Here is a 449,679-nt window from a genome sequence, read left to right as displayed (position 1 = left end):
CATCGTCCTGCGGTTTCAGCCCTTCTTCCCTGGCAAAGAGGCTGTATCGCGATCCACCCTGGACCATGGTCTCCCACTGCGTTTCGACGGCGGCGATATCCTCTGGGAGATTGCGACCGGCCGGTCCCCATACCTCATTGTGGTGCTGGATCCGCATTGCGCGGACGTCCGGTGTATCGGACTTGAGCCCTACGCCGCGCCATTCGACGAGGGTCTTGCCGGGTGCGAGTGGCGTCATTGTGTCTATACGCATCACGGTCGCGCGAATATTGAGCATCACGTCAGGAAACAGCAGCATGACGACCATGCCGTTCGGCTGCATTCCCGGCAATGCGCCCTCGCTCCGCTCCCCCAGCCCGTAACTGTCGTAGTGAATTACACCCTGCTGAATGATGTTGTGGGAATTCTGGTAAAGCAACCAATTGCGTTCGTGATAGCTCTTGTGTGCGACGGCGGTGCGCCGGTTCAGCACATGCAGGAATTCATGATAGAGCTCGGAGTTGTTGTCTACGAAGAGCTTCCAGTTCGTATTGATGATCGCGCGATGGTAATGGAATACCTCAAGCTCTTCCTGGCCAAGGTGGGTCTTCATATGGTCCGCCATACCACCCAAGAATTGCTCGAGTGGTGGCACGTCGTCCTTCAGGCAAACGAACACCATGCCGCAGAAGATTTCCGTTCGGACAGAGCGCAGTCCAACGTCGTCTTTTTTCAGACTGCAGCCGTCATATCCCTTGCTTCGGGTGATGCTTGTGCACTTACCGTCGAGCGCAAACGTCCATAGATGATAAAGGCACTGCAGGCCCTTCTTCGCATTTCCACGCTCGTCGCGCACTAGGCGCGCGCCCCGGTGTGGGCAAACGTTAAAGAACGCCATAATCGACCGGTCCTCGCTGCGCAGGATGACAACCGGTACCCCGGCGATTTCCTTCGCCCGGTAGTCGCCGGGTTCTGGCAGTTCCGATTCGTGACAGACAAGCCGCCACGTTGCAGCCAGGATTTTCTCTCGCTCTTCCTCGAAAATCACCGGATCCGTATAGATTCGGTTATCTACATAGTGCGTAGACGGAAGCTTAGGGGCAGTAGCCCAGGGACTGACATGATCCATTGCGTTCTCCGTTTAGGTATAATAAACATCATTTATTTATAATAAATGATGGCAAATGATGGCATGTGTACCTCAAGCTGTCAACCACCACACGACTACATGCTTTAGTTTGCGTCTCGACCATCAAGAAGAGTCGGGGCATACATGGGGTCGCCTCAGAAAACGGAAAATAAAGCACGCTAAGCCGGTTGCAACGGTCGTAGCGGCCTGAACTTGCCCGCGCCGATCTTGGCGCTGCTGCGCCAGAGGTAATCGCCGGTCAGGTTGATGTGTTCCCAGCCGAGCGGCGACAGGTATTGCAATAGCGCGTCATCGACAGCATGCCCGTTGCCACGCAACGCATGTGCTGCGCGCTCCAGATAGACCGTGTTCCACAACACGACGGCCGCCGTCACCAGGTTGAGGCCGCTGGCCCGGTAGCGCTGCTGCTCGAAGCTGCGGTCGCGGATTTCGCCCAGACGGTTGAAGAATACGGCGCGGGCCAGCGCGTTGCGCGCTTCGCCCTTGTTCAGTCCAGCGTGGACGCGGCGGCGCAGCTCCACGCTTTGCAACCAGTCCAGGATGAACAGCGTGCGTTCGATGCGCCCCAGCTCGCGCAGGGCGATGGCTAAGCCGTTCTGGCGCGGATAGGGGAACAACTGGTCGGCCAGTTCCTGCACCGTCATGCGGTTGCGAATGGCCAGAGCCGCCGTCTGGATCAGTTCACCCGCTTCCGGCGCGACCGCCTGTACGCCGATCAGCCGATGGCTGCCTTCCTCGATAACCAACTTGATGAAGCCGCGTGTGTCGAAGTTGGCGAGCGCACGCGGCACGTTGTCCAAGGTCAAGGTGCGGCTGTCGGTCTCGATCCCGTCGTGGTGGGCTTCCGCCTCGCTGTAGCCCACGGTCGCCACTTGCGGATCGGTGAACACCACGGCCGGCATTGCGGTCAGGTCGAGCGCCGCATCGCCGCCGGTCATGTTGATCGCGGCACGGGTGCCGGCCGCTGCCGCCACATAGACGAACTGCGGCTGGTCGGTGCAGTCGCCGGCCGCGTAGATGTTCGGGTTGCTCGTGCGCATGCTTTGGTCGATGGCGATGGCACCTTGCGCATTGACAGTGACCCCCGCTGCGTCCAGCGCGAGGCTGCGCGTGTTCGGTGTCCGACCGGTGGCAACCAGCAGTTTGTCGGCGCGCAATTCACCGTGCGTGGTGGTCAGCACGAATTCACCGTCCATATGGGCGACCTGGCTGGCTTGCGTGTGCTCCAGCACCTCGATGCCCTCGGCACGGAAAGCGGCTGTCACCGCCTCGCCGATGGCCGGGTCTTCACGGAAGAACAAGGTATTGCGCGCCAGGACCGTGACCTTGCTGCCCAGCCGGGCAAAGGCTTGCGCCAGCTCCAGCGCCACCACCGACGAGCCGATTACGGCAAGGCGTTCGGGAATGGTGTCGCTCGCCAGGGCCTCGGTGGAAGTCCAGTAGGGTGACTCTTTCAAGCCCGGAATCGGCGGGACCGCCGGGCTGGCACCCGTGGCGACCAGGCAGCGGTCGAACATCACGACGCGCTCGCCACCCTCGTTCAAACGGACGGTAAGGCTCTGGTCGTCCTTGAAGCGCGCCTCACCGTGCACAACGGTGATGGCCGGATTACCGCCCAGGATGCCTTCGTACTTGGCGTGCCGCAGTTCGTCGACGCGGGCCTGCTGCTGGGCCAGCAGCTTACTGCGGTCAATCGTAGGCACAGTTGCCGCAATACCGCCATCGAACGGGCTTTCCCGGCGCAGATGGGCGATGTGGGCGGCGCGGATCATGATCTTGGACGGCACACAGCCGACATTGACGCAGGTGCCGCCGATGGTGCCGCGCTCGATCAGCGTGACCTGCGCGCCTTGCTCGACGGCTTTCAGCGCCGCCGCCATCGCGGCTCCACCGCTGCCAATGACCGCTACCTGCACCGGGGGCTCGTTGCCACTGTGCTTTTCGGCGGCGGCCATCCATCCCCGCACCTTGTCGAGCAGTCCGACGCGGTTGTCCGCCAGTGGCGCATCGGCTAGCGTTGCCTTGTAGCCCAGTCCGGCCACGGCGGCAGTCAGCGCGTCCGGCGATGTGCCCGGCACGATGGCGAGTTGCGCTGTGCCCTTCGGATAGGACACCAGCGCCGACTGCACGCCTGGCACTTTTTCCAGCGCTTCCTTGACGTGCGCCGCGCACGAGTCGCAAGTCATGCCGGTGATTTTTAGATGGGTCATGCAACAGATCCTTTATCGTTTGTGGCGCCAGACAATGACGTCCGTTGTGCTGCGGTGCCGTTTTCAGTGACTCACTGCTTGACGCTGGACGGATAGCCCGCGTCTGCGGTTGCCTTGGTCAGCTTCTGCACGCTGGTCTTGGCATCGTCGAAGGTGACGACCGCTTGGCGTGTCTCGAAAGTCACGTCAACTTTGCTGACGCCTTCGACCTTGGAAATCGCCTTCTTGACAGTGATCGGGCAGGCGGAGCAGGTCATGCCCGGTACGGACAGCGTGACGGTCTGGGTGGCGGCCCAGACGGGGGCAACAACGGCGGCGAGGGCGAGGGAGGCAAACAGTTTCTTCATGGTGAACTCCGATCAGTAGAAAAATGGCATGACGTAGGGAAATCCGAGCGCGACCAGAACCAGCGCGGCCACGATCCAGAAAATGAGCTTGTAAGTAGCTCGCACTTGGGGAATCGCGCAGACCTCACCCGGTTTGCAGGCCGCTGCCTGCCGGTAGATGCGCCGCCAGGCGAAGAACAACGCCACCAGCGCCACGCCGATAAAGATGGGGCGATAGGGTTCCAACACCGCCAAGTTGCCGATCCAAGCGCCGCTGAACCCCAAGGCGATCAGAACCAACGGCCCGAGGCAGCAAGCCGAGGCGAGGATGGCGGCAAGCCCTCCAGTGAAGAGCGCGCCGCGCCCGGTTTTTGGTTCAGACATGCGCTTGTCCTTTCGAATTGAAATTGGATAGCGTAACCTTACTTCCGTACTCATGTACGGAGTCAAGCGATATGGAAAACAATTTGGAGAACCTGACCATTGGCGTTTTCGCCAAGGCGGCCGGGGTCAATGTGGAGACCATCCGTTTCTATCAGCGCAAGGGCTTGTTGCTGGAGCCTGACAAGCCCTATGGCAGCATCCGCCGCTATGGCGAGGCGGATGTAACGCGGGTGCGCTTCGTGAAATCAGCCCAGCGGCTGGGCTTCAGCCTGGATGAGATCGCCGAGCTGCTGCGGCTGGAGGATGGCACCCATTGCGAGGAAGCCAGCAGTCTGGCCGAGCACAAGCTCAAGGACGTGCGCGAGAAAATGGCTGACCTGGCGCGCATGGAGGCCGTGCTGTCTGAGTTGGTGTGCGCCTGCCATGCGCGAAGGGGGAACGTTTCCTGCCCGCTGATCGCGTCACTACAGGGTGGAGCAAGCTTGGCAGGTTCGGCTATGCCTTAGCGTGCTTTATTTTCCGTTTTCTGAGACGACCCCAGTCAAGAACTTCCGGCCGGCTCCAGCAAGCTGGGACGCGCCACGATAGCCTTGAACAGATTGGCGGACCGATCATCGATGAGTTCGATCTGCGGCCATGCCCTCAGTGAGCGCAGCAGGCCGCTACCCAATCCGCGATAAGGCAGGAGCTTGGCGGCAAAGGACGCCAGGATGGGGTTGCGCATATTGGAGTTGCCGGCCTTGATGTTCTCGATAGTCAGGTTGTTGGGCAGGTGGCCAGGGCTGATGATCTCGACACGATCCGCGAAGACCAGTACGCGGATCGGCGCGCTGACGAAGTAGTCGCGGTGAATGAGGGCGTTGGCGACCAGTTCTTCCCAGACGATGCGGGGAATCTCAGGCTGCCCCTGGGAGTTGAAGCCCTGCTCGCCCTGCGCGGCGCGGGTGTTAGCGACGATAAAGCCCAACGTCTGCTGGAACACGTCGGCCAGCTTGCCGACGATGTCGCGGCTGTCGATGTAGCGTTCGTCCTCAATCTGGGTGCCGACAAAGGCGACGGCCTTGACGACGAAGGCGGGTAGCGCGTAGTGCGGTGATTTGGCGAACAGCAGACCGCCCGCCACGTTGAGCTGCCCCTGGTTCATCAGGTTCATGTTGGTCAGCAACTGCGGCAGCGGCTGGTTATGCTGGGCGAGCGGCTCACCGAATTGCTGCTCGAAGAAGGTTTCGAAATAGGGCATGTCCACATCGCCCGCGCTCAAGCCCGCTACGGGCGTTTCGTCGGCGTGCACCAAACCCGCCTGCTGGAACAGGCGCTGCAATTCCTCGCGCGAGGTGGCGCGGCGCTTGTCCGAGCCGTTCTTCACCCAAATCGCGCCGTTCTTGTCCATGTAGGGCTTGTTGACGCCCTCAGCGATAGAGAGCACCAGCACCGTGCCTGCCGGGTGAGGCACGTTTTCCGTGAGCGGGTTCACGGCGGGACGCACGACCTGCGAGGCCACGTTGGCGATGAGCATGTTGAGACGAGCAACGTCGGCGCCGGATAGACCGCGCACCGAACCGTCGTCGTTCACCCCAATGAAGATGCGACCACCAGCGGTGTTGCTGAAGGCAACGATCTCTGCTGCCAAGGCGTCGGCATTGTTGATGTCCGTCTTGAACTGCTGCCGACTGTCCTCGCCCCGGCTGAGCAGGTCGATCAGCTCTGTGGTTTCCATAGGTTGTAGACCTCTTTGCGACGGTTGAAGGCTTCCTGGCCTCCTTCCATGATGTTGATGATGGCGTCCTGCACCGGGCGGGCGTCGATGCTGCCGCTTCGCGTGGCGACCTTCTCGTCCTGGTATTGGCAGGCGTGCACCTGTTCCGCGTCACCCAGCACCGGGAAGTTGGCGTTGTGGGTGGCGAAGATGAATTGGGCGTGAGGCTTCATTTCCCGTAGCAGCTTGATCACATCGTCGTAAATGGTCTGGTTGTCCAGATCGTCTTCCGGTTGGTCGATGATGATCACGTCGTTCTGGCGTTGACTGAGCACGTACAGCAACAGCGCCGAAGCGCGCTGCCCGAGAGAGTGGTGCTTCAACTCTTTGCCGCGATAGCGGATGACGAAGCGGTTGGGCACCTGCCAGGTGACGAAATCGGTCAGGTTCTGCATGAAGGTCTTTTCGAAGACCTCGGGGGTGCTGCCGGCCTTCGCCAAGGCTCCCGGCAAGGCACGTAGGAGGCCGCCAAAATCGGCATAGTCCTCCATCACTGCGCGCAGCGTGGTTTCGCGAATGTTGCTGCCCTTGAAGAGCTGCTGCATGAAGCTGATGGCGGCTTCCTTGTCGCCCTTGAAGTCCGCTTCGATCTGCAGGGCGGTGTGGCCAGCGTTCACGCGGTCCAGCTCTACCTTGATGGTATTGAACTCGCGCAGCCATAGTTCATTGAGTTTGTCGATCTCGGCAAACAGCGCGTCGCGGATGCTGGTCTGCTGTGATTCCTGCTTGGCCAGCGCCTCCAGCATTTGCTCCGCCTTGGTTTTGCGCTGCTGCTGGGCCAGGAAGTCGTCCGGCTGGATGGCAGTCATGCCGGTTTGCTTGAGCTCCTGAGCCAGTTGGCGCTCGACTTGTGCGAACTCCTCCTGAAGGCTCCTGCTTGCGCCTTCAAATTCGCCCTGTTTGGTCTTGAGGCGAGCTGCAATGACGTTCGCTTCTCGCTCGATCTGCTTGAGCTGATCGACCTTGGCAACGAGGCTGGAGAACTCAGCGTAGTAGGCCGTGAAGAAATCCGGGTTCTGCTTGGAAACGTAGCTCGTTGCGTTCCGCAGCTCGTCCTCATGCTCGGCAATCAGACTTCCTAGAGCGAGGATGAAGCTGTCTGCCCGCTCCATCATGCGCGCGAGCGCTGTGGCGTCCTGCTGGAAGCCAAGTCGCTTTTGGAGCTTATCGGCGACACCGTGCTCCGCGAACTTGGTCAGACGGAAGTTGGCATCATTTAGTTGGGTCTCGAAGTCGCGCTTGAGTTCGGCCGTGTTGCTGAGCTTGAGCCAGCGCTGAGCAGCGTCACGCACGCGCTGGCGTTGAACCTCTATTTCGTCACGCAGCACACGCAGCTTCTCGCCAACCAGCTTTTCCACCAGATCGGTCTCGAAGCCTTCGCCGGTGCTGGAAAGGTCCTTCTGGCCGAAGTAGATCGGACGGCGCAGTACGGTTTCCCGGATCGACACGCCGGGTTGCAACTTGCCGCCCAAATAGACATTCGGGGCTTCGCGGAAGATGCGGGAGATGGTGAACTCCTGTCCGTACACGTCACATGCTGTCAGCGTCACCTTGCCGCCGCTGCCAAGGGTATGGCGGATCAACTCATCCTTGTACTTGGTGTCCTGCGCCTTCTCGCCGCGTGGAATGTCGAGGGCGTAGCGTACTGCCTCCAGGATGGACGATTTGCCGCTGCCCCGGATGCCGATCAACGTGTTGAGTTCGGAAGAGAAATGCAGCACTTGCCCATCGAGGATGCCGCCGTCGAAGCGGATGCTGCGGATGTGCGACGCTTGATGTTTGGGCGGCTCCATGGCTACCCGCCCAGCGGGATCGCTCAAGGCAAACTTGACCGCCTCGAAGGACAGTTCGCCCAGCTTCAGGTAGCTGGCTTTGCCTCGACCGATTTCATCGACACTCTTAGGGTCGCTGCCTTCCAGTTCGGCGGGGTACCAGCTCTGTAGCCAGCTTTGAATCTTGGTGCGGCAGGGTTTGTCTTTGCCTGCGCCGTCGTGCGTGCGTACCTTCTGAAAAGCCAGCGTTCTGCGTCGGAAGAACTCGTTTTGCCCCAACTCAGTAAGCCGGCCGCCATCCAGCTCCGCCCACAGGCCACTCGGGGCTTCGACATGGGCGAAGACAAGGAAGAAGTCCCGGTGATAGCCTTCCAGCTTCTTGATGGTCTCCAGAAGCGACCATGAAGTGCGCCCGTTCTCCTGCTCGTACTGCGCGGGCGTTTTACCTTCGAATGCGCTGGTCAGAAAGGGGTTGATGTAATTGTGTTCATCGATCCATTCGTCGGAGAACACAACAAGCGTGTGGATGCCATTAGCCCCGTCATTGACCGACAACTCAACGCCTGGCAGCAGCGCAATACCCTTCTTCTGGGCCGTCTTGCGCAGTGCTTTGAATTCTTCGAAGTCGAACTTGTTGTGGTTGGTAATGACGCCCAATCGGATGTCCGCTTTCTCCAACGCATCCACATAGTTGCTGTTGTAGAAGTTGTCATCGCCCGTGAACTTGAATTCTCGGTCCGCTCGGGTATGCAGATGAAAGTCAGCACGGACCCACTGCGCCCCTTCTGCAAAGACCATGGATCGAGCCTCTGACTGCTTCGGTCGCAGACTTTCCATCATGGTTCATCCTTATAGTTAGTCCGCGCGTAGCCCACCAGTCGAGCGGTCTGCGGGTCATAGATAAACTCGGTGATCGATCCATCTCGAATGCGCTGAACCGCCTCGTCGATCACATGAAGTGGCACTAGGAACCATTCCTCAGGCTGCACAGGATGACCGAAGCGGTCGTTGATCGTGATGTTCAACCGCGCGGGCGCGAACAGTCTGTGGAACAGGTTCTCCATCCGGGTGCGGTTGACGCCCGCGAGCTTGTAGGTCGCTACCACTTCGACCTTCGCCAGCAGGTAGGTGGAGTCGTGTTCGGCGTTGGCAATGCGCGTCTCCACCCTGCCCCCGGTCACGCCCATCTTGTGGATGATGTCGCGGTGCTGCGCGACATAGGGATGATCGGAGAGGGAGCGCAGGACGTAGATCGTGCCGCTTTCGACATCATCGGCCTCAAGCTCGCCGCCGAAGGAGAGTTGTCCGCTCTCGGGCGAGGCCAGCCGCCGCGCGGCGGGGTCGTTGTAGAAAGCGCGCTGGAGCGAGCGCAACAGCAGATTGCTTTCGGTGCCGTTGGAGAAGATGAGGCGCAGGCGGCGGTCCACTTCCCCGGCGGTGGTTCTCAGCGGTTCGCCGACGTCTGCGACGTAGAGCGTGATTCCATCGAGAACGAAAAAGTCCCCGGCCTCAATCGCGCGGCGGCCCGCCTCTATGGGCTGGGACTGGCGCAATCCGGTCTTGACTTCCGTCGCTACGCGCTCGAACAGTGGCTTGAACGCCTCGAAGTCTTCGCAAGGCTTGCGATCCGCGATCTCCTCGGCGGCGCGCTTGTCGGCGCTGGTGCGGACATGGCGTAGGACCGTGATGTCGTCTGCGTCGGCTACGCCCGCCAGCTCGGCGGCCAGGTCGTCGATGTCGATGGCTTCATCTGCCGAAGCGGCAACGGTAGGCGCCCCGGCAAGCAAGCCCTGATGGTCCAGCGGCTCCAGCAGGGCGCGGCAGTCCGGGAGCGCACGCAAGCGGTCCAGGCGCACGGCATAGAGGCGCTCGAAAATATCGCGATCCTCACCATGCTGCGGCGCACGCCCGTGCTTCTCGGTGAAGCGTTGGATTTCCTCGAAGCCCGCGATGACGCGCTCCTCACTGGCCGGCCGTCCGGCCTTCGCCTCGGGCGGTGCGAACTCGGCAAGCTCCGCAGCGAGTTCGTCAAGATCGGAGTTACTCATAGCGCCCCTCCGCCTTGAATCGCATAAAGGCGGCCGCGCCTTCGGCCATGCGTCGCTCCCAGGCATCCTGGGAATCGAGTGCAGGAATGCGTCCGCGCTCCTTCTTGAACTGAACGGCGCGAACAGCCATCTCCTTCGCCTCGTCCGGCGTCAGACTCGTGCGCTTCGCCGAGATGGCCGCCGCGACCTGCTTCAAGCTGTCCTCGCTCATGGTCTTGGCGAGGATGGCGTAGGCTTCGCCAAAGGGGTTGATGCGGTCGATGAGGTCAATGTCCAGCTCGCGCACGTCCATCGCGAAGCGGCGCACGCCGTCGATCAGGGCGGTGTTGGGCGACCCGTCGCTCTCGCCTTCGGTGACAAGCCGCTTGGCCTGTTGCGTCAGGTTGAGGGCGGCGATGGCATGCTGGCGCACGGCCTCCTGATCTTCGGCGTCAAGCTCGGGATACTTGTCCTTGATGATCTTGCCCATGCGAACCTGCGTCAGCTCCTCGGGCACCAACTCCTCATCGAACAGGCCGCGCTCAATGGTGGGCTTGTCCTGCACGAAGGCCGCGATGACTTCGTTCAGGTCTTCCTGACAGATTCGCGCCGCCTCCTTGCTCTTGGGCTCGGCGATGCCCTTGATCTCGATTTGGTACGCCCCTGTCTGCTCATTGACGCCGATGTTGCAGCGATCCGGGTCGTAGCCACCCTCGCCGTAGTTAAAACCCGGCACCGGGCCACTGTCGGGGTTCTTGGGCTTGAACTCGAAGCGCGGAGCAAGAACCTGCTCCATCAGCAGGCTCGCCGCGATGGCCTTTAACGTATCGTTAACGGCCTCGGTGACAGCTTCCTCGGCTGCGTCCGGCTCGGCGATCAGGTTGGTGAACCTCGCGCGGGTCTTGCCGGGCGCGTCGCGGGTAGCTCGGCCGATGATCTGCACGATCTCGGTCAGGCTGGCGCGGTAGCCCACGGTCAGTGCATGTTCGCACCAAATCCAATCGAAGCCTTCCTTCGCCATGCCCAGCGCGATGATGATGTCCACATGGTCGCGGCTGTTCTTCTGCGCCGGGTCTTTGAGCGCGGCGGACACGCGGTCGCGCTTGGCGGCATCGTCATCGACGAGATCGGCGATCCGCAGCACGCGGCCATCGGGGCGCTTGACACGTTGGAAGCCGGTCGCAGGGTCGATGCCTTGCCATTCACCCAGCGCCTCGATGATGTGCTCCACTTCCCGCATCTTGTCCTTCGTGCTCTCGCGCGAATTGACATTCGGGATGTGGATGATGGTCTTCTCGGCGGGATCGAGGACATTGAGGATGTCGTCGACGTAAGGCCCGCTGTAGAAGAAGTAGCCGATGTCGAGTTGCTTGAGGTACTCGTAGCCGTTGAGCTGCTCGTAGTAGGTGTAGGTGACGGTATCGAACTTCGACTCATCCTGCGGCGCGAGCACGGCCTCGGCGTCGCCACGGAAGTAGGAGCCGGTCATGGCGACGATGTGCGTCTTGCCCCGCGCGAAGAACTGCCCCAGGTGCAAGCCGAGCTTGTTGTCCGGATTGGCCGAAACGTGGTGGAACTCATCGACCGCGATCAATCGGTCGTCGAACGCCTCGACGCCGTAGGCATCGACAGCGAAGCGGAAGGTCGCATGGGTGCAGACCAGCACCTTGTCCTCGCCTTCGAGGAATGCGCCCAGCGACTTGACCTTGCCGCCGTTGTCGTTGCCTGGCGCATTGCACAGGTTCCACTTGGGTTCGACCTGCCAGTCCGCCCAGAAGCCGTACTTCGACAGCGGTTCGTCGTTGAAGCTGGCACCGATGGACCTCTCCGGCACAACGATGATGGCCTGCTTCAAGCCTTGGTTCTTGAGCTTGTCGAGTGCCACGAACATCAGCGCACGGCTCTTGCCCGATGCGGGCGGCGACTTGATAAGCAGGTATTGCTCGCCCCGCTTCTCGTAGGCCCGCTCCTGCATGGGCCGCATCCCAAGAGCATTGGCCTTGGTCGATGCGCCGTTTCGGGCGTAGGTGACGGAAACGGACGGTACGGACTTGATCTTGTCGCTCATGCGTTGGCTCCCGCCTTGCGTTTCTTGCCCTTGGCCGGTGCAGCCGAAGCGGTCATCTTGGTATAAAGGTCAAACAGCTTTTCCAGCCGCTCAGTGTCGTTCTTGAAGCGCCGACCGATGTAGATGCGCTCCAGCACTTCGTCGTTGCGATCATGTGCGGCACGCAGGTCAGCGGGCATGTTCTCGGGGTCGTACAGGTCCGCGATGGTCGCGGGGAAGTGATGCTCCCGCGCCAGCAAGATATCCTCAGCGCAGCGCGTGAGATCGACCTTGTTCTTGTCGGTGAGCGTGGGCACGGGGAAGGTGTTCCAGCCGAGGGTATTGGAGTAGCGAATATCGGTCTTCAGCCTGCCACAAACGGTGGCGATCCAAACGAGATGCAGGCGTGATGCAATCAGTGCCAAGTTCCAAAGCGGCGCATCGTAAATCACCGACGCGAGATTGGAGACAACGGTGTCATATCCAGTTATCTCGCACGGAAGAAACAACCTTCGTTCCGACGACACATTCGGAACTGCGATTGCAGCGTGGCGACTATGAGGGGCGAAAACGAAGCGATGCGGCGTGGCAGCGTTCTCGTTGGCTTGAGCTCCGTTACTACTCAAGCGCATTTCGCGAACCTTTTCGAGGCGGTCACGAAGAATATCGATGCGATTTACCTCTTCAAGATCGTCATCCTCGATCCATATGCACCAGCGAGCTCCACCGTTTATCAATTCGCGCGATCCAACGTAGCGCTTTAGGAAGCGTCTGGCATCTGGACTCGCTGCAATTATTTGATCCTTCTCTTCAGTAGATGGTGTCAGATGACCTCCATCAGTCGGCTTATTCCCCGACTGCATATGTCCGATGGCTGAAAGCGCACTCGATCTCTTCGTGACAATCACGGTATCAGCAGCGACAAGATACGGACTAATGTTGGCGCATGATCTAACAGTGCCTTCGCCGAACAGTTTCCTTTCAGAGCCAGGGTTGGTCGTCAGGCCGAGAATCACACACGTGACAGCAGCTTTGTTACTAGCGAGGTTGCTCCACAAGAACGATGTGTGCGCAAAGTTGATCGTGTTGCACTCTTTAAATACGAGCGGCCAAAGCATTGCAACTTGCTCTCCTTGAGTGATGGAGTTAGTCGTTACGAATGCGCTTGCCGCCCCAGTAAAATTGTTGAACTGAGCTGCTTTCAGAACGAACGCGGCTACATAGTCCAAATCCTTGTAAGTCTTTAGAAGGGGCGCGAGGACTCGCGCCATGTCTTCCTTCTGCTGCGCTGTCTGACCAACGCTTCCTTGGTACGGCGGATTGCCGCAGATGTACGTCTCGCCGCCTTCGTTCTCGAAGTCAATCTCCGCTTGGTCGAGCGGCGTCTCAAACAGATCATCCGCCAGCACCTTCACGTCCGTCCCGGTGGGCGGGCAAACGCTCAACCAGTCGAGCCGCAGCGCGTTGCCGCAGGTGATCCAGTTCTCGTTACGCAGGGGCAGAAACTCGGCCAGGGCCAGCTTCTGCCCCCGGTACAGCACGTCGCACTGATACTCGGCGATGACCAGCGCAAGGCGGGCAATCTCCGCCGGGAAGTCACGCAGCTCAATCCCGCGAAAGTTGGTGAGCGGGATCTCCGACGCGCGATCCGGCTCGCCGCGCCGCCGATTGATCTCGGCCTCGATGGCGCGCATTTCCTTATAAGCGATGACCAGAAAATTGCCCGAGCCGCAGGCCGGGTCGAATACCCTGATCTTGGCAATGCGCTTGCGCAGGTTGAGCAACACGCGGGCGTTGTCGCCCGCCTCCTCCAGCTTCGCCCGCAGGTCGTCGAGGAACAGCGGATTGAGCACCTTCAGAATGTTGGGAACGCTGGTGTAGTGCATCCCCAGCTCGCCGCGCTCCTCGTCTTCGGCCACGGCCTGGATCATCGAGCCGAAGATGTCAGGATTGATCTTGGTCCAGTCCAGGCCACCAACGTGCAGCAGGTAGGACCGGGCGATCTTGCTGAATCGCGGCACCTCGTCGCCGCCGGAGAACAAAGCCCCGTTGACGTAGGGGAAATCTTCGGCCCATCGAGGAATCTTGGCGGCAGCCCGGTCCTCGCGCTTGGTGTTCATGGCGCGGAACAGCGTGGCGATGACCTCGTGCGTGTTGGACGAGTCCTTGGCGCTCATCTGCGCAACGGTTTCGGTGAAACGCCCCTTCCCGATGAAAATGTCGGTGTCCTCGGCGAAGAAACAGAAAATCAGCCGCGCCATGAGCTTGTTCATGTCGTGGCGGCGCTCCGCCGTGCCCCATTCAGGGTTGTCTTTCAGCAGTTCGACGTACAGACGGTTCAGGCGGCTGGTGGCCCGAATGTCGAAGGCGTTTTCGCTGATCTGGCGGACGGTACTGATGCCCGCCAGCGGCAGGAAGAAGCCGAAGTGGTCGGGAAAGTCTTTGAAGGCACAGGCGACGGTCTCACCGCTGGCCAGGTCTTCGGCCTCGAAGTCCGCACCGTCGGTGGCGAGGATGAACTTCGCCTTGGCCTTGGCCGTCGCCGGGCTGGCCTTGAGAGCGGCCAGCGTCTGTGTCACCCGCCCTACGTCGCAGGTCAGGATGTGGATATTGCTGGTCTGGAGAACACCGCCGAGGTCGGACTTGTTCGACGCCCCCGCGCGCAGGCGCTTGATGGTGGTCGCTTTGTTGCCGAACGCCTCAAGAAAGGCATAGGGGAACTCCGCACGGTCGAACGGCTGCTCCGCGAGGTCGGTGATGGCTTGTTCGATTTCTACGGCGTTCATGGACGTGCAGCCCCCTCTCGGGGCGAGGCCGCCTGGTTGCTATCGTTTTTCGGGGCGCTCATGTCTTGTCCTGCGTTTTCTCGGCTATCTGCGCGGCAATCCAGCGATCCAGCTCGCTGCGACGAAACCGCCAGGTGCCGCCCAGCTTGAATCCCGGTATCTCCCCCTGCTGGGCCAGCCGGTAAACGGTCTTCTTCCCTGCCTTGAGGTAGACCGCCACTTCATCCAGCGTGAGAATTTCGCTATCAGGTTGGTTCATGTCAGGCGGCTCGCTTGGTGTCGCGCGGCGAAGTCTTCCAAAGTTTGGCCAAGTTTACCATCTGATCCACCCAAGTGAACCCCGAATCTCATGTGCGCGACGCCATGGATTCGGCCGGCGCCATGCGTTGCGGCGGGCTCGCGGCACCGGCTCGATGGCAAGGCCATGTGCTTTAGCCACCGGGTCGTAGATGGTTTACGCCAAGAAGGTGGTCGGCGTGTCTTCTTCCGGGGAAAACACGCAACGTAGTACTCTTTGGCCTTCACAGCCGCGCTCTCTGTGGCCTCATCTGGATGAGACGGGCTAGGCAAATCAGCGTGAGGTGTGCGATGGGCAGGAAGGAAACCGAGGAAGCAATTGCAGACAGCCGCGCCGGCCGTGTCTCGGGGCGGTTCGCCACAGTCGCCGAGCTGCTGGCCGACCTGAACGCTGACGACACCCCGAACATTCAGCACGGCAGCGCCAACGTCTATGCCGACCTGGGCTATCCCGACGCCGGCGAAATGCTGGTCAAGACCCGACTCGTCACCAAGATCGGCGAGGCCATCAAGGCGCGACAGTTGTCGACCGAGCAAGCGGCTACGCTTCTCGGATTGACGCCGGCCGCGCTGCACGAGCTGCTGACCGGCCGCTTTCGCTCGCAATCGGTCAATGACCTGGAGCGCCTGGCATCCATGCTTGATGAGGCCAGTCGATGACAGGCTCGAAGAACCTGGAAAACTGGCTGCATGAGAAGGTCGGCCCGGCCTATGACGCCTTGAAGGCCGATCCCGCCCGCGCCGTCACGCCTGACCAGGTGCGCTACACCCTGGCCGAGCTGCTGGCCGAGGCCGAAGCCGCCGGCGTGTATCCACTGCCGCCGGAACAACGCGAATGGGTGGATGCGCCGGCCGTTGGCCGTGAGCTGACGCCTTTCGACCCGGCCGAGACGCTGACCTCGGCCGAGGCGATCAGCACCTTCCTGGCCGAAGCCGAGGCCACAGCCGACCCGGCCTATATCGAACACGCACAGGCCGTCGCAGCGCGGGCGAAGGCCATGCACGGCATCGAGTAGGAGAGCTGGCCAGCATCGCCATTCCTGGCGGTGCTGCAGCTCGACGTGCGCCGTTCTGGTGCGCTGGATCTCATCGCTAGAAGCGACGATGCGATCCACGCCAAGGGAGAAGGCCAGAGCGGCCGTCATCGTCCGATCTGGCGATGCTCGAGCACGCCAGCGCACATCGTCACCTTTGACGATGCAGGCCCGGAAATGACAAGGGCGGCCAATGGCCGCCCTTGCTGCTCCTGGTGCGCGTGCCTACGCGGCGCCGAGTGACTGCCGCACCGCGTCCAGGGCCTCGCGAAAGTCGGCAGGTGTCGCCTGGCCCGTCTCGGCCTGGTAAAACACGACCATGAAAGCGTTCGCCACGGCCTCGGCGAGCGGCCCGAGCTGCCGCGCCGCGTCCTGGTCTAGCCAGTCGAGCGCGGCGAGTTGCACGGCTGCATGATGAACGGCCTGCGTTGCATTGGTAGGATTCAGGGTTGCCATGATTCACCTCTCTAACAGGTGGGTTGTGGAAGTGTCGGCCGGCCCCACGCCGGCCGACGCGCTTATCGGCTGCCGGTGCCGTAGAAGCCGGCGGCCTCGGCCAGCGGCGTGCTTCTCGCGCTGCTGCCGTAGCTGCTGGCGTAGCCGCCCGACCTGGCCGCCAGCTTGGTGGCCTCAATGACGGGCGGAGCAGGTCGATCAACAAAGGCCGCAACTTCTGCCGCCGGGTCTGCATCAGTCGATTGATCGTCGACCGGCTCAACCTCAACCGCCTGCGCCTGGCGCTGCTCGGCAGCGGCAACGTCCAGGCAGTCGAAAAATCCTCTCGGCGTCATCGTCATACCTCCTTGTCGCGGTTGGCGAACGCGACCACTTCATCATCAGGATCAGCAGCAGCCGAATCGGCCCCTGCCAGGCTGTTGCCGCCGAAGCTGGGCACATCGTCGACCGCCCGGTCTGTCTGGCTGCTCGCCCGGATTGCGGCGGCGATCTTCCCTCCGGTGGTGTCGGCGATGCGTTCGGCGGCGGCGTCGCGGATGCTGGCCGCCTTGGCCTGCGCAACGTCGCCAATGCCTTGCACCAGGTTCGCAGCCGTCGCAGCGACAAGGCCTCCCGCACCTCGGCCGGCTTGGCCGCCAGCGTCGCTGCCGCCGCCGGCCTTCGAGCCGCCGACATCGCCGCTACCCTTCGAGCTGGAGCCGGCTTTGTCGCCGCCCCTCGATTCGCCGCCGCTGCCGCCCGAATTGCTGGAGCTTCCAGAGCTGTAAAAGCCAGCCGCCTGGCCGAGCGGCGTACTTGTGCCGGCACTGGAACCGCCGCCACCAAAGCCCGCCGCCTGCGCGAACGGTCCAGCATCGGAATCACCGCCAGCACCACCACCAAACATGGGCACTCCGCCCGATTCGCCACCGGCGCTAGCCCCTGCTTTCTCGAACGCCGCCCTAATCGCCGACATGCCGCCGGCGGCCGAGGCCGCACCGCCCATCACGGCCGCGCCAGCCACGCTGGCCGCTCCGGCGGCCATACTCGACGCGCCCATAGCCGCACCGATGGCGGCACCTGCACCGAAGTTGCCAATGCCGCCAGCGCCACCGATCCCCGAGCCGGTGATGATGCCGGCGACAAGCGGGGGCACACGATTGACCAGCATGAGCAACGCCACGCAGAACACCAGCATCACGCCCAGCTCTTCAAAGTTCAGGGTGCCGGTGTTCATCCTGGCGTAGAAGCTGGAAAGCAGGTCGTTCCCGATGCCGACCAGGAGCACCATCGTCATGATCTGCGCGGCCACGCCCAGCACGGTCTTGTAGTAGTTGATCGCCATGTCGGAAGTCCAACGGCTTCCACCGAAGCCGAGGAAGAAGATTCCGGCGTACATCAGCAGCCAGCCTGATACGAGCAGCAGCAACATATTCACGGCGACAACAGCCAGCAGGATCAGGATGCCGACGCTCAAGGCCACACCGATGAAGCTATCCACGGGCGACCAGATCGACGAGTTCCTGAATGCCTGCTTCAAGATCATGAAGCCGATATCCACAATGCCCGAGGGTGTCACCGACGCCACCCCGGACGCCTGCTCGCCGATCCGGGCCAGTGACTGGATGATCGAGTTGGCGAAGGCCGGGCCGTTGCGCAATAGCCAGAGGAAGAAGCCGAAGAACAGGATGAACCTGATGAACTCGGCGAAGAACTCGCCAATGTCAGCCTTGCGCAGCGCCATGAAGCCGAAGGTGAAAACCAGCGAGATCGTGCCCAGCGTCCAGAACAGGAACATCGCGGCATTCATCACCACCGTCTGCCAGGACGTGGCTCGCGTGGCGAACTCCGTCACCACCTGGTCAAGCATCCCCTGATTGGTGAGTTGGGCCGATGCGGCGGTGGAGTAAAGCGCGAGGGCGACGCCGATCAGCGCCGCCTTGTGCAGTGTTTTCATGGCTTCGCCTCCTTCTGGTCTTTCGGGTCGGCCAGTTCGAGCCAGTTCATGGGCTTCTCGGTCGGCGCGATGCCGCCGGCGGCCGGCGACCGGCGCGAGCACAGCCCGGCGAATTTCTCGCGCGTGGCCCTGTCCTCGATCTTCTTGATCGCCTCGATCTGGCAATTGGTGTCATTGACCTCGGGCATGGGCGGGATGGCCGGCTTGTTGTCGCAACCAGCCACCAGCACCACCACGAGGCCGGTAAGCAGCATCGTTTTCTTCATGGTGCAGGGCCTCCGTCAGCGGGTCAGTTCGAGCCAGTTTCTCGGGTTGGCCGTCCGCTCGATCCTGGACTCCCGGGAAGTCGCGCCGGCGGCCTGCTGTTGCGCCTCTAGGTCGGCCTGCGCCTGCATCCTGGCCGTCGCGGCGTTCTGCTGTGCGATCAGCAGGCCACGGATTTGCAGAAGCTGGTTTGCCTGGTTGGCGGCGAGCTGGTTGGCGTAGCCGATGGCCTGCATCTGCCCGGTCGCGCCCTGCGCGGCGGACTGGAGCCGTTCGAGCTGGCGAGCATCGGCGGAAAGGTTGCGCTGCTGTTGCTCCAGGCCCTTGAAAAGCGCGTCGTTCGCCTTCTTCTGACTCTCGCTCGCCAGGCTGCGGTTTTGCTCCATCGCAGCGCGCTCGGCATCCGAGCACCCAGCGGCCGAGAAGCAAGGCGAACCACGGTAATAGGCCACATCCTGGAACTTGCCCAGGTACGCATCGATGCTGCCGAGCTGATTCCGGTAGTAGTTCAGCGTGTCGGTGGCGGCCATCAGTCCATTGATGGTGGACTGCGCCTGGTCCCAGATATAGGCGGCCGGAGCCATGGTGTTTTGCAGCATGTTTTCGTACTGCTGCAATTGAGTCTGGTACTGCTCGATCTGCTTGAGCGTCTGCGCCACCGACTCAATGGCGGTCATGACGTTCTGCACCAGGTTGCCGCCGTCGATGACGGGGATGCCGGCCTGCGCCGGGGTGACGATGATGCTGCCGGCCAGAGCGGCGGCGAGCGCGGTTTTAGCCGCTAAAAAACGGACGTGCTTCATGGTCGCAATCTCCATTCGATGAAAGAAAGGCAATGCCTTGACCAAGCTCGCGCTTGCCCACGGCAAGGTTTCATCGAAGAGCTACGCCACTAGCTAATCGGTATCGCCCTTGGCACTGAGGCCCGGGCTTCGGTGATTCTGCTCTCGGCCCTTACGGGGTGTCCCTGGCCTTATGCGTCCTCCCGAGAGTTGATAACGCTCAGGCCGGCGGCCTGGAAGTGCCTCGTGTCGCGTCCGGCACACGGAAATTTAGCCGCTAAAACTCTCAACGGTCGGCCCTCGGCTGCACCACCGATTTCATAAGCCGACTCATTTCATCCTGAGTAGCTTCGATCCGAGCCAACAGGGCGAGAATCGTTGCATCGCCGAAACGGGCAGTGCGCGGATCGTCGGTCAGCCAGAGCTTGAGCAATCCGCCCAGCCGGCCAAGGTCGCCATTCACCCGCGCCAGCTCGCGTACGTAGTGGTAGTCCATGACTCCCTTGACCTGGTAGCCCTGGCCTACGTCGCGCAGATAGCGCGCCACGCTGATCCCCGCCATCTTGGCGTTCGCCTCAATCAGTTCGCGTTCTTCTGGAAGGCAGTACACCTTGATCGGCGGGCTGCCCTTCCTGGTGATTCGATTCTCGTCACCCATGTGTCCTCCAACCGGCGGTAGCCGGCAGCCTCGCAGAGCAGGATGCCCGTTGAGCGCCCCGCGCGAATAAGGGACAGTGAAGAAGGACAACCGGCTTGCCGGTGGGCCTACTTCACACATCCTGCCCGCCTTACGGCGTTGTTTTTGCCTCGTATGACTCATCGAACTTCGCGCTGTAACCGCACCGTTGCTTCGCAACAGCGCGCCAACAGCGGGAAAACCAACGGAAATTGCCAATGTCCGCGTGCTTGCAGAGATCCAAGAGGCCGGTAACAGCGTTTCAGCCATGCGCTTGCAGCGATTGAGCATGGAACTTTGCTTACTTCGTACCCTGCCCCATTGAGCTAGGCCGCGCATTGGTGATGTGCTGGCGAACGTACTTCAGGAACGTCTCATACCGGAAAGGGATGCGCCCGACCTCGCGCAGGTGCTCCCAGATGATCTTGAGCGCGTAGCCGGCCTCCATCGCTTCCTTCACGTCCGAGCGCACCGCCATGAAAGCGGCCAGGTAGTCCCTGCGCTTTGTTTGCGAGGTCTTCTGCTGAAGAGCCAGCCGTGCGGCCAGCTCCTCGGGGTAGCTGCTTTCTGTCGTCGCCATGTCCGTAAACCTCCGTTATCAACTGAACTACTCCGAAGGTTACGGAGTGCTGGCCTACACAACATTCCAATAATTGGCCGAAATGGTTGACATAGAGCCGATGACACAGGCACGCCCATCGAAACAGGGATGGCAGCTCATTCAGCACGGAAAATTGAACGCCAAGAGGGGAGTAGGCCGGGAGATCCCCGCCGCTCGGCCCCTCAAGTGTCAAAGAGAGGATCGCATCGTCAGAAGTGGCGATGCGAGCTCCAGCGCCGGCGGCCGTCATCGTCAGAACTGGCGATGGGGCCCTCGGTGCATCGTCGGACGTGGCGATGGTCGACCATGGCCCGGACATGGCCAGCCTCGCCGGAGATGACGATGCTGCAGCTCGACGTAGCGCGCGAAAGAAAGGCCGATCTCATGACGTGGCCAGGGCATTGAATTGAACTGTTGTATGTTGTAGCGCGCTACAACATACAACATACAACATCTTATTGACACTTGAGGGGCGCAGCGTTTTAGCCGCTAAAAAGAACCGGCCGGAGCTGACCGCCCTTCTGGCGTACAACTCGGCCGCAGGCCGACCATCGGCAAGGACTTGGCGTCGCCCTAAAGGGCGGCGGCAAGTGCCGCGCCTAGTGGATGATCTTGGAAGATCATGGATGGAATTTGCGGACTAGCCGCAAGCCCGCGCCGTTGCTCTGTTTTCCGGTTTGAGGCGGGGAACGTTGCTACGGGTGAAGGGGAACGTTGCTACGGAGCTTGGGGAACGTTACTACGGGCTTCGGCCTGCCAATTTCCCACTTCCCTGCCGCATACTCGCTGACCTTCCATCCCACGGTGGCAAGCTCGGCCAGAGCCTTGCGGGCCTTCTGGCGGCGCTTCTTCATGGCCTCGGCGTTCGCCTCGTCCGGCCAGACGTAGCCAGCAAGGGTATCGAGTTCCACGCGCCCGGCTTTGCCGGGGTCGATCCAGCCGCATAGCCGTTGGTGAATCAGGCGGGCCGGGTCGGTTTGCAGCGCCCGCACCTCGACCATCTCGATGCGGGTATATGGGCGCCGCCCAAGAATCGCCTCTGCAATCTGAGGATTCAACGCGACAAACAGCCGTCCGTCATCCTCATCGAAGGCATAGCTCATCAGGTGAAAAGACCTTTGCCGGCTTCCCTTGGTGAGCACCACCGTCACGTTTGCCATGCGCAGCAAGCACGCCTTGATCGCCCGGATGTTGTCACCGCCATCGGTCAAGCCGATTTCGCCTAGCAGGCGGGTCATGCTCTCTCGCACGACCAGCGCATCCTGCCCCACCGCGTCGAACTTCGGCTCAAGGAATAGACGGAGTTGCTTCGGCAAGTCCGCTGTTGGCTCTGGCGTCAGGATGATGCCCCTCGGTCCTCCAAGAGCCACAAGACCTTGCAGCAGCCGCATGTCATCAGCGCCAAGAGGCTCGAAACCGACGAACCGCGCTTGTTCAGTCCCGGCGTAGTGATACGTCACATCGAGCTTGAGTTTCTTCCGTTCACCGCGCTTGAGACTGCGGAACAAGCCGGGGACCAAGCAGTGCATTGGGTCGTGCCTGGCATGGGTGAGGTCAAAAGCCATCGCCTCGCCTCCGACTATTACGTCTTTCCTCATTCCTGCTGGCCTCATACAGCTCCACCGGCACCAGCACGCCGCCGGCGTGCCGCATGTACCAGCGATCAAGCGGCGTGGCGTCGTAGTTTTGCTTGCTGACGCCGAAACGCACGAAGTAGCCGCGCCGCTCATCGCCGATGGGTTGCCGGTCATGGGCGCGGTCGCTGAGGCGCTTCGCCTCGTCCTCAGTCATGCGGGCGACGTAACCGCACCACCTGGCGTTGTCGATCAGCGCGGACGCGCCACGCGCGGCCTGCTGCTGGTCGGTCTGCCCTTCGCGGGCGCTTCCTTTGCTGACGTGGTGCAGGTAGAGCACGGATGCGCCCGTGGTAGCCGCGACCTGCTCCAGCACGGCCACGAGGTGGGCCATGTTGCCGTTGCTGTTCTCATCGAGGGCGTGGATGCGGCTCAGGGTGTCCAGCACGATCAGCCTCGCCCCGGCGCTGTACTCGATGACGCGGCGCAAGTGAGCCTCGTCCATGACGTTCAGGCGCTTGCCCATGATCGGCTCAAGCACGAGGTTCTCGGCGATGGCTTGGCGGGCTGTATGCCCAAGGTGCTGGCCGATGGCGTGAATGCGCCGGACAAGCGCGGGCGGCGGGTCTTCCCCGGCCAGATAGACCACGCGCCCGGTGTGTGCGGGGGCCAGGCCCACGAGGTCGCCGCCGGCAACGCTGCATGCGATGCTCATGGCCGCTTCCAGCGCCCAGAAGCTCTTGCCCGTGGCCCCTGGGGCGACGAGCGCGCCGACGGTTCCCGCGAGGAAGCCCGGCCATATGAAGTCCAGCACCGGCGGTTCGCACTCGAACGCCGCCAGGACGTCAATCGCCACGACTCAGTTCCCCGTTCCGTACAGGGATTCGTCGCTCAGCACCTCGGCGATCTGCGAGGTTCGAAAGTAGACGCGCCGACCGATCTTCAAGCGAGCCTTGTTGATTCGCCCCGCCCATTCGCTCGTCGTGCGCAAACTGACCCGCAGGCCATCCGGTGATCGATCCAGGACGGAGGCGAGCTGTGCCATGCTCAGCAGCGGGCCGAAGCGTTGCAGTAGCGTGTCTTCTATCGTCATTGCGTAAACCTCCGTTATCAACTGAATTGCTACGAAGGTTAGGCGTTATTGGGGGTTGCCTACATCTTATTAGTTGTCCAAAATGGTTGACATGAAGAACGATCCAACCATTGTCATCTGGGAAGGCTGCGATCCCACTGTCTCGGAAGCCATCGGGCAGTTTGAGGATCGCTGGCGGCCGTATTCCGCCTCCTCGCGGCGCTACCCCATCGTTGGGCTGTTACAGGAACTTATTGACCCCGCCGTGGCTGCGTACACGGCGACGCTGCCACAACGCTACTTGGGCCATATCCCCGGAGCAGGAACAGGGGTGAGCTTCAGCGGAATCATTCGACTGATTGGACTTGATGCGATGGTTCGCATGCAGCGGCAGTTGCTGCGCCAGTTCATCAAAACGGAGGATAGGCAGACGCCAAGAGATCGGCGGTTTGTTGCAACACTCGAATCGTTGATCGGGCTTGTATGGGACTGCGCCTGCAAACGGCCGGTGAAGTCGAAGGTGCGCGACACCCGACTGAATGGCGAACGCCTCCAGGGGTTCTGCCGGTTCTGCGGATCACTCGCCGAGCTGACCTCATTCGCCGGCGGGAGCGATGATCCGAAGGCGGACGATCCAGAGGAAAGGCTTCGACTAAGCAGCCTGTATTGCCTGGATCACCGGCCTAAATTGCCGAGCGGCGCATGGAACCCTGTCTACAGACAAGCAAGGCGATCCCTCGCGCAATTCGACCTCGAACTGGCGAGACTCAACCAGCAATGCGCGAAGCCGGCCACTGCCCAAGTGAAATCGGGCGATCAACTGGTTGACAGCTACTTCTTCCACTATGTCGCAGGCCAGACCTTACAGCCGGCGGACAAGGCAGAGCTGCGCAATCAAGCACGGCTGATGGTGGACTCAAAGCTATCGGATCGCAAAAAGCAGATGCTGATGCTCCAGCGGTCTGGACTCAACCAGTCGGAGATTGCGCGAAAGCTAGGTATAGAACGCCAAGCCGTATCGAAGGCACTGACGTCGATCCCTGCGATGTTCCACTTGAGTTCAAAGTCGCGCTCGCGGCGTCAACCAAATTGACCAACTAATAGGACGAAACAATCCGCATTCACAGGCACCATCAGGCACATGTTCGCAAGTGACTGAAAGAGGCCAAGGGATGCAGACAACGACAAGTAAGACGCTCATCAACCGCAAGAAGCTACTGGCGATGATCCCGCTGTCTGAGCGCACGATTTTCAATATGGAGCAGCGGGGGGAGTTTCCGCGTCGCATTGCGCTCACCAGCCGAAACGTCGCCTGGGACTTGGCCGAGGTCGAGGAATGGATCGAGGCGCGCAAGGCATCGGGCACTCAGGCCATGCGTCCCGGCTTCACCCCGTCGGTCGCAGCAGCCACTTTTTAGCGGCTAAAACGCTACGCCCCTCAAGTGTCAATGAAACCCGGGGCCATGCCTCGATGTTCGGGCAGGCGAGCGAACTGTAATCTTCTGGCTTACGCCTTCGGCCGCTTCAGTGTCCATTCGTCGATCATGTCCGCCCAGTCTTGCAACATCGCCGTCCGCTGCTCGCGGTACTCGGCCTTGTTGTAGACGGCCCTGACGCCTCGCTGCTCGTGCGCCAGGCACTTCTCGATCCAATCCGTGTTGTAGCCAGCCTCATGCAGCAACGTACTGGCCGTGCGCCTCAAGTCATGTGGCCCGAACTTGGCGAGCGACTTCCCTTCCTTCTGCGCCAGTCGATACGTCAGCGTCAGCACCTGGTTGAGCGTGGCGCTGCTCATGGGTAGGTCCGAGTCATACCGCGACGGCAGCACGTAGTCCGATCCGCCAGCGAAGGTTTTGAGGGCAATGAAGATGTCCAGCGCCTGCCGGGACAGAAACACCAGGTGCGGATTGCGCCGCTTCATCCGCTCCTTCGGGATCGTCCAAAGCGCGTCGCTGAAATTGATCTCGCTCCAGGTCGCGTTGGTCAGCTCGCTCTTGCGCACCATCGTCAACAGCAGCAGCTTGGCCGCGGCCCGGACGGATGGTGCTGTGCCGATACGCTCCATGTACTGGTACATCAGGCCGATCTCGTCGGGCGTCAGCGCACGGTCGCGCGGCTCGAACTTGGCGATAGTCGTCGGCCGCACCAGCTCTGCCGGGTTCTCGACCTTCTGGCCGCGCTCGATGGCCCAGCGAAAGACCTGCAACATCACCTCGCGAGCATGCACTGCGGTCGCCGGTGCACCGCGCTCCACGATGGCATCGGTCAGCGCCCGCAAGTCCTCGTGGGTGATCTCTCCCAGTTTCTGATTGCCGAATTTCGGCTTCAGCTCGCGCTCGTAGACTGAACGGCGCATGTCGCGGGTGGAGTCAGCCATTTGGTAGCCGCGCAGCCACTTTTCCGCCCACGCCCCGAACGTCTCCGCATCCTTGACGCGGGCCTTGTCCCGAGCCTTCTCTTTGGCCGGCGACTTCCCGGCTGCGATCATCTTCTTAGCCTCTCCCAACCGCTCGCGGGCTTCCGCAAGGGTGATGCCGCCGACGCCATAGCGGCCGAAGGTGATGGTCTCCTGCCGACCGTGGATCGAGTAGTTGTAGCGGAACGAGATCGCCCCAGCGGGCGTGACGGCCACATAGAGGCCGTCACGGTCATTTTCCTTGTAGAGCTTGTCCCTCGGCTTGAGGTTACGCAGCTTGGTATCGGTCAGCATGGTTCTCGCCCTGATTCGGCTTAAATACCATGATCTGGAACCAACCCCACCTTGGCGTAAAAACACAATGAAATCATTGCACTACGCTATATCAATACCATGATCACCAGAAAGGCGGTTACATGGCATCGGCGGCATCTCATGGCATCGAAGCATTCAATGCCATTCATCATGCCATGAAAAAACGGTGCTTGGCGATACCAAAGATTGCCAGCCAGTGCCGGAAGAAATCACAAAAAAGCCCGCAGTGACGCGGGCTTAGGTGTGTTTTCGTGCTACTCGGTGCCAGCCGATGCCAGACGCCAAATCACTCCCACTCAATCGTCGCCGGCGGCTTGCTGCTGATGTCGTAGGTGACGCGGTTGATGCCGCGCACTTCGTTGATGATGCGGCTTGAGACCTTTTTCAGCAGCGCGTAGGGCAGCTCGGCCCAGTCGGCGGTCATGAAGTCGCTGGTCTGCACGGCGCGCAGGGCCACGACGTAGTCGTAGGTTCGGCCGTCGCCCATCACACCCACGCTCTTGACCGGCAGGAAGACCGTGAAGGCCTGGCTGGTCAGCTCGTACCAGGTCTTTCCGCTGGCCTCGTCGCGGGTGGCGCGCAGCTCTTCGATGAAGATGGCGTCGGCGCGGCGCAGCAGGTCGGCGTACTCCTTTTTCACCTCGCCCAGGATGCGCACGCCCAGGCCGGGGCCGGGGAAGGGGTGGCGGTAGACCATCTCGGGCGGCAGGCCCAGGGCGATGCCCAGCTCGCGCACCTCGTCCTTGAACAGGTCGCGCAGCGGCTCCAGCAGTTTCAGGCCCAGTTGCTCGGGCAGGCCACCGACGTTGTGATGGCTCTTGATGGTGACGGCCTTCTTGCTCTTGGCGCCGCCGGACTCGATGACGTCCGGATAAATCGTGCCCTGGGCCAGAAACGTGGCGCCCTTGTGGCCGCCACCGCCGGCCTTGAGCTTGGCCGCCTCGGCCTTGAAGACCTCGACGAACTCGCGCCCGATGATCTTGCGCTTTTGCTCGGGCTCGCTCACGCCCCTGAGATGGCCCAGAAATTGTTCGGAGGCATCTACGCGGATCACCCTGGCGTGCAGCTGGCCGACGAACATGTCCATCACCATGTCGCCCTCGTGTTGCCGCAGCAGGCCGTGGTCGACGAACACGCAGGTCAGCTGGTCGCCGATGGCGCGGTGGATCAGCGCCGCGGCCACGCTGGAGTCGACCCCGCCCGACAGGCCCAGGATCACTTCCTCGTCACCCACCTGCGCGCGGATGGCCTGCACGGCCTCCTCCACATGGCCGCGCATGTCCCAGTCGGCGCGGACGCCGCAAATGCCCAGCACGAAGCGCTCCAGCATCGCCCGGCCCTGCAGCGTATGCGTGACCTCGGGGTGAAACTGCACGGCGTAGAAATGCCGCGCCTCGTCGGCCATGCCGGCAATGGGGCAGCTGGGCGTGCTGGCCATCAGCTTGAAGCCCGGCGGCAGCTCGGTCACCTTGTCGCCGTGGCTCATCCACACCTTGAGCATGCCGTGGCCGTCGGGCGTGGTGAAGTCGGCGATGTCCTTCAGCAGCGCGGTGTGGCCGCGCGCGCGCACCTCGGCGTAGCCGAATTCGCGGGTATGCCCACCCTCCACCTTGCCGCCCAATTGCTGCGCCATGGTCTGCATGCCGTAGCAGATGCCCAGCACCGGCACGCCCAGCTCGAACACGGCCTGCGGCGCGCGGTCGGTGCTCTCCTCAGTGGTGCTGGCGTGGCTGCCCGAGAGGATCACGCCCTTCAACTGGCCATCGGCCGCGTACTGGCGCACCCAGTCGTCGCTCACGTCGCAGGAATGGACCTCGCAATACACCTTGGCCTCGCGCACGCGGCGGGCGATGAGCTGGGTGACCTGGGAGCCGAAGTCGAGGATGAGGATTTTGTGGTGTTGCATGGTCAAAGAGGGACAGGCGCTCGCGTCAGACACGGCGGGTTCGTTCACGCCTTCTCTAGTATCCGTTGAATAAAAAATCGAGCGCCGCAACGATGCGGGCTTGTTCATGGGCCAGGGAAGCCACAGGCGTCTTGAGCATGCGTACCGGAACGGCCGCCAGCTTGGGCGTCTCCAGCAGGCATTCCTCGCCAGCCACCTGCAGCACAGGCATCAGGCTTTCGGGCAGCTTGACCGCGGCAAAATGCGAGCGCCGCCGCAGGGGCACCACCACGCGGCTGTCCAGCCCGTCCATTAAGCTGCTTTGCACGTCCAGCAGATACGGGGTGCTGGCGGCGTGGGGGCCGCTGTTGGCAAACACGTCGAAGCGCGCCATCAAAACGTCTTCCAGCGCTCCAGCGGCAAACCATCGGCATCGACCGTGGCGTTGTAGGCGTCGATGAAATCCGCATACTCGGTGCGCCAGCGGCGCGCGCGTTCGCTGCGGATCAGCTCGCGCAGATGCTGCTCGCAGGTTTGCGACAGATTGATGTCCAGCTCACGCGCGGCCTGCAGCACATCCTCGCTCAGGCTGAGATTGGTCGCGCGCTTGCGGTGGGTTGGGGCTGCGGTCTCGGTCATGGCATTGCCAATGCGTCATCACGATGCGCATATTTTATGCGCAGTCGATGAGGTGCGAGTGGGCCGCCAAGGCCGACGCGCGGGCCATCCCCGAATCACAGCTTCTCGGTCTGCCCGCTGCTCGGCTGCCACTTCATCAGCCGGCGCTCGACCACGCCGACCAGGCCGTCCAGCACCAGGGCAAAGGCCGTCAGCAGCACGATGCCGGCCACCACGGTGTCGACGTCGAAGCTGCCCTCGGCCTGCAGGATGAGGTAGCCCACGCCGCTGGCCGAGCCCAGGTATTCGCCCACCACCGCACCGACGAAGGCCAGACCCACCGAGCTGTGCAGGCTGGAGAACACCCAGCTCATGGCGCTGGGCACGTACACGTGGCGCATCAGGTCGCGCCGGCTGGCGCCCAGCATGCGGGCGTTGGCCAGCACCACGGGGCTGACCTCGCGCACGCCCTGGTAGACGTTGAAGAACACGATGAAGAACACCAGGGTGACGGCCAGTGCCACCTTGGACCAGATGCCCAGCCCGAACCACAGCGCGAAGATGGGCGCCAGGATGACGCGCGGCATGGCGTTGGCGGCCTTCAGGTACGGGTCGAGCACGGCCGAGGCAAAGGGCGCCAGCGCCAGCCACAGGCCCACGCCCATGCCCGCCAGCGTGCCGATGCCGAAGGCCAGCAGCGTCTCCACCAGCGTGACCCACATATGGCCGTAGATGTCGCCGTTGGTGACGAACCAGGCCCACAGCCGCTGCGCCACCTGCTGCGGGCGGCCGAAGAAGAAGGCCACGGTGTCCGACGCGTTGGACGCCCAGGCCCACAGGCCCACGATGAGGATCAGCAGGCCGATCTGCCAGCCGCGCAGTTTGACCGTATTCATGCGGCCTTCCGTTTCTGCTGGTCGTAGCCCTTGAGCACCTCGTCGCGCAGCACGGCCCAGATTTGCGCGTGCAGGTCGACGAAGCGCGGCAGGTTGCGGATCTCGGCCACGTTGCGCGGGCGCGGCAGGTCGATCACGAACTCGCCGATGGGGTGCGTGGCCGGCCCGGCGGACAGCACCACCACGCGGTCGGACAGCGCGATGGCCTCGTCCAGGTCGTGCGTGATGAACAGCACCGCCCGGCCCTGCGCGGCCTCGCCCGTCTTGCCCTGCGCGGGCTCGGCCCACAGCTCGAGCAGCTCGTTTTCCATCAGCTGGCGCGTCTGCACGTCGAGCGCCGAAAACGGCTCGTCCATCAGGATGATGTCCGGGTCGAGGATCAGCGTCTGCGCCATGGCCACGCGCTTGCGCATGCCGCCCGACAGCTGGTGCGGGTAGCGGTCCTCGAAGCCCGCCAGGCCCACGCGCTGCAGCCAGGCGCGGGCGCGGTCGGCGGCTTCGGGCGCGGGCACGCCGGCAAACACCAGGCCGGCCATCACGTTGTCTTGCGCGGTCTTCCAGGGCATCAGCGATTCGGCCTGGAACATGTAGCCGGCGCGGCCGTTCAGCCCCTGCAGCGGCTGGCCGAACACCTCTACCCGCCCGCGCGAAGGCGCCAGCAGGCCGGCGCCAACATTGAGCAATGTGCTCTTGCCGCAGCCGGTGGGGCCGACGACGGAGACGAACTCGCCCGGCGCCACCGCCAGGTTCACGTCCTGCACGGCGGTGTAGCGCTGGCCGGGCGCGTCGCGGCTGGTGAAGACGCAGGTGATGGCCTGCAGGTCGAGCGCGGGAGCGGGAGCGGGTTTCAAGTCAAATCGGCCTCTGGCGCCCATCCATCAAGCGCCATCAGCTACAACAATGTGAGTTTTCGGTCAGGGATACTTGGCGTCGGCCTTGCGCGCGAAGGCGTTGGTGTAGGTCTTGGCCAGGTCGATCGGCTTGTCCTTCAGGCTGGGCTCGAAGGTCTTGAGCATGCGCAGCGCGGTGGCGGGCCCGGCCTCGGGCATGAGGCCGTCGGGCGAGATGGCCTGGCGCACGTTCTCCCACGCGGCCAGGTACAGCGCGCGGTCGCCCAGCAGGTAGGACTCGGGCACGGTCTTGACGATGTCCGACGGCCCCGCCTTGGTCAGCCAGCGCAGCGCGTGCACCATGGCGTTGGCCAGCGCCTGCGTGGTGTTGGGATTTTCCTGGATGAACTTGCCGTGGGTGTAGAGCACGGCGGCCGGCATGGGGCCGCCGTAGACGGCCTGCGTGTCCTTCAGCGTGCGGGTGTCGGCCACCACCTTGATCAGGTTGTCGCGCTGCAGCATGGTGATGACCGGGTCGAGGTTGGCGATGGCGTCCACCTGCCCCGACTTGACGGCCGTGATGGCGCCGCTGGCCGCGCCCACGCCGATGAAGGACACGTCGCTGGGCTTGAGCCCCGCCTTGGCCAGCACGTAGCTGGCCATCATCGAGGTGGACGAGCCCGGCGCGGTCACGCCGATCTTCTTGCCCTTGAGGTCCGCCAGGCTCTTGTAGCCGGGCATGGTCTTGGTCGAGACCGCCAGCACGATCTGCGGCGCGCGCCCCTGCAGCACGAAGGACTCAATGATCTGGTTCTTGGCCTGCATGTTGATGGTGTGCTCGTAGGCGCCCGACACCACGTCGGCGCTGCCGCCCACCAGCGCCTGCAGCGCCTTGGAGCCGCCGGCGAAGTCGGGCACCTCCACCTGCAGGCCCTCGTCCTTGAAGTAGCCCAGTTGCTCGGCGATGGTCAGGGGCAGGTAATAGAACAGGTTCTTGCCGCCCACGGCGATCGTCAGCTTGCTCTTCTCGGGCTTGCCGGCCTGCGCCCACACGCGCGGAAAGGCCAGCGCCGCAGGGGCCAGGGCCAAGGTTTTGAGGACGGTGCGGCGCATGGGTGATCCTTTCCGAGAGGAGGCAAAAAACGGGGTGAATTTAGCAGACCCGGTAGCACGGGCCGCTGGCGGCAACGGTATAAGCTCCAACCCTGAACCGCAAGGAGGCTTTTCCCCATGACCCTGAAGATCTTGCTGCCGCTGGACGGCACCGCCCTGTCGCTGGAGCAGGCGCGCTTTGCGATCCGCCTGTGCCAAAGCGGCCTGAACGCCCACTTCGTCGCCGCCAACGTGCAGGAGCCGGCGAGCTTCTACGAGGTCATCACCGCGCGCGACCCGACCCAGCTGCAGCAGATGGTGATCGGCACCGCGCAGGAGCTGGTGGCGCCGGCCGTGGCGCTGCTGCAGGGCGCAGGCCTGCCGCACGAGGTGGCCATCGTGGAGGAAGGCGACCCGGTGCAGGGCATGCTGGAGCTGATCGAGTCCGAGGGCTGCGACATGGTCATCATCGGCGCGCACCCGCATTCGCTGCTGGCCACCGGCAGCACGCGCTCGTCGGCGCTGCGCCTGGCCAAGGTGGCGCCGGTCCCGGTGCTGTCGGTGCGCGCGCCCGCGCCGCCCGAGCCGGACGAAGACGGCGCGCCCTGACGCGCGTCAGCAGGGCGAGGCGGGCGCCGCCCTCGACGCCGCCGGCGGGCGGTGCTGGCGCAGGTCGGGCAGGAACACCGTCAGCAGGCCCAGCAGCGGCAGGAAGGCGCACAGGTGGTAGACGAACTCGATGCCGTGGCGGTCGGCCAGCGCGCCCAGCACCGCCGCGCCGATGCCGCCCATGCCGAAGGCGAAGCCGAAGAACATGCCCGACACCGCGCCCACCTTGCCCGGCATCAGTTCCTGCGCGAACACCAGGATGGCCGAGAAGGCCGAGGCGATGATCAGGCCGATGACGAAGCTGAGGATCACGGCCCAGGTCAGGTCGACGTAGGGCATCGCCAGCGTGAACGGCGCCACGCCCAGGATGGAGCCCCAGATCACGCGCTTGCGCCCGATGCGGTCGCCGATGGGCCCACCCGCCAGCGTGCCGGCCGCCACCGCGAACAGGAAGATGAACAGGTAAACCTGCGCCGACTGCACCGACACGCCAAAGCGCGTCATCAGGTAGAAGGTGTAGTAGCTGGTCAGGCTGGTCAGGTAGAAGTACTTGGAGAAGATCAGCACCAGCAGCACGCCGATGGCCAGCGCCACCGTGCGCGGCGGCACCGGGCTGGCCAGCGCCGCCGCGGGCTTTTTGGCACGCGCGCCGCTCAGGTGCCGCGTCTTGTACCAGGTGCCGATCTGCCACAGCACCGCGATGGCCACCAGCGCCGCCAGCCCGAACCAGGCGATGGCGCCCTGCCCGTGCGGCATGACCACGGCCGCCGCCAGCAGCGGCCCCACGGCGCTGCCCGTGTTGCCGCCCACCTGGAAGATCGACTGCGCCAGCCCCGGCTGCCCGCCCGAGGCCAGGCGCGCGATGCGCGAGGACTCGGGGTGGAACACCGACGAGCCCGTGCCAACCAGGGCGGCCGCCACCAGCACGGTGGCGAAGTTGGGCGCCACCGACAGCAGCAGCAGGCCGCACAGCGTGGAGCCCATGCCGAAGGCCAGCGAATGCGGCTTGGGGTGCCGGTCGGTGTACAGGCCCACCAGCGGCTGCAGCAGCGAGGCCGTCAGCTGGTAGGTCAGCGTGATCAGCCCGATCTGCGCGAAGCTCAGGCTGAACTCGCCCTTGAGCATGGGGTAGATCGCCAGGATCAACGACTGGATCATGTCGTTGAGGAAGTGCGAGAAGCTGATGGCGTAGAGCACGCGGTAGCGCGTGCCTTCGGGGGCCTGGGGCGGCCCGGCGGTGACGGCGGCGGTGGTCATGGTCGGCCTGAAATTGTGCGCCTTCAGCCGATCCAGCGCCGGGCGTTGCGCCAGATCTGCATCCAGGGGCTGTGCGCGCCCGGGTCCTGGTCGGTCCAGCTCAGCTGGATGTTGCGGAACACCCGCTCGGGGTGCGGCATCAGCGCGGTGAAGCGCCCGTCGGCGGTGGTCACCGCCGTCAGGCCGCCGGGGCTGCCGTTGGGGTTGAAGGGGTATTGCTCGGTCGGCTGGCCGTGGTGGTCGACGAAGCGCATGGCCGCGATGACCTCGCTGGCCTGGCCGCGCTGGCTGAAGTCGGCGTAGCCCTCGCCGTGCGCCACCGCGATGGGCAGGCGGCTGCCGGCCATGCCGGCGAAGAACAGGCTAGGCGAATCCAGCACCTCCACCATCGACAGCCGCGCCTCGAAGCGCTCGCTGCGGTTGGTGGTGAAGCGCGGCCAGGCGCCAGCGCCGGGGATGATGTCGGCCAGCTCGGCAAACATCTGGCAGCCGTTGCACACCCCCAGGGCAAAGGTGTCGGCGCGCTGGAAGAACGCCTTGAACTGCTCGGCCAGCGGCGCGTTGAAGGTGATCGAGCGCGCCCAGCCGATGCCCGCGCCCAGCGTGTCGCCGTAGCTGAAGCCGCCGCAGGCCACCAGGCCCTGGAAGTCGGCCAGCCGCACACGCCCGGCTTGCAGGTCGGTCATGTGCACGTCGAAGGCCTCGAAGCCCGCCTCGGTGAAGGCGTAGGCCATCTCGACGTGGGAGTTGACGCCCTGCTCGCGCAGGATGGCCACGCGCGGGCGGGCACCGCCAATCACTACATTATGGATAGCTGCCTTGGCATATTCGGAGCCGGCCAAAGCCATGTTTCGCTTCAAATCTTCGGACAGCACGACGGACAGGCCGGGGTCTGCCGGGTCGCCCGCCGCGGCATGCTCGGCATCGGCGCACGCGGGGTTGTCGCGCTGCTGGGCGATCTTCCAGCTCACGCTGTCCCACACCTGCTGCAGGTCGTGCAGGCTGGCCGAAAACACTTCCTTCGCGTCGCGCCACACGCTGAGCTGCCCCTTGCCCTTGGCCATGCCGGACGAGGCCGGCCGCGTCTTGCCGATGACGTGGCTGTGGCGCGACAGGCCATGCGCGCGCAGCACCTGCATGACGGCGTTGCGCTCGGCCGTGCGCACCTGCAGCACCACGCCCAGCTCCTCGGCAAACAGGGCCTTGAGCGTGAGCCAGTCGCGCCGGCCGCTCACCTGCCGGGTCCACTCCTTGCCCTCGCCCGACTCCATGCGGCTGTCGTGCACGCCGTCGCCTTCCTGCAGCAGCATGTCCACGTTCAGCGCCACGCCCACCTGGCCGGCAAAGGCCATCTCGGCCACGGTGGCCAGCAGGCCGCCGTCGCTGCGGTCGTGGTAGGCCAGGATTTTGCCGGCCGCGCGCAGCTCGTTGACGGCGGCCACCAGGGCCTTCAGGTCCTGCGGGTCGGCCAGGTCGGGCACGCCGTCCGTCACCGGGCAGCCGCTTTGGCCCTGCGTCTGCGCCAGCACGCTGCCGGCCAGGCGGTTGCGTCCGCGCCCCAGGTCGATGAGGATGAGCGAGCTGTCGGCCTCGTCGCGGTCGAGCTGCGGCGTGAGCGTGCCGCGCACGTCGGCCACGCTGGCGAAGGCGCTCACGATCAGGCTGACGGGCGAGACCACCTTGCGCGCCGCGCCGGTCTCATCCTGCCACTGCGTGCGCATCGACAGGCTGTCCTTGCCCACCGGAATGCTCACGCCCAGCGCCGGACACAGCTCCAGGCCCACGGCCTTGACCGTGGCGTACAGCGCCGCGTCCTCGCCCGGCTCGCCGCAGGCAGCCATCCAGTTGGCCGACAGCTTGACGCGCTCCAGCGCGATCGGCGCTGCAGCCAAGTTGGTGATGGCCTCGGCCACGGCCATGCGGCCCGACGCAGGCGCATCGAGCGCGGCCAGCGGCGTGCGCTCGCCCATGCTCATGGCCTCGCCGGCAAAGCCCTGAAAATCGGCCAGCGTGACCGCGCAGTCGGCCACCGGCACCTGCCAGGGGCCCACCATCGGGTCGCGGTGCGTCAGGCCGCCCACGGTGCGATCGCCGATGGTGATGAGAAAGCGCTTGCTGGCCACGGTGGGGTGGCTGAGCACCTGGATGACGGCGTCCTGCAGGCTCAGGTCGTGCAGCTTCAGGGGCGTGAAGGCGCGCTCCACGCTTTGCACGTCGCGCTGCATCTTGGGCGGTTTGCCCAGCAGCACGTCCATGGGCATGTCGACCGGCTGGTCCTGCGCGCCGGCCGATGCGTCGGCCACCACCAGCTGGCGCGCCTCGGTCGCCACCCCCACCACCGCAAACGGGCAGCGCTCGCGCGCGCACAGGGCCTCGAACTGCGCCAGCGACTCGGGCGCGATCGCCAGCACGTAGCGCTCCTGGCTTTCGTTGCACCAGATTTCCTTGGGCGCCAGGCCCGACTCCTCCAGCGGCACGGCGCGCAGGTCGAAGCGCGCGCCGCGGCCGGCATCATGGGTCAGCTCCGGGAAGGCGTTGGACAGCCCGCCCGCGCCCACGTCGTGGATCGCCAGGATGGGGTTGTCTTCGCCCAGCGCCTGGCACTGGGTGATGACCTCCTGCGCGCGGCGCTCGATCTCGGGGTTGCCGCGTTGCACCGAGTCGAAGTCCAGCTGCGCCGCGTTGGCCCCGCTGGCCAGCGACGAGGCCGCGCCGCCGCCCATGCCGATCTTCATGCCCGGCCCGCCCAGCTGGATCAGCAGGCTGCCGGCCGCAAACGCGATCTTGTGCGTCAGGCGCGCGTCGATGCTGCCGATGCCGCCGGCGATCATGATGGGCTTGTGGTAGCCGCGCAGCACGGCCGTATCGCCCTCGCCCACCGGCAGTTCGTATTCGCGGAAGTAGCCCAGCAGGTTGGGTCGCCCGAACTCGTTGTTGAAGGCCGCGCCGCCCAGCGGCCCCTCGGTCATGACCTGCAGCGCGCTGGCCATGTGGGCGGGCCTGCCCACGGTGGAGTCCCACAGCCGCGACACGGTAAAGCCCGTCAGCCCCGCCTTGGGCCGCGCGCCGCGCCCGGTGGCGCCCTCGTCGCGGATCTCGCCGCCCGCGCCGGTGCTGGCGCCCGGGAAGGGGCTGATGGCCGTGGGGTGGTTGTGCGTCTCCACCTTCATCAGCACGTGGCGCAGTTCACTCTGCTTCTGATAGCTGCTCGGGCTTGTTTCACCGGGGCCAGAGGCCGATTTGGCTTCAAACACCTCGCAGGTGTGCCCCTCCATCACCGCCGCGTTGTCGCTGTAGGCCACCACCGTATGCCGCGGGTTCTGGCGGTGCGTGTGGCGGATCATGCCGAACAGGCTCTGCTCCTGCGCCACGCCGTCGATGCGCCAGTCGGCGTTGAAGATCTTGTGGCGGCAGTGCTCGCTGTTGGCCTGCGCGAACATCATCAGCTCGACGTCGGTGGGGTTGCGCCCCAGCCGGGTGAAGGCGGCCACCAGGTAGTCGATCTCGTCGCCCGCCAGCGCCAGGCCCCAGTCGGTGTTGGCCTGCTGCAGCGCCGCGCGGCCGCCCTGCAGCACGTCCACGTGCGCCAGCGGCTCGGGGTGCAGCGCGGTGAAGAGCTGGCGCGCCTCGTCGCGGCGGGCCAGCACGCTTTCGGTCATGCGGTCGTGCAGCAGCGCGGCGATCGCATTTTGCTGCTCTTGTGATAGCTGCCTGCGCTTGATCAGCGCCCGCTTGAGGCCGATTTGATACTCGACGATGCGCTCGACGCGGGTCACCGCCAGGCCGCAGTTGCGGGCGATGTCGGTGGCCTTGGAGGCCCAGGGCGACACCGTGCCCAGGCGCGGCGTGACGACCCAGGTGGAGGCGCCTTCGCCCAGCGCGGGCGCGGCCGGCTCGCCGTAGGCCAGCAGCTCGCCCAGGCGCTGCAGCGTGGCCTGGGTGGGCGCGGCATCGAAGCCCGCCACGTGCACGAAGCGCGCGCTCACCGCGTCGATGCTGGGCTCGAGCGCCTGCAGGCGGCGCAGCAGGCCTTGGGCGCGAAACTCGCTCAGGGCGTTGCCGCCGTCGAAAAAATGAATGGGCTGGGTCACGGTGGACAGGACGGCAGTGGACGGGGCGCGCAGGACGCGCGGTGGGTGCGGGGCCGCTGACTGGGGCCGCGCCTGAAACGCCCAGCGATTTTATCTGGGCCGCCCGCCCGCCGCCGGGCGCGCCGCCTGCAGCCACGCGCCCCGGGTGGGATAATTTCGCCCCATGAGCATCACCATCAAGGACGAGGCGGGCATCGCCGCCATGCGCACCGCCTGCCGCCTCGCGGCGGAGGTGCTGGACCAACTCACGCCGCTCATCCGCCCGGGCATCACCACGCTGGACATCGACCGCTGGTCGGCCGAGTTCATGGCCGCGCAGGGCACGCGCTCGGCCACCGTCGGCTACCAGCCGCCGGGCTACCCGCCCTACCCCGGCCACGTGTGCACCTCGGTCAACCACGTGGTGTGCCACGGCATGCCCACCGACAAGGTGCTGAAAAAGGGCGACATCGTCAACGTCGACGTCACCGTCATCACGCCCGAGGGCTGGTTCGGCGACACCAGCCGCATGTTCGAGATCGGCGAATGCTCGATCGCCGCCAGGCGCCTGTGCCAGCTCACCTACGAGTCGATGTGGCTGGGCATCGAGCAGGTGCGCCCCGGCGCGCGCCTGGGCGACGTGGGGCACGCCATCCAGAGCTTCGTCGAAGGCCACGGCCTGTCGGTGGTGCGCGAGTTCTGCGGCCACGGCATCGGCCAGGTGTTTCACGACGAGCCGCAGGTGCTGCACTACGGCAAGCCGGGCACGGGCGTGGAGCTGGTGCCGGGCATGACCTTCACCATCGAGCCCATGGTCAACATCGGCCGGCGCGAGATCAAGGAAATGCCCGACGGCTGGACCATCGTCACCAAGGACCGCTCGCTGTCGGCGCAGTGGGAGCACACGGTGCTGGTCACGCCCACCGGCTACGAGGTGCTGACGCGCTCGGCCGGAAGCCCCGCCGTGCCCGAGTTCGTGCAGGGCATGGCGCAAGCGGCCTGACGCCGCCTTCAAGCACCCGACCATGTCGCCCGGACTCGCCCAGCCCGTGGCGGCAACGGTGCCGCCGGCGGCGGCCGCCTACCGCCAGCACAAGCAGGCGCTGCTGAGCCGGCTGCAGCACGTGGCCTTGTCCACCCGCAGCGTGGACGGCGCCCTGCGCCGCCTGACGGCCCTGACCGACGACGTCCTGCGCAGCCTGTGGCAGGCCTGCGGCTTCGATGGCGCCTGCGCGCTGCTGGCCGTAGGGGGCTACGGCCGCGCCGAGCTGTTTCCCTACTCCGACGTCGACGTGCTGCTGCTGCTGCCCGAAGGCAGCGACCCGGCCCGCGACGCGCCGCTGCGCGAGCGCATCGAGTCCTTCATCGGCCAGTGCTGGGACGCCGGCCTGGAGATCGGCGCCAGCGTGCGCACCGTGGCCGAGTCGCTGCAGACCGCCGCCGCCGACGTGACGGTGCAGACCGCCCTGCTGGAGGCGCGCCGCATCGCCGGCAGCCGCACGCTGTTCGGCCAGTTCGAGCAGCGCTTTGCCGCCGAGCTGGACGCGCTGGACTTCTTCGTCGCCAAGCGGCTGGAGATGCGCCAGCGCCACCTCAAGTACGAGGACACGCCCTACGCGCTGGAGCCCAACTGCAAGGAATCGCCCGGCGGCCTGCGCGACTTGCACCTCATCGGCTGGGCCATGCGCGCGGCCGGCATCGGCCAGCGCTGGGACGACCTGGCGCGCGCCGGCCTGGCCACCGCGCTGGAGGTGCGCCAACTGCGCCGCAACGAGGCCCTGTTGGCGCGCGTGCGCATGCACCTGCACCTGGCGGCCGGCCGGCGCGAGGACCGGCTGGTGTTCGACCTGCAGGGCGCCGTCGCCGCGTCCTTCGGCCTGGCCGACCGCGCCGCGCCCGACGGCCGCCTGGCCCTGCGCGCCAGCGAGCTGCTGATGCGCCGCTACTACTGGGCCGCCAAGGCGGTGGTGCAGCTCAACCAGATCCTGCTGCAGGTGATCGAGGAGCGCCTGCGCGCCGAGCGCGGCGAGCCCGCGCCCGCGCCGCGGCCGCTGAACGCGCGCTTTCTGGAGCGCGCCGGCCTGCTGGAGGTGGCCGACGACGCGCTCTACACGCGCCAGCCGCACGCCATCCTGGAGAGCTTTCTGCTGCTCGAGCGCGTGCCCGGCGTCAAGGGCTTTTCGGCCCGCACGCTGCGCGCGCTCTACAACGCGCGCGCCATCATGGACCGGCGCTTTCGCGCCGACCCGGTCAACCGCCAGCAGTTCCTGGCGCTGCTGCAGCAGCCGCAGGGCATCACGCGCGCCTTCCGGCTGATGAACCAGACCTCGGTGCTGGGCCGCACGCTGTGGCCGTTCCGGCGCATCGTCGGGCAGATGCAGCATGACCTGTTCCACGTCTACACGGTGGACCAGCACATCCTGATGGTGCTGCGCAACGTGCGGCGCTTCTTCATCCCCGAGCACGCGCACGAATACCCGTTCTGCTCGCAGCTGGCCGCCGGCTGGGACCAGCCCTGGCTGCTGTACGTGGCGGCGCTGTTCCACGACATCGCCAAGGGGCGCGGCGGCGACCACTCGGTGCTGGGCGCGCGCGAGGTGGGCCGCTTTGCCCGCCAGCACGGCATCGCCCGCGCCGACCGCGAGCTGCTGGAGTTCTTGGTGCGCGAGCACCTGGCCATGAGCCAGGTGGCGCAGCAGCAGGACCTGGGCGATCCGGACGTGGTGGCCGCCTTTGCCCGCCGCGTGGGCCACGAGCGGCGCCTGACCGCGCTGTACCTGCTGACGGTGGCCGACGTGCGCGGCACCAGCCCCACCGTGTGGAGCGCCTGGAAGGGCAAGCTGCTGGAAGACCTGTACCGCCTGACGGTGCGCGCGCTGGGCGGGCGCGCGCCCGACCGCGACACCGTGGTCGAGGCACGCAAGCGCCGAGCGCTGGCCGAGCTGTCGCGCCTGGCCGGCCGCACGGTGGCGCCGCCGCCGCTGTGGCAGACGCTGGACGTGGCCTACTTCATGCGCCACGACGCCGGCGACATCGCCTGGCACGCCTTCGAGATCGCCGTGCAGGGCCAGGGCGCCAGCACCACCCCGCGCGTGCGCGCGCGCCGCTCGCCGGTGGGCGAAGGCCTGCAGGTGCTGGTGCACGCCAGCCTGCGCGACGAGCTGTTCGCGCGCATCTGCGGCTACTTCGACCGCGCCGACCTGTCGATCCAGGACGCCAAGATTCACGGCACGCGCGACGGCTGGGCGCTGGACACCTTCCAGCTCGTCAGCGACCTGCTGCCCGAGGAAGCCCCCGCGCTGATGGCGCGCATCGAGGCCGAGCTGCCGGCCGCCGTCGACAGCCTGCGTCCGCTCGCGCCGCCCCGCCTGGGGCGCGTGTCGCGCCGCGTGCGCAGCTTTCCCGTGGCGCCCCACGTCGAGCTGCGCCCGGACGAAAAGGCGCAGCACTGGCTGCTGGCCGTGTCGGCCAGCGACCGCACCGGCCTGCTCTACAGCATCGCCCGCGTGCTGGCCGCGCACGCCATCAGCGTCGAGCTGGCCAAGGTGACGACCCTGGGCGAGCGGGTGGAAGACGTGTTCCTGCTGCGCGGCGAGCAGCTGCAGCAGGAGCGCACCCGCGTCAGCATCGAGCAGGAGCTGCTGCAGGCGCTGGAGCCGAGCTGAGCAACCCGAAGCCGCGCGACGGCTAAAATTAAGGGTTTTCCCGATATCGTTGCCCTGCGGCGCACGCACCGCGGTGCGCTCCCCCTGCCTGTTCCCTCCATCCCCATCATGACTTCTGCCTTGTCCACGTCCCGCCGCCTCGTGCTTGCCCTGGCCGCCTCCACCGCCCTGCTGGCCGCCTGCGGCAAGACCGACGCGCCGGCCGCCCCCCAGGCCGCGGCGCCGGCGGCGGCCCTGCCCGCCAAGATCGTCATCGGCCTGGACGACAACTTTCCGCCCATGGGCTTTCGCGACGACAAGAACGAGCTGGTCGGCTTCGACGTGGACCTGGCGCGCGAGGCCGCCCAGCGCCTGGGCGTGCAGGTCGAGTTCAAGCCCATCGACTGGAACGCCAAGGAGGCCGAGCTGAACGGCCAGCGCGTGGACGCGCTGTGGAACGGCCTGACCATCACCGAGGAGCGCAAGAAGAACATCGCGTTCACCGCGCCCTACATGCAGAACCATCAGATCGTGGTGGTGCGCGCCGATGCGCCCATCAAGACCAAGGCCGACCTGGCGGGCAAGACCGTGGGCGTGCAGGATGGCAGCAGCGCCGTCGACGCCGTCGCCAAGGACGAGGCCACGGCCAGGAGCTTCAAGCAGCTGAAGAAGTACGGCGACAACGTGACCGCCCTGATGGACCTGTCCACCGGCCGCCTGGACGCCGTGGTGCTGGACGAGGTGGTGGGCCGCTACTACGCCGCCAAGAAGCCGGGCGACTACGTGGTGCTGGAGGACGACTTCGGCACCGAGGACTACGGCGTGGGCCTGCGCCAGGGCGACACCGAGCTGCACGCCCGCCTGGAGCAGGCGCTGGCCGCCATGAAGCAGGACGGCAGCGGCGCGCGGATCTCGGACAAGTGGTTCGGCAAGAACATCCTGAAGTGACGGGCGGCTGAACCCGGGCCCGCGCCTTCATGGACTACCTGCTGCGCATCCTGCCCCCGCTGCTGGACGGCGCGGGCGTGACGCTGGGCCTGTTCGTGCTCACCCTGGCGCTGTCGCTGCCGCTGGGCCTGGCGCTGGCATTGGCGCGCCTGTCGCGGCTGGCCGCCCTGCGCGGCGCGGTCAGCGGCTTCATCTGGCTGATGCGCGGCACGCCGCTGATGCTGCAGCTCTTGTTCGTCTACTACGCCCTGCCCTTCGTGCCGGTGGTCGGCGTGCGCCTGCCGGACTACCCCTCGGCCGTGGTGGCCTTCACGCTGAACTACGCGGCCTATTTCGCCGAAATCCTGCGCGCGGGCATCCAGTCGATCGACCGTGGGCAGTACGAGGGCGCCAAGGCCCTGGGCATGAGCCACGCGCAGACCATGCGCCGCATCGTCATGCCCCAGGTGTGGCGCATCAGCCTGCCGCCGCTGGCCAACGAGACCATCACCCTGGTCAAGGACACCTCGATCATCTACGTGCTGGCGCTCAACGACCTGCTGCGCGCCGCGCGCGGCATCGTGCAGCGCGACTTCAGCATCACGCCCTTCGTGGTCGCCGCGGCGTTCTACCTGCTGACAACGCTGGTGCTGACCTGGGTGTTCCAGCGGCTGGAGCGCCACCATGCCGAGCATGACGCCTGACGCCGCCACCCCCATGGTCAAGGCCACCGACGTGCACAAGCACTTCGGCGCGCTGCACGTGCTACGCGGCGTGTCGCTGACGGTGGCGCGCGGCGAGGTGGTGGCCGTGCTGGGGCCCTCGGGCTCGGGCAAGTCCACCCTGCTGCGCTGCCTCAACCACCTGGAGACGATCGAGCGCGGGTGCATCGAAATTGCCGGCAAAACGCTCGCTCACCCCGATGCAACGGGCTTGGCTCGCTATCCTTCCGAGAGCGAGGCGCGCCGCATCTGCCAGCACACGGGCATGGTGTTCCAGCACTTCAACCTGTTTCCGCACCTGACGGTGCTGCAAAACCTGATCGAGGCGCCGATGACGGTGCGCAAGCGCGCGCGCGCCGAGGTGGTGCCGCTGGCCGAGGCGCTGCTGGCCCAGGTGGGCCTGGCCGACAAGCGCGACGCCTGGCCCGCCCGCCTGTCGGGCGGGCAGAAGCAGCGCGTGGCCATTGCGCGCGCGCTGGCCATGCAGCCGGACATCCTGCTGTTCGACGAGCCCACCAGCGCGCTCGACCCCGAGCTGACCGCCGAGGTGCTGCGCACCATGCGCCAGCTGGCCGAGCAGCGCATGACCATGCTGGTGGTGACGCACGAGATGGCCTTCGCGCGCGAGGTGGCGCACCGCGTGGTCTTCATGGACCAGGGGCGCATCGTCGAAGACCGGCCGGCCGCCGACTTTTTTGCCGCCCCGCGCCACGAGCGGGCGCGGGCCTTCCTGGCCAGTCTGGCGTAGCCGCCATGCTCAAAGCGCGCCGAACAGCGGCAAGGTGTCGTTCTTGTCGCCCGCCGCCGCGCCGCGCCGGCGCTGCACCTCGAACGAGAGCACGGGCGCCGAAAAATCGCTGAACTGCGCACCCAGGGCGATCTCGCCGGACGAATGCAGCAGGCAGGAGGTGCGCCGCAAGGGCACCTCGGGGCCGGCGGCGTCGGCAAAGCGCACCGTGGTGCCGTAGCTGCTCAGGTCGGTCAGCACGTAGGCACCGTCCTGCCACTGGATGCTGGCGTGCTGGCGCGACACCCGCTGGTCGCTGATCACCAGGTCGTTCTCCTCGGTGCGGCCGATGCGGATTCTGTCGGGGCCCGCTTCGAACACCTTGCTCTGGTCCAGCCAGCTCAGCTTGAGGGTGGGTGGTGCCTTCTGGGCCTGCATGTCGGCCAGGTTGCCGGGCCGGGTCAGCTGGTCGGGCGCCACGTCGGCGTTCCACAGCACCTGGAACACCGAGCGCGGCTGGTTCAGGCCGGGAATGCGCATCAGGCCCAGGTGGCGGCGGCGCACCTCCAGCCAGGACAGCACGCGCACGCGCGCCTCGCCCACCACGGGCGGTGGCGGCTCGGTCCGACCCGCAGTGGCCCACTCGAACACCGATTCGTCGGCCCAGATGGTGTCGGCGCCCGCCATGTCGCACAGGCGCGCCGCCAGGTTGACCGGGTCGCCGTAGCTGTCGGCGTCGAGCTGCACGACGGAGCCGCTGGCCAGTCCGATCTTCATGCCCAGGCGCAAGCCCTGGGGCACCTCGCCCAGGTAGCCCACGTAGCGCTGCTGCAGGAAGATGGCCGCGCTCAGCGCGGCGATGCTGGAGGGAAACTGCAGCAGCACGCCGTCGCCCAGCAGCTTGACGGTGCGCCCGCCATGCACCTCGCACACGCGCGAAACCCAGTGCGTGACGCGGGAGACCAAGCCGGCGACCACCTCGCTCTCAAAAGCCTCGTAGGCAGCCGAGCTGCCTGTCAGATCCACGAAAACGATGGTCGGGTGCATGCCCATGGGCGACAAAGACCTCCTTGAGTCTCCTTGCTGGGATCGTTGTTGTTGTTAGAGCTTGGACACGCTCTTGCGCCGATTGTCTCCGATTCGCCACAAAACAGCCAGCGCGGCTAGCGGATCTGCGCCCAGACCTTGTCCAGCCTTTTCACGCTGACGGGCTGCGGCGTGCGCAGCTCCTGCGCGAACAGGCTCACCCGAAGCTCCTCCAGCAGCCAGCGCAGCTCGCGCAGGCGCTCGTCCTGCACGCCCTTGCGCTCGGCCACCAGGCGCCAGAAACGCTGCTCCTGCGCGCGCGCCTGCGCCATGCGCTCGGCGTCGCGCGCTGGGTCGGCACGCAGCTTGTCCAGCCGCAGCACGATGGCCTTGAGGTAGCGCGCAAGATGCTGCAGCGCGGCCCAGGGCGTGGCGGCCAGAAAGTCCCTGGGCATCAGGCGCTGCAGTTGCTCGGCCGCGTCCTGCATGGCGGCAGGCGCGGCCCGGGTGTCCTTGATCTTGCGCGCCGCCAAGGCGTATTCGGCCAAAATGGCGCCGGCCAGGCGCGCCACCTCGCCGGCGATCAGCACCAGGCGCGCGCGGCCTTCCTCCGTGCGCTGGGCGAAGGCGGCCTCGCAAGTCGGCAGCGGCTCGACCAGGAAGGCGCGCTCCAGCGCCACGTCGATGATCTGCCGGCGCAGCTCCTCGGCCGTGCCCCCGCCCGCGCCGTCGGACGTGCGTCCGACCTGCATGTAGGCCACGGCCATCTTCTGCAGCTCGGGAATGTTCTTTTCGAGGTGCTTGAGGGTGTCGCGCACCTGCAACGCAAACAGCCGGCGCAGGCCCGCGCGGTGGCGCGCGGCAGCCACCCCGGGCTCGTCGAACACCTCGATCGTCACCGCGTCGCCGGCATCGACCAGGGCCGGAAAGCCGACCAGCACCTGGCCCTTGCGCCGCAGCTCCAGCAGCTCGGGCAGCTCGCCGAAGTCCCAGCGGGTGTGGCGCGCGTCCTCCGCCAACGCCTGGTCAACTACGGGTTTGATAGCTGCCTGCGCATGATGGACGCCGGCTGGAGCCTCGTTTTGCTCCGGATGTGGCGAAGGAGCGGCCGCCAGCTGGGTCTTGGCCGCCCGCAGCCCCGCCAGCGCCTGGAAGGCCCCGCGCGCCTGCCCGCCCAGCTGGGCCTTGAGCGCGCCCAGGTCGCGCCCGGCGCCCAACTGGCGGCCGTGCTCGTCGACGACGCGAAAGTTCATGAACAGGTGCGCGGGCAGCATGTCCAGCTTGAAGTCGGTGGGTTTCACATCCAGGCCGGTGGCCTCGCGCACCAGGCGCAGCAGCGCCGCGTTCAGGCTGCCCACGCCGAACCGATCCGGCGCGCCCAGCGCTTCGCCAAGGCGCTCGGCGCTTTGCGGCAGCGGCACGAAGCGGCTGCGCGGCCTTTGCGGCAGGCTCTTGAGCAGGGCCTGGATCTTCTCCTTCAGCATGCCCGGCACCAGCCACTCGGCGCGCTCGGGCGACACCTGGTTGAGCACGAACAGCGGCACCGTCACCGTCAGGCCATCCTGCGCGTCGCCCGGCGCGTGCAGGTAGCTGGCCGCGCAGTCCACCCCGCCCAGGCGCAGCATCTTCGGAAAGGCGGCGGTGGTGATGCCCGCCGCCTCGTGGCGCATCAGCTCCTCGCGCGTGAGCAGCAGCACGTCGGGCGTGGCGCGCTGGGCCTGGCGCCACCAGGCCTGCAGCGTGCGCCCGTCCACCACGTCGGCGGGCAGGTGCTGGTCGTAGAAGGCGTAGATCAGCTCGTCGTCCACCAGCACGTCCTGCCGGCGCGACTTGTGCTCCAGCGTCTCGATCTGCGCCACCAGCTTGCGGTTGGCGGGCAGAAAGGGCAGCGTGCGCGCCCACTCCTCGGGCCACTGGCCGCCCACCAGCGCCTCGCGGATCAGCAGCTCGCGCGCGCCGGCCGGGTCGACCTGGCCGTAGCGCACGCGCCGGCCGCTGTAGACCGGCAGGCCGTACAGCGTGCCGCGCTCGAAGGCGATGGCCTCGCCGGCCTTCTTCTCCCAGTGCGCATCGAGCACCTGCCGTTTCAGCAAATGGCCCGCCACCTCCTCCAGCCACTGCGGCTCGATGTGGGCCATGCCGCGGCCGTACAGGCGCGTGGTCTCCACCAGCTCGGCGCACACCACCCAGCGGCCCGGCCGCTTGGATAAATGCGCGCCCGGGTGGCGATGAAACTTGATGCCGCGCGGCCCCAGGTATTCGCCCGCCGCCGCGCCGGCCTTGCCCTCGGCCTCGATCCTGCAGCCGACGTTGCCCAGCAGGCCGGTCAGCAGCGCCTTGTGCAGGGCCTCGTAGCCGGCCGGCTGCGTGTTCTCCTGCCACTGGTGCTCGGCCACCACGGTGTGCAGCTGCGTGTGGATGTCGCGCCATTCGCGCACGCGGCGCACGCTGATGAAGTTCTGGCGCAGCAGCTGCTCGTACTGGCGGTTGCTGATTTTGTGGGTGGGGCTGCCCCCACCCCTGCCCTCCCCCAGAGGGGGAGGGAGTTGCGCGGCGGTCTTGCTCCCTCTTCCTCTGGGAGAGGGCTGGGGTGAGGGCTGCCCCAAGGCGGCACGGGCGGCAGCCAGCGCCATCTCCACCCGCTGCGCCACTGGCAAGGCAGCCACGTTGGCGGGTTTGCGGGTCGGCGCACTGCCCTGCTCCACCATCTCACGCCGCGTTTGAGGCGCCCGGCCGCCGCCGGGCCGCCCCAAGGCGGCCGCAGCCCCCTCGGGGGGCAGCGCAGACGCGGAGCGCGGAGCGTGGGGGCCATTTCCTCCGCGCGCATCCTGCAGCCACTGCCACAGCTTGATGTACCCGCTGAACTCGCTCTTCTCGTCGTCGAACTTGGCGTGCTGCTGGTCGGCCTGGGCCTGCTGCTCCAGCGGGCGGTCGCGCACGTCCTGCACGCTGAGCGCGCTGGCGATCACCAGCACCTCGCGCAGGCAGGAGCGCTCGCGCCCGGCCAGGATCATGCGGCCCACGCGCGGGTCCAGCGGCAGGCGCGCCAGCTCGCGGCCCAGGGGCGTCAGCTCGCCCGCGTCGTCGACCGCGCCCAGCTCGCCCAGCAGCTGGTAGCCGTCGGCGATGGCGCGGCCCGAGGGCGGCTCCAGGAAGGGAAAGTCCTCCACCCGCGCGCCGTCGGCCATCAGCCGCAGGCTCTTCATGCGCAGGATCACGCCGGCCAGCGAGGAGCGCAGGATTTCCGGGTCGGTGAAGCGCGGGCGGCCGGCAAAGTCCTTCTCGTCGTACAGGCGGATGCAGATGCCCTCGGCCACGCGTCCGCAGCGGCCGGCGCGCTGGTTGGCCGCCGCCTGGCTCACCGGCTCGATCAGCAGCTGCTCGACCTTGCTGCGATAACTGTAGCGCTTGACGCGCGCCGTGCCGGCGTCGATGACGTATTTGATCCCTGGAACCGTGAGCGAGGTCTCGGCCACGTTGGTGGCCAGCACGATGCGCCGGCCGTGGTGCGCGTCGAACACGCGGTCCTGCTCGGCCTGCGACAGGCGGGCGAACAGCGGCAGCACCTCGGCACTGCGCAGCACCGGGTGCGCGGCCAGGTGCTTGCGCAGATGGTCGGCCGCCTCGCGGATCTCGCGCTCGCCGGGCAAAAACACCAGGATGTCGCCGCCGGCGGCGCCGGCCCACAGCTCGTCCACGCCGTCGGCAATGGCCTCGTTCAGGCCGTGGTCGCGGCTTTCCTCGAACGGGCGCCAGCGCTGCTCCACCGGGTAGGTGCGGCCCGACACCATCAGCACGGGGGCGTCTTTCCCCTTGGCATCGGCAAAGTGTTTGGCAAAGCGCTCGGCGTCGATGGTGGCCGAGGTGACGATGACCTTCAGGTCGGGCCGGCGCGGCAGCAGCTGCCTGAGGTAGCCCAGCAGGAAGTCGATGTTCAGGCTGCGCTCGTGCACCTCGTCGATGATCAGCGTGTCGTAGGCCTGCAGCAGCGGGTCGGTCTGCGTCTCGGCCAGCAGGATGCCGTCGGTCATCAGCTTGACCGAGGCGCCGGGCGAGAGGCGGTCCTGGAAGCGCACCTTGTAGCCCACCACCTCGCCCAGCGGCGTGTTCAGCTCCTGCGCGATGCGCTTGGCCACGCTGCTGGCGGCGATGCGCCGCGGCTGCGTGTGGCCGATCAGGCGGCCGCGCTCGCCCGGCCGGGCGTTGAGGCGCCCCCGGCCCATGGCCAGCGCGATCTTGGGCAGCTGGGTGGTCTTGCCCGAGCCGGTTTCGCCGCAGACGATGATGACCTGGTGCGCGCGCAGTGCCTCTTCAATCTCCGCGCGGCGTGCAGAAACCGGCAGGCTGTCGGGAAACGCGATCGGGAGGGCGGAGGTGGCAGGCAGCGGCACGGGCATGAGGGCCCCGATTATCCGCAAGGCGCGGCGGTGCCACGGCGGGCGCGGCGCGCCCCGAAGCACCCCACGGACGCCCGTATTCACCTGCTCCCATTGCGGTTGGCTTGATCTGTGTAAAGAAGCGAAAGCAGTAGACTCGCCTCTCTTAACCAGACGGGAAAGCGCGCCGGTATCCGGCACGCGCCCGATGATTCATTGGTCACGTTGGAGAGAGATTCCATGAGCACTTCCTTTCGCATGAAGAGCGTTGCCGCCGCGCTGGGCATGGCAGGCCTGTTCGCATTCTCGAGCGCCCAGGCGCAGATCAAGATCGCCATCGTGGGCCCGGCCACCGGCCCGGTGACCCAGTACGGCGACATGGTCAAGGAAGGCGTGTCGACCGCCGTCGAGATGTTCAACGCCGCCGGCGGCGTGAACGGCAAGAAGATCGAGACCGTGGTGGTGGACGACGCCTGCGAGCCCAAGCAGGGCCCAGTGGCGGCCAACCGCGTGGTCAACGACAAGATCCACTACGTGGTCGGCCCGGTCTGCTCGGGCGCCTCGATCGCCGCCGCGCCGATCTACAACAACGAGGGCGTGGTCGTCGTCACCCCGTCGGCCACCTCCCCCGCGCTGACCGACGGCAAGAACTTCCACTACCTCTTCCGCACCATCGGGCGCGACGACCAGCAGGGCCCCGCGGCCGCCAAGTTCATCGCCCAGAAGATCAAGCCCAAGAAGGTCGCCGTGCTGCACGACAAGCAGTCGTACGGCCAGGGCATTGCCGCCAACGTGCGCGACGACCTGAAGAAGGCCGGCATCAACGTGGTGCTGTTCGAGGGCATCAACGCCGGCGACAGCGACTACTCGGCCGTCATCACCAAGCTCAAGAGCGCGGGCGTCGACTTCGTCTACTACGGCGGCTACCACCCCGAGATGGGCCTGCTGCTGCGCCAGGCCGGCGAGCAGGGCCTGAAGGTCAAGATGATGGGCCCCGAGGGCGTGGGCAACCCCGAGATCAACGCCATTGCCGGCCCGGCCGTCGAAGGCATGCTGCTGACGCTGCCGGCCGACTTCTCGGCCAACCCCAAGAACGCCGCCATCGTCAAGGCCTTCAAGGACAAGAAGCGCGACCCCTCGGGCGCCTTCCAGCTGACCTCCTACGCGGCCACTCAGGTGATCCTGGACAGCATCAAGGCCGTGGGCGACGACCCCAAGAAGGTGGCCGATTACATGCACAAGACCAGCTTCGAGACCCCGATCGGCCCGGTGTCCTGGGACGCCAAGGGCGACCTGAAGTCCTTCGAGTTCCAGGTCTTCGAATGGCACAAGGACGGCAGCAAGTCGCTCGTCAAGTAAACACGCCCTAAAACGCCCCGGCAACTCCCCGACCCACAGGGGGCAGACCCGGGGCGTCGTCTGCTGCGCCGCGCGCGGATGCGACCCAACGGAGACTTCGCATGTCCGACTTCCTGCCGCAACTCATCCAGCAGCTGTTCAACGGCCTCTCGCTGGGTGCGATCTACGCCCTGATCGCCATCGGCTACACCATGGTCTACGGCATCATCGGCATGATCAACTTCGCCCACGGCGAGATCTACATGATCGGCGGCTACGTCGGCTTGGTCACGCTGTCGGCGGTGGGGGTGCAAAGCGGGCTGCCGGTCGCGCTGGTCATCGGGCTGATGCTGGTGGCGGCGGTGCTGATCACCGGCGTCTACGGCTACGCGGTCGACCAGCTAGCCTACAAGCCCTTGCGGGACAGCCCGCGCCTGGTGCCGCTGATCTCGGCCATCGGCATGTCGATCTTCCTGCAGAACTGGGTCGCGCTGGGCCAGGGCGCGCGCGACATGGCGGTGCCGGCGCTGCTGCCCGGCGCCTTCCGCTTCGCCGGCGAAGGCGGCTTCGAAATCTACATTCCCTACGCCCGCGTGCTGGTGATCGCCGTCACCGTGGTGCTGATGATCGGGCTGACGCTGTACATCCGCAACTCGCGCATGGGCCGGGCCTCGCGCGCCTGCTCGCAGGACATGCACATGGCCAACCTGCTGGGCATCGACACCAACCGCGTCATCTCCTTCACCTTCATCCTGGGCGCCATGCTGGCCGCGGTCGGCGGCGTGCTGATCGCGCTGGCGGTGGGCAAGCTCAACCCCTTCATCGGCTTCATCGCCGGCATCAAGGCCTTCACGGCGGCGGTGCTGGGCGGCATCGGCTCCATCCCCGGCGCCATGCTGGGCGGCGTGCTGCTGGGCATCGCCGAAACCCTGGCCGCCGCCTACATCTCGTCCGAATACAAGGACATCGTGGCCTTCGCGGTGCTGGTGCTGGTGCTGCTGGTGCGGCCCAGCGGCCTGCTGGGCAAGCCCGAAGTGGAGAAAGTCTGATGAACACCACCGCAGCCTCCCGGCAGCGCCCCGACTGGCGCCAGGCCTTCTCGCACGCACTCGGCGCGGCCGTCATCACGGCGCTGCTGGTGGCGCCCATCTTCGGCCTGCGGCTGGAGCGCATGGGCGCGCGCACCATCGTCGTGCCGCACTGGGACAAGGTCGCCTGGGCCTGCCTGGCGGTGTTTCTGGTGCAGCTGGCGCGCCCCTGGCTGGCGGGCGCCACCACGCGGCGCATCCCCTGGCCGACGCTGCCCGAGGTGTCCGAGCGCCAGCGCAGCCTGCTGCTCACCGTGGTGCTGCTGGTGGCCGTCAGCTGGCCCTTCATGGCCGGCCGCAACGCGGTCGACATCGCCACGCTGGCGCTGATCTACGTCATGCTGGGCCTGGGCCTGAACATCGTGGTCGGCTTTGCCGGCCTGCTCGACCTGGGCTTCGTGGGCTTCTACGCCACCGGCGCCTACACCTTCGCCCTGCTCCACCACTGGGCCGGCTGGAGCTTCTGGCAGGCGCTGCCGCTCACGGGCGCCATGTCGGCGCTGTTCGGCTTCATCCTGGGCTTTCCGGTGCTGCGCCTGCGCGGCGACTACCTGGCCATCGTCACGCTGGGCTTCGGCGAGATCATCCGCCTGCTGCTGGTCAACCTGACCGACTTCACCGGCGGGCCGGACGGCATCTCGGGCCTGCCCAAGCCCTCGGTGTTCGGGCTGGAGATGGCGCGCAGCGCCAGCGTGGAGGGCGCCAGCACCTTCCACGAGTTCTTCGGCCTCGAGTTCAACTCGATGCACATGGTGATCTTCCTGTACCTGATGGCGCTGATGCTGGCGACGATCACCCTGTGGTTCTCCAACCGCCTGCTGCGCATGCCGATCGGCCGCGCCTGGGAGGCGCTGCGCGAGGACGAGATCGCCTGCCGCTCGCTGGGCCTCAACCCGATGACGATCAAGCTCTCGGCCTTCACCATGGGCGCCATGTTCGCCGGCTTCGGCGGCGCCTTCTTCGCGGCGCGCCAGGGCATCGTCAACCCCGAGTCCTTCACCTTCATCGAGTCGGCGCTGATCCTGGCCATCGTGGTGCTGGGCGGCATGGGCTCGCAGCTGGGCGTGATCCTGGCGGCGATCCTGATCACCGCCCTGCCCGAGCTGGCGCGCGAATTCTCCGAATACCGCATGCTGGTGTTCGGCCTGGTGATGATCGTGATGATGATCTGGCGCCCGCAGGGCCTGCTGCCGATGAAGCGCCGCCATGTGGAGATCGCGTGATGGCCGACGCGCAGTTTCTCGAGGTGCAGGGCCTGAGCATGCGCTTTGGCGGCCTGCTGGCGGTCGACGACATCGGCTTCGCCGTGCGCGAGCACGAGATCTTCGCCATCATCGGCCCCAACGGCGCCGGCAAGACGACGGTGTTCAACTGCATCGGCGGCTTCTACAAGCCCACCACCGGCCGCATCCGCCTGCGCGGGCGCGAGATCGCCGGGCTGGGCAGCCACACGGTGGCGCGCCACGGCGTGGTGCGCACCTTCCAGAACGTGCGCCTGTTCAAGGGCATGACGGCGCTGGAGAACCTGCTGGTGGCGCAGCACCGGCACCTCAAGACCTCGCTGCCCGCCGGCCTGCTGCGCACGCGCGCCTACCGCGACAGCGAGCAAAAGGCGCTCGAGCGGGCGCTGCACTGGCTGGACTACATGGAGCTGCGCGAGTTCGCCAACCGGCCGGCCGGCAACCTGGCCTACGGCCACCAGCGGCGCCTGGAGATCGCCCGCTGCATGGTGACCGAGCCGCGCCTGCTGATGCTCGACGAGCCCGCCGCCGGCCTGAACCCGCAGGAGAAGAAGGACCTGCAGGGCCTGATCCAGCGGCTGCGCGCGCAGCACGACATCGCGGTGCTGCTGATCGAGCACGACATGAGCCTGGTGATGGGCGTGTCCGAGCGCATCCTGGTGATGGAGCACGGCCGCCGCATCGCGCTCGACGTGCCGGAGGCGATCCGCAACGACCCGCGCGTCATCAAGGCCTACCTGGGAGAAGAATGATGGCGAGCATGCTGGAGCTCAGGCAGCTGAGCACCCACTACGGCGCCATCTGCGCCGTCAACCAGGTCAGCCTGCACGTCGACCAGGGCGAGATCGTCTCGCTGATCGGCTCCAACGGCGCCGGCAAGACCTCGCTGCTGATGACGGTGTGCGGCAGCCCGCGCGCCAGCGGCGGCCACGTCCTGCTGGACGGCCGGGACATCACCCACCTGCCCTCGCACCACATCATGCGCCAGGGCATCGCCGTCTCGCCCGAGGGCCGGCGCGTGTTCCCGGCGCTGACGGTGACCGAGAACCTGCAGATGGGCGGCTTCTTCCTCGACAAGGGCGAGATCCAGGCCGGCATCGAGCACGTGTTCGGGCTGTTTCCGCGCCTGCGCGAGCGGGCCGTCCAGCGCGCCGGCACGCTCTCGGGCGGCGAGCAGCAGATGCTGGCCATCGGCCGCGCCCTCATGAGCAAGCCGCGCCTGCTGCTGCTGGACGAACCCACCCTGGGCCTGGCGCCGCTGGTCATCACCCAGATCTTCGAGATCATCCTGACCGTGCGCGCGGGTGGCGTGACCGTGTTCCTGGTCGAGCAGAACGCCAACAAGGCGCTGCAGATCGCCGACCGCGGCTACGTGCTCGAAAACGGCCGCCTGGTGCTGGAAGACACCGGCGCCAACCTGCTGAAGAACGACGCGGTGCGCCAGGCCTACCTGGGGGGTTGAGCGCGACCGCCCGGCAGGCTGGCGGCGCCGCCCTCTTCCTGCGGCCACGCCAGGCGAATGCCCTGCGTGCGCGCCAGCGCCTGCAGGTCCTCGGGCGTGTCGATGTCGGCCACGTGGCGCGCATGCGCCATTGCCAGCTCCTGCACCTGCCCGCGGTGGGCGCGGCGCCACTCGCGCACGCCGGCGCCGCCTTGCCCCTGCATGACGGCCGCGCGCAGCCGGGGTCCGAAGGCGATCGGATGCCCGGGCTGGCCGCCGTGGCTGGGCACCACCAGCTCGATGCCCGGCGCGCGCGCGCGCCAGGCCTGCACCACGGCCTGCACGTCCCCGGCCTCCAGCAACGGCTGGTCGCCGAGCACGACCAGCACCGTGTCCAGTTCGTCCGGCAGGGCCGCCAAGCCGCAGCGCAAGGACGAGCCCGGGCCGTCGTCGGGCGCCGGGTTGCGCACCCAGGCCAGCGAGGCGCCGCCGGCCACGCCCGCTGCCCGCGCCGCCGCCAGCACCGCCTGCAGGCGTTCGGCGTGGTGCCCGAGCACGACCACGATGGCGTCCGCGCCGCACTGCCGCAGCAGGCGGATCTGGCGCAGCAGCAAGGGCTCGCCATCGCGTGTCAGCAGGCTCTTGGGCCGGCAGCCCATGCGCCGCCCCGCGCCGGCCGCCATGACGACCGCGCCGACGTTCATGTTTGTGGCACGAAGCAGACCTGCCCGGCGTCGTTGGGCGTGATGTCCTGCATGTCCTTGACGTGCGCCACGTCCATGTCGCGCGGCAGCGGCACGCCGTTCTTCACCGCCAGCACCTCGGCCATCACGCTGACGGCGATCTCGGGCGGGGTCTTGCTGCCGATGTAGATGCCGATGGGGCCGCGCAGGCCCTTCAGGCTCTCCTCGGTCTGGTCCAGGTGCTCGATCATGCGCTGGTGGCGCAGCAGGCTGTTGCGCCGGCTGCCGATGGCGCCGATGTAGAACGCCGGCGTCTCCAGCGCCTGCAGCAGGGCCAGGTCGTCCAGCTTGGGGTCGTGCGTGAGGGCGATGACGCAGCTGCGCCCGTCAAGCGCCATCTCGGCGACGGTGTCGTCGGGCATGGTGCCGACCAGGCGCGCGCCGGGCACGCTCCAGCTGCCGGCAAACTCCTCGCGCGGGTCGCACACGGTCACCGAGAAGCCGCAGAACAGCGCCATCGTGGCCAGGTATTCGCTCATCTGGCCGGCGCCGATGATCAGCATGCGGTAGCCGGGGCCGAAGGTGTTGACCAGCTCGCTGGCGTTCAGGATCAGCTCGGCCGGACGGTCGGTGGCCTCCAGCGTGACCTGCCCGTCGGCCAGGCGCACGCGGCGGTGCATCAGCCGGCCGGCGTCCAGCGCCTGCAGCAGCTCGGCCACGCGCGCGGCGTCGGGGTCGAACTCCAGCATCACCTCCAGCGTGCCCCCGCAGGGCAGGCCGAAGCGGTGCGCCTCGTCGGCCGTGACGCCGTACTTGACGAACCGGGGCGGGCCCTCGCGCGGCAGCGCGTCGGCCGCGTCGGCCTTGGTGTAGCGGTCGATCAGGTCGTACTCGATGCAGCCGCCCGACACCGAGCCCATCACCGCGCCATCCTCGCGCAGCGCCATGATGCAGCCCACCGGCCGCGGCGACGAACCCCAGGTGCGCACCACGGTGGCCAGCACGGCCCGCTTGCCGTCCTGGCGCCATTCGCGCAGCGCGCGCAGTACCGTGACGTCAAGGTTTTCCATGCAACCGCTCCTTTCGGCCCTACTTCAGGGCCCAACCGACAGCGACAACGACCACGATCGCCACCACCACCCACACCCAGGCGGGCACGCCCGCCTCGCCGCCCGGCACCTTGGCCGGCAGCGCCTCGTCCGCACCGGCCGTTGCCTCGGGCGCCGGGTGCCGGTGCTGCATTTCCTCGTCGAAGCGCTTGAAGAAGCTCTCGGCCATCGATTTGGCCACGCCGTCGATCAGGCGCTGGCCCACCTGGGCAATCTTGCCGCCCACCGTGGCGTTGACGGTGTAGCCCAGCTCGCAGCCCTGATCGTTGGGCGTGAGCACCACCTTGGCAGAGCCCTTGCCGAAGCCGGCCACACCGCCGTTGCCCTCGAAGTTGATGGTGTAGCTGCCGGGCGCCTGGATGTCGGCCAACTGGATCGCGCCCTTGAACTTGGCCGCCACCGGACCGACCTTGATCGCGTTGACCAGCGCGTAGGCGTTGTCGCCCGTGGGCTCGATGCTGTCGCAGCCCGGGATGCAGAGCTTGAGCACCTCGGGGTCGTTCAGCGCGTCCCAGGCCTGTTGTTGCGTGACGGCCAGTTGCCGCGAGCCTTGCATGTCCATGTTGAAATTCCTCTCAAGTTTTATTGTTTCATCAGTGCGGCGATCGCGCTGGCCAGCTCGTTCAGCTTGGTCACGTTGTGCACCGCCAGGGTTCCATCGCAGGCCTTGTGCAGCACCGCGGCGCCGCGCGCCAGCGGCTGGTAGCCGTCGAAGCGCAGCAGCGGGTTGAGCCACAGGATGCGGCGCGTGTGGCGTTTGAGCCAGGCCAGCTCCCGTGCCAGCAGCTCGGGCTCGCCGGTGTCCAGCCCGTCGCTGACGACCAGCACCAGGGTGCGGCGGCCCACCAGCCGGCGCGCGTGCTGCCGGTGCAGGCTGGCCAGCGATTCACCCAGGCGCGTGCCGCCGGCAAAGTCCTCGATGCGGGCGCCGGCCTCGAGCAGCATGGCGTCGGTGTCGGCCTGGCGAAAGCTGGCGCTCAGGTCGGTCAGGCGGGTGCCGAAGGCAAACACGTCGGGGCGGATGCTCTGGCGCTGGCCGGCCACCAGCGCGCGCGCGGTGGCCGCGTGCAGGAAGGCCAGCAGCAGCCGGGTGTAGCGCTCCATCGAACCCGACACGTCCATCAGCACCAGCAGCGGCAGCGGCTGGCGGCGGCGCTGCAGGCGCGTGATGGCCATCACGTCGCCGCCGGTCTGCGCCGCCTGGCGCAGCGTGCGCCCCCAGTGCACGCGCGCGCCGCGGCTGCCGGCTCGCGTGCGGCGCCCGGCCACGGTGGGCAGCGGCAGCGGCGTGTCGCGCACCAGGCGCTCGACCAGGCCGTATTCGCTGGCCGTCAGCTGGTTGAAGTCGGCGGTCTTCAGGCGCGCCAGCTCGCTGGCCGTCATCGCCGCGTCCAGGTCCACCTCCTGGTCGGGCCTGGGCGGCTCGCCCGGCCGCGCGGCCTTGGGCGGGGCCAGTGCCTCGCGCGCCCGCGGGCGCTGGCGCGGCGGCGCGGCGCGGCCCTCGGCGGTGGGCAGCATCTGCGCCAGCAGCTTCTTGGCCAGGTCGGGGTCGCGAAAAAAGGCGTCGAACAGCTCGCGGAACACCGCGCGGTCCTGCTCGCGGCTGACCAGCACGGCCTCCAGCGCGGCGCCCAGGTCGTGCTTGCGCGCCACGCCCACCCACTGCACCGCCTGCTGCGCCAGCGCGATGCGCGAGGCGTCCACCCGCACGCCGGCGCGCCGCAGCGTGCGGCCGAAGGCGCTCAGGTTGCCCGCCAGCTTACCGCTGCGGGCGTCGCCCAGTTGCGAGACCGGGCGGGAGTGCGTGGCCGTGTTCACGGCTCAAGCCGCCTGGCGGGCCGCCTGCAGCGCCTGGTCGGCCAGCGCGCGGTCGAGCGCGGCCACGTCGTCGCGCTGCTTGAACAGGATGCCGGCGGTGTCCAGGACGACCTCGGGGTCGAGGTTGACGGTGTCCAGCGCCACCAGCGCGCGCGCCCACTCCACCGTCTCGGCGATGCCCGGCGCGCGCTGAAAGTGCTCGCCGTAGGGCGCACTGCGCAGCTGCTGCACGAAAGCGGCCACCTGGTCGGCCAGCCGCCGAGGCGCCTCGGGCACCAGGGCGCGCACGATGGCCAGCTCGCGCTCGCGCTCGGGGTAGTCCAGCCAGTGGTACAGGCAGCGGCGCTTGACGGCGTCGTTCAGCTCGCGCGTGCGGTTGCTGGTGAGCAGCGTCACCGGCGGCACCGCCGCGCGCACGGTGCCCAGCTCGGGGATGCTGACCTGGTACTCGCCCAGGTATTCGAGCAGGAAGGCCTCGAAGGGCTCGTCGGCGCGGTCCACCTCGTCGATCAGCAACAGCGCGCCGGGCGGCGGCGCCTCCAGCGCCTGCAGCAGCGGGCGGCGCACCAGGTAGCGCGGCTGGTAGACCTCCTGCTCCAGCTCGCTGGCCGGTGCCTTGCCCTCTGCTGCTCTCAGGTGCAGCAACTGCGCGGCGTAGTTCCATTCATAAAGCGCCTCGCGTTGCTCCAGCCCGTCGAAGCACTGCAGGCGCAGCAGCTGGCGCCCCAGCACCTGCGCCAGCGCCTTGGCCAGCTCGGTCTTGCCCACGCCGGGCTCGCCCTCCAGCAGCAGCGGGCGCTGCAGCTTGAGCGCCAGGAACACCGCCGTGGCCAGGTGCCGGTCGGCAAAGTAGCCCTGGGTTTGCAGGGCGGCGATGAGCGCATCGATGGAGGCGAAGGCGTCGTCGGGCGCCGCGGTGGGCGCGGGTGCGGTCATGTCGGGTGTTGTGAAAATACTATCGAAAGAATAGCTGGTTGCGCATATTGGATGCGGACCAGAGCTTGAAAACCCTTGTGATTTTGAAGCGCCCTGCCCTCACCCCTGCCCTCTCCCAGAGGGAGAGGGAGAAAGTCTCGAGGGAGCCGGGTCAGGCCAGGGCCTGGGCCACGGCGCGCTGGGTCATCACGCCGACCAAGTGGGCGCGGTAGGCGGCCGAGCCGTGCAGGTCGCTGGACATCTCGGCTTCGTCGGTCTTGACGCCCGCCACCGCGTCGGGGCTGAACTGCTTGCTGAGCGCCGCCTCCATGCCGGCGTGGCGAAACACGCCGTTGCCGCCGCCGGTGACGGCCACGCGCACGCCGGCGTCGCCCTGCGCCACGAACACGCCGATCAGCGCGAAGCGCGAGGCCGGCTGCGCAAACTTGACGTAGGCCGCGCGCTTGGGAATGGGAAAGCCGATGGCGGTGATCAGCTCGCCCTCGTCCAGCGCGGTGGCGAACAGGCCCTGGAAGAAGTCGTCGGCCTTGATCTGCCGCTTGCTGGTGTGCACCGTGGCGCCCAGCGCCATCAGCGCGGCCGGGTAGTCGGCCGCGGGGTCGTTGTTGGCCACCGAGCCGCCGAGGGTGCCCATGGCGCGCACCTGCTTGTCGCCGATGTGGCTGGCCAGCTCGGCCAGCGCCGGGATGTCGGCGCGCACCTCGGCGCTTTCGGCCACGTCGCAGTGGCGCGTCATGGCGCCGATGGTGAGCGTGCCGGCCTCGCGGCGGATGCCCTTCAGCTCGGCGACGGCGCCCAGGTCGACCAGCTGCTCGGGCGCCGCCAGGCGCAGCTTCATCGAGGCCAGCAGGGTCTGGCCGCCGGCCAGCAGCTTGCCGCCGGCCTGGGCCAGCCGGGCCGCGTCGGCGGCGGTGGCGGGGCGCTCATAGGTGAATGCGTACATGAGGGAGCTCCTTTCAGGCCTTGGCGGATTGGATGGCTTGCCACACGCGGTGCGGCGTGGCGGGCATGTCGAGCTCCTTGACGCCCAGCGGCGCCAGCGCGTCGAGCACGGCGTTGATGACCGCCGGCGGCGAGCCGATGGCGCCCGCCTCGCCGCAGCCCTTGCTGCCGATGGGGTTGTGCGTGCAGGGCGTGCACACGTGGCCGAGCTTGAACATGGGGAAGTCGGCCGCGCGCGGCATGGTGTAGTCGGTGTAGCTGCCGGTCAGCAGCTGGCCGCTGTCCGGGTCGTACACGCCGTGCTCCATCAGCGCCTGGCCCAGGCCCTGCACCACGCCGCCGTGCACCTGGCCCTCGACGATCATCGGGTTGATGATGACGCCGAAGTCGTCCACGGTGGTGAAGCGGTCGACGCGCACCACGCCCGTGGCCGGGTCGACCTCGACCTCGCAGATGTAGGTGCCCGCCGGATAGGTGAAGTTGGTCGGGTCGTAGAAGGCCGTTTCGTCCAGGCCCGGCTCCAATTTATCGAGCGGGTAGTTGTGCGGCACGTAGGCCGTCAGCGCCACCTGGGCGAACGGGATTTTCTTGTCGGTGCCCTTGACCTTGAACTCGCCGCCGCTGAACTCGATGTCGGCGTCGCTGGCCTCCATCAGGTGCGCGGCGATCTTCTTGGCCTTTTCCTCGATCTTGTCCAGCGCCTTCATGATGGCGGTGCCGCCCACGCTGAGCGAGCGGCTGCCGTAGGTGCCCATGCCGAACGGGATGCGGCCGGTGTCGCCGTGCACGATGTCGACCTGGCCGGGGTCGATGCCCAGCCTTGCGGCCACCAGCTGCGCGAAGGTGGTCTCGTGCCCCTGGCCGTGGCTGTGCGAGCCGGTGAACACCGTCACGCTGCCGGTGGGGTTGACGCGCACCTCGCCGGCCTCGAACAGGCCGGCGCGCGCGCCCAGGGCGCCGGCGATGTTGCTGGGCGCCAGGCCGCAGGCCTCGATGTAGCTGCTGTAGCCGATGCCGCGCTTGAGGCCCCTGGCCTCGCTGGCCTTCCTGCGCGCCTCGTAGCCGGCCACGTCGGCCAATTTTTGCGCCTCGTTCATGCAGGCGTGGAAGTCGCCCGTGTCGTACTGCAGCGCCACCGGCGTCTGGTACGGAAACTGGGTGACGAAGTTGCGCTTGCGGATCTCGTCCTGACTCAGGCCCAGCTCCCACGCGCAGCGGGTGGCCATGCGCTCGATCAGGTAGGCCGCCTCGGGCCGGCCCGCACCGCGGTAGGCGTCCACCGGCGCGGTGCTGGTGAACCAGCCGTCGACCTCGACGTAGATCTGCGGCGTGCCGTACTGCCCGGCCAGCAGGGTGCCGTACAGGATGGTGGGCACGCTGGAGGCAAAGGTGGACAGGTAGGCGCCCAGGTTGGCGTGGGTGTGCACGCGCAGGGCCAGGAACTTGCCGTCCTTGTCCATCGCCATCTCGGCGTGGGTGATGTGGTCGCGCCCATGCGCGTCGCTCACGAAGGACTCGCTGCGCTCGGCCGTCCACTTGATGGCGCAGCCCAGCTGCTTGGCTGCCCAGGTGGCCGCCACGTCCTCGGCGTACAGGAAGATCTTGGAGCCGAAGCCGCCGCCCACGTCGGGCGCCACCACGCGCACCTTGTGCTCGGGCCACTGCAGCACGAAGGCGGTCATCAGCAGGCGCTCGACGTGCGGGTTCTGGTTGGCCACGTACAGCACCGACTCGTCCGTGCCGCGGTTGTAGCTGGCGTTGACGGCGCGCGGCTCCATCGCGTTGGGGATCAGGCGGTTGTTGGTCAGGTCCAGCTTGGTGACGTGCGCGGCGCTGGCGAAGGCGGCGTCCACCGCGGCCTTGTCGCCCAGCGTCCACTTGTAGCAGTGGTTGTCGGGCGCCTCGTCGTGCAGCGCCGGGCCCTTGGCGGCGGTGCGCATGTCGATCACCGGCGCCAGCTCTTCGTAGTCCACCTGCACCGCCTCGGCGGCGTTCTTGGCCTGCTCCAGCGTGTCGGCCACCACCATGGCCACGTGGTCGCCCACGTAGCGCACCTTCTTGATCGCCAGGATGGGGTGCGGCGGCTCCTTCATCGGCGTGCCGTCGGGGTTGCTGATGAGCCAGCCGCAGGGCAGGCCGCCCATCTTGCCGTCGATGTCGGCCCCGGTGAAGACGCGCGCCACGCCCGGCATGGCGCTGGCGGCGGCGGTGTCCACCTTCTTGACGATGGCGTGCGCGTGCGGCGAGCGCACGAACACCGCGTATTTCTGATGGGCCTGGACGATGTCGTCGGTGTAGTTGCCCACGCCGGTCAGAAAGCGCAGGTCTTCCTTGCGCTTGAGCGACTCGCCGATGTGCGGCAGCTTGGCAAATTCATTGGCACCCATGTCTTGTCTCCTTGCCTTGGTTCGGGTTCAGGCGGCCATGGCCTTTTGCGCGGTCTGCACCGCGGCGACGATGTTCTGGTAGCCCGTGCAGCGGCACAGGTTGCCCTCCAGCAGCGCGCGGATCTCGCCCTCGGTGGCGCCGGGGTGGTGCTTGAGCAGGTCGATCGTGCTCATCACCATGCCGGGCGTGCAGTAGCCGCATTGCAGGCCGTGGCATTCCTTGAACGCCGCCTGCACCGGGTGCAGCGTGCCGTCGGCGGCGGCCACGCCCTCGATGGTGGTGATGTCGGCGCCCTGCATCTGCGCCACCAGCGTGTTGCAGGCCTTGATGGCGCGGCCGTCGGCGATCACCGTGCAGGCGCCGCACTGGGCCGTGTCGCAGCCCACGTGCGTGCCCGTCAGGCGCAAGTGCTCGCGGATGAACTGCACCAGCAGCGTGTTGGGCGGCACGTCGGCCGACACCGCCTTGCCATTGACCTTGAGCTCGACTTTCATCGCGGGCATCTCCTTGTCGTGGTGGGTTTTCAAGCTTGGGGTAAAAACAGCCATTCTTGGAACAACGCATGCCAGGATGCCTAGGCAAAACCCTTGGTTTTCAGCCCCCGGCTCGATTATTCTCAGTTTGAGACACGGAGACACCGCGATGACCGCCCTGCCCGCTTTTTCTGGCGTGCCGCGACTGCAGCAGATCGCCCTGGCACGGCAAAGCCTGCTGGCCGAAGGCACCGAGCTGACCGAAGCCCTGGCCAGCGCCTGGCTCGACCGCGCCTGGATCATGCAAAGCTGGCGCCGCTGCCTGGCGCTGGGCCACCGGCCGCAGTCGCGCGTCGCCTTCGACCCTGTGTCCGCCCACGCCCGCGCCGACGCGCAGGGCGCCCACGCCGCCCTGCTGGCCGCCGCCCGGCCCGAGCTGCAGCGCCTGGCCGACGCCATCGCCCCCATCCGCTACTTCGTGCTGCTGACCGACGCGCAGGGCTGCGTCATCGACACGGCCGGCGCCATCGACCACCGCAACCGGGCCACGCACGCCATCGCCCGCGTGGGGGTGGATTTGTCCGAGCGCAGCGTGGGCACCACCGCCATCGGCGCCGCCCTGGGCGAGCGCGCGCCGGTGTGGCTGCACCGCGGCGAGCACTTCTTCAACGACACCGCCGTCTACAGCTGCGCCGGCGCCCCCCTGTTCGGCCCCGACGGCGCCTGCCTGGGCATGCTGGACGTGACCGGCGTGGAGGTGCCCGAGCGGCCCGAGCTGAAGCATCTGGTGGCCCAGTCGGCCCAGACCATCGAAGACGCCCTGGTGCTGGCCCGCCCGCACGCGCTGCGCCTGCAACTGGCCTGGCCCGCCGGCTGGCAGGTCAGCGGCGGCAGCGCCGGCACCGGCCTGCTGTGCCTGGACGCCGACGGCCAGGTCACCGGCGCCAACGCCACCGCGCGCCAGATGCTGCCCGCGCTGCACGGCGCGGCGCATGGCGCCCTGCACGCCAGCGAGCTGTTCGCCCTGCCCTGGGCCCAGCTGTTCGACCTGGCGCGGCAAGGCGAGGCGGCCACTGTGCCCCTGTGGTCCGGCCTGCGCGTGCAGGTCGCCGCGCAAGCCCCGGCGCATCCCGCGTCCGGTGCGCCTGCCAGCACCCGTCCTACCGCTTCACGCTCATTGAAAGCGGTGGAAACCGACCTGATCCACCAGGCCGTGCGCCAGGCCGGCGGCCGAGTGGCCGAGGCCGCCCGGGCGCTGGGCGTGAGCCGGGCGACGGTTTATCGGCGGCTGGCAGGCCTAGGCTCGAACCGCCGGGATCGCTCGCCAAGCTGAGGCGGGCCAAAGGAGCCCAAGCGGGGTCAGATCACTATTCCCGGATTCAGCCGTTTGGAATTTCTGTAGATTTCAAGAAGCCTTGCACTCAACTGCTCCCAAAAAAGTTGGGAAAACTCCCGTCTGCATCAGGGCTTGCACTGGTCCTCTCCGGGAGGATTGACGAATTGGAATCCATTGGCACACAAGTCTGCGGGCGCGCACAACCCTAACGTATTCCTGGCGAAACCCGCATTACATGCACATTGGCCCGATTCGCTGTTGGTACCCTCATTAACGCCGCACGCCGGCTCCTCGGGGATGTCAACACAGCTCGAGCCGTCCCATATAGTGCCCGCTGGGCAGCTGGCAGGGCAAGACGCCACCGTGGTGCAGGTGCCGCCCGGCGGGATCACCTGGCCTTCACCACAGTTGGCCGGCGCGGGGCTGATGCTGCCGATGCGCAGTGGCACCCCGGAGGTGTTCCGGAAGGTAACCTCATCACCATTTGCAGAGGTCACCGAACCGCTTTCGCCCCCGGGGTTGGACAGGATCACCTCGACCGCAGCGGCATAGGCCTTCTGCACCAGCCCGCCGCCCCCTTGGTTGGCCAGCATGGCTGCCGCTGCCACCAGCGTGATCGCCATGAAACGCGACCCGGGGAATCTGCCTTGGCGCCAAGCCAGCAGCCCCGCCACCGCCGCCAACAAGGCCAGCCCCAGCATGGAGAGCGAGGGAACGGCGGCCGGAGCCGGAGCGGGGACGGTGGTGAACGCGTAGTTGCATTGCTGCGCCCAGGCAGAACCCCCAAAGGCCAGCAGCGCGGCCCCCACGCAGCGCTGCGCAGCGCGGAAAGGATGGCTTGTGTCAATGGGCGTCATGGATGCGATCCTTTCAAGCCGGCCAGCGGCGTGATTGAAATATCACGCATTCTCGTTGATGCAAATCAATATATTACAGATTGACGCAGAAATTTTTCACAAAAATTCCGGTTGTGGCTTGCAGCCTGCTACCTCATGGACGCGGTTGCGCGGGCCGATCCAAGGCTCCAGGTCTTACGGCGTCAAGCCACCCCGGCTCAGCGCAACGCTTTCAGCTTCTCGAACGCCGACGCCATCGCCGTGGCCTGCGGCGTGGCGCTCTCCCGCGCCGGGCGCTGGCTGCGCCCGGCCGCCTCGAAGCGGTTGCCGCGCGGCTCGCGGCGGTCGGCGGGGGCGTCCAGCTTCATGCTCAGGCTGATGCGCCCGCGCGGCACGTCCACCTCCAGCACCTTGACCTTGACGATCTGGCCGGTCTTGACGACCTCGCGCGCGTCGCTGACGAAGCGGTTGGCCAGCTGGCTGACGTGCACCAGGCCGTCCTGGTGCACGCCCAGGTCGACGAAAGCGCCGAACTGGGCCACGTTGCTGACGGTGCCCTCCAGCACCATGCCCTCGCGCAGGTCGCCGATGGCCTCGACGCCGTCGTTGAAGCGCGCCACCTGAAAGTCCCCGCGCGGGTCGCGCCCGGGCTTTTCCAGCTCGGCCAGGATGTCGCGGACGGTGATGGCGCCGAACTGCGGCGTGGCAAACGCCTCGGGCTTGAGCGCCTTGATCTGCTCGGCGCGGCCCATCAGCTGGTCCACCGGCTTGCCGGTCTTCAGGATGATCTGCTCGACGACGGCGTAGGTCTCGGGGTGCACGCCGGTCATGTCCAGCGGGTTGTCGCCGCCGCGGATGCGCAAAAAGCCCGCGCTTTGCTCGAAGCTCTTGGGCCCCAGGCCGCTGACCTGCAGCAGCTGCTGGCGGTTGGCGAAGGCGCCGTGCTGCTCGCGCCAGCGCACCACCGCCTTGGCCACCGCGGCCGACAGGCCCGACACGCGCGCCAGCAGGGGACTGCTGGCGGTGTTCAGGTCCACGCCCACGCCGTTGACGCAGTCCTCGACCACGGCGTCGAGCGTGCGCGCCAGCTCGCTCTGGTTGACGTCGTGCTGGTACTGGCCCACGCCGATGCTCTTGGGGTCGATCTTGACCAGCTCGGCCAGCGGGTCCTGCAGGCGCCGCGCGATGCTGGCGGCGCCGCGCAGGCTGACGTCCACGTCGGGCAGCTCGGCGCTGGCGAACTCGCTGGCCGAGTAGACCGAGGCGCCGGCCTCGCTGACAACTATCTTTTGTATAGCTTCTTGCGCTTGATTGGCGGGCGCTGCAGCCTGTTTTTGCACCAATTTGATGAGCTCGCCCGCCAGCTTGTCGGTTTCGCGGCTGGCGGTGCCGTTGCCGATGGCGATCAGCTGCACGCCGTGCCGGGTCACCAGGCGGCCCAGGGTGTGCAGGCTGCCGTCCCAGTCGCGGCGCGGCTCGTGCGGGTAGACGGTGGCGGTGTCCACCAGCTTGCCGGTGGCGTCCACCACGGCCACCTTCACGCCGGTGCGAATGCCGGGGTCCAGCCCCATCACCACCTTCTGACCGGCGGGCGCGGCCAGCAGCAGGTCGCGCAGGTTGTCGCCGAACACCTTGATGGACACCTTCTCGGCATCGTCGCGCAGGCGGGCGAACAGGTCGCGCTCGGTGCTGAGGCTGAGCTTGACGCGCCAGGTCCAGCTGACGCACTTGCGCAGCAGCTCGTCGGCAGGCCGGCCCTGGTGCGACCAGCCCAAATGCAGGGCGATGCGACCTTCGGCAAGGCTGGGGGTTGCTGCGGTTTTGGTAGCTGCCGGCGCAGGTTCTGCCTCGGGCAGCACCAGTTTGGCATCCAAAATCTGGAGCTGGCGCCCGCGGAACACCGCCAGCGCGCGGTGGCTGGGCACGCGGCCGATGGGCTCGTCGTAGTCGAAGTAGTCGCGGAACTTGGCGACCTCGGGATCGCTCTCGTTCTTGCCCGCCGCCAGCTTGCTTTGCAGCAGGCCCTCGGCCCACAGCCATTCGCGCAGGCCTTGCACCAGGGCGGCGTCCTCGGCCCAGCGCTCGCTCAGGATGTCGCGCACGCCGTCGAGCACGGCCGTGGTCGTCGTGAAGTCCTCGCCGCCCTCGCCTTTCTCGGGCTTGACGAAGGCCTGGGCCTCGGCCTGCGGATCGAGCGTGGGATCGATCCACAGCCGGTCGGCCAGCGGCTCGATGCCCCATTCCTTCGCGATCTGGCCCTTGGTGCGGCGCCGGGGCTTGTAGGGCAGGTACAGGTCTTCCAGTTCCTGCTTGGTGGGTGCGGCGTCGATGGCGGCGCGCAGCGCGGGCGTGAGCTTGCCCTGCTCGTCGATGCTTTTGAGCACCGCGGCGCGGCGCTCGTGCAGCTCGCGCAGGTAGGCCAGGCGCGCCTCCAGCTCGCGCAGCTGCACGTCGTCCAGGCCGCCGGTGGCCTCCTTGCGGTAGCGGGCGATGAAGGGTACCGTGGCACCGCCGTCGATGAGGTCGATGGCGGATTGGACCTGGGCTTCGCGCACCTTGAGCTCGGACGCGATCTGGGAGGCAATGGACAGCATGACAACCGGAACCTGGCCGCGCCGCGCAAGGCGGCGGGAGGCCAAAAAGCCGGTGAGTTTGCCACAGCCCCCGGCGCGCGCGGCCCGGCGGCGGCGTGCGTCGGCTGGTGCGGCCGGCGCCGGTCAGGACTCTTCGGTTTCGAGGCTCATCAGCGGCACCAGCATGCGCAGGCGGGTGCCGCGGTGCGGGGCCGATTCGATCAGCAGTTGCCCGCCCAACTGGTGCGCCCGCGCGTGCATGCCGCGCAGGCCCTTGCCGCAGGCACGCTGGCCGGGCGCCTCGCCAGCCGGCTCGTGCAGGCCAACGCCGTTGTCGTTGATCTCCAGCAGCAGGGCCTGCTGCGCCTTGCTGATGCAGCAGGTGATGGACACCTGGTCGGCGCCGGAATGGCGCAACACGTTGGCCAGCGCCTCCTGCGTCAGGTGCAGCACGTGCCGGGCGGTGTCGCCGGTCACACGCTCCAGCTCCTCGTCATCGGCCACGGCCCAGTGCAGGCGGATGTGCGCGGCGCTCAGCAGCGGCTCGATGCGGTAGCGCAGGCTGGCCAGCAGGCTGAGCACGGTCGCATCCTCGTCCATGCCGTCCACCAGCAGCTTCAACTCGACCAGGCATTCCTGCAGCAGCGCCGCGGTCGAGCGCTCCTTGGGCGTGCCGGCATCCAGCGCGGAGATGATGGAGGTCAGGTGCGAACCCACGCCGTCGTGCAGGTCCTGCGCCAGGCGCTGGCGGTCCAGCGGCGGCGCGGTGGGCTCCGGCCGCGCAACCGCGCGGACGCGCCGCGTGCACCCCAGCCACAGCGCCAGCAGGATCAAGAGCAGCAGCACCTGCGACCACGACGCCGACAGCACCCCGCCCTCGGCCTCCCGAAAGTCCCCCACCATCACGTTCAGGCTGGCCAGCGCCGCCACCATGGCCGTCCACGCCGGCGCGCCGGCATGGCGCACCACCAACGCGTAGGCCATCGACAGCAGCAGCAGCGTGACGCAAACCAGGTTGAGCACGGCCCAGGCCGGCAGGTGCCCCAGTGGGGCAGGCGCACGCACGATCAGGGCCAGGCCCAGCACCGCCTGCACCCCCACGATGAGCTGCTGGGGCGGGCGCCAGCCACGGGCTGCCACCAGCAGGAACACGATCACCCCCAGCGTCATCAGCTGATAGGCCAGCTGCGTCAGCGGACGCAGCGCCGACGGGCCGATCCAGCCGTAGGCGGCCGCCAGGTCCACCAGGGCAAGCGCCGCGAATGCCAGCGCAGTGCCTCCAAGCACGGCATCCAACCCGCGATGGCGCCGCACCCCCCGGCCCAGCGCGTAGCCGGCCAGGGCCAGCGATGACAACATGGCCACCCAGGGCAGCAGCAACGAGATATCCATGACGTCGGCGTTTCTCGCGCCCTGGCCCTCAGTACAGCAGCCCGTGCTGCGACGCCCGGGTGGCGGCCTGCGCCCGCGTACGCACCTGCAGCTTGCGGTAAATGTTCTTGATGTGCGTGTTCACCGTCTGGGCGCTGATGGACAGGTTGCGCGCGATCTCGCCGCTGGTGTGGCCGCTGGCCACCAGGCGCAGAATTTCGCGCTCGCGCTCGGACAGATGCTCGGCGCTGCTGTCGTGCCGGCTGGCCGCGCCGGCGCCCGGCCCCGCATCGCCATGCGTGCCCAGGCGGCGCAGCAGGCGCCGCGCCAGGTTGGGCGTGACGGTGGCGCCGCCGTTGACCACGTGCAGCACCGCCTGCGCGAAATTGCCGAACCACGAGCCCTTGACCAGGTAGCCCGTGGCGCCCAGCTCGAAGGCGTGGATGGCGTGCTCCTCGTCCTCCATCGCCGACACCACCACCGCCTCGGCCACCGGATGCACGCTCTTCATGTACTCGATCAGCTCGAAGCCCGTGCCGTCGCCCAGGCTCAGGTCCACCAGCATGACGTCGAAGTCATGCCGGGCCACCAGGTGCCGTCCGTCGCGCAGCGAATTGGCCTGCGCCACCAGGTCGATGCGGGGATCGGCCAGCAGTTCCTGCGCAATGACCCGGCACATGTGCGGGTCGTCGTCGACCAGCAGCACCCGCACCGGACGGTCAGGCTGGCCGCGCAAAAAGGGCGGCCAGGTGATGGCGTGCGTGGTCGTTGTGCTGGCGGCGCCGCCGATGTCGGTCAAGCCCAGCCAGTCCGTCGTGGAGTTCATGTTTTCTCCCTACAACCCGCAGGTTGTGACACCTGTAACCCAACTCCTCCTGTCGATGTTCCTGATCCTGCCGCATGAAGGGAAAACCCTGTTGGATTTTTACAGCAAAACTGGGATTTTGCTCAGGACAAGACGAAAGTGTGCGACGAAATCCAAGTTCATTCTCAGACTTTATGCGGGTCTTTGCAATAGATACAAAAAAACACCACCCAACTTACAAACCCTCATTGCTTTGAATTTGATAGTGCATCGCGGCGCAAAAATGGAGCCTTCGACCACTTTGGAAGACCATCATGGACGCCCGGCGTACCGCGCACGGTGTATACCATCGGCGCGATGGGCAGGGGCTTTCGCGCAGTCCACACTGGAGCTTGACAATACCCAAAACGTGTGCATCGATCTCGGATCGAACCGTTGGCGGCAGCGTCAAGCCCTATCTTTGGAGGACTTTGCCATCAAGCCGTCTGCTTGCAGCCCCCGCTGGCCCAGCTTGCCCATGGGCCGCCGTGACGGGCAGATGTCCCAAATCGTTCGCTGGAGCGTGCTGCCCATCGCCATGACCGGCTCGATGATGCAGTTTGTTCCAGCGTGGGCGGGAGCGACGCCAGGGGTATCCGCCCAAACCGTCACGCAACCGACGACACCGCCCACCACCGCTCGGTCACCCGCGATCGGCGACGCGCACCCCTCGGCACAACAGGTGTGCAGACCCGGCGAAAGCGTCAGCTGGAGCACGGCGCGACCGGCCGCCGCCAAGGCCAGCACGACGCCGCGCGAAGCCCACCCGGCGGCAATCCAGCGCGAGTTGCAGCGCCTGCTGCAACAGGCCGAGGCCTCGAACAGCCTGGGGAGCACACCATCATCGGCGCAGGCCGCCTGGCAGTTGGGTCTGATCCACCTGCATGGCGCGGGCGTGCGGCGTGACCCGGCGCTGGCGCTGCAATGGTTTCAGCGCGCGGCGCGCCTGGGCCGCGAGCCCTGGGCCTACGCCGGCCTCGCGTGGTGCGCCATCGACGGCTGCGTGGGACCGCCCAAGGTGGATGAAGCCTACCGCGATGTCGCCCTGCTGCGGCGCCGGCACCCGGCACGGGCGGACTACCTGGCCTGGGTGCTGGCGTCACGCCAGGCGCCGGCGTTGGTGGCAGGCAAGAACACGGGCCAGACCCTGTCGCCTGAAGTGCCCGACCTGGCCCTGCTGCAGCACGCGGCCATGGCCGGTGACGTGCAGGCCAATCTCGAGTTGGGCATCATGGCGGCAGACGATGGTCGAGACGCCTATGCGCGGTGCCTCTTCGAGCGCGCCAGCCCCCAGTCGCGCGCCGCCGAGATGAACCTGCGGATCCTCGAAAACGGCGGCGCCATGCCCAACCGGGCGTCCAATCCCTCGCCCACCCCCAGCGCCGACGCGCAGGCGGCATGGGCCATGGCGCAGCGTTATCACCGCCGACCGGCCACGCCAGCCAATGTTGCCGAGGCGGTCCGCTACTACCGCCTGGCGGCGGAAGGCGGCAGCCAGCGAGCCATGCGCATGCTGTCGCTGATCGACTCCCGTACGGCGCGGGACGGCAAGATCGACCCTGGCTGGATGCAGCAGCTGGCCTACGTGGACCCCCTGGCCTCCGCGCCCTCCCTGCCGGAGCGGAACGTGCCGCCGACGCAGCGCGACCCCACGCCCCTGTTCGACCTGATGCCGGCCTTCTGGCGGCAGCAGCTGACCCAGGTGGAGCGGTAACTCACCCGCCGCGCAACTGCTGACGCAGGCGCGCGCCGATCTCGGGCGTCTCCAGAAACGGATCGGCGGGGTTCTCCATCGCCACGATGTTCTGCATGCGGTGGGTGATGTTGCCCAGCGCCTTGGGGCTTTCGTGGCTGAAGACGTAGAACTGGTTGGCCGTGATGGCCCTGAAGACCTTTTGCGCCACCTCGGCGGCGGTGATCTTGCCGCTGGTGACGGCCTTTTCGATCATCGCCAAGCCGATCTGCTGGCTCTTGGTCAAGCCTTTCGACGCCGCGCCATCGGCCGGCCGGTTGCGCTCGCTGTGGCTGATGCCGGTGGGCACGAAGTACGGGCACAGCAGGCTGGCGCCGATCTGGTCGGTGACCAGGCGCAGGTCTTGGTACAGGGTTTCGGTCAGGCTCACCACCGCCGCCTTGGCGGCGTTGTAGATGCCCATGTTGGGCGGCGTCAACAGCCCGGCCATGCTGGCGGTGTTGGTGACGTGGCCGCGATACGCGGGGTCTTGCGCGGCGGCCTCCAGCATCATGGGCACGAACAGGCGCACGCCGTGGATCACACCCCACAAATCGACGCCCAGCACCCAGTCCCAGTCGGCCATGGTGTTTTCCCACACCAGCCCGCCCGCGCCCACGCCGGCGTTGTTGAACACGAAGTGCGGCGCGCCGAAGCGCGCCTTCACGTCAGCCGCCAGCACCTCCATTTGCGCGGCGTCCGAGACGTCGACCTGGCGCGCCATCACCGGCACGCCCGCGGCCTGCATCTCGGCCTCGGCCCGCGCCAGCGCGTCGGGCTGCACGTCGACCAGCACCAGGTTCATGCCGCGCGCGGCGCCGATGCGCGCGCACTCCAGCCCGAAGCCGGAGCCCGCGCCAGTCAGCACCGCCGTCTTGCCTTGAAAGTCTTGAATCATGGGACAGTCTTGATTACTATTTAAAACATAGCTGCTCGCGCTTGCTGCATGCCGGCTACAAGTATTTTCTTTTCAAGGCATCGCCCGGGCCACGATGGCGTCCATGTCGGCGCGGGCCGACAGCGTGCCGAAGGCGTGACCCCAGTCGCCGCCCAGGCGCGAGGCGCAGAAGGCGTCGGTTACCGCGGCCGGCGCGGTCTGCGCCAGCAGCGCGCCCTGCAGGGCCAGCGCCACGTCCTGCGCCAGGCGGCGCGCCTCGGTCTCGTTGGCCAGGGCGTCGATGCGGGCGGGCAGCTGCTCGGTCATGCGGTCGAGCGCGGCGTGCGCGCCGCGCGCGGGGGCCAGCTCGGCCTGCAGCGCGCCGGCCACGTCGCCCTTGCGCAGCGCGCGCAGCAGGTCGATGGCCATGATGTTGCCCGCGCCTTCCCAGATCGAGTTGACGGGCATCTCGCGGTAGATGCGCGCCTGCACGCCGTGGCCGGCCTCCTCCACGTAGCCGTTGCCGCCCATGCACTCCATGGCCTCTTCGCTGAAGTGGCTGCCGCGCTTGCAGATCCAGAACTTGGCCACCGGCGTGATCACGCGGGCGATCAGGCGCTCGTGCTCGTCGCCCTGGCGCTCGTAGGCGCGCGCCAGGCGCAGCGCCAGCGCGGTGGCGGCCTCGCTCTCCAGCGCCAGGTCGGCCAGCACGTTCTTCATCAGCGGCTGCTCGGCCAGATACTTACCGAAAGCCTGGCGCTGGCGCGTGTGGTGGATGGCGATGCACAGCGCCTGGCGCATCAGCGCGCTGGTGCCCAGGGCGCAGTCCAGCCGCGTGCGCGTGCCCATCTCCAGGATCTGCGGCACGCCGCGGCCCTCCTCGCCCACGCGCCAGGCGATGGCGTCCTGGAACTCGACCTCGGAGCTGGCGTTGGCCTTGTTGCCCAGCTTGTCCTTCAGGCGCTGAATGCGCAGGCCGTTGCGCGTGCCGCCACCGTCGGGCAGCACGCGCGGCAAAAAGAAGCAGGTCAGCCCGCCGGGCGTCTGCGCCAGCACCAGGAAGGCGTCGCACATGGGCGCCGAGAAGAACCACTTGTGGCCGGTGATGCGGTAGCGCTCGCCCCAGCCGTCGCGCCCGTCGGGCACGGCCTGGCTGGTGTTGGCGCGCACGTCCGAGCCACCCTGCTTCTCGGTCATGCCCATGCCCATGGTCACGCCGGGCTTGTTTTTGTACAGCTTGAGCGCTGGGTCGTACGCGCGGCTGGTCAGTTTGGGGCCCCAGTCGGCGTAGACCGCCGCGTTTTCCTGCAGCGCGGGCGTGACGGCGTAGGTCATCGAGATGGGGCACAGGATGGAGGGCTCCAGCTCGGTGAACAGCATGAAGCTGGCTGCGCGCAGCACGTGCGGGTGGCTGCCCTCGCCGGCCCAAGGCGTGCCATGCAGACCGGCGGCGGTGGCGGCGCCCATCAGCACGTGGTAGCTGGGGTGAAACTCCACCTCGTCGATGCGGTGGCCGTAGGGGTCGAAGGTGCGCAGCTCGGGCGTGTGCACGTTGGCCAGGCGCGCGTGGTTCTGCATCTCGGCCGAGCCGGCCAGGCGGCCCAGCTCGCGCAGCGCGTCCGTGTCCAGCTTGGGCGCGTTGAACTTGAGCGCGTCCTGCAGCGGGCGGTTGATGTCGAACAGGTTGACGTCGGCCAGCGGCAGGGGCTGGTTGAAGACTTCGTGCGTGGCGTGGTGGGCCATGTCTGCTCTCCTGCGGGTGGGTCAGATCATTTTGACGAGTTGCTTGCCGAAGTTCTTGCCCTTGAGCAAACCCAGGAAGGCTTGCGGGGCTGCTTCGATACCCTGGGCGATGGTCTCGCGCGGACGCAGGCGGCCAGTGGCCACCAGCTGGCCCAGCTCGGCCAGGGCCTCGGGCCAGACGTCCATGTGCTCGCTGACGATGAAGCCCTCCAGCCGGATGCGGTTGATCAGCAGCAGCGCCGGGTTGGCCATGGGCAGGGGCTGGCCGTCGTAGCCGGCGATCATGCCGCACAGGGCGATGCGGGCGAAGGCGTTGGCGCGCAGCAGGACGGCGTCCAGGATAGTGCCGCCGACGTTCTCGAAGTGGCCGTCGATGCCATCGGGGCAGGCCTCTTTCAGCGCCGTGCTCATGCTTTTCAGATCGCCGTGCTGGCGGTGGTCGATGCAGGCATCGAAGCCCAGTTCGTCGGTGACGTAGCGGCACTTGTCCGGCCCGCCGGCCACGCCCACCACGCGGCAGCCGCGCGCCTTGGCCAGCGCGCCGAAGGCGCTGCCCACCGCCCCCGAGGCGGCGGTGACGGTGAGCGTCTGGCCGACCTTGGGCGCGATGATCCGGTTCAGGCCGTACCAGGCCGTCACGCCCGGCATGCCGACGGCGCCCAGGTAGTGCGACAGCGGCACGTGGGTGGTGTCCACCTTCTTGAGCATGCCGGGCTGGTTGGCGTCGACCACGCTGTATTCCTGCCAGCCGCCAAAGCCGACCACTTGGTCACCGACGGCAAACTTGGGGTGGCGGCTCTCGAGCACCTCGCCCACGGTGCCGCCCTGGAACACCTGGCCCAGCGGCTGGCAGGCGGCGTAGCTCTTGGCGTCGTTCATGCGTCCGCGCATGTAGGGGTCCAGGCTCAGGTAGTGGTGGCGCACCAGCACCTGGCCGTCTTGCAGCGCCGGCGTTTCGGTGGTGACCAGCTTGAAGTTGGCCAGCGTGGCCTCGCCCTGGGGGCGGTTGTCGAGCAGGATCTGGCGGTTGGTGGGCATGACGAAGGTCTCCGGTCAATCGGTTGAGATGGTGCTGGCGCGGGCCGCCACGTACTTGAAGGTGCCGGTGGCATGGGCGCACAGCTCGCCGCCGGGGGCGAACACCGAGCCCTCGACAAAGGCCATGCTGCGCGTGCGGTGCAGCAGGCGCCCGCGCCCGACCAGGGCGGCGCCGGGCACGACCGGCGCGGGCCGCATGAAGCTGGTCTTCATCTCGATGGTGACCGCGCCCGACTCGGGCTGCACGCTGCGCGCGGCGGTGGCCATGATGACGTCCAGGAAAGTCATCAGGGCGCCGCCATGCGCCACGCCGAACGAGTTGCAGTGCTCGGGCCGGGGCAGGAAGTGCAAGGTCGATTCGCCCCCTTCGAAGCGCTCGAGCGTGAAGCCCAGGTGCTCGGCAAAGGGGATGCTGGCGTGAAAGCCCAGGCTCATGACATCCCCCCACGCTTCGCCGCTGCGCGTGCTGCGCTGGCCTCGCAGGCCGCGGCATCGCCAGAGGCGCCGCCTCTTCGGGCTGTCCAAGCCTGCGCCGGCAGGCTTGGAGCCGCAGCCCTCAGCCCCAAGGGGGCGCTCGCGCCTTCGGACGGCCGTGCGGCGCTCACGAGACGACCCTCCGCGCCATCATGCCGCCCCCAGCACCACGCTCACGCCGCCGTCCACCGCCAGCCACTGGCCGGTGATGTGCTTGCCGGCCTCGCTGGCGTACAGCAGGGTGATGCCCTTCAAGTCCTCGTCGTCGCCCAGGCGGCCCAGCGGGACGCCGGCCTTCATCTTGTCCTCGCCCAGCTGGTCGATCAGCACCTCGGCCATCTTGGTGCGGAAAAAGCCCGGGCAGATGGCGTTGACGGTGATGCCGTGGTGCCCCCACTCGGCCGCCAGCGTGCGCGTGAAGCCGATCACCGCCGTCTTGGAGGTGTTGTAGGCGATGGTCTTCATGCCCGGCGGGTTGCCGTTGAGCCCGGCGATGGAGGCCACGTTGACGATGCGCCCGCGCCGCTGCGGAATCATCCAGCCCCGGGCCACCTGCTGGCTGAGGATGAAGTAGCCGCGCACGTTCAGGTTCATCACCTTGTCCCAAGCGGCCACGGGGTGCTCCTCGGCCGGCGCGCCCCAGCTGGCGCCGGCGTTGTTGACCAGGATGTCGATGGCGCCCATGCGCTGCAGGGTCTCGTCGGCCAGGCGGCGCGTGTCTTCTTCCTTGCTGCAGTCGGCGGCGATCCAGCGCGCGTCGATGCCGGCGGCCTGCAGCTCGGCCACGGCCTGCTCCAGCTCATCGGCCTTGCGTGCGCTCAGCATCACGCGCGCGCCGGCCTCGCCCAGCGCGTGGGCCATCTGCAGGCCCAGGCCGCGCGAGCCGCCGGTGATGAGGGCGCTCTGCCCCTTGAGGTCGAACAGTTGTTGAACGGTGCGTGCCACGGCGGGTCCTCCGGTTTCAGGTTTCGTAGTCCATGCACTGGCGCTCCAGCCGCGCCGCGCCGATGAAGGGTTTGAGCGCCACGTGCTGCGGGTGGTTCTGGTAGGCGTCGAGCGCCGCGCGGTCGGCAAACTCGCTGTACAGCACCAGGTCGTAGGTGCATTCCAGCTGCGGCTGGGCGATGGCCACCTCCAGCCGCAGCAGGCCGGGCACCAGGCCGGCGCAGCCGTCCAGCAGCGCCTTGGCCTTGAGCAGGTTGGCCGCCTTGCCGGCGCCCTCGGCCTGGTCCTTGAACTTCCACATCACGATGTGCTTGAGCATGTCAAAACGCCTCCTCGGGCAATGCGGCGCAGGTCGTGTCGCGGCTTTCCACCACGCGCAGCCAGGCGCCGATCTTGGGCAATTCATAGTGATAAAAATAGGTCTTGGCCCCCATCAAACCTGCCCTGTCAGCTTCTGATTTTGTAGCAATCGCAGCCAGCGCCAGGTCCAGCCAGATCCACGCGATCACCACGTGGCCGAAGGCCTGCATGTAGGGTACGGCGTTGGCCAGCGCCTCGCTGGCGTCGCCGCCGGCCCAGGCGGCGCGCGTGACCTGGCCGATGCGCTCCAGCGCCGCGGCCAGCGCGGCGGCGTCCCGATGCAGGCCGTCGTGCGCCTGCGCCTTTTCGATCGTGGCCTGCACGCGCGCGGCCAGCAGCGCCAGGCCGCGGCCGCCCTCCATGCGCACCTTGCGGCCCAGCAGGTCCATGGCCTGGATGCCGTGCGTGCCCTCGTGGATCATGTTCAGGCGGTTGTCGCGCCAGTACTGCTCCACCGGGAAGTCGCGCGTGTAGCCGTAGCCGCCGTGGATCTGGATGGCGAGCGAGTTGGCCTCCAGCGCGTTCTCGCTCGGCCAGCTCTTGGCGATGGGGGTCAGCACCTCCAGCAGCAGGCGCGCCTCGTCGGCGGCCTCGGGCGTGCCGGTGTGCTGCTCGTCGACCAGGCGCGCGCAGTACAGCAGCAGCGCCAGTGCGCCCTCGCAGGTGGCTTTTTGCGCCAGCAGCATGCGGCGGATGTCGGCGTGCTCGATCAGGCGCACCGGCGGCTGGCTGGCGTCCTTGCCGGCGGCGCCCACCGGCCGGCCCTGCACGCGCGTCCTGGCGTAGTCCAGCGAAGCCTCGTAGCCCGCCAGCCCCAGCATGGTGGCGGCCATGCCGATGGCGATGCGCGCCTCGTTCATCATGTGGAACATGCAGCGCAGGCCCTCGCCCGGCTGGCCCACCAAATAACCGACGGCGCCGGGCTTGCCGTCGACCGGAAAACGGCCTTCGCCAAAATTGAGCAGCGTGTTGGTGGTGCCGCGCCAGCCCAGCTTGTGGTTCAGGCCGGCCAGGGCCACGTCGTTGCGCACGCCGGTGAGCTGTCCCTGGGCATTCACCAGCTTCTTGGGCACGATGAACAGCGAAATGCCCTTCACGCCCGGCAGCGGCTTGCCGTCGGCGCCCGGAATCTTGGCCAGCACCAGGTGCACGATGTTCTCGGTCATCTCGTGCTCGCCGCTGGAGATCCACATCTTGTTGCCCGTCAGGCGGTAGCGCGGGCCCAGCGGGTCATGGGCATCTTCCAGCACGGCGCGGGTGGCCACGTCGCTCAAGGACGAGCCGGCCTGCGGCTCGCTCAGGCACATGGTGCCCGTCCAGCGGCCGTTGAACTCGTTGGCGGCAAACACCTGCTGCTGCAGCGGCGTGCCATGCACCATCAGCAGGTTGGCGTTGCCCACCGTCAGCAGGTTGGAACCGATGCTGATGGATGCCTTGCCGAAGAAGGCGTTGGCCGCCGCCTCGACCAGGTACGGCAGCTGCATGCCGCCGTGTTCGTCGTCCTGCGCCGCCGCCAGCATGCCGCTTTGCGCGTAGGCGGCGCGCGCCTCGTGCGTGGCGCGCGGCAGCACCACGCGCAGGCTGCCGTCGGCGGCAGTCTCGGTGCGCGGCTCCTCGGTATCGACCAGGCGGTTGAAGGGCGCGTACTTCTCGCGCGCGATGCGCTCGCAGGTGTCCAGCACCGCATCGAAGGTGTCGCGCGAATGCTCGGCAAAGCGCGGACGAGCGGCCAGCGCCTCGGCGTGCAGCCAGTCGTACAGCAAGAAATCCAGGGTGGTGCGCAGGCTTGGCATGCGCTTGATTATGGGCGGGCAGCGGCGGACCGGCTTGTCCTCTTGGTGACGAGCCGTGGCGCGGGCCGCATCATGGGGAAAATGTTGACCTGACCCTGTTTTCTCTGGTTTCCCTGATGAATCCGTGGCCCATTCAGCCGCTAGCATCGCCCCATGTGGAATGAATGGATCGACGCGCTGCGCGCGCAGCTTGGCAACCAGATCGTGGCCGGCGGCATCGCGCTGGGCCTCGTGGGCGTGGCGGTGGCCGCGCTGCGCAAGCTGCCGGGGGCGATCTGGTCGCAGGCCAAGCGCCTGTTCATCGTCACGGCCACGCTGGACAGCCGCAACGATTTGTTTGCCGCCTTCACCGCGTGGCTGAACGACCAGCGTTTCGGGCACAAGAGTCGGCTGTTCATGGTCATCCAGGCGCCGCCCGCCGTGGCCGACGAGCCGCCGGATACGGCCGACGACACGCCGCCGCTGCAGTACAGCCCGGCGCCGGGGTTTCACCTGTTCTGGTATCGCAGGCGCCTGATGTGGATGCGGCGCGAAATCTCGATGAACCTGCAGGTGGTGGAGACGGTGCACCTGGGGGCGCTGTTTGCCGGGCGCCGCCACATGGAAGAACTGCTCGAGGGCGTGGTGCGCCACGCCGGCGAGCGCCGCGCCAACAAGCTGGCGCTGTACACGATGGACCGCTGGGGCAACGAATGGCACCTGGCCGACACCAAGCCGCGCCGGTCGCTCGACTCGGTGGTGCTCGACGAAGGCGTGTCGCAGAGGCTGCACGACGACATCCACGAGTTCTTTGCGCGGCGCGAGTGGTACGAGAAGCTGGGCATCCCATGGCGGCGCGGCTACCTGCTGCATGGCCCGCCGGGCACCGGCAAGACCAGCGTGGCCTATGCGCTGGCCGGCGAATTGCGGCTGCGCCTGTGCACCATCTCGCTGACCAACCCGAAGCTCAACGACAACAACCTGGCCGACCTGCTGCAGCGCACGCCGCCGCGCTCGCTGATCCTGATCGAGGACATCGACGCCTTCTTCAATGCGCGGCAAAAGCAGGATGCGCGCATCGCGGTGGATTTCTCGGGCCTGCTCAATGCGATCGACGGCGTGGGCGCGCAGGAGGGTCGCATCGTCGTGCTGACCACCAACCACCGCGAGCTGCTCGACCCGGCGCTGATCCGCCCCGGCCGCATCGACGTGGAGGTGGAACTGGGCAACGCCACCGGCGCGCAGTTGCGAGGCTTTCTGCTGCGCTTTTTCCCGCAGGCGCAGGATCAGGCCGAGCGGCTGGCGCGCGACTATCCCGCCAAGCGGCTGTCGCCGGCGCAGATCCAGCAGATTCTGATTGCGGCCGATTCGATCGACGCCGCCGACCGGGCCCTGCGCGCGGCCTGGCAGGCTTAAATCAACATTCCCGCAGCCAGGCGCAGACCCGCTCGGCCACCGCGTCGCTGTTGTCGTCCATCATCAGCATGTGCGAGTTGCCGCGAATGCCTTCCTGCGGCAGCTCCATCCAGCGGGTTGCGGTGCCCTGCGCCTGAAGCCCCTGGCGGAAGGTCTTGGCCTGCTGCACCAGGTCGCACCACAGCGGCGTCGCGTCCAGGTAGTCGCCGTAGACAAAGAGAAACGATGTACCGCGCAGCAGCGGCAGCTCATCCTGAGCCGGGAAACCCGAGCCTTCCACCAGCACCATGTTCTGCACCGTGCCGGGGCTCAGGCACGCAGCCTTCAGCGCGATGTAGCCGCCGTGGCTGTGCGCCACCACGGTGCACGGGCCGATGCGCTGCAGCACCGCCGCAAAGGTCTGGATGGCCAGGGGGTTGTTGGACAGCCAGCGCGGCACCTGCTGCGCGGCCAGCGCCTGCAGGTGCGCCACCGGAAAGCGCTGCCCGGCGAAAGGCTGGCGCTGCGCGAACTGGGCGGCGTCGCCGATGCGAAACAGGGTCCACGCCTCCTCGGCATTGCGCAGGATGGGCGGGCCGGGCCAGACGTCATCGAACGGCACCCAGCCGGCGCGGCCGCGCTCAACGTTGTCGACCACGTTGACGCTGAACCCGGCATGCACGAAGTGCTGCGCCCAACCGGGGCGGCCGTCCGCGGTCTGCTCCCACATCACGCCGGCCATGCCGCCGCCGTGGAGAAACACCACCGGCAGCGCCCCGCTTGGCTCGGCCGGCTCGAAGTACTGCACGTAGGCCTGCTCGACGTGGTACAGGCCGTTGGGGTTGTACTGCTGGCGGGCCGTGTCGGTGAAGGCGATGGGAAAGCTCGGGCGGCCGTCCAGCACCAGGTCGCGCCCGCCAACGTAGAAGCTGCCGAAGCGGGCGATGCCCGTCATCGCCGCGCCGTCACTTCTTGACCAAGGGACATTTGCTGGCCGACAGCGGCCAGACCAGATCGTTGCCGGGAATGGTGGAGACGATCTTGTAATAATCCCACGGGCCCTTGGATTCGGCCGGGGTCTTGATTTGCGCCAGCAGCATGTCGCGCTCCACCAGGCCATCGGCACGCAGGTGGGCGTGGCTGCTGAATGCATCGTCGATGGGCAGGGTGCGGAACTTGGCCATGACTGCATCCGGATCGTCGCTGCCGGCGGCCTTAATCGACTGCAGGTAGTGGCGCACGGAGCCGTAGACGCCCTCCTGCAAAAAGGTCGGCGCCTTGCCCAGGCGGTCCTGGAATTTCTTGGTGAACGCACGCGCCGCGTCGCTGGTGTTCCAGTACGACGGGATGGTGAGAAAGGTGCTTTGCGCGGCTTTCAGGCCCAGGCTGTGCACGTCGGTGAGCATGAGCAGCATGGCGGCCAGTTTTTGCTTGCCGGTGCCGATGCCGAACTCGCCCGCCTGCTTGATGGCGTTGATGGTGTCGCCGCCGGCGTTGGCCAGCGCGATCACGTCGGCGCCGGACGATTGCGCCTGCAGCAGGAACGAGGAGAAGTCGGCGGTGTTCAGCGGATGGTAGATGGTGCCCAGCACCTTGCCGCCGCTGGCCTGGACCACGCTTTGCGTGTCGGCCGCCAGCTGCTTGCCGAAGGCGTAGTCGGACGCCAGGATGAACCAGCTCTTGGCCCCCGTCTTGACGACCGCGCTGGCCGTACCGCGGGCCAGCGCATAGGTCGTGTAGGTCCATTGCACGGTGTAGGGCGAGCACTGATCTTCGGACAGCGCGGTGGTGCCGGCGCTGGACACCAGCACGATCTTTTTCTTTTCGCGCGCGATGTGCTGCACCGCCAGGGCCACAGCCGAGTTGGGCAGGTCGGCGATGGCATTCACGTCTTCGGCGTCGAACCAGCGGCGGGCGATGGCGGCGCCCACGTCGGGCTTGTGCTGGTGGTCGGCAAAAACGACTTCGACTTTCCGGCCCAGCACCTGGCCGCCCAGCTCTTCGACGGCAATGCGCGCGGCTTCCAGCGACCCCTTGCCGGTGGCATCGGCGGTGACGCCGGAGAAGTCGCTCAAAACGCCGATCTTGATCGGCTTGTCAGCGTCGGCGGCCAGCGCCAGCGAACCCAGGGGCGCCGTGGCCGCCAATCCCAGAACGCCGTTCGTAAAGTGTCTGCGTCTCACGATGTTTCCTTTGCATCACCCTGGATGCGGGCGCGTGACCTTGGGCGATGGCCCTCGATATTGTCAAACAGAAGTTGTCAATCAAAAGGAAAAATGAATTCGATCAGCATCTTTCCTGAACATGTGGCCGCAGCCCGGCTCGGCGCCGGGCCGCCCGTGGCGCTCAAAGCACCTCGAACACGCCCGCCGCCCCCATGCCGCCGCCGATGCACATGGTCACGCACACGCGCTTGGCGCCGCGACGCTTGCCCTCGATCAGGGCGTGGCCGGTCAGGCGCTGGCCGCTCACGCCATAGGGGTGGCCCAGGGCGATGGCGCCGCCGTTGACATTCAGCCGGTCGGCCGGGATGCCCAGCTTGTCACGGCAGTACAGCACCTGCACGGCAAAGGCCTCGTTCAGCTCCCACAGATCGATGTCGGCCACGGTCAGGCCCAGCTTCTTCAGCACCTTGGGCACGGCAAACACGGGGCCGATGCCCATCTCGTCGGGCTCGCAGCCGGCCACGGCAAAGCCCAGAAAGCGGCCCAGGGGCTTGAGGCCCTTTTTGCTGGCATAGGCCTCATGGACCACCACGCAGGCGCCGGCGCCGTCGCTGAACTGGCTGGCGTTGCCGGCGCTGATCAGGCCGCCGGGCAGCGCGGGCTTGATGCCGCTGATGCCTTCCTTGGTGGTGCCTTCGCGCGTGCCCTCGTCCTTGGCGCAGGTGACCTGCTTGGTGACCAGGCCGAGCTGCTTGTCGGCCACGCCCATGGTGACGGTGATGGGGGCGATCTCGGCGTCGAACAGGCCGGCGGCCTGGGCCGCGCAGGCCTTTTGCTGGCTGGCGGCGCCGTACTCGTCCATGGCGTCGCGGCCAATGCCGTAGCGCTTGGCCACCTGCTCGGCGGTCTGCAGCATGCTCCAGTAGATCTCGGGCTTTTTGGCCTGCAGGGCCGGGTCGAACATCATGTGCTTGTTCATCTCGTTTTGCACGCACGAGATGCTTTCCACGCCGCCGGCCACGAACACGTCGGCCTCGCCGGCGATGACGCGCTGCGAGGCCATGGCGATGGTCTGCAGGCCCGAGGAGCAGAAGCGGTTGACGGTGGCGCCCGAGGTGGTGACGGGGCAGCCGGCCAGCAGCGCGATCTGGCGCGCGATGTTCATGCCGGTGGCACCTTCGGGGTTGGCGCAGCCCATCAGCACGTCATCGACCTCGGCGGCGTCGATGCCGGCGCGCTGGATGGCGTGCTGCACCGCGTGGCCGCCCAGCGTGGCGCCGTGCGTCATGTTGAAGGAGCCCTTCCAGCTCTTGGCGAGCGGGGTGCGGGCGGTGGAGACGATGAGGGCGGATGTCATGGGTTACTCCTTGTTTGATAGCTGGTTGCGCTTTGTTGATGCGGGCCAGGGGCCAGAATGATCTGAATTTTCATGGACGGGCTGCTGCCCTCACCCCTACCCTCTCCCAGAGGGCGAGGGGGTGAAAACAGGGCACGCGGCGCCCATCACCCGAAGGTCTTGCCCTCGGCCGCCAGCTTGGCGATCAGCGCGGCGGGCTGCCAAAACGAGGCGTCGTCGCGCGGGTTGCGGGCAAAGCGCTTCATGCTCTGCATCACGTTGAACAGGCCGACCTGGCTGGCGTACTGCATCGGGCCGCCGCGCCACAGCGGAAAGCCGTAGCCCGTGAGGTACACCATGTCGATGTCGCTGGCCTTGCTGGCGATGCCGTCCTCCAGGATGCGCGCGCCCTCGTTGACCAGCGAATAGACCAGGCGCTCGACGATTTCCTGCTCGCTGATCTTGCGCGGCGTGATGCCCAGTTCCTGCCGGTGCTGGGCGATCATGTCCTCGACCAGCTTGCTGGGAATGGCCTCGCGCTTGCCGCTTTGGTAGTCGTACCAGCCGGCGCCGGTCTTCTGGCCGAAGCGGCCCAGCTCGCACAGCTTGTCGGCCGTCTTGCTGTACGTCATGCCGGGCTTTTCGACGTAGCGGCGCTTGCGGATGGCCCAGCCGATGTCGTTGCCGGCCAGATCGCCCATGCGGAAGGGGCCCATGGCAAAGCCGAACTTCTCGATCGCCTTGTCGACCTGCTGCGGCGTAGCGCCTTCGTCGAGCAGGAAGCCCGCCTGGCGGCTGTACTGCTCGATCATGCGGTTGCCGATGAAGCCGTCGCACACGCCCGAGACCACCGCGGTCTTCTTGATTTTCTTGGCGATCTGCATCACCGTGGCCAGCACGTCCTTGGCGGTCTTGGCGCCGCGCACCACCTCCAGCAGCTTCATCACGTTGGCTGGGCTGAAGAAGTGCATGCCGACCACGTCCTGCGGGCGCTGGGTGAAGGCGGCGATCTTGTCCACGTCCAGCGTCGAGGTGTTGCTGGCCAGGATGGCGCCGGGCTTCATCACGGCGTCGAGCTGCTTGAACACGGTTTCCTTCACGCCCATGTCCTCGAACACCGCCTCGATCACCAGGTCGGCGTCGGCGATGTCGGCGTAGTCGAGCGTGGTCTTGAGCAGGCTCATGCGCTGCTCGAACTTGTCTTGCCCCAGCTTGCCCTTCTTGACCTGCGCCTCGTAGTTCTTGCTTAGCACGTCGACGCCGCGGTTCAGCGCTTCCTGCTTCATCTCCAGCATGGTGACGGGGATGCCGGCATTGAGGAAGTTCATCGCGATGCCGCCGCCCATGGTGCCGGCGCCGATGACGGCCACCTTGGCGATGGCGCGCGGCTGCACCTCGGGGCCCACGTCGGGGATCTTGCTGGCCGCGCGCTCGGCGGCGAAGACGTGGCGCAGCGCCTTGCACTCGGGCGTCTGCATCAGGGCGATGAAGATCTCGCGCTCCTTGGCCAGCGCGTCGTCGAACCTGAAGCGGGCGGCGTTTTCCACGGCGTCCACGCACTTGACGGGCGCCGGGAAGTTGCGGGACATGCCGGCCACCATGTTGCGCGCAAAGCCGAAGTACGCGTCGCCCTGCGGGTGCCTGCACGGCAGGTTGCGCACCAGCGGCAGCGCCGAGCCGTCGGCGTGCCTGGCGGCCACCTCGCGCGCCAACGCCACCGCCTCGTCCAGCAGTTTTTCAGGCGACGCGGCCAGCTTGTCGAACAGCTTCTGGCCCGGCAGGCCAGCCAGCACCTCGCTGCTGACCGGATCACCCTTGACGATCATGTTCAGCGCCATCTCGACACCCAGCACGCGCGGCAGGCGCACCGTGCCGCCGGCGCCGGGGATCAGGCCCAGCTTGACCTCGGGCAGCGCCACCTTGGCGCCCGGCGCGGCGATGCGGTAGTGGGCGCCCAGCGCCAGCTCCAGCCCGCCGCCCATGGCCACGCTGTGCACGGCGGCCACCACCGGCTTGCCCGAGTTTTCGACCGCGCGGATGACCGACAGCAGCGTTGGCTCCTGCATGGCCTTGGGCGAGTTGAACTCGCGGATGTCGGCGCCGCCCGAAAAGGCCTTGCCCGCGCCCGTCAGCACGATGGCCTTGACGGCCGCGTCGCCGTTGGCCTTGTCCAGCCCGTCGGTGATGCCGATGCGCGTGTCGTAGCCCAACCCGTTCACGGGCGGGTTGTTCAGGGAAATGATGGCGATGTCGCCTTGAACCTGGTATTGGGCCGTCATGGACACTCCTGCAAGGGAAGGGAAGAAATCGAGCGCGCGGGCCGCCGGCACTCCGGCGGCCGCCAAAGGGCTCAGTTTAGTGAATTTGGCCCGGCGCGGAAGGCACGGGCTGTCGCTGGTGAGACGGTGGGATGGTCAAACTTCCAGCCACTCCTTGCGCACGCCCGCATCGGCGCGCAGGCCGTCGGGGGTGCCGTCGAACACGATGTTGCCGTGGCCCATGACCAGCGCGCGGTCGGAGATGTGCATGGCGATGGTCAGCTTCTGCTCGATCAGCAGCACCGAGATGCCGCGCTCCTTCAGGCGCTGCAGGTACTCGCCCACCTGCTCGACGATCTTGGGCGCCAGGCCTTCGGTGGGCTCGTCGATGATGATGAGGTCGGGGTCGCCCATCAGCGTGCGGCACAGCGTCAGCATCTGCTGCTCGCCGCCGGACATGACGCCGGCGGGAGTGTGCTGGCGCTCCTTCAGGCGCGGGAACATGGCGTACATGTCGTCGAAGCTCCAGCGGCTGCCCTTGCCACTGCCCTTTTGCCCCAGCAGCAGGTTCTGGTGCACCGTCAGGCCCGGAAAGATGTCGCGGCTCTCGGGCACGTAGCCCAGGCCCAGGTGCGCGATCTCGAACGCCTTCCTGCCCGCCAGGCTCTGGCCCTTCCACTCGATCAGGCCCTGCCAGTGCACCAGGCCCATGATGGCCTTGGCGGTGGTCGAGCGTCCGGAGCCGTTGCGCCCCAGCAGGGCCACGATCTCGCCCGGCTGCACGTCGAAGCCGACGCCATGCAGCACATGGCTCTTGCCGTAGAAGGCATGCAGGTCACGAATCTTCAGCATCAATGCAAGCCCCCCTGCGCCTCGGCCACCGGCGATCCCAGGTAGGCCTCCTGCACGCGCGCGTCGGCGCGCACCCGCTCGGGCGTGTCGAAGGCGATCACCTCGCCGTACACCACCACCGCGATCTTGTCCGCCAAGCCGAACACCACGCCCATGTCGTGCTCCACCGTCAGCAGGGTTTTGCCCTCGGTCACCTCGCGGATCAGCTTGATGAAGTGCGCGGTCTCGGTGGTGCTCATGCCCGAGGTCGGCTCGTCCAGCAGGATCACGTCGGCGCCGCCGGCAATCGTCACGCCGATCTCCAGCGCGCGCTGCTCGGCGTAGGTCAGGTTGACGGCCAGCACGTCGCGCTTGGCCGCCAGCCCGACCTGGCGCAGCAGGGTCTCGGCACGCTCGTTGGCGTCCGTCAGGCCGGAGAGAAAGCGCAGGAAGGTGTAGCGGTGCCCCAGGCTCCACAGCACGCCGCAGCGCAGGTTCTCGAACACGCTGAGCCGGGGGAACACGTTGGTGATCTGGAAGCTGCGCGCCAGACCCAGGCGGTTGATCTCGTAGGGCGTCTTGCCGTCGATGCGCTGGCCGCTCAGCCACACCTCGCCGCTGGTGGGCGCCAGGCGCCCGCTGATCAGGTTGAACAAGGTCGACTTGCCGGCGCCGTTGGGCCCGATGATGGCCACGCGCTCGCCCGGCTGCACCGCCAGGTTGGCGCCGCGGATGATCTCGGTCTTGCCGAAGCTCTTGCGCAGGTCCTTCAGTTCGATGGCGTGGGTCATGCCTGCTGCCCCCGGGCTTGCATGTCGGTTTCGATTTCTTCCTGCGCCGCGCCCCAGGCGCGCGCAAAGCGCCGGCGCACGCCCTCCAGCAGCGCCCAGCCCACCAGCGCCAGCACGGCCGCGCCCAGCCAGGGCAGCGCCGCGCGGGTGTCCAGCGCCAGGCCCAGGTAGTGCGCCACCGGCCCGGCGCCGGCGTTGAGCTGGCGGTGGTAGATCATCTCGACCAGCGCCGCCACGCCCAGCATCATCACCACGCCGGTCGCCAGCAGGCCGCCGTACAGGCCCCAGAAGCGCCGCAGCTTGCCAAAGCGCGCCATGCGCACGTTGGCCATCACCAGGCTGGCCACGCCGCCCGGCGCATACATCACCATCAGCAGGAAGACGAAGCCCAGGTACAGCAGCCAGGCCGAGGTCAGCTCCGACAGCAGCACCGAGGCCAGCACCATCAGCACCGCGCCGATGATGGGGCCGAAGAAAAAGGTCACGCCGCCCAGGAAGGTGAACAGCAGGTAGGCGCCGGACTTGAGCCCGCTGAGCGCGTCGGCCGAGTTGAAGATCTCGAAGTTGATGGCCGCCAGCGCCCCGCCGATGCCGGCGAAAAAGCCCGAGATGATGAACGCGTACCAGCGCACCAGCTGGGTGTTGAAGCCGATGAAGGCCACGCGCTCGGGGTTGTCGCGCACCGCGTTGAGCATGCGCCCCAGCGGCGTGCCGGTGAAGGCATACATCAGCGCGGTGCACACGAAGCAGTACGCCGCGATCAGGTAGTACACCTGAATCTGCGGGCCGAAGGTGATGCCCAGCAGCGGCGGGCCGTAGGTGCGGTTGATGGAAATGCCGCCGTCGCCGCCGAACACGTCGGGCAGCATGATGGCGATGGCCACCACCAGCTCGCCGATGCCCAGCGAGATCATGGCGAAGGTGGTGCCCGCCTTCTTGGTCGACACGTAGCCCAGCGGCACCGCCACCAGCGCCCCCACCAGGCCGCCCACCAGCGGCACGAACACCAGCGGCATGCCGATGTGGTGGTTGCCGAGGTAAGTGATGGTGATCACGGCGGCGAAGCTGCCCAGGCCCGTGTAGACGGCATGGCCGAAGCTGAGCATGCCGCCCTGCCCCAGCTTCATGTTGTAGGACAGGCAGATGATGATCAGGTAGCCGATCTGCGACAGGATGTTGAGCCACAGGCTGCTGGACAGCAGCAGCGGCGCCAGCACCAGCGCCAGGGCAAAGCCGCCCCAGGCCAGGAGCCGGCCGCGGGACGGCGAGGGACGTGAGGATGCGGTCATCTCGACTACTCTCTTGTACCCAGCAGGCCCTTGGGCCGGAAGATCAGGACCAGCACCATGAACAGGTAGGGCAGGATGGGCGCCACCTGCGCCACCGTCAGGCGCAGCACCTGCTCCAGCCCGCCGCTGGCCGACACGGCCATGCCCAGGCCGGCCAGCAGGTCGCCCAGCGAGCGGTCGATGGCGACGGCGAAGGTCTGGATCACGCCGATCAGGATGGACGCCAGGAAGGCCCCGGCCAGCGAGCCCATGCCGCCCACCACCACCACCACGAAGATGATGGGCCCCACCGCGTAGGCCATGGCCGGTTCGGTGACGTAGGTGTTGCCGGCCACCACGCCGGCCAGCCCGGCCAGCGCCGCGCCGCCGCCGAACACCAGCATGAACACCCGCGGCACGTTGTGGCCCAGGGCCTCCACGGTATCGGGGTGCGTGAGCGCGGCCTGGATGACCAGGCCGATGCGCGTGCGCGTGAGCACCAGCCAGATCGACGCCAGCATCAGCACCGCCACCAGCATGATGAAGGCGCGCGAGCGGGGGAACTGGGTGCCGTAGACGGAAAACAGCGGGCCCTGCAGCTGCTCGGGCAGGCCATAGGGCACCACCGAGCGCCCCCAGATCAGCTGCACCACCTCCAGCACCAGGTAGGACAGGCCGAAGGTGACCAGCAGCTCGGCCACGTGGCCGAAGCGGTGCACCCGGCGCAGGCAGACCTGCTCGAACAGCGCGCCCAGCAGGCCCACCGCGAGGGGCGCGATGACGAGCGCGGGCCAGTAGCCGACGAGGCCCGAGATCAGGTAGGCCAGGTAGGCCCCCAGCATGTAGAAGCTGGCGTGGGCGAAGTTGAGCACGCCCATCATGCTGAAGATCAGGGTCAGCCCCGAGCTGAGCATGAACAGCAGCAGGCCGTAGCTCAGCCCGTTGAGCAGGGATATGGTGAAAAACTCCATGCGCGCCTTTCCAGGGCAAAAACAACGCCGGCTGGTGACTCGCGTCCTCCGCCGGCGTGATGGGTCATGGTCTTACTTGGCCGGGCGCTTCATCTGGCAGGTGGTGGGCGTGCTGGCGACGAAGGGCTCCAGGTATTTCACCGGCGCGAAGGTGTAGCCCGTGTTCTCCACGCTGTAGCTGTTCTTGGCGTCCACTTTCTGCCACTTGGAAATCCACATGCCCATCTGCAGCTGGTGGTCGGTGGAGCGCATCTGCGCGTCCTCGCCGTTGAAGCCCTTGAAGCGCAGGCCCTCCAGCGCCGCCACCACCTTCACCGGGTCGGTGGACTTGGCCTTGGCCATGGCGTCGGACAGCGCGACCATGGCGTTGTAGACCGAGTAGGTGTAGAGGTCGTCGTTGTACTTGGCCTTGAAGCCCTTTTCCAGCTCGCCCAGGCGGCCCGCCATGTTGGAGTGGCCGTATGAGATCTGGTAGACCTCCTGGTCCTTGCCCTGGGCCAGCGCGGTGGGCGTGCCCGACACGCCGGCGTAGTAGGCGTAGATCGGGATGTGCAGGCCGGCGTCATTCATGGCCTTGACCAGCAGCGTGAAGTCCTGGCCCCAGTTGCCGGTCACCAGGGTGTCGGCGCCGGCGGCCTTGATCTTGGCCACGTAGGGCGCGAAGTCCTTGACCTGGCCCAGGGCGACGAAGTCGTCGCCGACGATCTTGACGTCGGGCCGGTTGCGCTCGATGCCTTCCTTGAAGTACTTGCTGACCTGGTGGCCGTGCGAGTAGTTCTGGTTGACCATGTACACCTTGTGGATGTCCTTCTGGCCCTTCATGAAGCTGGTGAGCGCGGCCATCTTCATGGTGGTGTCGGCGTCGAAGCGGAAGTGCCAGTAGTTGCACTTCTCGTTGGTGGAGGCCGGATCGACCGCGGCGTAGTTGATGTAGATGACCTCCTTGCCGGGGTTGCGCTCGTTGTTCTTGCCCACCGCGTCGGCCAGCGGCAGCGCCACGTTGGAGCCATTGCCCTGCGTGACGTAGCGGATGCCCTGGTCGACCGCCGACTTCAGCAGGTTCAGCGCCTCCTGCGGCGAGCTCTTGCTGTCCATGGGCACGATCTCGAACTTGACGCCGGCGGGGTTCTCGGCGGCGTTCAGGTGCTCGGCCACGTACTGCCAGCTCTTGAGCTGGTTGGAGCCCACGTTGCCCATGGGGCCGGACAGACCTTCGATCATGGCGATCTTGACGGTCTGTCCCTTCTGGGCGTAGGCGCCGCCGGCACAGGCCACGATGGCACAGGCTGCAACGAACTGGATGGCAAGACGCATGGGTGGGATCTCCTGGTAGTGAATCAACACACCTCAGCGTACCGGCTTTGGCGGCACGGACGAACCGGGGTTTGCCCTAGCCGCTATCACCCATGTGACTGCCATGCCGGCTCAAAGGCCCGGCAGCTTGTAGTCCTTCAGGTCCTGGCGCAGCTTGGTCTTGAGCATCTTGCCGGTGGCGCCCAGCGGGATCGCGTCGACGAACACCACGTCGTCGGGCATCTGCCACTTGGCGGTCTTGCCTTCGTAGAACTTGAGCAGTTCCTCGCGCGTGACCTCGGCCCCGGGCTTCTTGACCACGGCGATGATCGGGCGCTCGTCCCACTTCGGGTGCGGCATGCCGATGCAGGCGGCCATCGCGATCGCCGGATGCGCCATGGCGATGTTCTCGATGTCGATCGAGCTGATCCACTCGCCACCGGACTTGATCACGTCCTTGCTGCGGTCGGTGATCTGCATGAAGCCGTCGGCATCGATGGTGGCCACGTCGCCGGTGGGGAACCAGCCGCGGCCCTGCGCGTCCTTGATCAGCGGGCACTTGCCCTTGAAGTAGGTGTCCATGATCCAGGGGCCGCGCACCAGCAGGTCGCCGTAGGTCTTGCCGTCCCAGGGCTGCTCGGAGCCGTCGTCGCCGACGATCTTCATGTCGACGCCGAAGATGCCGCGCCCCTGCTTCAGGCGGATCGCCATCTGCTCCTTCGCCGGCAACGCCAGATGCTTGTTCTTGAGCGTGCACAGCGTGCCGAGCGGACTGGTCTCGGTCATGCCCCAGGCGTGCAGCACGTCCACGCCGTATTGCTCGCGGAAGGTATCGATCATGGCCGGCGGGCAGGCCGAACCGCCGATGACGGTGCGCTTGAGCGTCGAGAACTTCAGGCCGTTGGCCTCCATGTGCGCCAGCAGCATCTGCCAGATGGTCGGCACGCCGGCGGCAAACGTCACTTTCTCGGCTTCCATCAGCTCGTAGATCGACTTGCCATCCATCGCCGGGCCGGGAAACACCATCTTGCAACCGGTGAGTGCCGCCGCGTACGGCAGGCCCCAGGCGTTGACGTGGAACATCGGCACCACCGGCAGCACGCTGTCGCGCGCCGACAGGCACATCACGTCGGGCAGGGACGACGCATAGGCGTGCAGCACGGTGGAGCGGTGGCTGTACAGCGCGCCCTTGGGGTCGCCCGTGGTGCCGCTGGTGTAGCACAGGGCGGCGGCGGTGTTTTCGTCCATGTCCGGCCAGGCGTACTCGCTCGATGCACCGCCGATCCAGGCCTCGTAGCTGACCAAGCCCGGAATGCCCGAATCGGCCGGCAGCTTGTCGGCATCGCACAGCGCGACCCATTGCTTGACCGTGGGGCACTTGTCGTGAATGCCCTTGACCAGCGGCAGGAAGCTCATGTCGAAGCAGAGCACGCGGTCTTCGGCGTGGTTGATGATCCAGGCCATCTGATCCGGGTGCAGCCGCGGGTTGAGCGTGTGCACGACGCGGCCCGAGCCGGCCACGCCGAAGTACAGCTCCATGTGGCGGTAGCCGTTCCAGGCCAGCGAGGCTACGCGCTCGCCGGCCGGCACGCCGGCGGCGTCCAGCGTGTTGGCCAGCTGCCTGGCGCGCCGGGCCAGGTCGCGGTAGGTGTAGCGGTGAATGTCGCCTTCCACCCGGCGCGAGACGATCTCGCCGTCGCCATGGTGGCGCTCGGCAAAGTCGATCAGCGACGAAATCAGGAGCGGTTGGTTCTGCATCAGGCCCAGCATCGGTATTCCTCGTTGGATGGATAAAAACACGCCGATCCTAATGCTGAAGGCGAGCGCTTCCGCGCCCCGCTTGACAATTGGTACTTCGGGTTTACCCGTGACGGGCAGGAAAACGGTGGCTGCCCGACAATCCATGCATGACCGAGTCCGCCATCGCCGCGCCGCCGCTGCGGCTTGCGCCCAGCGCCTTTGCCCGCCTGGGCCCGCGCTTTTTCACCGCGCTGGCGCCCGCGCCGCTGCCGGCCCCGTACTGGGTGGGCCGCAGCGCTGCGCTGGCGCGCGAGATGGGGATCGACCCGGACTGGCTGGGCAGCGACGACGCTCTGCAGGCCTTTGGCGGCAACGCCTTGCTGCCCGGCAGCGCGCCGCTGGCCAGCGTCTACAGCGGGCACCAGTTCGGCGTCTGGGCCGGCCAGCTGGGCGACGGGCGCGCGCTGCTGCTGGGCGAAACGCCCGGCGGGCTCGAGGTGCAGCTCAAGGGCAGCGGCCTGACGCCCTACTCGCGCATGGCCGACGGCCGCGCGGTGCTGCGCTCGTCGATCCGCGAGTTCCTGGTCAGCGAGGCGATGCAGGCCTTGAGCATCCCGACCACGCGCGCGCTGTGCGTGGTGGGCTCCGACCTGCCGGTGCGCCGCGAGACGATGGAGACCGCCGCCGTGGTGACGCGCGTGGCGCCCAGCTTCATCCGCTTCGGCCACTTCGAGCACTTCAGCCACAGCGGCCAGCACGCCGAGCTGAAGGCCCTGGCCGACCACGTCATCGAGCGCTTCTATCCCGCGTGCCGCGCGGCCGCCGACCCGTACGCCGCGCTGCTGGGCCAGGTGACCGAGCGCACGGCACGCCTGCTCGCCCAGTGGCAGGCGGTGGGCTTCATGCACGGGGTGATGAACACCGACAACATGAGCATCCTGGGGCTGACCATCGACTACGGGCCATTCCAGTTCATGGAAGGGTTCGATCCCGGCCACGTCTGCAACCATTCCGACAGCAGCGGCCGCTACGCCTTCGACCAGCAGCCCGCCGTCGCGCACTGGAACCTGTGCGCGCTGGGCCAGGCCCTGCTGCCGCTGATCGGCGGGCGCGAGCGCGCCATCGCCGCCATCGAGCCCTTTGCCGACCTCTACGGCGACGCGCTGGCCGCGCGCATGGCCGCCAAGCTGGGCTTCGGCCGGGCCACGCCGGCCGTCGGCGCACTGGTTGACGCGCTGCTGGTGCTGCTGGCGCGCGAGCGCACCGACTACCCCATCTTCTGGCGCCGCCTGGCGCGGCAGATGGCGGGCACGGGCGGCGAGCCGGTGCGCGATCTGTTCGTCGACCGCACCGCATGGGATGCCTGGTTGCTACAATATCAAGAGCTTATCGGGCATGATCCATCCGGGCACAGCCCCGATTTGATGCTCAAAACCAACCCCGCCATCGTGCTGCGCAACCACCTGGCCGAGCAGGCCATCGCGCGGGCGAAACTTAAGGACTTCGGCTTGCTCCAAGACTTGCTGGGCGCGCTGGAGCGCCCGTTCGACGAGCACCCGGCCCATCCCGACTGGGCCGGCTTTCCACCCGACTGGGCGTCCCACATCCAGATCAGCTGTTCCTCATGACCCATCCTGTGCAGAAAACCGAAACCGAATGGCAGGCCCTGCTGGCCGCCAAGGGCGCCGAGCCGGGCGCGTTTCAGGTCACGCGCCACGCCGCCACCGAACGGCCCTTCAGCGGCAAGTACGAGCGCCACTGGCAGGATGGCAGCTACCGCTGCATCTGCTGCGGCAACAAACTGTTCGAATCCGGCACCAAGTTCGACGCCGGCTGCGGCTGGCCCAGCTTCTCGCTGGCCATCCCCGGCGCCATCGAGGAGCGGCGCGACACCAGCCACGGCATGGTGCGCGTCGAAACCCTGTGCGCCCGCTGCGGCGCGCACCTGGGCCACGTGTTCGAGGACGGCCCGGCGCCCACCGGCCTGCGCTACTGCATGAACTCGGCCTCGCTCGACTTCGAGCCGCGATAATCACCGCCTCATGAAGCTGCTTCTGGACTTTCTCCCCATCCTGCTGTTCTTCGGCGCCTACAAGCTGTGGGGCATCTACGCCGGCACCGCCGTGCTGATGGCCGCCACCTGCGCGCAAATGGCCGTCGTCTACCGCATCGACGGCAAGCTCAGCACCATGCACAAGGCCACGCTGGCGCTGATCCTGGTCTTCGGCGCGCTCACGCTGGCGCTGCAGGACGATCGCTTCATCAAGTGGAAGCCCACCGTGCTGTACGCCGCCATGGCGCTGGCGCTGGCCGTGGCGCAGTGGGGCTATCGCAAGAACGTGCTCAAGGCCATGCTGGGCGCGCAGATCGCCCTGCCCGACTTCGCCTGGCTGCGCCTGTCGGTGGCCTGGATCGCCTACTGCCTGTTCATGGCGGCGCTCAACGGCTACGTGGCGGCCTACTACTCCACCGACGCCTGGGCCGACTTCAAGCTGTGGGGCTACGTGTTTCCGGTGGCCTTCATCGTCGCCCAGGGCTTTTACGTGGCGCGCCACCTGATCGAGCCGGCCGAGTCCACCCAGGCCCATCCCGGAGCGCCGGAATGAACCGCGTCGCCACCACCGGCACCCCCATGCCCGCCCTGGCCGGGCAGATGCAGGCCTGCCTGCGTGAACGCTTTGCGCCCAGCGCGCTCGAAGTGCTGGATGAAAGCTGGCAGCACGAAGGCCATGCCGGCGCCAACGGCACCGGATTCGGCACGCATTTCCGGGTTCGCATCACGGCGGCGGCCTTGGCCGGGCTGCCGCGCGTGGCGCGCCATCGCCTTGTGTATGATGCCCTGCAGGACTTCATCGACCGGCAAGGGGTGCATGCCCTGGCCATCGAGGCCACGGGTTGAGGCCCACGTTCGTTTCCTTCTCTCTCGTCCCGTCCGGGATTTCCTTGTTCTCACTGCAACCATGAAAAAACAGCTTCTGGCCGCCTGCGCGGCCGGCCTGCTGGCGGGCGCCGTCGCGCTGCCGGCCATGGCCCAAAACGTCGCCATCGTCAACGGCAAACCGGTGCCCAAGGCGCGCCTGGACGCGCTGGAGACGCAGATCAGGGCCCAGGCCGCGCGCACCGGCCAGCCCGTGCCGCCCGAGGTGCAGAACCAGCTGCGCGACGAGGTCGTCGCGCGCGAGGTGTTCATGCAGGAGGCCGAGAAGCTGGGCCTGCAGGCCACGCCCGACTTCAAGGCCAAGATGGACCTGGCGCGCCAGAGCGTGCTGATCGGCGAGCTGTTCGCCGACTACGCCAAGAAGCATCCGATCAGCGACGAGCAGGCCAAGGCCGAGTACGACAAGCTGATCAAGGCCCAGGCGCCAGCCGCCGGCACCAAGGAATACAAGGCGCGCCACATCCTGGTCGAGAAGGAAGGCGACGCCAAGGACATCATCGCCCAGCTCAAGAAAGGCGGCAAGTTCGAGGACATCGCCAAGAAGCAGTCCAAGGACACCGGCTCGGGCGCCAACGGCGGCGAGCTGGGCTGGGCCCCGGCCAGCACCTACGTGCCCGAGTTCGGCGCCGCGCTGGCCAAGCTGAAGAAGGGCCAGACCACGGACGCGCCGGTCAAGACCCAGTTCGGCTACCACGTGATCCAGCTCGAGGACGAGCGCGACGCCAAGGCGCCCGAGCCCCCGCCCTTCGACGCCGTCAAGGCCCAGCTCAAGCAGCAGATGGAGCAGCAGCAGCTGGCCAAGTACCAGCAGGAGCTGCGCGAGAAGGCCAAGGTCGAGTAAGCCTCCTCAGCCTCACCCAGGCACGGCGGGCAGGTTGCGCAAGCAGCCTGCCCGCTTTTGTTTTGATAGCTGCTTGCGCAGATGGGTTGCCGGCCAGAGCCCGATTGGGCTTAAAAACCGCGCAGTGCACCCCACCCCATCAGCGCGCCGATCAGCACCGGCTGGTGCAGCATGTAGTACGCCAGGCTGTGGCGCCCCAGCCGCGCCAGGCCGCGGCCGACCGGCCCCACCGGCCCGCCCAGCCACGCTTGCGGCAGCGCCCGCGCCGCGCCCACGCCCAGCAGCATCACGCCCAGCCAGGGCAGCAGCGGCACGTAGTCCTCGGTGACGGGCTTGTGCGTGACCACGCCCAGGCCGTTCAGCCAGCGGCCGTCCAGCGCCGCCGCCAGCGCGGGCGGGGCCTGGGCGGCGGCCCACTGGCCCAGCAGCGGCGCGGCGGCAATCAGCACCAGGCCCAGCAGCCAGGGCCAGGCGCCGCGCAGGGCGCGCCCTTGCAAACCGGCACGCACCAGCAGCAGCATCACCGCCATGCCGTGCAGCACACCGAAGCTGATCCAGCTGCGCGGAAACATCCACCACGAGCCCAGCGACACCAGCGCCGCGCAGGCCGCGACCTGCCCCCAGCGCCGCCCAAAGCGCCGCCAGCCCTGCCCCGCCTGCACCGCCAGCACCTGGCCCAGGCCGGCCGTGAACAGGAACAGGCTGACGATGGCCGTGCGCTGCAGCGTCCACAGCGGGTCGTCGTAGAAGTTCTGCCGGATATACCCGAAGTGGTTCAGGTCGAAGGCGAAGTGGTACGCCGTCATCGACACCAGCGCCAGCCCGCGCAGGGCGTCCACGCGCGGGTGGCGGGCGCCCGGCATCAATCGGCCCGGTAGTTGGGCGCCTCTTTCGTGATCTGCACGTCGTGCACGTGCGACTCGCGGATGCCCGCGGCCGTGATCTGCACGAACTCGGCCTTGGCGCGCAGCTCGTCGACGGTGGCGCAGCCGCAGTAGCCCATGGCCGCGCGCAGGCCGCCGGCCTGCTGGAAGATGATGGCCACCACACTGCCCTTGTAGGGCACGCGGCCCTCGATGCCCTCGGGCACCAGCTTGTCGGCGTTGGGGTTGCCGGTGCTGCTCTCCTGGAAATAGCGGTCGGCGCTGCCCTGCTGCATGGCGCCGATGCTGCCCATGCCGCGGTAGCTCTTGTAGCTGCGGCCCTGGTACAGCACGATCTCGCCCGGCGCTTCCTCGGTGCCGGCGAACATGCCGCCCATCATCACGCTGTGCGCGCCGGCGGCGATCGCCTTGGCGATGTCGCCCGAAAAACGCACACCGCCATCGGCGATCAGAGGCACGCCCGTGCCCTCCAGCGCCTCGGCCACGTTGTGGATGGCGGTGATCTGCGGCACGCCCACGCCGGCCACGATGCGCGTGGTGCAGATGCTGCCGGGCCCGATGCCGACCTTGACCCCGTCGGCGCCGGCCTCGGCCAGCGCGCGTGCCGCGCCGGCGGTGGCGATGTTGCCGCCGATCACGTCGACCTGCGGGTAGTTCTGCTTGACCCAGCGCACGCGCTCGATCACGCCCTGGCTGTGGCCGTGCGCGGTGTCCACCACGATGGCGTCCACGCCGGCCTTGACCAGCGCGTCCACGCGCTCCTCGGTGCCGGCGCCCACGCCCACCGCCGCGCCCACGCGCAGGCGGCCATGGTCGTCGCGCGCGGCGTTGGGAAAGGTGGTCTGCTTGGTGATGTCCTTGACCGTGATCAGGCCCTTGAGGCGGTCCTGCCCGTCGATGATCAGCAGGCGCTCGAGCTTGTGCTTGTTCAGCAGCGCCTTGGCCTCGGCATGGCTGGTGCCCTCGGGCACCGTGATCAGGCGCTCGCGCGGCGTCATGATGGCGCGCACCGGCACGTCGTAGCGGGTCTCGAAGCGCAGATCGCGCCCGGTGACGATGCCCACCACGCGCCCCTGGTCGATGACCGGAAAGCCGCTGATGTCCAGCTCGTCCGACAGCTGCATCACCTGCAGCACCGTGTGCTCGGGCGTGATGACCACCGGGTCGCGCAGCACGCCGGACTCGTAGCGCTTGACCTTGGCCACCTGAGCTGCCTGCTCGGCGGCCGTCAGGTTCTTGTGCACGATGCCGATGCCGCCCTCCTGCGCCATGGCGATGGCCAGCCGGGCCTCGGTGACGGTGTCCATGGCGGCCGAAACCAGCGGCAGGTTGAGCCGGATGCGGCGCGTGAACTGGGTGGAAAGCGCGGTGTCCTTGGGCAGGACCTGGGAAAATGCCGGCACCAACAACACGTCGTCGAAGGTCAGCGCGGGGCCTAGAAGGCGCATGGTTTGCTCCAAAAAACGGATTGTACCGAAGCGCTTGCCGGTCCATTTTCGTGCCCAATTCGACACACTCGCCGCTCCCGAGGCCCCATAGGCTTGTACCCTTGTGCAACTTTTCGTCACCTGCCGCTAAACTGGGCACCCCATGACCTTGCATCGCCCCCTCCTCCTCGCCGGCTTGCTGCTGGCCAGCCTGTCGGCCGTGGCGCAGTACCAGTGGATCGACAAGGACGGCCGCCGCGTGTTCAGCGACCGCGCGCCGCCGGCTGACATCCCGGTCAAGAACATCCTGTCGCAGCCGCGCGGCGGCGCCGCGCTGGCCGCCGCACCCGCCGCGGCCGAGGCTGCCATGCCGGCGGCATCGGCAACGGCGACGGCCGGCAAGGCCCCGGCGCCGGGCGTCGACAAGGCGCTGGACGACAAGAAAAAGCAGGCCGAGGCGGCCGACGCCGCCAAGCAAAAGGCCGACGAGGCGCGTCAGGCCGCTGCTCGCGCCGACAACTGCAAGCGCGCCCAGGGCGCCAAGGCCACGCTGGACTCGGGCATGCGCATGGCCCGCGTCAACGCCCAGGGCGAGCGCGAGGTGCTGGACGACGCGCAGCGCGCGGCCGAACTCAAGCGCGTCAACGAGATCATCGCCGCCAGCTGCAAGTAGCGCCTCGGCCCGCCATGGAAAGCCAACGGCCCCACCGGGCCGTTTTCCTTTTTCAGTACCCGGGCTTGGCACCGGGGCGCCGGCGGGCAAACAGCCCCGCCGTGCGCGCACCCTGGCGGCCGAAGCGCTCGCGCCGGGCCACCTTCGGGTCCACCTTCAGCGGCCGGTACAGCTCCACCCGGTCGCCGTCGCACAACGGCCGATCCAGCGGCGCCCGGCGGCCCCAGATGCCCACGTCGGCGGCGCCTGGCGCCGGCCAGCCCGCGGCCGCCAGGGCTTGTCCCAGCGTGCTGCCCGCGGGCAGGCGCAGGGCGCGCTGCTCCACCTGCCGCGGGCCGGGTGCGCGCACCAGCAGCACCGAGATCGATCCGGCCATCACACCGCGGCGGCGCCGTACACCTGCTCGGCGCGCTTGACGAAGGCATCCACCATGCTGGCGGCGATGCGGTCAAACACGGGGCCCACCACGGCCGCCAGCAACGTGCTGGAAAAGCCGTAGTCCAGCTTCAGGTCGACGCGGCAGGCCCGCTGCGTGCCGTCGCCCAGCGGGGTGAAGCGCCAGTCGCCCTCCAGCCGCGAGAACGGGCCGTCGACCAGGTGCAGGCGCACCTCGCGGTCGGGCACGTGCTCGTTGCGGGTGGTGAAGCTCTGCTTGACGCCCTTGAGGGCGATCCCGACCTCGGCGGTCATGCCCGTCTCGGTCTCGGACAGCACGCGCGCGTGGCTGCACCAGGGCAGAAACTCGGGGTAGCGCGCCACGTCGGTGACCAGCGCGTACATCTCGGCCGGCGTGTACCAGATCAGGACGGACTTGTGGACGGATTTCATAGAATGCGCGATTGCTCCTGATTTTAAGGTGCAGTCCGCGCGCCGGCGCCGCTTGCAAGCCGCGGCAGACCCCTCATATTGCCCCGATGGCGACGAAAAAACCCGCTTCCACCAACCCGGTCATTGCCCAGAACAAGAAGGCCGCGTTCAACTACTTCTTCGAGGAACGCTTCGAGGCCGGCATGGTGCTGGAAGGCTGGGAGGTGAAGGCCCTGCGCGCCGGCAAGGCGCAGCTGACCGACGGCTACGTGGTGATCCGGGGCGGCGAGCTGTTCGTCATCGGCTGCCAGATCAACCCGCTGGGCACCGCCAGCACCCACGTGCGCGCCGACTCGGCCCGCACCAAGAAGCTGCTGATGAAGAAGGACGAGATCCAGCGGCTGATCGGCAAGGTGGAGCAAAAGGGCTACACCCTGGTGCCCATCAACCTGCACTGGAAGAACGGCCGCGTGAAGTGCGAGATCGCGCTGGCCAAAGGCAAAGCCACGCACGACAAGCGCGACACCATCCGGGAGCGCGAAGGCAAGCGCGAGGTGGAGCGGGCGCTCAAGAGCCGGCATCGCTGAATTTTTTTCTCGGGCCGTGGAATAAAAGCCCAGTCCCCGGTGTTCATCTCCCGTCAGGCCGCAATCACGCACGCCGACACTCGAACGGAGAACACCATGACCCCCTTCAAAACCCTGCTCGTCGCCCTCGCCGTGGCCGGCGGGCCTGCCCTGGCCCAGGCCCAGGTGAGCGTCCACGACGGCGCCCTCGTCGGCCCCACCGGCATGACGCTCTACACCTTCGACAAGGACGTGGCGGGCAGCGGCAAGTCGGCCTGCAACGACGGCTGCGCCACCAACTGGCCGCCCCTGACCGCCACCACGGCGCCCAGTGGCGACGGCTACAGCCTGATCGAGCGCGATGGCGGCGCCAAGCAGGTGGCCTACAAGGGCAAGCCGCTGTACTACTGGGCCCAGGACACCAAGCCAGGCGACAAGGGCGGCGACGGCAAGATCAACCTGTGGCACACCGCCACACCATGAAATGACCCACCCCCAGTCTCCACACGCTGCGCGTTGTTGCGCCTTCCCCCTGCAAGGGGGCACGCCCTCTGGTCGGGGGAACCCCGACCAGGGGCTTACGCGCATGGCCTGCTCCGCGGCCTTTCGGCTCTTGGGGTCTCATGCGCTGCGGGTAGTGCGTACCACTGGAATCGCAGCTGACCAATGAGCCCCGCCCAGATCGTCGAGCAATTACCCGGGCTGCGCCGCTATGCGCGCGCGCTGACGGGCGACGCCTGGGCGGCCGACGACCTGGTGCAGGACACGCTGGAGCGCGCCTGCCGCAAATGGCTGCTGTGGCGCCGCGGCAGCAACCTGCGCGCCTGGCTGTTCACGCTGATGCACAACCTGTACCTGAACCAGCGCCGCACGCTGGTGCCGGTGCAGGCGCTGGACGACGAGGCGCTGGCTTTCGTGGCCGGCGCGGCGGACGTGGCGGGCGACACCGCGATCGACCTCGACCGCTGCCTGCAGCGCCTGCCGGCCGAGCAGCGCGCCGTGCTGCTGCTGGTGACGCTGGAGGACATGGCCTACGCCGACGTGGCGCGCGTGCTGGACATTCCGCTGGGGACCGTGATGTCGCGCCTGTCCCGGGCGCGCGAGCGCATGCGGGCCTTGATGGAACAGGCCCCCGCGCGCACGCCGCAGCGCCCCATCCACCCCAACACGGCCTTGCGCCGCCTGAAGTGATGCCGCCATGACCGCCAGCCGCCCCGCCCCCTTGCACGAAGACGAGCTGCACGCCCTGGTCGATGGCCGCCTGCCCGCGGCCCGGGCCGAAGCCGTGGACGCCGCGCTCGATCCCTCGGCGCGCGAGCAGGCCGAGGCCTGGCGCCAGCAACGCGAGGCGCTGCAATCGCTGCACCGCGACTGGCTGGACCGCCCCGTGCCCGACGCCTTGCTGGGCGCCGCGGGCCGCTTGCACGACACACGGGCCGCGCAGCGGCGCCGGCTGGCATGGGCCGGCATGGCGGCAGGCTGGATGCTGGCCTTCGGCCTTGGCTGGGGCCTGCACGGGCAGCAGGCCGGCGGCGCGATGCAGGCCGCCGCAGGCGCGCCGCCGGCGCGGTTCGTGCGCCAGGCCGCGGTGGCCTACGCCGTCTACCAGCCCGAGCAGCGCCACCCCGTGGAGGTGGCCGCCGACCAGCAGGAGCACCTGGTGCAATGGCTGTCCAAGCGCCTGGCGCGCCCGCTGACGGTGCCCGGCCTGCAGGCCCAGGGGTTCGAGCTGGTCGGTGGGCGGCTGCTACCGGGCGAGCACGGCGCCCGCGCCCAGTTCATGTACCAGAACGCCGCCGGCCAGCGCATCACCCTGTACCTGGGCGCGCTGGACGGCGCGCCGCTCGAGACCTTCCGCTTCGACCAGCAGGGGCCGGTCGCGAGCTTCTACTGGGTGGAGCGCGGCTTCGGCTACGCCATCACGGGCGAGCTGCCGCGGCCGGCGCTGCAGGCGCTGGCGACGGTGGTGTACGAGCAGTTGCAGCACGCCCCGGCCCAGCCGGCCGGCACGCAGCAGATTGGGCGACGCTGAACAAGTCCCTGCGATGGCGCGCGCCCTGATTGGGGATGGGATGCAAGGCGCAAAGCGCAGCGATAGCTGGAACTATCGCGAGCACTTGCAACGCCGCAGACCGCCCCAATCAGGGATGAGCGACGCGCATGGGACTTGTTCAGCGTTGCCTCAGGTCACGGGCGCCGGGTTGAACAGCACCAGCGCGTTGTGCAGCTTCCAGTGCTCGGCCCAGGTCTTCTGGCGGCCGCTGGCGACGTCGAGCATCAGCCGAAACAGCTCCCAGCCCACCTGCTCGATGCTGGCCTCGCCGTCGGCGATCCGGCCGGCGTTGAGGTCCATCAGGTCGTGCCAGCGCTGCGCCAGCGCGGTGCGCGTGGCGACCTTGATGACCGGCACGGCCGCCAGGCCGTAGGGCGTGCCGCGGCCGGTGGTGAACACGTGCAGGTTCATGCCGGCGGCCATCTGCAGCGTGCCGCAGATGAAGTCGCTGGCGGGCGTGGCGGCATAGGTCAGGCCCCTGGCGCGCAGCCTCTCGCCCGGCGCCAGCACGTTGGAGATGGAGGCGGAGCCCGACTTGACGATCGAGCCCATGGCCTTCTCGACGATGTTGGACAGGCCGCCCTTCTTGTTGCCCGGCGTGGTGTTGGCGCTGCGGTCGGCGCCGCCGCGCCGCAGGTAGGCGTCGTACCAGGCCATCTCGCGGATCATGGCCTCGGCCACCTCGGGGCTGGCGGCGCGGGCCGTGAGCTGGTCGATGCCGTCGCGCACCTCGGTCACCTCGGAAAACATCACGCTGGCGCCGGCGCGCACCAGCAGGTCGGTGCAAAAGCCCACGGCCGGGTTGGCGGTAACGCCGCTGAAGGCGTCGCTGCCGCCGCACTGCACGCCCACCACCAGCTCGCTGGCCGGCACCGTGACGCGCCGGCGCGCATCCAGGCGCTTCAGGTGCAGCTCGGCCTGGCGCACGATCGACTCGACCATGGCCATGAAGCCCAAGTGCGCCTCGTCCTGCAGCACCACGACGTCCAGCGGCGGCTCGGCCTGGGCGCCGGCATCCGCGGCCTGCGGCATCAGGCGCGCCGGCTGCAGCTTCTCGCAGCCCAGGCTGACCACCATCACCTCGCCGCCGAAATTGGGGTTGAGCGCAAGGTTGCGCACGGTGCGGATGGGCACCTGCGCATCCGGCGCGTCGATGGCCACGCCGCAGCCGTAACTGTGCTCCAGCGCCACCACGCCGTCCACGTGGGGGTACCTGGGCAGCAGCTCGGCGCGGATGCGCTCGATGGCGAACGCGGTCACGCCGGCCACGCACTGCACCGTCTCGGTGATGGCCAGCAGGTTGCGCGTGCCGACCGAGCCGTCGGGGTTGCGGTAGCCCTCGAAGGTGTAGCCCTCCAGCGGCGGCAGCGGCGGGGGCCGCACGCTGGCCTTGGGCAGCCCCTCCAGCGAGCGTGCCTGGGGCATGCGCAGCAGGCGCTCGTGCACCCAGCTGCCGGCGGCGATCGGCCGCAGCGCGTAGCCGATGGCCACGCCGTAGCGCAGCACGGGCGCGCCCTCGGGCAGGTCGAGCAGCGCCACCTTGTGCGCCTGCGGTACGCGCTCGCGCAGGGTCAGGCCGCCGTCCAGCACGGTTCCGGCCTCCAGGCCGCCGACGTTGGCGACGATGGCCACGTTGTCGGCCGCATGCATGCGGATGACGTGCGGCGAGCGAGCTTGGGTGGCGGTCATGACCCGGACTCCGTACCTGAGCGCCTGCTCAAACCGGCCGGCCGGCGCGCGCCGCCAGCCAGGTCGGCGTGTCCTGCAGCGCCACCGGGCGCAGGAAGCGCTCCAGCGCGGCGTCGCCCACCGAAGTGCTCAGCGGCTGGGTGGACGAGGGCCAGGGCCCGCCGTGCTGCTGCCCCGCCGTCACCGCCACGCCGGTGGGCACACCGGCAAACAGCACGCGGCCGGCCACCTGCATGGCCGCGCGCACCAGCGCCTGGGCGTCGGCGCTTTCCTCGTCGGCGCCCCACAGCGTGACGGTCAGGCTGCCGCCCAGGGCCTGCAGCACCTGCACTGCCTCGGCCACGTTGCGCGCGCGCACGACCAGGCTGGCCGGGCCGAACACCTCGTCGTGCAGCTGCGGCGCGGCGATGAAGCGGGCGGCGTCGACCTGGGCCAGCACCGGCCGCGGCGGCTCGGGCGCGGCGGCGCTTTCGTGCAGCAGCGGCTGCGCGCCGGCGCCGCTCCAGCGCGCCACGCCGGCGTCGAAGGCCTGGCGCAGGCCGGGCGTCAGCATGGCGTGCGGCTGCTGCGCGGCCAGGGCCGCGGCCAGTTGCCGCACGAAGGCGTCGCTGGCCGGGTCGTCCAGCAGCACGATCACGCCCGGGCTGGTGCAGAACTGGCCGCAGCCCAGCGTGATGGAGCCGGCCAGCGTGGTCGCCAGCTCGGCGCCCCGGGCGCGCAGCACGGGCGGCAGCGCGATGACGGGGTTGACCGAGCCCAGCTCGCCATAAAAGGGGATCGGCCGCGCACGCGCGCTGGCCTCGGCCTGCAGCGCGGCGCCGCCGCGGGTGGAGCCGGTGAAAGCGCCGGCGGCAATGGCCGGGTGGCGGATCAGCTGCACGCCGATCCCGTTGCCCTCGCCCTGCACCAGGCCGAGCAGCCCGGCCGGCAGGCCCTGGGCCTCGAGCACGGCCTGGATCAGCGCGAACACACGGTTGGCCAGCAGCAGATGGCCGTTGTGCGCCTTCACCACCACCGGGCAGCCGGCGGCCAGCGCGGCCGCGGTGTCGCCGCCCAGCACCGAGAAGGCGAACGGAAAGTTGCTGGCCGCGAACATGGCCACCGGGCCCAGCGGCACGCGCACGCGCATCATGGCCGGATGCCCGGCCGGCGGCGCGCCGGCCACGGCGGGGTCGTCCACGTGCCGGAACGGCAAGCCCTCGCCCGCCATGCGGCCGAAGCGCCGCAACTGGAACGCCGTGCGGTCCAGCTCGCCCTGCAGGCGCCCGGCGCCCAGGGCGGTTTCGGCGTCGGCCAGCGCCACCAGTTCGTCGCGCCGGGCTTCCAGCGCCGCGGCCAGGGCGTCCAGCAGCCGGGCGCGCGCCGCGCCGTCGCTGGCGGCCCAGGCCGGCGCCGCGGCGGCGGCGGCGCGCACCGCGGCGTCGAGCTGCGCCGGCGTGGTGGCGATGAGCGGGTGGCCGGCGGGCGCGTCGATGGGCTGGCCGGTGCGGGCATCGAAGGATTGCAGGACAGTCATGGGGAAGTGTGATGTTGGCGTGCTCAGTCGCGCACCAGGCAGGGCCGCTTGGGATCGAAGCGCCAGTTCGGGATCAGGTATTGCATGGCCTGTGCGTCGTCGCGCGCGCCCAGGCCGTGCTGCAGGTAGAGCTGGTGCGCCTTGTCGACCTCGGCCAGGTCGATGTCGATGCCCAGGCCGGGCCGCTTGGGCACCTGCACGCAGCCGCCCTCGATACGCAGCGGCTCTTTCGTCAGCCGCTGGCCGTCCTGCCAGATCCAGTGCGTGTCGATGGCCGTCACCTTGCCGGGCGCGGCGGCGCCGACATGGGTGAACATGGCCAGCGAGACGTCGAAGTGGTTGTTGGAGTGCGAGCCCCAGGCCAGGCCCCAATCGCGGCAGGTCTGCGCCACGCGCACGCTACCGGCCAGGGTCCAGAAGTGCGGGTCGGCCAGCGGGATGTCGACCGATTGCAGCGCCAGCGCGTGCGCCATCTGGCGCCAGTCGGTGGCGATCATGTTGGTGGCCGTGGGCAGGCCGGTGGCGCGGCGAAACTCAGCCATCACCTCGCGGCCCGAAAAGCCCTCTTCCGCGCCGCAGGGGTCTTCGGCGTAGGCGACCACGCCGCGCATCCTGTGGCCCAGGCGGATGGCGTCCTGCAACCACCAGCCGCCGTTGGGGTCGAGCGTGACGCGCGCCTGCGGAAAGCGCTCGTGCAGGGCGGTGACGGCCTCGACCTCTTCGTCGCCGCGCAGCACGCCGCCCTTGAGCTTGAAGTCCTGAAAGCCGTAGCGCCGCTGCGCCGCCTCGGCCAGGCGCACCACCGCGTCGATCGTCATGGCCGGCTCGTGGCGCAGGCGCAGCCAGTCGTCCTCGGCGTCGGGCTCGCTGGCGTAGGGCAGATCGGTCTTGCGGCGGTCGCCGACGAAGAACAGGTAGCCCAGCATCCGCACCGCGTCGCGCTGCTGGCCCTCGCCCAGCAAGGCGGCCACCGGCACGCCCAGGTGCTGGCCCTGCAGGTCGAGCAGGGCCGATTCGACCGCCGCCACGGCGTGGATGGTGGTGCGCAAGTCGAAGGTCTGCAGGCCGCGCCCGCCGGCGTCGCGGTCGGCAAAGCGGCTGCGGATGTCGTTCAGGACCGCCTGCATGGCGCCGATGGGACGACCCTCCACCAGGGCGCGGGCGTCGTCCAGCGTCTGGCGAATCTTCTCGCCGCCGGGCACCTCGCCCAGGCCGGTGCGGCCGGCGCTGTCGGTCAGGATCACCAGGTTGCGGGTGAAGAAGGGGGCGTGGGCGCCCGACAGATTGAGCAGCATGCCGTCGCGCCCGGCGACGGGAACGACCTGCATGCGCTGGACAAGGGGAGCGGTCATGGGCGGGCGTGACGAGGGGACAGAAAAACTATTGATTTGATAGCTTCTTGCGCATGATTGGCACGGGCAAGAGGCCGATTTGATTCAAAAACCCGACGGGCACGCACGGTGCCCGCTGGGTGAATCGCTCAGGGCCCCGTCAGTTGGCCGTGATCTTGCGCTCGCGGATCAGCTTGCCCCAGCGGGCGTATTCATCGGCCTGGTACTTGGCGAATTCGGCCGGCGTGTTCAGCACCAGCTCGAAGCCCAGCTCCTCCAGCTTGGCCTTGGTGGCGGGCTGGCGCAGGATGGCGGCGATGGCGCCTTGCAGGCGCTCCTTCAGCTCGGCCGGCATGCCGTGCGGGCCGGCGACGGCCTGCCACGAGTAGACGTCGGCGTCCTTGATGCCGCTCTCATCCATCGTGGGCACGTCGGGCAGCAGCGGCGAGCGCTTGGCGCTGGTGATGACCAGCGGGCGCAGCTTGCCGGCGCGGATTTGCGGCAGCGCGGTGTTGATGTTCATGAAGGACGAATCCACCTGGTTGCCCAGCAGGTCCGTCATCACCGGGCCGCCGCCCTTGTAGGGCACGTGCAGGCCGCTGGTGCCGGTCTGCTGCCAGAACAGCTCGGAGGTCAGGTGGTCGCTGCTGCCGGCGCCCGAGGTGGCGAAGCTCATCTTGCCGGGGTTGGCCTTCAGGTAGGCCAGCACGTCGGCCAGACTCTTGAGCCTGGAGGCGGCAGGCACCACCAGCACGTTGGGCGCGCGCACGGCAACGGTGATGGGGTCCAGATCCTTCAACGCATCGTACTGCGCCTTGATCAGGTGCGGCGCGATGACGAACGGGCCCAGCGAGGACACCAGCAGGGTGTGGCCGTCCGGCTCGCTGCGCGCCACCTGGGCGGTGCCGATGGTGCCGGTGGCGCCGCCCTTGTTGTCGACCACCACGGTGCCGCCGATCTTCTGGCCCAGCTCGGCCGAGATGGTGCGGGCGATCATGTCGGTCGAGCCACCGGGCGGGAACGGCACGATGATGGTGACGGTCTTGGTCGGCCAGGCAAAGGCCACGGCGCTGGCCAGGCCCAGGACGATGCCTGCGAGAGCTTTCTTCATGCGGTGTCTCCTAGGGTTAAGGGAATGGATGGGGAAAGAATCAAACAGACTGCGAACCCAGGCGATCGATCAGCACCTTGAGTTGCTCCCGCTGCTGCGGCTTGAGATCGGACAGCGGCGGGCGCACCGGGCCGGCACCGTGGCCGACCAGCGCCGCGCCGGCCTTGACGATGCTGACAGCATAGCCCGCGCCCTGGTTGCGGATGGCTATGTAGGGCAGGAAAAACGTGTCGAGCAGGCGGTTGACGGTGGCCGCGTCACCCTTGGCATAGGCGTCGTAGAACGCGATGGCGGTGCGCGGAATGAAGTTGAACACCGCCGACGAATAGGTCGGCACGCCCAGCGCCTGGTAGGCCTGCGCGTAGACCTCGTGCGTCGGCATGCCGCCGATGTAGACCAGGCGATCGCCCAGGCGGCGGCGAATCTGCACGATGCGCTCGATGTCGCCCAGCCCGTCCTTGAAGCCGATCAGGTTGGGGCAGCGCTCGGCCAGTTGCTCGACCGATTCGGCCGTCAGCTTGCAGGCGCCGCGGTTGTAGACGATGACGCCGATCCGCACGCTCTTGCACACCGCCTCGATGTGCGCCACCAGGCCCTCCTGCCCGGCCTCGGTCAGGTAGTGCGGCATCAGCAGGATGCCGGCGGCGCCGCTGCGCTCGGTGGCCTGCGCGTACTGGATGGCCAGCGTGGTGCCGCCGCCGCTGGCGCCGACGATGGGCGTGCGCCGGCCACAGGTGGCGGCCGCGACCTTGACCACCTCCGCGTACTCGCCCGGCTCGAGCGAAAAGAACTCGCCCATGCCGCCGGCGGCAAACAACACGCTGGCACCGTAGGGCATCAGCCACTCCAGGCGCGCGGCGTAAGGCTTGGGCGCAAAGCGCAGCTCAGCGTCGAAATCGGTCAGGGGAAAGGACAGGAGGCCGGTCGACAGGGCCGCCTTGAGCTCATCCGGGTTCATGGCATCTCCACAATTTATTGGTATGACATCGTACAACTAAAGACCCGGCACCGTTCTTCGTGAAAACCCTGATCGCCCCGCTCAGCCGCCGCGCGCGGCCAGCTGGCGCCGCTGCCGGCTGTTGGCCAGATGCGTGCGCATGGCGGCGCGCGCACCCTCCACGTCCTGGCGCGCAATGGCGTCCAGGACGCTCTGGTGCTCGGCGTTGATGCGCCCCAGGTAGGCCCACTCCTCGCCCGTCGGCGCCAGCCCGCTCGCCAGGCGCGCGCGCGGAATCATGCTCAGGCCCAGGGTGTTCATCAGTTCGACGAAGTGCCGGTTGTGGGTGGCGCGCGCGATCTCCAGGTGAAACTGAAAGTCCGCGCCCACGGCGTCCTGCCCCGACTCGCGCGCCGCCACGAAGGCCGCCAGGGCCTCGCGAATGGCCTGCAGCTGGTCCTCGGTGCGCCGCGCCGCCGCCAGGCCGGCGCATTCGGTCTCCAGCGCAATGCGCAACTCCAGCACGTCGATCACGTCCTGCAGCGTGGCCAGCCGCTCCGGGTCGATGCGAAAGGCCACCGCGTCGCCCGCGCCGACCACGAAGGTGCCCACGCCGTGCCGCGTGTCCACCATGCCGGCGGCCTGCAGGCGCGAAATGGCCTCGCGCACCACCGTGCGGCTGACGCCGAACTCGGCCATCAGGTCGGCCTCGCGCGGCAGCTTGGCACCGGCCGCCAGGCTGCCATCGCGGATGCGGTCGCCCACCGCCTCGACCACTTCAACCGTCAGGGAGCGCGGACGGGCACGAGGGGGGCGATGCGCAATCATCATGTCCACATCATAGTCAAGATCGACAATGTTTGACTTATGACGTCGTATCACAAAATCGACTGAAGCTGGCCATGTGCGGCCTTCAAGCCTGCGCGGCCTGCCGCCAGGCCTGCGCCGCGGCGCTTTCGTCGCCCCGCTCCTCGGCCATCCGCGCCTGCGCGCGCCAGGCGTCGCGGCGCAGCTGGGTGTCGTCCAGCGCGCGGGCGGCCTGGGCCAGCAGCAGCTGCGCGCGGCCCCACAGGCCGCGCTGCAGGCAGGCCATGCCGGCCAGGTACTGCAGCGTGGCGTCGCGCGGATGGGCCTGCTGGGCGGACTCGATGCGCGCCAGCCATTCGGCATCGGCGCCCTGCTCGCTCAGGGCCTGCTCCAGCACCTGGGCCAGGCGCACGCGCTGGGCGTCGGTGAAGAACTCGGGCTGGGCCAGCATGTCGTCCCACACGGGCAGCAGCCAGCCGCGGGCCAGCGCCGCGTCGCCGCCCAGGTCGATCAGCCGCTGGGCGGCGCGCAGGGCCAGCTCGGGCATGGCGCGCTCGCGCGGGCCCAGCGCGGTCCAGATCTGGCACAGTTGCTCGGCATCGTAGGCGCCGGCGATCTGCTCGGCGGCCAGGCCGCGCAGCAAACTGGCGGCGGCCTGCGGCGAGAACGCGCGGTGCTTGGCCAGCAGGCGCGCGGTCTCCATGGCGTCGACGATGTGGCCGGCCTGGCGGGTGGCCTTGAGCTTCAGGCGCAGCGCGGCGGTGCGCCGCTGCGCCCCGGTGGGCAGCTCGGCCAGGCGCGCCAGCGCGGCGGCCGGGTCCTGGCCGTTGAGGGCCCACTGCGCGGCGCGCAGCAGCACGGCCTCGCGCAGCTCGGTGGCGGCGCCATGGCTGCTGGCCGCGGCCAGGGCGGCGTCCAGGTGGCGCGTGCGCGTGGCTTCGTCCTGCAGGGCGTGCGCGCTTTCGGCGGCCGTCAGGTGGGCCAGGGTGCGCAAGCCCAGCACGGCGGGCGCGTCCTGCTTGTCGGCCCTGCTGGCGTGCACGCGCGCCAGCACCGCCTCGGCCGCCTTGCGCGCGCGCAGGAAGCGCCCGGCGGTGAACTGCACGCGCGCATCCATCATCAGGCCGTTGGTGGTGCGCTCGCGCTGCTGGGCGCGCCAGCGCCGCGCCTGGCGCGGCAACTCGAGCACGGCGGCCACGGTGCGCAGCGCGCCGTACAGCAGGGCGAACAGCAGGGCCAGCAGCAGCAGCAGCAGGTTGACCGACAGGTCCACCCGGTACGGCGGCCAGAACACGGTGACGGTGCCATCGTTGTCGCCGGCAAACAGGGCCAGCGCCACGGCGGCGGCAAACAGGCCAATCAACCAGAGGGCGGCGCGCATGGGCTGGCTCTGGCTCAGCGTTGAGCGCTGGCGGCGGCGGCCTGGCTGAGCGCCACCAGGGTGTCGTCCACGCTCGGCAGCGTGGCGTCGTGGGTCTCGCCGCGAATGCGCTGCAGCAGCGTGGCGGCTGCCTGCGTGCGGCGCGAGGCGGGGTCGAACCAGGTGCCCAGCGCGCTGGCGGCGGCGGCCAGGTCGGCGCGCGCCGCCTCGTACTGGCGCGCCAGCAGCGCCAGGCGCGCGCCCTGCAGGCGCAGCTTGAGGTTCTCGCGCACGAAGAAGGCCTGCTCGGGGCTGAGCATGCTGGCCTCGGGGCGCTCGATGCGGCTGACGCGCAGCAGATCGCGCGCCTCGTCCAGCACGCCGCGGCCCCAGCGCTCCCACCAGGTGGCGGGCGCCGGCTGGGCGCGCTCGCGCACGGTGGTGCCGCTGCGCTCGCGGCCGACGGCGTTGGCCACCGGCAATTCGTCGGCCTGGCGCAGCACCTGGTCGATGCGCGCCAGCACCCCGGCGGTGTCGGTGATGCTGGCGTTCTTGACGCGCTCCAGGTCGCGCGCCGCGGCGCGCGCCACCGGCGCCAGGCGCGGATCGTTGCTGGCGGCCACGCGCCGCTCGGTGCTGCGCAGCGCGGCCAGCAGGGGCTGCACGCTGCCGGTCAGCTGCGCCTGGTCCTGGGCCACGCGCAGGGCCGACTCCAGCTCGGCGGCCAGGTTGGCGTCGCGGTTGCGCGCCACGCTTTGCACCAGCTCCTCCATCTGGCTGCGGTAGGCGACCAGGTCGCCCACGCGGCCGTCCAGCGCGGCCAGCCGGCCCAGCGCGTCGCGCACCTCGGTGTCGGCCTGGCGCGCCAGGGTGCGCGCCTCGACCGACTTGCTGGTGGCGTCGGCGCTCTGGCGCGCCAGCTGCTCCTGCATGGACGAGACCTTCTGCCACAGCAGCACGACCGCCGCCAGCGCCAGCACGGCCACCACCCAGGCCACGATCAGGCCCGGGCCGGGCATGGCCGGGCGCGTGGATGGGGCGGCCGCCGCCCCCTGGGCCGGGATCGCGGGGGGCGGCGCGGGCGGCAGCGCCGGCGGCGCGGCTTCGACGGCGGGCGCGGCGGACGGCGGCTCGGGGTTCATGCCAGCGATTCTATCGACGCCACCACGTCGGCCAGCGCCGGGCGGGTGTCGTGCACCGTGCCGAAGCCGGCGTCCCGCGCGGCCTGCGCGATGCGCGGGTGCGTGGCCAGCGCGCGCGCGCCGCGCCAGTCGGCGGCGGGCAGGCACTGGCGCAGGTTGGCGATGGCCTCGGAGCTGCTGAACAGCCACAGCGTGCCGTCGGCCGCCGCGGCCAGCGCACGCGCCCGCGCGGTCGGCGCCAGCACCGGCGCCGCGCGGCGGTAGGCCAGCACCTGGTCCACCTGCGCCCCGGCCTGCTGCAGCCGCCGGGCCAGCCAGTCGCGCCCGGCCAGGTAGCCGGCGGCGTCGCCCCCGCGCACGATCAGCACGCGCAGGCCGGCGCGCACCTGGGGCGCCACCTGGGCCCACAGGGCCTCGGAGTCGAACTGGGCAGCATCCGGCGCCGGCTGGTCGATGCGCGCCGGCGGCCAGCCCGCGCGGATCAGGGCCTGCGTGGTGCCGGGACCGGGCGACCATGCTCTTGTTTCAATAGCTGCTTGCGCTGATCCGATGCCGGCCAGAGGCCGATTCCATTCAAAAAAATCGGGATCTGACCCCAATAAAGCGGTGACGGCGTTGCCGCTGACGAACATGACGGCGGCGTAGTCGCCCAGGCGCTGGCGGGCCTGGGCCAGCGCGCCAGTCGGGGGCTCGGGCGTGATCTCGATCAGCGGCAGGGCCTCGGCGGCAATGCCGTGCTCGGTCAGGCGCTGCACCCAGGCGGCCGCGTCGTGCGCCGGGCGGGTGACGAGCACGCGCGGGACGGGCATGGCGGCGAGCTCGCGCTCAGACTAATGCGCGCCGCCGGCGCGCAGCGCGGCGGCCACGCGCTGGCCCAGGGCGTCGGCCTGCCCGGGCGTGCGGACTTCGGCGCGCTCGCTGGCACGCACCAGGCCGGGCGCGCCTTCGGGGTCGCCCCAGGCGGCGCGCAGCAGCATCTGCGCGCCGTCCAGCGTGGCGTGCGCCGCCAGCGGCATCGAGCAGCTGCCGCCCATGGCGCGGCTGACGGCGCGCTCGGCGGCGGTGCACAGGGTGGTGGCAGCGTCGGCCAGCGGCGCCAGCGCCTGCGCCAGCTCGGCGCGGCCGGCGCGCGTCTCGATGCCCAGGGCGCCCTGCCCGGCCGCCGGCAGCATCTGTTCGGTGTCAAACACGTGGCGGATGCGCGCGGCCAGGCCCAGGCGCTTGAGACCCGCGGCCGCCAGCACGATGCCGGCATACTGGCCCTCGTCCAGCTTGCGCAGGCGCGTGTCCAGGTTGCCGCGCAGGGGCTCGATGCGCAGGTCGGGCCGCAGCGCGCGCAGCAGCACGGTGCGCCGCAGGCTGGAGGTGCCGACCACCGCGCCCTGGGGCAAATCCTCCAGCCGCGCATGGTGGGGCGACACCCAGGCGTCGCGCGGGTCTTCGCGCGCCATCACGCAGGCCAGCTCGAAGCCGGGCGGCAGATCCATCGGCACGTCCTTGAGCGAGTGCACGGCGATGTCGGCGCGGCCCTCCTCCAGCGCGGTTTCGAGCTCCTTGACGAACAGGCCCTTGCCGCCCACCTTGGACAGGCTGCGGTCCAGGATCTGGTCGCCGCGCGTGGTCATGCCCAGCAGGGTGACCGGGTGGCCGCGCTGCTCCAGCAGCGCCTTGACGTGTTCGGCCTGCCACAGGGCCAGGCGGCTTTCGCGGGTGGCGACGGTGATGTGGATCGACATGGCGCCGATGCTACAGGAGCCACGCCGCCCTACCGCGCCACCCTCCATGTCACCTTATTGCCCCAGCGCCGCGCGCACCGCCGCCAGTTGGCGGCGCGACACGGCCAGCGCCTCGTCCACCCCCGCCAGCTGCACGGCCCAGCCTTCGCCCTCGTCCGCGTCCACGTGGCGCACCAGCGCGCGCATGGCGGCGCGCGCCACCAGCGCGTTGCGGTGGATGCGCACGAAGCGCTCGCCCCAGCGTTCCTCCAGCTGGCTCAGGCTGCCATCGAGCAGGTGGCTGGCGCTGGCCGTGCGCACGGTGACGTACTTGAGCTCGGCACGCAGGTACAGCACCTCGGCCAGCGGCACGCGCAGGGTGCGGCCGCGCTCGGAGATCAGCAGGCTTTCCACAGTCGAATCGGCCTCTGGTCCGCGTTCTGCTTGCGTCAAACGCTCTGCTTTTTGCAGTGCCGCCTGCAGGCGCTCCAGCCGCACCGGCTTGGTCAGGTAGTCCAGCGCCTCGATCTCGAAGGCACGCACGGCGTATTCGGTGTGCGCGGTGACGAACACCACCGCCGGCGGCTCGGCCAGCGCGCGCAGCGCCTGGGCCAGCTGCATGCCGTCGGCGCCGGGCAGGTGGATGTCCAGCAGCGCCACATCGAAGCGCTGGTGCGCCAGCTGCGCCATGGCGTCGGCCGCGTTGGCGGCCTCGCCCGCCACCTGCGCGGCCGGCGCGCGGCAATCGCCCAGCAGGCTGCGCAGGCGCGCGCGCGCCAGCGGCTCGTCGTCGACGATCAGCACGCGCAGCGTCATCCGGCGTCCCCGCGCGGCATGGGGATCTCGATGCGCGCCTGGTACACGCCATCCACCAGCGCGGTGCGAAAGCTGCCCTGCAGATCGTGCAGCAGCCGCAGCCGGTCGCGCACGTTGACCAGCGCGATGCCGTGGCCGGCCTCGCCCTGCCCGGCCGGCACGGTGTTGGTGATCTTGATCAGCGCCATGGCGCCACGCTGCTGGGTGGAGATGCGCAGGCGCGCGCCCTGGGCGCTGGGCTCCACGCCGTGGATGACGGCGTTTTCCACCAGCGGCTGCAGGATCAGCGGCGGCAGCTGCGCCGCGCCCACGCGCGGGTCCAGCGCCCATTCCACGCGCAGGCGCTCGCCAAAGCGCACCTGCTCGATGGCCAGGTAGCGGCGCGCCAGCTCGATCTCCTGCGCCACGCTGGAGGCGCCGTGCTGGTCGGCCAGCGCGTGCCGGAACAAATCGGCCAGGTCGGCCAGCACCTCCTCGGCCTGGGCCGGCTCCTCGCGCACCAGGGCCATGGCCGAGTTGAGCGCGTTGAACAGAAAGTGCGGCCGGATGCGCGCCTGCAGCTCGGCCAGCCGCGCCGTGGTGGCCGCCGGCATGCGCCCGCGCGCGCGCCACGTCAGCCCCGCCACCAGGCCCGCGGCCAGCAGCGCCCCGGTGCAGGCGCTGGCCAGCCAGGCGGGCTGCGTGCTCAGGCCCGTCAGCGCCAGGGTGCCCGCCGCATACAGGCCGCCCAAAGCACCCAGCGCCACGCCGGCGCTCCACTGCGCCACCGGCTTCAGGCGCGCCAGCGGGCGCTTGAGCGCGCAGCCGATCACCAGCCACAGCAGGGTGGCCGGCAGCGCCGCGCCCGTCACCACCGCCACGCTGCCCAGCCAGCCCGCCAGCGAGGCTGCGCCGTACATCAGCGCCACCGCCAGCACGGCCTCCACGTACAGCACCGCGCGCAGGATCACGCCCACCTCGCAGGCGTCGAACACCAGCACCGGCGCGGGCGGCGGCGGCGCCGGCGGCAGCCAGCGCTCGCTCAGGGTCGATAGAATTTGCGAATCCTTCATGGGCCCGCCCAGTGTAGAGCGCGCGCCATGCCATTCGTCGGGCGGCGCCTGCCGTTCATGCCGCGCCGGGCGCGGCCCTCCCCCCATTGCCCACCTGCCATGTCCACCAACCAACTCGACACCAAGTCTCAGGCCTGGTCCGCGCTGTTTTCCGAGCCCATGAGCGAGCTGGTGCAGCGCTACACCGCCAGCGTGTTCTTCGACAAGCGCCTGGCCGCCGCCGACATCGCCGGCAGCCTGGCGCACGCCGAGATGCTGGCCGCGCAGGGCATCATCGGCGCGCAGGACCTGGCCGACATCCAGCGCGGCCTGGCGCAGATCGGCGGCGAGATCGAGCGCGGCGAATTCGACTGGAAGCTGGCGCTGGAGGACGTGCACCTGAACATCGAGGCGCGCCTGACCACCCTGGTCGGCGACGCCGGCAAGCGCCTGCACACCGGCCGCAGCCGCAACGACCAGGTGGCCACCGACATCCGCCTGTGGCTGCGCGGCGAGATCGACGCCATCGCCCAGCTGCTGCGCGAGCTGCAGCTGGCGCTGGTCGAGGTGGCCGAGCGCCACATCGACGTCATCCTGCCCGGCTTCACCCACCTGCAGGTGGCGCAGCCCGTCAGTTTTGCGCACCACCTGCTGGCCTACGTCGAGATGTTCAGCCGCGACGAGGAGCGGCTGGGCGACGTGCGCCGGCGCGTCAACCAGCTGCCGCTGGGCGCCGCCGCGCTGGCCGGCACCACCTACCCGCTGGACCGCCAGCGCGTGGCGCGCACCCTGGGCATGGAGGGGGTGTGCCAGAACAGCCTGGACGCGGTGAGCGACCGCGACTTCGCCATCGAATTCACGGCCGCCGCCAGCCTGGTGATGGTGCACGTCAGCCGCCTGTCGGAGGAGCTGATCTTGTGGATGAGCCAGAGCTTCGGCTTCATCCGCATCGCCGACCGCTTCACCACCGGCAGCTCCATCATGCCGCAGAAGAAGAACCCCGACGTGCCCGAATTGGCGCGCGGCAAGACCGGCCGCGTGGTCGGCCACCTGATGGGCCTGATCACTCTGATGAAGGGCCAGCCGCTGGCCTACAACAAGGACAACCAGGAAGACAAGGAGCCGCTGTTCGACACCGTGGACACGCTCAAGGACACGCTGCGCATCTTTGCCGAAATGATCGGCGGGCAGCTCGACCCCGCCACCGGCCAGCGCGAGGGCGGCATCACCGTCAACGCCGAGGCCATGCGCGCCGCCGCGCAAAAAGGCTACGCCACGGCGACCGACCTGGCCGACTACCTGGTCAAGAAGGGCCTGCCCTTCCGCGACGCGCACGAGACCGTGGCCCACGCCGTCAAGGCCGCGCAGGCGCACGGCTGCGATTTGTCCGAGCTGCCCCTGGCCGCGCTGCAGGGCTTTCACCCCGCCATCGAGAAAGACGTGTTCGACGTGCTGTCGCTGCGCGGCAGCCTGAACGCGCGGGGCACCCTGGGCGGCACCGCTCCGGCCCAGGTGCGCCACCAAGTCGCGCGCCACCGCGCACGGCTGGCGGGTGAGCCGCGGCCGTGAGGTAAGCCCATAAACCACCGCGGCCCGGGGTTCGCTCCCTCGCCCCTTTGGGGAGAGGGCTGGGGTGAGGGGCTTGGGCGTTGGATGGGCTATCGTCGTTTGTTCGGCTGTTGACGCTGGATGCATCGGCTGGCCGGGATGTGCGCCCGGCGGCGCAGTCCCTTTCTTTGTCTCGCCAAAGAAAGGAACCAAAGAAAGGCGACCCCAAGTCTGCGACCCCTGCGCTGCGCTTCGGGGCAAACCTGCACCGCAGGCGCAGCCACAGGGGGTTGAAAACCATACGGGCCATCGCTGCGCTCGGCCCCACCCGAGGCCGAGCGCAGCGATGGCCTGTATTGGATTCGTCCACCCCTCTGGCCGTGCCGAGAAGCGCAGGGCGTGGGGCGGGCATGGGCAGCGCAGCATGCCCATGCTTCGTGCTCTGACTTGCTGCGGTTGTCTGAGCGAAGCGCGTCAGCGCGCAGCGAGTTCCGCAGCACCGCCCCGCGCCCGAGCATCGCAGGTTGCCCGCAGCGAAGCGAAGGGACACGGCCAGTGGGGTCGCCTTTTCTTTGCTTACTTTCTTTTGGCGACGCAAAAGAAAGTGAGTGCGCTGCCGGGCGCACATCCCGGCCAGCCGATGCATCCAGAGTCAGCTGAGAAACAAACGACGACAACCTATCCAACGCCCAAGCCCCTCACCCCAACCCTCTCCCCAGAGGGGCGAGGGAGCAACTCCATAAGGTCTGTCTCGCGCAGAGGCTGCGCTATGCTGGGCTCATGCACCTGATTGCCACCGTCCACCGCCTCGTCCGCGGGCTTGCCTGGTCCGCGTGCCTGCTGGCGCTGCCCGCGCAGGCCCTCACCATCAGCGCCCTCAGCCCCCAGGGCGAGGTGGCGCGCGTGCGCCAGGTGTCGGTCAAGTTCGACCACGACGCGGTGCGCTTCGGCGACGCCCAGGTCGCTGCCCCGCTGACCGTCCGCTGCGACGACGCCAATGCCGCGCGCGGCCAGGGCCGCTGGGTCGGCGCGCGCCAGTGGGTGTACGACTTCGCCGCCGACCTGCCGCCCGGTGTGCACTGCGAGCTGAGCGCCGTTCCAGGATTCAAATCGCCGTCCGGGGAAGCATTGACGGGCGCAAGCAGCTATCGATTCAATACCGGCGGACCATTCGTGCAGCGCATCTGGCCCGACACCTACCAGCCGATCGAGGAAGAGCAGACCTTCGTGCTGCGGCTGAACGGCGCGGCCACGCCCGAGAGCGCGCGGGCCCACATCGCCTGCGTGGCCGACGGCCTGGGCGAGCGCGTGCCGGTGCGGCTGATCGAGGGCGAGGCGCGCGCCGCCATCCTGAAGGCGCTCGACCTGGACAAGGCCGCGCAGGCGGCGCCGCAGCACTACCTCACCCTGGCGTGCAACCGGCGCCTGACGCCCGCCACGCGCGTGCAGCTGGTCTATGGCCCGGGCGTGGCCACGCCCAGCGGCGTGGCCAACCGGGTGGAGCGCCGCTTTGCCTACAAGGTGCGCGAGCCCTTCACGGCCAGCACCCGCTGCGAGCGCGAAAACGCCCAGGCCGCGTGCATGCCGATCCGCCCGATCGAGCTGACGTTCAGCGCGCCGGTGGCCCGCAAGCTGCTGGGCGCCGTGCGGCTGCGCTCGGACAAGACCGAGTTCGCGCCGCAGGGGGCCGAGGACGGCGCGGGCGACGAGCTGCTCGATCGCCTGCGTTTCGACGGCCCCTTTCCCGAGCGCGCGGCGCTCAGCCTCAGCCTGCCGGCCGACCTGAAGGACGCCAGCGGCCGGCCGCTGGCCAACGCCGGCAGTTTTCCGCTGAAGATCGACACCGGCCCCATGCCGCCGCTGGCCAAGTTCGCCGCCGCGCCCTTCGGCATCGTCGAACGCTTCGCCGAAGGCCCGGACGGCCCGGCGCTGATGCCGCTGACGCTGCGCCGCGTCGAGCCCGGCCTGCAGGCCCGCGACCTGAAGCTGGACGATTTGCAGCCCAAAACCGACGCCGACATCATCGCCTGGTTCACCCGCGTGCAGCGCTACGACAACGCGCTGGTGCCGCGCGAGCAGGCGGCGCGCGACGTCAAGGGCCCGCTGCCCCCGCCGGTGGGCGACGCCACCCAGGACAGCGTGGAATCGCGCACCGTGTCGCTGCTGGCCGGCCAGGCGGGCGTGCGCGACATCGCCCTGCCCGACGCGCCCAAGACCGGCGAGCGCCCGTTCGAAGTCATCGGCGTGCCGCTGGCGCCGGGCTTTCACGTGCTCGAAGTCAGCTCGCCGCTGCTGGGCCAGTCCCTGCTCGATGCGGCCTACGGCGCCCGGCGCGCCATGGTGGTGCGCAGCGCGGTGCTGGTGACCAACCTGGCGGTGCACTTCAAGCTGGGGCGCGAAAACGCCCTGGCCTGGGTCACCACGCTGGACCAGGGCCGGCCGGTGGCGGGCGCCGCGGTGCAGGTCAGCGACTGCCACGGCAAGCCCGTCGCCCAGGCCACGACCGACGCGCAGGGCCTGGCGCGTTTCAAGGATGTGCCCGCCAACCCGCCCAGCTGCGCCCGCGACGGCGACTGGCTGGGCGACTTCCAGCAGGCCTGGTTCGTCAGCGCCCGGGCGCCCAACCACGGCGTGGCCGACATGGCCTTCACCTGGTCGTCGTGGCAGCGCGGCATCGAGCCCTGGCGCTTCAACGTACCCACCAGCCAGCAGCCCACACCCGACCTGCGCGCCCACACCGTGCTGGACCGCAGCCTGCTGCGCGCCGGCGAGACGGTGTCGATGAAGCACCTGATCCGCACCGAAACCCAGGCCGGCTTCGGCTTGCCCAAGCAGGACCCGGCGCGCCTGGTCATCACCCACCTGGGCAGCGGGCAGGAGTACACCCAGCCGCTGGCCTGGCGCCAGACGGCCACCGGCGGACGCAGCGCCGAAAGCACGTTCGCCATTCCGCAGGCGGCCAAGCTGGGCGTGTACGCCATCAGCCTGCGCGGCGCGGACGACGACGGCCCATCGATCGACAGCGGGAGCTTTCGCGTCGAGGAATTTCGCCTGCCCCTCATGCAGGGGCGCGTAGGCCCGGCCGACGACGCGCCGCTGGTGGCCGCCACGCGCCTGCCGGTGCAGGTGCAGATCGGCTACGTGGGCGGCGGCGCGGCCGCCAACCTGCCGGTGCGCGTGTCGGCGCTGACGCGCGGCTTCACGCCCTCCTACGCCGACTACGAAGCCTTCAGCTTCAGCCCGCCCCGCCCCGCCGAGGGCGAGGGCGAAGCCGCGCCCGACAACGACACCCACCTGGTGGCCGACAAGCTGCCCGCCACGCTGGGCCGCGAAGGCCTGGGCCAGGTGGTGGTCGAGCCCATCGCGCCCGCGCCCGCGCCGCGCCAGCTGGTGCTGGAGGCCACCTACGCCGACCCCAACGGCGAGCTGCAGACCCTGAGTGACACGCGCACCCTGTGGCCCGCCGCCGTGGTGGCCGGCATCAAGGCCGAGGGCTGGGCCGCCGCCCGCCAGGACGCGCCGGTGCAGGTGCTGGCGCTCGACCTGCAGGGCAAGCCCAAGGCCGGCGTGCCGCTGGACGTGCGCGCCATCGCCCGCACCACCCTGACCAGCCGCAAGCGCATGGTGGGGGGCTTCTACACCTACGACAGCCACACCGAGACCAAGGACCTGGGCACCGTCTGCACCGGCACCAGCGACGCCCACGGCCAGCTGGCCTGCAACGTGAAACTGACGCAGCCCGGCGAGATCGAGCTGGTGGCCCGCGCGCGCGACGGGCAGGGCCGCGCCTTTCTTGCCGCCACCTCGGTGTGGGTCAGCGGCCAGGGCGAGCTGTGGTTCGGCGGGCGCAACGACGACCGCATGGACGTGCTGGCCGAGCGCAGGACCTACCGGCCGGGCGACACGGCCACGCTGCAGGTGCGCATGCCCTTTCGCCACGCCACCGCCCTGGTGGCGGTCGAGCGCGAAGGCATCCTGCACACCGAGGTGCTCGAGCTGTCGGGCAAGAGCCCAACGGTGCAGCTCAAGATCGAGCCCGACTGGGGGCCCAACGTGTACGTCAGCGTGCTGGCGCTGCGCGGGCGCGTGCACGAGGTGCCGTGGTACAGCTTCTTCACCTGGGGCTACAAGGCCCCGCGCCGGTGGTGGCAGGCCTTCTGGGTGGACAGCAAGGACCACGTGCCGTCCACCGCGCTGGTGGACCTGAGCAAGCCCGCCTTCCGCCTGGGCATGGCCGAACTCAAACTGGGCGCGGCCGGGCACCAGCTGGCCGTCGAGGTCAAGGCCGACCAGACCAGCTACCCGGTGCGCGGCAAGGCGCAGGTCACCATCAGCGCCCGCCGCCCCGATGGCAGCCCGGCCGCCGGCGCCGAGGTGGCGCTGGCCGCGGTCGACCAGGCGCTGCTGGAGCTGATGCCCAACCGCAGCTGGGACCTGCTGGACGCCATGCTCCCGCGCCGCGCCTGGGGTGTGCAGACAGCCACCGCGCAGATGGAGATCGTCGGCCGGCGCCACTACGGCCGCAAGGCCGTGCCCGCCGGCGGCGACGGCGGCGGCGCCCACCCCACGCGCGAGCTGCTGGACACCCTGCTGCTGTGGCAGCCGCGCATCCAGCTCGACGCCCGGGGCCAGGCCCAGGTCGAAGTGCCCTTGAACGACGCGCTCACCAGCTTCAAGATCGTCGCCGTGGCCGACATGGGCCTGGGCCTGTTCGGCACCGGCCAGACCAGCATCCGCGCCACGCAGGACCTGCAGATCATCGGCGGCCTGCCGCCCCTGGTGCGCGGCGGCGACCGCTTCACCGCCCTGCTCACCGTGCGCAACACCACGGCGCAGCCGATGAAGGTCGAACTCGCGCCGCGCGCCACCCTGCTGGAGCTGAAGGCGCAGACGGTGGACGTGCCCGCCGGCCAGGCACGCGAGCTGCAGTGGGACGTGACCGTCCCGCCCGAGCTGGCCGCCACCCGCGCCGAGGCCCTGCTGTGGGTGGTGCAGGCGCGCGATGTGAACGGCAGCGCGCGCGACGCGCTCAAGCTCAGCCAGCGCGTGGTACCCGCCGTGCCGCTCACCGTGCAGCAGGCCACGCTGGTGCAGCTGGACGGCCCCTTGAGCGTGCCCGTGGCGCCCCCGGCCGGCGCCCTGCCCGCCACGGGGCCCAAGCGCGGCGGCCTGCAGCTGGCCCTGCAGCCCAGCCTGGCCGGCGGCCTGCCTGCCATCCGCGACTGGCTGGCGCGCTACCCCTACTCCTGCCTGGAGCAGCAGACCAGCAAGGCCATCGGCATGGACGACACCCAGGCCTGGCAGCGCACCGTGGCCCAGCTGCCGGCCTACCTGGACGCCGACGGCCTGGCCAGCTACTTTCCCCCGCGCGCCGGCGACACCCACGGCGGCAGCGACACCCTGACCGCCTGGCTGCTGGCCGCCACCGACGAGGCCGCGCGCCTGGACCCGGCCTGGCGCCTGCCCGACGCGCCGCGCCAGGCCATGCTCAAGGGCCTGGCCGACTTCGTGGCCGGCCGCATCGAGCGCAAGCACTGGTCGCCGCGCGCCGACCTCGACGCGCGCAAGCTGGCCGCCATCGAGGCGCTGTCGCGCTACGGCGCAGCCAACGCCGCCATGCTGGGCAGCATCACCGTGGCGCCCAACCAGTGGCCCACCAGCGCCGTGATCGACTGGGTGAACGTGCTGCGGCGCGTCAAGGCCATCCCCGAGCAGCCGCGCAAGCTGGCTGAGGCCATGCAGGTGCTGCGCGCGCGTCTGTCGGTGCAGGGTACGCGCCTGATCTTCGCCACCGAGCCCGACGACGCCTGGTGGTGGCTGATGGCCGGCGGCGACGTCAACGCCGCGCGCCTGCTGCTGACGGTGATGGACGATGCGGCCTGGCGGGACGACGTGGGCCGCCTGGTGACGGGCTTCATCGGCCGGCAGAAAAACGGCGCCTGGTCCACCACCACCGCCAACCTGTGGGGCGCGCTGGCGCTGCGGCAGTTCTCGCGCACACACGAATCCACGCCCGTGGCCGGCACCACCCGCGCCAGCCTGGGCGCCGACAGCCAGCAGGTGGACTGGCGCCAGGTCCACGCGCTCAAGGCCGGCCAGCCCGTCGAGCAGGGCCGCAACCTGGGCACGCCGGCGCTGCCCGGCCAGCTGGTGGGCAACACCATGAACCTGCCCTGGCCCGCGGGCGGCGCCGGCGAGCTGGCGATGACGCACCAGGGCAGCGGCAAGCCCTGGCTGACGCTGCAGGCGCTGGCGGCGGTGCCACTGCAGGCGCCGCGCACCGCGGGCTACCAGATCCGCAAGAGCATGGCGCTGCTCGACGCCGGCGCCCGCCCGGGCGCCGATGGCACCTACACCCGCGGCGACATCGTGCGCGTGACGCTGGAGGTGACGGCCGCCGCGCTCATGACCTGGGTGGCGGTGACCGACCCGATCCCCGCCGGCGCCACCATCCTGGGCAGCGGCCTGGGGCGCGACTCCATCATCGCCACCCAGGGCGAAAAGCGCGAAGGCCAGGGCTGGCCGGCGTTCGAGGAGCGCAGCTTCGAGGCCTTCCGCAGCTACTACGACTACCTGCCCAAGGGAACCATCAAGGTGGAATACACCCTGCGCCTGAACAACGCGGGCCACTTCCAGCTGCCGCCCAGCCGCGTCGAAGCGCTGTACGCCCCCGAGATGTTCGGCGAAGTGCCCAACGCGGCGGTCGACGTGAAGCCTTGAAGCGCCGCCTGAATACCGGACGCAGAGGACGCAAAGGATTCGTCAAGGACGCAAAAAAATCCATGAAGGGGGTGGCGTGTTTGATGCACGGCGCTCCCCGTCATCACCGTGCTACCCCCAATCGAATTGATGTCTCTTTCGCGTCCTCTGCGCTTTCTTTGCGTCCTCTGCGTCCTGGCTTTCGCGGCCAGCGCTCACGCGCAAAGCTTCGACGCCGTGCGCGCCGAACACCGGCCCTCGGAGACGCTGATCCTGGACCGCCACGGCGAGCCGATCGAGCGCGTGCGCACCGACGCGCAGGCGCGCCGCGGCGCCTGGGTGCGGCTGGCCGACATCTCGCCCGCGCTGCAGCACGCGCTGGTGCTGTCGGAGGACCAGCGCTTTTACGAGCACAGCGGAGTGGACTGGCGCGCCGTCTCCGCCGCCGCCTGGGCCAACCTGTGGAACACGCGCACGCGCGGCGCCAGCACGCTGACCATGCAGCTGGCCGGCCTGCTCGACGACGACCTGCGCCTGGGCACCGGCGGGCGCAGCCTGCGCCAGAAGATCGGCCAGGCCGTCATGGCCACCCGGCTGGAAGCCAGCTGGCGCAAGGACCAGATCCTGGAGGCGTACCTGAACCTGGTGCCCCTGCGCGGCGAGCTGGTGGGCATCGACGCGCTGGCGCGCACGCTGTTCGCCAAGGCGCCGCACGGCCTGACCGAGAGCGAGGCGGCGCTCACCGCCGCCCTGGTGCGCGCGCCCAACGCCAGCCCCGCGCGCGTGGCCCAGCGTGCCTGCGGCGTGCTCAAGGCCATGCGCGGGCCCCGGCAGGCCACCGACTGCATGGCGCTGGACATGCAGGCCGAGCTGGCGCTGGCGCGCCGTGCCTGGCCGGCGCAAGACGGCATCGCGCCGCACTACGCGCGCCGCCTGCTGGGCGCGCTGCCCGCGGGCCAGCCGGCGCCCGCCACGCTGCGCAGCACCCTCGACGCCCGGCTGCAGCGCATCGCGCTGCAAAGTCTGCAGCAGCACATCAAGGAGCTGCGCGGGCACCACGTGGAAGACGGCGCGGCGCTGGTGCTGGACAACGCCAGCGGCGAGGTGCTGGCCTGGGTCGGCTCCACGGGCGATCTCAGCCGCGCGCGCGAGGTCGACGCCGTCACCGCGCCGCGCCAGCCCGGCAGCACGCTCAAGCCCCTGCTGTACGCCCAGGCCATCGCCGAGCGGCGCCTCACGGCCGCCTCGCTGCTGCACGACTCGCCCGCCCACCTGCAGACCGCCAGCGGCCTGTACATCCCGCAGAACTACGACCTCGGCTTCAAGGGCTGGGTGTCGGTGCGCAGCGCGCTGGCCTCCTCGCTCAACGTGCCGGCCGTGCGCACCATCGTCATGGTGTCGCCGCGCGCCTTTCACCGGCAGCTGGGGCAGCTGGGCATCGCGCTGCCGCAGGGCGGCGACTACTACGGCGACAGCCTGGCGCTGGGCAGCGCCGAAGTCACCCTGCTGCAGCTGACCAACGCCTACCGCGCGCTGGCCAACGGCGGGCGCTACTGCGAGGTCGCGCGGCCCTCGACGGCGGGCCCGCGCGAGGGCTGCCACGCCGCGCTCGACCCCCGCGCCGCCTTCATTGCCGGCGACATCCTGGCTGACCGCAACGCCCGCGCCCTCACCTTCGGGCTGGACTCCATCCTGGCCACGCGCTTCTGGTCCGCCGTCAAGACCGGCACCAGCAAGGACATGCGCGACAACTGGGCCGTGGGCTGGTCCCAGCGCTACACCGTCGGCGTGTGGGTGGGCAACGCCGGCGGCGGCCCGATGTGGGACGTCAGCGGCACCAGTGGCGCGGCGCCGGTGTGGGCCGAGCTGATGCGCGCGCTGCACCAGCGCACGCCCTCGCGCGCGCCTGCGCCCCCGCCCGGGCTCGTCCACGCCCGCGTGCGCTTTGGCGACGGCCTGGAAGTCGCCCGCCAGGAATGGTTCATCGCCGGCACCGAGCAAGCCGTTTTTGCTATTGATTCGGAAGCTTATTGCGCCGATGCCGAGCGTGCTGCAGGCCCCATCGACTTGAATTCGCTTGATGCGGCCCACCACGTGCCGGCACGCATCACCCGCCCGCAGGACGGCACCATCCTGGCGCTCGATCCCGACATCCCGCCCACCCACCAGCGCCTGCTGCTGCAGGCCGACCCGGGCGCGGCCAACCCGCAAGCGCTGCGCTGGTGGATCGACGCGCGCGAAGTCGGCCGCGGCCCCCAGGCCCAATGGCTGCCCTGGCCCGGCCGGCACGTGCTGCAGCTGCGCGACGCCCGCGGCACGGTGCAGGACGAGCGGCGCATCGAGGTGCGCGGGGCCACGGTCAAACCGGCCCGCGCGGGCGGCTGACGGCAAGGCCCAGGCGTTTTTGTGGGGCACCGAAGCGCCCGCCCGCGCCGAAGCGCAGCGCCTGAAAATGCCACCGCCAAAAAGCATGACCGCGTGTGCCCGTTCGATTTGCCGCATCTGCACCATGAACGATTCGAGACGTCGATTTTGGAGTGGTCGGCGTGGCCTTCGACGCCAGCAAGGAGCGGGGCAAGCTGCGGGTCGTCGCTGCATCTTGATGCGTCACGCGATACAATGGCAACATGATTCAGTCATTCCGGCACAAGGGACTGCAAGCGTTTTTCGAGCGTGGCAGCAAGGCCGGCATACAGGCCGCCCACGCGCCCAAGTTGGCCCGGCAACTGGCACGCCTGGACAGTGCCCAAGCGCCCCAGGACATGAACCTGCCCGGTTGGGGCTTGCATCCCCTGCACGGTGGCCTGGAAGGTCATTGGGCCGTGTCCGTGAATGGCAACTGGCGCATGGTGTTTGCCTTTGAAGGCGCGCACGCCGTGCTGGTCGATTATTTGGACTACCACTAGGAGCCGACGATGGCACGCATGTTCAATCCCCCGCACCCCGGCCTGACGCTGCGCCACGATGTGTTGCCCACGCTGGGGCTAACCGTGACCGAGGCCGCGCAACAACTGGGCGTCTCGCGTGTGACGTTGTCGCGCGTGCTCAATGGCCGCGCCGCCATCTCGCCCGATATGGCGCTGCGCCTTGAGGCATGGCTGGGCGCTGCCCGTGGTGGTGATGCCCGCGCCTGGCTGGCACAGCAAACCACCTATGACATGTGGCAAGCCGAGCAACGGTTGAAAGCGCGCCCGCTGCGTGTTCAACCAGCGCCGATGATGGCCTGAACCGTAGCGCGCGAGAGCGTAGAGAAAACCGCGATTTGCCGAGCCATTTTTCTGCCCCTTCGCCGCAAGGCGAAGGACGGAACTCCGTGCGCGCGGGTGAGAGGCTGCGCTGCTGGTGGCATACCCCTGGCCCTTGCTCGAAGACCGCAGACTTCCCAGAAGTGCCTACAGATTGCCTACAGGCTACAGAAAAAGAAAAAGCGCACTACAGTTTATGTAGCACGCTTTTCTTATGTAATTTTGGTGGGCCCTGTAGGGGTCGAACCTACGACAAACGGATTAAGAGTCCGCTGCTCTACCAACTGAGCTAAGAGCCCCGAATTTCATCCGATGCGGGAAATCCGAAGCGTGTGATTATAGGGGATTTTCAGGCCTCTTCGCATCACACGCGCTGCCCACGCCCGGCCGAAAGCCCCTGCGCCACCGCCATCCGGCGCGGGCTGTCTACACTGAAACCAGCCTTCACCCACTCGCCGGATCACCCTCACCATGACTCAACTCGACCACGACCTCTTCGTCATCGGCGGCGGCTCGGGCGGCGTGCGCGCAGCGCGTTTCGCGGCCCAGCGCGGCGCGCGCGTGGCCATGGCCGAAAGCGGGCGCATGGGCGGCACCTGCGTCAACGTCGGCTGCATCCCCAAGAAGCTCTACAGCTACGGCGCGCACTACGCCGAGGCCTTTGCCGAAAGCGCGGGCTTCGGCTGGCGCCTGCCCGGCACGCCCACGCTGGACTGGGACACCCTCAAGGCCAACCGCGCCCAGGAAATCACGCGCCTGAACGGCATCTACGAAGGCCTGATGACCGGCGCCAAGGTGCTGCGCCTGCAGGGCCACGCGCGGCTGCTGGATGCCCACACGGTCGAGGTCGCGCTGGAAGGCGGCGCCGCCGTGCGCCACCGCGCGCGCCACATCCTGATCGCCACCGGCGGCACGCCCTTCGTGCCCGAGGTGCCGGGGCGCGAGCTGGCCGTCACCTCGGACGACATGTTCGACCTGCCGCGGTTTCCCCGGCGCCTGGCGGTGGTCGGCGGCGGCTACATCGCCTGCGAGATGGCCAGCATCTTCCACGGCCTGGGCGCTCGGGTCACGCTGCTGTACCGGGGCGAGCAAATCCTGCGCGGCTTCGACGACGAGGTGCGCGACTTCACCGCCGGCGAGATGCGCAAGCATGGCGTCGACCTCCGCACCCACGCCGACGTGGCGCGCATCGAAGCGGCGGGCGCCGCGCGGCGCGTGCACCTGAAGGACGGCTCCGCCATCGAGGCCGACGTGGTGCTGTACGCCACCGGCCGTCGCGCCAACACGGCGGGCCTGGGGCTGGATGCGCTGGGCGTGCGGCGGTCCCCCAGCGGCGCGATCGAGGTGGACGAGCACTTCGCCACCAGCGTGCCCGGCGTGTACGCCATCGGCGACGTGGTGGGCCGGCTCGAACTGACCCCCGTCGCCCTGGCCGAGGGCATGGCGCTGGTCGATCAGCTGTTCGGCCCCCCGCCCGGCCAGGCCGCGCGCATCATGGACTACAGCAGCATCCCCACCGCCGTCTTCACCCACCCGCCCATCGGCACCGTGGGCCTGAGCGAGCAGCAGGCGCGCGAGCGGCACGGCGCCATCCGGGTGTTCCGCAGCGACTTCAAGCCGCTCAAGCACACGTTGAGCGGCGGCAGCGAGCGCACCCTGGTCAAGCTGATCGTCGATGCAACAACCGACCGCGTGCTGGGCCTGCACATGGTCGGCGCCGACGCCGGCGAGATCGTGCAAGGCTTTGCCGTGGCCCTGAAATGCGGCGCCACCAAGGCGCAGTTCGACGCCACCATCGGCATTCACCCCACCAGCGCGGAGGAGTTCGTGACGCTGCGGCAGGTGAGCCGGACCTGAGCCACGCGCACCGGTGAAAAGACAAAGCAACTCCTGGCCCCTATCCGGAAAGCGCAAAGCGCTCTTGTTTTTGAAGCATACGCCGAGACTCAGGCCGCCTGCGCCACCACCCTGCGGCTCACCCACCCCAGCAACCAGCGCACCGCCAGCGCCGTGACCAGCAGGCCGCCCGCGGCCGCTTGCCAGAAGGCGGCGGGCGACATCTGCGCCGGCCACGGCCCCAGGCCGCGATAGGCCAGCAGGTAGCCGCCGCCCAGGCCCACACCCCACAGCAGCACGCAGTAGACAGCGAAGGGCGCCAGCGTGACCCGATAGCAGCGCAGCACGAAGATGGACACCGTCTGCATGGCGTCGGACACGTGCAGCAGCGCCACCCAGGCCAGCAGCTGCGCGGCCAGCAGGGCCACGCCGGCGTGGGCGGTGTAGATCCCGGCGATCCAGCTGCGCAGCGCCAGCACCGCCGCGGCCATCAGCAGCGCCAGGCCCAGCGCCAGCCGGAAGGCCAGCAGGGCCAGTGCGCGGGCGCGCGCCTCGTCGCCGGCGCCGCGCCAGTAGCCCACGCGCGCGCTGGCGGCAATGGCCAGGGCCAGCGGCGTCATGTACAGCAGGGCCGTGACGTTGGCGGCGATCTGGTGCGCCGCCGTGGCCGTGGTGCCCAGGCGCGCGACGAACAGGGCCATCAGCGTGAACGAGGTGATCTCCACCACCAGCGTCAGCGCCGCCGGCACGCCCAGGCGGGCGAAGGCGCGCAGCGTGGCCGCATGGGGCGGCTCCACACGCCGCCACAGCCCGAGCGCGACAAACAAGGGCTGCGTGCGCAGCAGCCACAGCGCCAGCGCGCACAGGAAGAAGTTGACGGCGAAGGTGGCCCAGGCGCAGCCGACCACGCCCAGCTCGGGCAGGCCCCAGGCGCCAAAGGTCAGGCCCACGGACAGCGGCACCTTGACGGCCAGCGCCACCACCTGCAGCCAGCTCACCAGCTGCGGCTTGCCCAGCGCCTGGCTGAGCGTGCTGAAGGCGCGAAACAGCAGCGACGCCGGCAGGCTCCAGCCCACCACGGCCAGGTATTCGGCCGCCACCTCCCGCAGCTCGGGCGGCACCTGGGTGGCGCGCAGGATGGGCTGCGGATGCAGCAGCACCGCCATGCCCAGCACGCTGGCGGCCGCGCACAGGTACAGCGACTGGCGCGCCGAGGGGCCGATGGCGGCCAGCCGGCGCCCGCCGTGCAGCTCGGCCCAGATGGGCAGCAGGGCTGTCAGCAGGCCGTTGAGCGACACGTAGACGGTGACGAACACCGAGGAGCCGATGGCCAGCGCCGCCAGCGACAGGTCAGAATGGCGACCGGCCACGATGGTGTCGACCGCGCCGAAGGCCATGACCGCCACCTGCCCCACCCACACCGAGGCGGCGTGAACGGCCATGGTCCTGAGCTCTTGCGGGGGGACGGATGAAGGAGGAACGGCCGCTGTCACGGCGGGCATTGTGCCAAGTCCAGGGCACGCGGCGGGGCGCCTGAAAGCGACTACGATCGAGCGACCTGAGGAGACACGATGACCGACCTGAGCAAGATCACCTGCATCGAGGACCTGCGCGTGCTGGCCCGGCGCCGCGTGCCGCGCATGTTCTACGACTACGCCGATTCGGGCAGCTGGACCGAGGGCACCTACCGCGCCAACCAGGCGGACTTCGCGCCCATCCAGCTGCGCCAGCGCGTGGCCATCAACATGGAAGGGCGCAGCACCGCGACGACGATGATCGGCGAGCCGGTGGCCATGCCGGTGGCGCTGGCGCCCACGGGCCTGACGGGCATGCAGCACGCCGACGGCGAGATCGCCGCGGCGCGCGCGGCGCGGGCCTTCGGCGTGCCCTTCACGCTGTCGACCATGAGCATCTGCTCGATCGAGGACGTGGCGCAGCACGCCGGGCCGGGCTTCTGGTTCCAGCTGTACGTGATGCGCGACCGCGACTTCATCGAGCGCCTGATCGACCGCGCCAAGGCCGCCGGCTGCGGCGCGCTGGTCATCACGCTGGACCTGCAGATCCTGGGCCAGCGCCACAAGGACATCAAGAACGGCCTGTCCACCCCACCCAAGCCGACGCTGATGAACCTGCTGAACCTGGCCACCAAGCCGCGCTGGATCATGGGCATGGCGGGCACCAGGAGGCGCCAGTTCGGCAACATCCACGGCCACGTCAAGGGCGTGACCGACATGAGCAACCTGGGCGCCTGGACGGCCGACCAGTTCGACCCGCGCCTGAACTGGGGCGACGTGGAGTGGATCAAGAAGCGCTGGGGCGGCAAGATCATCATCAAGGGCATCATGGAGCCCGAGGACGCGCGCCTGGCGGTGGACAGCGGCGCCGACGCGCTGATCGTCAGCAACCATGGCGGGCGCCAGCTCGACGGCGCGCCCTCGGCCATCACCGCCCTGCCCGCCATCGTCGACGCGGTCGGCCACCAGATCGAGGTGCACATGGACAGCGGCATCCGCAGCGGCCAGGACGTGCTCAAGGCCTGGGCGCTGGGCGCGCGCGGCACCTACATCGGCCGCGCCTTCCTGTGGGGCCTGGGCGCGGCGGGCGAAGCGGGCGTGGCCAAGGCGCTGCAGATCATCCACAAGGAGCTGGACCTGACCATGGCCTTCTGCGGCCACACGCAGATCGGCACGGTGGACCGCGCCATCCTGCGCCCGGGCACCTTTCGGACGGCATGAAGCGCGGGCCCGCGCCGCGCCTACTCCATAAAGACAACGCCCGGAGACTGGCATGCCCCACACCCACGCCATGCACCCCGCCCACACCCTGCTGGCCAGCCTGCACAGCGCCGAGCGCGGCAAGGTGGTGACCGCGCGCGAGGCGGTGCAGCTGATCCGCGAAGGCGACACGGTGGCCACCGGCGGCTTCGTCGGCATCGGCTTTGCCGAGGAGCTGGCGCTGGCGCTGGAGGCGCGCTTTCTGGAAAGCGGCGGCCCGCGCGACCTGACCCTGGTCTACGCCGCCGGCCAGGGCGACGGCAAGCACCGGGGCCTGAACCACTTCGGCCACCCAGGGCTGGTGCGGCGCGTGATCGGCGGCCACTGGGGCCTGGTGCCGGCGCTGCAAAAGCTGGCCATCGAGGGCCAGATCGAGGCCTGGAACCTGCCGCAGGGCGTGATCAGCCAGCTGTTCCGCGAGATCGCCGCCGGCCGCCCCGGCCTGCTGACCACGGTGGGCCTGGGCACCTTCGTCGACCCGCGCCATGGCGGCGGCAAGCTCAACGAGCGCACCACGCAGGACCTGGTGCGCCTGATGCCGATCGACGGCACCGACTACCTGTTCTACAAGACCTTTCCGATCCACATCGGTATCATCCGCGCCACCACCGCCGACCCGGACGGCAACCTGACGATGGAAAAGGAGGCGCTGACGCTGGAGGCGCTGGCCATCGCCATGGCGGCGCGCAACTCGGGCGGCCTGGTGCTGGCGCAGGTCGAGCGCGTGGCCGAGCGGCGCACGCTCAACCCGCGCCAGGTCAAGGTACCGGGCGTAATGGTGGACTGCGTGGTGGTGGCCAGGCCCGAAAACCACTGGCAGACCTTCATCACGCCCTACAGCCCCGCCTTCAGCGCCGAAATCCGCGTGCCCGCCAATGCCATCGAGCCGATGGGGCTGGATCTGCGCAAGATCATCGCGCGCCGCGCCGCCCTGGAGCTGCCGGTCAACGGCGTGGTCAACCTGGGCATCGGCATGCCCGAGGGCGTGGCCGCCGTGGCCGCCGAGGAGAAGGTGATCGACCTGATCACGCTCACGGCCGAGCCCGGCGTGGTGGGCGGCATCCCGGCTGGGGGCCTCAACTTCGGCGCCGCCGTCAACACCCAGGCCATCATCGACCAGCCCTACCAGTTCGACTTCTACGACGGCGGCGGCCTGGACGTGGCCTTCCTGGGCCTGGCGCAGATGGACGGCGAGGGCAACGTCAACGTCAGCCGCTTCGGGCCCAAGGTGGCCGGCGCGGGCGGCTTCATCAACATCAGCCAGAACGCGCGCAAGGTGGTGTTCATGGGCAGCTTCAGCGCCGGCAAGCTGGAGCTGGCGGTCGCCCACGGCCAACTGACGATCACGCACGAAGGCGGCTCGCCCAAGCTGGTGGCGCAAGTCGAGCAGCGCACCTTCAGCGGCCGCCACGCCGCCGAGCGCGGCCAGCCGGTGCTGTACGTCACCGAGCGCTGCGTGTTCCAGCTCACGCCCGAGGGGGTGGAGCTGATCGAGATCGCCCCCGGCATCGACCTGGAGCGCGACATCCTGGCGCGCATGAAGTTCAAGCCCATCGTGCGCGGCCAGCCCAAGCGGATGGACGCGCGCATCTTCCAGGACCAGCCGATGCATCTGCGCCGCCAGTTGCTGGCCATTCCGCTGGAGCAGCGCCTCAGCTACGAGCCGCGCAGCAACACCCTGTTCATCAACTTCGAGGGCCTGGCCATCTCCACGCTGGCCGAGGTGGCCGACATCCGCGAGCGGCTCGAGCGCCTGCTGGCGCCGCTGGACCGGCGCGTGCTGGCCATCGTCAACTACGACAACTTCAGCATCGCCCCCGGCGTGCTGGACGCCTACTCGGACCTGGTGCAGGACCTGATGCAGCGCTACTACTCAGGCGTGACGCGCTACACCACCAGCTCGTTCCTGCGCGCCAAGCTGGGCGACGCGCTGGAGCAGCGCGGCGTGGCGCCCTACATCCACGAAAGCGCGCAGGAGGCCGAGGCGCACCTGCGCGAGCTGGGCGACAGCGCCCCGGCGTGACGGGGCCGCGTATCACCCCAGCGCCTGCGCCAGGTCGGCCACCAGGTCGTCAGGGTGCTCGATGCCCACGCTCAGGCGGATCATGCCCTCGCCCACCCCGGCGGCCCCGCGCGCGGCGGGCGAGACGAAGCTGTGCGTGGTGCTGGCCGGGTGGCAGGCCAGGCTGTCCACGTCGCCCAGCGACACGGCCTGCGTGAACAGCCGCAGGCGGTTGAGCACGCGGGCCGCCGCGGCGCGCTCGCCGCGCGCCAGCTCGAACGTGACCATGCCGCCAAAGCCGCCCTGCAGCTGGCGCCGCGCCAGATCGTGCTGCGGGTGCATTGACAAGCCGGGGTAGTGCACGGTGCGCACGGCGGGGTGCGACTGCAGGAAGCGCGCCACCGCCAGCGCCCCTTCGCAGTGCGCGGCCATGCGCAGCGGCAGGGTCTTGATGCCGCGCAGGAACAGGTAGGCCTCGGCCGGCGCCAGGTTGCCGCCCACGTGGCCCAGGCCGGTCTTGCGCACGGCCGCCACCCGCTCGGCGCTGCCGGCCACGATGCCGCCGGTGGCGTCGCCGTGGCCGCCCAGGTACTTGGTCATGGAATGCAGCACCAGGTCGATGCCCAGCGCCAGCGGCTGCGCCAGCACCGGCGTGCAGAAGGTGTTGTCGGCCACGCTGACGGCGCCGTGCGCGCGTGCCAGCCGCGCCACCTCGGCCAGGTCGTGCAGGCGCAGCGTGGGGTTGGTCAGCGTCTCGACCCATACCATGCGCGTGGCCGGTGTCAGCGCCGCCGCCAGGCCGCCGGCCGTGGCATCGACCACCTTGATGCCCCAGCGCTCGCCCATGCCGCGCAGCAGGCCCTCGGTGCCGCCGTACAGGGGCCCCAGAAACACCAGCTCGTCCCCGGGCGCGAGCAGGCCCAACAGCAGCGACGAGCAAGCCGCCGTGCCGCTGGCAAAGGCCACGGCCGCGTCGGCGCCTTCCAGGTCGGCCAGCTTGGCCTCCAGCGCCGCCACCGTGGGGTTGGCGAAGCGGCTGTAGCGATAGCCGGTGGCCTCGCCCGCGAACAGGGCCGCGCCCTGCTCCAGCGTGCCGTAGCCGAAGGCGGTGGTCTGGTAGGTGGGCGTGCTGATGGCGCCGGTGGCGGGGTCGGGGTGCTGGCCGGCGTGCACGGCGCGGGTGCGCAGGTGGGTCATCGGGGTCTCCAAAGCTGGGGGTGCCAGCGCGATTCAAAGGTATTTTGGCCTCTGGCCGGCATCCCTGCTGCGCAAGCAGCTATTGTTTGATGAGCAATTCAGGCTCGGCCGCCAGCGTGGCCCGCGCCTGCGCCGCCACCTCGGCCGCCGGCAGGCTCTTGCGCCGGTGGTCGCTCCACACCTGGCGCCACAGGCGCGCGCCGCGCTCGCCGTGGTGCAGGCCCAGCATGTGGCGGGCGATGGCCGACCAGGGCGTGCCGTCTTCCACCGCCTCGCGCTGCATGTAGGCCACCATGGCGGCTTCCACCTCGGCGCGGGTGCGCGGGTTGGGCGCGCCGCCCAGAAAACGCGCGTCCCAGCCGGTCATCATCCACGGGTGGTGATAGGCCTCGCGCCCCAGCATCACGCCGTCCACGTGCGGCAGGTGCTGGGCAATCTGCTCGTCGCTGGTCACGCCGCCGTTGAGCACGATGGTCAGCTGCGGAAACTCGCGCTTGAGCTGGTGGACCAACCCGTAGCGCAGCGGCGGGATCTCGCGGTTTTCCTTCGGGCTCAGGCCCTTGAGCCAGGCGTTGCGCGCGTGCACGATGAACACGCGGCAGCCCGCCTCGGCCACGGCGCCAACGAAGTCGCGCACGAAGGCGTAGCTTTCCTCGCGGTCGATACCGATGCGGTGCTTGACGGTGACCGGCACGTCGACCGCATCCACCATCGCCTTCACGCAGTCGGCGACCAGCCTGGGTTCGGCCATCAGGCAGGCGCCGAAAGCGCCGCGCTGCACCCGCTCGCTGGGGCAGCCGCAGTTGAGGTTGATCTCGTCGTAGCCCCAGCGTTGGCCGATGGCGGCGCAGCGCGCCAGATCAGCCGGCTCGCTGCCGCCCAGTTGCAGCGCGACGGGGTGCTCCACCGCATCCATGCGCAGGTGCCGCCGCTCGTCGCCGTGCAGCAGCGCGCCGGTGGTGACCATCTCGGTGTACAGGCGGGTTTTTTGCGTCAGCTGGCGGTGGAAGTAGCGGCAGTGCTTGTCCGTCCAGTCGAGCATCGGGGCAACGGACAGGCGCCAGGGGGAAATATCCGAGGGCATGGCTGGCGATTATCCCTGCCGCCCATAAAAAAACCCCGCCGCAGCGGGGTTTGGGGGCGAGCCACGAAAAGGCTCACTCCATGTGCAGGCCGCCGTTGCAGGCGAAGTTGGCGCCGGTGGTGAAGCCCGAGTCCTCGCCGGCCAGCCAGGCGACCATGGAGCCGATCTCCTCGGGCGCGCCCAGGCGCTTGACCGGGATGGTGGCGACGATCTTCTCGAGCACGTCGGGGCGGATGGCCTTGACCATGTCGGTGCCGATGTAGCCCGGGCTGATGGTGTTGACGGTGACGCCCTTGCTGGCCATCTCCTGCGCCAGCGCCATCGAGAAGCCGTGCATGCCCGCCTTGGCGGCCGAGTAGTTGGTCTGCCCGGCCTGGCCCTTCTGGCCGTTGACCGAGCTGATCTGGATGATGCGGCCCCAGCCGCGCTCGACCATGTCGGGCACCACCTGCTTGGTGACGTTGAACATGCTGTTGAGATTGGTGTCGATCACCGCGTCCCAGTCCTCGCGCGACATCTTCAGGAACATGCGGTCGCGCGTGATGCCGGCGTTGTTGACCAGCACGTCGATGGGGCCGTGCTCGGCCTTGGCCCTGGTGAAGGCGTCGGTGGTGGACTGCCAGTCGCTGACGTTGCCGACGCTGGCGTAGAAGGTGTAGCCGTCGGCCTTTTGCTCGTCCAGCCACTTCTGCGCGTCGCGCGTGGGGCCGCAGCCGGCAATGACCTTGAAGCCTTCCTTGTGCAGGCGACGGCAAATCGCGGTACCGATCCCACCCATGCCTCCGGTGACATAAGCTACTTTCTGACTCATTTGCTGTCTCCTCGATGAACTACAAAACCGATAGCTTGCCGCGCCCTATGCACGGGCAAGTCGGGCCAATTTAACTCAAAAACAGGCGGCTGCCGAGACGGGGTTTACGCCAGTCGCCCGCCGGGTGCTCACACGCGCTCCACGGCCATCGCCGCGCCCATGCCGCCGCCGATGCACAAACTGGCCAGGCCCTTGTGCGCGCCGCGGCGCTGCATCTCGTACAGCAGGGTGACCAGGATGCGGCAGCCGCTGGCGCCGATGGGGTGGCCCAGCGCGATGGCGCCGCCGTTGACGTTGACCTTGGCCGCGTCGATGCCCAGCAGCTTGTTGACGGCGCAGGCCTGGGCGGCAAAGGCTTCGTTCAGCTCGAACAGGTCGACGTCGCCCACGCCCCAGCCGGCGCGCTGCAGCGCTTTCTGGGTGGCCGACACCGGGCCCAGGCCCATGGTGGCCGGGTCCAGCCCGCTCATGCCGTAGGCCTTGATGCGCGCCAGCGGCTTGAGGCCCAGCGCCTGCGCCTTCTTGGCCGTCATGACCACCACGGCCGCCGCGCCGTCGTTGATGCCGCTGGCGTTGCCGGCGGTCACGCTGCCGGCCTTGTCGAAGGCGGGCTTGAGGCCCGCCAGCACCTCGGCGGTGGTCTTCTTGTTGATGTGCTCGTCGGCGTCGAACACCACCGGGTCGCCCTTGCGCTGCGGGATGGTGACGGGCGTGATCTCGTCCTTGAACCTGCCGGCGGCCTGCGCCGCGACGGCCTTGGTCTGGCTGGCCAGGGCCAGCTCGTCCTGCATCGCGCGCGTGATGCCCTCCTGCCGGGCCACGTTCTCGGCGGTGATGCCCATGTGGTAGTGGTTGTACACGTCCCACAGGCCGTCGACGATCATCGAGTCGATCATCTTCCAGTCGCCCATGCGCTGGCCGTCGCGGCTGCCCAGCAGCACGTGCGGGCTGGCGCTCATGTTTTCCTGGCCGCCGGCCACCACGATCTCGCTGTCGCCCGTGGCCACGGCCTGCGCGGCCAGCATCACGGCCTTCAGGCCCGAGCCGCACACGGCGTTGATGGTGAGCGCCGGCGTTTCCTTGGCGATGCCGGCCTTGATCAGCGCCTGGCGCGCCGGGTTCTGCCCGCTGCCGGCCGCCAGCACCTGGCCCATGATGACTTCACCGACCTGGTCCAGGCCCAGCTTGGCGCGCTCCAGCGCGGCCTTGATGGCGATGCTGCCCAGCTCGGTGGCCGGCACCTTGGCCAGCGAGCCGCCAAACTTGCCCACGGCCGTGCGGGCGGCGGAAACAATGACGATGTCTTCCACTTTTTGCTCTCCTGTTGATAGCTGACTACGATTGATTCATGCGGGCATCAGGCCGCTTTGGCCTTGACGTAGCGGCCCGGCGCCGGCTCGATGGCCTTGTACTTGCCCGCCTTGCCATAGGCCTTGGGCGCGGCCACCTGCTTGCCGGAGTGGCTGGCCAGCCAAGCCGACCAGTCGGTCCACCAGCTGCCGGGCTTTTCGGTGGCGCCGCCGATCCAGTCCTGCACGTTCTTGGGAAACTGGCCGTCCTCGCGCAGCCAGTGGCTGCGCTTGTTGGCCGCCGGCGGGTTGATGACGCCGGCGATGTGGCCCGACGAGCCCATGACGAAGCGCTTGGGGCCCGGCAGGTGCTGGGTGGAGGCGTAGGCGCCGCCGATGGGCACGATGTGGTCCTCGCGCGAGCCGTACATGTAGACGGGGATATCGAGCTTGCGCAGGTCGATCTTCTGGCCGCAGACCACCACCTTGCCGGGCTTGACGAGGTCGTTTTGCAGGTAGGTGTGGCGCAGGTACCAGGTGTAGAAGGGCCCCGGCAGGTTGGTGGAATCGCTGTTCCAGTACAGCAGGTCGAACGGCGGCGGCGTCTCGCCCTTGAGGTAGTTGCCCACCACGTAGTTCCACACCAGGTCGTTGGGGCGCAAAAAGCTGAAGGTGCTGGCCATGTCCTGGCCCTTCATCATGCCGCCCTTGCCCATCTGCATTTCGCGGAACTTGACCACGTTCTCGTCGACGAAGACGTCCAGGATGCCGGTGTCGGTGAAGTCGAGCAGCGTGGTCAGCAGGGTGAGCGCCGCCACCGGCTTCTCGCCGCGCGCGGCCAGCACCGCCAGCGCGGTGGTCAGGATGGTGCCGCCCACGCAAAAGCCCAGCGCGTTGACCTGCTTGGCGCCGGTGATGTCCTGCACCGTGGCGATGGCCTTGATGGCGGCCTGCTCGATGTAGTCGTCCCAGGTGGCCTTTTCCATCGACGCGTCGGGGTTGCGCCAGCTCACCACGAAGGTGCGCATGCCCTGGCTGACCGCGTGGCGGATGAAGGAGTTGGCGGGCTGCAGGTCGAGGATGTAGAACTTGTTGATGCACGGCGGCACCAGCAGGAAAGGCCGCTCGTGCACCTTGGCGGTGAGCGGCTTGTATTCGATGAGCTGGAAGAAGTCGTTCTCGAACACCACCGCGCCCTCGGTGGTGGCCACGTTCTTGCCGACCTCGAACAGGCTCTCGTCGGTCATCGACACGTGGCCCTGGCGCATGTCGGCCAGCACGTTCTGCACGCCGCGCGCCAGCGACTCGCCCTTGGTGGCCACGGCCTTCTTCAGCGCCTCGGCGTTGAAGGCCAGGAAGTTGCTGGGCGCGCTGGCGGCCACCCACTGCTCGATGGCAAAGCGCAGCCGCGCCTTGGTCTTGGCGTCGGTCTCGGCCGCCTCGGCCAGCGACATCAGGGTGCGGGCGTTGAGCAGATACACCGCGGCGGCGAACGATGCCATCGGGTTGCGCTCCCAGGCCTCGCCGTTGAAGCGCCGGTCGGCCAGCGACAGGCTGGACTGCAGCGACTGGTTCCACAGCTCGGCGGCTTCCTTCAGGTAGCCCTGGTGCACCTGCTGCAGCTGCCGCGGCTCGAAGCGGATGTTGGGCACGGCGCCCTGGCCGGCAGGCAGGCCCAGCTCGGCGGCGTCGAAGTTCTGGAACTGCTCCAGCGCCTTGGTCCAGCCCTCTTGCAGGCTGCCCTGCATGGACGGAAACCCGGGGGGTGTGCCGCCGCTGAACCATTGCTGCCAGGCGGAAAGAATCTGCTCCGGGTTCATGCTCCGTCTCCTTCAAAAACCATTGTGCCTTGATGCCGCGCGGACCTTGCGCCGCGCCGGCGCGGGCGGGCAGTATCGCCCATGCCACGCCATCATCATGGCACAGCGGGCATGCCATCTTGAAAGCATTTTTATACGCACGGGGCCAGCGCGCGGCAACCGGCCAAGCTCAAACCCGCCAGATGCACGCGGCCATGCGGCCGCTGCCGCCCTGGCGCCGCTGGTCGCGCCGGTACGAGAAGAAGCGCGCCGCGTTGCCCACGGTGCACCAGGCGGCGGCGCCGTCGTTGCCGTGCACGCGCGCCACGCCCGCCGCCGCCAGCCGGCGCCGCGCCAGCGCGGGCAGGTCGGCCAGGACTTTGCCATCGGCCAGGGGGACGAAGCAGGCGGCGGCGCCGGCATCTGCGGCGACGAAAGCCGCGCGCACCTCCAGCCCCACCTCGAAAGCCTGCGGGCCGATGCAGGGCCCGAGCCAGGCGACGATCTCGTTTGCTTCACTATCAATAGCTGCTTGGGCTTGCTGCATGCCGGCCAGAGCCCGGAATTGCTCCAAAGTCCGCTCCAGCACGCCGCCCGCCAGGCCGCGCCAGCCGGCGTGGGCGGCAGCCACCGCGCGCCCCTGCAGGTCGGTCAGGAGCACCGGCAGGCAGTCGGCCACCATCACGGTGCAGGCCAGGCCGGGCCGGTCGGTCAGCGCGGCATCGGCGCGGGCGCCGTCGGGCGTGTCGGGGTGCAGCGCCAGCACCTCGGTGCCATGCACCTGGTCGAGGTAGACCGGGCGCGCACCCAGAGCGCGCTGCAGGCGCGCGCGGTTGGCGGCGACGGCCGCCGGGGCGTCGCCCACGTGCCCGCCCAGGTTGAAGAAGTCGAACGGCGCGGCCGATGCGCCCTCGCCCGCGCCCTGGCCGCGCGTGGTGAACACGGCCTGCACGTGCGGCGGCGCCGGCCAGTCGGGCACCAGCCAGTCGGCGCCGCGCGTCATTCGGCGTCCGGGCAGGCCGAGGGCTGCGCCTGCTGGAAGGCGTCCAGCTGCATGCAGGCGTCGAACACGGCCATGGTGCGCGGCAGACCCGACAGGTCGCAGTCGAAACGCTGGGCGTTGAAGATCTGCGGCACCAGGCAGCAGTCGGCCAGCGTGGGCGTGTCGCCGTGGCTGAAACGCCCGGGCTGCTCGGCCAGGCGGGCCTCGTAGGCCTGCAGGCCCACGCCCACCCAGTGCCGGTACCAGGCGGTCTTGGCGGCCTCGTCCAGCTTCAGCTCGCGCACCAGGTACTTGAGCACGCGCAGGTTGTTGAGCGGGTGCACCTCGCAGGCAATGATCTGCGCCAGCGCCCGCACCCGGGCGCGGCCCAGCGCATCGGCGGGCAGCAGCGCCGGCTGCGGATGGGCCTCGTCGAGATACTCGATGATGGCCATCGACTGCGACAGGCGCCGGCCATCGTCCAGCTCCAGCACGGGCACCAGGTGCTCGGCCGAGACGGCGCCGAATCCGGCCGCCTTCTGCTCGCCCTTGACCAGGTGCACCGGCACGTAGTCGTAGGCCAGGCCCTTGAGCTGCAGCGCGATGCGCACCCGAAACGAGGCCGAGGAGCGAAAGTAGTTGTAGAGCTTCATGGTGTGCGTCCGCGGCATCGGCCCTCAGCGCGCCGGCTGGCCGACCGGGGTGTTGTAGGCCGGCGCCGGCGCGGCCGACGAGGTCTGCGCGGCGCGCTCGGCCAGGTAGATCTCGACCCGGCGGTTCTGCGCGCGCCCGGCCTCGGTGGCGTTGCTGGCGATCGGCTCGCGCGAGCCGCGGCCTTCGGCGCGAATCGAGTGCGCGGGCACGCCGCGCCCCGCCAGGTAGTCGCGCACGCTGTTGGCGCGCGCCAGCGACAGCGGGTTGTTGATGGCGTCGTTGCCGGTCGAGTCGGTGTGGCCGACGATGGTGACCTCCATGCCCGGCTGCTGGCCCAGGCCCTGCGCGAACTGGTCCAGGATGGGGCGCAGGCGCGGCTCGATGGCGGCGCTGTTGGTGGCGAACGAGATGTCGTTGGGAATGTTCAGCTTGAGCTGGTTGTCCGGCGTTTGCGTGACCTGCACGCCGGTGCCGGCCGTGGCCTGCTGCATCTGCGTGCGCTTGTTTTCCATGTAGCGCGACCAGGCGTAGCCGCCCAGGGCGCCCACGCCCGCGCCGATGACGGCGCCGCGGCCGTCACCGATCAGACCGCCGGCCACCGCGCCCACGCCGGCGCCGATGGCCGAGTTGCGCTGGGTTTCGCTCATGTTGGCGCAGCCCGCGAGCAACATCGCCGAGGCGGTGAGCGCCGCCACGGCGGCACGGGAAAACCGGATGGAAGAGGGATGCATGATCAATTCCTTTCAAAAAGGGGCACGACACGTTCGATTAAACCGCGAAAGCAGCGCATCAATCTTGTCCTGGGCCTTGCCCTAAACTGGCCGGGTGAAGCATTCTGACCCGATCAAGTATTGCCAGGCTTGCGGCACGCCCGTGGTCTACCGCGTGCCGGACGACGGCGACACGCGTGAGCGCGCCGTCTGCCCGGCCTGCGGCAAGATCCACTACGTCAACCCGCTGATGGTGGTGGGCACCGTGCCCTACCTGGACGATCGCGTGCTGCTGTGCAAGCGCGCCATCGAGCCGCGCCTGGGCAAGTGGACGCTGCCGGCCGGCTTCATGGAAATGGGCGAGACCATGGCCGAGGGCGCCGCGCGCGAAACCCGCGAAGAAGCCGGCGCCGACTTCGAGATGGGGCCCTTCTTCAGCGCCATCAGCATTCCGCGCGTTGGGCAGGTGCACTTCTTCTACCTGGCGCGGCTGCGCAGCGCGCGCTTCGATCCGGGCAGCGAGTCGCTGGAGGCGCGCCTGTTCAGCGAGGCCGAGATCCCCTGGGACGAGATCGCCTTCCTGACCGTGCGCGACACGCTCAAGGCCTTCCTGGCCGACCGCGCGCGCGGCCGCTTCGGCGTGCACGAGTCGGCCATCGCCTGGTCACCCAAGCCATGAGCGGCACGCCGGCCCTGCCGGTGCTGCAGCCGGGCGCGCCCTTCCCACCCGCCAGCCGGGCTTGGCCCGAGCACTCGCCCGCCCCCGGCCTGGTGGCGGCCGGCGGCGCGCTGGACGTGGCCAGCCTGCTGGCCGCCTACGGCTCGGGCCTGTTTCCGTGGTTCAGCGCGGGCGAGCCCATCCTGTGGTGGAGCCCCGACCCGCGCATGGTGCTGGCCCCCGAGCGCTTTCGGCTGCACCGCTCGCTGCGCCGCACGCTGCAGCGCTTCGTGCAGGACGGGCGTTGCGAGATCCGCATGGACAGCGCCTTCGAGCGCGTCATCGCCGCCTGCGCCCAGGCGCCGCGCCCGGGGCAGTCGGGCACCTGGATCGGCCCGGCCATGCGCCGCGCCTACCAGGCCCTGCACGCGGCCGGCCACGCGCACAGCGTGGAGACCTGGGTCGACGGCCGGCTGGTGGCGGGCCTGTACGGCGTGGGCATCGGGCGCATGGTGTTTGGCGAGTCCATGTTCACCACCGTCACCGACGGCTCCAAGCTGGCGCTGGCCGCGCTGGTGGCGTGGTGCCGCCACCACCGCCTGCCGCTGATCGACTGCCAGCAGCAGACCGCCCACCTGACCTCGCTGGGGGCCGCGCCGCTGCCGCGCGCGGCCTTCCTCGAGCAGGTGCGGGCGCTGGCGGCCGAGCCCGCCCCCACGTGGCAATTCAAGCCCGTATACTGGACCGAATTGACGTTGGGCCCACCGTGACGCACCTGAAGGATCTGCCGCTCCAAACCCTGCAGTTTTATGCCACGGCGCCCTACCCCTGCAGCTACCTGCCGGGCCGCCAGGCGCGCTCGCAGGTGGCCACGCCCAGCCACCTGATCAGCACCGGCACCTACTCCGACCTGGTGCGCCAGGGTTTTCGGCGCAGCGGCATGTTCACCTACCGCCCCTACTGCGACGGCTGCCACGCCTGCGTGCCGGTGCGCGTGCGGGTGGCCGACTTCCGGCCCGACCGCAGCCAGCGCCGCGCCCGCGCGCACCACGGCCAGCTGCAGGCGCGCGTGCTCAGGCTGCGCTACGTGCCCGAGCACTACCAGCTCTACCTGCGCTACCAGACGCGCCGGCACACCGGCGGCGGCATGGACCACGACAGCATCGACCAGTACACCCAGTTCCTGCTGCAAAGCCACGTCGACTCGCGCCTGGTGGAGTTCCGCGAGCCGGGCGCGGCCGGCGCCCCCGGCGCGCTGCGCATGGTGTCCATCGTCGATCTGCTGCGCGACGGCCTGTCGGCGGTCTACACCTTCTACGACCCGGACGCCCGCGCCAGCTTCGGCACCTGGGGCGTGCTGTGGCAGATCGAGCAGGCGCGCCGCCTGGGCCTGCCCTACGTCTACCTCGGCTACTGGATCGAGGGCAGCCCCAAGATGGCCTACAAGGCGCGCTTTCGGCCGCTGGAGCGCCTGCTGGGCGGACGCTGGCGCAGCGACGGCGACACGGTGGCCGGCCCGATCGGCGTATCCTTGCGCCGCGCCGACCCCACCTGACCCCCGCCGCCATGCGCAAGCCCCGCCTCGACACCCACCAGACGCCGACGATCCAGGTGATCGAGCGCATGTTCACGCTCATCGAGGTGCTGGCCGGGCGCGAGGAAGCCATGGCGCTGAAGGACATCAGCGAGCAGGCCGGCCTGCACCCCTCCACCACGCACCGCATCCTCAACGACCTGACGGTGGGCCGCTTCGTCGACCGCCCGGAGGCCGGCACCTACCGCCTGGGCATGCGCCTGCTGGAGCTGGGCAACCTGGTCAAGGCGCGGCTGTCGGTGCGCGACGCGGCCCTGCAGCCCATGCGCGAGCTGCACCGCCTGACCCAGCAGCCGGTGAACCTGAGCGTGCGCCAGGGCGACGAGATCGTCTACGTCGAGCGCGCGCTCAGCGAGCGCTCGGGCATGCAGGTGGTGCGCGCCATCGGCGGGCGCGCGCCGCTGCACCTGACGTCCACCGGCAAGCTGTTTCTGGCCACCGAGGACCTGCAGCGCGTGCGCGCCTACGCCACCCGCACCGGCCTGCCCGGCCACACGCGCAACAGCATCACGCAGCTGCCCCAGCTCGAGCGCGAGCTGGTCAAGACCCGCCACGCCGGCGTGGCCTACGACAACGAGGAGCTGGAGCTGGGCGTGCGCTGCATGGCCGCCGGCATCCACGACGACCAGGGCAACCTCATCGCCGGCCTGTCGATCTCGGCGCCGGCCGACCGGCTGGACGACGACTGGCTGCCCAAGCTGCAGCAGACGGCGCGGCAGATTTCGGCCGCGCTGGGGTACAGCGCGGCCGATCACTGAGGCAGGCACGGGGTCGAGAATCCGCCGGCCAACGGCATGGGCTGGCGACGAAGCGGTCGGGTTGCAGGAATGCACACCCGGCTTGTCAGCAAATGCAGTGCGCGCAGCCCGCTTGGATCGCGTGAAACACGCGCGGCCGCAACCGAACCAGGCATCTCGGGACGTGAAGCGGAACTTCCATTTGCTTGCACATCCTGAACTCTGGTGACAGTTCGGCGGCCTGCTGCCGCGACCATTGGGCATTCACGTTTTTCGAGGAGCTTTTACCTTGACCAAGAATCAACATCTCCCCTTCCAACGCCTTGCCCTCGTGGCCGCCCTGCTCGCCGGCCTGGCCAGCGCCGGCTGCGCCAGCCACCCGACCAACGCCCAGATCGGCACCGGCGTGGGCGCCGTGGCCGGCGGCGCAGTGGGGCATGTGCTGTTCGGCGGGCCGGTGGGCACCATCGGCGGCGCCGCGGCCGGCGCGCTGATCGGCAACGAGGTGGGCAAGAACCAGCGCCGGCGCTGACCCTACTTACCGACCAGCTGATTGAGCTTGTCAGCCGCGAAGTGCTCGGCCTTGGCGGCGTCCTCGGGCACGCAGCCCGGGTCGATGCGGCAGGCCAGCTTTTCAACCGCCTGCCACAGCTGCGCGATCTGGTGCTCGTGCCCGGCGGTGCCGTCGATCAGGCCGCGCAGCGCCTGGCTCACCGGGTCGTCGTTTTCGGTCACGCCGTAGGCTGAGAACCCCATGCGCGCCGCCGCCGCCTCGCGCCGGGCGGCCTCGTCGGCCAGGATGATGCGCGCCGGGTTGCCCACGGCCGTGGCCCCGGCCGGCACCGGCTTGGTGACCACGGCCGACGAGCCGATCTTGGCGCCGTCGCCCACCGTGAAGCCGCCCAGCACCTGGCTGGACGCGCCCACCACCACGCCGCGGCCCAGCGTGGGGTGGCGCTTGCTGCCCTTGGCCAGCGAGGTGCCGCCCAGCGTCACGCCCTGGTAGATGGTGCAGTCGTCGCCGATCTCGGCCGTCTCGCCGATGACCACGCCCATGCCGTGGTCGATGAACACGCGCTCGCCGATGGTGGCGCCGGGGTGGATCTCGATGCCGGTGAAAAACCGTCCCCAGTGCGAGATCCAGCGCGCCAGCCAGTGCCAGCCGCGCAGCCACAGGGCATGCGCCAGCCGGTGCAGCACCAGCGCGTGAAAGCCGGGGTAGGAAAACACGACGTCCCACACGCTGCGCGCGGCCGGGTCGCGCTCGAGGATGGCCTGGGCGTAGGAGCGAAAGCGGTCAAACATGGTGGGCGCAAAGTCTAGTGTTTTTTGGCGCCGGCCGCGTCCTGCATGGCGCGCGCGATGCCACGCAGGATGTGGATTTCCTCGGCGCTGGGCTGCGCGCGGTTGAAGAGCTGCCGCAGGCGCGGCATCAGCTTCTTGGGCGCCGCGGGGTTCAAGAAGCCAACCGCCGCCAGCGCCTGCTGCCAGTGCGCCAGCATGGCGCCCAGCTGCGCGGCGTCGGCCGGCACGTGCGCGGGCACGCCGGCCGGCGGCCGCGCGCCCCAGCCGCCCGCGCGCGCGTCCAGCGCCTGGCGCCAGTCGTAGGCCATCAGCTGCACGGCGGCCGCGATGTTGAGCGAGCCGTAGTCCGGGTTGGTCGGGATGCTGAGCGCCGCGTGGCAGCGGTACACGTCCTCGTTGGCCATGCCGTAGCGCTCGCTGCCGAACAGCAGGGCCACGCCCACCGGCGATTCCTGGGTCAAATAGGCCTCTGGCCCGCATGCATCAAGCCCAGGAAGCTCTTGATTCAATAGCATATCGAAATGGGCTCGCGGGCTGCGCGTGGGCGGACCGAAGTCGCGCGGCGTCATCACCGTGGCGCACAGGTGGGTCATGCCGGCCAGCGCCTCGTCCAGCGTGGCCACGACGCGCGCGCGCTCCAGCACGTCGGTGGCGCCGCTGGCGCGCTCCACGGCCTCGGCGCGCGCCAGCACGTCGGGCCAGCGCGGGCGCACCAGCACCAGGTCGCCAAAGCCCATCACCTTCATGGCGCGCGCCACCGCGCCCACGTTGCCGGCATGGCTGGTCTCGATCAACACGAAGCGGGTGCGCACAGGGTCCATGGCGATCGATTGTCGCCGCGCGGCTAACATGCATGGTTTTGTCCCTTCACTTTCCGACCATGAGCGCCCCAGGCATCGCCAACGTCACCCTCGACCCCCAGGCCAACGTCTACTTCGGCGGCAAATGCGTCTCGCACAGCTTCACGCTGGCCGACGGCACCCGCAAAAGCGCCGGCGTGGTGCTGCCGGCCGAGCTCACCTTCAGCACCGGCGCCGCCGAAACCATGGAATGCGTGGCCGGCGGCTGCGAATACAAGCTGGCCGGCAGCGACACCTGGCTGAAGTCCGGCCCCGGCGAGCGCTTCAGCATCCCCGCCAACGCCTCGTTCGACATCCGCGTGGCCGAGAGCTACCACTACATCTGCCACTACGCTTGACTTTGGCAATCAATTGATTGCTTTAGGCAATCAATTGTCCTATGCTCTCGCCGCATGGACGATGCCATCGATCCCGGCGACGTCAAGCTGCTGCGCGCCTTCAACCGCACCTACACGCGCCGCATCGGCGTGCTGGCGCCGTACCTGGGCAGCCCGCTGTCGCTGACCGAGGTGCGCATCCTGTATGAACTGGCGCACCAGGGCCGGTGCACCGCCGCCGACCTGGCGCGCGACCTGGGGCTGGACGCGGGCTACCTCAGCCGTGTGCTGCGCCGCTTCGGCCAGCACGGCTGGATCGCCCGCGAAACCCACGCTTGCGACGCGCGCCGCAAGCAGCTCGCGCTCAGCCCCGCCGGCTGGGCGGCGTTCGAGCCGCTGCAGCAGCGCTCGCGCGAGCAGATGACGGCGCTGCTGGCCACCCTGGCGCCGGACCAGCGCGGGCGGTTGATGGCCGCGCTGCGCACCGCGCAGGACCTGCTGGAGCCCGCCACCCCTGCCAGCCGCACCGCCGTGCTGCGCGACCCGCGCCCCGGCGACATGGGCTGGGTGGTGCAGCAGCACGGCGCGCTGTACTGCAGCGAGTTCGGCTGGAACAGCGAGTTCGAGGCGCTGGTGGCCGAGATCGCGGCGCAAATCATTCGCACGCACGATGCGGCGTGGGAGCGCGGCTGGATCGCCGAGCTGGATGGCGAGCGCGTCGGCTCCGTGTTCGTGGTGCGCAAGAGCGCCACCGAGGCGCAGCTGCGCCTGCTCATCCTCACGCCCGCCGCGCGCGGCCTGGGCCTGGGCGGCCGGCTGACCGACGAATGCATCGCCTTCGCGCGGGCCAAAGGCTACGCCAAGCTGGTGCTGTGGACCAACGCCAATCTGCTGGCAGCGCGCGCCATCTATGCGCAGCGTGGTTTCAAATTGATAGCAAGCGAGCCGTACCACAGCTTCGGGCACAACCTCGTGGGCGAGCACTGGGAACGGGCGCTGTGAACCTCGCGCTGCTGGCGGCCGCGGCCACCGGCGTGCAGGTGGGCGCGGCCATCGTGGCGTCGCGCTACGTGGTGCTGGACGTGCCGCCCATGACGCTGGCGCTGCTGCGCTACGCCATCGGCGTGCTGTGCCTGCTGCCCGCGCTGGCGCCGGCATGGCGGGCCGCGCGCTCGCGCGGCGTGTCCTGGCCGCCCGCGCGTGATTTGGCGGCCATGGCGGCGCTGGGCATCGGGCAGTTCGGCGTGCTGATCGCGCTGCTCAACCACGGCCTGCTGCACATGAGCGCGGCGCGCGCCGCGTTGCTGTTCAGCCTGTTCCCGCTGCTGACCATGCTGCTGGCGGTGGCGGTGGGGCGCGAGCGCTTTCGGCCCGGCACCGCGCTGGGCGTGGCGCTGTCGATCGCCGGCGTGGGGCTGTCGCTGGCGCCTCGGCTGATGCAGGAGGCCGGCGCCGCCGCACACGCCTGGAGCGCCGAGGCCGCCGTGCTGGGCGCGGCACTGCTGGGGGCGGTGTGCAGCGTGGCCTATCGGCCGTACCTGCAGCGCTACCCGACGCTGCCGGTGTCGGTGCTGGCCATGGGCGCGTCGGTGCTGTTCCTGGCCGTGGCGGCGCTGGCCGAGCACTGGCCCGCCCGCGTGGCCCATCTGCCTGCGGCCGCATGGGGGCCGGTGGGGTTCATCGGCGTGTCGAGCGGTGTGGGCTACCTGCTGTGGCTGTACGCACTCAAGCACGAGAGCCCGACGCGGGTGACCGTGTTCCTGGCGCTCAACCCGGTGACGGCGGCGCTGCTCGGTTGGGCGCTGCTGGGCGAGCGCGTCGACGGCTGGGGCTGGGCCGCGCTGGCCTGCATCGCGGCCGGACTGTGGCTGGCCACGCGCACGCCCGCCGCCATGCCGGCGCCGTTGCCGCGCCCGTGACACGCCGCGCCCCAGGGCGCGTGCTACGCTTTTGCGCATGCCCCGCCCCGCACCCGCCGACCCGAGCCTGATCGACTCGCCCACCGCCGCCTGGCGCCTGCTGACCGTGCTGGGCCTGGTCACCCTGGGCAACAGCGGCATGTACGTGGTGTCGGTGGTGCTGCCGGCGGTGCAGACCGAGTTCGGCGTCAGCCGCGGCGCGGCCTCGCTGCCCTACACGCTGATGATGGTCGGGCTGGGCCTGGGCGGCATCTTCACCGGCCGCCTGGCCGACCGGCACGGCATCACCCGCGTGCTGGGGGTGGGTGCGGTGGCCGTGCTGGCGGGCTACCTGTGGGCCGCCACCGCGGGCAACGTCTGGTCCTTCGGGCTGGCGCATGCCCTGCTGGGTTTTCTGGGCGGCTCGGCCACCTTCGCGCCGCTGATGGCCGACACCACGCTGTGGTGGCACAAGCGGCGCGGCATCGCGGTGGCCATTTGCGCCAGCGGCAACTACATTGCCGGGGCGCTGTGGCCGCCCCTGGCGCAATGGGGCATCGAGCACCACGGCTGGCGCCCCACCTACCTGGCGCTGGGCCTGATCTGCGGCGTCGGCATGGCGCTGCTGTCGCTGCGCATGCGCCAGCGCCCGCCGGCCGTGCAGCCGGCCACGCCCGGCGCCACCGGGCACGCCGTGGCGGCAGGCGAGCGCCCGTTCGGCCTGTCGCCCGCGCACGCCCAATGGCTGCTGTGCGTGGCCGGCGTGGCCTGCTGCGTGGCCATGGCCATGCCCCAGGTGCACATCGTGGCCTATTGCACCGACCTGGGCTACGGCCCGGCGCGCGGCGCCGAAATGCTGTCGCTGATGCTGGCCAGCGGCATCGCCAGCCGCCTGGTGTCGGGCTGGATCTGCGACCACATCGGCGGCGTGCGCACGCTGCTGCTGGGCTCGGTGCTGCAGGGCCTCGCGCTGCTGCTGTTCCTGCCCGCTGGCGGCCTGGCTTCGCTGTACGCGGTGTCGGCGCTGTTCGGCCTCTTCCAGGGCGGCATCGTGCCGGCCTACGCCATCATCGTGCGCGAGCACTTCGCCCCGCGCGAAGTCGGCATGCGCGTGGGCGCCGTCATCATGGCCACCATGCTGGGCATGGCCCTGGGCGGCTGGATGAGCGGCTGGATCTTCGACCTCACGGGCAGCTACCACGCGGCCTTCCTGAACGGCATCGGCTGGAACCTGCTGAACCTGAGCATTGCCGGCTGGCTGTTCTGGCGCACGCACGCGGCGCCCGCGCGCCGGCTCCGTGCCAGCTGAAATTCGCCCGTTTCACACCCGGATGGGTGTGAAACCAGCCCCGGCGCGGCCACCCCACCTTCGCTTCCGGCCCGCGGTGGGTTTCATGGCGCCCTTGTTGGATGGCGGCGATGCATCGACGCAGCCATCGTCCACGGCACCGTGCACGATCGTGCAACACCGGCCCGAGCGGCTGCGGCGTATACCTTCATTTATTTTCTGAAATTCAGAATATTTGTTTTCTATTTGAGAATTTCATACGATCACGCAACTCTGCCCTCAAACTCCGCCATGTCCGCCTCCCAAAGCCCTCCCCAACCCTTGGCCGGCGTGCGCGTCGTCGAGTTCTGCTCCACCGCATCGGGTCCGTTTTCCACCATGCTGCTGTCCGACATGGGTGCCGAGGTGGTCAAGATCGAGCCACCCGCGGGCGATGGCCTGCGCCAGTGGCCACCGCTGAACGAAGGCTACAGCGAAAACTTCGCCTCGCTCAACCGCAACAAGCGCTCGGTGGTGCTCAACCTGAAAGACCCCGTGGACGCCGCGCTGGCGCGCCAGCTCATCCTCGAGTCGGACGTGGTGGTCGAAAACAACCGCCCCGGCGTGATGGACCGATTGGGCCTGGGCTGGGCCGCCATGTCGGCCGAGAAGCCCCAGTTGCTGTACTGCTCGATCTCGGCCTACGGGCAAACCGGCCCGCGCGCGGGCGAAGGCGGGTTCGACCTGACCATCCAGGCCGCCTCCGGCGTGATGAGCGTGACGGGCGAGCCCGACGGTGCGCCGGTCAAGTGCGGCGTGCCGCTGGTGGACTTTGCGTCGGGCCTGTACGCGGCGTTTTCGATTGCCGCCATGCTGGTGCAGGTGCGCGCCGGCGGGCGTGGCGCGCACATCGACATCCCGATGTTCGGCTGCACGCTGGGCATCGCCGCGCTGCAGACCAGCGAATATTTCGGCAAGGGCGAGAGCCCCGTCAAGCTGGGTTCGGCGCATCCGCGCAACGCGCCCTATCAGGCCTACCATGCGCAGGACGGCTACTTCGCCATTGCCGCCGGCAACCACAAGCTGTGGCTCAGCGTGCTGGACGTGGTGGGCCTGCCGGACCTGGCCACGGATCCACGCTTTCTCACGCCCACCGACCGCGCGCAGAACCAGGGCGCGCTCAAGGTCCTGCTGGAGGCCGTCTTCATCCTGCAACCCGTGGCCCACTGGATCGACGCCTTCAACGCGGCCGGCGTGCCGCACGCGCGCATCAACGACTACGCCGCCGCGCTGACCGACCCGCAGACCGCCCACATGGGCTGGGTGCAGCCGCTCACGCTGCCCAACGGCCGGCAGACACGTACCTTCGCCTCGCCGGTGCGCCTGAATGGCCAGGGCTCGCCCATTCGCCGGCCGCCGCCCGAGTTGGGCCAGCACACGGCCGAGATCCGGGCCGAGCAGGCCGCCCGGGAGGTGCAGGCATGACATCCGAAAGCCGCCTGCTCACCTTCGTCGCCGCGATGACGCGGCTGGCCCAGGCCCATCCGGGTGACGAGGACCACCTGATCGACGGTGCCACGCCGCTGATGAAGGATCTGGTCGCGCACGACGACTGGCTGCCCGCCGCCATGGCCGCTTCGCACCCGCAGTACTACCAGCAGCACCTGCTTTACGGCGATCCGCTGGACCGCTTCTCGCTGGTCAGCTTCGTCTGGGGGCCGGGCCAGAAGACGCCGGTGCACGACCACACCGTGTGGGGCATCATCGGCATGCTGCGCGGCCGCGAGTGCGCGCAGCGCTACGTGCGCGGCGCGGATGGCCAACTGGCGCTGGACGGCGCCGAGGCCACGCTGCTGCCGGGCGAGCTGGACATCGTCTCGCCCACGCGCGGCGACATCCACGTGGTGCGCAACGCGCTGGCCGACGAGGTGTCCATCAGCATCCACCTCTACGGCGGCAACATCGGCCGCATCGCGCGGCATGTGTTCGTGCCCGAGACCGGCGCGGTGAAGGATTTCGTCTCGGGCTACTCCAACGCGCTGTCGCCCAACCTGTGGGCCAGGCCTGCTGCATGAGCGACACCGAACTCGAGCTGCTGAGCCGGCGCGACGGTCCGGTGCTGCACCTGCAGTTGAACCGGCCGGACAAAGGCAACGCACTGTCGGCGGCGCTGGTGGATGCCCTGGCCGAGGCGGTGGCAACGGCCGCCCAGGACGATTCCCTTCGCTTGCTGGTGCTCTCCGGCGCCGGCCGGCATTTCTGCACCGGCTTCGATCTGTCCAGACTTGATCAGGAAACCGACGACAGCCTGCTGGCGCGCTTCACCCGCGTCGAGTTGATGCTGCAGGGCGTGCACGGCGCCCCATTCACCACGCTGGCGTTGGCCCACGGCCGCACCATGGGCGCGGGCGCCGACCTGTTCGCCGCCTGCGACGAACGCTGGATCGTGGGCGAGGCCAGCTTCGCCTTTCCGGGCGCCGGCTTCGGGCTGGTGCTGGGCACCGCCCGCCTCGCGCGCCTGGTGGGGCCCCACCGCGCGGCCGACTGGATCGAGTCGGGCCGGCCGATCGACGCCGAACAGGCTTGCGCCAGCGGCCTGGCCACACGCCGCATCGACGCGCAAGCCCTCGATGGCGAATGCGAGCACCTGCGCACGCGCGTCGGCCGGCTCGATCCGGTCACGCAGCGCGCCATCCACGCCGCCATCGCGGGGGGCGATCGGCGTGGATCTGCAGGCGATGCCGAAGATCTCGCCCGCCTGGTGCGCTCGGCCGCCCGTCCAGGCCTGCGCGAGCGCATCGCGGCCTATCGCGCTGCGCAGCACAAGCGTTGATGCCCCATCCTTCCAGCTTCCCAGTACCGTGACGCCAAGCATTGCCAGCCTGCCGGTCAAGACCCTGCTCAACCCGCGTTCGGTGGCCGTGATCGGTGCCTCCGAAGACCAGACGAAATTCGGCGGTCGTCTGTACAAGACTCTGTTGCAGCACCAATACGGCGGCGTGGTCTATCCGATCAACCCCGGGCGCGACAGCCTGTTCGGCATCAAGACCTACCCCAGCGTCAGCGTCACGCCCAAAGCGCCGGACATGGTGGTGATGGCCCTGCCGCGCGACAAGGTCAAAGACGAGATCGCCGCCTGCGCGGCCCGCGGCGCGCGGGCCGGCATCATCATCACCTCCAAGTTCTCCGATGCCGGCCCCGAGGGCCTGGCGCTGGAGCGCGAAGTGGTCGCCGTCGCGGCCGAGCGCGGCATGCGCCTCATCGGGCCGAACTGCCTGGGGCTGATCAGTCCCGCCAACAAGCTGGTGTTGTGCTCATCGCCCGCCGTCAACGTGCCCCGATTGATCGAGGCGCCGATCGGTTTCGTCAGCCAGAGCGGCGCGCTGATGGGAACCCTGTTCGACCGCTCCCACGGCATGGGGATTGGCTTTTCGCACTGCGTCTCCGTTGGCAATCAGGCCGACCTGGAGCTCAACGATTTCGTCGAATTCCTGATCGATGACGAGCGCACGCAGGTCATCTGCAGTTACGTCGAGGGCATCAAGACACCGGGACGCCTGGTCGATCTGGCGCGCCGAGCGCGCGCCGCCGGCAAGCCCTGGCTGATGGTCAAGGCTGGCGCGACCGAAGACGGCCGCCGCGCCGCCTACTCGCACACGGCCAGCCTGGCGGGTGACTTCGCCGCGCTCAAGGCCATCTGCGAACGAGAGAACGTCGTTCTGATGGACGACCCGCTCAACATGCTCAGCCTGGCGCGCGCCATGGTGCGCCACCCCAACCGCCGGGTGCGCAACGTCGCCGTGTTCACCACCTCGGGTGGCGGTGGCGCGATCACGGCGGACCAGCTCGCGCGCACCGGCATCGGCTTGACACGCTTTGCACACACCACCCTGGATGCCCTGGCCCAGCACTACTCCGCAGGTCAGGGCGCCAATCCCATCGACATCGGCGGCCGCAAGCCCGACGCGACCCGCGAGATCGGCACCGTGACGGCCGAACTTGCCTTGGCCGACCCGGGTACCGATCTGGGCCTGATGGTCTTGACCACAGCGCCCGACGTGCCCGGGCTCACCAGGCAAATGGCCGAGGGGGCCGAGCGCCCCGCCGCGGGCGGCAAGCCGACCTTGTACGTGATGCTGCCAGGTCGCGTGGCGGCGCCGGCACGCCAGTGGCTGGTCGAACGAGGCTTGCCCTACGTCGACACCCTGGCCGAGGCGATGGCCGTGCTGCACGGATGGAAAGCCTGGTCCGAATACCAGGAGCCGGCCCTTGCAATCCGTCCGGCAAACATGGCACCGACGGCGCCGCATGCATGCGGCACGCTGGGCGAAGCCGCCGCCAAGGCCTTGCTGGGCGAAGCCGGCATTCCGGTCAATCAAGAACGCCTCGTGCACACGGCCGACGAAGCCGTCGATGCCGCCAGCGAGCTGGGCTTTCCGGTGGTGCTCAAGATCGTCTCGCCCGACATCGCGCACAAATCCGATGTGGGCGGCGTCGCGCTGGGGATCACCGGCACCGACGCCCTGCGCCAGCAACTGGCCTTGATGCAGGCCAGCGTGACGCAGGCGGCACCTGGCGCGCGGATCGCCGGCTACTCGCTGCAAAGGCAGGAAGATGGCGAGCTGGAGCTCATCGTTGGCGCACGCCGTGACCCGCAGTTTGGTCCCCAGGTGCTGGTCGGCGCCGGTGGCGTGCTGGTTGAGTTGCTCAAGGACATCGCCGTGCTGCCCGCGCCCATCGATGCCGCCAGTGCCCGCCGCGCGCTTGAAGGTCTCAAGATCGCGCCTGTGCTGCGTGCCTACCGCGGTCGAGGGGCACTGGACGCGGACGCCGTGGTCGATGCCATCGTCCGCCTGGGGTGGCTGGCCCATGATCTGAGCCGTGCGACCGAGCCCGACTTCGAGATCGAGGTCAACCCGCTCAAGGTCCGCCTGCAGGGCCAAGGGGTTGTGGCGGTCGATGCCCGGGCCCGCATCGGCACCGTCTGAGCAAGAGGCCCTATTTTTCATCACGTTTGCAGGAGCCAAGCATGTCCCAGATCACCATCGAGCAGCACGGCAAGGTCACGCTGTTCACCATCCATCGGCCCGATCGCAAAAACGCCATCTGCAAGGACACGGCGCTGGAGCTGCAAGCCGGCTTCGCCGAATTCGACGCCTCCGATCAGCGCGTCGCCGTCATCACCGGATCGGGCAACGATGCGTTCTCGTCCGGCGCCGACGTCAGCAACCTGCCCGAGCTGTGGCGCTGCATCCCAGGCTCGGGTTTCACGACCGACAAACCCATCATCGCCGCCACCGCTGGATGGGTGGTGGGCGGCGCCATGGTGCTGACCATGATGTGCGATCTGATCGTCGCGGCCGAGAACACGCGCTTTTCCTACCCCGAAGCACGCCTGGGCTTCACCGGCGGCATGATCGCGGGCCTGGCCGCACGCATTCCGCACAAGGCCGCGATGGACCTGATGCTGCTGGGCCGCCCCATGGATGCACGGCGTGCCCACGGCATCGGCCTGGTGAGCGATGTCGTGGCCACCGGCAAACAGGTCGAAGTGGCCATGCAGCAGGCCCAGACGCTGGCCGCTTCGGCCCCCCTGGTGCTGGCCACGCTCAAGCGGTTCGTCAATCAGCACGTGCTGCCCAAGAGCCCGTCCGAAGCCATGTCCGAGACGATGCGCCAGCTCAACGTGGTGCGCGAGAGCGCCGACACCCAGGAGGGCATGGCTGCGTTCCGGGAAAAGCGCGCTCCAACGTATACGGGTCGCTGACCTTCGGACTGCGTGATCAGCACGCCACCGAGGTCGGGCGACCGCGCCGATGACGCTTTCCAGCTCAGGCGGAAGCTGCAGGCAGCACCGAGGCCTGATCGGCGGCCTGCATCACGAGTTCGCCCAGAACCTTGATGCCTCGCGCACGGATGCGCGCGGCCGGTCCCGAGATGCCGATGGCGGCCACCACGCGGCGGCTGCCGTCGAAGACCGGCGCGGCAATACCCCAGACGCTGGCGCGCCACTCGCCGCGATTGACCGCGTAGCCCTGCTGCCGCACCCGCTCCAGTTCAAGCGCCAGCACCGAGGTGTCTGGCAGCGTCGATGGCGTGAACACCTGCAGGGGCCGCACGGTCATCAGGCTGGTCGAGGGCTGTTCACGCCAGGCCAGCAGGGCCTTGCCCGTGGCCACGCAATAGGCCGGCGCGCGTCCACCGATGACGCTGTAGGCGCGGATGGGCTCCGGGCTGTCGAGCTTGTCGACATAAATCACCTCCTCGCCACTGAGCACCGACAAATGCACCGTTTCATTGGTCTGGGCGAGCAGCATGCGCATGGCCGGTGCGGCTGTCTCCCGGAAATCAAGCTTGTGCAGGGCGTGCGCACCGAGCTCCCACACCTTCAAGGTGGCGCGGTATCCCCCACGTCCACCTTCATTCACGACGTAGCCCGTCTCCACCAGCGCCTGCAGCAGGCGGTGCACGTTGCTGGCGCCCATCTCCAGCTCCTGCGCGAGTTCGCTCACCCCAAGCGCCTGGGTGCGCGCCGCCAGAACCTCCAGGAGACGCAAGCCCTTGATCAACGTGTTGTTCATCTCGTGTGTTCTTAAAATTTCCAATCGTGGAATGATAGTCTCATTCGGCAGAAAAATATAGGATGCGGTGTCCGTTCGTTCAACTCGGTCGTCAAAGATGTTGCACAGCCACTTCAACCCAAGGCCATCCCGGCAGCCGGTCAACGATGGAGCGCCGTTCATGAGTGCGCCGGGCCGCTCCCAAGCGCGCACCCGGCAGCGCGCAGCGCGGAGGGTGATCCCGTGAGCGGCGTGCACCCGGACCAACTGGCCACGCCAGCGGCCACGCTCACGGCGTCGCATTGGGGCATCTACGAGGCCACCGGCACGGGCGACACCCTTGGCCTGCGCCCATTCGCGCGCGACCCTTCACCCTCCCCCATCGGCCTGTCCATGCTCGATGCGGCACGCGGACCACTGCGGGTGCGCCGGCCGGCCATCCGTCGCAGCTGGCTGCAGGCACGGCGCGGTGACCTGCCGCAGGCGGCACGCCACCTGCGCGGACAGGATCCTTTTGTCGAGGTGGAGTGGGACCAGGCCCTCGACCTGGTGGCTGGCGAACTGGCACGCGTGCGCGAGCAGCACGGCAATGGCGCCATTTTCGGCGGCTCCTATGGCTGGTCCAGCGCAGGCCGTTTCCACCACGCGCAAAGCCAGGTGCACCGCTTTCTCAACAGCATCGGCGGCTACGTGCGCCATGCCGACACGTACAGCCTGGGCGCCGCGCGGGTGCTGATGCCGCACATCGTCGCGCCGATGGATCAACTGTTCACCTCGCACACCAGCTGGCGGGTGATGGCCCGGCACACCCAACTGTTCGTCAGCCTCGGGGGCGTGCCGGCCAAGAACGCCCAGATCAGCTCCGGCGGCGCGACCGAACACGCCGTGCCCACCGGCCTGCGGCGCATGGCCGTGGCGGGGGTGCGCTTCATCAACATCAGTCCGGTGCGCGACGACATCGACACCGGCGGCCCGGTGGACTGGATCCCGATCCGGCCCGGCACCGACACCGCCCTGCTGCTGGCCGTGGCGCATACGCTGCTGGCCGAAGGCCTGCACGACCGTGCCTTTCTGGCCAGCCACTGCGTCGGCTTCGAGCGCGTTGCGGCCTACCTGCGCGGCGAGTCCGACGGCCAAGCCAAGACAGCCGACTGGGCCGCCGCCATCACGGGCATACCAGCCACCCGCATCGTGCAGCTGGCGCGCGAGATGGCCGCCGCGCGCACCATGATCAACATCGCTTGGTCGTTGCAGCGCGCGCACCACGGCGAGCAGCCCTACTGGGCGCTGATCACCGTGGCGTCGACGCTCGGCCAGATCGGGTTGCCGGGCGGCGGCTTCGGGGTCGGCTACGGCACCTCCAACATGATCGGCAACGACAACGCCAGGTTCTCGGGCCCCACCCTGCCGCAGGGCCGCAATCCGGTCGAGGCCTTCATTCCGGTGGCGCGCATCACCGACATGCTGGAGCAGCCGGGCGCGGCGTTCGACTACAACGGCCAGCGCCACCACTATCCCGACATCCGCCTCGTCTACTGGGCAGGTGGCAACCCCTTTCACCATCACCAGGACCTCAACCGCCTGCACGCGGCCTGGCAGTCCAAACCCGAAACCGTGGTGGTCCACGAACAATACTGGACCCCGACGGCCAAGCTGGCCGACATCGTGCTGCCCGCCACCACCGCGCTGGAGCGCGAGGACATCGGCTACGCCACGCGAGAGCGCTACATGGTGGCGATGAAAAAACTGATCGACCCGGTCGGCGAGGCCCGCGACGACTATCGAATCTTCAGCGAGCTTGCCGAGCGGCTGGGAGCCAGCGACGTCTTTACCGAAGGCCATGACGCGCAGGCGTGGCTGCGCCTGCTTTACGAGCAATCGCGCCCGCGTGCCGCCGAGGCTGGCGTCGAGCTGCCGCCCTTCGATGCATTCTGGGCCAAGGGCCTGATCGATCTGGCCCAGCCCGAAGCCGAGCTCGTCCTGTTCGAACGCTTTCGCGCCGACCCCGACCGCCACCCTCTGGCCACGCCCAGCGGGCGCATCGAGCTGTTCAGCGAGCGCATCGCGGGGTTCGGCTACGACGACTGCCCCGGCCACGCTTGCTGGATGGAACCGATCGAGTGGCTGGGCAGTCCCAAGACCCAGCGCCATCCCTTGCACCTGATCAGCGACCAGCCCCACACCAAGCTGCACAGCCAACTGGACCACGCGGCGTACAGCCAGGCCAACAAGATCAACGGGCGCGAGCCGCTGACGCTTTCGCGCACGGATGCCCAAGCGCGCGGGCTGAAGGCCGGAGACACCGTCCGCGTGTTCAACGACCGTGGCGCCTGCCTGGCCGGCCTGCGCATATCGGATGCCCTGTGTCCCGGCGTGGCACGGCTGTCCACCGGCGCATGGTTCGACCCCACGAACTGGCTGGCCACGGGAGCCAGCAACGTCGAAAAGCACGGCAACCCCAACACGCTCACGCCCGACATCGGGGCATCCCGTCTTTCGCAAGGCTGCATCGCCCAGACTTGCCTGGTGCAGGTTGAAGCATGCCCCGACCCCGCTGGACCGACGCCGTATCAACTCCCCGTTCTGGAGCAACGCGCATCCGGCAGCCCCTGAGCGCAGTCACGAGCGCGCCGGAAACTTGACCGGGCGCATGGACGGGCGCCTCGGAAGCGCCAAAGCTCTGGACCTCGCATCCTTTTGTGCCAACACCGCCCCCTTTTCATTCGACCCCAAGGAGACTCCCATGAAACAACCCGACCGCCTCAGGCTGGCATTGCCGCTCTTGTTTGCCGCCCCCCAACTTCTGTGGAGCGGACGCGCCCAGGCACAAGGAAACTGGCCGTCGTCGCCCATTCGCATGGTCGTTCCGTTTCCACCTGGCGGCTCGTCGGACATTCTGGGCCGCTTGATGGCGGACAAGATCGGCGCGCTTTTGAAGGCCAACATCTTCGTCGAAAACAAGCCCGGCGGCACCACCCAGATCGGCACGGAACTGGTCGCGAACGCCAACCCCGATGGCAATACGCTGCTGCTGGCGGCTGCAACCAGCTTCACCGCCTTGCCCAACCTGCGCAAGCTGACGTACAGCATCGACAGTTTCGAGATCGCGGGGGGCGTGGCCGACTACATCGGCGTCATGGCCGTGCGCAAGACCCTGCCGATCAAGACCGTCAAGGAGTTCGTCGACTACGCCAAGCAAAACCCGGGCAAGCTGTCGTTTGGCTCGGCAGGCGAGGCATCGGCCGGGCACATCTACGGCCTGACCCTCGCCCGCGACACGGGCATTCAGGTGCTGCACGTACCGTTCCGTGGCTCCGCCGCCGCCGTCAACGCGCTGGTGGCGGGCGAGATCGACTTCATCATCGACGGCGCCGTCACCCCCATGGTCAAGGCCGACCGGGTGCAACCCCTGGCGGTGATGTACCACAAGCGCCACCCCGAACTTCCCGAAGTCCCGACCTTGCGCGAAGCCGGGTTTGAAATCACCTCGACCCGTGGCTCGGGATGGGGGGTTCTCGCACCCAAGGGGACTCCAGCCGCCATCATGGCCAAGCTGACCACCGCCGTGCACCAGATCATGGAAATGGAGGACGTCAAGAAAACCCTGGCGCGCGCCAACTCGGTGGCCGCATGGCAAACCCCGGACGCATTCCGCAGCAACCTCGAGGCAGACCGCAAGCTCTATGCCGAACTGCTGCCGGCCATCGGCATTCGCGGCAATTGAGGAACGCGCGATGACCGAGAACATGAAGTCAGCCTCGGGCGTCAGGCCCTTGCAAACCGTTCGCGAAATCCTGCACCCCAAGTCGGTGGCCATCGTCGGAGCCTCGGGCGACGAGCAGAAGTGGGGGGGGCGCCTGCTGCGCTACATGCTGCGCCACCGGCACGACGGACCGCTCTATCCCATCAACGCACGCGCCACGGAACTGATGGGCCTGCCTGCGTACGCGTCGCTGCGCGACTGCCCGGGCCCGGTCGATCTGGCCATTCTTCTGGTGCCGCGCGATCACGTGCGCGCGGCCATCGAGGACTGCGTGGCCAAGGGCGTGGGCTGCGCCCTGTGCATCACGGCAGGCTTCGCCGAGACGGGCGAGAAGGGCCGAGCGGACGAGGCGGAGCTGGTGGCCCTTGCCCGCGCGGGCGGCGTGCGGCTGATCGGCCCCAACTGCATGGGCCTGATGAACGCCCACCACAACCTGTGCGCAACCACCGGCGTGGTGATGGGCACCGTGGACAAACTGCCCGCGGGCGGCATCGGCATGGCCAGTCAAAGCGGCGCGCTGATGGGCGCCATGATCTCGCGCGGCGTCGACATCGGCGCCGGTTTCTCGTCCATGGTGTCGGTGGGCAACCAGGCCGACCTGGGCCTCAACGATTTCTTCGAATACCTGATCGACGACCCCAAGACCGAGGTCATCAGCCTGTACATGGAAGGCGTCGTGGACGCTCCGCGTTTCACGACCTTGCTGGCACGGGCCGCGGCCGTTGGCAAGCCCGTTTGCATCGCCAAGTCGGGGCGCAGCGAGGCCGGTGCCAAGGCCGCGGCCTCGCACACCGCCAGCCTGGCGGGAGCCTGGCCGGCCTTCGAAGCCACCTGCCGCCGCTGGGGCGTGTACCTGTTCGAGACCATCTACGACCTGCTGCAGGGCGCCGTCCTGCTGCAGCGCGGCAAGCGCGTGACCGGCCATGGCGTGGCGATTTTTTCAGGCTCCGGCGGTGGCGGAGCACTGCTGACCGACGGGTTGGAGGCGCATGGCCTGCGTCCGGCGGAACTGTCGGCACAGACACAGGAGGCAGTCGCCACCGTGCTGCCTGCATCGCACCGCCAGTTGCCATTCGACTTCGGCATGCTCAACCATACGGCAACGCCCGACCCCGAGGTCGCCGGCGGCTCGATCGGCATCGCCCTGGACCGCGCGATGCACGATCCGGCGGTCGGCTCGGGCATTCTGCTGCTGACCACGCAGCCGGGGCAGGAGATGGTCGTGCAAGCCGCGATCTCAGCGGCCAACCGCTCCAGCAAGCCCCTGCTGTTCGTGCAGGGTGCCGGCAACCACGGCGAAATCGCGCGCCAGATGCTGCGCGACGCTGGCCACGGCTATTTCGACAGCCTGCACGACGCGCTTTCGGTCCTGCAGGTGCTGACGCACCGCCGCGAACCCGAGCCCGCCACCGTCGCCGATCCTGGCGTCGCGATACCGGCCGACCTGCCCGGTGGCTTTCTGACCGAACCCGACGCAAGGCGTCTGCTGGAAGCGGCTGGGATCCCCACCACGCGCTGGCAGTTTGCCGGCGACGCCGAAGCAGCCGTGCAGGCCGCGCGAGCCTTGGGCGATGCGGTGGTCATCAAGGCGGTGAGCCCGCGCATCATCCACAAGAGCGACATGGGCGGCGTCAAGCTGGGCGTGCGCGGTGACGATGCCGTGCGCCAGGCTTGCGCCGACATCGCCGCGGCCGCGCAGGCGGCCGGCGCCGGGGCCTTGGACGGCTACCTGATCACCGAGATGTGGCGTGCCGACACCGAGCTGATCCTGGGCGTGCAGCGCGACCCGGACTTCGGTCCGCTGGTCATGGTCGGCGCCGGTGGCGTTCTGGTGGAGCTGATGAAGGACGTCCAACTGGCACCCGCTCCGCTTTCACACGCTGCCGCGCTGACCATGCTGAGAGATCTGCGCTGCCTGCCGCTGCTGACGGGCTATCGCGGCCGTCCATCGGCCGATCTGGATGCCATTGCCGACGTGATGGTTCGCCTGGGCGCCCTGGCGACCAGCACCGACCGCGTGCGCGAGCTCGACATCAACCCCCTGTTCATCGCCGGCAGCCGCATCGCTGCCGCCGATGCGCGTGCCACACTGGCCTGACGCACGGCCACCGCCCTTTCAACTTCAGGAGTCTTCATGACCGCAGTCACCTACGAATCCAAGGACGGCATCGCCCGCATCACCATCAACCGGCCGGAGATGCGCAACGCGCTCAACAACGACGCCGTCCAGGGGTTGCAGGCCGCCTGGCAACGCTTTGCGCGCGATGACGGTGACCGCGTGGCCGTGGTGCACGGCGCCGGCGAGCAGGGCTTCACCTCGGGGGCCGACCTGAAGGACATGCCGCGCGACGTATGGCTGGCCATGCCCAACCTGTCGGTGCCCTGCGACAAGCCCATCATCGCCGCCGTCAACGGCTTTGCCGTGGGCGCGGGCTCGACGCTGGTGATGCTGGCCGACATGGCGGTGGCCGAGGAAGGCACCCAGTTCATCTATCCCGAAGCCAAGATCGGCGCCTTTGCCGGCATCATGGCCGGCTTTCCGCCGCGCCTGCAGTACAAGGCCGGGTTGGAATGGCTGATGACGGGCGACGCAATGAGCGCCCAGCGCGCTTACGAAATCGGGCTCGTCAACCGTGTGGCACCCAAGGGCCAGGCCCTCGCCGTCGCCATGGCACTGGCGGCCAAGATTGCCGCCAATGCGCCGCTGGTGGTGCAGGCGATGAAGTCGATCGCCCGGCGCACCCTGCCCGCCTCGCCCACCGAGCTGTACTACCCGCAGCACCGCCTGATCCAGGGCATCGCCACCAGCGAGGACATCAAGGAAGGCGTGGCGTCGTTCAAGGAAAAGCGCGCACCCCGCTTCACCGGTCGCTGACCCATTTTTGAACTCAATTTTCAGGAGCAAGCAACCATGGCCTTCACTCGCCGCTTCCTCGCCCTGGCCGCAGCCTCCGCGCTGTGTGCCGCCATCGTCCCCGCCACGGCGCAAGCCGCCGCTGCCTGGCCGGACAAACCCATCACCTTCATCACGCCTTATCCACCGGGCGGATCGGCAGACATCATCACACGCTTCATCGCCGATCGCGTCTCCAAGCAGGTCGGCAAGCCCATCATCGTCGAAAACAGGGCCGGCGCAGCCGCGACCCTGGGTACCGACTATGCCGCGCGTGCTGCGCCCGATGGCTACACGTTCCTGGTCACGCCCATGGCAACCGTGACCATCGCGCCGTGGTTGCGCAAGCTCAATTATTCCGTCGACAGCTTCGTTCCGGTGGCCAAGCTCGCCTCGTCGTACGGCCTGATCACGACCAGCAAGGACGCCCCGTTTTCCAACTACAAGGAGTTCGTCGCCTCCGCCAAGGCCAGCCCCGGCAAGTATTCCTTTGCCACCAACGGGGTCGGCTCGATCGTTCACCTCTCAGCCGTGCTGTTGCACAAGCAAGCGGGCATCGACGTGTTGCATGTTCCTTACAAGGGCGCCGCCGAATCGATGACCGATCTCATCGGAGGTCGCGTCACGCTGATGTACGACCCCGCCACGGCGCCACGCGTCAAGGACGGCACGCTCAAAGGCCTGGCAACCACGGCAGACGTCCGCAACCCCGAACTGCCGAATATTCCGACGCTCGAGGAACAGGGCTTCAAGCTTCCGTTCTCCGGCAGCTGGTTCGGCATCTTTGCACCCAAGGGCACTTCCGAAGCCATCGTCGGCAAGATGGCCGCTTACGTGAAGCAGGCCCTCGAAATGCCAGGTGTGCGCGAGCAGCTGCAACTCTCGGCGCTGTATCCCGACTTCCAGGATTCGGCCTCCTTCGCCAAGCAGGTTCGCGCGGACTCGGACACCATGCGCGAGGTGATCCAGAAGGAAAACATCAAACTGGATTGATGCCCTTCTGGCTGGCGTTGGCTGAATGGACCGAAGCCAACGCCGAGTCCTCGACCTGCGATGGGCGTTTGAGGTAGGCTTGTCTCCGGCTGCAGGCACCTTTGGCAACCTACCCAACCGCCCATCACGGATGGATTGGCTATTGCCCGTGCAATCCACTTCGCAATAGCTCTTCGTGTCTTTCCACCCCAAGTCGCAACGCACCGCCGCGCTCGCCATGATCGTGGTGATCGGCGTGTGGGCCTACGGCTGGGTGGTGATGAAGCAGGTCACGCCCTACATCGGCCCGTTCGACTTCGTCGCGCTGCGCTTCGCCCTGGCCACCGCCATGCTGTTCGGCGTGATGGTGCTGCGCCGCCAATCGCTCGAGCCACCGCCGCTGGGCCTGACGCTGGCCGTCGGTGCCGCCCAAACGACGGCCTTTCAAAGCCTGGCGCAATGGGCGCTGGCCAGCGGCGGCACCGGGCGGGTGTCGGTGCTGGCCTACACGATGCCGTTCTGGTCGGTGCTGCTGGCCTGGTGGCTGCTGCACGAGCGCCCCGGTGCGCGCCACTGGCTGGGCATCGTGCTGGCCGTGGCCGGCCTGATCTTCATCATCGAGCCCTGGCGGGGGCTGGGCAACTGGCAAAGCGCGGCGCTGGCCGTCGCCAGCGGCGCCTGCTGGGGCCTGGGCACGGTCCTGTCCAAGCGCATGTTCGAGCTGCACCGGCCCTCGCCACTGGCCTTCACCGCCTGGCAGATGCTGCTGGGCACGCTGCTGCTGATCGTGGCGGCATGGCTGATCCCGTCGCGCCCGATCGAGTGGTCCGGCGCGATGGTCTACGGGCTGCTGTACTCGGCCGTGCTGGCCACCAGCCTGGCGTGGACGCTGTGGGCCTTCGTCGTCGAGCGCCTACCCACCACCGTGGCCAGCCTGTCCAGCCTGGGCGTGCCCATCGGCGCGGTCTTGCTGGCCTGGGCACTGCTGCACGAACAACCCAGCGCGACGGAGCGCATCGGCATCGTGCTGATCGTGCTGGGCCTGCTGGTCACCAGCACGGCCGGCGCACACCGCGCGCCGCTGCCCGATCCGCCTGCGTAGCATCGGGGTGGGAGAGCCGTTCGGCCGGTCGCGCCGGCTACATCACCACCGGCTCCGGCTCCAGCCGGATGCCGAAGCGCTCGTACACGCTGGTCTGGATGGCGCGCGCCAGGGTCATCACCTCGCCACCGGTGGCCGGATTCTGGTGCCCGCCTCGATTGATCAGCACCAGGGCCTGCTTGTCGTACACCGCCGCATTGCCCACGCTTTTGCCTTTCCAGCCGCAGGCGTCGATCAGCCAGCCCGCCGCCAGCTTGACGCTGCCGTCGGGCATGGGGTAGTGCACCACGTGCGGGTCGCGGCCGATGATGTCCTGGCACTGCTCGGGCGTGACGGTGGGGTTCTTGAAGAAGCTGCCGGCGTTGCCGATGACGGCCGGGTCGGGCAATTTGGCGCGGCGAATGGCCACGATCCAGTCGAAGATCTGGCGCGCGCCGGGCCGGCGAACGCCCTCCTCGGCCATCCTGCGCTCCAGGTCCAGGTAGCCCAGCACCGGCTGCCACGCGCGGGGCAGCGCAAAACGCACCCGCAGGATCAGCGCGCGGCCGGCCAGGCCGAAACCACCCTCCTGCGCCGCCGTGTGCTTGAAGACCGAGTCGCGGTAGCCAAAGCCGCATTGCGCGGCGTTCAGCGTGAACAATTCGCCCGTGTGCAAGTCGATCGCGTCCAACTCGTGAAAGCGGTCTTGCAGCTCCAGCCCGTAGGCGCCGATGTTCTGCACCGGGCTGGCGCCCACGGTACCGGGGATCAGGGCCAGGTTCTCCAGGCCGGGCAGGCCCTGGTCGAGCGTCCAGGCGACGAAGTCGTGCCAGTTCTCGCCCGCGCCCGCTTCCACGAGGGCGTGGCGGTCGGTTTGCGCCACCACGCGGCGGCCCGGCACCTCGACCTTGAGCACCACGCCCTTGACATCGCCCGTCAGCACGATGTTGCTGCCGCCGCCCAGCACGAAGCGCGGCTGCGCGGCCAGTTTGGCGTCGGCCAGCAGCGCGCGCACGTCGGCCTCGCCGCGCACGGCCAGCAGGTGGGCCGCGCGCGCCATGATGCCGAAGCTGTTGAGCGGCTGCAGGGACACGTTGCGCTGGATGAGCATGGGACAATTGTCGCATCGCCCCCTGCACCAACGCGCCGCTGTCATGCCCATCGAGATCGCCAAGGACGACCGCCAGCAGGCGATCGAATCGCTCATGCGCTACTTTGCCGAGAACATGGACGAGCCGATCGGCAACGTGTCGGCTGGCGCGCTGCTGGGCTTTTTTCTGGAAGAGATTGGCCCGCTGGTGTACAACCAGGCGGTCGCCAATGTGCAGGAGCGATGGCTGACGCGCGTGCAGGATCTGGACTTCGAGGTGCACGAAGACGCGTTTCAATATTGGCGCAAGTTCGATCGCCCCGCCAAAGGGCGCTGAAAACACGGCCTCCCGACATTACAAGACAAGGAATTGACCATGCCCTCTTTCGACACGGTTTGCGACCCCGATATGGTGGAAGTGCGCAACGCGGTGGACAACGCCGCCAAGGAGATCGGCACACGCTTTGACTTCAAAGGCACGAGCGCGGCCATCGAGCTGAAGGACAAGGAAATCACCCTGCTGGGCGATGCCGATTTTCAGTTGCAGCAGGTGGAAGACATTCTGCGCAACAAGCTGACCAAGCGCGGCGTGGACGTGCGCTTTCTGGACAAGGGCACGGTGCAGAAGGTGGGCGGTGACAAGGTCAAGCAGGTCGTCAAGGTGAGAAGCGGCATTGCCAGCGAGGACAGCAAGAAGATCCAGAAGCTGGTGAAGGAAAGCAAGCTCAAGGTGCAGGCCGCCATCCAGGGCGAAGCGGTGCGCGTGACCGGCGCCAAGCGCGACGATTTGCAGGCGGTGATGGCGCTGCTGAAAAAAGAGATGACCGACTTGCCGCTGTCGTTCGACAACTTCAGGGATTGAAGCAACATTCAAGTCGACAGCGCAGGCATACGCACCCCGGCATAGCCCTGGCGCGCCACCTGGGTGCACAGATCGGCCCACTGGCAGTCCACGCAGGCGCCGCGCAGGCGGCCATCGGCAAAGGCGACCCGCAGGCGCGCCAGCAAGGGCGCATCCAGCTGCCAGCCACCGCTGGGGCCCGGCGGCCCCAGCAGGGGCGCCAGCGCCTGCGCCGCCCGCTCGTCGCGCATCGACACACTGGCGCAATGGCAGTGCGCACCGTCACCCTCGTCCGCGCACACCGGCGCGCAGATCGCGTCCGGCCCCGCCGCCAGCGCCACGCCCTCGCCAGCAGCGATGCGCTCGGCCACGGCATCGAAGTTGCGCACGAAGGCGGCGCTGTAGCCTGTGCCGGCGTAGGTCAGCAGGCACAGCAGGTGGTGGGCGCGCAACGCCAGCGTCATGCACGGCGCCGGCACACCCCGTGCCACAGCGCCAGCGAGGCCGCGCCCAGGGCGGACTTGACAACATCACCCACGAGGAAAGGCAGCACGCCGAACTGCCAGCCCTTGTCGGCGCCGATCAGCACCCCCAGCCAGGCGCCACCCACCAGCAGGATCAGCGTGGTGCACAGCAGCATGGCCCAGAACGCGCGCAGGGGCCGCGCGCCATCCCAGCCACGCGCGGCCAGCCAGCCCATCAGCATGGCGGCCAGCGGAAAAGCCAGCAGGTAGCCCGCCGTCTTGCCCATGAACGGTGCCAGGCCGCCCGCACCGCCGGCCAACACCGGCATGCCGACCAGCGCCTGCAGCAACCAGGCCAGCACGGTCAAACCGCCCAGGCACCAGCCATACACGGCGCCCACCATCAGCACGGCAAAGGTCTGCATCGAGACCGGCACGGGCTGCAGCGGAATGCTGACGTAGGACGACGCGGTCAGCACCGCCGTGCCCCCGAGGACGAGCAGCATCTGGCGCTGCCAACTGGGGGCGACGGCGGGACGCAAGGCCAGCGGTGCCGCAACGGGTTGAGTCATGGGGAGACCTCCAATGAAAAGCGGAAGCCGCGAAGTATCCTGGTTGTAAAGCGTATTGTCAACCTATTGAAAATTAATTGGTTTACATCATTACCATATCCAAGACGACACCGCAGGCCGCGGCCATGCCGGGCTGAGGCACACTCCGGCCATGAAACAAGGCTTTTCCGCACAGGACCTGCTGCGGCAGCTGGCCAGTGGCGATGCCGTCTCCGGCGAGGCGCTGGCCGGGCGGCTGGGCATCACGCGGGCGGCCATCTGGAAGCAGATCGCCGCGCTGCGCGCCATGGGCCTGCCGGTGCAGGCACGCACCGGCGCGGGCTACCGCCTGCCCTGGGCCGTTGAGTTGCTGGATGCGCAGGCGATCACCGCCGCGCTCGCACCGCCCGCCGCGCCGGTGCACGTGCACTGGCAACTGGACTCGACGCAGGACGAGCTGGCGCGCATCGCCGCCAGCGCCCCCGACCTCACCGCCGTGCTGGCCGAAAGCCAGAGCGCGGGGCGCGGGCGGCGTGGGCGCGACTGGCATTCGCCCCCCGGCATGGGCCTGATGCTCTCGTGCCTGAAGCGCTTTTCCAGCGGCCCGGCCGCGCTCTCGGGCCTGTCCGTCGCGATGGGCGTGTGCGCCGCGCAGGCGCTCACCAGCATGACCGCCATCCCCGGGCTGCAGCTGAAATGGCCCAACGATCTGGTCGTGTCAGGCCGCAAGCTGGCGGGCATCCTGATCGAGGTGGATGGCGAATACGACGGGCCGTGCGTGGCCCGCATCGGGCTGGGCCTGAACCTGCGCCTGACGCCGGAGCTGCAGCAGCAGGTGCAGCAGCCGGCCACCGACCTGGCCACCGCGTGCGCCGCCGCCCTGCCCGATCGCAACCGGCTGGCGGCCCACCTGATCGATCACCTGCGCACCGGGCTGCGGCGCTTCGAGCGCGAGGGCCTGTCGGCCTTTGCCGACGGCTTTGCACGCCTGGACAGCCTGGCCGGCCAGCCGCTCACCATCCACGGCCCGCAGGGAGCGCAGCACGGTACCGGCCGCGGCATCGACGAGCGCGGCGCGCTGCGCGTGGAGATCGACGGCCGGATCGTCACCGTGCTCGGCGACAAGGTGTCGGTGCGCCGGTAATCAGCGCTGCGCGGCCGTCACCACCATCTCGATCTTCCACGCCGGGTCGGCCAGCGCGGCCTGCACGGTGGCGCGCGGGGGCGCGTGGCCGGGGGCCACCCAGGCGTCCCACACCACGTTCATGCCGCCGATGTCGGCGATGTTGGCCAGGTAGATCTGCACCCGCAGGATGCGGCTCTTGTCGCTGCCGCAGGCGGCCAGGTGCGCGTCGACCTGGGCCAGCACGTCCGCCGTCTGGCTGCGGATGTCGGTGGCGCCGCTTTCGGGCACCATGCCGCCCAGGTGCACGATGCCGTTGAAGACCGAGGCCTCGCTCAGGCGCTGCCCCACGCACAGTCGGGTGATGGTGCTCATGATTTCTTGCTCCCCAGTCTGGATTCGGTACCGGCCAGCAGGCGGCGGATGTTCTCGCGGTGGCGGTAGATCAGCAGCAGCCCCATGGCGCCCATGGCCAGCGCCTTGGCGCCGCTGGCCGTCCAGCCCACGCCGTTGCCCAGCAGGTAGTACGCCGGGGCGAACACCGCCGCCACGATGGAGGCCAGCGACGAGTAGCGAAAGAAGATGGCGATGATCAGCCACGTGGCCAGCGCGGCCACGCCCAGCCAGGGCTCGAAGGCCAGCAGCACGCCGGCGGCGGTGGCCACGCCCTTGCCGCCCTTAAAGCGGAAGAACACCGGCCACAGGTGCCCCAGGAAAGCCGCCACGCCCACCAGCGCCTGCGTGCCTTCGCCCAGGCCATAGTCAGGCCCGAACCACTTGACGAGCATCACCGGCAGCCAGCCCTTGGCGGCGTCCAACAACAAGGTGACGATGGCCGCCGCCTTGGAGCCCGAGCGCAGCACGTTGGTGGCGCCCGGGTTGCCGCTGCCGTAGCTGCGCGGGTCGGCCAGGCCCATGGCGCGGCTGACGATGACGGCAAAGCTCAGCGAGCCGATCAGATAGGCCGCGAGCGTGGCCAGGACGGCGCCCAGGGGGTTCAAGCTTGTTACTCCTCGTTTTGTAGCTGACGGCGCTTCATCAACAAGCGCAGGATGCGCATTTTGCCACCATGCGCAGGCGTGCCGTTGTTACAAATCAATGGCGCACTCGACCGGCCTGGCATGCAGCAGCGCGACGCAAACCTGCGGCTCGATGCCGATCAGGTAGCCGCGCCGCCCGCCGTTCAGGGCGATGCGCGGCAGCTCGAGGATGCTCTTCTCGATGAACACCGGCATGGCACGGCGCGTGCCGAAGGGCGAGGTGCCGCCCACCTGGTAGCCGCTGTGCCGGCTGGCCACCTCGGGCTTGCAGGGCTCGACCGACTTGGCGCCGATCTGCCGCGCCAGGTTCTTGGTGCTGACCTTGCGGTTGCCGTGCATCAGCACGATCAGGGGTTTGGCGTCCTGGTCCTGCATGACGAGGGTCTTGACCACGCTGAAAGGATCGAACCCCAGCACCTCGGCGCTGTGCGTGGCGCCGCCGTGCTCCACGTAGTCGTACGGGTGCTCGGTGAAGGCCACGCCGTGCTGGCGCAACACCGCGGTGGCGGGCGTTTCGCTGACGTGGGCGGTCTTGGCCTTGCCCATGGGGTCACTGCGCCGGGTCGCGCGCGTCGAGCCGGATCCCATCCACCGCCGCCAGCAGCTCGGGCGACAGCGGCACGCTCCAGGCGTCCAGGTTCTCGTCCAGGTGCGCCAGGCTCGTCACGCCGATCAGCGTGCTGGCCACGCGCCAGGAGCGGTAGCAGAAGGCCAGCGCCAGCTGGGTGGGCGTCAGGCCGTGATCGCGCGCCAGCTGGTTGTAGCGCCGCGCGGCGGCCAGCGCGGCGGGCCGGCCCCAGCGCATCTTGCGCTGGCGCTCGTACAGGCTCATGCGGCCCACGGGCGCGCCGGGCCCGGTGAAGCCGCTGGCGTCGTACTTGCCGGTGAGCAGGCCGGCGCCCAGCGGCGAGAAGGCCAGCAGGCCCACGTTCAGGCGGTGGCAGGTCTCGTCCAGCGCGTTGTCCACCGAGCGGTTGATCAGGCAATAGCAGTTCTGCACGCTGGCCACGCGCGGCAGGCCCAGCTGCTCGGCCAGGCGCACGAACTCGTGCACGCCGTAGGGCGTCTCGTTGCTCAGGCCGATGTGGCGCACCTTGCCGGCCTGCACCAGGCGCGCCAGCGCCTGCAACTGCTCCAGGATCGGCGTTTGCGAGTGCTCCTGCGCCGGGTCGTAGTACAGGCGGCCGAAGGCGGGCACCTGGCGCTCGGGCCAGTGGATCTGGTAGAGGTCGATGGCGTCGGTCTGCAGGCGCTTCAGGCTGGCGTGACACGAGGCCTCGATGTCGGCCGCCGTCATGCCGGCGCCGGCGCGAATCCAGGGCGCGTCGCGCGAAGGGCCGGCCACCTTGCTGGCCAGCACGATGCGCTGGCGCATGCCGGGCCGGGCCTTGAGCCAGTGGCCGATGATGGCCTCGGTGCGGCCGTAGGTCTCGGCGCGCGGGGGCACCGAATACATCTCCGCCGTGTCGACGAAGTTGACGCCGCGCTCCACCGCGCGGTCCAGGATGGCATGGGCGTCGCTCTCGCTCACCTGCTCGCCGAAGGTCATGGTACCCAGGCCGATGGGGGTGACGCGCAGGTCGCTGGCGCCCAGGGAAATCGTGTTCATCATGAGCACGAGTTTAGAACGTGTTTACGACCGGTTCATGGTGCCCGTTGCCCCGCAAAGGCAGTGGATGCAAGGCGCAAACCGCAGCCGGGCTGGTGGCCCGGCGAGGATTTGCAACGCCGCAGACGCTGCCTTTGCGGGGCAACCCTTCGGGCAAGGCAGCAAAAAGCCGCACTCGTCGTTGCGCACCTTGTCCAGGCCACCAGCATGGCCTGCGGCGCGCGCCTCGATTGCGGCTTTTTGCTGCCTTGCGGGCACCATGAACCGGTCGTAAACACGTTCTTAGGGCGAAGCCCGCAGCGCCCGCTGCGCACCCCTACACAAGCCCGGCCGCGCGGGCGCGCTCCTCCTCCTGCAGGCGCAGCACGCGCCGCTGCACCTTGCCCGTGGTGGTGGTCGGCAGTTGGTCGATGAACTCGATCTCCTTCGGGTACTCGTAGGGTGCCAGCTTGCCCTTGACGTGCTCCTGCAGGGCGGCGATCAAATTCAGTTCGAATTGGGCTGTAGCCCCCGCCTGCAGAGCGCGGGCAGCTACAAAATCAGGACTGAGCACGACGTAGGCCTTGACCAGCGCGCCGCGCGCGGCGTCGGGCTTGGGCACCACCGCGCAGTTGAGCACCGCCGGGTGCTTGACCAGGCAGTTCTCGATCTCGCCCGGGCCGATGCGGTAGCCCGCGGCCTTGAACACGTCGTCGGCCCGCCCCTGATACCACAGGTAGCCCTCGGCGTCGCGCACCGCCAGGTCGCCCGTGCGCCACCAGTCGCCGCTGAACTTGGCGCGCGTGGCGGCCTCGTTGTTCCAGTAGCCCAGAAAGAAGATCGGGTCGTGGTGGCCGTGGACGTCGGTGCGGCGGACGGCCACCTCGCCGGGCTCGCCCACCGGCACCTGCTCGCCCTTGTCGTCGATCAGCGCCACCAGGTGGCCGGGGTAGCCGCGGCCCATGCTGCCCGGCCTGGCGGGCCAGCCGACACCCGGCAGACGGTGGTCGTTCATGGCACAGTTGCCAACGACGTAATTCACCTCCGTTTGGCCGAACATCTCGTTGACCACCACGCCCAGCTCCTTGCGGCAGTAGGCGAACAACGCATCGCCCACCGCCTCGCCGGCGCTCATCAGGCCTTGCAACTGCAGCGCGTAGCGCGGGCGCGGGTGCGGCACCGCCTTCATCATGGCCTTGAGCGCGGTGGGGAACAAGAAGGCGTGCGTGACGCGGTGGCGCGACAGGATCTCGAACGCCTCGGTCGGATCGAAGCGGCCGTTGTGGGCCACGATGGGGCGGCCGAAGTACAGGGTGGGCAGCAGCGCATCCATCAGCCCCCCGGTCCAGGCCCAGTCCGCCGGGCTCCAGAAGACGGCGCGGCTGGCGCGGCCGGGCGCGGCCGCGTCGAAGCCGAACCAGTTCTGGCTGCACACGAAGCCGGGCAGGTTGCCGATCAGCGCGCGCTGCGGGATGAGCGCGCCCTTGGGCGGACCGGTGGTGCCGCTGGTGTAGATCAGCACGGCCGCGTCGTCGGCCAGCGTGTCGGCGGCGGCAAAGCGCTCGCGCGACCTGGCCAGCAGCGCGTGCCACTCGTGGTCGGCGCGCTCGGCGCCGGCGCCCAGGCCGATCACCGTCTGCAGCGCCAGGCAGGTTTCGCGCGCGGCCAGCAGGTTGGCCAGCGCGCCCTCATCGCAGATCGCCACCGTGGCCGCGGCGTTCTGCAGCCGGTATTCCAGCGCCTCGGGGCCGAACAGCTGCGACAGCGGCATGGCGATGGCGCCCATCTGCAGCACCGCCATGTAGGCCACCGCCGTCTCGAAGCGCTGCGGCATGACGATGGCCACGCGGTCGCCGGTGCGCACGCCCAGGCGCGCCAGGGCGTTGGACAGGCGATTGGCCTGCGCCTGCAGCTGCGCGTACGAGTACGTCACCGGTTTGGCGCCCACGCGGTGCTCGATCACCGCCACCCGCTCGCCGGCGCCCGGCAGCGCCGCCCAGCGCGCCGAGCAGGCCTGCGCGATGTTGAAGTGGCGCGGCACCAGCCAGCGAAAGCCGGCCTGCATGGCCGCGTGGTGGTCGCCAACTTGACCTGCCGTCATCACCGTCTCCTCTAAGATTCGCGCGATGTCCACCTACACCGTCCTCAGGCCCGCGCGCAGCGATTTCGTCCCGCTGCGACTGTACCGCTATCACGTGCTTTCGTGGGGTCAGAAGGGACCCCGCCCGCCCCTGGTGCTGGCGCACGGCTGGATGGACGTGGCCGCCTCCTGGCAGTTCATGGTCGACGCGCTGTCCGACGGCTTCTTCCAGGACCGCCTGATCATCGCGCCCGACTGGCGCGGCTTTGGCCAGAGCAGCGGCCCGGCCTGCGACCACTACGCCTTTGCCGACTACCTGGGCGACCTGGACGCCCTGCTCGACCACCATGCCGGCGACGCCCCGGTCGACCTGGTCGGCCACAGCATGGGCGGCAACGTGGCCATGATGTACGCCGGCGCGCGGCCGCGGCGCGTGCGCCGGCTGGTCAACCTGGAGGGCTTCGGCATGCCCGCCACCCGGCCCGAGCAGGCGCCCGCCCGCTACGCCCGCTGGATGGACGAGATCAAGGCCCTGCAGCGCGGCGAGCAGGACCTTCGGACCTACGACGACGCAGCCGGCGTGGCCGCCCGCCTGATGAAGACCAACCGCCGCCTGCCGCAAGACAAGGCCGACTGGCTGGCGCGCCAGTGGGCCGAGCCGCGCACGGGCGTGGACGGCGCCACGCGCTGGCACATCCGCGGCGACGCCGCCCACCGCGTCACCAGCGCGCAGCTGTTTCGCGTCGACGAGATGCTGGCGCTGTACGCCGCCATCACCGCGCCCACCCTGATGGTGGAGGCCAGCGACGACAGCATGGGCCAGTGGTGGCAGCGCCGCTTCACGCTGGACGAGTTCCACCAGCGCCTGCAGTCGGTGCCCCATTGCCAGCGCCACACCCTGCCCGACTGCGGCCACATGCTGCACCACGACCAGCCCGAGCGGCTGGCGCGCCAGATCGAGGCCTTTCTGGCGCCCGCCTGAGCGGCCCCGCTCCGCGCGGCAGCGCCCGCGCATGCATGGGAAAATACCCGGTTTGGCGCGCCGCACGGGCCCGCGCGCCCCACCCCTGAACATCGAAGCACCATGGACGCAGAACACCTGAACCAGATCGGCACCCAGATCGAAGACCTCCGCGCGCGCACCGCCGAACTCCGGGGGTATCTTTGACTACGATGCCAAAGCCGAACGCCTGAGAACCGTCAACGCCGCGCTGGAAGACCCCGCGGTCTGGAACGACCCCAAGAAGGCCCAGGAGCTGGGCAAGGAAAAGAAGCAGCTCGACGGCGTGGTCCTGGTGCTGGACGAGCTGGCGCGCGAGCTGGCCGATGGCGCCGAGCTGTACGAGCTCAGCCGCGACGAGGGCGACGACGGCGCGCTGCTGGCCATCGAGCAGGACACCAGCCGCCTGCAAAAAACGGTGGAGGAGCTGGAGTTTCGCCGCATGTTCAACCAGCCGGCCGACCCGCTCAACTGCTTCCTGGACATCCAGGCCGGCGCCGGCGGCACCGAGGCCTGCGACTGGGCCAGCATGCTGCTGCGCCAGTACCTGAAGTACGCCGAGCGCAAGGACTTCACCACCACCATCGAGGACGAGACGCCGGGCGACAGCGCGGGCATCAAGGGCGCCACCATCAAGATCGAGGGCGAATACGCCTACGGCCTGCTGCGCACCGAGACCGGCGTGCACCGCCTGGTGCGCAAGAGCCCGTTCGACAGCTCGGGCGGGCGCCACACCAGCTTCGCCAGCGTGTTCGTCTACCCCGAGATCGACGACTCGATCGAGATCGACATCAACCCCGCCGACGTGCGCGTGGACACCTACCGCGCCAGCGGCGCCGGCGGCCAGCACATCAACAAGACCGACTCGGCCGTGCGCCTGACGCACATGCCCACCGGCATCGTGGTGCAATGCCAGGACAGCCGCAGCCAGCACAGCAACCGCGACGTTGCCTGGCGGCGCCTGCGCTCGCGCCTGTACGACCACGAGATGCGCAAGCGCATGGAAGAGCAGCAAAAGCTGGAAGACAGCAAGACCGACGTCGGCTGGGGCCACCAGATCCGCAGCTACGTGCTGGACAACAGCCGCATCAAGGACCTGCGCACCGGCGTCGAGATCAGCAACACGCAGAAGGTGCTGGACGGCGACCTGGACGCCTTCATCGAGGCCAGCCTCAAGCAGGGTGTCTGATTTTTTGAGACAAATCGGGCTGCAGCGCCCATCAACAAAGCGCAAGCAGCTAGCCAAATGATAGTAAAGGATTGAACATGCGTGAAGGACAAACCGCCGTCACCCGGCGCCTGGACTACGCACCGCCCGCGTTCTGGATCGACACCGTCGATCTCACCATCGACCTGGACCCGGCCAAGACCCGCGTGCTCAGCAAGCTGGTGCTGCGCCGCAACCCCGACGTGCCGGCGCAGCCGCTCAAGCTCGACGGCGACGAGCTCAACCTGGCGCGCGTGCTGCTGGACGGCGCCGGCTGCAGCTTCCGCATGGAGGGCCAGCAGCTGGTGCTGGAGAACCTGCCCGAGGGCGACGCGCCCTTCGCGCTGGAGATCTTCACCACCTGCAGCCCCGAGAAGAACAGCAGGCTGATGGGCCTGTTCATGAGCGGGGGCGACTTCTTCACCCAGTGCGAGTCCGAGGGCTTCCGGCGCATCACCTACTTCCTGGACCGCCCGGACGTGATGGCCACCTACACCGTCACCCTGCGCGCCGACAAGAAGCGCTGGCCGGTGCTGCTGTCCAACGGCAACCTCGTCGACGCGGGCGAGCTGGAGGGCGGGCGCCACTTCGCCACCTGGCACGACCCGCACAAGAAGCCCTGCTACCTGTTCGCCGTGGTGGCCGGCAACCTGGTGGCGCGCGAGCAGCGCATCACCACGCGCTCGGGCAGCAACCATCTGCTGCAGGTCTGGGTGCGCCCGGGCGACCTGGACCAGACCGAGCACGCCATGAACGCGCTGGTGCACTCGGTGCTGTGGGACGAATGGCGCTTCGGCCTCAAGCTCGACCTGGAGCGCTTCATGGTGGTGGCCACCAGCGACTTCAACTTCGGCGCCATGGAGAACAAGGGCCTGAACATCTTCAACAGCAAGTACGTGCTGGCCAAGCCCGCCACCGCCACCGACGCCGACTTCGAGGCCATCGAGGGCGTGATCGGGCACGAGTACTTCCACAACTGGACGGGCGACCGCGTCACCTGCCGCGACTGGTTCCAGCTCTCGCTCAAGGAAGGCCTGACGGTCTTTCGCGACCAGAGCTTCAGCATGGACATGGCCGGCACCGCCAGCGCGCGCGCGGTCAAGCGCATCGGCGACGTCATCACCCTGCGCACCGTGCAGTTCGCCGAGGACGCCGGCCCCATGGCCCACCCGGTGCGCCCCGACGAATACCTGGAGATCACCAACTTCTACACCACCACCATCTACGAAAAGGGCGCCGAGGTGGTGCGCATGGTCGAGACCCTGCTGGGGCGCGAGGGCTTTCGCCAGGGGCTGGATCTGTACTTCCAGCGCCACGACGGCCACGCCGTCACCTGCGACGACTTCATCCAGGCCATGGCCGACGCCAACCCCGCCAGCGCGCTGGCCGAGCGGCTGGCGCAGTTCAAGCTCTGGTACAGCCAGGCCGGCACGCCCGTCGTCACCGCGCAGGGGCACTGGGACGCCGCCGCGCAGACCTACACCCTGCAGCTGTCGCAAAGCTGCCCGCCCACGCCCGGCCAGCCCGACAAGCAGCCCATGCTGATCCCGCTGCGCCTGGGCCTGGTGGGCGCCGACGGGCGCGACGTGCCGCTGAACCTGCAGGCTGGCGCGCTGCTGCATGGCGACGTCGCCGTGCTGCACCAGCCCACGGCCACGCTGGTGTTCACCGGCGTCGCGCAAGAGCCCGTGCCCTCGCTGCTGCGCGGCTTCTCGGCCCCCGTCAAGCTGCAGATGGATGCTACGGCCGAGCAGCTGATGCACCGCCTGGCGCACGACAGCGACCCCTTCAACCGCTGGGAAGCCGGCCAGCAGCTGGCGCTGCGCGTGGCGCTGGCGCAGCTGGCCGCCGGTGGCGACGTGGCCGCGGCCCCCCTCGACGACGCCCACCTGGCCGCCCTGCGCGCCGTGCTGCGCGAGCCGGCCCTGGACGCCGCCTTCAAGGCCTTGGCCCTGGGCCTGCCGGGCGAAAGCTACATCGCCGACCAGTTGCCCGGCAACGTCGATCCGCAGCGCATCCACGCCGTGCGGGACGCCATGCGCCGCCAACTCGCCAGCGCCCTGCGCGCCGACTGGCAATGGGCCTGGGAGCACCACCACGACACCGGCGCCTACGCGCCCGACCCGGTCTCCAGCGGCCGCCGCGCCCTGGCCGGCCAGGCCCTGGCCATGCTGTGCCTGGCCGCCGAGGGCGACGCCGTGTGGCCCGGCAAGGCCTACCAGCGCGTGAAGGACGCCGGCAACATGACCGACCGCGAGAACGCCCTGCAGGCCCTGCTGGGCTGCGGCCACCCGCTGGCGGCGCGCGCGCTGGAGCTGTTCTACGCGCGCCTGCGCCACGAGGCGCTGGTGGTCGACAAGTGGTTCGCCCTGCAGGCGCGCGCGCCCGACGTCGCCGGCAGCGCCCTGCCCGCCGTGCGCCGGCTGATGCAGCACCCCGACTTCACGCTGAAGAACCCCAACCGCGCGCGCAGCCTGCTGTTCGGCTACTGCAGCGGCAACCCGGCGGGCTTTCACCGTGCCGACGGCGCCGGCTACGCCTTCTGGGCCGAGCAGGTGCTGGCGCTTGACGCCATCAACCCGCAGGTGGCCTCGCGCCTGGCCCGCACCCTGGACGCCTGGGCGCGCCTGGCCGAGCCCTGGCGCGGCGCCGCGCGCGAGGCCATCGCCCGCGTGGCGGCCCAGCCCAGGCTGTCCAACGACGTGCGCGAGGTGGTCACGCGCGCCCTCGCCGATCAACCCGCACCCACCAACGCCTGAGCCATGACGCAACCCCGCATCTCCCTCACCCGCCACCTGGTCGAAAAGCAGCGCGTGGGCGGCCACATCCCGGGCCAGCTGCGCCTGCTGCTGGAGGTGGTGGCGCGCGCCTGCAAGAGCATCAGCCACGCCGTCAACAAGGGCGCCCTGGGCGGCGTGCTGGGCACGGCCGGCAGCGAGAACGTGCAGGGCGAGGTGCAGAAAAAGCTGGACATCATCGCCAACGAGGTGCTGATCGAGGCTAACGAATGGGGCGGCCACCTGGCGGCCATGGCCAGCGAGGAGATGGAAGCCATCCACGTGGTGCCCAACCGCTACCCCAAGGGCGAATACCTGCTGCTGTTCGACCCGCTGGACGGCTCCAGCAACATCGACGTCAACGTCAGCATCGGCACCATCTTCAGCGTGCTGAAGATGCCCGAGGACGACCGTGGCGTGGAGGAAGCCGACTTCCTGCAGCCCGGCAGCCACCAGGTCGCGGCCGGCTACTGCGTCTACGGCCCGCAGACCACGCTGGTGCTGACCGTGGGCGACGGGGTGGACATGTTCACGCTCGACCGCGAGCAGGGCAGCTTCATCCTCACGCAGGAAAGCCTGCGCATTCCCGAGGACACGCAGGAGTTCGCCATCAACATGAGCAACATGCGCCACTGGGCGCCGCCGGTGCGCCGCTACATCGACGAATGCCTGGCCGGCAAGGAAGGCCCGCGCGGCAAGAACTTCAACATGCGCTGGGTGGCCTCCATGGTGGCCGACGTGCACCGCATCCTGATGCGCGGCGGCATCTTCATGTACCCCTGGGACGCGCGCGAGCCGGCCAAGCCCGGCAAGCTGCGCCTGATGTACGAGGCCAACCCCATGAGCTGGCTGATCGAGCAGGCCGGCGGCGCGGCCACCAACGGCCACCAGCGCATCCTGGACGTGAAGCCGCGGCAACTGCACGAGCGCGTGAGCGTGATTCTGGGCGCCAGGAACGAGGTCGAGCGCGTGACGCGCTACCACCACGAGGCCGCGCCCCGGTAAACCCGCCGCCACCGGGCTCCGCCTCATGCCCACCCCCGTGGACCGCGCCGTCCGCACGCCCGTCCTGTGGCTGTACGCGGTGCTCACCGGCCTGCTGGCCGTGGCCGTCACCAGCGGCTTTCGCGCCCTGATCGGCGCGGTGGAATGGCTCAGCACCGGCCACACCGGCAGCCTGGTCGAGGCCGCGCGCCTGCTGCCGCCCTGGCAGCGCGCGCTGATCGGCACCGTGGGCGGCGCGCTGGCCGGCCTGGTACTGGCCTATGGCAACCGCTGGGCCGCGCGCGATGCGCAGGGCGGGCGCTACACCGACTACCTGGCGGCCGCGCGCGCCGGCGCGGTCGATTTGAACGACCGCAGCACCTGGGTGCGCAGCGTGTCGGCGCTGCTGTCGGTGGGCAGCGGCGCCTCCATCGGGCGCGAGGGGCCGATGATCCAGCTGTCGGCCTGGCTGGCCTCGCGCCTGGCGCGCGCCGTCGCGCTGTCGCCCGAGCAGCGCCAGGTGCTGCTGATCTGCGGCATCGCCTGCGGCATCGGCTCGGTCTATCACGCGCCGATCGCCGGCGTGGTGTTCGTGCTGGAGCTGGCGCTGGGCTTTCTGTCGGCGCCCATGGTGGCGCCGGTGCTGATGGCCGCCGCCACCGCCGGCATCGTCAACCACACGCTGATCGACCCGGCGCCGCTGTACGCCATGCCCGCGGTGCCGCTGGAGTCCAGCAACCTGGGCCTGGCGCTGGCCGCCGGCCTGGTGTGCGGCGGCATGGGCTGGCTGATGCTGGACTGGGTCGACCGCCTGCGCGGCGCGTTCAAGCGCATCGACTCGCTGGCGCTGCGCCTGGGCCTGGGCGGGCTGCTGGCGGGCAGCCTGTCGGCCTTCGTGCCCGAGGTCTGGGGCAACGGCTTCAGCACCATCTCGCACCTGCTCAACGGCCAGATCCTGTGGCCCTGGGTGCTGGTCATCCTGGCCGCCAAGTTTGCCGCCACGCTGTTCAACACCGGCTCGGGCGCCGTCGGCGGCATGTTCACGCCCACCCTGTTCGTGGGCGCCACCACCGGCTTCTCGCTGGCGCAGATCGCCGGCCACTGGCTGCCGCCCGAGGCCGTGGGCGACCCGCTGACGCTGGCGGTGATCGGCATGTCGGCCATGCTCAGCGCCGTCACCCACGCGCCGCTGATGGCCATCGTGATGGTGCTGGAGATGACCAACCAGTTTCAGCTGACGGTGCCCGTCATGCTGGCCTGCGGCGTGGCGCACGCCATCAGCACGCAGTTCGGCACCCAGCCCATGTACGGCAACCCCATCGAAGCAAGGCATTGACCACCGCCGGCCTGAGCCGCCCCATGGGGGGCGGGCGTCGGCATCTCGGGCAAAATATGCTGCATCGCAGCAATTCGCGGCGCCCGCGCGCCCACCGTCGTCTTCATGGCCGCCTTTGACGAAGAACAAGTCCTCTCGGTGCACCACTGGACCGATCGCCTGTTTTCCTTCACCACCACGCGCAGCCCCAGCCTGCGCTTTTCCAACGGCCACTTCACCATGATCGGCCTGAAGGTGAACGACAAGCCCCTGCTGCGGGCGTACTCCATCGTCAGCCCCAACTACGAGGAGCAGCTGGAGTTCCTCAGCATCAAGGTGCCCGACGGCCCGCTCACCAGCCGCCTGCAGCACATCCAGCCGGGCGACAAGGTGCTGGTCGGCCACAAGCCCACCGGCACCCTGCTGATCGACTACCTGCTGCCCGGCAAGCGCCTGTACCTGCTGGGCACCGGCACCGGCCTGGCGCCGTTCATGAGCATCATCCGCGACCCCGAGACCTACGAGCGCTTCGAGCAGGTCGTGCTGGTGCACGGCTGCCGGCTGGTGAGCGAACTGGCCTACCGCGACTACATCACGCAGGAGCTGCCCCGGCACGAATTCCTGGGCGAGCTGGTCAGCCAGCAGCTCAAGTACTACCCCACCGTGACGCGCGAGCCCTTCGCCACCCAGGGCCGCATTCCCGACCTCATTGAAAGCGGCCGCATGGCCAAGGACCTGGGCCTGCCCGAGCTCGATGCGCGTCTGGACCGCGTGATGCTGTGCGGCAGCCCCGAGATGCTCAAGTCCATCAAGGCCGTGCTGGAAGCGCGCGGCTTCGAGGAAGGCAACACCACCACGCCGGGCGACTTCGTGGTCGAGCGGGCGTTTGTCGAACAGTGAACATTTGAATGAAACCGGCCTGTAGCCAGCGTCAATCAAGCCAAGGCAGCTATTTCATCGATAGCAAACCGGCGTTTTGAAAGGGCCCACGATGATGCGCAGCTTCGACGACTCCCATGGCCGCCACTGGCAGGCCGCCCTGCTCGAAGCGTCCTACGGCAACGTGATGCTGGTGCTCAGCCCCATGGACGGCACCGAGGTGGTGCAGCACCTGCTGGGCTCGGACAACCTGGCCGATGCCGAGGCAGAGCTTGCCGCGCTGGACGATGCCGCCCTCGCCGCCCTGCTGGCCGAGGCCAGGCCCTGGGACCACGAGGCGGGCGTGGAGCGCGCCAAGGCGCTTCATGCCACCGGCGCCAAGCTGGCCGAGCCGGTGCGCAGCATCACGCGGCGCAAGGACAGCTGACCGTCAGCAGCGCAGCGCCGCCGCGGCCGACTCGCGGATGCCGCTCAGCGCCTCGTCCAGGCCCACGTTGTTGTGCTCCAGCACGCGCTCGGCGCGGTAGCTGGAGCGCACCAGCGGGCCCGACACCACCTCCAGAAAGCCCTTGCCCAGGGCCAGCTCGCGGTATTTCTGAAATTCGTCGGGCGTGACGAAGCGCTCCACCGGCAGGTGGTTCTTGGTGGGGCGCATGTACTGGCCCATGGTCACCACGTCCACGTCGGCGGCGCGCATGTCGTCGAGCGCCTGCTCGATCTCGCCGTCGGTCTCGCCCAGGCCCAGCATCAGGCTGGTCTTGGACACTGTCTGCGGCGCGTAGCCCTTGGCGAACTTGAGCACGCCCAGCGTGGTCTCGTAGCCGGCGCGCGCGTCGCGCACCGGGTGCGTCAGGCGCTTGACGGTTTCCAGGTTCTGCGCGTAGGTGGCCAGGCCCGCATCCAGCACCTGGGCCACCAGATCGTGCTTGCCCTGAAAGTCGGGCGTGAGCGCCTCCACCGCCGTGTCGGGCATGCGGGCGTGGATGGCGCTGATGCAGGCGGCGTAGTGGCCCGCGCCCAGGTCGGTCAGGTCGTCGCGGTCGACCGAGGTCAGCACCACGTAGCGCAGGCCCATCAGCGCCACCGCGTCGGCCACGTTGGCCGGCTCGTCGGCGTCCAGCCAGCCGTGCGGGTTGCCGGTATTGACCGAGCAGAACTTGCAGGCGCGCGTGCACACCGAGCCCATCAGCATCAGCGTGGCAGTGCCGCGGCCCCAGCACTCGGCGATGTTGGGGCACTTGGATTCGGAACACACCGTGGCCAGCTTGTGCGAGCGCACGATGTCCATGATCTCCTGGAACTTTGCCCCCGTCGGCAGGCGCACGCGCAGCCAGTCGGGCTTGCGGCCCACGTCGGGCAGTTCGGTCAGCGCACTGGGCTTGATGCCGTCCATCACCGCGCGCGTACCTTCGGGCGTGACGAACTTGGTGCCCGACTCGGGGCGGCGGCGGTTGATGGAAATTTCGCTCATGCGCAGGCCTGGTTGGCGGGCCGGGCACATGCACGGCCCCAAGCCGCTGATTTTATCGGCGCCGCCTGTCAGGGACAGCCAATCAGGGCTTTTGCCCGACCTGCTTGCGCTCCATCAGCCGCTGCCACACGTGCGGCGAGGTGAACTGCGCCACGTCGCCGCCCAGCAGGGCGATCTCGCGCACCAGGGTGCTGCTGACGAACTGGTAGCGCCCGCTGGGGGTGAGAAACACGCTCTCCACCTCGGGCGCGAGCTTGCTGTTCATGCCGGCCAGCTGAAATTCGTAGTCGAAGTCCGACACCGCCCGCAGGCCGCGCACCATGGCCTTGCCGCCCTTGGCGCGCACGTAGTGGCTCAGCAGGCCGTCGAAGGCCTCGGCGCGCACGTCGGGCCACTTGGCCACCGACTCCTGCACCATCGCCAGGCGCTCGTCGAGCGTGAACAGCGTCTTCTTGTGGTGGGCCACGGCCACCGCGACGATGACCTCGTCGAACAGCTCGCGGGCGCGGCGGACGATGTCCTCATGCCCCAGCGTGATGGGGTCGAACGTGCCGGGGTAGACGGCGATGACGTGTCGGCTCATGGGTGTGTCTCTCCATCGGGCGGCCCGCCCGGACGGCGCCGATTATGCGCAAGTCGGCACCAGCAGGTGCGCGTGCACGGCGCCGGCCTTCATATGCCGGTGCGGAGCCAGCCCGGCACTGGCCAGCGCCGCGGCGTCCCAGGTTGCAGGCGCCTCCAGGTAGACGAAGCCCGTCGGGCGCACGGCGCGCGCGGCGGCGGCCAGGGCGGGCGCAAACAGCGCCTGGGCGTCGAACGGCGGATCGAGCAGCACCAGGTCGGCGCTACCGGCCGGGCGCGCCGCCAGCGCGGCCACGCCGTCGCCCCGGCGCACCTGCACCGCCTGCGCCTGCAACCGCTCCTTGAGCACCTGCAACTGCCGCGCCAGGCCCGCGTCCTGCTCCACCAGCAGCACCTCGGCCGCCCCGCGCGAGGCGGCCTCCAGCCCCAGCGCGCCGGTGCCGGCAAAGGCGTCGATGCAGCGCCAGCCGGTCAAGTCCTGCCCCAGCCAGTTGAACAGCGTCTCGCGCACGCGGTCGGGCGTGGGGCGCAGGCCGGGCCGGTCGGCCACCGGCAGCGGCGTGCGGCGCCATTGGCCGCCGATGATGCGCACCTGGCACGGCGGGCCGGCGGGGCGGGCTGGATGAGGCTTGGGCATGGCCCGATTGTGCTCAAGCCCGACGCCGGTTCAAAAAACGATGCTGGTGCGCAGGCCGAGCATCAAGGCGTTGGGAATGCGCTGGGCAGCGCCGAGCCCACCGGGGCGGATCACATACTGCAGGTCGGCCTGCACCTGCCACCACGGTTTGATCGGGTAGCGGTAGGTGGCTTCGACAAAGGTCTCGCGGCCCCCGCTCGACGCACACGCGCAGCGGCTGAGGCGCGCCTGGCCCACGCCCAGCGCCAGCACGTCGGCGGCGCGTTCTTCGAACGGGCCGTTGAAGGCCAGGCCCGCATTGGCGCTGAAGTCCACCCGGTTGCGGTCGCCCGGCGCCGCCATGGCGCGGGCAAACACCCCCACATTGCGCGCGCCCTGGCGCCACAGCATCTGGTCGGCCATGGCATACAGGCTGTGGTTGCCCCGGTGCTGCAGCGCCACGCCGTTGCTGGCCGGGTCGGCCAGCGAGCGGCCCGCACTGTCCAGGCGCGGGTCGTCGAAGCGCCCGGTATGGACCCAGGCACCGACCTTGTAGGTACCGGGCAGGCCATCGTCGGCGTCGGCCGGGCGCTGGTATTGCAGCTCGGCGATCCACAGCGCCTGGCCCGTGGGCACCAAGCGCATGCCGTGACGGTCAATCCATGCCGGGTGCTCTTCGTCGCGGCCCACGGGCGAGCCGTCGAACACCCCCGCCAGCAGCGTCAGCCGCTCGCCGGGCTGCACCCGCAGGCGTGCGCCCAGCGAGGCCAGCGGATACGCTGGCCCGCCCGCGGGCAGGTCGATCGAGGGCAGTGCCGCCCAGCCGAACATGGCGTTGGGCAGGCTCGACGCGTATTCGCTGGTCATGAACTCCTGGTCGGCCGCCAGCTTGCCCACGCGCAGCTCGGCCTTGCCGTCGGCCCAGGACTGCTGCGCCCACAGCTCCCACAGCCGGGTGGCCGGCTTGGCCTCGATGTTGCTGACCGTCTGCAGCCCGCCCACGTTGTCCTGGGTGAAGCTGGCACGCCGGCCGTGGATGTTGAGCGCGCTGAGATAGAACGAGCCGCCGCTCCAGCCCCAGGCCTTGTCGCCATCGCCGGCCAGCGTCAGCTGCGTCAGGCCGGTGTAGGCGCTGCCGCGCTGCAGGCCGCCCGACACCAGGCGCGTGAGCTGGCTGGTCTCCTGCAGGCCCAGGGTCAGGCCCGCGCGCTCCAGGCTGGGGCGCAACCCGCCCATGTCGCCCAGCAGGGTTTCATGCGCCTCCTCGTCGTGCTCCGGCTGCGTGTCGGCCCACGCGGCCCCCAGCCCCAGCGCGGCGCCCACGCACAGGGCCGCGGCCCTCACCCATCCCCTCATCTCCGGCCTCCCACCCGCGCCTTACCAGCGCACAAAGAACAGCACCCAGGCCCAGCAAAACGGCAGCAGGCCCAGCGCCACCAGGCCCACGGCCGCCAGGCGGCGCAGCGGCGCGGCGGTGCGCAGGCCGGCCAGCCGCCATTCGAAGCGCAGGCTCCAGGCCAGCGCCAGCCCCAGCAGGGCAAAACGCAGGGCGTTGGCCCAGCCGGTGTAAACGCCCTCGTGCTGCAGCAGGGTCAGCGTGGTGGCCGTCAGGCCCAGGAACACGCCGATGCCCGCCGTCGGGATCAACCCCTGCGCCAGCTTGTGCACGCCCGCCAGCGGCCCGCCCAGGGGCTGGCTAGTGCCGCAGGCGCGCAGCCCGCGCGGACGCGGCAGCACGCGGTCGGCCGCCCACAGGCCGGCAAACACCGCGCCGCCAACGATGGCCGTAGCACCGGCGATGAACAGCAAAATCACCGCGCCGTCCAGCCAGCTGAAGCTGTCGTTGACCTCGGGGTAATGCGTCAGCACGAACCAGGGCGCGTTGTCGGCCAGCGGCCAGTACACGTCGTGCTCCACCAGCATGGTGGCGATGGCCTGCTTGAGGGTGACGAACCAGGGGCTGGCGCTCCACAGGAAGGCACCCACCGCCAGGCCCATCAGGCCGAACACGATCAGCGCCGTCTCCCAGCCGGTGCCGGGGGCCACGCCGACGATCTCGGCCTCGGGCGAGCGCGGCTGCAGCGCGATGGCGCCGCGGTAGTCGCTGCAGCGCCCGCACATGTGGCATTCGGCCGCGCCCTCCATGGTGCGCAGCGGCAGCAGCGGCGCGCAGTTGATGGCCTCGGTGCGGCGCTCGGCCGCGCGCCAGGCCTGGGCGTCGACCGCGTAGTGCCAGGGCGCCAGCCGCGCCAGCAGGTTGAACACGCCATTGACCGGACACAGGTACTTGCACCACACGCGCTTGTTGCGCCCGTACAGCCAGCCGACGGCCATGGCCGCCAGGGTGGAGCCGCCCAGCACGGCCGCCGCGGCCCAGGGGTATTGGTAGACGCTGACGAGCTGGCCGTACACGGTGGTCAGGCTGAAGGCCACCACCGGCCAGCCGCCCCAGCGCATCCAGCGCGGGATGGCGCCGCCGCGGCCGTGCCGGCTGGCCCATTCGGTGAGCGCGCCCTCGGGGCAGAACAGGCCGCACCAGGCGCGGCCCAGCAGCGGGATGGACACCAGCACGAAGGGCCACCACAGGCCCCAGAAGGCGAACTGCGCGACGAGGGTGAGGTTGTTGAACACGCTGGCGGCGCGGTCTGGCAGCGGCAGCGCCGCCGGAATGAGCAGCAGCGCCAGGTAGATGCCGACGATGAGCCACTGCAGGCGCCGCACGGCGCGCTGGTGATCGCGCAGGAAGTCGCCCACGCGCGCCACGCGCCCGCGAAAGGTGGCCGGGCGCAGCAGCGGGGGAGCGGGATGAACGATAACCGCCAAGGTGGATGCTTTCCGAAAAAAGTTCTGCTCAGCCCGCCACGTGGCCCCCGCCCGTCACCGCATGCGGCGCCGGGGCATGGGAGGAGCGGCGCAGCAGCCACGCCACGACGGCCCAGTAGGCCAGCCAGATCAGCAGCTGCGACAGCGCCGGCGTGGCGCGGTAGCCGGCAAAGTCGGCCAGCAGCTTGCCCAGGCCGGCGCCGGTGTCCAGCAGCGCGCTGCTGTCCCACACCGGGTCCATCAGCGTGGGCAGCGCGCCCAGCGCGATCAGGCGGTCGCACGCGCCCACCAGCAGGCCGCCGGCCAGCAGCAGCAGCAACACTTCAGTCAGCTGAAAAAAGCGCCGCCAGGTGATGACCTTGCCGCCCAGCTGCAGCAGCCAGAAGGTGGCCAGCGCCACGGCAAAGCCGCCCAGCCCCGCCAGCACCGCCGCGCCCGCGCCGCCGTGCTGCTGCGAGGACAGCACGCTGCCGTACAGGAACACCACGGTCTCGCTGCCCTCGCGCGCCACCGCCACCATCACCAGCACCAGCAGGCCCCACCAGTGGCCGCTGTCCACCTGCTGCGCGGCGCTGGCCTGCAGCTCGCGCTTCAGGCCGCGGCCGTGGCGGCGCATCCACACCACCATCTGCACCACCAGCGCGCTGGCGGCCAGGGCCATGATGGCCTGGAACCATTCGGGCCCATCGCCCGGCAGCCAGGCCGCCAGACCCAGCAGCGCCAGCGCCAGCGCGCAAGCCAGCAACAGGCCGGCGCCCACGCCGGCCCACAGCCAGGGCAGGCCGCGCCGGCCCTCGGGTTCGCTGCGCAGCCAGGCGTACAGAATGCCGACCACCAGCAGGGCTTCGACGCTTTCGCGCCAGACGATGAAGGCGATTTCACCCATGGATCGTCACTCCGGGATCATTGGCCCTTGACCACCAGCATCCCCTTGGCCTGGGGATGGAAGTCGTCGAAGAACGGGTATTCGCCCGGCCGCGACAGCGTGAGCACGACGAACGAGGTGACGCCCGGCGCCAGCACTTTTTCGACGCGCAGCGGCAGGCTCTCGAACTCCATCGCCTGCGTGCTCTGGTTGACCAGCACGATCTTGAAGCGCCCCGGCGCCACCTCCAGCCGGGGCGGGTCGAAGCGGCCGTCGGCGGTGAAGGTCAGCGTGTGCGTGGGCAGCTCGGCGCGTGCGGCCGACAGTGGCATCAGGCAGGCCGCCGCCACGGCCAGCAGTCCCCAGACTCGGCGCATGTCAATACCCGCCTTTCTTGCCCGTGCCCGCGTAGACGAAGTCGTACTGCACCTCGAACGGCTTGAACCACGGCGCCACGCCGGTTTCCTTGTCCACGTGGCGGCCGAAGTGCTGGCTGGGCGCGGCGATGCTCAGCGTCAGCCTGTACTTGCCCGGCCCCTGCAGCTTGACGTTGTCGCCGTAGTGCGGCCCGTCGTTGGCCACCATGGGCATCAGCTCGCCCTGCGCCGGCTTGTCGCTGCCCTGCTTTTGCAGCGTGTAGCGCACGCTCAGATACGGCGCCCAGGCGCCTTCGGCCAGGCCGTTCTTGTTGTCGGCCGTGGCGTGGATGTCGGCCTCCAGGTGAATGTCGGAGTCCCGGGCCGCGCGCATCATGCCCGGCGGGTCCATCTCGATGGGCTGCAGGTAGACGGCACCCACCTCCAGCCCGTTCACGCTGCGGGGCTTGCCGATGGGGTATTCGGCCGCCAGCGCCGAGGCGGCCAGGGCCATGCCGGCCAGTGCGGTGATAAGAGCGCGCGTCAGGGTCATGATCAAGGCGAATGAGAATGATTATCAAAATCATACTCCTGTCCGCCAACCGCCCGCCCCTGCCGGCGTCAGGGCCTCATGCGGCGGCCCGGCCGGGCCGCCGCATCGGACGCCTGTTCAGGGCTTCGCGCCGACGACCACCGTCACCATGCGCTCGGGCTGCAGCACGCGCTGAAACGCCGTCCGGATGTCGTCCAGCGTGACGGCACCGACGCGCTCGCCCCAGTGCTCCAGGTAGTCCAGCGGCAGGCCGTTCCAGGCGATGTTGGCCAGGTTGCCCAGCAGCTTGCGGTTGCTGTCCAGGCGCAGGGCAAAGCCGCCGACCAGGTTGTCCTGCGCGGCCTTCAGCTCGGCGGCGGTGGGGCCCTGGGCAACGAAGCCGTCGAGCACCTGGCGCGTCACGGCCAGGGCCTGGTCGGCCTGGTCGGGGCGCGTCTGCAGGCTGATGGCGAAGGCCCCGGCGTTCAGCCCGGGCGAGAAGCTGCTGTACACGCCGTAGGTCAGACCGCGCTGCTCGCGCACCTCGTTCATCAGCCGCGAGCTGAAGCCGCCGCCGCCCAGGATGTGGTTGCCCACCAGCAGCGCGAAGAAGGCCGGGTCGTCGCGCTTGTAGCCGGGCTGGCCGATGAGCACGTGCGCCTGGGCCGACTGGAAGGGGATGCGGATGTCCTGCGCGGCCTTGAGCGGCTGCACCTCGGGTACCGGCGGCAGGGCCGGGCAGGTGCCGGCCTGGGGCAGCCGGCCCAGCAGCTCGGCCACCAGCGCGTCGGCCTGCGCGCGGCTGACGGCGCCCACCACGCTGACCTTGGCGCGGCAGGGCTGGATGTACCGGGCGTAGAAGGCCTGCATGTCGGCCACGTCGATGCGCCCCAGCGTCTCGGCCGTGGTCTGGTAGCCGTAGGGGTGGTCGCCATACACCGCCTTGGCAAAGGCCAGCGCGGCCTGGGTGCCGGGGCGCGTGAGCGACTCGGCGATGGCCGCCGAGATGCGCTCGCGCTCGCGCTGCCACACCGCCGCCGGCCAGGACGGCTGGCCCAGCTGGCGCGCGGCCAGGGCCAGCGCCTGGGGCAGCAGCCTGGGGTCGGTCAGCGTGCGCAGCGCAAAGCTCATGCGGTCGCTGCCGGTGCTGGCGCCGAAGTCGGCGCCCAGGTCGGCCCAGGCCTCGCCCAGCTGGTTTTCGTCCAGCGCCGACTGGCCGCCCAAGGCCGCCACGCCCTTGCCGGCCATCAGCGCGGTGGCGTCGGCCAGGCCGGCCTGCGCCTGCGGGTCGCGCCGGCTGCCGGCGTCGAAGTCGATCTGCACGTCGAGCATGGGGATGCCCGGGCTTTCGATGAACCACACCTGCGCGCCGCTGGGCTGCGTCCAGTGCTCGATGGGAATGGCCGCGTGCGCCGCGCGCAGGCCGATATTGAAGCAAAAAAAGGCTGCAGCCCCCACCAACAAAGCGCGAGAAGCTATTGTTTTTATAGATTTCATCATCTCTCTTTCAGCGCATGGACTCGGACGGCGCGGCGTCCACCGGGCGCTTGCCGGCGCCGGGCTGCGGCACCAGCGTGGCCACCGTCAGCCGGTCGTCGCCAAAGTACTTGCCGGCCACGGCCTGCACCTGCGCCGAGGTGATGGGGCGCAGCCGCTCGATCAGGCGCTCGTCGGCGTCCAGCGGCAGGCCCTGGATCCACAGGCTGCCCAGCTCCTGCGCCTGGCCCATGACCGAGTCGCGCTTGTAGATCTCGCTGGCCATCCACTGGGTCTTGACGCGGTGCAGCTCGGCCTCGCTCACGCCGTCCTGCGCCACCTGCGCTACCTGCGCGCGCAGCGCGGCCTCCAGCTGCGCCGCGCTCTTGCCCTTGGCCGGCACGCCGCTCAGCGTAAACAGCTGCGGCCCGCGCCCGATCAGCCCGTTGCCGGCGCTGGCCGAATCGGCCACGCGGTCGGGCCCCTGCGCCAGGTTGCGGTCCAGCCGCGCACCGCTGTAGCCGTCCAGCACGGCGGCCAGCACCGTCAGCGCCAGCGCGTCGTCGTTGTCGGGCGATGGCTCCAGGCCCTGCAGGCGCGGCACCTTGAAGGCCAGCGACACCACGGCCTGCTCGGCCGGGGCCTTGACCTCGATGCGCCGCTCGCCCGGCTGCGGCGGCTCGGGCTGCGGCTTGCGCGCGGGCACCGGGCGCGCGGCGATGGCGCCGAAGGTCTTTTGCGCCAGCGCCAGCACGGCGGGCGGATCGACGTCGCCCACCACCACCACGGCGGCGTTGGCCGGCACGTACCAGCGCCGGTAGAAGGCGCGCGCGTCGTCGGCGCGCAGGGCGTCCAGATCGCCCATCCAACCCACCACCGGGCGGCGGTAGGGCGAAGCGGTGAAGGTGGCCGCCATCTGCTGCTCGAACAGGCGCGCGCGCGGGCTGTCGTCGGTGCGCATGCGGCGCTCTTCCTTGACCACCTCCAGCTCCTTGGCGAACTCGGCGTCGCTGTAGCGGTTGTGCGCAAAGCGGTCGGCCTCCAGCGCCATCGTGTCGGCCAGCTTGCCGGCCGGCACCTGCTGGTAGTAGCCGGTGTAGTCGCGCGTGGTGAAGGCGTTCTCGCGCCCGCCCAGCTGCGCCACGCGGCGCGAGAACTCGCCCGGCGCCAGCGTGTCGGTGCCTTTGAACATCAGGTGCTCGAGCATGTGCGCCACGCCGGTGGTGCCGTTTTCCTCGTCCATCGAGCCCACGCGCACCCACAGCATCTGCACGGCGGTCGGCGCGCGCCGGTCGGGCTTGACGATCAGGGTCAGGCCGTTGTCCAGGGTGTATTGCTGGACCGCCGCACCGGGCTGTGTCTGCGCGTGCGCGTTGGCCGCGACAACCAGCGCCAGCGCGGCCAGCGATCGAACGAGAGAAATGTGAAGCATGGGCAGCCTGAGTCGGATGGGCGGGTGATGGTTCCCGCCCGCGCAGTGTGCCGGAGATCGCCCCATCCCCGACAATCCACGCATGACCACGACTTCTGCTCCCTCCGGCGCCGAGCCGCGCCTGACCTCGCTGTCGCACGGCGGCGGCTGCGGCTGCAAGATCGCGCCGGGCGTGCTCTCCAGCATCCTGCGCGGCACCACCGCCATGCCGCTGCCGCCCGAGCTGCTGGTGGGCATCGAGACCGCCGACGACGCCGCCGTCTACCGCCTGAACGAGCACCAGGCGCTGGTGGCCACCACCGACTTCTTCATGCCCATCGTGGACGACCCGCTGGACTTCGGCCGCATCGCGGCAGCCAACGCGCTGTCCGACGTGTACGCCATGGGCGGCACGCCCATCATGGCGCTGGCGCTGGTGGGCATGCCGATCAACGTGCTGTCGGTGGACACCATCGGCAAAATTTTGGAAGGCGGCGCCAGCGTGTGCCGCCAGGCCGGCATCCCGATCGCGGGCGGCCACACCATCGACTCGGTCGAGCCCATCTACGGCTTGGTGGCGCTGGGCCTGGTGCACCCCGACCGCGTGAAGAAAAACAGCGCCGCGCAGGCCGGCGACGTGCTGGTGCTGGGCAAGCCGCTGGGCGTGGGCATCTACTCGGCCGCGCTGAAAAAAGGCGAGCTGGGCGCCGACGGCTACGCGCAGATGATTGCCAGCACCACCCAGCTGAACACCCCCGGCCCCGACTTGGCCGCCCTGCCCGGCGTGCACGCCCTGACCGACGTGACCGGCTTTGCCCTGGCCGGCCACGCGCTGGAGCTGGCGCGCGGCGCGGGCCTGACGGTGCAAATCGACTGGCGTGCCGTACCCCTTCTGCCCGGCGTGCGCGAGCTGGCCGCGCGCGGCATCGTCACCGGCGCCAGCGGGCGCAACTGGGCCGCCTACGGCGCCGAGGTGGCGCTGCCCGCCGGCTTTTCGGACACCGACCGCGCCCTGCTGACCGACCCGCAGACCAGCGGCGGGCTGCTGGTGGCCTGCGCGCCCGATGCGGTGGATGCCGTGCTGGCGGTGTTCAAGCGCCAGGGCTTTGATCGGGCCGCCGCGGTCGGCCGCGTGCTGCCGCGCGGCGAGCGCGCCTTGGTGCTGTAAACCGCTTTGGCTGCGCACCGCGTTCGCACGCGGCGAGCAGCGCCGGCACTCAGCGCCAGCGGCGCCCCACCCCCCGGCCGCGCACCGCCAGCAGACCCAGCAGCGCGCTCAGGGCCAACCAAGCCTGTTCAGACAACGTGGGGATCGGCTGCAGCGCATCGCCCGTGCGCACGCCGATGCCGCCCGGATCGCGGATGATGCCGTCGGCCGTCAGGTCGTCGTCGCCGCGCTCGCCGTCGGTCAGCGTGAAGCTCACCTGGTTGCCGTTGATCGTGGCCGGGATGGTGTAGTAGTGGTCCACCGCATTGCCCGGCTCCTTGCCGTACTTGTAATACCGCGCGCCTGCAGGAATCGCGCGGGGGTAAGTCACGGTAACGGTGACGGCACCATTCGCCGCCGGGCAATGGGCCGCGGTGAACCGCAAGAATCCGTGCGGAAAGTTCACCCCCGCTGGCGCCGCCGCCGGCGCAGGCCCAAAGCCGCCGTGGGTGAAGCGGCACGCGGCACCACCGCCGCTCAGGGCGGCGCTGACCGTTCCCGAGCCGGTGTTGCCGCTGATCGTGGCAGGAAACTCCAGTGGCTGCGGCACCATCAGCAGGCCGTCGCCCGCATCGCGGTCACGCCCCGGCGCCTCGATGTCCAGCGCCGCGCCGCGCATGGCGGCCAGGATCTGCTTGGGCTTGGCACCAGGGTTGGCGCCCTGGATCAAGGCCGCGATGGCCGCCGCCGTGGGGGCCGCGGCCGAGGTGCCGCAAAACTGTTCGAAGCCGGGCGCGGTGGTGCTCCCGCAATCGGCCGCCGCCATGTCGACCTTGTCCAGGCGCATGCCCCCGCCCGTTCCGACCAGAAAATTCCCGGGCGTGATGGGCGCGCCATCCACGCCGAAGAACAGCTGGCGCGGACCGTCCGAGCTGAAGTCTTCCACCGGGTTGGCCGCGCCGCCCACGAAGGCCGCGCCCGCCGCCGCGCCCACGTCGACGGCCCCCACCGACAAGCCCGTGGCGTTGTGGCCATGGGTGCTTCCCGCGGTGGCCACCGCGGGGTCGAGCCGGCCGCGGTGGGTGTCGATCCGCAGGGCGCGGGCCTGGCTTCCGGGCGCTGCCGCTATGTAGATGCGCGCACCGGCTGGAAAGGGCGGGCTGGGCGCATTCAACTGCACGATTTCGTAAGGGTCCTGGGTGCCGTCCTGCGTGCCGGTGCTGGCCGCGATGATCTGCGTGCCCGTCTCATCGGTCACGATCAGGTCGTAGTCATTGGCGGATGCATTCAGCGGGTCGCTCCACTTCAGCGAGATGGTCCGGGTTGCTTGCGTCAGCTCGACGAAATTCTTGCCGCCAAAGTCGTGCAGCGTGGGCCCGGCCGGTGGCGCGGCGCCCGCGATGGCGGACGGCGGCGGCAAACCGCTGGCCACGAAGTCGCCCTCGTAGGTGCCCGAGGACCGATGCGTGAGGTTGCCCGAGTTGGCCGAGGAAGAAAAATACAGCACCCCAGCGGCCATCACCTCATCGACCACCTGGGCGATCGGCCCATACTGAAACGCCCCCTCGCTGTAGTAGCTCACATCGTCCACGATGATGGTGCAGTCGTAGGGCGAGGTCGTCAGCGCCTCGATGTTGCTGGCCATCGCCGCCAACGACCCGCCAAAGCCGGTGGCAAACACCAGCTTGGCACCCGGCGCCATGTCGTGCACGATCTCCAGCATGGCCGTGCCTTCATCTCCCGCGCCGGCCTGGCCGGGCACCACCGTCACGTCGGCGGGCAACTCGCCCGCGGCCTGGCTGGCGGCCAGTGAATCCACCCCGTCCGAGAGCACGCACACCGTGGCGCCGCTGCCCGTGTGGCCTGCGGCATGGGCCGCATCGGCGCGGTGCGCCGCGACGCCTTCCCAGACCACGCTGCCGGTCAGTACCTTGAGTGCAGCCGGCGCCGCGCCGTGCGATCGTGGTTTGAGCTGCTGCAGCTCGCGCGGCGTCGGCTCACGGCGGTTGGTGGTGGCCGGCTCGCGCGGGCCGATGGACTGCACGTCGGGGCGCTGAGCAATGGCGTCCAGCGCCGCCACCGGCACGCGCGCGGTGATGGTGCGAAAACGCGGGTAATCCAGCAGGTCCACGCCTCCCTGCGCGCGGACGAAGGCCAGCAGCTCGGGCGTCACGTCGGCCTTGATGACAACAAAGATGCGGTTGTCGGCGCCCACGTTGTGCCGAGCAAACTCGCGCACGCCCGCCGGCAGGTCCGCCGCGCGCGCCACCCCGTCCGACTTGAGCTGGCCCTTCGCCTGCGCCCGATGCAGATCGACCAGCACCGAAGTCATCTTGCGCTCAGCCGGCGTCCGGCTCGCCTTGTCGCCCCAGGGCGCCTGCGCCATGGCCGCCCCGGCCATCAGGCTCAGGGCCAGTGAGCATCCCAGCAACCGTGCGTGCGCACCCCGAATGGTCCTGTCTTCCATCGTCGCAATCTTTCAAAATATGAAAAATCGCCAAATGTAACAAAAACCATTCGATCTTTTGACGTACATCCAGTCGCCTGCGTGACCGCGACTCGACCATCCGTCGTGCTCAACCACCGGGTTCGGCTGCGGTCCTGTGCGTCGTGCGCGGTTTGCCGAGCCGATAATCGGCCCCCAATGTTCAGCTTTTTTCGCCGCAAGAAGGCCGCCGACCCGGCGCCTGCCCCCGTCTCGGACGCCGGCCTGCCTGTCCAGGACGAGGCTGCCGCGCCTGTCGAACCGTCCCCACCAGCCGCGCCTCCCCCCCCGGTGGCGGTGGCCGATGCATCAGCGGCCTTGCTGCCGATGGAATCCACGAATACTATCGAATTGATAGCTGATAGCGCTCTACCAGCAAGCGCGGAAGCCGTATTCGACTCCCAAACAGCGCCTGAACCCGAGGCCGCGCCCCAGGCCGAAGCCATTGCCTCGCCCTCGCGCGGCGGCTGGCTCGATCGCCTGAAAAGCGGACTGAAGAAGACCGGCAGCTCGATCACCACGGTGTTCACCGGCACCCGGATCGACGACGCGCTGTACGAAGAGCTGGAAACCGCCCTGCTTCTGGCCGACACCGGCGTGCCCGCCACCGAGCATCTGCTGGCCGAGCTGCGCCGCCGCGTGAAGGACGCCAGGGCCAGCGAGCCGGCGCAGGTCAAGGTGCTGCTGCAGGACGCCATCGCCGAGCTGCTGAGCCCGCTGGAAAAGGCGCTGGTGGTGGGCGTCTACCACCCCACCGTGATCATGGTGGCGGGCGTCAACGGCGCCGGCAAGACCACCAGCATCGGCAAGCTGACCAAGCACCTGGCCGACGCCGGCGCCAGCGTGCTGCTGGCGGCGGCCGACACCTTTCGCGCCGCCGCGCGCGAGCAGCTGGCCGTGTGGGCCGACCGCAACCGGGTGGAGATCATCAGCCAGCAGGGCGCCGACCCCTCGGCCGTCGCCTTCGACGCGGTGGCCGCCGGCCGCGCGCGCCGGCTGGACGTGGTGCTGGTGGACACGGCCGGGCGCCTGCCGACGCAAAAGCACCTGATGGAGGAGCTGACCAAGATCCGCCGCGTGGTGACCAAGGCCGACATCACCGCCCCGCACGAGGTGCTGCTGGTGATCGACGGCAACACCGGCCAGAACGCGCTGGCGCAGGTCAAGGCCTTCGACGAGGCCATCGGCCTGACGGGCCTGATCGTGACCAAGCTGGACGGCACGGCCAAGGGCGGCGTGCTGTGCGCCATCGCGCGCGAAAAGCCGCTGCCGGTGTACTTCATCGGCGTGGGCGAGAAGCTGGAAGACCTGCAGACCTTCAAGGCGCGCGAGTTCGCGCAGGCGCTGGTCGGCTGACCGCACACCGCGCCGGCGGGGCCTGCAACGGTTTGCAACGCCAGCGCGGTGGCCGCGCGGCGTGGCGCGCAGTCGATAAACTCGCGCCATGACCGTGAATTCCCCCCGGAAGCACCTGGTGCTGATCGGGGCGGGCCGCGCGCACCTGCAGGTGCTGCGGGGCCTGGCCCGCCAGGCCGCCAGCGACTGGAGCGTGTCGCTGGTGGCGCCCCATCCCTACTACATCGAAGCCGGCATGCTGTCCGGCTACGTGGCCGGCCACTACGCGCTGGACGAGATCCGCGTGCCGCTGGACGCCCTGGTGCAGGCCAGCGGCGCCCAGTTCGTGCCGGCCCACGTGCTGGCGCTCGACCCGGCCGCGCGCCGCGTGCAGCTGTCCACCGGCGACGCCCTGCCCTACGACGTGCTGTCGATCGACGTCGAGCCGGCGCCCGAGCGCGAGGCCGTCGAGGCCGCCATGCCCGGCGCGCGCGGCAACGCCATGTTCCTGCGGCCGATGCAGGCCTTCGTGCAGCTGTGGCCCCAGCTGCAGCAGCTGGCGCAGCAGCGCCCGCTGCAGGTGGCGGTGATCGCCGAGCGCCTGCCCGGCATCGAGCTGGCCATGGCCGCCGCGCACGCGCTGGCCGCGCCGCACGGCAGCCGCGTCACGCTGGTGGCGGGCGACGCCCCGCTGCTGGCTGAGCTGCCCGCCGGCCTGCAGCGGCGTGTGCTGGCGCGCCTGAAGGCGCTCGACATCACCGTGCTGCAGGACCGCTGCATCGGCATCGAGCCCGGCCACATCGCGCTGGCCGGCGGTGCCACCCTGCAATGCGACGCGCCCCTGCTGGCGCACGGCCTGGGCACCCCGGGCTGGCTGGCGGCCTCGGGCCTGCAGACGGCCGAAGACGGCTCGCTGCAGCTCAACGAGCGCCTGCAAAGCGACAGCCACCGCCAGGTCTTCGTGGTGCCCTCCGGCGCGCCGGTCGAGGTCGGCCCCGCGCTGGAGGCCAACCTGCGCACCGCGCTGCAGGGCGGCGCCTTCCGCAAGGCGCCGCTGGGCCCGGCGCGGCTGCACGTGGTGGGCGGCGGCCACGACCACGCCATCGCGGTGTGGGGCCCGCTGGCCCTGGAAGGGCGCGAGGTCTGGCACTGGAAGGACCGGCGCGACCGCAGGCAGCTGGCCGCGCTGTTCGCGCTGTAGGTCGGCGTCCGCTCAGCCTCAGCCAGTCATCAATACTTCGGCGCGCGCCGCTCGCGCAGGCTGGCCACGCCCTCGTGCACGTCGGGGCCGCCAAAGCCCATGAACTCCAGCGCCAGCGAGGTGTCGAAGCTGGGCCCCGCCTGGCGGTACCAGTTGTTGAGCGAGTACTTGGTCCAGCGGATGGCGCTCTGGCTGCCGGCGGCCAGTTTGTCGGCCACTTCGTAGGCCTTGGCCAGCAACTGGTCGTCGTCCACCGCCAGCGACACCAGGCCGATGCGCTCGGCCTCCTCGCCGCTGACGGCCTCGCACAGCATCAGGTGGTACTTGGCCTTGGCCATGCCGCACAGCAGCGGCCAGCAGATGGCGGCGTGGTCGCCCGCGGCCACGCCCAGGCGGGTGTGGCCATCGACGATCCGGGCGCTTTTGGCGGCAATCGACACGTCGGCCAGCAGGCCGGCCACCAGCCCCGCGCCCACGGCCGGGCCGTGCATGGCGCTGACGATGGGCTTTTCGCAGTTGATGACGTTGTAGACCAGGTCGCGCGCTTCCTTCCACACGCGCGAGCGCACGGCGAAGTCGCTGGCCATGTCCTGCACCAGGGCCAGGTCGCCCCCGCCCGAGAAGCCCATGCCCTCGCCGCGCAGCACGGCCACGCGCACGCTGTCGTCGCGGTCGATGTCGCGCCAGATCTCGCTCAGCTCCCAGTGGCCGTCGTGGCCGGCGGTGGGCAGCTTGCCGTTGGCGGCCTTCATCTGCAGGTCGATCACGCAGCCGCCGTCGCCCCGGCGCGTGATGTGGAAGGTCTGGTAGCGGCTGTAGTCGGGGGCGGGGTGGCTCATGCTGAGTATCTGACTCAATGATGAAATTGAAAGGAAAATTGCGTGCCATCGTAACAAACAAGTCTGCTTGTGTCCCAGACAACCAACCGGCTACCATTCGCGCAACGCCACTGACTCATTGATTGCCCCCATGCTCACTGCAGACATGCTGCGCCGATCGGCCGCACGATTTCCTGAAAAACCAGCAATCGTTTTCTGCAGTCAGATGCAACGCAAGGTGCTGACCTACCGGGAACTCAACGCGCGAGCCAACCAGTTAGCCCATGCCTTGCTGTCGTTGGAACTCCCCAAGGGCTCCAAGGTCTCGATGCTCTCCAGAAACTTGCCCGAGTACGGCATCGTCTTTTTCGGCTGCGCTCAGACTGGGTTGGTACTGAACAACGTCTCTATCCTCTACGCCGACGATGAACTGGCCTGGGTATTGAACAAGAGCGATACCGAGGTGCTGATCATCGATGGGCAATTTGCGGATCGCATCCCCTACGTGCGCCAACACTGTCCCCGGATTCGACACGTGATCGTGATCGGCCTCGACGAGCACCCCTCAGCCGTTGGATTCGACGCATTCATAGCCCGCCGGCCCGACACCGCTCCCGCCCTTGAGCTGAGCGAATGGGATCCGTTTTGCATGACCTATACCGGCGGCACCACGGGTCGACCCAAAGGCGTATTGATGCACCATCGTGCACGCGCCGTCACGGCACACACCGTCGTGGTGGAGGAGCATCTGGTGCCGGAAGACGTGATCGCGATCGTCACGCCGCTCTTTCACGTAGCCGCCCTCAACATCATGTTTCAGCCCGCCGTGCTGATTGGCGCCACGTGCGTATTTATCACACCGTGGTCGCCCACCGAATTCATGAACGCGGTTGAAACCGAGCGGATCACGGCCGGCTTCATGGTACCGACGCAAGCCAACACCTTGATCACCCATCCTGAATTTGAACCGGGGCGGCTGGCCAGTTGGGTCAAACTGTCATTTGCGGGAGCTCCCATGCCGGACTGGGTGCAAACCGAATTGACCCGCCGACTGCCACAACTGCAGCTGACCCAGATTTACGGACAGTCGGAGATGGGGGTCATTGCAGCATTGCCCGCCCACATGCTCAAAGCCAAGTTGGGTAGCGTTGGGCGCCAGCCGTTCAACGTCGATCTTGCGGTATTGCGCGCCGATGGAACCCATGCCTCGCCAGGCGAAATCGGCGAAGTGGCGACACGCGGCGAAAACGTGATGATCGGCTATTACAACGAGCCTGAACAGACAGCTGCCTTTTTTCGTCACGGCGGTGGTTGGGGCCTGTCCGGTGATGTCGCGACCATCGACAGCGACGGCTACATCACCTTGGTGGATCGTGCAAAAGACATGCTGATTTCGGGTGGAGAAAACGTCTACCCCAAAGAGATCGAGGACGTCATCTACGGACTCGAGCCCGTGGCGGAGGTGGCGGTGTTCGGCATTCCAGATGACAAGTTTGGCGAGGTGCCGGCAGCCTACATTCAACTCAAACCAGGCGCCAGCCTGACCGAAGCTGATGTGGTCGCTCGATGTGAGCAGCGGCTAGCCCGATTGAAGCGTCCACGCCTGGTCAAATTTGTCGAAAATTTTCCGAAGACACCCATCGGGAAAATTCAAAAAAATCTGCTCAAAGAGCCATTCTGGAAAGGTCGCAAGAAAATTTGATCCACGTGAACACGCATTCGTGATCTCCACGGGCTTTCCCGGGTTGTTGCACGGATCAAGACCATGTCAACATGACAGCTTCGGCTTATTCAATTTCTCACTTTGGAGTTCTTTGATGTATAGACCCCTTCGCCCCCTCTCTCGGCGCTTGGTGCTGTCACGCAGTGCCGCAGTGGTTGGCGCAGGCATGAGCAGTCTGCTGTTGCCACAGCTTGCTCATGCGCAATCCGGCAAGGTGCGTATCGGGCTCATGCTGCCCTATACCGGAACTTTTGCACAGATCGGTGTGGCCATCGAAAACGGTATCCGCATGGCCATTTCCGATCAGGGCGGCAAGCTGGGAGGTCGCGAGATCGAATGGTTCAAGGTCGATGACGAGTCTGAACCATCCAAGGGCGTGGAAAACGCCAACAAGCTGGTTCAACGTGACAAGGTGGACATTTTGATCGGTACTGTCCACTCAGGCGTTCAAATGGGCATCCATAAGGTGGCGCGCGAATCGGGCGTGCTCAACATCATCCCCAATGCCGGTGTTCTGGCGGCTACCCGTGCCCTCTGCGCACCCAACGTATTTCGAGCAAGCTTCAGCAACAACCAACCGACTTTGGCGTTGGGCAAGCCCATGATGGAGCGAGGTCTGAAAAAAACGGCCTGGATCACGTGGAAGTACGCAGCTGGCGACGAGGCATTGGATGGCTTTAAGGAAAGCTACATCAAGGCGGGAGGCACCATCGTGAAAGAGTTGGGTTTGCCGTTCCCCAACGTCGAATTCCAGGCCTTGTTAACTGAAATCGCATCACTCAAGCCTGACGCGGTGGCATGCATGTTTGCCGGTGCAGGAGCCGCCAAATTCTTGAAGGACTATGCCGCAGCTGGGCTGCACGGCAAGATTCCATTGTGGGGTTCCGGTTTCTTGACCGAGGGTACGCTGGAGGCAGCAGGCGCAGCCGCCGAAGGCGTCATGACGACGCTGTTTTACGCCGATTCGCTGGACACGCCGCGCAACAAGCAGTTTCGCACGGCCTATGCGCAGCAGTTCAAGATGCAACCCGATGTATTTTCCGTACAGGGCTACGACTCAGGCCTGCTGTTGATTGCCGGTGCCAATGCCGTCAAAGGCGATTTGGCCAACAAACCGGCTCTGTACAGGGCTATTGAAAACGCCGTGATCGACAGCCCGCGCGGCAAATGGTCGATGAGCAAGGCGCACAACCCGGTGCAGGACATCTACCTGCGCGAGGTGAAGAAGGGCGACAACGTGGTGGTCGGCGTGGCCGCCAAAGCGCTGGCCGACTCCGGCGCAGGCTGCAAGCTGGGCTGAAAGCGCCCCGCATCCTGCCGACGACGGCGGAGCGATCCGCCGTTTTTTTCGAGCCTGACCCACCTTCATGGACCTCGCCAACTTCCTGATCCAGCTGCTCAACAGCGTGCAGTACGGGCTGCTGCTGTTCATGCTGGCCGCCGGCCTGACGCTGATCTTCGGCATCATGGGCGTGGTCAACCTGGCGCACGGCAGCTTCTACATGCTGGGGGCCTACCTGGCGTATGCGCTGTCGGCGCAGCTGGGCAGCTTCAGCGCCGCCATCGTGGTGGGCACGCTGCTGTCGGTGGTGTTCGGCCTGGTGCTGGAGCGCGTGCTGTTTCGCCACTTCTACCAGCGCGACCACCTCGACCAGGTGCTGCTGACCTTCGGGCTGATCTACATCTTCGAGGAGTCGCGCTCGCTGCTGTGGGGCGACGACGTGCACGGCGTGCCGGTGCCGCCGCTGCTGACCGGGTCGCTGCCGCTGACCGAGACGCTGTCCTACCCGCTGTACCGGCTGTTCATGATGGCCCTCTGCGTTCTGCTCGCCGTCGGCCTGTACCTGCTGATCGGCAAGACGCGGCTGGGCATGAAGATCCGCGCTGGCGCCTTCAACCGCGACATGACCGAGTCGCTGGGCATCAACATCAAGCTCATCCACGCCGTGGTGTTCGCCATCGGCGTGGCGCTGGCCACGGTGGCGGGCATGATCGCCGCGCCCATCTCCAGCGTCTACCCCAACATGGGCTCGTCGGTGCTGATCATGTGCTTCGTGGTGGTGGTCATCGGCGGCATCGGCTCGGTGCGCGGCGCGCTGGTGGCCGCCCTGCTGGTGGGCCTGGTGGACACCTTCGGCAAGGTGCTGCTGCCGCAGGTCTCCAGCATGCTGGTGTACATGCTGATGGCGGCGGTGCTGCTGTGGAAGCCCGAGGGTTTGTTCAAGTCATGACGGCCCCCGCCACCCACCTCGAAGCCCTGCCCCGCGCCATGCAGGCGCTGCTGGCGCTGGGCCTGGCCGCGCTGGCGCTGTTTCCCTTCGTGGGCAGCGACTTCTACCAGCAGATGGTCGTGCGCATGATGATCCTGGCCATCTTCGCCATGAGCCTGGACCTGCTGCAGGGCGTGACCGGCCTGGTGTCGCTGGGACACGCGGCCTACTTCGGCATCGCCGGCTACGCGCTGGCCTTCTTCACGCCGCAGGGCGAGCCCGTCAGCCTGTGGTGGACGCTGCCGGCCGCCGTGCTGGTGGCCGGCGCGGCGGCGCTGGTGATCGGCTTTTTCGTCGTGCGCACGCGCGGCATCTACTTCATCATGGTGACGCTGGCCTTCGCGCAAATGGTGTTCTACCTGGTGTTCGACAACAAGGCGCTGGGCGGCTCGGACGGCCTCTACATCAATTTCCGGCCCGACGCCGGCCTGTTCGACCTGGAGAACAAGCGCGTCTTCTACTACTTCACGCTGGTGTGCCTGCTGGGGGTGTTCGCCTTTCTGCGCCGCCTGCTGTGGAGCCCCTTCGGCCGCGCGCTGGCGGGCATCCGCGTCAACGAGCACCGCATGCGCGCCGTGGGCTATGGCAGCTTCGGCTACAAGCTGGCGGCCTTCACGCTGGCCGGCGCGCTGGCCGGACTGGCGGGCTACCTGTGGGGCGCTCAAAGCGGCTTCGTCAACCCCGAGCTGATGGGCTTTCACCAGAGCGCGCACACGATCATGATGGTGATCCTGGGCGGCATGGGCAACTTCGCCGGCGCCATCGTCGGCGCCTTCGCCTTCGAGATCATGCTGGACGTGTTCAAGGACCTGCCGGCCATCGGCGCCTTCGACACCGGCAAGCACTGGCAGCTGTGGATGGGCCTGTTCATCGTGGGGGTCATCTGCTTCGCGCCGCGCGGCATCCTGGGCCTGGTGCAGCGCGTGATCGGGCGTGGGGACAAACATGGGCGTTGAAACCCTGCTCAGCGCCCACCGGCTGACCAAGAAGTTCGGCGGCCTGGCGGCCGTCAACGAGGTCTCGATCGACCTGTGGCAGGACCGCATCCACGTGGTGATCGGCCCCAACGGCGCGGGCAAGTCCACGCTGACCAACCTGCTGTCGGGCGATTTGCCGCCCACCTCCGGCCGCATCGAGCTGGCCGGCCAGGACATCACGCGCGCCGCGCCCGAGCAGATCTCGCGCCACGGCCTGGGCCGCAGCTACCAGAAGACCAACATCTTCGCGCCCTTCACCGTGTGGGAGAACGTGCGCCTGGCCGCGCAGTCGCGGGCGCCGCAGCAGCCCTGGAACCCGCTGCGCTGGTGGCGCAACGCGCAGGCGGACCGTGCCGTCAACGAGCGCGCCGAGGCCGCGCTGGAGCTCGCGGGCCTGGCCGAGCGCCGCCACACCATCGCTGGCGCCGCCAGCCACGGCGAGCAGCGCCAGCTCGAAGTGGCCATGACCCTGGCCACCCAGCCGCGCGTGCTGCTGCTGGACGAGCCGCTGGCCGGCATGGGCACGGCCGAGGCCGAGCGCATGGTCGAGCTGCTGCTGCGCATCAAGCCCCGGCACGCGATGATGGTGGTGGAGCACGACATCGACGCCATCTTCACGCTGGCCGACCACCTGACGGTGATGGTCAACGGCACGGTGATCGCCAGCGGCGAGCCCGCCGCCATCCGCGCCGACCGCGGCGTGCAGGCCGCGTATCTGGGCGAGGACCATTGACATGGCCACCCAAGCCAACGCCAACCTGCCCGACGACCCCAACGACCCGCTGGCACCGCGCCCGCGCGCCGACGATGTGCCGATGCAGGCAGCGGACAACGCCGAACTGCTGATCCACGCCATCGGCCTGCACAGCTACTACGGCGCCAGCCACATCCTGCGCGGCATCGACTTCGCGGTGCGCCGGGGCGAGACCATCGGCCTGATGGGCCGCAACGGCATGGGCAAGAGCACGCTGCTGAAATCCATCATGGGCCTGGTCAAGCCGCGCGCCGGCGGCGTGCTGGTGATGGGCAAGCCCATGACCGGGCGCGCGCCCTACGAGATCGCGCAACTGGGCGTGGCCTACGTGCCCGAGGGGCGCGGCATCTTCGGCAACCTGTCGGTCACCGAGAACCTGAAGATGGCGGCCCGCCCCGGCACGCGCGGCCAGCGCGACTGGACCTACGAACGCGTGCTGGAGACCTTTCCGCGCTTGGCCGAGCGCCTGAACCACGGCGGCCAGCAACTGTCGGGCGGCGAGCAGCAGATGCTGACCATCGGCCGCGCGCTGATGACCAACCCCGACGTGCTGATCCTCGACGAGGCCACCGAAGGCCTGGCGCCGCTGATCGCGCGCGAGATCTGGCGCATCTGCGCGCTGATCAAGGGCAGCGGCATCTCCAGCGTGATCGTCGACAAGAACTGGCGCCACGTCACCGAGATCGCCGACCGCAACGTCATCCTGGTCAAGGGCGAGGTCGCGCTCGAGGCCACGTCGGCGCGCATCCAGGCGCAGCCCGAGCTGCTGACGCAGCACCTGGGCGTGTGACAGCCAGCACCCAAAAACTTCGGTTTTGATAGCTGGTTGCGCTTGATTGGCGGGGGCCACAAGCCCATTTGGCTTGAATGTGCGGTATAACCGGGCGATCCACCGCCCGCCCGCACCATGCCCGCATCCACCGCCTTTCGCCCCCTGCGCGGCACGCGCATCGTCAGCCTGGCGCTCAACCTGCCCGGCCCGGCCGCGCTGATGCGCCTGCGCGCGCTGGGCGCGCGCTGCCTCAAGGTCGAGCCGCCCGGCCCGGCTCCCGCCGTCAGCGGCGACCCCATGGGCCAGTACAACCCCGGCGCCTACGGCCAGATGCACGATGGCATCCGCAGCCTCACGCTCGACCTCAAAAGCGAGCGCGGCCGCGCGCAGCTGGCGCGCGAGCTGGCCAGCGCCGACGTGCTGCTGACCTCGTTCCGCCCCTCGGCGCTGGCCAAGCTGGGCCTGGGCTGGGCCGCCCTGCGCCGCGCCCACCCGCAGCTGTCGCTGATCGAGATCATCGGCGCCGCCGGCGAGCGCGCCGAGGAGCCGGGGCACGACCTGACCTACCTGGCCGAGGCGGGCCTGATCACCGGCACCGCCCTGCCCCCTTCCCTGCTGGCCGACATGACCGGCGCGCTGCTGGCCGTGGAGGCCACCCTGGCCGCCCTGCTGCAGGTCCGCGCCAGCGGCCGCGGCGTGCACCGCCAGGTGACGCTGCTGGGCGCCGCCCAGTGGCTGGCGCTGCCGCGCAGCTGGGGCCTGACCCTGCCCAGCGGCGCCGTCGGCGGCGCGCACGCGGGCTACAAGGTCTATCCCTGCAAGGACGGGCGCGTGGCCTTCGCCGCGCTGGAGCCGCACTTCGCCGCCGCCCTGTTCCGGGTCGCCGGCCTGCCGCCGCCCGACCTGCGCGCACCCTTCGCCCCCGCCTCCCACGCCGTCATCGCCGCCTGGGCGCTGGGCAAAACGCGCCGCCAGCTCGACGCGCTGGGCCGCGCGCACGACCTTCCGCTGTACACCCTGCCAAGCGCCAAGGCCGCCTGACTGCCGACGGCAAACGACCTGCCGAAGACTGGAGCCGCCCGTGAACAAGCACCTGCACCCCAACCAAAAAGACGAGCTGGCCGAACTGGCCGTGGCCGCCATGCGCGAGCGGGGCTTGCAGCCCGAGTTTTCCGGTCCGGCGCTGCAGCAGTTGCGCGCCATCGACGGGCCGGGCGAGGCCGAGGGCACCGACATCGTCGACCTGACCGGCCTGCCGTGGTGCTCCATCGACAACGACGACTCGCGCGACCTGGACCAGCTCACCGTCAGCCAGGCGCTGGACGGCGGCAACGTGAAAATCCTGGTGGCCATCGCCGACGTCGACGCCCTGGTCGAGAAGGACACCCCCATCGACCGCCACGCGCAGGTCAACACCACCAGCGTCTACACCTCGGCGCGCATCTTCCCGATGCTGCCCGAGAAGCTCTCGACCGACCTCACCTCGCTCAACCCCAACCAGGTGCGCGTCGCCACCGTCACCGAGATGGTGTTCGCGCCCGACGGCGCGCTGGTGCGCAGCCACATCCAGCGCGCGCACGTGCGCAACCAGGCGCAGCTGGCCTACGACGCCGTGTCGGCCTGGCTCACCGGCGACGGCCCCCTGCCCGAGGCGGCCGACCGCGTGCCCGGCATGGACCAGCAGCTGCGCACCCAGGATTCGGTCGCGCAGCAGCTGCGCGCGCGCCGGCGCGAACAGGGCGCGCTCGAGTTCCAGACCTTGCAGCCGCGCGCCGAGTTCGACGACGGCCGCGTGGTGGCCATCCGCCAGCAGGAGCAGAACCGCGCGCGCCAGCTGATCGAGGAGTTCATGGTCGCCACCAACGGCGTGACCGCGCGCTACCTGGCCGGCAAGCGGCGCGCCGCCATCCGCCGCGTGGTGCGCTCGCCCGAGCGCTGGGCGCGCATCGTCGAGCTGGCGGCCGAGCACGGCTGGCCGCTGCCGCCCGAGCCCGACTCCAGCGCGCTGGAGAAATTTTTGCAGGCCGAGCGCCGGCGCGATCCGCTGCGCTTTCCCGACCTGTCGCTCACCATCGTCAAGCTGATGGGCCGCGGCGAGTACGTGGTCGAGCGCCCGGGCGGCCCCAGGATCGGCCACTTCGGCCTGGCGGTGCGCGACTATTCGCACAGCACCGCGCCCAACCGCCGCTATCCCGACCTCATCAGCGGCCGCCTGATCAAGGCGGCGCTGGCGGACGTCTCGTCGCCCTACTCGCACACCGAGCTGGAGATGCTGGCCAGCCACTGCACGCGCCAGGAAGACGCGGCCAACAAGGTCGAGCGCCAGCTGCGCAAGTCCGAGGCCGCCATGCTGCTGGAGGAGCGCATCGGCGAGGTGTTCGACGGCGTGGTCACCGGCCAGTCCAAGGGCAACACCTGGCTGCGCACCTTCGACCCGCCGGCCGACGGCAAGCTGCTGCCCAGCCGCGAGCTGAAGGTGGGCGACAAGGTGCGCGCCAGGCTGGTGAACACCAACGTGACGCGCGGCTTCATCGACTTCGAGCAGGTCGGTTAGTCCTGATTTGATAGCTTATCGCGCTTGCCGGATGCCGGCTACAGCCTGATTTTTATCAAAATCCCGCCCCCGGCTGCGCCAGATAGGCCTGCTCCTCGGGCGTGCTGACGCGCCCCAGGATGGCGTTGCGGTGCGGAAAGCGGCCGAAGCGCGCGATCACGTCCTGGTGCTTGCGGGCGTAGTCCAGCGTGCCGTCGAAGAACGCCCTGGGCTCGGCCCCCGGTGCGTCGCGCAGGGCGGCAAACAGCGCCACGCTGCGCGCCTGCAGCGCCGCGTCCTCGGCGTGCTCCAGCGGCAGGTAGCAAAAGATGCGCGCCATGGGCGGCACCGCCTGGTCGTGCCCACGCGCCAGACCCTCCAGCGCGACGGCCAGGGCCTTCGCGTCGGCCGCAAAGCTGGCGGGGCGGCCGCGAAACACGTTGCGGCTGAACTGGTCGAGCACGATCAGCAGCGCCAGGCGGCCTTCGGCGCTGTCGGCCCAGGCGTCCAGCCGGCCGGCGCGCGCGGCCTCGATGACGGCTGAAAAGCGCTGGGCCAGCATGGCGTCGAAGGCCTCGTCCTTCTGGAACCACTGCGCCTGCATGCGCGCCATGGCGGCGGCGTCGAGCGGACAGGCGCCCAGCCACAGGCGCAAAACGTCGGCGGCAAGGGCCGGCAAGGGGGGTGGTGCAGAGTCGGTCATGCCCGCATTCTGGCGTCGCTGGCGCGGGTTTGCCAGTGTGCGCGCCCCGGCCCATGCTGGCATGATGAAGCGAACTTCGAGGAGTGAACCGCGATGACCCACGACGCCAACGCATCCATCGAAACCCTGCGCACGCTGGCCCTGGTGGGCGCTTCGGGCAGCGGCAAGACCAGCCTGGCCGAGGCCCTGCTGCACGCCAGCGGCGCCATCGGCGCGATGGGCAGCGTCGAGCGCGGCAGCACCGTGAGCGACCACGACCCGATGGAAGTCAAGGCGCAGCATTCGCTGCAGGCCTCGGTGCTGCACCTCGGGCACGCGGGCTGCCGCATCCACCTGATCGACACGCCCGGCCTGCTGGACTTCATCGGCCACAGCCTGCCCGCGCTGGAGGCGGTGGAGACGGCCGCCATCGTCGTCAACGCCGCCACCGGCATCGAGCCCATGACGCGGCGCATGATGGAGCAGGCCGCCGAGCGCGGGCTCGACCGCATCATCGTCGTCAACAAGATCGACGCCGAGGGCGTGGACCTGCCCGCCCTGCTGGGCGACATCCAGGCCAGCTTCGGCAAGGCCTGCCTGCCGCTGAGCCTGCCCGACGCCGGTGGCACGCGGGTGGTGGACTGCTTCTACAACCGCGAAGGCCACAGCGACTTCGGCGCCGTGGCCGACGCGCACCGCGCGCTGGTCGAGCAGGTGGTGGAGGTCGACGGCGCCTTCGTCGAGCGCTACCTGAACGAGGGCGACGTCGACGCCAGCGAGCTGCACGCGCCGCTGGAGCAGGCGCTGCGCGAGGGGCACCTGGTGCCGGTGTGCTTCGTCTCGGCGCGCAGCGGCGCCGGCGTGCGCGAACTGCTGGACGTGATGGTCAAGCTGCTGGCCAACCCCACCGAAGGCAACCCGCCCGACTTCCTGAACGGCGCGGACGAGGCCGCCAAGCCCCTGCACGCGCGGCCCGACGCCACGGCCCACGTGCTGGCGCACGTGTTCAAGATCAGCATCGACCCCTACGTGGGCAAGCTGGGCTTCGTGCGCGTGCACCAGGGCACCATCGCGCCGGGCGCGCAGCTTTACGTGGGTGAGGGACGCAAGCCCTTCAAGGTGGGCCACCTGTACCTGCAGCAGGGCAAGGACCACGTCGAGCTGGCCAGCGCCGGGCCGGGTGCGATCTGCGCCATCGGCAAGGTGGACGAGCTGCAGTTCGACGCCGTGCTGCACGACGCGGCCGAGGACGAGCACATCCGCCTGAAGCCCATGGCCTATCCGGTGCCGGTGCACGGCATCGCCATCACGCCCAGGCGGCGCGGCGACGAGCAGCGCCTATGGGAGGTGGTGGGCAAGCTGGTGGCCGAAGACCCCTGCCTGCGGCTGGAGCGCGCCGACGGCACGCACGAGACCATCGTGCGCGGCCTGGGCGAGCTGCACCTGCGCGTGCTGCTCGAGCGCCTGCGCGACATCCACAGGTTCGAGGTGGACACGCACCCGCCGCGCATCGCCTACCGCGAGACCATCACCCAGAACGCCGCCGCGCAGTACCGCCACAAGAAGCAGAGCGGCGGCGCCGGCCAGTTCGGCGAAGTGCACCTGCGCGTGGAGCCGCTGGCGCGCGGCGCGGGTTTCGAGTTCGTCGACCAGGTCAAGGGCGGCACCATTCCGGGGCAGTTCATGCCGGCCGTTGAAAAAGGCGTGCGCGAGGCCCTGGCCGAAGGCGTGATCGCCGGCTACCCGGTGCAGGACGTGCGCGTGATCGTGCACGAGGGCAAGCACCACCCGGTGGACAGCAAGGAGGTGGCCTTCGTCACCGCCGGCAAGAAGGCGTTCCAGGCCGCCATGCGCGAGGCCAAACCCGTGGTGCTGGAGCCCATCGCGCGCCTGCAGATCACCGCGCCCGAGGGCGCCACCGGCGCCATCACGGGCGATTTGTCGGCGCGCCGCGGCATCGTCAGCGGCACCGACGGCGGACGCGACGGCGAGCTGACCATCAGCGGCCAGGTGCCCCTGGCCGAGCTGGCCGACTACCAGAGCCGGCTCAACGCCATGACCGCCGGCCAGGGCCGCTATTCGCTGGCGCTGTCGCACTACGCGGCCGTGCCGCCGGCGGTGCAGCAGCAGCTGGCCAGCCAGTACCACCAGCCGGTGGACGAATGAAGCTCAGCGGCGCTGCTCGATCAGCTGGCCGCGCAACTCGCCCTGCGGGTAGCTGGCCGTGCTCAGGTTGACGTACCACTGGCCGGCCAGCAGGTCGGCGCGCTGGTGCGGCGTCAGCATGGCGCGGCCCTCGGACGGGCTGATCACCGAGCGGCCCAGCGACAGCACGGCCGGCGCCACCTCGCCGCCCATGCCGGGGCTGTGAAAACTGGCGCCGCGCACCGGCCCGCTCAGGCCCGAGAAGCGCAGCTTCCAGCGCAGCAGCCCGGTGTTGCGGTTGAGCACAGCCAGCAGCTCGCCGTGCGCCGGGCTGTCGTTGGCGGGCACGGCCTCGCGCCCGCTCAGCTGGGCGCTGAAGGCGGCCAGCTCGGGCAGAGGCAGGGACACCGGCGGCGGAGCCGTCGGGCGCGGCGCCGGGCCCAGCGCGCAGCCCGCCGCCAGCGCCGCCAGCGCCAGTGCGATGGCCAGGCGCGCGCGCATCAGTTGACCACCTGCAGCTGGCCGCGCAGCTCACCCTGCGGGTAGCTGCTGGTGAACACGCTGACGTACCAGCGCCCGCCCACCAGGTCGGCGGCCTGCTGGGGCGTCAGCGTGGCGCGCCCTTCGTAGCGGGTGCCGAACGGGCTGGGCCAGATCATGGTGGCCGGCGCGTTGTGCGCCGCGTCCGCCGGGCCGTGAAACTGCACCGCCGTGATGGCGCCGGCCAGCCCATCCCACGACGCCTTCCAGCGCAGCACGCGGGTGCTGCTGTCGTACAGCGCGTCCAGCCGCCCGGCGGCGCCGCTGCGCGCGGGCGGGATCACGCTGGCGCCGTCCATGGTCGTGGTCAGCGTCACCAGGTTGGGGTTGGCCTCGGGGCCGGGCGCCGCCACGGGCGGCAGCGGCTGCGGCGCCGATGGCGGCGGCGCCGGCACCGGCATGGGCTGCGCGCCCATGGGCTGCGGCGCGGGCGCCGGCGCGGCGGGCGTGGCCGGCAGCGGCTCGGGCATGCGAATGGGCGGCGGGCTGTAGCGCGGGCCCAGGTCGACCGTGCCGCAGGCGGCCACCAGCACGGCCGCCATCAGGACGGCGAGCGTGCCGCGCAAACGAAGCGAATGGATCTCAAGCATGGACAAATCCTTGGCATCGACGCCACCGGGCATGTGCCGCCTCCTTGGCGCCGATTTTAGGCATGCCGGCCGTGCCGGCACGTTACCGATCGCCACCGCCTCGCCTGCTATGCTGGACCGGTTGACACTTCTGCCCTCAGCGGGCCTCCAGCCATGCTCACCCTGTCCAACGTGCAAGAAGTTCTCGAGCCCCTGCTGCCCGGCCTGATGGGCGTGCGCCTGCTGCAGGTGTCGCCCGAGCGCGTGCGCGCCGAAATGCTGGTGCGAGCCGACCTGTGTACCACCGGCGGCACCCTGCACGGGGGCTCGTTCATGGCGTTTGCCGACACGCTGGGCGCCGTCGGCACGGTGATCAACCTCAAGCCCGGCCAGAACACCACCACCACCGACTCCAGCACCAAGTTCATCGCCGGCGCGCCGGTGGGCACGGTGGTGACGGGCGAGGCCGTGGCCCTGCACCGCGGGCGCAGCACCCAGGTGTGGCAGACCACCGTGACCAACGCGGCCGGCAAGCTGTGCGCCGTGGTCACGCAGACCCAGTTGATCCTGGAGCCGAAACCGGCCTGAAGCGCCGGGCTTTGCCCCCGCCCCGACCGTGAGCACCTGGCTGCTGCAGCCCCACCCGGCCACGCCCTGCCCGGCCGTCCGCCGCCTGCACGCCTGGCAGGCGCGCACGGCCGACGGCTGGCGCCTGCGCTACACCCTGGACGGCGCGCCCAGCGCCTTGCGCCTGCCGCCGCCCGCCCGGCACCCGGGCCCCGCCGACGGCCTGTGGCGCCACACCTGCTTCGAAGCCTTCGTCGGCACCCCGGGCAGCAGCGCCTATCTCGAATTCAACTTCTCGCCGTCCGGCCACTGGGCCGCCTACGCCTTCAGCGCCGAGCGCCAGCGCGACCTGGCGGCGCCGGCCCTGCCCGCGCCGCACATCACTTGCACTCAGGATGTGCAGCACTTGGTGCTCGATGCCGTGCTGCCGGCGCACGGGCTGCCCGACACCGACGGGGTCATCGGCCTGAGCGCCGTCATCGAAACCGCCGACGGCCAACTGAGCTATTGGGCGCTGGCGCACCCGCGCGCGCAGCCCGACTTTCACCACCGCGCTGGCTGGACGGCGCACCTGCCTGCCCCTGACACCAACACCCCATGAAATCCGGCCTCGAACGTTTTCTAGCCGACCCCGCGCTGCGCGCACCACTCAAGGGCCGGCGCGTGGCCCTGCTGGCCCACCCGGCCTCGGTCACGCGCGAGCTGACGCATGCGCTGGACGCGCTGACCGCCCTGCCCGACGTGCGCCTCACAGCGGCCTTCGGCCCGCAGCACGGCCTGCGCGGCGACAAGCAGGACAACATGGTCGAGTCGCCCGACTACGCCGACCCGCGTCTGGGCATCCCGGTGTTCAGCCTGTACGGCACGGTGCGCCGCCCCACGCCGGCCATGCTGGACACGTTCGACGTGCTGCTGGTGGACCTGCAGGACCTGGGCTGCCGCATCTACACCTTCATCACCACGCTGCGCTACGTGCTGGAGGCCGCCCACGCGCACGGCAAGGCGGTGTGGGTGCTGGACCGCCCCAACCCCGCCGGCCGGCCGGTCGAAGGCTTGAGCCTGCGCCCCGGCTGGGAGAGCTTCGTCGGCGCCGGCCCCATGCCCATGCGCCACGGCCTGACGCTGGGCGAGCTGGGCCACTGGTTCATCGCCACGCTAGGCCTGCAGCTGGAATACCGCGTCATCACCATGACCGGCTGGCAACCCGATGCGGCGCCCGGCTTTGGCTGGCCCATGGGGCCCGACGACTGGCGCAGCTGGGTCAACCCCAGCCCCAACGCCGCGTCCCTGGGCATGGCGCGCGCCTATGCCGGCACCGTGATGCTGGAGGGCACCACGCTGTCGGAGGGGCGCGGCACCACGCGGGCGCTGGAGCTGTTCGGCGCGCCCGACCTCGACGCGCGCCGCCTGCTGGCCGACATGCGCGCCCTGGCCCCTGACTGGCTGCGCGGCTGCCGCCTGCGCGAGTGCTGGTTCGAGCCCACCTTTCACAAGCACGCCGGGCAGCTGTGCGCCGGCGTGCAGATCCACGTGGAAGACCCGGCGCACTACGAGCACGCGGCGTTCACGCCCTGGCGCCTGCAGGCGCTGGCCTTCAAGGCGCTGCGCCGCCAGGCACCCGACTACCCGCTGTGGCGCGACTTTGCCTACGAGTACGAGCACGACCGCCTGGCGATCGACCTGATCAACGGCAGCCCGCTGCTGCGCGAATGGGTGGACGACGCCAGCGCGCCGCCGGCCGCGCTCGACGCGCTGGCCCGCGCCGACGAGCAGGCGTGGCGGCAAACGCGCCAAGCGTTTATGATTTATGAATGAAATCGGCCGCTGGCCCCTGTTGACAAAGCGCAGGCAGCTACACCAACGATAGCAATCGAGACCACGACCATGAGCGGCGTCACCCTCTATCACAACCCCAAGTGCAGCACCTCGCGCAAGGCGCTCGAGCTGCTGCGCGAGCGTGGCGTCGCGCCCACCATCGTCGAATACCTCAAGACCCCGCCCAGCGCGGCCCAGCTGAAGGCCATCGCCCGCGCCAGCGGCCAGCCGCTGCGCGCGCTGCTGCGCACCAAGCAGCCCGAATACCTGGAGCAGCGCCTGGACGACCCCGACCTCAGCGACGACCAGCTGGCCGCCGCCATGCACGCCACGCCGGTGCTGATCGAGCGGCCCATCGTCGTCACCGCCAAGGGCGCGCGGCTGGGGCGGCCAGTCGAGAACATCCTGGAAGTCCTGGACTGAGCGCCGTGCCGGCCCCCACCGACGCCGCCCCCGGCGCCCCGCGCTCGCGCGCCGACCTGTTCTGGTCCTTCTCCTGGCTGGCGCTGCAGGGCTTTGGCGGCGTGCTGGCGGTGGTGCAGCGCGAGCTGGTGGAGCGCAAGCGCTGGCTCACGCGCGAGCAGTTCGTCGAGGACTGGGCGGTGGCGCAGATCATGCCCGGCCCCAACGTGGTCAACCTGTCGATGATGATCGGCGACCGCCACTTCGGCCTGTCGGGCGCCATTGCCGCGCTGGCCGGCATGCTGGCCCTGCCCAGCCTGGTGGTGCTGCTGCTGGCGGCCGGCTTTGCCAGCGTGGCCGACACGCCCCAGGCCCAGGGCGCGCTGCGCGGCATGGGCGCGGTGGCGGCCGGCCTGATCCTGGCCACCGGCCTCAAGCTGATCGGCGCGCTGCGCGCCAACCCCATGGGCCTCGCCGCCTGCCTGGGCCTGGCCGCGCTCACCGTCGTCGCCATGGCGGTGTTCAAGCTGAGCCTGGCCGTGGTGCTGGGCGTGCTGGGCGGCGGCGCCTGCCTGTGGGCCTGGCGCTGCCTGGGCCGCCCGCCGGCGACCGACCAGAAGCCGCCATCATGAGCATCCACCTGAGCGCGGCCGACTGGCTGGATCTTTTCGTACGCTACCTGTCGCTGTCGCTGCTGGCGGTAGGCGGCGCCATCGGCACCGCGCCGGCCATGCACCGCTACCTGGTGATCGACCGCCAGTGGCTGACCGAGCCGCAGTTTGGCAGCTCCATCGCGCTGGCCCAGGCCGCCCCCGGGCCCAACGTGCTGTTCGTCGCCCTGATGGGCTGGAACGTGGGCCTGAACGCCGGCGGCGGCCCCGCGGCCGGCTGGCGCGCCTATGCGCTGGCGCTGCTGGGCGCCGGCATCACCATGCTGGGCATGCTGCTGCCCTCGGGCGTGCTGACCTACACCGCCACGCGCTGGGCGCACCGCAACCGCACGCGCCGCTCGGTGCGCGCCTTCAAGGCCGGCATGGCGCCCATCGTCATCGGCCTGCTGCTGGTCACCGGCTGGCTGCTGACCGGCGCCCACGACCAGCCGGCGCGCGACGCGCCGCTGTGGCTGCTGACCGCCGCCACCACGCTCGTCGTCTGGCGCACCCGGCTGCACCTGCTGTGGCTGATCGGCGCCGGCGCCTTGCTGGGCGCGCTGGGCTGGGTGTAGACGTCGCGCCGGATCGCCGGCGCCACCTGTCTGGAAGCTGTCGTACGTAGTTGCCGAAGTGGTGACGCGCGAGGTCGTCGCGAACAATGAAAAGGTCACGCTTTTCGGGTTCGACCACGACATGAACGACCAAAACCTGCTCAAGGGGCTGCTGCTGGCGGCCGTCGCGCTGGCCTTCGGCCTGGGCGCATTCCGCTACCCCATCGGTGAGTTTTCACGCGCCGGGCCGGGCCTGTTTCCGCTGGTGATCAGCGGCATCCTGATGGTGATCGCCATCGTCAGCATCGTCCGGTCGCGCTTCGTGGAGCGGGTGCCGCTGGACTTCAGCATCCGCAACATCGTGATCATCATGGTGGCGCTGTGCGGCTTTGCCCTGGTGTCCCAGTACGTCAACATGGTGCTGGGCATCGCGTTCATGGTCTTCGTCTCGACCATCGCCGGCGACAGCTACTCGTGGCAGCGCAACCTCAAGATCAGCATCGCCCTGATCGTCGTGGCCTACGCGTTCCACTACCTCCTGGGGCTCAACCTGCCCTTGCCAGGCCCTTACTGATCCCGCCTCGATACGCCCCATTTTCGAGAACCGCCCCATGGAAACACTGCAAAACCTGGCCTTCGGCTTTGAGCACGCGCTGACGCTGCACAACCTGATGTACTGCGCCATCGGCTGCTCGGTGGGCACCCTGGTGGGCCTGCTGCCCGGCCTGGGGCCGCTGGCCACCATCAGCCTGCTGCTGCCGCTGACCTACTCGATCTCGACCACCGGCGCGCTGATCATGCTGGCGGGCATCTACTACGGCGCCCAGTACGGCGACAGCGTGAGCGCCATCACCATGAAGATGCCACACGCCACCAGCATCGTGGCCTGCATCGACGGCTACCAGATGACGCTCAAGGGCAAGACGGGGCTGGCGCTGTTCACCGCCGGCGTATCCAGCTTCATCGGCGGCACGGTGGCCATCGTGGTGCTGGCCTGGCTGGCGCCCACGCTGGGCGAGGTGGCCTTCAAGTTCGGGCCGGCCGACTACTGCGCGCTGATGATGTTCGGTTTTCTGTGCGTCAGCTTCGTCACCACCGGCAGCCTGTTGAACGGCTTCGCCATGTGCATGATCGGCGTGCTGCTGGGCCTGGTGGGCACCGACGTCAACAGCGGCATGGCGCGCTACACCTTCGATCTGCCCAACCTGGCCGACGGCGTGAGCCTGGTGAGCCTGGCGCTGGGGTGCTTCGGCATCGCCGAAATCACCAAGAACCTGGACGCCCACGAGCAGCGCTCGCCCTTCAACGGCACGATCAAGCTGATGCCGACCTGGCCCGAGTTCAAGCGCATCTTTCCGAGCGCGCTGCGCGGCAGTGCCGTGGGCTCGTTCATCGGCATCCTGCCGGGCGGCGGCGCGGCGATCGCCCAGTTCGCCGCCTACGCGCTGGACAAGAAGGTCAGCAAATACAAGGACGAGATCGGCTCCGGCGCCATCGAGGGCGTGGCCGGGCAGGCGGCGGCCGACGAGGCCGCGGCGCGCACCAGCTTCATCCCGCTGATGAGCATCGGCATCCCCGAGAACGCGGTGACGGCGCTGATGCTGGGCGCCTTCATCATCAAGGGCATCCAGCCGGGCCCCAACATGATCGCCAGCCACCCGGAGCTGTTCTGGGGCCTGGTGGCCAGCATGTGGGTGGGCAACGTGTTCCTGCTGGTGCTGAACGTGCCGCTGGTGCGCTACCTGCTGTCGATCTTCAAGATCCCGTACAACGTGCTGTTCCCGGCCATCCTGTTCTTCTGCTGCATCGGCACCTACAGCATCAACAACAACCTGGACGACATCTACACCACGGCGATCTTCGGCCTGATCGGCTACGTCTTCATGCGCTTCGGGCTGGACGCCGCGCCGCTCATGCTGGGCTTCATCCTGGGCCCCATGCTGGAGGAAAACTTCCGCCGCACCCTGCTGCTGAGCCGTGGCAGCTTCGAGATCTTCGTCGAGCGCCCGATCAGCGGCACCCTGCTGGGCCTGATCGCGCTGTTCATCACCTGGCAGGTGCTGGCCTTCTACTTCAAGGCACGGGCCAAGAGGCGGGAAGCCGCGCTCACGCCGCCGCCCCTGCCGGTTGCGCCACTGGCCGACCGGGTGCCGGAAAGCGGATCCGCACCCTGAAGCCGGCACCGGCCGCGCTCGTCTCGATCGCGGCCGTCGCGCCGTGCAGGCGCGCGATGTCGGCCACGATCGCCAGCCCCAGTCCGCTGCCGGTGCCGCCGGCGCCACGGCTCCGGTGAAAGCGCCGCCACAGCAGCTCGCGCTCGTCGGCGGGCACGCCGGGGCCATCGTCTTCCACGCTCAGTTCGGCGCCGCCCTCCAGCATGCGGGTGCGAACCGTGACGCGGGCACCGCGCCCCGCGTGCTCGATGGCGTTGTGGATCAGATTGCCGATCAACTCGTCCAGCAGCACCGGGTGGCCGTCGACCACGGCCGGCTCGAGATCGAAGCCCAAATCCTGCCCCGCCTGCAGCGCGGGAGCGAGCCAATGGTCGGCGCTGCCGGCGGCCAGCTGGCGCAGATCGACCCGCTGGGGCATCGCCCGGGCCTCCAGCGCCGCGCCCTCGGCGCGCGCCAGCGACAGCAGCTGCTGCGCCAGGCGGCTGCCGCGCTCGGCCGCCAGGTGCAGGCGCTCCAGCGCGGGTTGCAGGGCCGCGGGATGCTCGCTGGCGAGCAGCTCCGACGCCTCGACGCGCACGATGGCCCAGGGCGTGCGCAGCTGGTGCGCGGCATCGGCCACGAAGGCGCGCTGCGCGCCGGCGGCCTCGCGCAGCCGCGCCAGCAGGGCGTTGAGCGTCTGCACGAAGCCGGCCACTTCGCCGGGCATGCTTCCGGCGTCGATGGCGCGCAGCTGACGCGCATCGAGCCGGCCGATGGCGTCGGACGCGCGCTGCAGCGGCTGCAGCACGCGATGGATGGCCAGCAGCGCCAGGGCAGCCAGCGGCAGCGCCAGCGCCAGCGCGCCGACGGCCGCGGCCAGCACGGCGGCGCGCAGGGCCGCCGTGCGCTTGCCCTTGGTTTCGGCCACCAGAACGGGGCACACCCGGCCGCCTTCGGCGCACGGGTCGCCGTACGCGGCCACGCGCATCGGCCGGCCCTGGAGCGCGCCGTCGAAAAACAGCCACTGGCCGGCGGCCAGCGCCGCCGGCGCCAGCGCCGCGAGTTCCGCGCTGCCCCCCAGCACATGCCCGGCCGGATCGGCGACGGAAAACACCGTCTCATCGACGAGGTCGGCACTCAGCGCCCTGGCCGTCTGCGCGCTGATCGGCAGGCTGAGCTGCCCCTGGTGGTCCTCCACGATCTGCGACAGCGCCACCGCCGTGTCAGTCAGCGAGCGGTCCAGCGAATCGAGCGCCGGCGTCAGCACCAGCACGTAGATCATCGCCGCCGCCAGCGGGATAAGCGCGGCCAGCGACAGCGCCAGCCACAGCCCGAAGGTGCGCCGCAGGCTGGGGCGTGTCATCGAACCCCATCCGTCGGCGCGGCCGGCTCCAGCAGGTAGCCCAGGCCGCGCACCGTGCGCAGCCGCACGCCCGCCGGCTCGATCTTGCCGCGCAGGCGCGACATCAGCAGCTCCATCGCGTTGTCGGAGGTGGCGGCGGTCCAGTCCGGGACCAGCGCGGCGAGCTGGTCGCGCGCCACGATGGCGCCCAGGTGCATGAGCAGGTATTCGACCACGATCGACTCGCGCGCGGTCAGGTTGAGCGCCTGCTCGCCGTGGTAGGCACGGCGCAGCGCGGCGTCGAAGCGCAGCGCGGCCACCTGCAGCACCCGGCTGCGCCGCAACGCGTGGCGCCGCACCAGCGCGTGCAGGCGCGCCAGCAGCTCGGGCACGGCAAAGGGCTTGACGAGGTAGTCGTCGGCCCCGTTGGCCAGGCCCAGCACGCGGTCGTCGATGCTGTCGCGCGCCGTCAGCATGAGCACCGGCAGGCTCGAGCCCTGCGTGCGCACCTGGTCGAGCGTCTCCAGGCCGTCGATGCCGGGCAGGCCGATGTCGAGCACCAGCGCGTCGTAGTCGTCCTGCAGCACCGACTTGGCCACCGGCTCGCCGCGGTGGCTGACGTCGACGTGCCAGCCCCGCGCGCGGATGGCCTCGGCAACGGACTGCGCCAGGGTGACGTCGTCTTCGACCAGCAGGATGTTCATGCGGGCTTGGCGCGTGCCGCCTGGTCCAGCCACACGCCCAGGCCCTGGGCGTTCAGCTCGATGTCGATCGCCAGCCACTCGGCCGCCGCGGCCACGCCGCCGGTCCAGCCGTGCCGCAGGGCGCGGCCGGTGTAGAGCGCGCTCAGCTCGGCGCGCAGCCGCGCGTGGCGCTCGCTTGCCGGCAGCGCCGCGGCCGCGCGGCCGATGTCCACCATGGCGTCGATCTGCTCATGCAGGTCGGCGGCCAGGCGCTCGACCGGCAGCAGCGGGCCGTAGTGGGTGAGACAGACCGCCGACGGCTTGAGGGCCACCAGCCGGTCGATGGAGCGGTGCAGCGCCGGCGGATCGAACTCGCTCGGCGACGTGGCCGGCACGATGAACGGCCCCTGCGTCGAGTCGAACTCGCGGTAGGACACGCCGAAGGTGTCGCCGCTGAAGACCCAGCCCGAGGCCGGATCGAAGATGGCGTTGTGGTGCCGCGCGTGGCCCGGCGTGTCCAGGCAGACCAGACGCCGGCCCGCCAGGTCGACCTCGTGGCCGTCGGGTGCCTGCACCACGCGCTCGGCCGGCACCGGCACCAGGCGGCCGTAGCTGCGCTGCATCTCGGCCTCGCCGTACACCGCCGTGGCACCGGCCCACAGGCGGCTGGGGTCGATCATATGGCGCGCGCCGCGCGGATGCACCACCAGGCGCGCGTGGGGCAACTGGCGCAGCAGCGCGCCCGCGCCACCGGCGTGGTCCAGGTGCACGTGCGTCAGGATCAGCCAGTCCACGTCGGCCGGCGCCAGGCCGGCTTGCGCCAAGGCCGCCAGCAGGCGCGGCACCGAGTGGTTGACGCCGCAGTCGATGAAGGCGCCGCGGCCCTTTTCAACGACCAGGTAGGCCGCATCGAGGCGCGGACGCACGAAGCCGGTGTCGATGACGTGGATGCCGTGGGAGTCGTTCATGGGGGCATGGGCTTGGGACGCTGTGCGAATTCTGGCCCATCAGGCCACGGCGTCGGCCAGCAGCCCGCGCTCCACCATCGCCACCTGTCGCTCGGCCAGCACCAGCCGCGCCGGCTCATTCAGTGCGCGCAGGGGGCCGTCGATCATCAGGAAGGCCATGCCGTGCACCGCCGACCAGGCCATGAACTCGGCCCCCGGCCGGCGATCCGGGGGCAGCAGGCCGGCGGCCACCATGGCGTCCAGCGCGTCGCCCAGCAGCTCGAACGGATCGCGCCCGCTGCTGCCGCGCGACGCCGGGTCGTCCGGGGCGAACTCCTGCAGGCCGAACGGCCGTGCGGCAAACGCGGTGCGAAACAGCCCCGGCTGCTGCCAGGCAAAGCGCAGGTAGCCGATGCCCACCCCGCGCAGGGCCGCGCGCGCGCGCCGGCCCGCATCGCGCAGGCGGCGCGTCGCAGCGCTCACCTCATTCTCGATCTCCTGCGCCAGCAGGGCCAGCGCGGCGGCGCGCACGGCGCCGAACAGGGCCTGGTGACTGGCGAAGTGCCGGTAGGCGGCGTTGGGCACCACGCCGGCGCGGCGCGTGGCCTCGCGCAGCACGACGGCGGAGGGCCCGCCTTCGCGCGCCAGCTCGATGCCGGCGTCCAGCAGGGCGCGGCGCAGGTCGCCGTGCCGGTAGGTGCGACGCGCGGTTGATTTTGCGAGACCTGACATTTGGAAACAGATCTTATGTGGACACCGTCCAAATCCCTACGTAGTATAAGTGTACGGCGTCCACAATTTCTACGCCAGTGGGCCCATTTCCATTCATCACCGAGGACCCGGTCATGCAATTCATCCCCTACCTCAACTTCGACGGCAACTGCGCCGAGGCCTTTGCCTTCTATGCCAGGCTGTTCAAGGGCACCATCGTCTACCAGGGCACGTTCGGCGACATGCCACCCCAGCCCGACAGCCCGCCGCTGCCCGAGAGCGCCAAGAACCGCGTGATGCACGTGCACCTGCAGGTGGGCACGCAGTCGCTGATGGCGTCCGACACCATGCCCGCCGCGCCGGGGCAGGACCCCGCCACCTGCGGCGGCGGCTACCAGAAGCCGCAGGGCCTGTGGGTGTCCATCGGCGTCGCCAACGCCGCCGAAGGCCGGCGCGTGTTCGACGGCCTGGCGCAGGGCGGCGCGGTGGCCATGCCCTTTGCCAAGACCTTCTGGTCGGAAGGCTTCGGCATGGTGACCGACCGCTTCGGCACGCCGTGGATGGTCAACGTGAGCGCCCAGGCTTGACTGCTCCCACACCGGCGACCACCATGCCCGACGACCGCACCATCCACCTGCACCGCGTGCTGCGCACCACGCCCGACAAGCTCTACCGCGCCTTCACCGAAGCGGACGCCCTGGCCAAGTGGCTGCCGCCGCACGGCTTCACCTGCCAGATCCACCAGTTCGACGCCCGCGTCGGCGGCACCTTCCGCATGTCCTTTCACAACTTCGGCAGCGGCAACGGGCACTCGTTCGGCGGCGAATACCTCGAACTGGTGCCGGGCCAACTCATCCGCTACACCGACCGGTTCGACGACCCCCATCTACCCGGCGTGCTCGAGGTGACCGTCAAGCTCAAGCCCGTGAGCTGTGGCACCGAGCTTGCCATCACCCAGGCCGGCATCCCGCAGGCCATCCCGCTGGAAGCGTGCTACCTCGGCTGGCAGGAATCGCTGGCGCAACTGGCCCAGCTGGTGGAGCCGGACATTCCAGGCTGAGCCCGGGAGAGACGTCTTGCCGCCCGCGCCCAAGCATCATCGGCCGATGCCCTCGCTTGCGCCACACCGCTGGCGGTGTTCACCACGGGCTGGCCGTCGGGCCGATTGAGAGAAGGTGCAGATCATGTCGAAAGTACGCGTTGCCAGCTTCAGCATGTCGCTCGATGGCTACGGCGCCGGCCCTGACCAAAGCCTTGAGAACCCGCTGGGCATCGGGGGCAAGGACCTGCATGGCTGGTTCGTTGGCACCCGCGCCTGGCAGCGCATGCACGGGCAGGAGGGCGGCGCGGGCGGCATCGACGATGACTTCGCCGCACGCGGCTTCGAGAACGTGGGCGCCTGGATCCTCGGGCGCAACATGTTCGGCCCTGTGCGCGGCCCCTGGCCCGACGAGCACTGGAAGGGGTGGTGGGGCGACAACCCGCCCTACCACGTGCCGGTGTTCGTGCTGACGCACCACGCACGCGCACCCATCGCCATGGCCGGCGGCACCCGCTTCCACTTCGTGACCGGCGGCATTCACGAGGCGCTGGACCAGGCCCGCAGGGCCGCCGGCGAGCGGGACGTGCGCATCGGCGGTGGCGCCGACACCATCCGGCAATACCTGCGCGCGCGGCTGATCGACGAACTGCACCTGGCCGTCTCACCGGTGCTCCTGGGCCGCGGCGAGCGGCTGTTCGACGGCCTGGACATGCGCGCGCTGGGCTACGCATGCGAGCAGTACACGGGCTCGTCCAAGGCCGCCCACTTCGTGCTTCGACGCACGGCCGCGTGATGTCTGGGCAGCGCACCGCGCAAGGCCGCGCGACGATGCTGTTTCGGCCACCAACCCACCCCCACGAGGAGCCATGACATGAACACGCCCGCCAAGAACACCATCTGCCTCTGGTACGACGGTGGCGCGGAAGAAGCCGCGCGCTTTTATGCCGCGACCTTCCCCGACTCCGCCGTCGGCGCGGTGCACCGCGCGCCGGGCGACTACCCCGACGGCAAGCAGGGCGACGTGCTGACCGTCGAGTTCACCGTGCTGGGCATCCCCTGCCTGGGTCTCAACGGCGGCCCCGCGTTCAAGCACAGCGAGGCGTTCTCGTTCCAGGTCGCCACCGTCGACCAGGCCGAGACCGACCGCTACTGGAATGCCATCATCGACCACGGCGGCCAGGCCAGCGCCTGCGGCTGGTGCAAGGACAAGTGGGGCCTGTCGTGGCAGATCACGCCGATCGCGCTGACCCGCGCCTACACCAGCGCCGACCGCGCCGCCGCCAAGCGCGCCTTCGACGCCATGATGACCATGGGCAAAATCGACGTCGCCGCCATCGAGGCCGCGGTGCGCGGCTGACCCAACGAAGGAGCCACCATGACAGACCCCGCCCTGCCACCGGTCGTCGATCGTGCGGCGTGGGAACGCGCCCGCGCCGAATTGCTGACCCGCGAAAAGGCCCACACGCGCGCCGGCGATGCCTTGGCCGCCGCGCGCCGGCGGCTGCCGATGACGCCCATGCCACCCGTCACCGTGACCGGTGCCCATGGCCCCGTCCCCCTGCACGAGGTCTTCGAGGGCCGGCGCCAGCTGCTGGTCTACCACTTCATGTGGAAGCGCGGCGCGCCGCACGACAAGCAGTGCGAAGGCTGCACCCACAGCCAGGTCGCGATGGACGCCGCCGTGCGCGCCTACCTTGCCGAACGCGACGTGAGCTACGCCGTGTTCAGCCGCGGCCCCTGGGCCGAGCTTGCCGCCTACCGCGACTTCATGGGCTGGACGGCGCCCTGGTATTCGACGCTGGATGACCAGGACGGCCCGCTGACCACGCGCAACGGCGGCGACCTGCGCTGCTACCTGCGTGTCGGCCACGAGGTCTTCATGACCTACGAGTCGACGCAGCGAGGCATCGAGCCGATGCTGCCCACGCTCCAGCTGCTCGACCTCACGCCCTACGGCCGGCAGGAGTCGTGGGAAGACTCGCCCGCCGGCTGGCCACAGGAGGTTGAAGCCGGATCGTGGTGGCGGCGCGACGGCCGCCCGGTGGCGCAGTGGACCCGCATCGGGCCTGCCAGCCCCGACAAACCATGACCAACCAGGAACGGGACAAGCTCCTGCGCGCGCTGCAGGACCGCTTCGACCGGCACGCCCGGCGCCATCCGGCCATCGCGTGGGCCGAGGTGCAGCAGCGGCTGATCGGCCAGCCCGAGGCGCTGCGCACCCTGCACTGGATGGAAGCCACCGGCGGCGAGCCGGACGTGATCGGCCGGGACGCGGGCGCCTGCGTCTTCGCCGACTGCTCGCCCGAGAGCCCGCCCGGGCGCCGCAGCCTGTGCTACGACCGCGCCGCGCTGGACGCCCGCAAGGCCAACAAGCCCGGCGGCAACGCCCTCGACACGGCCGCCGAGGCGGGCGTCGAGCTGCTGAGCGAGGCGCAGTACCACCACCTGCAGACGCTGGGCGAGTTCGACACCAAGACCTCCAGCTGGCTGCTGACCCCACCCGGCGTGCGCAGCCGCGGCGGCGCGCTGTTTGGCGACCGGCGTTTCGGCCGCGTGTTCATCTATCACAACGGGGCCGAGTCGTACTACGCCGCGCGGGGCTTCCGCGCGGCGCTGCGGGTCTGACCCCATCCACCCACGACCCATCGGGAGACCGACATGCCGCACAACCCCGTCGTCTGGTTCGAGATCTACGTGCAGGACATGGCCCGCGCCCAGCGCTTTTACGAAAGCGTGCTGCAGTGCCAGCTGCAGCCCCTGACCCCGCCCGACAGCGTGGCCGGCGGCACGGCGATGATGGCCTTTCCCATGGACATGGCCGCGCCCGGCACAGGCGGCATGCTGGTGCAGATGGCCGGCGTGCCTTCGGGCGGCGGCGGCACCCTGGTGTACTTCGGCTGCGACGATTGCGCCCAGCCGCAAGGCCGCGTGCTGGCCGCCGGCGGGCGCATCGACAAGCCCAAGTTCTCGATCGGCCCCTACGGCTTCATCGCGCTGGTGGTGGACACCGAGGGCAACTGCGTCGGACTGCACTCGATGCAGTGACCATGCCGGTCAAGGCGCGGCCCTACGAGAACCAGCGCAGGAAAGCGGCGGCGGTCAGCGCCGTGGCGCCCAGCGCGGCCAGGGCGCGCCACGCCGGTGCGCCGTGCGGGCGTCGCAGCGACAGCGCGATCAAGACCACCGCCACCAGCGCGCACAGCAGCTTGAGCACCAGCGCGCCGATGGCGATGCCGTGGATGTCCGGCAACTGGCCATAGAAGCGGTAGCTCACCAGGCCGAACAGGCTGCCGCTGGCCAGCTGCAGCGCCCAGCCCGCCAGCGCCAGCCACAGCACGCCGCGCGCACCCGGCGGCCGGGCGGCGGCCAGCGCGTACAGCGGCGCGGCGACCACGATCACGGCGCCGAAGTTGTGGCCGACCTGGGTCAGCGCGTAGGCGAGGTTCTGCCCGTCCAAGCCGGCTACTCGACGCTGACGGCCACGCAGCGCTGCAACCCGATGGGCGTATGCGCCTTGTTGACGACCTTGATGCAGATGTCGTGCTTGCCGGCGGCCAGCGTCTCCAGCGTGTAGCTGCCCTTGAGCTGGCGCAGGATGCCCGCTTCCTTGCCGTCCACGTAGACGTGCACGTGGTCGCCGCCCGGGCCGGGCACCACCGCGTACACCAGCTTGTTCTGGTTCATCGCGTCCAGCTTGGCACCGTCCTTTGGCGACTCGATGGTGACCGAGCCCTCGGCCGCCATGGCGGCCGGCGCCAGCAGGCACGCCCCCGACATCAGGGCAACAAGGAGGGTGGCTGTGGGCAGGCGAATCATGGCGGCTCCAAGGTGATGAATGCGGCTGAACGAGCCGCTGGCGTCACGAGCATACTGCGCTGCGTGTTCGCGGCGCCAGCTTTGCCTGTGGATCTGCAAGGCGTGCCGGCAGGCCGTGGGCGGTCACCGCATGCCCTCAGCCATGATGACAGCGATCCAGCGCCTGGCGCGGCGACAGGATGCAAAGCCCCAGGGCACCCGGAACGTCCAGCAGATCGGCATCCCCGCTGACCAGCCAGTCGGCACCCGCCGCCAGTGCAGCCTGGATGAACACATCGTCGTCGGCATCGCGGCTCAGGCGCGGCGCCGGGCCATCCGGCAACCGCACCCACTCGGCCACCGCCGACAGGTCGATCAGCAGGCGGCGGCGCGCCTCGACGCTGATGTAGCGATCGAACTTGGGCCGCCACAGGCGCGTTTGCAACTCGGCGAACGTCGGCTCCGCAAAAACCAGCCGGCTGCTCTGCAACAAGGCCTGCATCAACCGTGCCGGCACCGATGCGGGCATGAGCGCCGCGCTGATCAGCACGTTGGTGTCCAGCACCACGCGGCGCGGCGGCATGGCGCGGGCTTCAACTTTCGTCGGCCAGCAGCTCGTCCAGCCGTGCCGGAGTCAGCCCCGCGGCCTGCGCCTGCGCGCCCACCTCGGCCAGCGTGTGCTGCAGGCGATTGGCGTAGAAGGCGCGCATGGCCTCGTAATCCTGCACCGAGACCAACACGCCCACCACGCGGTCGCGCCGCGTCACGCGCACCGGCTCGCGCTGGGCGGCATCCAGAAAGGCGCCGAAGTTGATCTTGGCTTCGTTGGCGGTCAGGGTGTGCATGGTTTTCAGGCCTCCGCTTCCGATCGAATCGATCGATTCGTTCATTTTAAGCGAATCGACCGTTTCCGTCACCCTTGTAAGGCCCCGCCCCGCTGGCGCCGCGCCTCGTACAGGCACACGCCGCTGGCCACCGACACGTTCAGGCTCTCCACCGCGCCCTGCATGGGAATGCGCACCAGCGCGTCGCAGGTCTTGCGCGTGAGCTGGCGCAGGCCCGGCCCTTCGGCGCCCAGCACCAGGGCGGTGGGCGCCTTCAGGTCGGCCGCATACAGGCTTTGCTCGGCCTCGCCGGCGGTGCCGATGACCCAGACGCCGCGCTCCTTCAGCTCGCCCAGGGTGCGCGCCAGGTTGGTGACCATGAAGTAGGGCACGGTCTCGGCCGCGCCGCTGGCCACCTTGGCCACGGTGGCGTTGATGCCGCAGGCATGGTCCTTGGGCGCGATGACGGCGTGCGCGCCGGCGCCGTCGGCCACGCGCAGGCAGGCGCCCAGGTTGTGCGGGTCGGTCACGCCGTCCAGCACCAGCAGCAGCGCGGGCTCGGTCAAGTCGTCCAGCAGTTCATCCAGCGTGCGCACGCCTTCGATGGCCTGCACGCGCGCCACCACGCCCTGGTGCCCCACCCCGCCGGCCAGCCGCGCCAGGCGCGGCGCATCGGCCTCGATCACGCGCACGCCGGCCTCGGCGGCGCGGCTCAAAAACTGCTTCATGCGCGCGTCGCGCCGCGTGGCATCGACGTAGACCTCGACGATGGAGGCGGGTGCGGTCTTCAAACGCACGCCGACGGCGTGAAAGCCGAACAGGACTTTGGGGGCAGACATGCGGGCCATTATCGGCCCCAGGGATCAGGCATCATCGCCCCAAAGCCGCTGACGATGATCGCCCTGCCCCACATCTCCCCGCTGGAACACGCCGCCTTCGTGGCGGCGGGCCTGCTGACCTACGTCATCGTCACGCGGGTGCGGCGCCAGCGGCGCCACCCGTATGCCGCCATGTCCTGGGTGCTGGGCATCGCGGCCTTTCCCTACCTGGGTCTGCCGCTGTTCCTGATCTTCGGCACGCGCAAGCTGCTGCGGCCGGCCACGCGCCGCCAGCCGGCGCCCAGCGGGCCCTGGGCGCAGGCCGCGCCCTTGTGGGCCACGCGCCTGCTGGCGGCGCTGGGCGTGGCCGGCGCGCAACCGCAGGCGGCCGTGCGCTTTGCCGCCGACGGCGACGAAGCGCTTGCGCAACTGCGCACGCTGATTGCCGAGAGCCGCCGCACGCTGGACATCTGCACCTATGTGCTGGGCGACGACGAGGTGGGCGCCGCCGTGGCCGCCGCGCTGGCGCAGCAGGCGCGCGCCGGCGTGCGGGTGCGCCTGCTGGTCGACGCCATCGGCAACCTGAAGAGCGCGCACCGCCACGACGCGCTGCTCAAGAGCGCGGGCGTGCAGACGCGCCTGTTCGTGCCGGCGCTGGGTTTTCCGGGACGCGGGCGCACCAACCTGCGCAACCACCGCAAGATCGTGGTGGCCGACGGCACGCGGCTGTGGGCCGGCGGGCGCAACATCGCCAACGAATACTTCATCGGCCGCGTGGGCGAGCCGCCCTGGCTGGATCTGAGCTTCGTGGCCGAGGGCGCGCTGGCCGCGCAAGCGCTGGCCCTGTTCGAGGGCGACTGGCAGATTGCCCGCGGCGCGCGCAAGGCCACGCGCCTGGACTACGCCGAGCGCTGGGCCCGGCACGAAGCGCACGCGCACGACAGCGCCGCCGCCCTGCCCCCGGCCGCCCCCACCCTGCCCCCGCTGGCGCAATGGGTGCCCAGCGGGCCGGATTTTCACGAGGACATCCTGCACGCGCTGCTGGTGTCCAGCATCTTCCACGCCGAGCGGCGCCTGCTGCTGGCCACGCCCTATTTCGTGCCCGACGAGGGCCTGCTGGAGGCGCTGGTGCTGGCCGCCAAGCGCGGGCTGCAGATCACCCTGATCATCCCCGAGCGCTCCAACCACCGGCTGGCCGACTGGGCGCGCGGGCGCGCGCTGCGCGAGCTGGCCGCCGCCGGCGCCGACGTGCGCCTGCTGCCCGGCATGCTGCACGCCAAGGCGGTGGTGGTCGACGACGCGCTGGCGCTGTGCGGCTCGGCCAACCTGGACAGCCGCAGCCTGTTCATCAACTACGAGGCCATGGCCGCCTTCTACGGCCCGGCCGAGATCGAGTGGCTGGGCCGCTGGATCGGCGAGGCCGCGCGGCACGGCAAGCGCGCCTCGGCCGAGCCGCCCAGCTGGTGGCGCGACATCGGCGAGGGCCTGGTGGCCACCGTGGGGTTCCAGCTCTGATGAACCGTTTCAAGCCCCGTAGGCTGGGGCGGAGCGCAGAGTAATTCCAACGGGCGGCGGTAGGCTGGGTTGGCATCTCAGCCTACTTGAAGTTTGAAGTCATCCTAGCCTAACGGCACGTCGCGGACGACCTTCCCGTCGATTTAGAAGTGGGTGAACGTGGCCAGAAGAGGATCGTCACTCGGGTTGGCCACCAACGGGCTCATCGCCGCCATGCCGGCTTATTCTGCGCCAGGAACGACACCACGGTCTGGCTGAAACCAAGAGTCTGAAGTCTCGGGTTAGATGCTGTTCGATCTGACAGCGAGGCCCCAGGGTGGATACGGCATCCCACCGCTCGAGCTGGGGTGCCCCCAGCCATGCCGCCTCGGCTGCGGGGCCGCGCGGTGATCTCCAAAGGAGCGCGTAGCGCGACTGCAGAGAACACCGCGCAACGACCGGAAACCAGCCGATTGAGCACAACTCGAAAATACAAGGGTGGGTGGACTGCATGCCCTTCTCGATCGCGCCAAGTCCTCAGCGGTCGATACTGGCCACCCGCTGACCTTCGGAAACGTCATCCCCTTCGCCCACCTCCAGGGCGTGCAGGCGCCCAGCACAAGGTGCGGTGACGGGAATTTCCATCTTCATCGATTCAACGACAAACAGGGTGTCTTCCGCAGCCACCTGAGTGCCGGGCGTCGCCATCACCTTCCAGACCTTGCCGGTCACTTCGGCATACACAGATTCGATAGGCATGGGGTCTCCTTGGATGTGAATGTTCAATGGCCGCTATCCAGCGCGGCAGGTGGAGGGAAGCCGTACAACGCGCAGGCATTGCCGACCAACAGGCGCTGGCGCGCCTCGGACGAATCGGTCCACGCGTGCGCCAGCGCCAGTAAGCTGGCGTAGGGTGGCGAGGGCGTAGCCAGATTCACGTGGGGCCAATCGGAGCCCCAGATGACGCGCTCAGGCGCATGCGCGATGAGGGCCTTAGCCATGGGCGTCACGTCACCGTAGGGCGGTGTTGGCGCTGTTGACAGCCGCATGGGCGCAGAAAGCTTAACCCAAGCATGACCACGGTCCAACAGGCGCAACAGGCTACCAAAGGCCGGATGCGCAATGCCCTGGCCAGCCTGAATGCGGGCCATATGATCGATGACCACGGGCGCCTTGAGTGCGGACAGCCGGTCCTCCACGGCCAGAAGCGTGTTCGGCTCCAGATGCACTTGGGCATGCCATCCGTACTCGGCGATGCGTGCCACCAGATTCTCATCCAACGCCATGCCGGCTTGCGCAGAGGCCGTATAAGAAAAACGCAGCCCACGCACGCCTCGTGCATGCCATGCAGCCAACGTGGCCTCGTCTGGCGGCGTAAGCGGGGGCACCAGCACGCCCCGAAAGCGCGCTGGGTGCTCCGCCAAGGCATCCAAAGTCCGGCGGTTGTCTCGCCCGCTCACTGCGGGATGCACGATCACTGCACGCTCCACGCCGGCGGCGTCCATTCGCTGCAAAAGTTCTGGAACGCCCAGGTCAGGCACAGTGTATGGTGACACCCCTTCAATCGGATACCGGGACAGCGGTCCATAAAGGTGTACATGTGCATCACAGATGCCCGGCCGTCGAGCAGGATCAGCCGTGACGGGACTCACTTGCGTACATCCTGGTTGTTGGCCCCAATGGATTTGATTAAGCGATCGTAACGCTCGTATTCATTGTGTACAAAATTAGCAAACTCGTCGGCCGCTAAATAGCCCTGCGGCACGTGCAAGGTGCGCAACAGTTGCTCGAACTCCGGCGTATGCGTTGCCGTGGCGCACGCAGCGGAGAGCTTGGCCACCGTAGCAGCCGGTGTACCCTTGGGAACGATTAAGCCGCCCCAACCGATCGAAGTCAACGGATAGCCCTGCTCTTTAAAAGTCGGCAGATCAGGGTAGTCGGGACTGCGCTTGTCCAGCAGGATACCCAGGGGGCGCAGCCGCTCGCGCAGTTGAGCCATGGTTTGCACTCCAGCCACCCAACCGGTGATATCGCCCGACAGCGCCAGTCGTGCCGCTTCGGCATCACCCTTGGTCGGCACATGCAGCCAGTTGATGCCAGCGATCTGGCCAAACTCCACCTCCGCCAAGTGCGGCAACGAGCCGACTCCGGTCGAAGACAGCGACACCTTGCCCGGGTGAGCCTTGGCGTAATCGACCAGATCTTTCAGTGTCTTAACAGGCCGTTGAAAAAATGCTCATCGAACGCGCCAGGGTCGTGGATTTCGAAGAAACGGATCGCGCAAACTGGCCTGCGCAGCGATTGGAGCGGCCATTTCGGCCTGTTTGCAGGCCGTTTTGCCCGTTCCGGGCGCACGTATCCCATGGTTCACGCATGATGCGCGTCCCACCAACCGCCCAGACTGCCCATGCGCACCAGGTTGTAGGTGGCAAAGCACAGCAGCGCCTGGCCCGCGAGCTTGGCCTGACCGATCAATTTGGTCTTGGCCAGACCGCCCACTGTCTTGATCCAGCCAAAGGCCTCCTCGATTCGCTTGCGCACTTTGAGGCTGGTTTTGTAGCCCTCGTGGCGCTTGATGCGCCCATCGACTGCAGAGTGCTTGTCCTTGGCCGCCACGTGCGGCGTGACCAAGAGCCGGCGACAGCCCTTGATGAAGGCCTTGCTGTCGTAGCCCTTGTCGGCGCCGACCGTGGCCCGCTTGTTCCTGTTGCCCCGGCGTTTGAGCATCGCCAGCGCCGCCTCGCGCTCGGCGGTGCCACTGGCATGTGTGATCTCCACATCCACGATCAGACCGTTGCGGTTCTCCATGAGGATGTGCCCCATGTGGCACAGGCGGGACTTGTCGCCCGCGCTCTTCTTGAACAGCCGGGCATCGGCATCGGTGGTGCTGGCATGGGTGCCGTTGCAGCGCTCCTGCCCTTTGAAGTTCACCTCGGGGTTGCGTCCGGGTGGCGTGCCGCTGTCGTCGTCTTTGCGTTTGAAACTCTTGTGCGAGGCCCAGGCCTCAATCAGCGTGCCGTCCACGCTGAAGTGTTCGTCGCTGGCAAGCCGGCCCCACTGGGCGCTGAGCTTGACGCGCTCGAAGAAGGCGCGCGCCAGGTCTTCGTTGAAGAGGCGTTCGCGGTTGGCGCTGAAGGTGGAGTGGTCCCAAACTTTGTCCTCGATGTTCAGGCCGACGAACCAGCGGTACAGCAGGTTGTAGTTGACCGCCTCGACCAGCTGGCGTTCGCTGCGGATGGAGAACAGGATTTGCAGCAGCAAGGCCTTGAGCAGCATCTCCGGCGGCACCGACGGTCGGCCACGGCGGGCGTACACCGCTTCGAACTCGCTGTTCATGCTCGCCAGCAGCGCATCCACCACGGCGCGCAACTTGCGCAGCGGGTGTGCCGCTGGCACTCTTTCTTCAAGGCTGATGTAGCTGAACATCGCCCCCTGGAAGTCTTGGTTGCCTCTCATCTTTCTTGTCGCAGTTGTTGCGGGATGGCTTCAGATCGTAGCGGCCGACGCGGACGCTCGCAGGGGATTTTTCAACGGCCTGTTAAAGGGCGAACTCTCCAGCACCACCAGTACCTGCGGGGTAATGTGGGTACGGCAGACATAGTCGAAGCTATCCACATCGTAGCTCAATGACATCATATGAGGTTGCGTGGTAAGCGGCCCGACGGTGGTTAGGCCGATCACATTGCCATCGGGTGCTGCGCGCGCCACGCGCGCTGTCCCCAGAGTCCCCGCTGCCCCCGGCTGGTTGCTGATGACCAGCGGCCGTCCCAGCGACTTCTGCATACTCACCTGCATCACACGAGCGGGCGGATCAACGCTGCCTCCCGGGGGAAAAGGAACGATCAATTCGATGGGTTGTGCCAAGGCCTGTGCAAAGCTCCATAGCCCGGCTGCCACTACCGCCAGCATGCGTAACGCTTTGAGCGCAGTCGTCATCGTTGTCTCCTGGTGCAAAAAGGGCGATCTAGCGGACAGGCTGGCGCACGGCGCGCAACATCTCATAGGCATCCGTGACCCAATCGCAAAGGATCGAGCGCGTTTCACGCGGATCGATCACGTCGAGAATGCCGAACTTTTCGGCGGTGCGAAATGGCGAGGCCAGCTGGTGATAGTAGGCTTCGATCTCAACGCGTCGCTGCTCCGGATCGCCTGCTTGGTTGATTTCGGTGCGGTAGGCGGCGGCCACGCCGCCTTCAATGGGAATCGAGCCCCAGCGCGCCGATGGCCAAGCAAAGCGGTGATTTAGCTGCGGAAAGTACTTGGGTGCATGCAATCCTCCCGCCATGCCGAAAGCACGCCGCAGAATGATTGATACCCACGGGATGCGGATGGTCTCGATAGTGGTCATCACCCGCACCGCCCCTAACAACGTACCACTCAGTTCGGCCTCGGGCCCGGTGGCATTGCCGGGTTGATCGACCAGATTGACCATCGGCAGCCCGAAGGTGTCACACAGCTTGACCAGGCGCTCCACCTTCCAGGCCGCCGCCAAGGTCATGGCCCCGCCGGCTACGCGCGGGTCACCACACATCAAGCCTACCGGGTGTCCGTCCAGCCGAGCCAAGCCAGTGATGATCGAGCCTCCTTGGTAGCGACCGATTTCGAAGAAACTGCCTTCGTCGAACACCGAAGCGACAATCCTGCGCGCATCAAACACCCGTCGCCGGTCCTTCGGAATGGCGTTCTTCAACCAGTCGTCGGCGCGATCCGGATCGTCCGCACAGACCTGGCGCTCGGGCAGGCTAGCGGCATGCCGCGGCAGGTAGGACAAAAAGCGCCGCACCTGACCAAAGGCGTCTTCTTCCGACACGGCTTCGTTATGCACCAGGGCGCTGCGCCGATGCACCATGTGGCCGCCCAGCGCGTTCTTGTCGATATCAATACCGTAAGCCTGTTTGACGACCGGAGGCCCGGCGGCGAACACCTGGGACTGATCGCGCACCATGACAGAGAAATGCGACAGCAGTACCTTCATGGCCCCCAGGCCAGCGCAGGAACCCAAGGCAACCCCCACCACGGGCACCGTACGCAGCAACTCCACCACCGGCCAATTTGGGTAGCCTGGAATCTTGCTGCTGCCCTGCTGCTCCAGCAGCTTAACGCTTCCACCGGCCGTGTCGACCAACCGAACCAATGGCATCCGTTGGTCCAAGGCCAAGCGCTCGGCGTAAATCCATTTATCCGAGATGGTCGCTTCGGAAGATCCGGCACGCAGCGAGTAGTCGTCCGCAGAGACCACGAGCTTGCGCCCGTCAATGCGCCCGGTGCCCATGATGGCGTTCACGGGGGTTTGTTCAACGAACCTGCCGGCCTCGTCGTAACGCGCCTTACCAGCGATACGGCCCAGCTCACGAAAACTGCCGTCGTCCAACAGCTTCACGATGCGCTCTCGCGCGTTCATGCGGCCCATGGCCTTCATGCGCGCCAGGGCGTCCGCCCCGCCCATTGCTGCGGACTGGCGTCGACGCGTTTGCAGCTCCGTCAGTTCGTCGGCCCATTCGCCGTCAGGCGCGAAGCTTGAAGTCAAATCATTCATGTTGTGGTCATCCCGATAACACGCGCCTGAAGCAGTCGCTGAATTGCCTCGCCGCTGTAGCCCAGTTCTTCCAGCACTTGTTGTGTGTTGGCGCCCGTGTCCGGCCCACTGCAACGGACGCTACCGGGCGTGCGTGAAAGCTTGGGCACCACACCCGCCTGCATCGTGTGGCCCAGCTTGGGATGGGGGACCTTGACGATCATCTGTCGCGCCGCGTAGTGCGGATCCTGGTAAATGTCGGCGATGGTGTAGATGCGCGAGGTAGGAACTTCGGCTTGACGCAGCATCGTCTCCAATTCGGCCGATTCATAGCCGGAGGTCCATTCGCCGATGATGCTGTCCAAGGCACGCATGTTCTCCGGTCGACCGCGGTCCTTGATGCTTGAAAAGCGCGCATCCACAAGCAGATCGGGACGCCCCATTAGCCCAACCAACCGAGCGTAGATGGCATCACTGTTGGCGGCGATCAAAATCCAGCCCTGATCGGCTGTCGGGTACAGGCTATTCGGTGCCATCGTCGGCAGGTTTGGGCCAACCCGGGCCGGTACAAAACCCGTTTTTTCGTATGTCGGCACGTACGATTCCATTTGCGAGAACGCGGTTTCGTACAGCGCGGTATCCACCACCTGCCCATGCCCGCTGACGTGGCGCTCCTGCAAGGCCAGCAACGCGCCCATTGCGGCATACACCGCGGTGAGATAGTCGGTTGTGGCCAGCGCCACTCGGGCTGGCGGGCGATCCGGATCACCCGTCATATGACGCACCCCGCCAAACGCTTCGCATATGGCGCCGTAGCCAGGGCGTTGGGAGTACGGACCGTCCTGACCGTAGCCGCTGATGCGCACCATGATCAAGCCGGGATTGGCCGCCGACAGCACGTCATAGCCCAATCCCAGGCGCTCCATCACGCCGGGCCGGTTGTTCTCGACCAGGATGTCGGCCTTGCAAATCAAGGCCAGCGCGATTTCGCGACCCGCTTCGGTGCGCAAGTCGACCGCCACCGAGCGCTTGTTGCGCAGCAGGGTGGCGGCGTACAGCGAAACATCCCCCACATGGCCGCCCATCTGCCGCATGCCGTCCCCGGTGAGCGGCTCGATCTTGGTGACTTCCGCTCCAAAATCACCCAACAGACGGGCACACGCCGGTCCGGCAATCGTGCTGCATATCTCGACCACGCGCAGACCCGACAAAGGGCCAACGCGAGCGGTGCTATCGCCAAGCGCATGGTTGGATAGATCGAATATGGCGTCCACTTCGTACGACCTCATTGAGAGTGGGTTGATAACTGGTCGGAGTCAATGTAGGTTGATTTTTTTTATTTGTGAAACTTAAAATTTCTATAATTTGATCCATTATTCAAATGAATATCACCATCCGACAACTGCAGGCTTTCCTCGCTCTGGTCGAGCTCAGGAACTTCACCCGTGCGGCGGCCAAGGTGAATCTGTCGCAGCCTGCGTTCAGCGCCATGATTCGCGCCCTGGAGATCGACGTCGGCGCCCGGCTGTTTCATCGGGACACCCGGCACGTGGCCCTGACCGCGGAGGGTCAAACCTTCGAGGGGGCAGCGCGGCGCACAGTATTGGAAGTGAACGTCGGCGTGAACAGCGTGCACGACGTTTTGCAGCACCGGCGTGGGAAGGTGTCCCTTGCCTTGCTCCCTTCCTTGGCAGCCGGGTGGCTGCCATCGTTGCTGGCGCTGTACTGCAAGCGCTACCCAGGCGTGGAGGTACGCGTGGACGACCTGCTGTCCGAAGGCGCCATTGAGCGTGTGCGGCAAGGTCACGCCGATTTCGCCATCGTCACCATCCCCGTGAACGATGGCGAATTGCAAAGCAGCCTGTTCTGCACCGACCACTTCGAGCTGGTGTGCCGCAGCGACCATCGCCTCGCCCTAGCCAAGCGACTGGCCTTGAAGGATCTGGCGGGCGAGCGCTTCATCTACCAAGTGCGGCACAGCATCGTGGGGCGCTATCTGGCATCTAAGCTGCCGTCACGGCAAACTGAACACTTTATGGAGGTTCACCAACTCGCCACCGTGATCGGAATGGTGCGCGCCGGCCTCGGCATCGCCGCAATTCCCGAGCTGAACCTATACCACTTTCACTACGCTGATCTTGTCCGCCGTGATCTTCGGCTGCCCGGCTTGGAGCGTCGCATCTATCTGCTGCAACCCCGCGGCCAAATCCTGTCGGTCGCCGCCCAGGCCTTGTGGGAACTTATGCATCAGCACAAACCCGATCACACACTCAAGCCCCACGTCTACCAGGGCTAGCGGGAACTTGGCCCAGCAATCGTCGCTTGGCAACGCGTACCGATGCACCACCAGCGGTCAGCGCCAGTCATCCAATGCCAGCACCTCCGCCCGGCACCTAGCAGCGATTTGCGTCGCGCGCGAGGTCGGCCCGAACGGATCCGGAAATCCCTAGAAGCAGGAGTCGATTCACCACGCAACTTCAATCCAGATCGGTGCCGGCGACGCAACCCGCATCAGCGTTCAGCTGGCAGCTGTATGTGTTCGTCCTTGGCGATGCGCCCCGCCTCCACCGTCAGCACGCGCTGGCAGCGCGCGGCGATGACGCGGTCGTGCGTGACCAGCACCAGGGTGGTGCCCAGCTCGCGGTTCAGCTCGAACATCAGCGCCATCACCGTCTCGCCGGTGGCGAAGTCCAGGCTGCCGGTGGGCTCGTCGGCCAGCAGCAAGGCCGGGCGCACCACGAAGGCGCGCGCCAGCGCCACGCGCTGCTGCTCGCCGCCCGACAGCACCTTCGGGTAGTGGCGCAGGCGCTGGCTCAGGCCTACGCGCGCCAGCATCTCGCCGGCCTGGGCGCGCGCGTCGCGGCGGCCGGCCAGCTCCAGCGGCAGCATCACGTTCTCCAGCGCGGTCAGGTTGCCCAGCAGCTGGAAGCTCTGGAACACGAAGCCGACCTGCCGGGCGCGCACGGCCGCGCGCGCGTCCTCGTCCACCGCGAACAAATCCTGCCCGGCCAGCCGCACGGTGCCGCGCGTGGGCGTGTCCAGCCCGGCGATGATGGACAGCAGCGTGCTCTTGCCCGAGCCCGAGGCGCCGACGATGGCCACCGTCTCGCGCGGCGCCAGGCTGAAGTCGATATCGCGCAGAATATCCAGCGTGCCGGTGGAGTCGGTGACCGACTTGAAGACATGCTCCACCGCGACGATGGGCGCGCCAGCCGCGCCGGGCGGATGTTCCGCAGACAGATCCGTCATGTAAGGGCCATTTGATTTGAACCGACGACACTTTATCCGCCTGGCGCTGGCCGCCCCCGCGGCGCCGGCCCTGGCGGCCGGCCAGCCGCCCGTGATCCTGGTGCTGGGCGACTCGCTGAGCGCCGAATACGGCATCGCCCGCGGCAGCGGCTGGGTGGCGCTGCTGCAGCAGAAGCTGGCAACCGAGAAGATCGCCGCGCAGGTGGTCAACGCCAGCATCTCGGGCGACACCAGCTCGGGCGGGCGCGCGCGCCTGCCGGCCCTGCTGAACAAGCACCACCCCGCCGTGGTGGTGATCGAGCTGGGCGGCAACGACGCGCTGCGCGGCCTGCCGCTCGCGATGACCGAGGCCAACCTGAACGCCATGACGCAGGCCGCGCAGCAGGCGGGCGCGAAGGTGCTGCTGGTGGGAATGCAGGTGCCGCCCAACTACGGCGCGCAGTACGGCCAGCGCTTCGAGGCGCTGTTTGCCCAGGTGGCGCGGGCGCACAAGGCGGCGCTGGTGCCCTTTTTGCTCAAGGGCGTGGCCGACGGGCCCGACCCGACTCGGCTGTTTCAGGCCGACCGCATCCACCCCACGGCCGCCGCGCACCCCATCATCCTGGGCAACGTGTGGCCCACCTTGCAGAAGTTGTTGAAATGAGCGTGCAACGCATTGCCGCCGACGAGGCGCTGGCGCGGCTGGCCGGCTTCGACACCGTCATCGACGCGCGCAGCGAAAGCGAGTTCGCGCTCGACCGCCTGCCCGGAGCCGTCAACTGGCCGAGCCTGCGCGACGACGAGCGCGCGCGCGTGGGCACGCTGTACGTGCAGGTCAACCCCTTCGAGGCGCGCAAGCTCGGCGCCGCGCTGGTGGCGCGCAATATCGCCGCGCACATCGAGCGCGCATGCATGGACAAGCCCAAGGGCTGGCAGCCGCTGCTGTACTGCTGGCGCGGCGGCCAGCGCAGCGGCGCGCTGGCGCTGGTGCTGGGGCAGATCGGCTTTCGCGTGCACCTGATCGAAGGCGGCTACAAGGCCTTTCGCGCCGCCATGCTGGCCGACCTGCCGGCGCGCGTCGAGCGGCTGTCGTTTCGCGTCATCTGCGGCCCGACCGGCTCGGGCAAGACGCGCCTGCTGCACGCGCTGGCCGCCGCCGGCGCGCAGGTGCTGGACCTGGAGGGCCTGGCGCGGCACCGCGCCTCGGTGCTGGGCGCCATCCCGGGCGTGCCGCAGCCGACGCAAAAGCACTTCGAGATGTGCGTGTGGGACGCCCTGCGCGCGCTGGACGCCGCGCGGCCGGTGTACGTCGAGGCCGAGAGCAAGAAGGTCGGCAACCTCACCCTGCCCGAGCCGCTGATCGCCGCCATGCGCGCCAGCGCCTGCCTGCGCGTGGAGCTGTCCGAGGACGAGCGCGTGGCCCTGCTGCTGGAGGACTACCCCTTCTTCGTCAGCGACCCGGCCTACTTCGGCCAGCGCCTGGACACCCTGACGGCGCTGCGCGGGCGCGCCGTCGTCGATGGCTGGAAGGCGCAGATCGCCGCCGGCCACACCGAGGCCGTGGTGCGCGAGCTGCTGGAAAAGCACTACGACCCCGGCTACGCCAGCTCGACGCGGCGCAACTTCGCGCGCTTCGAGCAGGCGCGCGTGGTGCGACTGGCCGGCCGCTCGGCCGCCGCCATGGCCGCGGCCAGCGCCGAGATCCTGGCGGACTGATCAGCCCGGGCTGGCGACCGCCGCCGGCTCCTGCCAGCGCACCGAGCCACGGTACGCGTGCCAGCTGGCGTGGCCCAGCACGGGGCCGACCACCAGCAGGCCCGCGCCCCAGGGCAGCAGGGCCGCGGCCACCAGCAGGGTGATCAGAAAGCCCCACCACAGCAGCGTGACCGGGTTGGCCGCCACCACGCGGATGCTGGTGATAACGGCCGAGATGGCATCGGTGCCGCGGTCCAGCATCATCGGGATCGACACCACGGCGGTGGCGTACACCAGCAGCGCGAACAGCCCGCCGACCACGGCGTAGACCAGCACGAACTCCATGTTCTCGGGGTTGAAGATGGCGCGGATGACGCCGGTGGTGGACGGCATGCCGGTGTAGAAAAACACCGCGAACACCACCAGCGAGGCGCGCCCCCACAGCAGCTCCAGCACGATCAGCACCAGCACCAGCAGCGCCAGGCTGCGCAGGTGCGGCTCCCAGCAGGTGGCCGAGGCGCCCAGCGTGGGCCGCTCGCCCGCCTCGCGCCGGCGGCTGACCTCGTACAGGCCCATGGCCAGAAACGGCCCCAGCAGCAGGCAGCCCGAGGCGATCGACATCACGTATTCGGGCCGGCTGCGAAACACCAGCCCCAGCACCAGCGCCATGCCCCAGAAGCACGCCCCATAGAACAGGCCGATGCCCGGCGCCGCCCCGAAATCGGCCGCGCCGGCGCGCAGCCAGCGCAGCGGGTCCAGCAGCCCCAGCGGGCGCATGACGGCCTGCGGCACGGTGGACGGGGGTGGCACGTAGGGCTGGTAGGCGTCGGCAGACGCCGGCGCCGCGGCGGCTGGATCGGATTCGGTCATGAAGACTGGTCATCGGCCCGCAGACATGAGGCCCTGGCGCGCGACGATACGGACAAAACCACGTCCACTCAATGGGGATTGACCCGAACTGGATTGCAGTTCCGCATACGGCAAGTCAAGCGCAACACCAGTGGAAGCCGGCGGTGACGCTCTCGGCCCCCAACTGGCTGGCATGCATCAGGCAGGCACCTCGCCCTTCAGAGTCACCCGGTTCAGCACGCGCTCCTGCTTGCCGTAGTCGTGCACCGCATAGTGCATGGTGCACCGGTTGTCCCACATGACAACGTCCCCGACACGCCACATGTGGCGGTATACGTTGTCCGGCTGCGTGCTGTGCTCATAGAGGAAGTTCAACAGGGGCCGGCTTTCGGCGTCGCTCATGCCTTCAATGCCTTGCACGTTGTCGGCGTGGCCGATGTAGAGCACCTTGCGGCCGGTCTCTGGATGCGTGCGCACCAGTGGATGCACGGCCTGCGGCACTTCGGCTCCGGACACGCCCTGGAAACGTGCCAGTCGCGCACCTCGGAAATGCACCCGAAGGCCTTGCAGCATGCGTTGCATGACGGGCGACAGACTCTCGTAGGCAAGGTACTGGTTGGTCCACATCGTGTCACCACCCACCGGCACCACCTGCGCGCTCAAGATGGAGATCTTGGGCGGCACCGGCGTATGCGGCGCGTCGTAATGCCAGGCTTCGGTCGAGGTGAGTTCCTTCGGTGCCGTCCGGATCTGGATCACCTCGGGAAACCCCTCGAGTTGCAGCTTGGAAAGCAAGGCCGGAACCATCGGCTCACCCCAGCGACGGGCGAAAGCGAGTTGAGGCCCAGGAGCGAGGTGCTGGTCACGAAACACCAGCATGCAGTGGCGATGAAACGCCTCGCGCAATTGATCAAACTGTTCGCTGGTCAAGGACTCGGCGAGCGAAATGCCCTCGACCGAGGCTCCAACCGACCCAGTGAGCGGCGTTACTTTCATATTCATACCATCTCCTTTTTCGTCGCACGCAGCGACATGGGTTACACGCTGGCTGCCATTGCATCCTGATGGACGGCCAGGATGATCTTTCCGAAATGCTGGTCGCTCGCCATGTGGGCATGAGCCTGCTCGATGTCATCGAGCGCGAAAATACTGTCGATCGGTTGTTTGAGGCGGCCTTCGCGCAGCAGCGGCAGCACGTCGCGCGCACATGCTTCGATCAGGGCAAGCCGCTCTTCCTCCGTACGAGTGCGGAACGTGGTCCCGATCACCTTCAGGCGATTGATCCACAGATGTTTGATGTCGACCTGGGCAGTCTCGACACCGCTCATGCGTGCGATGATGACCAATCGGCCGCGCACGGCCATGCTTTTCAGGTTGGCGTCGAACACCGAGCCGCCCACGGAGTCGATGATCACGTCCACACCACGCCCGTCGGTGGCATCCCGCACGGCCTGCACCATGTCCGGTTGCGAGGCGTCGATGACGTGCGTCGCGCCGTATTCGCGCAGCCGCGCCAGCTTCTCCGCCGAGCGCGAGGTACCGATGACCCTGCTGGCGCCAAGCTGGGCGGCCAGTTGTATGGCCGCCAGGCCAACGCCGCCGGTGGCGGCATTGACCAGCACGGACTGGCCGGAGCGGAACTCGCCATTGGTGACCAGCGCATCGTGTGCCGTGATGAACACATTGGGGAATGCCGCCGCCTCGGCCCAGGACAACGTGACGGGTATCGGCATCAGCGCGCGCACCTCGGCCAGTACATATTCGGACTGGCCGCCCCACCCATGACCGACGACGCGGTCGCCTTCGCGCACGCCGCGCACATCCGGTCCGACCTGGCTGACGATGCCAGCGAATTCAATGCCGGCCAGGATCGGGGCCCCACTTCTCGCTTCACGCACACGGATCAATTCGCCCCGGTTCAGACCGGAGGCCATTACCTGCACGACTGCCTGGCCGGGGCCGGGTGTCGGGCGAGGAATCTGCTGGATTTCCAGGTGACCGCCTTGCGAGCCTGAAACAATCATGGCTGCTTTCATGGTTGACTTATCTCCTTCAAGGTTGACCAAGCTTCATTGCTTCAGGGCGAACGTGCGATTCAGCACGCCGAAGCGGTCGTAGTCCGACTGCAGGTGCTGCGCGAACTGCTGCAACGAATCGGGCACGACCGGCTCGAAGCCGATCCGGGCGATCTGGTCCTTGAACGGCGTCAGGTCGGCGATGCGGCGCGTCACGGCGTAGAGCTTTTCGACAATGGGGGCCGGCACCTTGGGAGACACCGCGATGCCCTGCCAGCCGTTGAAATCACTGAACTCCGGAAAGCCTTGCTCGGCGAAGGTCGGAACCTGCGGCATGCCGGCGTAGCGGGTGGTGCCGGCGATGGCCAGCGCCTTGAGTTTTCCGCCTTGCAGCAGGGGCCCCGAAGTGACGACGCTGTCCAGAACCATCGTGACCTGCTTGGACATCACTGCGTTCAGGGCGGGAGGTGTTCCATAATATGGAATGTGCTGCATGTTCACTCCGAGCTTGCGATTGAGCATCTCGCCACCGAACTGCGCGACCGTTCCAGGGCTTGGGGATGCAAAGCTGCCCTGGTCCGGCGCAGCCTTGAGCTGGCGCGCCATGCCGGCCAAATCGTTCGCGGGATAGTCCTTCGCAACGACCAAAACATAACGGTACTTTGTAAGCGCTGCCACCGGCCGTACGTCCTTCATCGGGTCGTAAGGCGGCTTCATGACGTGCGGTATCTCGGTGAGCACGTTGGAGCTGGTGTACAGAATCGTGTGCCCGTCGGCCGGCGCATTCAGCATGGCCTGCACGCCGATGGCCCCTCCCGCGCCGGCCTTGTTCTCCACGATGACGGGGAAACCAACCTCCTTGGACAGGAAGTTGGCAAAGACGCGAGCGGGCACGTCCATGTTTCCACCGGGTGGCGCGGGGACGATAATTTTGATGACCCGTTCGGGCCAGGCCTGGGCCAGCGATGTGCCGGCCAGGAGCAATGCGGCGAGCGCGAAACGCCAAACCACGTGGATCGAAGTCTTCATTGATGTCTCCTTGAGTTTTTCACGCGTCATGAGGCCTAATTCATTGGAATCGGCGCGGGGAGCGCCAGCTCACGAACCAAATCCAGCGCGGTAGGCCAAGGGCCGAAACCAGAGGCCGGATTCAGATGGCCACTTTCTCCCAGGTCGAATAGGCTGGCACCCCAGTCGCGCGCCAGTTCGCTGACGCCTTCGTAGGCGCCCAGTGGGTCGTTCCTGCTCGCTGCCACGATGCAGCGAAACGGCAGTGGCGAGCGGGGAATTGGCACCCAGCCGTGGCGCTGGAAATCGGCCAGATCCGGAAACTCGGGCCCCAGCGGGCCCGCGAACAGCGGCGGCGTCGCCAGCAGGGCTCCGTGGATGGCGGCGTGGGTGCGCTGGGCCCAATGTGCTGTGGCAATGGTGCCGCCGCTGTGCGCAACCACCACCACAGGCCCCTTGATGGCCTGGACAGCCTCTTCGATCTGCACCAGGCGGGCGGCCAGATCGATGTTTCTGCGGCCCAGCGCCGGCAGCGACACGGCGCCCGGACATTGGCTGGCGAGAATCGCCTGCCAGTGGCCCGGCGCTTCGTCACGCAGGCCGGGTATCAGCAACAGCGTGGGTGCCATGCTCATGCTGCCACCATGCGTTCTGCGAGCCCCGGATGAACCGGGCGGCGAGTGCTGGGATAGCGCAACTCGGCGAGCGTTTGATCGACTGTCTCGTAGCGCTTGCCGATCTTGAAGATCTTGCGCGCCTCTTGGGCCGATGCGACCTCTCGCCCCAGTTCGCGCGAGATGCGCACCAGTTGCTCGATCTGCTTCACGCTGCTGATGTACTCCCCCCTGGGGCCCCAGAGCGTGTCCTCGATGCCGCAGCGCACGTGCAGGCCCATGGCGATGGCCATGGTGTTGATCGGAAGGGTGGCGCGCATCAGCGCTTCCAGAGTGAGAGTCGAACCATCGGGCAGAAGGCGGATGAACTCCATCATGGAATACGGGTCCGGGTTGTCGAAACCGCCACTGAGAGCGACCCAGTTGATGTTCAGCGGGCCCTTGTAGAGGCCGCGCCGGATCAGGCGCTCAAGGGTGACGAGGCCCGACTTCATGGTGATCTGGAAATGCGGCTGGATGCCGTTGGCCGACAACTGGGCAAGATGCTCGCGCAGCCACGCGGGGCCGGCCGGTACGATCATTTCCTCGTAAGCATCGAAGACCGCCTTGCGCTCGAACGAGGTGCCCGCGTAATCCTCGGGGGTCATGATTTCCGTCGTGTTCATCTGGCCGGTGTTGATGGCCACGGTGACCTGCTCGGGCGTTGGCTGCAGGCGCGCCAGCATGTGGCGCGTCTCGTCGCTCAACCACTCGGCAGGGGCGCCTTCCTCGACGGGAGCAAACGAGATCGAGCCGCCGACCTGGATGATCATGTCGGGCACCGCCTGCTTGATGCGAGCGAGAATCTCGTTGAAGCGGTCGAGGTTCTTGCAGCCGGAGCCATCGTCCTCGCGGGCATGGAAGTGGAGCACCGTGGCGCCGGCGTTGTAGCAATCGACCGCCTTTTGTACCTGCTCCTCGATCGTCACCGGGATGTCGGACGGGAAGTCTCCCGGCTCCCATTGCGGGCCGTAAGGGGCGGCGGTAATGACGAGTTTCTCCTGGTTTTCGGGCAGCAGGGCCCCATCGAGGAAGTGCATGGTATTCCTTGGTAGCTGCGGAGCCTGCGATTACAGGCTGTGACCGCGCTTGTCGTTATGATGCGAGCCGTCGTTCCTGACGAATTGATCGGTTGTCGCGACGAATTGATTAGTTGTCTCAAGTGCGAAGCCACCGGAGGCCTCCATGACTCAGACATCTCACCTCATCCGCAGCGCCAGCCTGACGGGGTTCACGGATCTGGCGCAGTCGGCCGGCCTCGACCCGTTCGCGATGATGCGCAAGGCGGGCCTGCCGCGCCGCTGCCTTGACGACAACGAGACCCTGATCGGCATGGAGGCGGTGTGCCGATTACTGGATCTATGCGCGCAGGCCTCTGAAATGGAGGCGTTCGGCCTGAAGCTGGCAAGCCGCCGGCATATCTGGGAACTCGGGCCCGTCAGCTTGGTAATCAAGCAGGAGAGCACGGCGCTGAAAGCGTTGAAGACGCTGCTGAGCTACAACCGAGTGCTCAATGACGCGTTGCTGGCGCTGGTCGATGAAGAGGACGACGTCGTTGTCATCCGCGAGGAATTGATGCTGGGCAAGTCGATTCCGACGCGCCAGGCGATGGAGCTGACGGTTGGCGTGATGTTTCAGATGCTACGCGACATCCTGGGCCCCGGATGGCAGCCTTGCCTGGTTTGCTTCACCCATCGGCCGCCTCACGACTTGCGCTTTCACAGGTCTTTCCTTGGCAAGGATATCGAGTTCAACAGCGCTTTCAACGGCATCGTCTGCTCGGCAAGCGACATGACCCGGGAGCTGACTCCGCCGCAGCCCGGGCTTGCCAGTTTCGCGCGCCGCTTTCTCGACACTGCGCTCAGCCAACGCAAGCCTGCGCGACGGGAAACCGTGCGCCACTTGATCGCGGCGTTGTTGGGCAACGGCCGTTGCACGGTCGACAGGGTGGCGCAGCACCTGGGTGTCAGTCGGCAGACCTTGCACCGGCAGCTGAGCCTGGAGGGCGAGCCATTCAAGTCGGTGCTGGATTCCGTCCGCCGCGAGCTGGCTCTGAAGCTGTGCAGTGACAGTGACCATTCGCTGGAAGACGCAGCCTCGATGCTCGGTTTTTCCTCTGCTAGTGCCTTTGCGCATTGGTTCCGTGCCAGCTTCAGCACCAGCTTCATCCGATCCCGGCGGGTTGGCCGAATATGAAACGGAAGATCAATTCGATGGAACCGTTGATCAATCGACCTGGATCGACCGATCGCATGATTTCACGGATACAAAATCGAAGGAAGCAAGAGCATGGCACGCATGAAGATGGTCGATACAGATACCGTGGACCCGGAACTGAAGGACGTTTTCGAGAAGATGAAGCAGCGCGGCACGGTGCTGAACGTCTGGCGGATGATGGCTTGGTCCCCGGCGCTCGCCAAGGTATGGGCGCCATTCGCACGCGGCCTTCGCAACGAACTGTCAGTCCCGCGCAGGCTGCGCGAGCTGTTGATCGTGCAGATCGCCTGCCGACACGAATCCAGGTACGAATACGGCCACCACGCGCATATGGCACTGGCAGAAGGCGTCACGCCGGCACAGCTGGCCGCATTGCCGCATTGGCGCGATGGCGCACTGTTCGATGCCGACCAATCTCTGGTTCTGCAGCTCGCGGACGACCTGACACACGCCAGCGGCGCGAGCGCTGCGACCATGAAGGCCTTGCTGGAGCGCTTCGGAGAGAAGCACCTGATGGAGTTGCTCGCGACCGGTGCGTTCTATTGCGGCGTCGCACGCATTGTCAACTCTCTGGACTGCGAACTCGAGCCTGAAGCAGGCGCCCCCCACGCTTTCCCGCCGGTGGCCTGAACATGAAAGCCGTATTGCTGGGCTGGGAGTCTGCGCGGCAGAACCGTCAGGACTTCGCCATTGGGCTGCGTCAAGCCGTTGCTCTGAGCGCGGTTCGACCGTCAAGGGGCAGGCGATTCATCTGGGGACTCATCGCGCGCTGGTGCGGTCTGCAGCAGCGCCTTCAGTGACGTTGTCGATCTGCAACTTGGCTGCCATCGCCACCGTGTGCGGGTACTGCGGGACGCCGATTTGGGCGTGCTCTTTGCCTTCACGGCCCAGTGCCACCACCGGCTCGATCGGTGCGCTCTTCAGGTTGCCTTCGCTGCGGTAGCCGGCGTCGGCCAGACCGCGCGCTGGGGAAGTTCGCCCAGGTTGTCCTTGACCGTCTGGATCATCGGCAGCAGCCAGTTCGCATCCGGTGCAACGTTGTCCAGTTCGGCCGCCAAGACGATGTGCGAAGCCTCGCCTTGAGATGGAAAGCCCGGAAATCGCAGATCGTTCGGTGGCGTAGCAAGTTCCCTGCCACCAGCAGCATCCAAAACGCCAAGTCAACAACGAATCTGGAATTGGACTGCGACACCACCATCAAGCCCCTGTACTGGACTTGTCCAGGCGCAGATGCCGTGGCCACTGCAAAAAAACACCAGAAATCCGCTGCGCGCACGTTCACCGTTGATTGGTGGGTGTCAACGGGTTCGTTGATTTTTTTGCGTCTTTTGCGTTTTCTTTGCGCCCTCTGCGTTCGGTATTTGATTCCCCGCTGCTGGCATCAGCCCAAGGCTCGCGCCATGGCCTGCGCCAAGTCGGCCTGCAGGTCGGCCACCGCCTCCAGGCCGGTGGAAAAGCGCACCACCGTGCCACGCGCCAGGTGCGCCGGCCAGCCGTGGGCGCGGATGGCGGCCAGGTCGTAGGGCACGACCAGGCTGATCGGCCCGCCCCAGCTGTAGCCCAGCCTGAACAGGCGCAGGCCGTCGCAAAAGGCGTCGACCTGCGCCTGGCTGTAGCGCTCATGCACCATCACGCTGAACAGGCCGGCCGCGGCGCCGCCGCCGAGCGCGTCGGCCGCGCCGCACACCTGCTGCCAGTGGGCGTGGCCGGGGCTGCCGGTCAGCGCCGGGTGCAGCACCTGGGCAAACGCCGGCTGCTGCGCGCACCAGCGCGCCAGCTGGCGCGCCGCCTGGTCCTGCGCGTGGTAGCGCAGGGCGATGCTGGGCAGCGCGCGCAGCAGCGTCTCGGTGTCGCCGGCGCTGACGCCGAAGCCCAGGCGCATGTGCGTCAGCAGGATGCGGCGGTGCAGCGCCTCGTCGCGCGTGCTCACGCTGCCCATCAGCACGTCGCCGCCGCCGCTGGGGTATTTGGTGAGGGCGTGCACCGAGACGTGAACGCCCAGGCCCTGGCCGTCCAGGTCGAACGGGTTGAAAGCCAGGCCCGCGCCCCAGGTGTTGTCCAGCACGCAGGTCACGCCGCGCGCGCGGCACAGGCGCACCTGCTCGATCAGGTCGGGAAACTCCAGCGTGATGGAGCCGGCGGCCTCCAGCCACACCAAGCGCGTGCGCTCGTTGATGCGCGCGGCCAGGTCGGCCACGCTCATGGGGTCGTAGTACTGGTGCGTGATGCCCCAGGCCGCCAGCTCGCCCTCGGTCAGCGCCTTGTTGGGGCCGTAGGCGTTGTCGGGCACCAGCACCTCGTCGCCGGACTTGAGCAGCGCCAGCGAGGCGCAGGCCACCGCCGCCAGGCCGCTGGGCAGCAGCACGCAATATTGGCCGTGCTCCAGCGTGGCGATGCGCTCCTCGAGCGTGAAGGTACTGGGCGTGCCGTGCAGGCCGTAGGTGTAGGCGCTCTTGTCCTTCCAGTCGCGCGTGCGCATGGCCGCGACGTTGGGAAAGAAGACCGTGGAGGCCTTGTGCACCGCCGGCAGCGGTGCGTCGAAGCCGGCGGGCGGCTGGTAGGGGTGGTGGATCAGCTGGGTGGTCGGGTCGGTCATGCACCGATGGTAGTGCAGTGGCTCAAACCTTCCACTTGGCCAGCAATCGCTCCGGCGACATGCCGTCGTAGCCCTCGAAGGGCTGGTGGATCCAGGGGTTGGTGGGCAGGTGCTCAACCGAGTAGTCGGCCTGGAAGTTGGACGTGCCCTTGGTCCAGAGGACGGCGGTGCGCAGCTCGGTGATGGGCTGGTAGTTGGTGCGCAGGCGCTCGACCACCGCGTTCAGCGTCACGCCGGTGTCGGCCAGGTCGTCGACCAGCAGCACCTTGCCGGCGATCTGGCCCTGCGGCGTGGTGATGTAGTGGGCGATGTCCAGGTGGCCCTGCACCGTGCCTTCCTCGGCGCGGTACGAGCTGGTGGACATGATGGCCAGCGGCACGTCGAAGATGCGCGAGAGCACGTCGCCCGGGCGCATGCCGCCGCGCGCCAGGCACAGGATGGTGTCGAAGCGCCAGCCCGACTGGTGCACCTTGATCGCGAGCTTTTCGATCAGGTCGTGGTATTCGTCGTAGCTCACGTACAGGTGCTTGCCGTCTTCGGTCAACATGCCGGTAACTCCTCGATTGATAGCTGGTTGCGCAGGTGTAACGCCGGCCAGAGGCCGATCTGGCTTGAAAATCTCAATCGGCCAGGAAGGGGTGGCGCACCATGATGGTGTGCTCGCGGTCGGGGCTGGTGGACACCAGGTGGATCGGCACGCCGGTGACGTGCTCGATGCGCTGCAGGTACAGGCGCGCGGCCACGGGCAGCTGCTCGTAGTCGGTCGCGCCCACGGTGCTTTCGCTCCAGCCTTCCATGGTTTCGTAGATGGGCTTGCAGCGCTCGATCTCGTCGGCGCCCAGCGGCAGCAGGTCGATGTGCTCGCCGTCCAGCTCGTAGCCGGTGCACAGCTTCAGCTCCTGCAGGCCGTCCAGCACGTCCAGCTTGGTGATGCACAGGCCCGACAGGCCGTTGACCTGGGCGCTGCGCTTGAGCAGCGCGGCGTCGAACCAGCCGCAGCGGCGCGGCCGCCCGGTGGTGACGCCCATCTCGGCGCCGACGGTGGACAGGTGGTGGCCGACGGTGCCGGGCGTCTTCCAGTCCAGCTCGGTCGGGAAAGGCCCACCGCCCACGCGCGTGCAGTAGGCCTTGGTGATGCCCAGCACGTAGTGCAGCAGGCCGGGGCCGACGCCCGAGCCGGCGGCGGCGTTGCCGGCCACGCAGTTGCTGGAGGTGACGTAGGGGTAGGTGCCGTGGTCGACGTCCAGCAGCGTGCCCTGCGCGCCCTCGAACAGCAGGTTGGCGCCGCGCTGGTTGGCCTCGTTCAGCTCGCGCGAGACGTCGGCGATCATGGGGCGGATGAATTCGGCGTGGCGCATGGCCTCGTCGTACACCGTCTGGTAGTCGACGGCCGGGGCGTTCAGCAGCTGCGTCAGCACGTGGTTGTGCAAGGTGAGCAGCACCTTCAGCTTTTGGGCAAAGCGCTCGGGGTGGCGTAAGTCCTGCACGCGCAGGGCGCGGCGAGCGATCTTGTCCTCGTACGCCGGGCCGATGCCGCGGCCGGTGGTGCCGATTTTTTCCAGCCCGCCCTGCTCGCGGAAGGCCTCGCGCGCCACGTCCAGCGCGGCGTGAAAGGGCAGGATCAGCGGGCAGGCCTCGCTGATGCGCAGGCGCGAGCGCACCTCGACGCCGGCCTTTTCAAGGTTTTCGATTTCCTCGATCAGCTTGGCCACCGACAGCACCACGCCGTTGCCGATGTAGCAGGTCACGCCCGGGCGCATGATGCCGCTGGGGATCAGGTGCAGCGCCGTCTTGACGCCGTTGATAACCAGGGTGTGGCCGGCGTTGTGCCCGCCCTGGAAGCGCACCACGCCCTGCGCGCTCTCGGTCAGCCAGTCCACCAGCTTGCCCTTGCCCTCGTCGCCCCACTGGGTGCCGACCACGACCACGTTGCGTCCGCTTGTCACGCTCATTGCCTATCGCTCCAAAAACAAAAACCGTTTACAGGGACACCACGGCCCAGCGCTCGCCATGCGGCACCAGCTCGCGGTCGCAGTGAAATTCGTCCAGCTCGCCGTCCTCGCCCGGCAGCACGCGCACCACCGTCTCGCCTTCGCGGCGCAGCGCGGCCACGGCGGCGGCCAGGCCCGGCGCGTCGCCCCAGGGCGCGCGGATGGCGGCGCGCAGCGGCTGCGGCGGCACGGCGCGCACCAGCTGCTTGAGGTCCAGGCTGAAGCCCACGGCGGGCCGGTCGCGGTCGCGCTTGTGGCCGAACACCGCGCCCACGCCGTCGTAGCGCCCGCCGCGCAGCAGCGCGTCGCCCGCACCTTTGGCGTAGACCGAGAACCGCATGCCGCTGTAGTAGCCCCAGCCGCGCGCGTCGGCCAGGTCGAAGCCGATGCGCACGCCCTCCAGGCGCTCCGCCAGCCACTTCAAGTCCGATAGCGCGGCGCGCACGTCGGGCAAGGGCTGCAGGATTTTTTCGGCCTCATCGAGCACGGTGGCGTCGCCGTACAGCTGCACCAGGGCCAGCAGGCTCTGGCGCACCGCCGGCGCCAGGCCAGCGCTGGCCTGGGCCAGGGCGCTGGCGTCCTTGCTGGCCAGCGCGCGGTGGATGTCGGCGCGCGCGGCCTCGTCGCTCACGCCGGCCAGCAGGGCGCGCACGATGCGCGCGTCGGCCAGGTCCACGTTCAGGCCCTGGACGGACGCAGCGCCCAGGCAGTCCAGCGCCAGGCGCAGCACTTCCAGGTCGGCCTCGCGGCCGGCGTAGCCGTAGATCTCGGCGCCCAGCTGCAGCGGCTCGCGCGTGGCGTGCGCCCGCTCGGGGCGAGTGTGCAGCACCGGGCCGCAATAGCACAGGCGGGTGACGGCGCCGCGCCCCAGCAGGTGGGCGTCGATGCGCGCCACCTGCGGCGTGGTGTCGGCGCGCAGGCCCAGGGTGCGGCCCGAGAGTTGGTCGACCAGCTTGAAGGTCTGCAGGCTCAGCGCCTCGCCGGTGCCGGTGAGCAGGGATTCGAGGTGCTCGATGAGCGGCGGGATCACCAGCTCATAGCCATAGCCGCGCGCGGTATCGAGCAGCGCGCGACGGAGTTCTTCGATGTGCCGGGCCTCGGAGGGCAGAACGTCGGCAATGTGATCCGGCAGGAGCCAGGCGGACATGGCAAGGCCTTGGCGGCGCTGTTGAAAACAGGATTCTACCGGGCGCCTGTCGCGCTCGCGGGCGTGGGGTCGAAGGCCCGGGCGTGGCAGCCGGGCCGGCGCCGGGTCAATCGGCGTTCAGGATCAGCAGCAGCAGGCCGGCCAGCAGCGCCAGCAGGCCGACAAAGCGGATCTGCCCGTCGTGCAGCTGCAGCAGCTGCGTGAAGGCGCGCCGCCAGGCGGCGGGCGCCACCAGGGGCAGCAGGCCTTCGAGGATGAAGACCAGGCCCACGGCCGTCAGCAGGGTCTCGCCGCTCATGACGCCCTCGCCTCGCCCGTCAGCGCGCGCCCGCCGTCGCCGGCGCCTGGCGCAGGGCCTTGAAGAAGTCCGACGAGGCCGGGTCGACCACCAGCAGGTCGCCCTTCTTGCCGATGCTGGCCTTGTAGGCGTCCAGGCTGCGGTAGAACTCGGCGAACTGCGGGTCCTTGCCGAAGGCCTCGCCGTAGATGGCGTTGGCCTGGGCGTCGCCCTCGCCGCGCACCTTCTCGGCGTCGCGCGCGGCGTTGGCCACCGTCACCTCGCGCTGGCGGTCGGCGTCGGCGCGGATCTGCTCGCCCTCGGCCGCGCCGGTGGAGCGCAGCTCGTTGGCCACGCGCTGGCGCTCGGCCTCCATGCGGCGGTAGACCGACTCGGTGATCGAGGCCACGTAGTCGGCGCGCGTGATGCGCACGTCGACGATGTCGATGCCCCAGGGCTTGGCGCCCTTGACGGCGGCGGTCACCTCGCGCTTGACGTCGCTCATCAGGCTGTCGCGCTGGGAGGCGATCAGCTCGCCCACGGTGCGGCGGTTGATCTCTTCCTGGAAGGCGTTGCGCACCACGCGGTTGAGCTGCGTGGCGCCGGCGCTTTCGTCCAGCCCCACGTTGCGGATGTAGGCCTGCGGGTCGGAGATGCGCCAGCGCACGTACCAGTCGATGACCACGCGCTGCTTCTCGGCCGTCAGCAGCGGCTCGGTGTCCATGCTGTCGAGCGTGAGCAGGCGCTTGTCGATGTAGCTGACGTTCTGGAACGGCGCCGGCCACTTGAAGTTCAGGCCCGGCTGGGTGATCACGTCCTTGATCTGGCCCAGCTGGTAGACCACGCCGAACTGGCGCTGGTCGACCACGAACAGCATGGAGCCGAGCAGGCCCAGGACGATGAGAAGGGCAACGCCGAAGAATCCGATCTTGTTCATGGGATGGGGGCGTGAAAATCAGCGGAAATCCGCCGGACGGCTGCGCGCGTTGTCGCGGCTGCGGCCGTTGTCCTGGCTGCGGGAGTCGGTGGCGGGGGCCGGCGTGCCGGCGGGCGCGCTGCCGGACGCCGGCGCGCTGCCGCTGGCGGGCGCGCTGGGCGCGGGGCTGCCGGCGGCCTGCATCAGCTTGTCCAGCGGCAGGTACAGCAGGTTGCCGCCGGCGCGGCTGTCCACCAGGATCTTGTTGACGCCGCCGTAGATCTGCTGCATCGCGTCGATGTACATGCGCTCGCGCGTGACCTGCGGCGCCTTGCGGTACTCGGTCAGCACGGACGAAAAGCGCTGCGCGTCGCCCTGCGCCTGCGCCACCACGCGCGCCTTGTAGCCCATGGACTCTTCCTTCAGGCGCGCGGCGGTACCCACGGCGCGCGGCACCACGTCGTTGGCGTAGGCCTGCGCCTCGTTCTTGACGCGCTCGCGCTCCTGCGTGGCCTTGAGCACGTCGTCGAACGCGGCCTGCACCTGCTCGGGCGGACGCACGCCGCCCTGCTGCATGTTGATGGCCACCACCTCGATGCCGACCTTGTAGCGGTCCAGGATGGCCTGCATGTGGTCGCGCACGCGCGGGGCGATCTGGTCGCGCTCGTCGGCCATGGCGTTGTCCATGGTCATCTTGCCCACCACCTCGCGCACGGCGCTTTCGGCCACCTGCACCACGGCGTCGTCGGGGTTCTTGCTTTCGAACAGGTACTCGCGCGCGTCGTTCAGGCGGTACTGCACGGCGAACTTGATCTCGACGATGTTTTCGTCGCGCGTGAGCATGGCCGACTCGCGCAGGCCGGTGGCCTTCATCACCGTGTCGCGCCCCACGTCGACCGAGCGGATCTGCGTCACGCGCACGGTCTCCTGGCGCTGGAACGGCCAGGGCAGGCGCCAGTTGAAGCCCGCGCCCACCGTGGAGTGGTACTTGCCGAACTGCGTGATGACGGCCTGCTGGCCCTCCTGCACGATGAAAAAGCCCGAGCCCAGCCAGATCAGCACGGCGATGGCCGCAATCACGCCGATGCCCAGCCCGGCGTTTTTCATGTCGGGCTGGAAGTCGCCTCCGCCGCCCGTGCCGCCACGGCGATTGCCACCGCCGCCGCCACCATTGCCGCCACGCCCGCCCAGCAGGCCGCCCAGCTTGCGGTTGAAGTCGCGCCACAGCTCGTCCAGGTCGGGCGGACCCTGGTTGGAGCCGTTGCCGCGCGGGGGTTGCGGGGGCGGAGGCGGCGGGGTGGGCGAGGCGCGCCGATCGTCCGGGCGCGCAGGTTCGTCCGCGTTGGCGGGCCCGTCGCCGCGCCCCCACTGCGGGTCGTTCAGGTTGAACATGCCCCGGATCCGGCCCGGCCAACCCGCCGGACGCAAGGCATTGAAACGTGGCTTCATTCGTCGATTTCTCGGCTGTTCATCCATCCATTGTGCCCAATCGCATGTGCGCCGCCCTCGGGTGCGGTTTTGCGCGCCTGCACCGCGGCCTGCACGCGGCGCGCCAGTTCCTCGCGCAGCGGCCCCAGGCCTTCGCCCGTGCGGGCGCTGACGAAAAAGCGCGCCAGCGGCTGGCCGGCGACGTCCATCGCGTCCTGCAGCGCGGCGGGGCGCTGGCCGGGTGGCAGCGCGTCCAGCTTGTTGAACACCACCAACTGCGGTACGTCCTGGGCGCCGATTTCGTGCAGCACGCGCTGCACCTCGGCCATCTGCTCGGGAAAGGCGGGGTTGGCGGCGTCCACCACGTGCAGCAGCACGTCGGCATCGGCCGCCTCCTGCAGCGTGGCCTCGAAGGCCTCGACCAGGCCGTGCGGCAGGTCGCGGATGAAGCCCACGGTGTCCGACAGCGAGGCCGAGCCCGCCGCCTCGCCCAGGTAGAGCTGGCGCGTGGTGGTGTCCAGCGTGGCAAACAGCTGGTCGGCCGCGTAGGCGCGCGCCTTGACCAGGGCGTTGAACAGGCTGGACTTGCCGGCGTTGGTGTAGCCCACCAGCGAGATGTTGAAAGTCTGGCGCCGCTCGCGCTGGCGCCGCTGGGTCTGGCGCTGGCGCTTGACCTTGATGAGGCGCTCCTTGGTGCGCTTGATGGCCTCGCCGATCATGCGCCGGTCCAGCTCGATCTGCGTCTCACCCGGGCCGCCGCGCCCGCCGATGCCGCCCTGCTGGCGCTCCAGGTGCGACCAGCGGCGCACCAGGCGGGTGCTGAGGTATTGCAGGCGCGCCAGCTCCACCTGCAGCTTGCCCTCGTGGCTGCGCGCGCGCTGGGCGAAGATCTCGAGGATGAGCAGCGTGCGGTCGTTGACCGGCAGGCCGATGGCGCGCTCCAGGTTGCGCTGCTGCACGGGCGAGAGCGCCTGGTCGAACAGCACCTCCTGCGCGCCTTCGGCGGCGGCCAGCAGGCGGATTTCGTCGGCCTTGCCGCTGCCCACGAACAGGGCGGCGTCGGGCGCGGGGCGCTTGCAGGTCAGGCGCGCCACCGGCTGCATGCCGGCGGTCTCGGCCAGCAGGCCCAGCTCGACGAGGTCGCGGTCGAAGTGCGGCGCGCCCAGGTCGACGCCCACCAGGACGGCGGCGGTACGGGGCGCGGCGGGAGCGGGTGACAACGTCGGGTGCAGCGGGACGTTCGTTGCCGGTTTGCTACAAGACAAGGAGCTGCTTGCGCAGACCGGACAACGTCAAGACGAGGTTATTGCTCGGATTCGGCGGTCTCGGCGGCGGTGCTGAAATTGACCGCGCGGCCCGGCACGATGGTCGAGATGGCGTGCTTGTAGACCATTTGCGTGACCGTGTTGCGCAGCAGCACGACGTACTGGTCGAAGGATTCGACCTGCCCCTGCAGCTTGATGCCGTTGACCAGATAGATCGACACCGGGATGTGCTCGCGGCGCAGAGTGTTCAAAAACGGGTCTTGTAGGAGTTGCCCTTTGTTGCTCACGATATTCTCCGTGTTCCGTTCGGAAGTTGAGTTGAAGAGGATGGAAGGTACCACATGGGGACGCCACGGACGAACACAAGGGGCGATGGGCCCCTTTCGTGTGCCGATCCGTCCTACGCGTCCTTGTCGGCGTAGGGGTTGTGCGCCGTCTTCATCTCGATGCGCAGCGGCGTGCCCACCAGGTCGAAGGCCTTGCGGAAGCGCCCTTCGAGGTAGCGCTTGTAGACCTCGGTGACGCCCTCGAGCGAATTGCCGTGCACCACGACGATCGGCGGGTTCATGCCGCCCTGGTGGGCGTAGCGCAGCTTGGGGCGGTACATGCCCGAGCGCTTGGGCGTCTGGAACTGCACCGCTTCCTGCAGCACGCGGGTGAGCTGGGGCGTGGGCAGCTTGCGCATGGCCGCCTGGTGCGCCTGCGTGATCGACTTCCACACCGGGCCCAGGCCCTGGCGCTTTTGCGCCGAGATGAAGTGCATGTTGGCGAACTTCAGGAAGCCCAGGCGCGCCTCGATGTCGCGCTGCACCCATTCGCGCCGGTAGGCGTCCACCGCGTCCCACTTGTTGACGGCCACCACCACGGCGCGCCCGGCCTCCAGGATGAAGCCGGCGATGTGCGCGTCCTGGTCGGTCACGCCCTGCGTGGCGTCCAGCAGCAGCAACACGACGTGGGCCGACTCGATGGCCTGCAGGGTCTTGACGACCGAGAACTTCTCGATCGCCTCGAACACCTTGCCCTTGCGGCGCAGGCCGGCCGTGTCGATCAGCGAGAACTTCTGCCCGCCCTTTTCGAAGGGCACGCGGATGGCGTCGCGCGTGGTGCCGGGCATGTCGAAGGCCACCAGGCGCTCCTCGCCCAGCCAGGTGTTGATGAGGGTGGACTTGCCCACGTTGGGGCGGCCGGCCACGGCCAGGCGGATGCTGCCGTCGTCCTCGGGCTCGTCACCCTCCTCGCCTTCGGGCAGCGCCAGCGCGTCCAGCGCCGCCTCCAGCATGCCGCGCACGCCCTGGCCGTGGGCGGCCGAGACGGGCACCACCTCGCCCAGGCCCAGCTCGTAGAACTCGGCCAGCTGCGCGCCCTCGGTCATGCCCTCGGCCTTGTTGGCCACCAGCAGGCAGGGCTTGCCCAGGCGGCGCAGGTAGTTGGCGATGTCGTGGTCCTGCGCCGACAGGCCGGCGCGGGCATCGACGATGAAGATCACCGCGTCGGCCTCGGCCACCGCCTGGCGCGTCTGCTTGGCCATCTCCTTGTAGATGCCCGACTCGGCCGTGGGCTCGAAGCCGCCGGTGTCGATGACGATGTACTCGCGCGCGCCCAGGTGGCCCTGGCCGTAGTGGCGGTCGCGCGTGAGGCCGGCAAAGTCGGCCACGATGGCATCGCGGCTCTTGGTCAGCCGGTTGAACAGCGTGGACTTGCCGACGTTGGGGCGGCCCACCAGGGCCAGGACGGGTTTCACGCGGTGCGCCTTGGGTCGATCAGTCGGGTCGGTAGGCGTACACGCCGCCGGCACGGGTTACGACAACCAGGGTGTTGCCCGCGGCCACCGGCGTGGCGGCAATGCCCGAGCCATCGGTCGTCAGGCGGTCCAGCGCGCTGCCGTCCTGGCGCGACAGCAGGTGCACCAGGCCCGTACCGTCGCCCAGCACCACCGAGCGGCCCAGCACCAGCGGGCCGGTCAGCTCGCGCCACTTCAGGCGCTCGGTCTGCCAGGCGCGCTCGCCGGTGGCGGCGTTCCAGGCCATCACCGTGCCGTCGGCCTCGGCGCCGTACAGGTTCTTGTCGTCGCTGGCCAGGCCGGTGGCGCCGTTGGCCGGCTTGCTCCAGCGCAAGCTGCCCTGGGTGGTGTCGACACAGCCGACGGCGGTCTGGAAGGCGCGGGCGCAAATCACCGGCCCCTCGCGGCCGACGCCGGCCACCAGGTCGACCAGGCGCTCGACGTCGTTGGTGCCGCGCGCCGAGGCGATGGGCGCCTCCCACAGCACGCGGCCGTCGTCGGGGTCGACTCCCACCAGGCGCCCGGCCAGCCCGGCCACCAGGGTGTTGCCCACCGGCAGCAGCACGCCGGCCTGGCGCAGCACCAGCGGCTCGGCCGGGCGCTGCAGGCTCCACAGCTTGGCGCCGTTGCCGCCGTCCAGCGCGGTCAGCGAGCGGTCGGCGCCCAGCACGAACACGCGCCCGCCGGCCACCAGCGGCGCGGTGTAGCTTTGCGTGGGCAGGCGATGGCGCCACAGCACGCGCCCACCCGCCAGCGCCACCACCTCGTTGGCGCGCGTGACGACGGCGGCCATGCGGCCGTCGCCGCCCACACCGGCGCTCAGGGGCGCGCCGACGCCGGCGCGGCCCAGCTCGGCGCCGTTGCGGGCGTCCAGCGTCACCACCGTGCCGTCGCCGCTGGCCAGCAGCACCTGGCTGCCCAGGGTGTGCACCTGCAGCGGAAACGCGATCGGCGCCAGCGTGGCGTGCCAGGCCTGGCGCACGCCGATCAGATCGACGTTGGGCGGCAGCTCGGCCGGCTTGGGCCGCGGCGAGCCGCTGGCGCAGCCGGCCAGCACGGCGGCGGCCAGCAGGGCCAGCGCGCCGGCCAGGCTGCGCAGGCTGGGCGTCGTCACGGGCCGGCTCACGAGGCGGCTCCCGCCGCGGCAGCCTTGGCCTCGGGGTCGATGCCCAGCGCGTTGAGCTTGATGGCCACCAGGCGCCGGTAGTCGCCGCGGTCGGCGCCCAGGCCCTGGTAAGCCTTGCCGAACTCGGCGGCGGCCTCGCTGCGCTTGCCCTGCAGCAGCAGCACGTCGCCGCGGCGGTCGGCCGCCAGCGGCACCATGGCTGCCGGGAAGCTGGCCGACAGGGTCTTCAGCGCCTCGTCATACGCCTTCTCGCCGGTCTGCAGCGAGGCCAGGCGCAGGCGCGCCACGGCCTGCAGGCCGTCGTCGGGCGCCTTGTCGGCCACCCAGGCCAGCGCGGCACGGGCCTCGGCGGCCTTGCCCTTCTCATCGAGCACCTTGGCCGCCAGCAGGGCGCCCTGCGCGGCGTAGGCGGTGCGGCCGAAGCGATCCTTGATGTCACTGAGCACGCGCTCCAGGTGCGGCACGTCGCCGGCGTCGGCGCTGCGCTCCAGCTCGGAGTACAGCGCCGCGGCCTGCGCGCCCTGGCGGCGCTGCCAGTAGTTCCAGCCGTTCCAGGCCGCGTAGGCGCCCAGCACGACGATCAGCGCCCAGGTGATGAGGTTGCCCCAGGTGTTCCAGAAGTGGCGCAGCTGGTCGAGCTGTTCCTGCTCTTCGAGGTCGAGGTGTTTGGCCATGGGCGGTCGTCAGGATCGGATCAAACGGGGGATTTTAGGCGGTCGGCCCAGGCGGCCGGCTCGGCCAGCGGCTGGCGCGTCTGCGCGCCGGCGCCGTCGCGCAAGGCCTTGACGGTGACCTCGCCGGCGGCGATTTCGTCGGCGCCGAAAACGAGGGCAAAGCGCGCGCCCGAGGCGTCGGCCTTCTTGAACTGGCTCTTCATGCTGCCCAGGCCGGCCTCGCCGCCGGCGTGCATCTGCACCGCCACGCCGCATGCGCGCAGGGCCTGCAGGCAGGGCATGGCGGCGGCCACGCTGGCCGCGTCGGGCAGGATGGCGTAGGCGTCGGGCACGGGCTGCGGTGGGTGCACGCCCTCCTCGGCCAGCAGCTCCAGCACGCGCTCCACGCCCATGGCCCAGCCGACGGCGGGCGCGGGCTTGCCGCCGATCTGTTCGACGAGGTAGTCGTAACGCCCGCCGCCGCAGATGGTGCCCTGCGCGCCCAGGCTTTCGGTGATGAACTCGAACACCGTCAGGTTGTAGTAGTCCAGCCCGCGCACCAGGCGCGGGTTGATCGAATACGGCACACCGGCGGCGCGCAGGATGGCCTGCACGGCCTCGAAGTGGGCGCGCGAGGCCTCGCCCAGATGGTCCAGCAGGCGCGGCGCGCCCTCGACCAGGGCCTGCATCGCCGGGTTCTTGGTGTCCAGGATGCGCAGCGGGTTGCTGTGCAGGCGCCGGCGCGCGTCCTCGTCCAGCTGCTCGGCGTGCGCCTCGAAATACTGGATCAGCGCCGCGCGGTGGGCGCGGCGCTCGTCGGGCTGGCCCAGGCAGTTCAGTTCGAGCCGCCAGTTGCGGATGCCCAGCGCGGCCCACAGGTGCACGGCCAGCAGGATCAGCTCGGCGTCGACCTCGGGGCCGCCAAAGCCCAGCGCCTCGGCGCCGATCTGGTGGAACTGCCGATAGCGGCCGCGCTGCGGGCGCTCGCGCCGGAACATGGGGCCCATGTAGTACAGGCGCTTGCCGCCGTCGTACAGCAGGTTGTGCTCGACCACGGCGCGCACCAGGCCGGCCGTGCTTTCGGGGCGCAGGCTCAGGTGGTCGGCGCGGCCGTGCTGGTCGGGCCGGTCCTCGAAGGAGTACATCTCCTTTTCGACCACGTCGGTGACCTCGCCCAGCCCGCGCGTGAACAGCTGGGTGTGCTCCATGATGGGCGTGCGCACGTTGCGGTAGGCGTGCGCGGCCATGGCGCGGCGCACCACGTCCTCCAGCCATTCCCAGCGCGCCGAGTCCGGCGGCAGGATGTCGTTCATGCCCTTGATGGCGCTGATGCGAGACGATCCAGACATTGGAATACTGTTATTTTGATAGCTGCTCGCGCATGTTTGACGCGGGCCACAGCCTTGTTTGGCTTGAAATCAGGAGCCGCCCGGGCCAAAACGCTGCTCGATGTAGCGCTCGACCAGCTGGTGAAACTCCTGCGCGATGTGCTCGCCGCGCAGCGTCACCGCCTTCTGGCCGTCGATGTACACCGGCGCGGCCGGCATCTCGCCGGTGCCGGGCAGGCTGATGCCGATGTCGGCGTGCTTGCTCTCGCCCGGGCCGTTGACGATGCAGCCCATCACCGCCACGCGCAGCGCCTCCACGCCGGGGTACTTGATGCGCCACACCGGCATCTGCGCGCGCAGGTGGTCGTCGATCTGCTTGGCCAGCTCCTGGAACACGGTGCTGGTGGTGCGCCCGCAGCCCGGGCAGGCGGTGACGCTGGGCACGAAGGTGCGCAGGCCCAGCGCCTGCAGGATCTCGCTGGCCACCACCACCTCTTGCGTGCGCGCCTCGCCGGGCTGCGGCGTGAGGCTGACGCGGATGGTGTCGCCGATGCCCTCCTGCAGCAGGATGGCCAGCGCGGCGGTGGACGCCACCGTGCCCTTGGTGGCCATGCCGGCCTCGGTCAGGCCCAGGTGCAGGGGGTAGTCGCAGCGGCGCGCCAGCTCGCGGTACACGGCGATCAAATCCTGCACGCCGCTGACCTTGCACGACAAGATCACCTGCGCCGGCGCCATGCCCAGTTTGACGGCGCGTTCGGCCGAGCCCAGGGCCGACTGGATCAGCGCCTCGTACATCACCTGGCGCGCGTCCCAGGGCTCGGGGCGGCGGGCGTTGTCGTCCATCAGGGCGGCCAGCAAATCCTGGTCCAGGCTGCCCCAGTTGACGCCGATGCGCACCGGCTTGTCCCACTTCAGGGCCGCCTCGATCATCTGCGCGAACTGGGTGTCGTGCTTGGCGCCCTTGCCCACGTTGCCGGGGTTGATGCGGTACTTGGACAGCGCCTGCGCGCAGTCGGGGTGTTCGGTCAGCAGGCGGTGGCCGTTGTAGTGGAAGTCGCCCACCAGCGGCACGTCGCAGCCCATGCGGTCGAGCCGCTCGCGGATGGGCGCCACCTGGGCCGCGGCCTCGGGCGTGTTGACGGTGATGCGCACCAGCTCGCTGCCGGCCAGGGCCAGCTCTTTCACCTGGCGCGCGGTGGCGGCCGCGTCGGCCGTGTCGGTGTTGGTCATGGACTGCACGCGCACCGGCGCGTCGCCGCCCACGGTGACCACGCGCGCGCCCCAGGCCACGCGCGCCTGGCGCGAGTGGCGTGCCGCCGGTTGCGCCACGGCAATAGCCTGCGGGGCTGTCACGGCCTGATCCATCACTTGACCTGAAAACGCGCCACCGTACTGGAACCGAGCGAGCGGATGTCGAACGGCTGGCCATGCACCGTGGCCTGCACCGCGTCCTTGCGCCCGATGGTGACCGACAGCGGCAACGCGCCGTCCAGCGTCACGCTTTCGCCGGCCTTGAGGGCGCGGTTGATCAGGGGCTTGTCGTTGGCGTCGTGCACCGTCACCCAGCTCTCGCCGCTGGCGCTCAGGCTCAGCGGCGCGTTGCTGGACGTGGCCACGGCCGCCGGCGCCGAGGCAGGCGCCTGCGCAGCCGACGCTGGCGTGGCTGCCGCGGACACCGGTTCCGGCGCCGCGGTTTCGGCGGCTGCGGGAGCGGGAGCCGGCGGCTCGGCCGGCACCGGCTCGGCGGCGGGCGCCGCGGCGTCGGTGCTGGCGTCGGGCATCGCAGCCGGCGCGGGCTCGGTCAGGCGAATCGGCCAGGTGGGCCACAGCCACAGCAGCGCGGCGCCCAGCAGCAGCACGGCGATGACGGCCAGCAGCGGGCGCGAGAAGGCGCTCGACAGCGCGGCCACGCCGCTTTCACCCGCTGGGTGAAACGGCTCGTTGACGTTGGAGACGGGCGCACGCAGGCCCGCGGCAGGGGCCGGCATGAGGGCCAGCACCGGTGCGGGGTCGACGCCGAAGGCGCGGCAGATGGCCGAGGCCAGCGCGCGGGCGAAGGTCACGTCGGGCAGCTGCTCGAGCCGGTCGTGCTCCAGCGCATCGAGCTTGGACAGCGACACCTTCATGGCGCTGGCCAGCACGCCGGCGTCCACCCCGGCGGCCTCGCGCATCTGGCGCAGCATGGCGCCGGCCGACGCGGGCGCGCTGGACGGCACGGGCGCCGCCTCCAGCGAAGCCGGCAGCGTGGCGTCGAGCGAAGCCGGCCGCGTGGCGTCCAACGGACCGAAGCCGGACTGGGGTTCAATCATCGAATCGCCCCCGCTCGTAGGCAATCAGCTCGCTGGAGGCCGGAAAGCGCCGGCGCAGCTGGCCGGCCAGCTGCTCCATGGCCTTGCGGTCGTTCAGGCGGTGCTCGACCTTGATGCCCAGCCACAGCGACTGCGCGTTGGCCAGCTCGCTGTTGTTGAGCCGCCGGATGTAAAAGCGCGCGCGCTCGTTGTCGCCACGCTGGTACAGCAGCAGCGCCAGGTTGTAGGCGGTGACGGGGTTGCCGGCATCCAGCTCGTAGGAGCGCATCAGCGTCGCCTCGGCCTGCCGGGCCTGGCCGGCGCGCGCCTGGCAGATGCCCTGCACCATCAGGGTTTTGGCGCGGCCCAGGTAGGCCGGGACCGCGACGGCGCGCTCGAACAGGGCCTGCGCCTCGGCGTAGTGGTCGGCCTGGCATTGCAGCCAGCCCAGGTTGTGCATGGCGTTGGCGTTCTGCGGGTCGAGCTCCAGCGCCCGGTTGAAGTGCGTGAAGGCGCGCGCGTTGTCGCCCAGGGCCGCGTAGATGCTGCCGGCCACGTCGTAGGCCTTGGCGTAGCTGGGATCGGCCTGCAGGGCAGCCTTGACGGCATCCAGCGCCACCGGGTACTGGCCGTTTTCGTAGTAGCCGCTGGCCAGCGCCAGATGGGTTTCGGCGCGCTTGCGCGCGGCGCTGTCGTCCATGGAGGTCGCCAGCTCGGAGGGCGCGGCGCCCGATGCCCCGCCAGGGGCGGCGCAGCCGGCCAGCAGCGCCGATCCGGCCAGGGCCAGGGCGGCCAGGGCCAGCAAAACGCGGGGGCGGTGCGGCAACAGGGTCTTCATCCGGTCTATCCTTCGGGTGCGTCGGCGCGCCGGCGCGTGTAGCTGCGCTGGCGCGCCATGCGCTCGTGCACGCGGGTGCGGTCCTGCACGTCGCCGGCCAGTTGGCCGCAGGCGGCGTCGATGTCGTCACCGCGCGTCTTGCGCACGGTGGTGACGATGCCGGCGTCGTTCAGCGCCTTGCCGAAGGCCAGCACGCGCGGCATCGGCGAGCAGACCAGGCCCGACTGCGGGAACGGGTTGAACGGAATCAGGTTGAACTTGGCGCGCAGGCCTTGCGCGCCGTGGCGGCGCATCAGCGCGATCAGCGCCTGGGCGTGCTCGGGCGAATCGTTGACGCCGTCGAGCATGACGTACTCGAAGGTGATGAAGTCGCGCGGCGCGTGCGGCAGGTAGCGCGTGCAGGTGGCCAGCAGCTCGTCGATGGGGTGCTTGCGGTTGAGCGGCACCAGGTGCGTGCGCAAGGCGTCATCCGGCGCGTGCAGCGACACCGCCAGCGCCACCGGGCAGTCGCGCGCCAGCCGGTCGATCATGGGCACCACGCCCGAGGTGGACACCGTCACGCGCCGGCGCGACAGGCCGTAGCCGTGGTCGTCGAGCATGGTGCGCAGGGCGGGCAGCACGCGGTCGTAGTTCTGCAGCGGCTCGCCCATGCCCATCATCACCACGTTGGTGATGACGCGCTCGTCCCGGCCCAGATGCCGGCGCAAAAAGTGCTCGGCAAACCACAGCTGGCCGACGATCTCGCCCGTCGTCAGGTTGCGCGAGAAGCCCTGATGGCCGGTGGAACAGAAGCGGCAGCCCACCGCGCAGCCGGCCTGCGAGGAAATGCACAGCGTGCCCCGATCATCCTCGGGGATGAATACCGTCTCGATCGCGTTGCCGCCGCCCACGTCGAACAGCCACTTGATGGTGCCGTCCTTGGAGATGTGCTGCGTCGTCACCGCCGGCGCCGCCACGTGGGCGCTGCCGGCCAGCTTGTCGCGCAGCGACTTGGCCAGGTCGCTCATCTGGCCGAAGTCGGCCACGCCGCGCTGGTGAATCCAGCGAAACAGCTGCGTGGCGCGAAAGCGCTTTTCGCCCAGCGTCTCGCAGAACGCGGCCAGCGCGTCCAGGTCGAACTCGAGCAGATTGACGCCAGGAAGGGACATGCCAGAGGGGCTTGGCGCCCCGCCAGGAATCAACGGGAGTAAATCGACAGGCCGGGGAAGAAGAAGGCCACTTCGACGGCCGCCGTCTCGGGCGCGTCGGAGCCGTGCACGGCGTTGGCGTCGATCGAGTCGGCGAAGTCGGCGCGGATGGTGCCCTTGTCGGCCTTCTTGGGGTCGGTGGCGCCCATCAGGTCGCGGTTCTTGGCGATGGCGCCCTCGCCTTCCAGCACCTGGATCATCACCGGGCCGGAGATCATGAAATCGACCAGGTCCTTGAAGAAGGGGCGCTCCTTGTGCACGGCGTAGAACTGCTCGGCCTCACGGCGCGACAGGTGCTGCATGCGCGCGGCAATGATCTTCAGGCCGGCGGCCTCGAAGCGGGCGTAGATCTGGCCGATGACGTTCTTGGCGACGGCGTCGGGCTTGATGATGGACAGGGTGCGTTGGGTGGCCATGGATGAGAGGTTCCTGCTTGAAAAAGATTGGTTTTTGCCGAATGAACAAAGCTTTTGATTTTAGCGCGCGCGCCGGCTTCAGGGCTACCGGCCGCCGCCGGAGCCCCGGCGCGGACCCCGGGGGCCGCCCAGGCCCGGCCCACGGGGGCCACGAGGGCCCACGCGCGCCGGCCGCGCCGCCGGGGCGCGGGCCCCTGAAGCCGCCGGCGCCGGGGCCACCCGCGCGCGGGCCGCCACCCGCGCGGGGTGGGCGATAGCTGTCGGCGCCGATGTAGCCCTGCGAGGTGCGCATCGGGTCGGGCTGGCCGGCGCTGGCACCACGCCCGGGCGGCGTGCCGGGGGGCCGGCGCGGCGCGGGCGCGGCTCAGGCGGGCGGGCGCCGGCTGCCATGTTGGGCCGCGGCCCGCTGCCACGCCCTCGGTCGGCACGCCCGCCGCGGCGGGGCGCATCGGCGCGGCCGGGCTGCGGCTCGGGCGCGCCGCGCAGCACGTGCTCGGGCGTGCCCGAGGCCTCACCCAGCGCGCGGATGTCGCGCTCGCCCAGCTCCATCCACATGCCGCGGCGCAGGCCGCGCGGCAGCAGCATGGCGCCGTAGCGGATGCGGATCAGGCGGCTGACGGCGTGGCCCACGGCCTCGATCATGCGGCGCACCTCGCGGTTGCGCCCCTCGCCGATGGTGACGCGGTACCACTGGTTGGCGCCCTCGCCCTGCCCTTCCTCGGTGATGGCGCCGAACTGCGCCAGGCCGTCGTCGAGCTGCACGCCGTCGAGCAGGCGCTGCTTTTCCTCGTCGGTGAGCGCGCCCAGCACGCGCACGGCGTATTCGCGCTGCAGGCCGAAGCGCGGATGCATCAGGCGGTTGGCCAGCTCGCCCGAGGTGGTGAACAGCAGCAGGCCTTCGGTGTTCAGGTCCAGCCGGCCCACCGACTGCCACTTGCCCTGCTGCAGGCGCGGCAGCTTGCGAAACACCGTGGGGCGGTTGCCCGGGTCGTCGTGCGTGACCACCTCGCCCACCGGCTTGTGGTAGGCCAGCACGCGCGCCGGCGGCGGCGCGATGCGCACATGGATGGGCTTGCCGTTGATCTTGACCTGGTCGCCGAATTGCACGCGCTGGCCGATGTGCGCCGGCTGGCCGTTGACCGTGATGCGCCCTTGCAGGATGAGCTGCTCCATCTCCAGGCGCGAGCCCAGCCCCGCCTGCGCCAGCACCTTGTGCAGCTTGGGTTGCTCGGGCTGGGGCAGCAGCACGCGCTTGGGCGGCGCGGCGGGCGCGACGGCCTGCTCGTCGAAACGCCCGGAGACCAGGTCGTCGAAGGCCACGGGCGCGTCGTCGTCGGTGCCTGGGGCGGGCGTGGCCGGCATCTCGATTGCTATTTTATCGATAGCTGATTGCGCTTGATCCATGCCGGCTGGAGCCTTGTTTTGATCCGAATCCGGCGGCGGGGAGGTGCTGTCCTGGGGGTTCATGGCGTCGGGCTTTCTTCGGGGGCGTCTGCGGCGGCATCGGTGACGGGGGGCGCAGGGTCGGCGTCGGCCTCGACGGGCGCTGGATCGATGGCTGGATCGGCCGCCGCCGGTGCCTCGTCCTGCAGCGCCTCGAACATGCCGGGCACGGGCTCGGCGGCGTCCTCCAGGATGGGCAGCTGCTCCAGCGACTGCAGGCCCAGGTCGTCCAGGAACTGGCGCGTGGTGGCGTACAGCGCCGGGCGGCCGACGGTCTCGCGGTGGCCGATGACCTCGACCCAGCCGCGGTCCTCCAGCTGCTTGAGCAGCAGCGAGTTGATGGTGACACCGCGGATGTCTTCCATGTCGCCGCGCGTGACGGGCTGGCGGTAGGCGATGATGGCCAGCGTCTCCAGCGTGGCACGGGTGTACCTGGGCGGCTTTTCGGGGTGCAGGCGGTCGAGGTACTCGCGCAGCTCGGGGCGGCTTTGAAAGCGCCAGCCGCTGGCCACGGCCACCAGCTCCACGCCGCGCTGCGCCCAGTCGTCCTGCAGCTCCAGCAGCAGCGCCTTGAGCGTGTCCGGCCCCAGCTCGCCGGCAAACAGCGCCTGCAGCTCGCGCAGGGGCAGGGGCTGCTGGGCGCAGATCAATGCGGTTTCAAGGATGCGCTTGGCGTCCGCGGAGGTCACGGCTTGGGTCTCTTGGGCAGGGCGCGCCCGGGGCGCGTGGTTCGGGCCGAAGTGCCCGGTGAAGGAAGATGTTGGGCCGGCGTGCCACGCGGCCCGAGCGCTGGCTCAACCGGTGGCCGCGTCGTCATCCGGGATTGTAAGGCCCCAGGCCGCCAGCGCCGCCGCCAGGTCGGGCGGCAGTGGCGCCACAAAGTCCAGCGCCGCGCCCGTGACCGGGTGCGTCAGCGACAGGCGCCGCGCGTGCAGGGCTTGGCGCGCCATGCCGGCCGCCGGCGCGCCGCCATACAGCGCGTCGCCCACCAGCGGGTGGCCCAGCTGCGCCAGGTGCACGCGGATCTGGTGCGTGCGGCCGGTGCGCAGCAGGCAGCGCAGCAGGCAGCCGGCTTCGGCGTTCTGCAGCCGCTGCACCAGGGTCTGCGCCGGCTTGCCGGGGTGGCGCTGCAAGTCCACCACCACCATGCGCAGGCGGTTGCGCGGGTCGCGCCCGATGGGGGCATCCACCTCGCGCTCGGCCGCGCCCTGCCAGGGCCGGTGCGCCAGCGCCAGGTATTCGCGGCGCACCTGTCGCGCGCCGATCTGCGCCACCAGCGCGTCCATGGCCTGGCGCGAGCGCGCCACCACCATCAGGCCGCTGGTGTCCTTGTCCAGCCGGTGCACGATGCCGGCGCGCGGCAGCCCTGCGGCCCGCGCGTCGCGTGCCAGCAGGGCGTTGAGCAGCGTGCCGCTCCAATGCCCCGGCGCGGGGTGCACCACCAGGCCGGCGGGCTTGTCGACCACCAGCAGGTGCTCGTCCTCATACGGCACCACCAGGTCCATGGCTTGCGGCACGAAGGCCTGGCTCATGGGCGTGGGGCGCAGCTCGACATCGAGCACGTCGCCGGCGCGCAGCTTCTGCGCCGGCTTGGCCGCCGGCACGCCGTTCAGGCGCACCGCGCCTGCGCCCACCAGCTGCTGCAGATAGCTGCGCGAGAACTCGGGCACCCGCGCGGCCAGCACGCGGTCGAGCCGCTGGCCATGGCCCTCGGCCGGCACCGCCAACGTGCGCGTTTCCAGCTCGGCGCCGGGCTCGGGGGTGTCGTCCTCGGCGCCGGTTTCAGGGCCGCTGGCCAAGGGGTCGGCCGATATAATCGAAAAAGCTTGACTCAAGAGGATTTGCCCGCAATGCAACGCGCCCGATTATCGGCGGCGACGGCAGCCGCCGTGATGGCCGCCAGCCTGCTGGCGGCGTGCTCGTCCAAGCCGGTGGACCGCACCGCGGGCTGGAGCCCCAACCGCATCTACGCCGAGGCCAAGGACGAGCAGAACTCGGGCGCCTACGACAAGGCGGTGCCGCTGTTCGAGACGCTGGAAGGCCGCGCCGCCGGCACGCCGCTGGCGCAGCAGGCGCAGCTGGACAAGGCCTATTCGCAGTTCAAGGACGGGCAAAAAGCCGAGGCCATCGCCACGCTGGACCGCTTCATGCGCCTGCACCCGGCCAGCCCGGCCATCGACTACGCGCTGTACCTCAAGGGCGTGATCAACTTCAACGACGAGCTGGGGCTGTTCTCCTTCCTGTCGCGCCAGGATTTGTCCGAGCGCGACCAGAAGGCGGCCAAGCAGGCGTTCGAGTCCTTCGACGAGCTGGTCAAGCGCTTTCCCGATTCGCGCTACACGCCCGACGCCAAGGCGCGCATGCGCTACACCGTCAATGCGCTGGCGCAGTACGAGGTGCACGTGGCGCGCTACTACTACCAGCGCGGCGCCTACGTGGCGGCCGTCAACCGCGCGCAGCAGGCCATCAAGGACTACCGCGACGCCCCCGCGCTGGAAGAAGGGCTGTACATCCTGGTGCGCGCCTACGACAAGCTGGGCATGACGCAACTGAGCGACGACGCCAAGCGCGTGCTGGAGCAGAACTACCCGCAAAGCACCTACCTGGCGCGGGGCTTCCAGGGCGGCAGCAAGCCCTGGTGGCAGCTCTGGTAGGGCCTGCGAACAGGCCTCGAGGTTTTCAGAACGGCGGCAGCTCGTTCAACAGCGCGTCTTGCGGCGCGGCGGCTTCGCCCGCGCTCGCCAGTTCATCCAGCGCCGCGTCGAAGGCCTCACGCCCGGCCAGCCGCCGCATCGGCGGCAGGGCAGCCAGCAGCCGGCGGCCATAGCCCATGCTCGCCAGGCGCGGATCGCAGATCGCCAGCACGCCGCGGTCGCTCTCGCTGCGGATCAGCCGCCCGGCACCCTGCTTGAGCGCCACCGCCGCCTCGGGCACCGAATAGCTCGAGAAAGCGCTGCGCCCGGCCGCCTCGATGCGGCGACAGCGCGCCTCGACCAGCGGGTCGCCCGGCGGCGGAAATGGCAGCTTGTCGATCACCACCAGCTGCAGCGCGTCGCCCGGCAGGTCCACCCCTTCCCAGAACGAACTGGAGCCGACCAGCACGCAACCGGGTCGCCCCGGCTCGCCGGCCTGGCGAAAGCGCGCCATCAGCTCGCGCTTGGGCAGGCTGCCCTGCACCAGCACCTCGATGCCGCTGGCCGCGTCGAAGCGCTGGCGCAAGGCCTCGCCGATGTCGCGCAACGCGCGCAGCGTGGTGGTCAGCACCAGGGTGCGCCCGCCCAGCCGCTGCGCGCCATCGCCCGCCAGCCGCGCCACCTGCAGCGAATGCGCCGCATCGCCCGGCCGCGCGCCCTGCGCGGGCACGTACAGCGCGGCCTGCAGCGCATAGTCGAAGGGGCTGTCCACGCGCAGGATGTCGGCCTGCTCCAGCCCGCAGGGCTGGGTGAACCAGGACAGGCGCTCGTCGTCGCCCAGGGTGGCCGAGGTGAAGACCCAGGCGCGCGCACGCTCCCGGGCGTCGGGCGGCGGCTCGGGGTGCGAGGGTTCTGCGGCGTCGCGCTCGGCCTGGGGCTCGCCCAGCAGCCGCGTGTGCACCGCCTCGGCAATGTCCAGCGGCGATTCGCGCAGGCGCAGCGCGGCGCCCAGGTCCACCCAGCGCACCAGGGCCGGATCGCCCGGCGCCTGGAAATGCGCCGCGCGCTCGCCCAGCAGCGCGACCCGCTCGTGCAGGCGCCGCAGATCGGGGCTTTGCTCGTCCACCGTCGCCAGCGCGTCGGCGGTCACCGTCAGCGCCTGGCCCACGCGCGCCAGCGCGGCCTGCCACGCGGCGGCGTCCACCCCGTCCGGCGTGGCCTCGCCCCAGCGCAGGCGGGTGTTGCCGCGCGCCGGTCCGCCCGCCAGGCGCAGCTCACGCGCGGCGTGCTCCACGCCGGCGGCCAGGGCGTTCCAGTCGGCCTGGCCCCGGGCGTGCTCCAGGCCCGCGGCCAGCAGGTCGCGCGCCAGGTCCAGCAGCTGACCGGTGCCCAGCTGCTGGCCCAGGAACTGGATGCCGATCTCGTTGAGCTGATGGGCCTCGTCGAACACCACCACGCGGACCGTGGGCAGCAGCTCGGCCATGCCCGACTCGCGGATCGCCAGGTCGGCAAAGAACAGATGGTGGTTGATGACCACCACGTCGGCGGCCAGCGCCTCGCGCCGTGCCTGGTTGACGTGGCAGGCGCGAAACTGCGGGCAGTCGGCGCCCAGGCAGTTCTCGCGCGTGCTGCTCACCAGCGGAATCACCGGCGAGCGCTCGTCCAGGCCAGGCAGCTCGGCCAGGTCGCCGGTGCGCGTGGTCTTGGCCCATCGCTCTATTTTCGATAGTGCATGGCGCAGGTGCAGGCTGGCCGCATCGGCGCTTTGGCTTGCCATATCCAGGCGGTGCAGGCACAGGTAGCTGCCGCGCCCCTTGAGCAGGGCGGTGCGCACCGGCACGCCCAGCGCCTGGGTCAGCAGCGGCAGGTCGCGTCCATGCAGCTGGTCCTGCAGCGCCTTGGTGGCCGTGGACAGCAGCACGCGCTCGCCCGACAGCAGAGCCGGCACCAGGTAGGCAAAGGTCTTGCCCACGCCGGTGGCGGCCTCGGCCACCAGCACCCCGCCCTGCGCCACGGTGCGCGCCACCGCGGTGGCCATCCGCAATTGCCCGGCGCGCGGCGCAAAACCGACCGCAGCGCGGGCCACGGGGCCTTCCGGCTCGAAGGCGGCCAGCACGGCATGTTCCAGCGGGAGGGGTGAATTCACGGGATCCGACAACAACGACAAACACAACCGACCCGAAGCGGCGCCGGCATCCCATAATACGGTGTCACCAGCCACGGCAGCATCAGGGAAGCACAAACATGGACAAAGGCTACCGACTCAGCGCCGCCACCGGCCTGCACAAGGGCGACCGCGATTACCAGCAAGACCAGGTGGCCCTGCTGACCCACCCACGTGCCAGCGGCTGCCTGCTGGCCGTGGTGGCCGACGGCATGGGCGGACGCACGGGCGGGCGCAAGGCGGCCGACCAGGTGCTGCTGACGGCGCGCCAGCTGTTCGAGCGCTACGACCCCGAGACCGACGACGCCGCGGCCCTGCTGCGCCAGATCGGGCAGGAGGCGCACCTGGTCATCAAGCTGACGGCCATCGCCGCCGAGCAGGAACCGCACAGCACCATGGCGGTCTTCCTGATCAACCCCGGTGGCGAATGCCACTGGCTGCATTGCGGCGACTCGCGCATCCACCACTTTCGCGGCACGCAGCTGGTGCGGCGCACCACCGACCATTCCTTCGTGCAGACGCTGGTGGCGCAGGGCCAGCTGACCGAAGAGGAAGCCAGCGACCACCCCAAGTCCAACGTGCTGACCTCGTGCCTGGGCACCGAGCCCGAGCCGACCTTCACCGCGCAACTCATCCCGCGCCTGCAGATCGGCGACACGCTGCTGGCGTGCTCCGACGGCGTGTGGCACTACTTCAACGCCGAGGAGCTGGGCTCGGTGCTGAACACCCTGAGCCCGCGCGAGGCCAGCGAGTTCCTGGTCGAGAAGGCGCGCCAGCGCGCCAGCGGCACGGGCGACAACCTGTCGCTGGTGATCGTCAAGGTGGAGCCGCCGGTGGAAACCAAACCGGCGCGGCGCACCTCACTGACGCCGCTCAACTGAAGGCGCACCCGGCGCAGGCGCGGCCTTCTGCTCGATCTGCCGCAGGTGCTGGGCGGTGCGCCGCTCGCGCTCCAGGGCGTTGAGTTGCAGGTCCTGCTGGCGTAGCACATCCAGCTGGCCGCGCCGCTCGCGCTTGGCCTCGCCCAGGCAGTCGTTGACGGCAAAGCGGCGCCAGCACACCAGCTCTTCGTCGCGGTAGCGCTGCTGCGCCGCCTCACGCTGCCGGGCCACGCGCTCGCGCTCGGCCTTCAGCCAGGGCTCGAACGGCTGGCCCGCCGGTGCCTGCAGCATCGGCGCCACGCCGGCTGCCGCCGGCGCCACGGGGCTCGGCGCACAGCTGCTGGCCAGCAGGGCCAACACGAGGATGGGCAACAGGCGCAGGTTCATGTGAGGTGCGTGTCCACCGTGCGGTGGGGTTCGGCCAGGTATTCGAGCGACTGCATCTCGGCCAGGCGCGAGACGGTGCGCGGAAACTCATGCACCAGCGGGCCCTCGGTGTACAGCCCCTCGGGTTCGACGGCCGCCGACAGGATCAGCTTGACGCGGCGGTCGTACAGCACGTCGACCAGCCAGGTGAAGCGCCTGGCCTCGGAGGCCATGCGCACCGGCATGTGCGGCACGTCGGACAGCAGCACGGTGTGGAACTGGCTGGCGATCTCCAGGTAGTCGTTCTGCGAGCGGGGGCCGCCGCACAGGGTGCGAAAGTCGAACCACACCACGCCGCCAGCACGCCGGCGCGCGCGGATCTCCCGCGCCTCGATGTGCAGCACCGGGTCTTGGTCCGGTCCGCTGGCCAGCCGCGCGAAGGCCGCCGCCATGGCCGCGTCGGCGGCCGCGCCCAGGGGGGTGTGGTAGAGCTTGACGTCCTGCAGCGTGCGCCGGCGGTAGTCCACGCCGTGATCGACGTTGATGACCTCCATGCGCTCGTTCAGCAGGTCGATGGCCGGCAGGATGCGGTCGCGGTGCAGGCCGTCGGGGTACAGCTCGTCGGGCCTGAAGTTGCTGGTGGTGACCAGGCCCACGCCGTTGTCGAACAGCGCCGCCAGCAGGCGGTGCAGGATCATGGCGTCGGTGATGTCGGCGACGTGGAACTCGTCGAAGCAGATCAGCTTGAAGCGCCGCGCCATGCGCCGGCCCAGCTCGTCCAGCGGATTGACGGTGCCCTGCAGGCCCGCCAGCTCGCGGTGCACCTCGCGCATGAACTCGTGAAAGTGCAGCCGCGTCTTGCGGCGGATCGGCACCGCCTCGAAGAAGCAGTCCATCAGAAAGCTCTTGCCGCGCCCCACCCCGCCGTACATGTACACGCCCTTGGGGATGTCGGGATGGTTGAAGAGCTTTTTCAGTCGATTGGAGCGCTGGCTCTTGTACGCCGCCCACGCGTCGGCGCAGCGCTGCAGCGCCTCCACGGCACGCAGCTGCGCCGGGTCGGCCTGGTAGCCGCGCGCGGCCAGTTCACGCTCGTAGGCTGCGCGCACCGCGCTCACGACGGCATCCATTTGCTATGTTTTTAATTGATGCTCGCGCTTTCTTCATGCGGGCCAGAGGCATTTTTTGCCTTGAACTCGCTCAGAAGTTGAGCGTGCGCTTGTCCACCGCCAGCGCCGCTTCCTTGGTGGACTCACTCAAGCTGGGGTGCGCGTGGCAGATGCGGGCGATGTCCTCGCTGCTGGCACGGAAGGCCATGGCCACGCAGGCCTCGGCGATCAGCTCGCTGGCCATGGGGCCGACGATATGCACGCCCAAAATCTCGTCGCTGGCCGCGTCGGCCAGGAACTTGACCATGCCCGTGGTGTCGCCCAGCGCGCGCGCGCGGCCGTTGGCCATGAAGGGGAAGGTGCCGGCCTTGTACTTCACACCGTCGGCCTTGAGCTGCTGCTCGGTCTTGCCGACCCAGGCGATCTCGGGGCTGGTGTAGATGACCCAGGGCACCAGGTTGAAGTCCACGTGCCCGTGCTGGCCGGCGATACGCTCGGCCACGGCCACGCCCTCCTCCTCGGCCTTGTGCGCCAGCATGGGGCCGCGCACCACGTCGCCCACGGCCCACACGCCGGGCAGGTTGGTGCGGCACTCGCCGTCCACCAGCACGTCGCCGCGCTCGCCCAGCTTCAGGCCCACGGCCTCGGCGTTCAGCCCCGTGGTGTTGGGCACGCGACCGATGGAGACGATCAGCTTGTCCACCTCCAGCGTTTGCGCCTCACCCTTGGCGTTGGTGTAGGCAATGGTCACACCCTTCTTGCCGCCCTTGACCTCGCCCACCTTCACGCCCAGCTCGATCTTCAGGCCCTGCTTGTCGAAGGCCTTGCGCGCTTCCTTGGCGATCTGCTCGTCCACCGCGCCCAGAAAGGTGGGCAGCGCTTCGAGCACCGTCACCTCGGCACCCAGGCGGCGCCACACGCTGCCCATCTCCAGGCCGATCACGCCCGAGCCGATCAGGCCCAGGCGCTTGGGCACCGCGCCGATGGCCAGCGCGCCGTCGTTGCTGAGGATGGTCTGCTCGTCGAACGGCGCGCCCGGCAGCGCCCGCGCGCTGGAGCCGGTGGCGACGATGACCTGCTTGCCGGTCAAGACCTCCTCGGCCTTGCCCGTTACCTTGATCTCGTAGCCGCCCTCGACCGCCCGGGCGAACGAGCCGCGGCCGTGGAAGAACGTGACCTTGTTCTTCTTGAACAGGTAGGCGATGCCGTCGTTGTTCTGCTTGACCACGGCGTCCTTGCGGCCAATCATGGTGGCCACGTCCATCTTCAGGTCCTTCAGGCTGATGCCGTGCTCGGCAAAGTGCTTGCCGGCATGCTCGAAATGCTCGCTGGACTGCAGCAGCGCCTTGGACGGAATGCAGCCCACGTTGGTGCAGGTGCCGCCTGGCGCGGGACCACCCGCCGCGTTCTTCCACTCGTCGATGCAGGCCACATTGAAGCCCAGCTGTGCGGCGCGAATGGCCGCGATGTAGCCGCCGGGGCCGGCGCCGATGACGATGACGTCGAATTGTTTGCTCATGGTTTCCTCAAGGGCGAGAGAGAAACCCACCGCGCGGGTGGGTTTCAAAAGGCGGATGGGCGATCAGATGTCGAACAGCAGGCGCGCCGGGTCTTCCAGCGCATCCTTCATCGCCACCAGGCTCAGCACGGCCTCGCGGCCATCGATCAGCCGGTGGTCGTAGCTCATCGCCAGGTAGTTCATGGGCCGCACCACGACCTGACCGTTCTCGACCACGGCGCGGTCCTTGGTGGCGTGCACGCCCAGGATGGCCGACTGCGGCGGGTTGATGATGGGCGTGGACATCATGGAGCCGAACACGCCGCCGTTGCTGATGGAGAAGGTGCCGCCCGTGAGGTCGTCCAGGCCCAGCTTGCCGTCGCGCGCCTTGGCGCCGAACTCGGCGATCTTCTTCTCCACGTCGGCAAAGCTCATCTGGTCGGCGTTGCGCAGGATGGGCACCACCAGGCCACGCGGGCTGCTGACGGCGATGCCGATGTCGAAATAGCCGTGGTAGACGATGTCGTTGCCGTCGATGCTGGCGTTGACGGCCGGAAACTTCTTGAGCGCGTGCACCGCCGCCTTGACGAAGAAGCTCATGAAGCCCAGCTTGACGCCGTGCTCCTTCTCGAACTTCTCCTGGAAGCGCTTACGCATGTCCATCACCGGCTGCATGTTCACCTCGTTGAAGGTGGTCAGGATGGCGTTGGTGGACTGCGACTGCAGCAGGCGCTCGGCCACGCGCGCGCGCAGGCGCGTCATGGGCACGCGCTGCTCGGGGCGATCGCCGAGGCTGGGCGGCGCGACGGGCGCGGCCACCTGCGGCAGGCTGCTGGTGGGCGCGCCGGTGGGAATGGCGGCCGGCTTGGCGCCACCCGATTGCAGGGCGCCCAGCACGTCGCCCTTGGTCACGCGGCCATCCTTGCCGGTGCCGGCCACCGAGCCGGCAGGCAGCTTGTTGTCGGCCATCAGCTTGGCGGCGGCCGGCATGGCGATATCGGCCTTGCTGCCGGAAGCGGCGGCGACCGCCGGAGCTGCGGCCGGCGCGGCCGCGGCCGCAGGCGTTGGCGCCGCGGCAGGGGCCGGCGCCGCGGCGCCCGCGACGGCAGCGGTGTCGATGCGGGCCAGCAACTGGTCGGCCACCACCGTGGCGCCGTCGGCCTGCAGGATTTCGGTCAGCACGCCGGCGGAAGGGGCCGGCACCTCGAGCACGACCTTGTCGGTCTCGACCTCGATCAGGATTTCGTCGGCCTTGACGGCCTCGCCGGGCTTTTTCTTCCACTGCAGCAGCGTGGCCTCGGACACGGATTCGGACAACTGGGGGACTTTGACTTCTACGATAGCCATGGGATGTTTTTCCTGGTTCTGTTCGGACAGGCGCGGCGAGGCGCAGGCGCCCCGCGCCGCGCGGATGCAATCACTTGTTCAGCACGAAGCCCTTGAGGCGCCCGAAGGCGGCGTCGACCAGGGCCTTTTGCTGCTCCTGGTGCAGGTGCGCGTAGCCCACCGCGGGCGAGGCCGAGGCGGCGCGGCCGGCGTAGCCGAGCTTCTGGCCGGCGACCATGTTTTCGTGGATGTAGTGCTGCACGAAGAACCAGGCGCCCTGGTTCTGCGGCTCGTCCTGGCACCACACGATCTCGGTGGCGTTGGGGTACTTCTTGAGCTCGGCGGCAAACGCCTTGTGCGGGAACGGATAGAGCTGCTCGACGCGCAGGATGGCGACGTCGTGCGAGCCCTTTTCCTCGCGCTTTTTCACCAGGTCGTAGTAGACCTTGCCCGAACAGGCCAGCACGCGCTTGACCTTGTCGCCCTTCAGCTCGCCACTGTCGGGGATCACCGTCTGGAACCCACCGCTGGTGAACTCGGACAGCGGCGAGGTGGCGTCCTTGTTGCGCAGCAGGCTCTTGGGCGTGAAGATAACCAGCGGCTTGCGCAGCGGGCGCACCATCTGGCGGCGCAGCACGTGGAAGATCTGGCTGGCCGTGGTGGGCTGCACGATCTGCATGTTGGTGTCGGCCGCCAGCTGCATGAAGCGTTCCACGCGCGCCGACGAGTGCTCGGGGCCCTGCCCCTCGTAGCCGTGCGGCAGCATCAGCGTCAGGCCGTTGACGCGGCCCCACTTGACCTCGCCCGAGGCGATGAACTGGTCGATCAGCACCTGCGCGCCGTTGGCGAAGTCGCCGAACTGCGCCTCCCAGATCACCAAGGTATTGGGGTCGTTGGAGGCGTAGCCGTACTCGAAGCCCAGCACCGCCTCCTCCGACAGGATGGAGTCGATGACCACGAAGGGCGCCTGGCCCTCGGTGACGTTCTGCAGCGGGGTGTAGGAGCCCACGTCCCACTTCTCGCGCTTCTGGTCGTGCAGCACGGCGTGGCGGTGCACGAAGGTGCCGCGCCCGCAGTCCTCGCCCGACAGGCGGATCGGGTAGCCCGAGGCCACCAGCGAGGCGAAGGCCATGTGCTCGCCCATGCCCCAGTCCACGTTCATCTCGCCGCGGCCCATGGCGGCGCGGTGCTCCAGCACGTTCTTGACCAGGTTGTGAACGGTAAAGCCCTCGGGCACGGTGGTGATGCGCTCGGCCAGGCGCTTCCACTCGGCCAGCGGGATGGCGGTGTCGGCGGCGTCGGTCCACTTGCTGGCCAGGTACGGCGACCAGTCGACCGCGTACTTGCTCTTGAAGTTGGTCAGCACCTGGTCGACCGTGTGGCGGCCGGCGTCCATGGCGGCGCGGTAGGCGGCGACCATGGCGTCGGGGCCGTCGGCCGGCAGCACCTGCTGGGTGACCAGCTTGTCACCGTACAGCTTGCGCGTGCCGGGGTGCGCGGCAATCTTCTTGTACATCAGCGGCTGGGTGAGCATGGGGGTGTCCTGCTCGTTGTGGCCCAGCTTGCGGAAGCACACGATGTCGACCACCACGTCCTGGTTGAACTGCTGGCGGTAGTCCAGCGCCAGCTGGGTGCACAGCACCACGGCCTCGGGGTCGTCGCCGTTGACGTGCAGCACCGGCGCGTCGATCATCTTGACCACGTCGGTGCAGTACAGCGTGGAGCGCGTGTCGCGCGGGTCGCTGGTGGTGAAGCCGATCTGGTTGTTGATGACGATGTGCACCGTGCCGCCGGTGTAGTAGCCGCGCGTCTGCGCCAGCGCCAGCGTCTCCATCACCACGCCCTGGCCGGCGAAGGCCGCGTCGCCGTGCACCAGCACCGGCAGCACGCTGTCGCCCTCGGCGTCGCCGCGGCGGTCCATGCGCGCGCGCACGCTGCCCTCGACCACGGGGTTGACGATCTCCAGGTGCGAGGGGTTGAAGGCCAGCGACAGGTGCACCGGCCCGCCGGCGGTGGACACGTCGGAGGAAAAGCCCTGGTGGTATTTCACGTCACCAGCCGTCAGTTCCTCGGGTGCGGTGTGGTCGAACTCGGCAAACAGCATCGAGGGCATCTTGCCCAGGGTGTTGACCAGCACGTTCAGGCGGCCGCGGTGGGCCATGCCGATCACGATTTCCTGCACGCCCTGCTTGCCGGCCGACTGCACGATCTGGTCCATGGAGACGATGAAGCTCTCGCCGCCCTCCAGCGAAAAGCGCTTCTGGCCCACGTACTTGGTGTGCAGGAAGCGCTCCAGGCCCTCGGCCGCCGTCAGGCGCTCGAGCACGTGCTTCTTCTGCTCGGCGTCGAGCTGCGGGTTGGCGCGCACGCGCTCCAGGCGCTCTTGCCACCAGCGCTTTTGCACCTGGTCGGTGGCGTACATGAATTCGGCGCCGATGGTGCCGCAGTAGGTTTCGCGCAGCGCGTTGATCAGCTCGCGCAGCGGCATGCTTTCCTTGCCGAAGAAGGTGTTGCTGACGTTGAACACCGTTTCCATGTCGGCGTCGGTGAAGCCGTAGAAGGACGGCTCCAGCTCGGGAATCTGCGGGCGGTCGGCGCGCTTGAGCGGGTCCAGGTCGGCCCAGCGCGCGCCCACGTTGCGGTACGCCGCGATCAGTTGCTGCACCGCCGTGCGCTTGCGGCCCAGCTCGGAGTCGGCGCCGGTGGCCACCACCACCCGCGTGCCGCCCTGCTTGGCGCGCTCGGCAAAGGCGTTGATGACCGGCAGGTGCGGCACGTCGCGCGCATTGCTGCCGTCCACGGCCGGCACGTGCTGCAGCGCGTCGAAGTATTCGCGCCAGGAATCGGGCACGCTGCCCGGGTTGGCCAGATAGCTCTCGTACATCTCCTCGACGTACGGCGCGTTGCCGCCGAAGAGGTAGCTGTTGCCCTCGTAGGTTTGATAGACGGACTGGGTGTCACTCATGCTGCGCTTGCCTTTTGCGCCCCTGCAGGGCGCTCAAGATGGTTGGGAAACCTTCCGCGTCACGGCTGAACCGGTTGGCGGACGCGACTGGCTGGGAAGGGCCTGGATTTCGCAAGGGTCGAATTCTGCCACCGATCGGCCGCGCGTGCGACGGCGCGCGGGCGCACGGCCCGCGCAAGGCCATGCGCCGGGGCCGCCATCAGGCGTGCGGGCGGGGGTAGCCCAGGCTCTTGAGCGCCGCCGAGATCTCGGGCAGCACGGTGTCGTCCTCGATGGTGGCCGGCACCTTCAGCGCGTCGCCGTCGGCCATGCTGCGGATGGTCACGCGCAGCACCTTGCCCGAGCGCGTCTTGGGCAGCCGCGCGATCACCTGCACGCTCTTGAAGTCGGCCACGGCGCCGAGCTGGGCACGCACCTTGGCCACCAGCTCGGCGCAGATCTCGGCCTCGGGCTGCGCCACGCCCGACTTGAGCACCACCAGCCCGACCGGCACCTGGCCCTTGAGCGCATCGGCCACGCCGACCACGGCGGCCTCGGCCACGGCCGGGTGGGCGGACAGGATTTCCTCCATCTGCCCGGTGGACAGGCGATGGCCGGCCACGTTGATGATGTCGTCGATGCGCGCCATCACCCAGCCGTAGCCGTCGGCATCGAAATACCCGGCGTCGCCCGACAGGTAGTAGCCCGGGTAGCGCGCCAGGTAGGTCTCGACGAAGCCGTCGTCGTTGTTCCACAGCGTGGTCAGGCTGCCGGGCGGCAGCGGCAGCTTGATCACCAGGCTGCCGATGTCGTCGGCCCCCTTGTCGCGGCCCTCCTCGTCGAGGATGCGGATGTCGAAGCCGGGCACCGGCTTGGTGGGCGAGCCGGGCCGCACCGGCAGCGGCTCGATGCCCATGCAGTTGCTGAGGGCGGGCCAGCCCAGCTCGGTCTGCCACCAGTTGTCGATCACCGGCACGCCCAGGATCTTGCCGGCCCACTCGATGGTGTCCGGATCGCCCCGCTCGCCGGCCAGAAACAGCATGCGGAACGCCGACATGTCGTATTTCTTGACCAGCGCGCCGCTGGGGTCTTCCTTCTTGATGGCGCGAAACGCCGTCGGCGCGGTGAACAGCACGTTCACCTTGTGCTCCTCGCACAGGCGCCAGAAGGCGCCGGCGTCGGGCGTGCCCACCGGCTTGCCCTCGTACAGGATGGTGGTGCAGCCCTGCAGCAGCGGCGCGTAGACGATGTAGGAGTGGCCCACCACCCAGCCGACGTCGGACGCGGCCCAGAACACGTCGCCCGGCTTGGCCCCGTAGACGGCCTCCATCGACCAGCGCAGCGCCACGGCGTGGCCGCCGTTGTCGCGCACCACGCCCTTGGGCTTGCCGGTGGTGCCCGAGGTGTAGATGACGTACAGCGGGTCGGTGGCGGCCACGGGCACGCAGTCGGCCGGCTGGGCGCGGGCCATGGCCTCGTCCCAGTCGATGTCGCGCCCGGCCACCATGTCGGCCTTCAGCTCGGGGCGCTGCAGGATCAGGCACGGCAGTTGCGGCACGCCGGCGATCCGCAGCGCCTCGTCCAGCAGCGGCTTGTAGGGCACGCTGCGCCCCGGCAGCAGGCCGCACGAGGCCGAGATCATGGCCGCCGGCTTGGCGTCGACCACGCGCTTGGCCAACTCGGGCGCGGCAAAGCCGCCGAACACCACCGAGTGCACGGCGCCGATGCGCGCGCAGGCCAGCATGGCCACCACCGCCTCGGGCACCATGGGCATGTAGATGATGACGGTGTCGCCCTTCTTCACCCCCATCGCCAGCAGGGCGCCGGCGCAGCGCGCGGTCAGGGCCTGCAGCTCGCGGTAGGTGATCTTCTTGCGCTGGGTCTGGGCCAGCGGGCTGTCGTAGACCAGCGCCAGCTGCTCGCCCCGGCCTTTTTCGACGTGGCGGTCGACGCAGTTGTAGCAGGTGTTGAGCACGCCGCCGGCAAACCAGCGGTAAAAGGGCTTGCGCGTGTCGTCGATGACGCGGTCCCAGCGCTTGATCCAGTCGATGCCCTCGGCCTTGTCGGCCCAGAATGCCGCCGGGTCGGACAGCGCTGCCGCAAAGGCCTGCTCGTAATTGCCACGGGGGTTGCCGCTCATCTCGTGTCTCCTTTCATGGGGTCACATGCCCCGCTCTGCCCGATGATAGGCTCGGGATATTGACAACGACCTGACGGCTACCGGATCAAGGCCTGCCAGTCCCGGAAACGGGGATGACCGGCGTCGCCCAGCCACTCGAAACCCACCATCTCGGTGCTGACCAGCTCGCCGCCGGCGCTGGCCAGGCGGTCGTAGGCGGCGTCGCGGTTGCGCTCGCTGCGCGAGCCGCAGGCGTCCGTCACCACCCACACGTCCCAGTCCTGCTCCAGCAAATCCAGCGCGGTCTGCAGCAGGCACACGTGCGCCTCGCAGCCGGCCAGCACCAGGGTGCCGCGCTCGGGCGCGGCAGGGGCCGGCTTTTGCAGGTGCTTGGGCAGGCTGCGGGCGTTGCCGCGCGCCGCGGGCGCCGGCGGCGCCAGCAGGGCTTGCAGCGCGGCCGCGCCGCTGAACGCCGTCTTGGCGACGATGCGCTCGCACAGCGCGGCCAGCGCCTCGTCGGTGGCGCCCAGCTTGGCGGGCACCTGCTCGGTGGCCCACACCGGCACCTGCAGCCAGCGCGCCATCTGCGCCAGGCGGCGTGCGTTGGCCAGCACGGCCGGCCCCTCGTGGATGGCGGGCATCAGGCGGGCCTGGAAATCGACCAGCACCAGTTGGCAGTCGTCGGCTTGCAGCATCATGGTTGGAACCTCGTCAGTCGCGTGCCCCGCCGCGCCAGCGGCGGCCGTCGGGCATCGATCGGTGCTCAAGTGTCGGTCATCTTGCGGGCGGCGGGATCGTTCACACCTTCAGCCCAGGTATTGCGGCGCCAGCTCCTGCAGCAGGGCCAGCACCGCGCGCTGGGCGCCGGTGGCCGGGCGCAGCGGGCTCAGCGCCGTGAACAGCGGGATCCGCAGGCTTTGGCCCGGGCCGGTCTCGATCGAGCGCAGCTGGAAGATCGCGGGCCGGGCGCCCGCCGCCAGCGCGTGGCGCGACAGCACCGCGCAGCCGGCGCCATCGGCCACCAGGTCGAGGATGGCCGCCACGCCGTCGATCTCCAGCGCCACCTGGGGCTGGACGCCAAGGGCGGCCAACTGGTGCTCGACGTGCATGCGGATGGCGTTGGGCCGGCTGGGGATCACCAGCGGCAGGCGCGCCAGCTCCGGCAGGCCGATGGGCGTGCCGGGCGGCGCGTGGCGCGGCGCGCGCGCGCTCTGCACCAGCACCAGCTCGTCCATGGCCAGAGGCGCGATCTCCAGGCCCGGCACGGGCCGGGCGTTGTACAGCACGGCGATGTCCAGGCGCCCGCTGGCCACCTGCTCCTGCATGTTGGTCGACAGCGCCTCGGCGATCGACAGGTGCGCCTCGGGCAGTTGCCGACCAAAGGCGCGCACCAGCGGCACGGCCAGCGCGCGCGCCACGCTGGGCGGCAGCCCCACGGCCACGCGCCCGGTCAGGCCGCCGCGCAGCCGCGCCAACTCGTCGCGGGCGCGCCCCACCTGGTGCAGGATGCCGCGCGCGTGCTCCAGCAGCACCTGGCCCGCCTCGGTGGGCACGGCGCCGCGGCCGTGGCGCTGCAGCAGGTTCTGGCGCAGCTCCACCTCCAGCAGGCGCACCTGGCGGCTGAGCGCCGGCTGGGCCACGTCCAGCGTCAGCGCGGCACGGCTGAAGCTGCCCAGCTCGGCCACCGTCACGAAGTATTCGAGTTGACGCAGATCCATGGGCAGAGTGATGTCTGGAGGCGAGGTATGCCATTTTGATCTAGCTGCTAGTGTCCCAGGCCGATGGCGGGGCGATCGGCACTGCTGAACAATGACCCATCGACGAGGCGCCGTGCCCCGTTGCCGCCACGAGGAGACTTCATGAGCACGTCGAAGACGTCGAGGACCCAGGTCGCCATCATCGGCGCCGGCCCGTCCGGGCTGCTGCTGGGCCAGTTGCTGCACAAGGCCGGCATCGACGCCGTGATCATCGAGCGCGTGAGCGGCGACTACGTGCTGGGCCGCATCCGCGCCGGCATCCTGGAGCAGGTCAGCGTCGACCTGCTGGACGCGGCCGGCGTGGGCGCGCGCATGCACCAGGAAGGCCTGGTGCATGGCGGCATCGAGCTGATGTGGGACGGCCGGCGCCACCGCGTGGACCTGAACCGGTACAGCGGCGGCCAGAACGTGATGGTGTACGGCCAGACCGAGGTCACGCACGACCTGATGCAGGCGCGCGCCGTGGCCGGGCTGCCCACGGTCTACGAGGCCCGCAACACCGCCGTGCACGACTTCGGCACCACCCGCCCCTACGTCACCTGGGACAAGGACGGCCAGTCGCACCGCCTGGACTGCGACTTCATCGCCGGCTGCGACGGCTTCCACGGCGTGTGCCGCGCCAGCGCGCCGCGCTCGGCCATCACCGAATACGAGAAGGTCTACCCCTTCGGCTGGCTGGGCCTTCTGGCCGACACCCCGCCGGTCAACGACGAGCTGATCTACATCAACAGCCCGCGCGGCTTTGCCCTGTGCAGCCAGCGCAGCAAGACGCGCAGCCGCTACTACCTGCAGGTGCCGCTGACGAACCACGTGGAGGACTGGAGCGACGACGCGTTCTGGCAGGAGCTGAAGCTGCGCCTGGATGACGAAGGCCGCGACAAGCTGGTGACCGGCCCCAGCCTGGAGAAAAGCATCGCCCCGCTGCGCAGCTTCGTCACCGAGCCGCTGCGCTTCGGCCGCATGTTCCTGGCGGGCGACGCCGGCCACATCGTGCCGCCCACCGGCGCCAAGGGCCTGAACCTGGCGACCACCGACGTCAAGTACCTCAGCAACGCGCTGGTCGAGTTCTACCGCGACAGGAGCGAGGCCGGCATCGACGACTATTCGCGCAAGTGCCTGGGCCGCATCTGGCGCGCCGAGCGCTTCTCGTGGTGGCTCACGCAGCTGATGCACCGCTTTCCGCACGACGAACAGATCACGGCCAAGTTCCAGCACGCCGAACTGGACTACCTGACCCACTCCGAGGCCGGCCTGCGCACCATCGCCGAGAACTACGTCGGCCTGCCGCTGGACTTCGCCGAGCGCTCGCTCATGTAACGCCTTCACGCACGGGAAGAACCCACCATGATCATCGACTGCCACGGCCACTACACCACTGCCCCCGCGGCGCTGGGCGAATGGCGCAACCGCCAGATCGCCGGCATCCAGGACCCGGCCGCCATGCCCCGCGTGGCCGAGCTGAAGATCTCCGACGACGAGCTGCGCGAATCGATCGAAAGCAATCAGCTGCGCCTGATGCGCGAGCGCGGCTCGGACCTGACCATCTTCAGCCCGCGCGCCAGCTTCATGGCGCACCACATCGGCGACTTCCAGGTCTCCAGCACCTGGGCGGCCATCTGCAACGAGCTGTGCCACCGCGTGAGCCAGCTCTTTCCCGAGCACTTCATCGGCGCCGCCATGCTGCCGCAGTCGCCCGGCGTCGACCCGGCCAGCTGCATCCCCGAGCTGGAAAGGTGCATCAGGGACTACGGCTTCGTCGCCATCAACCTCAACCCCGACCCTTCCGGCGGCCACTGGACGAGCCCGCCGCTGACCGACCGCCACTGGTACCCCCTCTACGAGAAGATGGTCGAGTGGGACATCCCGGCGATGATCCACGTCAGCACCAGCTGCAACGCCTGCTTTCACACCACCGGCGCGCACTACATCAACGCCGACACCACGGCGGTGATGCAGCTCATCCAGGGCGAGCTGTTCAAGGACTTTCCCACGCTCAGGTTCGTCATCCCGCACGGCGGCGGCGCCGCGCCCTACCACTGGGGCCGCTACCGCGGCCTGGCGCAGGAGCTGAAGAAACCCCTGCTCACCGAGCACCTGCTGCACAACGTGTTCTTCGACACCTGCGTGTACCACCAGCCGGGCATCGACCTGCTGATGAAGGTGATCCCGGTGGACAACATCCTGTTTGCCAGCGAAATGATCGGCGCGGTGCGCGGCATCGACCCCGAGACCGGCCACCACTACGACGACACCAGGCGCTACGTGCAGGCCACCGCCCATCTCAGCGACGAACAGCGCCACAAGATCTACGAAGGCAATGCGCGGCGCGTGTATCCGCGCCTGGACGCCGCTCTGAAAGCAAAGGGGAAATAAGCCATGTACGAACTGGGCGTCGTCTATCGAAACATCCAACGCGCCGACCGCGCGGCGGCCGACGCGCTGGCGCACTTCGGCAGCGCCACGGTGCACGAGGCCATGGGCCGCGTGGGCCTGCTCAAGCCCTACATGCGCCCCATCTACCCGGGCGCGCAGGTGTCGGGCACGGCGGTCACCGTGCTGCTGCAGCCGGGCGACAACTGGATGATGCACGTGGCCGCCGAGCAGATCCAGCCGGGCGACATCGTGGTGGCCACCGTCACCGCCGAATGCACCGACGGCTACTTCGGCGACCTGCTGGCCACCAGCTTCAAGGCGCGCGGCGCGCGGGCGCTCATCATCGACGCCGGCGTGCGCGACGTGCGCACCCTGCACGAAATGGGCTTTCCGGTCTGGAGCAAGGCCATCAGCGCCAAGGGCACCATCAAGGCCACGCCGGGCTCGGTCAACATCCCCATCGTCTGCGCCGGCATGCTGGTCACGCCCGGCGACGTGATCGTGGCCGACGACGACGGCATCGTCTGCGTGCCCGCCGCGCGCGCCGCGCAGACGCTCGAGGCCGCGCAAAAGCGCGAGGCCAACGAGACCGGCAAGCGCGAGATCTTCGCCAGCGGCGTGCTGGGGCTGGACTATTACAAGATGCGCGAAGGCCTGGCCCAGGCCGGCCTGCGCTACATCGATTGAAGCAAGGTACGCAATGACCAAGCCGACGAGCGGTGATTTCACCAAGACAGCGGGCTGGCTGGACTGGTACGACGGCCCGAGCCGGCCGCGCTTTGCGCTGCCCCCCGGCAGCGTCGACGCGCATTGCCACGTGTTCGGCCCGGGTGCGCAGTTTCCCTATGCGCCCGAGCGCAAGTACACGCCCTGCGACGCCGGCAAGGCGCAGCTGTTCGCGCTGCGCGACCACCTGGGCTTTGCGCGCAACGTGGTCGTGCAGGCCACCTGCCACGGCGCCGACAACCGCGCGCTGGTCGATGCGCTGCAGGCCGCCCAGGGCAATGCGCGCGGCGTGGCCACCGTGCGCCGCGACGTGAGCGACGCCGAGCTGCAGCGCTTGCACGCGGCCGGCGTGCGCGGCGTGCGCTTCAACTTCGTCAAGCGCCTGGTGGACTTCACGCCGCGCGATGAGCTGATGGACATCGCCGGCCGCATCGCCCGGCTGGGCTGGCACGTGGTGATCTACTTCGAGGCGGTCGACCTGCCCGAGCTGTGGGACTTCTTCACCGCGCTGCCCACCACGGTGGTGGTCGATCACATGGGCCGGCCCGACGTGAGCAAGCCGGTCGACGGTCCCGAGTTCGAGCTGTTCATCCGGTTCATGCGCGAGCACGCCAACGTGTGGAGCAAGGTGAGCTGCCCCGAGCGCCTGTCGGTGAGCGGCCCGCCGGCGCTGGACGGCGAACGCGCCGCCTACCGCGACGTGGTGCCGTTCGCGCGCCGCATCGTGGAGGCGTTTCCCGACCGCGTGCTGTGGGGCACCGACTGGCCGCACCCCAACCTCAAGCAGCACATGCCCGACGACGGGCTGCTGGTGGACTTCATCCCGCACATCGCGCCGACCGCCGAGCTGCAGCGCAAGCTGCTGGTGGACAACCCCATGCGCCTGTACTGGCCCGAGGAGGCCTGACCGTGTCCCTGAACAAACCCTATCTCGACGTCCCCGGCACCACCATCTTCGATGCCGACCAGAGCCGCAAGGGCTACTGGCTCAACCAGTTCTGCATGAGCCTGATGAAGGCCGAGAACCGCACCCGCTTCAAGCAGGACGAGGACGCCTACCTGGCCGAATGGCCCATGACCGACGAGCAGAAGGCGGCGGTGCGCGCGCGCGATCTCAACTGGATGATGCGCACCGGCGGCAACATCTACTTCCTGTCCAAGCTGGGCGCCACCGACGGCCTGAGCTTCCAGCAGATGGCCGGCAGCATGACCGGCATGACCGAGCAGCAGTACCGCGCCATGATGGTGGCCGGCGGGCGCAGCCCCGAGGGCAACCGCGTGGTGGGCGAGCACGGCGACGCGCAGGGCCCGGTCACCCAGAGCGCGGCCTGGCAGGACTGGGAGAAGCAGGCACAAAATCGCCTTGCAGCGGCCGTGCAGAAAGCGCACGATGCTCCCAAACAAGGAGCAAGCGGCCACGCGCGCATCAGCGCCTCGGTGTACGCCTCGCACGTGCCGGCCATCGGCGCGGCGATCGATCATGGCAAGACGGCCGAACCCTACTGGGCGCCCATGTTCGCCGGCTTCGAGCCCAGCAAGGCGTGGATGAAGGCGCATCGGCCGGACGTGGTGTTCCTGGTCTACAACGACCACGCCACCAACTTCGACCTGAGCGTGATTCCCACCTTCGCCATCGGCACGGCGGCCGAGTTCGAGCCCGCCGACGAGGGCTACGGCGCGCGCCCGGTGCCCAAGCTGTACGGCCACCCCGAGCTGGCCTCGCACATCGCCCAGTCGGTCATCCAGCAGGGGTTCGACCTGACCCTGGTCAACGAGCTGAAGGTGGACCACGGCCTGACGGTGCCCATGAACCTGATGTTCGGCACGCCCGCGGAATGGCCGTGCCGGGTGATCCCATTCCACGTCAACGTGGTGCAGTACCCCGTGCCCTCGGGCGCGCGCTGCTTCGCCCTGGGGCAGGCCATCCGCCGCGCCATCGAGAGCTTCGACGAGCCGCTGAACGTGCAGGTCTGGGGCACCGGCGGCATGAGCCACCAGTTGCAGGGCCCGCGCGCCGGCCTGATCAACCGCGCGTGGGACAACGCCTTCCTCGACAGGCTGATCGCCGACCCGCAGGACTTGTCGGCCATGCCCCACATCGACTACGTGCGCGAGGCCGGCAGCGAGGGCATCGAGCTGGTGATGTGGCTGATCGCCCGCGGCGCCATGGCCGACGCGGGCGGCGGACGCGCGCCGCGCGTGGCGCACCGCTTCTACCACGTGCCGGCCTCGAACACCGCCGTCGGCCACCTCATACTCGAAAACCAAGCCTGATAGGCTGATAGCCCGCACCCAACAAGCGCCAACAGCTATCAAACGAGAAGCATCATGACTCAACCCATCAAGGTCGCGCTGGCCGGCGCCGGCGCCTTCGGCATCAAGCACCTGGACGGCATCCGGAACATCGACGGCGTCGAGGTGGTGTCCCTGGTCGGGCGCCGCCGCGAACCCACGCAGGCGGTGGCCGACAAGTACGGCATCGCCCACGTGGCCACCGACCTGGCCGAGAGCCTGGCGCGGCCCGACGTCGACGCGGTGATCCTGTGCACGCCCACGCAGATGCATGCGGCGCAGGCCATCGCGTGCCTGCAGGCCGGCAAGCACGTGCAGGTCGAGATTCCGCTGTGCGACAAGCTGGCCGACGGCCAGCGCGTGCTCGACGCGCAGCGCAAGGCCGGCCGCGTGGCCATGTGCGGCCACACGCGCCGCTTCAACCCCAGCCACCAGTACGTGCACCAGAAAATCGCGGCGGGCGCATTCCACCTCCAGCAGATGGACGTGCAGACCTACTTCTTTCGCCGCACCAACACGAACGCGCTGGGCCAGCCGCGCAGCTGGACCGACCACCTGCTGTGGCACCACGCCGCGCACACGGTCGACCTGTTCGCCTACCAGGCCGGCAGCCCCATCGTGCAGGCCAACGCGCTGCAGGGGCCTGTCCACCCCGAGCTGGGTATCGCCATGGACATGAGCATCCAGCTCAAGGCCGCCAGCGGCGCCATCTGCACGCTCAGCCTCAGCTTCAACAACGATGGGCCGCTGGGCACCTTCTTCCGCTACATCGGCGACAGCGCCACCTACATCGCGCGCTACGACGACCTGGTGAACGGCAAGGAAGAGAAAATCGACGTGTCCAGCGTCGCGGTGTCGATGAACGGCATCGAGCTGCAGGACCGCGAGTTCTTCGCCGCCATCCGCGAGGGGCGCGAGCCCAACGCCAGCGTCGCCCAGGTCCTACCCTGCTACGAGGTGCTGCAGCAGCTGGAGCAGCAGCTGAACGCCTGACCGACGACACCCACCCTTTTGATCCGCCAACCAAGGAGAACGACATGAGACTGAGCAAGACCCTGGGCGTCGCCGCCCTCGCGCTGGGCGCCGCCCTGGCCTTCGGCCCGGCGCAGGCCAAGGACCTGAAGATCGGCCTGGTGCTGTCGATCTCCGGGCCCTACGCCGACTACGGCAAGCAGATTCGCCGCGGCATCGACCTGTACATGGCCGAGCACGGCGACACCGTGGCGGGCCGCAAGGTCAAGCTGATCGTCAAGGACGACACCGGCATCGCGCCGCAGATCGCCAAGCGCGAGTCGCAGCAGCTCATCATCAACGACAAGGTCGACATCCTGGCCGGCTACGACCTCACGCCCAACGCCTTCTCGGCCGCGCCGCTGGCCACCGAGGCCAAGGTGCCGATGGTGGTGATGAACGCGGCCACCGCCTCGGTGGTCGAGAAGTCGCCCTACATCGTGCGCACCTCCATGACCATGCCGCAAAGCGCCTGGGCCATGGCGCAGTGGGCGCACGCCAACAAGGTCGGCAGCGCCTACATCGTGGTCGCCGACTACGGCCCGGGCCACGACTCGCAGGCGCAGTTCACCAAGACCTTCACCAGCCTGGGCGGCAAGATCGTCGGCGAGGTTCGCACGCCGGTGAACACCACCGACTACTCGCCCTTCCTGCAGCGCCTGAAGGACGCCAAGCCCGACGCGGCCTACTTCTTCGTGCCGCCCGGCAGCTCCATGGTGGCGCTGTCCAAGGGCTTTCGCGAGCTGGGCCTGGACAAGCTGGGCATCAAGGAAATGGGCCCCGGCGACATGACGGACGAAAGCTCGCTGGCCGCGCTGGGCGACGCCGCCCTGGGCTTCATCACCGCCTTCCACTACTCCGACGCGCACGACTCGCCCGAGAACAAGGCCTTCACCGCCGCCTACGCCAAGGCCTACAAGGACGACCGCCCCAACTTCATGGCGGTGGGCGGCTACGACGGCATGCACGTGATCTACGAGGCGCTGAAGAAAACCAAGGGCGACGCCAGCGGCGATGCCTTCATCGCCGCCGTCAAGGGCCTGAAGTGGACCAGCCCGCGCGGCCCGGTCGAGATCGACCCGCAGACGCGCGACATCGTCCAGAACGAGTACATCCGCAAGCTCGAGCGCGTGAACGGCGTGCTCAAGAACGTGGAGTTCGACACCTTCAAGGCCGTCAACCCGCAGACGCCCTGACCCGGAGGGCGGTGCAAGCTCCCAGGGAACAACCATGACGATCCTCTTCGACGGCATCGCCTCCGGCATGCTGCTGTTTCTGATCAGCGTCGGCCTGTCGGTGACTCTGGGCTTGATGAACTTCGTCAACCTGGCGCACGGCGCCTTCGCCATGATCGGCGGCTACGCCTGCGTGGTGCTGCTGAACGACTACGGCGTGCCCTTTCTGGCCACCCTGCCGTTCGCGGTGCTGGTGCCGGCGCTGGTCGGCATCGTGCTGGAGCGCACGCTGTACCGGCGCCTGTACGCCGCCTCCGACCTCGACCAGGTACTGTTCTCGCTGGGCCTGGTCTTCATGGCGGTGGCCGCCGCGCACTACTTCTTCGGCGCCCAGCAGCAGCCGCTGCACCTGCCGGACTTCCTGAAGGGGCAAATCCACCTGCCGGGCCTGGACGTCGGGGTGTACCGCCTGTTTCTGGTCATCGTCGGCCTGGCGGTGGCTTTCGGCCTGCAGTGGTCGGTCGTCAAGACCGCGTTCGGCGCCCGCCTGCGCGCCGCGGTCGACAACCAGCGCGTGGCGCGCGGCATGGGCATCAACGTCAGCCGCGTGTTCAGCCTGACCTTCGCCCTGGGCTCGGCCCTGGCCGGCCTGGGTGGCGCGCTGGGGGTGGAGATGCTGGGGCTGGACCCGGAGTTTCCGGTCAAGTACCTGGTGTACTTTCTGATCGTTGTTTCGGTGGGCGGCAGCGGCAACATCCTGGGCTCGCTGTACGCCGCCATCCTGCTGGGCGTGGCCGACGTGGTGGGCAAGTACTACATCCCGCAGATCGGCGCCTTCATCATCTACGCCGTCATGGTGGCCACCCTGATCTTTCGCCCCCATGGCCTGTTCGGCCGTGCCCACAAATAAAGAGGCCCCTGCATGACGACCTCGATTCGCGGCGCGGCGAACGCCGACGCGCTGGCCCGCTTTCGGCGCTCGGCAAACTGGAAACCGCTCGAATACGCCTTCTGGTGCCTGCCGGTGCTGGCCTACTTCGCCTTTCCGGGCAACTACCTGCTGCTCAGCCAGATCGCCATCACCGGGCTGTTCGCGCTGTCGCTCGACCTGATCTTCGGCTACGCCGGCGTGATCTCGCTGGGCCACGCGGCCTTCTTCGGCGTGGGCGCCTACACCGTCGGGCTGATGGGCTCGCACGGCTGGAGCGACCCGCTGCTGGGCCTGCTGCTGGGCGCGCTGTTCGCCGGCATCGTCGGCTTTCTCAGCAGCTTCCTGCTGCTGCGCGGCAACGACCTGTCGCGCCTGATGGTCACGCTGGGCGTGGCGCTGATGTTCTTCGAGCTGGCCAACAAGCTGACGCGCATCACCGGCGGCGTGGACGGCCTGCCCGGCATCACCATCGGCCCCATCCTGGGCGTGTTCGACTTCGACATGTTCGGCCGCGCGGGCTACATCTATTCGGTCGTCGTGCTGTTCGTGCTGTTCTGGCTGGCGCGCCGGCTGGTGCATTCGCCCTTCGGCCAGAGCCTGCGCGGCATCCGCATGAACGCGCTGCGCATGCCCGCGCTGGGCGTGCCGGTCAATCGCCGCCTGGTCAAGATCTACACCATCGGCGCGGCCTATGCCGGCGTGGCCGGGGCACTGCTGGCGCAGACCAACCAGTTCGTCTCGCTCGACGTGCTGAGCTTTCAGCGCTCGGCCGACCTGCTCCTGATCCTGATCCTGGGCGGCGCCGGCCACCTGTACGGCGGGCTGATCGGGGCCGTCGTGTTCGTGGTGCTGCACGACCAGCTGTCGGACCTGAACCCGCAGTACTGGCAGTTCTGGCTGGGCCTGATCCTGGTGCTGCTGGTGCTGTTCGCGCGCGGCGGTATCCTGGGCACGGCGCAGCAATGGATCGAGTCGCGCCGCCAGCGGGCGCAGGCGCGCCAGCGCGCGGAGAGCGCAGCATGAGCGCCGCCGGGCCATCCCAAGGCGCGAAGGCCCCCTCGGGGGGCGGCGCAGCAGGCGCAGCCGCGGAGCGTGGGGGCGTGTTGCACGCGCCAGCGCTTCAAACGCACGGCCTGGTGCGCACCTTCGGCGGCTTTGTCGCCACCGACCACGTCAACCTGGTGGTCGAGCCGGGCGCGCGCCATGCCCTCATCGGGCCCAACGGCGCCGGCAAGACGACGCTGATCAACCTGCTGACCGGCTACCTGGAGCCCACCGCCGGCCGGGTCGAGCTGCTGGGCCAGGACGTGACCGCCATGGCGCAGCACGAGCGCTGCCGCCAGGGCCTAGTGCGCACCTTCCAGATCAACCAGCTGTTTGCCAACATGACGGTGCTCGAGTCGGTGGCCATGGCCGTCAGCGAGCAACAAGGCCTGGGCACGCACGGGTGGAAGCCGCTGGCCGGACACGGCGAGGTGGTGGACCAGGCGGCCGCCATCCTGGAGCGCCTGAAGCTGCTGCCCGACGCCTACGCGCGCACGCGCAACCTGGCCTACGGCCGCCAACGCCTGATCGAGATCGCGCTGGCGCTGGCCATGCGCCCCAAGGTGCTGCTGCTGGACGAGCCCGCTGCCGGCGTGCCCACCAGCGAAAGCCAGGAGCTGTTCGAGACCATTGCCGAGCTGCCGCGCGAAGTGACCATCCTGCTGATCGAGCACGACATGAACCTGGTGTTCCGTTTTGCCGAGCGCATCTCGGTGCTGGTCTCGGGCGCGATCCTGGTCGAAGGCGCGCCCGACATGATCGCCCGGCACCCGCGCGTGAAAGAGGTCTACCTGGGAGAGTCGCATGGCTGAACGGCTGCGCATGGAGCAGGTGTGGGCCGGCTACGGCGACGCCATCATCCTGGAGGACGTGTCGTTCACCCTGGAGGCCGGCGACAGCTTGGCCCTGCTGGGGCGCAACGGCATGGGCAAGACCACCCTGCTGGCGACCCTGATGGGCGCCACGCGCCTGCGGCGCGGCCGCATCCACTTCGGGGACCGCGACATCGCCACGCTGCCCAGCCACCGGCGCGCCCGCGCCGGCCTGGGCTGGGTGCCGCAGGAACGCGACATCTTCCGCTCGCTCACGGTGGAGGAGAACCTCACCGTCGTGGCGCGGCCGGGCGAGTGGAACCTGGCCCGGGTGTACGAGATGTTTCCGCGCCTGCAGGAGCGCCGCGCCAACATGGGCAACCAGCTCTCCGGCGGCGAGCAGCAGATGCTGGCCATGGGCCGCGCGCTCATGCTCAACCCCAAGGTGCTGCTGCTGGACGAGCCGCTGGAAGGGCTGGCGCCCATCATCGTGCAGGAGCTGCTGCACATCATCGACCGCATGGTGCGCTCCGGCAGCATGGCCGTGATCCTGGTCGAGCAGCACGCGCGCCAAATCCTGCCCATCACGCGCCAGGCGCTGGTGCTCGAGCGCGGGCGCGTGGTGCACGCCGGCCCCAGCGACGCGCTGCTGCGCGACGACGCCGCGCTGGACGCCTGGCTGGGCGCCGGCGCCACATCCAACACCGAACCCCGACGAGAGGCAATGCCGTGAAGTTCCACCACCAAGGCTACGTGTCCGGCGACCCGCGCATCCAGCCGGCCCAGGGCAGCGGCATCGACCGCCCCACCGACCTGCCCGATCGGGTCGACGTGCTGATCGTCGGCGCCGGGCCGGCGGGCATACTCGCCGCCGCCCAGCTGGCGCAGTTTCCGGACATCGACACCCGCATCGTCGAGCGCCGCTGCGGCCGCCTGGAAGTGGGCCAGGCCGACGGCATTCAGCCGCGCAGCGTGGAGACCTTCCAGGCCTTCGGCTTTGCCGACCGCATCGTGGCCGAGGGCTGCCTGATCGTCGAGACCGCCTTCTGGAAGCCGGACCCCCAGGCCCCCGAGCGCATCGTGCGCACCTCGCGCGTGCTGGAGGACCCCAACGGCGTCAGCGAGTTTCCGCACATCACCGTCAACCAGGCGCGCGTGCTGGACTACTTTGCCGAGGCCATGGCCAACGCCCCCACGCGCATGGCGCCGGACTGGGGTCTGGAGTTCCAGGACCTGCAGGTGGCCGACGCGGGCGAGTACCCCGTCACCGTCACGCTGGTCCACAGCGGCGGCCCCCGCAAGGGCCAGACCCGCCGCGTGCGCGCGCGCTACGTGGTGGGCGCCGACGGCGCGCACAGCCGGGTGCGCGGCGCCATCGGCTGCACGCCCTCGGGCGACAGCTCCAACCACGCCTGGGGCGTGATGGACGTGCTGGCCGTCACCGACTTCCCGGACATCCGCGTCAAATGCGCCATCCAGTCCCAGCAGGACGGCAGCATCCTGCTGATTCCGCGCGAAGGCGGGCACATGGTGCGCTTTTACGTCGACCTGGGCGACGTGGACCCCAGCGCCCGTGCCGCGGTGCGCCAGACCACGGTGGAGCAGACGATTGCCCGCGCGCAAAAGATCATGCACCCCTACACGCTGGACGTGCGCGAGGTGGCCTGGTACAGCGTGTACGAGGTGGGCCACCGCGTGTGCGACCGCTTCGACGACGTGCCGGCCGGGCACGCGGGCCAGCGGGCGCCGCGCGTGTTCATCGCCGGCGACGCCAGCCACACGCACAGCGCCAAGGCCGGCCAGGGCATGAACGTGTCCATGCAGGACGGCTTCAACCTGGGCTGGAAGCTGGCCCACGTGCTGCAGGGCCGCAGCCCCGCGCGCCTGCTGTCCACCTATTCCACCGAGCGCCAGCGTATCGGCCAGGACATCATCGCCTTCGACAAGCGCTGGGCCTCCATCATGGCCAAGCCGCCCGGCGAGGCCCGGGACACCAGCGAGCTGGAGCAGGGCTACCTGCAGATCACCGAGTTCGCCCAGGGCTTCATGACGCAGTACCAGCCCTCCATGATCACGGGCTCCGCGCAGCACCAGGCGCTGGCCACCGGCTACCCGATCGGCAAGCGCTTTCGCTCGGCCCGGGCCACCCGCGTGGCCGACGGCGCGGCGCTGCAGATCGGCCACGAGGCGCGCGCCGACGGCCGCTGGCGCCTCTATGTGTTTGCCGACGCGGCGCCGGCCGGCGCCGACTCGGCCGTCAAGACCCTGGCCGACTGGCTGGCCCACTCGCCCCAGTCGCCGGTGCGCGGCTTCACGCCGGCGGGCCTGGACGCCAACGCCTGGTTCGAGCTCAAGCTGATCTACCAGCAGGAGCACACCGCGGTCGATCTGGGCCAGGTGCCCGCCGTCTTCCTGCCGCGCATCGGCGCCCATGGCCTGATCGACTACGAGGGCGTGTACGCCACCACGCCCGGCGACGACATCTTCGATGTGCGCGGCATCGACCGCCAGGGCGCCATCGTGCTGGTGCGCCCCGACCAATACGTGGCCCACGTCCTGCCGCTGACGGCCACCGACGCGCTGGGCGCCTTCATCGCCGGCTTTGCCCTGCCGCAGCGCTGACCCCCTCCCCCATCCCCATCCCGCCACCCAGAAAGCCCTGCATGAAACCCCTGAAAATCCTCGGCGCCCTCGGCCTGGCCGCCAGCGTGCTGGCCGCATCCGCCACGGCGCAGGCCAAGGACCTCGCCATCGGCCTGGTCATGCCCATGTCCGGCCCCTTCGCCGCGCACGGCAAGCAGCTCAAGCACGGGATCGAGCTGTACCTGGCGGCGCACGACAACACCCTGGGCGGGCGCAAGGTCAAGCTCATCGTCAAGGACGACACCGGCATCGCGCCGGCGGTGGCCAAGCGCCTGGCGCAGGAGCTGATCATCAAGGACAAGGTCGACATCCTGGCCGGCTTCACGCTCACGCCCAACGCCTTCTCGGTGGCGCCGCTGGCCACCGAGGCCAAGGTGCCCATGGTGGTGCTCAACGCCGCCACCTCCTCGATCACCGAGAAGTCGCCCAACATCGTGCGCGTGTCGATGACGCTGCCGCAGGACACCGCGCCCCTGGCCCAGTGGGCGCACGCCAACGGCATCAAGAAGGTCTACACCCTGGTGGCCGACTACGGCCCCGGCCACGACGCCGAGCAGCAGTTCAAGAAAACCTTCACCAGCCTGGGCGGCCAGATCGTGGGCGAGGTACGCACCCCCGTCGCCACGCCCGACTACGCGCCCTTCCTGCAGCGCATCAAGGACGCCAGGCCCGACGCCGTCTTTTTGTTCGTGCCCAACGGCGAGCCCGGCGTGGCGCTGGCCAAGGGCTACACCGAGCGCGGCCTGGCCGCCGCCGGCATCAAGGCCCTGGCCACCGGTGATGTGACCGACGAGGACGTGCTCGACGCCATGGGCGACGCCGCCCTCGGCATGATCACCTCGTTCCACTACTCGGCTGCGCACGACTCGCCCGAGAACAAGGCCTTCACCGCCGCCTACGCCAAGGCCTTTCCCAAGGACCGCGCCAACTTCGTGGCCGTGGCCGGCTACGACGGCATGCACCTGATCGACCTGGCGCTGGCCAAGACCAAGGGCGACGCCAGCGCCGACGCCTTCATGGCCGCCGCCAAGGGCCTGAAGTGGAGCAGCCCGCGCGGCCCGGTCGAGATCGACCCGCAAACGCGCGACATCGTCCAGAACGTCTACATCCGCAAGGTCGAGCGCGTGGGCGGCGTGCTACAGAACGTCGAGTTCGACACCATCAAGGCGGTGAAGGACCCGGGCAAGTAAGCAACCGAGCGCCGATAAAAAAAGAGCCTGAACATCGTTCAGGCTCTTTTTTTCGATAGGTGGTGCGGCTGGCAGGATTCGAACCCACGACCCCTTGGTTCGTAGCCAAGTACTCTATCCAACTGAGCTACAGCCGCACAGGAAAGCGTGAGAGTATACAACAAGATTTTGGCGTGGTGCAGGGGCGCTGGCGCGCCGCCCGCCTGCGGCATCATGCCCATCCATGCCGGCCGACCTGCACGCCCTCGCCGCCTTCGCCCACCGCCATCCGCGCCTGCTGGTGCTGACGGGCGCGGGGTGCAGCACCGACAGCGGCATTCCCGACTACCGCGACGCCCAGGGCCAGTGGAAGCGCGCGCCGCCCATGACCTTCCAGGCCTTCACCGGCGATGAACGGGCCCGCCAGCGCTACTGGGCGCGCAGCCTGATCGGCTGGCGCGTGATGAGCGCCGCCCGCCCCGGCCCCGCGCACCAGGCGCTGGCGCGGCTGGAAGCGGCCGGCCACGTCGAGCTGCTGCTGACGCAAAACGTCGACGGCCTGCACGGCGCCGCCGGCAGCCGGCGCGTCATCGACCTGCACGGGCGCATCGACACCGTGGTGTGCCTGGCCTGCCACACACGCCTGCCGCGCACCGACTGGCAGGCGCTGCTGCACGCGCGCAATCCCGGCTGGCATCGTCACCAGGCCGCCACCGCCCCCGACGGCGATGCCGACCTGGACGGCCTGGACTTCTCCACCTTCCAGGTGCTCGCCTGCCCCCGCTGCGGCACCGGCATGCTCAAGCCCGACGTGGTGTTCTTTGGCGAAAACGTGCCGCGCGAACGCGTCGACGCCGCCATGGCCGCGCTGCAGCGCGCCGACGCGCTGCTGGTGGCCGGCTCCTCGCTGATGGTGTATTCGGGCTACCGCTTTGCCCAGGCCTTTGCTGCTGCCGGCAAGCCCATCGCCGCCATCAACCTGGGCCGCACGCGCGCCGACGACATGCTGGCGCTCAAGGTGACGCAGCCCGTGGGCGAAGTGCTCCCGAGCATGGCCCGCCTGCTGGCGGCGCAGGGGTGAATGCCGGCCGGCCAATGCATGCAAGGTGCTCGCCTGGTGCACCCACGGTGTCGTGCGCAAGCGCTCAACAGCCGTACCCGGTCAATGCACGCAACAGCCGATCGAGCTCTTCAAGCCGCAGCCGCGCCTGGTCCAGTTGCTCGCGCCCGAAGTGCTTCTCATAGAGCCGCGGCTCGTGCACGGCTGCGCCCACATCATCGGACGCCGCATCTCAACCCCTCCACAACGCGGGATCGGGAAACGCGCCGGGGCGGTAGTCGTCGCCCGGCGACGCGGGGCGCGCATCGGGCGTCAGCATGAACACGCACTCGAGATAGGGCCGCGCATCGTCCCACGCCGTCCTGGCCCGCCACAGCTCGGCCAGCGTGCGCACCACGTCGATCACGTTGGGTTGTGCCCCCAGCAGGTGGGCCGCCAGCGCATCGGGTTGATCGGCACGGCCGTGCTTGCGCGAGTCCTGGTGCGGGTAGGAGTGAAACTCGACGATGGGACCCGGTGCCGGCCAGTCGGCGCGCCCGGCACAGGTGGAGCCGGGCACGGGCACCGCGCGCTGCGTGTGGCCGGCGGCAAACGAGTCTTGCACCACGTGCAACAGGCTGCCCAGGGCAATGCGCTGCAGCCGGTCGTCCCGGCGCGCCGAGGGATCGCCCAGCGCAAACAAGTCCTGGATACGCCAGCCTTGATTGAACCGAAAACGCTGGGCAAACCCGTCGATGGGCAGGCTGGCCACCATGCGCTGGGAGTCGAACCTTGGCTCGCCAATCGCCGTACGCCAGGCAAACTCCGCCCACGCCAGCACATTGCGCCGGGTTTGCTCGGGTGCCTCGCCGTCCGCGATCGCCATGGCGTGCAGGAATTGCAGGTCACCGAAGTGCGAACGCACCAGCAAATTGGAGTTGGCGCCGGTCATGCGCACGCCACGGCCGGCCGCACTCTCGCCATGCCGAAACACTTGCCCCCAGCACATCGGCTGCGTGACCAAACGCACCGTCTGGCCCGCCGTGCAGCCCGCATACCCGCCTCGCCCCGGCAGAAACTTGAACGCTGGGTCGTCATTCCAGCGCACACCCGCCACCTGATAGCGGATATCAAACTCGCAACCTGGCGTCTCAGCCCCATCGGCTGGGCATTGCAGCGCACGCCGCGTGATGTCTTCGTGCACCGGGTGCCCTACCACCGCCACACCCCAAAAAGCCCCGCTGTTGATCGCGCGTTGCAAGCGGCTGGCCGAATACGCAGCCAGCCTGCGCTCGGTCGTCGTCGCCTCGGGGGTGAGCTTCCATGCCATGGCGGGCGCCGCTGTCCCCACCGCCAGGCAGATGCCCAGCATCGCCGCTTGCAATGCTCGGTGATCGCTCATGAACCAGCCTCCTTGCAACCACCCAGCAGATCGCACAGGTCCAGGAAGTGGCTTTGCGCGCCCTGCTCCTCGTTCAGGTGCGCGGCGGGACCGCCAGGGCCCCATTGGGCGATGAAATCGGTGGGGGTGATCAAGACCAGGTTACTATTGGTTTGATAGCTGTTTGCGCTTTGTTGGCACGGGCCATCGGCTCATTTTGTTTGTAAAACTGCCCCTTGGCCACCTTCAGCCCGGACCAGCCATTCTGACCCATGCGCGGGCCGCACCCGTGGCGAGACAATGCGCCATGACCGAAGCGCCCGAGTCCCCGCCCCGCGCCGCCTGTTCACCGCGCTGTTTGCCGATGCGCCGGCGCGCGCGGCCATCGACGCCGCGCGCCAGGGCTGGAGCGGACTGCCGGCGCGCCTGCGCCCGCTGCCCGAGCGCATGCACGTGACGCTGCAGTTCTTCAACGCGGTGGACGCCGGGCGCGAGCGGGCCTGGCGCGCCGCGCTGGCGGAGCTGCGCTTTGCGCCGTTCGACCTTGCGCTGACGCGCGCCGAGCTGTGGCATGCCCCGCGCGGCACCATCGCCGTGCTGCGCCCCGCGCCCATCGGCTGGCGCGTGCAGGCGGTCGACCTGGTCTGGTCGGACCTGCAGGCGCAGCCGCCGCGCTATCACCGGCTGGCGACGTTTGCGGCGCGCTGACGGGTGGCGGCGGGGCCACCCGGCTGGGTGAAGGCCGCGCTGAAGTCGCCCCGCGCGGCGCTGGGGCAGAGGTAGGCCAGCACGGCGGCGATCAGCAGCAGCGCGGGGACGTCGCCAACCAGGTGGCCCATGTGCTCGGGGCTGACGATGGCCTGGACGGCCATGATCAGGGCGTGGACCACGCTGGACCAGATGGTGAACGCGATCAGGCCCTGGTGAAGCGCCGGGTTGCGGGCGGCCAGCCACAGGAAGACGCCCAGGCTCGCGTAAATGCCCAGGATCATCTGCAGGTAGTACGAGGGGCCCCCGTGGTGCCAGGTCCAGCCGCTGGGCCACAGCACCGTGAGCGGGTACAGGCCGAAGATCAGCACCACGCCGATCGTGCGCAGCGCCAGCGGCAGGACGCGGAGTTTGGTCGTGTCGGTCATGGAAGGCTCCCGGAGTCGAGGTGCGTGCTCGGTTGCTGCAAGGCCGCTCACGGGGCGCGCTCGATCACCGCCTCCAGGTACGCGCCGGGCACCACCAGCGAATCGGCGCCGGCGCGGTTGAAGCGCGCCAGCAACTCCAGGATTTCGCCTTCGAGCCCCTTCTGCTCGTCGGGCGCCAGCGCGGCGAAGGCGCGGTGCACCGGGCCGTAGAAGGCGCGGAACACGTCCACCCAGTGCTGAGCCGATTCGTAGCGGAACATGAACTCGCGCGGCGTGGCCTGGATGCGCTGACCGGGAAACAGCTCGCGCAGGCCGGCCTCGGTGCCCCAGCGCAGGGGCGAGCTCAGGCCGGCGGGCGGCGCCGGCAGGTGGCGGCCCACGGCCTTGAGCACCTGGCCGATGAAGCCCTCGGGCGTCCAGCAGGCCAGGCCGATGCGCCCGCCCGGGCGCACCACGCGCACCAGCTCGGCGGCGGCCCGCTGCTGGTTGGGGGTGAACATCACGCCCACAGTGGACAGCGCGACGTCGAAGCGCGCGTCGGCAAAGGGCAGCGCCTCGGCGTCGGCGTGCCGAAAGCTGACCTGCAGCCGCTCGGCGGCGGCGCGCTCGCGCCCGCGCTCGAGCAGCGCGTCCACGTAGTCGGTGGAGGTGACGTGGGCAAAGCGGCGCGCCGCCGCCAGCGTGGCGTTGCCGTTGCCGGCGGCCACGTCCAGCACCTGGCTGCCGGCGCGCAAATCGACCGCCTCGCACAGGCTCTCGCCCATGATCTGCAGGGTGGTGCCCAGGATGGCGTAGTCGCCCGAGGACCAGACGGCGTGCTGGCGCTGCTTGAGCGCGGCGTAGTCGAGCGCGGGCGATTCAAGAGTGGCGGTGGACATGAGACTCTCCAGCAAGAAGCGGCGTGAACCGGGGCACCCATGCTGCGCGGTGGGCCCGGCGGCTTTCAAGTTCTCGTTCTGAACCGCGGTGGTTCAGCTTCTGAACTGGCGCTCGCGCCCCCGGCGGCGTAGATTGAATGGCGCAGCGCCGCCGCCGGCGCCGGAGAACGTCCATGTCCAACGTCAGCTACCGCCAGTTCTGCCCCGTGGCCATGGCCGCCGAGGTGCTGTGCAACCGCTGGACGCTGCTGCTGGTGCGCGAGCTGATGCTGGGCTCGTGCCACTTCAACGACCTGCGCCGCGGCGTGCCGCGCATGTCCTCGGCCCTGCTGGCCAAGCGGCTGAGGGAGCTGGAGGCCTGCGGCATCGTGGCGCGCACGGCGCCGGCGCGCGGCGCCGATGCGCACGAATACCACCTGACGGCGGCCGGCCAGGAGCTGCGCCCCATCGTCGAGGCCGTGGGCGTGTGGGGCCAGCGCTGGGTGACGACCGAGGCCACGCTGCGGCACCTGGACGCCAACCTGCTGATGTGGGACATCCGCCGCAACGTGCGGCCCGAGCCGGTGCCGGCGGCGCGCACCACCATCGAATTCATCTTCAGCGACCGCGCGCCGCCCGAGCGCAACTACTGGCTGCTGGTCGAGCGCGGGCACGAGCCCGACCTGTGCACCGTCGATCCGGGTTTCGACGTCGACCTGTACGTCAGCACCGACCTGCGCACGCTGACCGAGGTGTGGCTGGGCTACAGCGACTGGCAGCGCGCCATGGGCAGCGGCGCGCTGCGCCTGACCGGCACGCCCGAGCTGGCGGCCCGGCTGCGCGCCTGGCTGCCGGGCAGCGCGTTTGCGGCGGTGGCCAAGCAGGCGGCGTGAGGCCCGGGCGCCGGCATGGGGCGCCTTTGCACGTAAAATCTGGTTGATTCAACCAATTTCCAAAAGGCCCGCCATGACCGCTGCCGCCATCGGCCTGTTCGAGGCCAAGACCCACCTGAGCGAGCTGGTCGCCCGCGCCGAGCGCGGCGAGGAAGTGGTCATCACGCGCCACAACAAGCCGGTGGCCAAGATCGTGCCGATCTCGGCGGTGCCCGCGCGCGTGGCCGAGGACATACCGCCCTTCGTGCAGCGCACCTTCGACATGGGCGAGCCCACGATCGACCTGACGCAGCTCAACAAGCTGGCGGGCAACCTGGAAGACGCCGAGCTGATCGCCCAGATGCTGCGTGAACCATGAGGCTGCTGGACACCAACGTGCTGTTCAACGCGGTATATGACCGCAGCCCGCACCACCGGGTCGCGCAACAGGCATTGCAACAAGCGTTCTCCGACAACGCAGGCGTGGCACTCGCCTGGCTGCCGCTGATCGGCTTTATCCGCGTGGCCACGCGCAGCGGCATCATGCCCAGGCCACTGGCCGTAGCCGACGCGCTGGCGCTGGTCCACGAATGGCTGCAGCACCCCCGGGCGCAGTTGCTCCAGCCGGGGGTTCGCCACCTGGATCTCGTCTCGCGCCTGCTGCTCGAAGCGGGCGTGGCCGGCAACCTGACCAACGACGCCCACATCGCCGCACTGGCCATCGAGCACGGCGCCGAGGTGCTGACCTTCGACAAGGATTTTGCCAAATTCACCGGACTTCGCTATCAATTGCTGAGCTGATTGCGCTTTCTGGACAAGCGCTACAAGCCAAAACGTTTATGAAAACCAGCCAACCCCCCATGTCGGTCGCCGACATCCGCCAGAGCTTCCTGGACTTCTTTGCCGCCAAGGGCCACACCGTCGTGCCCTCCAGCCCGCTGGTGCCCGGCAACGACCCGACGCTGATGTTCACCAACAGCGGCATGGTGCAGTTCAAGGACGTGTTCCTGGGCACCGACCAGCGCCCGTACAAGCGCGCCACCAGCGTGCAGGCCTGCCTGCGCGCCGGCGGCAAGCACAACGACCTGGAGAACGTGGGCTACACCGCGCGCCACCACACCTTCTTCGAGATGCTGGGCAACTGGAGCTTCGGCGACTACTTCAAGCGCGAGTCGATCGAATGGGGCTGGGAGCTGCTGACCCGGGTCTACGGCCTGCCGGCCGACAAGCTGCTGGCCACCGTCTACCACGAGGACGACGAGGCCTACGACATCTGGACGAAGGTGATCGGCCTGCCGCCCGAGCGCGTGATCCGCATCGGCGACAACAAGGGCGGCAAGTACAAGAGCGACAACTTCTGGATGATGGCCGACACCGGCCCCTGCGGGCCGTGCAGCGAGATCTTCTACGACCACGGCCCCGAGATCCCGGGCGGCCCGCCCGGATCGCCCGACGAGGACGGCGACCGCTTCATCGAGATCTGGAACCACGTGTTCATGCAGTTCGACATGGCCGAGGACGGCAGCGTGACCAGGCTGCCCGCGCCCTGCGTGGACACCGGCATGGGCCTGGAGCGCCTGGCCGCCATCCTGCAGCACGTGCACAGCAACTACGAGATCGACCTGTTCCAGGCGCTGATCGCCGCCGCCGCGCGCGAGACCGGCTGCACCGACCTGGCCAACCCCTCGCTCAAGGTGATTGCCGACCACATCCGCGCCACGTCCTTCCTGGTCAGCGACGGCGTGATCCCCGGCAACGAGGGCCGCGGCTACGTGCAGCGGCGCATCATCCGCCGCGCCATCCGCCACGGCTACAAGCTGGGGCAAAAGACCCCCTTCTTCCACAAGCTGGTGGCGCCGCTGGTCGCGCAGATGGGCACCGCCTACCCGCGCCTGGCCGAGCAGCAGGCGCACATCACCAGCGTGCTGAAGGCCGAGGAAGAGCGCTTCTTCGAGACGCTGGCGCATGGCATGGAGATCCTCGACGGCGCGCTGGCCCCGACCGTGGTCAACGGTCAAGCCGTTGAGGGCGCCAAAACGCTGCCCGGCGAGCTGGCCTTCAAGCTGCACGACACCTACGGCTTTCCGCTGGACCTGACCAACGACGTATGCCGCGAGCGCGGCGTGGCCGTCGACGAGGCGGGCTTCGACGCCGCCATGCAGCACCAGAAGGACACTGCCCGCGCGGCCGGCAAGTTCAAGATGGACCGCGCGCTGGCCTACGAAGGCGCGGCCAGCACCTTCACCGGCTACGAGCACCTGGCAGAAACTGCAAAAATCGTAGCGCTCTACGCAGACGGCATACCGGCTAAGGAGCTGAAAGCCGGCCAGAACGGCGTGGTGGTGCTGGACGTGACCCCGTTCTACGCCGAATCCGGCGGCCAGGTGGGCGATGCGGGCGCGATCACCGCCGGCGGCGCGCGCTTCGCCGTCACCGACACGCTCAAGATCAAGGCCGACGTGTTCGGCCACCACGGCACGCTGCAAGCGGGCAGCCTGAAGGTGGGCGACAGCGTGCAGGCGCAGGTGGACACCGCGCGCCGCGCCGCCACCATGCGCAACCACAGCGTCACGCACCTGATGCACAAGGCGTTGCGCGAGGTGCTGGGGGCGCACGTGCAGCAAAAGGGCTCGCTGGTCGATGCCGACAAGACGCGCTTCGACTTTGCGCACAACGCGCCCGTCACGCCCGCGCAGATCACCGAGATCGAGCAGCGCGTGAACGCCGAAATCCTGGCCAACAGCGCCACCCAGGCGCGCGTGATGGACATCGAGAGCGCGCAAAAGACCGGCGCCATGATGCTGTTCGGCGAGAAGTACGGCGAGAGCGTGCGCGTGCTCGACATCGGCAGCAGCCGCGAGCTGTGCGGCGGCACGCACGTGGCGCGCACGGGCGACATCGGCCTGTTCAAGATCGTGGCCGAGAGCGGCGTGGCCGCCGGCGTGCGGCGCGTGGAAGGCGTGACCGGCGTCAACGCCCTGGCCTACCTGCAGTCGCTGGAAGCCACGGTGCACGAAGCTGCCGGCGCGCTCAAGGCCCCCAGCGCCGAGCTGACGCAGCGCATCGCCGGCACGCTGGAGCACGTGCGCGCGCTCGAGAAGGAAATCGCCCAGCTCAAGGGCAAGCTCGCCTCATCGCAGGGCGACGAGTTGGCGGGTCAGGCCGTCGAGGTCAAGGGCATCCGCGTGCTGGCCGCCACCCTGCCCGGTGCCGACGCCAAGACGCTGCGCGAGACGATGGACAAGCTCAAGGACAAGCTCAAGGCCGCCGCCATCGTGCTGGCCGCCGTCGAGGGTGACAAGGTTCAGATCGCCGCCGGCGTGACCAAGGCCGAGACCGCCAAGGTCAAGGCCGGCGAGCTGGTCAACTTCGTCGCCCAGCAGGTGGGCGGCAAGGGCGGCGGCAAGCCTGACATGGCGATGGCCGGTGGCACCAACGCCGCGGCATTGCCCGCTGCGCTGGCGAGCGTGCAGGCCTGGGTGGCCGAGCGGGTGTGATGCCCACGCGGCGCCTGACCCTGGCCGGCCTGCTGCTGGCGGGGGCACTGCCCGGCGCCCAGGCGCAGAACGTGGCCAAGCCCTGGCCCGCCAGCCGCGCCCTGCCGCCCCTGGCGGGTACCGACCTGCAAGGCAAGGCCTGGGATCTGGCCGCCCTGCGCGGGCGCGCGGTGCTGGTCAACTTCTGGGCCACCTGGTGCGCCCCCTGCAAGGAGGAAATGCCCGCCCTGCAGACCCTGGCCGAGCTGGAAGGCGAGCGGCTGGCGGTGCTGGCCGTGAACGCCCGCGAACCCCTGCCGCGCGTGCGCCGCTACGCGCAGGCCACCGGCCTGACGCTGCCGGTGCTGCCCGACCCGCAAGGCGCCATCACCCGCGCCTGGGGCGTGACGGTGTTTCCCACCACCGTGCTGATCGACACCCGGGGCCGGCCGCAGCGCACCATCACCGGCGCGGTGGACTGGAGCGACGCGCCGGCGCTGGGCTGGGTCCAGGCGCTGGGCGGATAATCCGCTCCGCCGCGTATCCCTCGGGGTGCAGCGGCCACCTGCCTTCGGGGCATTGGCTTTTCGCGGACATGCTTCGCGGGCCTCGTGTGCGCCGACAGGTGTTTCCTCACCCAACGGAGTTCTCTTTCATGAACTTGCATCGCCGCACCCTCATCGGGCGCGCGGCCGGACTTGGCCTTGTCGCCAGCCTGCCCCGCGCCTTTGCCGCCCCCGCCGCCAGCAGCCCCCGCTTTGCGCCGCAAGCCGGCGACTGGCGCACCTTCGATCTCGTCACCCGCGTCACCCTGCCGGCCACCACCAGCGCCACCCGCGCCTGGGTGCCGCTGCCCTCGGTGCAGGACAGCTGGCAGACTCCGCTGGCCGACAGCTTCAGCAGCAACGGCCAGGCCCGCATCGCCTTCGACGGCGCGCAGGGCGTGCGCATGGTGGCGGCGCAGTTCGATGCCGGCGTGGAGCAGCCCTTCCTGGAAGTGACCTGCCGCGTGCGCACCCAAAGCCGGGTGGCCGGCACCCGCCCCGTGCCCGAGGACACCAGCACCCTGCGCGCCGCGCTGCAGGCCACGCGCTGGATTCCCACCGACGGCATCGTGCGCAAGACGGCGTTGCAAGCCACCCGCGGCGCGCGCGGCGACGAGGCCAAGGCCCGCGCCATCTACGACTGGATGGTGGCCAACGCCTGGCGCGAGCCCGCCGTCAAGGGCTGCGGCGAAGGCGACATCAAGACCATGCTGGAAACCGGCAACCTGGGCGGCAAGTGCGCCGACCTGAACGCGCTGTTCGTGGGCCTGTGCCGCGCCGTCGGCGTGCCGGCACGCGACGTGTACGGCATTCGCCTGGCGCCCTCGGCCTTTGGCTACCAGCAGCTGGGCAGCGGTTCGGACAAGCTGACCGGTGCCCAGCACTGCCGCGCCGAGGTCTACCTACAGGCCAGCGGCTGGACCGCCATGGACCCGGCCGACGTGGCCAAGGTGATGCGCCAGGAGCACCCCGAGTGGATCAAGCGCAGCGACGACCCGTTGATCGCCCCGGTGTACTCAGCCCTGCACGGGGCCTGGGAGGGCAACTGGATGGCCTACAACCGGGCGCACGATGTGCGCCTGCCGGGCAGCATGGCGGCCGAGCCGATCGGTTTTTTGATGTACCCCATGGCCGAGAACGCCGAGGGCTGGTTCGATCAATACGACCCGGCGCACTTCAGCTACGCCATTTCGGCGCGGGCGGTGGCGGTGTGATCAGTCCTTGCGCGGCGCCTCTTCGCCGCCTTGCACTTCGCGCCAGCCCACGTCCTGCACGCCCGTTTCCATCGCCGCGCCAGTGGCCTGCGCGGCATCGGCACGCGGCGTGGGCGATGTCCCCTGGCGCGCCGGGCGCCGCGGCCAGTGCTGGCGGGCCATGGCGCGGTAGCGCTGCCACAGCAGGGTGACGGTGGCCGGGCGGCCGGTGATCCAGCCTGCCACCAGGCTGTAGAGCACCATCACGGCCAGCCAGAACAGCAGGCTGACGACGAACACCAGGCCCAGCAGCATCAGCACCACCCAGCCCAGCCAGCCCATGACGCGGCCGAGCAGGCGCTCCAGCGGGTTGGCGTGCGATGCCGCCGAGGGCGGCAGGTATCCGTAGGGGGTGTGGGTCATGGTGATTCAGATGCGGGCCGGGGCCACAAGTTCAAGGCAGGCGCTCCAGGGCATGAATATAGGCCGGCGTGCGCATCAGCGCATCCCAGTCGGGCGCCGCACCCACGGGCAACAAGGCCATGCGGCGCTGGGCGCTGGCCGGGCTGGGCTGCCAGCGACCTTGCAGCTGCGCCTGCGCCAGCGCGTCGATGGTGTCGTCGATCACCGCGCCCTGCCCCAGCGACTGGTTGCACAGCAGGGCGAGGTCGCAGCCCGCGTCCAGCGCGGCCAGCACGGCCTCGGCCGGGCTGACGGTGCGCCCTTCGATCTGGCGCGCGCCAGCCATGCTCAGGTCGTCGCTGACGATGGCGCCGTCGAAGCCCAGCTGCTCACGCAGGATGGCCTGCAGCCAGCGCGTCGAGAAGCCAGCCGGGCGGCGGTCCACCTTGCTGTAGATCACGTGCGCCGGCATGACGGCGCGCAGGCTGCAGGCCAGCCAGCCGTAGGGCGCGGCGTCGTCCTGCAGGATGGCCTTGAGCGAGCGCGTGTCGCGCGGCACGTCGGTGTGCGAGTCGGCTGCGACGAAGCCGTGGCCGGGAAAGTGCTTGCCGCAGTGCGCCATACCCGCCAGCAGCAGGCCGTGCATCAGGCCCTTGGCCAGCAGGGTGACCACGCGGGCATCAGCATGAAAGGCGCGGTCGCCGATCACGCCGGAACGGGAAGCGCCGGGCCGCCCCAAGCTTCCCGCGTCCCCTTTGGGGGCAGCCAGCGCATGCGCTGGCGTGGGGGTCATGATTTGCCAATCCAGGTCGAGCACGGGCGCAAAGCTCAGATCGACCCCGCAGGCGCGCAGCTCGGCGCCCAGCACGTGGCCGCAGGCGGTGGCGGCGTCCTGCGCGCGCATGGCGTCCTGCATCCACAGCTCGCCCAGGCGGCGCATGGGCGGCAGGTGGGTGAAGCCGTCGGTGCGAAAGCGCTGCACGCGCCCGCCTTCGTGGTCGACCGCGATCAGCAGGTCGCTCCGCACGCGCTTGACGGCCGCGCACAGGGCCGTCAGCTGCGCGCGGCTTTCCCAGTTGCGCGCGAACAGGATCAGACCGCCCACCAGCGGGTGCGCCAGACGCTGGCGGTCCACGTCGGCCAGCGCGGTGCCGGCGATGTCGATGATGAGCGGGGCGTGCTCCGGCATGTCAGAAGAAGATCCAGGTGACGAGCAGGAACAGCGGAATCAGGATGCCCCCGCTCCAGGCCATGTAGCCGAAGAAGCTGGGCATCTTCACGCCGCGGTCCTCGGCGATGGCCTTGACCATCAGGTTGGGCGCGTTGCCGATGTAGGTGTTGGCGCCCATGAACACGGCGCCGGCGCTGATGGCCGCCAGGGTGGCGGCCATGGGGCCCATCAGGTGCGCGGCGTCGCCGCCGGCGGTGTTGAAGAACACCAGGTAGGTCGGCGCGTTGTCCAGGAAGGAGCTGAGCGCGCCGGTGGCCCAGAAGTAGGCCGCCGGGTTGGGCGTGCCGTCGGCGCGGGTGACCGCGCGCACGATGGCGCCGAAGGGCCCGTCCACGCCGGCCTGCAGCATGGCGATGACCGGGATGATGGTCAGGAAGATGCCGGCGAACAGCTTGGCCACCTCCTGCATGGGGCCCCAGTCGAACTGGTTGGACTCGTGCACCGCGCGCGGCGTGATGGCGATCGACACCCCGGTGACCACCACCAGGCCCACGTCGCGCACCAGGCCCGGCAGGCCGACGGCGGTGCCCATGACGTCGAACGACACCGGGCTCGCCCAGACGCCGCTCATCAGCACCAGCGCCACCACCGCGCCCAGCAGCACGAAGTTGATGGCGCCGTCGAAGCCGAACGTGGGCGTGTCGGGCGTGGGGTCGGGCCGCGTCACGCCGTGCTTGCGGTACAGGTGGCGGTCGATGGCGTAGAACAGCGCCAGCAGGATGGCCGCCAGGAACAGCGTTTCCTTGAACACGTGGTCCACCGTCCAGAAGAAGGTCACGCCCTTGAGAAAGCCCAGGAACAGCGGCGGGTCGCCCAGCGGCGTGAGCGAGCCGCCGATGTTGCTGACGATGAAGATGAAGAACACCACCACGTGCGCGCAGCCGGGCCGGTTGTCGTTGGCGCGGATCAGCGGGCGGATCAAGAGCATGGACGCGCCCGTGGTGCCCATGAAGCTGGCCAGCACGCCGCCGATCAACAGCATGGCCACGTTGAGCTGCGGCGTGCCGTGCAGGTTGCCGCGGATGTAGATGCCGCCCGAGACGGTGAACAGCGCCACCAGCAGCAGGATGAAAGGGATGTATTCGGCCAGCAGCGCGTGCACCAGGCCGGCCAGCGCCGTGTGCGCGCCGAACACCCCCGCGAACGGCAGCAAAAAGGCCAGCGACCAGGCGGCGGCGATCTTGCCGAAATGGTGGTGCCAGAAGTGCGGGCCGACCAGCGGCCAGACCGCGATCGACAGCAGGATGCCGACGAAGGGCAGGCCCCACAGCGCCGACAGCTGGCGTCCGTCCAGCTCGGCCGCGTGGGCGGGCGCGGCCAGCGCCAGCAGGACGGGCAGCAAGCACCACGCGGGCGCCAGCGCCATGCGCCGACGCGGCGGTCGAGAAGCGAGGCAGAAAGCGGGGGTCATGGTCATTTTCAGATTGAATCGGGCCATGGCGCTCATGGAACATGCGCCAACAGCTATAAAAAAAGTAGTATCAGAGCATCACCGGCGCGGTGCGGATGACCGGGCCGCTGCCGGGCGTGGGCGGCGCCGGCAGGTCGAACACCTGGCGCAGGTAGCTCAGGTAGCCCTCGTCCTCCACCATGGTCTTGCCGGGGGTGTCCGATATCTTGGCCACCGGCTGGCCGTTGCACTGCACCATCTTCAGCACCAGCTGCAGGGCGTTGGGGCCGACGTCGTTGGTCAGGTTGGTGCCCACGCCGAAGGCCACCTGCACGCGGCCGTGAAAGCGCTCGAACAGCTCGATGCAGCGCGGAATGGTCAGGCCGTCGCTGAAGATCAGGGTCTTGGTGCGCGGGTCGCACCGGTTGGCCTTGTAGTGCTCGATCATGCGCTCGCCCCACAAAAAGGGGTCGCCCGAGTCGTGGCGCGCGCCGTCGAACAGCTTGCAGAAGTACATGTCGAAGTCGCGCAGGAAGGCGTTCATGCCGTACACGTCGGACAGCGCGATCCCCAGGTCGCCCCGGTACTCCTGCGCCCACTTCTCGAAGCCGAACACCTGCGTGTCGCGCAGGCGCGGGCCCAGCGCCTGGCAGGCCTGCAGGTATTCGTGCGCCATGGTGCCCATGGGGCGCAGGCCCAGCTCCTTGGCGAACAGCACGTTGCTGGTGCCGGTGAGCTGGCCCGCGTCGCCGGTGCCCAGGCGCTGCTGCAGGGTCTGCAGCACCTCGCGCTGCCAGACGCGCGAAAAGCGCCGGCGCGTGCCGTAGTCGGCGATCTTCAGCTGCTCCAGGCCCGGCGCCTTCATCAGCTCGATCTTGGCCGCCAGGCGGCGGCGGCCCTCGGCCAGGTCCAGCCTGGGCTGCGTGTTGCGGAAGTAGACCTCGCTGATGATGGCCAGCACCGGGATCTCGAACAGGATGGTGTGCAGCCACGGCCCGCGCACGCGGATGTCGATCTCGCCGTTGTCCTGCGGCGTCAGCGTGATGTGCTTTTCGCTCAGGCGAAACAGGCCCAGGAAGTCGATGAAGTCGCTCTTGATGAAGCGCATGCCGCGCATGTAGGCCAGCTCGTCCTCGGCAAAGCGCAGGCTGCACAGCGAGCGCAGCTCGTCGTGGATCTCGTGAATGTAGGGCGTCAGCTGCACGCCGGGCGTGCGGCACTTGAACTTGTACTCGACCTCGGCGCCCGGAAACTGATGCAGCACGGCCTGCATCATGGTGAACTTGTACAGGTCGGTGTCGAGCAGGCTTTCAATGATCATGGCGGGCTTGTCTCTCATCGGTCTGGGTGTCGTGGCCCAGTGTAGCGCCCGGCCGCGGGCTCAATCGAGCCAGCGCGTGAAGCCTTCGACGCCCTCGCGCGGCGTCTCGAAGCCGTTGACCGGCGCCGCGGCGTCGGGCCAGCCCAGCGCCATGCCGCACACCAGCTTCTCGTCGGCCCCCGCGCCCACGTGCGGCAGGATGATGGAGCCGTAGTGGTTCCACGCCGCCTGCGGGCAGGTGTGCAGGCCGCGGGCGCGCGCGGCCACCATGATGTTCTGCATGAACATGCCGTAGTCCAGCAGCGAGCCCACCCCCATCGCGCGGTGGATGGTGAAGATGAGGCCCACCGGCGCGTCGAAGAAGCGGAAGTTGCGCCGGTGCTGCGCGTGCATCCGGTCCTTGTCGCCCTTGGCGATGCCCAGCAGGCCGTACAGGCTCCAGCCGTTCTGGCGCCGGCGGCCCAGGTAGGGCTCGATCCACTGGCTGGGGTAGTAGTCGTACTCCTCGCGGTAGCGCGCGGCCACCTGCGGGTCGGCATAGCCCGCGTCGTAGGCCGCGCACACCTTGTCCACCAGCGCGTCGCGGCTGGCGCCCTGCAGCACGTACACCTGCCAGGGCTGGGCATTGGTGCCCGAGGGCGCGCGCGCGGCCACGCGCAGGATGTCGGCCACGGTCGCGCGCGGCACTGGCGTGGGCGCGAAGGCGCGCACGCAAAAGCGGTTCTCGATCGCGGCGTCGACGCTGGCCGGATCGGCGATGGGGGCATGCAGCTGGGACATGGTGACGGGGGGAAGGTTCAAGGGCTGCAGGCGCAGCCGGCCGCATGGCCGGCACCTGCACGCCATGGCCCGCCATTCTGCCAGCGGCCTCCTGCCGCGCCCGGCCGTGTTAGACCGTCGCACCTAAAAGCGCCGCGGCGCCGCAAAATGCCTTGATTTGATTCGGGAAATCCCTAAAATTCGTCCCATGCTGCACTGCAACATAAAGAAGTAGCGGTTGAAGGCGGCATCTCTATCAACCTTTTCCACCGTTACCAGGAGATTTCCATCATGCTGACCCCCGAGCAATTCGTCGCCTCGCAAAAAGCCAACCTCGAGACCCTCAACGGCCTGACCAACAAGGCCTTCGAAGGCGTCGAGAAGCTGGTCGAGCTGAACCTGCAAGCCACCAAGGCCGCGCTGACCGAGTCGCAGTCCCACGCCCAGGCGCTGCTGTCCGTCAAGGACGCGCAAGAGCTGCTGAGCATCCAGGCCAGCCTGTTCCAGCCCCTGGCCGAGAAGGCCGCCGCCTACAGCCGTCATCTGTACGACATCGCTTCCGGCACCAGCAGCGAATTCAGCAAGGCCTTTGAAACCCGCGTGGCCGAAGGCCAGGCCCAGTTCGCCTCGCTGGTGGACAGCGCCGCCAAGAACGCCCCCGCCGGCTCCGACACCGCCGTCGCCATGATGAAGAGCGCCGTGGCTGCCGCCAACAACGCCTTCGAATCGGTGCAAAAGGCCGTCAAGCAAGCCTCGGACATGGCCGAAGCCAACTTCAACGCCGTGGCCACCAGCGCCACCAACGCCGCGAAGAACGCCACCGTCGTGACCGCCAAGAAGCGCTGATCGACCGCCGCCGGCGCGCCCTCACCCGGCGCCCGGCATGACGCTCGGCCTGCCCCGGCCGGCCGAGCGCCCAGCAACAAGGGCAGGCACGCCCTCCGGTACGTGCCCTTGTTCCTGGGTGACCCGAGCACCCGAACGCTTGTCTCCTCGGATCCTTTCGCAGCCCCTCGCGGGCTCAGGGATCCCTTCAAGGGCTGATCGCAAGATCAGCCCTTTTTTTGCGGCCCGCCTGCCGCAAGGGTTGCTTGACACACATCAGAACGAGAACCATTCTCGTTTGAGTTAGGATGTGGGCATGGCCAATCGGCCGCCCCTTCTCCCTCGAAACCCGCTTGAACATGAAAAAACTGCTTCTCCTGGCCGCCGCCACGGCCGCCCTGGCCGCCGGCGCGGCGCACGCGCAAGAGCCCGCCGTCCTCAACCTGTATTCGGCGCGCCACTACGCGTCGGACGAGCAGCTGTACGACGGCTTCACCCAGGCCACGGGCATCAAGATCAACCGCGTCGACGCCGACGACGCCGGCATCATCGCGCGCCTGAAGGCCGAGGGCAGCGCCTCGCCGGCCGACGTGATCCTGCTGGTGGACGCCGCGCGCCTGTGGCGCGGCGAGCACGACGGGCTGTTCCAGCCGGTCCGCTCCAAGCTGCTGGACGAGGCCATCCCGGCCAGCCTGCGCGCCCAGCCGGCGGCCGACGGCGGCATCCCGTGGTTCGGCTTCTCGACCCGGGCGCGCGTCATCGTCTACGACAAGGTGCGCGTGCAGCCGGCCGACGTGGCCAGCTACGCCGACCTGGGCGACGCCAGGAACAAGGGCAAGCTGTGCATCCGCAGCGGCTCGCACCCCTACAACCTGAGCCTGTTCGGCGCGCAGCTGGAGCACATGGGCCCCGAGAAGACCGAGGCCTGGCTGAAGGGCATGGTGGCCAACATGGCGCGCGCCCCCAAGGGCGGCGACACCGACCAGATCAAGGCCGTGGCGGCGGGCGAATGCCAGATCGCGGTCACCAACAGCTACTACCTGGCGCGGCTGATGCGCTCGGCCAAGCCCGAGGACCGCCAGGTGGCCGAGAAGGTGGGCGTGGTGTTTCCCAACCAGGCCAGCTGGGGCACGCACGTCAACATCGCCGGCGCGGCCGTGGCGCGCCACGCCAAGCACCCGGGCAACGCCGTCAGGTTTCTCGAATACCTGGCCAGCCCCACGGCACAGAACTACTTCGCCAACGGCAACAACGAATGGCCGGTGGCCAAGGGCGTGGTGACCGACAACCCCGCCCTCAAGGCCATGACCGGCGGCAGCGGCAGCTTCAAGGCCGAGACCATTCCCGTCGGCAAGGTGGGCGAGCACCAGGTGCAGGTGCAGCAGATGCTGGACCGGGTGGGCTTCAAGTAGGCCGGCGCGACGCCGTTTTATTGACCAAATTCATTTGTAGCCGGCGCCGATCAAGCGTCATAAGCTATGGATTGGGGAGCAACCGGAGCAGGCGCCCATCGCGGCTGTCGGTCAGCACGTAGAGCAGGCCGTCGGGCCCCTGGCGCACGTCGCGGATGCGCTGGCCCACGTCCTGCAGCAGCTTGTGCTCGGCCACCACCCGGCCGTCTTTCAGCTCGATGCGGTCCAGGTACATGAACTTCAGCGAGCCGACGAACAGGTTGCCGCGCCACGCCGGGCCGTAGCGGTCGCTGGTCAAGAAGGCCATGCCCGAGGGCGCGATCGAGGGCGTCCAGTGATGCAGCGGCGGCTCCAGGCCGGGCGCGCTGCTCTGGCCCGTGCCCACCGGCGTGCCGTCGTAGTTGAGGCCGAAGCTCACCAGCGGCCAGCCGTAGTTCTTGCCCGCCTGGGGCAGGTTGATCTCGTCGCCGCCCATCGGGCCGTGCTCGTGCGTCCACAGCGTGCCATCGGGTGCCAGCGCGGCGCCCTGCACGTTGCGGTGGCCATAGCTCCAGATCTCGGGGCGCGCGCCCGCTTGGCCGACAAAGGGGTTGTCGGGCGGCACGCGGCCGTCCTTGCCCACCCGCACGATCTTGCCCAGGTCGTTGTCCAGCTGCTGCGCCGCATCGCGCTGCGAAAAGCGCTCGCCCAGGGTCAAAAACAGCGTGCCGTCGGGCCGGCCGTCCACCCGGCGCAGGGCGATGCGGCAGCCGAAGTGCAAGCTGCTGCGCACCTTGGGCTGCTGGCTGAAGATCACGCGCACGTCCTCCAGCCGCCGCTCGTCCTCGGCCAGCCGCGCGCGCGCCAGCGCCGTGCCGTTGGTGCCGCCCGCACCGGGCTCGCTGAAGCAAAAATAGATCGTGCGGTTGCGCGCGAAGTCCGAGTCGGTGACCACGTCCAGCAGGCCGCCCTGCCCGCCCGCGGCCACCTCGGGCAGGCCGGCCAGCGGCGGCCGCAGGCTGCCGTCGGCGTCGATCAGGCGCAAGCGGCCAGGCCGCTCCGTGACCAGAAAGCGCCCGCCGGGCAAAAAGGCCACCGCCCACGGATGCTCCAGGCCCGCCGCCACCGTCTGCACCCGCGGCGGCGCCACAGCCTGGGCGCGTGCGGCCGAAGCCAGGCCGACCAGCGCCAGGGCACCGGCCAGGACGGCTGAGACAGCGCCTCGCGGCGCCCGAAAGCTTGCGGCCATGCCCATCGTCCACCTCCACGGTCAGAACCCACATGCCTTGATGCTGCGACATCTTGCACGCCAAGCAAGCAAAACTTGTTGCCTACAGGGAAAACCCCAAATCCTCAGCGAGGCCACGTACCCGCCAAGGCCGGGGCATGGCCTACACTACGCCGTCGGCCGCTCCGCCTGGGGCGTCTTGCCGTCTTCATCGTTCGAGACCCCTCGCCATGGGCGATGGGTTGCCTTTTCCCGGTGTCGGTTCGCCGACACCCTGCCTGTCCAGACACATGCTCAGAGCCCTGATCGTTGCTGCCGCCGTGCTTGTCTCTCCCCTGGCCCACGCGACGCCGCCGCAAGACGATCTGGACGGATTCCTGCAACAAAAAGGCCTCGCCACACGCCTGGGCGACACCATCCTGCACGCCACCGACCGCGCCGGCAGCCTGGTCAGGAGCGCGATGGCGGCCATCGGCGTGCCCTACCGGCGCGGTGGCAATTCGGCCGAGACGGGCTTCGACTGCAGCGGCTTCGTGCGCGCCACCTACGAGCAGGCCATGGGCCTGATGCTGCCGCGCCGCGCCGAGGAGCAGGCCGCCGCCGCGCACAAGATCGACAAGACCGAGCTGCAGCCGGGCGACCTGGTGTTCTTCAACACCCTGCGCCGCGCCTACAGCCACGTGGGTATTTACCTGGGCGAAGGCAAGTTCATCCACTCGCCGCGCTCGGGTGCGCGGGTGCGCGTGGAAAGCATGGACCAGAGCTACTGGAAAAAGCGCTTCAATGGCGCACGCCGCGTGCTGGACGACAAGGCCGCCGCCGGCACCGACACCGCCGCCGCGCCCATGATGCTGCGCTCGTCCAGCGTGCTGGCGCGCGACACGCCGGCGCCCAGCGCGGTGCGCCTGGGCGGCACCGGCAGCGCCGACAGCGAGCCGGCCTCGCCCGCGGACACCCGTCGCGCGCCGATGACGGGCGACATCTGAAACATGGGGGTGGCGCGGCGACGCCCACGCAACCGGTTTTACCTCCTCCAAAGGTACGGGGCCCGCAAGGGCCCTCTTTTTTGGCTTCGGAGAAGACGATGGAAGATCAATCGTCCTGGGCATCCAGGCCCGGAAACAGCACCTCGGTGAAGCCGAAACGCGTGAAGTCGCGCACGCGCATGGGGTAGAGCACGCCCTGCAGGTGGTCGCACTCGTGCTGCACCACGCGGGCATGAAAGCCCTCGGCCTCGCGCTCGATCGCGTCGCCGTACACGTCCATGCCGGCATAGCGGATGCGGCGCCAGCGCGGCACCACCGCCCGCAGGCCAGGCACCGACAGGCAGCCCTCCCAGCCTTCTTCCTCTTCATCCGACAGCGGCGTGACGACCGGGTTGCACAGCACCGTGCGCGGCACGGCGGGCGCGTCGGGGTAGCGCGGGTTGACGGCGCCGCTGCCGAAGATCACCAGCTGCAGGTCCACCCCGATCTGCGGCGCGGCCAGGCCGGCGCCGTCGGCCGCGCGCATGGTGTCCACCATGTCGCGCACCAGGGCGTGCAGCGCGTCGGTGTCGAAGGCCTCCACCGGCCGCGCTACGCGCAGCAGGCGGGCGTCGCCCATCTTCAGGATCTCGCGGATGGCCATGCCAAGTCAGCGGCCATCAACCGCCGCCATCCACGCCGCTGAGGCGGTTTTGCGGCGCGCCGGGGCGCCAGTCGGGGTTGGAGCTGACCGGCGGGCGCACGTAGGGCCGGCTGGGGCGCGCGGGGCGATCCCCCGCGCCCGGGCGCGGGCCTGGCTGGCCGTTCCAGCCGGGACGCGGGCCGTTGTGACCGTTCCAGCCGGGGCGCGGACCGTCGCGGTCGCCCCAGTTCGGGCGGCGCGGCCGGTCGCGCCCATGGCGATGGTCGTCCGACCAGCCGCCGTAGATGCCCAGCGACATGGACGGCCCGTAGTAGTACGGCGCCGAATAGGCCGGATACGCCGGCGCGACGTAGGACGGGCCGTACACCGGCGCCGGGTAGCTGGTCACCGGGGTGCCGACGTCGTAGTACGGGTCCACCGGCGCCATCACGCAGCCGCCCAGCAGCATCAGGGTCGCGGCGGCAGCGCCCAGCAGCAGCCGGCCGCCACCGAAAGAAGAAGCCCGAGTTGTCATGGTGATACCTCCGCAATGAGCCCGGCGTGTCGCAGCCGGATCGTGCCAGCCACTGTACGCGCCCGATGTAAACCCCGCATGAAGCGGCACCTTCGCATGTCCTGAACGCCCGACCGGGCCTGGCGGCCGACCCGTTTCGCACACTCTTTCAATCGCTTGCACCCGCCAGCCAGGCCGCGCCCCGCACGCCCGACGAATCGCCGTGCCGCGCCGGACGCAGCGCGGTGCCGATGCGGTCGCTGAAGACGTGCGGCCCCCACAGCGCAGGCACGCGCTCGAACAGCTCGGGCACCTGGCTCAGGCCGCCGCCCAGCACGATCACCTGCGGGTCGAGCACGTTGACGATGCCGGCCAGGGCCAGCGCCAGGCGGCGGGCGTAGCGCTCGAAGCTGGCCGCGGCCACCGCGTCGCCGGCGCGCATGGCGGCCACGACCTGTTCGGCATTCAGCGCGCCGCCGCCCGCCAGCGCGTGGTCGGCCGCGAGCGCGGGGCCCGACAGCCAGGCCTCCACGCAGTCGGGCCGGCCGCACCAGCAGGTGCGGGCCGCGCGCGGCTCGCCCGCCAGCAGCGGCAGCCGGTTGTGCCCCCACTCGCCGGCGATGCCGTTGCAACCGTGCAGCACCCGCCCGCGCACGGCAATGCCGGCGCCCACCCCGGTGCCCAGGATGGCGGCAAACACCACTTCGGCGCCCGCGCCGGCGCCGTCGGTGGCCTCGGACAGGGCCAGACAGTTGGCGTCGTTTTCCAGCCGCAGCGGGCGCGCCAGCAGGCGCTGCAGGTCCTCGCGCAGCGGCTGGCCGTTGAGCACCGTGCTGTTGGCGTTGCGCACCCGGCCCGTCAGCGGCGACAGGCTGCCGGGCATGCCCACGCCCAGCGGCAGGCCCGTGGCGCCCAGCCTGGCCTCGGCCGTGGCGACCAGACGGGCGATGGCGACCAGCGTGCCCGCGTAGTCGCCCTGCGGCGTGGGCATGCGCTCGCGCAGCACGAATGCGCCCCGAGCATCCAGCGCCGCGATCTCGATCTTGGTGCCGCCCAGGTCGACGCCCAGGCGAATACCGTTCACGGCCCCTCCGCCAGCAGCGCGCGCAGCTGCGCCTCGTCGATCACCGGCACGCCCAGCTCGCGGGCCTTGTCCAGCTTGCTCCCCGCCTCGGCACCGGCGACGACGTAGTGCGTCTTCTTGCTGACGCTGCCGGCCACCTTGGCGCCGGCGGCCTCCAGCAGGGCCTTGGCCTCGTCGCGGCTCAGGCTGGGCAAGGTGCCGGTCAGCACGAAGGTCTGGCCGGCCAGCGGCAGCAGCGCGGCGGGGGCGGGCTCGCCTTCGGGCCAGCCGATGCCGACGGCGCGCAGCTGCTCGACCACCTCGCGGTTGTGCGGCTGGGCAAAGAAGGTGTGGATGCTCTCGGCCACCACGGGGCCGACGTCGGGCACCTGCGCCAGCTGCTCCACGCTGGCATCCATCACGCCATCGAGCCGGCCGAAATGGCGCGCCAGCGCCTTGGCGGTGCTCTCGCCGACGTGGCGGATGCCCAGCGCGTACAGAAAGCGCGCCAGCGTGGTCTGCTTTGATTTTTGCAGCGCGTCGATCAGGTTCTGCGCCGACTTGTCGGCCATACGATCGAGCGCGGCCAGGCTGACGAAGCCCATGCGGTAGAGGTCGGGCAGCATGCGCACCACATTGCCGTCGATCAGCTGGTCGACCAGCTTCTCGCCCAGGCCCTCGATGTCCATGGCGCGGCGGCTGGCAAAGTGCAGCAGCGCCTGCTTGCGCTGCGCGCTGCAGTACAGGCCGCCGGTGCAGCGGTGGTCGGCCTCGCCCTCCTCGCGCACCACGGCGCTGCCGCACACCGGGCACTGCGCGGGCATGCTGAACTCGGGCGCATCGGGCAGGCGCTTGTCGGGCAGCACCGACACCACCTCGGGGATCACGTCGCCCGCGCGGCGCACCACCACGGTGTCGCCCACGCGCACGTCCTTGCGGCGCGCCTCCAGCTCGTTGTGCAGCGTGGCGTTGGTGACGGTCACGCCGCCGACGAACACCGGCGCCAGCTTGGCCACCGGCGTCAGCTTGCCGGTGCGGCCCACCTGCACGTCGATGGCCTCGACCGTGGTCAGCTGCTCCTGGGCCGGATACTTGTGCGCCACGGCCCAGCGCGGCTCGCGCGTGACGAAGCCCATCTGCTGCTGCAGCGCCAGGCTGTCGACCTTGTAGACCACGCCGTCGATGTCGAAGGGCAGGCCGTCGCGCTGCGCCGCGAGTTCGTCGTGGAATGCTATCAACTCAGAAGCACCTTGCGCGCGCCGGGCCAGGGCCGAGACCGGGAAACCCCAGGCTTGGAGCGCCTGCAGCAGCTGCCAATGCGTGTTGAACGCCGGCCCGCCCTGCTCGGGCGGCGTCAGCTCGCCCAGGCCGTAGGCGAAGAAGCTCAGCGGCCGCTCGGCGGCGATGGCCGGGTCGAGCTGGCGCACGGCGCCGGCGGCGGCGTTGCGCGGGTTGACGAAGGTCTTGGCCGCCTTGTCGCCTGCGGCCATGCGCGCGCGCATGCGCTCGTTGAGCTGCTCGAAGTCGTCGCGGCGCATGTAGACCTCGCCGCGCACCTCCAGCACGGCCGGCGCGTCGCCCGTGAGCCTCAGTGGAATCTGGCCGATGGTGCGGATGTTCTGCGTCACGTCCTCGCCGGTCTCGCCGTCGCCGCGCGTGGCGGCCTGCACCAGCACGCCGTGCTCGTAGCGCAGGTTCATGGCCAGGCCGTCGAACTTGGGCTCGGCCACGTAGGCGATGGCGGGTGCATCGTCCGCCAGCTTCAGCTCGCGGCGCACACGCGCGTCGAAGGCCTGGGCGCCGGCGGCGCTGGTGTCGGTCTCGGTGCGGATGCTGAGCATGGGCACGGCATGGCGCACCGGCGCAAAGCCATCCAGCACGGAACCGCCCACGCGCTGGGTGGGCGAGTCGGGCGTGCGCAGCGCGGGATGCGCGGCCTCCAGCGCCTGCAGCTCGCGGAACAGGCGGTCGTATTCGGCGTCGGGCAGTTCGGGCGCGTCCAGCGTGTAGTACTGGTGCGCGGCGCGGTTGAGCGCGGCGCGCAGCTCGGCCGCTCGCCGGGCGCTGGTTGCTTCGGTATTCATAGCTGCTTGCGCACCATGGATGCGGGCCAGGGGCCCCATCCATTCAAAATCAGCTGAACAGGCGGCGCGCCTGCGGCGAGCCGGCCGCCAGATCGTGCTGCTCCAGCGTGTCGTACAGGCGCTCCAGGTCGACGCCGATGGACGCCATCATCTCGGGGCGCAGCACCTGGCCGGCGTCGTCGGTGATGACGCCGTCCATGGCCTCGGCCAGGGCGAAGGCGGCATCGCACAGGCGCGCGAAGGGCTGCTGCGCGCGCTCCACCTGCGGCACGTCCAGGTTCAGCGTCACCTCGTGCACGGCGGCCTGATCCGGCTGCTCGGCCAGCGCGGCCTGCGCGTCGAAGGCCAGGCCCAGCATGGGCGGCACACCCGGCTGCGCGGCCGGCAGCACCATGCGCCCCGGCACCGCGCCGGCGACGAAGCCCAGGCGCGCGGCCTGCTGGGCCACGTAGCCGGGGCTCCAGGCGGCGCCGCGGGCGCGCAGGCTCAGGCCCAGCTGGGCGTCGTGCTGGCTGGCGAACTGGTCGAGCTCGCGCGCGCGCAGCACCTCGGGCAGCATGTCCGGGAACTCGGGCGCGCCGCCCACGGTGTCGGCGTAGTGCTGCGCCTTGGCGACGAACTCGGAAAACTCGATCTCGTTGAGCGCGCCGGTGCGGTTGGCCAGCTGCACGCCGGCCTGCACCGCGGTGTAGCGCCGCCCGGCGACCGGAAACTCCCACTCGCTGGCGCCCTCGGGCTGGCCTTCGACCGCAAAGGGCTTGCTGCCCACGCGGCGCGTGGCCGGCAGCGCGGCCAGCAGCGCGTCGCCCGAGACCACGCGGCCGTCGAGCGCGATGGGGGTGATGACGTCGATCAGCGCGTCCAGGCTGGGGCGCTTGTCGGGCACGGGCAGCGGGCCCAGCGGGGGCATGGCGGCGTCGCCGTCGAAGGACGGTTCGACGCGCTCGGGCTCGGCCATGGGCGCGCCCTGGACGATGGCCACCGGCTCCTGGCGCTCGTCGGGCGGCGGCCCCTCGGGCTGGGCCTGGCGCGGCTCGTTGCGGCGCGCGTACCAGGTGTTGTAGGCGATCACGCCCATCAGGATCAGCCCGCCGGCAATGGCCAGGCCCACTTGCAAGGAATTCATCATGCCTCCGCCATGCCCAGGGCGCCTTCCATGTCCACCGCCACGATGCGCGAGACGCCCTGCTCCTGCATGGTCACGCCGATCAGCTGCTCGGCCATCTCCATGGCGATCTTGTTGTGGCTGATGAACAGGAACTGCGTGCCCTGCCGGCTCATGGCCGACACCAGCTTGGCGTAGCGCTCGGTGTTGGCGTCGTCCAGCGGCGCGTCCACCTCGTCCAGCAGGCAGAACGGCGCCGGGTTGAGCTGGAAGATGGCGAACACCAGAGCGATGGCGGTGAGCGCCTTCTCGCCGCCCGACAGCAGGTGGATGGTCTGGTTCTTCTTGCCCGGCGGCTGCGCCATGACCTGCACGCCGGAGTCCAGGATTTCCTCGCCGGTCATCACCAGCTTGGCCTGGCCGCCGCCGAACAGCTCGGGGAACATGCGGCCGAAGTGCTCGTTGACGGTGTTGAAGGTGCCGCCCAGCAGCTCGCGCGTCTCGCCGTCGATCTTCTTGATGGCGTCTTCCAGCGTGGTCATGGCCTCCGTCAGGTCGGCCGACTGCGCATCGAGGAACTGCTTGCGCTCGCGCGCGCTGGCCAGCTCGTCGAGTGCGGCCAGGTTGACGGCGCCCAGCGCCTGGATGGCCTGGTGCAGGCGGTCGATCTCGCCCTGCAGGCCGGACAGGCGCACGTTGCCTTCTTCGATGGACTTGGCCACGGTCTCCAGGTCGGCCCCGGCCTCGGCCAGCTGCTGCGTGTACTGCTCGGTGCCCAGGCGCGCGGCCTGCTCCTTGAGCTGCAGGTCGGTGATGCGCTGGCGCAGCGGGTCGAGCTCGCGCTCCAGGCCCAGGCGCCGCTCGTCGCTGGCGCGCAGCTTGGCGGTCAGGTCGTCGTAGCCGCTGCGCAGGGCGCCCAGCGCCTGCTCGCGCTCCAGCTTCAGGGCCAGCGCATCCTGCAAGCCGGCCTGCGCGGCGGCATCGCTCAGGCGTGTCAGCTCGTCCTGCGCGCGCTGCTGCTCGGCGGCCAGGCCGCTGGCCTGCTGGGTGGCGGTGTCGATGGTGCGCGCCAGCTCATCACGCCGCGCCTGCAGGCTGCGCTGGGCAAACTGAGCCTCCTGGGCTTGGCGCTCCAGCGTGCGCTGCTGCTCGCGCGCCTCGCCCAGCCTGCGCTCGGCGCCGATCACGTGCTCGTCGAGCTGGGCGTGGCGCTCCTGCGCGTCGGCCAACTGCAGGTCCAGCTCCTCGAAGCGGGCCTCGGCGGTCACGCGCCGCTCCTGCAGCGCCTCGAGCGCGGCGTCCACCTCGGCCAGGTCGCCGTCGATCTGCTGGCTGCGCGCGCGGCTTTGCTCGGCCAGCTGGGCCAGGCGCAGGGTCTCGACCTGCAGGCCGTGCGCGCGCTGCTGCGCCTCGCTGGCCTCGCGCCGCGTGGCGACCAGGCGCTGCGAGGCGTCGCTGTAGGCCGCCTCGGCGCGGATCAGGGCGCTGCGCGCCTCCTCGCCGATGAGGGCCTGGGCGCGCAGCTGCTTGTCCAGGTTCTCGATCTCCTGCGCGCGCGCCAGCAGGCCGGCCTGCTCGGAGTCGGGCGCGTAGAAGGCGACGCCGTGCGCGGTGACGCAGTGGCCGCTGGGCACGTAGATCGCCTCGCCGCCCTGCAGCTGGGCGCGCGCGGCCAGGGCGTCTTCCAGGCTGGGCGCCGTGTGGCAGCCGGCCAGCCAGTCGGCCAGCAGCGCCTTCTGGCCGGCGTCGTGCAGGCGCAGCAAGTCGGCCAGGCGCGGCAGGCGGCGGCCGGCCTGGTCAGGCAGCGCCGCGCTTGGCGGGGTGTAGAAGGCCAGCTTGGCGGGCGGCGCATCGGCCGCGAAGGCGCGCACCATGTCCAGGCGGCTGACTTCCAGCGCCGACATGCGCTCGCGCAGCGCGGCCTCCAGCGCGTTCTCCCAGCCGGGCTCGACGTGGATGCGGCTCCACAGGCCCTGCAGGCCGTCCAGCCCATGCTTGGCCAGCCAGGGCTTGAGCTTGCCGTCGGTCTTGACGCGCTCCTGCAGCGCCTTCAAGGCCTCCATGCGCGCCGACAAATCGGCCTGCCGGGCCGATTCGGCGTTGACGGCCTGCTGCGCGGCGCGGCGCGCTTCGTCCAGCTGGGGCACGCTGTCCTGCAGCTCGTGCAGACGCGCCTCCTGCACCTCGGCCGCCTCCTGCGCCTGGGCCAGCTGGGCCTGCAGGTTGGCCAGGCGCTGCTCGTCGGGCGCGGCCAGCGCATTCTTGTCGGCGCCCAGCCGGTCGCGCCGCGCGCCCAGCTGGCGCGCCTGCTCCTCGATGCCGCGCTGCTCGGCGGCCAGCACCTGGATCTGCTGCTGCACCTGGGCCACGGCGCCGCGCTGCTCGCCGGCGCGCGCCTGCGCCGCGCGCAGGGCGTCTTCCAGCTCGGGCAGGGCCTGCTGCTGGTCTTCGAGCTGCGCGGCCAGGGTGATGGCCGCGTCCTCGGCGGCGGCGCCCTGCTCGGCCAGCTGCTCGATCTCGGCCTCGGCATCGGCGCGGCGCGTGGCCCACTGGGCGATCTGCTCGCTCAGCTGCACCAGGCGCACCTCGGCGCGCTGGCGGCCCTCGACCACGAAGCGGATCTCGGCCTCCAGCCGGCCGACCTCGGCGCTGGCCTCGTACAGCCGGCCCTGCGCCTGGTTGACGCCGTCGCCGGCGGCGTAGTGCGCCTGGCGGATGGTCTCCAGGTCGGCCTCGACGTGGCGCAGGTCGGCCACGCGCGCCTCCAGGTCGGTGGCGGCCTTGTCGGCCTCCTGCTTGAGCCGGCCCTGGCCCTCGTCGGCCTCGGCGCGCTTCAAGAACCATAGCTGGTTCTGCTTGAGCTGCGCCGACGCCTGCAGGTTTTGGTACTGCTGGGCCACCTCGGCCTGCTTTTCCAGCTTGTCGAGGTTGTTGTTGAGTTCGCGCAGGATGTCCTCGACGCGCGTGAGGTTCTCGCGCGTGTCGGACAGGCGGTTTTCGGTCTCGCGCCGGCGCTCTTTGTACTTGCTGACGCCGGCCGCCTCTTCCAGAAACAGGCGCAGCTCCTCGGGGCGGCTTTCGATGATGCGGCTGATGGTGCCCTGGCCGATGATGGCGTAGGCGCGCGGGCCCAGGCCGGTGCCCAGGAACACGTCCTGCACGTCGCGCCGGCGCACCGGCTGGTTGTTGATGTAGTAGCTGCTGGTGCCGTCGCGCGTCAGCACGCGCTTGACGGCGATCTCGGTGAACTGGCTCCACTGCCCGCCGGCACGGTGGTCGGCATTGTCGAACACCAGCTCCACCGACGAGCGCGAGGCCGGCTTGCGGCTGGTGGTGCCGTTGAAGATGACGTCCTGCATCGACTCGCCGCGCAGCTCCGACGCCTTGGACTCGCCCAGCACCCAGCGCACGGCGTCCATGATGTTGGACTTGCCGCAGCCATTGGGCCCCACCACGCCGACCCGTTGGCCGGGCAGCATGAAGGTGGTGGGCTCGGCGAAGGACTTGAAGCCCGAGAGCTTGATGGAGTTGAGACGCACTGGCGCGCAGCCCACGCGGGGCGCAGTAGGGGACGTGGCAAACCACCGATGATACCGTGCAGCCGCCGCTTTCCCCCGACTCAGGGTGTGTGCCGCACACCCTGTTTCCAGTCCGGATTCACTTCAAGTTCGATAGCTGCCGGGGCTGATTCCATCCGGGCTGGATGGTAATTTGGCTCCACACACCGCCCCAACGACATGGGCCGGCCTGCGGCGTGCGCAGCCCGGCCCATGGGCAGGTGCTCAGTTGGCGCAGGCCTTGCCGCGCGCGGCGTGGAAGCCCTTGGCCTTGGCGTCGGCCTCGCTCATGTATTCGCCCTGCTTGGTCTTGCCGTAGTAGCGGTCGCCGCTGCAGTGGTAGACCTTGGTGGCGTCGTTGCCCCACACCTGGCCGGCACCGCCGCCGGGCGCGCGCGCCGTGGTGGCGGCCGGCTTGGCCTTGGCCGCGGGTGCGACCGCCGCCGCAGCCGGCGCGGCGGGCGCGGCCGGCGCGGCGGCCGGGGCCTTGGCGGCGGGTGCCGCGCCAGCCCCGGCGGCGGCCTTGCTGGCCTTCTTGTCCACGCCACCGTGGCCACGGCAGGCGCCGCGCAGGCTGGCGCCCTCGAAGGGGCTGCCGTCCTTGCAGACGGCGTGCACCGTGGCCGTGGCCGCGGGCGCCTGGGCAAAGGCCGCGGGCGCCAGCACCAGGCCCAGCGCCAGCATGATCGGGGCAATCTTCATGATCCATCTCCTCATCGGGGTTGCACGCGCATGAAAGCCATGCGTGATGGCCCAACGCGCCGACCACGGCGCGCGCCGACACGGCGCTCGGCGGCAAAGGCAACAAAAGATCATGAACAGGCTCTAAGCCGTGCGAAGATGCACGAAACGCCGGCCTGCGAATCAGGGACCCAGCAGCGCGTCTTCCAGCGGCCGGATGCGCTCGTCGCCCACGGCCGCGCGCAGCCGGGGCAGCAGCTCGAGCAGGCCCTCGAAGCCCTGCGCCGCCTCCACCGCCAGGTTCAGCGTGAAGCCGCGCAGCCCCAGCTGGGCGGTGAGCTCGCTGGCCAGCGGGTAGGCCGCGCGGTAGCGCTGGGCCCGCTCTTGCGCGCTGGGCTGCGCCGCAGGCAGCGCGGGCTGGGCGGCGGCAGCCATCGGCGAAGGGGCCGGGGCAGCTCCTGCCTCGGCCACCGGCTGCAGCAGGCCCAGGGCCAGCAGCCGGTCGACGTCGCCCGCCGTGACGCCCATCGCCGCCGTGGCCTCGAGCACCGCACGCACCGACCGCTGGCCGTCGAACAGGATCAGGGCCGAGCGCTGCACGCGCGTGATGTCCACCGCATGGCGATCCTTCATGGCCCGCAGGCCCCCATCGGATTTGGTGTACAGCGTCACCGGCAAGCCCAGACATTAGAAACAAGTTCTACATTACAAAGTGAAACCTCTCGCTTGGCAAGGCGGACGGTCTAGGGAATTTCCATAGCGTTGCCGCCCTGGGGCGCCGCCGCGCCAAAGCCGGGCCGCGCTCCCTACAATGCCGACGTTGAGGACACGGGAGTTGGCGGCGGTGGCAAGGCACCGGCGAAACCCTCGCGCCCGCCCCTCGTCCACCGCCCGTCGCCAACCGCAAGGAACCACGCCATGCAAGCCCCCAGCACCATGATGGAGCGCATCCTGCGCCTGATGGCCGACAAGCAGGCCTCGGACGTGTACCTGACGGCGCACGCCCCGGCCACCATCCGCATCAACGGCGAATGCGTGCCCATCAACAACCAGGCGCTGCCGCCCGAGGCGACGATGAACCTGCTGATGGACATCCTGCCGCCCAACCGCATCGAGGAGCTGCGCGAGACCGGCGAGCTGAACATGGCCCACCCTATGGCGGGCGTGGGCAACTTCCGCATCTCGGCCATGCGCCAGCGCGGCACCTACGCGGCGGTGATCCGCTTCATCAGCCCCGACATCCCCAAGCTGGGCTCGCTCAACCTGCCGGTGGTGCTGGAGCGCCTGGTGATGGAAAAGCGCGGCCTGATCCTGATGGTGGGCGCCACCGGCGCCGGCAAGTCGACCACGCTGGCGGCCATGCTGGACCACCGCAACGCGCGCGTGCCGGGCCACATCCTGACGATCGAGAACCCGATCGAGTACATGTTCACCAACCGGAAGTCACTGGTCAACCAGCGCGAGGTCGGCACCGACACCGCCACGCTGCAGATGGCGCTGAAGAACGCCCTGCGCCAGGCGCCGGACGTGATCATGATCGGCGAGATCCGCGACCGCGAGACCATGACGGCGGCCATCGCCTACGCGCAATCGGGCCACCTGTGCCTGGCCACGCTGCACGCCAACAACAGCTACCAGGCGCTCAACCGCATCCTCAGCTTCTACCCGGTCGAGGTGCGCCCCACCCTGCTGGGCGACCTGGCGGCGGCGCTCAAGTCCATCGTCTCGCAGCGCCTGATCCCGGCGCTGGACGGCGGCCGCGTGCCGGCCGTCGAGGTGCTGCTCAACACCAAGCTGGTGGCCGACCTGATCGAGAAAAGCGACTTCGGCGGCGTGAAGGAAGCCATGGACAACGCCATCGCCGAGGGCTCGCAGACCTTCGAGCAGGACCTGTCGCGCCTGGTGCGCGAGCAGCGCATCGACCGCAAGCAGGCGCTGGCCTTTGCCGACTCGCCCACCAACCTGCTGTGGCGGCTGCAGAACGAGGCCACGCGCTACTCGGCCAACCAGGCGCAGAACGACGACGCGACCAGCAACGAACCCACCTTCACCGACATCACGCTGGACGTGCGCCCCAGCGGCTTCGGCGCCTCGGGCTTCGGCTCCACGGGCTACGAACTGTCGGGCTTTCGCGACTCGCGCCTGGGCAGCGCCGTCGATTCGCGCCTGGGCGAGGCCTGACCGGCACGGCCGCCACCGGCCGCCGCCAGCACACCCCATCCGCACACGCCAGCGTGGCACGCCGCGCTGGCGCGGCCTTTTTCATCCGCCATGATCCAACTCAACGACGTCACCTTGCGCCGCGGCGCCAAGGTCCTGCTGCAAGGCGCCAGCGCCACCATCCATCCGGGCGAGAAGATCGGCCTGATCGGGCGCAACGGCGCCGGCAAGTCCACCCTGATGGCCTTGTTCAGCGGCGCGCTGCACGAGGACCGGGGCGAGTTCTCCATCCCCGCCCACTGGCGCCTGGCGCAGGTGGCGCAGCACATGCCCGAGACCGACCAGCCCGCCACCGACTTCGTTCTGGCGGGCGACGAGCGCCTGTCCCTGCTGCGCCAGCAGCTATCCAATGCAGAGCAAGCGGGCGACGGCATGGCCATGGCCCAGGCACACGCCGACCTGCAGGACGCCGGCGCGCACGACGCCCGCGCGCGCGCCCAGGCGCTGATCCTGGGCCTGGGCTTTTTGCCCGGCCAGCTCGATCAGCCCGTCAACCACTTCTCGGGCGGCTGGCGCATGCGCCTGCAGCTGGCGCGCGCGCTGATGGCGCCCAGCGACCTGCTGCTGCTGGACGAGCCCACCAACCACCTGGACCTGGACGCCCTGGTATGGCTGGAAGGCTGGCTGGCGCGCTACCCCGGCACGCTGATCGTCATCAGCCACGACCGCGAATTCCTGGACGCCGTCACGCGCGCCACGCTGCACATCGACGCCGGCCGGCTCACGCGCTACGGCGGCAACTACAGCGCTTTCGAAGAACTGCGCGCCCAGCAGCTGGCGCTGCAGCAGGCCGCCTTCGCCAAGCAGCAGGACAAGATCGCGCACCTGCAGAAGTTCATCGACCGCTTCAAGGCCAAGGCCACCAAGGCGCGCCAGGCGCAAAGCCGCGTCAAGGCGCTGGAGCGCATGGAGCGCATCGCCCCGGTGCTGGCCGAGGCCGAGTTCCAGTTCGAGTTCATGGAGCCGGCCAACCTGCCCAACCCCATGCTGGCGATCCGCGACGGGGTGTTCGGCTACCCGCCCGCGCAGGTCCAGGATGCTACTGAAACAGAAGCTTCTGACGCAGACTCGGTGCCGGCTACAGCCCCATTCGATTCAAAAAACGCAAGCCCGCGTGTGATCCTGCGCGGCGTCAACCGTACGGTGCTGGCCGGCCAGCGCATCGGCATCCTGGGCGCCAACGGCCAGGGCAAGTCCACCTTCGTCAAGACCGTGGCGCGCACGCTGGCGCTGCTGGGCGGCCAGCTCACCGAAGGCAAGGGCCTGTCCATCGGCTACTTCGCGCAGCAGGAGCTGGACGTGCTGCGCCCGCAGGACACGCCGCTGGAGCACATGGTGCGCCTGGCGCGCGAAACCGGCCAGCAAAACAGCGAGGCCGCGCGCGAGCAGCAGCTGCGCAACTTCCTGGGCCGCTTCAACTTTCCGGGCGAGATGGTCGGCCAGCCCGTGGGCCAGTTCAGCGGCGGCGAAAAAGCGCGCCTGGTGCTGGCCATGATCGTGTGGCAGCGCCCCAACCTGCTGCTGCTGGACGAGCCCACCAACCACCTGGACCTGGCCACGCGCGAGGCGCTGGCGGTGGCGCTGAACGAGTTCGAGGGCACCGTCATGCTCGTCAGCCACGACCGCGCCCTGCTGCGCAGCGTGTGCGACGAGTTCTGGCTGGTGGCGCGCGGCCAGGTCGCGCCCTTCGACGGCGACCTGGAGGACTACCAGCGCCACCTGCAGGACGAAAGCCGCCGGCGCCGCGACGAAAGCCAGGCCGCCGACGCCCCGCCCGCATCTGCGCGTGACGCCGACACCCGCCGCGCGCCCGCCCCGCCGCCGCCGGCCGCCGCCGTCAACCCCGCCGAGCAGCGCCGCCAGGACGCCCAGCGCCGCCAGCAGCAGGCCGAGCGCGCCCGCCCGCACCAGCGCGCGCTGCAGCAGGCCGAGCAGCGCATGCAGGCCATCGAGCGCGAGCGCAGCGCGCTGCAGGAGCGCCTGGGCACCGCCGGCCTGCCCCCCGCCGACCTGGCCGACACCGGCCGCCGGCTGAAGGCCCTGCAGGACGAGCTGGCGCAACTGGAAGAAGCCTGGCTGGCCCACGCCGGCGCCATCGAGGCGCTCAGCGCCGAGCCGCAGGCGCGATAAGCCGATAAGCGATAAATGCACACCGGAAGCTGTCGGCGCCCCACCCGGCCCTTTCCCGACTGGCCAGCAGGCGATTACAGTAGCAGGCCTTCAACGACAACAACCCCCAGGGGTGGAAAGGAAATGCCATGAGCATCATCATCACCATCATCGTCGGCTTCATCGTCGGCCTGATCGCGCGCGCCGTCATGCCCGGCAACCAGAGCATGGGCCTGATCATGACCACCATCCTGGGCATCGTCGGCTCGCTGGTGGCCAGCTACGGCGGCGCCGCGCTGGGCCTGTACGCCCAAGGCACGCCCGCGGGCTGGATCGCCTCGGTGGTCGGCGCCATCATCGTGCTGTTCATCTACGGCCTGGTCACCAAGAAGAGCTGACGCGGCTGCCCCGGGGCGAGGGCGACACGAAACAGGGGCAAGGTCATGCCCTGCGCCCTCATGGGCGGGCTGCCGCAAGCGCTGCGTATGTTCGGCGGGGACGAGCAGTTGGCTCGACGCCCATGGCAGCGGCTTGAACGCCGGCATGAAACTGCTGGTCGATGAATCATGCCGCCAGCAGTCTCCATGGGTATCATGCCCACAGCACCACTGGCTGACAACGCAAAGGCTCCCGACCATGTTCGCGCTTGAAACCCTGTCCCGTGCGGACAAGCTCAAACTGATGGAAGCACTGTGGGCCGACCTGAGCGACCCAGCCGACAAACTCACCTCCCCCGATTGGCATGCCGACGCGCTGGACGCCGCGCAACAAGCCCATGCCGCCGGCCAGGCACCATTCATTGACTGGGCACAGGCCAAGCGGCAACTGCGCGGCGAATGAGGCAGATCCGCATCCTCAGCATCGCCATGCGGGACCTGGAACAAGGGCGCAACTTCTACGAGGCCCAGCAGCCAGGCATTGGCGACTACTTTCTGGACAGTCTGTTTGCCGATATCGACGCGCTGCTGCTGTATGCGGGCGTGCATGAACAGCATTTCGGCTACTACCGCAGGCTGGCAACGCGCTTTCCTTTCGCGGTGTATTACCGCCTGAACGCGGACGACATCGAGATATGGCGCGTTCTTGACTGCCGCCGCAACCCGCTGCGGATACAGCGGGCACTCACCGGGTCTTCATGAACGGTCATGGCGCCTGGGCCGCGAGGCGTAGCATAAGCCTGAGCGCCTCGCGGCCCAGGCGCCATGCCGGTGGCGGTCCACTCGAGCGAAGGGTTAGGCGCCACCCGCTTGGGCAGAGACCTTGAAGATGAAGTCCAGTTCCACAGCTGCGCCCTTGGGCAACTGGGCGACGCCAACAGAAGTGCGCGCGTGCGCCGAGCTGGCGCCAAGGACGGCAACCAAGAGATTGGAAGCGGCGTCCGCGACCTCGCTGTGCTGAGTGAACGATGGCGCGGAGCGAATGAAGACGCTCATGCGAGGGATGCAGACAACAGCCTCGAGCGAGCTGCAGACTTGCTTGACCAGCACGAGCGCGCGCAGCGTACTCAGCTGCGCAGCGAGGCAAGCCTGCTGGAATGTGACCTCGGCCCCCGCGCTGCCTACGACCGCAATGGAATCTCCAACGCGAGGAATCTGGCCGCTGACGTAGATGAGTTCACCGTCGCGAAGAGCGGGTGTGTAGTTTCCGCCGATCTTGATTGGCGAAGACAGTGGAAAGCCCAGTGACTGAGCTTGGGCTTCGAGTCGATGGTCGGCAGACATGGGTTTGTGGCGCCTAACGTTTGAGCTGAGCGGCCGCCGCCGGCGTGGCCCCGCGCGGAAGATGATGGACAACACTGTAGCGCGGGGCCATGCCGGTGGAGGTCCGCTCCAGCGAAGGATTAGGCGGCGCTTCGTGGCCTGACACGGGGTTTCAACTTCGAGTGGAGCAGCCCTCAGGTTTGAATACTCGTTCGGTGGAGGGCGGATACATGCCCAGTTTCGATACTGGACGGATGGGCCGGCGCAGTAGCTCACCGCCGCAATTGGGGCAAGTGCCCGCCAGCTTCGTGGTGACGCACCGCTCGCAGAAGGTGCACTCGAAAGAGCAAATGAATGCGTTGGCCGCGCTGGGAGGCAGTTCGACATTGCAGCACTCGCAAGAAGGGCGCAATTCAAGCATGAAGGACTCGCTGGGGTGGCAGATCGTGCTGCGAGTCTAGGTGCATTTGAGCTTGCCGACCAAGCTAAAGCTCAGCACGAGCGGAAACAAAAGCGGCACGGACCTGAGCGGAGGTCTCGGAGCATGCCGATCGCAGCCGGTGTTCGCGACGCCTAACGTGATTTATGCGGCTGGTGGTGGCCGCAGCTGTGCCTACATGTTGCCATGGTTGACATCAGGTGAGCAGCCTTGGCGCCCGTGTTTGCGCAGCCACACCAGCGCCATGGAGCGGCCCTAAATCCCGTACTTGGCCTGTGCCTGCCTGTACGTCAGTTGGCCTTTTTCTACCTCGGCAACCGCCGCCAGCTAAAAAGCCAGCGTGTAGTCCCGTTGCGTTCTCTTAACCCTTTGATCCATTTGACTTTCCTTTCTGAGGGCCAGAAAGGTGTCAACACAGGGCAGGACGGGTCACACGCGTACGAAAAACGGCGCTCTCGAGCGCCGTTTTTGATTCGGGGAGCCAGCGCCAGTTCTACTTCGCCCCACCCTCAAACCACCGCTTGACCATGCCACGCTCGGCATCGGTCATCTGCGTGGCGTTGCCCAGGGGCATCAGCTTTTGCACCACCACCTGCTGGTAGATCAGCTGGGCGTTGGTCTTGGCGTGGTCTTCGGAGTCGAAGCGCAGGCCCTTTTGTTGCACGGCCTCGCCGTGGCACATGTAGCAGCGCTGCTCCAGGATGGGCTTGAGCTGGGCGTAGTCCACCGTGGCGGGCGCGGCGGCGCCGGGGGCCTCGGGCGCGGGCTTCATCCAGACCACCAGGCCGACCAGCAGCAGCACGCCCACGGCGGCGTAGGGCCACGGGTGGCTGCGCTTGCCCAGGTGCCAGGCATGGCGCGCGACAAAGAACTGGCGGATCAGCGCGCCGGCCAGCATCAGCAGCGCCAGCACCAGCCAGCGCTGCGGGTGGCTGTAGACGAAGCTGTAGTGGTTGCTCAGCATGGCGATGAGCACCGGTAGCGTGAAGTAGGTGTTGTGCACGCTGCGCTGCTTGCCGCGCTTGCCGTAGATGGCGTAGTCGGCCGGGTCGTAGGGCTGGCCGCTGGTCATGGCGGCCACCACCTTGCGCTGGCCGGGGATGATCCAGAAGAACACGTTGGCGCTCATGGTGGTGGCGATCATGGCGCCCACGATCAGGAAGGCGGCACGCCCGGCAAACAGCTGGCAGGCCAGCCAGGCGGCCAGGGCCACCACCACCAGGATGAGCGCGCCGACGATGCGCTCGCCATTGGCGCGAAAGCCGAACACGCGGCAGATGGTGTCGTAGATGAGCCAGAAGCCGACCAGAAAGCCCACGGCGCCGAAGCCCGCCGCCACCGGCGACCAGTCGAACACGTTCTTGTCGACCAGGAAGATACTGGCGTTCCACAGGTACAGCACCACGAACAGCGAGAAGCCGGAGATCCACGTCCAGTAGCTCTCCCAGAAGAACCAGTGCAGCTTGCTGTCGATGCCGCCCTGCGGCGCCACCATGTACTTGTGGGCGTTGTAGAAGCCCCCGCCGTGCACCGACCAGATGGCGCCGTCCACGCCTTTTTTCTTCAGGTCGTCGGCCTTGGGGGGCTCGAGGTTGCTGTCCAGAAAGACGAAGTAGAACGACGAGCCGATCCAGGCAATGGCCACGATCACGTGCAGCCAGCGCAGCAGCAGGTTGGCCCAGTCGAGCAGATAGGTTTCCAAGGCGAGTCTCCTCTCGATGCGGCTCGCCACCGCGGGCGCTGCGAGCCGTCTTCAGGTGATCGCGCTTGGAGACTTGGCGGGGCCATGGGCCCGCCCTTCCTTGCACCGCTGCGACCAGGATAAATTGTATACAGTTCAGTGTGCAAAAACCAATGGGACGAAGCCTGGGGTTTTCCCTTGGTTCAGCGTCCTTGCAACGTCCGGCGCGCCAGCCGGCAAGGCGTGCACCAAAATCGGTGAAAATAGAGGGTTTTCAACCAACACACCAAAAAGGATCACACCATGGGCAAGCAAATCGTCACCGAAGCCATGCGCAAGGCCACCCCGCCGCTGCCCGGCACCCCCACGCGCAAGCTGGCCGTGGGCCAAAAGCGCAGCCTGGAGCGCGGCTCGCACACCCGCAGCAAGAAGAACCCCGGCAAGCGTCCGCACCAAGGCTGATCGCCCACCGGGCACCCAGAGAAAAGCCACGCCGCAGCGTGGCTTTTTCTTGGCGGATGCAGCCCGGCCCTCAGCGGCGCCCGCCGAGCAGGCTGGTGCCCACCTTGAGCAAGTCGCCCAGGTCGACTTGGCCGTTGCCGTCCTGATCGAGCACGGCGCCCAGCAAACCCCCGCCCAAGCCGCCCTGCTGCTGCACGCGCGCCTTCTCCTGGCCCAGCATCTGGCCCAGGCCGCCGGCGTCCAGGTTGTTGCCGTTCATGTGCTTGGCCAGGGCCGACATCACCAGCGGCGCCAGCATCATCAGCAACTGGCCGGCCTGGCCGCCGTTCAGGCCCGTGGCCTGGCTCAGCCCCGATTCGGCACGCCCCTGCGCATCGCCGAAGATGTGGCCCAGGATGCCGCCGGCGTCCAGTTGCGCGCCGGCCGGGCTGGCCGGCGCGGCGCCGCCCCCCATCACCCCGCCCAGCAGGCCTCCCAGCAGCCCGCCCAGGCCGCCGGCGCCGCCGCCCGCGCCGCCTTGCGCAAGCGAACCGAGCAGGCCGCCGAGATCCATCGCGCCCTGGCCCGAATGGTCGCGCTGCAGCGCGTTGAACAGCGCGTCGGCGCCACCGGGCTGCTGGGCGTTGTGCCCCAGCGCCCCGACCAGCGTGGGCAGCGCGGCGGCAATGGCGTTGCTGGCCGTGGCCGGGTCGGTGCCCAGCTGCTGCGCGATCTGCCCCAGCGGAGCGCCTTGCATTTGACCCATCAGGTCGTCGATGAGAGAGCCGTTCATGATCGCCATCCTTTGCCGGTTGAAAGAGGAAACCACCCATGGTAGCGAGAGCAGCCCCTTCGCGCCTTACCATGCCGGGTGATTCGCCAACTTCATCACGAGGAACCCGACCCATGCGCGTGCACCACAAATCCATCATCGTCACCGGCGCCGGCGGCGGCATCGGCGAGGGCATCGCCCGCCGGCTGGCCGAAGAAGGCGCGGCCGTCATCGTGAACGACATCAACCCGGCGCTGGGCGAGAAGGTCACCGCCGCCATCAACGCCGCCGGCGGCAAGGCGCGCTTCGTGGCCGCCGACGTGACCCAGGGCACCGACTGGGCGCGCCTGGTGCAGGCCGCGCAGGACTTCGGCGGGCGGCTGGACGTGGTGGTCAACAACGCCGGCTGGACGCACCGCAACCGCCCCATGCTGGAGGTGAGCGAGGCCGAGTTCGACAAGGTCTACGCCGTCAACATGAAGAGCATCTACTGGAGCGCGGTGCACGCGGTGCCGGCGCTGCGCGCGGGCGGTGGCGGCAGCCTGATCAACATCGCCAGCACGGCCGGCATCCGCCCGCGCCCGGGCCTGACCTGGTACAACGGCAGCAAGGGCGCGGTCATCATCACCAGCAAGTCGATGGCCGCCGAGCTGGGGCCCGACAACATCCGCGTCAACTGCATCAACCCGGTGTTCAACCCCGACACGGGCCTGTCGGCCGAATTCGCCGGCGGCCCGGTGGACGAGGCGCGGCGCGCCAAATTCCTGGCCACCATCCCGCTGGGGCGCTTTTCGACCGCGCTGGACGTGGCCAACGCCGCGCTCTACCTGGCCAGCGACGAGGCCGCCTTCGTCAGCGGCGTGTGCATCGAGGTGGATGGGGCGCGGTGCGCGTGAATGGCTCGCCCCCAGTCTGCACACGCTTCGCGTTGTTGCGCCTTCCCCCTGCCGGGGACACGCCCTCTGACCGGGGAGACCCCGGCCAGGGGCTTACGCGCATGGCCTGCTCCGCGACCATGAGGCTCTTTGTGTTCTGGAGACGCGGGTGACGCGGGTGGCGCGTGAACCCGTGGACCAGCCTCTCTGAATACGCCGCTACAGCCAGCGCGCCAGCTGCGCCACGTCCTCCGGAAACAGCTGGCCCTTCTCGGCCTGCGCCACGCGCCCGTCCTTGCCACGCACCACGGTGACGGGCAGGCCCTCGGGCTTGGGATAGCTGCGCTGCAGCTCGGGGCCCAGCCACGCGGCCGGAAAGCTGTAGTTCTTCTTGCGCAGATAGGCCACCGCCGGCTCGGGCGTCTTGTCGATCGACAGGGCCAGCATCTGCAGGCCGCGGCCGCGCTGGGCGTCCCACAGCTTTTGCATCTCGGGGCTTTGCTCGGCGCAAAACGGGCACCAACTGGCCCACCAGTACAGCACCAGCACGCGGCCTTCGGCCTGCGCCGGATCGAAGCGGCCGCCGCCCAGCAGCGGCGCGGGGGCCAGCGGCAGCGCGCTGCCGACGGTAGGCAACGGCAGCTCGTGCGCGGGTTTCGCCTGCGCGGCGGCGGCCCACGGCGGCAGCACCAAGCCCGCGGCGGCGGCTTGCAGCCAGCGGCGACGGGTGGCATCGGCGGGGGCAAGGATGCGGTTCATCACGGCGTGGCCTTCAAGCGATCACCGATCCTAACGTGCTGGCCGTGTGCGCGCATGCCACCACGGGCAGCGCGCCTTCGGCGCTTGCGCATAATGGGCCGCATGGGGACCCGCACTGTTTCGTATTCGGCCCGGCGCGGCGAGCGCGTGCCGGCGCCAGACATCGTGACGCCTGCACCGGCCGACGGCCTGCTGCGCGACACGCGCGGGCGGGCGCTGCACGACTTGCGCATCAGCGTGACCGACCGCTGCAACTTCCGCTGCACCTACTGCATGCCCAAAGAGGTGTTCGGCGCCAGCTACCCGTTTCTGCCGCACGCCGAGGTGCTCAGTTTTGAAGAGATCACGCGGCTGGCGCGCCTGTTCGTGGGCGTGGGCGTGCGCAAGCTGCGCCTGACCGGCGGCGAGCCGCTGGTGCGCAAGAACGTGGAGGGGCTCGTCGAGCAGCTGGCGGCGCTGCGCGCGCCCGACGGCGAGCCGCTGGACATCACGCTGACCACCAACGGCTCGCTGCTGGAGCGCAAGGCCCGGGCGCTGGCCGCCGCCGGCCTCAAGCGCGTGACGGTCAGCCTGGACAGCCTGGATGACGCGGTGTTCCAGGCCATGAACGACGTCGGCTTTCCGGTGCGCAAGGTGCTGGCCGGCATCGACGCCGCGCAGGCCGCGGGCCTGGGGCCGATCAAGGTCAACATGGTGGTCAAGCGCGGCACCAACGACCACGAGATCCTGCCGATGGCGCGGTACTTCCGCGGCCGCGGCATCACGCTGCGCTTCATCGAGTTCATGGACGTGGGCGCCACCAACGGCTGGCGCATGGACGAGGTGCTGCCCGGCGCGGAGGTGATCCGCCGGCTGCAGGCCGAGTTTCCGCTGGTGCCGCTGCAGGCTGGCGCGCCGGGCGAGACCGCCGAGCGCTGGGGCTATGCGGGCGCCGATGGCCGCCACGACCCGGCCCTGGGCGAGGTCGGCGTGATCTGCAGCGTGACGCACCCGTTTTGCGGCGCCTGCAACCGCGCGCGCCTGTCGACCGACGGGCGCTTGTTCCTGTGCCTGTTCGCCACCCAGGGGCACGACCTGCGCCGCCTGCTGCGCGGCGGCGCCAGCGACGCGCAGATCGGCGAGGCCGTCGCCGGCATCTGGCATGGCCGCAGCGACCGCTACAGCGAGCTGCGCGCCAGCCTGCCGCCCGACCCGCACAAGGCGGCGCCGCGGGTGGAGATGAGCTACATCGGCGGTTGAGCCGCTGCCCCGCCCGCCTGCCTCCGTTCGTGACCGCCACGCCGCCAACCGCCCTGCCGCCCATCACCGCCCTCGTCCTGGCCGGCGGCCGCGGCGCGCGCATGGGCGGCGCGGACAAGGGCCTGCAGGTCTTCCAGGGCCGGCCGCTGGCGCGGCACGCGCTGGAGCGCCTGCGCCGGCAAAGCCTGCCGCCGGCGCACATCCTGATCAGCGCCAACCGCCACCGGGACGAATACCAGGCCTTCGGCGTGCCGGTGCTGGCCGACGCCCTGCCCGACCACCCCGGCCCGCTGGCGGGCTTTCTGGCCGGCCTGGCGCACGCCAGCACGCCGCTGCTGCTGACGGTGCCGTGCGACACACCGCACTTTCCGCTATCGCTTTGCGAGCGCCTGGCGCATGCCCTGCGCGCGCAAGAGGCCGAAATCGCCATGGTCGCGACGCCCGAACGCGATGCCCAGGGCGCGCTGCGCCTGCAGGCCCAGCCGGTGTTCTGCCTGCTGCGCACCACGCTGGCCGGCAGCCTGCAGCGTTACCTGCAGGCCGGTGGGCGCCGCATCCTGGACTGGAGCGCGCAGCACCGCACCACGCAGCTTGCCTTCGACCGCCCGGACGACGACCCGCAGGCTTTTGCCAACCTCAACACGCTGGAGGCGTTGCGCGCGGCGGATGGCGGCCCGGGCGCCTACGCCGCCGAGGCGTCCAGGGCCAGCTCCTCCAGCAGCTGATCGCGCGAGGGCAGACGCCCGAACCAGCCCAGGGCCATCACGCGGGCGATGCCCACCGCCACGTCCTGCAGGCGGGCGGCGGCGGCCGGGTTCAGCTCCAGCGCGGTGTCGCGCTGCCACAGGCGCAGCCAGCGCCGCAGGTGCGCGGGCCGGATGCCGGCCAGCGCCATGTGCTTGTGGTGGACGTCGCCGCGAAAGCTGCGCTCCAGCCTGAGCGTGGTGCACCAGAAGTCCGTCATGCGCACCCGGTGCGCGGGCCAGTGGTCGTGCAGCAGCGGCTCGAACACCGGGGCCAGCAACTCATCGGCGCGCACGTCGGCGTAGAAGCGCTCGACCAGCCGCGCGATGGCGACGCGGTCGGGCCGCTGGGACAGGTCATCCATGGCTCTCATCACGCCCGAACATAGCGTGTTGGCGCCAGGGCGCCGGCGCCCACGCGCTTGCCCGTGCACGGGGTGGGGATACCGCCGCCGGCCGCTATGATCGCCCCACACTTCGCGCGCCGCCATGCCCTACACCGCCACCTTCACGCCCGAAACCCTGACCCGCGCCGACGTGGACGCCACGCGCGGCCCGCTGGTGCTGGAGTTCGGCGCCAACTGGTGCGGCTGGTGTCAGGGCGCGCAGCCGCACATCGCGTCGGCCTTCGCGCAGGCGGGCGAGGCGGTGCCGCACGTCAAGGTGGAGGACGGCCCCGGGCGGCCGCTGGGGCGCAGCTTTCGCGTCAAGCTGTGGCCGACGCTGGTGTTCCTGAAGGACGGGCAGGAGCTGGCCCGCGTGGTGCGGCCGCAGGCGGGCACCGAGGTCGAGCAGGCGCTGCGCCGGCTTCAGGCCTGATCGAAGCGCTGCCACGGCGGCAGCGGCTCGAAGCGCTCGCGCAGCGCATCCAGCAGCACGCGCACCTTGGGGCTGCGCACGCGGCTGGGGGTGTAGCAGGCGTAGATGGCGTTGCCGTGCGGAGTGACGGGCTGCACCTGCGGCAGCACCGCCTGCAGCCGGCCGGCCGCCACGTGCGGCGCCACCAGATAAACCGGCAGGATGGCCAGGCCCAGCCCGGCCAGCGCCGCGTCCAGCAGCGCGTCGGTGCTGTTCAGGCGCAGCCGGCTGCTGCTGGGCAGGCGGTGCTCGGCGCCGCCGGCGTCCTGCAGGCGCCAGTGGTCGTCGTCGGTCAGCAGGTAGCTCAGCGTCTGGTGGCGAGCCAGCTCGGCCACGCTGGCGGGCGCGCCGTGCGCGGCCAGGTAGGCCGGCGCGGCGAAGATGGCGCGCTCGATGCCGGCGATGCGCCGCGCCACCGCGTCCTGCGGCGGGCTGCGCGTCATGCGCAGGGCCAGGTCGATCTGGTCTTGCACCAGGTCCACCAGCTGGTCGGTCAGGATCAGTTCGCACACCAGCTGCGGGTGCGCGGCCAGCAGCGGCGGCAGCAGCGGGGCGACGTGGATGCGCCCGAAGGTGATGGTGGCGCTGACGCGCAGCACGCCCTGGGGCCGGCCGGCCTGCTGGCCCAGCGCGATGTGCGTGGCGGCCACGCTGTCCAGCGCCTGGCGCGCGTGCTGCAAAAACACCTCGCCGGCGGGCGTGGGCCGCAGGCGGCGGGTCGAGCGCTCGAGCAGGCGCGCGCCCAGGTGCGCCTCCAGCTCGGCCATCTGACGGCTGACCTGCGCGCGCGTGCAGTCCAGCGCTCGCGCGGCGGCGGCCATGCTGCCCAGCTCCACCGTCTTGATGAAGGCGTGCCAGGACGGCAGCCAGAAGGCCTCGGGCGGTGCGGCGCCGGTGGCGCGAAGCGATGAGGATGCGGTGCCGCGCAGGTTCATTGTCAACAAATCATTGACGTAACGGACCCAATTATGGGCTCAATCGCTCAGTCGAACAGCCCTATCATCGCCATGGTCGCCACCCCGCCTTCGGTTTCAGCCACCCTCCCCCCGGAACACGCCCCATGCTCTCCAAGCTCAAAGAACCCGGCGCCTGGGCCATCACGCTGGCGGCCGCCGGCATCATGATGATCACCATGGGCGCGCGCCAGTCGGTGGGCCTGTTCCTGGGGCCCATCAACAGCTCCACCGGCCTGGGCATCGCCAGCATCAGCTTTGCCTTTGCGGTGGCCCAGTTCAGCTGGGGCGCCATCCAGCCGCTGGCCGGCGCGGCGGCCGACCGCTGGGGCCCGCGCGCGGTGCTGCTGATCGGCATCGTGCTGCTGGCGCTGGGCACGGCGCTGACGCCGCTGGCCGGCTCCACCTGGGGGCTGATCGCCACGCAGGGCCTGCTGGTGGCCGCCGGCGCGGGCGCGGGCAGCTTCTCGGTGCTGATCGGCGCGGCGGCGCAGCGCATGTCCGCGCAGGCCAGCGGCGCGGCCTCGGGCGTCATCAACGCGGGCGGCTCGCTGGGGCAGTTCGTGTTTGCGCCGCTCACGCAAAGGCTGATCCAGGCACTGGGCTGGATGGGCGCCATGTACAGCCTGGCCGCGCTGACGCTGGCAGCGCTGCCGCTGGTGGGCAGGCTGACGCGCGGCAGCCACGGGCACGCCCACCCGTCGCACGCGGCGGCGCCCGCCGGCGGCGGCCTGCGCCAGGCGTTGCGCCAGGCGCTGGGCGACCGCAGCTACTGGCTGCTGCACGCGGGCTTTTTCACCTGCGGCTTTCACATCGCCTTCCTGGTCACGCACCTGCCCACCGAGGTCGATCTGTGCGGCCTGCCGCCCACGGTGGCCAGCACCTCGCTGGCGCTGATCGGGCTGGCCAACATCGTCGGCAGCCTGTGGGTGGGCCACCTGGTGGGCGTGTACCGCAGCAAGATGATCCTGGCGCTGATGTACGCCAGCCGCGCCGTGCTGGTGGGCTGGTACCTGCTGATGCCCAGCCAGCCCTGGGTGTTCTACGTGTTCGCCATCGGCCTGGGCCTGACCTGGCTGGCCACGGTGCCGCCCACGGCCGGCATCGTGGGCAAGCTGTTCGGCGTGCGCTACCTGGGCACGCTGTTCGGGCTGACCCTGTTCAGCCACCAGATCGGCGGCTTCCTGGGCGCCTGGCTGGGCGGCCTGGCCATCACCCGCTTCGGCAGCTACGGCTGGATGTGGGGCGCCGACATCGTGCTGGCGCTGCTGGCCGCGGTCATCAACCTGCCGATCCGCGAGGCGCGCCTGCCGGCCCGCATGGCGGCGGCCTGAGCCCTGTTGCCCGTCGATTTCTGAATGAAATGGGCTCGTAGCCCGCATGAATCAATCCCAGGAAACTATCAATATGATAGTCATTCACGGTCGATGACGGGCCGTTTCACGCCAGCCGCCTGACGCCAGGCCCTCACCTCGCGTTAGTCCCTATGGCCCCCCGGCCCGTGCCTTTGCACGATGCATGGCTTGAGCGCTTTGCTTCAACCACGAGAGGGATACCATGAAATTGCTTCAACTGTCTGCCATCGCCGCGGCCGCTGCGCTGCTGGTCGCCTGCGGCGGCTCGGACGAGCCCGCGGGCCCCAAGCGCGGCGAGTTGCTGGACCCGGCGCGCGTCGTGGCCGACCTGACGCCCGAGCAGATCGACGCCGCCACGGCGGCCAGCGGCCTGCAGGCGCTGACCGGCAAGGCCAGCTGCGGCGTGAAGATCCTGGTGCTCAACTACGCCACCCTCGGCGCCAAGGGCGAGTCGGGTGCCAACTCGTCCGGCGCGCTGCTGGTGCCCACCGGCCCCGCCGGCTCGTCCTGCGCCACCGCCGCCACGCCGCTGCTGGCCTACGCCCACGGCACCGTGGTCTTCAAGCCCACCACCATGGCCGACCCGACCAACGCCGAAACCATGATGCTGGCCGCCTTCTACGCGGCGCAGGGCTATTCGGTGGTGGCCAGCGACTACCTGGGCTACGCCAAGTCCACCTATGCCTACCACCCCTACCTGCACGCCGACTCCGAGGCCAGCACGGTGATCGACTCGATCCGCGCGGCGCGCAACGCGGCGGGTGCCGTCGGCGTCAAGTTCTCGGGCAAGGTGATGGTCAGCGGCTACTCGCAGGGCGGGCATTCGTCGATGGCCACGCAGCGCAACGCCGAAGCCGCCAACGCCAACGAGATCAACCTGGTGGCCGGCGCTCACCTGGCCGGCCCCTACAACCTGGCCGGCGCCATGAAGGTGCCCGACGCCATCGCGGGTTACCAGTTCTTCGTGCCCTTCATCATCACGTCGTGGCAGAAGGTGTACGGCAACGTCTACAACAAGCCCGAGGACGTGTTCAAGGCGCCTTACGCCGCCGACATCGAGAACCTGCTGCCCAGCCCCACCTACACCTACGACACCCTGGTCACCGCGGGCAAGCTGCCGGGCGGCACGCCCAACCAGGCGCGCGATGCGCTGATGCAGCCGGCGTTCCTGCAGTCGATGATCACCGACAGCAAGGCCGGCATCAGCGTGGACGCGGCCAGGAACACCCTGTTCGACTGGAAACCCAAGGCCCCGACCCTGCTGTGCGGCGGTGCCGGCGACCCCACGGTGCCGCCGGCGGTGCACCAGCTGCCGATGTTCGCCAACTTCCAGGCCAGCGGGGTCAAGAACGTGAGCTCGGTCGACGTGGACGCTCAAATCCAGGCCGTCTTCGGCCCCGGCGGCAAGGCGCCCACCGACCCCACTTCGCCCGAGTTCGCCGCCTACTACGGCGCCTACCATGGCAGCTACGAGCCGCCGTTCTGCATGGCGGCGGCGCGGCAGTTCTTCGACCAGGTGCGCTGAGCCACGGCACCCGGCGGCAGACCACGAAGCCGGCCGCAAGGCCGGCTTTTTCCGCGCCTCAGCGATTCACGTCGACCACCACGCGCCCGCGCACGCGCCCGGCCAGCAGCTCGGCGGCCATGCCGGCGGCCTGCGCCAGGCCGATGGTCTGGGTGTTGCTGGCCAGCACCTCGGCCGGCAGCTCCTGCGCCAGGCGGCGCCAGGCCTCCACGCGGCGCGCGTAGGGTGCCATGACGCTGTCCACCCCCACCAGCGTGACGCCGCGCAGAATGAAGGGCGCGACGGTGGCCGGCAGGTCCATGCCCTGGGCCAGCCCGCAGGCGGCCACCACGCCGCCGTAGCGCAGGCTGGCGCAGACGTTGGCCAGGGTGTGGCTGCCCACGGCATCCACGGCGGCGGCCCAGCGCTCCTTCTGCAGCGGCTTGCCGGGCCCGCCGAGCGTGACGCGGTCGACCAGCTCGCTGGCGCCCAGCGCCTTCAGGTGCTCGGCCTCGTTCAAGCGGCCGGTGCTGGCGTGCACCGTAAAGCCCAGGCGCGCCAGCAGCGCGATGGCGATCGAGCCCACGCCGCCGTTGGCGCCGGTCACCAGCACCGGGCCCTGCTGCGGTGTCACGCCGTGCTGCTGCAGGGCCATCACGCACAGCATGGCGGTGTAGCCCGCAGTGCCGATGGCCATGGCCTGCGGCGCCGTCAGGCCGGCCGGCAGCGGCACCAGCCAGTCGGCCTTGACGCGCGCCTGCTGCGCCAGGCCGCCCCAGTGCGACTCGCCCACGCCCCAGCCGTTGAGCAGCACGGCGTCGCCCTGGCGGTAGCGCAGGTCGCTGGACTCCAGCACCGTGCCGGCAAAGTCGATGCCTGGCACCATGGGGTAGCTGCGGACCACCGGCGCCTTGCCGGTGATGGCCAGCGCGTCCTTGTAGTTGAGGGTGGATGCCGCCACCTGCACCCGCACCTCGCCGGCGGGCAGCGCGGCCTCCTCCAGGTCGGTGATGGCGCATTGCAGCGCGCCGCCTTCGGGCTTGGTCAGCAACAGGGCTTTGAACACGGATGAACTCCTTGGAACTGGTCTTGACCGAGAATCTTAGCCACGCCGCCCACGCGGCGCTTTCACTTTCATGACACGCACCCTCAAGAGCAAGGACTTCGCCGGCGACGCCCTCGAGGTGGCGCGCCGCCTGATCGGCGCCACGCTGCTGGTGGACGGCGTGGGCGGCGTGATCGTCGAAACCGAGGCCTACGACATGAGTGACGCCGCCGCCCACACCCACCGCGGCCCCACCGAGCGCAACCGCGCCATGTTCGGCCCGCCCGGCCACGCCTACGTGTACTTCAACTACGGCCTGCACTGGTGCCTGAACTTCGTCTGCCGCGAAGAGGGCCACGGCGCCGGCGTGCTGATCCGCGCCCTGCAGCCCACCCATGGCCTGGAGCGCATGCGCGCGCGCCGCGGCCTGGAGGACGAGCGCCTGCTGTGCGCCGGCCCCGGCCGCGTGGGCCAGGCGCTGGGCATCGACAAGGCCTTCTACGGCCTGCCGCTGGATCGCCCGCCGTTCGCGGTGCGCGCGCCCGATCCGGCGCGGCCCATCGAGGTGGTGGCGGGGCCGCGCATCGGCATCAGCAAGGCGCAGGCCTTGCCCTGGCGCTTCGGCCTGGCCGGTTCACGCTACGTCAGCCGGCGCTTCTGAGGCCAGGGCTTCCGAGGCCGGCGCCGCGGCGCGGCGCTCCAGCAACGAGCCCAGCCCGATCACCGCAAAGCCCAGGGGCACGCCGAACACGCCGGCCGAGATGGGATGGATGCCCCACCACAGCCCGCCCGGCGGCAGGCCCCACCAGGCGCGCAGGCCGGGGTGGGTCCACAGCATGTAGCCCGCGGTGACGCCGGCGCCCGCCAGCATGCCCCAGGTAGCGGCACGCGTGCCCGCGCGGCGCCAGAACAGGCCCGCCACCAGGCCCGGAAAGAAGGTGGCCGCCGCCAGCGAAAACGACACCGTCACCAGCGACAGGATTTCGGCCGGCTTGAGCACCGCCACGAAGGTGGCCACCATGGCGGCGGCCAGCAGCGCGAACTTGGACAGGATCACGCGGTTCTCGGACACCACCACCACCTTGTCGCGGATGGGCGAGGTGTCGTGCACCAGCGCGTTGCTGATGGTCAGCAGCAGCCCGTCGGCGGTGGACAGCGCCGCCGCCAGCCCGCCCGCGGCCACCAGGCCCGACACCACGTAGGGCATGCCCCCCAGCTCGGGCGTGGCCAGCATGATCATGTCGGCACCCAGGCGGATCTCGCCGAACTGCAGCACGCCGTCGCCGTTGACGTCCTGCACCGAGATCAGCGCCGGATCGACGCGCGCCCACTGCGCGATCCAGGCCGGCAGCTCGCCAAACTGGCTGCCCACCAGGTGCTCCATGACCTCGTACTTGACCAGGACCGCCAGCGCCGGCGTGCCCAGGTACAGCAGCGCGATGAACACCAGCGACCACGCCACCGAGCGGCGCGTGTCGGCCACGGTGCGCGTGGTGTAGAAGCGCGTCAACAGGTGCGGCAGGCTGGCCGTGCCCACCATCAGGCAGAACATCAGCGCCAGAAAGTTCAGGCGCGAGCCGTCGAAGGCGGCCTGCTCGGCCGGCGTGCCATCGGGGTCGCCGGCAAAGGCCTGGCCCTGGCGCGGCAGGCCACCCAGTGGCTGGGCGCGCTCCTGCGCCACCTGCATGGCGCGTGTCCAGCTCTCGCGCGCCGCCTCGGCATCGCGCGGCAGCGCGGCCAGCTCGCGGCGCGCCTGCATCAGCTGCGACAGCTCGGCGCCGTGTTCCTTGAGCGCGCGCAAGCGCGCGTCCAGCCGGGAGCGCTCGCCCGCCAGGGCGGTGGCCGGGTCCTGCAGGCGCTGGGCCAGCTCCTGCGCGCGGGCGGCGAACACCGCCCGCACCTGCTGCTCGGCGGGCGAGGCGATCAGCGCCTCCTCCAGCTCGGCGATCTTGGGCAGCTGCGCGCCATAGGCCAGCGGCGCCAGCGGCGTGCCCAGCTGCTTGTAGGCCAGCCAGGACACCGGGATCAGAAAGGCCAGCAGCAGCACCACGTACTGCACCGTCTGCGTCCAGGTGATGGCGCGCATGCCGCCCAGGAACGAGCACAGCAGCACCCCGCCCAGGCCCAGCAGGATGCCGATCTCGAACTGCACCCCCGTCAGGCGCGAGGCGATCAGCCCGATGCCGTAGATCTGCGCCACCACGTACATGAACGAGCACACCACCGCCCCCAGCGCCGCCACCAGCCGCGGCCCCTGGCCGAAGCGCGCGGCGAAGAAATCGGGCACGGTGTACAGCTCCATGGCCCGCAGGCGCGGCGCGATCAGCAGGCCGACCAGGCAGAAGCCCCCCGTCCAGCCCAGCACGTAGGCCAGCCCGCCCGGCTGCGCCGCCGTGCCCGAGAAGCCCTGCAGGTACAGCGCGCCCGACAGGCTGATGAACGAGGCCGCGCTCATCCAGTCGGCCGCCGTCGCCATGCCGTTGTACATCGCCGGAATGCGCCGGCCGGCGACGTAGAACTCCTGCGGATCGGTGGTGCGCGCGTAGATGCCGATGCCGGCGTAGGCCATCACCGACAGGAACAGGAAGATCGGCCCGATCCAGTCGCGCGACAGGCCGGCGCGCTCGGCCCAGGCCATGAGCGCCAGGAAGGCAAGAAAACCCACGATGAAGACCGCCATCAGGCGGTGGTGGCGCGCATCGCCCGCCGCGGCCGGATCAGGGCCGCGGCTCATGCGCCTCCTCGTCGTCGGCTTCGGGGTGGCGGTTCATCCAGAAGGCGTAGCCGGCCACCAGGGCGATGAACAGCAGCACGCCGCCCTGCGCCATCCACCAGTAGTTGAGCGGCCAGCCGGCCACCACCTGCGTCAGCTCGCGCGCGAAAAAGGCCACGCCGAAGGACGCCGCCGCCCACAGCGCCAGCAGCAGGCCGCGCCAGCGCGCCGCCCGCGCGGGTGGAGACGGCGGGGCGGGCGGTGCGGCCATGGCGGTGGTGGCGGCGGCCGGGCTACTGCGCCAGCAGCGTCCAGGTGTCGATCACGCTGTCGGGGTTGAGCGAGATCGAGGCGATGCCCTCGTCGGCCAGCCAGCGGGCGAAGTCGGGGTGGTCGCTGGGCCCCTGGCCGCAGATGCCGACGTACTTGCCCTGCGCCTTGCAGGCGGCGATCGCCTGCCTGAGCAGGGCCTTCACCGCCGGGTCGCGCTCGTCGAAGTCGTGCGCCAGCAGCTCCAGCCCCGAGTCGCGGTCCAACCCCAGCGTGAGCTGCGTCAGATCGTTGGAGCCGACCGAGAAGCCGTCGAAGTATTCGAGGAACTCGTTGGCCAGCACCGCGTTGCTCGGCACCTCGCACATCATGATGATCTTGAGCTCGTTCTCGCCGCGCTTGAGGCCCCGCTCGGCCAGCAGCTCGGTCACGCGCCTGGCCTGGCCGAGCGTGCGCACAAAGGGCACCATGACCTGCACGTTGGTCAAGCCCATCTCGCCGCGCACGCGCCGGATGGCCTCGCACTCCATCGAGAACGCCTCGGCGAAGTCCTCGCTGATGTAGCGCGCCGCGCCGCGGAAGCCCAGCATGGGGTTCTCTTCCTCGGGCTCGTAACGGCTGCCGCCGATGAGCTTGCGGTATTCGTTGGACTTGAAGTCCGACAGACGCACGATGACGGGCTTGGGCCAGAAGGCCGCGGCGATCGTCGCTACGCCCTCGGCCACCTTGTCCACGTAGAAGGCGCGCGGGCTGGCGTGGCCGCGCGCCACGCTCTCCACGGCCTTTTTCAGGTCGGCATCGACGGCCGGGTAGTCCAGGATCGCCTTGGGGTGCACGCCGATGTTGTTGTTGATGATGAACTCCAGCCGCGCCAGGCCCACGCCCTCGTTGGGCAGTTGGGCGAAGTCGAAGGCCAGCTGCGGGTTGCCCACGTTCATCATGATCTTGGTGCCGATCTTGGGCATCTCGCCGCGCTGCACCTCGGTGACCTCGGTCTCCAGCAGGCCGTCGTAGATCTTGCCGGTATCGCCCTCGGCGCAGCTCACCGTGACCAGCGTGCCCTCCTTGAGCAGCTCGGTGGCGTGGCCGCAGCCGACCACGGCGGGGATGCCCAGCTCGCGCGCGATGATGGCCGCGTGGCAGGTGCGCCCGCCGCGGTTGGTGACGATGGCGCTGGCCCTCTTCATCACCGGCTCCCAGTTCGGGTCGGTCATATCGGTGACCAGCACGTCGCCGGCCTGCACCTTGTCCATCTCGGCGATGTCGTGCACCAGGCGCACCGGGCCGGTGCCGATCTTCTGGCCGATGGCGCGGCCCTCGGCCAGCACGGTGCCATGCCCCTTGAGCTTGTAGCGCTGCTCGGCCTGGCCCTGGGACTGGCTCTTCACCGTCTCGGGGCGCGCCTGCAGGATGTACAGCTGGCCGTCCGTGCCGTCCTTGCCCCACTCCACGTCCATGGGGCGGCCGTAGTGCTGCTCGATCACCAGGGCGTAGTGGGCCAGCTGCTGCACATCGGCATCGGTCAGGCTGTAGCGGTTGCGCAGCTCGGTGGGCACGTCGGTGGTCTTGACCAGCTTGCCGGTGGCTGCCTTCTCCTCGGCGCTGGCGAACACCATCTGGATCAGCTTGCTGCCCAGGTTGCGGCGGATCACGGCCTGCTTGCCGGCCTTGAGCATGGGCTTGTGCACATAGAACTCGTCCGGGTTCACGGCGCCCTGCACCACGGTCTCGCCCAGGCCGTAGCTGCTGGTGATGAACACGACCTGATCGAACCCGCTCTCGGTGTCGATGGTGAACATTACGCCGGACGCGCCCAGGTCGGAGCGCACCATGCGCTGCACGCCCGCGGACAGCGCCACCACGTCGTGCGCGAAGCCCTTGTGCACGCGGTAGCTGATGGCGCGGTCGTTGTAGAGGCTGGCGAACACCTCCTTCATCTTGTGCAGCACGTCCTCGATGCCAACGACGTTCAGGAAGGTCTCCTGCTGGCCGGCGAACGAGGCGTCGGGCAGGTCCTCGGCCGTGGCCGAGGAGCGCACGGCAAAGCTGGCCTGGGCGTTGCCCGCGGACAGCTGCGCGAACGCCGCGCGCACGGCCTGGCCGAGCTCGGCCGGGAAGGGCTGGTTTTCCACCCAGCCGCGGATCTCGGCGCCAGCCGCGGCCAGCGCGCGCACGTCGTCCACGTCGAGCGCGGCCAGGCGCTGGCTGATGCGCTCGTGCAGGCCCTGGTGCTTGAGAAACTCGCGGAACGCGTGCGCCGTGGTGGCGAAGCCCGTGGGCACGCGCACCCCCTGGGGCAGCTGCGAGATCATCTCGCCGAGGCTGGCGTTCTTGCCGCCGACGACCTCGACGTCGGTCATCCTCAGGTTCTCAAACGGTACGACCAGGGCGGCCGCCTCGAAAAGTGCAGACATGGGAAAGCTCCGGAGTTTGAAAATCGGCGGGCGCGGCAGGCGGCGCGCAGCGAACGACCGCCGGCCGGCAGCGCGCGCGGCGCGGCAACGGGGCGCGCGCCAGGAGGGCGCGATGGGCGGGTTCGCATAATGGACACCATTCTAGAGAAAAGGGCGCCACCCGAACCGGCCGCCCGCACCCCAGGCCCACCATGACCCACCGCACCGTTTTCTACGTCTCCGACGGCACCGGCATCACGGCCGAAACCTTCGGCAACGCCATCCTGGCGCAGTTCGAGTTCACGCCGCGCCACGTGCGCCTGCCCTTCACCGACACGCCCGACAAGGCGCATCAGGCGGTGCGCCAGATCAACCACGTGCACGAGGTGGAAGGCCAGCGCCCGCTGGTCTTCACCACCCTGGTCGACCCGCAGGTGCTGGCCATCCTGCGCGCGGGCTGCAAGGGCATGCTGCTGGACATGTTCGGCACCTTCGTGCAGCCCATCGAGACCGAGTTGGGCCTGAAAAGCCTGCACCGCGTGGGGCGCTTTTCGGACATCAGCCGCAGCCAGGCCTATCACGACCGCATCGAGGCCATCAACTTCAGCCTGCAGCACGACGACGGCCAGAGCCACCGCGACCTGGCCGGCGCCGACGTGATCCTGGTCGGCGTCAGCCGCAGCGGCAAGACGCCGACCAGCCTGTACCTGGCCATGCAGTTCGGCCTGAAGGCGGCCAACTACCCGCTGATCCCCGAGGACTTCGAGCGCCGCCAACTGCCCTCGGCGCTGCTGCCCTGGCGCAAGAAGATCTTCGGCCTGACCATCGCCCCCGAACGCCTGGCCGAGATCCGCGCCGAGCGGCGCCCCAACTCGCGCTACGCCGCGCTGGACAACTGCCGCATGGAGGTGGCCGAGGCCGAGGCCATGATGCGCCGCGCCGGCATCCGCTGGCTATCGACCACCACCAAGTCGATCGAGGAGATCGCCACCACCATCCTGCAGGACGTGCGGCCGGAGCGGATGAATTACTGAGCTTTTTTCACCGCGGCTTCCAGCGCCGCCACGCCCGCGCGCGCAATTTGCGCGTCTTCGTTCGACTTGACGCCGCTCACGCCCACGGCACCCACGCACTGGCCGTCCACCAGGATGGGCACGCCGCCCTCCAGCAGGCCGTCCATGCCGGGCACCGACAGAAAGGCCGTGCGCCCGCCGTTGATCATGTCCTCGAAGATCTTGCTCTCGCGCCGCCCCAGCGCCGCCCTGCGCGCCTTGGCCGGGGCCACCTGCGCGCTCATGGGCACCGCGTCGTCCAGGCGGCTCAGGTGCAGCAGGTGGCCACCGTCGTCGACGATGGCGATCGTCACCCGCCATTGGTTCTTCAGCGCCTCGGCCTCCGCGGCGTGGGCGATGGCCTTGATCTCGGCCGATTCCAGGACTGCTTTCGATTTCATGGTCGTTCCACGGTGTCATGCACCCGCGCTGTCGCACCCACCGCGGGGCGACTGTATACAAAACGGGATATGCGGAGCATAACCTCTGCCATCGCTCGGAGTGCAAACAGGGCGGCAACAACAAGTCAAGCCCTTGAAAAGGGAATTTTTGCGATCATTTGCAGTCTACGTACAATGACCTCGACAGGCCGCCACGGTGGCTGCCACAGGATGCCCGCAAGGAGATCGACACCATGACCGACCGCTTTTCCCCCTCCCCCTACCTGGGTGGTGCGCAAGGCACCGGCGCGCTGCAGGCGCAGCGCAACAAGGTGTTGCGCAACACCTACTGGCTGCTGGCGCTCAGCCTGATCCCGACCGTGCTGGGCGCCTGGCTGGGCGTGGCCACCGGCATCACCGCCAGCCTGGGCGGCGGCCTGGGCCTGGTGGTGTTCCTGGGCGGTGCCTTCGGCCTCATGTACGGGATCGAGAAGACCAAGAACTCGGCCGCCGGCGTGCCCATGCTGCTGGCCTTCACCTTCTTCATGGGCCTGATGCTCTCGCGCATGATCGCCATGGTGCTGGGCTTTAAGAACGGCCACGAACTGGTGATGACCGCGATGGCCGGCACGGCGGGCGTGTTCTTCGTCATGGCCAGCCTGTCCACCTTCATCAAGCGCGACCTGTCGGGCATGGGCAAGTGGCTGTTCGTCGGCGCCCTGGTCATCATCGTCGGCGCCATCATCAACGTGTTCGTCGGCTCCACCGCCGGCATGCTGGTCATCAGCACCCTGTGCGTGGGCGTGTTCAGCCTGTACATGCTGTATGACCTCAAGCGCATCGTCGACGGTGGCGAGACCAACTACATCAGCGCCACCCTGGCCCTGTACCTGGACCTGTTCAACGTCTTCCAGGGCCTGCTGGCCCTGCTGGGACTGGGCGGCAGCAGCGACTGAGCGCGCTTTTCCTCCCGCTTGCAAGCCCCGCCCGCGCGGGGCTTTTTCATGGGCACGGCCGATCGGGCCGAACACAAACGCAAGCTATAATCAATGGCTTGACGCGGTGGCTGTAGCTCAGTTGGTAGAGTCCCAGATTGTGATTCTGGTTGTCGTGGGTTCGAGTCCCATCAGCCACCCCACCGAACAAGCGTTGGCAGCTACACATAACGTAGCAATGGGAAGTTCCCAGCGGCTCGCGGGAATGGATGGGGGCCGCAGTCAACGCATCGGCTGTCTGCAGGCAAGTCCTCGGGCACGTAGTTCGTCAGCCCATCCTCCGACCGCCTCAAGCTCTTTGGAATACCGACCGAGAGGGTCGACACCCATCTGGCCCGCACCCCCCTGGGCGCCGAGGGCAGGGAATCCGCAAGCCGCCCGTGCGCCTCGGCCCCGGGCGGCTTTTTGTCGGAGCCGCTAAGCTCCACACCTTCCACAGACTGGGTGAAACGATGACAGCTTTCTCCGACGCATTCCGGGCCGAGGTCCTGCGCATGGCGCGCAAGGAGATCAAGGGCGAACTGGGCAACCTGCGCAAGACCGTCACCGCGCAGCGCGCCGCGATCGTGTCGCTCAAGCGGGACGTCAAGGACCTGGTGTCGCAGGTGAGGGGTCTGCACAAAGCCGCAGTCCATCAGGCCGCCCCGGGCAAAGCGCAGGCCCAGGACGCCGAGGCTCGGGCACGCGGGGGACGCCGGTTCCAGTTCAAGGCGGAGGTGCTGGCGGCCAAGCGCGAGCAACTGGGTCTTTCGCAGCAGGCCATGGCGGCGCTGCTGGAAGCCTCGGCGCTCTCCGTGGCCCGATGGGAAAGCGGGAAAGTGGCGCCACGGGCTGCGCAGCTCGAGCGCATTCGGACCGTGCTCAAGATGGGCAAGCGGGAGGCGCTGGCCAAGCTGCAACCCTGATGCGCGCGGCATCGAAAAACGGGTTACGGCATTTCTGCTGTAACCCGTTGATTTCATTTAAAAGATGGTCGGCGTGGCGGGATTCGAACTCGCGACCCCTTGCACCCCATGCAAGTGCGCTACCAGGCTGCGCTACACGCCGACAAGCCTTTGATTATATAGCGTGAAAGCGCCCGAACTGGCCGGCCGATCAAAAATCGACGGTGAGCAAGCGGCGAATCTCGCGCAGTTCGGCGGCAACGGCGGCCAGGCAGGTGGCGGTATCGGCCGATGCGGCGATGGTGAGTGGCGCCTGGCCCTCCGCGCGGGCGTCCGGGCCTTCATCCGGCATCGCTTCGCTGGCGTCGGCGGGCACCAGGCCGCGGCCGTGCTGGGCGCCTTGCGCCAGCTTGAGGCGCGCGCCGTGGATGGAAAAGCCCTGCTCGTACAGCAGCTCGCGGATGCGGCGAATCATCAGCACCTCGTGGTGCTGGTAGTAGCGCCGGTTGCCCTGGCGCTTCATAGGGCGCAACTGGGTGAATTCCTGCTCCCAATAGCGCAGCACGTGAGGCTTGACGGCGCACAGCTCGCCCACCTCGCCGATGGTGAAGTAGCGTTTGGCGGGGATGGGCGGCAGGATGGGTTGCATCGCGGCCATGGGTGTGAGAGCAGACAGTGGGCAGGCCTTGCATGTTGCCGTGCTCGGGCCGGTTCGGCAAGCCGCTTAAGCCTCGGCAACGTGAACCAATCGCCCTGCGTGGCGCGTTCTGTCGCCCTCAGGCAGCACCCGGGTCGGCTCCAGCCGCGCCCTGGACCTGGTCCTTGAGCTTCTGGCTGGCGTGAAAGGTGACGACCTGGCGCGCCTCGATGGGAATGAGCTCGCCCGTGCGCGGGTTGCGGCCGGGACGCGGCGCCTTGATGCGCAACTGGAAGTTGCCGAAGCCCGAGAGCTTGACCTCCTCGCCGCCCACCAGGGACTGGCTGATCAGCTCGAAGAACGCATCCACCATCTCCTTGGCTTCGCGCTTGTTCAGGCCGATCTGCTCGAACAGCAGTTCGGCCAGCTGGGCCTTGGTCAAGGCCGAGGTTTCCAGGCTGTCGACCGCCAGCGTGGCGATGGGGGATGGGTCCGCGGACATGATGTTGCCTCCTTCGCTCAGGCCCGCAGGCGCGCGCCCAGTTGCGCCTGCAAGGCGGCCAGCACGGCGCCCACCGCCGCATCGATGCGCTCGTCGGCCAGGCTCTGGCCCTCGGCGTCGTCCAGCACCAGGCGCAAGGCCATGCTCTTTTCACCCGCCGACATTCCCGCCGCAGCCTCGGCGCCGGGCTTGGGCCGGTAGATGTCGAACAAAGTAACGTCCAGCAGGCGCGCATCCACCGCTGCGCCGCGCACGCACTGCTGCAGTTGCTCGTGCGTCACGCCTTCGGCCACGACCACGGCCAGGTCGCGCTCCACCGGCAGCTGGCGCGGCAGCGCCGCCAGCGTGGGCATGGGGCGCTGCAGCACGGCCTGCAAGTCCAGCTCGAACAGCACCGGCGCATGCGACAAGCCCCAGGCCTGGCGCCAGCGCGGATGCAGCTCGCCCACGTGGCCGATGAGCTGCCCCGCCAGGTGCACGCTGGCGCAGCGGCCGGGATGCAGGGCCGGGTGCTCGGCGCGTTCGAAGCGGGCGAGCCGCGGCGCCAGCAGCGCCTGCACGTCGCCCTTGGCGTCGTAAAAGTCGGCCGGCCGCTCGGCGCCGCCCCAACCCTGGCGCTGGGCCGGCCCATGAATCAGGCCCGCCACGCGCAGCGGCTGGTTCACGCCGCGCACGCTGTGGTCGGTGGTGGCCACCGAGGCGTCGCGCAGGAACACGCGCCCGACCTCGAACACGCGCAGGCGGCTGGCGCGGCGGTCGACGTTGTGCTTGAGCACGTCCAGCAGCGAGCCCAGCAGCGACGAGCGCATCACGTTCATCTGGCTGGCGATGGGGTTGAGCAGGCGCACCGGGTTGGCGTTGCCGGCCAGATCGCGCTCCCAGGCCTCGTCGACGAAGCTGAAGTTGATGGTCTCCAGATAGCCCAGGTCGGCCAAGGCATGGCGCACGTCGAAGGCGCTGCGGCGCGATTCGGAGCGCGTACGCGGCACGCTGGGGGCCAGCGGCGCGGTCTCGGGCAACTGCTGGTAGCCGATGATGCGCGCCACCTCCTCGATCAGGTCTTCCTCGATGCGCAGGTCGAACCGATACGCCGGCGGCGCCACGGTCAGCGTGCCCTCGCCTTCGGTGAAGCTCAGGCCCAGGCGGCGCAGCACGTCGGCGCACTGCGCCTGCGTGAGCGGCATGCCGATGACCTTGGCCGCGCGCGCCACGCGCAGCGTGACGGGCTGGGGCGCAGGCATTTGGGGCTGCTGGTCGTCGATGGGGCCGCACTGCGTTTGCGGCGTGCCGCAGATGTCGATGATGAGCTGCGTGATGCGCTCGATGTGCGCCACCGTCAGCGAGGGATCGACGCCGCGCTCGAAGCGGTGGCCCGCGTCGGTGGCGAAGTTGTAGCGGCGCGAGCGGCCGGCCACGGTATCGGGCCACCAGAAGGCGGCCTCGACGTAGATGCTTCGCGTGTCGTCGGACACCGCCGTGGCGTCGCCGCCCATGATGCCGGCCAGGGACTCGACGGCGTGCGCATCGGCGATCACGCCCACGGTTTCATCCAGCTCGACGGTGTTGCCGTTCAGCAGCTTGAGCCGCTCGCCGGCGCGGCCCCAGCGGACATGAAGCCCGCCGTGGATCTTGTCCAGGTCGAAGATGTGGGTCGGCCGGCCGTATTCGAACATCACGTAGTTAGAGATGTCCACCAGCGCGCTCACGCTGCGCTGGCCACAGCGCGCCAGGCGATCGACCATCCACGCGGGGGTGGCGGCGCGGGTGTCGACGTGGCGGATCACGCGGCCCGAGAAGCGCCCGCACAGCTCGGGCGCGCTGACGGTGACGGGCAGCACCTCGGCCATGCCGGCCGCCACCGGCGCGATCGCGGGCGTTTGCAGCGGGGCGCCGGTCAGCGCCGAGAGCTCGCGCGCCACGCCGTAGACGCTGAGCGCGTGGCCCAGGTTGGGCGTGAGCTTGAGCTCGAGCACGGTGTCGTCCAGATCGAGCGCGGCGCGCAGATCCTGGCCCACGGCCAGCTCGGCGGGCAGCTCCAGCAGGCCGCCGTGGTCGTCCGACAGGCCCAGCTCGCGCGCCGAGCACAGCATGCCCTGGCTTTCGACCCCGCGCAGCTTGCCCACCTTGATGACGAAGGGCTTGCCGTCCTCGCCCGGCGGCAGCTCGGCGCCCACCAGCGCGCACGGCACCTTGATGCCGGCGCGGGCGTTGGGCGCGCCGCACACGATGCCCAGCAAGGCGCCCTGCCCCGCATCGACCTGGCACACGCGCAGGCGGTCGGCGTTGGGGTGCTGCACCGCCTCCTTGATCTCGCCCACCACGATGCGGGTGAACGGGGGCGCGACCGGGCGCAGGGATTCGACCTCGAAGCCGCCCATGGTCAGGGTGTCGGCCAGCTCTTGCGTGGACAGCGGCGGGTTGCAGAAGCTGCGCAACCAGGATTCGGGAAACTGCATGAAAGACCTCGATCAGCGAAACTGGCTCAGGAAACGGGTGTCGCCCTCGAAGAACAGGCGCAAGTCGTTCACGCCGTAGCGCAGCATGGCCAGGCGGTCGATGCCCGAGCCGAAGGCAAAGCCGATGAAGCGCTCGGGGTCGAGCCCCATGTTGCGCACCACCTGCGGGTGCACCTGGCCCGAGCCCGACACCTCCAGCCATTTGCCGGCCAGCGGGCCGCTCGAGAACTGGATGTCGATCTCGGCGCTGGGCTCGGTAAAGGGGAAGTAGCTGGGCCGAAAGCGCAGGATCAGGTCATCGGTCTCGAAGAAGGCCTTGCAGAAGTTCAGGTAGGTGACCTTCAGGTCCTTGAAGCTCACGTTCTCGCCCAGCCACAGGCCCTCGACCTGGTGGAACATGGGCGAGTGCGTGGCGTCGTTGTCCACGCGGTAGGTGCGCCCGGGCGCGATGACACGGATCTCGCTCATCTCACCGCGCGCAAGCTGCTCGGCGTGCTTTTTGGCATGCGCCGTGGCGTAGCGGATCTGCATCGGGCTGGTGTGGGTGCGCAGGCAAAACGGCTGACCGTCCTCGCCGCTGAGGTCAACGTAGAAGGTGTCCTGCATCGAACGCGCCGGGTGGTTGGGCGGGTTGTTCAGCGCGGTGAAGTTGAACCAGTCGCTCTCGATCTCGGGGCCGTCGGCGATGTCGAAGCCCATGCTGGCAAACACCTGCTCGATGCGCTCCCAGGCGCGCGAGATCGGGTGCAGGCCACCCATGCCGCGCTCGCGGCCGGGCAAGGTCACGTCCAGTGCCTCGGCCTGCAGCTGCTGCGCCAGCTCGGCGTCCTGCAGCGCCTGGCGGCGCGCGCCCAGCGCGGCCTCGATGGCCTGCTTGGCCTGGTTGATGGCGGCGCCACGCGACTTCTTCTCGTCGATGCCGAGTTGGCCCAGGCCCTTCATCAGCTCGGTCACGCGGCCGGCCTTGCCCAGGAACTGCGCCTTGGCGTTTTCCAGCTCGGCAGGGGTGGCGCTTTGCGCAAAGCGCTCGGTGGCGCTGTGCACCAGCTCGGCAAGGTCACTGGGTGGGGCGATCGCGGTCATGAGGGCAGCCACTGAAAAATGCGAAATGAAAAAGGGATTGAAGCCAAAGCGGCCTCAACCCCTTGAACCACCAGCGCAAGACGCTATTACAACAAGAGTATTGCGCGGCGGCGCCTGAATCAGGCCAGCTTGGCCTTGGCCTGCTCGACGATGCCGGCAAAAGCGGCCTTGTCGTGCACGGCCAGGTCGGCCAGTACCTTGCGGTCCAGCTCGATGCCGGCCTTGCTCATGCCATTGATGAACTGGCTGTAGGTGATGCCGCATTCCCGCGCGGCGGCGTTGATGCGGGCGATCCACAGGCGGCGGAAGACGCGCTTTTTGTTGCGGCGATCACGGTAGGCGTACTGGCCTGCCTTCATCACCGCCTGTTTGGCGACGCGAAAGACGTTCTTGCGGCGGCCGCGGAAACCCTTGGCCAGGGCGAGAATCTTCTTGTGACGAGCACGGGCGGTTACACCACGTTTGACGCGAGGCATGTCGTTTTCTCCTGGTTCGTCGGTTGATCAAAGGCCGGCAAAGGGCAGCATCTGCGCCATGTGACCCATGTTGGTCTCATGCACATTCACCGCTCCACGCAGATGGCGCTTGTTCTTGGTGGTCTTCTTGGTCAGGATGTGACGCTTGAAGGCTTGACCGCGCTTGACGGTGCCACCGGGACGAACGCGAAAACGCTTTTTCGCGCTGCTCTTGGTCTTCATCTTGGGCATGTGACATGCTCCTTTTTGATTTGTGCTCGCGAGGCGTGCGCAACACCGTTGCGCCCTTGATCGGCCCCGAGCCACTTCTTGCGGCAGACCTTCCAGTCTGCCCGTTCGCCGGGCGTGCCCGGCCAATGCTTCACACGTCGACGTCAGCCGGCCGATGCCGGCGTGGCCGTCTCCTCGCCCGCCGGGGCCACCGCCTTGGCCGGGGCGCTGCCGCCGGCCTTCTTGCGCGCCGGCGCCAGCATCATGATCATCTGGCGGCCCTCCAGCTTGGGAAACTGCTCGACCACGATGGAGTCGGCCAGGTCGGCGCGCACGCGGTCGAGCAGGGCCATGCCCAGCTCCTGGTGCGTGATCTCGCGGCCGCGAAAGCGCAGCGTGACCTTGATCTTGTCGCCATCGGCCAGAAAGCGGCGGATGTTGCGCAGCTTGATGTTGTAGTCGCCGTCATCGGTGGCCGGGCGGAACTTCACTTCCTTGATCTCGATGACCGTCTGCTTGGCCTTGGCCTCGGCCGCCTTCTTCTGCTCCTGGTACTTGAACTTGCCGTAGTCCATCAGGCGGCAGACGGGCGGAACCGCAGTGGCGGCGATCTCGACCAGATCGACGTCCAGCTCGCCCGCCATGCGCAGGGCCTCCTGGATGGGCACGATGCCCAGCGGTTCGTTGTCGGGGCCGTTCAGGCGCACTTCGGGCGCCATGATTTCTCGGTTCAGGCGATGCGCGCGCTCCTCACGATGGCGGCGGTCACGGAAATTGGTAGCGATGGTATCGGTTCCTCAAGTCAAACGCTATTAAAAAAATAGCTATAGCCGCCCGTATGACGCGGACTAAAGCACAATTTTGATGAAAATCAGGCTTTAGAGGAGATGTCCTGCGCGATGCGTTTGGCAAACGCTTCGAGCGGCTCCACGCCGAGGTCCAGATTACCCCGCCCACGCACTGCGACGGCGCCAGCGGCCTTTTCCTTGTCGCCCACGACCAGGATGTAGGGCAGCTTTTGCAACGAATGCTCGCGTATTTTATAGGTAATTTTCTCGTTGCGCAGGTCCGTCTCCACCCTAAGCCCTTGATCGCGCAGCGTTTTCGCCACATGCTTGACGTAATCGGCCTGCGCGTCGGTGATGCCGCTGACCATCACCTGCACCGGCGCCAGCCACACCGGCAGCGCGCCGGCGTGCTGCTCGATCAGGATGCCGATGAAGCGCTCCAGGCTGCCGACGATGGCGCGGTGAAGCATGACGGGGGTGTGGCGCGCGCCGTCCTCGCCCACGTATTCGGCCTCCAGCCGTGCGGCCATCGAGAAATCGACCTGCATGGTGCCGCACTGCCACTGGCGTCCGATGGCGTCCTTGAGCGTGTATTCGATCTTGGGGCCGTAGAAGGCGCCATCGCCCGGCGCGATCTCGAACGCGCAGCCCGAGGCCTTCAGGCTCTCGATCAGCGCGTGCTCGGCCTTGTCCCACACCGCGTCCGCGCCGATGCGCTGCTCGGGCCGGGTGGCCACCTTGTAGATGATGTCGGTGAAGCCGAAGTCGGCATACACCTTTTGCAAAAGCGTGGTGTAGGCGGTGCACTCGGCCAGGATCTGGTCCTCGGTGCAGAAGATGTGGCCGTCGTCCTGCGTGAAGGCGCGCACGCGCATGATGCCGTGCAGGCCGCCCGTGGGCTCGTTGCGGTGGCAGGCGCCGAACTCGCCGTAGCGCAGCGGCAGGTCGCGGTAGCTCTTGACGCCCTGCTTGAAGATCAGGATGTGGCCCGGGCAGTTCATCGGCTTGAGCGCGTAGTCGCGCTTTTCGCTCTCGGTGGTGAACATGTTCTCGCGGTACTTGTCCCAGTGGCCGGTCTTCTCCCACAGCGACTTGTCCAGCAGCTGCGGGCCCTTGACCTCCTGGTAGCCGTTGTCGCGGTACACGCGGCGCATGTACTGCTCCACCTCCTGCCACAGCGCCCAGCCCTTGGCGTGCCAGAACACGGTGCCGGGCGAGTGCTCGTCGATGTGGAACAAGTCCAGCTCGCGGCCCAGCTTGCGGTGGTCGCGCTTTTCGGCCTCTTCGAGCATGTGCAGGTACTGCGCCAGCTCGTCCTTGCTGGCCCAGGCCGTGCCGTAGATGCGCTGCAGCATCTCGTTGCGGTGGTCGCCCCGCCAGTAGGCGCCGGCCACCTTCATCAGCTTGAAATACTTGAGCTTGCCGGTGCTGGGCACGTGCGGGCCGCGGCACAGGTCCTCGAACGCACCCTCGCGGTACAGGCTCACGTCCTCATTGCTGGGGATGCTGGCGATGATCTCGGCCTTGTAGTGCTCGCCCAGGCCCTTGAAGTAGGCCACGGCCTCGTCGCGCGGTAGCACGCGGCGCACCACCGGCTCGTCCTTGGCGGCCAGCTCGCCCATCTTCTTCTCGATGGCGGCCAGGTCCTCGGGCGTGAAGGGGCGCTTGTAGCTGAAGTCGTAGTAAAAGCCGTTCTCGATCACCGGGCCGATGGTGACCTGCGCGTCCGGAAACAGCTCCTTGACGGCGTAGGCCAGCAGGTGGGCGGTGGAGTGGCGGATCATCTCCAGCCCCTCGGCGTCGCGCGCCGTGACGATGGTGAGCGACGTGTCGGCCGTGATCGCGTGGCTGGTGTCCACCAGCTTGCCACCCAGCTTGCCGCCCAGGGCCGCCTTGGCCAGGCCGGGGCTGATGGACTGGGCCACCTCGGCCACCGTGACGGGACCCTCGAAGTCGCGTTTCGAGCCGTCGGCCAGCGTGATTTGAACCATGTGAATGCTCCGTCAATGGGGCTCTGGGCGCAGAGCCGGAAAGTCAACAAAAAAGCGCGGTCCGGACCGCGCTTTCGATGCAGGGGGCTGGCCGTGCAAGCCAGGCCGCGGGGACGAACGGTCTCAAACCATGGAGGTGGCCCGGTAAGTTCGCGGTGTCATAACCCGTCGCTGCCTTTCTCGCTCTTGTGCTGGTGCGGTGCCCAGGGCACCCGAAGGCTCAGATTTTACGCTGAAGCTGCCAAGGTCTCGGCATGGGGCTCCTATTCGCTCTTTGCAAAGAACACCACCCCCGGTAGGCGCTCGAAGTGAGCGTCGCAAGTCAGCAGCTCGGCGCGGTGGTGGAGAGCCGTGGCATACACGATGGCATCGGCGGTGGCCAGCTTGTGCTCTCGGTGCAGGTCGGCGGCCAGCAAGGCGATGGCCGTGTCCAGCGGCACGACCACGCATTTTTGCGTGTAGGCGATCACCTGGTCCGCCCGCTCTTCACCCACTTCGCGCACCAGCCACTTGGACAGCTCCAACTGCACGATGGTGGGCACGATGCACTGCGGCTTGTCGGGAATCTCCCGGCCCAGCCTGCGACCCAGTGCGCTGCCAACGAGCCACTCGATCCAGGCCGAGGTATCGACGACCCGCAGGGGCGGTGCCATCAGTAGCGGTCCTTGCGGTCGCGATAACCGTCCTTGCGGGCATCCTTGGCGATGCCGGCCAATTGGCTCAGCTCAGGCAAGGGCATGACGAGCACGCCCTTGCCCTTGGGGATGAACACGAACTCCTGCCCGGCCTGCCAGTGCTGCTCTTCGCGCACGGCCTTGGGAATGGAGATCTGGAACTTGCTCGACAGCGTGGCGGTGAAAGTCATGTTCTTACTCGATGCTCATCGACCAACATATGGCAAGAATATTCGATCTTCCGCCCTCATGCCTCACCACTGGCCGCGCGGCACGCCCTGGGCGCGGCGCAGCGCCTCAATGATCAGATCGGCCGAATTGCGGTGGTTGCTCATCTGCGCCAGGTCCAGCGCCGCCTTGCCGGCGCTGTTGCGCAGGTTCAGGTCGGCGCCCGCTTCGATCAGCAGCTTGACGGCTTCGGGCGTGCTGTAGAAGGCGGCCATCATCAGCGGCGTGTTGCCGTTGGGCGCCTGGGCGTCGATGAAGGCGTAGTGCTCCAGCAGCAGGTCCATCATCCTCAGGTGGCCCTTGGTGGCGGCGTAGTGCAGCGGCGTCCAGCCCGGCTTGTTGACGTCGGCATCCTTGTCGATCAGCGCGCGCGCGATGTCCAGATCGCCCTTGTAGGCGGCCATCATCAGCACGCTCTCGTCCTTGGCGTTGCGCTGCTCGCCCCGGGTGCGGCGCGAGGCCACGAGCAGGCGGGCGACCTTCATCGAGTCCTCCTGCAGCGCCAGGTACAGGCCGGGCACGCCTTTTTCGTTCTTGGTGTTGGGGTCGAACCCGTCCTCCAGGATGCGGCGCATGGCGCCGTCGTTGTCCTGCAGGATGGCGCGAAAGAAGTCGCCGCTGTCGTAGGCCCAGGCCGGCGCCAGCGCGCCCAGGCCCAGCAGCAGGCTAAAGGTCTTGAGGAAGGCCGCGCGTTTCATGCCGCCACCCGAGCAAACAGCCGCGTGAAGTTGTCGCTGGTGACCTGGGCGATGCGCTGCACGCTCACACCGCGCAGCTCGGCCAGGCGCGCGGCCACGTGGGGCACCAGCGCGGGGGTGTTGGTCTTGCCGCGAAAGGGCACCGGCGCCAGGTAGGGCGAGTCGGTCTCGATCAGCAGCCGGTCCTCGGGCACCCAGGCGGCCACGGCCTGCAGCTCGCGCGCGCTCTTGAAGGTGACGATGCCTGAAAACGAGATGTAGAAGCCCCGCTGCAGTGCGGCGCGCGCCACCTCGGCGCTTTCGGTGAAGCAGTGGAACACGCCGCCGGCGCTGCCCGCGCGGCCGTCCTCGCCCTCCTCGTCCAGGATGGCCAGGGTGTCGGCGGAGGCGGCGCGGGTGTGGATGACCAGCGGCAGCCGCGCTTGGCGCGCCGCCCGGATGTGGGTGCGAAAGCGCGCGCGCTGCCAGTCCAGATCGGCCACGCCGCGGCCGCCCTTGCGCTCGTCCATCTGGTAGTAGTCCAGGCCCGTCTCGCCGATGGCCACCACCTTGGGCTGGGCCGCGGCCGCCACCAGCTCGGCCACGCCGGGCTCGTGCACGTCCTCGCTGTCGGGGTGCACGCCCACCGTGGCCCACAGGTTGTCGTGCTGCGCGGCCAGCGCCTGCACCTGGGGAAACTCCTCCATGGTGGTGCTGATGCACAGCGCGCGCGTGACCTGGGCGGCGGCCATGGCCGCGCGGATGGCGGGCCAGTCGGCCGCGAGTTCAGGGAAAGTGAGGTGGCAGTGGGAATCGGTGAACATGCGGCCCGCGATGGTACCGCCACCGAGCCCGGAACGTCTCAGAACGTCTGCGTCGACCGATCGGAACCGAGCGAGGCGCCCAGCAGCTGCTCGATCTTGGCCTTGAGCTGCTCGGACTTCTCGTCCTTGGGAAAGCGGATGCCCACGCCCTGGGTGCGGTGGCCCGGGGCGCGCGCGGGCGTGATCCAGGCCACCTTGCCCGCCACCGGGTAGCGCTGCGGGTCGTCCAGCAGGGTCAGCAGCACGTAGATCTCGTCGCCCAGGCGGTGTTCGCGCGCGCTGGGCACGAAGATGCCGCCCTCGCTGAAGGCGGGGATGTAGGCGGCGTGCAGGGCTGCCTTTTCCTTGATGGCCAGCTGGATGACGCTGGGCCGGGCGACCTGCGGGATGGCGCTTGGCGTGGAGGACGAGGTGGACATGGGTTGCCGGAGGCGGAAAAGCCTTCAGGGCCTGGAGTTTAGGGCCTGACGCGCGGCATTGGCCAGGAATTCCGTCACCAAACCGGGGTTCAGCGGATGCTCGGCGCTGCGCGCAGACTCGGCCAGCTGCTTCCACCAGCGCGTGAGCGCCGCCGGCGACAGCGCGCGCGCGGGCAGGTCGGCGGCGTCGAAAAAGCGCGGCGGCGCGCCCACCTGCCGCGCCAGCAGGTCGTGGCACAGCTTTTGCAGGCGCGCCACGGCCTCCGGCACGGGCAGGCCGGCCAGGGCGCTGGCGTCGCCCCGGCTCAGGGCCTGCGGCAGCTCGGCCCAGGCGCGGGCGCCGTCAGCCTCGCCCGCCAGGGCCAGCGCGGCGGCCGGCCGACCGCCAGCGGCGCGCAGCAGGCCAGGGGCGGCCGCAGCGGCCACGCCCTGCCCTGCCAGCCAGGCCAGGGCTTCGGCCTCGGCGGGCCAGGCCAGGGTGTGGGCCTGGCAGCGGCTGCGGATGGTGGGCAGCAGCAGGTGCGCGGCGTCGCTGGCCAGCACGAAGCGGGCGTCGCCCGGGGGCTCTTCCAGCGTCTTGAGCAGGGCGTTGGCGGTGACCGCGTTCATGCGCTCGGCCGGGTAGATCAGCAGCGCCTTGCCGCGCCCGCGCCCGCTGGTGCGCTGGGCAAATTCGATCGCCTCGCGCATGGCGTCGACCCGGATGTCGCGGCTGGGCTTGCGCTTCTTGTCGTCGATCTCGGCCTGCGCCCGCTCGGGCAGCGGCCAGCCGCGCGCCAGCATCTCGGTCTCGGGCATCAGCACCACCAGGTCGGGGTGGGCGTGCACGTCGATGCCGTGGCAGCTGGGGCAATGGCCGCAGGCGCCTTGCGGCGTGGGCTGATCACACAGCCAGGCCCGCACCATGGCGAGGGCCAGCTCGAACTGGCCCAGGCCCGAGGGCCCCTGCAGCAGCCAGGCGTGGCCGCGCTGCGCCAGCAGGGCCTGCAGCTGGCGCGCGGTCCAGGGGGCCAGGGCCTCGCTCACAACCACCCCCGGGCCTGCACGGCCGCATGCACGGCCTGGCCGACGGCGGCCAGGGGCTGGTCGGCGTCGATGCGGGCAAAGCGCGCGGCGTCCTCCCGCGCACGCCGGGCGTAGCCGGCGCGCACGGCCTCGAAGAAGGCGGTGGGCTGGGCCTCGAAGCGGTCGGGCTCGCGCGCCGCAGCCAGGCGCCGGGCGGCCACGGCGGGCGGCAGGTCGAACCACAGGGTCAAATCCGGCTGCAGCACGGTTTTTTGAATCGAATCGGCCTCTGGCCCGCTCAGAGTCTGCGCAAGGCGCTCCAGAATCAAGAGCGAATCCCAGTCGAAGCCGCGCCCGCCGCCCTGGTAGGCGAAGGTGGCGTCGGTGAAGCGGTCGCACAGCACCACCGCGCCGCGCGCCAGCGCCGGCACGATGACCTGGCGAACGTGGTCGCGCCGGGCGGCGAACATCAGCAGGGCCTCGGTCAGCGCGTCCATGGCGTCGTGCAGGGCCAGTTGGCGGATTTTTTCGGCCAGCGGCGTGCCGCCGGGCTCGCGCGTGAGCACCACGGCGCGGCCGGCGGCGCGAAAGGCATCGGCCAGAGCCTGGATGTGGGTCGATTTGCCAGCCCCGTCGATGCCCTCGAATGTCAAGAACAGGCCCGTGCCCGCCATCAGTTGCCCCCTCCGCGCTGGTACTTGTTGACCGCCCGATTGTGCTCGTCCAGCGTGGGGCTGAAGTGGCTGGAGCCGTCGCCGCGCGCGACGAAGTACAGAGCCTTGGTGTCGGCCGGCTGCACGGCGGCCATCAGCGAGGCCTTGCCCGGCATGGCGATCGGCGTGGGCGGCAGGCCGGCGCGGGTGTAGGTGTTGAAGGGCGTGTCGGCCGTCAGGTCGCGCCGGCGCAGGTTGCCGTCGAAGGCGTCGCCCAGGCCGTAGATCACGCTGGGGTCGGTCTGCAGGCGCATGCCGATACGCAGGCGGTTGATGAACACGCCGGCGATCTCGGGCCGGTCGGCCGCCTGGCCGGTTTCCTTCTCGACCAGGCTGGCCAGCACCAGCGCCTCGTCGGGCGACTTCAGCGGCAGGCCCGGCGCGCGCGCGTCCCAGGCCGCCGCCAGGCGCTTGTCCATCAACTGCAGGGCCTCGCGCAGCACGGCCAGCTCGCCGGAATCCTTGGCGTACAGGTAGGTGTCCGGGAAGAAGCGCCCCTCGGGCGCCACGCCGGGACGGCCCAAAGCGCCCATGATCTCGGCCGGCGTCATCGCCGCCGTGTCGTGCGCGAGGTGCTCGGCCTGGGCCAGCGCCTGGCGCACCTGCTTGAAGGTCCAGCCCTCGACCAGGGTGACGGGCAGCATGATGCGGTCGCCGCGCACCAGCTTGTCCAGCAGGTCGCCGGCGGTCATGCCGCGCGTGACCTCGTAGTCGCCCGGCTTGATGGTCTGCTGCGGCTCCACCTTCCAGCGGAAATAGGCGTAGAGCAGGTCGGCCGGCGCCCGCACTCCGGCGCGGGCGGCCTGGCGCGCCGCCGTGCGCAGCGAGGCGCCGGCCGGCACGCGCACCTCGACGGTGTCGCCGCTCAGGGCCAGCGGCTGCGTCACCCACCAGCCCAGCGCGCCGGCCGCGACGGCGGCGGCGACGAGCAGCAACAGCAGGAGGCGGCGCAGGAGGCGAGTCAACACGGCAGGAAAAAAACAGGGGCGGCCATGATAATTCACCCTCATGTCTGTCCCCGTGTCCGCATCCGCCGCCGCCCTGTCCGGCATCGCCGCCCTGCCCCATCTGGGCGTGATCCGCGCCCAGGGCGAGCAGGCGGCCGACTTCCTGCAGGGCCAGTTGACGCAGGACGTCCAGGCCATGCCCGTCGGCCAGGCGCGCCTGGCGGCGTATTGCAACGCCAAGGGCCGCATGCTGGCCAGCTTCGTCGTCTGCCGGTGCGCGCCCGACGCGTTCTGGCTGGTCTGCAGCCGCGACCTGCTGGCGCCGACGCTGAAAAAATTGTCGATGTTCGTGCTGCGCGCCAAGGTGGCATTGGGCGATGCGTCGGACGCGCTGGCGGTGCACGGCTTGATCGGCGATGCTTCAATTTCGATAGCTGCTGACGCCTACCAGACAAGCGCCGCAGGCCCAAACAATTCTGCATTCGTGGCCCCGCTGCCGCCCAGCGACGGCGTGGCCCGCGCGCTGTGGATCGGCCCCGCCGGCAGACCGCCGCCCGCCGGCCCCGCCCTGCCCGCCGAGCGGTGGGACTGGGCCGCCGTGCGCAGCGGCGTGGCCACGCTCACCGCGCCGGTGGCCGAGGCCTTCGTGCCGCAGATGCTCAACTACGAGTCGGTCGATGGCGTCAGCTTCAAGAAGGGCTGCTACCCCGGCCAGGAGGTGGTGGCGCGCAGCCAGTTCCGCGGCGCGGTCAAGCGGCGCGCCTACGTGGGCTGGGTCGATGGCGCGGCGCAGGCCGGGCAGGATGTTTTTGCGCTGGACGAGCCGGGCCAGCCGGTGGGCTTGATCGCCCAGGCCGCGCCCGCGCCGCAGGGCGGCATGGCGGTGATCGCGTCGATCCAGCTGGCGGCGACGCAGGCCGCCGGCCTGCGTGTCGGCGCCGCCGACGGACCGGCCCTGACGGGCCTGCACCAGCCCTACCCGCTGATCGAGATCTGAGGTTCAGGCGCCCAGCGCCTTGCGCATGGCGACGTGCTCGATGCCGACCTCGTCGAACGGCTCGCCCACCGGCTCATACCCCAGCCGCCGATAGAAGCCCTCGGCGCTGCGCTGCGCGTTCAGGCGCACTTCGCGGTCGCCGCGGGCGCGGGCGGCCTGCTCCAGCGCGGCGATGACGGCCGCTCCCAGCCCCGTGCCGCGCAGCGGGCGCAGCACCGCCATGCGGCCGATGCGGCCCACGCCCGGCGCGTCCTGCAGCAGGCGGCCGGTGGCCACGGGCTGGCCCAGGGGGTTGCGCACCACGGCGTGCAGCACCTGGGCATCGGCGGCGTCCCATTCGTCGGCGCGGGCAATGCCCTGCTCCTCGATGAAGACGGCGGTGCGCACGGCGCGCGCCGCTTCGCCCAGCGTGGCCCAGTCGCCAACGGTTGCTTCAGTCATGGTGGATTTCCGGTTTCAAGGCTTCGCGCAGCGCCTGCGCCGCGTCATGGTGAAAGCGCCGCGCCTCGGGCAGCGCGCGGCCCATCTGCACGAAGCCGTGCACCACGCCGCGGTAGATTTCCAGGCCGACCGGCACGCCGGCCGCGCGCAGCCGGTCGGCGTACATCACGCCTTCGTCGACCAGCGGGTCGCACTCGGCTAGGCCCAGCCAGGCGGGTGCGACGCCGTCCACGTCGTCGGCCAGCAGGGGGGCAAAGCGCCAGTCCGCGCGCTGCGCCGGGTCGATGTACTGGGCAAAGAACCAGTCGATCTGCAGCCGGTCGAGCATCGGGTCGTCGGCGTGGGCGGCGTGCGAGGGCGTGTCCTGGTGCGCCGTGGTACCGGGATAGACCAGCAGCTGCAGCGCCAGCGGCAGGCCGGCATCGCGCGCCTGGATGCTGCTCACGGCCGCCAGCGTGCCGCCGGCCGAGTCGCCGCCGACGGCGATGCGCGCCGCGTCCAGCCCCAGCGTGCGCGCGCCCTCGCCCACCAGCCATTGCAGGGCGTCCCAGGCGTCGTGCACGGCGGTGGGAAAGCGGTGCTCGGGCGCCAGCCGATAGTCCAGCGCCAGCACGGCCGCGCCGCTTTGCGCCGCCAGCACGCGGCACAGGGTGTCGTGCGTGTCGATGCTGCCGATGGTGAAGCCCCCGCCGTGCAGGTACAGCAGCACCGGCAGCCCCGGCGCGGCGGATGGGGCCAGCAGGCGGGCGCGCAGCGCGGTGCCGTCGCGCGCGGGGATGGCCAGCTCCTGCACGCGCGCCAGCGTGGGCTTGGGCACCTCCAGCACGCCGGCGGATTTTTCGTAGGCCTGCCGGGCCGCCTGCGCGCTGAGCGTGTGCAGCGGCGGGTACGGCGCGCGCGCCATGCGCTCGAGCAGCAGGCGCATGGCGGGGGTGAGCGGGGCAGGTCCTCGGGTTTTCATGAATGAATGGGGCGCCAGCCCGCGTCAACCAAGCGCCTTGTGCTATTCAACCGATAGCCATCAGTGGAACGTGACGGTCACCGGCTGCAGCCCCGGCACGCCGTCGTAGTGGACGGTGGCCTTCAGCCCCGGCTTGGGCGGCAGCAGGGCCGAGAACGAGCCCAGGCTGATGAGCTGCCCCGGCTGCATGGCCAGCCCTTCCTGCTTCAGCGCGCCGGCCAGCCACACCACGGCGTTGAGCGGATGCTCCAGCACGTCGCTGCCCTTGCCGCCGCCCAGCCTGGCGCCCTGGGCGTCGGTCAGGCTGACGTTCATGTCGCGCAGCTCGGCAAGCAGCTTGGCCTGGCCGGCGGCATCGGCCGGCACCGGCAGGCCGGGGCCGCGCACGCCCAGGCGCGCGCCGACGTTGATGGCGCTCACGCCCACGCCGTTGAGTTTGGGCGGGGCCTGCACCATCAGGTCGGGCAGCTCGATGAAGGGCACGATCTGGTCGACGTGCCGCAGCACCTCGGCCGGGGTCCTGGCGGCGTTGATGCCCGCGTCCTTCACGCGCACCAGCAGGTCGGCCTCGTACAGCGGGCGCGCGCCGAAGGCCGCGCTCACCGTGGCGCCGCTGTCCAGCAGCATGCTCAGGTACAGCGCGCCCCACACCGGCTGGTCGGTGTTGAACTTTTTCTGCACCGCGGGGTTGGTCAGGCCCGCCTTGTAGCCCACCAGCGGGCCGGCCTGCGCGGCCAGGCGTTGCTGCAGCTTGGCCCGGGTGCAGGCGGCGTCGGGCATGGTCATGGTCTCCGGTGGGTTCATCGCCGGCTTGCGGGCGTTGTAGTCCGCCAGCCAGGTGTCGACCTGCGCGTCGCTCAGGCAACCGGCGGTCTGCACGATGGGCGCCTGCGGCGGCGCGCTGGCGCAGGCGGCCAGCAGGGCCGCCGCGGCCAGCACGGCGAGGCCTCGAACCAGGGGGCGGGGTGATGCGTGCATGAAGGTCTCCTCGGGTGTTGTGGTGATGGGACTTCGATCCTAGCGCAAGCCCTGGCGCCGCTGCCATGCACCTCATTCGATAGCAGCTTGCGCATGATGGATGCGGGCCGCAGGCCGATGGGGCTTGAAAAATCACATGCGCTGGATTTTGGCCTTGGCGATCACCTCGCCCCAGCGCTGGATGTCGCCGGCCAGCATGGCCTGCGCGTCCTTGGGCGAGCCGGGGTGCGGGTCGAGGTTGAGCCCCTCCAGCTTGGCGCGCACGTCGGCGTCCTTCAGCGCGGCGTTCACCGCCTGGTTCAGCCGCTCGATCACGGCGGCCGGCGTGCCCGCGGGCACCGCCAGGCCGTTCCAGGACGCGGCGTTCAGGCCCTTGACGCCCGCCTCCTGCGCGGTCGGCACGTCGGGCAGCAGGCGCGAGCGCCTGGCGCCGGTCACCGCCAACGGCTGCAGCACGTGGCCCTGGATCTGCGTCAGCAGCGGGCTGAGGATGTCCAGCCCGGCCTGGATCTGGTCGCCGCGGATGGCGGCCACCACGTCGGGCGTGCCCTTGAAGGGCACCACCTGCAGGTCCAGCCCGGCGGCGCTCTTGAACAGCTCGGCCGCCAGGTTCTGCGTGGTGCCGATGTTGGGCGTGCCGATGTTCAGCTTGCCGGGGTTCTTGCGCCCGTAGTCGATCAGCTCGCCCAGCGTCTTGAAGGGGCCGCCCGCCTTGCCGACGATGACCAGGTCGAACGTGGCCAGCGGCGCCACGGGCGCGAAGGCCTTGAGCGTGTCGTAGGGCAGCGACTTGAACAGGGCCTGGCTGACGGCGGTGCCGCTGGAGATCAGCAGCAGCGTGTAGCCGTCGGGCGCGGCCGCGGCCACCGCCTGGCCGGCGACCACGCCGCCGGCGCCGGGCTTGTTGTCGACGATCACCGCCTGGCCCAGGGTGCGCGCCATGTGCTCGCCCACGGCGCGCGCCGTGATGTCGGCCGCGCCGCCTGGCGCGTTGGGCACGACGATGCGGATCGGCTTGGCGGGAAAGCCCGCCGCCTGCGCCGCGCCCAGCGGGACGGCGGCGGCGGCCAGGGAAAGGAAGTCACGGCGTTGCATGGATGGGGGCTCCGGAAGGTTCAGGGTCGGCCTGGATCGGCGCGGGTTGCGGTTGTCGAGCAGTCTATCGGCGCGCCACGGACCGTGGCGCGGCGTGCCTGTCATGGATGGGCTCGAATCAGGGTTTTCACCAGGAAAAATAATGCCTCAGGTGCTTGAATTTAATTATTCAACATAAATAATAAACGCCTTGGAGAACACGGATGCAGAGCAAGCCCAAAGACCTTTCCGTCAGCTTCGCCGGCGCCAGCCGGCAGATCGCCATCGTGCGCCTGGCGCGCGGCGCCAAGCGCAATGCGCTGTCGGACGGCCTGGTGGCCGAGCTGCGCGACGCCTTCCAGAACCTGCCGGACACCGTGCGCGCCGCCGTGCTGGCCGGTGACGGCGAGCATTTTTGCGCCGGGCTGGACCTGTCGGAGCTGAAAGAGCGCGACGCCGGCGCCGGCCTGCACCACTCGCGCGGCTGGCACGTGGCGCTGGACGCCATCCAGTACGGCCCGGTGCCGGTGGTGGCCGCCCTGCACGGCGCGGTGGTGGGCGGCGGGCTGGAGCTGGCCGCCAGCGCCCACATCCGCGTGGCCGATGCCAGCACCTTCTACGCCCTGCCCGAGGGCTCGCGCGGCATCTTCGTGGGCGGCGGCGGCTCGGTGCGCATCCCCAAGCTGATCGGCGTGGCGCGCATGACCGACATGATGTTCACCGGCCGCGTCTACAACGCCGAGGACGGCGAGCGCCTCGGTTTTGCCCAGTACCTGGTGCCGGCCGGCACCGCCTTCGACAAGGCGCTGGAGCTGGCCGAGCGCATCGCCGGCAACGCGCCGCTGACCAACTACGCGCTGATGCACGCGCTGCCCCGCATCGCCGAGCAGCCGGCCGACCACGGCCTGATGACCGAGGCGCTGATGGCGGCCATCGCCCAGTCGGCGCCCGAAGCCAAGCAGCGCGTGCGCGACTTTCTGGCCGGCAAGGCGGGCACCAAGGTCAAGAAGGGCTGAACCCAGGCACGGCATGCGCCGCCAGCTATCAATTCAGGACTACGGAGACACCCCATGACCGCGCAGGCCACCGCCGCCCCGCCCCGCTACCGCGCGCTGCGCTTCGGCGTCACCCGCGCGCTGACGCAAGGCGGCGCGGGCGGCACGCAATACCTCAGCGCCGACCAGGCCCTGCAGCCCTTCGGCACGCGCATGTCCGACAGCCTGGCGCACTGGGCGCGCACCACGCCCGACGCCAGCTTCATGGCCCAGCGCCAGCGCCTGCCCGACGCCAGCCTGGGCGACTGGCGCCACCTGAGCTACGCCCAGGCGCTGGATGGCGCGCGCCGCATCGGCCAGGCGCTGCTGGAGCGCGGCCTTTCGGCCGAGCGGCCGGTGCTGATCCTGAGCGAGAACGGCCTGGAGCACGCGCTGCTGGCGCTGGGCTGCCTGTGGGCGGGCGTGCCCTGGTGCCCGGCCTCGCCCGCCTACTCGCTCATCAGCCAGGACTTCGGCAAGCTGCGCCACGTCATCCAGACCCTCACGCCCGGCCTGATCTGGGCCGACGACGGCGCGCGCTACGGCAAGGCCATCGCCGCCACCGCGCCGGCGGACGCCGAAGTCGTGCTCTCGCGCAACCCCGGCGCCACCGCGCTGCAGGGTCGCGCCAGTACGCCGCTGGCCGCGCTGCTGGCCACCGCGCCCACGCCCGCCGTGGACGCGGCGCAGGCCGCCACCGGCCCCGACAGCATCCTCAAATTTTTGTTCACCAGCGGCTCGACCAAGCTGCCCAAGGCCGTCATCAACACCCACCGCATGTGGTGCGCCAACCAGCAGCAGATGCGCCAGTCCATGCCCGTGCTGCAGGACGAAAAGCCCGTCCTGGTCGACTGGCTGCCCTGGAACCACACCTTCGGCGGCAACCACAACGTGGGCATGGTGCTGGCCAACGGCGGCACGCTCTACATCGACGAAGGCCGGCCCACGCCGGCGCTGGTGGGCGAGACGCTGCGCAACCTGCGCGAGATCGCGCCCACGCTGTACTTCAACGTGCCGACCGGGTTTGACGCCATCGCCAGCGCCATGAAGACCGACGACGCGCTGCGCCGCAACTTCCTCTCGCGCGTGAAGATGTTCTTCTACGCCGGCGCGTCGCTGGCCCAGCCGGTGTGGGAGTCGCTGTTCGAGAGCGCCGAGCGCGAGCTGGGCGAGCGCGTGGTGATGACCTGCGGCTTCGGCATGACCGAGTCCTCGCCCTACGGCCTGTTTCCCACCAGCCCCGACATCCGGGCGGGCGACCTGGGCCTGCCCACGCCGGGCATGGAATGCAAGCTGGTGCCCGTCGACGGCAAGCTGGAGCTGCGCTACCGCGGCCCCAACATCACGCCCGGCTACTGGCGCGCGCCCGAGGCCACGGCCGAGGCCTTCGACGACGAGGGGTTCTTCCGCACCGGCGACGCCGTGGCCTGGATCGACCCCGCCGACCCGCACCGCGGCCTGCGCTTCGACGGCCGCATCGCCGAGGACTTCAAGCTGGCCACCGGCACCTTCGTCAGCGTGGGGCCGCTGCGCGCGCGCGTGACCGCCGGCGGCGCCCCCTACATCCAGGACGTGGTGCTCACGGGCCTGAACCGGCACGAGGTGGGCGCGCTGGTGTTTCCCACCCCGGCGGTGCGCAGCCTGGCCGGGCTGCCGGCCGACGCGCCGCTGGCCGAGGTGCTGCGCCACCCCGCCGTGCGCGCCCGGTTCCAGAGCCTGGTGACCGACCTGTCGCTCACCGCCACCGGCAGCGCCAACCGCGTGGCGCGCCTGATGCTGCTGGCCGAGCCGCCCTCCATCGACAAGGGCGAAGTGACCGACAAGGGCTCGATCAACCAGCGCGCGGTGCTCAAGGAACGCGACGCGCTGGTCCAGGCGCTGTACGACGAGACGCCCGGATTCGACGTCATCAAGCCGGGGGTGGCGTAGCTGCGCCGCCCCATCCCAGCCTTCCCCCAGCCAACACAGCCAGGACATCCGCATGAGCACTCGAGGATTCTTCACCGCCTTCCACGACGTCTGGATGCTGGACGGCGTGCGCACGCCCATGGTCGACTACTGCGGCGCGCTGGGCCATGTCTCGCCGACCGACCTGGGCATCAAGGCGGCGCGCGAAGCGCTCCGGCGCGCGGGCGTGGCGGCCGGCGACATCGGCTCGGTGGTGTGCGGCAACATGGCGCCGGGCGACTTCGACCAGTTCTTTTTGCCACGCCACATCGGCCTGTACGCCGGCGTGCCGGTGGAGGTGCCGGCCATCATGGCGCAGCGCATCTGCGGCACCGGCTTCGAGCTGTTTCGCCAGGCCGGCGAGCACGTGCAGGGCGGCGCCTGCGAGGCGGCGCTGGTGGTGGGCACCGAGAGCATGACGCGCAACCCGATCGCCGCGTTCGAGCACCGCACCGGCTTCAAGCTGGGCGCCCCGGTGGGCTTCAAGGACTACATGTGGGAGGCGCTGAAGGACCCGGCGGCGGGCATCAACATGATCCAGACGGCCGAGAACCTGGCCCAAAAGTACGGCATCACGCGCGAGCAGGTCGATGCCTTTGCCGCCCGCTCCTTCGCCCGCGCCCTGGCGGCGCAGGAAAGCGGCTTTCTGGCCGGCGAGATCGTGCCGGTGGTGAGCCAAAAGTTCGAGCTCGAAGGCTACAAGCCGCGCGGCATTCGGCTGCAGGGCAAAGCCACCGAGGTGGCGCAGGACACGCACCCGCGCCCCTCGCCCGTGGAGGTGCTGGCCAAACTGCGGCCGGTGTTCGAAGGCGGCGTGCAGACCGGCGGCAACTCGTCGGCCCTGGTGGATGCGGCGGCGGCCGCCGTGGTGGCGTCGGGCGCGTATGCCAAGGCCAGCGGCAAGCAGCCGCTGGCGCGCATCGTCGGCGCGGCGGCCGTCGGCGTGCCGCCGGAGATCATGGGCATCGGCCCGGCGCCGGCCATCCGCCTGCTGCTGGAGCGCACCGGCCTGGCGCTGGCCGACATCGGCCGCATCGAGATCAACGAGGCGCAGGGCGCGCAGACCCTGGCCGTGGCCCGGGAGCTGGGGCTGGACCTGGAGCGCCTGAACGTCAACGGCGGCGCCATCGCGCTGGGCCACCCGCTGGCCGCCACCGGCGTGCGCCTGACGATCACCGTGGCACGCGAGATGCGGCGCGCGGGCGTCCGATACGGCATCGGCTCGGCCTGCATCGGCGGCGGCCAGGGCATGGCGCTGCTGCTGGAGAACCCGGCGGTTTGATGATCTATATCGGCCACCAGCCCGCATCAATCAAGCCAAATCAGCTATTCATTCGATAGTAAGGAGCACAGCATGAAGATCCAGGGACAAGCCGCTCTCGTCACCGGCGCGGGCTCGGGGCTGGGCGAGGCCACGGCGCGCGAGCTGGCGCGCCTGGGCGCCAAGGTGGCGGTGCTGGACGTCAACCTCGACAACGCCCGGAGGGTGGCGGCCGACATCGGCGCGCAATACGGCAAGGGCTGCGCCGTGGCGATTCAAGCCGACGTCACCAGCGCCGAGGGCATGCAGGCCGCCATCGCCCAGGCGGCCGCCGCCCACGGCCCGGCGCGCATCCTGATGCAGATCGCCGGCATCGGCGCCGCCAGGCGCGTGATCGGCAAGGACGGCAGCGCCGCGCCGCTGGAAGACTTCGTCAAGGTGGTCCACGTCAACCTGATCGGCACCTACAACGCCGCGCGCCTGTTCGCCGCCGCCTGTGCACGCCTCGACCCGATGGAGGACGGCGAGCGCGGCGCCATGATGTTCACCGCCAGCGTGGCCGCCTTCGACGGCCAGGTCGGCCAGCAGGCCTACAGCGCCAGCAAGGGCGGCGTGGTCGGCATGACGCTGCCGATGGCGCGCGACCTGGCGCAGCACGGCATCCGGGTGTGCACCATCGCGCCGGGCCTGTTCGCCACCCCGCTGATGCGCACCCTGCCCGAGCCGGTGCAGGCCTCGCTGGCCGCCAGCATCCCGTTTCCGCAGCGCCTGGGCAAGCCCGAGGAGTTTGCCGAGCTGGCCTGCCACATCGTCAGCAACGGCCACCTCAACGGCGAGGTCATCCGCCTGGACGGCGCGCTGCGCATGGCCCCGCGCTGAAAGCCAACCCATCATGAGCAAGACCACGACGTACGAAGTCAAGGTGATGTTCGGCGACTGCGACCCCGCTGGCATCGTGTTCTTTCCCAACTTCAGCAAGTGGATGGACGCCTCGTCGCTGGACTTCTTCCTGCAGTGCGGCGTGCCGCCCTGGCGCGAGCTGAAGGCCTCGCACGGCATCATCGGCACGCCCCTGCTGGAGATCCACACCAAGTTCCTGCGCCCCGCCACCTACGGCGACGTGCTGCAGGTGCACACCCGCATCGAAAGCTGGGCCGCCAAGACCTTCGTGCAAAAGCACGCGGTGATGAAGGGCGACACGCTGCTGTGCGAGGGCCGCGAGACACGCGCCTTCTGCATCCACCCCGAGGGCGGGCGCCTGCAGGCGATCCCCGTGCCCGACTTCATCAAGGAGCGGTGCGCCTGAAGGCGCCTCGCGTCCCATCGCTTTTCAACGCGCCAACCAGGAGACACGCACCATGAAGACCCCTGCACTCAAGGCCCTCGTGGCCGCCACCGCCCTCGCCGCCAGCGGCGCGGCGCTGGCCGACATCACCATCGGCGTGATCGCGCCGCTGACCGGCCCGGCCTCGGGGCTGGGCATTCCGGCGGGCAACCAGGTCAAGCTGTGGCCCAAGGAAATCGCGGGCGAGAAGCTCAACGTGATGGTGATGGACGACGCCACCGACCCGACCCAGGGCGTGACGGCCGCCAAGCGCTTCGTCACGCAGGACAAGGTGGACATCATCATGGGCTCGGTGGCCACGCCGGTGGCGGCCGCCATCGCCCAGGTGGCGGCCGAATCGCAAACCCCGCAGCTGTCGTGGTCGCCCGTGGCCCTGCCCGCCGGCAAGGACCACTGGGTGTTCCGCATGCCGCAGTCCAACGCCGTGATGGGCCACGCGGTGCTGGAGCACATGAAGAAGCAGGGCGTCAAGTCGGTGGGCTTCCTGGGCTACAGCGACGCCTACGGCGAGACCTGGCTGACCGACTTCAAGCCCATGGCCGAGAAGGCGGGCATCAAGTTCGGCCCGGTCGAGCGCTTTGCCCGCGCCGACACCAGCGTCACCGGCCAGGCGCTCAAGCTGGTGTCGGCCAACCCCGACGCGATCCTGGTCGTGGCCTCGGGCAGCGGCGCGGCCATGCCCGAGATGGCGCTGCGCGAGCGCGGCTACAAGGGCAAGGTCTACCAGACCCACGCCGCCGCCACGCGCGATCTGATGCGCGTGGGCGGCAAGGCGGTCGAGGGCACCTACGTCGTCTCCGGCCCCGCCGTGCTGGCCGAGCAGTTGCCCGACTCGCACCCGTCCAAGCCGGAGGCCATCAAGTTCGTGCAGCAGTATGAAAAGGCCTACGGCCCCGGCTCGCGCAACCAGTTTGCCGGCCACGCCTACGACTCGATCATCGTGATGGAAAAGGCCGTGCCGATGGCCCTGAAGACCGCCAAGCCCGGCACGCCCGAGTTTCGCGCCGCGCTGCGCGACGCCTTCGAGCACATCGGCCGCACCGTGCTGGCGCACGGCGTGCTGAACTGGACCGCGCAGGACCACTGGGGCTACACCAACGACACCGGCGTGATGATGAAGGTGGTGGACGGGCAGTTCAAGGTCGAGTGACGGCCGCGCGGGCCGGGGCGTGTGCGAACATCGGACCCTCCCCGGCCCACACCCGCACGCCGACGTGACCCTCAGCCCGCCCCAGCCCGCCCCAGCCCCCGCGCCCGCCGCCGTCGAAGCGGTGGACGCACGCTTCCTGCAGTCGCTGGTCGGCTTCAACGCCCGCATGGCGTCGCTGAAGATCATCGGCCTGTTCGTGCCGCGCATGGCGCAGTTCGGCCTGCGGGTGGTCGACTTTTCCATTCTGTCGCTGATCCGCCACAACCCGGGCATCACCTCGCGTCAGCTGTGCGATGCCCTCAACCTGCTGCCGCCCAACCTGGTGGGCAAGATCGGCGCGCTGGAGCGCCGCGGCCTGCTGCAGCGCCACCCCCACCCCCTGGACGGGCGGGCGCAAAGCCTGCTGCTGACGGCCGAGGGCCAGGCCCTGATGCGCGAGGCCGAAAGCGCCGCCTCCCAGCTCGAACTGGAGGCCACGCCGGCCCTGAGCGCCGCCGAGCGGCGCACCCTGATCCGCCTGCTGCAGAAGGTTCACGGCGTCTAGGTAATTACCCCAGTCCCAATTCCGGGATTCTGGATTTTGTAGCGGCCAGCCCACGCCTGGTCACCCTCGGGAGCTATGAAACTGCTAGCGTGCTACAGATTTGCGATATAGTTCCTCAGACGCACTGCCGCCAACCCGAGGAGAAGCCCGACATGAGCTCGAAAGAAAATTCCGCCACCAGCCAGCTGCTGGCGCTGCTTGAGGCGCGCTACGCCATCCGTGTGCTGTGGGCCCTGCGCGACGGCCATCCCCAGACCTTTCGCCTGCTGCAGGACAGCGTGGGCGGCATCACCCCCAACACCCTCAACACCCGCCTGAAGGAGCTGCGCGCGGCCAACCTGGTCACGCACGGCTCGGACGGCTACAGCCTGACGCCCAGCGGGGCCGACCTGACCAAGCGCCTGTCCGACCTGCAGGCCTTCGCCACCAAGTGGGTGGCCGCGCAGGGCAAGAAAAAATGAGCACCGCCCTGCAGATCACCGACACCCGCGCCGGCGAAGGCGCCGAGGCCCGTCGCGGCCAGACCGTCACCGTGCACTACACCGGCTGGCTGTACGAAAACGGCCAGCCCGGCGCCAAGTTCGACTCCAGCCACGACCGGGGCGACCCCTTCGTCTTTCCGCTGGGCGCCGGCATGGTCATCCGCGGCTGGGACGAGGGCGTGGCCGGCATGAAGGTGGGCGGCGCCCGCACCCTGATCATCCCGCCCGAGCTGGGCTACGGCGCGCGCGGCGCCGGCGGCGTCATCCCGCCCGGCGCCACGCTCAAGTTCGACGTCGAGTTGCTGGGCGTCACCGACTGAGCGCCCTGCTCCACCGACTGAAAGCGCTCCGCCCGGAGCGTTTTTTTCTGGCCCGGGCGGGTAAACCCCCTTTTGACCACGCGCCAGGGCTTGAAGTCGGCCCTGGCGGGCCCATGTGTCAAGCGATACGCCTTTTTCGCCATCCTGTCCCATTCGCAGCATGACCCCATCCACGCCCAATCCCTTCGATCCCCCCATGAGCCCCGAGGAAATCGAGGCCGCTGCCGCGGCCGACGCCGCCGATTCGCTGGCCCAGGAGCAAAACACGCAGGCCGAGCTGACGGCCCTGCAGGCCAAGGTGACCGACCTGGTCGACCAGGCCATGCGCGCCCAGGCCGAGGCGCAGAACGCCCGCCGCCGCGCCGACGAGGAAGTGGCCAAGGTGCGCAAGTTCGCCGTCGAATCCTTTGCCGAGAGCCTGCTGGCCGTGGTCGACAGCCTGGAAGCCGCGCTGAAGGTAGAAAACGCCAGTGCCGAGCAGCTGCTGGAAGGCACCCGGGCCACCCACCGCCAGCTCATGAACGTGCTGGAGCGCAACAAGGTGACCGAGGTCAACCCGGCGCCGGGCACCAAATTCGACCCCACGCGCGAGCAGGCCATCGGCATGGTCCCGGCCGACCAGGACCCGAACACCATCGTCAGCGTGCTGCAAAAGGGCTATGTCATCGCCGATCGCGTGCTGCGCCCGGCCATGGTGATGGTGGCCGCCCCCAAATAAGCTTCATCTTGAAATTCCGGCCGGCACCCACCACCTGCTGACCATCTGAACTCACACTCATTCGCGGAGAAAAACATGGGCAAAATCATTGGCATCGACCTGGGCACCACCAACAGCTGCGTGTCGATCATGGAAGGCAACACCACCAAGGTGATCGAGAACGCCGAGGGCGCGCGCACCACGCCCTCCATCGTCGCCTACCAGGACGACGGCGAGGTGCTGGTCGGCGCGCCGGCCAAGCGCCAGGCCGTCACCAACCCCAGGAACACCCTCTACGCGATCAAGCGCCTGATCGGCCGCAAGTTCGAGGAAAAGGAAGTGCAGAAGGACATCCACCTGATGCCCTTCGAGATCATCAAGGCCGACAACGGCGACGCCTGGGTAAGCGTGCGCGGCCAGAAGCTGGCCCCGCCGCAGATCAGCGCCGAGGTGCTGCGCAAGATGAAGAAGACCGCCGAGGACTACCTGGGCGAGCCCGTGACCGAGGCCGTCATCACCGTGCCGGCCTACTTCAACGACAGCCAGCGCCAGGCCACCAAGGACGCCGGCCGCATCGCCGGCCTGGACGTCAAGCGCATCATCAACGAGCCCACCGCCGCGGCGCTGGCCTTCGGCCTGGACAAGCAGGCCAAGGGCGACCGCAAGATCGCCGTCTATGACCTGGGTGGCGGCACCTTCGACATCTCCATCATCGAGATCGCCGACGTCGATGGCGAGAAGCAGTTCGAGGTGCTGTCCACCAACGGCGACACCTTCCTGGGCGGCGAGGACTTCGACCAGCGCATCATCGACTACATCATCGGCGAGTTCAAGAAGGAGCAGGGCGTCGACCTGAGCAAGGACGTGCTGGCCCTGCAGCGCCTGAAGGAAGCCGCCGAGAAGGCCAAGATCGAGCTGTCCAGCAGCGCCGCCACCGACATCAACCTGCCCTACATCACGGCCGATGCCTCGGGGCCCAAGCACCTGAACATCAAGCTCACGCGCGCCAAGCTGGAAAGCCTGGTGGAAGACCTGATCGAGCGCTCCATCGCGCCCTGCCGCACCGCCATCAAGGACGCCGGCATCGCCGTGGGCGACATCCAGGACGTGATCCTGGTGGGCGGCCAGACCCGCATGCCCAAGGTGCAGGACAAGGTCAAGGAGTTCTTCGGCAAGGAGCCGCGCAAGGACGTCAACCCCGACGAGGCCGTCGCCGTGGGCGCCGCCATCCAGGGCCAGGTGCTGTCGGGCGACCGCAAGGACGTGCTGCTGCTGGACGTCACCCCGCTCTCCCTGGGCATCGAGACCCTGGGCGGCGTGATGACCAAGATGATCACCAAGAACACCACCATCCCGACCAAGTTCGCACAGACCTTCTCCACCGCCGACGACAACCAGCCGGCCGTGACCATCAAGGTCTACCAGGGCGAGCGCGAGATGGCCAGCGGCAACAAGGCGCTGGGCGAGTTCAACCTGGAGGGCATCCCGCCCGCCCCGCGCGGCCTGCCGCAGATCGAGGTCACCTTCGACATCGACGCCAACGGCATCCTGCACGTCAGCGCCAAGGACAAGGGCACGGGCAAGGAGAACAAGATCACCATCAAGGCCAACTCGGGCCTGAGCGAGTCCGAGATCCAGCAGATGGTGAAGGACGCCGAGCTGAACGCCGCCGAGGACCACAAGAAGCTGGAGCTGGTGCAGGCGCGCAACCAGGGCGACGCCATGGTGCACAGCGTGCGCAAGTCGCTCACCGAGCACGGCGACAAGCTGGATGCGGGCGAGAAGGACAAGATCGAGGCCTCGATCAAGGAGCTGGAAGAAGCCCTCAAGGGCGACGACAAGGCCGCCATCGACAGCAAGACCGAAGCCCTGATGAGCGCCAGCCAGAAGCTGGGCGAGAAGATGTACGCCGATGCGCAGGCCGCCGCCCAGGCAGCGGGTGCCGGCGCCGCGGGTGCGGCGCCCGGTGGCGCGCAGGCATCGGCCTCGGCCGACGACAACGTGGTGGACGCCGAGGTCAAGGAAGTCAAGAAGGGTTGATCGCACGAGGCGATGCGGCCACGGGCGGCGGACGCAAGTCCGGCCGCCCTTTGTGCTGATCACCTCACCCGAGACACGCAGTATGGGCAAAACGCGATTCGAAGCCTTCAGCGACGGCGTGATGGCCATCATCCTCACCATCATGGTGCTGGAGCTGAAGGTGCCGCACGAGCCGACGCTGGCCGCGCTGACCCAGCTGTGGCCCGTGTACCTGGCCTACGTCATCGCCTTCGGCAACATGCTGGCCAACTGGATGGCGCACCACCACCTGTTTGCCCCCGTGGAACGCATCGACGCCCGCATCCTGCTGTGCAACGGCGTGCTGCTGTTCTTCATGTCGCTGGTGCCCTTTGCGCTGGATTACGGCAGCGAGTTTCACTGGCGCCAGCCCTTGCCGGCCGCGTTTTATGGCGTGGTGATGGTGCTGGTGTGCCTGGGTTTTGCCGGCCTGCGGGCGGCCGTGGTGCGGGCCCATCCCGAGCGGGCCACCGCCGAGGGGCCACAGATTCGCGCCAGCCTGGTGATGGCCGGCGTGTACCTGCTGGGCACGGCGGTGGCGGCCCTGCTGCCGCTGGCCGCGTTGCTGTTCTATGCGGCGGTACCGCTCAGCCGCGTGCTCACGGCGCCGCAATACCGCGACCCACCGGCGCCCTCCTGATAACGCCCGCTGCCCCCCTTTCCCCGTTCCGATCACCCGAGTTTCCCCACATGGCCACCAAACGCGATTACTACGAAGTCCTGGGCGTCCCCAAGAACGCCTCCGACGAGGAGATCAAGAAGGCTTATCGCAAGCTGGCGATGAAGCACCACCCCGACCGCAACCAGGGCGAGGCGGCGGCGGCGGCCGAAGCCAAGTTCAAGGAGGCCAAGGAAGCCTACGAGATGCTGTCGGACCCGCAGAAGAAGGCCGCCTACGACCAGTACGGCCATGCCGGCGTGGACCCCAACATGCGCGGCGGACAAGAGGGCTTCGGCGGCTTTGCCGAGGCCTTCGGCGACATCTTCGGCGACATCTTCGGCGGCGGTCGGGCCGGCGGCGGGCGCGGCGGGCGGCAGGTGTACCGCGGCGCCGACCTCAGCTACGCCATGGAAATCACGCTGGAAGAAGCGGCCGCCGGCAAACAGGCGCAAATCCGCATCCCCAGCTGGGACGACTGCGCCACCTGCCACGGCAGCGGCGCCAAGCCCGGCACCAGTGCCAAGACCTGCACCACCTGCAACGGCCAGGGCGTGGTGCAGATGCGCCAGGGCTTCTTCAGCGTGCAGCAGACCTGCCCGCACTGCCGCGGCACGGGCAAGATCATTCCCGAGCCCTGCACCACCTGCCACGGCCAGGGCAAGATCAAGAACCAGAAGACGCTGGAGGTGCAGATTCCCGCCGGCATCGACGACGGCATGCGCATCCGCTCCACCGGCAACGGCGAGCCGGGCAGCAACGGCGGCCCGCCCGGCGACCTGTTCATCGAGATCCGCGTCAAGAAGCACGAGATCTTCGAGCGCGACGGCGACGACCTGCACTGCGTGGTGCCCATCGGCTTTGCCGCCGCCGCGCTGGGCGGCGAGATCGAGGTGCCCACGCTGGGCGGCAAGGCGGCCATCGAAATCCCCGAGGGCACGCAGGCCGGCAAGCAGTTTCGCCTGCGCGGCAAGGGCATCAAGGGCGTGCGCTCGTCCTACCCGGGCGACCTGTACTGCCACATCAGCGTGGAAACGCCGGTCAAGCTGACCGAGCACCAGCGCAAGCTGCTCAAGGAATTCGACGAATCGCTGAAAAAAGGTGGCGCCAAGCACTCGCCCGGCACCGAGAGCTGGACCGACAAGGTGCGCAACTTCTTCAGCGCCTGACCACCCCCGCCCGCGGCCGTGACGAACCCAGCCCCCCCCCCCACCGCGCGACGCGGCCGGCGCCCGCTCACGGTGATGGTGCTGGCCGCGCTGTGGGTGGCCAGCATCGGCAACCTGGCGCTGTGGCGCGGCCTGGCGGCGCTGCCCGAGCTGGGCAATGCGCGCGGGCTGCTGTTCGGCCTGGCGTTTGCGCTGATGATCGGCGCGGTGCACGTGGCGCTGTCCAGCCTGTTGGCCTGGCGCTGGACGCTCAAGCCGATGCTGACCGTGGTGCTGCTGGCCGCCGCCGCGGGCGCCTACTTCATGCTCAGCTACGGCGTGGTGATCGAGCGCACCATGATGGTCAACGTGCTGCTGACCGACGCGCGCGAGGCGCGCGAGCTGCTGAACTGGCGCATGCTCGGCGCCCTGCTCCTGCTGGGCGTGCTGCCCGTGGCGCTGCTGTGGCGCACGCGCATCGCCTGGCCCACGCCGGGCCGTCAGGCGCGCAACAACGCCTTCACCGTGGTGGCGGCCCTGGCCGTGGCCGTGGCCGCCATGGGCCTGTCGTTTCAGGACTTGTCGGCCACCATGCGCAACCACACCCAGCTGCGCTACCTGATCAACCCGCTCAATTCGTTCTACGCCATCGCCACCCTGGGCGAGCAGCCCATCCAGCGCAACGGCGCGGCCGTGCTGCCGCTGGGCCAGGACGCGCACCTGGCGCCCCTGCCCCCCGGCCAGCGTCCGCCGCTGGTGCTGCTGGTGGTGGGCGAAACCGCGCGCGCCGACCACTTCGGCCTGAACGGCTACACGCGCGACACCACGCCAGAGCTGGCCGCGCGCGGCGTGGTCAGCCTGCGCAACGCCTGGTCCTGCGGTACCAACACCGCCGCCTCGGTGCCCTGCATGTTCTCGCCCCTGGGGCGCGTGGCCTTCGACGAGCGCAAGGACAACACCGAGGGCCTGGCCGACGTGCTGCAGCACGCCGGCTACGCCGTACTGTGGCTGGACAACCAGGCCGGCGGCTGCAAGGGCGTGTGCGACCGCGTGCCCATGGTGGACGACAAGGCGCTGCAGACGCCCGGCCTGTGCGACGCCGAGGGCGAGTGCCTGGACGAGGTGATGCTCAAGGGCCTGGACGAGCGCATCGCCCAGCTGCCGGCCGAGCGCCGCGCGCGCGGCGTGGTGGTCTTCATGCACCAGATGGGCAGCCACGGCCCGGCCTACTACAAGCGCTCGCCCGCGGCCTTCAAGAAGTTCGCGCCCGAATGCACCACCAACGCGCTGCAGCAGTGCTCGCGCGAGCAGGTGGTCAATGCCTACGACAACACCATCGTCTACACCGACCATTTCCTGGCCAGCAGCATCGACTGGCTGAAGGCGCACGAGGCGCACTGGGCGCCGGCGCTGATGTACCTGTCCGACCACGGTGAATCGCTGGGCGAAAACAACCTGTACCTGCACGGCCTGCCCTACCGCTTTGCGCCCGACGTGCAAAAGCACATTCCCTGGATCTTCTGGCTGTCGCCGTCGTTCCAGCAGCAAAGCGGCATCACCCTGGGCTGCCTGGGCAAGCTGCGTGACGAGCAGGTGTCGCAAGACGATTACTTTCACACCGTGCTGGGCCTGCTGGGCGTGGCCACCCGCGTGTACCAGCCGGCGCGCGACATGGGCGTGATGTGCCGCGCGGCCGGTTGAATCTACTGAATTGATAGCAATCGTGGATTGATTGACGCCGGCTGGAAGCCCATTTCATTCAAAAAGCTCGGCCTGGCCGCCAAGCCTGCCGGGCCGAAAGCGGCTGAGGTCCAGCGCGATGCGCTGGCGGTTCAGCCCCAAGCGCCGGCAGGCGCCCTCGAAGCGCTGGCGCAGCAGATCGGCCCACACACCCTGGCCGTGCATGCGCTGGCCCCAGCGGCTGTCGTAGTCCTTGCCGCCGCGCAGCTCGCGCACGCGCGCCATCACGCGCTCGGCGCGGTCGGGCAGGTGCATCTGCAGCCACTGCCCAAACAGCTCGGACAGCTCCCAGGGCAGGCGCAGCACGGTGTAGAAGGCGCGGGCGGCGCCGGCGTCGCGCGCGGCGGCCAGCACCTGCTCCATGTCCTCGTTGACGAAGGGAATCTGCGGCGCCACGCTCACGCCCACCGGCACCCCCGCGTCGGCCAGCGTGCGCAGGATGCGCAGGCGCCGGTGGGGCGCGGCGGCGCGTGGCTCCAGCACGCGCGCCAGGCCCGCGTCGAGCGTGGTGAGGGTGACGTACACCGCCACCAGGCCCTGCGCGGCCAGCGGAGCCAGCAGGTCCAGGTCGCGCTCGACGCCGCTGGACTTGGTGACGATGGAAAACGGGTGGCGCGCCTGCGCCAGCACCTCGATCAGCGCGCGCGTGAGCCGCAGCTCGCGCTCCAGCGGCTGATAGCAGTCGGTGGCCGAGCCGATGTTGATGACCGAGGGCCGGTAGCGCGGCGCCGCCAGCTCGCGCGCCAGCACGGCCGCGATGTTGCGCTTGGCGACGATGCGCGTCTCGAAGTCCAGCCCCGGCGATAGGCCCAGGTAGCTGTGGGTGGGCCGCGCAAAGCAGTAGATGCAGCCGTGCTCGCAGCCGCGGTAGGGGTTGACCGAATAGTCGAACGCGATGTCGGGCGAGTCGTTGGCGTTGATGGCGCTGCGCGCGTCTTCCCAGATCACCTGCGTGGCCGGTGCGGGGGCGTCGCCCTGCTCGTCGGCATCCAGGCCGCCCCAGCCGTCGTCGAATGCGCTGCGCTGATCGAGCGCGAAGCGATGCGCCAGGCGCGATGGGGCGCCCCGCCCTTTCAAGGACAGCAGCGGTCGGGAAGAGGCATCGAGCGGTGTATCGGCAGAGGTCATGAACTGTATTTTTATACAGTTTCACGGAAGCTGCCCGATCGGGCAAAGCGTTCTCGATTTGCGCTGGCATACCATGGCAGGATCAACACGGAAACACCGACATGCCAGAGCACCTCCAACCGTCCGCACCGGGCGCCTGCCCGTTCGACCACCGGGCCGCCGCCTTCGATCCCTACACCGACGACTACATGGCCAACCCGGCCGAACTGGTGCGCTGGGCGCGCGAGGAGCAGCCGGTGTTCTTCAGCCCCAAGCTGGGCTACTGGGTGGTGACGCGCTACGCGTCGATCAAGAACATCTTCCGCGACCCGCACACGTTCAGCCCGTCGATCGCGCTCGAGTCGACCGAGCCGCCGACCGAGGAGTCGCTGGCGGTGCTCAAGTCCTACGGCTATGCCATGAGCCGCACCATGGTGAACGAGGACGAGCCCATGCACATGGCGCGCCGCCGTGCGTTGATGGCGCCTTTCACGCCCGAGCACCTGCGACAGCACGAGCCCACGGTGCGCCGCCTGGTCAGCGAGGCCATCGACGGCTTCATCGACGACGGCCAGGTCGATCTGTTCAAGCGCCTGGCCTGGCACGTGCCGTTCTCGGTGGCGCTGCACTTTCTGGGCATCGACGACGACGAAGACCACGAGAAGATGCACGAGTTCGCCATCGCGCACACCAAGAACGCCTTCGGCCGCGCCACGCCCGAGGAGCGCATCGAGGTGGCGCACACGGTGGGCAAGTTCTGGCAACTGTCAGGCCAGATCCTGGAGAAGATGCGCCGCACGCCCGAAGGCCCGGGCTGGATGCGCTACTCGATCCGCCAGCAAAAGCACCACCCCGAGGTGGTGACCGACGCCTACCTGCACTCGATGATGATGGCCATCATCGTGGCGGCGCACGAGTCCACCTCGTTCGCCACCACCAACGCCATCCGCCTGCTGCTGCAGCACCGCCGCGTGTGGGACGAAATCTGCGAAGACCCCTCGCTCATTTCCCCCGCCATCGAGGAATGCCTGCGCCATGACGGGCCGATTGCCTCGTGGCGGCGGCGCACCACGCGCGACGTGACGATCGACGGCGTGGACATTCCGGCCGGCGCGCGCCTGCTGCTGGTGGTGCACTCGGGCAACCACGACCCGCGCCAGTTCAGCGACCCGGATTTCTTCGACATCCGCCGCAGCAACGTCATCGACCAGCTCAGCTTCGGCTTTGGCGTGCACCAGTGCCTGGGCAAGAACATCGCCCGCATGGAAATGCAGATCATGATCGGCGAGCTCACGCGCCGCCTGCCGCACATGCAGCTGGTGCCGCAACAATACGACTACGTGCACAACCTGGCGTTTCGCGGGCCGCAGAACCTGCACGTGCAATGGGACCCGGCGCAGAACCCCGAGCGCAGCGATCCCGGCGTGCGCCGCTGGGCGCAAGACGTGCACCTGGGCGGCCCGGCGGCCAGCGCCATGGTGCGGAAGCTCCGCGTGGTGTCGGCCGACACCCTGGCCACCGGCCCCGACATCGTGCGCCTGCGCCTGGCCGCCGCCGATGGCAGCGCGCTGCCGCGCTGGACGCCCGGCGCGCACATCGACATCGAGTGCGGGGACACCGGCCTGTCGCGCCAGTACTCGCTGTGCGGCGACCTGCAGGATGCGCAGCACTGGGAAGTGGCCGTGCAGCACGACCCAGCCAGCCGCGGCGGCTCGGCCTGGATCCATCGCGGCGTGCAGGCCGGCGCGCTGCTTCGGGTGCGCGGGCCGCGCAACCACTTTCATCTGGGCGAAGACGGTGGCGAGCGCCTGATCCTGATCGGCGGCGGCATCGGCATCACCCCGGTCATGGCCATGGCGCAGCACGCCCGCGCCACGGGCCGCGACTACGTGCTGCACTACAGCGCCGCCTCGCGCAGCCGCGCGGCTTATCTGGATGACCTGCAGGCACTGCATGGCGAGTGCCTGCAACTGCACCTCAGCGACGAAGGCGGGCGCTGCGACTTTGCCGCCCTGCTGGGCACGCCGCAGGCCGGCACGGCCATCTACGCCTGCGGCCCGCAGCGCCTGCTGGACAGCCTTCAGCAGGCGGTGGAGCGCGCCGGCTGGCCGGCCGAGGCCCTGCACGTCGAGCACTTCGAGAACAACGCGCCCCGGCTCGATCCGGCGCGCGAGCGCGCCTTCGAGATCGAGCTGCGCACCGCCGGCCTGACGCTGCACGTGCCCGCCGACCGCACGGTGCTGGAGGTGCTGCACGCCCACAACGTCGACGTGCAATGCGACTGCGAGGAAGGCCTGTGCGGCACCTGCGAGGTGGCCGTGGCCAGCGGCGACATCGACCACCGCGACAGCGTGCTCAGCCCCGCCGAGCGCGCCAGGGGCGACCGCATGATGAGCTGCTGCTCGCGCGCCCGCAGTGGCCGGCTGGTGCTGGATCTGTAAGGCTGCCTCGCCCGGTCTTCAACCGCCGGCGGCCGACCTGGGAGGCTCCAGCGCCGCCGCGATGGCATCGTCCACATTCTCCAGCCAGATGAACTGCAGGCGCTCGCGCACCTCGGCCGGAATGTCGCCCTCGTCGCGCCGGTTGCGCGCCGGCAGCATCACGCGCTTGAGTCCCGCCGCGTCGGCGGCGATGATTTTTTCCTTGATGCCGCCCACCGGCAGCACCAGGCCGCGCAGGCTGATCTCGCCCGTCATGGCGGTGTCGCTGCGCACCGCGCGATGGGTCAGCAGGGACACCAGCGCGGAGTACATGGCCACGCCGGCGCTGGGCCCGTCCTTGGGCGTGGCGCCGGCGGGCACGTGCACGTGGATGTCGATCTTGCCCAGGTGCTCCTGGTCGATGCCCAGTTCCCCGGCGCGGTGCTTGACGATCGAAAACGCCGCCTGAACGCTTTCGCGCATCACGTCGCCCAGCTGGCCGGTCAGGATCAGCGAGCCCTTGCCGGGGAAGCTCGTGGCTTCGATGAACAGGATGTCGCCGCCCACCGGCGTCCAGGCCAGCCCGGTGGCCACGCCCGGCGTGCTGGTGCGCATGGCAGCCTCGTTCTCGAAGCGCACGGGGCCCAGGATGGCGTCCAGGTCGCCGGCATCCAGGCTCAGCGTGGCGGCCGAGCCTTCGGCGATGCGCACGGCGGCATGGCGCAGCACGCGGCCGATCTCGCGCTCGAGGTTGCGCACGCCGGCCTCGCGCGTGTAGTCGCGGATGATGCGGCGCAGCAGCGCATCCGACAGCACCGCCTGCTCGGCCTTCAGGCCGTTGGCCTCGAGCTGGCGGCGCACCAGGTAGCGGCGCGCGATCTCGAACTTCTCGTTCTCGGTGTAGCCCGCCAGCTGGATGATTTCCATGCGGTCGCGCAGGGGCCCCGGGATGGTGTCGAGCATGTTGGCCGTGGTCAGGAACACCACCCGGCTCAAATCGAAGGGCACGCCCAGGTAGTTGTCGCGGAAGGCCGCGTTCTGCTCCGGGTCCAGCACCTCCAGCATGGCGGCCGAGGGGTCGCCCTGCACGCCGCGGCCCATCTTGTCGATCTCGTCGAGCATCATCACGCAGTCGCGCGCCTTGACCTTGCGCAGCGCCTGGATGATGTTGCCCGGCATGGCGCCGATGTAGGTGCGGCGGTGGCCGCGGATCTCGGCCTCGTCGTGCACGCCGCCCAGGCTGACGTGGGCAAAGGGCCGCCCCATGGCGCGCGCGATCGACTGACCCAGCGAGGTCTTGCCCACGCCCGGCGGGCCGACGAAGCACAGGATGGGCGCCTTGCCGCGCGGCGCCAGCTTGCGCACCGCCAGGAACTCGACGATGCGCTGCTTGAACTTGTCCAGGCCGAAGTGGTCCTCGTCCAGCACCTGGCGCGCGTGGGCGATGTCGATCGGGCGCACCTCGGGCTCGGCCCAGGGCAGGTCGATCAGCCAGTCCAGGTAGGTGCGCACCATGCCGGCCTCGGTGGCGCCCTCGGGCATGCGCTCGTAGCGGCGCAGCTCCTTGCGCGCCAGTTCGTCGACCTCGCCGGGCAGCTTGGCGGCGTCGATGGCCTGGGTCAGCTCGGCCACCTCCTGCGCGCGGCCATCGCCCTCGCCCAGCTCGCGCTGGATGGAGGCCATCTGCTCGCGCAGGATGGCCTCGCGCTGGCGCTCGTCCAGCGAGGCCTTGGTGCGCTTGCCGATTTCCTGCGACAGGCGCATCACCTCGATGCGCTTGGCCAGGTAGCCCGCCACCTTGTCGATGCGCGCGCCCACGTCGATGGTCTCCAGCACCTCCTGGCGCTCGTCGCGGCTCAGGTCCAGGTAGGCCGCCACCAGGTCGGCCAGCGCGCCCGGCTCGGCCGTGGCCTGCACGGCGGCGATCAGCGGCTGCGGCACCTGGGGCAGCAGTTGCAGCGCTTCCATGGCCTGCTGGCGCAGCGCCAGCGTGCGCGCCTCGATCTCGGTGCCCTCGGCCTTGGGTTCATCCAGCGCTTGCACCCGCGCGGCCAGGATGGGCTTTTCACGGATGAACTCGGTGACGCGAAAACGCTGCAGCCCCTGCACCACCAGGTGATGGCCGCCATCGGCCGCGTTCACGTAGCGCAGGATGTTGGCGATGGTGCCGGTGCGGTGCATGTCGACGGCGCCGGGCTCGTCCTTGTCGGCGTCGCGCTGCATCAGGATGCCGATCGGGCGCTCCTGGCGCAGCGCCTGCTGGGTGGCCAGCACCGAGGCCTCGCGGCCGATGGCCACCGGAAACACCGTGCCGGGAAACAGCACGGTGTCGCGTACCGCGACGATCATCAACGCGTCGTCGGGCAGGGCCGGCAACTCGGGGGCCAGTTGCGCGGGCTCGGAGGCGCTGGCCGCTGGTTCGTCCGGCGAAGGCGTTGCACTCATGGCGCTTTCTCCAGGCTGATGACCAGGCAGCCGCGCTCGCTGCCCACATGGATGGCCGAATACCGCCCGGGCGGCAGGGGCACCCGGCGCTCGAAGCGCCCCTGGGGCAGCTCCAGCCGGTGAATGGCCGCGCGGCTGAGCTGCGGCGGCAGCACGCGCCGCCCGCTCACCAGCAGCGCGGCGCCTTCGAGTTGCGCCTTGACGTCGTGCGCGTCGACGCCCGGCAGCGCCACGAAGATCAGCACCTCGCGCTCGGTCTCCAGCACGTCCACCGGCGGCACCCAGCTCGGGGAATGGGCCGGGCGCGGCTGAAACAGCTGGCTGTGCAGGCGCTCCATGCGGTCCAGCGCCGCCAGCGCATCGGACCACATCCAGTCGGGGGAATCGTCACGGTGTTTCATGTCGGGCCGCCATCCTGTCCATGGCATTGTGCGACAGGATGGCGCCCTTGTCAGGCGGCTCCGGCACCATGACGGCCGGCAGGACAGGACCCCTCAGTGCCGGGTGAAACGCGGAAAGTAAATCTCGGTTCTTGAAGCCTGAGCCCACGACTCGTCCCACAAGGGGTGATGGCTGCGCAGGGAAAACTCCAGCCCGGAGCAAGTCTTGGGCAGCGCCGTCAAGTCGATCCGGACGTCGTGGACTTTTCCGTCGTCGGGAAGCGTGCGCGACCAGAGCGTGCGCCCACCCAGGGTCACGGAAAGCGTGAAGGCATCGCCCGCCGCAGGGTTGGTGTACGGCATGACGTAGGCGAAGCGCAGCGTGCCGCGGTGGGCGGGCACGCACACCGGCATGCTGGCAAGCACCGCGCCGCTGCCCGCGCTGGGCTTGGCCGCCCGCAGCGTGAACCCCAGTTGGCCAACCCCCAGGCTGCGCCCGGTTCCAGCCAGCCGGTCCACCTGCTGGGGCGACTCGGGTGGCGCCGCGCTCAAGCCCTCGGCGCGAAAGCTCCAGGACGTCAGGATACGCCCGCGCTCGGACGTGTACCACCCATCCGCCAATCGCCACAGCACGGCCAGGACGCACACCCACGCCAGCGCGCCCACCAGCAGCGCTCTCGCCATTGGCTGCGGCGCCACGGCCACCGCCGCCTCGCCCCGAGGCGCCTGGCCGAAGCCCGACGCCACGACCAGGGGCGCAAAAAACCACAATGGAAACAGATAGCGTGTCTGTGTTTCACCCACGGTCAGCAGGCCGCCGATCAAGACGCCCATGAAGGCCAGGGGAAATGCGACCGCCAGCTCCAGTGGGCGGCGCAGCACCCGGAGCAGTGCGGCCAGCACCAGCGCGGCCAGCAGGACGCAGTACAGCCGGTTGTACGCCTCGAACCCGCCAAACAGGCCGGGACGGTCCTGCTGCAGGCCCGGCTGGTAGAAATAGGTTTGGTTGCCCAGCGGTGCAAGCTGGCTGGCCTTGAAGGCCACACCGGCGATGCGCATGAGCGGCTGCTCGGCAAAATCGGACAGCACCGCCGCCCGTGCAAGCTCGCGCTGCGCCGGCGCTGGCAAAGGCCTCAGCATGGAATCACCGAGCACCTGGCCATACAGCCAGGTTGCGCCGGAATAGGCCGGTATCAGCGCAAAGGTTCGCAAACGCGACAGGTAGGCCGTCTCGCCATCGTCGGCCAGCATGTCCGCGTGCTTGAGCCCGGCCATGCCACCGGCATAGGCCAACGTGCACGCCAGCAGAGCGCACGCCAGGCTGCGTTGCAGCGGCCGATGGCCGCGCAGCAGCAGCACGGTACAGGTCAGGGCGGCCAGTGCCACCAGCCCCAACTCGCGTTGCACCTCCAGCAGCAGCACCGGAACCGCCAGAGCCACGCCATAGACCAGGCTGCGGCCCACGCCTTGCGCCTGCCGAAACCAGCGCACCAACAGCCAGAACAGCAGGGCGATGAAGAACAGGCCCCAGAGGTCGTGGGTCGGAATGCGCAGCGCAAACACCGTTTCGGCGCAGCCGACCCAGAGCACGGCAAACACCTGCGCGGCCCGCGGACCGAACGCGCTGCGCGCCTGGTCCCAGCCCATCAGCATCATGAGCAGCAGCAAGCCCCCGTTGAGCAGCGGCACCAGGCTGGCACGGTGCCCCCACAGGTAGACCGCCGGCCACAGGATGGGCAGGGTACGCTGGGCCTTCAGGTGGCAGGCGGCGACCTCGGGAATCGCGCACTCGGCGTTGAACTGGCCTTGGGCCACCTCTTGCACCGCCAAGCGCCACATATCGGCGAAGTCGTTGATCCACTGCAGATCGAAGGCCCGGGCATACCCGGCATAGATCAACACCGCGAGCACCGACGCCGCGAGCAGGAATGGACCGGAAGGCAGCGCCTCGCGCCGGCTCCGCAGCCACTGCAACACCGACGCGACAAGGGCCACGCCGACCACCGCCCACCCCTTCCCGGCAGTAACGCCGTGCTGCCCAAGGTCTTGCAGGATGGCGTTGCCGTGGACGAGCCCGGTGGCAGCGAACTGCAGCGCGACGACGCCGGCGATGCAGGCCAGGATGCCGGCGCCGAGCCAAAGCCTGCCCTGCCGCAGTCCGGTACGGATGAGGAGATCAGGTGTCATCGAACGCCGGCCGAAGATCCCGCGGCAACCCATGGCCATCCCGCGACGCCAGGCCGCGATCCGGATGGCACCGGCGCATCGATGCCATCACAGGAAGCGGTCGAGCAGCTTGCGGCTGGCACGATCCATGGCGGCCAGATCGCGGATCAGGTACTGCACGCCGTGCATGTCGTTGACAATGAGCAGGTCGGGGCCCAGGCGGCGGATGTCTTCCTCGCCCTTGAGCGTGAAGCGCGTGGGCCCGCGATCGGTGTCGACCTCCCAGATGCTGGGCGTGGCAAAGCTGCTGACCGACTTCAGGCGCTTGAGCACCGGCATGAACTCGCGCTGGCGCAAGGCCTGCTCGATCAGCTCGCGTTGCGGCGCCGGACAGTCGTCCAAACGCTCGATCCAGGCCAGCTCGTGGCCGTCGGCATCCAGCAGGCTGATGCCTACGGCCGGCGCCGCGATGGGAAAGGCACGCACGGCCACCACGCCGACGTGCGGGTGACCCTGGGCATCGGTCAGCACCAGGCGGCCGAAGGCGTCGCGCTGCAGGGCCAGCGGGTTGGTGCTCATGTCCGGCTCTCCCGCGCCACATGGGCCGGCGCCGGCGCGGCCTCCTCGACCACCAGCATGCGCTCGCGCTCGGCCTTTTCCTGCCGCGCCTGCGCCTCGTACAGCCGCCAGTAGGCGCCGCGCCGGGCGATCAGTTGCTCGTGCGTGCCCTCCTCCACCTTGCGGCCCTTGTCCATCACCACCAGGCGGTTGGCCTTGCGCAGCGTGGACAGGCGGTGGGCAATGGCGATGGTGGTGCGTCCGCGCACCAGGTTGTCCAGCGCCTTCTGGATCTCGCGCTCGGTCTCGGTATCGACCGAGGCAGTGGCCTCGTCCAGGATCAGGATGCGCGGGTCGATCAAGAGCGCCCGCGCGATGCTGATGCGCTGGCGCTCGCCGCCCGACAGGCCCTGGCCGCGTTCGCCCACCAGCGAGTCGTAGCCCTGCGGCAGGCGCAGGATGAACTCGTGCGCGTGCGCGGCCCGCGCGGCGGCCACGATCTCGGCGCGCGAGGCCTCGGGCTTGCCGTAGGCGATGTTCTCGGCGATGGTGCCGAAGAACAGGAAGGGCTCCTGCAGCACCAGCCCGATGTGGCGGCGCCAGTCGGCCAGCGCCACCTGGCGGATGTCCACGCCGTCGATGGTGATGCGGCCCTCGGCCACGTCGTAGAAGCGGCACATCAGGTTGACCAGGGTGCTCTTGCCCGAGCCGCTGTGGCCGACCAGGCCGATCATCTCGCCGGGCGCGATGTCCAGGTCGAGCTGGCGAATGGTGCTGCGGTTGCCGTAGCGAAAGCTCACCCCCTCCAGCGCGATGCGCCCCTGCACCTGGGCCAGACGCACCGGGTTGGCGGCCTCGGGCACGCTGGAGACGTGGTCCAGGATCTCGAAGATGCGCTTGGTGCCCGACGCCGCCTTTTGCGTCACCGAGACGATGCGGCTCATCGAGTCGAGCCGGGTGTAGAAGCGTCCGATGTAGGCCAGAAACGCCGTCAGCACGCCCACCGTGATCTGGTGCTGCGCCACCAGCCAGATGCCGACGGCCCACACCACCAGCAGGCCGATCTCGGTCAGCAGGGTGACCGTGGGCGAGAACAGCGACCACAGGCGGTTGAGCCGGTCATTGACCGCCAGGTTGTGGCGGTTGGCGTCGCGAAAGCGGTTGGCCTCGCGCTCTTCCTGGGCAAAGGCCTTGACCACGCGGATGCCCGGAATGGTGTCGGACAGCACGTTGGTCACCTCGGCCCACACGCGGTCGATCTTCTCGAAGCCGGTGCGCAGCCGGTCGCGCACCTGGTGGATCAGCCAGGCGATGAAGGGCAGCGGCACCAGGGTCACCAGCGCCAGCTTGGCGTCGATGGACAGCAGGATCACCGCCGTCATGCCGATCATCAGCACGTCGGAGGCAAAGTCCAGCAGGTGCAGCGACAGAAAGACGTTGATGCGGTCGGTCTCCGAGCCGATGCGCGCCATCAGATCGCCCGTGCGCCGCCCGCCGAAATACTCCAGCGACAGCTTCAGCAGGTGCTCGTAGGTGGTGGTGCGCAAATCGGCGCCGATGCGCTCGGACACCAGCGCCAGGATGTAGGTCTTGGCCCAGCCCAGCGCCCAGGCCAGCAGGGCCGAGCCCAGCAGGCCCGACAGCAGCAGCGCCACGTAACGAGGATCGATTTGCTTGCCATCCTGAAACGGGATCAGCACGTCGTCCATCAGCGGGATGGTCAGGTATGGCGGCACCAGGGTGGCCGCGGTGCCGGCCAGGGTCAGCAGAAAGCCCGCCAACAGGCGCCAGCGGTAAGGGTGGGCAAAACGCCACAGGCGCAGCAGCGTCCAGGTGGAGGGCGGCTTTTCATCAGCGCCCTCCTCTTCGTCGACGTCGGGGAGATCGTGCTCGTCCTCGGCCGCCGGTCCGGACGCGGCCGAGTCCGCCATGGGCTCGGCTAGCGCACGGTCGAACTCGGCCAGCAGGCGCAGCGCCGCCGGGTTGTGGCCCAGCGTGAAGCGCCAGGTGGCCAGCAGGCGCTGGTCACTGCGCAGCTCCAGCGTGCCGACGCCGGCGTGGTCCAGGTGCGCCATGGCCATGCCGGGCGCCAGATCCCAGCCCTGCCAGGCCGTTGCATCTGGAAACCACCCAACAAGCCGTTGATTCGTAAGTATTAGCCGACCCTGGACAAAGTTCAACCGGGCATCCAGGTCAACGTCCAGCGCCGCCCGCACGTTTTCTGAGGGTCGCAGCGGCACCTCGTTCGCATCGGACGAAGAACTCGGGCGAGCAGCCTGGGAGAATGCGGAGGTAGGCGAAAGCGACATGGGTTCAGGAGGCGACGGTCGGCATGCCAGCGCGGCAAGCCCCCTGGATAATCAGATCATCACAACGAACGCACTCCACTATGAGGCGAATCGACCCTGACGAGCCCGGCTCGTCCAGCGGGGGCGCATTGTATCCCCGCCCCCTCCAGGCGCAGGCCGCCACCGTCGAGGCTGGCGCGCTCTCGCCAGCCCGCGCGCCCTTTGCCGACATCGTGATCCGGCGCATGACCTTTCTGGGCGGCCCCGGCATCTGGACCTACCGCCCGGTGGTCGAGGCGGTGGTGGACATCGGCGCGCTCGAAGACCATCCCTCCAACACCCTGCCCGGCTTCTACGACCGCCTGACGGCCTGGCTGCCGGGCCTGATCGAGCACCGCTGCAGCGTGGGCCGGCGCGGCGGCTTTCTGATGCGCCTGCGCGACGGCACCTGGCCCGGCCACATCCTGGAGCACGTGGCGCTCGAGCTGCAGACCCAGGCCGGCATGAAGACCGGCTTCGGCAAGGCGCGCATGACGGGCGAGCACGGCGTCTACAAGGTCGTCATCCGCACGCGCGAGGAAAGCATCGGCAAGGCCGCCCTGACGGCGGCGCGTGACCTGGTGATGGCCGCCATCAACGACCGCCCGTACGACGTGGCCGCCACCATCGCCCGGCTGGCCGAGAGGGTCGACCGCCAGTGCCTGGGCCCCAGCACGGCCAGCATCGTGGACGCCGCCACCGAGCGCGGCATCCCCTTCATCCGCCTGAACGAGGGCAACCTGGTGCAGCTGGGCCACGGCGCCGCCCAGCGCCGCATCTGGACGGCCGAGACCGACCGCACCAGTGCCATCGCCGAGGGCATCTCGCGCGACAAGGACCTGACCAAGCAGTTGCTGGCCGCCGCCGGCGTGCCGGTGCCCGAAGGCCAGGTGGTCGAGTCGGCCGACGAGGCCTGGGAAGCGGCCCAGGACATCGGCCTGCCGGTCGTCGTCAAGCCCTCGGACGGCAACCACGCGCGCGGCGTGTCGCTCAACCTGAGCACGCAGGGCGAGGTGGCCACGGCCTTCGCTGCCGCCGAGGCCGAGGGTTCCGAGGTGATCGTCGAGCGCTGCATCCCCGGCCAGGAGCACCGCCTGCTGGTGGTGGGCAATAAGGTGGTGGCCGCCATGCGCGGCGAGATCATCCACGTCAAGGGCGACGGCCGCTCCTCCATCGGCGCGCTGATCGACCTGCACGTCAACACCGATCCGCGCCGCGGCGCGGAAGAGCACCTGCCGCTGGAGGCCCTGCGCCACGACGACCCGGTGCTGCAGCTGCTGCTGCAGCGCCAGGGCCTGGCCATCGACAGCGTGCTGCCGGTGGGCCAGTCGGCCATCGTGCAGCGCACCGGCAACATGTCCATCGACGTGACCGAGCAGGTGCACCCCGACGTCGCCGAGCTGGCCACCCTGGCCGCGCGCGTGGTGGGCCTGGACATCGCGGGCATCGACCTGGTGGCCGAGGACATCGGCCAGCCGCTGGGCCCGCAGGGCGGCGCCATCGTCGAGGTCAACGCCGGCCCCGGCCTGCTGATGCACCTCAAGCCCGCCGTCGGCCGCGCGCAGCCGGTGGGCGAGGCCATCGTCGAGCACCTGTTTCCGAACGGCGCCAGCGGGCGCGTGCCCATCGTGGGCCTGATCGGCGACGGCCAGACCTCGCTGGCCGCGCGCCTGGTGGCCGCCTTCTTCCAGCTGCATGGCTGGCAGACGGCGCTGGCCTGCCGCGACGGGCTGTTCCTGGGCCGGCGGCAGCTGTCGCCGCACGGCTCCATCGGCTTCGAGCAGGGCGAGAGCGTGCTGATCAACCGCACGGTGCAGGCCGCGGTGCTGGAAACCTCGCCGCGCCACATCCTGACCGAAGGCCTGCCCTACGACCGCTGCCAGGTCGGCGTGGTGCTGACCATGCCCGGCCCGCAGGGCCTGAGCGACCTGTACATCACCGAGGCCGACCAGATGCCAGGCATCCTGCGCACGCAGATCGACGTGGTGCTGCCCGACGGCGTGGCGGTGCTCAACGCCGACGACCCGGCGGTGCTGGAGCTGGCCGAGTACTGCGACGGCGAGGTGATGCTGTTTTCCTGCGACCCGGCCAACCCCGCCGTAGCCGAGCACCGGGCCCGCCAGGGCCGGGCGGTGCTGGCGCGTGGCACCGAGGTGGTGCTGCAGGGCCCCGGCCACGAGGTGGTGCTGACCCACCTGTCGGCACCGGTGCAGTCGGGCCTGACGACCGACGTCCCGCAGGATTTGCGCCCCCATGTCCTGGCAGCCGTGGCCGCGGCCTGGGCCGCCGGCGTGGCGCCCGAGTTGATCCGTGCCGGTTTGTTGCACTTTGATGAGCCGCGTGACACCGAAACGGTGCACTGAATCGCACACTCGTTCGTTTCTAGTCTCGGGACAACTCCCGGTCAGGACCTTCACATGGAAATCACCCGCATTCGCGCGCTGCGCGGCCCCAACCTGTGGAGCCGCCAGACGGCGATCGAGGCCGTCGTCACCTGCGACGAGTCCCAACGCGACCTGCGCTCCAATCCCGCGTTCGAGTTGCGCCTGCGCGAGCTGTTCCCGGCCGTGGGCGCCCTGCACGGCGACCGGCCCGAGATCCAGGTGTCCATGGCGCACGCGCTGGAGCGCTGTGCCCTGGCCCTGCAGGCGCAGGCCGGCTGCCCGGTCACCTTCAGCCGCACCACCCCCACCGAAGTCCCCGGCACCTACCAGGTCGCCGTGCAGTACACGGAGGAAGCCGTAGGCCGTCTGGCCTTCACCCACGCCGAGGCCCTGTGCCGCGCCGCCCTGGACGGCAGCCCGTTCGATTGCGCCGCCGCCCTGGCCGCCCTGCACGAGCTGGACGAGGACGAGCGCCTGGGCCCCTCCACCGGCGCCATCGTGCACGCGGCCCAGGCACGCGGCATCCCCATCCGGCGCCTCACGCAAGGCAGCCTGGTGCAGTTCGGCTGGGGCAGCCAGCAGCGGCGCATCCAGGCCGCCGAGGAAGACAGCACCAGCGCCATTGCCGAAGCCATCGCGCAGGACAAAGACCTGACCAAGAAGCTGCTGCATTCGGCCGGCGTGCCGGTGCCGCGCGGCCGCCCGGTGGGCGACCTGGCCGACGCCTGGGCCGCCGCGCTGGACGTGGGTCTGCCGGTGGTGGTCAAGCCGCAGGACGGCAACCAGGGCAAGGGCGTGACGGTGGGCATCAACGACCGCAAGCACTTCGACATGGCCTATCGCACCGCCGCCGAATACGGCCCGGTACTGGTCGAGAAATTCCTGCCCGGCCAGGACTACCGCCTGCTGGTGGTGGGCAACAAGCTGGTGGCCGCCGCCCGCCGCGAGCCGCCCCAGGTCATCGGCGACGGCCAGCACACCGTGCGCGAGCTGGTGGCCGAGGTCAACCTCGACCCCCGCCGGGGCGACGGCCACGGCACCTCGCTCACCAAGATCCGCATCGACGCCATCGCCGAGGCACGTCTGGCGGCGCAGGGCCTGACGGCCGACTCGGTACCGGTCAGCGGCCAGCGCGTGGTGCTGCGCAACAACGCCAACCTGTCTACCGGCGGCAGCGCCACCGATGTCACCGACAGCGTGCATGCCGAAGTGGCCGCGCGCGCCGTCGAGGCCGCGCAAATGGTGGGCCTGGACATCTGCGGCGTGGACGTGGTGTGCGAAAGCGTCCTGCAGCCGCTGGAAGCGCAAAGCGGCGGCATCGTCGAGGTCAACGCCGCCCCGGGCCTGCGCATGCACATCAGCCCCTCCTACGGCACCGGCCGCGACGTCGGTCAGGCCGTCATCGACCACATGTATCCCAACGGGGGCAACGGCCGCATCCCGGTCATCGCCGTCACCGGCACCAACGGCAAGACCACCACCGTGCGCCTGGCCGCGCACCTGCTGCGCACGCAGGGCCTGCGCGTGGGCATGACCAACACCGACGGCGTGTACGTCAACGGCCGCCAGATCGACTCGGGCGACTGCTCGGGCCCGCGCAGCGCGCGCAACGTGCTGGCCCACCCCGACGTCGACGCCGCCGTGCTGGAGACCGCGCGCGGCGGCATGCTGCGCGAGGGCCTGGGCTTCGACCAATGCGACGTGGCCGTGGTCACCAACGTGGGCGCGGGCGACCACCTGGGCCTGAACTACATCACCACGCTGGAGGACCTGAAGGTGCTCAAGCGCGTGATCGTGCTCAACGTGGCGCCCACCGGCATGGCCGTGCTCAACGCCACCGACCCCTCGGTGGTGTCGATGGCGCCGCACTGCCCCGGCCGCGTGACCTACTTCGCGCAAGACGGCCAGCACCCCGTGGTGGCCACGCACCGCGCGCAGGGCAAGCGGGTGATTTTTGTCGACGGCGGCGACATCGTCTGCGTCGAAGGCGCCTTTCAAAAGCGCCTGCCGCTGGCGCGCGTGCCCATCACGCGCAAGGGGCAGATCGGCTTTCAGGTCGAGAACGTCATGGCCTCGGTGGGCGCGGCCTGGGCCGTGGGCGTGCCCTGGGACGCCATCCAGAAAGGCCTGGCCAGCTTCATCAGCGACCAGCAGGGCGTGCCCGGTCGCTTCAACGTGTTCGACTACCGCGGCGCCACCGTGATCGCCGACTACGGCCACAACCCCGACGCCATCGCCGCCCTGGTGGCTGGCGTGGGCAACATGCCGGCCCAGCGGCGCTCGGTGGTCATCAGCGGCGCCGGCGACCGGCGCGACGAGGACATCCGCGAGCAGACCCGCATCCTGGGCGCCGCCTTCGACTCGGTCATCCTCTACCAGGACGCCTGCCAGCGCGGCCGCGCCGATGGCGAGGTGCTGTCCCTGCTACGCCAGGGGCTGGAAGGCGCCACGCGCGCCCGCCAGGTGGAAGAGATCCACGGCGAGTTCACCGCCATCGACCGCGCGCTGGAGCAGCTGCAGGCCGGCGATCTGTGCCTGATCCTGATCGACCAGGTGCAGGAGGCGCTGGCCCACATCCAGCGGCGTGTGGATGAGGCCCGCCCTGCCACGGCCAAGCCTGGCCGCGTGCCCGCCGGCAAAACGCCGGCCCGCGTGAAAAAACCCGGCAGCGACGCCACAGCCACCTCACTGGCGGCACGCGCCGCCTGAAGTGCAAAGCCCGGCGCAAGCCGGGCTTTTGCTTTCAGCGCGAGGGTTTCAAGGCCGCATCAGCCCAGCAGCCGCCGGCGCGCCGCATCGTACTCGCGCCGCAGCCGTGCGATCAGCTCGGCTGCCGGCACCACCGCCTTGATGGCGCCGATGCCCTGCCCGCTGCCCCAGATGTCCTTCCAGGCCTTGGCGGCCGCGCCGCCGCCAAAGTTCATCTTGCTGGGGTCGCTCACCGGCAGCTGGTCCGGGTCCAGCCCGGCGGCACGGATCGAATGGGCCAGGTAGTTGCCGTGCACGCCGGTGAACAGGTTGCTGTAGACGATGTCGTCGGAGCTGCCGGCGACGATGGCGTGCTTGTAGGTGTCGGCGGCGCGTGCCTCCTCGGTGGCGATGAAGGCGGTGCCGATGTACGCAAAATCGGCCCCCATGGCCTGCGCCGCCAGGATGGCCCCGCCGTTGGCGATGGCGCCCGACAGCGCCAGCGGCCCGTCGAACCATTCGCGGATTTCCTGCACCAGCGCAAACGGGCTCTTGGTGCCCGCGTGGCCGCCGGCGCCAGCCGCCACGGCAATCAGGCCGTCGGCGCCTTTCTCGACCGCCTTGCGGGCAAAGCGGTTGTTGATGATGTCGTGCAACACCACGCCGCCCCAGCCGTGCACGGCCTGGTTCACGTCCTCGCGCGCGCCCAGGCTGGTGATGACGATGGGCACCCTGTACTTGGCGCACACGTGCATGTCGTGCTCCAGCCGGTCGTTGCTCTTGTGCACGATCTGGTTGATGGCAAAGGGCGCAGCCGGCTGCTCGGGGTGCACCTTGTCCCAGGCCGCCAGCGCCTCGGTGATCTCGGCCAGCCACTCGTCCAGCTGCTCGGCCGGCCGGGCGTTGAGCGCCGGCATGGCGCCGATGACGCCCGCCGTGCACTGCGCAATCACCAGCTTGGGGTTGCTGATGATGAACAGCGGCGAGCCGATGACCGGGAATTTCTGCTGTTGCAGCACGGGGGGCAGTGTGGACATCGGCCTGGAGAGATTTAATGGTTTTTCAGCCGCTGGCCCGCATCGGTAAAGCGCCCGCAGCTATCGTTTAAAGAGCAAACGTCAGAACGCCTCCAGCGGCAAGGCCATCACGCTGCCCGCGCCTTCGACGATGGCGTCGCGCAGGCCCGCGGTGCGCGGCAGGATGTGCTCGGCGTAGAAGCGCGCCGTGGCAATCTTGGCCTGCATGAAGGCGGCGTCCTTGCCCTGGGCCAGCTCGGCCTCGGCGGCCAGCAGCGCGCGCGCCATCTGCCAGCCGGCCACCAGGTTGCCCGCCAGCATCAGGTAGGGCACGCTGGCGCCGTAGGCCGCGTTGGGGTCGGCCTTGGCCTGCCCGACGATGAAGTCCACCGCCTCGGTAAAGGCATGGCGCGCCTTGCCCAGGTGGTGGGCCACGGCCTTGGCGTCATGGCTGCCATGGGCCAGCTGCTTTTCGGTCGCCTCCACCTGCGCGGCAATGGCCTTGGCGGTCTGGCCGCCGTCGCGCGCGGTCTTGCGGCCCACCAGGTCGTTGGCCTGGATGGCGGTGGTGCCTTCATAGATGGTCAGGATCTTGGCGTCGCGGTAGTACTGCGCGGCGCCCGTCTCCTCGATGAAGCCCATGCCGCCGTGCACCTGCACGCCCAGGCTGGTGGCCTCCAGGCTCATCTCGGTGCTGTAGCCCTTGACCAGCGGCACCAGGAACTCATAGAAAGCCTGGTTCTGCTGGCGCGCCGCGGCGTCAGGAGAATGGTGCGCGGCGTCGTAGGCGGCCGCCGCCGTGCTGGCCATGGCGCGGCAGCCTTCGATCTGGGCGCGCATGGTCATCAGCATGCGGCGCACGTCGGCGTGGTGGATGATGGTGGCCGCGCCCTTGGTGCTGCCGTCGACCGGGCGGCCCTGCACGCGCTCCTTGGCGTATTCCACCGCCTTCTGATAGGCGCGGTCGGCCACCGAGATGCCCTGCACGCCGACGGCGTAGCGCGCAGCGTTCATCATGATGAACATGTATTCGAGGCCCCGGTTTTCCTCGCCCACCAGGTAGCCGATGGCGCCACCATGGTCGCCGTACTGCAGCACCGCCGTGGGGCTGGCCTTGATGCCCATCTTGTGCTCGATGCTGACGCAGTACACGTCGTTGCGCTCGCCCGGCGTGCCGTCGGCTTTGACCAGGAACTTCGGGCAAACGAACAGGCTGATGCCCTTGACGCCCTCGGGCGCGCCCTGCACGCGCGCCAGCACCAGGTGCACGATGTTCTCGGCCATGTCGTGCTCGCCGTAGGTGATGAAGATCTTGGTGCCGAAGATCTTGTAGGTGCCGTCGGCCTGCGGCTCGGCGCGCGTGCGCACCGCGGCCAGGTCGCTGCCGGCCTGCGGCTCGGTCAGGTTCATGGTGCCGGTCCACTGGCCGGACACCAGCTTTTCCAGGTAGGTGGCCTTGAGCTCGTCGCTGCCGGCGGTCAGCAGCGCCTCGGTGGCGCCGTCGGTGAGCAGCGGGCACAGCGCAAACGACAGGTTGGCCGCGTTCAGGATTTCGGTGCAGGCCGCGCCGATGGTCTTGGGCAGGCCCTGGCCGCCAAAGTCGGCCGGGTGCTGCAGGCCCTGCCAGCCGCCTTCGGTGTATTGCTGGTACGCCTCCTTGAAGCCCTTGCTGGTGGTCACCGAGGTGCCCGAATGGGTGGACGGCGCCTTGTCGGCCTCGAAGTTCAGCGGCGCCAGCACCTGCTCGTTGAAGCGGGCGCATTCCTCCAGCACGGCCTGCGCCGTCTCCAGGCCGGCGTCCTCGAAGCCGGGGAGCTTGGCGATCTCGTCGATGCGGGCGAGATGCTCGATGTTGAACAGGAAGTCCTTGACGGGGGCGGTGTAGCTCATGACCATGTCCTCAAATGTCGAACGTTGCGCGCGCGGGCGCCGCAGGAAACAAAAAGGGCACCGCGCGCGATGCCCCGGGAAGCTCAGTGCCGCATGCGTCGGCGCGTCACAGGGCCTTGACCAGTTCCGGCACGGCCACGAACAGGTCGGCCACCAGCCCGTAGTCGGCCACGCTGAAGATCGGCGCCTCTTCGTCCTTGTTGATGGCGACGATGACCTTGCTGTCCTTCATGCCGGCCAGGTGCTGGATGGCACCCGAGATGCCGCAGGCGATGTACAGCTGCGGCGCGACGATCTTGCCGGTCTGCCCCACCTGCAGGTCGTTGGCGGCGTAGCCTGCATCGACCGCGGCGCGGCTGGCACCAATGGCGGCGCCCAGCTTGTCGGCCAGCGGCGTCATCACTTCGTTGAACTTCTCGGCGCTGCCCAGGGCGCGGCCGCCCGAGACGATGATCTTGGCGGCCGTCAGCTCGGGGCGGTCGCTCTTGGCCAGCTCGGCGCCGACGAAGCTGGACTTGCCGCTGTCGGCCACCGCGGCCACGGTCTCGACGGCGGCGCTGCCGCCCGTGGCGGCCGCCGCGTCGAAGCCCGTGCCGCGCACGGTGATGACCTTGGTGGCGTCCTGCGACTGCACGGTGGCGATGGCGTTGCCGGCGTAGATGGGGCGCTCGAAGGTGTCGGCGCTGTCGACCTTGGTGATGTCGCTGATCTGCGCCACGTCCAGCTTGGCGGCCACGCGCGGGGCCACGTTCTTGCCGCTGGCGGTGGCCGGAAACAGGATGTGGCTGTAGCTGCCGGCCAGGGCCAGCACCTGGGCGGCGACGTTCTCGGCCAGGCCGTGGGCCAGGCCCTCGGCGTCGGCGTGCAGCACCTTGGCCACGCCAGCGATCTGCGCGGCGGCCTGCGCGGCGGCGCCGGCGTTGTGGCCGGCCACCAGCACATGGACGTCGCCGCCGCAGGCCTTGGCCGCGGTGACGGTGTTGAGGGTGGCGCCCTTGATGGAGGCGTTGTCGTGTTCGGCGATGACGAGTGCGGTCATGTTTCTTCTACCCTCTTGATCAGATCACTTTGGCTTCGTTCTTGAGCTTGTCCACCAGCGTGGCCACGTCGGGCACCTTGATGCCGGCGCCGCGCTTGGGCGGCTCGCTGACCTTCAGGGTCTTCAGGCGCGGCTTGACGTCCACGCCCAGGTCCTCGGGCTTGACGGTGTCCAGCTGCTTCTTCTTGGCCTTCATGATGTTGGGCAGCGTGACGTAGCGCGGCTCGTTCAGGCGCAGGTCGGTGGTCACCACCGCGGGCAGGCCGATGGCGAGGGTCTCCAGGCCGCCGTCGACCTCGCGCGTGACCTTGGCCTTGTCGCCTTCCACCTCCACCTTGCTGGCGAAGGTGGCCTGCGGCAGGTCGGCCAAGGCGGCCAGCATCTGGCCAGTCTGGTTGGCGTCATCGTCGATGGCCTGCTTGCCCAGGATCACCAGGCCGGGCTGCTCCTTGTCCACCAAGGCCTTGAGCAGCTTGGCCACGGCCAGCGGCTGCAGCTCCTCGGCGGTCTCGACCAGGATGGCGCGGTCGGCGCCGATGGCCATGGCCGTGCGCAGGGTTTCCTGGCACTGGGCGACGCCGCAGGAGACGGCGATGACCTCGCTGACCACGCCCTTTTCCTTCAGGCGCACGGCTTCTTCCACCGCGATTTCGTCAAACGGGTTCATGCTCATCTTGACGTTGGCGATGTCCACCCCGGTGCCGTCACCCTTGACACGCACCTTGACGTTGTAATCCACCACGCGCTTGACGGCGACGAGTGCTTTCATCCTGGGATCTCCTGAAGCGATTGCAAAAAACGGATGGGCGTGCGCGGCTGGGCAGCCCCGGCACAAGGATTGACGCCGACGATTTTAGCAGGCCGTTGAAAAAATGCTCATCGAACGCGCCAGGGTCGTGGATTTCGAAGAAACGGATCGCGCAAACTGGCCTGCGCAGCGATTGGAGCGGCCATTTCGGCCTGTTTGCAGGCCGTTTTGCCCGTTCCGGGCGCACGTATCCCATGGTTCACGCATGATGCGCGTCCCACCAACCGCCCAGACTGCCCATGCGCACCAGGTTGTAGGTGGCAAAGCACAGCAGCGCCTGGCCCGCGAGCTTGGCCTGACCGATCAATTTGGTCTTGGCCAGACCGCCCACTGTCTTGATCCAGCCAAAGGCCTCCTCGATTCGCTTGCGCACTTTGAGGCTGGTTTTGTAGCCCTCGTGGCGCTTGATGCGCCCATCGACTGCAGAGTGCTTGTCCTTGGCCGCCACGTGCGGCGTGACCAAGAGCCGGCGACAGCCCTTGATGAAGGCCTTGCTGTCGTAGCCCTTGTCGGCGCCGACCGTGGCCCGCTTGTTCCTGTTGCCCCGGCGTTTGAGCATCGCCAGCGCCGCCTCGCGCTCGGCGGTGCCACTGGCATGTGTGATCTCCACATCCACGATCAGACCGTTGCGGTTCTCCATGAGGATGTGCCCCATGTGGCACAGGCGGGACTTGTCGCCCGCGCTCTTCTTGAACAGCCGGGCATCGGCATCGGTGGTGCTGGCATGGGTGCCGTTGCAGCGCTCCTGCCCTTTGAAGTTCACCTCGGGGTTGCGTCCGGGTGGCGTGCCGCTGTCGTCGTCTTTGCGTTTGAAACTCTTGTGCGAGGCCCAGGCCTCAATCAGCGTGCCGTCCACGCTGAAGTGTTCGTCGCTGGCAAGCCGGCCCCACTGGGCGCTGAGCTTGACGCGCTCGAAGAAGGCGCGCGCCAGGTCTTCGTTGAAGAGGCGTTCGCGGTTGGCGCTGAAGGTGGAGTGGTCCCAAACTTTGTCCTCGATGTTCAGGCCGACGAACCAGCGGTACAGCAGGTTGTAGTTGACCGCCTCGACCAGCTGGCGTTCGCTGCGGATGGAGAACAGGATTTGCAGCAGCAAGGCCTTGAGCAGCATCTCCGGCGGCACCGACGGTCGGCCACGGCGGGCGTACACCGCTTCGAACTCGCTGTTCATGCTCGCCAGCAGCGCATCCACCACGGCGCGCAACTTGCGCAGCGGGTGTGCCGCTGGCACTCTTTCTTCAAGGCTGATGTAGCTGAACATCGCCCCCTGGAAGTCTTGGTTGCCTCTCATCTTTCTTGTCGCAGTTGTTGCGGGATGGCTTCAGATCGTAGCGGCCGACGCGGACGCTCGCAGGGGATTTTTCAACGGCCTGTTAGTGGAGCCTGACGGCGGCCTGACGTCCGCACCATGAAATAAGAGTGCGCACTCATATTCCGGCCATCACGGCCGCGCGGCGGGCACGGCTTGGTGCACCACCCGCTGCGGAAACGGGATGTCGATGCCGTTCGCGCGCAGGGCCTGCAAGATGGCCAGGTTGACCTCCGAGCGCAGGCCCAGGCTGCCCGACTCGGGCTCGTTCATCCAGTAGCCCACGGTGAACTCCAGCGCGTCCGCGCCAAAGGCCGACAGGCCCACGAACGGCGCCGGCTCGCGCAGCACGCGCTTGCTGGACAGCGCCGCCTGGCGCAGCAGGCGCTGCACCAGATCGACGTCGCAGCCGTACTCCACGCCGACCACCGTGGACTGCCACACGCGCCGGTCGGCCAGGGACAGGTTTTCGACCCGCTGGGTCACCAGCATCTCGTTGGGCACCACCGACTCGCTGCCCGATCCGCTGCGAATCACCGTGTAGCGCGCGCGGATGTCGGTGATGCGCCCCTCGAAGCCATCGACGCGCACCTGGTCGCCGATGCGCAGCGCGCGCTCGGCCAGCACCACGAAGCCCGACACGTAGTTGGCCGCCAGCTTTTGCAAGCCCAGGCCGATGCCCACGCCGATGGCGCCGCCCAGCACCGACAGCGTGGTCAGATCGATCCCCACGGCCGACAGCGCCAGCAGCACCGCGACGAAAACCAGCACCGCGCGCAACGCGTTGGCGACCATCTTGCGCAGCGACAGCGCCGCGCCGCCGGCCGCCCGCAGCAGGCGTGCCTCCAGCGCCGACGACAGCCACAGCGCCAGCAGCAGGGCCACGGCGACGTTGAGGCCGCCCTCGATCAGGTTGCGCAGGGTCAGGGTGGAGCTGCCCACCTTCCAGCGGATGCCGTCCGCCTCCTCCAGCAGCACCGGCAGCAGGCCGATCGCCCACAGCACCCACACGCCCCACACCAGCCACGAGATGGTGCGCTCCAGCCGCCGCACCCCGCGCGCATCGGGCAGCGCGGCCTGCAGCACCTTGACGCCAAAGCGAATCAGCGCCAGCGCCAGCAGCATCGGCAGCGCCACGCGCATCAGGGGCGCATGGCCCTCCAGGCGCAGCCAGCCCAGGCGCGCCAGCCAGGTCAGCCCCAGCCACAGCAGGGGGAACAAGGCGCCGTCCAGGCCGCGCCGGCCCAGCCAGATGCCGGCCCGCCCGCCGCCCCGCGCCCACGCGCGCTGCCACCCCGCCGCCAGCCCCCAGGCCAGCAGGCCGCCCAGCACCAGGGTCAGCAGCTCGCCCAGCACCACCGGCCGGCTGACCGAAGCCCACCACGCATCCCAGTCGTCGATGCGCAGGCTGCGCGCGCCGCCCCAGCCGGCCGCGGCCAGCCCGGCGCTCAGCGCCCCTTGCGCCACGCGGGCTCCCGCTTGTCGATGAAGGCCTGAACGCCCTCCTGCGCCACGTCGTACATCATGTTGCAGGCCATGCTCTGGTTGGCCAGCTGGTAGGCCGCCTCGATGCCCAGCTCGCGCTGCCTGTAAAACAGCTCCTTGCCGATGGCGATCGCCTCGCGCGGCTTGGACAGGATGGCCTGCACCATGTCCTCGACGGCGGCGTCCAGCTGATCGGGCACCACCACGCGGTTGACCAGGCCGCGCGCGCGCGCCTCGGCCGCGGTGATGAAGCCGCCCGTCAGCAGCATCTCCATCGCCTGCTTGGGCTGCATGTTGCGCACCAGGGGCACGCTGGGGGTGCCGCAGAACAGGCCCACGTCGATGCCGTTGACGCCGAAGCGCACGCCCTCGGCGGCCACCGCCAGGTCGCACTGCGCCACCAGCTGGCAGCCTGCGGCGGCCGCCACGCCCTGCACCCGCGCGATCACCGGGACGGGCAGCTTCAGCAGCGACACCATCATCCTGCTGCACTGGCCGAACAGCTGCTGGTAGTAGTCCAGCCGCGGGTTGGCCTTCATCTGCTTCAAGTCATGTCCGGCGCAAAAGGCCTTGCCCTCGGCGGCGATCACCAGCACGCGCGCCGACGGGTCGGCGGCGATGCGGTCGAGCCGGTGCTGCAGCTCGGTCAGCATCGCCTCGCTGAGCACGTTGAAGGCCTTGGGCTGGTTGAGCGTGAGCAGGTGCACGCCGCGGACATCCGAGGCGTGCAGGACCAGGGCGTCGCCGGGGGTGTGGGAAGTGGACATGAGCGCAATCCTTTCAATCGGAAGTCAAAGAGGCCGCCACGGCTCACACATCGGCCAGCACCCGCACGTGCGCCTCCACGCTGCGTGCCAGCGCGTGCAGGTTGTAGCCACCCTCCAGGCAGCTGACGATGCGCCCCTGGGCAAAGCGCTGGGCGATGCCCTTGATGCGCGCGGTGATCCAGGTGTAGTCGCTCTCGGTCAGGCCCAGCTGGCCCATGTCGTCGTCGCGGTGGGCGTCGAAGCCGGCGCTGATCAGGATCAGCTCGGGCTGGAACTGCTCCAGGCGCGGCACCCACATCATCTCGACCAGCTCGCGGATGTCCATGCCGCGGGTGTAGGCCGGCACCGGGCAGTTGACCAGGTTGGCGTCGTGAAAGCGCGCGCCGCCGGGCGGGTAGAACGGGTCCTGGTAGAAGCTCACCATCAGGATGCGCTCGTCGCCGTGCACGATGTCCTCGGTGCCGTTGCCGTGGTGCACGTCGAAGTCGACGATGGCCACGCGCTTGAGGCCATGGCGCTCGCAGGCGTACTTGGCGGCGATGGCCACGTTGCTGAAGAAGCAAAAGCCCATGGCCTGGTCGCGCGTGGCGTGGTGGCCGGGCGGGCGGGTGGCGCAGAAGGCGTTTTCCAGCTCGCCGCGCAGCACCGCGTCCACGGCGTCGATGGCGGCGCCGGCCGACAGCAGCGCGGCGCGCCAGGTGTGGGTGTTGATGGAGGTGTCGGGGTCGAGCGAGAACGCATTGGGCCCGCCGGCGGCCACCTCCTCGGCCAGCATGTCGCTCAGGCCGCGCAGCGCGGCCACGTGGCGCCGCCCGTGCGCCAGCAGCAGCTCGCCCATGGTGGCGGGCGCGGGCTCGCGCCGCTCCAGCGCGTCGGCCACGCCGGTGATGAGCAGGCGGTCCTCGATGGCATCGATGCGCGCCGGGCACTCGGGGTGGCCCGCGCCCATGTCATGCAGGCGGCAGTCCGGATGCACGAAATAACCGGTACGTCCCAATTTCCATCTCCTCGGTGCCCAAAACCGGTCTGATTTTCCGGTAACGTCCCATCATGGACGCAACCCGAAAAATCAAGGCTGTTCTGGATCAGCTTAACACGGTGATGGTGGGCAAAAGCGCCCAGGTGGAGGGCAGCGTGGCCTGCCTGCTGGCGGGCGGGCACCTGCTGATCGAGGACGTGCCGGGCGTGGGCAAGACCACCCTGGCGCACGCGCTGGCGCGCACCTTCGGCCTGGCTTTTTCGCGCGTGCAGTTCACGGCCGACCTGATGCCCAGCGACCTGCTGGGCGTGTCGGTGTACGAGCGCGGCAGCGAGTCCTTCGTGTTCCACCCCGGCCCGGTGTTCGCGCAGGTGCTGCTGGCCGACGAGATCAACCGCGCCAGCCCCAAGACGCAAAGCGCGCTGCTGGAGGCAATGGAGGAAAAGCAGGTGACGGTGGAAGGCGCCACCCGCCCCCTGCCGCAGCCGTTTTTCGTCATCGCCACGCAAAACCCGCACGACCAGCTGGGCACCTACGCGCTGCCCGAGTCGCAGCTCGACCGCTTCCTGATGCGCATCTCGCTGGGCTACCCCGAGCGCCGCGCCGAGCGCGAGCTGCTGGCGGGCGAAGGCCGGCGCGAGCGCGCCGACGCCCTGCGGGCCGTGCTGTCGGCGCTGGAGCTGGCTGCGCTGCAGCAGGCCGTGGGCCGGGTGCACGTGGCCGATCCGCTGCTGGACTACGTGCAGGACCTGATCGCCGCCACGCGCTCGGGCCGCTGGTTCGTGCAGGGCCTGTCGCCGCGCGCCGGCATCGCGCTGCTGCGCGTGGCGCGCGCCCAGGCGCTGATCGCCGGGCGCGACTACGTGGCCCCCGACGACGTGCAGGCCGTGCTGCCCGCCTGCACCGCGCACCGCCTGGTGCCCGTAGGCCAGGCCGGGCGTGGGGCGGTGGAGCAGGTGCGGGCCATGATCGACGCGGTGCCCTTGGCTTGACAACCCAACAGCCGGACGCAGAGGACGCCAAGATGACGCAAAGGACGCAAAAGATTCAATGATTGCGGCGTGTCGGCTGAACCCGCGGGGTGTGCAACTGGCGCTTGGTCGGTTCATGAACGAATTCAAGAATGTCTTTTTTGCGTCCTTTGCGAATCCTTCGCGCCCTCTGCGTCCGGTCTTCCGAATAGGTATCAAAACCATAGCTGCTCCCGCATCACTCGTGCCCGCCAACGCCCTGTTTAACCCAGAATCCGCCGCGGCACCGGCCCTGCCCTGGTGGGCCGCGCGTGCCCGCGCGCGCCAGCGCTGGGCGCGCTGGTGGCAGGCGCGCCAGCCGCGCACCGACACCCTGCTGCTGACGCAGCGCAACGTCTACATCCTGCCCACGCGCGCCGGCTGGATGCTGGCGGCGACCTTGGTGGTGCTGCTGATCGGCTCGATCAACTTCCAGCTCAACCTGGGCTACGCGCTGACCTTTCTGCTGGCCGGCTGCGCCGCCGCCGGCATGGTGATCGGGCACAACACGCTGCGCGGGCTGGCGCTGCAGCTGGCGCCGCCCGAGCCGGTGTTCGCCGGGCAGCTGGCGCGCCTGTCGGTCACGCTGGTCAACGGCCGGCGCACGCCGCGCCTGGCCATCGGCGTGGCGCTGCGCGGCACGCGCCAGTGGGCCTGGGCCGACGTGCCGGCGGGCGGCCAGGCGACGGTGGAAGTGGCCTTTGCGCCCGCGCGCCGCGGCCAGCACGCCGTGCCCGCGCTGGTGGCCGAAACGCGCTTTCCACTCGGCTCGTTTCGCGTCTGGGCGCCCTGGCAGCCGGCCGCGCGCGTGCTGGTGTACCCCGCGCCCGAGCCGCAGCCGCCCGCCCTGCCCGTGGGCGAGCCGGCGCCCGGCAGCGGCGCCACCAGCGGAGCGCGCGCCAGCGGCGAGTTCGACGGCGTGCGCGCCTACCAGCGCGGCGACCCGCTGAAGCTGGTGGTGTGGAAGAAATACGCCCGCTCGGGCGAGCTGGTCAGCCGCGACACCCAGCAGGTGCAGCGCCACGCGCTGTGGCTGGACTTCGCCCGCGCCGGCGCGCTGGGCGCCGAGGCGCGCCTGTCGCGCCTGGCGGCCTGGGTGCTGGCCGCCGACGCGCAGCAGCTCGACTACGGCCTGCGCCTGCCGGGCGTCGAGATCGCCCCCGACAGCGGCCCCGCGCACCGCCTGCGCTGCCTGCAGGCCCTGGCCACATGCTGAGCGCCGCGCCCCAGGCCAACGCGTCGGCCGCGCCCCGCGCCCACTGGCTGCCGCGCCTGCGGCAGCTGCCGCGCGAGACGCGCGACACGCTGTTCCTGCTGGCGCTGGTCGGCTGGATCGTGCTGCCGCAGGTGCCCTACCTGCCCGCGTGGTGCTCGGCCCTGGTGGCCGGGGTGCTGCTGTGGCGCGGCACGCTGGCGCTCGGCGGCCGGCCGCTGCCGCACCGGGCCTGGCTGGCCGTGCTGCTGGTCGCGGCCACCGCCGCCACCCGCCTCACCCACGGCGCCCTGCTGGGGCAGGACGCCGGCGTGACGCTGGTGGTGTGCCTGCTGGCGCTCAAGACGCTGGAGCTGCGCGCGCGGCGCGACGCGCTGGTGATCTTCTTTTTGGGCTTCTTCACCCTGCTGACCGGGTTCTTCCACTCGCAGTCGCTGGCCACCGCCGCCGTCATGCTGGTGGGCGTGTGGGGGCTGCTCACGGCGCTGATCAACGCGCACCGCCCGGTCGGCCAGCCCAGCCTGCGCGACTCGGCCGCGCTGGCGCTGCGCATGGCGCTGGCCGGCGCGCCGGTGATGATCGCGCTGTTCGTGTTCTTTCCGCGCTTTGCGCCGCTGTGGGGCGTGCCCTCGGGCGATCCGCGCGGGCGCAGCGGCCTGTCGTCCACCATGGAGGTGGGCAAGGTGGCCTCGCTGGCGCTGGACGACGGCGTGGCCCTGCGCGTGCGCTGGGACGGCGCGCCCCCGCCGCAGCGCGAGCTGTACTTTCGCGGCCCGGTGCTGAGCCACTTCGATGGCCGCCAGTGGACGGCGCGCGGTGGTGGCGATGGCCTGGACGCCGCCCTGGGCCCGCCGCCGCGCGACCTGCAGGTGCGCGGCGCGCCGATCGGCTACGAGCTGACGCTGGAGCCCGGCGCCGGCCCCTGGCTGCTGACGCTGGACGCCGCGCCCCAGGCGCCCGAGCTGCCGCCCGGCTGGCGCGCGCGCCAGACGCCCGAGCTGCAGTGGCTGGCCAACCGCCCCGTCACCACCCTGCTGCGCTACCGCGCCCAGAGCTGGCCCGAGTTCAGCTACGGCCAGACCGGCCGGGACGGCCGCCTGTCGCGCCAGCTGGGCGCCGAGCTGCAGCTGCCCGCCGGCTACAACCCTCGCACGCTGGCGCTGGCGCGCGAGCTGCGCGCCAGCGCGCCGGGCGACAGCCCGCAGGCCATCGTGCAGGCCGCGCTGCAGCGCCTGCGCAGCGGCGGCTACACCTACACGCTGGAGCCCGGCGTGAGCGGGCGCGACAGCGCCGACGACTTCTGGTTCGACACCAAGGCGGGCTTTTGCGAGCACATCGCCTCGGCCTTCGTGGTGCTGCTGCGCGCCGCCGGCGTGCCGGCGCGCATCGTCACCGGCTTTCAGGGCGGCGAGCCCAACGGCCTGGACGGCTACTGGGTGGTGCGCAACGCCGACGCCCACGCCTGGACCGAGGTGTGGCTGGCCGGGCGCGGCTGGGTGCGTGTGGACCCCACCGGCGCCGTCATGCCGTCGCGCATCGGCCAGCTGCAGCGCCTGCGCCCGCCGCCGGGCCTGGTGGCCGGCGCCATCGACACGCTCAGCCCCGACCTGCTGCGCCAGCTGCGCGCCGGCTGGGAGGCCGTCAACAACCGCTGGAACCAGTGGGTGCTGAACTACACGCAGGGCCGCCAGCTCGACCTGCTGCGCGGCCTGGGCTTTGCGCAGCCCAGCTGGGAAGACCTGGGCAAGGTGCTGGCCGGCCTGCTGACGTTTGCGGCCCTCGCCGGCGCCGCCTGGGCGCGCTGGGAGCGCACCCAGCACGACCCCTGGCTGCGCCTGCTGCAGGCCGCGCGCCGGCGCATGCGCGCCGCCGGCATCGCGGCGGCCGACAGCGCCCCGCCGCGCGAGCTGGCCCGCCTGGCCGCGCACAGCCCCTGGCCCGCCGCGCAGCGCGCGCCGCTGGCGCGCTGGCTGCTGGCGCTGGAGCGCCAGCGCTACGCGGCGCCCGGCGCCCGCGGCTCACGCGCGGCGCCCTCGCTCGCTACACTGCGGCGAGAGTTCCGCCAGCTGCGCTGGCCCCGTCCGTCCTGATGTCCGCCATGCCACACCCTGGGCCCGCCCGCGCCATATCCCGCCGCACCGTCACTTCACTATTGATAGCTGCCGGCGCTCCATGGACGCGGGCCGAGGCCAAAAATCGCTTCAAATCCGCCGACGCCGCCGAGCCGCGCCCCTACCTGCTGCGCGACGACGCCATGCGCTGGGCCGACGAGATGGCCGGGCGCCGCGGCCTGGACGCCGAATGGACGCGCCAGGCCGTCGGCCAGGCCGTGTTCCTGCGCCAGGTGCCGCGCCTGATGCTGCCGCCCGCGCGCGGCACGGCCAAGAACTGGCGCGCGTACCGCAGCCGCTTCGTCGAGCCGCTGCGCATCCGTGCCGGCGTACGCTTCTGGCAGCGCAACCGCGGCGCGCTGGCGCAGGCGCAGGCCGAGTTCGGCGTGCCGCCGGAGATCATCGTCGGCATCATCGGCGTGGAGACGATCTACGGCCAGAACATGGGCAACTTCCGCGTCGTCGACGCGCTGGCCACGCTCACCTTCGACTTTCCGCCCGAGCACCCGCGCGCCACCGAGCGGCAGGCGTACTTCAGCGGCGAGCTGGAGCAGTTTCTGAGCCTGTGCAGCCGCAGCGACATGGCGCCCACCGCGCCGCTGGGCAGCTACGCCGGCGCCATGGGCATGCCGCAGTTCATGCCCTCCAGCTGGGTCAAGTACGCCATCGACTTCGACGGCGACGGCCAGATCGACCTGTGGGGCAGCCAGGCCGACGCCATCGGCTCGGTGGCCAGCTACTTCAAGGGCTACGGCTGGCAGCCCGGTCTGCCCACGCACTACCCGGTGCAGCTGTCGCCCGAGGCCGACCTGGACGCCCTGCTGGCGCCCGACATCCTGCCCACCTTCAAGCCCGAGCGCTTCCAGGCCCTGGGCGCCCAGCTGGACGAAGGCGGCCCGACGCCCCCCGGCCCGCTGGCGCTGATCGAGCTGCAAAACGGCAGCGCCGAACCCAGCTACGTGGCCGGCACCGAGAACTTCTACGTCATCACCCGCTACAACTGGAGCAGCTACTACGCCATGGCCGTGATCGAGCTGGGGCAGGCGGTGGCAACGGCCGTGGGCGGCTAAAAAACCCCCGCCGCCAGGCCCGCAGCCAAACCAGCCCCCAGCTCGGCGCAGCGCGCCAGGTCGTCCGCGCCGATGACCTTGGGCACCAGGATGCGCTCGGGCGTCTGCGCGTGGGTGCACACGATCAGGCTGGGCGCCACCTGCCGCAGGCGCCAGCCGGTGGCGATGCGCTCGAGCTGGCGCAGGGCGGTGCTGCCGTCGCTGCCGGCGCAGATCATGGCCGCATAGGGGCGGCCATTGGCCTGGCCCAGCACGGGGTAGTAGCAGCGGTCGAAGAAGTCCTTCATCAGCCCGGCCAGCGCGGCCAGGTTTTCGGGCGCGGCAAACAGGTAGCCATCGGCGGCCAGCACGTCGGCGGGGCCGGCGTCCACGGCGCGCAGCAGGCGCACCGCCACGTCCTCTTCGGCGCGCGCGGCGGCGGCCGCGGCCTCGGCCATCTGGCGCGTGCCGCCGGTCAGGCTGTGGTAGACGATCAGCAGGGTCTTCATGGCGATGCGCTCGGCTCGGGCACCTGATGATGCCAGTAGCGCCGGGCCGTGTCGCGCTCGCACTGCGCGGCCTGCGGCGCGGTGCTGCGCCAATGGATGGCGCCGCAGGCGGGCGAGGCCAGCACCCGCAGCCGGCGCTCGGCATAGCGCGCCAGCACGACCGGCGCCGGGTGGCCGAAGGCGTTGCGGTAACCCGATTGCACCAGCACCAGGGCGGGCTGCACCGCGTCCAGGAAAACGGCCGACGACGAGGTGCGGCTGCCGTGATGCGGCGCCACCAGCACGTCGCTGCGCAGCGGCGCGCCGGCCGCCACCAGGGCCTGCTCGCGCGGGGCTTCGATGTCGCCGGTGAGCAGCACCGAGGCAGCCGGCGTGCTGACGCGGATGACGCAGCTCATGGCGTTGCTGCTGCGGGCCGTGGCGGCCTGCTCGGCGCTGGGGTGCAGCACGTCGAAGCGCACGCCGTCCCACTGCCAGCCCTCGCCGGCCAGGCAGGGCGCGCCCGCGGGCAGGCCCTCGAGCGTGCGGCCGGGCTCGACCGAGGTCGTCAGCTGCGCCCGCGGGTATTCGGCCAGCACCGCCGCCGCGCCGCCGATGTGGTCGCTGTCGCGGTGGCTCAGCACCAGCCGGTCCACGCGCTCGCCCAGGGCGCGCAGCAGCGGCACCAGCACGCGCTGGCCGGCGTCGCTGTCGCTGGCGTAGCGCGGCCCAGCGTCGAACAGCAGCGTGTGGCCGGCGGTACGCACCAGCGTGGCGCTGCCCTGCCCCACGTCGGCGGCCAGCACGTCGAACTGGCCCGGCGCCGGCCGCGGCGGCTGCCACAGCACGAAGGGCAGCACCAGCGGCAGCCCCGCCAGCCGCAGTGCCCATGGCCAGCGCATGGCCGCCAGCGCGCCGCCCGCCACCGCCAGCACGCCCAGGGCCAGCGGCGCGGTGGGCAGCGACACCTGCGCCCACGGCCACGCCGCCAACCAAGTCAGCAGCGCCGACAAGGGCTGCAGGACCCACGCGGCCAGCGACCACAGCGGCGCCCACAGCACGCCCGCCAGCGCCAGCGGCGTGACCACCAGCGTGACCCACGGAATGGCCAGCAGGTTGGCCAGCAGGCCTACCACCGAGGCCTGGCCGAACAGCATCAGCGACAGCGGCGTGAGCGCCAGCGTGACCACGCCCTGCTCGCGCAACAATTGAACAAAATGACCACTGGCCCGCTTGTCACCTGCGCCAGCAGCTCTTGAATCGGTAGCAAACAGGATGCCCACCGCGACAAAGCTGAGCCAGAAGCCGGCCTGCAGCATAGCCCAGGGGTCCAGCGCCAGCACCGCCGCGCCGGCCCACAGCCAGGTCAGCCACCAGGGCCAGCGCAGGCCGCTGATGCGCAGCGCCGTCATGCACGCCAGCATCAGCACGGTGCGCTGCGCGGGCACGCCCCAACCGCTGAACAGCGCGTAGGCGCCAGCCAGCAGCACGCCGCCCACCCAGGCCGCGCTGGGCGCGGGTAGCCACAGGCAGGGGTTGGCGCGCCCCCAGCCGCGCCAGCGCGCCGCGCGCCGCCACAGCCAGCCCACGGCCCCGGCCGCCAGCCACGCGAACATGGTGATGTGCAGGCCCGAGATGCTCATCAGGTGTGCCACGCCGGTGGCGCGAAACACGTCCCAGTCGCTGTGCTCGATCACGCCCTGGTCGCCCGTGACCAGCGCGGCGACGATGCCCAGGCGCCGGCGTGCGGACTCATCGCCACCCTCGGCCAGCGCCAGGATGCGGTCGCGCACCTGCTGGCGCGCGCGCTCGACGAGGTGGCCCTGGCCCTGCGCCAGGCGCTGCGGCGGCGCGTCGCGCGGGCCGGCCCGCACGTAGCCGGTGGCGCCCACGCCCTGCTCCCACAGCCACAGCTCCACGTCGAAGCCATGCGGGTTGAGGTTGCCGTGCGGCGCCTTCAGCCGCGCCGTCAGCTGCCAGCGCTCGCCGGCATGGATGGGCTCGGCCGGCCCCACGGGCGCGGCGCCGCCGGGGTGCATCGGCGTGTCGTACCAGGCCAGCTGCACGCGCGGCGGCACGGCCACGGCGGCGCCGTCCAGCTGCGCGGCCTGCACGTCCAGCACCAGGCGCCAGCCGCGCTCGGTGTGCTGCGGCATGCGGGCGATCACGCCGGTCAGCACCACGTCGCGCCCTTCCAGCTCGGGCGCCAGCGCCTGCCCGGCCACGGCCGTGGCGCGCCCGCCCGCCGCGCCCCAGGCCGCCAGCGCGCCCGCGGCCAGCCACGGCAGCCACAGCCAACGTCCGCCACCCGCAGCGTGCGCTCGCCACGCGGCCCCCAGCGCCAGGGCCAGTGCAGCCGCCAGCGCGGCGCCATACACCCACGCACCGTCCAGCACCCGCTGCTGCAGCTGCAAGGCCGTGCCCAGCCACGCGCCCAGCGGCAGCGCGGTCAGTACAACGGCCATTCGGTGAGGGCGAGCCATGGGGCTGCATCATGCGCCACCAGCACCCGTGCCGTTACAGTTGCCGGGTGCGTGCCGCTCACCCCAAAGGGCACGCTCCTGTGTTCAACTTTTTTTGATGAGACCACCATGACCATCGCCGCCAAGCTGCAGCAACTGGGCATCACGCTGCCCCCCGTTTCCGTCCCCGCCGCCGCCTACGTGCCGTTTGCGCGCAGCGGCAGGCTGGTCTTCCTGTCGGGCCACATCGCGCGCAAGGACGGCAAGGTGTGGGTGGGCAAGCTGGGGGCGGGCATGACGACCGCCGAAGGCGCGCAGGCCGCGCGTGCCGTGGCCATCGACCTGATGGGCACGCTGCAGGCCGCCTGCGAGGGCGACCTGGGCCGCGTGCGCCGCATCGTCAAGGTGATGAGCCTGGTCAACTCCGCGCTGGATTACACCGAGCAGCACCTGGTGACCAACGGCTGCTCGGAGCTGCTGGGCGAGGTGTTCGGCGAGGCCGGCAAGCACGCGCGCAGCGCCTTTGGCGTGGCGCAAATCCCGCTGGGCGCCTGCGTGGAGATCGAGCTGGTCGCCGAGATCGATTGAGCCTGGCGCGCCCCGCCGGCGCCATCGCGGGCGCTCGGGCCGCCCGCCCAGCCGGCGCGGGTCGCGCAATTGCAACCAAAGGCTGAGGCTATCGCCCGGCGCGAGACCCCTGCCGCTGCGGGCGCGCGGCAAGGAAAACCAACGCCAGCGCGGGGGAGCGCCCGTCCTCGGACCATCATCAAGCCCATACCCCCACGCTAACGCTTTGTGACCTCCGTCGGGGTCCGTTCTCGGCATAGTCGAAAGTTCTCGTGCCCGCCGGGGGCATGCCTGGTTTCAACGGGTGCAGTTCAAACCGCGGTGGCACGGTCTCCCGGCTCGCGGCTTGGGCATCGTGCGTCGCTTCATGCGACCGCGGGCCTGGCTTGTGCGGCCGGCCACCGGAACCGACGACACAAGGATGAAGCCACCATGACCCTGGAGGTCACCGAAAGCGCGTGCGTGCCCCCCGCAAGCCAGCCCGCCCCCGCGCCGCGACCCAGCGCTTCGCCACCGGCACCCGGCGCAGGGACGGCGACCGGCCGCCCCCTGGCGGGCGCCATCGGCTTGAGCGCACTGGCCGCGGCCGCCTTGGCGGCGTGCGGCGGCGGCAGCGACGGAGCCGGCGTTGCGGGCACTCCCGGCAGCGGCGGCGCGACGCCCGGCAGCGGCAGCACCCCCTCCGGCAGCGGCGGATCGACACCCGGCACCGGGGGAGCGACGCCCGGCAGCCCCGGCACGGCGCCCGGCAACCCGGGACCGGCGCCCGCCCCCCCGGCCGGACCCAGCGGGCCCATCGCTCCCGAGCAGGCGGCCCGCTTCCTGCACCAGGCCCAGTTCTCGTCCAGCGACGAGGAAATCGAGCAGGTGCGCAGCAAGGGCTACGAGGGCTGGCTGACGGCCCAGATGGCGCTGCCGCCCACCCAGTCGGGCTGGGACTGGCTGATCGCGGGCGGCTACAACAGCGCCGCCGGCAACATGCTCGACAACGACGCCTATGCCGACTACATGGTCTGGTACCAGCTGATGCAGTCCTCCGACGCCATGCGCAAGCGCGTGGCGCTGGCCCTGTCGGAGATCATGGTGGTATCCACCACCCTGATCGAGGGCGAGTCGTGCTCGTTTGCCATGGCGGCTTACTGGGACCTGCTCAACCGCAACGCCTTTGGCAACTTCCGCAAGCTGCTGGGCGAGATCACCCTGAACCCGGCCATGGGCATCTTCCTGAACACGCTGGGCAACCAGAAGGAAGACGCGGCCACCGGCCGCCAGCCGGACGAGAACTACGCGCGCGAGGTGATGCAGCTGTTCACCATCGGGCTGTACCAGCTCAACGCCGACGGCACCCCCCGCCTGGGCGCGAACGGCCGCCCGATCGAAACCTACGGCCAGGACGACGTGAGCAACCTGGCGCGCGTGTTCACCGGCTACGTGCTGGACCCAACGGGCCACGTCAAGGGCGTCAAGCCCGAGCGCTACCGCAACCCCATGATGGTCAAGGCCAGCCAGCACTCCACGCTGGACGCCGCCTTCCTGGGCACCACCATCGCCGGCAGTACGCCGCCGCAGCAAAAGCTGGACCTGGCGCTGGACACCCTGTTCAACCACCCCAACACCGCCCCCTTCATCGGCCGGCAGCTCATCCAGCGCCTGGTGACCAGCGCGCCCAGCCCGGCCTACGTGGGGCGGGTGGCCGCCGCCTTTGCCAACAACGGCGCCGGCGTGCGCGGCGACCTGGCCGCCGTGGTCAAGGCGATCCTGCTCGACCCCGAGGCTCGCCAGGACCCGGCGCAGGCGCCGCCCGCCTGGGGCAAGCTGCGCGAGCCCATGATCCGCTGCGTGCAATGGGCGCGCACCTTCGGCGCCGCCCCGAAGAACGGCGCGCCCTGGCTGGTGGAAGACCAGTCCGATCCGTCCGAGGGCCTGGGCCAGAGCCCGCTGCGCAGCCCCTCGGTGTTCAACTTCTTCCGGCCCGGCTACGTGCCGCCCAACACGGCCCTGGACAGCAGCGGCCAGAGCGCGCCGGAGTTCCAGATCACCAACGAAACCACGGTGGCCAGCTACATCAACTTCATGGAAGGCGCCATCGGCGACGGCATGGACGGCGACAAGGGCACCAAGATCTGGGTCGAGAACTACACGCGCGAAATGGCGCTGCTGGACGACCCCAAGGCCCTGGTGAACCGCCTGAACCTGCTGCTGGCGGCGGGCCAGCTGTCCAGCGCGACGCTGGCCACCATCACCGATGCCATCGCAAGCATCGGCACCGGCAGCGCCTACGGCCGCAAGACGCGCATCTGGAGCGCCATCCTGCTGGTCATGAGCTGCCCCGAATACCTCGTTCAGAAATGAAACACCCCCAGTCTCCACACGCTGCGCGTTGTTTCGCCTTCCCCCTCAAGGGGGCATCGCCAGTGGCCGGGGCAACCCCGACCACGGCGATCGCTGGCATGGCCTGCTCCGCGGCCATCGGGCACTTTGAGTTTCGTGCGGCACGGATCGCGCACATACGAAATGGATCATTGAAATGAACAAGCCTCAGCACATCGCACGTCGCGCCTTCCTGCAGCGCGTGGGCCAGCTGGGCGTGGCCGGCGTGGCCGCGCCCTGGGCCCTGAACCTGGCCGCCATGGGCGAGGCGGCCGCCTTCACCGCCGACGACTACCGCGCCCTGGTCTGCGTCTTCCTGTACGGCGGCAACGACCACGGCAACACGCTGATCCCCTGCGACGCCGCGGGCTACGCCGACTACGCCAAGGTGCGCGGCACGCTGGCCTTCGCGCGCAGCGCGCTCGACGCGGTGCAGCTGGCGCCGACGCTGGACGGCGGGCGCCAGTACGCGCTGGCGCCTTCGCTGTCGGCGCTGAAGCCGTTTTTCGACGGCGGCCAGCTGGCCGTGCAGCTCAACGTCGGCCCCCTGGTGCAGCCCACCACGCTGGCGCAATACAAGGCGCGCTCGGTGCCGCTGCCGCCCAAGCTGTTCTCGCACAACGACCAGCAGTCGGTGTGGCAAAGCGCCGCCGCCGAAGGCGCGGTGCGCGGCTGGGGCGGCGCCATGGGCGACCTGGCGCTGGCGTCCAACGGCCGCTCGCTGTTCACCTGCATGTCGGTGACGGGCAACGCGGTGTTCCTGGCCGGGCGCGACGTCGTGTCCTACCAGATCGGCGCCAGCGGCGCCGTGGCCATCAACGGCGTGGCCGTCGAGCCGCTGTACGACTCGCCCGCCTGCCGCGAGGCCCTGCGTACGCTGATCACGCAGGCGCGCCCCCAGGTGCTGGAAAACGAATACAACCGCATCACCGCGCGCTCGATCGACGCGCAGAAAGTGCTGGCCGGGGCGCTGGCCGGCACGCCCAACTTCGACGCGCTGCTGCCCGACAAGGACGCCGCCAGCGGACAAAAGCGCGCCCTCAACCGCCAGCTCAAGATGGTCGCGCGCCTGATTGCCGCCGGCCGCGGCATGGGCATCAAGCGGCAGGTGTTCATGGTGTCGCTGGGCGGCTTCGACACCCACGACAACCTGATGGAGCGCCACCCGGGGCTGCTGCAGCAGGTGGGCGACGCCATGGCGGGCTTCCAGCGCTCGATCGACAGCATGGGCATGGGCGCCGGGGTGACCACCTTCACCGCCTCGGACTTCGGCCGCACGCTCAGCTCCAACGGCGACGGCTCGGACCACGGCTGGGGTGCCTACCACTTCGTGCTGGGCGGCGCCGTCAAGGGCGGCGCCTATTACGGCAGCGCGCCGCAGATCGCGCTGGGCGGGCCCGAGGACACGGGCCAGGGGCGCCTGCTGCCCAGCACCTCGGTCGATCAGTTCGCCGCCACGCTGGGGCGCTGGTTCGGCGTGTCCGACACCGAGCTGCCGCTGGTGGCGCCCAACATCGCCAACTTCGGCACGCGCGACCTGGGCTTTCTCTGACCGAGGCTGCGTTCAGCGGGGCGGCGACCCGCTCGCGTGCGCCGTCACGGCGCCCAGCGCCGGCACGCTGCGCGCGCCCAGGCCCAGCACGCCGGCCACGATCCAGAACAGGCCGGCCGTGCCGGTGACGGCGCCGATGGCACCGAACAGCAGCGGCATGGCACAGCTGGACGCGTTCATGGTCAGCGAGCGCAGCGCCATCGCCTCGCCCTGGCGCGCCGGCGGCGCCACGTCGTGCAGCAGGCTCAGCACCATGGGCTGCACCGCGCCCAGCGCCACGCCCAGCACCATCGAGCACGCGCCCATGCCGAGGGGCCCGTGCATCCACGGGTAGGCCAGCAGCGCGCCGGCGGCCAGCAGGGTGCTGGCGTAGATCACCTGCCATTCGGCCAGGCGGCGCGCCAGCAGCGGCAGCGCCACGCGGATGCCCGCGGCGGCGATGGCAAAGGCGCCCATCAGCGCGCCGATGACCGAGGCCTCCAGCCCCCGGTCGTGCCCCAGCAGCGGCAGCACGAAGGTGTGCGAATCCCAGGCCATGCTTTGCAGCCAGTTGGCCAGCAACAGGCGGCGCAGCGCGGGCAGGCCCAGCAGGTCCCACACGCTCTGCTGGTGCGGCGCCTCGGCCGCGGGGGCCGGCGGCGCCTCGGGCGCGCCGCGCAGCAGCCACCAGCAGGCCAGCGGCAGCACGGCCATCAGGGCAAAGGCGATGCGGTAGGCGCGCAAATCGCCCGCCTGCGCGCCGGCGTGGTCGATCAGCAGGCCGGCCAGCAGCGGCCCGGCAAAGTTGGCCGCCGCCGGCGCGATGGCGATCCAGCTGAAGGCGCGCTTGCGGTCGCCCACGTCGGTGGCCGAGCGGCCCACGTGGCGCTGCAGCGCGATCTGCGCGGTGTTGGCCGAGGCGCCCAGCAGCAGGGCCGACACGCACAAGGCGCCAAACACCGGCCACGCCGCCGCCAGCGCCGCGCCCGCGATGGCCGCCGCCACCGCCAGCAGCAGCGGCAGGTGCAGCCCGCGCCGGTCGGCCAGGCGCCCCGCGGGCAGCGCCAGAAACACGGCCGACAGCGAATACAGCGCCAGCAGCACCCCCACCGCCGCCGCGCTGTAACCCAGCTTGAGCGCCAGCAGCGGCGCGGCCAGGCGCGTGCCGGTCATGGCGCTGTGCACGCAGATTTGCGCCGACACCAGGCGCAGCAGCTCGCGCCCGGTCATGCGCGGCTCCGCGATCGGCTCACGCTTCGGCGTCCGGCTCGGCGGCGGGCAGCAGTGCCTGCGTCTGCGCCTCGGGCAGGGCTTCTACCGTCTTGAGAGCGCGGTTCATCATGTTGGTGCGGGTCTGCGCCGCATCCAGCGTCTTGACCACGCCCTCGGCCTGGTCCTTGACCTTGGCCACGAACTGGCCGAACTTGCCGAACTCGGTCTTGACCGCGCCCAGCACCTGCCACACCTGGCTGCTGCGCTGCTCCAGCGCCAGGGTGCGAAAGCCCATCTGCAGCGAGCTGAGCATGGCCAGCAGCGTGGTGGGCCCGGCCAGCGTCACGCGGTGCTCGCGCTGCAGCGCCTGCATCAGGCCGGGGCGGCGCAGCACCTCGGCGTACAGGCCCTCGGTGGGCAAGAACAGGATGGCGAAGTCGGTGGTGTGCGGCGGCTCGAGGTACTTGTCGGCCATGCTGCGCGCCTCCAGGCGGATGCGCGCCTCCAGCGCGCGGGCCGCAGCCTCGGCGCCCGGCGCGTCGGCGCGCTGCTGGGCGTCCAGCAGGCGCTCGTAGTCCTCGGTCGGAAACTTGGCGTCGATCGGCAACCACAGCGGCGCGCCATCTTCGCCGCGCCCGGGCAGGCGAATGGCAAAGTCCACCCGCTCCTTGCTGCCGGGCCGGGTGCCCACCTGCGCCGCGTACTGGTCGGGCGTGAACACCTGCTCCAGCAGCTGGCCCAGCTGCGCCTCGCCAAACAGGCCGCGCGTCTTGACGTTGGCCAGCAGGTGCTTGAGGTCGCCCACGCCCTGCGCCAGCGTCTGCATCTCGCCCAGGCCCTTGTGCACCTGCTCCAATCGCTCGGCCACTTGCTTGAAGCTCTCGCCCAGGCGCTGCTCCAGCGTGGCGTGCAGCTTCTCGTCCACCGTCTGGCGCATTTCGTCCAGCTTGGCGCTGTTGCTGGCCTGCAGCGTGCCCAGCTGCTGCTCCAGCGTGGCGCGCATCTCGGCGATGCGGCGCGCGTTGGCCTCGCTGAGCTGCTGCAACTGCTCGGTCAGCGTCTGCGACAGGCCGCCGCGCAACTGCGCCAGTTGCTGCGCAAAGGCGTCGATCTGCGCGTTCTGCGTGCGCGTGGTCTCCTGAGCCTGCTGCGTCATCGTCAGCCCCAGCGCCTGCAGCTGCGCCACCAGCGTGTCGCCCAGCGTGCCGCGCAGTTGCATCAGCTGCGCGGCCAGCGCATCGACCTGGGCGTTTTGCGTGCGCACCGCCTCGGCGCTCTGGCGCGTCACGGCGTCCTGAAAAGTGGCCAGGTTTTGCGCCAGCTCCTGCCGGCTGCTGCGCGCGCCCTCGCCCAGCTCTTGCCGCAGGCCGCGCTCCAGCCGCTCGCCGTGGCGCGCGGCCGACTGCTCCACGCACTGCTGCAGCTCCTCGCGCCCCGGCACATCCGCCGGCCGGCGCGGGCGGCGCAGCAGCAGCGCCAGGTTGACCAGCGCCAGGGCCAGCACCGCCCACAGCCACACGTCAGCGCCCGGCATGGTGATGCTTGTTCCTGATTTGATAGCTGCCGGCGCAGATTGTATGCTGGCTGCAGGTCGAAAAGACTCGTCTTGCGTGCCCGGGCGCGCTGGCGGAAAGGTTCATGCCCGCATTGTAGAAGCGTCGGATCAGACGAGCCTGCGCGAAGGTGGATGTTGATCCGACCCCGGTTTTTACACTCGTTTGATGCGGGTGATGGCGCTGGCCATGATGAGGCTGTTGGGAACGACGACTTCGTGGCCCTGCTGGTCGACCAGCACGGTGTTGCCCAGCGAGATCAGCCGCACGGTGGCATCGAAGGCACCCACGGACGAGGCCAGGTGAATCGCGTCGCCGACGCGGATGGTCCCGGACAGCACCAGCCAGAAACCGGCGACGAGGTTGCCGAGCGTGTTCTGCGCGGCAACGCCGACCACGACCGATATCACGCTGACCCCGGCCAGCAGCGCCGTGCCGAAGGCGCGCAACTCCGGAATCAAGTGCGCATAGAGCACGAACCCGAACAGGTAGGTCAGCAACTGCGCGAAGGCGCTGACGAAACCCAGCGCCGTGACATCGGTCAGGTGCTGTTGGATGCGGCGCGTGCCCCGGCGGATCAGCAGCGCGACGATAAACGACAGCGCGAAGGCCAGCACGCCCAGAACGACCGCGCCGACGACCGAGTTCGGGTTCAGCCAGCCCACGGCAGGGTCGGACGGAAGGGCCATCGTCCCGATCTCTCAACCCGCTCGCGCGGTGGGGTTCGGCGTGGGTTTGCCGATCTTCACCAGCCTGTTGCGATCGGTGTGGGCAAACGGCTCGGCCTGGCCAGGGATGATCAGCACCGTTTCCTGCTCGTAAGACCAGCTGCCGTCGTCGTGGATGGTGACGGTGATGGTGTAACGGTCGGTGCGAAACGCGTATTCCAGAAACGGATTGGAGCTGATGCCGTTCACCGTCGAGCCGCGCACCGCCTCCAGCCGAAACGACTTCGCGTCGGCGGCGGCCTGGCCCACCGCCATCGCGGTTTGTCCGCGCGGGATCGACAGCGTCTGGATCACGGTGCCGGTGGCCGGCTCCCACAGCCAGTAGCCGACCTGATCGTGCAGCGTCTCGGCCTCGTCCGGCTTGAGGATGTGGGTGTGGTAGCGCAGCCCGTAGAACAGCTGCGGCCCGTTGGTCTGCGCGTCGATCGGCTGCAGCTCGATGCGCTCGATGTACGGCTGCCGCTCCGGCCCGTCGGCCTTGGGGTTGACGTCCAGGCCCTGCGCGCTGGTCCAGATGCCCGCCATCGGCGCCAGCGGCCCCAGGTTGGCCAGCGTATCGGCGTCCGGCGTGGGCTCGGTGTAGATGTCTTTGGGATGGTTGGGCATGGGTGGTTCTTCCTCTCGTTGGCGATGCAGCTTAGCAGGCGGGTCGGTCCGGCTCGCGGCCCCACCGTGGCTCCGCGATGCGAACAACGTGACGCAAGTACCACCCCACTCGTTCAGGCGATCCGGCAATTAAGGCTCGGACTGTTCGAAGCCCAACCGAGGGATGGGGACCACGATGACCTCCAATGTGGCCGCATGAAAATATCTATCCGCCCTCAATTTCGACAAGTCCACCCGGCCTCGCGCAGAAGAGAAAGCATGAAGCTCGGGTGCTGCACCTTGTCAGATGGCACCGGCCTTGGGATTGGGGCCATATGCATTCGTGCCAGTCTCACTGTCTTGAACGGTGAAGACAAGAATAACAATGGCACCGACCAATGGAATCAACGCAATGAGCAACCACCAACCGCTACGCCCCGTGTCATGCAGGCGACGCACCCCCACCGCTACGGATGGAATAAGCAGCGCCAAGGACATGAGGCCACCAAGCAAACCCATGCCGGTTTCGCCGCTGAATGACCCCGTGACCCCATCGATGATGGAAAGACCAATAAAGATGAGGATGTAAAAAAGGAAGAAATACCAATATTCGGCACGTTGGGCGCGCCCAGAGAAGGTGGCGTATTTTTTCAGTGCAATAAGAAACCAGTTCATGCTTTCCCCCTATTGATTAGCGTCTCAAAGTTTTTTTGGAAATTGGAATCAGATCACAATCATTCCACCCAATCTTCCTTAAGGACACTCTGCAAAACCCTGTCTGCTGACGGCATGAGTGGCGCGACGGCAGATCAGGTTTCGTGATGCGCAATAGCGGCTCGATTTTCGGCACTTGGCGCCCGTGTTCGAGGCGCTGTGCCGGTTTTCAGATGCCCTTTGGCGCCCAGTAGGCGCACTCATGCCTGCGTCCCCTGCAAAATCGCCTTGCGCACCATCCACAGATTGCCCAGCGCGAACATTACCTGCAGTCGTGCCGTGTTCTTGGCCAGCCCGCGGTAGCGCACCTTGGCATGGCCGAACTGCTGCTTGATCAGCCTGAACGGGTGTTCGACCTTGGCACGGATGCTGGCCTTGATCTTCTCGAGCTGTTCAATCTTCGCCGCCAGTGCATTGCTCAGCTCCAGTGCCGCGCGCTTGCCCGGGCGCATGGCAATGTGCCAGTCCACGGCCAGCCCTTGGGCCTCCTGGCGCTTGTCCACGCCCTGGTAGCCTGCATCGGCGAACACGTCCGTCTCCTGCCCGTGCAGCAGCTGCGTGGCCTGCGTCACGTCATTGACGTTGGCCGCCGTGCCAATGACCGTGTGCACCAGACCCGATTGGGCATCCACGCCAATGTGCGCCTTCATCCCGAAGTGCCACTGCTTGCCCTTCTTGGTCTGGTGCATCTGCGGGTCCCGCTCACCTCTGTTGTTCTTGCTCGAACTGGGTGCCGCGATGATGGTGGCATCCACCACCGTGCCGGTCTTGAGCATCAGGCCTTGCCGGGCCAAGCCGGCATTGATCACGGCCATGATCTTCGGGGCGAGTTCGTGCTTCTCCAGCAGATGCCGAAAGCGCAGGATGGTGCTCTCGTCGGGCATGCGTGCGGCACCCTGCAGCCCGGCAAAGCGGCGGTACAACGGCCTTTCATGCAGTTCTTCTTCCATCGCCGGATCGCTCAGGTTCCACCACAGTTGCAGGCAGTGAATGCGCAGCATCGTCTCGATCGCGAACGGCGGGCGCCCTCCCAGCGCCTGGTGTGCGCCGCGGGCGTGTGGCTGAATCAGCGCCACCAACTCGCCCCACGGAACCACCAGATTCATCTCGTCAAGAAAGACCTCCTTGCGAGTCTTCTTGGGCAGCGGATCAAGGCCGAAGGTCATCTGTGTCATGTCCGCCATCGTCTCTCATCCTCTCGCCTCGCGCCAGTCTCGCCGGTTGGAGGTTTTGCAGAGTGTCCTTAACTGCAATTTGGAAGCCATTCAGATTTTTCGATTTCATCTGCGAATTGGGTATTTTCCTTGGCAATTTGCTTTAAAGTTGACAGCTTGCCTTCGTCAGACTGATCGGTATTTTGCGGATATTTTTTAGCAAACTGAAAAACAAGGAGACCACCGCATGTCTCCATATGAAAACTCTTATGAACATTGGATTCATAGATCGGATTTTTGGAGTCAGGTTCATAGATAATTTTGGCATATCCATTATTTCCCTTTATATACAAACTGTAATGCGGCTTTGGTTTCTCACGATCAAGCGCAACCTTTACTGTGTCAGCCCATTTCAATGGCGTAGCAGCCAAAGATTTTGCATAATTTAACGTGACAAGAGACGACCATTTTTCTATGGGTTCATTGTCTGTTGTGTATTCAAAAATTTCTCTGCCATTGGGCAATGAATTTTTATAGGCCAGGCTATACGTCTTTCCTGAATGAGTCATTTTTCAGGAGGTAAAAATTGCTGAGCACAAGCCGAACTGACGAAGCAAGTTAGCCATAGGAACTTCAGAAGGCGATGCATCATTTTTCTGCGAATAAAATAATAAGGAAGCTTAACCAATTAAATGGCGTCGATTCGACACTAGCCTGCACGATAACATGCTCAGTGCTGCTGGTGACGCACCTCAATCCCGGGTTTTCTTGTCATTTAGACAAACCTGAAATTTTGCACGCTGCGCCGCCTGCAAATTCGCCTGAGGCACACGCCGCGCCGCTCAAGCTGCTTGACCGCGTGTGCAGGCAGCGCGGCACGGGGCTGAGGGTATCGAGGGCGAGTATGGCGATGAGGCGTGGGATAATTACTATTATTTCAATAGCTTCTTGCGCATGATTGACAGGCGCCGCAGCCCATTTTGACCCTGATTTCGGCTATCCGGATTTCTGTGTTGAAGGAGGCTTCCGGTGATTGAGTGCCTCCGTGTGGAAACCGACGTTGCACAGCCCGCAAATGAGCTGCTGCCGGCGGGTGTTGCCGCGCACCAGAACGACCACGTTCGCCTTGTCGTCCTTGGTCCGTCCCAGCTCGCAGCCGCAGCTCTGGCACCGGTTGCCCTGTTCCCGCTTCAGGAGCTGCAACTGGGTGGGGTTGGCAGGGTAGACGGTCGCCAGCCGCCACGGCTCCAGCGGCCCCTTGCCGTACAGGAGACGGGCGCGCAGCACCTCGAAGGTGTACCCCCGGCCCTGCCGGTTGATGGTCTTGGCGACCCCGTTCAGCGCCTCGGTGTAGGCGTTGGTGATGGGGTGGTCGAAGTACGCCAGAATCTCCGTCCGCCAGTTCTTCATGGCGGTCGTGAGAGTCTTGAAGTCCGCCTTCAGGCTGGCTGGGATGGTCCCCGGGAAGGCGTCGAAGGCCGCCACGGCCTGCGCCTTGGGCAGGTCGTAGATGTTGTAGAACGCCTCTTTCAGCCCGTAGGCGGCGGCCAGCTCGGGCTCGTTGGCCAGCCACATGTCCAGATTGAACCGGCCCTTCTCGGCCAGCTTGGCGTACCGCATGTTCAGCATCGCCTTGGACTGGAGCCACAGGCGCCGCTCGCCAGCCTTGCGCTGCTTCTGGAGCCGGATGCGGACCCGCTCCATGCAGTAGTTCGCCATGCGGACGACGTGGAACTTGTCGATGACCACCGGTCGGCCAGGGAACATCTGGTGCGACACGTCCCGGTACGGCCGCCACATGTCGATGGCCACGCCCTTGACCCAGTGCCGGTCCTTGAACCGGTGCAGCCACCCCGCCAAGGTCGCCTTGTCCCGGTCCGGCAGCATGTCGAGGATGCGGCGCTCCCCGATGTCCGTCAGGACGCAGCGCATCTTCCCGTCGATTTGGGTCTCGTCGATGCCCAGCCAGTCTGGCATCTCCGGCCGGTGGCTGGCCTCCAGTTCGGCCATGTACTCCGCCCCCAGCGTCCGGACCGTCTTGTCGTCGCACCCCACGTTCTCCGCGATGCGGGTGAAGGTGTCCCGCAGGCTGTGGGCCTTGATGTAGGTGGCGCAGCGCTCCGTCATGCGCCGGCCCTCCAAGATGCCGCCCAGCGGCTGCAGGAAGGTCTCCTTGCAGGAGGTGCACCGGTATCGCTGGACCTTCGCCCGCAGCTTGGCCGGCTTCCCGCGCATCGGAATGTCGACGTAAGTAGTAGCTTTGGTGCCGTGCCGGTAGATGCAGTCGAGGGTGCCGCACTTTGGGCAGGCGGTAGGCATGGGCAGCGGGTACTCCGCCTCCAGCACGTCCGCCCCGTCCTCCTCGGTGCGACCCAGCACCGTCCAGCCCTTCAGGTCGAGGATGTCCGTCATCCCCGGATTGTCGTGTGGATGGGGTCACCGCTTGTCAATGGCGGCGAGGTACTTGGCTCGGGCGGCGTTGGCTCCCGCTGCGTAGTCGGTATCACCGTCACAGCGGTCGGAAGCGATGACAGCCCGGATGCGAGACAGCTCGCGCACCAGCATTTGCTGGGTGAAGGTGGCAATCCACACCGGCACATCGTTCTCCAAGACCGTGCCCTTGATGTACTTGGGGAAGGCGGGCTTCTGCCGGACGAGCTGCTCGGCAGCGCCCAACACGTCCTGCCAAGCCGGCAGCGCCGGCCTCTGGGGCGTGTCGATGCCCATTGGCGGGTCGCACACCTCCTCTTTGCCATGCTTCGCCATCGTCTGCCGGGCCAGTTTCCTTGCAGCGTCAATCTTGGCCAGCGCGCCCTCGTAATTCTCGTTCATAGCAGGAACCTCAGGATGAACCACGCGCAGTACAGGGCTGCGCAGATGAAGAAAAAGGCAGTCAATTCACTTCTCTCGGACCAAGACTTGAGCCGCCCGGAGAACCTCGCGTGCGAAGGTGCTGGGCAGGATATTCCCCGCCGCATCGAACGACCGACCCAAGCAGTCGGCCACATCTTGGTCCGTCAGCCGAGGCATCCGGTCATCGCATCCGTTCGCGCAGGAGCCCGTCTCGTTGCAGTAGTCTGCGTGCGGACATGGGCCGGTGGTCGCCTCGCCGTGATGCCACAGGAATGCGCAGTAGGCCGCCACATCCAGTGGGTCCCCTTTTGCAACGTGCTTCCGCAGTTCCTTGCGACACTCGCCCATCCAGTCGTCAGTCGCCCACCCGTCGGAGTAGCCGTACTTCTCCTCTGCGGCGGCGAGTTTTTCCTTCAGAGCTGCGGCGAACCGGTCCACAAGGGCGGCGGTCTTAGGATGCAGTTTCACTTGGTTTCCTTTCCACACGAAAATCCGACTCAGGAGGATACTGCATGGTCACCTGTTCCACAAGTTATTCCGGAGAGCCCTGATTTCAAGCCCCACCCGCCGGTGGGGCCGTGGGGTACTCAGGCCGCAGCATCCAGCGCCACGCGGCACGCCTTGCCGCTGCGCCCGCGCGGCACGGCGCAGCCCAGCTCGCCCAGCACGTGGATGGGCTCGGCGCCCTGGCGCTGGGCAAACTGCTGCAGCGCCAGGCGGCAGCGCTCGACGGCGGCGGCGGCGGCGGCGTCGCTGCCGGGCAGGCGCAGCACCAGGGTGCTGGGGCCCTGCTGGCGCAGCTGAAAGTCGAACACGCCGCCCTCTTCCTCCAGCACGGTGCACAGGGCCAGCGGCAGCAGGCTGACGTGCTCGCCGGCGCGGCGCGCGGGCACGCGCATCACGTCGTCGCTGCGGCCCTCGACCTCGATCACGGGCAGGCGCGAGCCGCAGGCGCAGCCTTCGCCGTGCCAGGTGATGCGGTCGCCCAGGTCGTAGCGGATCAGCGGCTGCACCGGGTTGGCCAGGTTGGTCAGCAGCACGGTGTGCGAGCGCTCGCCGGCGGGCACGGGGCGATGTTGCTCGTCCACCGGCTCCAGCAGCACCCAGTCGGCGTTGACGTGCAGGTGGCCGTGCGCGCATTCCCAGGCGATGGGCAGGAACTCCGACGTGCCGTAGCTGGCGCGCACGGCGGCGCCAAAGACGCGCGCCACGCGCTCGCGCACGGCGCGGCTCAGCGTCTCGCCGCCCATCATCACGCAGCGCGGGCGAATGCGCAGGCGCCCGGCCTCGGCCTCGTCGGCCAGCAGCGCGGCGGCCGTGGGGTAGGTGGCCAGCACGGTGGGCTGAAAGCGGTTGAGCTGCGCCACCAGCTCATCCACCGGCTGCATCACGCAAAAGCTGCGCGAGCTGGCGGCCACCCAGGGGTTGATGGCGCGCAGCCGCTCGAAGCTGACCACGCTGGCAAAGTGCCCGCCGGTGGCGGTGACCAGCGCATGGCGGTCGGCCGCGCCCAGCAGGTTGAGGGCGCCGAACGGATCGAAGGGCAGCGGCATGGCGCGCGCGGGCGGCCGGTGGCGCGTGGCCTCGATGGCGTCGTACACCGCCATGGCGCGCGCGTCCTGCACGAAGATGCCCGGCATGCCGCTGGTGCCCGAGCTTTCCCACACCACGTAGCGCCCCAGCCAGGGCTGGCCGGCGCGCGAGGCGTCGGCCGTGAAGGCGCGCAGCTCGTCCAGGCGCAATGCCGGGTCGGTCACCCATTCGTCGAAGCGCGCCATCAGCTCGGCGCGCCTGACGGGGGCCATGCGCTCGAGCGCGGGCGTGTCGCCGTCCATGCGCTCGCGGTACAGCGCCGAGCCGCGCGCGGCCTGCAGCAGCTGCTGCACGCGCGCCTGCTGGCGCTGCTCGATCAGCCAGGCCGGCGCGTGCGTGGCCAGCATCACGTCGTGCGCGGCCGACTGCAGGTGCAGGGCGTCGAAGACGGGAGCGTACGCGGCCGTCATGGCGCGCGCCCCGCGATGGAGTGGTGGTGGTGGGCGTGGTGAGCAGCCATGCTGTCTCCTCGTGGGATGGAGGAACGGCGCGCCACCACGGGGCAGGCTCGCCCCGCGCGGCACGCCCCCTTGCTTGCAAACGATCTCGACCTTCTTGCCTGTTCGAAGGCTGATCTTGCATCAAATCAAAAGTTCAACCTTGACGCAGGCCAACCCTTGGACTTGTGATTACGATCGGTTGAACAACCGGAGCACAACCGCCATGGCCCGCAGCAACAGCCCTTCCGTCTCGCGCAGCCCGCGCCGCGCCGTGCGCCCGGCCGGCATGGCCGTCGAGCGCGCCAACCCGGCCCACCTGGCCGAAACCCCCACCGAGAAGCTCGACCGCGTGGCGCAAAGCCAGGCGGCGGCGGCGTTTCGGCACCTGTCGCCCATCACGCTGGGCCTGGCCTGGGCCGACTGGGCCTGGCACCTGGCCGCCGCGCCGGGCCGCCAGCTGGAGCTGGCGACGCTGGGCGCCAAGCTGGCGCTGGACACGGCGCACGCCAGCGACGAAGGCCCGGGCCTGCAGGACGACGACCCGCGCTTTCGCGCCGAGGAATGGGCGCGCTGGCCCTTCAGCCAGTGGCGCGCCGGCTTTCGCAACGCCGAGGCCTTCTGGCGCGAGGCCGCCTGCGTGCCCGGCGTGAGCGAGCACCACGGGCAGCTGGTGAGCTTCTTCGCGCGCCAGTACCTGGACATGCTCTCGCCCGCCAACCACCCGCTGACCAACCCGGTGGTGCTGCAGCAAACCCTGCGCTCGGGCGGCGCCAACCTGGCGCAGGGCCTGCGCAACTGGGTGGCCGACCGCACGGGCGTGCCCACCGCCGAGGACGTGGCCAACCAGGGCCGCTTCGTGGTGGGCGGCAACCTGGCCACCACGCCGGGCAAGGTGGTGTACCGCAACCACCTGGTGGAGCTGATCCGCTACGCGCCGCAGACCGACAAGGTGCACCCCGAGCCGGTGTTCATACTGCCTTCGTGGATCATGAAGTACTACATCCTCGACCTGTCGCCGCACAACTCGATGGTGCGCCACCTGGTCGGGCAGGGCCACACGGTGTACATGGTGTCGTGGCGCAACCCCGACGAGTCGGACCGCGAGCTGTCGATGGACGACTACCTGGAGCTGGGCGTGCTCGAAGCCATGCGCGCGGCCCAGCACGACGCCGGCGGCGCACCGCTGCACGCCATGGGCTATTGCCTGGGCGGCACGCTGATGGCCATCGCCGCCGCCGCGCTGTCGGCCAAGGGCGGCGTGGAGGGCTACCACGACCTGCCGGCGCCGCGCACCCTCAGCCTGCTGGCGGCGCAGGTGGACTTTGCCGAGCCGGGCGAGCTGGGCCTGTTCATCGACGAGGGGCAGATCAACCTGCTGGACCACGTCACCAAGGGCCAGGGTTACCTGAGCGGGCAGCAGATGGCCGGCTCGTTTCAGTTCCTGCATTCGCGCGAGCTGGTGTGGACGCGGCGCATGCGCGAATACCTGATGGGCGAGCGCGAGCAGGGCAACGACCTGATGGCCTGGAACGCCGACACCACGCGCCTGCCCGCGCGCATGCACCACGAATACCTGGTGGCGCTGTACCTGAAGAACGCGCTGGCCCACAACCACTACCTGGTGGCCGGCCGCCCCGTGGCGCTGGCCGACCTGCGCATGCCCATCTTCCTGGTGGGCACCGAGCGCGACCACGTCTCGCCCTGGCGCTCGGTCTACAAGCTGCACCTGCTCACGGCCACCGAGATCACTTTCGTGCTGGCCAGCGGCGGGCACAACGCCGGCATCGTCAGCGAGCCCGGCCACCCGCGCCGGTACTACCGCGTGGCGACGCGACCCGAGCGCGGCGAATGGGTGAGCGCCGACGAGTGGCTGCAGCAGGCACCGCGCGTCGAAGGCTCGTGGTGGCCCGCCTGGCAGGGCTGGCTGGCGGCGCACTCGTCGGCCCCCGTCAAGGCCAGGCCCATCCCCGCCGGCCACGTGCTGGGCGACGCGCCGGGCGACTACGCGATGCAGCGCTACGCCGAGCCTTGATGATCGAATCAGCCTCCAGCCCGCGTCAAGACTACCCAAGACGCTATCGTTTCAGGATACATCCGGCCCCATGGCGCGCGCCGCCCGCGGGTCGTACAGCCAGCGGCGCAGCTTGACCAGGCGGATGCGCCCGGCCTGGGGGTGGCGCGGGTTGACGAGCAGGTTGCCCTCCTCCGGCACGACGACCGAGGGCACCTCGGCCACGCACGAGGCGCCGCCCTGCGCCCAGGCCGTGCCCCAGGCAATGCTCACGCGCCCGGGCGGCAGCGCGTCCCAGCCCACGTTGACGGCGGGGTCGAACACGGCGCGCGCGGCCCACACATCGGCCGGCACGTCGACGCGCACCAGGTAACGGTTGAGCGGCAGCGCCAGGCCGCCGCCCAGGTGCACCACCGTCTCCAGGCAGGCCAGCGCGCGCGTGCTGCTGGCGTACAGCAGGGGCGTGCCGCGCGCGTTCCAGCGCCCGCCGCTGCGCTCGGCGCCGGCGCCGCTGGCGTCGTCGGCGGTGTAGTCGGGCGTGTCGGTGGCGATGCGCCAGAACGCCAGCGCCTCAGGCATACACGCCCGACTGCATTTGCAGCAGCAGCGTGGCCAGGGCCTCGCGGCCGTCGGCGGTGTCCAGCAGCTCTTGCGGGCACAGGCCGCCCAGGGCCGCCACGGGCTGCGCCATCCAGCCGGCAAACCAGCGCGCGGCGTTGAAGCCGGCCGGCGCCTGGCCCGACGCGCGCACCATGGCATCGACCTGCCCGATCAGGCGCGACAGGCCCACCAGCTTCTCGCTCTCGCCCTCCGACAGGCGCGCGCGCGCGGCGATCTTGCGCTCGACCGTGGAGCGCGCCAGGCCGACGGCGCGCATCAGCTGCTCGCGCGGCAGGCCCATGGCCACGCTCATCTCCTGCACCGTGCGCGCGGGCACGCCCTGCTTGACCAGGCGCACGCGCTCGAGCGCCGACAGGCCAAAGGCATCGCCCTGCCCCGCCGCGGGCGCGCCCACAAAGTACGTGGCGCTGCGCTCGCGCGCGGCATGGGCGGCGGGCTCGGGTGCGGTGGGGTAGACAGACATGCGGATCTCCAATCGAGAATTAATTTACTCTCAATCGAGACATCATGCAAGACCCTGGCCGCGCTCCCCGGCGCGCAGCATGCCGCCCACGATCAGCGCCTGCGCCGCGTAGTAGCTGGCCAGCACCCAGACCTGCGCGCCCGGCAGCGGCGTGACGAAGCGGTTGATGGCCAGCAGCGAATCGCTCAGCATGAAGCAGCACGCCCCCAGCGCCACCCCCAGCGCCGCGCGATCGCGGTGCACGGCCCAGCGGCCCCAGGCCTGGGCCGCCATCAGCGCGATCACCAGCACATAGGCGGCCACCGGCCCGCGCAGCGCCGCCGGCAGGCCGCCCCACCACAGGAAGGCGTACATGCCGGCCCCCAGCGCCAGCGTCGCCGCCAACGCCGCGCGCTGCCCGAACCAGGGCACGCCCTGGCGGAACAGCGCGATGTAGCCCAGGTGCGCCAGCAAGAAGCTCACCAGGCCGGGCATGAACCGGCCGGGCAGCATCAGGAACACGTCGCCCGCCAGCGAGCCCAGCAGGGCCGCCAGCAGCAGAAGCCGCGAGCGATTCAAGCCCAATCGGCCGCTGGCCCGCTCCGAACATGCGCTGAAAGCTACGGCAACGATAGCAAACCCCATCGCCGCCGGCTTGGCCAGCACATGCCACTCGCGCAGGCCCAGCGCGCTGGTGGCGGTGGCCAGCGCGCCGGCCTCGATCATCAGCGCCTCCCACATGCCGATGCGCCCCTGCATGGCCGCGCCCAGCGCCCACTGGCAGGCGACAAGCGCCGCGAACCAGATGGCGTTGGTGGCCAGCGGCGCGCCTTCGGCCTGCCACAGAAAGGCCGCCACGCCGCCCAGCAGCAACACGAACTGCACGCCGGCAAACCCGCGCAGCGCGGGCGACATGGTCGGGTTGAACACGGGCATGCGCGCGATGTCGAAAGCGGGTTTGGGAAAGCGCTCGGCCACATCCGCCGGCCGCCAGCCCGGAGGCTTGAGCCACACGCCCAGCTTGTCGGCCCAGGAGCGCGCGTGCCAGCTGTCGCGCGCCAGGCCGGCATACACCTGCGCGTTGGCCCACAGCGGGTCCCAGCTGTTCAAGAGGCCCCGCGTGCCGTACACGCAGGGCTCGCGCGCATCCTCGTCCTCGAAGCTGCCGAAGATGCGGTCCCACACGATCAGGATGCCGCCGTAGTTCTTGTCCACGTAGCGGTCGTTGACGGCGTGGTGCACGCGGTGGTTGCTGGGGCTGCAGAACCAGCGGTCGAACCAGCCCAGGCGCCCCACCTGCTCGGTGTGCACCCAGAACTGATACAGCAGATCGATCAGGCCGACCACGGCAAACACCAGCGGCGGCACGCCCGCCAGCGCCATCGGCACATAAAACAGCCAGCCCAGGACAGCGCCCGAGCTGGTCTGGCGCAGCGCGGTGGACAGGTTGTAGTCCTGGCTCTGGTGGTGCACCGCGTGCGCCGCCCACAGCACGGCCACGCGGTGGCCGGCGCGGTGATACCCGTAGTAGCACAGGTCGTAGAACAGCAGCGCCAGCACCCAGCCCGCCGCGCCGTGCCAGAACGCATCGTCGCGCCACAGCGCCAGCGTTTGCCAGGCCAGCGTGTACAGCCCCAGGCGCAGCAGGCGCGTGAACACCGCGCTGGTCTGGCTGAGCATGCCCAGGCTGATGCTGCTGACCGCGTCGGCCAGCCGGAACACCGGCCGTCCGCGCCAGCGGCCCGCGGCCCACTCCAGCGCCATCAGCAGCAGGAATGCGGGCGTGACGAGGACGATGATCTGGCTGCCGGACATGGTGCCGATTCTCGGCGAAACGTCCGCCTTCGCCCGGGGTGCCCAGTGGGTCAAGGACAAGTGGAGTTGCCCGACGCGCGAAGCCCTGGCCGCCGCCGACCTGCCCGACGGCACCACGATTTACACATTGCGGCATAGCGTCATCACCGACATGGCCGGCACTGGCGTCAACTTGATGACCGTGGCGCAGATTGCCGGCACCAGCATCTTGATGATCCAGAAGCACTATGGACACTTGACCGGCGATCAGGCGCGCGCTGCGCTGGAAAGGACGGCGCTGTGAGCGACGAAGAAATTGAAGATGCGTTCAAGCTATGGCTGCATTGGGACTTCGCCGTAGCCGACTTGGCCAAGGGCAAGCCCGACGCGTTCTGTGAGCTGCTGCGCAGCAAAGAGCAGATATCCGCCCTCGTGCGCCCGTTCTTGGCCGACCTGATCGACGGCACCCTACCGCCGCCGCCATCAAGCACCTGAAGCGCCAGCGCCGTGGAGACAGCCGGGCCACACTGCTGGCCGCGCGCAAAGACGCCATCTACGACCTGGCCCAGCGTTACGGCCGGACGTGGGACACCACCGAAAAACGGTTCAAGCAAGCGCTGGCTGAACTGAGGCGGGTACGAAGTGCGTGAAGTCGTACCCCATCGCTTTCGGATTCCAAACTCCAACAGTGCAAGAATGCATTCCGTGGCTGGATATTCATACATCCAAAAAGGAAAGGCCGGTGCTACCAACACCAGCCTTTCCGCCGCGCAGTCTCGCAACAGCACGGCACCCTTACCGAGTGCTAAACATCATAGGGCACTTTGCCCTGCGGGTTGTTGCGAGTTTCCCTATCTTGTTACAGGAAAACCAATGCAACCAACCCAGACCATCACATCTTCTACGACCCGTTCCGAGGCTCCGGCCACTACATCCGGTTCGACCGTCAAATTGATCTGCCTGCCCGGCATTCTTGAGCGCGTCACCATCAGCCGCTCCGACTGGCTCCAAGGCGTCAAGGCTGGCATTTACCCGGCACCCGTGCGCCTGAGCCCGCGCCGTGTCGCCTGGCGCGAGTCCGACATCAACGAGTTCATCAACGGCCTGGCTGCTCAGTAAGGGGGCTGCCATGATCGTCATGAATGCCACCCCGGCAGGCGGAGCCGTGCCTGCAACCATCACCTTGACCGCGAAGGGCGGTGAGGCCCGTGTGGACAGCCGCCTGATCGCCCAGGCCATGGACACCAAGCACCAGAGCACGTTCGAGCTGGTGAAGCGGTATCAGTCTGATCTTGAAGCCCTCGGAATACTCCCGTTTCAAACGGGAGAAATCAGAGGTCGAGGCCAGCCCGAGAAGTTCGCGCTGCTGAACGAGGATCAGGCCCTGTTCCTGCTGGCCCTGAGCAAGAACACCAAGCGCGTGGTGGAGCTGAAGCTGAAGCTGGTCAAGGCGTTCAGCGAGGCCCGCCGCGCCGCTGAGTTGCATACCGAGTACCTGCCCGGCTATCACCAGTTGCACGACCAACTACACCGCCTGGCCGGTGGTTCACCGCACGAGCGATTCGTTCACGTCAACATCAACAAGCTGCTGAACCGAACGGCAGGCATCGAAGCGGGCCAGCGTCCCCGTGCAGACGTGCCGCACAAGGCCATGCTGATTGCAGCTCAGCACCTGGCCGCCCAAGCCATGCAGGGAGCTGCTGACCATCACGAAGGCTACGCGCGTGCCAAGAGGGCGCTGGAGCCGTTGGCGCTGATCGGGGGCCGGAAATGATGGCTGAACAGCTTTACCGTGCTGGCACGTTAAACGTGAGCGCCACACCAAAGACCGCGTAGCTCTCCCAAAATTTTGGGGTAGCGGGTGAAGCTGGAAACACTTGCCGTATTCTTGCCGTACCGAAAGAAAAACGCTCCGATGTTTGCAGCATCGGAGCGTTTGTGAATGCTGGTGGGTGATACATGGATCGAACATGTGACCCCTGCCGTGTGAAGGCAGTGCTCTACCGCTGAGCTAATCACCCGCTTCGCCTTGCAGCGAAGGGCGAATTATAGCGTGCATTTTTCGGCCTTCCAGATCGCGCGGCCGCCGCTGGCCTTGTCGATCTCGGCCAGCACCGCGGCATGGGCCGCCAGCTCGGCCTCGCTGGCCGCGAGCACGGGCAGATCGAAGCCGCTCAGGTCCACGCGCTCGGCCTGCGCGCCCGCCTCGTCCACCTCGCCCAGGTCGATCAGCAGCGCCTCCTGGCCGCGCGTGAGGTTGATGTAGACGTCGGCCAGCAGCTCGGCGTCGAGCAGCGCGCCGTGCAGGGTGCGGCTGGAGTTGTCCACCTCCAGGCGGTCGCACAGCGCGTCCAGGCTATTGCGCTTGCCCGGGTACAGCTGCTTGGCCATGGCCAGGGTGTCGGTCACGGCCTCGACAAAATGCCCGAAGGGCGGCTGGCCGACGCGCTCGAGCTCCTTGTCCAGAAAGCCGACGTCGAACGCGGCGTTGTGGATGATGATCTCGGCGCCCTCGACGTAGCGCAGGAAGTCGGCCGCCACCTCGGCGAACTTGGGCTTGTCGCGCAGGAACTCGTTGCTGATGCCGTGCACCTTGAGCGCGTCCTCGTGGCTGTCGCGCTCGGGGTTCAGGTACAGGTGCAGGTTGTTGCCGGTCAGCTTGCGGCCCACCAGCTCGACGCAGCCGATCTCGATGATGCGGTCGCCCCCCTCGGCCGACAGGCCGGTGGTCTCGGTGTCCAGGACGATCTGGCGCGTCATACCCGAAACGATTCGCCGCAGCCGCAGCGGTCGCGCTCGTTGGGGTTGTTGAAGCGGAAGCCCTCGTTCAGGCCCTCGCGCACGTAGTCGAGCTCGGTGCCGTCGATGAAGCCGAGGTTCTTGGGGTCGACCAGCAGCTTGACGCCGTGCTGCTCGATCACGAGGTCGCCGGGCGCCACCGCGTCGACGTATTCCAGCTCGTAGGACAGGCCCGAGCAGCCGGTGGTCTTGACGCCCAGGCGCACGCCCACGCCGGCGCCGCGCTTGGCCAGGTGAGCACTCACATGCCGCGCGGCGGCTTCGGACAGATGGATGGTCATGGTGAAAACAGGCAGGGGTTGGGCACCAAGGTGCAATGCGGCAAGCGTACCGCCAATCGGGCGCGCCTGCAGGGGCGCCCGCCATAGGCCGCCAGAACTATGCTTTTGATAGCTGGCCGGGCAATATCGGCAGGGGCCTGGTGCCGATTTTAATGTGAATCGCTCAGGGGTGCCGCCCCTTGCCCGCGCAGCCGCGCCACGCCCTGGCGCAGCAGCTCGGCGGCGCGGTCGATCTCGGCCTCGGTGGTGAAGCGCCCCAGGCTGATGCGCAGCGAGGCGTGGGCGCGCTCGTCGCTGGCGCCCAGCGCGCGCAGCACGTGGCTGGGCTGCGGGCTGCCCGAGCTGCAGGCCGAGCCGCTGGACAGCGCCAGCTCGGGCGTGGCCAGCATGAGGGCCTCGGCGGCCACGCCGTCGAAGGCGATGTTCAGGTTATGCGGCACGCGCTGCGTGGGGTGGCCGTTGATGTGCATCCCGCCCACGCCCTGCAGGCCGCGCAGCAGCCGCTGGTGCAGCGCCTGCGCATGGGCGGTGTCGCGCGGCAGCTCCTGCGCGGCGATGCGAAAGGCCTCGCCCATGCCCACGATCTGGTGCGTGGCCAGCGTGCCCGAGCGCAGGCCGCGCTCGTGCCCGCCGCCGTGCATCTGCGCCGCCAGGCGCACGCGCGGCTCGCGGCGCACCACCAGCGCGCCGATGCCCTTGGGGCCGTGGGTCTTGTGCGCCGTCAGGCTCATCAGGTCGACCGGCAGCGTGGCCCAGTCGATGGCCAGCTTGCCCGTGGCCTGCGCGGCGTCCACATGCAGCAGCACGCCGCGCGCGCGGCACAGCGCGCCCAGGGTGGCGATGTCCTGCACCACGCCGATCTCGTTGTTGACCAGCATGACGCTGGCCAGGATGGTGTCGGGGCGCAGCGCGGCGGCAAAGGCCTGCGCGTCGACCAGGCCGTCGGCGCCGACGTCCAGCAGGGTCACGTCGAACCCCTGGCGCTGCAGCGCCGCCAGGGTGTCGAGCACGGCCTTGTGCTCGGTGCGCACGCTCAGCAGGTGGCGGCCGCGCGCGGCGTGCTGCTGGGCGGCGCCGGCGATGGCCAGGTTGTCGGACTCGGTGGCGCCGCTGGTCCAGACGATCTCGCGCGCGTCGGCGCCGACCAGCGCCGCCACCTGGCGGCGCGCGGCCTCGACGGCCTGCTCGGCCTCCCAGCCCCAGGCGTGGCTGCGGCTGGCCGGGTTGCCGAAGCGCTCGCCCAGCCAGGGCAGCATGGCCTGCACCACCCGCGGGTCGACCGGCGTGGTGGCGCCGTGGTCCAGGTAGATCGGCCGCGGCGGCGTCATGGCGCGGCGCCGATGCCGGCGCGGCTCACTTGTTGGTCAGGCCGCCCAGCGCGAACACCGAGTTGGGCGCGGTGATGCGGATCGGCTTGACCACCGGCGCGGCCGAGATGGCGCGCTTGGCGGCGGGGCGGTCTTCCAGCTCGAAGCCGTTGGCGTGCTGCTCGTCCACCAGCTTTTGCAGCGTGACCGACTGCAGGAAGTCCAGCATGTGCACGTTGAGCGCGGCCCATAGGTCGTGCGTCATGCAGCGCCCGCCGTCGGCGCGGCAGTTCTCGCGCCCGCCGCAGTGGGTGGCGTCCAGCGGCTCGTCGACCGAGGTGATGATGTCGGCCACGGTGATGTCGCCGGCCTTGCGCCCCAGCGAATAGCCGCCGCCGGGGCCGCGCGTGGATTCGACCAGCTCGTTGCGGCGCAGCTTGCCGAACAGCTGCTCCAGGTAGGACAGCGAGATCTGCTGGCGCTGGCTGATGGCCGCCAGCGTGACGGGGCCGCCGTCCTGGCGCAGCGCCAGGTCGATCATGGCAGTGACCGCAAACCGGCCCTTGGTGGTAAGGCGCATGGCCAACTCCTTGCTGATGAGAAATGCGGCGGACCGTGGCCGACGGGGCACTGTGCGCGCGTCCCGCGCTGCCCCGCAACCAAATCCGACTGTTTTCCTCAAGTATAGACCAATCCCGACTGAAAACTAGGGGCTTGGCTGGACATTCGCGCAAAAGTTGATCTGGTTCAAGCTGCCGCGCTGCCCTCGCCCGCCGCGCCCAGCACGCGCTGCTTGAGCGCCGCCAGCTGGTCGCGCACGCGCGCCGCCTGCTCGAACTCCAGGTTGCGCGCGTGCTCGAGCATCAGTTTTTCCAGCCGGCGCAGCTCGCGCGACAGGTCTTTTTCGGACAGCGCCTCGGGCTCGGCCACCGCCGTGGCCCGCATGCGCTCGGCCTCGCGCCCGGCTTTTTCGCTGTACACGCCGTCGATCAAGTCGCGCACCTGCTTGACGATGCCGCGCGGGGTGATGCCGTGCTCGGCATTGAAGGCCACCTGTTTGGCGCGCCGGCGCTCGGTCTCGCCCATGGCCTTTTTCATCGAGTCGGTGATGCGGTCGGCGTACAAAATGGCCTTGCCGTTGACGTTGCGCGCCGCCCGGCCGATGGTCTGGATCAGGCTGCGCTCGGCGCGCAGAAAGCCTTCCTTGTCGGCGTCCAGGATGGCCACCAGCGACACCTCCGGGATGTCCAGCCCCTCGCGCAGCAGGTTGATGCCCACCAGCACGTCGAAGCTTCCTAAGCGCAGGTCGCGGATGATTTCCACGCGCTCGACCGTGTCCACGTCGCTGTGCAGGTAGCGCACCTTCACGCCGTTCTCGCTCAGGTATTCGGTCAGCTGCTCGGCCATGCGCTTGGTCAGCGTGGTGATCAGCACGCGCTCGTTCTTCTCCACGCGGGTGCGGATTTCCTGCAGCACGTCGTCGACCTGGTGCGTGGCGGGGCGCACCTCGACCTCGGGGTCCACCAGGCCGGTGGGACGCACCACCTGCTCCACCACCTGGCCGGCGTGCTGTTTCTCGTAGTCCGCCGGCGTGGCGCTGACGAAGATGACCTGGTGCATGCGCCGCTCGAACTCGGCAAACTTCAGCGGCCGGTTGTCCAGCGCCGAAGGCAGGCGAAAGCCGTATTCCACCAGCGTGGTCTTGCGCGAGCGGTCGCCGTTGTACATGGCGTTGAGCTGGCCGATCA

At 69.1% G+C, this 449,679-nt stretch carries 419 protein-coding genes, 5 tRNA genes and 3 pseudogenes (2 of these 427 running past the window's edge); 173 read left to right on the top strand and 254 right to left on the bottom strand.

Annotated features, from left to right (window positions below):
* The 4 genes from H6927_11335 to merT all read right to left on the bottom strand — a co-directional run.
* On the bottom strand, window positions 1-1,108 hold the 5' portion of the coding sequence (locus tag H6927_11335) for an aromatic ring-hydroxylating dioxygenase subunit alpha (GenBank protein ID MCP5218692.1). It extends 125 nt beyond the left edge of the window; the window shows 1,108 of its 1,233 coding nt (coding positions 1-1,108); its start codon is at window positions 1,106-1,108; its stop codon lies off the left edge, out of view.
* Window positions 1,109-1,287: 179 nt separating this feature from the next.
* Window positions 1,288-3,339: a mercury(II) reductase gene (gene merA, locus H6927_11330; GenBank protein ID MCP5218691.1), complete on the bottom strand. Its 2,052-nt coding sequence runs from the start codon at window positions 3,337-3,339 to the stop codon at window positions 1,288-1,290.
* A 71-nt stretch (window positions 3,340-3,410) separates the two neighbouring features.
* Window positions 3,411-3,686, bottom strand: coding sequence for a mercury resistance system periplasmic binding protein MerP (merP, locus tag H6927_11325; GenBank protein ID MCP5218690.1), 276 nt, complete (start codon window positions 3,684-3,686; stop codon window positions 3,411-3,413).
* A gap of 12 nt (window positions 3,687-3,698) precedes the next feature.
* Entirely contained in the window at window positions 3,699-4,049 is a 351-nt protein-coding gene (gene merT, locus H6927_11320) for a mercuric ion transporter MerT (protein MCP5218689.1), read from the bottom strand.
* A gap of 71 nt (window positions 4,050-4,120) precedes the next feature.
* Between merT and H6927_11315 the strand changes: the two genes are divergently transcribed.
* Window positions 4,121-4,555 carry a mercury resistance transcriptional regulator MerR gene (locus H6927_11315; GenBank protein MCP5218688.1) on the top strand — a complete coding sequence of 145 codons (435 nt, stop codon included), beginning with the start codon at window positions 4,121-4,123 and terminating at the stop codon, window positions 4,553-4,555.
* A gap of 35 nt (window positions 4,556-4,590) precedes the next feature.
* On the opposite strand, the gene H6927_11310 is transcribed toward H6927_11315, so the two are convergent.
* Genes H6927_11310 through H6927_11285 form a run of 6 tightly spaced genes read right to left on the bottom strand, consistent with a single transcriptional unit; the run spans window position 4,591 to window position 14,696 of the window.
* Window positions 4,591-5,766, bottom strand: coding sequence for a putative DNA binding domain-containing protein (locus H6927_11310; protein ID MCP5218687.1), 1,176 nt, complete (start codon window positions 5,764-5,766; stop codon window positions 4,591-4,593).
* Entirely contained in the window at window positions 5,748-8,375 is a 2,628-nt protein-coding gene (locus H6927_11305) for a histidinol-phosphatase (protein MCP5218686.1), read from the bottom strand. Before H6927_11305 ends, H6927_11310 begins: the two co-directional genes overlap by 19 nt.
* Before the next feature lie 38 nt (window positions 8,376-8,413).
* Window positions 8,414-9,625, bottom strand: a complete 1,212-nt coding sequence (locus H6927_11300) for a GIY-YIG nuclease family protein (protein ID MCP5218685.1) — start codon at window positions 9,623-9,625, stop codon at window positions 8,414-8,416.
* Window positions 9,618-11,672, bottom strand: coding sequence for a DEAD/DEAH box helicase (locus H6927_11295; GenBank protein ID MCP5218684.1), 2,055 nt, complete (start codon window positions 11,670-11,672; stop codon window positions 9,618-9,620). The genes H6927_11300 and H6927_11295 overlap by 8 nt, the downstream gene beginning before the upstream one ends.
* Entirely contained in the window at window positions 11,669-14,437 is a 2,769-nt protein-coding gene (locus H6927_11290) for a class I SAM-dependent DNA methyltransferase (protein ID MCP5218683.1), read from the bottom strand. Before H6927_11290 ends, H6927_11295 begins: the two co-directional genes overlap by 4 nt.
* Before the next feature lie 58 nt (window positions 14,438-14,495).
* Entirely contained in the window at window positions 14,496-14,696 is a 201-nt protein-coding gene (locus H6927_11285) for a helix-turn-helix domain-containing protein (GenBank protein MCP5218682.1), read from the bottom strand.
* A 329-nt stretch (window positions 14,697-15,025) separates the two neighbouring features.
* Between H6927_11285 and H6927_11280 the strand changes: the two genes are divergently transcribed.
* Both H6927_11280 and H6927_11275 read left to right on the top strand, forming a co-directional pair.
* The gene (locus H6927_11280) at window positions 15,026-15,394 is read left to right on the top strand and encodes an XRE family transcriptional regulator (protein MCP5218681.1); all 369 of its coding nucleotides are present in this window, start codon (window positions 15,026-15,028) and stop codon (window positions 15,392-15,394) included.
* Window positions 15,391-15,750 carry a transcriptional regulator gene (locus tag H6927_11275; GenBank protein ID MCP5218680.1) on the top strand — a complete coding sequence of 120 codons (360 nt, stop codon included), beginning with the start codon at window positions 15,391-15,393 and terminating at the stop codon, window positions 15,748-15,750. Before H6927_11280 ends, H6927_11275 begins: the two co-directional genes overlap by 4 nt.
* Window positions 15,751-15,993: 243 nt before the next feature.
* Here the strand turns inward: H6927_11275 and H6927_11270 are convergent, their stop codons facing one another.
* The 10 genes from H6927_11270 to H6927_11225 form a co-directional block, all read right to left on the bottom strand.
* Complete coding sequence (locus H6927_11270; protein ID MCP5218679.1) at window positions 15,994-16,224, bottom strand: type I toxin-antitoxin system ptaRNA1 family toxin; 231 nt, start codon at window positions 16,222-16,224, stop codon at window positions 15,994-15,996.
* 62 nt (window positions 16,225-16,286) lie between these two features.
* Window positions 16,287-16,565: a hypothetical protein gene (locus H6927_11265; protein ID MCP5218678.1), complete on the bottom strand. Its 279-nt coding sequence runs from the start codon at window positions 16,563-16,565 to the stop codon at window positions 16,287-16,289.
* A complete protein-coding gene (gene trbL, locus H6927_11260) occupies window positions 16,562-18,160 on the bottom strand; it encodes a P-type conjugative transfer protein TrbL (GenBank protein ID MCP5218677.1) in 1,599 nt (532 codons plus the stop codon). Before trbL ends, H6927_11265 begins: the two co-directional genes overlap by 4 nt.
* Window positions 18,157-18,426 (bottom strand): entry exclusion lipoprotein TrbK, encoded by a 270-nt coding sequence (trbK, locus tag H6927_11255; GenBank protein MCP5218676.1) that lies wholly within the window; start codon window positions 18,424-18,426, stop codon window positions 18,157-18,159. Before trbK ends, trbL begins: the two co-directional genes overlap by 4 nt.
* A gap of 15 nt (window positions 18,427-18,441) precedes the next feature.
* Window positions 18,442-19,227, bottom strand: a complete 786-nt coding sequence (trbJ, locus tag H6927_11250) for a P-type conjugative transfer protein TrbJ (GenBank protein ID MCP5218675.1) — start codon at window positions 19,225-19,227, stop codon at window positions 18,442-18,444.
* Between the two features lie 265 nt (window positions 19,228-19,492).
* Window positions 19,493-19,864 (bottom strand): conjugal transfer transcriptional regulator TraJ, encoded by a 372-nt coding sequence (gene traJ / locus H6927_11245; protein MCP5218674.1) that lies wholly within the window; start codon window positions 19,862-19,864, stop codon window positions 19,493-19,495.
* A 319-nt stretch (window positions 19,865-20,183) separates the two neighbouring features.
* On the bottom strand, window positions 20,184-20,462 hold the full coding sequence (locus tag H6927_11240) for a TraK family protein (protein ID MCP5218673.1): 279 nt from the start codon (window positions 20,460-20,462) through the stop codon (window positions 20,184-20,186).
* A gap of 716 nt (window positions 20,463-21,178) precedes the next feature.
* Window positions 21,179-22,048, bottom strand: a complete 870-nt coding sequence (locus H6927_11235) for a replication protein C (protein ID MCP5218672.1) — start codon at window positions 22,046-22,048, stop codon at window positions 21,179-21,181.
* Window positions 22,038-22,913, bottom strand: coding sequence for an AAA family ATPase (locus H6927_11230; protein ID MCP5218671.1), 876 nt, complete (start codon window positions 22,911-22,913; stop codon window positions 22,038-22,040). Before H6927_11230 ends, H6927_11235 begins: the two co-directional genes overlap by 11 nt.
* Before the next feature lie 3 nt (window positions 22,914-22,916).
* On the bottom strand, window positions 22,917-23,150 hold the full coding sequence (locus tag H6927_11225) for a DNA-binding protein (GenBank protein MCP5218670.1): 234 nt from the start codon (window positions 23,148-23,150) through the stop codon (window positions 22,917-22,919).
* A gap of 82 nt (window positions 23,151-23,232) precedes the next feature.
* Here H6927_11225 and H6927_11220 point away from each other — a divergent pair, with 82 nt between their 5' ends.
* Entirely contained in the window at window positions 23,233-24,222 is a 990-nt protein-coding gene (locus H6927_11220) for a LuxR family transcriptional regulator (GenBank protein ID MCP5218669.1), read from the top strand.
* Between the two features lie 79 nt (window positions 24,223-24,301).
* A complete protein-coding gene (locus tag H6927_11215; protein ID MCP5218668.1) occupies window positions 24,302-24,547 on the top strand; it encodes an AlpA family phage regulatory protein in 246 nt (81 codons plus the stop codon).
* A gap of 89 nt (window positions 24,548-24,636) precedes the next feature.
* Here H6927_11215 and H6927_11210 read toward each other — a convergent pair whose 3' ends face one another.
* The 7 genes from H6927_11210 to H6927_11180 form a co-directional block, all read right to left on the bottom strand.
* A complete protein-coding gene (locus H6927_11210; protein ID MCP5218667.1) occupies window positions 24,637-25,839 on the bottom strand; it encodes a tyrosine-type recombinase/integrase in 1,203 nt (400 codons plus the stop codon).
* A 307-nt stretch (window positions 25,840-26,146) separates the two neighbouring features.
* A complete protein-coding gene (gene guaA / locus H6927_11205; GenBank protein MCP5218666.1) occupies window positions 26,147-27,766 on the bottom strand; it encodes a glutamine-hydrolyzing GMP synthase in 1,620 nt (539 codons plus the stop codon).
* Between the two features lie 55 nt (window positions 27,767-27,821).
* Window positions 27,822-28,139, bottom strand: coding sequence for a CcdB family protein (locus tag H6927_11200; protein ID MCP5218665.1), 318 nt, complete (start codon window positions 28,137-28,139; stop codon window positions 27,822-27,824).
* Entirely contained in the window at window positions 28,139-28,384 is a 246-nt protein-coding gene (locus tag H6927_11195; GenBank protein MCP5218664.1) for a type II toxin-antitoxin system CcdA family antitoxin, read from the bottom strand. The genes H6927_11200 and H6927_11195 overlap by 1 nt, the downstream gene beginning before the upstream one ends.
* Window positions 28,385-28,479: 95 nt before the next feature.
* A complete protein-coding gene (locus H6927_11190) occupies window positions 28,480-29,259 on the bottom strand; it encodes an ABC transporter permease (GenBank protein ID MCP5218663.1) in 780 nt (259 codons plus the stop codon).
* The gene (locus H6927_11185; GenBank protein ID MCP5218662.1) at window positions 29,256-30,134 is read right to left on the bottom strand and encodes an ABC transporter ATP-binding protein; all 879 of its coding nucleotides are present in this window, start codon (window positions 30,132-30,134) and stop codon (window positions 29,256-29,258) included. Before H6927_11185 ends, H6927_11190 begins: the two co-directional genes overlap by 4 nt.
* Window positions 30,135-30,173: 39 nt before the next feature.
* A complete protein-coding gene (locus tag H6927_11180) occupies window positions 30,174-31,202 on the bottom strand; it encodes an ABC transporter substrate-binding protein (protein MCP5218661.1) in 1,029 nt (342 codons plus the stop codon).
* Window positions 31,203-31,319: 117 nt separating this feature from the next.
* On the opposite strand from H6927_11180, the gene H6927_11175 reads away from it, so the two are divergent.
* Window positions 31,320-31,790, top strand: coding sequence for a universal stress protein (locus H6927_11175; GenBank protein ID MCP5218660.1), 471 nt, complete (start codon window positions 31,320-31,322; stop codon window positions 31,788-31,790).
* A 6-nt stretch (window positions 31,791-31,796) separates the two neighbouring features.
* Here the strand turns inward: H6927_11175 and H6927_11170 are convergent, their stop codons facing one another.
* Both H6927_11170 and purL read right to left on the bottom strand, forming a co-directional pair.
* Window positions 31,797-33,047, bottom strand: a complete 1,251-nt coding sequence (locus H6927_11170; GenBank protein MCP5218659.1) for an MFS transporter — start codon at window positions 33,045-33,047, stop codon at window positions 31,797-31,799.
* Between the two features lie 23 nt (window positions 33,048-33,070).
* Window positions 33,071-37,138 carry a phosphoribosylformylglycinamidine synthase gene (purL, locus tag H6927_11165; protein MCP5218658.1) on the bottom strand — a complete coding sequence of 1,356 codons (4,068 nt, stop codon included), beginning with the start codon at window positions 37,136-37,138 and terminating at the stop codon, window positions 33,071-33,073.
* 163 nt (window positions 37,139-37,301) lie between these two features.
* Here purL and map point away from each other — a divergent pair, with 163 nt between their 5' ends.
* The 5 genes from map (at window position 37,302) to H6927_11140 (ending at window position 43,158) form a co-directional block, all read left to right on the top strand.
* A complete protein-coding gene (map, locus tag H6927_11160) occupies window positions 37,302-38,120 on the top strand; it encodes a type I methionyl aminopeptidase (protein MCP5218657.1) in 819 nt (272 codons plus the stop codon).
* Window positions 38,121-38,142: 22 nt separating this feature from the next.
* The gene (locus H6927_11155) at window positions 38,143-40,782 is read left to right on the top strand and encodes a [protein-PII] uridylyltransferase (protein MCP5218656.1); all 2,640 of its coding nucleotides are present in this window, start codon (window positions 38,143-38,145) and stop codon (window positions 40,780-40,782) included.
* A gap of 108 nt (window positions 40,783-40,890) precedes the next feature.
* Window positions 40,891-41,709 carry an amino acid ABC transporter substrate-binding protein gene (locus tag H6927_11150; protein MCP5218655.1) on the top strand — a complete coding sequence of 273 codons (819 nt, stop codon included), beginning with the start codon at window positions 40,891-40,893 and terminating at the stop codon, window positions 41,707-41,709.
* A 29-nt stretch (window positions 41,710-41,738) separates the two neighbouring features.
* Complete coding sequence (locus tag H6927_11145; protein MCP5218654.1) at window positions 41,739-42,392, top strand: amino acid ABC transporter permease; 654 nt, start codon at window positions 41,739-41,741, stop codon at window positions 42,390-42,392.
* A gap of 13 nt (window positions 42,393-42,405) precedes the next feature.
* Window positions 42,406-43,158, top strand: a complete 753-nt coding sequence (locus H6927_11140; protein MCP5218653.1) for an amino acid ABC transporter ATP-binding protein — start codon at window positions 42,406-42,408, stop codon at window positions 43,156-43,158.
* A 9-nt stretch (window positions 43,159-43,167) separates the two neighbouring features.
* Here the strand turns inward: H6927_11140 and H6927_11135 are convergent, their stop codons facing one another.
* Window positions 43,168-44,190, bottom strand: coding sequence for an adenylate/guanylate cyclase domain-containing protein (locus H6927_11135; protein ID MCP5218652.1), 1,023 nt, complete (start codon window positions 44,188-44,190; stop codon window positions 43,168-43,170).
* Between the two features lie 110 nt (window positions 44,191-44,300).
* Window positions 44,301-48,560, bottom strand: coding sequence for an ATP-dependent RNA helicase HrpA (gene hrpA / locus H6927_11130; GenBank protein MCP5218651.1), 4,260 nt, complete (start codon window positions 48,558-48,560; stop codon window positions 44,301-44,303).
* A 219-nt stretch (window positions 48,561-48,779) separates the two neighbouring features.
* Here hrpA and H6927_11125 point away from each other — a divergent pair, with 219 nt between their 5' ends.
* From H6927_11125 to H6927_11105, 5 genes are all read left to right on the top strand, one after another.
* Window positions 48,780-49,898: a branched-chain amino acid ABC transporter substrate-binding protein gene (locus H6927_11125; protein MCP5218650.1), complete on the top strand. Its 1,119-nt coding sequence runs from the start codon at window positions 48,780-48,782 to the stop codon at window positions 49,896-49,898.
* Window positions 49,899-49,999: 101 nt separating this feature from the next.
* Complete coding sequence (gene livH / locus H6927_11120; protein MCP5218649.1) at window positions 50,000-50,926, top strand: high-affinity branched-chain amino acid ABC transporter permease LivH; 927 nt, start codon at window positions 50,000-50,002, stop codon at window positions 50,924-50,926.
* Window positions 50,926-52,188: a high-affinity branched-chain amino acid ABC transporter permease LivM gene (locus tag H6927_11115; GenBank protein MCP5218648.1), complete on the top strand. Its 1,263-nt coding sequence runs from the start codon at window positions 50,926-50,928 to the stop codon at window positions 52,186-52,188. The genes livH and H6927_11115 overlap by 1 nt, the downstream gene beginning before the upstream one ends.
* Entirely contained in the window at window positions 52,188-52,958 is a 771-nt protein-coding gene (gene livG, locus H6927_11110; GenBank protein MCP5218647.1) for a high-affinity branched-chain amino acid ABC transporter ATP-binding protein LivG, read from the top strand. Before H6927_11115 ends, livG begins: the two co-directional genes overlap by 1 nt.
* Before the next feature lie 8 nt (window positions 52,959-52,966).
* Complete coding sequence (locus H6927_11105) at window positions 52,967-53,668, top strand: ABC transporter ATP-binding protein (protein ID MCP5218646.1); 702 nt, start codon at window positions 52,967-52,969, stop codon at window positions 53,666-53,668.
* On the opposite strand, the gene H6927_11100 is transcribed toward H6927_11105, so the two are convergent.
* The 8 genes from H6927_11100 to H6927_11065 form a co-directional block, all read right to left on the bottom strand.
* Window positions 53,653-54,351: a nucleotidyltransferase family protein gene (locus H6927_11100; protein MCP5218645.1), complete on the bottom strand. Its 699-nt coding sequence runs from the start codon at window positions 54,349-54,351 to the stop codon at window positions 53,653-53,655. The genes H6927_11105 and H6927_11100 overlap by 16 nt on opposite strands.
* A complete protein-coding gene (locus tag H6927_11095) occupies window positions 54,348-55,400 on the bottom strand; it encodes an XdhC family protein (GenBank protein ID MCP5218644.1) in 1,053 nt (350 codons plus the stop codon). The genes H6927_11100 and H6927_11095 overlap by 4 nt, the downstream gene beginning before the upstream one ends.
* A 19-nt stretch (window positions 55,401-55,419) precedes the next feature.
* A complete protein-coding gene (locus H6927_11090; GenBank protein MCP5218643.1) occupies window positions 55,420-56,001 on the bottom strand; it encodes a carbon monoxide dehydrogenase subunit G in 582 nt (193 codons plus the stop codon).
* 20 nt (window positions 56,002-56,021) lie between these two features.
* Entirely contained in the window at window positions 56,022-57,257 is a 1,236-nt protein-coding gene (locus H6927_11085; GenBank protein ID MCP5218642.1) for a VWA domain-containing protein, read from the bottom strand.
* A gap of 3 nt (window positions 57,258-57,260) precedes the next feature.
* The gene (locus H6927_11080) at window positions 57,261-58,193 is read right to left on the bottom strand and encodes a MoxR family ATPase (protein MCP5218641.1); all 933 of its coding nucleotides are present in this window, start codon (window positions 58,191-58,193) and stop codon (window positions 57,261-57,263) included.
* A 151-nt stretch (window positions 58,194-58,344) separates the two neighbouring features.
* Complete coding sequence (locus H6927_11075; protein MCP5218640.1) at window positions 58,345-59,136, bottom strand: xanthine dehydrogenase family protein subunit M; 792 nt, start codon at window positions 59,134-59,136, stop codon at window positions 58,345-58,347.
* Between the two features lie 13 nt (window positions 59,137-59,149).
* Window positions 59,150-61,522, bottom strand: a complete 2,373-nt coding sequence (locus H6927_11070) for a xanthine dehydrogenase family protein molybdopterin-binding subunit (GenBank protein ID MCP5218639.1) — start codon at window positions 61,520-61,522, stop codon at window positions 59,150-59,152.
* Between the two features lie 27 nt (window positions 61,523-61,549).
* Window positions 61,550-62,017: a (2Fe-2S)-binding protein gene (locus H6927_11065; protein ID MCP5218638.1), complete on the bottom strand. Its 468-nt coding sequence runs from the start codon at window positions 62,015-62,017 to the stop codon at window positions 61,550-61,552.
* A gap of 148 nt (window positions 62,018-62,165) precedes the next feature.
* Here H6927_11065 and H6927_11060 point away from each other — a divergent pair, with 148 nt between their 5' ends.
* Window positions 62,166-63,329, top strand: coding sequence for a histidine kinase (locus H6927_11060; protein ID MCP5218637.1), 1,164 nt, complete (start codon window positions 62,166-62,168; stop codon window positions 63,327-63,329).
* A 128-nt stretch (window positions 63,330-63,457) separates the two neighbouring features.
* Here the strand turns inward: H6927_11060 and H6927_11055 are convergent, their stop codons facing one another.
* The 4 genes from H6927_11055 to H6927_11040 form a co-directional block, all read right to left on the bottom strand.
* The gene (locus H6927_11055; protein MCP5218636.1) at window positions 63,458-64,189 is read right to left on the bottom strand and encodes a midcut-by-XrtH protein; all 732 of its coding nucleotides are present in this window, start codon (window positions 64,187-64,189) and stop codon (window positions 63,458-63,460) included.
* 197 nt (window positions 64,190-64,386) lie between these two features.
* Window positions 64,387-66,762, bottom strand: a complete 2,376-nt coding sequence (locus tag H6927_11050) for an RNA-binding transcriptional accessory protein (GenBank protein MCP5218635.1) — start codon at window positions 66,760-66,762, stop codon at window positions 64,387-64,389.
* Between the two features lie 123 nt (window positions 66,763-66,885).
* Entirely contained in the window at window positions 66,886-68,133 is a 1,248-nt protein-coding gene (locus H6927_11045) for a hypothetical protein (protein MCP5218634.1), read from the bottom strand.
* Between the two features lie 28 nt (window positions 68,134-68,161).
* Window positions 68,162-68,938 carry a response regulator transcription factor gene (locus H6927_11040; GenBank protein ID MCP5218633.1) on the bottom strand — a complete coding sequence of 259 codons (777 nt, stop codon included), beginning with the start codon at window positions 68,936-68,938 and terminating at the stop codon, window positions 68,162-68,164.
* A gap of 55 nt (window positions 68,939-68,993) precedes the next feature.
* Here H6927_11040 and H6927_11035 point away from each other — a divergent pair, with 55 nt between their 5' ends.
* Window positions 68,994-70,670, top strand: coding sequence for an SEL1-like repeat protein (locus tag H6927_11035; protein MCP5218632.1), 1,677 nt, complete (start codon window positions 68,994-68,996; stop codon window positions 70,668-70,670).
* 1 nt (window position 70,671) lies between these two features.
* Here H6927_11035 and H6927_11030 read toward each other — a convergent pair whose 3' ends face one another.
* From H6927_11030 to H6927_11000, 7 genes are all read right to left on the bottom strand, one after another.
* Window positions 70,672-71,586, bottom strand: a complete 915-nt coding sequence (locus H6927_11030; GenBank protein MCP5218631.1) for an SDR family oxidoreductase — start codon at window positions 71,584-71,586, stop codon at window positions 70,672-70,674.
* A 72-nt stretch (window positions 71,587-71,658) separates the two neighbouring features.
* Window positions 71,659-73,308: an isovaleryl-CoA dehydrogenase gene (locus H6927_11025; protein ID MCP5218630.1), complete on the bottom strand. Its 1,650-nt coding sequence runs from the start codon at window positions 73,306-73,308 to the stop codon at window positions 71,659-71,661.
* A gap of 21 nt (window positions 73,309-73,329) precedes the next feature.
* Window positions 73,330-74,346 (bottom strand): NADP-dependent oxidoreductase, encoded by a 1,017-nt coding sequence (locus tag H6927_11020; GenBank protein ID MCP5218629.1) that lies wholly within the window; start codon window positions 74,344-74,346, stop codon window positions 73,330-73,332.
* 15 nt (window positions 74,347-74,361) lie between these two features.
* Window positions 74,362-74,781 carry a PaaI family thioesterase gene (locus H6927_11015; GenBank protein MCP5218628.1) on the bottom strand — a complete coding sequence of 140 codons (420 nt, stop codon included), beginning with the start codon at window positions 74,779-74,781 and terminating at the stop codon, window positions 74,362-74,364.
* 189 nt (window positions 74,782-74,970) lie between these two features.
* Window positions 74,971-75,765 (bottom strand): SDR family oxidoreductase, encoded by a 795-nt coding sequence (locus H6927_11010; GenBank protein MCP5218627.1) that lies wholly within the window; start codon window positions 75,763-75,765, stop codon window positions 74,971-74,973.
* Window positions 75,766-75,781: 16 nt separating this feature from the next.
* Window positions 75,782-76,084: a Dabb family protein gene (locus H6927_11005; GenBank protein ID MCP5218626.1), complete on the bottom strand. Its 303-nt coding sequence runs from the start codon at window positions 76,082-76,084 to the stop codon at window positions 75,782-75,784.
* A gap of 1 nt (window position 76,085) precedes the next feature.
* Window positions 76,086-77,918 (bottom strand): acyl-CoA dehydrogenase, encoded by a 1,833-nt coding sequence (locus tag H6927_11000; GenBank protein MCP5218625.1) that lies wholly within the window; start codon window positions 77,916-77,918, stop codon window positions 76,086-76,088.
* A 153-nt stretch (window positions 77,919-78,071) separates the two neighbouring features.
* Here H6927_11000 and H6927_10995 point away from each other — a divergent pair, with 153 nt between their 5' ends.
* Window positions 78,072-79,313: an AAA family ATPase gene (locus H6927_10995; GenBank protein ID MCP5218624.1), complete on the top strand. Its 1,242-nt coding sequence runs from the start codon at window positions 78,072-78,074 to the stop codon at window positions 79,311-79,313.
* Between the two features lies 1 nt (window position 79,314).
* On the opposite strand, the gene H6927_10990 is transcribed toward H6927_10995, so the two are convergent.
* The 10 genes from H6927_10990 to H6927_10945 all read right to left on the bottom strand — a co-directional run bounded on the left by H6927_10990 (window position 79,315) and on the right by H6927_10945 (window position 91,975).
* Window positions 79,315-80,247 carry a hypothetical protein gene (locus tag H6927_10990; GenBank protein ID MCP5218623.1) on the bottom strand — a complete coding sequence of 311 codons (933 nt, stop codon included), beginning with the start codon at window positions 80,245-80,247 and terminating at the stop codon, window positions 79,315-79,317.
* 10 nt (window positions 80,248-80,257) lie between these two features.
* Window positions 80,258-81,475 carry an ABC transporter substrate-binding protein gene (locus tag H6927_10985; GenBank protein MCP5218622.1) on the bottom strand — a complete coding sequence of 406 codons (1,218 nt, stop codon included), beginning with the start codon at window positions 81,473-81,475 and terminating at the stop codon, window positions 80,258-80,260.
* 163 nt (window positions 81,476-81,638) lie between these two features.
* Window positions 81,639-82,814, bottom strand: coding sequence for an acetyl-CoA C-acyltransferase (locus H6927_10980; protein MCP5218621.1), 1,176 nt, complete (start codon window positions 82,812-82,814; stop codon window positions 81,639-81,641).
* A gap of 146 nt (window positions 82,815-82,960) precedes the next feature.
* Window positions 82,961-85,072: an enoyl-CoA hydratase/isomerase family protein gene (locus H6927_10975; protein MCP5218620.1), complete on the bottom strand. Its 2,112-nt coding sequence runs from the start codon at window positions 85,070-85,072 to the stop codon at window positions 82,961-82,963.
* Window positions 85,073-85,207: 135 nt separating this feature from the next.
* Window positions 85,208-85,903 (bottom strand): ABC transporter ATP-binding protein, encoded by a 696-nt coding sequence (locus H6927_10970; GenBank protein ID MCP5218619.1) that lies wholly within the window; start codon window positions 85,901-85,903, stop codon window positions 85,208-85,210.
* Window positions 85,903-86,673, bottom strand: a complete 771-nt coding sequence (locus H6927_10965) for an ABC transporter ATP-binding protein (protein ID MCP5218618.1) — start codon at window positions 86,671-86,673, stop codon at window positions 85,903-85,905. Before H6927_10965 ends, H6927_10970 begins: the two co-directional genes overlap by 1 nt.
* Window positions 86,670-87,962, bottom strand: a complete 1,293-nt coding sequence (locus H6927_10960) for a branched-chain amino acid ABC transporter permease (GenBank protein ID MCP5218617.1) — start codon at window positions 87,960-87,962, stop codon at window positions 86,670-86,672. Before H6927_10960 ends, H6927_10965 begins: the two co-directional genes overlap by 4 nt.
* Window positions 87,963-87,967: 5 nt before the next feature.
* Entirely contained in the window at window positions 87,968-88,912 is a 945-nt protein-coding gene (locus H6927_10955; GenBank protein ID MCP5218616.1) for a branched-chain amino acid ABC transporter permease, read from the bottom strand.
* Between the two features lie 72 nt (window positions 88,913-88,984).
* Complete coding sequence (locus H6927_10950) at window positions 88,985-90,226, bottom strand: branched-chain amino acid ABC transporter substrate-binding protein (GenBank protein MCP5218615.1); 1,242 nt, start codon at window positions 90,224-90,226, stop codon at window positions 88,985-88,987.
* Window positions 90,227-90,337: 111 nt separating this feature from the next.
* Window positions 90,338-91,975: a fatty-acid--CoA ligase gene (locus H6927_10945; GenBank protein MCP5218614.1), complete on the bottom strand. Its 1,638-nt coding sequence runs from the start codon at window positions 91,973-91,975 to the stop codon at window positions 90,338-90,340.
* Window positions 91,976-92,112: 137 nt separating this feature from the next.
* Between H6927_10945 and H6927_10940 the strand changes: the two genes are divergently transcribed.
* The 5 genes from H6927_10940 to H6927_10920 all read left to right on the top strand — a co-directional run bounded on the left by H6927_10940 (window position 92,113) and on the right by H6927_10920 (window position 95,724).
* Window positions 92,113-93,573, top strand: coding sequence for a YdiU family protein (locus H6927_10940; GenBank protein ID MCP5218613.1), 1,461 nt, complete (start codon window positions 92,113-92,115; stop codon window positions 93,571-93,573).
* Window positions 93,570-93,977, top strand: coding sequence for a peptide-methionine (R)-S-oxide reductase MsrB (gene msrB / locus H6927_10935; protein MCP5218612.1), 408 nt, complete (start codon window positions 93,570-93,572; stop codon window positions 93,975-93,977). The genes H6927_10940 and msrB overlap by 4 nt, the downstream gene beginning before the upstream one ends.
* 10 nt (window positions 93,978-93,987) lie before the next feature.
* Window positions 93,988-94,551, top strand: coding sequence for a septation protein A (locus H6927_10930; protein MCP5218611.1), 564 nt, complete (start codon window positions 93,988-93,990; stop codon window positions 94,549-94,551).
* 26 nt (window positions 94,552-94,577) lie between these two features.
* Complete coding sequence (locus tag H6927_10925) at window positions 94,578-94,844, top strand: BolA family transcriptional regulator (protein ID MCP5218610.1); 267 nt, start codon at window positions 94,578-94,580, stop codon at window positions 94,842-94,844.
* Window positions 94,845-94,905: 61 nt separating this feature from the next.
* A complete protein-coding gene (locus tag H6927_10920; protein MCP5218609.1) occupies window positions 94,906-95,724 on the top strand; it encodes a peptidylprolyl isomerase in 819 nt (272 codons plus the stop codon).
* 110 nt (window positions 95,725-95,834) lie between these two features.
* Here the strand turns inward: H6927_10920 and H6927_10915 are convergent, their stop codons facing one another.
* Window positions 95,835-96,587, bottom strand: a complete 753-nt coding sequence (locus H6927_10915) for a DUF1624 domain-containing protein (protein MCP5218608.1) — start codon at window positions 96,585-96,587, stop codon at window positions 95,835-95,837.
* Window positions 96,587-98,056: an IMP dehydrogenase gene (guaB, locus tag H6927_10910; GenBank protein ID MCP5218607.1), complete on the bottom strand. Its 1,470-nt coding sequence runs from the start codon at window positions 98,054-98,056 to the stop codon at window positions 96,587-96,589. The genes H6927_10915 and guaB overlap by 1 nt, the downstream gene beginning before the upstream one ends.
* A 142-nt stretch (window positions 98,057-98,198) precedes the next feature.
* Here guaB and H6927_10905 point away from each other — a divergent pair, with 142 nt between their 5' ends.
* Entirely contained in the window at window positions 98,199-98,708 is a 510-nt protein-coding gene (locus tag H6927_10905; protein ID MCP5218606.1) for a DUF4124 domain-containing protein, read from the top strand.
* A 52-nt stretch (window positions 98,709-98,760) separates the two neighbouring features.
* Here H6927_10905 and H6927_10900 read toward each other — a convergent pair whose 3' ends face one another.
* Window positions 98,761-99,084, bottom strand: a complete 324-nt coding sequence (locus tag H6927_10900) for an RnfH family protein (GenBank protein MCP5218605.1) — start codon at window positions 99,082-99,084, stop codon at window positions 98,761-98,763.
* Entirely contained in the window at window positions 99,084-99,536 is a 453-nt protein-coding gene (locus H6927_10895) for a type II toxin-antitoxin system RatA family toxin (protein MCP5218604.1), read from the bottom strand. The genes H6927_10900 and H6927_10895 overlap by 1 nt, the downstream gene beginning before the upstream one ends.
* Window positions 99,537-99,622: 86 nt before the next feature.
* Between H6927_10895 and smpB the strand changes: the two genes are divergently transcribed.
* The 4 genes from smpB to H6927_10875 all read left to right on the top strand — a co-directional run bounded on the left by smpB (window position 99,623) and on the right by H6927_10875 (window position 102,113).
* Window positions 99,623-100,102 carry an SsrA-binding protein SmpB gene (gene smpB, locus H6927_10890; protein ID MCP5218603.1) on the top strand — a complete coding sequence of 160 codons (480 nt, stop codon included), beginning with the start codon at window positions 99,623-99,625 and terminating at the stop codon, window positions 100,100-100,102.
* A 96-nt stretch (window positions 100,103-100,198) separates the two neighbouring features.
* Entirely contained in the window at window positions 100,199-100,564 is a 366-nt protein-coding gene (locus H6927_10885) for a hypothetical protein (protein MCP5218602.1), read from the top strand.
* 183 nt (window positions 100,565-100,747) lie between these two features.
* The gene (locus H6927_10880) at window positions 100,748-101,272 is read left to right on the top strand and encodes a sigma-70 family RNA polymerase sigma factor (GenBank protein MCP5218601.1); all 525 of its coding nucleotides are present in this window, start codon (window positions 100,748-100,750) and stop codon (window positions 101,270-101,272) included.
* Window positions 101,273-101,279: 7 nt separating this feature from the next.
* A complete protein-coding gene (locus tag H6927_10875; protein ID MCP5218600.1) occupies window positions 101,280-102,113 on the top strand; it encodes an anti-sigma factor in 834 nt (277 codons plus the stop codon).
* 150 nt (window positions 102,114-102,263) lie between these two features.
* On the opposite strand, the gene garD is transcribed toward H6927_10875, so the two are convergent.
* The 12 genes from garD to H6927_10815 all read right to left on the bottom strand — a co-directional run bounded on the left by garD (window position 102,264) and on the right by H6927_10815 (window position 115,610).
* Window positions 102,264-103,823: a galactarate dehydratase gene (gene garD / locus H6927_10870; protein ID MCP5218599.1), complete on the bottom strand. Its 1,560-nt coding sequence runs from the start codon at window positions 103,821-103,823 to the stop codon at window positions 102,264-102,266.
* 28 nt (window positions 103,824-103,851) lie between these two features.
* A complete protein-coding gene (locus H6927_10865; GenBank protein MCP5218598.1) occupies window positions 103,852-105,339 on the bottom strand; it encodes an aldehyde dehydrogenase (NADP(+)) in 1,488 nt (495 codons plus the stop codon).
* Between the two features lie 23 nt (window positions 105,340-105,362).
* On the bottom strand, window positions 105,363-106,691 hold the full coding sequence (gene gudD / locus H6927_10860; GenBank protein ID MCP5218597.1) for a glucarate dehydratase: 1,329 nt from the start codon (window positions 106,689-106,691) through the stop codon (window positions 105,363-105,365).
* A gap of 139 nt (window positions 106,692-106,830) precedes the next feature.
* Window positions 106,831-107,781: a tripartite tricarboxylate transporter substrate binding protein gene (locus H6927_10855; protein ID MCP5218596.1), complete on the bottom strand. Its 951-nt coding sequence runs from the start codon at window positions 107,779-107,781 to the stop codon at window positions 106,831-106,833.
* A gap of 40 nt (window positions 107,782-107,821) precedes the next feature.
* Window positions 107,822-108,739, bottom strand: a complete 918-nt coding sequence (kdgD, locus tag H6927_10850) for a 5-dehydro-4-deoxyglucarate dehydratase (protein MCP5218595.1) — start codon at window positions 108,737-108,739, stop codon at window positions 107,822-107,824.
* Between the two features lie 81 nt (window positions 108,740-108,820).
* The gene (locus tag H6927_10845; protein ID MCP5218594.1) at window positions 108,821-109,546 is read right to left on the bottom strand and encodes a FadR family transcriptional regulator; all 726 of its coding nucleotides are present in this window, start codon (window positions 109,544-109,546) and stop codon (window positions 108,821-108,823) included.
* An 85-nt stretch (window positions 109,547-109,631) separates the two neighbouring features.
* Window positions 109,632-110,906, bottom strand: coding sequence for a heme biosynthesis protein HemY (locus H6927_10840; protein MCP5218593.1), 1,275 nt, complete (start codon window positions 110,904-110,906; stop codon window positions 109,632-109,634).
* A gap of 14 nt (window positions 110,907-110,920) precedes the next feature.
* Entirely contained in the window at window positions 110,921-112,027 is a 1,107-nt protein-coding gene (locus H6927_10835) for a uroporphyrinogen-III C-methyltransferase (GenBank protein MCP5218592.1), read from the bottom strand.
* Entirely contained in the window at window positions 112,024-112,836 is an 813-nt protein-coding gene (locus H6927_10830) for a uroporphyrinogen-III synthase (GenBank protein MCP5218591.1), read from the bottom strand. Before H6927_10830 ends, H6927_10835 begins: the two co-directional genes overlap by 4 nt.
* A gap of 21 nt (window positions 112,837-112,857) precedes the next feature.
* Window positions 112,858-113,763, bottom strand: coding sequence for a hydroxymethylbilane synthase (gene hemC / locus H6927_10825; protein ID MCP5218590.1), 906 nt, complete (start codon window positions 113,761-113,763; stop codon window positions 112,858-112,860).
* Window positions 113,764-113,817: 54 nt separating this feature from the next.
* Window positions 113,818-114,558: a response regulator transcription factor gene (locus H6927_10820; GenBank protein ID MCP5218589.1), complete on the bottom strand. Its 741-nt coding sequence runs from the start codon at window positions 114,556-114,558 to the stop codon at window positions 113,818-113,820.
* A complete protein-coding gene (locus H6927_10815; protein ID MCP5218588.1) occupies window positions 114,555-115,610 on the bottom strand; it encodes a histidine kinase in 1,056 nt (351 codons plus the stop codon). Before H6927_10815 ends, H6927_10820 begins: the two co-directional genes overlap by 4 nt.
* Before the next feature lie 99 nt (window positions 115,611-115,709).
* Between H6927_10815 and argH the strand changes: the two genes are divergently transcribed.
* The 5 genes from argH (at window position 115,710) to H6927_10790 (ending at window position 127,063) form a co-directional block, all read left to right on the top strand.
* On the top strand, window positions 115,710-117,158 hold the full coding sequence (gene argH / locus H6927_10810; protein ID MCP5218587.1) for an argininosuccinate lyase: 1,449 nt from the start codon (window positions 115,710-115,712) through the stop codon (window positions 117,156-117,158).
* A 759-nt stretch (window positions 117,159-117,917) separates the two neighbouring features.
* Window positions 117,918-123,857 carry an alpha-2-macroglobulin gene (locus H6927_10805; GenBank protein ID MCP5218586.1) on the top strand — a complete coding sequence of 1,980 codons (5,940 nt, stop codon included), beginning with the start codon at window positions 117,918-117,920 and terminating at the stop codon, window positions 123,855-123,857.
* A gap of 129 nt (window positions 123,858-123,986) precedes the next feature.
* Window positions 123,987-126,221 (top strand): penicillin-binding protein 1C, encoded by a 2,235-nt coding sequence (gene pbpC / locus H6927_10800; GenBank protein MCP5218585.1) that lies wholly within the window; start codon window positions 123,987-123,989, stop codon window positions 126,219-126,221.
* A 242-nt stretch (window positions 126,222-126,463) separates the two neighbouring features.
* Window positions 126,464-126,742 (top strand): type II toxin-antitoxin system RelE/ParE family toxin, encoded by a 279-nt coding sequence (locus tag H6927_10795; GenBank protein MCP5218584.1) that lies wholly within the window; start codon window positions 126,464-126,466, stop codon window positions 126,740-126,742.
* Window positions 126,743-126,751: 9 nt separating this feature from the next.
* The gene (locus H6927_10790; protein MCP5218583.1) at window positions 126,752-127,063 is read left to right on the top strand and encodes a HigA family addiction module antidote protein; all 312 of its coding nucleotides are present in this window, start codon (window positions 126,752-126,754) and stop codon (window positions 127,061-127,063) included.
* 241 nt (window positions 127,064-127,304) lie between these two features.
* Here H6927_10790 and H6927_10785 read toward each other — a convergent pair.
* A tRNA-Lys gene (locus H6927_10785) sits at window positions 127,305-127,380 on the bottom strand.
* Between the two features lie 172 nt (window positions 127,381-127,552).
* On the opposite strand from H6927_10785, the gene gorA reads away from it, so the two are divergent.
* Window positions 127,553-128,938 carry a glutathione-disulfide reductase gene (gorA, locus tag H6927_10780; GenBank protein ID MCP5218582.1) on the top strand — a complete coding sequence of 462 codons (1,386 nt, stop codon included), beginning with the start codon at window positions 127,553-127,555 and terminating at the stop codon, window positions 128,936-128,938.
* Between the two features lie 89 nt (window positions 128,939-129,027).
* Here gorA and H6927_10775 read toward each other — a convergent pair whose 3' ends face one another.
* Window positions 129,028-130,419 (bottom strand): MATE family efflux transporter, encoded by a 1,392-nt coding sequence (locus H6927_10775; protein MCP5218581.1) that lies wholly within the window; start codon window positions 130,417-130,419, stop codon window positions 129,028-129,030.
* Window positions 130,420-130,488: 69 nt separating this feature from the next.
* Here H6927_10775 and H6927_10770 point away from each other — a divergent pair, with 69 nt between their 5' ends.
* Together H6927_10770 and H6927_10765 are read left to right on the top strand one after the other, a co-directional pair.
* A complete protein-coding gene (locus H6927_10770; protein MCP5218580.1) occupies window positions 130,489-131,652 on the top strand; it encodes an alpha-hydroxy-acid oxidizing protein in 1,164 nt (387 codons plus the stop codon).
* Between the two features lie 70 nt (window positions 131,653-131,722).
* Window positions 131,723-133,714: an acyl CoA:acetate/3-ketoacid CoA transferase gene (locus H6927_10765; GenBank protein MCP5218579.1), complete on the top strand. Its 1,992-nt coding sequence runs from the start codon at window positions 131,723-131,725 to the stop codon at window positions 133,712-133,714.
* Window positions 133,715-133,726: 12 nt separating this feature from the next.
* Here the strand turns inward: H6927_10765 and H6927_10760 are convergent, their stop codons facing one another.
* From H6927_10760 to H6927_10725, 8 genes are all read right to left on the bottom strand, one after another.
* A complete protein-coding gene (locus H6927_10760) occupies window positions 133,727-134,890 on the bottom strand; it encodes a PLP-dependent transferase (protein ID MCP5218578.1) in 1,164 nt (387 codons plus the stop codon).
* A gap of 79 nt (window positions 134,891-134,969) precedes the next feature.
* Window positions 134,970-135,974, bottom strand: coding sequence for a tRNA dihydrouridine(20/20a) synthase DusA (gene dusA / locus H6927_10755; GenBank protein MCP5218577.1), 1,005 nt, complete (start codon window positions 135,972-135,974; stop codon window positions 134,970-134,972).
* Window positions 135,975-136,047: 73 nt separating this feature from the next.
* Entirely contained in the window at window positions 136,048-136,785 is a 738-nt protein-coding gene (gene phbB, locus H6927_10750) for an acetoacetyl-CoA reductase (protein ID MCP5218576.1), read from the bottom strand.
* Window positions 136,786-136,913: 128 nt separating this feature from the next.
* Window positions 136,914-138,095 carry an acetyl-CoA C-acetyltransferase gene (locus H6927_10745; GenBank protein MCP5218575.1) on the bottom strand — a complete coding sequence of 394 codons (1,182 nt, stop codon included), beginning with the start codon at window positions 138,093-138,095 and terminating at the stop codon, window positions 136,914-136,916.
* 47 nt (window positions 138,096-138,142) lie between these two features.
* The gene (gene phaC, locus H6927_10740) at window positions 138,143-139,822 is read right to left on the bottom strand and encodes a class I poly(R)-hydroxyalkanoic acid synthase (protein ID MCP5218574.1); all 1,680 of its coding nucleotides are present in this window, start codon (window positions 139,820-139,822) and stop codon (window positions 138,143-138,145) included.
* A gap of 241 nt (window positions 139,823-140,063) precedes the next feature.
* On the bottom strand, window positions 140,064-140,876 hold the full coding sequence (gene pgeF, locus H6927_10735) for a peptidoglycan editing factor PgeF (protein MCP5218573.1): 813 nt from the start codon (window positions 140,874-140,876) through the stop codon (window positions 140,064-140,066).
* Window positions 140,873-141,508 (bottom strand): maleylacetoacetate isomerase, encoded by a 636-nt coding sequence (gene maiA / locus H6927_10730; protein MCP5218572.1) that lies wholly within the window; start codon window positions 141,506-141,508, stop codon window positions 140,873-140,875. Before maiA ends, pgeF begins: the two co-directional genes overlap by 4 nt.
* 24 nt (window positions 141,509-141,532) lie before the next feature.
* Window positions 141,533-142,240, bottom strand: a complete 708-nt coding sequence (locus tag H6927_10725; GenBank protein ID MCP5218571.1) for an OmpA family protein — start codon at window positions 142,238-142,240, stop codon at window positions 141,533-141,535.
* A 94-nt stretch (window positions 142,241-142,334) separates the two neighbouring features.
* Between H6927_10725 and H6927_10720 the strand changes: the two genes are divergently transcribed.
* From H6927_10720 to H6927_10700, 5 genes are all read left to right on the top strand, one after another.
* Window positions 142,335-142,898: an NUDIX hydrolase gene (locus H6927_10720; protein MCP5218570.1), complete on the top strand. Its 564-nt coding sequence runs from the start codon at window positions 142,335-142,337 to the stop codon at window positions 142,896-142,898.
* A complete protein-coding gene (locus H6927_10715; protein MCP5218569.1) occupies window positions 142,895-143,647 on the top strand; it encodes a leucyl/phenylalanyl-tRNA--protein transferase in 753 nt (250 codons plus the stop codon). Before H6927_10720 ends, H6927_10715 begins: the two co-directional genes overlap by 4 nt.
* A complete protein-coding gene (locus tag H6927_10710; protein ID MCP5218568.1) occupies window positions 143,644-144,432 on the top strand; it encodes an arginyltransferase in 789 nt (262 codons plus the stop codon). The genes H6927_10715 and H6927_10710 overlap by 4 nt, the downstream gene beginning before the upstream one ends.
* Before the next feature lie 11 nt (window positions 144,433-144,443).
* A complete protein-coding gene (locus H6927_10705) occupies window positions 144,444-145,229 on the top strand; it encodes an IclR family transcriptional regulator (GenBank protein ID MCP5218567.1) in 786 nt (261 codons plus the stop codon).
* 310 nt (window positions 145,230-145,539) lie between these two features.
* On the top strand, window positions 145,540-145,740 hold the full coding sequence (locus H6927_10700) for a glycine zipper 2TM domain-containing protein (protein MCP5218566.1): 201 nt from the start codon (window positions 145,540-145,542) through the stop codon (window positions 145,738-145,740).
* A 2-nt stretch (window positions 145,741-145,742) separates the two neighbouring features.
* Here H6927_10700 and cysE read toward each other — a convergent pair whose 3' ends face one another.
* Entirely contained in the window at window positions 145,743-146,513 is a 771-nt protein-coding gene (gene cysE / locus H6927_10695; GenBank protein MCP5218565.1) for a serine O-acetyltransferase, read from the bottom strand.
* Window positions 146,514-146,527: 14 nt separating this feature from the next.
* Entirely contained in the window at window positions 146,528-147,325 is a 798-nt protein-coding gene (locus H6927_10690) for an RNA methyltransferase (protein ID MCP5218564.1), read from the bottom strand.
* Between the two features lie 68 nt (window positions 147,326-147,393).
* Between H6927_10690 and H6927_10685 the strand changes: the two genes are divergently transcribed.
* From H6927_10685 to H6927_10645, 9 genes are all read left to right on the top strand, one after another.
* Window positions 147,394-147,711, top strand: a complete 318-nt coding sequence (locus H6927_10685) for a pyrimidine/purine nucleoside phosphorylase (protein ID MCP5218563.1) — start codon at window positions 147,394-147,396, stop codon at window positions 147,709-147,711.
* Between the two features lie 54 nt (window positions 147,712-147,765).
* Window positions 147,766-148,692, top strand: a complete 927-nt coding sequence (locus tag H6927_10680; protein ID MCP5218562.1) for a bifunctional helix-turn-helix transcriptional regulator/GNAT family N-acetyltransferase — start codon at window positions 147,766-147,768, stop codon at window positions 148,690-148,692.
* Between the two features lie 11 nt (window positions 148,693-148,703).
* Entirely contained in the window at window positions 148,704-149,609 is a 906-nt protein-coding gene (locus tag H6927_10675; GenBank protein MCP5218561.1) for a DMT family transporter, read from the top strand.
* 37 nt (window positions 149,610-149,646) lie between these two features.
* Window positions 149,647-150,897 carry an MFS transporter gene (locus H6927_10670; GenBank protein ID MCP5218560.1) on the top strand — a complete coding sequence of 417 codons (1,251 nt, stop codon included), beginning with the start codon at window positions 149,647-149,649 and terminating at the stop codon, window positions 150,895-150,897.
* A gap of 270 nt (window positions 150,898-151,167) precedes the next feature.
* Window positions 151,168-152,340: a CoA transferase gene (locus H6927_10665; GenBank protein ID MCP5218559.1), complete on the top strand. Its 1,173-nt coding sequence runs from the start codon at window positions 151,168-151,170 to the stop codon at window positions 152,338-152,340.
* Window positions 152,337-152,930 carry a cysteine dioxygenase gene (locus tag H6927_10660; protein ID MCP5218558.1) on the top strand — a complete coding sequence of 198 codons (594 nt, stop codon included), beginning with the start codon at window positions 152,337-152,339 and terminating at the stop codon, window positions 152,928-152,930. The genes H6927_10665 and H6927_10660 overlap by 4 nt, the downstream gene beginning before the upstream one ends.
* Window positions 152,927-153,688, top strand: coding sequence for an enoyl-CoA hydratase/isomerase family protein (locus H6927_10655; GenBank protein MCP5218557.1), 762 nt, complete (start codon window positions 152,927-152,929; stop codon window positions 153,686-153,688). Before H6927_10660 ends, H6927_10655 begins: the two co-directional genes overlap by 4 nt.
* Window positions 153,594-155,843: an acetate--CoA ligase family protein gene (locus tag H6927_10650; GenBank protein ID MCP5218556.1), complete on the top strand. Its 2,250-nt coding sequence runs from the start codon at window positions 153,594-153,596 to the stop codon at window positions 155,841-155,843. Before H6927_10655 ends, H6927_10650 begins: the two co-directional genes overlap by 95 nt.
* A 41-nt stretch (window positions 155,844-155,884) precedes the next feature.
* Window positions 155,885-156,622 carry an enoyl-CoA hydratase/isomerase family protein gene (locus tag H6927_10645; GenBank protein ID MCP5218555.1) on the top strand — a complete coding sequence of 246 codons (738 nt, stop codon included), beginning with the start codon at window positions 155,885-155,887 and terminating at the stop codon, window positions 156,620-156,622.
* Window positions 156,623-156,686: 64 nt separating this feature from the next.
* On the opposite strand, the gene H6927_10640 is transcribed toward H6927_10645, so the two are convergent.
* Window positions 156,687-157,436 (bottom strand): IclR family transcriptional regulator, encoded by a 750-nt coding sequence (locus H6927_10640; protein ID MCP5218554.1) that lies wholly within the window; start codon window positions 157,434-157,436, stop codon window positions 156,687-156,689.
* 246 nt (window positions 157,437-157,682) lie between these two features.
* On the opposite strand from H6927_10640, the gene H6927_10635 reads away from it, so the two are divergent.
* From H6927_10635 to H6927_10610, 6 genes are all read left to right on the top strand, one after another.
* Window positions 157,683-160,028, top strand: a complete 2,346-nt coding sequence (locus H6927_10635; protein ID MCP5218553.1) for a molybdopterin-dependent oxidoreductase — start codon at window positions 157,683-157,685, stop codon at window positions 160,026-160,028.
* A 130-nt stretch (window positions 160,029-160,158) separates the two neighbouring features.
* A complete protein-coding gene (locus H6927_10630) occupies window positions 160,159-161,139 on the top strand; it encodes a tripartite tricarboxylate transporter substrate binding protein (GenBank protein MCP5218552.1) in 981 nt (326 codons plus the stop codon).
* Window positions 161,140-161,149: 10 nt separating this feature from the next.
* Window positions 161,150-163,276, top strand: a complete 2,127-nt coding sequence (locus H6927_10625; protein ID MCP5218551.1) for an acetate--CoA ligase family protein — start codon at window positions 161,150-161,152, stop codon at window positions 163,274-163,276.
* Between the two features lie 36 nt (window positions 163,277-163,312).
* Window positions 163,313-164,053, top strand: coding sequence for an enoyl-CoA hydratase/isomerase family protein (locus tag H6927_10620; GenBank protein ID MCP5218550.1), 741 nt, complete (start codon window positions 163,313-163,315; stop codon window positions 164,051-164,053).
* Between the two features lie 36 nt (window positions 164,054-164,089).
* On the top strand, window positions 164,090-165,064 hold the full coding sequence (locus tag H6927_10615) for a tripartite tricarboxylate transporter substrate binding protein (protein ID MCP5218549.1): 975 nt from the start codon (window positions 164,090-164,092) through the stop codon (window positions 165,062-165,064).
* Between the two features lie 217 nt (window positions 165,065-165,281).
* Complete coding sequence (locus H6927_10610) at window positions 165,282-166,145, top strand: EamA family transporter (GenBank protein MCP5218548.1); 864 nt, start codon at window positions 165,282-165,284, stop codon at window positions 166,143-166,145.
* Window positions 166,146-166,182: 37 nt separating this feature from the next.
* On the opposite strand, the gene murB is transcribed toward H6927_10610, so the two are convergent.
* Window positions 166,183-167,235: a UDP-N-acetylmuramate dehydrogenase gene (murB, locus tag H6927_10605; protein MCP5218547.1), complete on the bottom strand. Its 1,053-nt coding sequence runs from the start codon at window positions 167,233-167,235 to the stop codon at window positions 166,183-166,185.
* A gap of 43 nt (window positions 167,236-167,278) precedes the next feature.
* On the opposite strand from murB, the gene H6927_10600 reads away from it, so the two are divergent.
* Together H6927_10600 and H6927_10595 are read left to right on the top strand one after the other, a co-directional pair.
* Window positions 167,279-167,551 carry a DUF2164 domain-containing protein gene (locus tag H6927_10600; GenBank protein ID MCP5218546.1) on the top strand — a complete coding sequence of 91 codons (273 nt, stop codon included), beginning with the start codon at window positions 167,279-167,281 and terminating at the stop codon, window positions 167,549-167,551.
* A 39-nt stretch (window positions 167,552-167,590) separates the two neighbouring features.
* Window positions 167,591-168,076 carry a YajQ family cyclic di-GMP-binding protein gene (locus tag H6927_10595; protein MCP5218545.1) on the top strand — a complete coding sequence of 162 codons (486 nt, stop codon included), beginning with the start codon at window positions 167,591-167,593 and terminating at the stop codon, window positions 168,074-168,076.
* A gap of 8 nt (window positions 168,077-168,084) precedes the next feature.
* On the opposite strand, the gene H6927_10590 is transcribed toward H6927_10595, so the two are convergent.
* A complete protein-coding gene (locus tag H6927_10590) occupies window positions 168,085-168,519 on the bottom strand; it encodes a DUF1284 domain-containing protein (GenBank protein ID MCP5218544.1) in 435 nt (144 codons plus the stop codon).
* A complete protein-coding gene (locus tag H6927_10585; GenBank protein ID MCP5218543.1) occupies window positions 168,516-169,025 on the bottom strand; it encodes a biotin transporter BioY in 510 nt (169 codons plus the stop codon). The genes H6927_10590 and H6927_10585 overlap by 4 nt, the downstream gene beginning before the upstream one ends.
* Window positions 169,026-169,242: 217 nt before the next feature.
* On the opposite strand from H6927_10585, the gene H6927_10580 reads away from it, so the two are divergent.
* Window positions 169,243-170,214, top strand: a complete 972-nt coding sequence (locus H6927_10580) for a biotin--[acetyl-CoA-carboxylase] ligase (GenBank protein ID MCP5218542.1) — start codon at window positions 169,243-169,245, stop codon at window positions 170,212-170,214.
* Here H6927_10580 and H6927_10575 read toward each other — a convergent pair whose 3' ends face one another.
* The 5 genes from H6927_10575 to H6927_10555 form a co-directional block, all read right to left on the bottom strand.
* Window positions 170,215-170,568, bottom strand: a complete 354-nt coding sequence (locus H6927_10575) for a RidA family protein (GenBank protein ID MCP5218541.1) — start codon at window positions 170,566-170,568, stop codon at window positions 170,215-170,217.
* Complete coding sequence (gene plsY, locus H6927_10570; protein ID MCP5218540.1) at window positions 170,565-171,194, bottom strand: glycerol-3-phosphate 1-O-acyltransferase PlsY; 630 nt, start codon at window positions 171,192-171,194, stop codon at window positions 170,565-170,567. The genes H6927_10575 and plsY overlap by 4 nt, the downstream gene beginning before the upstream one ends.
* 87 nt (window positions 171,195-171,281) lie before the next feature.
* Entirely contained in the window at window positions 171,282-171,779 is a 498-nt protein-coding gene (locus H6927_10565; protein ID MCP5218539.1) for an aminoacyl-tRNA deacylase, read from the bottom strand.
* A 4-nt stretch (window positions 171,780-171,783) separates the two neighbouring features.
* On the bottom strand, window positions 171,784-172,842 hold the full coding sequence (locus tag H6927_10560; protein MCP5218538.1) for an aldo/keto reductase: 1,059 nt from the start codon (window positions 172,840-172,842) through the stop codon (window positions 171,784-171,786).
* A 316-nt stretch (window positions 172,843-173,158) separates the two neighbouring features.
* Window positions 173,159-174,886, bottom strand: a complete 1,728-nt coding sequence (locus H6927_10555; protein MCP5218537.1) for an AMP-binding protein — start codon at window positions 174,884-174,886, stop codon at window positions 173,159-173,161.
* A 61-nt stretch (window positions 174,887-174,947) separates the two neighbouring features.
* Between H6927_10555 and H6927_10550 the strand changes: the two genes are divergently transcribed.
* From H6927_10550 to H6927_10520, 7 genes are all read left to right on the top strand, one after another.
* Window positions 174,948-175,883, top strand: a complete 936-nt coding sequence (locus tag H6927_10550; protein ID MCP5218536.1) for an alpha/beta hydrolase — start codon at window positions 174,948-174,950, stop codon at window positions 175,881-175,883.
* 102 nt (window positions 175,884-175,985) lie between these two features.
* Window positions 175,986-177,090, top strand: a protein-coding gene (gene prfB, locus H6927_10545; protein MCP5218535.1) for a peptide chain release factor 2 whose coding sequence is annotated in 2 segments (ribosomal slippage) — window positions 175,986-176,066 and window positions 176,068-177,090 — 1,104 coding nt in all. Because the reading frame shifts where the segments join, the coding sequence is not laid out codon by codon here.
* 77 nt (window positions 177,091-177,167) lie between these two features.
* Window positions 177,168-179,867, top strand: coding sequence for an aminopeptidase N (pepN, locus tag H6927_10540; GenBank protein MCP5218534.1), 2,700 nt, complete (start codon window positions 177,168-177,170; stop codon window positions 179,865-179,867).
* A 3-nt stretch (window positions 179,868-179,870) separates the two neighbouring features.
* Window positions 179,871-180,890, top strand: a complete 1,020-nt coding sequence (locus tag H6927_10535) for a class 1 fructose-bisphosphatase (protein ID MCP5218533.1) — start codon at window positions 179,871-179,873, stop codon at window positions 180,888-180,890.
* Between the two features lie 25 nt (window positions 180,891-180,915).
* On the top strand, window positions 180,916-182,205 hold the full coding sequence (locus H6927_10530; protein ID MCP5218532.1) for a chloride channel protein: 1,290 nt from the start codon (window positions 180,916-180,918) through the stop codon (window positions 182,203-182,205).
* A gap of 105 nt (window positions 182,206-182,310) precedes the next feature.
* On the top strand, window positions 182,311-183,084 hold the full coding sequence (locus tag H6927_10525) for a ferredoxin--NADP reductase (GenBank protein MCP5218531.1): 774 nt from the start codon (window positions 182,311-182,313) through the stop codon (window positions 183,082-183,084).
* Between the two features lie 91 nt (window positions 183,085-183,175).
* A complete protein-coding gene (locus tag H6927_10520; protein MCP5218530.1) occupies window positions 183,176-183,490 on the top strand; it encodes a hypothetical protein in 315 nt (104 codons plus the stop codon).
* 3 nt (window positions 183,491-183,493) lie between these two features.
* Here the strand turns inward: H6927_10520 and lipA are convergent, their stop codons facing one another.
* The 10 genes from lipA to H6927_10470 all read right to left on the bottom strand — a co-directional run bounded on the left by lipA (window position 183,494) and on the right by H6927_10470 (window position 193,216).
* A complete protein-coding gene (gene lipA / locus H6927_10515) occupies window positions 183,494-184,534 on the bottom strand; it encodes a lipoyl synthase (protein MCP5218529.1) in 1,041 nt (346 codons plus the stop codon).
* Window positions 184,535-184,616: 82 nt separating this feature from the next.
* Entirely contained in the window at window positions 184,617-185,117 is a 501-nt protein-coding gene (coaD, locus tag H6927_10510; protein MCP5218528.1) for a pantetheine-phosphate adenylyltransferase, read from the bottom strand.
* A 42-nt stretch (window positions 185,118-185,159) separates the two neighbouring features.
* Window positions 185,160-185,753 (bottom strand): 16S rRNA (guanine(966)-N(2))-methyltransferase RsmD, encoded by a 594-nt coding sequence (gene rsmD / locus H6927_10505; protein ID MCP5218527.1) that lies wholly within the window; start codon window positions 185,751-185,753, stop codon window positions 185,160-185,162.
* Window positions 185,754-185,783: 30 nt separating this feature from the next.
* Entirely contained in the window at window positions 185,784-187,076 is a 1,293-nt protein-coding gene (locus tag H6927_10500) for a carbohydrate porin (protein MCP5218526.1), read from the bottom strand.
* Between the two features lie 33 nt (window positions 187,077-187,109).
* Window positions 187,110-188,522 carry a 4Fe-4S binding protein gene (locus H6927_10495; GenBank protein ID MCP5218525.1) on the bottom strand — a complete coding sequence of 471 codons (1,413 nt, stop codon included), beginning with the start codon at window positions 188,520-188,522 and terminating at the stop codon, window positions 187,110-187,112.
* Between the two features lie 61 nt (window positions 188,523-188,583).
* Window positions 188,584-189,441, bottom strand: coding sequence for an FTR1 family protein (locus H6927_10490; GenBank protein ID MCP5218524.1), 858 nt, complete (start codon window positions 189,439-189,441; stop codon window positions 188,584-188,586).
* 17 nt (window positions 189,442-189,458) lie between these two features.
* Entirely contained in the window at window positions 189,459-189,797 is a 339-nt protein-coding gene (locus H6927_10485; protein MCP5218523.1) for a cupredoxin domain-containing protein, read from the bottom strand.
* Between the two features lies 1 nt (window position 189,798).
* On the bottom strand, window positions 189,799-190,329 hold the full coding sequence (locus H6927_10480; GenBank protein ID MCP5218522.1) for an iron transporter: 531 nt from the start codon (window positions 190,327-190,329) through the stop codon (window positions 189,799-189,801).
* Window positions 190,330-190,446: 117 nt separating this feature from the next.
* Window positions 190,447-191,805, bottom strand: a complete 1,359-nt coding sequence (locus H6927_10475) for an insulinase family protein (protein ID MCP5218521.1) — start codon at window positions 191,803-191,805, stop codon at window positions 190,447-190,449.
* Window positions 191,806-191,815: 10 nt separating this feature from the next.
* The gene (locus H6927_10470; GenBank protein ID MCP5218520.1) at window positions 191,816-193,216 is read right to left on the bottom strand and encodes an insulinase family protein; all 1,401 of its coding nucleotides are present in this window, start codon (window positions 193,214-193,216) and stop codon (window positions 191,816-191,818) included.
* An 82-nt stretch (window positions 193,217-193,298) separates the two neighbouring features.
* Between H6927_10470 and selD the strand changes: the two genes are divergently transcribed.
* A complete protein-coding gene (gene selD, locus H6927_10465) occupies window positions 193,299-194,363 on the top strand; it encodes a selenide, water dikinase SelD (GenBank protein ID MCP5218519.1) in 1,065 nt (354 codons plus the stop codon).
* A 49-nt stretch (window positions 194,364-194,412) separates the two neighbouring features.
* Here selD and H6927_10460 read toward each other — a convergent pair whose 3' ends face one another.
* Window positions 194,413-196,809, bottom strand: a complete 2,397-nt coding sequence (locus tag H6927_10460; protein ID MCP5218518.1) for a S8 family serine peptidase — start codon at window positions 196,807-196,809, stop codon at window positions 194,413-194,415.
* A 177-nt stretch (window positions 196,810-196,986) separates the two neighbouring features.
* On the opposite strand from H6927_10460, the gene ftsY reads away from it, so the two are divergent.
* Window positions 196,987-198,183, top strand: coding sequence for a signal recognition particle-docking protein FtsY (gene ftsY / locus H6927_10455; protein MCP5218517.1), 1,197 nt, complete (start codon window positions 196,987-196,989; stop codon window positions 198,181-198,183).
* 88 nt (window positions 198,184-198,271) lie between these two features.
* Window positions 198,272-199,363 (top strand): FAD-dependent oxidoreductase, encoded by a 1,092-nt coding sequence (locus H6927_10450; protein ID MCP5218516.1) that lies wholly within the window; start codon window positions 198,272-198,274, stop codon window positions 199,361-199,363.
* A 29-nt stretch (window positions 199,364-199,392) separates the two neighbouring features.
* Here H6927_10450 and H6927_10445 read toward each other — a convergent pair whose 3' ends face one another.
* A complete protein-coding gene (locus tag H6927_10445; protein MCP5218515.1) occupies window positions 199,393-200,202 on the bottom strand; it encodes an enoyl-CoA hydratase/isomerase family protein in 810 nt (269 codons plus the stop codon).
* 130 nt (window positions 200,203-200,332) lie between these two features.
* On the opposite strand from H6927_10445, the gene H6927_10440 reads away from it, so the two are divergent.
* From H6927_10440 to H6927_10405, 8 genes are all read left to right on the top strand, one after another.
* Entirely contained in the window at window positions 200,333-201,883 is a 1,551-nt protein-coding gene (locus tag H6927_10440) for an acyl--CoA ligase (protein MCP5218514.1), read from the top strand.
* 115 nt (window positions 201,884-201,998) lie between these two features.
* On the top strand, window positions 201,999-203,204 hold the full coding sequence (locus tag H6927_10435) for an ABC transporter substrate-binding protein (GenBank protein MCP5218513.1): 1,206 nt from the start codon (window positions 201,999-202,001) through the stop codon (window positions 203,202-203,204).
* Window positions 203,205-203,271: 67 nt separating this feature from the next.
* Window positions 203,272-204,135 (top strand): branched-chain amino acid ABC transporter permease, encoded by an 864-nt coding sequence (locus H6927_10430; protein MCP5218512.1) that lies wholly within the window; start codon window positions 203,272-203,274, stop codon window positions 204,133-204,135.
* Window positions 204,132-205,130 (top strand): branched-chain amino acid ABC transporter permease, encoded by a 999-nt coding sequence (locus H6927_10425; GenBank protein ID MCP5218511.1) that lies wholly within the window; start codon window positions 204,132-204,134, stop codon window positions 205,128-205,130. Before H6927_10430 ends, H6927_10425 begins: the two co-directional genes overlap by 4 nt.
* The gene (locus H6927_10420; GenBank protein MCP5218510.1) at window positions 205,120-205,884 is read left to right on the top strand and encodes an ABC transporter ATP-binding protein; all 765 of its coding nucleotides are present in this window, start codon (window positions 205,120-205,122) and stop codon (window positions 205,882-205,884) included. The genes H6927_10425 and H6927_10420 overlap by 11 nt, the downstream gene beginning before the upstream one ends.
* Before the next feature lie 82 nt (window positions 205,885-205,966).
* Window positions 205,967-206,695: an ABC transporter ATP-binding protein gene (locus H6927_10415; protein ID MCP5218509.1), complete on the top strand. Its 729-nt coding sequence runs from the start codon at window positions 205,967-205,969 to the stop codon at window positions 206,693-206,695.
* Window positions 206,696-206,812: 117 nt separating this feature from the next.
* Window positions 206,813-207,718 (top strand): CoA transferase, encoded by a 906-nt coding sequence (locus H6927_10410; protein MCP5218508.1) that lies wholly within the window; start codon window positions 206,813-206,815, stop codon window positions 207,716-207,718.
* A 100-nt stretch (window positions 207,719-207,818) separates the two neighbouring features.
* Window positions 207,819-209,231 carry an RNB domain-containing ribonuclease gene (locus H6927_10405; protein MCP5218507.1) on the top strand — a complete coding sequence of 471 codons (1,413 nt, stop codon included), beginning with the start codon at window positions 207,819-207,821 and terminating at the stop codon, window positions 209,229-209,231.
* Between the two features lie 55 nt (window positions 209,232-209,286).
* On the opposite strand, the gene H6927_10400 is transcribed toward H6927_10405, so the two are convergent.
* A complete protein-coding gene (locus tag H6927_10400) occupies window positions 209,287-209,913 on the bottom strand; it encodes a DUF924 domain-containing protein (protein ID MCP5218506.1) in 627 nt (208 codons plus the stop codon).
* A 93-nt stretch (window positions 209,914-210,006) separates the two neighbouring features.
* Between H6927_10400 and H6927_10395 the strand changes: the two genes are divergently transcribed.
* A complete protein-coding gene (locus H6927_10395) occupies window positions 210,007-212,058 on the top strand; it encodes an elongation factor G (protein MCP5218505.1) in 2,052 nt (683 codons plus the stop codon).
* A gap of 3 nt (window positions 212,059-212,061) precedes the next feature.
* On the opposite strand, the gene H6927_10390 is transcribed toward H6927_10395, so the two are convergent.
* Together H6927_10390 and H6927_10385 are read right to left on the bottom strand one after the other, a co-directional pair.
* Window positions 212,062-212,538 (bottom strand): CHRD domain-containing protein, encoded by a 477-nt coding sequence (locus tag H6927_10390; protein MCP5218504.1) that lies wholly within the window; start codon window positions 212,536-212,538, stop codon window positions 212,062-212,064.
* A complete protein-coding gene (locus tag H6927_10385; protein ID MCP5218503.1) occupies window positions 212,538-213,167 on the bottom strand; it encodes a CHRD domain-containing protein in 630 nt (209 codons plus the stop codon). Before H6927_10385 ends, H6927_10390 begins: the two co-directional genes overlap by 1 nt.
* Before the next feature lie 153 nt (window positions 213,168-213,320).
* Between H6927_10385 and H6927_10380 the strand changes: the two genes are divergently transcribed.
* From H6927_10380 to H6927_10345, 8 genes are all read left to right on the top strand, one after another.
* Window positions 213,321-213,734, top strand: a complete 414-nt coding sequence (locus H6927_10380) for a PaaI family thioesterase (protein MCP5218502.1) — start codon at window positions 213,321-213,323, stop codon at window positions 213,732-213,734.
* A gap of 28 nt (window positions 213,735-213,762) precedes the next feature.
* Window positions 213,763-214,314: a DOMON-like domain-containing protein gene (locus tag H6927_10375; protein MCP5218501.1), complete on the top strand. Its 552-nt coding sequence runs from the start codon at window positions 213,763-213,765 to the stop codon at window positions 214,312-214,314.
* Complete coding sequence (locus H6927_10370) at window positions 214,311-215,528, top strand: DUF1343 domain-containing protein (protein ID MCP5218500.1); 1,218 nt, start codon at window positions 214,311-214,313, stop codon at window positions 215,526-215,528. The genes H6927_10375 and H6927_10370 overlap by 4 nt, the downstream gene beginning before the upstream one ends.
* 69 nt (window positions 215,529-215,597) lie before the next feature.
* Window positions 215,598-215,951 carry an arsenate reductase (glutaredoxin) gene (gene arsC / locus H6927_10365; GenBank protein MCP5218499.1) on the top strand — a complete coding sequence of 118 codons (354 nt, stop codon included), beginning with the start codon at window positions 215,598-215,600 and terminating at the stop codon, window positions 215,949-215,951.
* Complete coding sequence (locus tag H6927_10360; GenBank protein MCP5218498.1) at window positions 215,948-216,562, top strand: chromate transporter; 615 nt, start codon at window positions 215,948-215,950, stop codon at window positions 216,560-216,562. The genes arsC and H6927_10360 overlap by 4 nt, the downstream gene beginning before the upstream one ends.
* The gene (locus H6927_10355; GenBank protein ID MCP5218497.1) at window positions 216,559-217,155 is read left to right on the top strand and encodes a chromate transporter; all 597 of its coding nucleotides are present in this window, start codon (window positions 216,559-216,561) and stop codon (window positions 217,153-217,155) included. The genes H6927_10360 and H6927_10355 overlap by 4 nt, the downstream gene beginning before the upstream one ends.
* 121 nt (window positions 217,156-217,276) lie before the next feature.
* Window positions 217,277-217,708 (top strand): tripartite tricarboxylate transporter TctB family protein, encoded by a 432-nt coding sequence (locus H6927_10350; protein ID MCP5218496.1) that lies wholly within the window; start codon window positions 217,277-217,279, stop codon window positions 217,706-217,708.
* Window positions 217,709-217,745: 37 nt separating this feature from the next.
* Window positions 217,746-219,308 carry a tripartite tricarboxylate transporter permease gene (locus tag H6927_10345; GenBank protein ID MCP5218495.1) on the top strand — a complete coding sequence of 521 codons (1,563 nt, stop codon included), beginning with the start codon at window positions 217,746-217,748 and terminating at the stop codon, window positions 219,306-219,308.
* On the opposite strand, the gene H6927_10340 is transcribed toward H6927_10345, so the two are convergent.
* Genes H6927_10340 through H6927_10325 form a run of 4 tightly spaced genes read right to left on the bottom strand, consistent with a single transcriptional unit; the run spans window position 219,241 to window position 222,991 of the window.
* A complete protein-coding gene (locus tag H6927_10340) occupies window positions 219,241-220,650 on the bottom strand; it encodes a sensor histidine kinase N-terminal domain-containing protein (GenBank protein MCP5218494.1) in 1,410 nt (469 codons plus the stop codon). The genes H6927_10345 and H6927_10340 overlap by 68 nt on opposite strands.
* Window positions 220,647-221,333, bottom strand: coding sequence for a response regulator transcription factor (locus H6927_10335; GenBank protein ID MCP5218493.1), 687 nt, complete (start codon window positions 221,331-221,333; stop codon window positions 220,647-220,649). The genes H6927_10340 and H6927_10335 overlap by 4 nt, the downstream gene beginning before the upstream one ends.
* Window positions 221,330-222,280 (bottom strand): MBL fold metallo-hydrolase, encoded by a 951-nt coding sequence (locus H6927_10330; protein MCP5218492.1) that lies wholly within the window; start codon window positions 222,278-222,280, stop codon window positions 221,330-221,332. The genes H6927_10335 and H6927_10330 overlap by 4 nt, the downstream gene beginning before the upstream one ends.
* A 39-nt stretch (window positions 222,281-222,319) precedes the next feature.
* A complete protein-coding gene (locus H6927_10325) occupies window positions 222,320-222,991 on the bottom strand; it encodes a TetR/AcrR family transcriptional regulator (GenBank protein MCP5218491.1) in 672 nt (223 codons plus the stop codon).
* 113 nt (window positions 222,992-223,104) lie between these two features.
* Between H6927_10325 and H6927_10320 the strand changes: the two genes are divergently transcribed.
* The 7 genes from H6927_10320 to H6927_10290 all read left to right on the top strand — a co-directional run bounded on the left by H6927_10320 (window position 223,105) and on the right by H6927_10290 (window position 227,057).
* The gene (locus H6927_10320; GenBank protein ID MCP5218490.1) at window positions 223,105-223,557 is read left to right on the top strand and encodes a VOC family protein; all 453 of its coding nucleotides are present in this window, start codon (window positions 223,105-223,107) and stop codon (window positions 223,555-223,557) included.
* Window positions 223,558-223,580: 23 nt separating this feature from the next.
* The gene (locus tag H6927_10315) at window positions 223,581-224,030 is read left to right on the top strand and encodes an SRPBCC family protein (protein MCP5218489.1); all 450 of its coding nucleotides are present in this window, start codon (window positions 223,581-223,583) and stop codon (window positions 224,028-224,030) included.
* Window positions 224,031-224,154: 124 nt separating this feature from the next.
* Complete coding sequence (locus H6927_10310) at window positions 224,155-224,805, top strand: dihydrofolate reductase (protein MCP5218488.1); 651 nt, start codon at window positions 224,155-224,157, stop codon at window positions 224,803-224,805.
* A 78-nt stretch (window positions 224,806-224,883) separates the two neighbouring features.
* Entirely contained in the window at window positions 224,884-225,369 is a 486-nt protein-coding gene (locus H6927_10305; GenBank protein ID MCP5218487.1) for a VOC family protein, read from the top strand.
* A gap of 18 nt (window positions 225,370-225,387) precedes the next feature.
* Window positions 225,388-226,101 carry a DUF899 domain-containing protein gene (locus tag H6927_10300; GenBank protein ID MCP5218486.1) on the top strand — a complete coding sequence of 238 codons (714 nt, stop codon included), beginning with the start codon at window positions 225,388-225,390 and terminating at the stop codon, window positions 226,099-226,101.
* Window positions 226,098-226,637 (top strand): DUF4256 domain-containing protein, encoded by a 540-nt coding sequence (locus H6927_10295; GenBank protein MCP5218485.1) that lies wholly within the window; start codon window positions 226,098-226,100, stop codon window positions 226,635-226,637. Before H6927_10300 ends, H6927_10295 begins: the two co-directional genes overlap by 4 nt.
* Before the next feature lie 33 nt (window positions 226,638-226,670).
* On the top strand, window positions 226,671-227,057 hold the full coding sequence (locus tag H6927_10290) for a VOC family protein (GenBank protein ID MCP5218484.1): 387 nt from the start codon (window positions 226,671-226,673) through the stop codon (window positions 227,055-227,057).
* 22 nt (window positions 227,058-227,079) lie between these two features.
* Here the strand turns inward: H6927_10290 and H6927_10285 are convergent, their stop codons facing one another.
* From H6927_10285 to rlmB, 5 genes are all read right to left on the bottom strand, one after another.
* The gene (locus tag H6927_10285) at window positions 227,080-227,469 is read right to left on the bottom strand and encodes a hypothetical protein (GenBank protein MCP5218483.1); all 390 of its coding nucleotides are present in this window, start codon (window positions 227,467-227,469) and stop codon (window positions 227,080-227,082) included.
* 5 nt (window positions 227,470-227,474) lie between these two features.
* Window positions 227,475-227,828 carry a hypothetical protein gene (locus H6927_10280; protein MCP5218482.1) on the bottom strand — a complete coding sequence of 118 codons (354 nt, stop codon included), beginning with the start codon at window positions 227,826-227,828 and terminating at the stop codon, window positions 227,475-227,477.
* A gap of 136 nt (window positions 227,829-227,964) precedes the next feature.
* Window positions 227,965-228,390, bottom strand: a complete 426-nt coding sequence (locus H6927_10275; protein ID MCP5218481.1) for a putative toxin-antitoxin system toxin component, PIN family — start codon at window positions 228,388-228,390, stop codon at window positions 227,965-227,967.
* 10 nt (window positions 228,391-228,400) lie between these two features.
* The gene (locus H6927_10270) at window positions 228,401-228,652 is read right to left on the bottom strand and encodes a type II toxin-antitoxin system prevent-host-death family antitoxin (protein MCP5218480.1); all 252 of its coding nucleotides are present in this window, start codon (window positions 228,650-228,652) and stop codon (window positions 228,401-228,403) included.
* A gap of 68 nt (window positions 228,653-228,720) precedes the next feature.
* The gene (rlmB, locus tag H6927_10265; GenBank protein ID MCP5218479.1) at window positions 228,721-229,470 is read right to left on the bottom strand and encodes a 23S rRNA (guanosine(2251)-2'-O)-methyltransferase RlmB; all 750 of its coding nucleotides are present in this window, start codon (window positions 229,468-229,470) and stop codon (window positions 228,721-228,723) included.
* A 54-nt stretch (window positions 229,471-229,524) separates the two neighbouring features.
* On the opposite strand from rlmB, the gene H6927_10260 reads away from it, so the two are divergent.
* Window positions 229,525-230,964 (top strand): PLDc N-terminal domain-containing protein, encoded by a 1,440-nt coding sequence (locus tag H6927_10260; protein MCP5218478.1) that lies wholly within the window; start codon window positions 229,525-229,527, stop codon window positions 230,962-230,964.
* A gap of 516 nt (window positions 230,965-231,480) precedes the next feature.
* On the opposite strand, the gene H6927_10255 is transcribed toward H6927_10260, so the two are convergent.
* From H6927_10255 to H6927_10225, 7 genes are all read right to left on the bottom strand, one after another.
* Window positions 231,481-231,702: a biotin/lipoyl-binding carrier protein gene (locus H6927_10255; protein ID MCP5218477.1), complete on the bottom strand. Its 222-nt coding sequence runs from the start codon at window positions 231,700-231,702 to the stop codon at window positions 231,481-231,483.
* 23 nt (window positions 231,703-231,725) lie between these two features.
* Window positions 231,726-232,595, bottom strand: coding sequence for an amidohydrolase family protein (locus tag H6927_10250; protein MCP5218476.1), 870 nt, complete (start codon window positions 232,593-232,595; stop codon window positions 231,726-231,728).
* Complete coding sequence (locus H6927_10245; GenBank protein MCP5218475.1) at window positions 232,592-233,152, bottom strand: tripartite tricarboxylate transporter substrate binding protein; 561 nt, start codon at window positions 233,150-233,152, stop codon at window positions 232,592-232,594. Before H6927_10245 ends, H6927_10250 begins: the two co-directional genes overlap by 4 nt.
* Before the next feature lie 158 nt (window positions 233,153-233,310).
* The gene (locus tag H6927_10240) at window positions 233,311-234,399 is read right to left on the bottom strand and encodes an IS5-like element ISCte5 family transposase (protein ID MCP5218474.1); all 1,089 of its coding nucleotides are present in this window, start codon (window positions 234,397-234,399) and stop codon (window positions 233,311-233,313) included.
* Window positions 234,400-234,429: 30 nt separating this feature from the next.
* Window positions 234,430-234,879, bottom strand: coding sequence for a hypothetical protein (locus H6927_10235; protein MCP5218473.1), 450 nt, complete (start codon window positions 234,877-234,879; stop codon window positions 234,430-234,432).
* Between the two features lie 28 nt (window positions 234,880-234,907).
* Entirely contained in the window at window positions 234,908-236,479 is a 1,572-nt protein-coding gene (locus H6927_10230) for a propionyl-CoA carboxylase (protein ID MCP5218472.1), read from the bottom strand.
* Window positions 236,476-237,747 carry a CoA transferase gene (locus H6927_10225; protein MCP5218471.1) on the bottom strand — a complete coding sequence of 424 codons (1,272 nt, stop codon included), beginning with the start codon at window positions 237,745-237,747 and terminating at the stop codon, window positions 236,476-236,478. Before H6927_10225 ends, H6927_10230 begins: the two co-directional genes overlap by 4 nt.
* Window positions 237,748-237,839: 92 nt before the next feature.
* Between H6927_10225 and H6927_10220 the strand changes: the two genes are divergently transcribed.
* Window positions 237,840-238,754, top strand: coding sequence for a LysR family transcriptional regulator (locus tag H6927_10220; protein MCP5218470.1), 915 nt, complete (start codon window positions 237,840-237,842; stop codon window positions 238,752-238,754).
* Window positions 238,755-238,969: 215 nt separating this feature from the next.
* On the opposite strand, the gene H6927_10215 is transcribed toward H6927_10220, so the two are convergent.
* Entirely contained in the window at window positions 238,970-239,707 is a 738-nt protein-coding gene (locus H6927_10215) for an ABC transporter ATP-binding protein (protein MCP5218469.1), read from the bottom strand.
* Between the two features lie 16 nt (window positions 239,708-239,723).
* Here H6927_10215 and H6927_10210 point away from each other — a divergent pair, with 16 nt between their 5' ends.
* Both H6927_10210 and mnmH read left to right on the top strand, forming a co-directional pair.
* The gene (locus H6927_10210) at window positions 239,724-240,350 is read left to right on the top strand and encodes an arylesterase (GenBank protein ID MCP5218468.1); all 627 of its coding nucleotides are present in this window, start codon (window positions 239,724-239,726) and stop codon (window positions 240,348-240,350) included.
* Complete coding sequence (gene mnmH / locus H6927_10205; protein MCP5218467.1) at window positions 240,347-241,402, top strand: tRNA 2-selenouridine(34) synthase MnmH; 1,056 nt, start codon at window positions 240,347-240,349, stop codon at window positions 241,400-241,402. Before H6927_10210 ends, mnmH begins: the two co-directional genes overlap by 4 nt.
* On the opposite strand, the gene H6927_10200 is transcribed toward mnmH, so the two are convergent.
* The 6 genes from H6927_10200 to H6927_10175 form a co-directional block, all read right to left on the bottom strand.
* A complete protein-coding gene (locus H6927_10200) occupies window positions 241,403-242,251 on the bottom strand; it encodes a DUF2189 domain-containing protein (GenBank protein ID MCP5218466.1) in 849 nt (282 codons plus the stop codon).
* A gap of 177 nt (window positions 242,252-242,428) precedes the next feature.
* Window positions 242,429-243,232, bottom strand: a complete 804-nt coding sequence (locus tag H6927_10195) for a TauD/TfdA family dioxygenase (GenBank protein ID MCP5218465.1) — start codon at window positions 243,230-243,232, stop codon at window positions 242,429-242,431.
* 35 nt (window positions 243,233-243,267) lie between these two features.
* Window positions 243,268-244,266: a zinc-binding dehydrogenase gene (locus H6927_10190; GenBank protein MCP5218464.1), complete on the bottom strand. Its 999-nt coding sequence runs from the start codon at window positions 244,264-244,266 to the stop codon at window positions 243,268-243,270.
* A gap of 33 nt (window positions 244,267-244,299) precedes the next feature.
* On the bottom strand, window positions 244,300-245,274 hold the full coding sequence (locus H6927_10185; GenBank protein ID MCP5218463.1) for a tripartite tricarboxylate transporter substrate binding protein: 975 nt from the start codon (window positions 245,272-245,274) through the stop codon (window positions 244,300-244,302).
* 35 nt (window positions 245,275-245,309) lie between these two features.
* Window positions 245,310-245,888: a serine hydrolase family protein gene (locus tag H6927_10180; protein MCP5218462.1), complete on the bottom strand. Its 579-nt coding sequence runs from the start codon at window positions 245,886-245,888 to the stop codon at window positions 245,310-245,312.
* The gene (locus H6927_10175; protein MCP5218461.1) at window positions 245,885-246,946 is read right to left on the bottom strand and encodes a 3-keto-5-aminohexanoate cleavage protein; all 1,062 of its coding nucleotides are present in this window, start codon (window positions 246,944-246,946) and stop codon (window positions 245,885-245,887) included. Before H6927_10175 ends, H6927_10180 begins: the two co-directional genes overlap by 4 nt.
* Before the next feature lie 145 nt (window positions 246,947-247,091).
* Here H6927_10175 and H6927_10170 point away from each other — a divergent pair, with 145 nt between their 5' ends.
* Together H6927_10170 and H6927_10165 are read left to right on the top strand one after the other, a co-directional pair.
* Window positions 247,092-248,102 (top strand): AraC family transcriptional regulator ligand-binding domain-containing protein, encoded by a 1,011-nt coding sequence (locus H6927_10170; GenBank protein MCP5218460.1) that lies wholly within the window; start codon window positions 247,092-247,094, stop codon window positions 248,100-248,102.
* A gap of 93 nt (window positions 248,103-248,195) precedes the next feature.
* On the top strand, window positions 248,196-248,753 hold the full coding sequence (locus tag H6927_10165) for a carboxymuconolactone decarboxylase family protein (GenBank protein MCP5218459.1): 558 nt from the start codon (window positions 248,196-248,198) through the stop codon (window positions 248,751-248,753).
* A 180-nt stretch (window positions 248,754-248,933) separates the two neighbouring features.
* On the opposite strand, the pseudogene H6927_10160 reads toward H6927_10165, so the two are convergent.
* The 22 genes and pseudogenes from H6927_10160 to H6927_10055 all read right to left on the bottom strand — a co-directional run bounded on the left by H6927_10160 (window position 248,934) and on the right by H6927_10055 (window position 270,616).
* Window positions 248,934-249,199: pseudogene (locus H6927_10160) on the bottom strand (IS5/IS1182 family transposase).
* Window positions 249,200-249,504: 305 nt separating this feature from the next.
* Window positions 249,505-250,719 (bottom strand): PLP-dependent transferase, encoded by a 1,215-nt coding sequence (locus H6927_10155; protein ID MCP5218458.1) that lies wholly within the window; start codon window positions 250,717-250,719, stop codon window positions 249,505-249,507.
* Window positions 250,720-250,741: 22 nt separating this feature from the next.
* Entirely contained in the window at window positions 250,742-251,266 is a 525-nt protein-coding gene (locus H6927_10150) for a phosphoribosyltransferase (protein ID MCP5218457.1), read from the bottom strand.
* 73 nt (window positions 251,267-251,339) lie between these two features.
* On the bottom strand, window positions 251,340-252,671 hold the full coding sequence (locus tag H6927_10145; GenBank protein MCP5218456.1) for an adenylosuccinate synthase: 1,332 nt from the start codon (window positions 252,669-252,671) through the stop codon (window positions 251,340-251,342).
* 28 nt (window positions 252,672-252,699) lie between these two features.
* Window positions 252,700-253,857 (bottom strand): ATP phosphoribosyltransferase regulatory subunit, encoded by a 1,158-nt coding sequence (locus H6927_10140; GenBank protein MCP5218455.1) that lies wholly within the window; start codon window positions 253,855-253,857, stop codon window positions 252,700-252,702.
* Window positions 253,858-253,963: 106 nt separating this feature from the next.
* The gene (locus H6927_10135) at window positions 253,964-254,155 is read right to left on the bottom strand and encodes a DUF2065 domain-containing protein (protein MCP5218454.1); all 192 of its coding nucleotides are present in this window, start codon (window positions 254,153-254,155) and stop codon (window positions 253,964-253,966) included.
* 19 nt (window positions 254,156-254,174) lie between these two features.
* Window positions 254,175-255,071 (bottom strand): protease modulator HflC, encoded by an 897-nt coding sequence (locus H6927_10130; protein MCP5218453.1) that lies wholly within the window; start codon window positions 255,069-255,071, stop codon window positions 254,175-254,177.
* A gap of 18 nt (window positions 255,072-255,089) precedes the next feature.
* Complete coding sequence (gene hflK, locus H6927_10125) at window positions 255,090-256,499, bottom strand: FtsH protease activity modulator HflK (protein MCP5218452.1); 1,410 nt, start codon at window positions 256,497-256,499, stop codon at window positions 255,090-255,092.
* Entirely contained in the window at window positions 256,496-257,656 is a 1,161-nt protein-coding gene (gene hflX, locus H6927_10120) for a GTPase HflX (GenBank protein MCP5218451.1), read from the bottom strand. Before hflX ends, hflK begins: the two co-directional genes overlap by 4 nt.
* 125 nt (window positions 257,657-257,781) lie before the next feature.
* On the bottom strand, window positions 257,782-258,030 hold the full coding sequence (gene hfq / locus H6927_10115) for an RNA chaperone Hfq (GenBank protein MCP5218450.1): 249 nt from the start codon (window positions 258,028-258,030) through the stop codon (window positions 257,782-257,784).
* 113 nt (window positions 258,031-258,143) lie between these two features.
* Complete coding sequence (gene der, locus H6927_10110; protein MCP5218449.1) at window positions 258,144-259,484, bottom strand: ribosome biogenesis GTPase Der; 1,341 nt, start codon at window positions 259,482-259,484, stop codon at window positions 258,144-258,146.
* A 19-nt stretch (window positions 259,485-259,503) separates the two neighbouring features.
* Window positions 259,504-260,622: an outer membrane protein assembly factor BamB gene (bamB, locus tag H6927_10105; protein ID MCP5218448.1), complete on the bottom strand. Its 1,119-nt coding sequence runs from the start codon at window positions 260,620-260,622 to the stop codon at window positions 259,504-259,506.
* A gap of 23 nt (window positions 260,623-260,645) precedes the next feature.
* Window positions 260,646-261,323, bottom strand: a complete 678-nt coding sequence (locus H6927_10100) for a tetratricopeptide repeat protein (GenBank protein ID MCP5218447.1) — start codon at window positions 261,321-261,323, stop codon at window positions 260,646-260,648.
* A 20-nt stretch (window positions 261,324-261,343) separates the two neighbouring features.
* Window positions 261,344-262,651, bottom strand: coding sequence for a histidine--tRNA ligase (gene hisS / locus H6927_10095; protein ID MCP5218446.1), 1,308 nt, complete (start codon window positions 262,649-262,651; stop codon window positions 261,344-261,346).
* A 69-nt stretch (window positions 262,652-262,720) separates the two neighbouring features.
* Entirely contained in the window at window positions 262,721-263,995 is a 1,275-nt protein-coding gene (ispG, locus tag H6927_10090) for a flavodoxin-dependent (E)-4-hydroxy-3-methylbut-2-enyl-diphosphate synthase (protein MCP5218445.1), read from the bottom strand.
* On the bottom strand, window positions 263,995-264,939 hold the full coding sequence (locus H6927_10085) for a helix-turn-helix domain-containing protein (GenBank protein ID MCP5218444.1): 945 nt from the start codon (window positions 264,937-264,939) through the stop codon (window positions 263,995-263,997). Before H6927_10085 ends, ispG begins: the two co-directional genes overlap by 1 nt.
* Window positions 264,932-265,756 (bottom strand): type IV pilus biogenesis/stability protein PilW, encoded by an 825-nt coding sequence (gene pilW, locus H6927_10080; protein MCP5218443.1) that lies wholly within the window; start codon window positions 265,754-265,756, stop codon window positions 264,932-264,934. Before pilW ends, H6927_10085 begins: the two co-directional genes overlap by 8 nt.
* A 5-nt stretch (window positions 265,757-265,761) precedes the next feature.
* Complete coding sequence (gene rlmN / locus H6927_10075; protein MCP5218442.1) at window positions 265,762-266,904, bottom strand: 23S rRNA (adenine(2503)-C(2))-methyltransferase RlmN; 1,143 nt, start codon at window positions 266,902-266,904, stop codon at window positions 265,762-265,764.
* 29 nt (window positions 266,905-266,933) lie between these two features.
* Window positions 266,934-267,359 carry a nucleoside-diphosphate kinase gene (ndk, locus tag H6927_10070; protein ID MCP5218441.1) on the bottom strand — a complete coding sequence of 142 codons (426 nt, stop codon included), beginning with the start codon at window positions 267,357-267,359 and terminating at the stop codon, window positions 266,934-266,936.
* A gap of 87 nt (window positions 267,360-267,446) precedes the next feature.
* A pseudogene (locus H6927_10065) lies at window positions 267,447-268,826 on the bottom strand (pseudouridine synthase).
* A complete protein-coding gene (gene scpB, locus H6927_10060) occupies window positions 268,823-269,491 on the bottom strand; it encodes an SMC-Scp complex subunit ScpB (protein MCP5218440.1) in 669 nt (222 codons plus the stop codon). The pseudogene H6927_10065 and the gene scpB overlap by 4 nt, the downstream one beginning before the upstream one ends.
* A gap of 105 nt (window positions 269,492-269,596) precedes the next feature.
* Entirely contained in the window at window positions 269,597-270,616 is a 1,020-nt protein-coding gene (locus tag H6927_10055; protein MCP5218439.1) for an RluA family pseudouridine synthase, read from the bottom strand.
* Window positions 270,617-270,652: 36 nt separating this feature from the next.
* Between H6927_10055 and H6927_10050 the strand changes: the two genes are divergently transcribed.
* Complete coding sequence (locus tag H6927_10050; GenBank protein MCP5218438.1) at window positions 270,653-271,456, top strand: outer membrane protein assembly factor BamD; 804 nt, start codon at window positions 270,653-270,655, stop codon at window positions 271,454-271,456.
* A gap of 25 nt (window positions 271,457-271,481) precedes the next feature.
* Here the strand turns inward: H6927_10050 and H6927_10045 are convergent, their stop codons facing one another.
* Complete coding sequence (locus H6927_10045) at window positions 271,482-273,473, bottom strand: ATP-dependent DNA helicase (GenBank protein ID MCP5218437.1); 1,992 nt, start codon at window positions 273,471-273,473, stop codon at window positions 271,482-271,484.
* A gap of 206 nt (window positions 273,474-273,679) precedes the next feature.
* On the opposite strand from H6927_10045, the gene H6927_10040 reads away from it, so the two are divergent.
* Window positions 273,680-274,480 carry a serine/threonine-protein phosphatase gene (locus H6927_10040; protein ID MCP5218436.1) on the top strand — a complete coding sequence of 267 codons (801 nt, stop codon included), beginning with the start codon at window positions 273,680-273,682 and terminating at the stop codon, window positions 274,478-274,480.
* Here H6927_10040 and H6927_10035 read toward each other — a convergent pair.
* From H6927_10035 to H6927_10000, 8 genes are all read right to left on the bottom strand, one after another.
* Complete coding sequence (locus tag H6927_10035; protein ID MCP5218435.1) at window positions 274,460-274,867, bottom strand: hypothetical protein; 408 nt, start codon at window positions 274,865-274,867, stop codon at window positions 274,460-274,462. The two genes, H6927_10040 and H6927_10035, sit on opposite strands and share 21 nt — an antisense overlap.
* Entirely contained in the window at window positions 274,864-275,976 is a 1,113-nt protein-coding gene (locus tag H6927_10030) for a cell division protein ZapE (GenBank protein MCP5218434.1), read from the bottom strand. The genes H6927_10035 and H6927_10030 overlap by 4 nt, the downstream gene beginning before the upstream one ends.
* A 70-nt stretch (window positions 275,977-276,046) precedes the next feature.
* Window positions 276,047-277,474, bottom strand: coding sequence for a dihydrolipoyl dehydrogenase (gene lpdA, locus H6927_10025; protein ID MCP5218433.1), 1,428 nt, complete (start codon window positions 277,472-277,474; stop codon window positions 276,047-276,049).
* 63 nt (window positions 277,475-277,537) lie between these two features.
* Complete coding sequence (odhB, locus tag H6927_10020; protein MCP5218432.1) at window positions 277,538-278,800, bottom strand: 2-oxoglutarate dehydrogenase complex dihydrolipoyllysine-residue succinyltransferase; 1,263 nt, start codon at window positions 278,798-278,800, stop codon at window positions 277,538-277,540.
* A gap of 70 nt (window positions 278,801-278,870) precedes the next feature.
* Window positions 278,871-281,744, bottom strand: a complete 2,874-nt coding sequence (locus H6927_10015) for a 2-oxoglutarate dehydrogenase E1 component (protein ID MCP5218431.1) — start codon at window positions 281,742-281,744, stop codon at window positions 278,871-278,873.
* 199 nt (window positions 281,745-281,943) lie between these two features.
* Window positions 281,944-283,863 (bottom strand): AMP-binding protein, encoded by a 1,920-nt coding sequence (locus H6927_10010; GenBank protein ID MCP5218430.1) that lies wholly within the window; start codon window positions 283,861-283,863, stop codon window positions 281,944-281,946.
* Between the two features lie 77 nt (window positions 283,864-283,940).
* On the bottom strand, window positions 283,941-284,540 hold the full coding sequence (locus H6927_10005; protein ID MCP5218429.1) for an isochorismatase family protein: 600 nt from the start codon (window positions 284,538-284,540) through the stop codon (window positions 283,941-283,943).
* Between the two features lie 108 nt (window positions 284,541-284,648).
* Window positions 284,649-285,560: a LysR family transcriptional regulator gene (locus tag H6927_10000; GenBank protein MCP5218428.1), complete on the bottom strand. Its 912-nt coding sequence runs from the start codon at window positions 285,558-285,560 to the stop codon at window positions 284,649-284,651.
* Between the two features lie 141 nt (window positions 285,561-285,701).
* Between H6927_10000 and pobA the strand changes: the two genes are divergently transcribed.
* From pobA to H6927_09935, 13 genes are read left to right on the top strand one after another with little or no spacing between them, the layout of a single operon-like run.
* Entirely contained in the window at window positions 285,702-286,916 is a 1,215-nt protein-coding gene (gene pobA, locus H6927_09995) for a 4-hydroxybenzoate 3-monooxygenase (protein ID MCP5218427.1), read from the top strand.
* A 27-nt stretch (window positions 286,917-286,943) separates the two neighbouring features.
* Window positions 286,944-287,972, top strand: a complete 1,029-nt coding sequence (locus H6927_09990) for an amidohydrolase (protein ID MCP5218426.1) — start codon at window positions 286,944-286,946, stop codon at window positions 287,970-287,972.
* Window positions 287,973-287,975: 3 nt separating this feature from the next.
* Window positions 287,976-288,659 carry a 4-carboxy-4-hydroxy-2-oxoadipate aldolase/oxaloacetate decarboxylase gene (ligK, locus tag H6927_09985; GenBank protein MCP5218425.1) on the top strand — a complete coding sequence of 228 codons (684 nt, stop codon included), beginning with the start codon at window positions 287,976-287,978 and terminating at the stop codon, window positions 288,657-288,659.
* 13 nt (window positions 288,660-288,672) lie between these two features.
* A complete protein-coding gene (locus tag H6927_09980) occupies window positions 288,673-289,605 on the top strand; it encodes an amidohydrolase family protein (GenBank protein ID MCP5218424.1) in 933 nt (310 codons plus the stop codon).
* Window positions 289,606-289,607: 2 nt separating this feature from the next.
* Window positions 289,608-290,972, top strand: coding sequence for a protocatechuate 4,5-dioxygenase subunit alpha (gene ligA, locus H6927_09975; GenBank protein ID MCP5218423.1), 1,365 nt, complete (start codon window positions 289,608-289,610; stop codon window positions 290,970-290,972).
* Between the two features lie 54 nt (window positions 290,973-291,026).
* Entirely contained in the window at window positions 291,027-291,983 is a 957-nt protein-coding gene (locus H6927_09970; GenBank protein ID MCP5218422.1) for a Gfo/Idh/MocA family oxidoreductase, read from the top strand.
* A gap of 44 nt (window positions 291,984-292,027) precedes the next feature.
* Window positions 292,028-293,197 (top strand): ABC transporter substrate-binding protein, encoded by a 1,170-nt coding sequence (locus H6927_09965; protein MCP5218421.1) that lies wholly within the window; start codon window positions 292,028-292,030, stop codon window positions 293,195-293,197.
* Between the two features lie 34 nt (window positions 293,198-293,231).
* Window positions 293,232-294,086 carry a branched-chain amino acid ABC transporter permease gene (locus H6927_09960; protein MCP5218420.1) on the top strand — a complete coding sequence of 285 codons (855 nt, stop codon included), beginning with the start codon at window positions 293,232-293,234 and terminating at the stop codon, window positions 294,084-294,086.
* Window positions 294,087-294,098: 12 nt separating this feature from the next.
* Entirely contained in the window at window positions 294,099-295,130 is a 1,032-nt protein-coding gene (locus tag H6927_09955) for a branched-chain amino acid ABC transporter permease (protein MCP5218419.1), read from the top strand.
* Entirely contained in the window at window positions 295,127-295,963 is an 837-nt protein-coding gene (locus tag H6927_09950; protein MCP5218418.1) for an ABC transporter ATP-binding protein, read from the top strand. The genes H6927_09955 and H6927_09950 overlap by 4 nt, the downstream gene beginning before the upstream one ends.
* Window positions 295,956-296,696 (top strand): ABC transporter ATP-binding protein, encoded by a 741-nt coding sequence (locus H6927_09945; protein ID MCP5218417.1) that lies wholly within the window; start codon window positions 295,956-295,958, stop codon window positions 296,694-296,696. Before H6927_09950 ends, H6927_09945 begins: the two co-directional genes overlap by 8 nt.
* Window positions 296,693-298,585: an FAD-dependent monooxygenase gene (locus tag H6927_09940; protein MCP5218416.1), complete on the top strand. Its 1,893-nt coding sequence runs from the start codon at window positions 296,693-296,695 to the stop codon at window positions 298,583-298,585. The genes H6927_09945 and H6927_09940 overlap by 4 nt, the downstream gene beginning before the upstream one ends.
* 41 nt (window positions 298,586-298,626) lie before the next feature.
* Window positions 298,627-299,796: an ABC transporter substrate-binding protein gene (locus H6927_09935; protein MCP5218415.1), complete on the top strand. Its 1,170-nt coding sequence runs from the start codon at window positions 298,627-298,629 to the stop codon at window positions 299,794-299,796.
* A 60-nt stretch (window positions 299,797-299,856) separates the two neighbouring features.
* On the opposite strand, the gene H6927_09930 is transcribed toward H6927_09935, so the two are convergent.
* Window positions 299,857-299,933: transfer RNA gene (locus H6927_09930), tRNA-Arg, on the bottom strand.
* Between the two features lie 86 nt (window positions 299,934-300,019).
* Between H6927_09930 and H6927_09925 the strand changes: the two genes are divergently transcribed.
* Window positions 300,020-300,856 (top strand): NAD-dependent protein deacetylase, encoded by an 837-nt coding sequence (locus H6927_09925; GenBank protein ID MCP5218414.1) that lies wholly within the window; start codon window positions 300,020-300,022, stop codon window positions 300,854-300,856.
* 211 nt (window positions 300,857-301,067) lie between these two features.
* Here H6927_09925 and H6927_09920 read toward each other — a convergent pair whose 3' ends face one another.
* Together H6927_09920 and H6927_09915 are read right to left on the bottom strand one after the other, a co-directional pair.
* The gene (locus H6927_09920) at window positions 301,068-302,216 is read right to left on the bottom strand and encodes a hypothetical protein (GenBank protein MCP5218413.1); all 1,149 of its coding nucleotides are present in this window, start codon (window positions 302,214-302,216) and stop codon (window positions 301,068-301,070) included.
* Window positions 302,213-302,350, bottom strand: coding sequence for a hypothetical protein (locus tag H6927_09915; GenBank protein MCP5218412.1), 138 nt, complete (start codon window positions 302,348-302,350; stop codon window positions 302,213-302,215). The genes H6927_09920 and H6927_09915 overlap by 4 nt, the downstream gene beginning before the upstream one ends.
* Before the next feature lie 145 nt (window positions 302,351-302,495).
* Here H6927_09915 and H6927_09910 point away from each other — a divergent pair, with 145 nt between their 5' ends.
* The gene (locus H6927_09910; GenBank protein ID MCP5218411.1) at window positions 302,496-302,903 is read left to right on the top strand and encodes a hypothetical protein; all 408 of its coding nucleotides are present in this window, start codon (window positions 302,496-302,498) and stop codon (window positions 302,901-302,903) included.
* 68 nt (window positions 302,904-302,971) lie between these two features.
* Here H6927_09910 and H6927_09905 read toward each other — a convergent pair.
* Both H6927_09905 and H6927_09900 read right to left on the bottom strand, forming a co-directional pair.
* Window positions 302,972-303,331: pseudogene (locus H6927_09905) on the bottom strand (hypothetical protein).
* A gap of 47 nt (window positions 303,332-303,378) precedes the next feature.
* Complete coding sequence (locus H6927_09900; GenBank protein MCP5218410.1) at window positions 303,379-304,209, bottom strand: methyltransferase domain-containing protein; 831 nt, start codon at window positions 304,207-304,209, stop codon at window positions 303,379-303,381.
* Window positions 304,210-304,382: 173 nt separating this feature from the next.
* Between H6927_09900 and H6927_09895 the strand changes: the two genes are divergently transcribed.
* From H6927_09895 to H6927_09870, 6 genes are all read left to right on the top strand, one after another.
* The gene (locus H6927_09895; protein MCP5218409.1) at window positions 304,383-305,081 is read left to right on the top strand and encodes a helix-turn-helix transcriptional regulator; all 699 of its coding nucleotides are present in this window, start codon (window positions 304,383-304,385) and stop codon (window positions 305,079-305,081) included.
* A gap of 73 nt (window positions 305,082-305,154) precedes the next feature.
* Window positions 305,155-305,439: a type II toxin-antitoxin system Phd/YefM family antitoxin gene (locus tag H6927_09890; protein MCP5218408.1), complete on the top strand. Its 285-nt coding sequence runs from the start codon at window positions 305,155-305,157 to the stop codon at window positions 305,437-305,439.
* A gap of 17 nt (window positions 305,440-305,456) precedes the next feature.
* Window positions 305,457-305,861, top strand: coding sequence for a PIN domain-containing protein (locus H6927_09885; GenBank protein MCP5218407.1), 405 nt, complete (start codon window positions 305,457-305,459; stop codon window positions 305,859-305,861).
* Window positions 305,862-305,920: 59 nt separating this feature from the next.
* The gene (gene alaS, locus H6927_09880) at window positions 305,921-308,557 is read left to right on the top strand and encodes an alanine--tRNA ligase (GenBank protein MCP5218406.1); all 2,637 of its coding nucleotides are present in this window, start codon (window positions 305,921-305,923) and stop codon (window positions 308,555-308,557) included.
* Entirely contained in the window at window positions 308,557-309,063 is a 507-nt protein-coding gene (locus H6927_09875; protein MCP5218405.1) for a TlpA family protein disulfide reductase, read from the top strand. Before alaS ends, H6927_09875 begins: the two co-directional genes overlap by 1 nt.
* Before the next feature lie 128 nt (window positions 309,064-309,191).
* Window positions 309,192-310,295, top strand: coding sequence for a transglutaminase domain-containing protein (locus tag H6927_09870; GenBank protein ID MCP5218404.1), 1,104 nt, complete (start codon window positions 309,192-309,194; stop codon window positions 310,293-310,295).
* On the opposite strand, the gene H6927_09865 is transcribed toward H6927_09870, so the two are convergent.
* From H6927_09865 to H6927_09845, 5 genes are all read right to left on the bottom strand, one after another.
* Window positions 310,296-310,697, bottom strand: coding sequence for a hypothetical protein (locus tag H6927_09865; protein MCP5218403.1), 402 nt, complete (start codon window positions 310,695-310,697; stop codon window positions 310,296-310,298). It lies immediately after the preceding gene.
* A 31-nt stretch (window positions 310,698-310,728) separates the two neighbouring features.
* Window positions 310,729-311,865: a beta-N-acetylhexosaminidase gene (nagZ, locus tag H6927_09860; protein ID MCP5218402.1), complete on the bottom strand. Its 1,137-nt coding sequence runs from the start codon at window positions 311,863-311,865 to the stop codon at window positions 310,729-310,731.
* Between the two features lies 1 nt (window position 311,866).
* Window positions 311,867-313,273, bottom strand: coding sequence for a sodium:proton antiporter (locus H6927_09855; protein ID MCP5218401.1), 1,407 nt, complete (start codon window positions 313,271-313,273; stop codon window positions 311,867-311,869).
* A gap of 115 nt (window positions 313,274-313,388) precedes the next feature.
* On the bottom strand, window positions 313,389-314,618 hold the full coding sequence (gene pncB, locus H6927_09850; protein MCP5218400.1) for a nicotinate phosphoribosyltransferase: 1,230 nt from the start codon (window positions 314,616-314,618) through the stop codon (window positions 313,389-313,391).
* A gap of 60 nt (window positions 314,619-314,678) precedes the next feature.
* Window positions 314,679-315,398, bottom strand: coding sequence for a nitroreductase (locus tag H6927_09845; GenBank protein MCP5218399.1), 720 nt, complete (start codon window positions 315,396-315,398; stop codon window positions 314,679-314,681).
* A gap of 267 nt (window positions 315,399-315,665) precedes the next feature.
* Here H6927_09845 and H6927_09840 point away from each other — a divergent pair, with 267 nt between their 5' ends.
* Both H6927_09840 and H6927_09835 read left to right on the top strand, forming a co-directional pair.
* Window positions 315,666-316,223 carry a phasin family protein gene (locus H6927_09840; protein ID MCP5218398.1) on the top strand — a complete coding sequence of 186 codons (558 nt, stop codon included), beginning with the start codon at window positions 315,666-315,668 and terminating at the stop codon, window positions 316,221-316,223.
* A gap of 338 nt (window positions 316,224-316,561) precedes the next feature.
* Window positions 316,562-317,614 carry an extracellular solute-binding protein gene (locus H6927_09835; GenBank protein ID MCP5218397.1) on the top strand — a complete coding sequence of 351 codons (1,053 nt, stop codon included), beginning with the start codon at window positions 316,562-316,564 and terminating at the stop codon, window positions 317,612-317,614.
* A gap of 64 nt (window positions 317,615-317,678) precedes the next feature.
* On the opposite strand, the gene H6927_09830 is transcribed toward H6927_09835, so the two are convergent.
* Window positions 317,679-318,842, bottom strand: a complete 1,164-nt coding sequence (locus tag H6927_09830; GenBank protein ID MCP5218396.1) for a PQQ-dependent sugar dehydrogenase — start codon at window positions 318,840-318,842, stop codon at window positions 317,679-317,681.
* Between the two features lie 269 nt (window positions 318,843-319,111).
* Here H6927_09830 and H6927_09825 point away from each other — a divergent pair, with 269 nt between their 5' ends.
* Window positions 319,112-319,807 carry a C40 family peptidase gene (locus tag H6927_09825; GenBank protein ID MCP5218395.1) on the top strand — a complete coding sequence of 232 codons (696 nt, stop codon included), beginning with the start codon at window positions 319,112-319,114 and terminating at the stop codon, window positions 319,805-319,807.
* 106 nt (window positions 319,808-319,913) lie between these two features.
* Here the strand turns inward: H6927_09825 and H6927_09820 are convergent, their stop codons facing one another.
* From H6927_09820 to H6927_09785, 8 genes are all read right to left on the bottom strand, one after another.
* A complete protein-coding gene (locus tag H6927_09820; GenBank protein ID MCP5218394.1) occupies window positions 319,914-320,450 on the bottom strand; it encodes a peptide deformylase in 537 nt (178 codons plus the stop codon).
* Window positions 320,451-320,466: 16 nt separating this feature from the next.
* A complete protein-coding gene (locus H6927_09815) occupies window positions 320,467-320,964 on the bottom strand; it encodes a hypothetical protein (GenBank protein MCP5218393.1) in 498 nt (165 codons plus the stop codon).
* A 148-nt stretch (window positions 320,965-321,112) separates the two neighbouring features.
* Entirely contained in the window at window positions 321,113-322,018 is a 906-nt protein-coding gene (locus H6927_09810; GenBank protein ID MCP5218392.1) for an ROK family protein, read from the bottom strand.
* Between the two features lie 5 nt (window positions 322,019-322,023).
* The gene (gene ligA, locus H6927_09805) at window positions 322,024-324,090 is read right to left on the bottom strand and encodes an NAD-dependent DNA ligase LigA (protein MCP5218391.1); all 2,067 of its coding nucleotides are present in this window, start codon (window positions 324,088-324,090) and stop codon (window positions 322,024-322,026) included.
* Between the two features lie 49 nt (window positions 324,091-324,139).
* On the bottom strand, window positions 324,140-325,216 hold the full coding sequence (locus tag H6927_09800) for a cell division protein FtsZ (GenBank protein MCP5218390.1): 1,077 nt from the start codon (window positions 325,214-325,216) through the stop codon (window positions 324,140-324,142).
* Entirely contained in the window at window positions 325,216-328,734 is a 3,519-nt protein-coding gene (smc, locus tag H6927_09795; protein MCP5218389.1) for a chromosome segregation protein SMC, read from the bottom strand. The genes H6927_09800 and smc overlap by 1 nt, the downstream gene beginning before the upstream one ends.
* Window positions 328,735-328,977: 243 nt before the next feature.
* Complete coding sequence (locus H6927_09790; GenBank protein ID MCP5218388.1) at window positions 328,978-329,454, bottom strand: signal peptide protein; 477 nt, start codon at window positions 329,452-329,454, stop codon at window positions 328,978-328,980.
* A gap of 162 nt (window positions 329,455-329,616) precedes the next feature.
* Window positions 329,617-330,066: a hypothetical protein gene (locus H6927_09785; protein MCP5218387.1), complete on the bottom strand. Its 450-nt coding sequence runs from the start codon at window positions 330,064-330,066 to the stop codon at window positions 329,617-329,619.
* Window positions 330,067-330,351: 285 nt separating this feature from the next.
* On the opposite strand from H6927_09785, the gene H6927_09780 reads away from it, so the two are divergent.
* The 5 genes from H6927_09780 to H6927_09760 all read left to right on the top strand — a co-directional run bounded on the left by H6927_09780 (window position 330,352) and on the right by H6927_09760 (window position 334,901).
* Window positions 330,352-331,614 carry a PilT/PilU family type 4a pilus ATPase gene (locus H6927_09780; protein ID MCP5218386.1) on the top strand — a complete coding sequence of 421 codons (1,263 nt, stop codon included), beginning with the start codon at window positions 330,352-330,354 and terminating at the stop codon, window positions 331,612-331,614.
* A 90-nt stretch (window positions 331,615-331,704) separates the two neighbouring features.
* Window positions 331,705-333,783, top strand: a complete 2,079-nt coding sequence (locus H6927_09775) for an ATP-binding cassette domain-containing protein (protein ID MCP5218385.1) — start codon at window positions 331,705-331,707, stop codon at window positions 333,781-333,783.
* 128 nt (window positions 333,784-333,911) lie between these two features.
* Complete coding sequence (locus H6927_09770; GenBank protein MCP5218384.1) at window positions 333,912-334,160, top strand: GlsB/YeaQ/YmgE family stress response membrane protein; 249 nt, start codon at window positions 333,912-333,914, stop codon at window positions 334,158-334,160.
* A 238-nt stretch (window positions 334,161-334,398) separates the two neighbouring features.
* On the top strand, window positions 334,399-334,602 hold the full coding sequence (locus H6927_09765) for an addiction module protein (GenBank protein ID MCP5218383.1): 204 nt from the start codon (window positions 334,399-334,401) through the stop codon (window positions 334,600-334,602).
* Window positions 334,599-334,901: a type II toxin-antitoxin system RelE/ParE family toxin gene (locus tag H6927_09760; protein MCP5218382.1), complete on the top strand. Its 303-nt coding sequence runs from the start codon at window positions 334,599-334,601 to the stop codon at window positions 334,899-334,901. The genes H6927_09765 and H6927_09760 overlap by 4 nt, the downstream gene beginning before the upstream one ends.
* A gap of 93 nt (window positions 334,902-334,994) precedes the next feature.
* Here H6927_09760 and H6927_09755 read toward each other — a convergent pair whose 3' ends face one another.
* From H6927_09755 to H6927_09745, 3 genes are all read right to left on the bottom strand, one after another.
* Complete coding sequence (locus H6927_09755) at window positions 334,995-335,483, bottom strand: RidA family protein (protein ID MCP5218381.1); 489 nt, start codon at window positions 335,481-335,483, stop codon at window positions 334,995-334,997.
* 151 nt (window positions 335,484-335,634) lie between these two features.
* Entirely contained in the window at window positions 335,635-335,883 is a 249-nt protein-coding gene (locus H6927_09750) for a DUF1272 domain-containing protein (protein ID MCP5218380.1), read from the bottom strand.
* Window positions 335,884-336,394: 511 nt separating this feature from the next.
* The gene (locus tag H6927_09745) at window positions 336,395-337,603 is read right to left on the bottom strand and encodes a urate hydroxylase PuuD (protein ID MCP5218379.1); all 1,209 of its coding nucleotides are present in this window, start codon (window positions 337,601-337,603) and stop codon (window positions 336,395-336,397) included.
* A 282-nt stretch (window positions 337,604-337,885) separates the two neighbouring features.
* Between H6927_09745 and H6927_09740 the strand changes: the two genes are divergently transcribed.
* Window positions 337,886-338,044, top strand: a complete 159-nt coding sequence (locus tag H6927_09740; GenBank protein ID MCP5218378.1) for a hypothetical protein — start codon at window positions 337,886-337,888, stop codon at window positions 338,042-338,044.
* 70 nt (window positions 338,045-338,114) lie between these two features.
* Here H6927_09740 and H6927_09735 read toward each other — a convergent pair whose 3' ends face one another.
* Window positions 338,115-338,816, bottom strand: a complete 702-nt coding sequence (locus H6927_09735; GenBank protein ID MCP5218377.1) for a DUF937 domain-containing protein — start codon at window positions 338,814-338,816, stop codon at window positions 338,115-338,117.
* Between the two features lie 113 nt (window positions 338,817-338,929).
* Between H6927_09735 and H6927_09730 the strand changes: the two genes are divergently transcribed.
* Window positions 338,930-339,691 (top strand): SDR family oxidoreductase, encoded by a 762-nt coding sequence (locus H6927_09730; GenBank protein MCP5218376.1) that lies wholly within the window; start codon window positions 338,930-338,932, stop codon window positions 339,689-339,691.
* 198 nt (window positions 339,692-339,889) lie between these two features.
* Here H6927_09730 and H6927_09725 read toward each other — a convergent pair whose 3' ends face one another.
* Entirely contained in the window at window positions 339,890-340,429 is a 540-nt protein-coding gene (locus tag H6927_09725) for a TlpA family protein disulfide reductase (protein ID MCP5218375.1), read from the bottom strand.
* Window positions 340,430-340,531: 102 nt separating this feature from the next.
* Between H6927_09725 and moaA the strand changes: the two genes are divergently transcribed.
* Both moaA and mobA read left to right on the top strand, forming a co-directional pair.
* On the top strand, window positions 340,532-341,668 hold the full coding sequence (gene moaA, locus H6927_09720) for a GTP 3',8-cyclase MoaA (protein ID MCP5218374.1): 1,137 nt from the start codon (window positions 340,532-340,534) through the stop codon (window positions 341,666-341,668).
* Window positions 341,669-341,769: 101 nt separating this feature from the next.
* On the top strand, window positions 341,770-342,393 hold the full coding sequence (gene mobA, locus H6927_09715; protein MCP5218373.1) for a molybdenum cofactor guanylyltransferase: 624 nt from the start codon (window positions 341,770-341,772) through the stop codon (window positions 342,391-342,393).
* Here the strand turns inward: mobA and H6927_09710 are convergent.
* Window positions 342,351-342,776, bottom strand: a complete 426-nt coding sequence (locus H6927_09710) for a group III truncated hemoglobin (protein ID MCP5218372.1) — start codon at window positions 342,774-342,776, stop codon at window positions 342,351-342,353. The two genes, mobA and H6927_09710, sit on opposite strands and share 43 nt — an antisense overlap.
* Window positions 342,777-342,900: 124 nt before the next feature.
* On the opposite strand from H6927_09710, the gene H6927_09705 reads away from it, so the two are divergent.
* On the top strand, window positions 342,901-343,230 hold the full coding sequence (locus H6927_09705; protein MCP5218371.1) for a thioredoxin family protein: 330 nt from the start codon (window positions 342,901-342,903) through the stop codon (window positions 343,228-343,230).
* On the opposite strand, the gene H6927_09700 is transcribed toward H6927_09705, so the two are convergent.
* A complete protein-coding gene (locus H6927_09700; GenBank protein ID MCP5218370.1) occupies window positions 343,221-344,204 on the bottom strand; it encodes a LysR family transcriptional regulator in 984 nt (327 codons plus the stop codon). The genes H6927_09705 and H6927_09700 overlap by 10 nt on opposite strands.
* A gap of 125 nt (window positions 344,205-344,329) precedes the next feature.
* On the opposite strand from H6927_09700, the gene H6927_09695 reads away from it, so the two are divergent.
* Window positions 344,330-345,556 (top strand): MFS transporter, encoded by a 1,227-nt coding sequence (locus H6927_09695; protein MCP5218369.1) that lies wholly within the window; start codon window positions 344,330-344,332, stop codon window positions 345,554-345,556.
* Window positions 345,557-345,779: 223 nt separating this feature from the next.
* Entirely contained in the window at window positions 345,780-347,102 is a 1,323-nt protein-coding gene (locus H6927_09690; protein ID MCP5218368.1) for an esterase, read from the top strand.
* Between the two features lie 58 nt (window positions 347,103-347,160).
* Here H6927_09690 and H6927_09685 read toward each other — a convergent pair whose 3' ends face one another.
* On the bottom strand, window positions 347,161-348,147 hold the full coding sequence (locus H6927_09685; protein MCP5218367.1) for an oxidoreductase: 987 nt from the start codon (window positions 348,145-348,147) through the stop codon (window positions 347,161-347,163).
* 70 nt (window positions 348,148-348,217) lie between these two features.
* Between H6927_09685 and H6927_09680 the strand changes: the two genes are divergently transcribed.
* The gene (locus H6927_09680) at window positions 348,218-348,787 is read left to right on the top strand and encodes a DNA-3-methyladenine glycosylase (GenBank protein MCP5218366.1); all 570 of its coding nucleotides are present in this window, start codon (window positions 348,218-348,220) and stop codon (window positions 348,785-348,787) included.
* Here H6927_09680 and H6927_09675 read toward each other — a convergent pair.
* From H6927_09675 to ppsA, 3 genes are read right to left on the bottom strand one after another with little or no spacing between them, the layout of a single operon-like run.
* Complete coding sequence (locus H6927_09675) at window positions 348,761-350,860, bottom strand: VC_2705 family sodium/solute symporter (GenBank protein ID MCP5218365.1); 2,100 nt, start codon at window positions 350,858-350,860, stop codon at window positions 348,761-348,763. The genes H6927_09680 and H6927_09675 overlap by 27 nt on opposite strands.
* Entirely contained in the window at window positions 350,844-351,110 is a 267-nt protein-coding gene (locus H6927_09670; protein MCP5218364.1) for a DUF4212 domain-containing protein, read from the bottom strand. Before H6927_09670 ends, H6927_09675 begins: the two co-directional genes overlap by 17 nt.
* 22 nt (window positions 351,111-351,132) lie before the next feature.
* Complete coding sequence (gene ppsA / locus H6927_09665) at window positions 351,133-353,523, bottom strand: phosphoenolpyruvate synthase (GenBank protein ID MCP5218363.1); 2,391 nt, start codon at window positions 353,521-353,523, stop codon at window positions 351,133-351,135.
* Window positions 353,524-353,714: 191 nt separating this feature from the next.
* On the opposite strand from ppsA, the gene H6927_09660 reads away from it, so the two are divergent.
* Window positions 353,715-354,536, top strand: coding sequence for a kinase/pyrophosphorylase (locus H6927_09660; GenBank protein MCP5218362.1), 822 nt, complete (start codon window positions 353,715-353,717; stop codon window positions 354,534-354,536).
* Here the strand turns inward: H6927_09660 and H6927_09655 are convergent.
* Window positions 354,530-354,955: a heme-binding protein gene (locus H6927_09655; GenBank protein MCP5218361.1), complete on the bottom strand. Its 426-nt coding sequence runs from the start codon at window positions 354,953-354,955 to the stop codon at window positions 354,530-354,532. The genes H6927_09660 and H6927_09655 overlap by 7 nt on opposite strands.
* A 233-nt stretch (window positions 354,956-355,188) precedes the next feature.
* On the opposite strand from H6927_09655, the gene H6927_09650 reads away from it, so the two are divergent.
* From H6927_09650 to H6927_09640, 3 genes are all read left to right on the top strand, one after another.
* Complete coding sequence (locus H6927_09650; protein ID MCP5218360.1) at window positions 355,189-355,890, top strand: Bax inhibitor-1 family protein; 702 nt, start codon at window positions 355,189-355,191, stop codon at window positions 355,888-355,890.
* Window positions 355,891-355,996: 106 nt separating this feature from the next.
* Window positions 355,997-356,072 (top strand) — tRNA-His (locus tag H6927_09645).
* A gap of 309 nt (window positions 356,073-356,381) precedes the next feature.
* Window positions 356,382-356,834, top strand: a complete 453-nt coding sequence (locus H6927_09640) for a helix-turn-helix domain-containing protein (GenBank protein ID MCP5218359.1) — start codon at window positions 356,382-356,384, stop codon at window positions 356,832-356,834.
* A 65-nt stretch (window positions 356,835-356,899) separates the two neighbouring features.
* On the opposite strand, the gene H6927_09635 is transcribed toward H6927_09640, so the two are convergent.
* From H6927_09635 to mltG, 17 genes are all read right to left on the bottom strand, one after another.
* Window positions 356,900-356,976, bottom strand: a tRNA-Pro gene (locus H6927_09635).
* 48 nt (window positions 356,977-357,024) lie between these two features.
* Window positions 357,025-357,462, bottom strand: coding sequence for a MerR family transcriptional regulator (locus tag H6927_09630; protein ID MCP5218358.1), 438 nt, complete (start codon window positions 357,460-357,462; stop codon window positions 357,025-357,027).
* A 127-nt stretch (window positions 357,463-357,589) separates the two neighbouring features.
* On the bottom strand, window positions 357,590-357,952 hold the full coding sequence (locus tag H6927_09625) for an integration host factor subunit alpha (protein MCP5218357.1): 363 nt from the start codon (window positions 357,950-357,952) through the stop codon (window positions 357,590-357,592).
* Between the two features lie 17 nt (window positions 357,953-357,969).
* Window positions 357,970-360,408 (bottom strand): phenylalanine--tRNA ligase subunit beta, encoded by a 2,439-nt coding sequence (locus H6927_09620; GenBank protein MCP5218356.1) that lies wholly within the window; start codon window positions 360,406-360,408, stop codon window positions 357,970-357,972.
* A gap of 12 nt (window positions 360,409-360,420) precedes the next feature.
* Entirely contained in the window at window positions 360,421-361,491 is a 1,071-nt protein-coding gene (gene pheS, locus H6927_09615) for a phenylalanine--tRNA ligase subunit alpha (GenBank protein MCP5218355.1), read from the bottom strand.
* A 119-nt stretch (window positions 361,492-361,610) separates the two neighbouring features.
* Window positions 361,611-361,967 carry a 50S ribosomal protein L20 gene (rplT, locus tag H6927_09610; protein ID MCP5218354.1) on the bottom strand — a complete coding sequence of 119 codons (357 nt, stop codon included), beginning with the start codon at window positions 361,965-361,967 and terminating at the stop codon, window positions 361,611-361,613.
* Window positions 361,968-361,994: 27 nt separating this feature from the next.
* Window positions 361,995-362,198, bottom strand: a complete 204-nt coding sequence (rpmI, locus tag H6927_09605; GenBank protein MCP5218353.1) for a 50S ribosomal protein L35 — start codon at window positions 362,196-362,198, stop codon at window positions 361,995-361,997.
* Window positions 362,199-362,341: 143 nt separating this feature from the next.
* Complete coding sequence (gene infC / locus H6927_09600; GenBank protein ID MCP5218352.1) at window positions 362,342-362,962, bottom strand: translation initiation factor IF-3; 621 nt, start codon at window positions 362,960-362,962, stop codon at window positions 362,342-362,344.
* Between the two features lie 86 nt (window positions 362,963-363,048).
* On the bottom strand, window positions 363,049-364,956 hold the full coding sequence (gene thrS, locus H6927_09595) for a threonine--tRNA ligase (GenBank protein MCP5218351.1): 1,908 nt from the start codon (window positions 364,954-364,956) through the stop codon (window positions 363,049-363,051).
* A 263-nt stretch (window positions 364,957-365,219) separates the two neighbouring features.
* A complete protein-coding gene (locus tag H6927_09590; GenBank protein MCP5218350.1) occupies window positions 365,220-365,609 on the bottom strand; it encodes a type II toxin-antitoxin system VapC family toxin in 390 nt (129 codons plus the stop codon).
* A complete protein-coding gene (locus tag H6927_09585) occupies window positions 365,609-365,821 on the bottom strand; it encodes an AbrB/MazE/SpoVT family DNA-binding domain-containing protein (GenBank protein MCP5218349.1) in 213 nt (70 codons plus the stop codon). Before H6927_09585 ends, H6927_09590 begins: the two co-directional genes overlap by 1 nt.
* A gap of 63 nt (window positions 365,822-365,884) precedes the next feature.
* Window positions 365,885-366,556, bottom strand: coding sequence for an ankyrin repeat domain-containing protein (locus H6927_09580; GenBank protein MCP5218348.1), 672 nt, complete (start codon window positions 366,554-366,556; stop codon window positions 365,885-365,887).
* A complete protein-coding gene (locus H6927_09575) occupies window positions 366,553-367,359 on the bottom strand; it encodes a TatD family hydrolase (protein ID MCP5218347.1) in 807 nt (268 codons plus the stop codon). The genes H6927_09580 and H6927_09575 overlap by 4 nt, the downstream gene beginning before the upstream one ends.
* A gap of 38 nt (window positions 367,360-367,397) precedes the next feature.
* A complete protein-coding gene (locus tag H6927_09570) occupies window positions 367,398-367,778 on the bottom strand; it encodes a PilZ domain-containing protein (protein MCP5218346.1) in 381 nt (126 codons plus the stop codon).
* Window positions 367,779-367,802: 24 nt separating this feature from the next.
* Entirely contained in the window at window positions 367,803-368,804 is a 1,002-nt protein-coding gene (locus H6927_09565; protein ID MCP5218345.1) for a DNA polymerase III subunit delta', read from the bottom strand.
* Entirely contained in the window at window positions 368,801-369,457 is a 657-nt protein-coding gene (locus H6927_09560) for a dTMP kinase (protein MCP5218344.1), read from the bottom strand. The genes H6927_09565 and H6927_09560 overlap by 4 nt, the downstream gene beginning before the upstream one ends.
* A complete protein-coding gene (mltG, locus tag H6927_09555) occupies window positions 369,457-370,506 on the bottom strand; it encodes an endolytic transglycosylase MltG (GenBank protein ID MCP5218343.1) in 1,050 nt (349 codons plus the stop codon). Before mltG ends, H6927_09560 begins: the two co-directional genes overlap by 1 nt.
* Here mltG and H6927_09550 point away from each other — a divergent pair.
* Window positions 370,505-371,440, top strand: a complete 936-nt coding sequence (locus H6927_09550) for a folate-binding protein YgfZ (protein MCP5218342.1) — start codon at window positions 370,505-370,507, stop codon at window positions 371,438-371,440. The two genes, mltG and H6927_09550, sit on opposite strands and share 2 nt — an antisense overlap.
* Before the next feature lie 3 nt (window positions 371,441-371,443).
* Here H6927_09550 and H6927_09545 read toward each other — a convergent pair whose 3' ends face one another.
* From H6927_09545 to H6927_09530, 4 genes are all read right to left on the bottom strand, one after another.
* Complete coding sequence (locus tag H6927_09545) at window positions 371,444-371,881, bottom strand: GNAT family N-acetyltransferase (protein ID MCP5218341.1); 438 nt, start codon at window positions 371,879-371,881, stop codon at window positions 371,444-371,446.
* Window positions 371,874-372,806, bottom strand: a complete 933-nt coding sequence (locus H6927_09540; GenBank protein ID MCP5218340.1) for an alpha/beta hydrolase — start codon at window positions 372,804-372,806, stop codon at window positions 371,874-371,876. Before H6927_09540 ends, H6927_09545 begins: the two co-directional genes overlap by 8 nt.
* Before the next feature lie 96 nt (window positions 372,807-372,902).
* Complete coding sequence (locus tag H6927_09535) at window positions 372,903-373,820, bottom strand: fumarylacetoacetate hydrolase (protein MCP5218339.1); 918 nt, start codon at window positions 373,818-373,820, stop codon at window positions 372,903-372,905.
* Window positions 373,821-373,952: 132 nt separating this feature from the next.
* Window positions 373,953-374,915: a tripartite tricarboxylate transporter substrate binding protein gene (locus H6927_09530; protein ID MCP5218338.1), complete on the bottom strand. Its 963-nt coding sequence runs from the start codon at window positions 374,913-374,915 to the stop codon at window positions 373,953-373,955.
* Window positions 374,916-375,118: 203 nt separating this feature from the next.
* Between H6927_09530 and H6927_09525 the strand changes: the two genes are divergently transcribed.
* The 14 genes from H6927_09525 to H6927_09460 all read left to right on the top strand — a co-directional run bounded on the left by H6927_09525 (window position 375,119) and on the right by H6927_09460 (window position 389,239).
* On the top strand, window positions 375,119-375,910 hold the full coding sequence (locus H6927_09525) for a crotonase/enoyl-CoA hydratase family protein (GenBank protein ID MCP5218337.1): 792 nt from the start codon (window positions 375,119-375,121) through the stop codon (window positions 375,908-375,910).
* A 54-nt stretch (window positions 375,911-375,964) separates the two neighbouring features.
* Entirely contained in the window at window positions 375,965-377,857 is a 1,893-nt protein-coding gene (locus H6927_09520; protein ID MCP5218336.1) for a feruloyl-CoA synthase, read from the top strand.
* Window positions 377,858-377,909: 52 nt separating this feature from the next.
* Window positions 377,910-379,157 carry a thiolase family protein gene (locus H6927_09515; GenBank protein ID MCP5218335.1) on the top strand — a complete coding sequence of 416 codons (1,248 nt, stop codon included), beginning with the start codon at window positions 377,910-377,912 and terminating at the stop codon, window positions 379,155-379,157.
* A gap of 72 nt (window positions 379,158-379,229) precedes the next feature.
* Window positions 379,230-380,015, top strand: a complete 786-nt coding sequence (locus H6927_09510) for an SDR family NAD(P)-dependent oxidoreductase (protein MCP5218334.1) — start codon at window positions 379,230-379,232, stop codon at window positions 380,013-380,015.
* Window positions 380,016-380,028: 13 nt separating this feature from the next.
* On the top strand, window positions 380,029-380,442 hold the full coding sequence (locus H6927_09505; protein MCP5218333.1) for an acyl-CoA thioesterase: 414 nt from the start codon (window positions 380,029-380,031) through the stop codon (window positions 380,440-380,442).
* Between the two features lie 52 nt (window positions 380,443-380,494).
* The gene (locus H6927_09500) at window positions 380,495-381,631 is read left to right on the top strand and encodes an ABC transporter substrate-binding protein (protein ID MCP5218332.1); all 1,137 of its coding nucleotides are present in this window, start codon (window positions 380,495-380,497) and stop codon (window positions 381,629-381,631) included.
* A 166-nt stretch (window positions 381,632-381,797) separates the two neighbouring features.
* Complete coding sequence (locus H6927_09495; protein MCP5218331.1) at window positions 381,798-382,175, top strand: winged helix-turn-helix transcriptional regulator; 378 nt, start codon at window positions 381,798-381,800, stop codon at window positions 382,173-382,175.
* A 152-nt stretch (window positions 382,176-382,327) separates the two neighbouring features.
* Window positions 382,328-382,636: a helix-turn-helix transcriptional regulator gene (locus H6927_09490; protein ID MCP5218330.1), complete on the top strand. Its 309-nt coding sequence runs from the start codon at window positions 382,328-382,330 to the stop codon at window positions 382,634-382,636.
* Window positions 382,633-382,977 (top strand): FKBP-type peptidyl-prolyl cis-trans isomerase, encoded by a 345-nt coding sequence (locus tag H6927_09485; GenBank protein MCP5218329.1) that lies wholly within the window; start codon window positions 382,633-382,635, stop codon window positions 382,975-382,977. Before H6927_09490 ends, H6927_09485 begins: the two co-directional genes overlap by 4 nt.
* 160 nt (window positions 382,978-383,137) lie before the next feature.
* Window positions 383,138-383,695 (top strand): nucleotide exchange factor GrpE, encoded by a 558-nt coding sequence (gene grpE, locus H6927_09480; GenBank protein ID MCP5218328.1) that lies wholly within the window; start codon window positions 383,138-383,140, stop codon window positions 383,693-383,695.
* A gap of 75 nt (window positions 383,696-383,770) precedes the next feature.
* Window positions 383,771-385,714: a molecular chaperone DnaK gene (dnaK, locus tag H6927_09475; protein MCP5218327.1), complete on the top strand. Its 1,944-nt coding sequence runs from the start codon at window positions 383,771-383,773 to the stop codon at window positions 385,712-385,714.
* An 82-nt stretch (window positions 385,715-385,796) separates the two neighbouring features.
* Complete coding sequence (locus tag H6927_09470) at window positions 385,797-386,372, top strand: DUF1211 domain-containing protein (GenBank protein ID MCP5218326.1); 576 nt, start codon at window positions 385,797-385,799, stop codon at window positions 386,370-386,372.
* A gap of 50 nt (window positions 386,373-386,422) precedes the next feature.
* Complete coding sequence (gene dnaJ / locus H6927_09465; protein ID MCP5218325.1) at window positions 386,423-387,559, top strand: molecular chaperone DnaJ; 1,137 nt, start codon at window positions 386,423-386,425, stop codon at window positions 387,557-387,559.
* A gap of 75 nt (window positions 387,560-387,634) precedes the next feature.
* Window positions 387,635-389,239, top strand: a complete 1,605-nt coding sequence (locus H6927_09460) for a phosphoethanolamine--lipid A transferase (protein ID MCP5218324.1) — start codon at window positions 387,635-387,637, stop codon at window positions 389,237-389,239.
* A gap of 54 nt (window positions 389,240-389,293) precedes the next feature.
* On the opposite strand, the gene H6927_09455 is transcribed toward H6927_09460, so the two are convergent.
* On the bottom strand, window positions 389,294-390,406 hold the full coding sequence (locus tag H6927_09455) for a PA0069 family radical SAM protein (GenBank protein MCP5218323.1): 1,113 nt from the start codon (window positions 390,404-390,406) through the stop codon (window positions 389,294-389,296).
* Window positions 390,407-390,507: 101 nt separating this feature from the next.
* Between H6927_09455 and H6927_09450 the strand changes: the two genes are divergently transcribed.
* A complete protein-coding gene (locus H6927_09450) occupies window positions 390,508-392,826 on the top strand; it encodes a cytochrome P450 (protein ID MCP5218322.1) in 2,319 nt (772 codons plus the stop codon).
* A gap of 18 nt (window positions 392,827-392,844) precedes the next feature.
* Here the strand turns inward: H6927_09450 and lon are convergent, their stop codons facing one another.
* From lon to H6927_09425, 5 genes are all read right to left on the bottom strand, one after another.
* Entirely contained in the window at window positions 392,845-395,250 is a 2,406-nt protein-coding gene (gene lon / locus H6927_09445; protein ID MCP5218321.1) for an endopeptidase La, read from the bottom strand.
* On the bottom strand, window positions 395,247-395,651 hold the full coding sequence (locus tag H6927_09440; GenBank protein MCP5218320.1) for an Hsp20/alpha crystallin family protein: 405 nt from the start codon (window positions 395,649-395,651) through the stop codon (window positions 395,247-395,249). Before H6927_09440 ends, lon begins: the two co-directional genes overlap by 4 nt.
* Before the next feature lie 93 nt (window positions 395,652-395,744).
* On the bottom strand, window positions 395,745-397,817 hold the full coding sequence (locus tag H6927_09435) for a hypothetical protein (GenBank protein MCP5218319.1): 2,073 nt from the start codon (window positions 397,815-397,817) through the stop codon (window positions 395,745-395,747).
* A gap of 87 nt (window positions 397,818-397,904) precedes the next feature.
* Window positions 397,905-398,375, bottom strand: coding sequence for a DUF1854 domain-containing protein (locus H6927_09430; protein ID MCP5218318.1), 471 nt, complete (start codon window positions 398,373-398,375; stop codon window positions 397,905-397,907).
* Entirely contained in the window at window positions 398,372-400,663 is a 2,292-nt protein-coding gene (locus H6927_09425) for an ABC transporter ATP-binding protein (GenBank protein ID MCP5218317.1), read from the bottom strand. The genes H6927_09430 and H6927_09425 overlap by 4 nt, the downstream gene beginning before the upstream one ends.
* Before the next feature lie 224 nt (window positions 400,664-400,887).
* Between H6927_09425 and cphA (H6927_09420) the strand changes: the two genes are divergently transcribed.
* Together cphA (H6927_09420) and cphA (H6927_09415) are read left to right on the top strand one after the other, a co-directional pair.
* Window positions 400,888-403,044 carry a cyanophycin synthetase gene (gene cphA, locus H6927_09420; GenBank protein ID MCP5218316.1) on the top strand — a complete coding sequence of 719 codons (2,157 nt, stop codon included), beginning with the start codon at window positions 400,888-400,890 and terminating at the stop codon, window positions 403,042-403,044.
* 54 nt (window positions 403,045-403,098) lie between these two features.
* Window positions 403,099-405,774 carry a cyanophycin synthetase gene (cphA, locus tag H6927_09415; protein MCP5218315.1) on the top strand — a complete coding sequence of 892 codons (2,676 nt, stop codon included), beginning with the start codon at window positions 403,099-403,101 and terminating at the stop codon, window positions 405,772-405,774.
* 59 nt (window positions 405,775-405,833) lie between these two features.
* On the opposite strand, the gene H6927_09410 is transcribed toward cphA (H6927_09415), so the two are convergent.
* The 8 genes from H6927_09410 to H6927_09375 all read right to left on the bottom strand — a co-directional run bounded on the left by H6927_09410 (window position 405,834) and on the right by H6927_09375 (window position 415,061).
* Window positions 405,834-406,790, bottom strand: coding sequence for a nitronate monooxygenase (locus H6927_09410; protein MCP5218314.1), 957 nt, complete (start codon window positions 406,788-406,790; stop codon window positions 405,834-405,836).
* Window positions 406,791-406,871: 81 nt separating this feature from the next.
* Complete coding sequence (locus tag H6927_09405; GenBank protein MCP5218313.1) at window positions 406,872-408,659, bottom strand: acyl-CoA dehydrogenase; 1,788 nt, start codon at window positions 408,657-408,659, stop codon at window positions 406,872-406,874.
* Window positions 408,660-408,765: 106 nt separating this feature from the next.
* On the bottom strand, window positions 408,766-409,698 hold the full coding sequence (locus H6927_09400) for an electron transfer flavoprotein subunit alpha/FixB family protein (protein MCP5218312.1): 933 nt from the start codon (window positions 409,696-409,698) through the stop codon (window positions 408,766-408,768).
* A 19-nt stretch (window positions 409,699-409,717) separates the two neighbouring features.
* Window positions 409,718-410,467 (bottom strand): electron transfer flavoprotein subunit beta/FixA family protein, encoded by a 750-nt coding sequence (locus tag H6927_09395; GenBank protein ID MCP5218311.1) that lies wholly within the window; start codon window positions 410,465-410,467, stop codon window positions 409,718-409,720.
* Between the two features lie 238 nt (window positions 410,468-410,705).
* Window positions 410,706-411,794 (bottom strand): IS5-like element ISCte5 family transposase, encoded by a 1,089-nt coding sequence (locus H6927_09390; GenBank protein ID MCP5218310.1) that lies wholly within the window; start codon window positions 411,792-411,794, stop codon window positions 410,706-410,708.
* A gap of 150 nt (window positions 411,795-411,944) precedes the next feature.
* Window positions 411,945-413,219: a mechanosensitive ion channel gene (locus H6927_09385; protein MCP5218309.1), complete on the bottom strand. Its 1,275-nt coding sequence runs from the start codon at window positions 413,217-413,219 to the stop codon at window positions 411,945-411,947.
* A gap of 41 nt (window positions 413,220-413,260) precedes the next feature.
* Complete coding sequence (locus H6927_09380) at window positions 413,261-414,064, bottom strand: enoyl-CoA hydratase (GenBank protein MCP5218308.1); 804 nt, start codon at window positions 414,062-414,064, stop codon at window positions 413,261-413,263.
* Window positions 414,065-414,107: 43 nt separating this feature from the next.
* A complete protein-coding gene (locus H6927_09375) occupies window positions 414,108-415,061 on the bottom strand; it encodes a histone deacetylase family protein (GenBank protein MCP5218307.1) in 954 nt (317 codons plus the stop codon).
* Between the two features lie 53 nt (window positions 415,062-415,114).
* Between H6927_09375 and H6927_09370 the strand changes: the two genes are divergently transcribed.
* From H6927_09370 to mltB, 4 genes are all read left to right on the top strand, one after another.
* Window positions 415,115-416,035, top strand: coding sequence for an AAA family ATPase (locus tag H6927_09370; GenBank protein MCP5218306.1), 921 nt, complete (start codon window positions 415,115-415,117; stop codon window positions 416,033-416,035).
* Between the two features lie 115 nt (window positions 416,036-416,150).
* Window positions 416,151-417,269 carry a DUF58 domain-containing protein gene (locus H6927_09365; protein MCP5218305.1) on the top strand — a complete coding sequence of 373 codons (1,119 nt, stop codon included), beginning with the start codon at window positions 416,151-416,153 and terminating at the stop codon, window positions 417,267-417,269.
* Complete coding sequence (locus H6927_09360) at window positions 417,263-419,356, top strand: DUF3488 domain-containing transglutaminase family protein (GenBank protein ID MCP5218304.1); 2,094 nt, start codon at window positions 417,263-417,265, stop codon at window positions 419,354-419,356. Before H6927_09365 ends, H6927_09360 begins: the two co-directional genes overlap by 7 nt.
* Before the next feature lie 8 nt (window positions 419,357-419,364).
* On the top strand, window positions 419,365-420,447 hold the full coding sequence (mltB, locus tag H6927_09355) for a lytic murein transglycosylase B (GenBank protein ID MCP5218303.1): 1,083 nt from the start codon (window positions 419,365-419,367) through the stop codon (window positions 420,445-420,447).
* Here mltB and H6927_09350 read toward each other — a convergent pair.
* Together H6927_09350 and H6927_09345 are read right to left on the bottom strand one after the other, a co-directional pair.
* Complete coding sequence (locus H6927_09350) at window positions 420,444-420,935, bottom strand: NAD(P)H-dependent oxidoreductase (protein MCP5218302.1); 492 nt, start codon at window positions 420,933-420,935, stop codon at window positions 420,444-420,446. The two genes, mltB and H6927_09350, sit on opposite strands and share 4 nt — an antisense overlap.
* Window positions 420,932-423,397 carry a DNA internalization-related competence protein ComEC/Rec2 gene (locus tag H6927_09345; GenBank protein ID MCP5218301.1) on the bottom strand — a complete coding sequence of 822 codons (2,466 nt, stop codon included), beginning with the start codon at window positions 423,395-423,397 and terminating at the stop codon, window positions 420,932-420,934. Before H6927_09345 ends, H6927_09350 begins: the two co-directional genes overlap by 4 nt.
* Window positions 423,398-423,505: 108 nt before the next feature.
* On the opposite strand from H6927_09345, the gene H6927_09340 reads away from it, so the two are divergent.
* The 3 genes from H6927_09340 to H6927_09330 all read left to right on the top strand — a co-directional run bounded on the left by H6927_09340 (window position 423,506) and on the right by H6927_09330 (window position 427,865).
* Complete coding sequence (locus tag H6927_09340) at window positions 423,506-423,964, top strand: RidA family protein (GenBank protein MCP5218300.1); 459 nt, start codon at window positions 423,506-423,508, stop codon at window positions 423,962-423,964.
* Window positions 423,965-424,375: 411 nt separating this feature from the next.
* Window positions 424,376-426,295 carry a DUF1800 domain-containing protein gene (locus H6927_09335; protein ID MCP5218299.1) on the top strand — a complete coding sequence of 640 codons (1,920 nt, stop codon included), beginning with the start codon at window positions 424,376-424,378 and terminating at the stop codon, window positions 426,293-426,295.
* Between the two features lie 175 nt (window positions 426,296-426,470).
* Window positions 426,471-427,865, top strand: a complete 1,395-nt coding sequence (locus H6927_09330; GenBank protein MCP5218298.1) for a DUF1501 domain-containing protein — start codon at window positions 426,471-426,473, stop codon at window positions 427,863-427,865.
* Window positions 427,866-427,877: 12 nt separating this feature from the next.
* On the opposite strand, the gene H6927_09325 is transcribed toward H6927_09330, so the two are convergent.
* From H6927_09325 to H6927_09275, 11 genes are all read right to left on the bottom strand, one after another.
* Complete coding sequence (locus tag H6927_09325; GenBank protein MCP5218297.1) at window positions 427,878-429,074, bottom strand: MFS transporter; 1,197 nt, start codon at window positions 429,072-429,074, stop codon at window positions 427,878-427,880.
* A gap of 19 nt (window positions 429,075-429,093) precedes the next feature.
* Window positions 429,094-430,590, bottom strand: coding sequence for a DNA recombination protein RmuC (rmuC, locus tag H6927_09320; GenBank protein MCP5218296.1), 1,497 nt, complete (start codon window positions 430,588-430,590; stop codon window positions 429,094-429,096).
* A 174-nt stretch (window positions 430,591-430,764) separates the two neighbouring features.
* Complete coding sequence (locus tag H6927_09315) at window positions 430,765-431,298, bottom strand: mechanosensitive ion channel family protein (GenBank protein ID MCP5218295.1); 534 nt, start codon at window positions 431,296-431,298, stop codon at window positions 430,765-430,767.
* Window positions 431,299-431,310: 12 nt separating this feature from the next.
* A complete protein-coding gene (locus H6927_09310; GenBank protein MCP5218294.1) occupies window positions 431,311-431,943 on the bottom strand; it encodes an FABP family protein in 633 nt (210 codons plus the stop codon).
* Window positions 431,944-432,225: 282 nt separating this feature from the next.
* Entirely contained in the window at window positions 432,226-432,597 is a 372-nt protein-coding gene (locus H6927_09305) for a DUF805 domain-containing protein (GenBank protein ID MCP5218293.1), read from the bottom strand.
* Window positions 432,598-432,836: 239 nt separating this feature from the next.
* The gene (locus H6927_09300; GenBank protein MCP5218292.1) at window positions 432,837-433,811 is read right to left on the bottom strand and encodes an IS5 family transposase; all 975 of its coding nucleotides are present in this window, start codon (window positions 433,809-433,811) and stop codon (window positions 432,837-432,839) included.
* A 68-nt stretch (window positions 433,812-433,879) separates the two neighbouring features.
* On the bottom strand, window positions 433,880-434,359 hold the full coding sequence (locus H6927_09295; protein ID MCP5218291.1) for a hypothetical protein: 480 nt from the start codon (window positions 434,357-434,359) through the stop codon (window positions 433,880-433,882).
* Between the two features lie 427 nt (window positions 434,360-434,786).
* Entirely contained in the window at window positions 434,787-436,202 is a 1,416-nt protein-coding gene (locus tag H6927_09290) for an ISL3 family transposase (GenBank protein MCP5218290.1), read from the bottom strand.
* Between the two features lie 24 nt (window positions 436,203-436,226).
* Entirely contained in the window at window positions 436,227-436,622 is a 396-nt protein-coding gene (locus H6927_09285) for a hypothetical protein (GenBank protein ID MCP5218289.1), read from the bottom strand.
* 66 nt (window positions 436,623-436,688) lie between these two features.
* Window positions 436,689-437,111, bottom strand: coding sequence for a hypothetical protein (locus tag H6927_09280; protein MCP5218288.1), 423 nt, complete (start codon window positions 437,109-437,111; stop codon window positions 436,689-436,691).
* Between the two features lie 119 nt (window positions 437,112-437,230).
* Window positions 437,231-438,646 (bottom strand): phenylacetate--CoA ligase family protein, encoded by a 1,416-nt coding sequence (locus H6927_09275; GenBank protein ID MCP5218287.1) that lies wholly within the window; start codon window positions 438,644-438,646, stop codon window positions 437,231-437,233.
* A gap of 316 nt (window positions 438,647-438,962) precedes the next feature.
* On the opposite strand from H6927_09275, the gene H6927_09270 reads away from it, so the two are divergent.
* Complete coding sequence (locus tag H6927_09270) at window positions 438,963-440,708, top strand: polyhydroxyalkanoic acid synthase (GenBank protein MCP5218286.1); 1,746 nt, start codon at window positions 438,963-438,965, stop codon at window positions 440,706-440,708.
* A gap of 51 nt (window positions 440,709-440,759) precedes the next feature.
* Here H6927_09270 and H6927_09265 read toward each other — a convergent pair whose 3' ends face one another.
* From H6927_09265 to H6927_09255, 3 genes are read right to left on the bottom strand one after another with little or no spacing between them, the layout of a single operon-like run.
* Window positions 440,760-441,266: an RES family NAD+ phosphorylase gene (locus H6927_09265; GenBank protein ID MCP5218285.1), complete on the bottom strand. Its 507-nt coding sequence runs from the start codon at window positions 441,264-441,266 to the stop codon at window positions 440,760-440,762.
* Window positions 441,259-441,771: a DUF2384 domain-containing protein gene (locus tag H6927_09260; protein ID MCP5218284.1), complete on the bottom strand. Its 513-nt coding sequence runs from the start codon at window positions 441,769-441,771 to the stop codon at window positions 441,259-441,261. The genes H6927_09265 and H6927_09260 overlap by 8 nt, the downstream gene beginning before the upstream one ends.
* A 42-nt stretch (window positions 441,772-441,813) precedes the next feature.
* Window positions 441,814-443,565, bottom strand: a complete 1,752-nt coding sequence (locus tag H6927_09255) for a sterol desaturase family protein (protein MCP5218283.1) — start codon at window positions 443,563-443,565, stop codon at window positions 441,814-441,816.
* Here H6927_09255 and H6927_09250 point away from each other — a divergent pair.
* From H6927_09250 to H6927_09235, 4 genes are all read left to right on the top strand, one after another.
* Window positions 443,546-443,848, top strand: coding sequence for a hypothetical protein (locus H6927_09250; protein MCP5218282.1), 303 nt, complete (start codon window positions 443,546-443,548; stop codon window positions 443,846-443,848). The two genes, H6927_09255 and H6927_09250, sit on opposite strands and share 20 nt — an antisense overlap.
* Window positions 443,845-444,039: a hypothetical protein gene (locus H6927_09245; protein MCP5218281.1), complete on the top strand. Its 195-nt coding sequence runs from the start codon at window positions 443,845-443,847 to the stop codon at window positions 444,037-444,039. The genes H6927_09250 and H6927_09245 overlap by 4 nt, the downstream gene beginning before the upstream one ends.
* A 378-nt stretch (window positions 444,040-444,417) precedes the next feature.
* Entirely contained in the window at window positions 444,418-444,663 is a 246-nt protein-coding gene (locus H6927_09240; GenBank protein ID MCP5218280.1) for an AlpA family phage regulatory protein, read from the top strand.
* 10 nt (window positions 444,664-444,673) lie between these two features.
* Window positions 444,674-445,318, top strand: a complete 645-nt coding sequence (locus H6927_09235; GenBank protein ID MCP5218279.1) for a Rha family transcriptional regulator — start codon at window positions 444,674-444,676, stop codon at window positions 445,316-445,318.
* A 172-nt stretch (window positions 445,319-445,490) separates the two neighbouring features.
* On the opposite strand, the gene H6927_09230 is transcribed toward H6927_09235, so the two are convergent.
* The 6 genes from H6927_09230 to uvrB form a co-directional block, all read right to left on the bottom strand.
* Window positions 445,491-445,565: transfer RNA gene (locus H6927_09230), tRNA-Val, on the bottom strand.
* Between the two features lie 25 nt (window positions 445,566-445,590).
* Window positions 445,591-446,304, bottom strand: a complete 714-nt coding sequence (gene dnaQ / locus H6927_09225) for a DNA polymerase III subunit epsilon (protein ID MCP5218278.1) — start codon at window positions 446,302-446,304, stop codon at window positions 445,591-445,593.
* A complete protein-coding gene (gene iscA / locus H6927_09220) occupies window positions 446,301-446,624 on the bottom strand; it encodes an iron-sulfur cluster assembly protein IscA (GenBank protein ID MCP5218277.1) in 324 nt (107 codons plus the stop codon). The genes dnaQ and iscA overlap by 4 nt, the downstream gene beginning before the upstream one ends.
* A 149-nt stretch (window positions 446,625-446,773) precedes the next feature.
* A complete protein-coding gene (locus tag H6927_09215; protein ID MCP5218276.1) occupies window positions 446,774-447,952 on the bottom strand; it encodes an IscS subfamily cysteine desulfurase in 1,179 nt (392 codons plus the stop codon).
* Between the two features lie 25 nt (window positions 447,953-447,977).
* Window positions 447,978-448,511 carry a Fe-S cluster assembly transcriptional regulator IscR gene (gene iscR, locus H6927_09210; GenBank protein MCP5218275.1) on the bottom strand — a complete coding sequence of 178 codons (534 nt, stop codon included), beginning with the start codon at window positions 448,509-448,511 and terminating at the stop codon, window positions 447,978-447,980.
* 167 nt (window positions 448,512-448,678) lie between these two features.
* On the bottom strand, window positions 448,679-449,679 hold the final stretch of the coding sequence (uvrB, locus tag H6927_09205) for an excinuclease ABC subunit UvrB (GenBank protein MCP5218274.1). Its footprint extends 1,090 nt past the window's final position; 1,001 of the gene's 2,091 nt are visible here — the last part of the coding sequence; its start codon lies beyond the right edge, outside the window; its stop codon occupies window positions 448,679-448,681.

The sequence above is a fragment of the Burkholderiaceae bacterium genome (genome assembly GCA_024235995.1).
Lineage (GTDB): Bacteria > Pseudomonadota > Gammaproteobacteria > Burkholderiales > Burkholderiaceae_C > Ottowia.
This window is presented reverse-complemented; position numbering and strand designations above follow the sequence as displayed.

Bases quoted from the DNA above. Each gene is read 5' to 3' on its own strand.
- merA (MCP5218691.1), bottom strand. From the start codon at position 3,339: ATGACCCATCTAAAAATCACCGGCATGACTTGCGACTCGTGCGCGGCG.
- merP (MCP5218690.1), bottom strand. From the start codon at position 3,686: ATGAAGAAACTGTTTGCCTCCCTCGCCCTCGCCGCCGTTGTTGCCCCC.
- merT (MCP5218689.1), bottom strand. From the start codon at position 4,049: ATGTCTGAACCAAAAACCGGGCGCGGCGCGCTCTTCACTGGAGGGCTT.
- H6927_11315 (MCP5218688.1), top strand. From the start codon at position 4,121: ATGGAAAACAATTTGGAGAACCTGACCATTGGCGTTTTCGCCAAGGCG.
- H6927_11310 (MCP5218687.1), bottom strand. From the start codon at position 5,766: ATGGAAACCACAGAGCTGATCGACCTGCTCAGCCGGGGCGAGGACAGT.
- H6927_11305 (MCP5218686.1), bottom strand. From the start codon at position 8,375: ATGGTCTTTGCAGAAGGGGCGCAGTGGGTCCGTGCTGACTTTCATCTG.
- H6927_11300 (MCP5218685.1), bottom strand. From the start codon at position 9,625: ATGAGTAACTCCGATCTTGACGAACTCGCTGCGGAGCTTGCCGAGTTC.
- H6927_11295 (MCP5218684.1), bottom strand. From the start codon at position 11,672: ATGAGCGACAAGATCAAGTCCGTACCGTCCGTTTCCGTCACCTACGCC.
- H6927_11290 (MCP5218683.1), bottom strand. From the start codon at position 14,437: ATGAACGCCGTAGAAATCGAACAAGCCATCACCGACCTCGCGGAGCAG.
- H6927_11285 (MCP5218682.1), bottom strand. From the start codon at position 14,696: ATGAACCAACCTGATAGCGAAATTCTCACGCTGGATGAAGTGGCGGTC.
- H6927_11280 (MCP5218681.1), top strand. From the start codon at position 15,026: ATGGGCAGGAAGGAAACCGAGGAAGCAATTGCAGACAGCCGCGCCGGC.
- H6927_11275 (MCP5218680.1), top strand. From the start codon at position 15,391: ATGACAGGCTCGAAGAACCTGGAAAACTGGCTGCATGAGAAGGTCGGC.
- H6927_11270 (MCP5218679.1), bottom strand. From the start codon at position 16,224: ATGGCAACCCTGAATCCTACCAATGCAACGCAGGCCGTTCATCATGCA.
- H6927_11265 (MCP5218678.1), bottom strand. From the start codon at position 16,565: ATGACGATGACGCCGAGAGGATTTTTCGACTGCCTGGACGTTGCCGCT.
- trbL (MCP5218677.1), bottom strand. From the start codon at position 18,160: ATGAAAACACTGCACAAGGCGGCGCTGATCGGCGTCGCCCTCGCGCTT.
- trbK (MCP5218676.1), bottom strand. From the start codon at position 18,426: ATGAAGAAAACGATGCTGCTTACCGGCCTCGTGGTGGTGCTGGTGGCT.
- trbJ (MCP5218675.1), bottom strand. From the start codon at position 19,227: ATGAAGCACGTCCGTTTTTTAGCGGCTAAAACCGCGCTCGCCGCCGCT.
- traJ (MCP5218674.1), bottom strand. From the start codon at position 19,864: ATGGGTGACGAGAATCGAATCACCAGGAAGGGCAGCCCGCCGATCAAG.
- H6927_11240 (MCP5218673.1), bottom strand. From the start codon at position 20,462: ATGGCGACGACAGAAAGCAGCTACCCCGAGGAGCTGGCCGCACGGCTG.
- H6927_11235 (MCP5218672.1), bottom strand. From the start codon at position 22,048: ATGGCTTTTGACCTCACCCATGCCAGGCACGACCCAATGCACTGCTTG.
- H6927_11225 (MCP5218670.1), bottom strand. From the start codon at position 23,150: ATGACGATAGAAGACACGCTACTGCAACGCTTCGGCCCGCTGCTGAGC.
- H6927_11220 (MCP5218669.1), top strand. From the start codon at position 23,233: ATGGTTGACATGAAGAACGATCCAACCATTGTCATCTGGGAAGGCTGC.
- H6927_11215 (MCP5218668.1), top strand. From the start codon at position 24,302: ATGCAGACAACGACAAGTAAGACGCTCATCAACCGCAAGAAGCTACTG.
- H6927_11210 (MCP5218667.1), bottom strand. From the start codon at position 25,839: ATGCTGACCGATACCAAGCTGCGTAACCTCAAGCCGAGGGACAAGCTC.
- guaA (MCP5218666.1), bottom strand. From the start codon at position 27,766: ATGCAACACCACAAAATCCTCATCCTCGACTTCGGCTCCCAGGTCACC.
- H6927_11200 (MCP5218665.1), bottom strand. From the start codon at position 28,139: ATGGCGCGCTTCGACGTGTTTGCCAACAGCGGCCCCCACGCCGCCAGC.
- H6927_11195 (MCP5218664.1), bottom strand. From the start codon at position 28,384: ATGACCGAGACCGCAGCCCCAACCCACCGCAAGCGCGCGACCAATCTC.
- H6927_11190 (MCP5218663.1), bottom strand. From the start codon at position 29,259: ATGAATACGGTCAAACTGCGCGGCTGGCAGATCGGCCTGCTGATCCTC.
- H6927_11185 (MCP5218662.1), bottom strand. From the start codon at position 30,134: ATGGGCGCCAGAGGCCGATTTGACTTGAAACCCGCTCCCGCTCCCGCG.
- H6927_11180 (MCP5218661.1), bottom strand. From the start codon at position 31,202: ATGCGCCGCACCGTCCTCAAAACCTTGGCCCTGGCCCCTGCGGCGCTG.
- H6927_11175 (MCP5218660.1), top strand. From the start codon at position 31,320: ATGACCCTGAAGATCTTGCTGCCGCTGGACGGCACCGCCCTGTCGCTG.
- H6927_11170 (MCP5218659.1), bottom strand. From the start codon at position 33,047: ATGACCACCGCCGCCGTCACCGCCGGGCCGCCCCAGGCCCCCGAAGGC.
- map (MCP5218657.1), top strand. From the start codon at position 37,302: ATGAGCATCACCATCAAGGACGAGGCGGGCATCGCCGCCATGCGCACC.
- H6927_11155 (MCP5218656.1), top strand. From the start codon at position 38,143: ATGTCGCCCGGACTCGCCCAGCCCGTGGCGGCAACGGTGCCGCCGGCG.
- H6927_11150 (MCP5218655.1), top strand. From the start codon at position 40,891: ATGACTTCTGCCTTGTCCACGTCCCGCCGCCTCGTGCTTGCCCTGGCC.
- H6927_11145 (MCP5218654.1), top strand. From the start codon at position 41,739: ATGGACTACCTGCTGCGCATCCTGCCCCCGCTGCTGGACGGCGCGGGC.
- H6927_11140 (MCP5218653.1), top strand. From the start codon at position 42,406: ATGGTCAAGGCCACCGACGTGCACAAGCACTTCGGCGCGCTGCACGTG.
- H6927_11135 (MCP5218652.1), bottom strand. From the start codon at position 44,190: ATGGGCATGCACCCGACCATCGTTTTCGTGGATCTGACAGGCAGCTCG.
- hrpA (MCP5218651.1), bottom strand. From the start codon at position 48,560: ATGCCCGTGCCGCTGCCTGCCACCTCCGCCCTCCCGATCGCGTTTCCC.
- H6927_11125 (MCP5218650.1), top strand. From the start codon at position 48,780: ATGAGCACTTCCTTTCGCATGAAGAGCGTTGCCGCCGCGCTGGGCATG.
- livH (MCP5218649.1), top strand. From the start codon at position 50,000: ATGTCCGACTTCCTGCCGCAACTCATCCAGCAGCTGTTCAACGGCCTC.
- H6927_11115 (MCP5218648.1), top strand. From the start codon at position 50,926: ATGAACACCACCGCAGCCTCCCGGCAGCGCCCCGACTGGCGCCAGGCC.
- livG (MCP5218647.1), top strand. From the start codon at position 52,188: ATGGCCGACGCGCAGTTTCTCGAGGTGCAGGGCCTGAGCATGCGCTTT.
- H6927_11105 (MCP5218646.1), top strand. From the start codon at position 52,967: ATGCTGGAGCTCAGGCAGCTGAGCACCCACTACGGCGCCATCTGCGCC.
- H6927_11100 (MCP5218645.1), bottom strand. From the start codon at position 54,351: ATGAACGTCGGCGCGGTCGTCATGGCGGCCGGCGCGGGGCGGCGCATG.
- H6927_11095 (MCP5218644.1), bottom strand. From the start codon at position 55,400: ATGGAAAACCTTGACGTCACGGTACTGCGCGCGCTGCGCGAATGGCGC.
- H6927_11090 (MCP5218643.1), bottom strand. From the start codon at position 56,001: ATGGACATGCAAGGCTCGCGGCAACTGGCCGTCACGCAACAACAGGCC.
- H6927_11080 (MCP5218641.1), bottom strand. From the start codon at position 58,193: ATGACCGCACCCGCGCCCACCGCGGCGCCCGACGACGCCTTCGCCTCC.
- H6927_11075 (MCP5218640.1), bottom strand. From the start codon at position 59,136: ATGTACGCATTCACCTATGAGCGCCCCGCCACCGCCGCCGACGCGGCC.
- H6927_11070 (MCP5218639.1), bottom strand. From the start codon at position 61,522: ATGGGTGCCAATGAATTTGCCAAGCTGCCGCACATCGGCGAGTCGCTC.
- H6927_11065 (MCP5218638.1), bottom strand. From the start codon at position 62,017: ATGAAAGTCGAGCTCAAGGTCAATGGCAAGGCGGTGTCGGCCGACGTG.
- H6927_11060 (MCP5218637.1), top strand. From the start codon at position 62,166: ATGACCGCCCTGCCCGCTTTTTCTGGCGTGCCGCGACTGCAGCAGATC.
- H6927_11055 (MCP5218636.1), bottom strand. From the start codon at position 64,189: ATGACGCCCATTGACACAAGCCATCCTTTCCGCGCTGCGCAGCGCTGC.
- H6927_11050 (MCP5218635.1), bottom strand. From the start codon at position 66,762: ATGCTGTCCATTGCCTCCCAGATCGCGTCCGAGCTCAAGGTGCGCGAA.
- H6927_11045 (MCP5218634.1), bottom strand. From the start codon at position 68,133: ATGGATATCTCGTTGCTGCTGCCCTGGGTGGCCATGTTGTCATCGCTG.
- H6927_11040 (MCP5218633.1), bottom strand. From the start codon at position 68,938: ATGAACTCCACGACGGACTGGCTGGGCTTGACCGACATCGGCGGCGCC.
- H6927_11035 (MCP5218632.1), top strand. From the start codon at position 68,994: ATGTTCCTGATCCTGCCGCATGAAGGGAAAACCCTGTTGGATTTTTAC.
- H6927_11030 (MCP5218631.1), bottom strand. From the start codon at position 71,586: ATGATTCAAGACTTTCAAGGCAAGACGGCGGTGCTGACTGGCGCGGGC.
- H6927_11025 (MCP5218630.1), bottom strand. From the start codon at position 73,308: ATGGCCCACCACGCCACGCACGAAGTCTTCAACCAGCCCCTGCCGCTG.
- H6927_11020 (MCP5218629.1), bottom strand. From the start codon at position 74,346: ATGCCCACCAACCGCCAGATCCTGCTCGACAACCGCCCCCAGGGCGAG.
- H6927_11015 (MCP5218628.1), bottom strand. From the start codon at position 74,781: ATGAGCCTGGGCTTTCACGCCAGCATCCCCTTTGCCGAGCACCTGGGC.
- H6927_11005 (MCP5218626.1), bottom strand. From the start codon at position 76,084: ATGCTCAAGCACATCGTGATGTGGAAGTTCAAGGACCAGGCCGAGGGC.
- H6927_11000 (MCP5218625.1), bottom strand. From the start codon at position 77,918: ATGCCAAGCCTGCGCACCACCCTGGATTTCTTGCTGTACGACTGGCTG.
- H6927_10995 (MCP5218624.1), top strand. From the start codon at position 78,072: ATGTGGAATGAATGGATCGACGCGCTGCGCGCGCAGCTTGGCAACCAG.
- H6927_10990 (MCP5218623.1), bottom strand. From the start codon at position 80,247: ATGACGGGCATCGCCCGCTTCGGCAGCTTCTACGTTGGCGGGCGCGAC.
- H6927_10980 (MCP5218621.1), bottom strand. From the start codon at position 82,814: ATGACATCCGCCCTCATCGTCTCCACCGCCCGCACCCCGCTCGCCAAG.
- H6927_10975 (MCP5218620.1), bottom strand. From the start codon at position 85,072: ATGACGGCCCAATACCAGGTTCAAGGCGACATCGCCATCATTTCCCTG.
- H6927_10970 (MCP5218619.1), bottom strand. From the start codon at position 85,903: ATGCTGAAGATTCGTGACCTGCATGCCTTCTACGGCAAGAGCCATGTG.
- H6927_10965 (MCP5218618.1), bottom strand. From the start codon at position 86,673: ATGACCCACGCCATCGAACTGAAGGACCTGCGCAAGAGCTTCGGCAAG.
- H6927_10960 (MCP5218617.1), bottom strand. From the start codon at position 87,962: ATGACCGCATCCTCACGTCCCTCGCCGTCCCGCGGCCGGCTCCTGGCC.
- H6927_10955 (MCP5218616.1), bottom strand. From the start codon at position 88,912: ATGGAGTTTTTCACCATATCCCTGCTCAACGGGCTGAGCTACGGCCTG.
- H6927_10950 (MCP5218615.1), bottom strand. From the start codon at position 90,226: ATGCGTCTTGCCATCCAGTTCGTTGCAGCCTGTGCCATCGTGGCCTGT.
- H6927_10945 (MCP5218614.1), bottom strand. From the start codon at position 91,975: ATGCTGGGCCTGATGCAGAACCAACCGCTCCTGATTTCGTCGCTGATC.
- H6927_10940 (MCP5218613.1), top strand. From the start codon at position 92,113: ATGACCGAGTCCGCCATCGCCGCGCCGCCGCTGCGGCTTGCGCCCAGC.
- msrB (MCP5218612.1), top strand. From the start codon at position 93,570: ATGACCCATCCTGTGCAGAAAACCGAAACCGAATGGCAGGCCCTGCTG.
- H6927_10930 (MCP5218611.1), top strand. From the start codon at position 93,988: ATGAAGCTGCTTCTGGACTTTCTCCCCATCCTGCTGTTCTTCGGCGCC.
- H6927_10925 (MCP5218610.1), top strand. From the start codon at position 94,578: ATGCCCGCCCTGGCCGGGCAGATGCAGGCCTGCCTGCGTGAACGCTTT.
- H6927_10920 (MCP5218609.1), top strand. From the start codon at position 94,906: ATGAAAAAACAGCTTCTGGCCGCCTGCGCGGCCGGCCTGCTGGCGGGC.
- H6927_10915 (MCP5218608.1), bottom strand. From the start codon at position 96,587: ATGCCGGGCGCCCGCCACCCGCGCGTGGACGCCCTGCGCGGGCTGGCG.
- guaB (MCP5218607.1), bottom strand. From the start codon at position 98,056: ATGCGCCTTCTAGGCCCCGCGCTGACCTTCGACGACGTGTTGTTGGTG.
- H6927_10905 (MCP5218606.1), top strand. From the start codon at position 98,199: ATGACCTTGCATCGCCCCCTCCTCCTCGCCGGCTTGCTGCTGGCCAGC.
- H6927_10900 (MCP5218605.1), bottom strand. From the start codon at position 99,084: ATGGCCGGATCGATCTCGGTGCTGCTGGTGCGCGCACCCGGCCCGCGG.
- H6927_10895 (MCP5218604.1), bottom strand. From the start codon at position 99,536: ATGAAATCCGTCCACAAGTCCGTCCTGATCTGGTACACGCCGGCCGAG.
- smpB (MCP5218603.1), top strand. From the start codon at position 99,623: ATGGCGACGAAAAAACCCGCTTCCACCAACCCGGTCATTGCCCAGAAC.
- H6927_10885 (MCP5218602.1), top strand. From the start codon at position 100,199: ATGACCCCCTTCAAAACCCTGCTCGTCGCCCTCGCCGTGGCCGGCGGG.
- H6927_10880 (MCP5218601.1), top strand. From the start codon at position 100,748: ATGAGCCCCGCCCAGATCGTCGAGCAATTACCCGGGCTGCGCCGCTAT.
- H6927_10875 (MCP5218600.1), top strand. From the start codon at position 101,280: ATGACCGCCAGCCGCCCCGCCCCCTTGCACGAAGACGAGCTGCACGCC.
- garD (MCP5218599.1), bottom strand. From the start codon at position 103,823: ATGACCGCCACCCAAGCTCGCTCGCCGCACGTCATCCGCATGCATGCG.
- H6927_10865 (MCP5218598.1), bottom strand. From the start codon at position 105,339: ATGACTGTCCTGCAATCCTTCGATGCCCGCACCGGCCAGCCCATCGAC.
- gudD (MCP5218597.1), bottom strand. From the start codon at position 106,691: ATGACCGCTCCCCTTGTCCAGCGCATGCAGGTCGTTCCCGTCGCCGGG.
- H6927_10855 (MCP5218596.1), bottom strand. From the start codon at position 107,781: ATGAAGAAAGCTCTCGCAGGCATCGTCCTGGGCCTGGCCAGCGCCGTG.
- kdgD (MCP5218595.1), bottom strand. From the start codon at position 108,739: ATGAACCCGGATGAGCTCAAGGCGGCCCTGTCGACCGGCCTCCTGTCC.
- H6927_10845 (MCP5218594.1), bottom strand. From the start codon at position 109,546: ATGATTGCGCATCGCCCCCCTCGTGCCCGTCCGCGCTCCCTGACGGTT.
- H6927_10840 (MCP5218593.1), bottom strand. From the start codon at position 110,906: ATGCGCGCCGCCCTCTGGTTGATTGGCCTGTTTGCCGCCGCCGTGGCG.
- H6927_10835 (MCP5218592.1), bottom strand. From the start codon at position 112,027: ATGAACCCCGAGCCGCCGTCCGCCGCGCCCGCCGTCGAAGCCGCGCCG.
- H6927_10830 (MCP5218591.1), bottom strand. From the start codon at position 112,836: ATGCCCGTCCCGCGCGTGCTCGTCACCCGCCCGGCGCACGACGCGGCC.
- hemC (MCP5218590.1), bottom strand. From the start codon at position 113,763: ATGTCGATCCACATCACCGTCGCCACCCGCGAAAGCCGCCTGGCCCTG.
- H6927_10820 (MCP5218589.1), bottom strand. From the start codon at position 114,558: ATGACGCTGCGCGTGCTGATCGTCGACGACGAGCCGCTGGCGCGCGCG.
- H6927_10815 (MCP5218588.1), bottom strand. From the start codon at position 115,610: ATGAAGGATTCGCAAATTCTATCGACCCTGAGCGAGCGCTGGCTGCCG.
- argH (MCP5218587.1), top strand. From the start codon at position 115,710: ATGTCCACCAACCAACTCGACACCAAGTCTCAGGCCTGGTCCGCGCTG.
- H6927_10805 (MCP5218586.1), top strand. From the start codon at position 117,918: ATGCACCTGATTGCCACCGTCCACCGCCTCGTCCGCGGGCTTGCCTGG.
- pbpC (MCP5218585.1), top strand. From the start codon at position 123,987: ATGTCTCTTTCGCGTCCTCTGCGCTTTCTTTGCGTCCTCTGCGTCCTG.
- H6927_10795 (MCP5218584.1), top strand. From the start codon at position 126,464: ATGATTCAGTCATTCCGGCACAAGGGACTGCAAGCGTTTTTCGAGCGT.
- H6927_10790 (MCP5218583.1), top strand. From the start codon at position 126,752: ATGGCACGCATGTTCAATCCCCCGCACCCCGGCCTGACGCTGCGCCAC.
- gorA (MCP5218582.1), top strand. From the start codon at position 127,553: ATGACTCAACTCGACCACGACCTCTTCGTCATCGGCGGCGGCTCGGGC.
- H6927_10775 (MCP5218581.1), bottom strand. From the start codon at position 130,419: ATGCCCGCCGTGACAGCGGCCGTTCCTCCTTCATCCGTCCCCCCGCAA.
- H6927_10770 (MCP5218580.1), top strand. From the start codon at position 130,489: ATGACCGACCTGAGCAAGATCACCTGCATCGAGGACCTGCGCGTGCTG.
- H6927_10765 (MCP5218579.1), top strand. From the start codon at position 131,723: ATGCACCCCGCCCACACCCTGCTGGCCAGCCTGCACAGCGCCGAGCGC.
- H6927_10760 (MCP5218578.1), bottom strand. From the start codon at position 134,890: ATGACCCACCTGCGCACCCGCGCCGTGCACGCCGGCCAGCACCCCGAC.
- dusA (MCP5218577.1), bottom strand. From the start codon at position 135,974: ATGCCCTCGGATATTTCCCCCTGGCGCCTGTCCGTTGCCCCGATGCTC.
- phbB (MCP5218576.1), bottom strand. From the start codon at position 136,785: ATGAGTCAGAAAGTAGCTTATGTCACCGGAGGCATGGGTGGGATCGGT.
- phaC (MCP5218574.1), bottom strand. From the start codon at position 139,822: ATGCAGGGCAGCCTGCAAGAGGGCTGGACCAAGGCGCTGGAGCAGTTC.
- pgeF (MCP5218573.1), bottom strand. From the start codon at position 140,876: ATGACGCGCGGCGCCGACTGGCTGGTGCCCGACTGGCCGGCGCCGCCG.
- maiA (MCP5218572.1), bottom strand. From the start codon at position 141,508: ATGAAGCTCTACAACTACTTTCGCTCCTCGGCCTCGTTTCGGGTGCGC.
- H6927_10725 (MCP5218571.1), bottom strand. From the start codon at position 142,240: ATGCATCCCTCTTCCATCCGGTTTTCCCGTGCCGCCGTGGCGGCGCTC.
- H6927_10715 (MCP5218569.1), top strand. From the start codon at position 142,895: ATGAGCGGCACGCCGGCCCTGCCGGTGCTGCAGCCGGGCGCGCCCTTC.
- H6927_10705 (MCP5218567.1), top strand. From the start codon at position 144,444: ATGCGCAAGCCCCGCCTCGACACCCACCAGACGCCGACGATCCAGGTG.
- cysE (MCP5218565.1), bottom strand. From the start codon at position 146,513: ATGTTTGACCGCTTTCGCTCCTACGCCCAGGCCATCCTCGAGCGCGAC.
- H6927_10685 (MCP5218563.1), top strand. From the start codon at position 147,394: ATGAGCGCCCCAGGCATCGCCAACGTCACCCTCGACCCCCAGGCCAAC.
- H6927_10680 (MCP5218562.1), top strand. From the start codon at position 147,766: ATGGACGATGCCATCGATCCCGGCGACGTCAAGCTGCTGCGCGCCTTC.
- H6927_10670 (MCP5218560.1), top strand. From the start codon at position 149,647: ATGCCCCGCCCCGCACCCGCCGACCCGAGCCTGATCGACTCGCCCACC.
- H6927_10665 (MCP5218559.1), top strand. From the start codon at position 151,168: ATGTCCGCCTCCCAAAGCCCTCCCCAACCCTTGGCCGGCGTGCGCGTC.
- H6927_10660 (MCP5218558.1), top strand. From the start codon at position 152,337: ATGACATCCGAAAGCCGCCTGCTCACCTTCGTCGCCGCGATGACGCGG.
- H6927_10655 (MCP5218557.1), top strand. From the start codon at position 152,927: ATGAGCGACACCGAACTCGAGCTGCTGAGCCGGCGCGACGGTCCGGTG.
- H6927_10650 (MCP5218556.1), top strand. From the start codon at position 153,594: ATGCCGAAGATCTCGCCCGCCTGGTGCGCTCGGCCGCCCGTCCAGGCC.
- H6927_10645 (MCP5218555.1), top strand. From the start codon at position 155,885: ATGTCCCAGATCACCATCGAGCAGCACGGCAAGGTCACGCTGTTCACC.
- H6927_10640 (MCP5218554.1), bottom strand. From the start codon at position 157,436: ATGAACAACACGTTGATCAAGGGCTTGCGTCTCCTGGAGGTTCTGGCG.
- H6927_10630 (MCP5218552.1), top strand. From the start codon at position 160,159: ATGAAACAACCCGACCGCCTCAGGCTGGCATTGCCGCTCTTGTTTGCC.
- H6927_10625 (MCP5218551.1), top strand. From the start codon at position 161,150: ATGACCGAGAACATGAAGTCAGCCTCGGGCGTCAGGCCCTTGCAAACC.
- H6927_10620 (MCP5218550.1), top strand. From the start codon at position 163,313: ATGACCGCAGTCACCTACGAATCCAAGGACGGCATCGCCCGCATCACC.
- H6927_10615 (MCP5218549.1), top strand. From the start codon at position 164,090: ATGGCCTTCACTCGCCGCTTCCTCGCCCTGGCCGCAGCCTCCGCGCTG.
- H6927_10610 (MCP5218548.1), top strand. From the start codon at position 165,282: ATGATCGTGGTGATCGGCGTGTGGGCCTACGGCTGGGTGGTGATGAAG.
- murB (MCP5218547.1), bottom strand. From the start codon at position 167,235: ATGCTCATCCAGCGCAACGTGTCCCTGCAGCCGCTCAACAGCTTCGGC.
- H6927_10600 (MCP5218546.1), top strand. From the start codon at position 167,279: ATGCCCATCGAGATCGCCAAGGACGACCGCCAGCAGGCGATCGAATCG.
- H6927_10595 (MCP5218545.1), top strand. From the start codon at position 167,591: ATGCCCTCTTTCGACACGGTTTGCGACCCCGATATGGTGGAAGTGCGC.
- H6927_10590 (MCP5218544.1), bottom strand. From the start codon at position 168,519: ATGACGCTGGCGTTGCGCGCCCACCACCTGCTGTGCCTGCTGACCTAC.
- H6927_10585 (MCP5218543.1), bottom strand. From the start codon at position 169,025: ATGCTGCTCGTCCTCGGGGGCACGGCGGTGCTGACCGCGTCGTCCTAC.
- H6927_10580 (MCP5218542.1), top strand. From the start codon at position 169,243: ATGAAACAAGGCTTTTCCGCACAGGACCTGCTGCGGCAGCTGGCCAGT.
- H6927_10575 (MCP5218541.1), bottom strand. From the start codon at position 170,568: ATGAGCACCATCACCCGACTGTGCGTGGGGCAGCGCCTGAGCGAGGCC.
- H6927_10565 (MCP5218539.1), bottom strand. From the start codon at position 171,779: ATGGGCAAGGCCAAGACCGCCCACGTCAGCGAAACGCCCGCCACCGCG.
- H6927_10560 (MCP5218538.1), bottom strand. From the start codon at position 172,842: ATGAACACGATTTCCCTGGGCGCCAGCGACCTGCGCGTCACCCCCATC.
- H6927_10555 (MCP5218537.1), bottom strand. From the start codon at position 174,886: ATGCAGGCCGGCTTTCGCTGGCTGGTGCCGCGCCACTTCAACATCGCG.
- H6927_10550 (MCP5218536.1), top strand. From the start codon at position 174,948: ATGTCCACCTACACCGTCCTCAGGCCCGCGCGCAGCGATTTCGTCCCG.
- pepN (MCP5218534.1), top strand. From the start codon at position 177,168: ATGCGTGAAGGACAAACCGCCGTCACCCGGCGCCTGGACTACGCACCG.
- H6927_10535 (MCP5218533.1), top strand. From the start codon at position 179,871: ATGACGCAACCCCGCATCTCCCTCACCCGCCACCTGGTCGAAAAGCAG.
- H6927_10530 (MCP5218532.1), top strand. From the start codon at position 180,916: ATGCCCACCCCCGTGGACCGCGCCGTCCGCACGCCCGTCCTGTGGCTG.
- H6927_10525 (MCP5218531.1), top strand. From the start codon at position 182,311: ATGGCCGCCTTTGACGAAGAACAAGTCCTCTCGGTGCACCACTGGACC.
- H6927_10520 (MCP5218530.1), top strand. From the start codon at position 183,176: ATGATGCGCAGCTTCGACGACTCCCATGGCCGCCACTGGCAGGCCGCC.
- lipA (MCP5218529.1), bottom strand. From the start codon at position 184,534: ATGAGCGAAATTTCCATCAACCGCCGCCGCCCCGAGTCGGGCACCAAG.
- coaD (MCP5218528.1), bottom strand. From the start codon at position 185,117: ATGAGCCGACACGTCATCGCCGTCTACCCCGGCACGTTCGACCCCATC.
- rsmD (MCP5218527.1), bottom strand. From the start codon at position 185,753: ATGCCCAAGCCTCATCCAGCCCGCCCCGCCGGCCCGCCGTGCCAGGTG.
- H6927_10490 (MCP5218524.1), bottom strand. From the start codon at position 189,441: ATGGGTGAAATCGCCTTCATCGTCTGGCGCGAAAGCGTCGAAGCCCTG.
- H6927_10485 (MCP5218523.1), bottom strand. From the start codon at position 189,797: ATGCGCCGAGTCTGGGGACTGCTGGCCGTGGCGGCGGCCTGCCTGATG.
- H6927_10480 (MCP5218522.1), bottom strand. From the start codon at position 190,329: ATGACCCTGACGCGCGCTCTTATCACCGCACTGGCCGGCATGGCCCTG.
- H6927_10475 (MCP5218521.1), bottom strand. From the start codon at position 191,805: ATGAAATCTATAAAAACAATAGCTTCTCGCGCTTTGTTGGTGGGGGCT.
- H6927_10470 (MCP5218520.1), bottom strand. From the start codon at position 193,216: ATGCTTCACATTTCTCTCGTTCGATCGCTGGCCGCGCTGGCGCTGGTT.
- selD (MCP5218519.1), top strand. From the start codon at position 193,299: ATGACCACGACTTCTGCTCCCTCCGGCGCCGAGCCGCGCCTGACCTCG.
- H6927_10460 (MCP5218518.1), bottom strand. From the start codon at position 196,809: ATGGAAGACAGGACCATTCGGGGTGCGCACGCACGGTTGCTGGGATGC.
- ftsY (MCP5218517.1), top strand. From the start codon at position 196,987: ATGTTCAGCTTTTTTCGCCGCAAGAAGGCCGCCGACCCGGCGCCTGCC.
- H6927_10450 (MCP5218516.1), top strand. From the start codon at position 198,272: ATGACCGTGAATTCCCCCCGGAAGCACCTGGTGCTGATCGGGGCGGGC.
- H6927_10445 (MCP5218515.1), bottom strand. From the start codon at position 200,202: ATGAGCCACCCCGCCCCCGACTACAGCCGCTACCAGACCTTCCACATC.
- H6927_10440 (MCP5218514.1), top strand. From the start codon at position 200,333: ATGCTCACTGCAGACATGCTGCGCCGATCGGCCGCACGATTTCCTGAA.
- H6927_10435 (MCP5218513.1), top strand. From the start codon at position 201,999: ATGTATAGACCCCTTCGCCCCCTCTCTCGGCGCTTGGTGCTGTCACGC.
- H6927_10430 (MCP5218512.1), top strand. From the start codon at position 203,272: ATGGACCTCGCCAACTTCCTGATCCAGCTGCTCAACAGCGTGCAGTAC.
- H6927_10425 (MCP5218511.1), top strand. From the start codon at position 204,132: ATGACGGCCCCCGCCACCCACCTCGAAGCCCTGCCCCGCGCCATGCAG.
- H6927_10420 (MCP5218510.1), top strand. From the start codon at position 205,120: ATGGGCGTTGAAACCCTGCTCAGCGCCCACCGGCTGACCAAGAAGTTC.
- H6927_10415 (MCP5218509.1), top strand. From the start codon at position 205,967: ATGCAGGCAGCGGACAACGCCGAACTGCTGATCCACGCCATCGGCCTG.
- H6927_10410 (MCP5218508.1), top strand. From the start codon at position 206,813: ATGCCCGCATCCACCGCCTTTCGCCCCCTGCGCGGCACGCGCATCGTC.
- H6927_10405 (MCP5218507.1), top strand. From the start codon at position 207,819: ATGCGCGAGCGGGGCTTGCAGCCCGAGTTTTCCGGTCCGGCGCTGCAG.
- H6927_10400 (MCP5218506.1), bottom strand. From the start codon at position 209,913: ATGACCGACTCTGCACCACCCCCCTTGCCGGCCCTTGCCGCCGACGTT.
- H6927_10395 (MCP5218505.1), top strand. From the start codon at position 210,007: ATGACCCACGACGCCAACGCATCCATCGAAACCCTGCGCACGCTGGCC.
- H6927_10390 (MCP5218504.1), bottom strand. From the start codon at position 212,538: ATGCGCGCGCGCCTGGCCATCGCACTGGCGCTGGCGGCGCTGGCGGCG.
- H6927_10385 (MCP5218503.1), bottom strand. From the start codon at position 213,167: ATGCTTGAGATCCATTCGCTTCGTTTGCGCGGCACGCTCGCCGTCCTG.
- H6927_10380 (MCP5218502.1), top strand. From the start codon at position 213,321: ATGCTCACCCTGTCCAACGTGCAAGAAGTTCTCGAGCCCCTGCTGCCC.
- H6927_10370 (MCP5218500.1), top strand. From the start codon at position 214,311: ATGAAATCCGGCCTCGAACGTTTTCTAGCCGACCCCGCGCTGCGCGCA.
- arsC (MCP5218499.1), top strand. From the start codon at position 215,598: ATGAGCGGCGTCACCCTCTATCACAACCCCAAGTGCAGCACCTCGCGC.
- H6927_10355 (MCP5218497.1), top strand. From the start codon at position 216,559: ATGAGCATCCACCTGAGCGCGGCCGACTGGCTGGATCTTTTCGTACGC.
- H6927_10350 (MCP5218496.1), top strand. From the start codon at position 217,277: ATGAACGACCAAAACCTGCTCAAGGGGCTGCTGCTGGCGGCCGTCGCG.
- H6927_10345 (MCP5218495.1), top strand. From the start codon at position 217,746: ATGGAAACACTGCAAAACCTGGCCTTCGGCTTTGAGCACGCGCTGACG.
- H6927_10340 (MCP5218494.1), bottom strand. From the start codon at position 220,650: ATGACACGCCCCAGCCTGCGGCGCACCTTCGGGCTGTGGCTGGCGCTG.
- H6927_10335 (MCP5218493.1), bottom strand. From the start codon at position 221,333: ATGAACATCCTGCTGGTCGAAGACGACGTCACCCTGGCGCAGTCCGTT.
- H6927_10330 (MCP5218492.1), bottom strand. From the start codon at position 222,280: ATGAACGACTCCCACGGCATCCACGTCATCGACACCGGCTTCGTGCGT.
- H6927_10325 (MCP5218491.1), bottom strand. From the start codon at position 222,991: ATGTCAGGTCTCGCAAAATCAACCGCGCGTCGCACCTACCGGCACGGC.
- H6927_10320 (MCP5218490.1), top strand. From the start codon at position 223,105: ATGCAATTCATCCCCTACCTCAACTTCGACGGCAACTGCGCCGAGGCC.
- H6927_10315 (MCP5218489.1), top strand. From the start codon at position 223,581: ATGCCCGACGACCGCACCATCCACCTGCACCGCGTGCTGCGCACCACG.
- H6927_10310 (MCP5218488.1), top strand. From the start codon at position 224,155: ATGTCGAAAGTACGCGTTGCCAGCTTCAGCATGTCGCTCGATGGCTAC.
- H6927_10305 (MCP5218487.1), top strand. From the start codon at position 224,884: ATGAACACGCCCGCCAAGAACACCATCTGCCTCTGGTACGACGGTGGC.
- H6927_10300 (MCP5218486.1), top strand. From the start codon at position 225,388: ATGACAGACCCCGCCCTGCCACCGGTCGTCGATCGTGCGGCGTGGGAA.
- H6927_10295 (MCP5218485.1), top strand. From the start codon at position 226,098: ATGACCAACCAGGAACGGGACAAGCTCCTGCGCGCGCTGCAGGACCGC.
- H6927_10290 (MCP5218484.1), top strand. From the start codon at position 226,671: ATGCCGCACAACCCCGTCGTCTGGTTCGAGATCTACGTGCAGGACATG.
- H6927_10280 (MCP5218482.1), bottom strand. From the start codon at position 227,828: ATGATTCGCCTGCCCACAGCCACCCTCCTTGTTGCCCTGATGTCGGGG.
- H6927_10275 (MCP5218481.1), bottom strand. From the start codon at position 228,390: ATGCCGCCGCGCCGCGTGGTGCTGGACACCAACGTGCTGATCAGCGCG.
- H6927_10270 (MCP5218480.1), bottom strand. From the start codon at position 228,652: ATGCACACCCTGACCGCCAACGAAGCCAAGATCAACTTCGGCGCCTTT.
- rlmB (MCP5218479.1), bottom strand. From the start codon at position 229,470: ATGTCTGCCCCCAAAGTCCTGTTCGGCTTTCACGCCGTCGGCGTGCGT.
- H6927_10260 (MCP5218478.1), top strand. From the start codon at position 229,525: ATGATCGCCCTGCCCCACATCTCCCCGCTGGAACACGCCGCCTTCGTG.
- H6927_10255 (MCP5218477.1), bottom strand. From the start codon at position 231,702: ATGCCTATCGAATCTGTGTATGCCGAAGTGACCGGCAAGGTCTGGAAG.
- H6927_10240 (MCP5218474.1), bottom strand. From the start codon at position 234,399: ATGAGAGGCAACCAAGACTTCCAGGGGGCGATGTTCAGCTACATCAGC.
- H6927_10235 (MCP5218473.1), bottom strand. From the start codon at position 234,879: ATGACGACTGCGCTCAAAGCGTTACGCATGCTGGCGGTAGTGGCAGCC.
- H6927_10230 (MCP5218472.1), bottom strand. From the start codon at position 236,479: ATGAATGATTTGACTTCAAGCTTCGCGCCTGACGGCGAATGGGCCGAC.
- H6927_10225 (MCP5218471.1), bottom strand. From the start codon at position 237,747: ATGAGGTCGTACGAAGTGGACGCCATATTCGATCTATCCAACCATGCG.
- H6927_10220 (MCP5218470.1), top strand. From the start codon at position 237,840: ATGAATATCACCATCCGACAACTGCAGGCTTTCCTCGCTCTGGTCGAG.
- H6927_10215 (MCP5218469.1), bottom strand. From the start codon at position 239,707: ATGACGGATCTGTCTGCGGAACATCCGCCCGGCGCGGCTGGCGCGCCC.
- mnmH (MCP5218467.1), top strand. From the start codon at position 240,347: ATGAGCGTGCAACGCATTGCCGCCGACGAGGCGCTGGCGCGGCTGGCC.
- H6927_10200 (MCP5218466.1), bottom strand. From the start codon at position 242,251: ATGACCGAATCCGATCCAGCCGCCGCGGCGCCGGCGTCTGCCGACGCC.
- H6927_10195 (MCP5218465.1), bottom strand. From the start codon at position 243,232: ATGAATATGAAAGTAACGCCGCTCACTGGGTCGGTTGGAGCCTCGGTC.
- H6927_10190 (MCP5218464.1), bottom strand. From the start codon at position 244,266: ATGAAAGCAGCCATGATTGTTTCAGGCTCGCAAGGCGGTCACCTGGAA.
- H6927_10185 (MCP5218463.1), bottom strand. From the start codon at position 245,274: ATGAAGACTTCGATCCACGTGGTTTGGCGTTTCGCGCTCGCCGCATTG.
- H6927_10180 (MCP5218462.1), bottom strand. From the start codon at position 245,888: ATGAGCATGGCACCCACGCTGTTGCTGATACCCGGCCTGCGTGACGAA.
- H6927_10175 (MCP5218461.1), bottom strand. From the start codon at position 246,946: ATGCACTTCCTCGATGGGGCCCTGCTGCCCGAAAACCAGGAGAAACTC.
- H6927_10170 (MCP5218460.1), top strand. From the start codon at position 247,092: ATGACTCAGACATCTCACCTCATCCGCAGCGCCAGCCTGACGGGGTTC.
- H6927_10165 (MCP5218459.1), top strand. From the start codon at position 248,196: ATGGCACGCATGAAGATGGTCGATACAGATACCGTGGACCCGGAACTG.
- H6927_10155 (MCP5218458.1), bottom strand. From the start codon at position 250,719: ATGACCGACCCGACCACCCAGCTGATCCACCACCCCTACCAGCCGCCC.
- H6927_10150 (MCP5218457.1), bottom strand. From the start codon at position 251,266: ATGTTGACCGAAGACGGCAAGCACCTGTACGTGAGCTACGACGAATAC.
- H6927_10145 (MCP5218456.1), bottom strand. From the start codon at position 252,671: ATGAGCGTGACAAGCGGACGCAACGTGGTCGTGGTCGGCACCCAGTGG.
- H6927_10140 (MCP5218455.1), bottom strand. From the start codon at position 253,857: ATGTCCGCCTGGCTCCTGCCGGATCACATTGCCGACGTTCTGCCCTCC.
- H6927_10135 (MCP5218454.1), bottom strand. From the start codon at position 254,155: ATGAGCGGCGAGACCCTGCTGACGGCCGTGGGCCTGGTCTTCATCCTC.
- H6927_10130 (MCP5218453.1), bottom strand. From the start codon at position 255,071: ATGAACAAGATCGGATTCTTCGGCGTTGCCCTTCTCATCGTCCTGGGC.
- hflK (MCP5218452.1), bottom strand. From the start codon at position 256,499: ATGAAGCCACGTTTCAATGCCTTGCGTCCGGCGGGTTGGCCGGGCCGG.
- H6927_10100 (MCP5218447.1), bottom strand. From the start codon at position 261,323: ATGGCCAAACACCTCGACCTCGAAGAGCAGGAACAGCTCGACCAGCTG.
- hisS (MCP5218446.1), bottom strand. From the start codon at position 262,651: ATGTCTGGATCGTCTCGCATCAGCGCCATCAAGGGCATGAACGACATC.
- ispG (MCP5218445.1), bottom strand. From the start codon at position 263,995: ATGGATCAGGCCGTGACAGCCCCGCAGGCTATTGCCGTGGCGCAACCG.
- H6927_10085 (MCP5218444.1), bottom strand. From the start codon at position 264,939: ATGATTGAACCCCAGTCCGGCTTCGGTCCGTTGGACGCCACGCGGCCG.
- pilW (MCP5218443.1), bottom strand. From the start codon at position 265,756: ATGAAGACCCTGTTGCCGCACCGCCCCCGCGTTTTGCTGGCCCTGGCC.
- rlmN (MCP5218442.1), bottom strand. From the start codon at position 266,904: ATGTCCCTTCCTGGCGTCAATCTGCTCGAGTTCGACCTGGACGCGCTG.
- ndk (MCP5218441.1), bottom strand. From the start codon at position 267,359: ATGGCCACCCAACGCACCCTGTCCATCATCAAGCCCGACGCCGTCGCC.
- H6927_10050 (MCP5218438.1), top strand. From the start codon at position 270,653: ATGCAACGCGCCCGATTATCGGCGGCGACGGCAGCCGCCGTGATGGCC.
- H6927_10045 (MCP5218437.1), bottom strand. From the start codon at position 273,473: ATGGCCACCGCGGTGGCGCGCACCGTGGCGCAGGGCGGGGTGCTGGTG.
- H6927_10040 (MCP5218436.1), top strand. From the start codon at position 273,680: ATGGACAAAGGCTACCGACTCAGCGCCGCCACCGGCCTGCACAAGGGC.
- H6927_10035 (MCP5218435.1), bottom strand. From the start codon at position 274,867: ATGAACCTGCGCCTGTTGCCCATCCTCGTGTTGGCCCTGCTGGCCAGC.
- H6927_10030 (MCP5218434.1), bottom strand. From the start codon at position 275,976: ATGGATGCCGTCGTGAGCGCGGTGCGCGCAGCCTACGAGCGTGAACTG.
- lpdA (MCP5218433.1), bottom strand. From the start codon at position 277,474: ATGAGCAAACAATTCGACGTCATCGTCATCGGCGCCGGCCCCGGCGGC.
- odhB (MCP5218432.1), bottom strand. From the start codon at position 278,800: ATGGCTATCGTAGAAGTCAAAGTCCCCCAGTTGTCCGAATCCGTGTCC.
- H6927_10015 (MCP5218431.1), bottom strand. From the start codon at position 281,744: ATGAGTGACACCCAGTCCGTCTATCAAACCTACGAGGGCAACAGCTAC.
- H6927_10010 (MCP5218430.1), bottom strand. From the start codon at position 283,863: ATGAGCGGCAACCCCCGTGGCAATTACGAGCAGGCCTTTGCGGCAGCG.
- H6927_10005 (MCP5218429.1), bottom strand. From the start codon at position 284,540: ATGATGCTGCAAGCCGACGACTGCCAACTGGTGCTGGTCGATTTCCAG.
- H6927_10000 (MCP5218428.1), bottom strand. From the start codon at position 285,560: ATGGATCTGCGTCAACTCGAATACTTCGTGACGGTGGCCGAGCTGGGC.
- pobA (MCP5218427.1), top strand. From the start codon at position 285,702: ATGAGCACGTCGAAGACGTCGAGGACCCAGGTCGCCATCATCGGCGCC.
- H6927_09990 (MCP5218426.1), top strand. From the start codon at position 286,944: ATGATCATCGACTGCCACGGCCACTACACCACTGCCCCCGCGGCGCTG.
- ligK (MCP5218425.1), top strand. From the start codon at position 287,976: ATGTACGAACTGGGCGTCGTCTATCGAAACATCCAACGCGCCGACCGC.
- H6927_09980 (MCP5218424.1), top strand. From the start codon at position 288,673: ATGACCAAGCCGACGAGCGGTGATTTCACCAAGACAGCGGGCTGGCTG.
- H6927_09970 (MCP5218422.1), top strand. From the start codon at position 291,027: ATGACTCAACCCATCAAGGTCGCGCTGGCCGGCGCCGGCGCCTTCGGC.
- H6927_09965 (MCP5218421.1), top strand. From the start codon at position 292,028: ATGAGACTGAGCAAGACCCTGGGCGTCGCCGCCCTCGCGCTGGGCGCC.
- H6927_09960 (MCP5218420.1), top strand. From the start codon at position 293,232: ATGACGATCCTCTTCGACGGCATCGCCTCCGGCATGCTGCTGTTTCTG.
- H6927_09955 (MCP5218419.1), top strand. From the start codon at position 294,099: ATGACGACCTCGATTCGCGGCGCGGCGAACGCCGACGCGCTGGCCCGC.
- H6927_09950 (MCP5218418.1), top strand. From the start codon at position 295,127: ATGAGCGCCGCCGGGCCATCCCAAGGCGCGAAGGCCCCCTCGGGGGGC.
- H6927_09945 (MCP5218417.1), top strand. From the start codon at position 295,956: ATGGCTGAACGGCTGCGCATGGAGCAGGTGTGGGCCGGCTACGGCGAC.
- H6927_09935 (MCP5218415.1), top strand. From the start codon at position 298,627: ATGAAACCCCTGAAAATCCTCGGCGCCCTCGGCCTGGCCGCCAGCGTG.
- H6927_09925 (MCP5218414.1), top strand. From the start codon at position 300,020: ATGCCGGCCGACCTGCACGCCCTCGCCGCCTTCGCCCACCGCCATCCG.
- H6927_09920 (MCP5218413.1), bottom strand. From the start codon at position 302,216: ATGAGCGATCACCGAGCATTGCAAGCGGCGATGCTGGGCATCTGCCTG.
- H6927_09910 (MCP5218411.1), top strand. From the start codon at position 302,496: ATGCGCCATGACCGAAGCGCCCGAGTCCCCGCCCCGCGCCGCCTGTTC.
- H6927_09900 (MCP5218410.1), bottom strand. From the start codon at position 304,209: ATGTCCACCGCCACTCTTGAATCGCCCGCGCTCGACTACGCCGCGCTC.
- H6927_09895 (MCP5218409.1), top strand. From the start codon at position 304,383: ATGTCCAACGTCAGCTACCGCCAGTTCTGCCCCGTGGCCATGGCCGCC.
- H6927_09890 (MCP5218408.1), top strand. From the start codon at position 305,155: ATGACCGCTGCCGCCATCGGCCTGTTCGAGGCCAAGACCCACCTGAGC.
- alaS (MCP5218406.1), top strand. From the start codon at position 305,921: ATGTCGGTCGCCGACATCCGCCAGAGCTTCCTGGACTTCTTTGCCGCC.
- H6927_09875 (MCP5218405.1), top strand. From the start codon at position 308,557: ATGCCCACGCGGCGCCTGACCCTGGCCGGCCTGCTGCTGGCGGGGGCA.
- H6927_09870 (MCP5218404.1), top strand. From the start codon at position 309,192: ATGAACTTGCATCGCCGCACCCTCATCGGGCGCGCGGCCGGACTTGGC.
- H6927_09865 (MCP5218403.1), bottom strand. From the start codon at position 310,697: ATGACCCACACCCCCTACGGATACCTGCCGCCCTCGGCGGCATCGCAC.
- nagZ (MCP5218402.1), bottom strand. From the start codon at position 311,865: ATGCCGGAGCACGCCCCGCTCATCATCGACATCGCCGGCACCGCGCTG.
- H6927_09855 (MCP5218401.1), bottom strand. From the start codon at position 313,273: ATGGCGCTGGCGCCCGCGTGGTGCTTGCTGCCCGTCCTGCTGGCGCTG.
- pncB (MCP5218400.1), bottom strand. From the start codon at position 314,618: ATGATCATTGAAAGCCTGCTCGACACCGACCTGTACAAGTTCACCATG.
- H6927_09845 (MCP5218399.1), bottom strand. From the start codon at position 315,398: ATGTCCCAGCTGCATGCCCCCATCGCCGATCCGGCCAGCGTCGACGCC.
- H6927_09835 (MCP5218397.1), top strand. From the start codon at position 316,562: ATGAAAAAACTGCTTCTCCTGGCCGCCGCCACGGCCGCCCTGGCCGCC.
- H6927_09830 (MCP5218396.1), bottom strand. From the start codon at position 318,842: ATGGCCGCAAGCTTTCGGGCGCCGCGAGGCGCTGTCTCAGCCGTCCTG.
- H6927_09825 (MCP5218395.1), top strand. From the start codon at position 319,112: ATGCTCAGAGCCCTGATCGTTGCTGCCGCCGTGCTTGTCTCTCCCCTG.
- H6927_09820 (MCP5218394.1), bottom strand. From the start codon at position 320,450: ATGGCCATCCGCGAGATCCTGAAGATGGGCGACGCCCGCCTGCTGCGC.
- H6927_09815 (MCP5218393.1), bottom strand. From the start codon at position 320,964: ATGACAACTCGGGCTTCTTCTTTCGGTGGCGGCCGGCTGCTGCTGGGC.
- ligA (MCP5218391.1), bottom strand. From the start codon at position 324,090: ATGAATACCGAAGCAACCAGCGCCCGGCGAGCGGCCGAGCTGCGCGCC.
- H6927_09800 (MCP5218390.1), bottom strand. From the start codon at position 325,216: ATGAATTCCTTGCAAGTGGGCCTGGCCATTGCCGGCGGGCTGATCCTG.
- H6927_09790 (MCP5218388.1), bottom strand. From the start codon at position 329,454: ATGAAGATTGCCCCGATCATGCTGGCGCTGGGCCTGGTGCTGGCGCCC.
- H6927_09785 (MCP5218387.1), bottom strand. From the start codon at position 330,066: ATGAAGGATCGCCATGCGGTGGACATCACGCGCGTGCAGCGCTCGGCC.
- H6927_09780 (MCP5218386.1), top strand. From the start codon at position 330,352: ATGCAAGCCCCCAGCACCATGATGGAGCGCATCCTGCGCCTGATGGCC.
- H6927_09775 (MCP5218385.1), top strand. From the start codon at position 331,705: ATGATCCAACTCAACGACGTCACCTTGCGCCGCGGCGCCAAGGTCCTG.
- H6927_09770 (MCP5218384.1), top strand. From the start codon at position 333,912: ATGAGCATCATCATCACCATCATCGTCGGCTTCATCGTCGGCCTGATC.
- H6927_09765 (MCP5218383.1), top strand. From the start codon at position 334,399: ATGTTCGCGCTTGAAACCCTGTCCCGTGCGGACAAGCTCAAACTGATG.
- H6927_09760 (MCP5218382.1), top strand. From the start codon at position 334,599: ATGAGGCAGATCCGCATCCTCAGCATCGCCATGCGGGACCTGGAACAA.
- H6927_09755 (MCP5218381.1), bottom strand. From the start codon at position 335,483: ATGTCTGCCGACCATCGACTCGAAGCCCAAGCTCAGTCACTGGGCTTT.
- H6927_09750 (MCP5218380.1), bottom strand. From the start codon at position 335,883: ATGCTTGAATTGCGCCCTTCTTGCGAGTGCTGCAATGTCGAACTGCCT.
- H6927_09740 (MCP5218378.1), top strand. From the start codon at position 337,886: ATGGGCAAGCAAATCGTCACCGAAGCCATGCGCAAGGCCACCCCGCCG.
- H6927_09735 (MCP5218377.1), bottom strand. From the start codon at position 338,816: ATGAACGGCTCTCTCATCGACGACCTGATGGGTCAAATGCAAGGCGCT.
- H6927_09730 (MCP5218376.1), top strand. From the start codon at position 338,930: ATGCGCGTGCACCACAAATCCATCATCGTCACCGGCGCCGGCGGCGGC.
- H6927_09725 (MCP5218375.1), bottom strand. From the start codon at position 340,429: ATGAACCGCATCCTTGCCCCCGCCGATGCCACCCGTCGCCGCTGGCTG.
- moaA (MCP5218374.1), top strand. From the start codon at position 340,532: ATGGGGACCCGCACTGTTTCGTATTCGGCCCGGCGCGGCGAGCGCGTG.
- mobA (MCP5218373.1), top strand. From the start codon at position 341,770: ATGGGCGGCGCGGACAAGGGCCTGCAGGTCTTCCAGGGCCGGCCGCTG.
- H6927_09710 (MCP5218372.1), bottom strand. From the start codon at position 342,776: ATGGATGACCTGTCCCAGCGGCCCGACCGCGTCGCCATCGCGCGGCTG.
- H6927_09705 (MCP5218371.1), top strand. From the start codon at position 342,901: ATGCCCTACACCGCCACCTTCACGCCCGAAACCCTGACCCGCGCCGAC.
- H6927_09700 (MCP5218370.1), bottom strand. From the start codon at position 344,204: ATGAACCTGCGCGGCACCGCATCCTCATCGCTTCGCGCCACCGGCGCC.
- H6927_09695 (MCP5218369.1), top strand. From the start codon at position 344,330: ATGCTCTCCAAGCTCAAAGAACCCGGCGCCTGGGCCATCACGCTGGCG.
- H6927_09690 (MCP5218368.1), top strand. From the start codon at position 345,780: ATGAAATTGCTTCAACTGTCTGCCATCGCCGCGGCCGCTGCGCTGCTG.
- H6927_09680 (MCP5218366.1), top strand. From the start codon at position 348,218: ATGACACGCACCCTCAAGAGCAAGGACTTCGCCGGCGACGCCCTCGAG.
- H6927_09675 (MCP5218365.1), bottom strand. From the start codon at position 350,860: ATGAGCCGCGGCCCTGATCCGGCCGCGGCGGGCGATGCGCGCCACCAC.
- H6927_09670 (MCP5218364.1), bottom strand. From the start codon at position 351,110: ATGGCCGCACCGCCCGCCCCGCCGTCTCCACCCGCGCGGGCGGCGCGC.
- ppsA (MCP5218363.1), bottom strand. From the start codon at position 353,523: ATGTCTGCACTTTTCGAGGCGGCCGCCCTGGTCGTACCGTTTGAGAAC.
- H6927_09660 (MCP5218362.1), top strand. From the start codon at position 353,715: ATGACCCACCGCACCGTTTTCTACGTCTCCGACGGCACCGGCATCACG.
- H6927_09655 (MCP5218361.1), bottom strand. From the start codon at position 354,955: ATGAAATCGAAAGCAGTCCTGGAATCGGCCGAGATCAAGGCCATCGCC.
- H6927_09650 (MCP5218360.1), top strand. From the start codon at position 355,189: ATGACCGACCGCTTTTCCCCCTCCCCCTACCTGGGTGGTGCGCAAGGC.
- H6927_09640 (MCP5218359.1), top strand. From the start codon at position 356,382: ATGACAGCTTTCTCCGACGCATTCCGGGCCGAGGTCCTGCGCATGGCG.
- H6927_09630 (MCP5218358.1), bottom strand. From the start codon at position 357,462: ATGCAACCCATCCTGCCGCCCATCCCCGCCAAACGCTACTTCACCATC.
- H6927_09625 (MCP5218357.1), bottom strand. From the start codon at position 357,952: ATGTCCGCGGACCCATCCCCCATCGCCACGCTGGCGGTCGACAGCCTG.
- H6927_09620 (MCP5218356.1), bottom strand. From the start codon at position 360,408: ATGCAGTTTCCCGAATCCTGGTTGCGCAGCTTCTGCAACCCGCCGCTG.
- pheS (MCP5218355.1), bottom strand. From the start codon at position 361,491: ATGACCGCGATCGCCCCACCCAGTGACCTTGCCGAGCTGGTGCACAGC.
- rplT (MCP5218354.1), bottom strand. From the start codon at position 361,967: ATGCCTCGCGTCAAACGTGGTGTAACCGCCCGTGCTCGTCACAAGAAG.
- rpmI (MCP5218353.1), bottom strand. From the start codon at position 362,198: ATGCCCAAGATGAAGACCAAGAGCAGCGCGAAAAAGCGTTTTCGCGTT.
- thrS (MCP5218351.1), bottom strand. From the start codon at position 364,956: ATGGTTCAAATCACGCTGGCCGACGGCTCGAAACGCGACTTCGAGGGT.
- H6927_09590 (MCP5218350.1), bottom strand. From the start codon at position 365,609: ATGGCACCGCCCCTGCGGGTCGTCGATACCTCGGCCTGGATCGAGTGG.
- H6927_09585 (MCP5218349.1), bottom strand. From the start codon at position 365,821: ATGACTTTCACCGCCACGCTGTCGAGCAAGTTCCAGATCTCCATTCCC.
- H6927_09580 (MCP5218348.1), bottom strand. From the start codon at position 366,556: ATGAAACGCGCGGCCTTCCTCAAGACCTTTAGCCTGCTGCTGGGCCTG.
- H6927_09575 (MCP5218347.1), bottom strand. From the start codon at position 367,359: ATGTTCACCGATTCCCACTGCCACCTCACTTTCCCTGAACTCGCGGCC.
- H6927_09570 (MCP5218346.1), bottom strand. From the start codon at position 367,778: ATGTCCACCTCGTCCTCCACGCCAAGCGCCATCCCGCAGGTCGCCCGG.
- H6927_09560 (MCP5218344.1), bottom strand. From the start codon at position 369,457: ATGGCGGGCACGGGCCTGTTCTTGACATTCGAGGGCATCGACGGGGCT.
- H6927_09550 (MCP5218342.1), top strand. From the start codon at position 370,505: ATGTCTGTCCCCGTGTCCGCATCCGCCGCCGCCCTGTCCGGCATCGCC.
- mltG (MCP5218343.1), bottom strand. From the start codon at position 370,506: ATGAGGGTGAATTATCATGGCCGCCCCTGTTTTTTTCCTGCCGTGTTG.
- H6927_09545 (MCP5218341.1), bottom strand. From the start codon at position 371,881: ATGACTGAAGCAACCGTTGGCGACTGGGCCACGCTGGGCGAAGCGGCG.
- H6927_09540 (MCP5218340.1), bottom strand. From the start codon at position 372,806: ATGCGCCTGCTGCTCGAGCGCATGGCGCGCGCGCCGTACCCGCCGCTG.
- H6927_09535 (MCP5218339.1), bottom strand. From the start codon at position 373,820: ATGCACGCATCACCCCGCCCCCTGGTTCGAGGCCTCGCCGTGCTGGCC.
- H6927_09530 (MCP5218338.1), bottom strand. From the start codon at position 374,915: ATGCAACGCCGTGACTTCCTTTCCCTGGCCGCCGCCGCCGTCCCGCTG.
- H6927_09525 (MCP5218337.1), top strand. From the start codon at position 375,119: ATGCAGAGCAAGCCCAAAGACCTTTCCGTCAGCTTCGCCGGCGCCAGC.
- H6927_09520 (MCP5218336.1), top strand. From the start codon at position 375,965: ATGACCGCGCAGGCCACCGCCGCCCCGCCCCGCTACCGCGCGCTGCGC.
- H6927_09515 (MCP5218335.1), top strand. From the start codon at position 377,910: ATGAGCACTCGAGGATTCTTCACCGCCTTCCACGACGTCTGGATGCTG.
- H6927_09510 (MCP5218334.1), top strand. From the start codon at position 379,230: ATGAAGATCCAGGGACAAGCCGCTCTCGTCACCGGCGCGGGCTCGGGG.
- H6927_09505 (MCP5218333.1), top strand. From the start codon at position 380,029: ATGAGCAAGACCACGACGTACGAAGTCAAGGTGATGTTCGGCGACTGC.
- H6927_09500 (MCP5218332.1), top strand. From the start codon at position 380,495: ATGAAGACCCCTGCACTCAAGGCCCTCGTGGCCGCCACCGCCCTCGCC.
- H6927_09495 (MCP5218331.1), top strand. From the start codon at position 381,798: ATGGCGTCGCTGAAGATCATCGGCCTGTTCGTGCCGCGCATGGCGCAG.
- H6927_09490 (MCP5218330.1), top strand. From the start codon at position 382,328: ATGAGCTCGAAAGAAAATTCCGCCACCAGCCAGCTGCTGGCGCTGCTT.
- H6927_09485 (MCP5218329.1), top strand. From the start codon at position 382,633: ATGAGCACCGCCCTGCAGATCACCGACACCCGCGCCGGCGAAGGCGCC.
- grpE (MCP5218328.1), top strand. From the start codon at position 383,138: ATGACCCCATCCACGCCCAATCCCTTCGATCCCCCCATGAGCCCCGAG.
- dnaK (MCP5218327.1), top strand. From the start codon at position 383,771: ATGGGCAAAATCATTGGCATCGACCTGGGCACCACCAACAGCTGCGTG.
- H6927_09470 (MCP5218326.1), top strand. From the start codon at position 385,797: ATGGGCAAAACGCGATTCGAAGCCTTCAGCGACGGCGTGATGGCCATC.
- dnaJ (MCP5218325.1), top strand. From the start codon at position 386,423: ATGGCCACCAAACGCGATTACTACGAAGTCCTGGGCGTCCCCAAGAAC.
- H6927_09460 (MCP5218324.1), top strand. From the start codon at position 387,635: ATGGTGCTGGCCGCGCTGTGGGTGGCCAGCATCGGCAACCTGGCGCTG.
- H6927_09455 (MCP5218323.1), bottom strand. From the start codon at position 390,406: ATGACCTCTGCCGATACACCGCTCGATGCCTCTTCCCGACCGCTGCTG.
- H6927_09450 (MCP5218322.1), top strand. From the start codon at position 390,508: ATGCCAGAGCACCTCCAACCGTCCGCACCGGGCGCCTGCCCGTTCGAC.
- lon (MCP5218321.1), bottom strand. From the start codon at position 395,250: ATGAGTGCAACGCCTTCGCCGGACGAACCAGCGGCCAGCGCCTCCGAG.
- H6927_09440 (MCP5218320.1), bottom strand. From the start codon at position 395,651: ATGAAACACCGTGACGATTCCCCCGACTGGATGTGGTCCGATGCGCTG.
- H6927_09435 (MCP5218319.1), bottom strand. From the start codon at position 397,817: ATGACACCTGATCTCCTCATCCGTACCGGACTGCGGCAGGGCAGGCTT.
- H6927_09430 (MCP5218318.1), bottom strand. From the start codon at position 398,375: ATGAGCACCAACCCGCTGGCCCTGCAGCGCGACGCCTTCGGCCGCCTG.
- H6927_09425 (MCP5218317.1), bottom strand. From the start codon at position 400,663: ATGTCGCTTTCGCCTACCTCCGCATTCTCCCAGGCTGCTCGCCCGAGT.
- cphA (MCP5218316.1), top strand. From the start codon at position 400,888: ATGACCTTTCTGGGCGGCCCCGGCATCTGGACCTACCGCCCGGTGGTC.
- cphA (MCP5218315.1), top strand. From the start codon at position 403,099: ATGGAAATCACCCGCATTCGCGCGCTGCGCGGCCCCAACCTGTGGAGC.
- H6927_09410 (MCP5218314.1), bottom strand. From the start codon at position 406,790: ATGTCCACACTGCCCCCCGTGCTGCAACAGCAGAAATTCCCGGTCATC.
- H6927_09405 (MCP5218313.1), bottom strand. From the start codon at position 408,659: ATGAGCTACACCGCCCCCGTCAAGGACTTCCTGTTCAACATCGAGCAT.
- H6927_09400 (MCP5218312.1), bottom strand. From the start codon at position 409,698: ATGACCGCACTCGTCATCGCCGAACACGACAACGCCTCCATCAAGGGC.
- H6927_09395 (MCP5218311.1), bottom strand. From the start codon at position 410,467: ATGAAAGCACTCGTCGCCGTCAAGCGCGTGGTGGATTACAACGTCAAG.
- H6927_09390 (MCP5218310.1), bottom strand. From the start codon at position 411,794: ATGAGAGGCAACCAAGACTTCCAGGGGGCGATGTTCAGCTACATCAGC.
- H6927_09380 (MCP5218308.1), bottom strand. From the start codon at position 414,064: ATGTCCACTTCCCACACCCCCGGCGACGCCCTGGTCCTGCACGCCTCG.
- H6927_09370 (MCP5218306.1), top strand. From the start codon at position 415,115: ATGGACGCAACCCGAAAAATCAAGGCTGTTCTGGATCAGCTTAACACG.
- H6927_09365 (MCP5218305.1), top strand. From the start codon at position 416,151: ATGAACGAATTCAAGAATGTCTTTTTTGCGTCCTTTGCGAATCCTTCG.
- H6927_09360 (MCP5218304.1), top strand. From the start codon at position 417,263: ATGCTGAGCGCCGCGCCCCAGGCCAACGCGTCGGCCGCGCCCCGCGCC.
- mltB (MCP5218303.1), top strand. From the start codon at position 419,365: ATGCCACACCCTGGGCCCGCCCGCGCCATATCCCGCCGCACCGTCACT.
- H6927_09350 (MCP5218302.1), bottom strand. From the start codon at position 420,935: ATGAAGACCCTGCTGATCGTCTACCACAGCCTGACCGGCGGCACGCGC.
- H6927_09345 (MCP5218301.1), bottom strand. From the start codon at position 423,397: ATGGCTCGCCCTCACCGAATGGCCGTTGTACTGACCGCGCTGCCGCTG.
- H6927_09340 (MCP5218300.1), top strand. From the start codon at position 423,506: ATGACCATCGCCGCCAAGCTGCAGCAACTGGGCATCACGCTGCCCCCC.
- H6927_09335 (MCP5218299.1), top strand. From the start codon at position 424,376: ATGACCCTGGAGGTCACCGAAAGCGCGTGCGTGCCCCCCGCAAGCCAG.
- H6927_09330 (MCP5218298.1), top strand. From the start codon at position 426,471: ATGAACAAGCCTCAGCACATCGCACGTCGCGCCTTCCTGCAGCGCGTG.
- H6927_09325 (MCP5218297.1), bottom strand. From the start codon at position 429,074: ATGACCGGGCGCGAGCTGCTGCGCCTGGTGTCGGCGCAAATCTGCGTG.
- rmuC (MCP5218296.1), bottom strand. From the start codon at position 430,590: ATGCCGGGCGCTGACGTGTGGCTGTGGGCGGTGCTGGCCCTGGCGCTG.
- H6927_09315 (MCP5218295.1), bottom strand. From the start codon at position 431,298: ATGGCCCTTCCGTCCGACCCTGCCGTGGGCTGGCTGAACCCGAACTCG.
- H6927_09310 (MCP5218294.1), bottom strand. From the start codon at position 431,943: ATGCCCAACCATCCCAAAGACATCTACACCGAGCCCACGCCGGACGCC.
- H6927_09305 (MCP5218293.1), bottom strand. From the start codon at position 432,597: ATGAACTGGTTTCTTATTGCACTGAAAAAATACGCCACCTTCTCTGGG.
- H6927_09300 (MCP5218292.1), bottom strand. From the start codon at position 433,811: ATGACACAGATGACCTTCGGCCTTGATCCGCTGCCCAAGAAGACTCGC.
- H6927_09295 (MCP5218291.1), bottom strand. From the start codon at position 434,359: ATGACTCATTCAGGAAAGACGTATAGCCTGGCCTATAAAAATTCATTG.
- H6927_09290 (MCP5218290.1), bottom strand. From the start codon at position 436,202: ATGACGGACATCCTCGACCTGAAGGGCTGGACGGTGCTGGGTCGCACC.
- H6927_09285 (MCP5218289.1), bottom strand. From the start codon at position 436,622: ATGAACGAGAATTACGAGGGCGCGCTGGCCAAGATTGACGCTGCAAGG.
- H6927_09275 (MCP5218287.1), bottom strand. From the start codon at position 438,646: ATGACGGCCGCGTACGCTCCCGTCTTCGACGCCCTGCACCTGCAGTCG.
- H6927_09270 (MCP5218286.1), top strand. From the start codon at position 438,963: ATGGCCGTCGAGCGCGCCAACCCGGCCCACCTGGCCGAAACCCCCACC.
- H6927_09265 (MCP5218285.1), bottom strand. From the start codon at position 441,266: ATGCCTGAGGCGCTGGCGTTCTGGCGCATCGCCACCGACACGCCCGAC.
- H6927_09260 (MCP5218284.1), bottom strand. From the start codon at position 441,771: ATGTCTGTCTACCCCACCGCACCCGAGCCCGCCGCCCATGCCGCGCGC.
- H6927_09250 (MCP5218282.1), top strand. From the start codon at position 443,546: ATGATCTGGCTGCCGGACATGGTGCCGATTCTCGGCGAAACGTCCGCC.
- H6927_09255 (MCP5218283.1), bottom strand. From the start codon at position 443,565: ATGTCCGGCAGCCAGATCATCGTCCTCGTCACGCCCGCATTCCTGCTG.
- H6927_09240 (MCP5218280.1), top strand. From the start codon at position 444,418: ATGCAACCAACCCAGACCATCACATCTTCTACGACCCGTTCCGAGGCT.
- H6927_09235 (MCP5218279.1), top strand. From the start codon at position 444,674: ATGATCGTCATGAATGCCACCCCGGCAGGCGGAGCCGTGCCTGCAACC.
- dnaQ (MCP5218278.1), bottom strand. From the start codon at position 446,304: ATGACGCGCCAGATCGTCCTGGACACCGAGACCACCGGCCTGTCGGCC.
- iscA (MCP5218277.1), bottom strand. From the start codon at position 446,624: ATGACCATCCATCTGTCCGAAGCCGCCGCGCGGCATGTGAGTGCTCAC.
- H6927_09215 (MCP5218276.1), bottom strand. From the start codon at position 447,952: ATGACGCCGCCGCGGCCGATCTACCTGGACCACGGCGCCACCACGCCG.
- iscR (MCP5218275.1), bottom strand. From the start codon at position 448,511: ATGCGCCTTACCACCAAGGGCCGGTTTGCGGTCACTGCCATGATCGAC.